This window comes from Herminiimonas fonticola (assembly GCF_003293745.1).
GTDB lineage: Bacteria > Pseudomonadota > Gammaproteobacteria > Burkholderiales > Burkholderiaceae_D > Oxalicibacterium > Oxalicibacterium fonticola.
This window is the reverse complement of sequence record NZ_PTLZ01000001.1, coordinates 226650-688022: the sequence shown is the minus strand read 5'-3', so window position 1 is coordinate 688022 and position 461373 is coordinate 226650. Positions and strand designations below refer to the sequence as shown.

The window sequence follows — 461373 nt, the reverse complement described above, 5'->3', positions numbered from 1 at the left end:
GTCATCGTAAAAGACCCGGTCAGCGGTGTGGAAACATCGATTTCGCAAATCAAGCCAACCACGCTCGCGTCACTCATTTTCGCCAACATCACCACCGTCATCGGATTTGGCGTACTTGGGTTTTCCAGTGTGCCGGTGCTTAATGCAATCGGCGTCACGGTTGGTATCGGTGTCGTGCTGGCATTGCTGTTCTCGGCGATTTATTCCGGCAGCAATGCAGATGCACGCAGCAAAAACAAGGAAGCGGCATGAACATCGACAAGCAATGGATTGCTGCGCATATTCCGCATCAAGGCAGCATGTGCCTGCTCGATCACGTCCTATCCTGGAATAGTGAACGCATGATCGCCATCGCCACCAGCCACACCGCAGCCGACCATCCATTGCGTGCGCATGATTGGCTCGGCGCTGCCAACGGAATTGAATATGCGGCGCAAGCCATGGCCGTACACAGCGCCTTGCTGGCGACATCGCAGCCCGGCGCTGCAGACATGAAGCGACCGCAAGCAGGTTTTCTCGCCAGCGTACGCAATACGACTCTGCATGTGGCACGCCTGGACGACTTGCAGGAAGCGCTGCAGATCGAAGTTGTCTGCACGCATAGCGAGCCGAACTGCATCCTCTACCAATTCTCACTACGCGGCAACGATACGCAGCAACCCTTGCTCGAAGGCCGCGCTACCATCATCATAGACGCGGCAATGGTCGCCAACAATATCGGAGCAACAGCATCATGAAACGCGCATTGGTAACTGGCGGCAGCGGCGGTATAGGCGCGGCTATCTGCAAACGACTGGCGGCAGACGGCATGCACGTCATCGTACATGCCAATCGCGGCATGGAAAAAGCAGCCGCAGTACGTGATGCCATCCTCGCTGCCGGCGGCAGTGCCGAAGTTGCCGTATTCGATGTCACCAACGCAGAAGCGAGCAAGCTCGTGCTGGAAGAACTGCTTGCAATCGCACCTATCCAGGTACTGGTGAACAATGCAGGCATTCATGCCGATGCCGTGTTTCCCGGCATGTCGAGTGCGCAATGGCACGATGTGATCGACGTCTCATTGCACGGCTTCTTCAACGTGACGCAACCGCTGACGATGCCGATGATACGCACGCGCTGGGGCCGTATCATCAATGTATCGTCGATCGCTGCACTGACAGGTAATCGTGGACAGGTGAATTATTCAGCAGCCAAAGGCGCGTTGCATGCCGCCACCAAATCGCTGGCTCTGGAACTGGCCAGCCGCGGCATTACCGTCAATGCCGTCGCGCCCGGCATCATTGCCACCGACATGATCGAGCATGCATTCGACGACAAGGCCATACAGAATATGGTGCCGATGAAGCGCGCCGGTACGCCGGAAGAAGTCGCAGACCTGATCGGCTTTCTGGCGTCGCCGAACTCCGCTTATATTTCCGGCCAGATCATTTCAATCAACGGCGGCATGATTTAAATCGAATACGGAAATCGGCAATTCGCGGCTTGTTTCAGTCACATCGCGGCAGGATTTTTCGATCCAGGAAATCGATCCATAATCGTTGCCACGGCAACCACTCATGCCCGCCATCAGTCGTCATGACCTGATTTTCCGGCAACACTCTGGCCAGAGTCCGATTGCTGCCGGCAAAGCGGTCCTCGGTTCCATAACCGATATACAGCAACGGCAGCCCCGTCTGATCCTGTTCGCTATAACCCTTGAGCCACGCCCACAATCGGCGATCTCCATCCTGCGCACTGACTTCGCCTGGCTGCCATTCGCTCAGACATAACTTTCCAATCTCAGCCAGCAAACTGCGGTTGCCGAGGAAAGGTGCCATCAGGAACAAGCCGTCGACCTCGGTTGCATGTTGACGCGCATACAGCAGTGATCCATAGCCGCCAAGCGAAATACCGATCAGCCAGATGTGTGCGTAACCTTTTTGCCGTGCAGGCAGGACGATATCCTGGTGCAAACGTTCAAGCATCAGCTCCGCTGTGTAGTAGGCAATATGCATGTCTGCGATAACAATATCGGCAGCAATATTGCGCTCTCGCAATGCGCTGACAAAACCATTCCGCACAAAATCATCGGGGGTGTCGTATGCGCCTGGCAATAAAACAAGCAAGGTAGTGACCATCGCTTTACAAGGCAGCGTATCCTCAATAACATCCAGCTTGCTTTTAACAATACCTGTAGTCATACATTCGACAAAAAGTAGGGGTGAGAGACAGGCCAAGCCAATTTTTCAGAATATTCATTCTACAAGGCAGCCATCATTACCAGGCTCTGCAGATGTAACGAAAAATCATCACTACCCATGCGAATGCAACAAACATGAAACCCGAATCAAATGCTTAAGGTCTTTTACAGCAATGCGTTGATATCGTCGCCAGTCGACAATCACGCTACCGATACTCTTCTCGGCGCGCTTTATTTTTCACAACAGACACTCACGGATATAAGCGACTTCGATGCAGCTTCGACTTTTGCACATGTAGCAATGCCTGGTCTGGGCGGACAAAGCGCACTGTACGAATTCTTTCAAAGCACCGACCAGTCCCAAGCAGGACAAAGCGACCAGTTGCACTTTCGATTCAATGACAACATTTTATTCGGCGTCATCACGCTGAATGAGTCTGAATTTTCCGGTGATCCCGGCAGTACACCACTGCAAGCCGCAAGCAAAACAGCATACGAAAAAATCTTTGCCATGCTGAAAGCGCAGAATTTTCCGTATGTGCTGCGATTCTGGAATTACATCGCTGACATCAACGGCATCAGTCATGATCTTGAACGCTACCGTCAATTCAATCTCGGTCGCCAACAGGCATTTATCGGCAACGACCAGCACATCGCCGGCAATGTGCCTGCAGCCTGCGCATTAGGCACAACTGGCGGGCCGTTGATGGTTGCATTTCTCGCCGGACGCACGCCTACGCTGGCAATTGAAAATCCGCGCCAGATAAGCGCCTACGATTATCCGGCAGAATACGGCCCGCGCAGCCCGCTTTTTTCCCGCGCCAGCATGGCATCAGTAGCGGGCAACAGCATGCTGTTTTTATCCGGCACGGCGAGCATCGTTGGCCATCAAACCCTGCATGCCGGCGATGTAAGCGCGCAGACCGAAGAATCGATCGAGAACATCGCCGCCGTACTGGATGAGGCAGACAGGAAGACAGCGACGAAATTCAATATGACCGACCTGCATTACATCGTCTATATTCGCGACCCTGCACATTTCCCACAGGTGCGCGCAATTCTCGAGCACCGCATCGGCCCTCATGTAAAGGCATCGTACGTGCAAGCCGATATATGCCGCTCCGATTTGCTGGTCGAGATTGAAGGTTCGGCAGAACTGCAATAGTCCGCAAGCCGTACGCTGTGTGAATATGAATGTAAATGTAAAAAGAATCGGCTCTGAAAATGTGAAGTTTCCAGAGCCGATTTTTGTTGTGTATAACAATCAAGCGTTATGGAAAACCACAACTGGATTAATCGTATTGTTCAGGCTTTCACTGGCAGGAATTTTACGTGCAGCGTATTGCCATTGAGGTATTCGAGATAAACATCGGAAGCTGGCTCCGTCCCGGAATGCATATCCGGCAAGCGCGCCAATACCTGCATCATAGGCAGGCAACGCGCAGCGGGAATACCGAGACGGACGCTTTCGAGGGTAGACGCATGCATCACAGTCGGCAATGCCTTGTCCAGGCACACATCAATCCCAACCATGCTGTGCGCAGTGACATCCGGGCTGAGCAGCAGGCTGATTGCGAACTGATCCATGGTCGGGCGGGCGGCATACAGGGGTTCTGGATAAGGCGCGTCGTAGGCGACCAGCAGCACCGGTTTTTTCTCCACAGAACATTGCACGACCGCTTCCAGCAAGCCTGCCGCAAAACCTGCATCGTAGGCGCACACACTGGTGGAAGGCAGCATCGCCCCGCTGGCGATTCCCCAGTAACCGGACGGCGCGTTATGCACCGAATTATGAAAACGCGTCGGCGAAATCAATCTATCCTCGCTTGCCAGCGCCTCGCAAATCAGATGGCAATTATCGCCATCACCACCGGATGAACTGAATACCGTCGTCATGCTGCGCGGATCAATGCTTGCCGCAGCCAATGCTTCGAGACCACTGACCAGTGCAAGCTTGACCGCAGAACCGACACGGCGGCGTTCCGCGCTCGGCAACACATTCAATACCGGCACGACTGTTTTCACTGCCTGATAAGCGGCATCGTTCTGCAAAATCGCACGCCATTCCGTCCAGTTGTTTGCTCCAGGGCCGATTGCACCGATAGCGTCGATATAAACATGGACGCTCATCGTGCAATCCCCAGAACCAGGCTGCAATTGGAACCGCCAAAGCCGAATGAATTATTCAACGCGTAGTCGATCGGTATACGCCGATTGGCGAGCAGATAGTCAATATCGAATTCGACATCGATTTTTTTTGTATTGATACCGCCCGGTGCTTCACCGTGCTGCATCGCCATCGCACAGATAATGGCTTCCACACTACCCGCCGCGCCCAGCGTATGGCCGGTTGCACCTTTGGTCGAACTGCAAGCCGTCAAATTACCGAATACTGCATGTATCGCCTTGCCTTCTGCCGCATCGTTACTCGGCGTGGCCGTGCCATGCAGATTGATGTATCCGATTTGTTCTGGCGTGAGGCTGGCGGCATTGAGTGCTGCCGTCATCGCTAGTTGCGCGCCCAAACCATCCGGATGCGGTGACGACATGTGATGTGCATCGCTGGATTCACCGACGCCATGCAACAGTATCGTTCCTGTCGGCGGTTGTTCCTGTGCTTTGGTCAGCAACACGAATGCCGCGCCTTCTGCAATTGAAATGCCATTGCGGCCTTCGTCATACGGTCGCGCAGGCGCAGGCGCAAGCAATTGCAATGAATTGAAACCGTACAGCGTGGTCAGGCACAAACTGTCTACGCCGCCGACCACCGCTGCATCGATCAAGCCGGCCTCTATCATGCGCGCCGCATTGCCGAATACTTTTGCACTGGACGAACATGCAGACGATACCGTTAATGCCGGTCCGGTCAAACCAAGAAAGGCACTTGCAAACGCCGCTACCGAATACGTATTGTGCGTTTGTTCGTAATGAAAATCTGCCGGCAATGCACCCAGGCTTCCGTCCACATCGCTGATTGCTCTATTCCGATAAGCAAGCTCGGTCTGCAGAATGCCCGAGGTACTGGTGCCTAGAAAAAGACCGATGCGATCAGAACCGTATTGCCTCTGCGCTTGCTGCACGGCGTCGATAAAACCGTCCTGTTCCAGCGCCAGTTTCGCCAGGCGGTTATTACGGCAATCGAAATCTGCCAGCACTGACGGCAAAACCACTGCATCGACACCCGGAACCTCGCCTATAAAAGTAGGCAAATTCACAGTCTCGAAATCGCAAGGTTTCAGGCCGCCCTGTTGCGTCGATAATTTTTGCCAGTTGGCAGCGACGCCCAGGCCAAGGCAGGTGCTCAAGGTATAGCTTTTTAATTCAAGAGTTTGCATACGGCAAAAAATCGTTGCGTTAAATGGGATTCACTCACTTACGTTTAAAGAAACAGTGCATCAGCAGTCGGCACGCATGCCTTCTTCGACACTGACGAAACGTAAATTCTGTTGCGACAAGCGGTCTATCAGTTGAGGCAAAACTTCCAGAATAACCGCTTGCCCATTCTTGCTGCGTGCCGCATTGCCATCATGCAGCAACAGGATATCTCCCGCTTTGGCATTCGCTAACAGGCGCTGCGTAATTTTCGCTGCGTCATGAATACGCGTATCGAAACCTCGCCGCGTCCAGCTGACTAGGCGCAGATCGAGTTGATGCAACACGGGGTCGAGAAAAGGATTACGCAAGCCGGCTGGAGCGCGAAAGAACTGCGGCCGTCTGCCGGTCGCGTCTTCAATAACCTGCTGCGCTTGCACCAGCTCCCTCTTGATGCCGCCCATCCCCATCATCGAAAAATAATGACGGTGCTGCATGCTGTGATTCTCGATGTGGTGCCCTTCGTCAACGATTCTCCACACCAGCGCTGGCTGATTTTTCACCTTTGCAGCGATACAGAAAAAGGTCGCACGAACATTTTTCTCCGCCAGGATATCCAGCACGCGCGGCGTCACCTCGGGATCGGGACCGTCGTCTATGGTCAGCGCAATTTCATCCCGTCCGTGCGGCAAGCGCAATACATTAGGCCCGAGCAGCGAACTGCGCGGCCACAGGCCGGCCGATGCAAGCACGACGTGATTGGCAATCACACTGGCTATGCCAAATCCTATCGAGCCTGGCCACACCAATGCGGACGCAGCTGCGCCCACATGCAGTGCTGCAGAAGCCTTCAGGAGCGGACTAGCTTGCCATTTTTGATTTTGCATCATGATCGTATTTACTCGATACTTCGCCGGGAAACCCGGACACCATCATAGCGGGAAGTAATAGCCCTCATCATTCGCCGCGCTCCTGCCAGAAATCGTAAAAGTTGAACCAGTTATACGGTGCCAGCCTGGTGAAGTGCTCGATGCGCGCCACATATTTTGTGACTGCCGCTTCGATTGCCTGTTCACTATTTCCGGTAACGCCGAAATCGGCGATTTTTTCCAGATGGATATCGTAGCGATTGCCGCCGCAATACAAACCAGCCATTACAAAAACAGGCCGACGCATCATTGCCGCCACTTTGAACGGCCCAAGCGCAAAATCTGCCGGCGCCCCAAGAAATGATGTTGTGTAATTTTTCTCATGTCTGAGCGTGCGATCGGCGAGAATGCCAATGATGCTGCCTTCGGCCAGCCTGTCCCTGACCGTCAGCATCGCACTCAAATTTCCCAGCGGCACAATTTCCTGCTGCGCGGCTGGATTAATGGCGGTCATCAATGCACTGATTTTTCTGGCGTTTTCCTCGTACATCAAAAGCACCAGCTTTAAATCCTCTTTGCGCCGAGATATCAACCGCGCTGCTTCGAAACTGCCCAAATGCGCACCCATCATGAACACGCCGCCGCTGCGCAGCGATGCCTCTTCTGCAACATAGGCATCGTCAATCACGCGTATATCGAATTTTTCCGCATGCCCCAGCAGAAAATAAACCCGGTCCAGCAATACCCGTGCAAAAGTAAGAAGATGGCTGAACACTTCATGCAGATGCGGCTTTCGACCTAACACCTTGCCTAGATAATTCGCCGAGATGCGACGCGAGTCGCCATCTTTCAGAAAAAAATAAAAGGTAATTGGATATAACAGCATCCGCGAGACATGGCGTCCCAACACTCTTGCGATCCACACCATGATGCGCAACAGAAACAAGTGGCCGCCTTCTTTTTTGTCAGTCCAATCCTGCGGCATAAACTTTGTTTTCCCGAATAGTAACGATTTTCAAGCACAAAATTATAGATGCGAGAAGTACATCAAACCTTGCGTTTGTTATTGAAATAGGCGGCAACGCTTTCCTTGACTGTGGCATGCTGAAAATCCGGATTGACCCGTTTTCTGCATGCATACTCCGCTGCAAACATCAGAATAACCAGGGGCCAGTTGAGCACGTTCGCGAATAACGACCACGCGCTGATAGGTGCCGCATAATAAATCAGCAGCGACAGCAGAATTTGCACCACAAAAAACAGCGCCCACGCCAACGTTACCGTGCGCGTATACCGCACGACATTATCCGGTATGTCAGGATGAATAGAACGCGCCAGTGTGGTGATGATCGGCGTACGTCCGCCAAATAGCGTATGCGCAAAAAACCAGCACAGCATCATATTGGTAGCAATATGCTCAACCAGGTAAATGCGATCCAGCCGCGACAGCAAGATCGGCCAAAAATGGACGATCATCGTTACCAATGCGATTGCCAGCGCGATGCCGCACAGGCAACGCCACATCACACACAGTCCAAGCCGTTTCAAAAATGCCACTGCCACCCAGCAAGCAATGCCAGCGATAGGCAAGAGCAACATCGACATCGCAACCTGACGCCAGATACTATGCACGTCATCTGCCACCAGTGCGCCATGGCTCACACAGATGTAGACAATGATGCATGCGATCACCAGCAAAATCTTGACAACGGACATCGATGCCTCACTTCACACAATAGTAGGCTTGAAGCCGCAAATAAATGGTTTCAACTGGCGTCGCAGGTGCATATCACTGCTTAGATTGATGTCAGGTTACGCCAAAGCAATTTCGGCAGACGCGGTAAAAAACCGAAAAACAGGCGCGTATACATCCACACTAACAACTTGTTATCACGCCAATAATTGAAATGAGATACCCCGCCCTCCGCCGGCTTCAGGTATTTCACCTTGGTCTTGATATTGATAGGCTTGACGCCATGCCAGCACAAGCGCACCGCAGCCTCGGGATCAAAATCGAACCGGCGCATCCAATGATGGGTATGCATGATGTCGCACAAAGGCTTGATCGGATAAACACGAAAGCCGAACAGCGAATCGCCGATACCGGCCCAACAGGTTTCCAGATTCGCCCACCAGTTGGAAAGTTTGCGACCCTGCACACGTACATTCGGCGCGCTCGCATCAAAGATCGGCACGCCCAATACCATTACGTCCGGCTGCCGTATTGATTCATCCATGAAGCGAGGGATCATCGTCGCATCATGTTGGCCATCCGAATCCATCGTCAAAATATGTGTGTAGCCCTGCTGTAGCGCGAGCTCCATGCCGTGCAGTACCGCCGCACCCTTGCCGCTGTTTTGCAGTAGCACGATAATCTTCAACCCCTCGTCGTGCCCAGCCATCTGCTGCAATTTCTCCGCCGATCCATCCGTGCTGCCATCAACCACCACCCACACCGGATTCCAGAATGCTCGCGCCGATGCTACCGTGTCATAAACTGTTGCGCCGGGGTTATAGCTTGGGATAAGGACAAGATGTGTTGACGATGCTTGCATGCGGGGCGCTACCTGACTGAAATTAACGTGACAATTCAACGGAGGAATAGGATAAATGGGCTTGCGATGCTCTTCATGCAAGTCACTAAAAAGAAAGTCAGGAAATTGCACGCATGCAATGATATTTGCTGATCAGATGCGTCATGGCGTGATATTGAAAAACATTATTGATTTTCGCCTTGCGCAGCTTTATGTTCAAGCCATTACCATACAATAATTTGTACTTGTCTTATGTGCTTTAGCGTACCAAGATGTAACAAGAACTAGAGCGCGCCCATTCGTGAATTATAACTTGAGTACCCACGCACTTTAAGTTTCGTTAATGCCGCAATATACCAACCTACATTCTTGAAAATCTACGCTCACATTGGAGCAAGCAAAAAATGAGATGGTAAATCAGTCACGCGACATGAACGACAATTTGATCGGACCGAACAAGAATTCATTGATTTAAAAAACAACATCGCTAGAAATGCAAGCAGGCGCGGCAGAATGGGGTTATTGAACAACAATCCGGTGTGTCGCTCGATTGCGTTTCCAGATTCGGGCCCTATCGCAAAAAATAGGCCTATAATTCCCGCCAGAGCCCTTTCTTGTGCATCGCACCATGAACCATTTAAGCCAGATTCTCCCTCCCAGCAATGTCGTGCTCGACTTGGATGTCTCCAGCAAAAAACGTACATTTGAGCAGGTCGGTTTGATTTTTGAAAATAATTGCGGCATCGCCCGTTCGGTCGTCTCCGAGAACCTTTTCGCGCGCGAACGTCTCGGTTCGACTGGCCTAGGTCATGGCGTCGCAGTTCCGCATGGCCGTATCAAAGGATTGAAAGCGCCACTGGCAGCATTTGTTCGCCTGGCCCAGCCGATTCCTTTTGAATCGCCAGACGGACAGCCGGTCAGCCTGCTGATTTTCCTGCTGATCCCCGACAACGTCACGCAACAACATCTGGAAATTCTGTCCGAACTGGCAGAAATGTTTTCCGATGAAGCTTTCCGCAACTTGCTGTCGACTACAGAAGACGCAGCCGCGGTGCATGCACGTTTGATCACATGGCAAGCCAGCCTTCAAGGTTCCAACTAAGCTGTCGTCCGGCTTCTATTGCACGCATCCGTTTCCGTTCTTAGTTTAAGCACTTACGCACACCATGCCATTATCGACCCCGCTTACCATTCAACAACTTTACGACGACAATCGTGAATCGTTACAGTTGGGATGGTTCGCCGGATTCCCGGGTGGCGAGCGACTGATTTCCGGCGATGCGACTTCCGCAGCCGATCAGGTCGGTCACTTGAATTTGATCCATCCGGGCCGTATCCAGATCTTCGGCCATCAGGAAATCGAATATTACAAACGTCTTTCCTCAGCATCCCGCGCATCCCAAGGCGCAGAATTGGTCGCAGGAAAACCGCCGGCATTCATCATCGCGCAAGGTCTGGAAACACCGGAAGACATCATGACGATCTGTGATGAGAAAAATATTCCGTTGTTCTCGACACCGCTGCCTGCCGCACAAGTCATCGATTATTTGCGCGTCTATCTCTCCAAAAAACTGGCACAGCGCATCACGATGCACGGCGTGTTTATGGACGTGCTGGGCGTAGGTGTATTGATCACCGGCGAATCAGGCCTGGGAAAAAGCGAACTCGGCCTGGAATTGATTTCGCGCAATCACGGCCTGGTAGCTGATGATGCAGTGGAATTTGCTCGCATTGCGCCGCACATGATTGAGGGTCGTTGCCCGCCCTTGCTGCAAAATCTGCTGGAAGTACGCGGTCTGGGTCTGCTCGATATCCGTACCATCTTCGGTGAGACTGCAGTCCGTCGCAAAATGCGTCTCAAGCTGATCGTGCATTTGGTTCGTCGTACAACGCTGGAAGAAAATTACGAACGCCTGCCGCTCGCGCAAAGTGAAGAAATTCTCGGCTTGCCGATACGCAAAGTAGTGATCCCCGTTGAAGCTGGTCGAAATCTGGCTGTTTTGCTGGAAGCTGCAGTACGCAATACCATTCTCCAGTTACGCGGCATCGACACACTGAAAGACTTCATACTGCGTCAGCAAAAAGCCATGGAAAGCGACGAATAACAGAAGCTGCAGTCAACATTCATCTGCGTTCTTTATCGCTGTAGTTCATCGTCGCCGCTTATTCCCGACGCCTCGAATATCTCAAGCTCAAACGCCCTTCATTACCCCATTTTGTAGCCCCTGCCAGCTTGCGGTATGATGATGCCATGCGGATTATTCTTATCACTGGCATCTCCGGCTCCGGCAAATCTGTCGGACTCAAAGTTCTCGAAGACGCGGGTTATTTTTGCGTCGATAATCTGCCACCGAATTTATTGCGCGCACTGGTTGCCACCTGCGGCGAAGAACATACTGACACGCTGGCCGTCGCGATGGATGCGCGCAGCGCAAGTTCATTACTCGGTTTGCCCGCCGATATCACCTGGTTGCGTGAGCAAGGGCATGAGGTCAAGGTTCTCTTCCTGACCGCAAAAACCGATTCGCTGATCGCCCGATTTTCTGAAACCCGCCGCAGTCATCCGCTATCACATCGCGTTTTCAGCAATCAAAATACCGCCGATTCCAGCACACTGACCGAATGCATACGCGAAGAACGCGAAATGCTCGCTGGCGTGGAGGAAATCGGTCACGTCATCGATACCTCAGGCATGAGCGCCAACAAATTGCGCGCCTGGATCAAAGGCTTGGTGGCGAGCGAACATGCGCCACTGACCTTGCTATTCGAATCATTCGCGTTCAAATTTGGCGTACCGCTCGATGCCGATCTGGTGTTCGATGTGCGCGCATTACCGAACCCGCATTACGATGCCACGCTGCGTCCACTAACAGGCCGTGATGCGCCGGTACAAGCCTTTTTACAGGCGCAAACAGATGCCACCGAATTGATCGCGGATATTCGCGGCTTTGTTGAAAAATGGCTGCCGGCTTTCAAGAAAGATAATCGCAGCTACCTGACGGTTGCGATCGGCTGCACAGGCGGTCAACATCGCTCGGTCTATATCGTTGAACAACTGGCGCAATATTTCCGGCCGGTTGAACATGTATTAGTGCGTCACCGCGAACTCGACTGATGCAATAAAAAATTTCCGTTGCGTGAACTTCTGCAAGTAGGCGCGCAACTCTCACCTTGCTCCGCTTCCATCATGCCTGAAAACGAAAACTGGCTTCCGCTGTTCCCGCTCAACACCGTCCTTTTTCCTGACGGCATCCTGCCCCTCAAGGTTTTTGAAACGCGCTACATAGATATGGTGCGCGATTGCATGAAAAAGGACGCGCCCTTTGGCGTCGTCCTGATCAAATCGGGGCAAGAAATCGGCGTTGCAGCAGAACCGGAAACGGTAGGTTGTCTGGCTCACATCACGAACTGGGATGCGCCGCAACTAGGCGTATTGCTATTGCGTACGCAAGGCAGTGCACGCTTTCGCATACTCGAAACACGCTCACACAAGGATCAACATCTGGAGGCGCGCGTTGACATGCTGGAAAACATCAGCAGCGAGATAAAGAAAGAGCATGCAGCCTGCGCCAACACGCTGGAAATCGTAATCCACGACATCAACAGCAAAGGGCGCGCCGAACACGGAGCGGATTTTGAAAACCCATTCGCAGAAACATTGCAATTGAACGATGCTGGTTGGGTAGCGGATCGATGGAGTGAAATATTGCCTATACCGTTAAAGGCAAAGCAAAAATTACTGGAACTGGATGATCCGCAGATTCGTTTGACGATCATTGATCAGTATTTGCAACAGCATCACATCATCTGAAATCTATTCAGACAGCAGATCCGGTTCGTGTACAAGCGTTAACAATAATTTCTTGACGGGCGCAGGCAAAGGCGCAACAGCCATTCGGTGCAGCGGATACCAGTTGTGACTACTCTGCCCCGCAATTTTCAGACGACGCGCGAGACTTATCCGATACGGCGTGATGTGCAATTTGAAGTGCGTGAAGGTATGTGAAAACTCAGTCAGTTTTTCCACCGAATCGGGCACACCAAACGCTGCCGTTGCACGCATTAACGCAACATCGAAGTCTGCATTGCCCGGCTCCAGTGCCGCATCTATTTCCGGCAAGGACAACAAACCGCCCCAAATACCTTTGTCGGGACGCTGCTCCAGCAATATCTGATCATCATCGATAATCAGCAACATCACGGTAGACTTTTCCGGCACTGCCTTTTTCGGTTTGCGTATCGGCAGCTCATTGGTTCTGTTCGTCGCATAGGCAATACAGCGCTGCGCCAGCGGGCAGCGATTGCACGATGGTCGATTGCGCGTACACAAAGTCGCGCCCAGATCCATCAAACCCTGGGTGTACGCTTCAACGCCAGTTGCCGGAAGCAAGGCTACTGCGCGCAACCACATTTCATTCTCAACGGCTTTCTCACCGGGATAACGTTCAACACCGAACACGCGTGCAAACACGCGCTTGACGTTACCGTCCAGGATTGCTGCACGCGTGCCATAAGAAAATGCAGCAATCGCCGCTGCAGTAGAACGGCCTATGCCGGGTAATTCTTCGAGAATGACGGGGTCGCCAGGAAATACGCCGGCGTGCTGCGCAACTATCGCCTGCGCGCATTTATGCAGATTGCGCGCACGCGAGTAATAACCGAGTCCGCTCCAGTGCGCCATCACTTCTTCAGATGGTGCTGCCGCCAGCGATTCTACGGTGGGAAATGTTTGCAGGAAACGCTGGTAGTAAGGAATCACCGCCGCGACCTGGGTCTGCTGCAGCATGATTTCGGACAACCAGACGCGATAGGCATCGCGCGTATTTTGCCAGGGCAAGGCATGACGTCCATGTTGCTTTTGCCAGTCGATCACATCTTTTGAAAAAGATGGATCGGCTAAATTGGCTGCATGCACATCCTTTGCAGCCAGTTTTTTTGCGTTTGTTTTTTGACCTGAGGAATCTGCAACAGCCTGCTGTTCATTGACTACACGCTTCATCTAGGCCGCTGCTCTATACAAACCCAGCTGCGCCAGAATCGCGGCTTTCAATTCATTTTCCAGACGCTTCAATTCGGTTTTCTGCACATCAAGGTCGGTTTGCATTTGTTCAAACGCCTGCACTTTTTCTTCCAGGCTATCAGTTGCCAAATGAATCTTTTCTATGGATTTGCGACGACGTCTCAATTGCAGTTTATGCTCGCCTATCTGCGCTTCCAGCGGTGCCATCACTACCTTCAACCAGGCTTCCACATCGCGGTTGGCTTGCAAAAAACTTTGCTTGACGCGCGATGCGATCGAGTCGAAAAATTTTTGCATCAACACGACTTGCGGTGTAGTCAGGATAGTCGCTGCACCAAACTGCTTGTGGTACAGCTTTTCGATCATGTCGATTTCTTTCATGTATTTTTCGAGAGAAAACGGCATCGGCGCCGATAATGCCAGGCCGTGCTCCGTAGAAAATTTACGATACATGACCGACATCATCTCGCCGATTTCATCAGTTTTTTGCGCAGACTGATTCAGGTTGATCAAGGCCTGCTGGAAAAAATCCTTCACTGCCAGACGCAAACCCGCCGAGAATTTACTGCTTTCCATCGCATCACGTGTATGGCGAATATTTTCTTTCAATACGCCCATGCCAAGATGGGTGAATACTTCGTTCGACAAGCGCGCAAACACCGAACGCGTGGCCTGTAATTTGAAGAGGCTGCCATCGAATTCAGTTTTTTCCAGATCGATGCGCTTCATCATATGATCGAGAATGTTTTGATTCTTGCCACGCAAACTTTTCAGCTCAAGCAGTTGCTCGACCACATTGCGCGAACGCGACGATAGCAATGCATGCTTGGAGGACGCCAACTCTTTGACTTCGGTCATCAGCTGTTCGCGAATAATGTCTTGCTTCGCTGGCAGTAGTTCTTGCGACAAGGCACTTTCCAAAGTAGGCAAACGGCTCTTCGCCAATAACGGTGCATCCAGATTTATTTTTCCGACCAAACCTTTTTGCGCAGACACAGGGAATATTTGCCGCTCCGCGATACCCAGCGTTTGCGCCACGTTGCTGACCTGCATATTGATTTGATCTTCCACCTCGGCCGGCGAACGCAATTCATCCCACATGCTATCGATTTTGTTCAATACGACCAGGCGGCCTGCGCCCGTACCGCCTATGTGATTGCGCCAGATCTCGATATCGCTTTTGGTCACACCGGTATCAGCGGCAAGAATGAACAGCACAGCGTGTGCGTTGGGAATCAGATTCAAGGTCAGCTCAGGTTCGGTACCGATCGCGTTCAAACCCGGCGTATCGATGATGACCAAACCTTGCTGCAACAATGGATGTGGGAAATTCACGATCGCATGTCGCCATTGCGAGATTTCGACCATGCCGTTTTCATCCACGCCCATCGCCATGTCGAGGTCGGTTTCGTCATACAAGCCATACAGTGCGGCTTCTTCTACCGGCACGCGCTTGGTCAGGCTGACTTGCTTGAATGCTTCCAGCATGCCGTCGCCGGATGAGGTATCCAGTGGCAGCACGGTCCAGACTTGATTCTGCGATTTGAAATCGCTGGTCGATTGCGCTTCGGCGCGCGTTTCGATGGGCAACAGGCGTATGGATGGTGGAAAGGTTTCGTCGTACAGCAATTCGGTCGGGCACATGGTGGTGCGACCAGCCGATGTCGGCAAAATGCGTTGTCCGTAATCAGCAAAGAAGATGGCATTGATCAGCTCTGATTTTCCGCGCGAAAATTCAGCGACAAAGGCAATCGACAATTTATCTTCACTCAGGCGTGTCAGCATATTCATAAAGCGCTGATCGCTGGCCCCATCTGCCAAATCAATGGTATTCACGCAATCGCGATAGCGCAGCAGCGAATTCTTGACGTCATCGCGCCAGCTGCTGTATTGCTGAAATTTTTGCACCAGATTACTCACATGGACCTCTTTATAGTGTTGTTATGCCAAGCGCGTCTTGGAGACTGCATTCCACAAAGCGACACTAGCATCTGTCTTCACTTTTGACAATTTGGACAGTAAAAGGTCGAGCGCTGACCTTGCACGATTTGTTTGATAGTCGCATTGCAAATACGGCAAGGTTCTCCAGCCCGCGCATAGGCAAAGTAGTTTTGCTGAAAGTATCCGGATTGGCCGTTGACGCCTATAAAATCCTTCAGCGTACTGCCGCCCTGCTCGATAGCAGCAGCCAGAATTCCTCGTATAGCCTGCGCCAGGCGTTCATAGCGCTGCAAGCCGATTCGATGCGCGGGCGTCTTAGGATTGATACGCGCCTGGAACAAACTTTCCGACGCATAAATATTTCCAACGCCGACCACAATGTCTCCCGCCAGCAACACTTGCTTGATCGCTGCGCTGCGGCCGCGTGTTTGCTTATACAACCATTCGGCACTGAACAAGTCTTCCAGCGGCTCTACGCCCAAGGCGCGCAACAATAAGTGATTGTCGACTGCGCCATCTTCTGCCGCATGCCACAAGACCGCACCGAAACGACGCGGATCTGTCAGACGCAGTACCTGATTGCCAACTGACATGTCGAAGTGATCATGCTTTTGCGGCGGTATGCCCGCTTGCAATATCCGAATATGCCCGGACATGCCGAGATGAATGATCAAGGTGCCATGATCAAAATGAATCAACAGATATTTACCGCGCCTGCCGGTACTGCGCACCGTACGACCAGCCAGCGTTTGCGACAGGTCAGCCGGGAACGGCCAGCGCAAACCGCTACGCCGCAACTCAACCGCCGTAACGATTTTCCCTTCCAGATGCGGTGCGACCCCGCGGCGTGTTACTTCAACTTCAGGTAATTCAGGCATGACGACAACTACTTCCTGGTGACTCGCGCATGGCATTCATCGGTGCCTCACCGCACATTAGGCAACGGTTAAGCGTAGAATAAAAACCTGCTCGATTTGCTTGGACTTCAATTGAAAAATGCTCTCGTTATTGTAACGCTGTCCGCCCTGTTATCTGCCGGCGCCAACCTGCAAGCTCAGCCATTAGCACCCGAAAAAACGCCACAGCCTTCGCAATTGATTGCGAAAGAAGGCCAGAAATCTTCTGCTCCAAGCAACAATAATACTGCCAAGAAAGCGGTCGACGACGCGCAAGAAGATCCTTTGCCTACCCTGGATTTATCGGATGATTTGCTCTTCAAGCTGTTGCGTGCCGAACTGGCGTATCAACGCGGCGATTGGCAACTGGCCTATGTGACGATGCTGGTCGCAGCGCAGGAAACGCGCGATTCTCGCCTCGCACGTCGCGCTGCAGAAATTGCCTTGAGCGCCAAGAAAACTGGCGAAGCGCTATCTGCCGTCAGGCTGTGGCGCGAACTGGCACCGCACTCGGATGAAGCCAACCAGTTTTATCTGGGCCTGGTTGTATTGGGCGAGAACCTGACTGAAGCCAAACCTATTTTCGTGGAACGCCTGCAGGAAGTCACACCACAGGCGCGCGGTTTGCTGATCCTGCAAATTCAACGCCTGCTGGGCCGCACCAAAGACAAGAACGCCGCATTTACCTTGCAGGAAGAATTGACTGCGCCTTATCAAGGCTTGGTGGAAACCCACATTGCACTGGCGCAAGCAGCATACGCAAAAGGCGATCTGGCGCGTGCACGTACCGAGGCAGGCAAGGCACTCGCCATCAAACCCGATCTGGAAATCGCCGTCTTGATGTTGGCGCAATCCACAAGCAGTCGTGAAGAAACATTGCAGACGCTGACTGAATTCCTGAAAAACTATCCAAAAGCGCGCGACGTCCGCATCGCCTACGCAAAAATCCTGATCGACGACAAACAATATGATGAAGCGCGCAAGCAATTCGAAATCCTGCTCAAGGACCAACCCAAGGATCTGACCATCATGTATGCGATGGGAATTCTGGGCGCGCAAATGAACGATAGAGAAACCGCAGAGAAATATCTAAGCGCCTATCTGAAGGAACTGGAAGCCAATCCTGACGACGAACGCGACCCGGTACAAGCCTTGCTGATCCTTTCGCAGATTGCCGAAGATCGCAAGGATTTCCCTGCCGCGCTCAAATGGCTGGCGCAAGTCGAACCCGGCCCGGCTTACCTTGAGGCACAAGTTAGAAGCGCGCAGATCATGGCCAACACTGGCGACTTGAGCGGCGCACGCAATCTGCTTAGCCATTTGAAACCTGAAGGCCAGCGCGAACAGATTCAAATCATGGTGGCCGATGCGCAATTGCTGCGCGATGCAAATCGTCTTCCGGAAGCGATCGCCATACTAAGCAAAGGCCTGCAGCATTTTCCTGAAGATACCGGTCTGCTGTACGACTATGCGATGTTGACAGAAAAAGCCAATCGCTTCGACTTGATGGAAACCGCATTACGTAAAATCATCAAACTCGCGCCTAGCAATCAACATGCATATAACGCACTCGGCTATTCATTCGCCGAACGCAATATCCATTTACAGGAAGCGTACACGCTGATCGACAAGGCATCGAAGCTGGCCCCGGAAGATCCATTCATCATGGATAGCATGGGCTGGATCTATTTCCGACTGGGCAAATTGCAGGAAGCGGAAGACTTTCTCCGTCGCGCCTATGCAATTCGTCCCGATGTGGAAATTGGCGTGCATCTTGGTGAAGTATTGTGGGTCAAAGGTGAGAAGGAAGCAGCACAGCAACTACTGCGCGATGCAAACAAAAAAGATCCGCAGAACGATATACTGAAAAGCACTGTGGCACGCCTCCGCATCAAGCTTTAATCTTAGGCTTAGCCGCACATAAATTCGGGATTTGCATACAGCCGTCCTCAAATCCCGAATTCATTCCTCGCATGACCATCTCCGCAAGCACTCGTTTACAATCGATTGCTCGATGCATCAACAAAATACCAAAACGCTCATGCGAAAAATTGTCAGTTCAATTGCATTCTGCTCCCTGTTGCTGAGCGCTTGCGCCACGATTACGCCACCCGACAACATCGAGCAGAACGCAAGCCAGCGTACTTATATAGATGTGCTGGAACTGGATGGACGCATGTCTGTGCAATATCAAAAAAATGAACAGGATGAAGCGATACACGTCAGCTTTACCTGGAGGCAAAGCAAAGACCGCAGCACCATCACCATCCTGTCGCCGCTGGGGCAAATCCTCGCCACCATAGACGTCAAACCGGGCATTGCCACATTGACGCAATCGGGTCAGGCGCAACGTAGCGCCATGGATGTCGATACGCTGGCAGAACAGGCACTCGGCTGGCCTTTGCCAGTTTCCGGCTTGCGTAATTGGTTGCAAGGATTTGCGACCGATGCAAACAACAAAACTTTTATTGCCACATCCTCGAATACGAATGTCCTGACGCGCGACGGCTGGAACATTCAATACATGAGCTGGGGAGACGATAATCAGACACCACCACAAAGTCGCCCGAAACGTATAGATCTGACGCGCCAAACCGAACAAGCCGGCAAAGTCATGATCCGCATCGTGCTCGATAAATGGCAGTCACAATAAAGCGCGCTTTTTTTCTATAGATACAGAAGCGCTCAATACGCACAAGAATATGGATCGCACACTCAAGAACTGTCCGGCACCGGCCAAGCTGAATCTTTTTTTGCACGTCACAGGACGACGGGCGGATGGCTATCATCTGCTGCAAAGCGTATTTCAGCTGATCGACAAAGGCGATGTGCTGCACTTCACAGTGCGTGACGACGATGTTATTCATCGCAGCACCGAACTGACAGGTGTGCCGGCCGAAAGTGACCTGATCGTGCGCGCCGCACGCTTATTGCAAGCAGAAGCAAAAAAACAAGGCAAGGTCGCAGGCGCGGAGATCTCCATTGAAAAAAATCTGCCCATGGGCGGTGGCTTGGGCGGCGGCTCCTCTGATGCAGCAAGCACGCTGCTAGCACTCAACCATCTGTGGCAAACCGGCCTGACGCGCTCCGAATTAATGGCGCTCGGTCTGCAATTGGGTGCGGATGTACCGTTTTTTCTATTCGGGCAGAATGCATTTGCCGAGGGCATAGGCGAGGCTTTAGTAGCCGTAAAAACGCCGGAATCCTGGTTCCTCGTGATCGAGCCGGGAGTATCGGTTCCTACGCAGCAGATATTTTCTTCAACAGAATTGACAAGGGATACGAAACCCGTCAAAATATCGGACTTTTCCGGAGCTCAAGAAAGCTTCGGCAAAAACGACCTGCAAGTCGTGGCTGCAAACTTGTTTCCGCCGATAGCCGACGCCATAAAATGGCTGCAGCAATATGGCGATGCAAGAATGACAGGTTCCGGCGCTTGTGTGTTTTGTCCCTTCAAGGAAGAACAACAAGTCGATGCAGTACTGGCAACAGTACCGCTGCAATGGAAAGCCTGGAAAGCCAAAGCGATCACGCATCATCCGCTCGCTTATTTGCTGAAGTCGTAAAGTCAGAATTCGTAGTTCGCAGTATCCGCCGCTAAGCTAGCGAAGATAATGCGAAAGACACAAAGGTTGCGTAGGGGAATCGCCAAGTTGGTTAAGGCACTGGATTTTGATTCCAGCATTCGAAGGTTCGAATCCTTCTTCCCCTGCCATTCATATCTATAGCAAGAAAAAACAATAGCCGCCAACGCAAGACGTCACCGTCAGGCTTTGGCGGCTTTCCAGCTTTTTACTGTCACTCAACTTTGTAGCGGGAATTTCCATGGCACTCGAAAACCTGATGGTTTTTACCGGCAACGCAAATCCGGATCTGGCTTTGGGAGTTGCCAAGCATCTTGGCCTTCCGCTTGGTAAAGCTGTAGTTTCCAAATTCTCCGACGGCGAGATCGTTGTTGAGATTAACGAAAACGTCCGCGGTAAAGACGTATTCGTATTGCAATCGACTTGTGCACCGACCAATGACAATCTGATGGAAATCATGTTGATGGTCGATGCACTGAAACGCGCATCGGCTGGCCGTATCACCGCTGCGATTCCTTACTACGGTTATGCACGTCAAGATCGCCGCCCACGTTCAGCACGTGTTGCGATTTCAGCAAAAGTCGTCGCCAACATGTTGCAAGAATCCGGCGTCGAACGCGTCTTGATCATGGATCTGCATGCAGATCAAATTCAAGGTTTCTTCGATATTCCGGTCGATAATATTTACGCATCGCCGATTTTGTTGAGCGATCTGGTAGCAAAGAATTACGACGACCTGCTGGTCGTTTCGCCTGACGTAGGCGGCGTGGTCCGCGCCCGTGCATTGGCAAAACGCCTGAATTGCGATCTCGCCATCATCGACAAACGTCGCCCTAAAGCGAACGTGTCGGAAGTCATGAACATCATCGGTGAAGTCGAAGGCCGTAACTGCGTGATCATGGATGACATGGTCGATACCGCCGGCACGCTGACAAAAGCAGCCGAAGTATTGAAAGAACGTGGCGCGAAGAAAGTCATCGCCTACTGTACGCATCCAGTCTTGTCGGGTCCTGCAATCGAGCGCATCACTAATTCGCCATTGGACGAGTTGGTCGTCACCGATACGATTCCACTGAACGATGCTGCACGTGCATGTCCTAAGATCCGTGTACTGACTTGCGCGCCTTTGCTCGCAGAAACATTCAAGCGCATCAGCACTGGCGATTCCGTGATGTCCTTGTTCGCGGACGCATAATAAGAACGTTGAACCCTGTACTTTCGGGTACAGGCAAGGATGTCGGCGAAGCTTTACTCTCCGCTATCCGAAATCCGGTGTAGTTGATTTATTTGCTACGCCACTTTTCAAATCCCCTGGTCGCGGGGGATTTAACCGCAGGATGTTTTTCATTCTGCCTATTTGGAGTTCATCATGAAAGTAGTCGCATTTGCACGTAATGATCTGGGGACCGGAGCGAGCCGCCGCCAGCGCATTGCAGGCCTCACACCTGGCATCGTTTATGGTGGCACAGCTGCACCGGTCAACATTTCTCTCGACCACAACGCGCTGTACCATGCATTGAAAAAAGAAGCGTTCCACTCGTCTATCCTTGACCTCGAAGTCGATGGTAAAACTGAAAAAGTATTGTTGCGCGACTTCCAAGTCCACGCATACAAACAACTCGTTTTGCACGCTGATTTCCAACGCGTTGATGCCAAGCAAAAAATTCACGTTAAAGTGCCACTGCACTTCGTGAACGCTGAAATTTCGCCAGCAGTCAAATTGTCCAGCGCGGTCATCAGCCACGTTGCAGTTGAATTGGACATCACTTGCTTGCCAGCTGATTTGCCAGAATTCGTCGAAGTTGATCTGGCAAAACTGGAAGCGGGTCACTCGATCCACTTGGCTGACATCAAATTGCCAAAAGGCGTTTCCGCAGTTATCCACGGTGGTGAAGACAACCCAACGATCGCTACTGCTGCAATCCCTGCAGGTAAAGTTGAAGAAGCTGCAGCGCCTGCTGCTGCAGCACCTGCCGCGGCACCTGCAGCACCTGCTGACAAGAAGTAATCGCATGATTGCCGGCTTGCCCGGCAATTGAAGAACCCGCCTTCGTGGCGGGTTTTTTTATGATGCAGGCGAACACAAGCCGACTTCATCCCCGATAATCAGGTTTTCCAATTTTCATAACGCCATGCCTATTCGCCTTATCGTCGGTCTCGGCAATCCCGGTCAGGAATACGAGCAAACCCGTCACAATGCCGGCTTCTGGCTAGTCGATGAATTGGCGCGCAATACGCCGCGCTGCCATCTGTCGCGTGAATCCAAGTACCATGCACTCGTCGCAAAAACAGCTATCGCCGGACAGGAAGTCTGGTTGCTGGAACCGCAAACCTTCATGAATCGCTCCGGCCAATCGGTAGGTGCACTGGCACGTTTCTATAAAATCCTGCCGGACGAAATTCTGGTCGCGCATGACGAACTCGATATTCCACCAGGCGTCGCCAAGTTGAAAAAAGGCGGTTCATCCGGCGGACATAATGGTTTGAAAGACATTACCGCAGCACTCGGCACGCAGGATTATTGGCGTCTGCGTATAGGCATAGGCCATCCGCGCACAATGAATTTGCAGCAAGCTGTTGTCGATTTTGTTTTGCATAGACCACGCAAGGAAGAACAACCGCTGATCGATGAAGCGATTGCCAAAAGCCTGTCCATCATTCCACTGCTGTGCGAAGGCAACTTCAATGCAGCAGCGATGAAATTGCACACGGTCGAAAAATAAGCAGCAGCCGGCAATTGTTAGCAAGATGAATAGCAATATTCATCTCAAAACTCCACTCAATTAGCCCCGGTTGCAAGTAGTCGCCCGCCAAACGCGGCAGACCCCGCTCGCTACGGTAAAATAGCGGGTTAATTCATCTCTCAGCAAAGCACAACATCATGAGTCTCAAATGCGGCATCGTCGGCCTGCCTAACGTCGGCAAATCCACCCTCTTCAATGCACTCACGAAAGCCGGCATCCCTGCTGAGAACTATCCGTTCTGCACGATCGAGCCTAACGTCGGCATGGTCGAAGTGCCGGATCCACGTTTGCAAGCATTGGCTGAAATCGTCAAGCCTGAACGCATCCTGCCAGCGACTGTCGAGTTCGTCGATATCGCAGGCCTCGTTGCAGGCGCATCCAAAGGCGAAGGCCTGGGCAATCAGTTCCTCGCGCACATCCGCGAAACCGATGCCATCGTCAACGTTGTGCGCTGCTTTGAAGACGACAACGTGATCCACGTCGCCGGCAAGATCAATCCGCTGGACGATATCGAAGTGATCCAGACCGAACTTGCACTGGCCGACATGGGCACGGTTGAAAAAGCGATACATCGCGAAAACAAAAAAGCACGCTCAGGCGACAAGGACGCATCCAAACTGGTCGCGCTGCTCGAACGCATCATGCCGCATCTGGACGAAGCAAAACCGGTACGTGCGATGGGTCTGGACAAGGAAGAAATGGAATTGATCAAGCCGCTGTGCCTGATCACTGCCAAACCTGCGATGTACGTCGGCAACGTGTCTGACTCCGGCTTCACCAACAATCCTTTGCTGGATCAATTGACTGCCTACGCCAAATCACAAAACGCACCTGTCGTTGCTATCTGCGCTGCCATCGAATCCGAAATCGCCGAACTGGATGACGCAGATAAAAAAGAATTTCTGGCCGACATGGGCATGGAAGAACCGGGGCTCGATCGTTTGATTCGTGCCGGTTTCAAATTGCTCGGTCTGCAAAGCTATTTCACCGCTGGCGTAAAAGAAGTACGCGCGTGGACCATCCATGTCGGCGATACCGGCCCACAAGCTGCAGGCGTGATCCACACCGATTTCGAACGCGGCTTCATCCGTGCGCAAACCATTGCGTATGAAGATTACATCACCTACAAAGGCGAGAACGGTGCAAAAGAAGCCGGCAAGATGCGCGCAGAAGGCAAGGAATATGTCGTCAAGGATGGCGACGTATTGAACTTCCTGTTTAATGTTTGAAAACCCGGTATAAACAGCAGTTCAAAACCCGAGATGAACAAGGGTATAAGTCCGGTATAAAACGACCGATTTGATCCTGCATTGCCGCTGCTTTCAATGTTTTGAAACCAGCGGCAATTTTCTAGATAACTCCAAGCGCCCATGGCTATCCTGACCGAACTCAATCTGTATCCAATCAAATCCTGCGCAGGCATTTCCTTGCGCGAGGCCACGCTGACGCCAGCCGGTTTGATGAGCCAGCATATCTATGACCGCGAATGGATGATAGTCGATGAAAATGGACAGGCACTGACACAACGCGAATTTCCAAAGATGGCTTTGATCGAAGCACGCATCAAGGCCGACACACTGGAATTGCGTTCGCCCGGCATGCTGCGCTTTGAAATCCCATTGGATCTACCCGATCCGACAGATGAAAAAATCATACGCGTACAAGTTTGGGACGATGAAGTCGATGCCTACGATTGCGACGATACAACTGCGCTGTGGTTCTCGAATGCATTGGGCACGCCTTGCAGATTGGTACGCTTTCATCCGAACGCACAAAGAATCGCGAGCAAGGAATGGACGAAAGAACTCGATGCTCCCACGCTGTTCTCGGATGGCTTCCCTATGCTGGTGATAGGCACTGGTTCGCTGGAAGATTTGAATGAAAAACTGGTGGCGCAAGGACGCAGTACTTTGCCTATGAACCGCTTCCGTCCGAATCTGGTATTCAGCGACATTCCAGCATTTGAAGAAGATTTTGCGACGCTCTACACAATCGGTGATGCTCAGCTAAAGCCGGTAAAACCATCGCCACGCTGCCCTATCCCTTCCATCGATCAAGCCACTGGTGAGTTCGGTCCCGATCCATTGGATATTCTGCAAACGTATCGCACCAACGACAAGTTGGATAGCCGCATCACGTTTGGCATGAACACCATACTACTGAGTGGCGAAGGGCAAGTAATACGCGTGGGGCAAACGGTTGAAGTGGAATTGGATTTCTGAGTTGACTGATACCTGCATTTATCGCACAACAAATCATCTTCAGCTTTTCGCACTTGAATTGAGATTAAAGCGATCTTAACTTCGCACAAAAATTGCTATACAGCAAGCATCAGCGTAGTATGCAGCACTTACCCATCGCGACGCCCGCGGCCATTGCAGTTTTGATCTGACGTCCATGACGAACACGCTGACTACTGAAAATTCGCAGTTACGCAATCAGTTGAAACTGCTGCTGGAACAGGCGCATCGCAATCAGCAAATCATGCAGCGCTACCAGGAATTCGACCTGAAATTCATCAGCTCGAACACCTTCCAGGAATTGATCGACAGCGTTTTCGATACGCTCACCGAAGCATCGGAACTGGATGTCGTCACGCTGTCGCTAATCGATCCGGATGCAGAAATTCGCCGCATCCTGACCGATCTGCGGATTGATGTTAGCGATTATCCGAATCTGATTTTCATTGAACAAGGCGTTGATGAAATCACCCATCCGGCACGCAAGCCATCTATCGGCCCGTACAGCACGATGCAGCACCGTCGTCTTTTTCCCGATACGGTATTAAAACCAAACAGCGTCGCCATACTGCCGCTGATACGCCGCAATGCGCTGATAGGCTGGCTCAGTCTGGGCAGTCTCGACCAAGAACGTTTTACCTCCGGCATGGCGAGTGATTTTTTACAGCACCGCGCATCCATAGTCGCAATTTGCGTAGAAAACGTCATCAACAACGAGCGTCTGCAACATATCGGCCTGACCGATCCGCTGACCGGCGTCAATAATCGCCGCTATGTAGAGCGGCGATTGCTGGAAGAAGTCGGCCGCACGCAGCGTCATGGTTACTCGCTGTCGGCCATGTATATCGATCTGGATTTTTTCAAGAAGGTGAATGACAACTACGGCCATCAAGGCGGCGACGAAGTACTGCGCGAAGTTGCAGCACGCATCAAGGCCGAGTTACGCTTGAGCGATGCGCTGGGCCGTTTCGGTGGTGAGGAATTTGTCGTCTTGCTGATCGATGCGTCGCTGGATGCCGCCGTGGTAGTCGCCGAGCGCATACGCGCAAGCGTATGCAACATACCGATTGCACTGACGACAGGCGAGAATTTGCGCGTGACCGTTTCTATCGGTGTCTCCAACCTCAAGGCCATAGGCCGCAAGGAAGAAACCGCAGCAGCAGCGCAACAATTTTTGGCAAAAGCAGATCAGGCTTTGTACCTAGCCAAGCAAGGTGGCAGAAACAAAGTTGTGAGCGCGGAGTAGTTCCTGGTGCAGATTCAAATTAAAATGAATACGCAATAAAAAAGGACCAATCACTGGTCCTTTTTTATTGCTACTGCTGAATTTATGACACGGCTTTGAGTTCAGTCTGCAGTCGCTCGTATTTGGCTTGCAGTTCTTCCTTGCTTTCACGCCAGGCAGGATTAAAGGGTATGCATTCGACAGGACAAACTTGCTGACATTGCGGTTCATCGAAATGACCAACGCACTCGGTACATTTGGTCGGATCTATCTCGTAGATTTCCTGTCCCATGTAAATCGCATCGTTCGGGCACTCCGGCTCGCATACGTCGCAATTGATACATTCGTCCGTGATCAGCAGAGCCATGATGTATCTCTCTGAACAAACAAATAAGCGGCATCAGAACGAATACAGCAAGCGCTTGCAGGCGCTTGCTGCGCTGACCGGCACAAGGCCATGCCTTGTGAAATCCCGTGCAACGTGTCCGTGATCAGCAATGCCATGACAGCTCCGGTTCCAGCTTATCCCTGCCCTTGTGCAGAGATTTTTTCTTTCAGCCATTTATCGACTGAAGGAAAAACAAACTTCGATACATCGCCGCCCAGCGCAGCAATTTCACGAACTATCGTACCAGAGATGAATTGATACTGATCGGAAGGGGTCAGGAACAGCGTTTCGACGTCAGGCAACAAATAGCGATTCATGCCGGCCATCTGGAATTCATATTCGAAATCGGAGACCGCACGCAAGCCGCGCACGATCACACGTGCATCGTGACGACGCACGAAATCTTTCAACAAACCGGAAAAACTTTCGACATGCACATTGGGGTAATGACCCAGCACTTCGTTGGAAATGGTCAGGCGTTCTTCCAGCGAAAAGAATGGTTTTTTGTTCTTGCTGTCGGCAACGCCGACGATCAACTTGTCGAACAAACCTGATGCGCGACGTACCAGGTCTTCGTGCCCACGTGTCAGTGGATCGAATGTTCCTGGATAAATGGCTGTGACCATGATGGCTCCCGTATGGTGGCTAAGTGTCAGCTGGCGGAAAAAGCACGCGGCGCATGCGCCGGTTGAAGGGGCAATGTGAGCGTTTTGCTTTTTGTTCCGGCATAGCGCAGCACGACACTATGGGCACCGCAAATAACTGAAAGCGCATTATGCCTGAAGTTCAGGCAGTTTTTTCGCTTGCAAAAGATGGTAAAAAACCAAGCCGGCATTATCGGCACGCACGACTTCCCAGCCTTGCAACCAATCCGGTGGCGTCGCTACATCCAGAGAAGTTTCGGATTCGACATAAATCAAGCCGTCGTTCGCCAGCAAAGGCGCACAGGCAGGCAATATTTTGGCGAGCCAGTCTTGCAGATAAGGCGGATCAAGAAAAATCAGTTTGAACTGCCCGCTCGCGCCACGCGCTTGCAAACCTTGCACGGCAGACAAAGCGTCGCCGCGCACGATACTGACTTGCTCTGCGCGCAGTTTTCCCCTGGTGGCTTCGAGTTGTCGTACTGCCGGCGTATGCATTTCCACCATCACTACTTGTTCGGCACCACGGCTGGCCGCCTCAAAACCCAGCACACCGGTACCGGCAAACAGATCCAGACATTTAAGCGTGCTCCAATTGCCGTCGATCAAATGGTTGATCCAGTTGAATACGGTTTCACGCACGCGATCCGGTGTAGGCCGCAAACCTTCGGCATCGATGACCGTCAACGGTGTGCGCTTCCATTGCCCGCCTATGATACGCACCTGATGCGTCATGACGGGACGCGGCGGGCGTTTGGCGGCAGGCTTGGGAGGTTTGTTACGTATCTTTTTGGACATGAGTGACGATGCAAGGGAGCTGTGAGATTGAAACCACGCGCTGGAAAGTGTGCGCAGCATGGATTGTAATGGCTACAACCCATGCAAGCCAGCGTGGCGACTATCTATCTGCCCATACTTACTTATCAGTTGCGGTATCTGCGCCCACCACGACCGTTGATAATTTATCCATTTGCAGCTTGCGATTGAAGGCATCCTTGACCTGAGCCGCCGTTACCGCAGCGACCTTTGCAGTCCATGTATCCAGATAATCCAGCGGCAACTGGTAAAAACCGATCGCGGCAATATTCTCCAGTATCTTTTTATTACTATCGATGCGCAGGGAAAAACCACCGATCAGATTATCCTTGGCTGCTTTCAATTCTACTGGCGTCGGGCCATCGCGCAAAAACTCAGCAACGGTATCGCGCGTCACTTTCAATGCTTCGTTGGCCTGCTCTTTCTTGGTTTGCAAACCAATCTGGAAAGGCCCGGCCTGCGCCATCGGATTGAAGTAGCTGCTGACGCCATACGTCAGGCCGCGCTTTTCACGTACCTGTTGCATCAAGCGTGAAGCAAAACCACCACCGCCCAATACATAGTTCCCCACGGTTAAAGCAAAATGATCCGGATCATGGCGCGCCATCGCCGGCATGCCGATCAGAATATGTGCTTGCGTGGCTTGATGGGGAATGCGCTCCTCCCTACCTTTGGCGACCGGCACTGCAGGCAGAGCCGGTAAAGCCGCGCCTTGCGGCAAGCGTCGGGTTAGTTCCTGCGCAATTTTGTCAGCCTGCTCGCGAGTGACATCACCGATCAGCGCGACCACTGCACGATTGGCTACGTAATGCGTCGCATGAAAAGCCAGCAAATCGTCGCGCGTAATCGCAGTTACCGATTCCACTGTCAGTTGCTGCCCATACGGATGGTCGCCATACAGCAGACGCGAAAAAGCCTTGTCGGCAATCGCTTCCGGCTGCGTCAAACCTTCCTTGATGGAGGCAATCGTGCGTGCTTTATCGCGGGACAAAAAATCTTGCGGAAAGCTGGGTTCAGCCAGCAAACGTCCTACCAACGGCACGGCAATCTCCCGCTCGGATACCAGCGTGCGCAAGGTCACACCGGAGCGATCATCGTCGAGTCGGGCGCCACGCAGCGCGGCAGTATCCGCAAACGCATCGGAGATTTGCGCCTCTGTCAGTGCCGGCTCATTCGACGCTGGTACCGCGCGTATGCCGCGTGCCAGCATCGCGCTGGTCAATGCAGCCACGCCAGACTTACCGGCAGGATCACGCCTAGAACCCGCATCGAAATCGACGCTGAGATCGAGAATCGGAATTGTGTGATTTTCGACAAACAGTACGCGCGCACCATTCGGCAAGTTCCAGGATTGAATCTGTAATGCAGCGTGAGAAATACTGCATGCGGCACACAAGACTAGGCCGACTATCGTTTTGAACATGGGGACTCCAGAAATACTTTATTGGTTTTGAACGCAGCGTAGAACAAGATAGGCGTTATCAATGCAAGGGGCCGTTTGCTGCTGAGTCTGCAGATCCTGCAGGTCTTTTATCGGTCATAGGCAAAGGCACCAAGGTCGCGACCGTCAACGCATCATCGCCGAAATACTTTTGCGCCACCGACTGCACCTGTTGCGGCGTCACCGCCCGCAAGCGTTCAATGATCAGATCGATATCCTTGTACGACAGACCGGACATTTCCATCGCGCCGATTTCCATCGCTTGACCGAATACTGAATCGCGCTTGTAGACCTGACCTGCAATCAATTGCGTTTTGACACGCTTCAATTCGGCTTCAGATACACCGTCGGTCGCAATACGCGTCACTTCAGCCCGCAATTGCTTTTCTAGTTGCTCAGTTGTATTGCCCGCAGCCGGCGAACCATCCAGCAAGAACATCACAGGTCCACGCGCGACGCCAGAATACGAAGCGCCAACTTCATTCGCGACGCGATCTGTGCGCACCAGCTTGGCCGTTAAACGCGCATTGTCATAGCCATCCAAAACGGCTGCCAACACATCAAGCGCGAATGCATCGTCATCTTTTTTTACGTCATGCAAGGCTGGCACCTTGAATGCCAATACGACATAGGGATTTTCTGCCGGGGCCTTAACGGTTACGCGTTTGATGCCGAGTTGCGGCGGCTCGTTTTGTGGTCGCGTGCGTGTGAAGGCTCGGCCAACATTACGGCCAAAGTATTTTTCGGCCAACGCAAAAACCTGTTTGGCATCGACGTCACCGGATACAACCATCGTCGCGTTATTCGGCACATACCAGGCGTCATGCCAGGCTTTCACGTCAGCGACAGTCATGTTCTGCAAATCGTCCATCCAGCCTATGACAGGATTACGATATGGATGTGCGGCGTAGGCAGTTGCCGTCAACGCTTCCTGCACCATCGCGATCGGCTGGTCGTCGGTGCGCAGGCGGCGCTCTTCCATCACGACGCGGATTTCTTTTGCGAATTCATTCTTGTCGAATTGCAAATTGACCATGCGATCGGCTTCCAGCGCCATCACGGCTTCGAGCTTGGATTTTTCGATTTGCTGGAAATAAGCGGTGTAATCCTTGCTGGTAAATGCGTTTTCACGTCCGCCCAGTTGTGCGACACGCTGGCTGAACTCACCTACTTTCAGCTTCTTGGTGCCTTTGAACATCATGTGTTCCAGCGCATGCGCCACGCCTGTCGTGCCGTTGCGCTCGTCGACCGCACCGACCCGATACCAGATCATGTGCGCCACGGTAGGCGCTCTATGATCTTCGTTGACGATGATCTTCATCCCGTTTTTCAACGTAAATTCTTCAGTTTGTGCGGCCTGGGCAAATGACGATGCCAAAATAATCGATCCTGCCAACAGCATTACTCTCATTGTTCTAATACGCAATTTGATAGCCTTCGCTCTGATAGAATACGTCGATTGTATCCGCTTGCCTGCAATACACCGGCAAGCGCCTGTGACCGCTGTTCTGACACCATTCCCGATGTTTAGTTTCTTCAAGAAAAAACCGCAAGAACCTGCACCGCAAGCGAACGCGCCTGTAACGCCAGCTCCAACTCTCGGACAAGAAGCACCTGTCGCAGTTGCAACACCAGCTGAAATCGTTGCCGCCGTTACGCCGATAGAGCAAAAACAATCGTGGGTAGCACGACTGAAAGTCGGACTTTCCAAAACATCATCTAATTTGACGACACTCTTCGTCGGCGCAAAAATCGGCGATGAATTGTATGAAGAACTGGAATCAGCCTTATTGATGTCGGATGCAGGTGTCGATGCCACGCAATTTCTGCTCGACGAACTCAAGCGCAAGGTCAAGAACGAAAAACTGACCGAGGCCGCGCAAGTCAAATCCGCATTGCGCAGCCTGTTGCTCGACATGCTGACGCCGCTGCAAAAGCCGCTGGTACTTGAGCAGCATCAGCCGCTGGTCATCATGATCACCGGCGTCAATGGCGCGGGCAAAACCACCACTATCGGCAAACTCGCCAAACATTTGCAGACGCACGGCCAATCCGTTTTGCTAGCGGCCGGCGATACCTTCCGCGCTGCGGCACGCGAACAATTAACAGTCTGGGGCCAACGCAATAACGTAACCGTGATCGCGCAGGAATCCGGTGATCCGGCCGCCGTCGCATTCGATGCGGTGCATTCTGCACAGGCGCGCGGCACCAATGTTGTGATGGTCGACACGGCTGGACGACTGCCTACGCAATTGCATTTGATGGAAGAATTAAAGAAAATCAAACGCGTCACCGCCAAAGGCATGGCGTCTGCTCCGCATGAAATTTTGCTGGTCATCGACGGCAACACCGGGCAAAACGCACTGACGCAGGTCAAAGTCTTTGATGATGCACTGGGTCTGACAGGTTTGGTCGTCACCAAGCTGGATGGCACTGCAAAAGGTGGTGTGTTGGCAGCGATTGCACGCGCACGACCGATCCCGGTTTACTTTATCGGCGTCGGCGAACAGATAGAAGATCTGCAGCCATTCAATGCGCAGGAATTTGTAGAAGCACTCTTGGGATAACGCGACATCGATGATTGAATTTCGCCAGGTTTCAAAAAAATATACGCAAAACGTCACTGCGCTGTCCGACATCACATTGTCGGTCAACAAGGGCGAGCTGGTTTTTCTGGCCGGCCCTTCGGGCGCCGGTAAATCCACGCTATTGAAAATGATAGCTGCGATGGAAAGACCGACGGAAGGTACCGTCATCGTCAGCGGTCACGATATCGGTCGCATCAAAAATTCTGGCCTGCCTTATCTGCGTCGCAATCTCGGTTTGATTTTCCAGCAACAACGCTTGCTGTCGGATCGCAATGTTTTGGCGAATGTGATGTTGCCACTGATCGTGTGCGGCGCTTCGCGCTCGGATGCTGAGCGACGCGCGCGTGCTGCGCTGGACAAGGTTGGCTTGCTCGACAAGGCCAGCTCTGCACCGCAAACATTATCCGGTGGCGAACAACAGCGTGTGTCGATTGCCCGTGCCATCGTTAACCGCCCGCAAATCATTCTGGCGGATGAACCGACTGCCAATCTGGATAGAGAAAGTGCCAACAAGGTACTCGACGCATTGAAAGCTTTCCATGCGGTCGGCGTGACCTGCCTGATTTCCACCCATGACGAACAATTTCTCGATACGGCAACCCGCGTGATTTATCTCGATCATGGCAAGATCATCGAAAGCTGGCGCAGAACCACTCCGCAGGTGATGGCATGAATAGCTGGTTCAGACAACATCGCTTCGCACTAGGCGATGCATTCCGCCATTTGTTCAAGACACCGGGCAATTTTTTACTGAATGTATTGGTCGTATCGATCGCACTGGCATTGCCATTTGCCGGTCTGACACTGATTGAAAACGTCAGACCTGTATCCGAACAGTTAGCGGTAGAACCGGAAATCAGTGTCTTCATGCAGATGGATGCATCACGTGACCGCGCTACCGCGCTCGCGCCGGAAATCAAACGTATCGCACAGGAAGCCAAGCATCCGGTCAAGCTGGAATTCATCCCGCGCGAAAAAGCACTCAGCACGCTGAAAGATAAAACCGGGCTGGAAGATGCCATCAGTACGCTAGGCGCCAATCCATTACCGGATGCCTACGTCGTCAAAATGACAGGCTTCCAGAACGATGACGACGCAAAAAAGATCAAGAAAATCACTGAAAAACTTCAGGCTTTGAGCGGCGTTGAATCTGTGCAAATCGATTCAGCCTGGGTCGAGCGTCTGGCAGCGCTACTGCAAGTCATGCGGCTGGTCTTGCTATTCCTCGCTGCAACTTTGGGTGTGGTGGTGGTTGCTGTAGTGTTCAACACGATACGTTTGCAAGTCATGACGCAACGCGAGGAAATCGAAGTCTCGCGCCTGGTTGGTGCCACCGATTCTTTTATCTGCCGGCCTTTTTATTACACGGGCGCCTTGCTCGGCTTGATCGCCGGCGCTATCGCCTTGATCGCAGTTGCGATTGCCCTGAACCCGCTCAACGCTGCGATCGCGGACTTTGCGCGGCTATACGCTTCCGAATTCCGACTTGCGCCATTGGATGCCAGCGCGACCTTGATCATGTTGGCGGCCAGCGCCTTTCTCGGCTTGCTGGGTGCCTTGTTATCAGTACAGCGCCATTTAGCGCGACTGGCTTGAACGCAGTAAACAACGCTAATGAAGATGAGCGTTGTTTCAAAGATATCAAAACATTAATGTAAGCACGCACTCGCTGCAAAAGCACGCCAATTCAATGCTTTCGAAAAAAATGTGCTTTCCGTTTGCAAGAAAATCACTTTCAAAAATCCTGCAAAAAATTGCCATTCCGACGCAACTTCATGGCGAAATTCCGCTCTAATTTTCGCAAGCTAGGATTTATCGTGATCAAAAATGCAATAGCATTTTAGCTATCGGCCTAGTATAAAACGCTCATTAGCACTCATTCTTAGAGAGTGCTAATATAGCCGTTCTAAACGATTTCGCAGGAGCAAGGCGAGTCGATTCTGAATACAAGTGAGCAAGGAGAAAGCATGAAAGCAGCATCTGCATCAACCGCAATGATTCCAGCCAGCAACATCATGGCACTGGGGTTTTCTGGCGCGCTGGGCAATATTGACGCTTACATCTCGGCGGTCAATCGCCTGCCTATGCTGACGCACGAAGAAGAAATGTCGCTGGCACGTCGCCTGCGCGACGATAACGATTTGGGCGCTGCGCAAAAGCTGGTGCTTTCGCATCTGCGCCTGGTCGTATCGATTGCACGCGGCTACCTCGGTTATGGCTTGCCACATGCGGATTTGATCCAGGAAGGCAATATCGGCTTGATGAAAGCCGTGAAACGTTTTGATCCTGATCAAGGCGTGCGTCTTGTGTCGTATTCGATGCATTGGATCAAGGCAGAAATGCATGAGTACATCCTGAAAAACTGGCGCCTGGTGAAAGTTGCGACGACGAAGGCACAACGCAAGTTGTTCTTTAATCTGCGCAGTCATAAAACCAGCCTCGATTCGATGACGCCAGATCAAGTAGATGCTTTGGCAAAAACGCTAAACGTCAAACGCGAAGAAGTCATCGAAATGGAAATGCGTTTATCCGGTCGCGATATTGCTCTGGAAGCGCCAACTGACGATGAAGACGACAAGTTTGCGCCTATCGCTTATTTGTCTTCCGATATGCAAGAGCCAACCAAGGTTTTGGAAGCGCAAAACTATGACAAACTTCAAACTGAAGGCTTGTCGACAGCGCTGGGCAAACTGGATGCGCGTTCACGTCGTATCGTGGAAGCACGCTGGTTAGCCAATGACGATGGCTCAGGCGCAACCTTGCATGAGTTGGCTGATGAGTTCGGCGTATCAGCGGAACGCATACGCCAGATCGAAGCCGTTGCATTGAAAAAAATGAAAGGTTCGCTGGCTGCTTACGCATAATCAAGCAAGTTGCAGTGAACAAAAAAGGCGCTCAATCGAGCGCCTTTTTTATGTCAGATTACTTAAACCATCAGGCTGGTTGCGCCAGCAAAATCTTCAAGTCATGCACGATAGGCTCTACACCTTGACCGTGGCGAATGAACAAGCGGATGCGTCCTTGCGGGTCGAATACATAGCTGCCTGCAGTGTGATCGACGGTGTAACTACCCGGCGTTTTACCCGGCACCTTTTGATAAAAGACTTTGAATTCCTTGGCGGTCTTTTCAGTCTCTGCCAAGTCGCCACGCAAACCCAGGAAGCGCGGATCAAATGCCGGCACGTATTGCGATAACAAAGTTGCAGTATCGCGCTCAGGATCTACCGTAATAAACAATACCTGCACCTTGTCGGCATCCGGCCCCAAGGCTTTCATTACATTGGCCATTTCCAGCATTGTCGTAGGACACACATCCGGACATTGCGTGAAGCCGAAAAACACGACAACGGCTTTACCCTTGAAGTCGGCCAGCGTACGTAACTTGCCGTTATGATCATGCAAGGAAAAGTCCTTGCCATAAGCCAGCCCGGTCACATCCGTATTATTGAAAGCAACTGGCGCAGCCTTGTCACCACATGCACTCAACGCAAGCAAAACGGTACAGACAAGCAGCAAGGAACGTAAGCGCATCTTTTTCAAAACCTTAAATAGTGGTCGACCAACAGCGCTGCAAACAGCAGCGACAAATAAATAATCGAATACGTAAACATCTTGCGCGCGATCATGTCGGTGTAATGCCGATAAACCTGCCACGCATACCAGACAAAAATCGCGTCAAGTACAGCAGCCGACACCAGATAAATCAAACCGCTCATGCCTACTGCGAACGGCAACATCGTCGTTGCTACCAAGGCTATCGTGTACAACCAGATATGGAATTGCGTGAAAGCCGTACCGTGGGTAATCGGCAGCATAGGCAAGCCGGATTTTGCATATTCATCGCGCCGATACAAGGCCAGCGCCCAGAAATGCGGCGGAGTCCAGATAAAGATAATCAAAACCAGTATCCACGCCTGCATAGGCAACTCATTTGCGACTGCAGCCCAACCGAGTGCTGGTGGCATCGCGCCAGACAAACCACCGATGACGATATTTTGCGGCGTCGCCGGCTTCAGGATGATGGTGTAAATCACGGCATAACCAACAAAGGTCGCGAAGGTCAACCACATCGTCAGCGGATTGACGAAGTTATAAAGTATCCACATACCAGCGCCGCCAATCACGCCGGAAAAAACCAGCGTCTGCGGCACGGTAATTTCGCCACGCGCCATAGGGCGTCTTGCGGTGCGCGCCATGCGTGAATCAATTTCGCGCTCGACCAGGCAATTGATCGCGAAAGCGGCGCCAGCCAAGAGCCAGATGCCGGCAGTTGCTGCGACAACAATCTTCCAGCTTGGAAGTTCAGGTGTTGCCAGGAACATGCCAATCACGGCGCAAAACACTGCAAGCTGCGTCACACGCGGCTTGGTCAGTGCCCAGTATTGGGCGATGCGATTGGGAGAAGCAGTCAGGGTTGTCATGCGTTATCTTTTGATGCGGCTGGTGATCAGATCAATATGCAAATCCATCTGCAAAACTATTTGATCTGACTCACGATTTTCTCGGGCTGGCCCGAGATTCTAGTCTTGTAGTTTAACATGACCAGCAGTAGCACAAGCAGCGCTGCACAACCGTTGTGCGCTACTGCAAGTGCGAGCGGCCATTTCAATGACACGGTGGCAATACCGATCGTGATTTGCAAAGCCAGCGCACCCAGTAAAGCACGCGCAACAGGCCGCATGCCTTCAATCTTGAGTGCCTTGCAACCCAGCCAAGCCAGATAAGCGGCCAGCACGAAAGCAAAAAATCTATGCGTCCAGTGGATTGCTGTCAGCGCAGCAAACGGCAGATATTCGCCATCCGCCGTTTTACCCAGAGTGCGCCACAAGGTAAAGCCATTGTCGAAATCCATTTGTGGAATCACTGCTCCGTGACACAAAGGAAAATCGCTGCAAGCCAGCGCCGCGTAATTGGTGCTGACCCAGCCGCCCAATGCAATTTGCAATGTCAGCAACATCAAACCTATCAATGCAGGAACTCGCAATGCCGACGCCTGCGCTGCAACCGGAGCGTGATCTTTTTGACGTGCACCTACCCAAGTCAACATCCCGAGCAAAGCCATGCCGAGCAATAAATGTATGGTGACGATGATGGGTTGCAATTTCATCGTGACGGTCCACGCACCGAACGCGCCTTGTATGCAGACAAAAACAAACAGCAGCATAGGGTAACGTGGCGAGAAGCGTTGATTGCTGCGGCCGCTCTGCAACCAGAAGCGCCATGCAATCACCATGATCGCAATGATCAGCACACCGATTCCCATCGCAAGATAGCGATGAATCATTTCAACCCATGCTTTCATCACCGTCACTGGGCCATCGGGCATCAAGGCTTCGGCGGCGCGTATATGCTCCATTGCCTGCAAAGGATTGGCATGACCGTAACAACCCGGCCAGTCAGGGCAACCAAGGCCGGAATCCGTCAACCGCGTAAAGGCGCCGAACATGATCACATCGAAGGTGAGGAATACTGTCACCCATACCAGCTTGCGGTACTTGTCCGGATCTTTCGACGACCAGACAATCACACACGCCAGCATTGCGACGAACAGTCCTTTGCTGGCCAACTGGAACAAAGTATTGGAATCAACCAATTGAAGAAGCTTTCAAAAGTTTGATTACATCTTTCTTGATCTTGTTCGGGTCTGCATCTTTAGGAAAACGCATCATCAAATTTCCCAGAGGATCGATCATGAAAATATGGTCAGACATTGTTGTCCCCTCTTCCACCGGCAACCATCCACGTACCGCATCCGCCTTCACACGTAGCATATGGGTACCGTCAAATTCGCGCATCAATATCGTATCGATCGGCTTATTGTCGGTGATCAGCCAGACGCGCTCGATGCGCTCCATTTCCTTGCCTTGCGCAAGACGTAGCTGACGAATGTCATGCAATTTCTTTTCGCAGATCGCAGGGCATTCCCCACCATCCACTTGCAGCATGATCCACTTGCCCTTGTAAGCTTCCAGTGTAATTGACTTGCCATCCAGCGTAGTCGTTCCCAGATCAGGAATCGGATAATCACGCGGATCGATAAATGCGCCGTAATTGGTACGGCTTTGCGGCTTGATCACGTAATACGTCAAGTACGACAGGATAATCGGTGATGCACAGACCAAAATCACGGCCAGTAATTTCCAGCGTCCTTTGTGTTTAGTTTTTTCCACGTCGAATTCCTGTCACAACAAAAAAAATAAAGGCCATCGCCGCCAGCGCATACCACTGGAAGGCATAACCACGATGTTTTTCCACACCGGTATATGGCAAGGGCCAGTCACGCACCAAACCATCATGAGTATCGGATAACTGTTCAAGAAAAATCGGCTGCATCGCTAATTTGCTGGAGGCTGCAAAACTCGCGATATCCAGATTTTGCACAATCGCATGAGGCTGTGGCGCATCAACAGCCCCTAATTGCATGACGTGACCGATGGACTGTCGCGCCACACCTTCAATTTCAATCGAACCCTCCGGCGTCACGATAGCCGGCAATTTGGTGCGATCAGCAACGTTGCGAGGAATCCAGCCGCGTGCGACCAAGACATATTGATTGGTCGCGGCAATCTTGAATGGCATCAGCAGATAAAAACCGGCGACACCATTGTTCGGACGATTATCCAGATAGACAGGCCACTCGCGCAAAAACTCGCCTCTGGCAATCACACGCCGAAATTCAAGATCCTCGCTATTAGGCAAGGTCGCATCCAATCGAATCGCTGGCGCAGACTGGCGCGCCTGCAGTTTCTCTGCCAGTTCAATCTTCTCCGTTGCACGTCGCGTTTGCCATTGAGCCAGCGACAATCCTATCGCCACCGCAACCGCGGCGGCGACAAATGGAATGAGCCTAAATCGGAAGGTGATTCGCATTACAATACCAATTCACTCTAACCATGCCATTGCCCCATTTCGGCTCACGCACATCGCCATGAAAATCTTTGTCGCCATCGCTTTTATCCTGATTCTCGGCAGCCTTGGCTCCGCGCTGTTTTTCCTGATGAAGGATAAAGGCAAAAGTGACCGCACGATCAAGGCACTCGCGATGCGCGTCGGCTTCTCGATCACACTGTTTCTTTTGGTTCTGCTTGCGTATCGCCTCGGTTATATCCAACCCACCGGCATACGCTAAGTTCAAGATTTCAACTGATCTTTGTATCTCACGCAAGATCAGACTTGCTCGTAAAAAAGCCGCACCGAAGTGCGGCTTTTTTACGTCTTGCTGTTTACTGATTACAGCCAGTAAACAACAACGTACAAACCAAGCCAGACCACGTCAACAAAGTGCCAATACCAGGCTGCACCTTCAAAAGCAAAATGATGGTCTGCGGTAAAGTGACCTTTCAGTACACGATACAAAACCACACTCAACATGATCGCACCCAGAGTCACATGGAAACCATGGAAGCCGGTCAGCAAAAAGAAGGTTGAACCATACACACCGGATGTCAGCTTCAGATTCAGTTCGCTGTATGCATGCATGTATTCATACACCTGAAAGCCCATGAAGACTGCGCCCAACAAGATCGTCGCTGCCAGCCAAAAAGCCGTTTTGCCGCGATGATTTTCACGCAGCGCATGATGCGAAATAGTTAATGTCACGCCCGACATCAGCAGCAAGGCGGTATTGATGGTCGGGATCCAGAACGGGCCCATGGTGGCAAACGATTCAACGGTACCGGCAGGGCCAACGTTACCCCAATGCGCGGCAAAATCAGGCCACAGAATCTTGTGATCCAGGTCGCCCAGCCAAGGCATCGTGATACTGCGCGCATAGAACAAGGCACCGAAGAACGCAGCAAAGAACATGACTTCGGAAAAAATGAACCAGCTCATGCTCCAGCGGAACGATGCATCGACACGCTGGTTGTACATGCCACCTTCGGATTCGCCGATGGCATCGCCAAACCATTTGTACAGTACGACCAGAAAGCCGAGGAGACCTACAAAAGTTGCATAAGGACCCCAGGCAGCATCATTGACCCAGCCCGATGCGCCCAGCATCATCGTCAGCAGGGAAATACCCGCGGCCACCGGCCAGCTGGACGGACCCGGCACGAAATAATAAGGCGCATTTGCGTGTGGTGCACTCATCTCCATCTCCCAATACAAAATTCAAATAGTTACGATGCAACGGCAGCTTTGACCCATGTCACAAGCGCCGCAATTCAATTCCATTTAAACCTGGCGACACGATCGTCGTCGTATTTCCGCCTTCGTATTTCTTATCCTGCGACTGCTGACTTCAACTCAACGGTCTTTTCTGGCTTGGCTATCTCAAAGAAAGTATAGGACAAGGTGATCGTCTTTACATCTTTGGGCAAGGCCGGGTCCAGATAAAATACCACCGGCATTTGCTTGGCCTGACTTGCTTCCAGCGTCTGCTGCTGAAAACAGAAACATTCGACTTTCTTGAAATGCGCTGCAGCCTCCTGTGGTGCGTAACTTGGAATTGCCTGCGCTTCTATACTGCGCTTTTGCGTATTGACCACTTCATACAGCACCTGGGTCATTTCACCCGGATGCACTTGCATGCTGTTTACCGTTGGGCGAAACCGGAATGGTCCTTGTGCATTCGCATCAAATTCAACCGTAATCGTCCTGCTTTTATCGATTTGCGAATTATCGATAGGCTTTACCTTCATCTCTTGCGAGGTCAGGATATTCACGCCAGTCAGTTCACAAATCTGCTTGTAAAGCGGCACCAGCAGATAACCAAAGCCAAACATCATTACCGCAATCACGGCAAGTTTGCCGAACATCCGGGCGTTTAATTTTCCGGTTGGCTCTATCTGATTATCCATCTCGCCCTAACTAAACCAAATACGTTTGGCAATCACGCTGAGCATGAAGGCTATTGCGACTACGGCCAGAAGCAGCCCTGTACGCAGATTACGCTTTTTTTGATCCGTCATATGAAGACAGCCTCATTGAACATGAGGCCGCCACTCCATTTACTTAACAGTCGGTGGTGTTTCAAAGGTATGGAAAGGCGCTGGGCTAGGCACAGTCCATTCCAGGCCTTCTGCACCTTCCCACGGTTTGTCAGCAGCTGGTACGCCGCCACGTATCGATGGAATCACCACCGCAAACAGGAAGTACAGCTGCATCAAGCCAAAACCCAAACCACCGATAGATGCAATCACATTGAAGTCAGTGAACTGCGCAGGGTAATCTGCATAACGACGCGGCATACCGGCCAATCCCAGGAAGTGCATAGGGAAGAAGGTAACGTTGAACAGAATCAGCGAACCCCAGAAGTGGATCTTGCCGCGTGTTTCGTTGTACATGAAACCTGTCCACTTCGGACCCCAGTAGTAGAAACCGGCGAACAGTGCGAACAAGGAACCTGCCACCAACACATAGTGGAAGTGGGCAACTACGTAGTAGGTATCCTGCAACTGGATGTCGATCGGTGTCACGGCCAGAATCAGGCCGGTGAAACCACCAATCGTGAACACGAAGATAAAGCCGATCGCGAACAGCATAGGCGTTTCAAAGGTCATCGAACCGCGCCACATGGTCGCGATCCAGTTGAAAATCTTCACGCCGGTTGGTACTGCAATCAGCATCGTTGCATACATGAAGAACAACTGCGCAGTCACCGGCATACCGGTGGTGAACATGTGATGCGCCCACACCATGAACGACAGGATCGCAATCGAAGCAGTTGCATACACCATCGATGCATAACCGAACAATTGTTTACGCGCAAAAGTTGGAATGATGTGCGACACGATACCGAACGCCGGCAGAATCATGATGTACACCTCTGGATGTCCGAAGAACCAGAAGATGTGTTGATACATGACAGGATCACCGCCGCCGGCAGCATTAAAGAACGATGTGCCGAAATGACGATCTGTCAGTGTCATCGTGATCGCACCAGCCAGAACCGGCATCACAGCGATCAGCAGGTAAGCAGTAATCAGCCAGGTCCAGCAGAACATAGGCAACTTCATCAGCGTCATGCCAGGTGCGCGCATGTTCAGGATGGTCACGATGATGTTGATCGAACCCATGATCGACGACGCACCCATGATATGCAGCGCGAAAATCGCCATATCCATGCCTGGGCCCATCTGGGTCGACAGCGGTGCGTACAAAGTCCAGCCGGCAGCAGTTGCTCCACCAGGAACCAGGAACGAGACCGCCAGCAAAATTGCGGCCGGTGGCAACAACCAGAACGAGAAGTTGTTCATCCGCGCAAACGCCATGTCGGATGCGCCGATTTGCAGCGGCACCATCCAGTTGGCGAAACCAACGAAGGCCGGCATGATGGCGCCGAACACCATCATGATGCCGTGCATCGTGGTTAGCTGATTGAAGAACTCAGGTTGCATCAATTGCAGACCAGGCTGAAACAATTCTGCGCGAATCAACATCGCCAGGAAACCGCCGGACAACAACATGGTGAAAGAAAACCACAGATACAGCGTACCGATATCTTTATGGTTGGTCGCATAGACCCAGCGGCGCCAGCCTTCTGGCGCACCGTGATGATCGTCATGCGAATGATCGTGGGCTGCGGCGTGTGAATGATCGACTGCGGTTGTGCTCATCTCAATCTCCTGATTCGATTACTTGCGCGCAGCCAGCACTTCAGCTGGTTGAACAATATTTTCCGCAGCCTTGTTGGACCAGTGATTACGGGTATAGGTAATCACCGCAGCAATTTCGGTATCCGACAGCACAGACTTCCATGAAGGCATGGCGCCCTTGCCCTCCATCACGATATGAATGTTTGCGGCTTTTGGACCAGTGACGATAGGCGAAGCATCCAGTGCCGGGAAGCTGCCTGGTACACCCTTGCCGTTTGCCTGATGGCAAGCGATACAATTTGATGTGTAAACTTTCTCGCCGCGTTGCACGAGTTCATCCACAGTCCATGTCTTGTTAGGATCGTCTGCATTCGCAGCCATTTCCTTTTTCTTGCCATCGACCCACGCCTTGTAATCTTCATTGCTGACGACGTTCACGACGATAGGCATGAACGCGTGATCCTTGCCGCACAGCTCGGCGCATTGACCGCGGTAAGTACCGATTTTTTCAGCCTTGAACCAGGTATCGCGTACAAAACCAGGAATCGCATCCTGCTTGACGCCGAACGCAGGAATCATCCACGCATGGATCACGTCATTGGCAGTCAGAACGATACGGATTTTTTTGTTGACGGGAACGACGACAGGATTGTCGACTTCGATCAAGTAGTTTTCGTTTTTAACGATTGAGGAATCGACGATCTGTTCGCGCGGCGTTGCCAGATTCGAAAGGAAGTTGATGCCCTGGCCTTCGCCATTCAGGTAGTCATAACCCCATTTCCACTGCATGCCAGTGGCTTTGATGGTGATGTCGGCATTCGACGTATCCTTCATTGCCACCACCGTTTTGGTGGCGGGAAGCGCCATGCCAATAACGATCAGGAATGGAACGATGGTCCATGCGATCTCAACTAAAGTGCTTTCGTGGAATTTGGCAGACTGGTGGCCGAGCGACTTGCGATGCTTGAGTATCGAATAAAACATCACGCCGAAGACAGCGAAAAAAATCACCAGACAGATAATCAGCATCAATGTGTGCAGCGAATAGATCTGTTCGGCGATCTGCGTCACAGGCTCGTGAAAATTGAGCTGACGTACTGCAGGTCCGCCTGGACTATCGGTCACCGCCCACGACGGCAAACCTGCCGTCAGGAGCGACGCACCGAGCATCAAAGATTGAAGGCGCTTCGCAAGTTCCATGATTTCCTCAAATGCCCAAATTAAGAATTCTGAATTAAGAATCCAGTTCACCGCCGGGCAAGACTGCCAGCCCCAGCCTCTAGCGCATTCTTTTTGGAATGCTCCTCTTGATCCATCGGGAATCAACTACACATCTGATTGTGTGCTTGCGATTCCGGCCTACTTATCATTGCACCGCACTATTCCTGCAGCTGCTTCAGTCTGACCGCTTGCTTTTATATATACGCGCACGCAAAGTCGCGCTCGCGCAAAACCGTCGAAGTATAAGTCGGAAATGACAGTGTTATCAAGTGCACAGGAATTTAGCGCTCTAAATGCTGAAAGTAAGCAACACTTCACTGCACACTACCCAAAAATACTGTAGCGCTCACTGCATTAAAGTAATGCCACTTCAGCAAGTACCCTTGCTTTCCTCTTGTCTGTTTTCTTATTTTTTTGGCAAATCAAATCGAACGATAGATTCACCGCTGGCAGTCGTGCGTGGCGCCGGCCGGAATGCATGGCCGTAAATAATTTCAAATGTCAGCGGAATCTTGCCGTCGGCATCACGGCTTTGCTCCAGCACATCTACTACGCGCTGCCACGCTTGTTTGCCAAGCAAGGCTCTGCGCCGCGTATCCAATGGGTTGCCACCAAAAGCACGGACATCGCCCATCAGTTTTTCGACCGAGCCATACGTAACAGTCAAGGTTTCCATGTCCATGACCGGCGTTGAAAAGCCGGCGCTCACCAACATATCGCCAAAATCATGCATATCCACAAACGGCAATGCATGCGGCTCACTGTCGGCTTGCGCAAACGCAGCACGCAACTCCTTGAAGGTATCAGGGCCAAAACAGGAAAACATCAACAAACCATCCTGCCGCAATACGCGACGCCATTCGGCAAATACACGATCCGGTTGCGGGTGCCAATGCAAGGCCAGATTCGACCACACCAGATCGACCGCGTTAATACCGAAAGGTAGCTGGGAAAAATTACCACATAGCAAATTCGCGCCCGATTCTCTGCCCATCCCGGCTGGTAACCATTGCTGCAGCAAACGATTCATGGATGACAAGGCTGCCGTTTGTGCAGCCTGCGCTTCCGCCAGCATGGCGGGCGACGCATCCAAACCCAGCATTGCCGCTTTCGGGAAGCGTTTTTGCAAAGTTGTCAGATCCTCGCCTTCGCCGCAACCGGCATCGAGCACACGCTCAGGCGTAATCCGGACCAAAGCCAGGCGTTCATGCATACGAGTCGCGACTTCACGACGCAGAAAATTCGATTCGACCAAGCGCGCCGGGTCATCGAACAAGGTACGCACCCGGTTTAAATCAATTGGCGCGCTCAGGCTGGAGTCAGGAAGGGAGGACACGAATAGAGAGAAGGTTCAGTGAGATAATGCCGCAAGTTTACACGCATGAAGGCTGGGTTGCGCGATGCATTATCGTTTTCTCGACTGGACTCGGCATTTCATTCGGCAGTTGCCTGCGGCGCTGCCATCGTCGTGCGCATTATGCGGAGTTAGCGGCGCAGACTCGCTTTGCCAGGATTGCAACAGTCGCTTTTTCAGCCAGCACCCACATCGCTGCTCGCAGTGCGCGTCTCCGCTAGCCTTCGCCAGCGACAAAGCCGAACGCTGCGGCAACTGCCTGAGCAATCCGCCCGCCTTTGACACCACCATCGTCGCCAGCGATTACACTGCGCCTATAGATCAATTGGTACTGGCCCTCAAATTCGGTAATCGTCTGGCCCTGGCTCCTTTATTTGCGCGCATGTTGCGAGACGCCATATTGCGTGAGCCGGCTTTCACCATGCCAACCTTGCTGGCTGCGGTGCCACTAGGCGAAAAGCGTCTGGCCGAACGCGGCTTCAATCAGGCGCTGGAAATCGCCAAACCGCTGGCACGGGCTATTGCCATCCCGCTCGCCCCTCAGTTAATAGAACGCACGCGCGACACCTTGATGCAGGCGATGTTGCCAACCGCCGAACGACATCGCAATATCCGCCACGCTTTTGCGCTACCGGCCAACGCCGTCAAATTCGTGCGCGGGCAGCACATAGGTTTGGTCGATGATGTACTGACCACAGGCGAAACCCTGAATGAAATCGCTGCCACGCTGAAGCGTCATGGCGCAGTCCGCGTCACCAATCTGGTTTTCGCACGCACACCGCATAAGTAATTGGCGACACATCAGATTAAAATGCGCCATCCGATCTGTGCACGCCCCGAACGCACAACACACTGGCGGCTTCATATTGAATTACGCCGAGGAGAATTGATTTGTTTCATGTAGTACTGGTAGAACCCGAAATCCCGCCGAACACCGGCAATATCATCCGCCTGTGCGCGAACACTGGTGCGCAATTGCATTTGATTGAGCCACTCGGCTTCCCCTTGGACGATGCCAAGATGCGCCGCGCCGGCCTCGATTACCATGACTATGCACAGATGAAGGTACATAGCGACTGGGCGGCGTTTCTCGCTTCATTTCCGGCTGAACAACCTTTGAATCCGGCACGCATGTTTGCCATGACGACACATGGCTCGACGCCGTTTGCAAATCTGGCATTTCAGCCGGGAGATATTTTTGTATTCGGCTCGGAGACCAAAGGACTGGATCCGACGCTGCGCAATTCTTTCCCTGGCGAGCAAAGAATACGTTTGCCTATGCGACCGGATAATCGCAGTCTGAATCTGTCCAACACGGTTGCCGTCGTGGTGTATGAAGCATGGCGGCAAAACGGTTTTGAAGGTGGCAGTTAATTCCATCCGGTTTTAAGCTAGGATACTCGCTGGGAATTTTCTTCGCCGTACGCAACCATTCAAGTTCCATTCAAAGGACAGCATGAACTTACGCTCACTCTCATTCATTTCTGCCGGTTTGTTAATCTGCGGCTCTGCACTCGCACATGAGTACCGCGCCGGCGACATCCTTATAGCCCATCCATATGCGCGCACAACCATGCCTGGCCAAACCAGCGGCGGCGCCTATCTCACATTGGAAAACAAGGGCAAGCAAGCTGACGCCTTGATTTCCGCGCAATCACCTGCAGCGCAGTCGGTGGAAATTCACAGCATGTCGATGACCACTGATAATGTCATGCGCATGCGCGAAGTCGGTAGCATAGAACTCAAGCCGCAAGATAAAATCGTCATGCAACCCGGCAGCGGCTATCACATCATGCTGCTGGGATTGAAAGCTCCACTCAAGGCCGGCGACAAATTGCCGCTGACGCTGACGTTCAAGAAGGCCGGGAAAGTGGAAACTTCCATTTTAGTTGAAGAAAACAAAGCTAAAAATACCGAGACCAAGCAGGAAGAACATCAACATCACTGATAGCTAGTGAGCCAAGAATCGTCAAACGTGCATGCGCAAAAAAAGGGACCTTTGATAAGGTCCCTTTTTTTATCGCGCCGGCCTGGATTACTTGGCAGGGTAGTGGCTATACACCTTGTATTTTCCATCCGCCTGAAACAACAGCACATCGTAAGCATCCGCCGGCTCACCGGCCACTTCCATGCCGGGCGATCCCATCGGCATGCCGGGCACAGCCAAACCTGCTGCTTTCGGTTTTTCTGCCAGCAAGCGCTTGATATCAGCAGCCGGCACATGCCCTTCCAGCGCGTAACCACCTATTGTTCCGGTATGGCAGCTGCCTAATGAAGACGGCACGCCCAGCTTCGTCCTATACGCGGCAGTGTTCGGCACATTCTGCGCATTCACCTTGAAGCCATTCGCGCGTAGATGATCTACCCACTGTGTACAGCAACCGCAAGTCTCACTCTTGTAAACCTGGATCACCGGCTGGCTCACCTTGGCAAAACCGATGGTCGGCATTGCGCCAAGCAAAAGTGCGGCACGTAGAAAAACACGTCTTTGCATTATTTTCTCCTGATGACTCTACATATTCACAAAAACCTGTGGCACATGCAATTCGAACAATTTCAGACAAACAAAAAGCCGCAAAAATTCTGCGGCTTTTTTACGAATGCAAAAACTGCAACCTTGCTTAGGCTGCCTGTACCGCTGCCAGACGCGTGACGATTTCCTTGCGATAGCGATTCAATTCCTGCACGGAACCGAAGGTGCGCTCGAACAGCAGCGACATATTATGCAGAATCCGATCGACAACTTTCTTTTCCCACTCGCCGTCAAACTTGATCTGACCGTCCAGCCAGCGCTCCAGCCATTCCGGATCAGGTAAACGTGATTGCACGGTGTCGTTCGGGAACAAGGATTGGTTCACATGCAGATTGGTTGGATGCAAAGGCTTTTCAGTACGACGCGCCGAAGCCATCAACACACCGATTTTTGCGAATGCAGCGCGCGCCGAATCACCCACTTCGTTCAACGCTTTTTTCATGTAGCGCAGATAAGCGCCGCCGTGGCGCGCTTCATCCTGGCTGATGATTTTGTAGATTTGCTTGATGACAGGTTCGGTGTGCCAGTCGGACGCACAGCGATACCAGTGATTCAAGCGGATTTCGCCGCAGAAGTGCATCATCAGCGTTTCCAGCGCTGGGGCAGGATCGAATTCGAAACGCACGTTGTGCAATTCCTCTTCAGTCGGCACAAACTCCGGCTTGAAGCGGCGCAGATATTCCATCAACACCAGCGAATGCTTTTGTTCTTCAAAAAACCAGACCGACATGAATGCAGAGAAGTCACTGTCGCCGCGATTGTCACGCAAGAACATTTCCGTTGCAGGCAAGGCCGACCATTCCGTAATCGCATTCATGCGTATGGTTTGTGCTTGCTCATCAGTGAGCTTGGAGCCGTCGAACTGATCCCATGGAATATCGGTTTCCATGTTCCAGCGAACCTGTTCTAAGGATTTAAACAATTCTGGGTACAACATATGCGCCTTAAAAATTGAGTTAAGTGCTTGATTCTACCAAGAAATTCGTCACTTACCCAGTAACAGTCCGGCAATTTCCTTATATAAAGCTTTATTTTCAGTGTGAAATTTCATTTTCCCTGCATTACAAAAAGCCAAATAGCTTGCTCTGCAAAAGATTAGACGCCATGCGGAACACACTTGTTTCATACAAAAGGTAAACCATTCTGCGATGAATTCAATCCGTTCCTGCACAAGCTTGCTTGCTGAAAAGCATGTCATGTAGAACAAACTTCACAGCACCCGCCATGACAAACTTGGCATCTTGATGCAAGATGCACTTATCCACATACGACAAGCAAACTCATCATGAAGAAAATAATTTCAACGATCCTGCGCTGCACCCTACTATCGAGTTTTTTCATAGGTGCACACGCATACGCACAGACATCAGCCAACGCGGCCTGCCCTGCAACATTGAACCATACTGTGCAACGTCTGCAAGATGAAGCGTCACAAAATCTTTGCCAGTACGCAGGTAAAGTCATTTTGGTCGTCAACACCGCCAGCTACTGCGGCTACACAGTGCAATACGAAGGATTGGAAAAACTGTATGCCAAGTACAAGGATCAAGGTCTGGTCGTACTGGGCTTTGCATCGAATGATTTCGGCCAGCAAGAACCTGGTGCGAACAAGGAAATCGCCGAATTTTGCAACAATACCTATGGCGTCAAATTCCCGATGTTTGCCAAAACATCGGTTATCGGCCCGAGCAGCAATCCGTTTTATCAATCATTGATGAAAGCTGGGGCGCGGCCGCCGAAATGGAATTTCCACAAGATCCTGCTCGATCGCAAGGGTAATGTAATGGCCAGTTATCCATCGAAAGTGACACCCGCCGATAAAAAACTGGTGGCCGACATTGAGCAGGCGTTGGCGCAAAGATAAACCCCTTGTCGACGCGTTGAACCATGAAATCTGCTATTCCAGGGCTGGCAAAGGGAAACAAGGCCTGCGGACCTTACAACACAGTAAGCGCGCCCATGCCATCAGCAGGCATAATGTCGAACTTGACCAGATTCATGAATAAATCTGCTGGCAGATACCACGCGCCAAGGATTATTCATGAACCAAACCGAAACTGAAAGTGATTACAGGCGAACACTCGCCTTCCTACCATGCGCATTTTGATTATTGAAGATAACGCCGATATCGTCGCGAATCTGTACGCGTTTCTAGAACCGCGCGGCTACGTGCTCGACTGCGCAGCCAACGGATACGCAGGATTCGCACTCGCGGCGCAACATGAATACGATGCCGTCATTCTCGACATCAAGATTCCAGGCATAGATGGCCTGACGCTGTGCCGCAAGATGCGCGACGAATTGCAAAACGATACGCCGGTGCTGATGCTGACCGCGCGCGACACACTGGACGACAAAGTTGCCGGTTTCGACAGCGGCGCAGACGACTATCTAGTCAAGCCGTTTTCGCTATTGGAAGTGGAAGTTCGCCTCAAGGCATTGATACGTCGCGCACGCGGCAAAAATCAGGGCACGAACTTCCTCAGCGTCGGCGATTTGGTATTCGACACCTCGACATATCAAGTCAAACGCGGCGGCATGCCGGTCACGTTGACCAAAACAGGATTCAAGATCCTGGGCTGCCTGATGAAGGAAGCGCCAAAAGTCGTTTCGCGCGAAACGCTGGAACTGGAAGTCTGGGGCGATCATCCGCCAGACAGCGATGCGCTACGCACCCACATCCACGCCTTGCGGCAGGCACTGGATAAAGCACATCCGTTTGCGATGTTGCGCACAGTTCAGGGCATAGGCTACCGCTTGGTAGGCTCGGATGAAACGACGTAGTTCATTGCGACGACGCATAGTTGTCGCCTACCTTCTTTTCGCACTCGCGATTTGTACTTTCTTTGGCGCGGTAGTCGCCGTTGCCATTGAAGGTACCGAAGATTTACTGGTAGATGAACACTTACGCAGCATTGCTGCCTGGGCATCGCCGCGCCATGCGATCGGCATGCCGGTGGAAATGCCGTCCGATGTCAGTTTTTATCACGGCGAAGATATCCCGCTTGCACTGCGCGACATGCCGCTCGGCGTCGCCAAGGAAAGCTTCGAAGGAAAAAACGTCCATCTGCTGGTCGGCGAAGATAATGCAGGCACCTATGTGGTCATCGATCGCGCCAGCGAATACAAAAACATCGAGCATGTGATTTACGCGATGGTCATAGCCGGCTTCCTCGGCTTCGTCGCGCTGTCGCTGTTTCTGGGAAGTTTTATCGCACGCGGCTTCGTCGACCCCATCGTCGAACTGGCTGCTGCAGTCAAGGACAATAACCATCCAACAGAATTACCACTACTGGACAGCAAGGATGAACTCGGCATATTAGCTCGCGCATTCGCCGCCCATACCGCAGAACTCAAGCAATTTCTGACACGCGAGCGCTTCTTTACCGGTGATGTCAGCCACGAATTACGTACTCCTCTTACCATCATCACAGGCGCGGCAGAGTTATTGGTCGAACAAACGGCGGCGCAACCGGCACTGCATGCGCCAGCAGAGCGCATCCTGCGCGCAGCCAAGGAAGCAAACGAGTGCGTTGAAATACTGCTGCAACTGGCGCGCGCGCCAGACCAGATCAATCGGCCGGAAACCTCGGTCGCAGAGGTCATTCATGCCGAAATTGCACGCTGCCAGCATTTCGTCGAGAACAAGCCGGTCACACTCAATTTTGAAGAAGGCGAAGATTTCGTCGTGACGGCACGCAAAGAGTTGCTGACAGCGGCAATCGGCAACTTGATCCGCAACGCCTGCCAATACACAGAACAAGGCTCAGTCACCGTCAAGATGATTGGGCATTCCGTTATCGTCGAAGATACTGGCCCCGGCCTGCCTGAATCCGTACAGGCGCGCCTGCAAAATAATCCTTCCGCAAAACCATTGGTGGGCTCCGCCGGCACAGGACTGGGCCTCGCTCTAGTCGTGCGCATCTGCGAATACCTAGCCGCGACGCTACATGTCGAAAATAATCCAAAAAATGGCAGTAATTTCCGAATTGTTTTTAAGACAATTTTAACGAAAATTTAACTCTATTCTCACAACTAATTAAGTTCCGCAGCGCTAATCTGCGCCTGTGCAGTGAAGCAAATTGTCTAGGCAATTCAACTTCTCCAACCGGTTTTGAGTGTTTTTTATCTTGAACCGCAGGCATTCCGTTTAAAGCGAAATGTCGCGCACATGAATACGTAGTGGCCATAAAAGATTTTTCGGGTTTTCCTGATGATCAACAACTACATGGTCGTACGTCGACCGCCACTTTGGCTTAATAAACCTTGAGGAAGACATGGAATTTATAGGAACCGCGGCATTTTGGGCCGCACTCGGCAACATCATTCTGATCAATATCGTGCTGTCCGGCGATAACGCCGTTGTGATCGCGCTGGCCGCGAAGTCGCTGCCACCGAAACAAAAGAAAATGGCTGTGATCTGGGGTAGCGCAGCAGCGATTATCCTGCGTATCGTTTTAACCATCTTTGCATTGCAACTGCTGACTCTGCCGTACCTGAAACTGATCGGTGCAGTTCTGTTGTTTTACATCGGCGTGCAATTGCTGGCCGAAGGTGACGGCGAAGAAGATATCGAAGGCCATTCCAACCTGTGGGGCGCAATCAAAACCATTCTGGTTGCCGATCTGGTCATGAGTCTCGATAACGTGCTCGGCGTCGCTGCTGCGGCCAATGGCAATGTCACCTTGTTGGTGATCGGTCTGGCAATCAGCGTTCCGTTGATCGTGTTCGGTAGCGCAATCGTGCTGAAATTGATGGAAAAATTCCCTATCATCATCACCTTGGGCGCGGCATTGCTTGGTTATCTGGCTGGCGAAATGTTGTTCTCGGATCCTATCGTTACCCCATGGATCGCCACCAACATTCCACACCACGAACTCGCATTGTTCGGCCATAGCCACCTGAGCATTCCAGGCCTGATTCTGGCAATTGGCGTCGTCATAGTTGGCACTTACCTGAGCAAACGTAACAACCACGCTGCTGCAGCGTAATGTAAATAAGCTTTAGAGTGATGCTCAACGGCGGTCACTCTACAGTTGCTAAAAAGGGCGAACCGGTCATGCCGGTTCGCCCTTTTTTATTTCAGCTCGTCTGTTCAATCAGATTGCAAAATTCTGATATCAAATTAAAACACGCGCTGAATTTAATATCGCTTCCTCATATTGAAATTATGCTCAGCTACCAATCGAGTCGTCGCAATCAGGCTGCTCAAGCCAAACACTAATTGCGTCAACCTATCGCCGGGCAAAGCCCATATCTGCCCCGCCGGCATATCGACTTGCGTCGCAGCAGAGATCAATGGCGCGACCCATTCCGCTTCAGGCGTGACATCCAGTAGCACATCGCCTTCCGACGTCGTATGCAAATAGATTTCGCCGCCTTCACTCAAACCAAAGCAAATTCCCCAACCACTGGCCTTGTTGCTACTGATTAATTGCTGGATCGCTCGATTTTGATGATCTATCCATGTTTCCACGTCATAGGTGGTTTTTAAAACAATCCAGGGCCGCTCAATAGGCTCGTCGTAACTTTTTTCGTCATCTTCATACATCATTGCATCTCGTCATAAGCTGAATAATTCGTGCGCACACTGTACACGTTGCCATAACTTCCGTCGTCCTGCGCTCAGATAAAAACACGCAAAGCAGGCAATCAGCCCCTGGCGTGATATCCTGCGGACCCTAGCTCACCATTGCTCGACTGTTTCATGACGACTACCGAACCAACGCCTAATCCGTTTCAATCCGCCCGTGTTCTGCTCAAAGAGCTGCAGGAAAAATTCACCGTTTTTGGTGAATTCCAACCCTTGGCTATTGGCATCGACAAGCAATTGATCGCGCTAACCCCTGACGTCAGCCGTAAAGCCTTGCGTACCGCACTTGGCATACACACCAATTCGCTGCGTTATCTGAAGGGGATGGAAAAAGCCACCGTGCGTTTCAATCTGGACGGCTCGCAAGCGGATGAAGTCACCGACGTGCATCGCAACCATGCGACGACGACCTTGAAAGAACGTTTCAAGAAAAATGCAGATCAACGCAAGGCGCAACGTCAGGCGGAAGAAACCCAGCGCAAAGCTGAAGCAGCGAAAAAACAAGCCGAAGAAGCCGAGCGCATGCGCGCTGACAAACTCAGTCAACTCGCAGAAAAATTCTCTCGCAAAAATTGATCAGGCACCGCGATCAATATTGATCACGTATCAGCTTTGTCTACCGGCTCAAACCATCTCGAGTCGGTAGACGTCATCTGATTTCTACCAATAAGTCCACAGCATCTTGGCTGCCAGCACATACAGCAGGCAGGCAAAAATGCGTTTCAATATCGGCACCGGCAAACGGTGCGCAAGGCGCGCGCCGAACGGCGCCGTGACCACACTGCCACAGACAATACCGACCAGCGCAATAATCGAAATGAAGCCAACGGCATCAGATGGCAAACCGGGAACATTCCAGCCTGAGATGATGTAGCCTATCGTGCCCACCACCGCCAGCGGAATCCCCATCATCGCGCCTGTGCCTATGGTTTTCTTCATAGGTACACCACACCACAACATGAATGGGATCGTCAGGAATGCACCACCGGCAGAAACCAGCCCGGCGATGATGCCGATCACCAGACCAACAAAGAACAAGGGGCCGGCAGAAGGTAATGAACGTGCGGCTTTCGGTTTTTTATTCAACAAGATTTGCGTCGCACCAAAGAACACAATCACAGCAAAACTCAATGCCAAATGACGCTGTGGAATCCAGGCCGATACAGAAGTAGCCAGCAAACTACCGAGCACCAAACCCGGCGTCATCCGCTTCACGATGTTGAAATCAACGCCGTCGAATTTAAGATGCTCACGTACGCTGGAGCCGGAGGTGAATGCAATCGAGGCCATGCAGGTAGCCAATGCCATGTGCACGATGTGATCCGGCGCAAAATGCTGAGCAGCGAACAAAGCCGCCATGACCGGTACCAATGTCATGCCGCCACCTATGCCAAGCAAACCAGCCAGCACACCGACAAATGCACCAGCAAGAACGTAAGCACCAAACCACATCATGATCGCACCTCGATACTTGCGTCCGCGTTGAACAACTTGCTCATCATTGCTTGCATGCGATCTGCCTCATTTTCATTTATACAATATTCGCCCGGTCGATTGCTATCGACGGCAAGCACAAGCGACACTATACGATAGCCATCATTAAATTTCTGATTGCTTAAGCCCTCTCAGCAAGTCTGCTGCAAACCCGCTAGACTAGTCCACACAGAATATCGTTGTATGGCATGCGCACACTGACTTTTTAACAATAAATATCAGCGAGCTATCTAGCCGAATTCGCCCATTAAAATCCCAACCGGTAAACCCTCTTTGCAATCAGCCTCACCACCACCTTTAGTAAAGAACGAACGTCTGTTCCTGCTGACTATCGCCGGCATACAATTCACGCACATACTCGATTTCATGATCATGATGCCGCTCGGTCCGCAACTGATCCGGGTCTTGCACATCGACACACATCAGTTCGGCTTGTTGCTATCGTCCTATACGCTGACCGCTGCCGCATCCAGTCTGCTGGCTGCGACGTATATCGATCGCTTTGACAGACGCAAGCTGATGCTGACGCTGTATGCCTTGTTCATCATTGCGACCTTGTGTTGCGGCCTCGCGCCGAATTACACCGCGTTACTGATCGCACGCGCATTGGCCGGTGCATTCGGCGGCATACTCGGCGCACTGGTGCAAACCATGGTGGCAGATGTGATTCCATTCGAAAGACGCGGCAAGGCCATGGGAACGGTGATGACTGCCTTCTCGATGTCGACAGTGGCAGGCGTTCCACTCGGCTTGCTATTGGCATCGACCTTCACTGATATCGGCTGGCGCGCACCCTTCTTCTTCATTGTCTTGCTGGCGTCAACTTTCTGGATCATCGGCTACAAATTACTGCCTAATCTGACTGCGCATCTGCACAGCAAACGAGTGGGAAATGTTTTCCAGCAGTTGTACGCCGTGGCCAAAGAACCCAGCCATTTGACTGCATTCGCATTCATCGCATTGATCATGATGGCCGGCTTTACTGTGATCCCGTACATCCCTATTTATCTGACCAGCAATGTCGGCATGACGGAATCGTTCATCACCGTGATTTATTTATGCGGCGGCGCGGCCACCTTCTTTACTTCGCAATTGATAGGCAGAATGTCGGACAAGCACGGCAAGCTGAAAATATTCCGATGGGTGGCGCTGGCGTCGTTTGTTCCATTGCTGATCACCACGCATCTATTCCCGGTCGCATGGTGGCTGGTACTGATTAACTCGACGCTGTTCTTTATTCTGGTGCCTGGCCGCATGGTGCCGGGGATGGCAATGGTCAGTGCGGTGCCCGCGCCGCAAGTGCGCGGCACCTTCATGAGCCTGGTGTCTTCGGTGCAGATGCTGTCGTCAGGATTGGCAACGCTGGTTGCCGGCTTGATTATCACGCGCACGCCCAGCGGACAAATCAACCATTACGATATAGTCGGTTATATTGCCGTCGCCTGCGGCGTACTCACGATCTGGATTGCGCAACATCTACGTGTAGCAGGAACGACTACAAAAGTTGCAGACAAAAATTGAACTTGAAGGCAGCGTCAGGATTTGGCAGCAGGCGAACGTTTTTTAACTGCGGTTTTCGCTGCAGTAGCTGAGGATTTGGCAGAGGGTTTTGCCGGCGCTGTATTCCTGGCTTTGGCCGATGTCTCGTCTGCCATTACATTACTCACTGCCTGATTGAACTGCGTCTGCAGCGCAGACCACCACGCTGTCGCTGCATCTGCCGCGGCATTCACATACAGGGGATTCTGGTCGGCGGCAGGATTGGTATTTTGAGTAAAAGCATCTGCAGACGAAGCGCTGCTCGTAGTATTTGATGCGCCCCCTGGCGCCGCCGCATCAGGCTTCATTTGCGCACCAAATGTCGCGCCCATTGCATTCAGCGTAGTGATCGTCGCGCTTTGCACTTCCAGCGCCTGTATTGTTCCGCGCAACATATTCATGTTGACGTTGAGCCACGACTCAACTGCTTTTAGATCGGCGATCTGCTTGTTGACATCTTCCAGCGATAAAGTGGGCATCGGAATTCCCGAGGTCGCCTGCACGCCACCCCACATATTTTTAACGAACTCCAGCGTATCGGCCATCGCGTCGAAACCGGGAAGATTGGGCATATTGGATTGGGTCACGCTACACCTCCAAAAAAAGACACGATGAAAAGCCTGCGCTACAAACCCAGCTTAGCAGAGAAAGATGAATATCCTAGTACCTTGGTCTTTGCATGCGGCAACTGGTCGGCAAAACCGTACTGACTGCAGGCAAATAAAGTTCCGTCTTGAAACCGTAGCCACTGCCTTCGTTATCGAAGCGTATGCCATCCGTCGATTTTTTGCGCATGACGGAAACATACAAAGGCTGGATCAGTTGATGATCGGCAGCACGCATAGACGCGTCATGAAATGCATTGCGATACCGCGCACCTTCCAGTGCTTTTGCCACTGCATTCGCTTCAGTCGTACCGGCTTTTTCAATCGCGGCGATCAGCATCTCTATCATCACATGCATGCGCAATAGTACGTAATCATCCTTGGGCTGCGGGTAACGTTGCAGAAAGTTTTGATAAAAACGGTCGCTAGGTGATTGCGCAAGGCCGGCACCTGCATTTGGGTGCCATTCCGCGACCGCACGCACTTTATCCACGCCAGCGTCGCCTATCGCGGCTGGTGCGCTCAGACTGTTGCCGTAAAAAGTATAGAACTTGGCGCTCAAGCCAAACTCCTTGGCAGCCTTCACCAGCAAGGTCAGATCATTGCCCCAGTTGCCTGTGATCACTGCATCGGCACCACTCGCCTTGATCTTGGCTATATAGGGTGCGAAATCCTTGATCTTGCCTATAGGATGCAACTCATCGCCAACGATCGCTATGTCGGGGCGCTTGGCAGCCAATTGGCTGCGTGCAGTTTGCGCCACCATGCGACCGAAGCTGTAATCCTGCCCGATCAGATAAATACGTTTGGCGCGCGCATCGCCTTTGATGACCTCGGTCAACGCATGCATGCGCATATCGGCATTCGCATCGAAACGAAAATGCCAGTAGCTGCACTTATCATTCGTCAAAGCTGGATCGACTGCGGAATAGTTGAGAAACAGCACGCGATTATCGGGCGCGCGCTGATTGTGTTTGTCTACCGCTTCGACCAATGCACTGGCAATCGCAGAGCTATTGCCTTGCGCCACGAAGGCGATGTGTTTATCGGTCAGGCGTTTGAATTCGATCAGAGATTCTTCAACACCTTGCTTGTTGTCGAAAATCTCCAGCGCCAGCGGATGTCTGCCATCCGCCAATTTGACACCGCCCCGCGCGTTAACGGTAGCAATTGCAAACTGCAGATTGCGCGCAACGGCCTCGCCTGCATTGGCGAATGTGCCCGACATGCCTTCTATCATGCCGATACGGATAGCTTCTGCAGAGTATGCCGTGGTGACGACCAGACACATCATGGCTGCAGCCAGAATTCTTTTGCTTTGCATAGGTACTTTCCAAAGACAGCATTTTACGCGGCACCCCATGTCCCTGCTTGTGCACCGAATCTCTGGTCTTGCGTTTACACTGCTGACATGACTATGGATCTACCCTCAAGCTCAGCACAAGACAAACCTTCGCGCACACGCTTGCGCCGTTTGTCAGTATTGATCGCTGCAGTCATCTTGCATTTGATCGCAATCAGCTGGTTCAGTGGCGCGATTGTTTTCCCCAAACCCTCGGCTCCAGAAAACACCACCGTCATTGCGGCAACACTGGAAGCACCACCGCCGAAGCCGGTAATCAAGGCTGCAGCCAAACCAGTCAAACCCAAAGCTCCGGCACGCACCGCCACACCGCGCATCGTTCAATCACCTGCGCTGCCGCCAGCGAGCACCGAGGTTGTGGCTGCGCAAGCCGAAGTCTCGCTCGCAGACGAACTCGCAGCACAAGAAAATCTGGAGCCGACAGACACCGACTCGCAAGCAATCAACTACAACATTGATTTGCCGCCTTCAGCCGACCTGAAATACGACGTGCAAAAAATTTCACAAGAAAGCGCGCCCATGTATGGCAGCGGCACCATCAGCTGGCATACAGACGGTAGCAAGTACACGGTGAACGGCGAATTTGGCGTGCTATTCATTACTGCTCTGCGCTTTCAAAGCAGCGGCACCATTGAAGACATAGGGATAGCGCCCGAGCTCTACAGCGAAAAACGTTTTCGCAAGGCAGAGACCAATACGCACTTCCATCGCGAACGCAATACAATCAGCTTCTCTTCATCAACCCTGTCTTACCCGCGTACCGGCGGCGAACAGGATAGAGCCAGCATCGTCTGGCAACTGGCTGGCATAGGGCGTGGCGATAGCGGCAAATTCATTGCAGGCAGCAGCATCGATCTCTTCGTCGCTGGCACACGCAATGCAGAAACCTGGCAAATTCTGATCATCGGTCAGGAAGACATTACGATAGATGGCATCAGCACACGCGCATGGCACGTCGCGCGCGCACCGCGCGTTGGTTCACACGAGCAAAAGCTGGATATCTGGCTGGCGCCGGATCAAAACTGGTATCCGGTGCGCTTGCGCTACACCGAAACCAATGGCGATTACCTCGACATGACGCTGACCAGCCTGAACGTTTCCGCAATACACTAGTCTGATCTTTTCAAACACTTGATATTTGGTGATTCAATGAACCGTTTTGTTTCCAGCTCTTTGCTTTCTCGCGCTCTTTTACGTGCGCTACTTGTATGCGCAGCAAGCACCTCGCATATCGCCGCTTTTGCGCAAACAGCAACCAAGGCAACGCTCAATCCGCCACCATCGGCCAATCTGGATTACACCATCAATGCCAATCAAAAAGGATTGCCCTTGAATGGTTCTGCCGTGCTGCACTGGACCAACAGCAAGGATAAGTACGCGATCAGTACGGAAACGCGCGCCATGTTGCTCGGCAAAATCCTCGAAGCAAAAAGCGAAGGCGCTATCGATGCATCCGGTTTGGCGCCAGCGACTTCAACCGAAAAGCGCTATCGCAAGGACGCGACCACCACCACCTTCAATCGCGAAACCCGCCGCATCAGCTTCAGTGCATCCGACGCCAGCTATCCAATCAAGGGCGGCGAACAGGATCGCAATAGCGTCGTGTGGCAACTTGCAACCATCGCACGCAGCTTGCCTGCCAAATTCAAGCAAGGTGCCAGCATCCCTATGGTGGTGGCAGGACAAAAAGATGCCGATCCATGGATCTTTAAAATCGGTAAAGCGGAAACCGTCAAAACCCCATTCGGCGACTTGAAAGCAGTCAAGGTCAGCAAAGTCATCAAGGACGGTAGCAAAGAACAAAAAATCGATATCTGGTTTGCATCCAGCAAAGAATGGTATCCAGTGCGGATACGCTTTACCGAACCATCGGGCGATTTTATCGAACAAACCATTTCCAAGATCACGCCGCAATCCTGATCTGCAAAAGATAGCCGCGCCCTTACACGCCGCAGTTACCCCATATAATTCGGCTATCGATTTTGATCAGCAAGGGAAACATGAATTCAGCAGATAGCGCACTGGTACTTTTCAGCGGCGGTCAGGACTCCACCACCTGTCTGGCGTGGGCACTCGCACGCTACAGCAGAGTAGAAACCATAGGTTTCGACTACGGTCAGCGGCACGCAATCGAACTGACGGTGCGTCCGACTGTGTTGCAAAAGCTGCGCGGCTTTTCTGCAGAATGGGATAGCCGACTAGGCGAAGATCACATGATAGATCTGTCGCTGATTTCAAAAATATCCGACACCGCGCTCACCAGCAATGTCGAGATAGCGATGATGGAAAACGGCTTGCCCAACACCTTCGTCCCCGGTCGCAACCTGTTGTTCATGACAGTCGCGGCAACCGTTGCCTACAGACGCGGCTTGAACGTGTTGGTGGGCGGCATGTGCGAAACGGATTTTTCCGGCTACCCAGACTGTCGCGACGACACGATGAAAGCCTTGCAGGTCGCACTCAATCTCGGGATGGCCACCAAGCTGCAGGTGGAAACACCATTGATGTGGATAGACAAGGCAGAGACGTGGAAAATGGCACAGGATTTAGGTGGCACAGCCTTGGTCGATCTGATCCGCTCGGAAACACATACCTGCTATCTCGGTGAACGCGGCAAATTGCATGATTGGGGCTATGGTTGCGGCACTTGCCCGGCATGTGCCTTACGTGCGCGTGGTTATGCAGACTTCGTTCGCTGACAAATCCGAGAGAGCCGAAACCGCAAGTAGCGACAGCAACTCACATCAACCGCCACATCGAGCTATCTCGGTATGGCGGTTTTTTAAAAGCCTGAATTTAATACTGTGGAGCAGGTACAGGTGCTGGCCGATATTCCGATCCAGAAGGCATAGGTGCCGGCACGATAGTAGTCGTTTCACGATAAATACCACCGCCATCCACACTGCCAGACACAGTTCCCTCACCTTGCATGCGCCGCATACAGTCATCACGATCTGCCGGCGGCAAGGCATTGCAGCGCGCTTGCGCATTCTGCTGATACGAGCTCGCATCACCATTCAATTTGCCACGCTTGGCTTCGCTGCGCGCTGCACCTGCTTCTCGCAAACAAGTTTTCTTATCCTGCTGCGTTTGGCCACTCAGGCAAGCCGCACGTTCTTGCTGATAATTGCCACTCGCATCTGCTGCAACAGCCGCTGTCGAGCCTATGCCCATGCTGCTGGCGAACAAGGATAGGGCCAGCACATATTTACGCGTGTTGCATGCTTTATTTTGAACAAATAACATGTCAGTCTCCCGCCGATAAAACACCAGACTATGTGCATGGATAGGCCTTGTATGTGCGGTAACCGGCATATCTGGAATCTAAATTTTTTGAGAATAAATCAGAGTAAATATCCTCATCGATAGCGTTCCTTATGACAATAATTTCACTGCACAAGCATTTCATTCAATGACATACTTGCCAACTCACAGGCCGATTGCTTCACACTCCATGTTCTGGTCGGCGCACTGATCGAAATATTTTATTCAAAGAGACGCGATGAATTCATCCAAACCGCCCCGCAAGCACTTCTCGATGTTGCGCGGCTTTCACCTCGCTGATTTCTTTACGCTCGGCAATGCAGCTTGCGGTGTTGCTGCAGTATTTTTCGCCATGCTTTATATGAACAGCCAGTCGCTCACCCATTTTTACGCGGCAGCAGCCATGGCTCCGGCCGCATTTATATTCGATGTACTGGACGGCAAGATTGCACGCTGGCGTCGCCAGCATTCGGCGATGGGACGCGAACTGGATTCTCTCGCCGATGTGATTTCATTCGGACTCGCACCGGTAACGCTGGGCTTCGCCGCCGGATTGAACGGCGGCTGGGATTGGGTCGCGATGATTTATTTCGTATGCTGCGGCGTGAGCCGCTTGGCACGTTATAACGTCACTGCAGAAGCCTTGTCTGAAGGTGCAGACAAGGTCGCTTATTTTGAAGGTACACCGATTCCGACCAGTGTAGTGATCACCGGCATTCTGGCGTGGCTGGCATCGCAAGGCCGTATAGGTAGCACGATTTATGGCGACATCCTGATGCTGGGCCCGTGGGAATTTCATCCATTCGCGCTGTTGTTTGTATTGTCCGGCAGTCTGATGATCAGCAAGACCTTGCACATTCCGAAATTCTAGAATGTTTTAACAGCGCAGTTCTACAAGCGATATATCAGCGCGGCAATCACTACTGCGGCGGCTGACACTGCAGTGATCGAATCAAGGAAATCCATAAAGCATCTCCATCGTGTGCTTACGCAGTGAATCTGCATTGAATCTGAACCGCACAGGATCAGATTCATAACGCTTCAGCTTACGCATGTAGCGCATCATTTCCAACGAATGCTTTCTTCCTTGCTTATAAAGAAAAGAAATATCAAGCGGAAATGTAACAAGGCGTAAATGCATTGGCACATCACGCCGAATAACCTTTCAATACGGGTGCAATCACGCATACGTGCTTGTAAGGGGAGCCATCATGAACGCAAAATTAATCGCAATAGCCGCCATTTTGCTGAGCAATGTTGCATTTTCGCAACCAGTCGCAGGAACGGATGTGCGCCGCGCTGCAGCCGAAAATACGGCGGCCCGCAATAACGCGCCCGCGCCGAAAAGTATTACCAAATCACAAGCCAAAGCAGCCAAACTGGTTCGTGTCGTAGAAAATTTTGAAAGAATCGACACCAACAACGATGGTGTCGTAACACGCCAGGAATTGCGTCTGTACGCACTCTCCACGCGTCGCCATGTTCCGATGACCTGATATCCGGCCTGATTTAAACCGTTTGCTCACGGTCAGTTTGCCGGCAAAGCGGTTGATGCATAAGCTATCAATACACCTATCGCTTGCGCCCGATTTCCCGCCGCGCAAGCATCAAAAATTATCAAAAATGCACGTCGCACTCCGGCATCGCTGATTGAAAAATCAGTTGCTCGAACAAGGCTATGGCATTCTTAGGCACTATCACAAAATGAGCCGACAACGCATAACTGCGTAAATGGCCGCCTAGGGGAGTTCAACATGTTTGGTTCTTTACGCGTTTTAATTGTTGGCCTGATTTCCATCGGTTTTTTCTGCCAGGCTTATGCAGAAGATGGCGTGACCGATACCAGAATTCTGATCGGTCAAACGATAGGTCTGACTGGCATCATTGCAGCGCCGGTTAAAGAAATGAACGAAGGGGCAAACGCATACATTGCCAGTGTGAACAGTCGTGGTGGCGTCAACGGTCGCAAAATCGAATTAATCACACTGGACGATAAGTTCGACGCTAAATTAGCCGCCGCCAATGCCGAACTGCTGGTGAAGAAAGAACATGTATTTGCCTTGTTCCAGAATCGCGGCACACCACTCACCGAAGCCATCCTGCCGATACTCGCCGCAAACAAAATTCCGTTGATTGCCCCCAGCACAGGCGCCAAGGTTTTCCATGCGCCAGTTAATCCGCTGTTGTTTAACGTGCGAGCAAAATATCAGGACGAAGTCAAAAAAGGTGTGGAGCATTTTGCAACCATAGGTGCGAAAAGCATAGGCTTGCTGCACGTCGACGACTCTTTCGGCATGGATGGGTTGGCCGGCTTTGTCAGTGCGATGAACGAGCGCAATATGATTCCCGCCATCGTTACCTCATTCCCACGCGTCAAACCGGATTACGCAGCAAGCGCCGACATCATCGTCAAGGCCAATCCGAATGCCCTGATCATTGTCAGTTCTTCCGCTCACACTGTCGAACTCATCAAGGCGATACGCGCAAAAGGCAGCATGGTGCAAATCATGACCTTGTCGAACAACTCCTCACAATCCTTCGTACAAGATCTCGGACCTGCGGGCACCGGTGTGATCGTGTCGCAAATTACACCAGCGCCAAATTCATCAACCACGGGGCTGGGCAAAGAATACATAGCGCTCGCCAAGGCCAGCAATACGACCGTGTCTTATGCAGCGATGGAAGGTTTTGTAGCCGCCAAGGTCTTGGTCGAAGGATTGAAGCGCGCCGGTCGCAATCTAACCCGCGAAAGCTTTGTGCGTGCGATGGAATCGATGCAGAAATTTGATCTGGGTGGTTTGATGATCAGCTACACCGTTGCTGATCACACTGGCAGCGAATTCGTCGAAATGACGATGATCAGTAATGGACGCTTTATACGCTAAGCAGCATTTCCAAAAAGCGCACTCAATTGCAGGATCGGCCAGCAGCGGAATCTTCTGCAATTGCCAGCGCTACGGCCTTGATACGCGCAGTACGAATCGCCTCGGGAATACTACCGGGCTGATCTGGATAACGCTGCTGCGTGAGCGCGGCAATCTCGCCGCCATTCACCGTTTGTGCAGCGGCCAATGCAGATTGCAAATAAGCGTTTTGCGGAAACGGTTTCTCTTCAAACCCGGTGCGGCCACGATGATCGCATTCCGATGCCTGCAACATATCAATGAATCGTTGCGGCTTGCGAAAGGCGTCGCAACGCTCGAATAAACTCACAATAGTCGCCGCACGCAATTCCAGCGCCCTACCGATATTGCCGTGTTCGCGCGCAGTCATCAAAGCAAGATCACGACTATCATTTGGAATCCTCAAGCGCTGGCAAACCGCATCGACCAACTTCACGCTGTGCATCTCATGTCCATGATGCCGTGGCCACAACTCTGGCGGCGTCACGCCTTTTCCAAGATCATGGAATAACGCAGCACAGCGTATTGGCAGAGAAAAATTTTGCTGCGCGGCGTAATCAACAACCATCATCACATGCACGCCGGCATCGATTTCCGGATGATACGAAGCCGGTTGCGGCACGCCCCACAAAATATCAAGTTCGGGCAAGATGCGTTTCAAGGCGCCGCAGGCGCGCAATACGGCAAACATGCGCGATGGCTGTTGCTCCATCAAGCCGCGCGCCAATTCTTGCCAGACACGCTCAGGCACCAAGGCATCGACCTCGCCGGCTGCCACCATTGTCTGCATCAGCGCATTGGTTTCTGTGGCGACTGAAAATTGTGGAAAGCGTGCAGCAAAACGGGCAACTCGCAAAATGCGTACCGGATCTTCCGCGAACGCAGGCGACACATGCCGAAAAATACGCTGTGCCAGATCCTGTTTGCCGCCAAAGGGATCGACGATCTCGCCATCCGCATCTTTTGCCATCGCATTGACCGTGAGGTCGCGCCGGATCAAATCTTGTTCCAGCGTGACGCTGGCATCCGTATGGAATACAAAGCCTTTGTAACCTGGCGCAGTTTTGCGTTCAGTGCGTGCCAGCGCATATTCTTCGTGCGTGACAGGATGAAGAAAAACCGGGAAGTCCTTGCCGACTGGTGTGTAACCCTGCGCTATCATTTGTTCCGGCGTCGCACCGACCACAACGTAGTCTCTGTCCTTGACTGCGACGCCAAGCAACTCATCCCGCACTGCGCCGCCGACGATATAGGTTTTCATTTCAGGGCTATGCAATCCGAATTTGATCAGTCGGGATAGACATCGTATTTTTCAATGCGCGCAGTCTCGGCCAAGGCACCGCTTATCCATTGCGCCACGGCCGGATGTGCAGCAACACGCTCGACATAGGCGTCGAGCGCCGGACCAAGCACCACTTCATACGTACGGAAGCGCATGACTACCGGCGCAAAGTAAGCGTCAGCTATCGAGAACTCGCCAAACAAGAATTCGCTGGGGCCGGATAGCGCAAGACAGGTTTCCCATATCTCGCTGATGCGACCGATATCAGCCTGCGCATCTATGCTGCGGCCTTTGCCGGGAAATTTTGCACGGATATTCATCCACATCGCGGAGCGCACGCCGGTAAAACCGGAATGCATCTCCGCACAAATCGAACGTGCCAGCGCGCGCGCTGCGACATCTTCCGGCCACATTTTCTTTTCAGGAAATTGTTCCGCCAGATATTCGCAAATCGCCAGCGAATCCCAAATCGTGGTTTCACCCGCCAGCAGAATCGGTACGCGACCAGCCGCTGAATAATGCGCAATTTGCGCCGCCGTATCCGAACGATCCAGCAGTAGCGAAATTTCCTGGAATGGAATATTGAATGCGGTCATCACGACCCAGGGACGCATGGACCACGACGAATAATTCTTATTGGCGATCACGAGTTTGAGGCCACTCTTTTCTGCATTGCCCAGCGTTTGCGAAAGCGTAGGATCAAGTTCTGTGGTTTGCATAAATGTCGGTGAAAAATATTCGTGATCGGATGTTGCTCCGGCATTCCAGACACCGGAGCATGCAATGCGCTTTTACGGCAAATCAGTCGGCACAAAAGCAGCAGGTGCAACGCTACCCAAACGGGCTTTCAATGACTGCGGCTTACCTTCGAACATGGCCGCATAGTAGGTCGCGTTCGACAATACTTTTTTCACGTAGTCGCGCGTTTCAGAAAAAGGAATCGACTCGGCAAAGATTGCACCCTCAACCTGTCGCGGCAGACTGGAACGCCATGTGCGCGGCCGCCCCGGCCCTGCGTTATAGGCAGCGGTCGCCATGGTTTGCGAACCTTCAAGATCGCTCAACACCATGTTCAGATAGCTGGTGCCGAGCAAGATATTCGTTTCGATTTCATTGACCTGGCTATGTACAAAATCTGTCATGCCTATTTTTTTGGCGACATGCTTTGCGGTAGCCGGCATCAACTGCATCAAACCGGAAGCGCCCACATGCGAGCGTGCATTCATGATGAAACGCGACTCTTGACGAATCAAGCCATACACCCAGGCCATTTCCATTCCTTGCCGTTGCGTCGTTGCACGCATGATGTCACGATACGGCGCAGGAAAACGTTGCGTGAAATCGAATTCAGTCTTGGTGCGATCCGAGGTGTTGACCATACGATCCAGCACATCGCTGCGACGGGCGAATTCTGCAGCAGCCAACAACTGCCTGTCGTTCATCTTGCGCAGTTCCCAATTCCATTCACGGTAACCCTCAAAGCGCAAATCCAGATCGAAGAATTTGAGCGCACGGCGGAAGCCGGCATTGCTTGCCATAGGTGCGATCTCTTCATCGGTCACCGGCAATGCACGTGGCGGAATCGTGATTTTTTGTCCCAGCTCTTCCAGTGCCAACTGACCATAAAAATTGGTTTGCGGCGCAATCAGCTGGAAGCGCGCATTCGCAGCATCGAGCTTGCCATCTTCGCGCAGAGCGCGCGCCAGCCAGTAAGTCCATGCCGCATCATCACGCAAGGATGCAGGCATCGCTTCGATACCGGCTTGCACCAGCTTCCAGTCGCCGGCACGCAAGGCGGCGCGGATTTTCCATTGGTGCGCTTCCAGCGATAAGGGTGCATTACCCGCCTTGCGCCAGTATTGCACCGCTTCCGGCGCCAGCTTCATCGAGGCCTGATAGGCGATCTGTGCCCACGCGAATGCTTCCTGCTTTTTGTTCAGCAACAAGGTGTTGTTCGACAACACATCGGCAGCCTGCGCCGGATTGTTTTTAGCAATGCGGCCCATCGCGACGACATACACTTCATGTCGCACACGGCGGAATCCAACGCCGCGCGCAACGATGGATGCAGGCTTATCCATTGCCGCAACCAGGGAGCCGTCTTCGATACCAGTCAATGGCACAAAGCGGCGCACATAATCGGTGGAGCCGGTATCAGATGCGAGTCGTATCTGCGCCCACAGATCGTCTTCGTCAAACTGCTTGTTTTCCATCAGCGCGGCCACCAATGCGACGCAACCTTCGCCGAAATCCTTGGGAACGTTCAGCAATGCGCGCGCTTCATCCGCGACCTTGACCCCTTTCGCCGCTTTCGACATCAGCGCATAGCATTTCACTTGCGTATCGTCGTTCAATTGAAATTGTGGATACTGCTCATCGAAAGTGATCCAGTCGCGCCGTTTGCCGAGATCAAGCAGCCAGTCATTGCGCAAGCGATCAGCGATGGCGCTACCGTTATATCGCGCCAGATAAGCTTGCAACTCGCTAGGCGAGGCATCCTTGAGGCGCGGCTTCAGTTGATAATAATCAACGTAAGATGGAATCGGATAGTTGCCCAGGTTCGCTGCAATATCAGCGGCACGACCGGCATCATTACGTCGCGAAGCATCGCGCAATGCCAGAAAAGCATCGTCGTCACTGGCAAAGCCCGTTGTGCGTTTTTGCGCATGGGCAAGCGGCAACAAGAACGTCGCTGACATCGCGACCAGCAAAATACGAGAAAATAATTTATTCGAAAACATGAATTCCGTGACCTTTTTTTGACCCTGCGTATACTGAGCACTGAGCTGAGCGCTGCCCGGATAATTTTTCAACCGGCAGGCTCGCATTAACAATAACTAGAATAGCACGCGATTCCTTCAAATTCTTAGCCTATCCCATGCAAAACAAGAGCGAATTACGGCAACTATTACTCACAGCACGCAATGCAATCACTGCTGAGCAAAAACTGCTTTGGGATAAGCAACTTATCGAAAAAGTCATGACATGCTGGTCCATCAAACGTTTCCATACAATGGGCGTTTACTGGCCGATGCGCGGCGAACCTGATTTGAATGCGGCTTATGCGACACTGACTGAATTAGGCGTGCAACTCGCACTACCCGTAGTTGTGAGTGATAACACACCGTTAAAGTTCTGTGCCTGGACGCCCGGAGATCCTGTCATCAAGGACCGCTACGGCGCTGCGGTGCCGGCAGACCAGCATAAGGAACTGCAGCCGCAGGCATTGATCATCCCGTGCGTAGGTTTTAACAAGCAACGCTTTCGACTGGGTTATGGCGGCGGTTTTTATGATCGCACGCTGGCATCAGTACCCAAGCCGTATACGATAGGCGTGGCCTATGCAAATGCAGAAACCATTTTCGCGGCAGATCCATATGATGTTGCGCTGGATATGGTGATGACGCCAACTGCGACATTCGCGCAAGACCACACATAAAAAAAGCCGCATACGCGGCTTTTTCTTTTTACAAGCGAAATTACTTCTGTGACAGATTCAGGCGACTCCATATTGCATGCGTAGCCGCAGCCTGATTCAAGGTGTAAAAATGCAAACCTGGCGCACCGCCAGCCAGCAAACGCTCGCACAGATCCGTCACCACATCAAGGCCGAAGGCGCGTATCGAATCGGTGTCGTCGTTATAACTGGCCAGCTTCAGACGTATCCAGCGCGGGATTTCTGCCCCGCACATATCCGAAAAACGCATCAGCTGCGAGTAATTGGTAATCGGCATCACACCTGCCGTCACCGGCACGTCCGCACCTGCCTTGCGCGCATCATCGACAAAGCGGAAGTAGGCATCCGCATTGTAGAAATATTGCGTGATCGCCGAATCTGCACCGGCCTTGACCTTGCGTGCATAGCTGGCAATGTCGTCATTCGGCGACTTGGCTTGCGGATGCATTTCCGGATAGGCCGCAACTTCAATATGAAACCAGTCGCCGGTTTCCGCGCGTATGAATTCCACCAGTTCATTGGCGTAATGAAATTCGCTGGACGAGGCATCCATCGCGCCGTAGCCGCTAGGCAAATCGCCGCGCAAGGCGACGATGCGTTTGATGCCATGCGATTTGTATTCCTGCAAAATCGATCGCAGGTTTTCACGCGAACTGCCCAGGCAGGATAAATGCGGTGCGGCCTCATGACCGGCGCCGCGGATTTCCAATACTGTATCAAGCGTGCCGTGTTGCGTCGAACCACCGGCGCCAAAAGTGACCGAAAAATACTTGGGATTCAATTCGGCCAGCTTGGCGCAGGTGACGCGCAATTTCTCCACGCCGACAGGTGTCTTGGGCGGAAAAAATTCTATGCTGAAATTCTGTTGGTTCATTTTTCTTTGAGTATGAGCGCGGATAATATCCACGAAATAATGCTGTACAAGATCGCACCGCCCACTGCCGACCAGAAACCGGCAACATGGAAGCCGCCCACCATTTGCGATACCGCCCAGAACATCAAACCATTGATGACGAAGATAAACAAACCCAGCGTCAGCAAGGTCACGGGCAAGGTCAACAAAACGAGTATCGGACGGATTAGCGCGTTCACCAGTCCCAGCACCAGCGCGGCGATGATGGCCGTGCCTACGCTATCGACCTTGATCGACGTCATCAGATAAGGAAGCGCAAACAGCGCCGCTGCATTGATCGCCCAGATTAACAATAAGCGCATGTGATTTCTCCTTGAATTCAATTTCAGGAAATCGCCGTTCCATCGCAAGGCAATGAAACGGCACGGCAACTAATGTCAAACACCTGCTCGAGAGCAGCGGTGCTTTTCACAGCAAACCTGATCAGGCTGCTGTGCTTGCACCGACAATTTCTTAGTAACGATAATGCTCAGGCTTGTACGGACCAACTTGCGCCACACCAATGTAATCGGCTTGCTCAGTGGTCAGCGTCGTCAATTGTGCATTGAGTTTTTTCAATTGCAGACGGGCGACTTTTTCATCCAGATGCTTAGGCAGGGTGTAGACGCCGACTGGATAATTCTTCGTGTTGGCGTACAACTCGATTTGCGCGATCGTTTGATTCGCAAACGACGAACTCATCACGTACGACGGATGTCCGGTACCGCAACCGAGGTTAACCAAACGGCCTTCAGCCAGCAAGATGATGCGTTTGCCATCCGGGAAGATGATGTGATCGACTTGCGGCTTGATGTTTTCCCATGTGTATTGCTTCAACGCTGCCACTTCGATTTCATTGTCGAAGTGACCGATGTTGCAGACAATCGCCTGGTCTTTCATCTTCGCCATGTGGTCATGCGTGATGACGTGATAGTTACCGGTACAGGTAACGAAGATGTCGCCGTGTTCAGCAGCATATTCCATCGTTACAACGCGATAACCTTCCATCGCTGCCTGCAATGCGCAGATAGGATCGATTTCAGTAACCCAGACTTGCGCCGACAATGCGCGCATCGCTTGAGCTGAACCTTTGCCGACGTCACCGTAACCGGCGATGACCGCAACTTTACCGGCGATCATGACGTCGGTCGCGCGCTTGATACCGTCGACCAGCGATTCACGGCAGCCGTACAGATTGTCGAACTTGGATTTGGTAACGGAGTCGTTGACGTTGATTGCAGGGAAAGCCAATTTGCCTTCTTTGTGCATTTGATACAAACGATGCACGCCGGTGGTGGTTTCTTCGGTCACGCCGAGAATTTCTGGCAAGCGTTTTGAGTACCAGTTAGCGTCAACTGCCAGATGTTTTTTGATCGAATTGAACAGGCAGATTTCTTCTTCTGAACCTGGGTTATTCAATACCGATGCGTCTTTTTCTGCACGGGTGCCGAGGTGCAGCAACAAGGTTGCATCGCCGCCGTCATCCAGAATCATGTTCGAATAAACCGGCGCGCCTTTGGCGTCGTTCGGCCATTCAAAGATGCGGTGGGTGTATTCCCAGTAGTCGTCCAGCGTTTCGCCCTTGACAGCAAACACTGGTGTGCCGGCAGCAGCAATCGCAGCAGCAGCGTGGTCTTGTGTCGAATAGATGTTGCACGATGCCCAACGAACTTTCGCGCCCAATGCTTCCAGAGTCTGGATCAGCACTGCGGTTTGAATTGTCATGTGGATGGAACCGGTGATGCGCGCGCCTTTCAGTGGCTGTGCAGCAGCGAATTCTTCGCGGATGGCCATCAGGCCGGGCATTTCGGTTTCGGCGATCTTGATTTCCTTGTCACCCCATGTGGACAGGGACAAGTCGGCGATAACGTAATCGGTGAATTTGGTAGAGGAAGTCATTACTGCGGCGTTTATCACGCCCTCCTTTCGGTTAGAAAAAAAGAAACGTGAGCGCAGTTGCTGGTATTGACTGCATCAAGCCTGGTAGGTCTATAGCTTCGACGACCTATCGCAACGCTCCTTGATGCGGCTGCTATTTTAATCGAAAAACATGCCTGAAACCATGCTGCCGCAATGAAAATTACTTTTTCAATGGCGCGGAACTGGACAAGGATACCGAGTGCACGCGTGCGGTTTCTGCCTGCGGCTCAACGTTGTCTCTTATCCAACCCAGCATATCCAGCCAGATGCGCTTCACCTCGGCTTCGGATGGCATTTTTTGCGCATTCGGCAACTCGATCGTGATCACCGGGACGTTTTTATGGACGCCGCTGTAATTGCCCAAAGAACCGGGGTAAACCCCTACGCGATTGAGCAATAAGCGGCCGAAACGACGCGGCGGTTGTGCCGGGCCATCAAAATCAAGAACGCCAAACGGCGCGTGCACGGAAATAATTACATCCGGGCGGAACCTTGCCATTTCGTCATACACCCAGCGGCTTTCCGGCTCGGATAAAGGCGCATGACCAGGAAAGCGACGCGGATCGCTTTTGGTTCTGGCGGCCCAGTAACGAGGTGCATCCTGCTGCCAACCCGGAGTAGGAAAATTGCGATTCAAATCGACGCCGTTTGCATTGACGCGCTTGGCCTTGGTTGCCAGCAAGCCATCGGGATTAACGACAGGCACCACGCTCCATTCAAAATGCTGAGCAGCCGGCGTCGACATCCATTCCAGCCAGCGAAAAACGATAGAGACAGAAGTCAATTCATCGCCATGTATGCCGCCCATCAACAACACACGTAATGGCGGATGCGTATGACCTTCACTTTTAAGGGCAGGAATTTGCCGCGCCAGCAAAGGAAAACCCTGCAGGGAATTTACGCCGGTTGGTGCCAACTCACTGCGTCTGCACATGGGATTCGTGATGCCAGGCAGGCGAACCACCAGTCGTCTACACCAATCATCAAGCTTGGCCGACTTATCAGGCGTAACTGGATTGGTCGCAGCAACATGTGCCGAAACGGTACTGCCGAGCAATACCAATAATGGAAACACAATGCGGCTGACAGTATTCACGATAGACATTCACTTCTCAAAACAAAATGGTCGGATGAATTCTGCATGAATTTCATCCGACCACAAAGTACAACGACGACTTGCTTACAAACCGACTAATTACAGACCGGCTGCTGCACGCAATGCTGCGGCCTTGTCAGTACGTTCCCATGTAAACTCCGGCTCTTCGCGACCAAAGTGACCATATGCTGCGGTTTTTTGATAGATAGGACGCAACAGATCCAGCATTTGCACGATGCCTTTTGGACGCAGATCGAAATGTTCGAGCACCAGTTGAGCGATTTTTTCATCGCTGATTTTTCCTGTGCCGAATGTGGTGACCATCACCGAAGTCGGTTTTGCCACACCGATTGCGTACGAAATCTGGATTTGCGCACGTTCTGCCAAACCAGCTGCCACGATGTTTTTCGCAACGTAACGACCAGCATACGCAGCCGAACGATCGACCTTCGAAGGATCCTTGCCGGAGAACGCACCGCCGCCGTGCGGCGCTGCTCCGCCGTAGGTATCGACAATGATCTTGCGACCGGTCAAACCGCAATCGCCTTGCGGACCGCCGATGACGAAACGACCTGTTGGATTGACCAGGAAGCGTGTGTCTTTCAACCATTCAGCCGGCACGACAGGCTTGATGATGCTTTCAATCACGGCTTCTTCGATGTCTTTGTGTTGCATTTCCGGCGCGTGTTGTGTCGACAATACGATGGTGTCGATGGAAACAGGACGACCATCAACGTAGCGCAAGGTGACTTGCGATTTTGCATCCGGACGCAGCCATGGCAGGCGACCGTCTTTTCGCAATTCTGATTGGCGCTCCACGATGCGATGCGCATAGTGAATCGCAGCCGGCATCAGTTCTGCCGTTTCATCGCAAGCGTAACCAAACATCAAGCCTTGATCACCAGCTCCTTGGTCGAGGTCGATACCAGCGCCCTCATCAACACCTTGTGCGATGTCCGGTGATTGCTTGTCGTACGCCACCAGTACTGCGCAGCTTTTGTAATCGATACCGTAATCGGCATTGTCGTAACCGATACGTTTGATGGTTTGACGCGCTACTTCAATGTAATCAACGTTGGCGAACGTTGTAATTTCACCAGCCAAAACGACCAGACCGGTATTGCAAAGGGTTTCAGCAGCAACACGGGCTTTTGGATCTTGCTGGAAAATTGCATCGAGGATCGCGTCGGAGATTTGATCGGCGACCTTATCAGGGTGGCCTTCAGAGACAGATTCGGAGGTAAACAGAAAATCATTAGCCATCGCAGGTTCTTTCTATAGTTGGTTAGATGTCGCGGTCAACTCAGTGAACCTGCGACGCTTTAGCGAAATTTATATACCGCCTCGCAAGTTGTCATTAACTCGGCGGGTACTTCTTTGTGCTATTTTACGCCTCTTGAAATAAATCGGCAAAGTCTCTTCTAAGGGCTTGCTCGAATAAGTATAAAAACTTGCATGCTAGTTCTCATTTTCCGCCTCTTGTCATTCTTGCCCTTGCCGCTCTTGCATGCAATCGGCAGCGCACTCGGCTGGGCTGTTTATCTTTCTTCGTCACAATATCGTCGCCGCTTGCAGGACAATATTCGCCAAGCCGGCTTTGGCGATCATTTGTCTGCTGCGGTCGCAGAAGCCGGCAAGAACATGATGGAACTGCCCTTCATCTGGTGCGCCTCTCCGCAGCGTGTACTGAAAACCGTCACGATAAAGAATTGGCAATTGGTGCAACAGGCGCAGGATGCCAAACGCGGGATTATTTTTCTGACGCCGCATCTGGGCTGCTTTGAAGTGTCCGCACAAGCTACCGCTGCACACTTGCCGCTAACCGTCATGTACCGCCCACCACGGCAAGCAGCATTGAAGCCGCTGATCGAAGGCGCACGGGCGCGCCACAATCTCTCACTGGCGCCGGCCAATCTGAGCGGCGTACGCGCCTTGTTCAAAGTCGTGAAAAGGAATGGCGCAATCGGTTTATTGCCTGACCAGGTTCCGCAAAACGGTGAAGGTATATGGGCTGATTTTTTCGGCAAACCCGCTTACACAATGACCTTGCCGGCCAAGATGCTGGAAATGAGCGGTGCAACCATGATTCTCGCGTTCGCAGAGCGTTTGCCGCGCGGCAAGGGATACACCCTGCATTTTCTACCGTTCAGCATGGCAGCAGAATTGACACCGCAACAGCAGGTGCGCGCGATTAATACCGCGATGGAACAGCTGATCTCACTTTGTCCGGCACAATATTTTTGGAGCTATAACCACTACAAGATTCCTGCCGGCGTCGCTGCACCAGATGAAGTTACTGCATCCGACCAAGACCAGGCCGCGTCATGAGAGCGCTCGTCATATCGATGTGGCTGCTGCACTGGCTACCCTTACCTGTCATCGCGCGACTGGGCGAAGCAATCGGCAGCCTGCTCTTCATCTACAAGAAAAAACGGCGGCTTATTACGCTGATCAATCTTGAATTATGCTTTCCTGAGTGGACTCCAGAAGAGCGCCATCGCATCGCGAAAAAACATTTTCAAAATTATGCACGCAGCGTGCTGGAGCGCGGCATTTTGTGGTGGGCATCCGAAGCACGTCTGCGCAGATTGATAATTATTGAACCATCTGTACCACTGGATGCCATCAATGCAAGCCCCACTATTTTGTTGTGCCCGCATTTTGTCAGTCTGGATGTGGCCGGCGTCGCCGTCATGCTGGAATCATCGTTGTGCTCTATTTACACACAGCAATTGAATCCGATATTCGATGAAGTATTGCGCAAGGGTCGTTCGCGCTTTCGCCCGGTCAAATTATTTTCACGCAGTGATGGCGTGAAACCCATCATCCGCGCGATGCGTGAAAATTTGCCTTTCTTCATGCTGCCGGATATGGATTTCGGCGAGAAGGATGCAGAGTTCGTCCCTTTCTTCGGCGTACCTGCAGCAACTCTTACAGCACCAGCCAGAATTGCGGCGGCAACGCATGCCAAAGTGATTCCAGTAGTCGCCACCTACTTGCCGAATTACCGTGGCTGGACCGTCAAATTTTATCCGGCATGGGAAAACTTTCCGGGCGACGATATCACTGCAGCCACCCGCACCATGAACGCATTCATCGAAGACAGAGCGCGCGAAGCACCCGCAGAATACTTCTGGACGCACAAACGCTTCAAGACACGGCCCGCAGGAGAAGCCAGCTTCTACGAATCCAATGCATCAGATGAAGCCCCTCCTGCTTACTAATGCATGAATGCAGATACCTGCATGCATTTTTACCACGCACGGCCAGCGGCTTTATAATCGCCACATGAAAATCAAATTCACAAAAATGCATGGTGCCGGCAACGATTTCGTCGTCATCGATGCAATCAATCAGGCGATAGCTTTCACTCCGGCCCAATGGCAATATCTGGCAGACCGTCGCTTCGGCGTCGGTGCCGATCAAATGCTGGTAGTGGAAAAGCCGCAAGCGGCCGACGTTGATTTCCGCTATCGCATTTATAACTCCGACGGTGGTGAAGTCGAGCAGTGCGGCAACGGCGCACGCGCCTTCGTCAAATTTGTCACTGACAAAAAACTCACCAGCAAGCATGCGATCAAGGTAGAAACCATGTCCGGCATTATCGAGCCGCGACTGGAAGCGAATGGACAGATTACCGTCGATATGGGGCCACCAATTCTGGCACCGGAAGATGTGCCTTTCGACACGACCGATCTGCTGTCCAAAGCCGAGGGCGAAGAAACCTTGTGGCCTTTGGATATCAAGGGCGAGACTTACTGGATCGCTGCATTGTCGATGGGCAATCCGCATGCGGTACAAGTCGTCGCCGATATAGAAACAGCACCTGTGCGCGAAGATGGCGTACTGATCGAGCATCACCCGCGTTTTCCAAAACGCGTTAACGCCGGCTTCATGCAAATCATCGATGCGCATGAAATCAAGTTGCGTGTATTTGAGCGTGGTGCCGGCGAAACATTGGCTTGCGGCACCGGTGCTTGCGCTGCTGTCGTATCCGGCATTCGGCGTGGCTTGCTGGCATCGCCAGTCAAGGTACAAACCCGTGGCGGCGAATTATCGATTGCATGGGCAGGTAACTCATCGTCCGTTATGCTGACCGGCCCCGCCGTAACGGTATTCGAAGGCGAAATCGAACTTTAAAATCCAGCCTTGATCTGCGCTGCAGAATTGTTTGTCAGGCGCCGATGTCGGTTAGAATCATGAGCAATTCATGGCTGCTCGATAAGCAAACGATGCAATCCCGATTGCGCACCTTCAGCCACAGCGATTCCTTACGATCTTTTACGTTCCTCTAAATTTAATTACGACACATGACATCTCCACTGGACTCCAATACCGTCGCCGACTATTTACTGAATAATCCGCATTTTTTTGAAGAACATGCGGAAGTTCTGGCACAGGTAAAACTGTCGAGTCCACTCGGCGGACGCACTCTGTCTTTGCAAGAGCGACAAATGGACGTAATGCGTGAAAAGTTCAAGATCATGGAAATGCGTCTGGCCGAGCTAATCCGCATCGCCCAGGAAAACGACCAGATCACACAAAAATTTCATACATGGACACGTTCGCTGTTATTGGCCCGCAACGATGTCGATTTGCCGCACACATTAACCACAGGTTTGCAAAACACGTTCTCGGTGCCGCACGTTACTTTACGTTTGTGGGGCGTGTCGGAAGAATTCGCGCATACATGGTTTGCCGCGCCGGTTTCTGCCGATTCACGTCTGTTTTCAAATGGCTTGACCGTGCCGTTCTGCGGCAGCAACAATGATTTTGAAGCGGCTTCATGGTTGGAAGATGCGCCATCGATTCAATCGCTGGCTTTGTTGCCTTTGCGTTTGGACGACGCGCCGGAAGCGTTTGGTTTGCTGGTGCTCGGCTCGTCTGATCCGCATCGCTTTACATCCGAGATGGCGACCGATTTCCTGATCAACATCGGCCAGACCGCCAGCGCCGCACTGTCGAGTTTGCTCGACTAAATCAACATCGTGAGCGTCGCCGGCAATCAGGCTTATCTGGATGGTTATCTCGATAACCTGATCAGCCAGCGGCAATTGTCGCCGCTCACCGTCACCAGCTACCGACGCGATCTGCTTGAACTGGTCGTGTTCGCGACAGCAACAGACAGCAATGCATCAATCAGCGCCGTCAATCATTTTCAGATCAGAAAATTCGCGGCGCAATTGCATGCGCACGGTTTGAATGCGCGTTCGATTGCACGCAAACTTTCTGCATGGCGCGGTTTTTTCAACTGGCTGTCCGAACAAAACGCCATCACGTCAAATCCTGTCGATGGCATCAAGGCACCCAAACGCAACAAACCCTTGCCGAAAGCCTTGGCAGCCGACGACGCAGTGCGTTTGGTGTCGGAAACCAGCCCTGGAAGAAATGCAGATTCAGCGATGCAGTTATGCAATCACGCAATGTTTGAATTGCTGTATTCCAGCGGCTTGCGGGTTTCGGAATTGGTTGGACTGGACGTCAGATATACACAGGAAAGTCGCTATGCGTCAGCCGGCTGGATAGATTTCGACGCCCACGAAGTCATGGTCACAGGCAAAGGCAACAAGATGCGCAGCGTGCCTATCGGACAAGCAGCCATGGACGCACTCAAATCATGGCTTGCCGTGCGCGACACTCTGGTCAAACTAGATCTGCATCCATTGTTTTTGAGTGAACGCGGCACACGCGTATCCGCACGCGTGGTTCAACTCCGCCTGAAAGCACATGCGCAAGCTGTTGGCTTGCCTATGGATGTACACCCACATGTGTTGCGCCATTCCTTCGCGTCGCACGTCTTGCAATCTTCCGGGGACTTGCGCGCGGTACAGGAAATGCTGGGGCATGCGTCTATTTCCGCGACACAGATTTATACTTCGCTTGATTTTCAACGCTTGGCACAGGTCTACGACGCCGCACATCCGCGCGCAAAAAAGAAACCCTGAACTGCATCCACAAGATTTCGCATAAGCGGATATATTGCAACTGAATTGCAAATTGCGGCATAATCAAGCCATCACGCCGTCATTAAACTTGTCACCGCATCATCATGAAAAAAACCACAGCTCCAGATTTTCTGGCACTGGCTGAAAGCCAGTTACGTACCACGTCGGTACGCGCCACCGATGCTCGCATCAAGGTCTTGGCCGCGCTGCTCAGTGCGCGTTATGCGTTTTCGCATCAGGACATACAGGACACGCTGGTCGACATGGACAGGGTCACGCTGTACCGCGCGCTGGATAGCCTGACCGACGCCGGGCTGGCGCACAAGATCGCCGGCGACGATCGCGTGTTCCGCTATAACGCAGGAACGGAAGAGATCGCACACGGCACGCATCATGCGCAACAACATCAGCACGGTCACTTCAAATGCACGCGTTGTGCCAAGGTTTTCTGCATCGACAATATCGATGAGAAGTTGCTCGCTACCGACGCCAAACACAACATCAATCCATCGACTGCGACGCTGCGCCAGCAACTGCAAAAAGTATTGCAAAGCACACTAGGAAAAGGTTTCCAGAGTCACGAAATAGAACTCACCATCAAGGGACTTTGCGCAGACTGCGCCGCGCATTAAAGACAAGACGGAATTTCAACGCTCGATTACGTATCCGATTTCAACAAACGAATTCAAAGCACGACTTAAAAATCATGGCACTCATTCCTACTACCATCCTGACCGGCTTCCTGGGCGCAGGCAAAACCACGCTACTGAATCGCATCCTGCAAGAACCGCACGGCTTCAAGATTGCCGTCATAGAAAACGAATTCGGCCAGGAAAATATCGATAACGAAATCCTGGTGCAGGACGGCACCGAGCAAATCGTCGAGATGAACAATGGCTGCATATGCTGCACGGTACGCGGCGATCTGATCGTTGCATTGACTGCACTGGCGCAACGCCGTCGTGATGGCGAACTGCAGTTCGATCATGTCGTCATCGAAACCACCGGGCTCGCCAATCCTGGTCCGGTTGCACAAACCTTCTTCATCGATGAAGAAGTCGCCGCCGACTATCTGGTCGACGCCATCATCACCGTAGTCGATGCCAAACACGCCATGCATCAACTCGATACGTATGAAGAAGCGCAGCGCCAGGTCGGTTTTGCCGATAAATTGCTGCTGTCGAAAACCGATCTGGTCAGCGCAGATGAATTAAAGGTTTTGACCGAACGCATCAAGCGCATCAATCCACGCGCCGCTATCAGCACCATAGCTTTCGGCCAGGTCGCGATTGCCGACGTACTGGATCTGCGTGGCTTCAACCTGAATGACAAGCTGGAAATCGACCCCGATTTCATCGCGGCAGAAGAACATGCGCACAATCACGACCACACCTGCGATGCAGCCTGTGATCACGACGGCGAACATGAGCACCATCATCATGACCACCATCACGGTCATCACAGCGACAACATCGCAGCCTTCGTATTCAAGAGCGACCGGCCATTCAACACCGAAAAATTGGATGAATTTTTGGGCGGTATCGTGCAGGTTTTCGGGCCACGCATGTTGCGCTACAAAGGTGTGCTGTGGATGGACGGTGCCGACCGCAAGGTGGTATTCCAGGGCGTGCACCAAATTATGGGCACCGACATAGGAGGCAAATGGGGCGAAGACGAAATCCGCTCCAACAAAATGGTATTTATCGGACAGAATCTGCCAAAAGAAACTTTTATTTACGGATTAGAACAATGTTTGGTATAAACTAGCCCAGTTTTTAGCTCAGGATAGAGCGGCCGGGACGATGCGAAAGACAGTAAATCGCACGCAGAGCACGATATGATCCGAGTGTGGGAAAGTTCATTGAGGACAAGGGACTATGAACGCAACCGTCGCAAAATCTGCAAAAAGCGCAAAAAAAACTGCCACGAAAAAGGCAGCTAGCACTGCTCGTGCAAAACCGGCAGGCAAAACGGCCACGGCGAAATCAACTGCAAAGTCAGCGACAAAAACACTTGCAGAAAAAAACGTCAAGGCACTGAAAAAAGTGATCAAACCGGCGGCCAAGCCTGCTGTTAAATCGGCAGCCAAGGTCGCAAAGAAAACGCCGGCGAAGAGTGCGGTAAAATCCGCCAAGGTCGCTGCAAAAACAAAAGTCGTGGCAAAGAAAACCGCTGCCGCAAAAAATGTGAAACCAGCGGCCAAACCTGCAGTCAAAGCAAAAGCGGCTGTTAAAAAAGCTGCGGTGAAAGCAGCAGCACAACCAATCAAGAAAGTTCCTGCAAGCGCTCCCAAGGCAACTGCAGTAACAGCAAACAAAGACGCATCTCGGTCTGGAGCAGGCAGCAGTAAAAAGGCCGTCTCCGCACCAGTAGATAAAATTGAACAAGCTGTAGTTTCGAAAGTACGCGAAGTGGCAACTAAATCAAAAGCAATCCCGACCGCCGACAATGACGGTCCTCTGTTATCCGAAGCGCAAATCCTCAAGATGGGCGAAAAGGATTACATGAATGCGGCACAACTCGCATTCTTCAAGAATCGCCTGCAGCAACTTGAAAAAGAATTGCTGAAAAACGCAGACGAAACCACCGAACATTTGCGTGAAACAGTCCTCGTTCCCGATCCAGCCGATCGCGCTACGATCGAAGAAGAACATGCTCTGGAATTGCGCACCCGCGACCGCGAACGCAAGTTGCTGAAAAAAGTACAGCAATCGATCGCCAGCATTGACGCCGGCGACTACGGCTGGTGCGAAGAAACCGGCGAGCCTATCGGCGTACCACGTTTGCTGGCACGTCCTACCGCTACCCTGTCGCTGGAAGCGCAGCAACGTCGCGAATTGAAACAAAAACTGTATGGCGACTGATTCCAGCCGGAATTAATCCCCATTCATTTGCAAACAAAGCGCGCGGCCCTCTATCCGCGCGCTTTGTTTTTTTGTAGAATGCAATTCTGTTGCAATATACGATTACCGCTCCGATTTGGAAGCGACAAGCGTTTAGGCTTATTCGGTTTGGCCCAGATCATGAATATTGATTGACAGCCTTTGCATGTATTTGACCTGCCGCTCACACCGTATCAACGAACGAGTATTTTTTGAAACCTGCATTCTCATCACGCACACCAGCCGCAACACGACTTTGCTTCGCCGCATTGTTGGTGATCGCTGTATTGTTCGCGCAATGGATGGGATTGCAGCATCGGATAGTGCATGCGGACAGAATAGATAATCAGCATGCAGTGCGAACTGTCAGTCAAACATCTTTCGCGTCAACGTTCGACTCCACGCCGGACTCAACTACTGAATACGCAGGCGACAAATCGCATTCCTGTACTTTGTTTGACGGCATGGCGCTGGCCGATAGCGCACCCGCACTTCCGTTTATTCCTCTTCTGCAAACCAGCGTGCAGGTTCTGGCGCTGTGGGCCGCCCATGCTTCGTGGGACGCACCCTTTCTCTGTCATTTCTCTTCACGCGCACCGCCAACGGCGTGATTGATTTTTCCTGTTTGTACCGTCCTGCCTGATCGCATTGCGATTCAGCGCGGCGGCTTCTATTCGATTTTTCAAGGAAGTATCATGATCGCTCAACGCACCCTGCTGGCAAGCGCCGTTCTGTCTGCGCTCGCCACATTGTCACACTCTGCTTTTGCGCAAACGCAAGAGCAAACCCTGCCCGCCGTCGTCGTCACCTCCACCCCTTTCAACAGCGACGAAGGCGCGCAAATACTCGCGCCAGCCAAAGTCGTGTACGGCGACGAGTTACGCGAAAAACTCGGCAATTCACTCGGCGATACCTTGTCGCAAGAACTCGGCGTCTCCGCATCCGCATTTGGTGCAGGCGCATCGCGTCCGATCATTCGCGGCATGGAAGGTCCACGCGTCAAAATTCTGCAAAACGGGATGTCCATACTGGATGCATCCAGCCTGTCTAACGATCATGCGGTCGGCGGTGAAGCATCGACTGCGCGCCAGATTGAAATCCTGCGCGGCCCGGCATCATTGCTGTATGGATCAGGTGCGATAGGCGGCGTGGTCAACATCATCAATGACCGCATCCCTACCGTCTTGAACGCCAAGCCGACTGGTGACGCCGAAGTTCGTTACGGCACGGTAGATCACACGAAGAACATGTCACTGTCTGTCGATGGTGCCGCTGGCGATATCGGTTTGCATATTGATGGCAATCTGCGTAATTCCGACGATTATAAAATTCCAGGTGATGTCAGCCTGAGCGATCCCAGTCTGGGTTCCGGTCGTCTGCCCAACTCATTTGCGCGTGCCAACAGCCTTGGCTTCGGCGCCTCGTATATTCAAAGCTGGGGCCACATAGGCGCATCCGTCGGCGTCAACGACGATCGCTATGGCATTCCAACCGAAGAACGTTCCTTCATCACGCTGAAACAAACACGCTTCGATATCGATGGCTTGATCAAGGAACCATTCGGCAACTTTGAATCCTTGCGCTTCAAATTAGGCCATACCGATTACAAGCACACGGAAAATCTGGAAGACGGCACACCGGCCACCGATTTCAAAAACAATGCGCTGGAAAGCCGCATCGAATTGACGCATAAACCTATGGCTGGCTGGCGCGGCACCTTCGGCCTGCAAACCGAAAACTCTGAATTCTCGGCACTCGCGGCAGATGGCAGCGGACCGGAAACCGTTCCCCTGACCAAAACCGATTCGATCGCCGGCTTCCTGGTGGAAGAACGCGACTTTGGCCCTTTCCGTGCCAGTGCTGGCGCACGCCTAGAATCAGTCAAACGCAAGCCGGATGCAGTATCGGGATTGACGCAACGCGACTTCAACCTCGGTTCGTATTCATTAGGCGGCCTATGGACCTTCACGCCGGGTTATGGCCTTGGCGCTACGGCATCCGTTGCGCAACGCGCACCTGCAATCGAGGAGTTGTATTCCAACGGACCGCATGAATCGACCGCGACCTTTGACATAGGCGACAACAATCTGAACAAGGAAACCTCACGCAATTTCGAAATCAGCCTGCAAAAAACCGAAGGCTTGATACGCTGGAAAGCCAACATCTTCCAGACTCGCGTGAAGAACTATATCTATGGTCGCACCGACGGCACCACTGTGAATGAAGATGGCGTGGTCGATCCGATCGCTACCAACAACGAATTCCTGCAACGCTTCTGGTCGCAAAACAGCGCGACGATACGCGGTGCCGAAGCAGAAATCAGCTACAACCTGCGGGGTGAAGGCTGGTCCTGGCGTGGCTTTGCCGACACCTCGCGCGGCAAGCTGACCGATCTCGATAATCTGCCACTGCAACCGGCGACACGTTACGGCGGCGAAGTCGGCTATCGTCAAGGCGGCTGGCGCTCGGGTGTCAAGGTATTGCACGCACAAGAACAGGACAAACTGGCCAGCTTTGAAAGCTTCGTCACGCCGTCCTACACACAGGTCGACGCCAATTTGTCGTACACGCAACGCATCAATTCAAACGACGTAACCTGGTTCGCCATCGTCAAGAATCTGTTGAACGACGACATTCGTCTATCCACCTCGGTATTGCGCGAAGAAGCTCCACTGCCGGGTAGAAACCTGATCATTGGCGTTCGCACAAGTTTTTAAAGATACTTCCTGGTTTTTTGGCTACACTAGTGACCTGCAGAGGCTCTGCGGGTCGCTTTGTACTGGCTGCCTGTGTTACCTTTAGGCGAGAATTTTTACATGGTTGCCATTGGAGAAATTCCGATAGCACCACTTTATAAACTTGGCGCACTGTTAGAGTGCACACCATTGCTCACCAGGATAGACGTGGGGATTTTTTCGCTATTTGGAAAGAAGGACGGCCAGTCGGCGCGCAAGCCGACTGAGCAAGAGTCTTCGCAAAAGAAGCGCGACAATAGTGCCGCTCGCGCCACAAAAAACGAAAACGAACAAACGCAACAAGTTCAGCGCAAAGCAGCACACGCGACCGCCATGAAGATCGATGCCATCGAATCTGAAATGTCGTCCGAGTTCGTCAAACCGCTGCCCTTCAGCGGCAATACCATGCCTGGTCCGTCCAGCCAATTCATGGATACCGCACAGCGCCTGCCAGCAGCACGCGCTCAAGCAAAAAGCCCCGATGCCGCAACCCTGGATCAACCGTCTATGCTGCCCGACATCATGGGCGCCAGCACTGCCTTCCTGCTGGGTGCAGAAACCGTCATAGGACCGGTCGCGATATCCACTTCCGAAGCTGCACCGGTGATTGAAGAAGCCGCCATCCTGTTTGCCAATGGTCAGACCGATCTGGTTGAACCTGTCTTGCTGAATGCAATTGCAGAAGATGCGCTTGGCAACACGCCATTAACCGTATGGGGCATGTTGTTCGATCTTTATCAAATTACCGGTCAGCGTGTATCGTTTGAAAATCTGTCCATCGAATACGCCAACAAATTTGAAATGTCGCCACCTGCGTGGATAGACAGCAACGCCGCCGAATCCAAACCGCAAGCAGCGGCCGCGCCACGCGCCGGCACCACGCCTGGCGTTGCGTTTTCCGGCAAGCTCGATGCCACCAGCATCAAGCAATTGGAACGCATCAAGAACATGGCGGAAATGAGCAATGTCATCAAGCTCGAATTTGCGCGCGTTACCGAAGTCGATCCTGTCGGTTGCGGCCTGTTGTTCAGCGTTTTGCAGAAACTGCAAAAATCCGGCCACAACCTGATCCTGGTCGGCGCACCCGAGCTGACAGAAAAAATCCGCGCGATCCTGATGGTAGGCCGTCGCGATGAAACTGAAGCGCCGTGGCTTTTGCTGCTGGAGCTTTTGCGTTTATTGAATCGCGAATCCGATTTTGAAGAGACCAGTATCGATTACTGCGTCACCTTTGAAGTATCACCGCCATCCTTCGTTTCACCGCAAAACAAGGTAGTCACTGCAGCAGAAGAAACCGCCGAACCTGACGAAACTGCCAGCGACCACTTCATGATGCCTGTCGTAATCGATGCGCGTACCGATACACTCGTACAAAACATCGCTGCCTACGCGCACACGCACAATCCCGTCATCCTCGATTGCACGCGCCTGGCACGCATGGATTTCAATGCAGCCGGACGCTTGTTTGGCGGTCTGACGCCTTTGGTCAGCGCCGGGAAAAGTATCGAATTGCACAATGCCAATCATTTTATTGTCGCGCTTTGTCACGTAATGGGCGTTGCAGAACTTGTACGTATCGTCCCGCGCAAAAACTAACTCTGCAATCAAGGACGAAATTTCGACTTGCAATCGAATCGTCCGCCCCCATTTTTTCTAGAACGCCGCTTATGCTTCCAACATGAGCGCGCAAGTTTTATCCAACATCACCCGTTTTGCATCAGTATTTTGCATTAAGTCAGCCACTTCATTTCAGAGGCAAGCATGGAACAATTTCACGGCACCACCATACTCTCGGTGCGACGCGGCAATATCGTCGCACTAGGGGGCGATGGCCAGGTCACATTAGGCAATATCGTCATGAAGGGCACTGCGCGCAAAGTGCGCAAGGTTTATAACGGCAAGGTACTGGTCGGTTTTGCAGGCGGCACCGCAGATGCATTCACCTTGCTGGAACGCTTCGAATCCAAGCTGGAAAAACATCAGGGCCACTTGATGCGCGCTTCGGTAGAACTCGCCAAGGACTGGCGTACCGATCGCATTCTGCGCCGCCTTGAAGCCATGCTGCTGGTCGCAGATCACGAAACCACATTGGTGATCACCGGCAATGGCGATGTGCTGGAACCGAACGACGGCATAGGCGCAATTGGCTCAGGCGGCACTTACGCCCAATCGGCGGCCAAGGCCTTGCAGGAAAACACCGATTTGTCACCGCTGGAAATCGTCAAAAAATCACTGACCATCGCCGGCGAACTGTGCATTTATACCAATCTGTCGCACACGATAGAAACTCTGGACTAATTCCGGACCAATACAGGAAAACGTCCGATCTCGGGCGAACACATCATGAACATGACACCCAAAGAAATCGTTTCCGAACTGGATAAACACGTAGTCGGCCAAGCCAATGCCAAACGCGCCGTTGCCATCGCCCTGCGTAATCGCTGGCGCCGTCAGCAAGTGCAGGAGCCGCTGCGTCACGAAATCACGCCCAAAAATATCCTGATGATAGGACCGACCGGCGTTGGCAAAACCGAGATCGCACGCCGCCTCGCGAAACTGGCAGATGCGCCTTTCATCAAAATCGAAGCGACAAAATTCACCGAAGTCGGCTACGTAGGCCGCGATGTAGATACTATCATCCGCGACTTGATAGACATCGGCATCAAGCAGACACGCGAACTGGAAACACGCAAAGTCCGCGCGCGCGCAGAAGATGCGGCGGAAGATCGCATCATCGATATTCTGGTGCCGCCGGCCCGTGATTTCGGTTTCTCCTCGTCACCAGCTGCTAGTGCCAGCACGCCCGACAACACGACACGCCAGACTTTCCGCAAGCGTTTGCGTGAAGGCTCGCTGGACGACACAGAAATTGAAATCGAACTGGCGGAAGCCGGCCCGACTATGGAAATCATGGCGCCGCCCGGCATGGAAGAAATGACCGAGCAAATCAAGTCCATGTTTTCCGGCGTGGGTGGCAGCCGCAAGAAAGCGCGCAAGATCAAGATCAAGGAAGCCATCAAGCTGTTGATCGAAGAAGAAGCCGGCAAGCTGGTGAACGAAGACGAGCTCAAGCAAAAAGCGATTCACAATGTCGAGCAGAATGGCATCGTTTTTCTCGATGAAATCGACAAGATCGCAACACGTTCGGAAACCGGCGGCGGCGAAGTATCGCGCGCCGGCGTACAACGCGATTTATTGCCGCTGGTTGAGGGTACGACCGTCAACACCAAGTACGGCATGATCAAAACCGATCACATTCTGTTCATCGCATCCGGCGCATTTCATCTGGCAAAACCATCGGATCTGATCCCGGAATTGCAGGGTCGTTTCCCTATCCGTGTCGAACTGGAATCGCTGTCTATTGCCGATTTCGAGCGCATTCTGACCGGCACCGATGCCTGCCTGACCAAGCAATATGAAGCCTTGCTGGAAACCGAAGGGGTCAAAATCGAATTCGCGCAGGATGGCATTCAACGAATGGCGGAAATTGCCTATTCGGTCAATGAAAAAACCGAAAACATAGGCGCGCGTCGTTTATATACAGTGATGGAAAAACTGTTGGAGGAAATTTCCTTTTCCGCCAGCGACAGCCCGGATCAGACACTGACCATCAATGCCGCTTATGTAGATGAAAGACTGGGCGCATTGTCTGTCGATGAAGATCTGTCGCGGTATGTGCTGTAAGCTAGGCATGGAGAAAAGGCGCGCATTACCGCATGCGCGCCATTCACATCATGGCCAATAAAGCGCTATCCAAGCGCCAAAAACTGACGATACGCATAGAGCCGTCGCAACAGGCGTTGAAACCGCGCAACCACGTCGCGCTCGCGGCAAGACAACGCGTCGGCGGGCCGCATCAAAAATCCGTCTCGGCGCAGCGTCAAATCCAAAAACTGCAGTTGAAGAAAAAACTATCTACTCCCGACGAGCAATAAATTGCTCACCTTCCTCATAGCTGTTCTTGGTGATTTTCCAATCGATTGATTCGGCGCGATTTGTTTGTTATAACAAGGGGGAAATCGCGAAGATGAGATCGCAAAAGCAAGAAATGCAAACCCTGATCGCACTGGAACAACGTTGAGGAGAAGATAATGGCTCTACCGCACGCAACATCCGGCCAGTTGATCGACGTTCGGCCTTTAGGTCCACGGATTACCGCATCCGTTTCGAACGCACTTTTTAAAGCCCCACAATTAGAATTGATGCGCCTGGTGCTGCCACGCGGCAAAGGCATGCCGGAACACTCCGTTCCTGGTGCAGTCACCATTCAGTGCCTGGAAGGCGCGATTGAATTGCACGCACATCAGAAGACGCAAACCGTGAAAGCGGGCGAACTGGTTTATCTGGCGGGCGGTGAGCCGCATGCATTGCATGCGCTGGAAGATTCGTCGGTTTTGTTAACGCTGTTGCTGCAGCAACATTGATGCCGTCACTTTGACGCTGCTACTTTGAGACAGCTAGATTGATCGCCGCGTTGCATATGTGAAAATTTTGGTTCAGGCGGCTTCATCTCGTGCATCGCGCGCCAATAGTCGTCCGACCATTGCCCGCGGTGAATCGCCGTCAAACAAGACTGCGGCAACCGCATGCGTAATCGGCATGTCTATGCCGTGTTTAATCGCCAATGCGCGCACGGCTTGCGCGCAACGCACACCTTCTGCAACGTGTCCCAACTCGGTCACGATCTGCTCCAGTTTTTTCCCTTGCGCCAAACCCAGGCCAACCTTGCGGTTACGCGACAGGTCGCCGGTGCAAGTCAAAATCAAATCGCCCATGCCGGCCAAACCCATGAAGGTTTCGGCACGCCCGCCTAATGCAACGCCAAAGCGCGTGATCTCCACCAGTCCGCGCGTAATCAATGCAGCACGCGCATTCAAGCCGAGTTTGAGGCCATCGATAATGCCGGTGGCAATCGCTAGAATATTTTTTACTGCACCGCCTACCTCCACGCCGATCAGGTCGTCGGTCGTATAGACGCGGATGCTCGGTCCGTGCACTGCAGCGACAACCAGTTCACGCAAGGCTGCGCTATCGGATGCAATCGCCAATGCACATGGCAAGCCCTGCGCCACTTCCTGCGCAAACGAGGGGCCGGACAAGGCGCCCGCAGGAATATCCTTGCCCAGCACTTCGCGCACAATCTGATGCGGCAGCAAATGCGTGTCGGCTTCAAAGCCTTTGCACAACCAGACAATATTCGGAATCGCATGCGACTTCAGCTGTTCAGCCAAAGGACGCAAACCGGACAGCGAGGTCGCCACTATGAGCAAACCATCGCTACCTGCATGCGCGATCGCTGCCGAGAAATCAGCACTTAAAGACAGGCGGTCAGGCAAACGGAAGCCTGGCAGATAAGTAGAATTTTCACGACGCTGTTCGGCTTCCTGCATGACGGCAGTATCGCGCCCCCACAACACAACCGCATGCCTTTCGGCCAGCGACATCGCCAAAGCCGTACCCCATGCGCCCGCGCCTAGTATTGTGATATTCATGCAGAGAGTTTGTTTAAGAGGATTAAATATCGAAGACTGAAAATGCTGATCACGCCTTCATCGCCAGCGCTGTCACTCGAGGAATAGTAACTACTCGCCCCACACTTCAGCAATTCTTGCAAAGCCGCTTGGCCCGTCTCTGTGTTTCAGTTTGACCCAACCGGCGGCTGGCGGCGCCAGCAATTCCAGCAGCACGCCTTTATCAACCGTGACCACAACAGCGGCATTTTCTTCCGCCGTGGCATGCAGTTTGAGATTGGCCGCAGTGACGATCACATTGCGTTTCGCGCTTAATGCCGATGCATCAATCCACGCTAAATCGCCTGCCACATCGCGTACTTTGCTCCAGCCGTTTTGCGTCAAAATGATTTCGACCGGCATGCCACGTGGTGCGATGAATATTTTGCGGCCGCGCTCCGACGGCGCGTTATACAAAACGGCAGGATTGGCACCCACCGATTTGAATTCAGCCGCCTGCGCGGCACTCGCCGCCAGTGTTGACATCAGCAGTGCTGCATAAGCCGGGAAAGACCATTTCATGCGATCACCTTCAAGACATTATTCGTAAAAGTGCAGCGCGCCCGCTTGATTCAGGATCGCAACGGGCGCGTACTGTACGAGCTTGAATTAATGCTTTGCGATGGAACCGTCAGCCATCACGATGCCGGAGCTGCTTTCGGCTTGTTGCTGCGCCATTGCAGCCAGACGCTGCTGATAGAACACTTCGAAATTGATTTCGGTCAAATGTACAGGCGGGAAGCCCGCGCGGGTGATCGCATCAGCGATATTCGCGCGCAGATATGGATAAATCGTGCTTGGGCAACCAATGCCGATCAAAGGATCGAGTTGTTCGTCAGGGATGTTGCGCGCTTCGAAAATACCGGCTTGTTTGCCCTCTACCAAAAACGCGATCTTGTCCTTGATTTTTGCAGTAACCGTAATCGTGACGGTCGACTCAAAAATGCCGTCAGCGATTTGTTCTGCACCTACATCAACCGCCACTTCAATTTCAGGCGATTCTTGTTCAAGGAAAATTGCCGGCGAATTAGGTTGTTCCAGCGACAGATCTTTCAGGTAAACACGTTGGATCTGGAATACAGGTTGCAGATTTTCGTCAGCCATGAAGCACTTTCAGTCAGATTAAAAATGGAGGGCGATCAGCCCTCCGAACAGTTACCGTTTATTCATTTGCAGATGCCGCATCGCCGGCGCGCATCAAGCCAGGCGTATCAAGCCTGTAATAAAGCATCCAGCTTGCCCGCACGTTCCAGCGCGTTCAAATCGTCGAAACCACCGACATGCGTATCACCGACATAAATCTGCGGCACCGTGCGGCGACCGGTTTTTTCCATCATCGCAGCACGCTGCGCAGGATCGAGATCGACACGGATTTTTTCAATACTGGCGATGCCTTTGGCAGTCAACAGACGTTCCGCCATCGTGCAATAAGGGCAAACACCCGTGCTATACATCGTCACATGCGCAGTCATAATTTTTCCTTATTAACCTGTGAGTTACTTGATACTTATTTGCTGACAGGCAGACCTTGCGATTGCCATGCATCCAAGCCACCGAGTAAACTAGCGGCTTCGTTGTAGCCGGCTTTCTTCAGTTGTGCGGTTGCTTTTGCGGATTTCAATCCCTTGGCACAAACAACAATCACCGGACGCTCCTTGAATTTTTCCAGCTCGGCAATACGTGCTTTCAATTCTTTCAATGGAATGTTTTTCGCGTCACGGATGTGACCGGCAGCAAATTCATCTGCAGTTCTGACGTCGAGAATCAGGGTTTTTCCCTGATTAATGATCTGGGTTGCCTGTAACGGAGTAACTTTTGCACCAACGCGTTGCAGTGTGTGCATAACCAATGCGCCGCCGGATACCAGTACGATGCCAATCAGAAAAATGTTATCAATGATGAATTTCACGTTGTTCCAATGAGTAGAAAGAATGTTCGCATTATAAAATAGAAGACCGAATACAATTCGGATTCGGCATTTTGCATCAAAAAACCATTACTTACCTATTAGAACCATGTACAAAATCGTATTGATGCGCCACGGCGAGTCCACATGGAACCTCGATAATCGCTTTACCGGCTGGGCCGATGTCGATTTGACTGAAAAAGGTTGTGCTGAAGCAAAGCACGCCGGCCAACTGCTGCGTGAAGCAGGTTTTACCTTCGATCTTGCTTATTCGTCAGTATTGAAGCGCGCGATACGCACCATGTGGATCACGCTCGACGAAATGGATCTGATGTGGATACCAGTCGTCTGCGACTGGCACCTGAACGAACGCCATTACGGCGCGCTGCAAGGCATGAACAAGGCAGAAACGGCGAAGAAGTATGGTGCCGATCAGGTTCTGCAATGGCGTCGCAGCTACGATACCCCGCCTAAACTGCTGGCCGAGGACGATCCGCGCACGATGTACGATGATCCGCGCTATGTCGGTTTGAAGCGTGAAGAAATTCCACTGGGTGAATGCCTGAAAGACACCTTGCAGCGCGTAGAACCTTACTGGAACGACACCATAGCCCCCTCGATACGTGCCGGCAAGAAAATCATCATCTCCGCCCACGGCAACAGCTTGCGCGCGCTGATCAAGATTCTCGATGGCATCAGCGATCAAGACATCGTGTCGCTCAGCATTCCAAACGGTCGCCCTATCGTCTATGAACTGGATGAAAATCTGAAACCGATACGTCATTATTACCTGGGCGATCAGGCATCGCTGGCAGCTGCCGTCAAAGCCGCCGCCAGCCACGGACCGACACTATAAACTCCGTGCCGATTTCGTTTTTATCATCCATCACACGCAATTCGCGCATACCCGTCGGTCAACAACAACGATTGACGGGCATGCTTTTGCTCGTTTTGCTGACGCTGTTTGCCGGCGCACATGCCGATGCATACGCGCAAAAAACGACTGATAGAAGCAAACAAAAAAAGATCGCTGAAAGCGAGCGCGCCGATCTGCGCCAAAAACTGACTACGCTCAAGCGCAGCATAGACAAGACAGAAACCGCCAAGAGCTCAGCCGCTGACGCTCTGGCCAAGTCGGAAGAAGCGATATCGGATGCACAACGCAATTTGCGCGATTTGTCCGAAGAACAACGAAAAACCGAAGCCAGGCTCAAGGATTTATCCAGCCAGCAAAGCGAATTGAAGAAAATTGTCGAAGCGCAGCAACGTCAGCTCGCCAAATTGCTACGCGAGCAATATATCGCCGGCAATGAAGACCGCATCAAATTACTACTGTCCGGTGACAACCCCAATCGCATCAATCGCGAACTGCAATACATGGGCTATGTCTCGCGCGCGCAAGCCACACTGATCGAATCCCTGCGCGCCAATCTGCAAGCGATCGCAGACAATCAGGCAGACGTACTCAACGCCAAGGAAGAACTCGATGAAATCGCTGCAGACGCGCGCGATCAACACGCGATCCTGCAAAAAGAAAAAGCGCAACGCGCCACTCTGCTCGCGCAACTATCCAGCAAGCTCGTCACTCAACGCAAAGAAATCGGCAACATAGAACGCGACGAAAAACGACTCTCGAGCCTGGTTGATAAACTGGCTGTGTTAATGCAAGAACAACGCAAGGCAGAAGCTGCCGCTGCAGAAAAACGCAAACAGGAACGTGCCGCACGCGAACGAGAAGAGCGCGAAAAACGTTTGGCACAGGCAAAAAAACGTGGCACGCCGGATGACAAAACGTCCAGCGGAAAAATTGCCAATCCGAATGCGATTGAAGACGACGAAGCACCTAGACGCGAAAAAGCATCCCCGGCGCTCGCCCGTAATCAAATAACCCCGGAACTCACTCCCGACGCCGGCATCCAAGATGGAGCATTCGCTGCCTTGCGCGGCAAACTGCGGTTACCTATCCGCGGTGATGTAACCGCCAAATTCGGCAGCAAACGCGGTGAAGGACCAACTTGGAAAGGCTTGTTCATACGCGCCGAAGAAGGCACGGAAGTCAAAGCCATTGCCGCCGGTCGCGTCATTTTTGCCGAATGGCTACGCGGCTTTGGCAATTTGATCATTGTTGATCATGGCAGCCAGTACATGACGATTTACGGCAATAATCAGTCTGTTTTGAAACACGCTGGCGATGCCGTCAAACCTGGCGAAGTCATTGCCAGCACAGGTAATAGCGGCGGCAATGAACAATCAGGTTTATACTTTGAAATGCGACACCAAGGTCGCGCGTTTGACCCACTTGGTTGGGTAACTATTAGGTGAGCATGGGAACGAAACTCAAGAATATCGGATTGATCGGTTTAGGCATGGTTGCCGGCGCGATCGGCATGGGTACACAGCTGGATGCAATGGCACAGAAAAGTGCTGGCAATCCTTTGCCACTCGAGGAATTGCGGCAGTTGGCTGATGTATTCGGTCTCATCAAATCGGATTACGTTGAACCGGTCGATGATAAAAAGCTGCTGACCGAAGCGATTTCGGGCATGGTCTCGTCACTGGATCCACATTCAGCTTATCTTGATAAAAAAGCATTCAAGGAATTGCGTGAAGGTACGCAAGGCAAGTTTGTCGGCCTCGGAATTGAAGTCGGCATGGAAGACGGCTACGTCAAAGTCATTTCGCCTATCGAGGATTCACCTGCGTATCGTGCCGGCATCAAGGCTGGCGATCTGATCACGCGTCTGGATTCCACGCCGGTCAAAGGCTTGACGCTGGACGAAGCCGTCAAAAAGATGCGCGGTGAGCCGAACACAAAAATCACGCTGACGATTGCGCGCAAAGACGAAGACAAACCGATCATCATCACGATCACACGTCAGGAAATTCGCGTACAAAGCGTGAAATCCAAAATCGTGGAACCTGGTTATGCATGGCTGCGCGTCGCGCAATTCCAGGAACCGACGGTAGATGACATGGCGAAAAAAATCGCCGCGCTGTACGCGCAAGACCCTAATCTGAAAGGTCTGGTACTGGATCTGCGTAACGATCCGGGCGGCGTGTTACCGGGTGCGATTGGCGTTTCTGCTGCCTTCCTGCCGAAAGACGTGGTCGTTACTTCGACCAATGGTCAATTGCCGGATTCCAAAGCCAGCTTCTACGCACGTCGCGAATTCTATGCAACGCGTGCAGTCGGCGATCCACTCGCAAAGCTGCCTGATGCGATCAAGAAAATCCCTATGGTGGTCTTGGTCAACTCCGGCTCTGCTTCTGCCTCTGAAATCGTGGCCGGCGCATTGCAGGATTACAAGCGCGCCACCATCATGGGCACGCAAACCTTCGGCAAGGGCTCGGTACAAACCATACGTCAGCTTTCTGCAGACACCGCCGTCAAGTTGACGACAGCGCGCTATTACACGCCTAGCGGCCGTTCGATTCAAGCCAAAGGTATCGTGCCTGATCTGATGGTGGATGAAACCGCAGAAGGCGATGTCTTGAATGGCTTGCGTCTGCGTGAAGCCGATCTGCAAAAGCATCTGACCAACGACAAGGACAAGGAAGCTGAAGCGCGTCCTGCGGTTGATGAACTGGAAGAAGAGCAACGCATCGCCGCGCTGGAGAAAAAACGCAAACCGCTGGAATTCGGCAGCAAAGACGACTTCCAGTTGGCGCAAGCGCTGAATCATTTGAAAGGCTTGCCTGTGATTCTTTCGAAAGCAAAAGTCGAAGTGAATAAAGAAGCGGGCATCAACCAGCCAAAAACAGATTCAAAAACTGAACCGAAAACCGACGTCAAGAAATAGTCGCCAGCATTCGCAAAAAAGGCCGCAGCGATGCGGCTTTTTTTGATTGCAACAAGGTGTTTTTTCACACCCGTTCTGTAAATGATGTGTGACCCATGCGCCTTTTATTAAGCAACACGGATTCCTTATGAACGATCAACAATTACTGCGTTACTCGCGCCACATTCTGCTCGATGAAATCGATATCGAAGGCCAGGAGAAGTTGTTGGCCGCGCATGCATTGATCATAGGTGCAGGCGGTTTGGGTTCTCCTGCCGCGTTCTATCTCGCCTCGGCCGGCATAGGCACCATTACGCTGGTCGACGATGACACAGTTGACCTGACCAATCTGCAACGCCAGATTCTGCACACCACAGAACGCGTCGGGCAAGCCAAGGTTTTATCGGGAGAGCAGACGCTGAATGAAATCAATCCGACCATACAGATTGTCGCATTGAAGGAACGTGTATCCGGCGAACGCCTGGATGAACTGGTGCGCAATGCATCGGTGGTATTGGATTGCAGCGACAATTTCGCCACGCGGCATGCAGTCAATCGCGCCTGCGTTGCGAATCGCGTGCCACTGATTTCTGGCGCAGCGATCAAGTTCGACGGCCAGATCAGCGTGTTCGACAAGCGCGATGAAAACGCGCCCTGCTATTCCTGCCTGTTCCCGGAAGATCAGCAATTTGAAGAAGTGAATTGCGGCACCATGGGTGTATTCGCGCCGCTGGTTGGCATCATAGGCAGCATGCAAGCTGCTGAAGCATTGAAGGTCGTTGCAGGCATAGGTGAATCGTTGTCCGGTCGCCTGCTGTTGCTCGATGCGCGCACGATGGAATGGAGCAGTATCAAGTTTGCACGCAATGCCAGCTGCAGCGTCTGCGGGTATACGCACTAAATTCAGATATTCATTCAGCTACAAGTAAACCGGCAAAACAGTTTGAGTTGCAGCCTCACTACAACTCAAACTCGACATTCACGCTTTAAGCCAGTTGCTCGTACATCCCTGTAATCCTGTCCATTGTTTCCAGAATACGTTCGCTGGTAGTTGCCACATTCGTCGCAAAACGCACCTTGGTTTCCACACTATCGGCACTGCTCTTCAAGGCTTGATCGAAGAAGAACCATTGCTGTTGCGCCAGCATGATTTCTGCATTGATGGCTGGCGTATTCTTGGGTGAACTGTATAACTCCGTCATCGCCAGCAAAAATTCGTCTCGCGCCTTGGCCAGATTGATCAACGCATCGGACGAGGCGACACCCCAATTGATTGCTTGATAAAACTTCGCCATACGTTGCGACAACATGCGCTGACGCCCCGAAATATTGACCAGTCGCGCCGCCACCGAACCGGATGATTTTTCCAGTTGAACCGTGGAGGCATGTGCCAATGCCAGGACTTGCTCATTGACCACCATGATCGCTTTCGCATCCTGACGATTCGGTGTATTGCTCACCAACATGGTCTTGTAAGTTGCCCAAGCCTTTCTCAGATCCGCCAACGTCACCTTATTCTCCGACGTCGGGGCATATACCTCCAGCTCAACGAGTTGACGCTCAAACAGCGCAACGGAAGCACTGAATACTTTTTTCGAACGCATCAAATCGATAGACTGGCCAATCTGCAAATAACTCTTGGCCAAGCGCTGCGACAGCATGCGCTGGCGGCCGGATTTATTGATGGCATCATTAATGTGCGTGATGGGCCCATCCGCATAAGCGGTGGGAAATACCAGCAAACTCGCGCTGGTAGCCAAACTGGCTTGGAGAAAGTGACGCCTGTTCATTTTTTTCCTTATTATTTAGGGCTGCAGTCGAATCGCGTAACGAGGCAGGACCGGCATAGATATCTGACTGCAAAAGATGTGCCAGCGGCACCCTCCCACACAATACGAACCCCAACCCATCACTCCCCAGCCATCGCCAAATTGGTGCGTGATCAAGCTTGGTCGGCATGCCCTTGCACCAACAAAGACGGGCGAGCACCTTTACATAACTTTACCGCTCGCTAGCGTGACCGCAACAGAGCAGAACTACAGTAGCTACATGCCTGCGAAACACAGCAGGCACCACTTGATACACAAAGGAGTTTTGAATGAACAAGCAAATCCCAAGCAAGAAATCGGCTCTGGTGAAAAGTAGCTCACGCGGCCGCCGCATGATCATGATTACCGCCGGTGCTGCTCTGGTCAGCGCTCTTTCCATCGTCGGCGTCAGCTACGCGCAAGAAGGCCAGGCTCCGCAAACAGCGCAAGCTGAACGCCACTTCGGTCCGCACGGAAAAATGGATCCTGCACATGCAGAAAAACGCATGCAGCACATGCTGAAACGTTTGGTGCCAGATGCGACCGCGGAACAAAAAACCAAACTCAACGCCATTGCAAAAGCAGCCTTCAATGACTTGCGTCCAATCCAGGAAAAAAACCGCGAAGCACGTGCGCAAGGCGTGAAGTTGCTGGCTCAACCGACGATAGATCGCAATGCGCTTGAACAAGTCCGTCTAACGCAACAGCAATTGGCTGACCAGCGCTCACGTCGCGTCACACAGGCATTTGCCGATGCAGCCGAAGTGCTGACACCTGCACAACGTGTGAAAGCTGCGGAAGAAATTGGCAAACGCGGTCATGGCTTTGGTCATAGAGGTCATGGACCACACCACGATCAACGCCCTGGAAACGGCGAAGGTCGCGGTCCGGCACCAGCAGCAAAACCGTAAGCGATCATTTGCAGTGCACGCGCCAGCACGACCGGATGATCGGTCGTGCTGGCGCTTTTGGTTCTTTTAGTGATTCACCACATTATTTCATTCCGCAATCGCATCGAACGCATACCAGCGGAACCGGGCAACACGACATCGTTTTGATTACGAAATGGAATTACACTAACAAGATGACACAACGCCTACTGATGATAGAAGACGACCAACGCCTCGCCAGCATGGTCGCAACATACCTGAACCAGAATGGGTTCGACGTGCAGCACAGCGCGACGGCCAAGGATGGCTTGCAACAATTGCAGCAAGCCGATGCCACGCAAGCGTTCGCGATTGTGCTGCTGGATCTGATGCTGCCGGATGCGGACGGTCTCGATGTTTGCCGTCAGATACGCGCGCAGCCGCAACCAACCGGTGCACTGCCCATCGTCATGCTGACCGCCAAAGGCGATCCTATGGATAGAGTGGTCGGACTTGAACTCGGCGCAGACGATTACATACCCAAACCGTTTGAACCGCGCGAATTACTGGCAAGACTGCGCGCCGTGTTGCGCCGTCAACAAGGCGTGGCCACTAACGCCGACCGCGTATTGCGTTTCGGCCGTTTGGAAATCGATCTGGATGCACGCGTGATTCGCCTCGATGATCAAGACAAGCCGGTGACTGCCTATCAATTCAATCTGCTGGCAGCGATGGCTGATCGTGCGGGACGCGTTTTATCGCGTGAACAATTGATGGATGCCGTCAAGGGCGAACCGCTGGAAGCCTTCGATAGATCGATAGACGTGCACATAGGCCGCTTGCGCGCCGCAATTGAAGACGACCCAAAACAGCCGAAGCGCATCATTACCGTACGCGGCGCAGGCTATGTATTCGCAAAGGCGCAAGATGTCTGAACCAGCAACACAATCGCGTTTCAGCTGGTCGCACCGGCTTTACGTACGCATTTATCTGGCGATGCTGATCAGCCTTACTGTGGCTGGTTTATTGTTCGCTGCCGCGTGGCGCATGAATGCAGATTCACGCCAGATCGGCCCGAGTCTGGAATCCTTTGCGGCGATTGCCTCCGACGTATTACCACCACCCGAAGCAAGTAACGAAGAACAGCAGCAGGCACTCACGCGCTGGCAATCACGCATGCGCGCAGACCTGACTTTGTACTCGGCCAAACGTGAAAAAATCGCCTCGGCCGGACGCGAATTACCGCCGCTGGACGATACGCAAGTTACCAGCGGCTGGATGGGTGGCGGCCCGCCCGTCTTTGCAGTCAAATTGCCGGATGATAGATGGCTGGTCGGCCAGCATCCGGGACGACGCAAACCACCTTTCAGTTTTTTCACCACGCTGATCTTGATAGGCTTGGCGATAGGTATAGGCTCTTATCCCATCGTGCGTCGTTTGACACGTCGCCTGGAGCGTCTGCAAACCAGCGTAGAAGCTCTGGGCGCAGGTCAGTTATCGACACGGATTGCAGTCGAGGGCAAGGATGAAGTCGGGCGGCTGGCAACCAGCTTCAACCGTTCGGCCGCACGCATCGAAGCATTGGTCGATGCGCAAAAAGCCTTGCTGGCGAATGCGTCACACGAGTTGCGTTCACCATTGGCACGCATACGCATGGCGATCGAATTGATGGGTAGCGAGGCGCAACCGGAAATACGTAGCGAACTGAAACGCAATATAGGCGAGCTCGATCAATTGATTGATGAAATTTTGCTCGCCAGCCGACTCGATGCGACGGCCGACACTGCACAGGCATTTGAAAAAATCGATCTGACTGCACTGGTGGCGGAAGAGTGTGCACGCCTCGATGCACAGCTGGATGCACAGGCGATTGAACTAGCCGGCGATGCGCGTCTGTTGCGCCGCATGGTGCGCAATCTGCTGGAAAATGCCAAGCGCTATGGCAATGGCACACCGATAGACGTGAGCTTGTCGATACGCGGGAATAGTGTTTTGCTGCAGGTATGCGATGGTGGACCCGGCGTTCCGGCTACAGAACGTGAAAAAATCTTCGAACCCTTCTATCGTGTTGCCGGTGCCAGCGAGCGTGAAGGTGGTGTCGGCCTGGGTTTAAGTCTGGTGCGCCAAATCGCACGCCGGCATGGCGGCGAGGTTACTTGTGTCGCGCGTAGCGAACCCGGCAGTTGTTTCAACGTGAGCTTGCCGGCATAAATTTGCGCAGCAACGATCGTTTGTTCAGTTATTCCAGACGATCGTTGCCGGCAATGCGCCACGCAAGGCATTGCAAACCATGACCTCTTCTGCCCTGCGCAAGTCGTTCAGGCTTAATACCTTTTCTTCTGCATTCCACGCAGTGTCTTCCAGCAATACCGCGCGCATCACGCCGGGTAAAACTCCTACGCTCAAAGGTGGCGTGTACCACTGCCCATCCAGTTTGACGAACACTGTGCTGCGCCCGCCTTCCGTCAATTGGCCTTCTTCATTGCAAAACAATTGATCGAAGGCGCCCTGCTGCTCGGCCGCGCGCCATGCCGCATCGTAGCTGGTTCTGATCGTGCTCTTGTGTCGCAAGAAGAGGTCAGCTGCATCTGTTGCTGTCTGTGCCAACAGAATTTTTACCGGACTTGTTATTGCCGATAAGGGTGCAGTTTGAATGGCGTAAGTACCTTCAGATTGCAAGGCAAGACGCAGGCGATATGGCATCGCCTCAGGAAATTGCGAGCAGACATCATGCAAAGCCTTGCGTATCTTGGCTTCATCGGAGGCGAAACCGAAATACTCCGCTGAAGCGCGCAAGCGCTGCAAGTGCCTGTCCAGATAACGGCAACCGTCAGCGCGCGTCGCATAGATGGTTTCAAACAATTCAAACTCGGCAGGCATATTGATCAAGAAACCTGCCTTGAGACGGCATTCTTCATATTCAGCCAAAGCCACACTGTCATGCACAATGCCTGCGCCCACGCCCATTTCGCCCGGCCGAATTTGCAGTTCGTCTTGCGCCTGCAATTGCAAGGTGCGGATAGGCACGGACAAACAGAAATTGCCGACGACACGTGCCGACTGCGGTGGATCGAACCAGCCTATCGCACCGGTATAAATACCGCGCGGGTTGGCTTCCAGCTCGCGAATGATTTGCATCGTTCTATGCTTGGGCGCACCGGTAATCGAACCGCAAGGATACAAAGCGTCGAATATCTCAGGCAGCGCAATGCCGTCGCGCAGTTGCGCATGCACGGTCGATGTCATTTGCAGCACGCTGCTGTAACGCTGCACATCGAACAGTTTATCGACGACCACAGTACCCACTTCGGCGATACGTCCCAGATCGTTGCGCAACAGATCGACGATCATCAAATTTTCTGCGCGATTTTTTGGGTCGGCGGCCAAAGCATGTGCGGAAGCTTCATCCTGCTGCGCGTTACCGCTGGCAGCAGCTGTGCCCTTCATTGGACGTACAGTCAGCACACCATCATCATGCCGCACAAATAATTCCGGCGATAAGGACAGAACCGCACGGTCATCCGGCAACACGATCAACGCGCCATACGGCACTGGCTGACGTTCACGCAGACGGCGATATAGCGCATGCACGGAACCATACGCATCGAAGCGCAGACGATAGGTGTAATTGACCTGGTAGGTATCGCCTGCTGCGATGTAATCATGTATGCGTGCCAGTGCACTATCGAATGCTTCTTCAGTTATATCCGCATGCACATTCGCAATCCCGGCCGGTGATGAGGATTTATGCCGTGCAAGCCATGCACTCACCTGTCCGGCGGAAAGTGTGTCGCAACGCTCAAACAGCAAAACTTCTGCCAAAGGTAGTTCCATCGCATCCAAGCTACCTGCGTGCGGAGCAATGCCATGCATGGCGGCACCAAGCTCATAGGAAAACAGGCTGACCGCGAACTGGCCTTGCCGCAAAGCCTGCTGCATCTGTTGCAACATGGTTGGAAATTGATCTGCACTCTCGCAGATCAGAGTGCCTATATGTGAGGAATAGAGTCGCGAGCGCGGATCTGCCGCGCTTGCATCGGAATCGTCGAGCAGAGCAAAGCAGTCGGAGGATGGAGCTGCGGGAACAAACAGGGACATAAGTCAGGGCGAGCAATGCTGGGCAAGCCGCTATTGTACGACCAAGCGGCAAGAGCTTGCCGGAGTCGTCAGTCGGCTTGCACCAACCGACGATGAGCAGGATATTAAGCCAGCAACAACGCGATCTGCGCCGAGGCGTAAGTGGATGGATTTTGCTTGAAGCCGGTCTTGGCATAACGCTGCCAATGCCCCAGTACTGCACTCGCAATCAGATTGGCGCGCGCGGCGACTTCTGCTTCGCTCGCCTGACCCTGACTGGCCGCGACACGCAGCGCCTGCTTGATCGCCAGCTCTATGCGCTCGATGAATTGATTCATGCGTAGTTGCAGACGCTCATCTTCATTGACCAGTGCATCGCCTATCATCACACGCGTCATGCCCGGATTACGTTCGGCAAAGTTCAACAGCATGCCGACAATCGCCTGCACTTGCGACAAGCCGTTATCCTGTTGCTCGGTGATCTTGTTGATCAAGCCGAACACGGTCGATTCGATGAACTCGATCAAGCCTTCGAACATTTGCGCCTTGCTGGCGAAATGTCTATACAAGGCAGCCTCCGAAACTTCTACACGCGCAGCCAAGGCTGCCGTCGTGATTTTTTCTCCCTTGGGCTGCTCCAGCATCGTCGCCAGTGTCTGAAGTATTTGCAGCTTGCGTTCGCCTGGTTTGGTGGTTGCCATATTTTTTATAGGTAGGTAAGCAATCGGACTAGCGCAGTCGGTGCAACTTCCTGAATAGTTGCCCAACGGATTTTACTTTGACATCGACATAAATAGGGCGTTTTGTGCTCGCGACTGTTGCGTGCGTGCCAGTTGTGCCGCCTTTGATCGAATCGCTGGCCAGATATTGCGTTATCCAGGCTGTGTGCATGCCCAGCTCCTTCGCGCCTTTTAAATGCGCGACAGTGTCCTCGACCAATATGCAATCACGCGCCGCAATGCGCTCACGCGCGAGCAGCTTGCGCAGCATCTGCTTCGATGGCTTGGGACGCAAATGGCCATGCACGCGCATCGCCTCTATCGGTATGTGTTTGGCGAAATGCCTGTGCAAACCAAGATGCCGCAAGACATCGCGCGAATAACGTCGCGGCGCATTCGTCAGCAGGATTTTACGACCGGGAAGCCTGCGCAACAATTTTCCCAAACCTCGTTCCGCGCGTATCATCGTCGCCAAATCATCGAACTGATGCGCCTCACGCAAGAAATCCTCAGGCCGCACTTGATGATGATTTACCATACCGAGCAAGGTGGCGCCGTAGCGCTGCCAGTAAGCGACACGCGCAGCATTCACCGCAGCATCGTCTGCCGGAAAACCGCCTTTGTGCAGCACCTGTGCGATGAAGGCATTCATATTGAGATTGATTGCCGGGAAAATCGCATGCGACGCATCGTGCAGCGTATTGTCCAGATCGAACAACCAGGTCAGCTTACGCATGATGCAGTGATCGCATTATCAGCATAGAAAAAGGAGTTACATGCATCGTCATTTCGTTCTTGTTGTAAGTCTACTGTTCAGTTGCTTCTTCTCGTTCGCGCACGCGGACAATCGCGCTGATAACACTGCACTCAAAAATCCGACAGAAAACGTACACAAATCGACGGCGCCAAATCGTGGCGTGCTATACCGCGTCAGCCATCGCGGCAACACCAGTTATCTGTTCGGCACCGTCCACGTCGGACAAGCAGCATTCTACCCACTCGAACCACAAGTGACACGCGCCTTGTCGACAGCCGACACACTGGTGCTGGAAGCCGATATTCGCGACACCGCAATGCTGCAACAAGCCGTCATGCGACATGGCATTTATCCTGATGGGCAAACCATCGCCCAATACCTGTCGGCAGGCAGTCTGGAAAAACTCAAGCTAGCCTTGCAAGTCGCCGGCATTCCCTTTGAAAACGTAGCAAGAATGAAACCCTGGATGGTGACCAACCTGCTGATCGTGCAAGAAATGGCGCGCGCCGGATACCCGACCGAACAAGGTATAGAACTGTATTTTCTGTCTGTCGCACAAAAAGAGAATAAAGCCGTACAGCAGCTGGAAACTGCCGACTACCAACTCTCGCTATTCAACGGCCTGAGCGATGCGCAACAGGAAGAATATCTGCAGGAAAATCTCGCGCAGTTGGCAGACGGCAGCGCTATCAGGAAAGGACTAAGTTTGATCACCGCCTGGCAACATGCAGACAACCAGGCTTTGGAAGCTGCACTGATAGAGATGCAAAACGAAGTATCAACTTCAGCAAAATTCTTGCAGCGCGTACTGCTGGATGAGCGCAATCCGAATATGGCAAACAAGATTGAAGCGCTATTGAAAACCGACAAAAGGACTTTTGTCGCGGTCGGTGCATTGCATTTGATCGGCGCTCAAGGTGTGCCTGCCTTGTTGCAACAGCGCGGCTATAAAGTCGAGAAATTGTATTGAGTCGATATTCTCGTTAGCGCACAGCGCGACAAATATCCTGTCGACGCCGTGGCTTTTCTATCGATTCGATTCAAAAATTTGACCGTTAGTGCCATCGCTTTTGGTCAAATTTACTTCGTTCAACGCAATTGCAACGCAGCCTGCTGGTTCGTCCCGGACAGTTTAAAGACGCCGACGACATCGTTTAATTTGTGCGCCTGATCCTGCATCGCTTCGGCCGCTGCGGCGGCTTCTTCAACCAATGCGGCATTCTGCTGCGTCACTTGATCCATCTGCGCGATTGCCTGATTAACCTGCTCGATACCTGCACTTTGCTCTCTGCTTGCCGCAGTGATTTCAGCCATGATGTCGGTCACACGTCTGACGCTACTGACGATTTCATTCATCGTGGCCCCGGCTTCAGCGACCAGTTGGCTACCTGAATCGACCTTGCTGACCGAGTCGCCAATCAGACTCTTGATTTCCTTGGCTGCGGAGGCCGAGCGCTGTGCCAGATTTCTCACTTCGGTTGCGACGACGGCAAAACCACGGCCCTGCTCACCGGCACGCGCGGCTTCGACAGCCGCATTCAAGGCAAGAATATTGGTCTGGAAGGCGATACCGTCGATCACACTGATGATATCGACAATCTTCTTCGACGACTCTGTGATTGATTCCATTGTATCGACCACACGCGCCACAACTTCACCACCCTTGAGCGCGACGTCAGATGCCTGCGCTGCGAGTTGATTGGCTTGTTGCGCGTTGTCTGCATTTTGCTTGACGGTGGAAGTTAGTTCTTCCATCGACGATGCGGTTTCTTCCAGCGAACTTGCCTGCTGCTCGGTACGCGATGACAGATCCAGATTACCGGCTGCAATTTGTACCGATGCGGTGGCGATGGTATCGGTACCGACACGCACTTCACCCACCACTTTCGCGAGACTGTCGCGCATACTCTTCATTGCAAATAACAGACTGTGGCTGTCGCCCGGCTTGGTTTTGACATCTACTGTCAAATCGCCGGTAGCTATATCTCCAGCGATTGCAGCCGCGTAGCCCGGTTCGCCACCGAGTTGTTTGATCAAGCCACGCGAAATCACCATGCCGATTGCAAAAAGGATTACGGCCAGAATCGCCGCACCTATAGAGAAATAAATCAGCCGCTGCACGATCGTCGCTTCGACCGTATCCATATAGACGCCAGAACCGATGATCCAGCCCCAAGGTTCAAAACCTTTGACGTAAGACACTTTCGGCACAGGTTCAGGATTGCCGGGTTTGGCCCACATATATGGCAAGAAACCCGCACCTTCCGCCTTGACGATTTTGACGAATTCCACGAACAGATGCTTCCCGGTCGGATCTTTATTCTCTGTCAGATCCTTGCCATCCAGCGCGGCATTGATCGGATGCATCAGCATGCGCGGTTGCATGTCATTGATCCAGAAATACTCGTTACCGCTATAGCGCAAACCCTTGATCGTTTGCATCGCTTGCTGCTTTGCCTCGGTTTCAGTCAGCGTGCCTTTGCTCGCCAACTGTTGGTAATAAACGAGTATCCCGTGTGCAGCTTCTACCACCTGGCGCACATTGCTTTTTCGTTCTTCAAGGATGAGTTTTCGTTCTGAAACCAGGGACAAGGCAGTCAGGATAATAATGCCGAGAATGGCGCTGGCGATAAGCAGCCCGAGCTTTTTGGCGATCGTCATTGAACTGCGTTTTTGCAGGCTGGACATAGTAATCTCCAAAATTTTAATTATTGTTGTACCGCGTCGGCATCTCGCGCGATCCAGTCAATTTGATCGCGACCACCAGTCATAAATGTTCAGTTGAAAAGCGCAAGAAGGAATTGAAATCCTGTATTGCGCAATCCTTCCATCTAACGACATGCCTTGCAGTATTGCTGACAGAAGGCAACATTAATATCCCATGTTTACGGAAGGAAAGAACAACATTTCATTTGGAAAGCATATAAAAAATTAAATACGGCAACACTTTTTATCCTTGCCCCAGTTCAATACATTTATCCTTTACTCAATATTTCCCAGCGGAAATTAATTAACCCGATTTCAGCAATTAATATCGCAGGGCGAAGCATGCGCAAACCTTGAGCCCAACAAAAAAGGCGTGTCGACTATCAAGTCGACACGCCTTTTTGCAAGTAAAACGCTAAAGCGGAATTCTGTTTAGTGCGAACGGATCATCGTACCGAAAGCCTGTTCAGTCAGCACTTCAAGCAACAGCGAATGTTCGATACGGCCGTCAATGATATGCACAGTATTGACGCCCGATTTCGCGGCATCGAGTGCCGAAGAAATCTTCGGCAGCATGCCGCCAGAGATGGTGCCATCGTCGAACATTTCGTCAATCTCACGTGCCGACAAATCGGTCAGCAAATTGCCCTGCTTGTCCTGTACGCCGGCGATATTGGTCATCATGATCAGCTTTTCGGCTTTCAGGATTTCTGCAATCTTGCCTGCGACCACATCGGCATTGATGTTGTAGGCCTGACCGTCATCACCAAAACCGATAGGTGAAATAATCGGGATGAAAGCATCGTCCTGCAAGGCTTTCACCACCGCTGGATTGATCGCGTCAATGTCACCGACGAAACCGAGGTCGATAAACTGACCCGGGTTTTCCTTGTCCGGCATTTTCATTTTGCGTGCGCGTATCAAACCGCCATCTTTACCCGTCAAGCCGACAGCCTGACCGCCGTAGTGATTGATCAGCATCACGATATCCTGCTGCACTTCACCGCCCAGCACCCATTCAACGACTTCCATCGTTTCTTCATCGGTGATGCGCATGCCTTGGACGAAGGTGCCTTGCTTGCCGATTTTTTTCAGTGCGTTGTCGATTTGCGGACCGCCGCCGTGGACCACGACCGGGTTCATGCCGACCAGCTTCAACAGGATTACGTCGCGTGCGAAGCTGTGCTTCAGGCGCTCTTCGGTCATCGCATTGCCGCCGTATTTGACGACGATGGTTTTGCCGTGGAATTTGCGGATATACGGCAGCGCCTCGGCCAGGATTTGCGCCTGTATTTGTGGCGAAACTACAGTAAGATCGGCATTCGTGTCAGTCATGGCAAGTCCTGAAAATAGATGACCGCGATTTTACAGTGAATGCCGAATGTTTTCCCGGCTCTTGTCTGGATTCCCGCAAATTTTCCGCATACATATTGCACGATTGACAAAATGCGACAAAAACCCGGAATCATGCACGGCTGTCATTCTGCCAATTTCTCAAGCAATGACTACGCTTTACGCCCCACTTTGAAGCAGGATCGGATAAACAATGAGCCAGTGCTCACAATGCGGTATTGAATTTTCTTGCGGCATGGTCGATGCAGTCTCGACGCAACAGTGTTGGTGTACCGCCTTGCCGACGGCAAGCAAGTCTGAGTTGATATTGGATGCAAACGGCCGGGCAAAAACCTGCATGTGCGAAAAGTGTTTGTCCGCCCTGCGTGCATCACGTGCGCAGCATCTGCAGGAAGAAAAGATATCGCTAACAAGCTAACGCGATGCGGGTGTATCGTACCTAGACGGCGGCGGCACTGCATTCACGCAGTTCCTGCTTGGGGAAAGCTTCCTTGATTTTAGCGACGCTGTTCTTCGCCGCAACATCCAGTCCACGCAGCTGAAACGCCACTTTAGTCGTGCTTGGCGTATGCGCACCCACGCGTGCACTACGCACACCTTTTTGATTCAACGCAGCGAGTTGATTGCGTGCGGCTTCCTCGGATTTGAATATCCCCAGCGAAATCCCCCATTGCAAGGGTGAATTATCCTGAATGACAAAGAAATCCTGCACGCCCAGGCGCTTGAGTTCGCCGGCTTTTTTATCGGCCGTTTCTTTATTGGCCAAAGGCGGGATGTAGACCATGTGTCTTGCATTTTCCGGGATAGCACGGCGCGTCAATCTATCGCCTAGCGATAGTCCAGCCAGTTGTGTTTCGAATTTTTTCGCTTCAACCGTATCGAAATTGCCAACCTCCGCGCATGCCAGCCCATTCGACATCTTGTCTGCACGCGCCAGATTCTTTTCCGGCTCAGCTGGCGCGACAACTGCTGCAACTTTCGTTTCCGATTTTGCGCTGGCTTTATCGTCGGCAGCTACTGCCACTGTCGTTGCAATCAATTTGAGCTTATCGGCATTCAATTGCTGCGTCAGCCGCGATGGTTCGCGGCTCGATGGCGACAAGGTATCCAGATAGCCTTGCTGATAGGCGAACAAACCGCCGTTGATCAATAACAGTAAGCCGAACAGAATTTTTAGCATGTAGGTAAAGTTTGAGTAGCCACAGTATGTAAACCGATCAACACCAGATTATCGACGCGCTGATAGGCAATTGTTAGCTGCGGCGCAATCAGATCCGCTGCGCCGCCAGCCAGAATACAGGAAACCGCGTCGTTCGGATGCGCGTTTGCGTGCGCCGCAAGCGCACGTTCTATCGCACCCGCTTGCGCTGCCAGACAACCGCTGACTATCGCAGCATCCGTATGATCGGCAAACGGCTGCGATGCATTCGCATGCAAGGCAACTTCCGGCAACTGCGCAGTATTTTTTGCCAGCGAGGACGCCATCAAACCCAGGCCGGGCAAAATCATGCCGCCCACAAACGTGCCATCTGCATTCACGGCATCTATCGTGGTCGCCGTACCGCAAGTCGCGACTACCAGATTTTTATTCGGGAACAAGGCATGCGCACCTATTACGGCAGCAAAACGGTCGCTGCCGAGTTGCGTCGGATTCTGATATTGGTTGCGCACGCCGCCCAATACGGCGGCAGATGCAAACCATTCCATCGCGACCGGCTTGATGCCGGTTAAGTGTGACACCGCTTTTTCGAGTTCCTCGCGCATGCTTGCGCCAGCCACATTCGACAATAGAATACGGCTGATCTTGAAGTCGCGCCATGCCTGCGCCAGTTGCGCGACATCGGCGCGCGCCACACTGCCGGAGGCATGCCAGTTGTCTGGAATCGGTGCGAGGGATCTATCGACCACCGCCCATTTGATACGCGTATTTCCTGCATCGACCAATAACAGCATCGCCCTATTCCTCCGTGTATTTCTCTTTGTATTTCTCTTTGTATTTCTCTGTGCGTTACTCTGCAACTCGCAACGATACATCGCCAGCGACTATCACAATGCGACCCTGTGCCGTATCCAGCAACAAGCGACCCGCGTCGTCGACGCCAGCTACTGTTCCGCTATGCAGAATTTTTCCCTGATCCAGAATATTCACGCTGCATCCGGCGTAAGCATCCAGCGCATTCCACGCTGCTGCAAACGCAGCAAATCCATTTTGTTCAAACTCTGGCAAGGCGACACTAAAGCGATTCAGCAAAGCGGCCATCAGTTGTACACGTTGCGCTACCAACGCTGGTGCATCGGCCACTGCTCGACCGAGTTGTTCGCTTAATTGCTGTGCATGCGCAAGATTGATACCGATTCCTATGATGGTCCAGATCGCTGAGCGATCCGTTTTATCCGCGGCCGTTTCGATCAATATGCCGGCCAGCTTGTCGCCATCTTTTAATACATCGTTAGGCCATTTCAGCCCCGCAGTCACGCCGAATGATGTCAGCGTTTCCGCCACGACAACACCGACTGCCAGTGGCAAACCCGCCAGCGCCTGAACTGGCAAGGCAAATTTCCACGCAAGAGAAAATGTCAGCGTAGAGCCGGCAGTCGAATGCCAGCTACGCCCTGCCCTACCTTTGCCGGCAGTTTGCAACTCGGCCCACAACAAGGTCGGGCCGGCGAGTCGCGCCACGTCGGCCAGCAAATCGACATTGGTCGAACCCGTCTCGGCGACGATGCGGATGGCAATATTCTGTGCACTGGGTTCGCACAATGCGGCCAGATTTTGCGATGCGTTGGTCAATGTCATGTGCGCATTGTAGCGGGATGGTTACACAGACGGAACCAATGCAGCTAATGGATGTGCGGTGCCGTACGTGACGCCCGCGCGTTTCTCCCTTACACTTCCCGCATGCCCAACGATGCATCTCCTACTCTCAGTTATACACCGAACGACAATGCTACTGCGACGCTAGCGGGATCGTGGCAGGTTCGCGCACTGGCAGAAGGCAACACGATGCAAACCATCACTGCGGCGCTGCAACCCATTTGCAAAGAAGCCGATGTACGTTGGGATCTGTCGCAAGTGACCGCGCTGGATTACATAGGCGCACAGTTATTATGGGATGCGTGGGGCAAAAAACGTCCGGCGCAATTGACGCTGGCACCGCAACATGAAAATTTTTTCCATAGACTGGAAGAAACCGGCACCCTGGCTCTAATAAGGCCGCCGAAAAAATACTGGTACGCACCCACTTCCCTGCGGCAACTCAAGGACAAGTTGCTGGATCATCTGACCGGCTTCGTCAGCCTGATCGGCCAACTGGTAATTGATCTGGGTCGCTTCGCAAAAGAACCTGCACGTGGCCCGTGGAAAGAAATTTCCGCGAATATTTTTCATGCCGGTTACCAAGCATTAGGCATTACTGCGCTGGTGGGATTTTTAATTGGCGTGGTGCTGTCTTATTTGTCGGCACAACAATTGCATCAGTTTGGTGGCGATATCTTCCTCGTCAATATTCTGGGCATGAGCGTGATACGCGAGCTTGGCCCCTTGCTGGCAGCAATTCTGGTGGCAGGACGTTCCGGTTCTTCGATTACGGCGCAACTCGGCGTGATGCGCGTCAATGAAGAACTCGATGCAATGCTGGTAATGGGCTTGCAGCACGGATACCGGCTGATCATGCCGAAAGTCATTGCGCTGGCGATAGCCATGCCCTTGCTGGTGGTGTGGACAGATGCGATGGCCTTGATAGGTGGCATGGTCGCGGCTCATCTGGAACTTGGTTTATCGTATAAATACTTTATTCGCGAATTGCCGGATGCCGTGCCATTGGCAAATTACTGGATAGGTTTGGGTAAAGGCGTCGTATTCGGCGGCTTGATTGCATTAGTCGCCTGCCACTTCGGCTTGCGCATAGAACCGAATACGGAAAGCCTGGGCGAAGGCACCACCATCTCCGTCGTCAGTGCGATCACCATTGTGATTCTGGCGGATGCGGTGTTTGCCATCATCTTCAGCGGAGTGGGGTTTTAATGGAGCAACCGGAAAACATGATGGACTGCCCCGCGGCAGAAACGAGCGCCCAGCCCATCATCCAGATCGAAAATCTGTGCACCAAGTTCGGCGATGTCGTCGTCCATGAAAATGTAAATCTGAGCATCAATCAGGGCGAAATCGTTTCGCTAGTGGGCGGCTCCGGTTCAGGCAAAACGGTTTTGTTGCGGCAGATGCTGGGCTTGAATCATCCGGCGAGCGGTACAGTTCGCATTTTCGGCGAAGACATCAACAGGATCAGCCAGCAAGAGTTGCAAAAACTGCGTAACCGCTGGGGCATGCTGTTCCAGCACGGCGCACTGTTTTCGGCCTTGACGGTGTTCGACAACGTGGCACAACCCATGCGCGAATTGCGCGTACTGCCCAAGCAATTAATACGCGAAGCTGCAATGTTGAAATTGCAAATGGCAGGTATCGGCCCGGAACATGCGCTGAAGATGCCATCCGATTTATCAGGCGGGATGATCAAGCGCGTTGCACTGGCCCGTGCACTGGCACTGGAACCGGAATTACTGTTTCTCGATGAGCCGACCGCCGGGCTGGACCCGAATGCATCCGAGAGTTTTGTCGACCTGATACGCACCTTGCGCGATGAAATGCGTTTGACGGTAGTTATGGTTACGCATGATCTGGATACGCTGTTTTCGCTGTCATCGCGTGTCGCCGTGCTGGCTGACAAACACATCATTGCCTACTGCAAACCGGAAAATGTCGTCGAGTTCAAGCATCCGTTTATTGAAACGTTTTTTCGCGGTGAGCGCGGTTTGCGCGCCATCGAAGCAATGCCGGATACATCCGAAGAAAGTCGTCAGGAACAAAAGCAACGTCAACACCAGGACAGCGCATCGTGAACCAGCTGAAAAACAATTATGGAAAATAAAGCACACGCATTAATGGCTGGCATTTTCACGATCTTTCTATTGATCGCGGCGGTGCTGATTGCCATGTGGTTCAATCGCGATCGGGTAGAACGCGTTCCCTACGAAATCGCCACCACGCTGTCGGTACCTGGCCTCAATCCGCAAGCAGGTGTGCGCTATCGCGGGCTGGACGTCGGCCGCGTTGATGCCGTTCTGTTCGATCCGCAAAAACCTGGTCAGATCCTGATCCGTTTCAGCGTCTCGAAAGACACGCCGATCACGCAATCGACCTTTGCCACACTCAGCTATCAAGGTGTCACCGGTCTCGCTTACGTTCAGCTGGACGACGACGGTAGCAAGCCAACATTGCTGCCATCGACAGCGAAGAAAGTGGCGCGCATCGAACTGCGCCCGGGCTTCCTCGATACCTTGCAGATACGTGGCATGGAAATTCTCAAACAAACCGAAGTCGTGATCGGAAAATTCAACACTGTCCTGTCTGAAGAAAATCAGAAAGATATTCTGGCTGCCTTCAAGGACGTCAGCAACGCCGCCAACAAAGTCGGCAAGATTCCCGATCAGCTGGAACCTACACTCAAGAAACTACCTTCATTGACGCTGAAGGCCGACAACGCGCTGACATCGTTGAATAAACTGTCCGACGATGCAACGCGCCTGACCGGCAATCTGAATGAACTCACGACCAGACTGAATGCACCTGACGGTCCGCTGAACGGTTTCAATGGAGCAGTCAACAATATCGGCTCGGCCGCCTCTCGCGTCGAATACGAAGTCGTACCGCTGATCGATGAAACCCGCAGCACCATGCGCGCACTCAATCGCACGCTGGAAACAGTCAATCAGCAACCACAAAGCATCTTGTTTGGCACCACGCCGGCGCAGCCAGGACCGGGCGAAGCCGGCTTCACCGCACCTGCCAGTAAATAAAATCATTGCTCAAGGCTTACGATGAAAAACATGACATGCCGATTTTCTACAGCGCTCACTGCTGTGTTCATATTAAGCAGCAGCTTGCTGCTCGCAGCGTGCGCAACCGACCAGCAAGCTGCCGCGCTCTTCGATCTCGGCCCGCTGCGCTCACACACTCCTGTGAATGCAAGCGCACCGCTGCCGGCCCTCAGCATTGCCGACATCAAGGCACCGATCTGGCTCGACAGCCAAGCCATGTTTTATAGACTCAATTACGCCAACGACTTGCAACCACGTCCGTATTCAGCGAGCAAATGGACGATGGCGCCAGCCCAGTTATTCCTGCTGCGCCTGAAGTCGCGTCTGTCACAAGCTGGCGGCGTAGTGGTTCCGGCATCCGATGGTGCGGTCAATCTGCCAGTCTTGCGGATTGAAGCCGATGACTTTTCGCAAGGCTTCGATAGCGCAGGTAAAAGCAGCGCGAATATTGCGATGCGTGCATCGATATTCGACGGCCGTATTCTGCGTGCGCAAAAAATGTTTGTGAAACAAGTGCCGACAACCAGCGCAGATGCGCAAGGTGGCGCTGCTGCATTGGCAGTAGCGAGTGATGCAATCATCGATGAAATGACAGTATGGTTAGCGACACTGCCACCGAAAAAATAAACCCGCTGCCGCCGCTCGCACCGACGCCGCAAGCGTCGGCTTTTTCGCGTGGGGCCTTGCTGGCGTATCTACTGCTGATCGTCTATGCGAGCCTGTATCCATTTACAGGCTGGCAGAGCATGGGGCTGCCGCTGCAAACCTATTTGCTGGCTGGACTGCCACGCTACTGGACCGGTTTCGACGTCACCACCAACATCCTCGGCTATATTCCGCTCGGCATCCTGACTGTTTTTTCTCTGCATCCAAAAATTCGGCGTAGCGCCGCCGTCATATTGGCACTGCTGTTAGGCATCGTATTGTCCGGCGCAATGGAAGCAACGCAAACCCTGTTGCCGAATCGCGTCGCGTCGAATCTGGATTTCGTCACCAACAGTCTGGGCGCATTGATAGGTGCGCTGATCGGTAGCGCCAGCAGTCATCTGGTGCTGGAACGCAGTCGCTTGCGTTACTACCGACAGCGCTGGTTCTCTGCGCAAGCCAGTCGCGGCTTGATCATTTTTGCACTGTGGCCTTTGGCGCAGATTTATCCGCAAAGCTATTTATTCGGTAACGGGCAAATGCTGCCGATTTTGTCTGACTGGTTGTCGCTGCTGCTGGAAACGCCTGTCGATCTGGGCAGTTTATTGCGCAATGGTGCACAACTTTCAGTCGAACAATACTGGCTGGCCGAGACGATCATTACTGCATTGAGCCTGAGTGGCGCCTTGCTGGCTTTGCTCAGCATGTTGCGCGACAAGGCTCCGCGCACACTTTTGCTGCTTGCATTATTGATCGCGGCACTGGCAGTCAAAACGCTGGCTACCGCTTTATTCTTTACACCGGACAACGCCTTCACCTGGATCACGCCGGGTGCACAAGGCGGCGTGCTGCTGGGAATGGGATTGCTGACCGGCTTTGCTTTCCTGCCGCCTTCTGCGCAAAGACGCAGTGCCGTCGCCTTGTTGATTGCCGCGCTGATCGCAATCAATCTGGCACCGACCAATCCCTATTTCATTGCCACGCTGGAAACCTGGGTGCAAGGGAAATTCCTCAACTTCAACGGTGCAGCACAATTTCTATCGCTGCTGTGGCCGCTTGCGGCTCTGTGGTTCCTGCTGCATGCGAGCCATCGCGTGAAAGCAAAATGATGCGGGTGTATCATTCCGGTCTTTGAGGAACACCCTGATGACCGAAAACAAACAACATTTTGGCCAGCATCTTTTCATTTGCATGAATCAACGCGACGATGGCCGCGAATGTTGTGCTGAAAAAGGTGCGCATGCCGCGCAACAACACCTGAAAGCTCGCATCAAGGAACTCGGCTTGAGCCGCAGCGGCGATGTGCGCATCAATCAATCCGGTTGTCTCGGTCGCTGCGAAGAAGGCCCGGTGCTCGTGATTTATCCGCAAGGCACCTGGTACACGTATATCGACAATCACGACATCGATGAAATCATCGATGAACATCTGGTCGGTGGAAAAATCGTCGCCCGCCTGAAAATCTAAAGTTCTTCACTCGATATTCAAAATGCAACACCGTCATTCAAGATAAAACATGAACGCCCAAACCCAACGTTTTTCCCTGCAAGGTGCAGCCGGCGCACTTGAATGCGCCTTGGATCTTCCTGAAACGACACCGCGCGGCATCGCCCTGATCGGCCATCCGCATCCGCTGTTCGGCGGCACGATGGATAACAAGGTCGTGCATACGCTGGCGCGCGCATTCGTGGCGCTGAACTACGCGGCGGTGCGCATGAATTTTCGCGGCGTAGGCGCTTCCGAAGGTGCATACGATGAAGGAGTGGGCGAAACCGACGACATGGCGCAACTGCTGGCGCATATACGTGGGCAATATCCGGCTGTGCCGTTTGCGCTGGCTGGCTTCTCTTTCGGCACCTTCGTGCAAACGCAATTGCAAAAACGTCTGGAAGAACAAGGCACCCCCGCCGAACGTCTGGTACTGGTCGGTTCTGCGCCGGGCAAATGGCCTTTGCCTACCGTGCCTGCCGATACCATTCTGATTCATGGCGAGTTTGACGAAACGATCCCTCTGACGAATGTATTCGAATGGGCGCGCCCGCAAGATCTGCCGGTAATCGTGGTGCCTGGTGCTGATCATTTTTTTGGTCGCAAGCTGCATCACATCAAAAATCATGTCATCGCATTGTGGCGAGCTTGATGGAACTTGTTTCCATCTATGTCCGTCCAAGTGCCGCAAGTCTATAATCACTCTTTCTTCAATCAGCATGCGCATCATCATCGCGTGTGCCCAATACAAAGTCTTATGAAAAAATTATTTGCGGTCATCGCAGCCAGCGTCCTTGCACTTTCTGCCACAGTTACCGGCACCGCATTTGCACAAACGTCTTTTGCACAAGCCATTCCGGCACCGACTATTGCTGCCAAATCGTGGCTGTTACTGGATTCGACCAGCAATCAAATTCTGGCATCGAACGAGCCGGACATGCGCATAGAACCGGCGTCGCTGACCAAGTTGATGACTGCTTATATTGCCTTTTCCGCAATCCAGGAAAAACGCCTGAGCCTGAATCAAATGATCACTGTCTCGACCAAGGCATGGAAGGTTGATGCCGAAAGCTCGAAAATGTTTATCGAGCCACGCGTACCGGTTTCGGTTAACGACTTGCTGTACGGCTTGATCGTGCAATCGGGTAACGATGCTGCAGTGGCATTGGCGGAAGCGGTTGCCGGTACTGAAGATGCCTTTGCGGTGCTGATGAATCGCGAAGCAGAACGCATGGGCATGAAGTCCACCCGCTTCGCCAATTCGCATGGATTGCCTAGCCCGAATAATTATTCGACTGCACGTGATCTTTCCACTCTGGCAACCCATCTGGTCAACGATCATCCAGAATTTTATAAAATTTATTCGACCAAGGAATTCACGTACAACAAGATCAAGCAATCCAATCGCAATCGCCTGCTGTGGCTGGACCCAAGCGTGGACGGCATGAAGACCGGCCATACGCAAGAAGCCGGTTACTGCCTGATCTCTACCGCCAAGCGTCCGAATGGCAACAATGAACGTCGCCTGATTTCTGTGGTGATTGGTGCGGCTTCTGATCAGTCGCGCGCACAGGAAAGCCAGAAACTGCTGAACTGGGGCTTCCTGAATTTCGATGCGGTAAAACTGTATTCAAAAGATGTTGCGATCGCCACCCCGAATGTCTGGAAAGGTTCGCAAAACAGTATCAAGATCGGCTTTACGCATGATGTTTATGTAACCGTACCAAAAGGCCAAGGTGCAAAAATCAAACCGGTACTGGCACGCAAAGACCCACTGGTCGCCCCTATCGACAAAAACAGCCAGGTTGGCACCATCAAGGTGATGTCCGGTGACAATAAAGTCATAGCTGAATTGCCGGTGCTGGCACTGGAACAAGTGGGACAAGCCGGCCTGTTCGGTCGCGCATTCGATTCGATCCGTTTGTGGATACATTAATGCTGTCAGGCATGGTTGCCTGACTAACAGGCAACGGCGACAGTAAGTTCAGCGGCACATTCAACATGCTTGAATGTGCCGCTTTTCTTTGCTTCCTGTTTTTTGCACACCTCATTTGCGCCGTCCTTTCAAGCTCGCACACCATGATTGTTGCAAGGTTTTCAACGCACGGCCGCAGCGTTTGTGCCAAAATCATCCCTTCAATCCCGATTCGAACCCAGCCATGGACGATCCCTTCGTATACTTGAACGGCACGCTGACTCCGCTTTCCGAAGCGAAAGTGCCAGTGCTGGACAGAGGCTTTATTTTCGGCGACGGAATTTACGAAGTCATCCCTGTGTATGACCGCAAATTATTTCGCCCCAAACAACATCTGGCACGCCTGTTTCGCGGTCTGGCTGCGGTCAGCATAGCCAATCCGCACACTGAACGGGAATGGCTGGACCTGATAGAAGAAGTCGTACAACTGCATCCAGCTGCCGATCAACTGGTGTATATCCAGGTCACACGCGGCGTTGCCAAACGCACACATGCCTTCCCGAACAGTGAGCCGATACCGACCGTTTTCATCATGAGTAATCCGCTGATTCCTTTGCCGGATGCCGCGCGCGAAAACGGCGTCGCCTGCGTATCGATGGAAGACAAACGCTGGCTACGCTGCGAAATCAAATCCACCTCGCTGCTGGGCAATGTGCTCGCCGCGCAAAATGCAGCAGCCCATGACGCGAATGAAACGATACAGTTTCGCGATGGTTTTCTGACTGAAGGCTCTGCCTCGAATGTGTGGGTAGTCAAGGATGGCTGTCTGATCGGACCACCACGCGACAACCTGATTCTGGAAGGAATACGCTACGGCTTGATGGAAGAATTGTGCGCCGCCGACCACATCCCTTTCAAGGTGCAGCGTATCTCGCGTGCAGAAGTTTTTGCGGCTGACGAAGTATTATTGTCTTCGGCCTCAAAAGAAGTGCTGCCTGTCGTTACCATTGATGGCCTAGCCATAGCAAATGGCAAACCCGGCCCCATATACAAGAAGTTATACAGCGCTTACCAAGCGGCGAAGATTGCGTGAAAAGCACGCGACTCACATCATCACTGACTCACCCTATTGATATCGTTGCGCGCTTTGGCAACTAAAGGCAACTACAGAGAACACCATCATGACTGAACCGACTAAACCAATCGATCTGACCAAACCAATTGACCCAAGTGAAAGCCTGATCGAATATCCCAGTGACTTCCCCATCAAAATCATGGGTGCAATGCAGGATCAATTCGCCCAAACCATAGTGGAACTGGTGACATTGCACGATCCGGAATTCCACGCCGGCAAACTGGAAATGCGCCCATCCTCGGGCGGCAACTATCTGGCGCTGACCGTCACGGTGCGTGCCACCAGCCGCGAACAACTCGATAATTTGTACCGTGCGCTGTCGTCGCACCCGATGGTAAAGGTTGTACTGTAATCGCATGACCGTACTCACCCGTCCCATCGTTCTGCAACGCGGACGCGAATCCTACGACATCACCTTCGCAGCGATGCGCGCATTTACCGATGCGCGCACGCCGCAAACTGCCGACGAATTGTGGATAGTCGAACACCCGCCCGTCTTCACGCTCGGGCTGGCAGCCGATCCTGAGCACGTACTCGACGCGCACGATATCCCTGTCGTGCAAACCGATAGAGGCGGCGAAGTGACGTATCACGGCCCGGGTCAGGTTGTCATTTATTTACTGCTGGATTTGCGCCGCAATCACGCCGATGCGCGCCTCTTCGCGCGCGAGCTGGTCAACAAAATCGAGCAGGCGGTGATCGATACGCTGGCGGCGTATAATCTTGCCTGTGAACGCAAGCTTGGTGCGCCCGGCATTTATCTGTCGGACGGCCCGCTGCAAGGCGCGAAAATCGCTGCGCTTGGCTTGAAGATACGTGGCAACGGTTGCACCTATCACGGCGTATCGCTGAATGTCGCGATGGATTTGACGCCGTTTTCGTGGATCAATCCTTGCGGTTATGAAGGCTTGGCCACGATAGACATGCAAAGTCTGGGCGCGCACGCAACACTAGATGCAGTACAAAATGAGCTGGCTGAAAGATTGACGCAAAGCCTTTCCAGATAGACGCTGTATCAACGTCCTGTATTACCGTTTTCGCATTACCGTTTTTTCGATTACCCGTTGTATCCATTTTTATCGTGGCAAAGATGAACGTCTGCGCCACGCGTTGTTATCCAGCGCTGCACCCGGCGCTGTCATGGCAACACTTGACGAAGAGCGACCAGCCCAATGACGATCGACAGCAATCCAGAATCCTCCGCACCGGCAGTAACACCTGCGCCCGCTTACAACCCAAGCGAAAAACAAAAAGGCTCAGCCAAAACCATACGGATACCGATCAAGGTAGTCCCGATGGAGCGGCTGCCGAAACCGGACTGGATACGCGTCAAGGCCGCATCGCCTTCAACCCGCTTTTACGAAATCAAGGACATCCTGCGCGCCAACAATCTGGTGACAGTGTGTGAAGAAGCCAGTTGCCCGAACATAGGCGAATGCTTCGGCAAAGGCACCGCGACCTTCATGATCATGGGTGACAAATGCACACGTCGCTGCCCGTTCTGCGACGTCGGCCACGGCAGGCCCGATCCGCTAGACGTGAATGAGCCGGAAAATCTGGCGAAAACCATCGCTGCATTGCGCCTGAGTTATGTCGTTATTACTTCGGTGGATCGTGACGATTTGCGCGATGGCGGTGCCGGCCATTTTGCCGAATGCATACGCCGCGTACGCGAACTGTCGCCGAATACACGGATTGAAATCCTGGTGCCCGATTTCCGCGGTCGCATGGATAGAGCGCTGGAGATTCTGAATCTCGCACCACCAGATGTGATGAACCACAATCTGGAAACCGCACCGCGCCTGTACAAGGAAGCACGTCCGGGCTCCGATTATGCATACTCGTTGAACTTGCTGAAACGCTTCAAGGCCATGCATCCGAACACGCCAACCAAATCCGGCATCATGGTCGGCCTCGGCGAAACCGATGAAGAAGTATTGCAAGTGATGCGCGACATGCGCGCCCACGACGTCGACATGCTGACCATAGGCCAGTACCTGATGCCTAGCGGCGACCACTTGCCGGTACGCCGCTATGTGCATCCCGACACCTTCAAGATGTATGAAGAAGAAGCGTACAAGATGGGCTTTGCGCATGCGGCAGTTGGTGCGATGGTGCGTAGCTCTTATCACGCCGATCAACAAGCGCATGGCGTGACGACCGGTGCCGGCAACGATTTACTCAAGCAAGCACAACAATAAAACCGGCATGCAATGCCGCAGGGATGAAAGAAGAAAAAGATGAGCGATGGTCACAGCATTACTGCGGACTTAAAAAAAGTAAACTCACCAGCCAATGTCTTGTTCGCCAGCCTGATCGGCACCACGATCGAGTTCTTTGATTTTTATATCTACGCGACAGCGGCGGTACTGGTTTTTCCTCATCTGTTTTTCCCTTCATCCAGCCCGACTGCCGCCGTACTGCAATCGCTGGCAACTTTTGCCATCGCATTTTTTGCACGCCCGGTCGGCTCTGCAGTATTCGGTCATTACGGCGATCGCATAGGTCGCAAAGCCACGCTGGTCGCTGCACTGTTGACTATGGGTATTTCAACCGTCGCAATCGGCCTGCTGCCAACCTATGCAAGCATCGGTACCGCCGCACCTTTGTTGCTGGCCTTGTGCCGCTTCGGTCAAGGTTTGGGACTAGGCGGCGAATGGGGTGGCGCGGTCTTGCTGGCGACGGAAAATGCACCTCCGGGCAAGATCGCCTGGTACGGTTGTTTTCCGCAACTGGGTGCACCCTTGGGCTTCTTCATGTCGGGTGGCATCTTCCTGCTGCTCAGCGAAACGCTGACCAATGAACAATTCTTCAGCTACGGCTGGCGCATTCCCTTTCTCGCCAGCGCAGTGCTGGTACTGGTCGGTTTGTATGTGCGCTTGAAAATTACCGAGACGCCAGCCTTCCAGAAAGTTTTGGACAAAGGCGAGCGCGTCAAGATTCCACTCGCGACTGTCTTCAGCGAACATGGCCGCATGCTGGTCTTGGGCACCATCATCGCGCTCGCCACCTTCGTGCTGTTTTACCTGATGACGGTATTCGCATTGAGTTGGGGCACGACGGCGCTCGGTTATTCACGTCAACAATTTTTGATCCTGCAATTGTTTGCCGTCATATTTTTTGCGATCACGATTCCAGTCTCCGCTTTGATGGCCGATAAATACGGCCGCCGCATCACGATGATTCTGGTATCGATAGGCATGATTCTGTTCGGCCTGTTGATAGCGCCGATGTTCATTGCAAACAGTCTGGTTGGCGTGACGATCTTCCTCTCCCTGGGCTTGGCACTGATGGGCATGACTTACGGTCCGCTCGGCACCATGCTGTCTGAACTCTTCCCTGCAGAGATACGCTACACGGGTGTTTCGTTGACCTTCAACCTGGGAGGGATTTTTGGCGCATCACTGGCACCGTATGCCGCTACCTGGCTGGCAACTAATTACGGTTTGCACTACGTAGGCTTTTATCTTTCCGGCGCTGCTGCTTTGACCTTGCTTGCTTTACTGTTAGTCGGCAAACAAAAACAAACTGTATAAGTTCTTAGAAAATAAGTTCTGATAAAAAAACGGAGCATGTTCGCACATGCTCCGTTTTTCATTTCTTGAACTGGCAATTCACACCAGCGCACACGTCAAGCAGCGCCAACCAGTTGATCGTCATCCGTTTCCTCACCGAGGAAGCCGCCACTCTGATGCGCCCACAAGCGCGCATACAAGCCATTCTGTTGCAGCAACTCGCGATGCGAACCCTGCTCGACAATGCGCCCCTTATCCAGCACGATCAATCTATCCATCGCCGCAATCGTCGACAGGCGATGCGCAATCGCCACCACGGTTTTGCCTTCCATCAGTTCGTACAAACTGGTTTGGATCGCCGCTTCGACTTCCGAATCGAGTGCGCTGGTCGCTTCATCCAGCAAAAGAATCGGCGCATCCTTCAGCATCACGCGTGCAATCGCAATCCGTTGCCGCTGGCCGCCGGATAATTTGACGCCGCGTTCACCAACGTGAGCGTCATAGCCGGTGCGGCCTTTTGCATCGCTCAAGTTCAGGATGAAATCGTGCGCCTCTGCGCGCTTCGCCGCATCTATCATGTCGGCATCGCTGGCATCGGGCCTACCGTACAAAATATTGTCACGTACCGAGCGATGCAATAGTGAGGTGTCTTGCGTCACCATGCCGATTTGCGCACGCAGACTGTTTTGCGTGACGTGCGCAATATCCTGTCCATCGATCAGAATGCGGCCTGATTCCAGATCGTAAAAACGCAGCAGCAGATTAACGATCGTCGATTTTCCCGCGCCGGAACGACCGACCAGGCCGACCTTCTCACCTGCACGAATGGTCAAATCCATATGATCGATCACCGACCGCGTGCCGCCATACGCAAAGCCGATCTGCTCAAAGGTCAATTCACCTTTGACTACCTTCAAGGGCGCAGCATCCGCGGCATCGGTCACCGTGTGTGCACGTGACAGTGTATTGATGCCGTCCTGTACAGTACCAACCTGCTCGAACAGGGATGCCATTTCCCACATCACCCAATGCGACATGCCGTTCAAACGCAAGGCCATCGCCGTCGCGGCAGCGACTGCACCGACACCAATTTGATCCATCGTCCATAGCCATAACGCGACGCCGGCAGTACCGAGTATCAGCAACATGCTGAGACTGTGGTTGACGATTTCAAAACCGCTGACCAAACGCATCTGACCATGCACAGAGACCATGAATTCCTGCATCGCGCTGCGTGCATAACCGGCTTCGCGGCCAGCGTGCGAAAACAGTTTGACGGTGCTGATGTTGGTATACGCATCGGTGATACGGCCTGTCATCAGTGACCGCGCATCGGCCTGCTTGCGTGAAACCTTGCTCAGACGCGGCACGAAATAACGCAAGGTGCATAAATAGAAAAATGCCCAACTCAAAAACGGCACCAGCAGCCAGCGATCGAAACTACCGACTACGCTGACCAGCGTGACGAAATAAATCAGCACGAACACCAGAATGTCACCGGTGATCATGCACACATCGCGCACAGCCAGCGCGGTTTGCATCACCTTGGCCGCGACACGACCGGCAAACTCATCCTGATAAAAGCCCATGCTTTGATTCAGCATCATCCGGTGGAAATTCCAGCGCAACTGCATAGGAAAATTACCAGCCAGCGTCTGATGCTTGAAAAAAGTCTGCAACGCAACCAGCACCACGCTCAGCATGACGATGGCAGCCAGCCACAAAAGATTGTCGCCTTCCTGCTTCCACAACAACGTCGGTTCCACATGCGCCAACCAATCGACAATGCGGCCCATCATCGCGAACAACAATGCTTCGAATGCACCGGTCGCAGCTGTGACCACCGTCATCGCCAGGATGTAGCGTCGCGCACCTTTCGTGCAAGCCCATACAAATGCAATGAAGCTGCGCGGCGGTGTCGCCGGCACTTCTTCCTGATACGGGTGCAACAATTTCTCAAACCAACCCAGCATTCCATTCTCCAAATAGCGATCATGCGCGGATCGCCGCAACTACTTAATCGCATTACTTCATTCTTGCTGCAAAATTTGCAAACACAGATTATCGCCTACTCGACACATCAATGTCGGCGGCCGAACTGCTTTGTGATCTGCCGTCCATCGGCTACTCTATGGTTCCCGACATTCATTCTTCAAAGAAAATCCCATGATCATCGCGAAATTTCTTCATATCCTCGGCTTCACGGTGTGGGTAGGCGGCATGTTCTTCGCCCACAATGCATTGCGTCCTGTTGTCGCAGTGACATTGGAACCACCACAACGCCTGACTTTGCTGTCTGGTGTGTTCACCAAATTTTTCTTGTGGGTGTGGATTTCGATCGCACTGGTTTTTGCCAGCGGAATGGCCATGATGGCCGGCATGGGAAAACCGCCTATGCACGTCATGCTGATGTTTGTACTCGGCGTGATCATGATGTTGATCTTTGCTCACATATTCTTCGCGCCTTATCGTCGCTTGAAACGTGCAGTCGCAGCGCAGGACTGGAAAACTGGCGGTGCCGCGATGGCGACCATACGCAAACTGGTCGCCATCAATCTGGTCATCGGCTTGCTGACGATTGCAATTGGTGCCTTGGGACCACTCGCACTGTAAAAATAGAACCTCAAAAAAATACGCGGATGATTTTCTGCCCGCGTATTTTCATCATGCCCTTATAATATTGGCTGAAGAAAACTTGATGCGTGCAATATTCGCATCAAATCTTCAGTATCAAATCTGCGCTGCCTAAACGCATCGCACTCAACGCAAACCTGTCAGGCCTATAGTCTGGTTGTTGAGAGCTGTATCCAGTCCTGGACTGTGACCGACGCAATCATCTCTGAACATTGAGGGGATATTTTTATCAATCAAGAATTCTCGCGCCCATGCGATGCGAGCCTTATTTTCTGATTTCTGCTGATTTGCACTGATATCGGCTGAACGTTTTCCTGAAGATTTCCTGCGCATGTACAGAATTCCCGAAGCCATATTGCTACTCGCCATCGTCATCGCGCCCTTCATCGGCAGCGTGATCGCCGCATGCATGCCGGCCAACGCCCGCAATCGTGTATCTATACTGGCCGCTGGCATCTCCTTGTTCGGTCTGCTGGGATCTGCCTACCTGTATCAGCAAGTCGGAGCCGGCGAAATCGTGCGTTATCAAGCGGCATGGATGCCAGCCTTCGGTGTCGAATTCATGTTGCGCATGGATGGGCTGGCGTGGCTGTTCTCTATGCTGGTGCTAGGCGTAGGCTTGCTGGTCGTGCTGTATGCGCGCTATTACATGTCGCCGAAAGATCCGGTGCCGCGCTTCTTTTCTTTCCTGCTGGCGTTCATGGGATCCATGCTGGGTGTTGTCTTATCCGGCAATCTGATTCAGCTCGTGGTGTTCTGGGAGCTGACCAGCATTACCTCCTTTTTGCTGATCGGTTACTGGCATCACCGTATCGATGCGCGACGCGGCGCACGCATGGCATTCACGGTTACCGGCGCCGGCGGTCTGTGCCTGCTGTGCGGCGTACTGATCATCGGCCATATCGTCGGCAGCTATGATCTTGATACCGTGCTCGAGGCCGGCGACCTTATTCGCGCGCACGACTTGTATTTGCCTGCATTGATACTGGTGGCACTGGGCGCATTGACGAAAAGTGCGCAATTTCCCTTCCATTTCTGGCTGCCGCATGCGATGGCTGCGCCTACCCCGGTCTCGTCGTATCTGCATTCGGCGACGATGGTAAAAGCCGGTGTGTTCCTGCTGATGCGATTCTGGCCGGCCTTGTCCGGCACCGAAGAATGGATGTGGATCATCGCCGGTGCCGGCGTCTGCACGCTGTTACTCGGTTCTTTTGTCGCGATTTTTCAGCATGACTTGAAAGGCTTGCTGGCATATTCCACCATCAGTCATCTTGGCTTGATCACGGTATTGCTGGGCATAGGTTCACCGCTCGGCATGGTGGCGGCAATTTTCCACACTGTGAATCACGCGATTTTCAAGGCCTCGCTCTTCATGGCGGCCGGCATCATCGACCATGAAACCGGCACCCGCGATATGCGTATCCTGCGCGGATTGCGGCATGCATTACCTATTACGGCGACGCTGGCCATTGTCGCCAGCGCGGCGATGGCGGGCGTGCCTTTGCTGAACGGTTTTCTTTCCAAGGAAATGTTCTTTGCCGAAACCGCTTTGGTCGGTGGCACGGAAAGCTGGTGGATGTCGTATGCCGCCCTCGCGATGGGCATTTTCAGCGTGACCTATTCCTTGCGTTTTATCAGTGTGTTCTTCGGCAAACTGTCGGCGGATTTACCCAAGACCGCGCACGAACCGCCGCGCTGGATGCGCTTCCCGGTTGAGTGTCTGGTACTGCTTTGCCTGATCGTCGGCGTTGCTCCAGCCCTCAGTATCAAACCGTTTCTGGATAGCGCAGTGTTATCGGTGCTGGGCGAACGGGCGCCAGTCTACGATCTGGCAATGTGGCACGGCTTCAACCTGCCGCTGGCCATGAGCTTTGCCGCACTCGCCGGTGGCGTGCTGCTGTATGTCATTTTGCGTAAATACTTTACGCTGCAGTCGCGCGATCGCGTACCGGTATTTCACGGACTGAGCGGTGCGCAAGCCTACGAAAGCACCATGCTGCGCTTGGCGTCCGGCTCCGCATTTTTGGTGAAATGGCTGGGCACGCGCCGCCTGCAACCGCAATTATTCTTGATAATAGTTGCGATGATTGCAGTGCCGCTTTTACTCGTCAGGCCATTACCAACATTGGCTGCGGCATCGCTGGCCGACATTGATCCACTGTTCGCGATGATGTGGTTGATCGGTTGCGCCTGCGCAGTTGCCGCCGCGTGGCAAGCCAAGTATCACCGTCTTGCCGCCTTGATTCTGATCAGCGGCACTGGCGCGGTAGTCAGCATGACCTTCCTGTGGCTGTCGGCACCTGATCTGGCATTGACACAATTGATGGTGGAAACCGTGACCACCGTGCTGATCCTGCTCGGCTTGCGCTGGCTGCCACGACGTCTGGTGCCGCGCGAATTGAATATGCAGATACCGCGTACAGTCTGGTTGCGCCGTTCACGCGATATGGCGCTGGCTATCGTCGGTGGACTGAGCATTGCCGCTGTCAGTTACATCGTGCTGATGCATCCGCAACCGGCGAGCATAGGCGACTTCTTCCTGCTGCGCGCCTTGTCGGAAGGCGGCGGCACAAATGTGGTCAATGTCTTGCTGGTCGATTTCCGCGGCTTCGATACGATGGGCGAAATCACCGTGCTCGCCATCGTCGCATTGACGGTCTATGCCTTGCTGCGACGCTTCCGGCCGACACCGGAAAGCATAGCGCTGCCTGAGCAGCAACTCAACAACACCGACCCGGCTGCACAACAAACCCCCGCAGAACAGGTGGATAGCGGTTACCTGATGATTCCCGGCGTGTATCTGCGCTTTCTGCTGCCATTCATGGCGATGATCGTGATGTACTTTTTCATGCGCGGCCACAATCTGCCCGGTGGCGGCTTCGTCGCCGGTCTGATCTTTGCGGTCGCGATCATCGTGCAATACATGCTGGCCGGCACGACCTGGCTGGAATCGCACTTGCATCTGCGGCCGCTGCGCTGGCTGTCATTCGGACTGATCATTGCATGTGCAACCGGCCTCGGCGCGATCGTGCTTGGCTATCCTTTCCTGACCAGTCACACGGCGCACGTCAACTTCCCTGTACTGGGAGAAATACACATCCCTAGTGCTTTCTTTTTCGATCTCGGCGTGTTCGTGGTCGTGGTTGGCGCCACCATGTTGATCCTGGTCGCGCTGGCGCATCAATCCATACGTAGTCGTCGTCCGCAAGCCGGCAATGCCAGCGAAGCGAGCACGGCAAGCAACAAGCGAGGAGTCATCTGATGGAAATTGTTATCTCGCTCGCCATCGGTGTGCTGTTCGGATCAGGCATCTGGCTGATCCTGCGCCCGCGTAGTTTTCAGGTACTGACCGGATTGATGTTGATGTCGTATGCGGTGAATCTGTTTATCTTCATCATGGGCAGGCTGTGGGTAAATCGTCCACCACTGACGCTGGGGACCGGCACGCCAGACCCGTCCCTATTCAGCGATCCCTTGCCGCAAGCGCTGGTATTGACTGCGATCGTCATCGGCTTCGCGACTACCGCTCTTTATCTGGTCGTCATGATAGGTTCGCGCGGCTTGACCGGCACCGATCACGTCGATGGTGAGGAGTCCGATTGATGAAGCTGGATTGGATGCAACACCTGATCATTCTGCCGGTGCTGTTGCCGCTATTGTGCGGCGCATTGCTGATCCTGATTAACGAGAAACGCCATCAGTTCAAGTTCATCGTCAATCTTGCCTCCGTGTTGCTGCAACTCTGTGTTGCGGTCGCGCTGATCTATCTGACCGACAGCGGTCGCTGGACCGAAGGCATAGGCGTCTACCTGGCCGCGAACTGGTCGGCACCGTTCGGCATCGCCCTGGTCGCGGACAGACTGGCATCGCTGATGTTATTGCTGACCGCGGTATTGGCGACTGCAGCATTGCTGTTCTCCATGCTGCGCTGGAGCAAAATCGGCGTGCACTTCCACACGCTATTCCAGTTCCTGCTGATGGGAATTAACGGTGCCTTCCTGACGCATGACCTGTTCAATCTGTTCGTGTTTTTTGAAGTCATGCTGGCCGCGTCCTACGGTCTGGTACTGCACGGCTACAACACCACCCGCATACGCGCGGGCATGCAATACATCGCCGTCAATCTGGCAGCATCGCTATTGTTTTTGATCGGCGTCGCCTTGATTTACGCCAGCGCCGGCACGATGAATATGGCTGATCTGGCCGTGCGTCTAGTGAACATCGCTGCCACCGATCTGATTTTATTGAAGATAGGTGTGTCCATACTTGCGATTGCCTTCCTCGTAAAAAGCGCGATGTGGCCACTGGGCTTCTGGCTGCCGACCACCTACGCTGCCGCATCGCCGCCAGTTGCTGCCATGCTGGTGTTGATGACCAAGGTTGGCGCTTACGTGATTTTGCGTTTATGGTTGCTGGCCTTTTCTTCCGATGCGAGCGCCGCTGCAGGTTTTGGCTTCGAAGCCTTATTATGGGGCGGCATGGCGACGATAGTGTTCGGTGCTGCCGGCATGCTGGCGAGTGAAACTCCCGGGCGCATGGCTGCGTATGGCGCGATCATTTCTTCCGGCACGCTGCTCTCGGTGATTGGTTATGGACAAGCTTCGCTGGTAACCGCCGGCTTGTATTACCTGATCGGCTCGACGCTGGCGATGGCCGCCTTCGTGCTGCTGATTGAACTGGTGGAACGCATACGTTCGCCCGGCGCCAGCATGCTGGCGCTGACGATGGAAGCTTTCGCGATTGAAGAAACGCCGGAAGAAACTGTCGGCGTGGGCATCCCGGGCGCATTGGCTTTTCTCGGTTTGGCGTTTGCCGCATGTGCGTTGATCATCACGGGCTTGCCGCCTTTGTCCGGCTTCGTTGCGAAGTTCGGCCTGTTCCACGCCCTGCTCAACCCGCAGTCGATAGATACGATCATCACGCCAACCGCTTGGGTATTGATGGCGTTGATCGTGCTGTCCGGTTTGGCTGCCATCATTTCCATGCTGCGTTTTGGCGTACGAACATTCTGGGCTGCCGGCGCAATCGCGCCACCGCGCCTGTATGTTTCGGAAGTCGCACCGATCAGCCTGCTATTACTATTGTGCGTGATATTGACCGTGCAAGCCGGACCTATCTACGATTATCTCGCGCGCACCAGCAAAGACCTGCATCAGGCTACCCAATATGTACACAAGGTTCTTGGCGAACCGGTGGTACCGAACGCACATCAGGAAGGAGCTGCACCATGAAGCGCTGGCTACCTTCACCCTGGATGTCTCTTGTACTGCTGCTGTTCTGGCTGTTGCTCAATGAAAGTCTGGAGCCGGCACATCTGCTGTTAGGCGCGATCCTGGCCGTCGTCGTACCCTTACTGACGCGACCGCTGCAACCGATGGCTTATCCGCGCATAGCAAAACCTTTCAAGCTGTTTCGCTTGTTGGCGATGGCCTTGGTGGAAATCGTGCGCTCCTGCTTCAACGTCAGTTGGCTGATTCTGTTCACGCCCAAGAGCAAACTGAATTCGCAGTTCATCAAGATTCCGCTCGACATGCACAATCCTTATGGCTTGGCGCTGTTATCGTGCCTGATCAATTCAACGCCGGGGACGGTGTGGGTAGAAATCCTGCCGGAAAAACATGAACTGGCACTGCATGTATTCGACCTGCACGACGAACAATGGTGGATAGAGACCATCAAGACGCAATACGAACAGCCATTGATGGAAATCTTTGAACAGGAGAAGACCGCATGACGACGCTACTCGAATGGTCTATCGCGTTCGCCTTCATCTGTATCTTGCTGGCGATGCTGTTTTGCACTGTGCGCTTGCTGATCGGCCCGACTGCACATGATCGCGTACTCGCACTCGACACCTTGTGGATGTGCGCAATGCTGCTGGCATTGATGATGGGCATCACCTTCGGCAGCCTGATTTATTTCGAGGCGGCGATGCTGATTGCGCTGCTCGGTTTTGTATCCACCATCGCGCTGACCAAGTTCCTGATGCGCGGGGAGATTATTGAATGAAGACCTTTGAAAGCCTGCCCGCCTGGGCTGCATTGCCGGTATCGCTGCTATTGATTCTAGGCGGCGCCATCATCTTGATAGGCGCGCTGGGCTTGATGCGCCTGCCGAGTTTTTATCAACGCATACACGGCCCTGCGATCACGGTCACGCTAGGCGCAGGCTGTCTGCTGCTGGCGTCCATGTTGTACTTCACCGTGCTGCAATCACGGCTGGTGATTCATGAAATCATCATCTCACTGTTCCTGCTGCTGACAGCGCCTGTCGTCGCGATGCTGATTATGCGTGCTGCGGTTTATCGCGACTTGCGCTTAAGCAAGCTCGCTGCCCGCGCAGACGCAGAAGAGGTCTATCAATTTTCCAACAAGGATGGCAATTCCTGAATTGAGTTATTCAATTCAAATTGAATAAGCTGCATCCAGCAGCTTGAAGTGCCGGCGCCCCAAACCGGCGCTTGGCATCAGTGATTCGCCTGACGCCTACAATGGCTTTTTGTTAAAGAAAAGCCTATTCAGATCAGCAACATTCCACCGACGCCGCTGGTAGAATCCAATTACCATCACTTCGGTTCATGCTGACTCTCATGCAAAAATCCCTCCAGCAGCTGCCCCAATCTCTACGTCAACTTTCCGGCAAACCGGTTTTCAGACGAACGGCTATCGGACTGGTGATTTTCATCCTCTTTATCGGCTTGTTCGGCTACTTTGCACTGCCGGGCATTATCAAGTCACAGGCAGAACAGCTCATTTCCGAAAAACTGAATCGACAAACCACGATAGGCCAGGTCGAAGTCAGCCCATACGCGATGCGCGTCACCTTGCGCGACGTCAAGATGATGGAACCGGAAGGCGATGTGAAGTTTGCAGGATTCGATGCATTGACAGTCGATATGTCCATCCAATCGCTGTTCCGCCTGGCACCGGTGATTGAACAATTACAAGTCAGTGCCCCGTATGTGCATCTGGTCCGCAAAGACGATACGCATTACAACATCGATGACATCATCGAGCTGATCAATAGCCAACCGCCGTCACCTGAACCGGCACGTTTTTCTGTCTTCAATATCGAGATCGATAAAGGGCATATCGAATTCGATGACAGACCAGCCAAGACCTTGCACAAGGTGACGGATCTGAAAATCGGCGTGCCTTTCGTTTCATCCCTGCATTCAAAAATTGACGTATTCGTCGAGCCATTATTAAGCGCCAAAGTCAACGACACGCCGTTGCTGATCAAGGGAAAAACCCTGCCCTTTGCCGACCCGGTGCAAGCCGTCGTCGACTTGAATCTCGATAATCTGGATCTCACTACCTATTTGAAATACATACCCGGCACGCCGCATTTCAAAGTACCAAGCGCGCACCTCGATCTGCATTTGATTGCAAATTTTCAGCAAGCAAAAGACAAGGCACCGGCGCTGCTGCTGAGCGGCGACATCAAGCTGAAATCGCTGCAGTTGAATGATGAAGACAATAAATCCATAGTCAAACTGCCGGAGCTGGCAATCACATTGAAAGATGCCAGCATCCTGAGCGAGCACATAGCAGTCGCCAAGCTGGCGATCAATGGCCTTGAAGCTGATATCACGCGCAACGCCAATCAGCAGTTCAATTTTGAAAATCTGCTGACACCACCAAGCACGGCAACGCCGCTAAAGACCGCAAAAAAATCGGCAACGCCATCGCCACCACCTGACATTCAAAAAACAGCGGCAGCGGGATCTGCAACTAGCGCAACTGCCGCACCTACAGCGACAGAAAAAGCACCAGTCACAAACGAAGCGAGCAAACCCAAAGCTGCCCTCAGTTTTGCATTGGCAGAACTGGATATTCAAAACGCCGCCCTGCGCTTTGCAGATATGCAGGCTGCTCATCCGATACAAGCCAAGGCAGAAAATTTCGACCTGAGCATACGCAAGATAGCAGTCGATACCGGCAGCAAAACCGTCAGCGTCGACGAAGTCATATCGAACAAGGCGGCCTTCTTTCTGCAGCAAGACAAGTCGCGCGCAGATGCGGGAAAAATTGCCGTCGCGCCACCTGCCGGCAAAGCCAAGGCTGACGACACAAGCGCTCCCTACACCATCGCCGTCAAAAAAATCGACATCGATCACTGGTCTGCAAAACTGGAAGACCGCAGCCTGAAACGCGCAGCGGTGACAACCATAGAACCACTCAAGTTGGCGATGCAAGACATCTCGACCAAGGCTGGCGCACGCGGAAAAATCGACCTGCAAGCTGCTGTCAATAAAACCGGCAAGCTGGCAGTCAGCGGCGACCTCGGCATGGCGCCCTTGCATGCAAATCTGGTGCTCGATTTAAAGAACGTCGACATCATGCAAGCGCAGCCCTACATCACCGACAAGGTCAATATTCTTTTGACGCGGGCTGATATCTCCAGCAAAGGTACGCTGCAAATCGACGAAGGAAAAAATGGCGAAATGCTGGGCGGCTTCAAGGGCGATTTCACGCTGGGCAATCTCGCCACCGTGGACAAACTCAGCACCAGTGAATTCTTGCGCTGGAAGTCCTTGTATTTCGGCGGCATGGATGTACGTCTCTCACCACTCGCCTTGAGCATCGATCAGGTTGCACTCAGCGATTTCTTTGCGCGCGTCATTCTCGATCAAAATGGTCGCATCAATCTGCAAGATATCAGCGTAGTGAACACTGGCGGCGTACAAAAAAGCGTAACGCAAGCAGAACCGGCTGCAGCGCCGACAGCGATTACTGCTCCCACGGGAACAAAAACCGCAGTCTTGCCGACACCACCCAAAACCGCCAGCGATATCCCGCCTATCAAGATCAAGAAACTGACCTTGCAAGGCGGTCATATCCGCTATACCGACAATTTCATCAAACCGAATTACACCGCCAACCTGATGAAATTTGGCGGCATCATCAGCGGCCTGTCGTCTGATCCAAACTCCAGCGCAAACGTCAATCTGAAAGGCGAAGTCAATAGTGCGCCTCTCGCCATAGACGGCAAAATCAATCCGCTCAAGGGCGATCTGACGATGGACATCAAGGCAGCAGTGAATGGCATGGAGCTGGCACCGCTATCACCTTATTCCGGTCGCTATATCGGTTATGGCATCGAAAAGGGCAAGCTATCCTTTGACGTGTCTTACAAGGTAGAGAACCGCGTACTCACGGCCCAGAATCGACTGGTTCTGGAACAACTTACTCTGGGCGACAAAATTGAAAGCCCGACCGCGACCACCTTGCCGGTGAGCTTTGCGCTATCACTACTACGCGACAGGAACGGCGTGATCGACATCAATCTGCCCATAGGCGGCTCGCTCGACGATCCACAGTTCTCCGTCGGTGGTTTGATCGTCAAGGTGATCGTCAATATCTTGACCAAAGCTGTGACAGCACCGTTCACCTTGCTGAGTTCAATGTTCGGTGGTGGCGAAGAACTTTCAATGCTTGAATTCGATGCCGGTCGTGCCCGCATCAATGACGCCAGCGAAACTAAGCTGAAAAGCATGGCAAAAATATTAGTGGATCGCCCTGCACTCAAACTCGAAATCACCGGCCGCACCGATCCTGAAACCGACCGCGAAGGCTTGAAAAAAGCCTCGATAGACCGCAGAGTTCGCGCCTTGAAATTGAAGGACATGGTTGGTCGCGGCGAATCAGCTGACGCCGCCACGCTTACCGTCACACCGCAGGAATATCCAGCCTTGTTGAAACGTGTCTATAAAGATGCCGACTTCAAGAAGCCGCGCAATATGGTTGGCCTGCAAAAAGATATTCCGGTTGAAGAAATGGAAAATCTTTTAAGCACCAACGCCACCGTCAGCGACGACGACCTGACCTCACTCGCCAATCGTCGTGCACAGGCGGTGAAAGACTGGCTGATCGGCGAAGGCAAAGTGCCGGACACACGGATTTTTATACTGGGTTCGAAGTCGGGCAATCAAGGCGCTAAAGATGATGCGGCTAAAGCGAAGGCTAATCGGGTGGATTTTTCTTTGAAATGACGGTGTCGATATAAGAGCAAAGCGATGCTGACACTTTTAATCTACCTCCAACGTTAGAGCTCACCCAATGCTAGTTCTGTTAATTGATGGAGCAACCTCTTTGGCGGCCGAACGAGTCGGCGTGCCCACGTTGGTCTTTTCGCCGAAGTCCTTGCGATTCAGCGTTCCGGGCGGAGGCCTATTGGTAGTGGTGCAAGCAGTTGCGGTTCCGACGGAAGTAGCCTTTCTGGGTGAGAAGTGCAGCCTAACGTTCCGCTCTAGCGCGGAGGCTCAAGAATTCGCGGGCGCTCTCAAGAAAGCGCTTTCTGATGCGGAATCGCGCGATACGCACATGCTCGATTAGGACTCCAAAGCACGATAGGTTGGGCTAACGTTTTATCAACCCAACCTACCGTGCTTTTTGTATAAAACAAGTTAAGGATCATATGTGGCTTGCCTTTGAATCGATAGACCCTATCGGCATCAGCTACGGAAACTCCATTGGTAGAGCATTGGCGCTTGCGCAGAGTTTCGAGCACAACTGCAAATATGTTCTTCTAATCGCCAATCTCGGAGAAGAAATCGAAAGAGGAAACATTGCAGGTCGTTCTGGAATCGCAAGCTACTCAGAGAGCCTAGAAAATTGGTTCAAACTTGGACGGGATATCCATCAGTTCAAAGATCGTCACGAAATTGGCGCGTTTGAAATCGAAATTCTTCGCAAGGGAGTGGCAGCCAGAAACTACTTAGCTCATGAAGCCGCATACCCCATGCTAATTGACTCTAAATCTGGGGCAGAGATTCGAAAGGAACTACCAAACTTTATTCGGCAAGTGTCCTCATTGGCAGAAGCAGAGAATTTAATCGCTCAGTGGAGTTTTATGATTCAAGAGAAAACAAATCCACCGAGCGAAATCACAACAACCTTTTCTCAGAAAGTAACTAGTTGGGTTCTCGCTGCGCTGGATAAGGAGATGCTGTGATACTAACCTTTCGGTCAAGAGGACGCTCCGGCAGCACGTAAGTTGGGCTAACGTTTTATCAGCCCAACACCCTCAGAGATAAATGCAATCATCGAGACATCGCAAAAGAACTATTGCCACCCGCTGGATGATTTTTCTGAGACCACAATAGATGAACAGATGATGTGGTTTTAAATGTTGGGCTGATAAAACGTTAGCCCAACCTACGATGCCAAGATTCTTACCAATTACATTTTCCCCACTTGTTTCAATTCACTGTCATCGCTTTTTTGGTCCGGCAATGCCGAAGGCGAGCCGAACCAGTCGGTCTTCCGCTGTGACGCTGCCGTTTGTGCGGAGCAGAAAATGGAAAAAGAAGTGAACGTTGTCTGAGCGAAGCGAGTTTCGTTCGCTTCCCATTTTTTGATTTGCACAAACGGGAACCCGAAGGGCAGCGGCTGTGCGGTCGCCTTTTTTGGGTTACCTTTTTTGGCGAAGCAAAAAAGGTAACTAGCCGCCGGGCTACCCCCGGCAACCGAGCCAACGCGAAGAAAGAACAACATTAGCTACCCGCAAACGTAACCACAAGAAACATCCCGCAATAATCCCCATTTTCTCTCCCGTGTTTTCTCCCCTGTCAAGACTGGCGCATTCCCCTCAATTGCGTATCATCTAGCGCTCGCTACACTAATTCATCAATATTCATGCTGCCTTCCATAGAACAACGTCTCGCCGTCGAACTCGCGGCCAAACCCGTACAAGTTGCCGCCGCCATCGCCCTGCTGGATGAAGGCGCGACCGTGCCTTTTATTTCACGTTACCGCAAGGAAGCAACCGGCGGCCTGGATGACATCCAGCTGCGCTTGCTGGAAGAACGCCTGCGCTATTTACGCGAACTGGAAGACCGCCGCGCTGCCGTCATCGCATCCATAGAAGAACAAAACAAGATGACGCCGGCCTTGCTCGACGCCATCACGCATGCAGAAGACAAAACCCGTCTGGAAGATCTGTATCTGCCATACAAGCAAAAACGTCGCACCAAGGCGCAGATCGCAGTCGAAGCCGGTTTGACCGAATTGGCCGATGCACTGCTAGCCGACCCAACCCTGAATCCGGAAGAAGAAGCGGCAAAGTACCTGAAGCCTGCTTTCACGGTTGATGGCATAGACAATCCCGGCGTGGTCGATACCAAGGCTGCACTCGATGGCGCGCGCCAAATCTTGATGGAGCGCTTTGCCGAAGATGCAACGCTGCTGCAAGCCTTGCGTGAATACCTGACCGAACACGGCATCGTCGAATCCAAAGTAGTCGAAGGCAAGCAGGATGCCGGCGAAAAATTCGCCGACTATTTTGATTACTCGGAAACCATTGCCACCATTCCTTCGCATCGCGCCCTCGCCTTGTTCCGCGGTCGCCGTGAAGAAATGTTGAACGTGAATCTGCGCCTCGATACCGAAGAAGAAAAACCAAAGTGGGATGCGCCGCACAATCCATGCGAAGGCCGTATCGCGTCGCGCTTCGGCATCAGCAATCAAGGTCGTGCTGCCGATAAATGGCTGGCCGACACCGTACGCTGGACCTGGCGTGTAAAAACCTTCATGCACCTGGAAACCGAGTTGATGACCAACTTGCGTGAAAAGGCAGAAGTCGAAGCGATCAATGTATTCGCGCTGAATTTGAAAGCACTGTTACTCGCTGCACCAGCCGGCCCGCGCGCAACGATGGGACTGGATCCCGGCTTGCGTACCGGCGTCAAGGTTGCGGTGGTCGATGCGACCGGCAAAGTGGTGGATACCGCGACCGTTTATCCGCATCAGCCGCGCAATGACTGGGAAGGCACTTTGCACACACTGTCGCAACTGGCAGAGAAGCACAAGGTTGCACTGATCTCTATCGGCAACGGCACTGCCTCGCGCGAGACCGACAAGCTGGCGCTGGACTTGATCAAGCTGCGTCCTGAATTGAAGTTGACGAAAATCGTCGTCTCCGAAGCCGGTGCATCGGTGTATTCCGCATCCGAATTTGCTTCGCGCGAATTGCCGGATATGGATGTCTCGATACGTGGCGCAGTATCCATCGCGCGTCGCTTGCAAGATCCATTGGCAGAACTGGTGAAGATCGATCCGAAATCGATCGGCGTTGGCCAGTATCAACATGACGTAGGCCAAACCCAGTTGGCGCGCTCACTCGATGCAGTCGTTGAGGATTGCGTGAATGCGGTCGGCGTGGACGTCAATACGGCGTCCGCACCTTTGCTGGCGCGCGTGTCCGGCTTGAACAATAGCGTGGCGCAAAGCATCGTCAGTTACCGCGACATGAAGGGCATGTTTGCATCGCGTGCGGATTTGCGCGCCGTGCCGCGCCTAGGCGACAAGACCTTCGAGCAAGCTGCAGGATTCTTGCGCGTGATGGTCAGCGACAATCCGCTGGACGCATCGGCGGTGCACCCGGAATCGTATCCGCTGGTTGAAAAAATCCTGGCAGATATCAAGAAGGACGTGAAAAGCGTGATCGGCGATGAACGCCTGTTGAAATCGCTGAATCCGGCCAAATATGCAGATGAGAAGTTTGGCGTGCCGACGATTACCGACATTTTGAAAGAGCTGGAAAAACCAGGCCGCGATCCGCGCCCCGAGTTCACCACGGCGACTTTCAAGGATGGTGTGGAAGAGATCCGGGATTTGCGTCCGGACATGATTCTGGAAGGCGTGGTGACCAACGTTGCAGCCTTTGGTGCTTTCGTCGATATCGGCGTGCATCAGGATGGCTTGGTACACATTTCCGCGCTGTCCAACACCTTTGTCAAAGACCCGCACACGGTGGTCAAAGCAGGTCAGGTTGTTAAGGTGAAAGTGCTGGAAGTGGATGAAAAACGTAAACGTATCGCTTTGACAATGCGTTTGTCCGATTCTGCACCGGTCGCCGGCAGCAAACCTGAGCAACGTGGCGACCGCAACGACAGCAAGCGCCTGTCGCAGCATCAGAATCAACAAGGACGGCAAGCAGAGTCCGGCAGTAGCGCGATGGCCGCCGCTTTTGCCAAACTCAAGGGATAAGGCAGCAGAACCGGCCGGTTTTTCTTATAATGACGCATTAACTTACAGTGAGGCAGCAATGAGCGACGACGTACAATCCTGGATCAAAGAAACCGTAACCGAAAATCCAGTTGTTTTATTCATGAAGGGCACAGCCCAATTCCCACAGTGCGGCTTCTCGGGCAAGGCGATTGCATTGCTGAAAGAAAGTGGCGTAACCGATCTGATTACCGTCAACGTACTGGACGACGCAGAAGTTCGCCAAGGCATCAAGGATTACTCGCAATGGCCTACCGTTCCTCAGTTGTACATCAAGGGCGAATTCATCGGCGGCTCAGACATCATGAATGAAATGTTTGCGTCCGGCGAGCTGCAAGCTTTGCTGAAAGCCTGAAGTGACGGCGTCTGCTGACGCACTCTCCTTAACGCCTGCGCGCCGGAAGCGAATCATTATCGCGATCACCGGTGCGACTGGTGTCATCTACGGTATCCGTCTATTGCAAGTGCTGCGCGATCATGCAGATGTGGAAACGCATCTGCTGATCTCTGAAGCGGGCATGCTGAATCTGCATCAGGAACTCGACATGAAGCGCAAGAATGTCGAAGCGCTGGCGGATGTGGTGCACAACGTGCGCGATGTAGGCGCGTCGATTGCCAGTGGCTCTTTTCAATCAGATGGCATGATCATCGCGCCGTGCTCGATGAAGACGCTGGCGGCAGTCGCACACGGCCTGTCCGATAACCTGATCACGCGCGCAGCCGATGTCGTGTTGAAAGAGCGCCGCCGTCTGGTCTTGATGGTGCGTGAAACCCCATTCAATCTCGCGCATCTGCGCAATATGACCGCCGTGACAGAAATGGGCGGCATCATCTTTCCACCTCTCCCCGGCTTTTATCATCGCCCTGCATCGATAGCAGAAATGGTCGATCACACTGTCGGCCGCGTCCTGGATTTATTCGAGATACAGCATACGTTGACACCGCGCTGGTCGGGCATGAAAGCCGAATAAATTCGGCTTCATCGCCGCAACAAGTTTTCAGCATTTCCCTCGCTTGCAAGCAGCGCATTGTTGCCAATCGGAATTGCCGCCATTACACCCCATCCCTCCTTATCTTTGTATCGCTGTAACCTTTTCGCCTGCACGACGAAATAACAGGTGAAAGCGAATCCGCTGACACTCGCGGAACGTATACCTATACGAGAACTAATTTCTCGCATGCTTTATCAAGGAGACATGATGATCAAGGACGGAACTAGCGTCAGCGCAACGGACAAGCCAGAGGACGAAATCAATTCGCGCCGTACTTTATTAAAAGGCGGCATCGCAGCTTTATTTACGGGCATCTTTTCGCGCGATGTTTTGGCCGCCAGCACCGCGAAAGAATCTGCCGTCACTCCGAGTGTCGTATCTATAGAAATTTTTTCAGCTGCCGGCAAAAGCGAAAAAATTGTAAACATCCCAAAGGTCATCAAGACGGATGAACAATGGAGCAAGCAGTTGTCGGTGCAGGCCTTCAAGGTGGCGCGCAGAGCTGGCACTGAAAGGGCATTCAGCGGCGAGTATGCCAAGAGTCATGGCGACGGCTTGTATCGCTGCATTTGCTGCGCTAACGCCTTGTTCGACTCCAGAACCAAGTTTGAGTCCGGCACTGGCTGGCCCAGCTTTTGGCAGCCTATATCGTCCTTGAATGTGGTCAAAAGTTCTGATCGCAGCTTCGGCATGCAACGCGACGAAATTTCCTGCAGCTTGTGTGATGCGCATTTGGGTCACGTCTTCGACGACGGCCCCAAACCTACTGGCCTGCGTTATTGCATGAACTCCGTTGCGCTGAATTTTGTGCCACGTGGATAAGCAGAACCATCGTCTTTCTTGCGCTGAATGTTAAGGAGCACTCAATGAAATCAAGCAATAGCAAACTCGCGACCAAAATCGCTTTCCTGTCTCTGCTGGCACTGGGCAGTTTTACATCTGCGACACTGCATGCTGCTGAAGCGCCAGTGGTGATCGCATCCCCTGCCCTCGATAACGCCAAGGCTAAAGGCGCATTGCAGACGGCTGTTTTTGCAGGTGGATGCTTTTGGGGTGTTGAAGGCGTATTCGAACATGTGCGCGGCGTGCGCAATGTAGTATCCGGCTATGCTGGCGGTGACAAGGCAAATGCGAACTACAACCTGGTGAGTCGCGGCAGCACTGGCCACGCTGAGGCAGTGCAAATCACCTTTGATCCGGCCGAAGTATCGTACGGCGAGTTACTGCAGATCTTCTTCTCGGTTGCGCACGATCCGACCCAATTGAATCGTCAAGGACCAGACACTGGAACACAGTATCGCTCTGCGGTTTTTTATACGGATGCCACACAGAAAAAGCTGACCGAAGCGTACGTCGCGCAATTGAATCAGGCGCACGTTTTTCGTCGCGACATCGTCACGCAAATCAATGCACTGAAAGAATTTTATCCAGCCGAGGACTACCACCAGAATTTTCTGCAACGTAATCCACGGCATCCCTATATCGTCTACAACGATCTGCCGAAGATCAGTAACCTGAAGCGTATCTTCCCTGCCGTATATGTGGACGAGCCTATTGCCTCGAACAAGCCCACGACGACCAAGTAAAAGTGACAGGCAAGAAAAAACCCTCTGTAACTGACATTACAGAGGGTTTTTATTTGGTGCCGACTGCCGGTTTCGAACTGGCCACCTGATGATTACAAATCAACTGCTCTACCAAATGAGCTAAGTCGGCTAAACTTTTCGCAGCGCGTATTCTACGCTATTTAATGCGAGTAAGTGTAGGTCTTCCACCTTTTTTTGGTGGATCCGGTACATCATCCGTTTCATCGTCGGTATTTTTTTCGTTTGGCTTGGGTGTTGTCGGCACCGAAGCCAATGCAGGCCCCGATGAAGACTGCACCGGCTGCCCCGAAGAATCTTCCAACTGTTCATCCGCGACCTGCACATCGTCCGATTTGGTCGTTGCTTCAAACGCCATGCCCTGCCCGTTTTCACGTGCATAGATGGCAACAACGTTATCGACAGGAACTGAAATATCGCGTGAGACGCCGCCAAAACGCGCGCTGAAACGAATCAAATCGTTGTCCATCTTCAAGCCGCTAGTCGCGCTGAAGCTGATGTTGAGGACGATCTCGCCATTCTTGACGAATTCCATAGGCACGCGCGTACCCGCGTCCACTACCGCAGCCAGATACGGCGTATAGCCGTTGTCAGTGCACCATTCATAAATGGCGCGCAGCAGATAAGGTTTGGTTGAAGTTTCAGACATGATGCCTATCGATGCAAAGCAGGTAAAAAGTGTGCCATGGAATCCACACAATGTCGTTGAATGAAAGGCAAGATGAAAAATCCGCTTTCACTCAACAACATCTAGTACATGGCGCAAATTTTAACGACGCATGACCTTTTCAGATGGGGTCAACGCTTCGATGTATGCAGGACGCGAGAAGATGCGTTCTGCGTACTTCATCAACGGTGCAGCGGTTTTCGACAATTCGATACCGTAGTGATCCAGACGCCACAGCAATGGAGCAATCGCGACATCCAGCATCGAGAATTCATCGCCCAGCATGTATTTGTTTTTCAGGAACAGTGGTGCCAGCGTGGTCAGGCGATCGCGGATTTCATTGCGTGCTTTTTCCTGTGCTTTTTCACCGCTACGACCTTTGTCGTTTTCCAGAACATGCACGTGGATGAACAATTCTTTTTCAAAATTGAACAACATTAGGCGAGCACGTGCGCGCATCAATGGGTCAGCCGGCATCAATTGCGGATGCGGAAAACGTTCATCGATGTATTCATTGATGATATTGGATTCGTACAAGATCAAATCGCGCTCAACCAGAATCGGCACCTGGCCGTACGGGTTCATTGTCGAGATGTCTTCCGGTTTGTTAAACAGATCCACATCGCGTACTTCAAAGTCCATGCCTTTTTCAAACAGGACCAGGCGGCAGCGTTGGGAAAATGGGCAAGTCGTGCCCGAATAGAGAACCATCATTTTTATAGTTCCTTAGAAACAAAGGGGTGAGACGCAGGCGGCTCACCCCGGTACAAATGCCCGCAGATTACGGGCAACAAATTACTTGATATCTTTCCAGTAGGAAGCGTTCAAGCGCCAGGTGATTACGATAAATACACCCAGGAACATCAATACCCAAACGCCCAGGCGTTTGCGGGTATCTTGTGCAGGTTCAGCCATCCAGGTCATGAAAGACACCAGATCAGCGACTGATTTATCGTATTCAAGTGCAGTCAGCTTGCCAGGTGTAACTTGCTCGAAACCGGCAAATTTATGGATCACCTTGCTTGCATCATGCGGATCTTTTTCTTCGACGAACTTGGCTTCGCGTATACCCTGCAGCTCCCATAATACGTGCGGCATCGCCACGTTAGGGTAAGTCAAGTTATTCCAGCCAGTCGCGCGCGTATCGTCCTTGTAGTAGGTACGCAGATAAGTGTAGAGCCAGTCCGGTCCAGGCCCTGCACTGGATGCCTTGGCACGGGCGATCACCGACAAATCCGGTGGCGCTGCGCCAAACCATTCCTTCGCATCTTTCGGCGCCATCGCAATGGTCATCATGTTGCCGACCTTGTCCGACGTGAACAGCAGATTATTCTTGATTTGCTCTTCGGTCAGACCCAGATCTTGCAACTTGTTGTAACGCAAAGCCGATGCAGAATGGCAGTTCAGGCAGTAGTTCACAAAAAGTTTGGCGCCATTCTGCATGGCCGCCAAGTCTTTGGTGTGGTCAGGCGCTTTATCCAGTGGAAACCCACCTTCCGAAGCCAATACCAAGCCCGGCAAAAGTACTAGCGTCGCAATCAGTTTTTTCATCAAGTTCATGATTCTTTTATCCCTTTGCGGCTTAGTGCGGATGGAAAACGACGCGATCCGGCACAGGCTTGAATGTTCCCATCGCACTCCACCAAGGCATCAACAGGAAGAAGCCGAAGTAGATGAAGGTACCGATCTGCGAAACTGCAGTGCCGATAGGGGTAGGAGCTTTCACGCCTAGATAACCGAGAACGAGGAACGTGATGCAAAAAACGATATATACATATTTGTGCCAGTCAGGGCGATAGCGTATCGACTTGACCGGGGATATGTCGAACCATGGCAGACCGAACATGATCATGACCGATACGCCCATCAGTACAACGCCCCAGAATTTCGCATCGGTAACAAACATCGCTACGATGACAAGCAGACCGATTACCGCAGCGGCAGCTTTGAACTTGCTAGCCAGACGCGTTTTCAGGATGATCAGAGCGACATATGCAGCAACACCTGCCGCCAGCCAGAGCATGAAGTCTGATGTAACTGCACGCAGAATCGAATAGAACGGCGTGAAGTACCAGACCGGGGCAATATGCGGCGGCGTTTTCAGTGGATCAGCTGGCACGAAGTTGTTGTACTCGAGGAAGTAACCACCCATTTCCGGCGCGAAGAACACCACTGCGGTGAACACAAACAGGAAAATCGTCACGATGAAAATATCGTGCACAGAGTAATAAGGATGGAAAGGAATGCCGTCCAGCGGAATACCTTTTGCATCCAGTTTTTCCTTGATTTCAACGCCATCCGGATTACTCGAACCGACTTCGTGCAAGGCAACGATGTGCGCAACAACCAGGCCGATCAAGACCAGCGGAATAGCGATCACGTGGAACGCGAAGAAGCGATTCAGGGTTGCATCGGAAACGACGTAATCACCGCGTATCCACAAGGACAGATCAGGGCCGATGAAAGGAATCGCACCGAACAAGTTAACAATAACTTGTGCGCCCCAATACGACATTTGGCCCCAAGGCAGGAGGTAACCAAAGAACGCCTCAGCCATCAGGCACAGGAAAATGCCGACGCCGAACAGCCAGACCAGTTCACGCGGTTTGCGATACGAACCGTACAACAGGCCGCGCAACATATGAATATAAACAACCACGAAAAATGCCGAAGCGCCAGTCGAGTGCATATAACGCACCAGCCAGCCCCAAGGCACATCGCGCATGATGTACTCAACCGAAGCAAACGCAAGATTCGCGTCCGGTTTGTAATGCATGACGAGGAAAATACCGGTCACGATCTGGATCACCAGCACCAACAATGCCAGCGAACCGAATACGTACAGGAAGTTGAAGTTTTTTGGCGCGTAATACTCGGAGAGATGTGCTTTCCATGTTGCTGACAACGGGAAGCGAGCGTCTACCCAGTTCAATGCCTTGTCCGCGATAGGCGCATCGGCAGGAAGTTGTTTTTCGTGGAAAGCCATGATTACGCCTCGCCTTTCTCGTCTTTACCGATGACCAGTTTGGAATCACCCACAAACATGTGACGTGGTACTTCGAGATTGTCAGGCGCGGGCTTGTTTTTGAATACGCGACCAGCCAGATCGAAGGTCGATCCGTGGCAAGGGCACAAGAAGCCACCGTGCCAGTCATCCGGCAGCGAAGGTTGTGCGCCGGTCTGGAAACGCGTCACAGGAGAACAACCCAGATGCGTACAAATACCGACTGCAACCAGAATGTCCGGTTTGATGGAGCGGTATTCATTGCGCGCGTATTCCGGCGTCAATTCATCTTGCTTGCGTTCCGAGTTCGGATCCGCAACTTGCGCATCGGTTTGCTTGAGAGATTCGATCATTTCAGGCGTACGCTTCAAGATCCAGACTGGCTTACCGCGCCATTCAACGGTCTTGAGCTCACCCGGCACCAAGCCCGAGATATCGAACTCGACAGGTGCACCGGCAGCTTTCGCACGTTCCGAAGGCTGAAATGTAGATACTAAAACGCCTGTTGCAGCCAACCCTGCCACACCGCCTGCCGCGCACGTAGCGACGAGCAAGCCACGTCGACCGGAGTCGACCTGCTTTTCGTTACTCATACCAACCCCAATCGTCAAAATGCGAAATCTGTACGAAACTTCTAGCAACCTTAGATTATATCGAAGGCAACGTCCGTTTTGAAGAGAATCGATGTCTCAAAGCCAATTTTGCTGAACTTTTCTAATAATTCTGTTGTTCTATTTTCTTGTTTGCGACGCATTATCCATCGAATTTGCCGGAAATAGCGGAAATTTAATTTGACGTTTAAAGCGCCGAAAATTAGGATACGTTAGCGCATTGCACTTTTATAAACATGATAACCGGAGAATTGCCATGGGCATGATGCAGGAATTTAAAGCTTTTGCAATAAAAGGCAACGTTGTTGATTTGGCAGTTGCGGTCATCATTGGTGGCGCATTCGGCAAAATTGTCGATTCGGCGGTGAAAGACATCATCATGCCTATCGTCGGCAAAATTTTCGGCGGACTGGATTTCGCAAATTATTATTTGCCACTGAACAATCAGGATCCGACCCTGCCTTTGGTGGAAGCGCAAAAGCTTGGCGCTGTTTTCGCATACGGCAACTTCATTACGATTGCGATCAATTTCCTGATTTTGGCATTCATCATTTTCCAGATGGTGCGCATTTTGAGCAAATTGAAAAAAGATGAGCCAGTAGAAGAAGCGGCAACAGCGGAAGATATCTTGCTATTGCGCGAAATTCGCGACTCACTGAAGAAGTAAATAAAAAGCCGCCAGATTTGGCGGCTTTTTATTTATGCGAGCGGCAGTATCAACGCTTGGATTTAAGCTGATCCATCTGCAACAAACCGCGACGATTGGCCTCATACACCGCCTCGCCGCGCGAATGCACAGACAATTTTTCATAAATATTTTTAATATGCGTTTGCACAGTACCGACTGACAAGGCCAACTGTCTGGCGACATCACCGTAGCTATCGCCACATGCAATCAGATCAAGAATTGTCGCTTCGCGCTTGGTCAGGGATATCTGAGAGCCCGCCGCTTCCGAATCAACTTGTTCCAGCAAAGCGTCATTCACTTTCTTGTCGGCGCGCATGCGTGACAAGAGCTTGCGTGCAATCGTTGGACTGACAGGCGAGCCGCCGGTATGCAAGTCCAGCAACGAACGTCCGATATCAAGTTGCCCCGCATCTTTTAATACATAGCCAGACGCACCTGCCTCTATGCTATCGACCACGCTATCCTGATCGCTGGATGTGGTGATGACCATGATGTTGCACGCTGGATAGCGCTGCGCGCAAAAGCGGATGATGTCGATTCCGGACCCGTCTGGCAAACCCAGATCGACCAGCAAGACATCTACCGGGTGATGGAGCAGCCAGTTTAATGCCGACTTCACGCTATCCAGCGCATCCAGCAGTTTGAAAGCAGGTTCTTTTTCTATCCCCAGGCACAATGCGCGTCGCGTTACCGCGTCGTCTTCAACCACTAAAACAGTGATGGGCTTAGCCGGCGTATCCGTTATCGGTTGCGACATGATTGATCGGTATCCCTGTCTCTGACGCACATACGATGCGTGCTCTGTCTATTTTTGAATTGCTAGTTATACCATAGCAATTTACACATTTGTCATGCACAAACCGCAATGAGACGAATCAGTAACCGCATCAATAAATTACACAGGATTATCGATGTCGATAAAGTGATGGACGATACCGAACTGTGCCGCCAGATATTCGCCCAAGGCCTGCACGCCATAACGCTCGGTGGCATGGTGGCCACATGCAAGATAGGCAACACCACTCTCACGTGCCAAATGCACGGTTGGCTCGGAAATTTCGCCACTTAAATATACATTGGCGCCGGCAGCGATCGCATCACCCAGCAAGCTTTGCGCAGCGCCCGTGCACCAAGCTATCTTGCCAAGTTTTTGTGCGGGATCGCCAATGACCAAAGGCCTCCTGCCCAATTGGCGCTCGACTTGCAGCGCCAACTCCCCTACTGATGTAATCGATGGATCGTTCACTGTACCCAGCCAACCCAATTCATCTTCACCAAAACGCGATTCAGCTTGCAAACCTAGGCGACGTGCGAGCTGTGCATTGTTGCCAAACTCTGCATGCATATCCAGCGGCAAATGGTAGGCGAACAAATTCACATCGTGTGCCAACAATAATTTTAAACGCCTGTGCTTTTGCCCGATCACGCGCGCATCTTCACCGCGCCAGAAATAACCGTGATGCACAAGAATGGCATCGGCACCGTTTTCAATTGCTGCCTCGAGCAAAGCCTGGCTGGCAGTGACGCCGCTGACCAGTTTTTTAATTTCTTTGCGACCTTCAACCTGCAAGCCGTTTGGGCAAAAATCTCGAAAACGAGTAATATCAAGCGTTCCCGCCAAATATTTGGCAAGATCATCTCTATCCATCATTTTCTGACTCATTTTCCCTACCTTTATGCGACGTCTCTGGCTGTTGTTTGCGCAAACCGTAACTGTCGGTTTGGCAATTTTGTTTATTGTAACGACCTTGAAGCCTGAGTGGGCGGGCGGCGTATTCAGCGGCGGACAAAAAATCCGTAGCGCGACGTCGATCCCCATGCTGGAAGCGCCGCCGAATGCTGCACCGACTCAAGGTTCATTCCGCGACGCGGCCAAACTGGCGATGCCATCGGTCGTTAATATCTTCACCAGCAAAACCGCAGCGCCATCGCAAAATCCATTCATGGACGATCCGTTTTTCCGGAAATTTTTCGGCGATCGCTTCGATGATCAACAGGAAAAGCAAGTCAGCCTCGGCTCGGGTGTCATCGTCAGCGCACAAGGTTACATTCTCACCAACAATCATGTGGTCGAAGCAGCAGATGAAATCGAAGTCGCGCTGGCAGATGGCCGCAAGGCCATTGCCAAAGTTGTCGGCTCTGATCCGGAAACCGATCTCGCCGTCGTCAAGATCAATCTCGACAATCTGCCTGCGATCACACTCGGTCACGTCGAAGATGCGCGTGTCGGCGATGCGGTGCTTGCCATCGGCAATCCTTTCGGCGTTGGCCAAACGGTCACGATGGGCATCATTTCTGCGCTGGGCCGCAATCACCTGGGCATACTGGACGCGTTCGAAAACTTCATTCAAACCGATGCCGCCATCAACCCCGGCAATTCCGGCGGCGCCTTGATCGATGCCAACGGCAACCTGCTCGGCATCAATACCGCGATCTACTCACGTAGCGGTGGCTCGCTTGGCATAGGTTTCGCGATCCCGGTCACCACTGTCAAATCGGTGATGGATTCAATCATCAAGAACGGCCAGGTGGTACGCGGCTACATCGGTGTTGAACCGCAAGACATCACGCCTGAACTGGCAGAAAGTTTTGGTTTGAAGAAAACCAACGGCGCCATTATTGCCGGCGTACTGAAAGGCGGGCCAGCAGACAAGGCCGGCATGCAGCCTGGCGATATTCTGGTATCGGTTGAAGGCAAAGCGGTGACGGACATGGCCGACATGTTGAACCAGATCGCTCAACTTTCGCCTGGCAATAAAGCCAAGATTGTCGTATTGCGCAGGAATCAGGAAAACACGCTGAACGTCACGATAGGCGTGCGTCCCAAAGCGCCGCCACGTGCTGCCGAATAAAGACGCAACGGGATAAACGCACGCCATGCATATTCGCGACCTCACACAATTCCTTGCCGAGCTATCGGAAAACAATAATCGCGCATGGTTTGTGATGAACAAGCCGCGCTACGATATTTTGCGCGCTGAATTTCTCGAGTTGGTAACTGCCTTGATCGCAGATATCAGCAAATTCGATCCCGCAGTTGCCGGTTGCAATCCCAAAAAGGCGCTATTCCGCATCAACCGCGACATGCGTTTTTCGAAAGAGAAGATTCCGTACAAGACGCATTTCTCTGCCGCGATCAATGCCAGCGGCTTGAAGAAGCCCAGTCAGGGTGGCGGTGCGACTTATTACTTCCACATTGATCAGACCGGCACCTTGCTGATTGCAGGCGGCGAATGGATGCCGCCGGCTGAGCGCTTGCGCGCCATTCGCGAACACGTAATCGCCAATGCAGCAGGATTTTCCAAGCTATTGAAAAACAAGAAGCTGAAAGAGACTTACGGCGATTTGCAGCAAGAAGGGAAATTGACACGTCCGCCCAAAGGTTTTGACGCCGATGTGCCGCATCTTGAATACATCAAGTTGAAGAGCTTCATCGTATGGAAAGAAATCGACGTCAAGAAAGTGAGCGACCTGGAGAAAACACTGGCATCAGACTTCAAGGATACCTACCCACTGATTAGCTGGTTGCGCCAGGCTTAGCGCTTATATCGATTCGGATTCTTTAGGCGCCTGCGTAATTTTCACGAACAAAGGCGCCAGCAGCAAACCTATTTCATAAAGCACGCACAGTGGCACAGCCAGCAATAACTGGCTCATCACATCCGGCGGCGTCACAATAGCTGCAATCACAAACGCACCGACAATCACGTAAGGACGAATCTGCTTGAGCTTCTCAACAGAGACCAGTCCCATGCGCACCAGCACGATCACAATCACCGGCACTTCAAACGTCAAGCCAAAGGCAATGAACATCGTCATCACAAAACCAAAGTAGCTATCGATATCCGGCGCGACCGAAATCGACTTAGGCGCAAAGTTATTGATGAAGTGGAAAATGACGCCGAACACAAAGTAATAACAGAAGGCGACGCCGATCATGAACAAGGCCGACGATGACACCACCAGCGGTGCGATCAATTTCTTTTCATGTGCATACAAGCCGGGCGCAATGAATGCCCACAACTGATACAGCACCCAAGGCAGGGAAATAATGAAGGCCACCAGCATCGTGACCTTGACCGGAATCAGGAAAGGCGTGATCACACCAGTCGCGATCATCTTGCTACCTTCCGGCAATGCCAGCATCATCGGCCGCGCCAGGAAGTCGTAAATTTCGCCAGCCCAAGGCATCAAGCAAAGAAAGATTGCGATCACAACGACAGTCGCTTTCATCAAGCGGCTGCGTAACTCGACTAAATGCGAAATGAATGAATCTTCGTTACCTATCATGTCTTTTTCTTCATTCAGTGTGTTGCAGCCGTTGCAAGCGCCGGAGAGAACAATTAATAATCAGGTCAGAATAAAAAAACAGTCGCAATGCAAACATGCTTCTTGCGACCGCTTTATCAATGGAAAAAAGGCGTCGACTTGCGTGCGCTCGCCGGGCGGAATTTTGCCATGCGCGCCGCGCCGGAAATGACGCGCGATTTTTGCCCGGTTTGACGCTTGTACCAGGATGGCACCGCTGAAGTCGTCGCCAGTTTTTTCTTGCGAAAATTCTTCGACTTATCTGACGACTGATCGTAGGTTGGCGGTTCCATCAAGGGATTGATATCTGTGTCGGAACCATCCCAGGCAGAATGCAATCCGCTGTCGGCCGCTGATATGCTCTGAGTGACGCTGCGCTCGACATCGCTGGCAGCATCCTGCACATCCTTGTGCATTTTGCGCAGCTCGTCCAGCTCCATCTCGCGACTTACTTCGGATTTGACATCGTTGATATAGCGTTGCGCACGACCAAACAAAGTGCCGGCCATGCGCGCTACTTTAGGCAGTTTTTCCGGCCCGATGAACACCAGTGCCGCAACACCAATGATCGCAAGTTTGGAGAAGGCAATATCGATCATAGGATGGACGATAGGCTGAATAATTTGCACGCAACATTATGACGATGGCCATGATGCAACGCGCAAGATATTAGCTGTTCGACTTCTCTTTCACTTCGACGTCAACAGTGCCTTTGTCTGCAACTTGCGACGGCGCAGCATTCTGGGCAGCAGGCTTGTCGTCTTCACCCTTCATGCCATCCTTGAAGCCCTTGACTGCCTTGCCGACGTCGGTACCCATGCTACCGATTTTTTTGGTGCCGAAAACCAGTGCCACAATAACCAGTACGATCAACCAGTGCCAGATACTAAATGAACCCATTATTTTCTCCTCAAAGGACGTCTCTGTCCGGAATTCAAAATTATTCGTTACGCCAGTGAACGACGCCAAGGACGCGGCCCACCAATCACATGCATATGCAGATGGTACACCTCTTGTCCGCCATCCGGCCCGGTATTGAACAGTGTTTTAAAACCACCTTGCGGTGCACCGTTTGTATCCACGCTATACCCGCAACCCAGCTCTTTTGCCAACTTGGGAGCAAGCAGGGATATTTTACCCAGCAAAGCGGTATCGCTTGCGTTGCAATCGGCCAATGTCGCCAGATGTTTTTTGGGAACGATCAAGAAGTGAATAGGCGCGGCCGGATTGATATCGTTGAATGCGAGCAAATCGTCGTCTTCATAAATAATCTGCGCAGGAATTTGTTTGGCAGCAATTTTACAAAAAATACAATTATCCAAATGAATCTCCGTGGGGCTGTGATCAAATCAGGCACATGCAAATACGAGGTTTGTCAGTCGGCTTTGCGGCTGGCCTTTTCCTCGATACCGGAAATACCTTCGCGGCGTGCCAGTTCGTTGAGTACGTCTTGTGGCTTGAGATCGAACTGCGCGAGCAACACTGCAGTATGAAACCACAAATCGGCGCATTCATACAGCACTTGGGATTTATTGCCATCAACACGCGCGTCCTTGGCGGCCATGACAAGCTCTGTCGCTTCTTCACCGATTTTTTTCAAAATCGCGTCGTCGCCTTTGACGAAGAGCTTGGCCACATACGATTTTTCCGGGTCGCCACCATTCACAGGTTTGCGCGACTCGATTACGGCGGCCAATCGTTTCAGTGTTTCACTCATGACGAGTTTGCCTTATTGGTAAAACTGTATTTGTAGAATCTTATTTGTAAAAAGTTTGCGGGTCTTTCAGCACAGGCTCAACCGTTTGCCAGTCGCCTTCTTTTACATCACCTTCAAATTTCTGGAAGAAGCAGGAGTGACGCCCGGTGTGGCAAGCAATCGCACCGACCTGCTCTACTTTCAGCAAGACCACGTCTTCATCGCAGTCAAGGCGCACTTCATGCACTTTTTGCGTGTGACCGGATTCTTCACCCTTGTGCCACAGCTTCTTGCGTGAACGGCTCCAGTAGATTGCTTCGCCGGAGGTGATGGTTTTTTCCAGCGCTTCGCGATTCATCCACGCAAACATCAGCACATCGTTAGTCCCGACTTCCTGCGCGATGACAGGCACCAAGCCGTGTTCATCCCACTTCACTTTATTCAACCATTTTGCGCTGACGCTCATACCAACCTCATAGCAATACCTTGTTCGGACATGAAGCGCTTGGCTTCCTGCACTGTGTGCTGACCGTAATGAAAAATACTCGCTGCCAACACCGCATCTGCACGTCCGATTTTCACGCCATCGGCCAGATCCTGCAAGCCACCGACGCCGCCAGAAGCGATGACGGGAATGCTGATAGCATCCGATACCGAACGCGTCAGGTCGAGATCAAAACCGATCTTGGTGCCGTCTCTATCCATGCTGGTCAACAGGATTTCACCCGCGCCCAGACTTTCCATTTTCTTGGCCCATTCGATCGCATCCAGGCCGGTAGCCTTGCGACCGCCATGTGTGAAAACTTCCCAGCGACCATCCGCTGCTTTCTTTGCATCGATCGCGACGACTATGCATTGCGAACCATATTTTTGCGATGCGTCGAACACCAGTTGCGGATTGCTGATCGCCGAACTGTTGATACCAACCTTGTCGGCACCCGCATTCAGCAAACGCCGCACATCGTCCACTGCGCGTACACCACCGCCTACTGTCAATGGAATGAATACCTGCGAAGCCACTGCTTCGATGATGTCGAGGATCAGATCGCGACCATCCGAGGTCGCAGTGATGTCGAGAAAGGTAATCTCGTCCGCACCCTGATCATCGTAGCGCTTGGCGATTTCTACCGGATCACCGGCGTCGCGCAATTCCAGAAAATTGACGCCCTTGACGACGCGACCTGCAGTGACGTCGAGACAAGGGATGATGCGTTTTGCCAATGTCATTCGTCTGCTTCCGGTTCGAAACCGCTCAATTCATCAGCTCTGTCTTGCGCCGAACGCAGATCCAGCGTGCCTTCGTAAATCGAACGACCGCAGATCACGCCTTCAATGCCTTCGTCCTGCACCGCACACAAGGATTCCACATCCTTGATGTTGTGCACGCCGCCGGATGCGATCACCGGGATCGTCATGCTCTGCGCCAGTTTGACGGTCGCTTCGATGTTCACGCCACCCATCATGCCGTCACGGCCGATGTCGGTATAGATGATCGATTCGCAACCGTAGTCCTCAAATTTTTTCGCCAGGTCGATTACTTCATGACCGGACAATTTGCTCCAGCCGTCAGTTGCGACCTTACCGTCTTTGGCATCAAGGCCGACAATAATCTGTCCCGGGAAGGCGCTGCAAGCATCGTGCAAAAAGCCAGGATTCTTGACTGCAGCAGTGCCAATGATGATGTAACTCAAACCATCGTCGAGATAACGCTCGATGGTATCCAGATCACGTATCCCGCCACCAAGCTGAACCGGGATTTCTTCGATGCCGTGTTTCTCTGCATATTCACGAACCGCTTGCAGGATGGCTTTGACTGCCGGTTCATTCTTAGGCTTGCCGGCGAAAGCGCCGTTCAAATCGACCAGATGCAGGCGACGCGCACCTTGTTCCAACCAGTGACGCGCCATATCGGCTGGGTCTTCGGAGAATACGGTGGCTTGTTCCATATCACCTTGTTTCAGGCGAACGCAGTGACCGTCTTTGAGATCGATGGCAGGTATGAGCAGCATGGATGCGTTGAATAGTTAGGTTAAAGAAATGGATGTTGCAGATTAACGCTTACGGCTTCCAGTGAACAAAGTTTTTATACAGTTGCAAACCGGCGCTTGCGCTTTTTTCCGGGTGGAATTGCGTTGCAAAAATATTGTCGCGAGCGATCGCGCTGCAAAATGGTGCGCCATACGGCGTTTCACCTGCGATATGCGCGCGCTCCGCAGGAACTGCGTAGTAACTATGCACGAAATAAAAGTAGCTGTCGTCAGCAATCCCGTTCCACAGCGGGTGGGACAAGGATTGATGCACACGGTTCCAACCCATTTGCGGGACTTTGAAGCGCGAACCATCTTCCTGCACTTGACCGTCGAAACGGAACTTGATGACCTTACCCGGGAACAATCCCAAACCTGGTGTATCGCCTTCTTCGCTCCAGTCGAACATCAGTTGTTCGCCTACGCACACGCCGAATAATGGTTTGTTGGCGGCCGCTTCCAGCACCGCTTCTTTCAAACCGGATTCCTGCAGTGAACGCATACAATCCGGGATCGCACCTTGCCCTGGCAACACAATCCGGTCAGCGGAACGAATGTCGCCAACCTCGCCGGAAATACGCACATCTGCTTCCGGCGCGACTTGGCGCAAGGCCTGCGCAACCGAGCGCAAATTGCCCATTCCGTAATCCACTACAACTATTTTGTTCATGCTGATGGTTCAGATTTCAGTGAATTGAAACGTTTCGCTACAGACAGCTTACAGGCTGCCTTTGGTCGATGGAATCGTGCCAACGGAACGCGGATCCAGCTCGGCAGCCATGCGCAATGCGCGGCCGAATGCCTTGAATACGGTTTCGCACTGATGATGGGCGTTCTCGCCACGCAAGTTGTCGATATGCAGCGATACCAGCGCGTGATTGACGAAGCCCTGGAAAAATTCATGCGTCAGATCGACGTCAAAAGTACCGATCATCGAACGCGTAAATGGCACGTGGAATTCCAGTCCTGGACGGCCTGAAAAATCGATGACCACGCGCGACAGCGCTTCATCCAGCGGCACGTAGGAATGACCGTAACGACGGATGCCTTTTTTGTCGCCGATCGCCTTCGCGAAAGCCTGGCCGAGCGTGATGCCGACGTCTTCCACCGTGTGATGCGCATCGATATGCAGATCGCCTTTGGCTTCGATATCCAGATCGATCAAGCCATGACGCGCGATCTGATCCAGCATGTGATCGAGGAAAGGCACGCCGGTATTCAGTTTTTGCTTACCTGTACCGTCGATATTGATCGCAACGCGAATTTGCGTTTCGTTGGTATTACGGGTGATTTCTGCGATGCGTGGCGTAGACATATTCGAGTGACCGTTACGATGAGAATGCGGTTTAAAACCGTCGAGATAGTAGGTGTTTCCTGATATTGCTAGGGCGAGCCGAAAGCGTTTTCTGACAATACCTGCATTTTACCCACATTTTCAGCAAGCACTTTGCGTTCCGGCCAATGATTCTGCCTATCTCTGCATTTTTTACATTTGAGAGTGACATAACAACTTTTGAAACGGTTGACGCAGCATATTTCGACACGATTTGTGTATCAGCTAAACAAGCTTGTTAAATCTCTTCCGGAACCGATTTGACTTGATCTACGAGGACTGTAGCCGCTTCGACATCGTTTACATCAAGTGCGGCCAGTCGCTGTGCTATCAATTCGCAATATTCAGTATTCAGTTCAAAGCCGACAAAATGGCGACCGCAACGTTTGGCGGCTACCGCCGTTGTTCCGCTACCCATGAAGGGATCGAGTACTACGCCATCCGGCGGACACGATGCCTTCAGCATGCGTTCGATAATTTCCAGCGGCTTTTGAGTTGGATGATCAGCGCGTTCCTTATGTTCCCTATGCAGACGCGATACGCTCCACACATCTTTCGGGTTATAGCCCAGCTCCAGCCATTTGGCACCGACAAAAATCGAACGCGAGCGCGCCTTCTTGGTTACTGCATCATAAGGAATGCGTATCGCGTCCAGATCGAAGTAATAATCCTTGGCCTTGGCGAAGAAGCCTACCGTGTCGTGCACCGATGAAAACCGGCGCGTACTACCGCCCATGGATGGCACACGTCGGTCCCAGATAATTTCATTCACCATCGTCATGCGCTTCTTCAGCATGACAAATACTTCCGGCGAATAACGCCAGGTCAGGAAAATATACAGGCTGCCGTTCGCCTTGAGCTTGGGTAAAGCCGCATCCACCCACTGCTCCATCCATTCCAGATAAGCATCGGCATCCATCTTGTCGGAATCGTTGCCGTAATCCTTGCCCAAGCCGTAAGGCGGATCGGCGATGATCAAATCGACGGCGGCATCCGGGATACGCGCCAGACCAGCCAGCGCATCTTCGCAAAAAATGCGATCGCGCCAGTCTGTCATTGCCGAACCTGGAAGCACGTCATTTTTTCAGCCGATATTCTGCCGAACGCGCATGTGCCTGCAAGCCTTCGCCGTAAGCAAGTTCTGCTGCGACCTTACCCAAGGTCTGCGCGCCACCTTCACTTACCTGCAACATGCTGGAGCGCTTCTGAAAATCGTAGACGCCGAGTGGCGACGAGAAGCGCGCCGTGCGCGATGTCGGCAAAACGTGGTTTGGACCTGCACAATAATCGCCCAGCGATTCGGAAGAGAAACGACCGAGGAACATGGCGCCTGCATGGCGTATCTTGTCCGCCCACTGTTGTGGATTTTCGGTGGAAATTTCCAGATGTTCAGCGGCGATAGAATTAGCGATCTCGCACGCCTCATCCATATCACGCACCTTGATCATCGCGCCGCGATTGGTCAGCGAAGTCGTGATCACATCCTTGCGCGGCATATCAGCCAATTGGCGATTGATGCTTGCGGCAACCGCATCGAGGTAAGCCGCATCGGGGCAAATCAAAATCGATTGCGCCAACTCATCGTGCTCGGCTTGCGAAAACAGATCCATCGCGATCCAGTCCGGATCGGTGGAGCCATCACACACGACGAGAATTTCCGACGGTCCGGCGATCATGTCGATGCCGACTGTACCGAACACGCGGCGCTTGGCTGCTGCGACATATGCATTGCCAGGACCAACGATTTTATCGACCTGCGGAATCGTCGCAGTACCGTAAGCGAGCGCACCGACAGCTTGCGCGCCACCTATCGTGAAGACACGATCAACGCCAGACATTGCGGCGGCAGCCAATACCAATTCATTCTTTACGCCGTTCGGTGTCGGCACCACCATAATCACTTCTTGCACGCCCGCTACTTTGGCAGGGATCGCATTCATCAATACCGATGACGGATACGCAGCTTTACCGCCAGGCACATAAATACCCACGCGATCCAGTGGCGTGACTTTTTGTCCCAGCACTGTGCCATCAGCTTCGGTATAGCTAAAACCGCTGGAGCCGATTTCAGCCTTTTGACGTTCGTGATAAATGCGCACGCGATCTGCCGCAGTCTGCAATGCGGCACGACGTGTCGGCGACAAGTTATCCAGCGCCGCTTGCAACTCGGCCTGTGTAATTTCCAGCGCAGCCATATCCGCAGCGTCTACATGATCGAACTGCTTGGTGTATTGCAATACCGCGGCATCGCCCTCGCGTTTTACATGATCCAGAATCAGCATGACGCCGCGATCGATCGCTTCGTCTTCGCTCGCCTCGAATGCCAACACATCGGCGAGTTGCGCCTTGAAGTCGGGATCAGTGGAATCAAATTTTCGGATTTGTATGGCCATCTTTTTTCTCTATCAAGTCATGTAGACATGAGTACTCATATTGAATTAAGCGCTCATTATTTCAAGACTGGCGTTTCGACGCCTTTTCAAATGCTTCAAGTATTGGTCGCAAGCGTTCACCTTTTAATTTCAGTGCGGCCTGATTCACAACCAGACGCGATGAAATTTCCATGATGTGTTCGACTTCAACCAGATGGTTCGCGCGCAAGGTGCTGCCGGTGCTGACCAGATCAACAATCGCGTCAGCCAGACCGACCAAAGGACCCAGCTCCATCGAACCATACAGCTTGATCAAATCTACGTGCACGCCTTTCGCCGCGAAATGCTCACGCGCGGTCTGCACATATTTGGTCACGACACGCAGACGCGCACCCTGGCGCACGGCACTGGCGTAATCGAAACCGTCTTTTACCGCGACCGACATACGGCATTTGGCGATATTCAAATCGATAGGCTGGTACAAACCTTCACCGCCATGCTCAAGCAAGACATCCTTGCCGGCTACGCCGAAATCGGCAGCACCGTATTGCACATAGGTCGGCACGTCGGATGCGCGCACAATGATCACGCGCACATTCACATCGTTGGTTTGCAAAATCAGTTTGCGCGAAGTTTCCGGATCTTCCGTTACCTTGATACCGGCAGCTTCCAGCAGCGGCAAGGTTTCTTCAAAGATGCGGCCTTTCGACAAGGCCAGCGTCAGTTGTTGTGGATTATTTTGTGCATCTGATTGCGTCATTATTTCACTCGCTGAATGTGTGCACCGACTGCGGACAGTTTGACTTCCATCCGATCGTAACCGCGATCCAGATGATAAATGCGATCGATCAAGGTTTCGCCTTCAGCTGCCAGTGCGGCAATCACCAGCGAAGCTGACGCGCGCAAATCAGTGGCCATCACAGGTGCGCCAACCAATTTATCAACGCCGTTGACAATCGCAGTGTGGCCTTCGATCGTAATGGCTGCGCCGAGGCGATTCATTTCCTGTACATGCATGAAGCGATTTTCGAATATCGTTTCGATCACGCGGCTGCTGCCTTCGGCGATACAGTTCATCGCCATGAATTGCGCCTGCATATCGGTTGGGAAGCCAGGATATTCAGTCGTACGGAAACTCACAGCTTTAGGGCGCGACGACATTTGCACGCGTATCCAATCGTCGCCTGCAGTCAGAATCGCGCCGGCTTCACGCAATTTATCGAATGCAACGTCCAGCGTGTCGGTCCGTGCTTTGTGCAAGGTGACGTCGCCGCCCACCGCTGCTACTGCACACAGGAAGGTCGCCGTTTCAATCCGATCCGGAATCACTGCATGCGAGGCGCCATGCAAACGCTCTACACCTTGAATCACTAAACGATCTGTACCGATGCCGGCGATTTGTGCGCCCATCGCGACCAGCAGATTCGCAAGATCGGTGACTTCCGGTTCGCGCGCAGCGTTTTCCAGTATCGTCTCGCCATCCGCCAGCACTGCAGCCATCAACAAATTCTCGGTACCGGTGACGGTAATCATGTCGGTGACGATACGCGCGCCTTTCAGGCGCTTTGCTTTCGCATGAATGTAACCGGCCTCTATCGTGATCTCGGCACCCATCGCCTGCAAACCCTTGATGTGCTGATCAACTGGACGCGAACCAATCGCGCAACCGCCAGGCAAAGATACCTTCGCTTCGCCGAAACGCGCCAGCAATGGACCCAGCACGAGGATGGCTGCGCGCATGGTTTTCACCATTTCATACGGAGCTTCCAGCTTGTCGATGGCGCTGCCATTCAAGGTGACGTTCTCGCCATCCTGCTCGACCTGCAAACCCATTTGACGCAACAATTTCAAGATCGTCGTCACGTCCTGCAACAGCGGCACATTGCTCAGCTGAATAGAATCGGCGGTCAACAGGCCTGCGCACAGGATAGGCAAGGCGGCATTCTTCGCACCGGAAATAGCAATGTCGCCGGAAAGACGGTGACCGCCTTGAATCAAAAGCTTATCCATTTAAAGCTTGTCCATTAATGAGTTGGTTTATGTATAGCGCATGAATTCTGCAAGCGCATTACTTCTGGAATTCTTCCGGCGTTAACGTCTTCATCGACAAGGCGTGAATCTCTTCACGCATGCGATCGCCGAGTGCGGCGTAGACCAATTGATGACGCTGGATCAAACGCTTGCCTGCAAATGCATTCGACACGATCACTGCCTCGAAGTGCGCGCCATCGCCGCTTACTTCAACATGCGTGCAATCCATGCCTGCAGCAATATAACTTTTAACTAATTCTGGTGTGGGCAACATGATTTTGCCTTTTAATATTGAGTGAAAAATGAATAAATAAGCGAATAAATAAAAATGCTGTGCTGACGATCAATGACGCAGCTTATAACCGTTTTTCAGCAACTGAACTGCCAGACCCGAAAGCAGCAATAGGAAGAACGCAACCGCAAGACAGCTGATCAATGGGTCAACGTCCGATTGACCGAAGAAACCATAACGGAAACCATCGATCATGTAAAAGAACGGATTGAGGTGCGACACGGTTTGCCAAAATGGCGGCAAGGAATGTACCGAGTAAAAAACACCGGACAAGAATGTCGCCGGCATGATCAGGAAGTTCTGGAATGCCGCCAGCTGGTCGAATTTTTCTGCCCAGATGCCAGCGATCAAACCCATGGTACCCAGCATGCTCGCACCGAGAATGCCAAAAATCAAAATCCACCACGGCGCGGCAAACGACATATCCGCAAACCACGCAGTAACCAGGAACACCCCGCTACCGACCACTACACCACGCACGACCGCCGCCAGTACATAGGCGCCGAACAATTCCCAATGCGACAAAGGCGTCAGCAAAACGAATACCAGATTGCCGGTAATCTTGGATTGAATCAGCGACGACGACGAATTGGCAAACGCGTTCTGCAACACGCTCATCATCACCAAGCCGGGAACCAGGAAGGCGGTGTATTTCACACCGGGATAAACCTGCACATGATCTTCCAGCACATGGCCGAAAATCAGCAAGTACAACACCGCGGTCAAAATAGGTGCGGCAACAGTTTGCGTCGCTACTTTCCAGAAGCGCAGCATCTCTTTATAGAACAAGGTCTGGAAACCGGTCATTTTTCGCCTTCCATGATCTGAATGAATACGTCTTCCAGATCGGCTTGCTGCAATTGCATGTCTTCTATGACGGCACCCGACAAGCGCAGTTTGGCGAGAATAGGCTCGACGTCTTTGTATTCATTGACGCGCAAAGTATATTTATTGCCCAGAACCAGTTCGTCCGGATGGGAAACCAAATCTTTCAACTCATCAGGCAAATTGCCTGAGGCAAGCTGCACCACCAATTGCGAACCGGAGATGCGCTTGATCAATGCCGAGGTCGAATCAAGTGCGACGACCTGCCCTGCCTTCAACATCGCGACGCGATTGCACAAGGCTTGTGCTTCTTCCAGATAATGCGTGGTCAGGACGATCGTATGCCCTTCGCGATTTAGGCGCGAGATGAACTTCCACAAAGTCTGACGCAACTCCACATCGACGCCAGCGGTAGGCTCATCCAGCACGATCACAGGAGGTTTGTGCACCAGTGCCTGCGCGACCAGCACGCGACGCTTCATACCGCCAGACAAGGCGCGCATATTGGCGTCAGCCTTGCCAGTCAGATCAAGGTGATGCATGACTTCGTCTATCCACGGATCGTTATTCTTCAAGCCGTAGTAACCCGATTGCATGCGCAAGGTTTCACGTACGGTGAAAAAGGGATCGAACACCAGCTCCTGTGGCACCACACCGAGCAGCTTGCGCGCCTGGCGATAATCGCTCACGACATCATGTCCATGCACTTCTACCGTGCCGGAATCTGCGCGATTCAAGCCGGCGATAATCGAGATCAAGGTAGTTTTGCCGGCTCCATTCGGTCCGAGCAAGCCGAAAAATTCACCTTCTTCGATAGAAAGTGAAATGCCATTCAACGCTTTCAACGCGCGATAGCTTTTTTCGACATTGTTAATTTGAATTGCAGCCATGGTGGCTAATCGCACTTTACGGAAAATGAAACGCTGGTATCGCTGTTCGTTGCGTGATGCGCTGACCGAATGGCGAAACCCTTGATTATATTGGATTTTCGCTACACACCGCCGTTTTAGGGCAGTTATACAGCGAGTGACGAAGAAGGATTAAGAGAATTGACCGCTGAAAAAAGGTCAATGATGCGGCAGATCGGCGCGAACAATATTCGGCGCGATCAGCGCAGTCACGTCATACAGCGAAATCAGGCTGAGCAAGTTGGCAGGAATATTCCGAAAAGACAAAGACACGGCTTTGGATACAGCGATGCGTTGCCAAGCCAGCATCGTCGCTACCGCAGCCGAATCAACCGTGACCAAACTGGAAAAATCAATGTCGGTCTGGCCGCCGGCGATCGCCTGCAAACCTGCATCCAATGCCGTTTTGGCATTGTCGAAGGTGAGCGATGCGCCGGGCTGAAACATGATCATTTATTGCGCAGAAACAGTGGTTTTGCCAGTTTTGGCGATGCTGCCGGCAAGTTTCTTGTTTTTATCCGACAGAGTCTTGATCAAACCATCGACGCCGCCCTTGCTGATTTCCGTAGCGAAACTACCTTTATATGTCTCAACCAGCCATGCGCCGAGTACATTGATATCGTAAATTTTCCAGCTGTTAGACGATTTTGCCAGACGATAGCTGAGTTGTATCGGCTCGTTGCGCGCTTGCAGCACTTGCGTATTCACGATCACTTCTGTATCGGCAGGATCGGCGCGCAAAGGGCGATATTCCAGTTTTTGATCGCGGATTTGCGAAATCGCGCCGGAATATGTGTACACCAGCAAACTGCGGAACTCTGTCGTCAATTGCTTTTGTTGATCAGGTGTCGCCTCACGCCAGTGACGGCCTGCTGCAAGTGATGTCATGCGCTGAAAATCGACATGCGGCAGGATTTTTTCTTCAACGACTTGTTGCACGCGACGAGAGTTTCCGTTCTGGATCTCTTTGTCGGACTTGGCAATTGCCATGACTTCTTCACTGATGCGCTTAACCAAAACATCAGGCGCCTCTTGCGCTGCTGCGTATGCGGCAAAGGTCATCGCTGCAGCGGCGAACATGAGTTTTTTCAATAGTTTCATCTTTTCCCAATTCTGTTTATAACTAATTCAACACTTGCGGATGACACACGCGCCGGATTAAAACCATCACATCCAGCGCGTTTTACACTACATGAGTGCAACTGGCTCGTTTGCAAGGTTTTCGACAGTTTCCAATGCTTGTGGTTCAACTGCCGCATCAACAGCAACGACGGTATCGGATGCTGGCAGCAATGGCGCCGCATCACTTTGCGGACCAACAACCTTATCAGCTTCTGGCTTGGTCGACTCTGCGCCATCATTTACCTGGTTTTGACGACGCTGCAAATAAGCGCCGCGGATAAAAGTGTAACGATCCAGAGCAATATCTTCCAGCAAGTTGGTCGCATTCAATGCTGTCGCGCGCTGATCGATCACGCGAACCACCGCACCCACGTTACGCACATCAACCGGCGTTGTGTAAGTCCACAAATCGCCGTAAATATCGACCGGCAATGCAGCGGTATCGCGCACTGTCGATGGACCAAACAAAGGCAAGACGACGTAAGGGCCGGAGCCGACGCCCCACTTGCCTAAAGTCTGGCCGAAATCTTCCTTGTGTTTTGGAATGCCTGCTTCCGAGGCGATATCAAGTAAGCCACCAAGTCCAATCGTGCTATTGAACGTAACGCGCATAACATCAGACAGACCGTGCTCCACTTTCCCTTGCAGGAAATTATTGACCATGGTCCATACGTCGCCGATGTTGCCGAAGAAGTTGTTGACGCCAGTTTGTACAAACGAAGGCAAAACTTCCTGGTATGCAGTCGCTGCAGGTTTCAACGCGACGCGATCAAGTCCGTCGTTAAACTCAAACATTGCGCGATTAAAACCTTCCAGAGGATCATCCGCATTGCTGCCGTTAGTGGTTGCACATCCGCTGAGAAATACAGCTGAGGCAAATAGAATGGCTTTGTTCATGTTTTTCATTTTGGCTCTTCTTTCCCTTCGGTTGCCTTGCTAAAGAGGAATTGACTGATCAAGTTCTCCAGCACCATCGCCGATTGTGTCATTGTAATTCTGTCACCTGCTGCCAGATTGGCACTATCGCCACCGGCCTCAAGCCCTATGTATTGTTCGCCCAGCAAACCTGAAGTCAAAATCTTGGCTGACGTATCTTTTGGAAATTGATAACGGCTTTCAATATCCAGCGTCACCGTTGCCTGATAGCTCTTGTCATCGAATCTGATCTCCGCAACCCGTCCGACGACGACACCGGCACTTTTAACCGGCGCGCGTGGCTTCAAACCACCAACATTATCGAAACGGCTGATCACCGTGTAATTTTTTTCGAACGACAACAGCGAACTCATGTTGCCAGCCTTCAGCGCCAGAAACAGCAGGGCGGCTGCACCCAGCAGCACAAACAGGCCAACCCATAAGTCTAATGATTTTCGTTGCATAAACAGATACCTCAAATATGGGAGAAAACGTTTGTATCGATATAAATCACCAATACAAATCACCTCGCCATGCACCACGCTCAAAGCGCAAGAGGGGCGCACATTTTAATCGAAAAGCACAATGGCCGCTCCGCACAACTCTTAGCTGAACATCAACGCCGTTAACAAAAAATCCAGCCACAACACCGATAAAGATGAGATCACGACCGTGCGCGTTGTTGCCCTTGCAACACCCTCCGGGGTCGGTTGTGCCTGATATCCCTGATACAAGGCGACAAAGGTGACGGCAAAACCGAACACTATGCTTTTAATCACACCGTTCACCACATCATTCCAGACGTCGACACCACCTTGCATCTGTGACCAGAATGCTCCCTCATCAACACCGATCATTTTCACACCGACGATGTAGCCACCTATGATGCCGACTGCACTGAAAATTGCGGCCAATACCGGCATTGCAATAACACCTGCCCAGAAGCGCGGTGCCAACACGCGCTGTAACGGATTCACGGCCATCATTTCCATTGCGGATAATTGCTCACCGGCTTTCATCAAACCGATTTCTGCTGTCAGCGATGTACCGGCGCGTCCCGCAAACAAGAGTGCCGTCACCACCGGCCCAAGTTCGCGCGTCAGCGACAGTGCAACCAGCAAACCCAATGCCTGCTCGGAGCCGTATTTGTTCAGCGTGTAATAACCCTGCAAACCGAGCACGAAACCGACAAACAAGCCCGCAACTGCAATTAACACCAGCGAATAATTACCGATGAAATGAATCTGACTGACAACCAAACGTGGCCGGCGCAGCAAACTGCCAGACGCACGGATGACAGCGAAAAAAATACGCGTACCAAAACCGAGATTGGTAACGAATTCACGTACACCGCGCCCTATCATCGTCAAAAACGCAACCATCATGCGCGCGCTCCCAAACCGAGATCATCCGCGAGTGTAGTGCCGGGATAGTGAAATGGCACCGGGCCATCAGGTTCAGCATTCACGAACTGCTTCACGTATGGATCCGTCGACACCATCATTTCTGCCGGCCTTCCCTGTGCGACGACTTTGCCGCCGGACAGGAAGTACACGTAATCGGCGATCAAAAAGGATTCATGCACATCGTGCGATACCAGGATCGTGGTGGAACCCAGCGCATCATTTAACTTGCGGATCAAATTGGCAGTCATGCCCATGGAGATCGGATCGAGGCCGGCAAACGGCTCGTCATACATGATCAGTTGCGGATCGAGAGCGATCGTACGCGCCAGCGCGACGCGTCGCGCCATGCCGCCAGAAATTTCAGCCGGCTTCAATTGCGCAGCGTTGCGCAAACCGACTGTGTGCAATTTCATCAAGACCAGATCGCGAATCAACTCTTCCGACAGATTAGTGTGTTCGCGCAAAGGGAAAGCGACATTGTCGAATACCGACATATCGGTGAACAATGCGCCGTGCTGGAACAGCATGCCCATTTTGCGCCGCATCTGATACAGCGCCTTGGTGTCCATCGCGTTCACGATTTGGCCATCGACCGTCACTTCGCCGGACTGCGGCTGCAACTGTCCGCCTATCAGGCGCAGAACGGTGGTTTTTCCGGATCCGGAACCACCCATGACGGCAATAACTTTTCCACGCGGGAAATCCATGTTGAGCGTCGACAGAATCGAACGTTCATCATAGCTAAAATGGAGATCACGGATTTCAACGAGATTAGGCACAGCGAGATATTTCTATTGCAATACCGTAATTGTAGTTCAGAACGAGAAATCGCTCTTGCTCATGCAGTTTTTGAATAACTGCATTTTTGCAAAGCGTTGTAAAAAAGCCCGCTACTTCATGAAAAGTAGCGGGCTTTTTATTAAAGCGACACCGATTAACGCGGCAGAACCGATTCACCCATCAGGAAAATATCGACTTCACGTGCGCATTGACGACCTTCGCGAATTGCCCAAACAACCAGAGACTGGCCGCGACGCATATCGCCAGAAGCAAATACTTTATCGACTGAAGTACGGTAGCAACCTTCGCCATCCGTGGTCGCCTTGGCATTGCCGCGTGCATCTTTCTCGACGCCGAATGCGTCCAACACTTGTGCGACTGGTGAGACGAAGCCCATCGCCAGCAAGACCAAGTCGGCCTTCATTTCAAATTCCGAGTTCGGCACTTCCTGCATGCGGCCGTCTTTCCATTCAACGCGTGCGGCAATCAGTTTTTCAACCTTGCCGTTTTTACCTTCGAGACGTTTGGTCGCAACAGCCCAATCACGCTCGCAACCTTCCTCATGCGAAGACGAGGTGCGCAGCTTGGTTGGCCAGTAAGGCCAGACCAGAGGCTTGTTCTCTTCTTCCGGTGGTTGCGGCAACAATTCGAATTGCGCAATGGATGCAGCGCCATGACGATTCGAGGTACCAACGCAATCGGAACCTGTATCGCCGCCGCCAATCACGACCACGTGCTTGCCGGTTGCCAGCAACTGGTCCTTGACCTTGTCGCCTGCGTTGACCTTGTTTTGCAAAGGCAGAAAGTCCATCGCGAAATGCACGCCTTTCAACTCGCGGCCAGGAACCGGCAGATCGCGTGGTTGTTCTGCGCCGCCGGAAATGATCACCGCATCAAAATCCTTGTTCAACTGTTCAGGCGAAATCGTTTCTTTTGCCCAGTTGATGATATTCGATGGGAAATCCTTGCCAACCAAGACACTGGTGCGAAACTTCACGCCTTCGGCTTCCATCTGCTTGACGCGCAAGTCGATGTGCGATTTTTCCATCTTGAAGTCAGGGATGCCGTAACGCAGCAAGCCGCCGACTCTATCGTTCTTTTCAAACACGGTGACGTCATGGCCGACGCGCGCCAATTGCTGTGCAGCTGCCATACCGGCAGGACCGGCGCCGACAACAGCGACCTTCTTGCCAGTTTTGACAGTTGCAGGTTGCGGTACAACCCAGCCGCTTTCCCAACCTTTGTCGATGATGAAATGCTCGATCGATTTGATGCCAACTGGATCGTCGTTGATGCCGAGTGTGCAGGCGGATTCGCAAGGTGCAGGGCAAATACGACCGGTAAATTCCGGGAAGTTATTCGTCGAGTGCAGTGTATCCAGCGCTTGCTTGTAAGCACCGCTGTACACCAGATCATTCCAGTCAGGAATGATGTTATTGACAGGGCAACCGTTATTACAAAACGGAATGCCGCAATCCATACAACGTGTCGCTTGAATTTTTGCTTCAGAATCGCTCAAATGCAGCGTGAATTCCTTGTAGTGCGCAGTGCGTTTTTCCGGTTCTTCGCTTGCTTCACGCAAGCGCTGAAATTCCATAAAGCCGGTAATCTTTCCCATGTTTCTCTCGCCTTCTAAACCATTCGTTGCGGTCAGCTCTGTTCGAGCTGGCCATGACATCGCTTGTAGACGCAGTCTTACACTGCGACCTTGGTGGACACTGCCTGCTCAGCCTTGTTAGCGTGCATTTCAGCCAACGCGCGTTTGTATTCCGATGGGAATACCTTGACGAACTTGCTGCGTGCACTGTTCCACTCATCCAGCAAGGCGCGTGCGCGCGTACTGCCGGTGTACTTGAAGTGACGCTCAATCAAACCTTTGAGAATTGCTTCATCGGTTTGCGCATCGGCGCCGCGTACATGGCTATGCCAGGAATTGTGCTCTGCCTTGTCTTCCTGCTCGGCTGCCGATTGCACCGCATGCAGGGAAACCATGGACATATTGCACTTGCCGGCGAAGTCGCCTTTCGGATCGTAGACGTATGCGATCCCGCCCGACATACCTGCAGCAAAGTTACGACCGGTTTCGCCCAGCACGACGACGGTGCCGCCTGTCATGTATTCGCAACCGTGATCGCCAGTGCCTTCGACAACCGCAATCGCACCGGAGTTACGCACCGCGAAACGTTCGCCAGCAACGCCGTTGAAGAATGCTTCACCGGCAACCGCACCGTACAACAAGGTGTTGCCGCTGATGATGTTCTCTACAGCACGACCACGGAACTCAGTGTTAGGACGCACGATGATGCGGCCACCCGACAAGCCCTTGCCTACGTAATCGTTACCTTCGCCGACCAGATCCAAGGTAATGCCATGCGCGAGGAAAGCGCCGGCCGATTGGCCTGCGGTACCTTGCAACTGGATGTGGATAGTGTCGTCAGGCAAACCTTCGTGACCGTATTTCTTCGCGACTTGACCGGACAACATTGCGCCGACTGTACGGTTGACGTTTTTGATCGTCGAAATGAACGAGACTTTTTCGCCATTGTCGATTGCCGCTTTCGCTTGTGCGATCAGCTTGTTATCCAGCGCTTTTTCCAGAGCGTGATCCTGGCCTTCTGTGTGATAGCGTGCAACGCCTTCAGCAACAGCAGGTTGATAGAACATGCGGCTGAAATCCAGGCCCTGGGCTTTCCAATGTGTAATCGCTTTCGATTTGTCGAGCAGATCAGCGCGGCCAATCAGTTCATCGAATGTACGGATACCCAGTTGCGCCATGATCTGACGTGCTTCTTCAGCGATGAAGAAGAAGTAGTTCACCACGTGTTCTGGTTTGCCGGAGAACTTGGCACGCAAGACTGGATCTTGTGTCGCCACACCGACCGGGCAAGTATTCAGATGGCATTTGCGCATCATGATGCAGCCTTCAACGACCAGCGGTGCAGTCGAGAAACCCATTTCATCCGCGCCCAGCAAAGCAGCGATGACAACGTCACGGCCGGTTTTCATCTGACCATCGGCTTGTACGCGAATACGTGTACGCAAGCCGTTCAAGATCAGCGTCTGCTGTGTTTCAGCCAGACCCAATTCCCATGGCGAACCAGCAAATTTAACCGACGACAATGGCGATGCGCCTGTGCCGCCGTCATGACCAGCGATCACAACGTGATCCGCTTTCGCTTTAGCCACACCTGTTGCGACTGTACCGACGCCGACTTCAGCGACCAGCTTGACCGAAATCGATGCTGTCGGATTGACGTTTTTCAAATCGTGAATCAGCTGTGCCAAATCTTCGATCGAGTAAATATCATGATGCGGTGGTGGTGAAATCAAACCAACGCCAGGTACCGAGAAACGCAAACGTGCGATGTACTCGGATACTTTATGACCTGGCAACTGACCACCTTCACCCGGTTTTGCACCTTGCGCCATCTTGATCTGGATCTGTTCAGCCGAAGTCAGGTATTCGGTGGTGACACCGAAACGACCTGATGCAACTTGCTTGATCTTCGAACGCAGCGAATCGCCAGGCATCAAAGGCATGTCGACTTCAACTACATCGTGACCAATGACCGATGCCAGAGTCGAACCATCCTTGATAGGAATGTTGCGCAACTCCGAACGATAACGTTTGGTATCTTCGCCGCCTTCGCCTGTGTTCGATTTGCCGCCTATGCGGTTCATCGCAATCGCGAGCGTTGCATGCGCTTCGGTCGAGATCGAACCCAGCGACATCGCGCCGGTAGCGAAACGCTTGACGATTTCTTTTGCCGACTCGACTTCATCCAGAGGAATCGCGCTGGCTGGATCGAATTTGAATTCGAACAAGCCGCGCAAAGTCATGTGACGCTTCGATTGATCATTGATGATCTGCGCGTACTCTTTATATGTGCTGAAGTTGTTGGCTCGTGTCGAATGCTGCAATTTTGCAATCGCATCCGGCGTCCACATATGTTCTTCACCACGTACGCGATATGCGTATTCGCCACCTGCGTCGAGCGAGTGTGCGAGTACTGGATCCGCACTGAATGCCGATTTGTGCAAGCGCAATGCTTCTTCTGCTACTTCAAATACGCCTATGCCTTCGACGTTCGATGAGGTGCCTTTGAAGTATTTCTGGATCAGCGATTTGTTGAGGCCGATGGCTTCAAAAATCTGCGCGCCGCAATACGACATATAGGTAGAGATACCCATTTTCGACATGACTTTCATCAAGCCTTTGCCGACGGCTTTCTGGAAGTTGGCGATGGCTTTTTCAGGCGACAACTCACCCGGCAAACCTTTTGCCATTGCACTTACTGTATCCATCGCGAGGTAAGGATGGATCGCTTCTGCACCGTAACCTGCCAGCAGTGCGAAGTGATGTGTTTCACGCGCCGAACCGGTTTCCACTACCAGACCGGTCGAAGTACGCATACCTTTGCTGACCAGGTGCAAGTGGATTGCCGACGTTGCCAGCAAGGCTGGAATCGCGACATGAGCTTCATCAATCTTGCGATCGGAAATGATCAGGATGTTGTGACCGGATTGCACTGCATCGACCGCTTGTGCGCACAGTGACGCCAGACGCGCTTCTATGCCTTCTTTGCCCCAAGCGACTGGGTAGCAAATATTCAATTCATGCGATTTGAACTTGCTGCCGGTATGCGCGCCGATGTTGCGCAGCTTGGCGATATCCGCGTAGTCGAGCACAGGCTGCGACACTTCCAAGCGCATCGGTGGATTGATGTTGTTAGTGTCGAGCAAGTTAGGTTTAGGTCCGATGAAGGACACCAGCGACATCACCATCGCTTCACGAATCGGATCGATAGGCGGGTTGGTTACTTGCGCGAACAACTGACGGAAGTAGTTATACAGCGTCTTGTCTTTATTCGACATGACCGCCAGCGGTGAATCGTTACCCATAGAACCGGTTGCTTCTTCAGCAGTGGTAGCCATAGGCGACATCAGGAATTTCAAATCTTCCTGCGTGTAGCCGAATGCCTGCTGCAGATCGAGCAATGGCGTAGTCGGCTTGGCTTCGACCGCTTCTTTATTCAGTTCGTCGAGTTTGATGCGTACCGACTCAATCCATTGCTTGTATGGCTTGGCGTTCGCGTAGGTATCTTTCAATTCCTTGTCGTCGATAATGCGACCTGCATCCAGATCGATCAGGAACATTTTTCCTGGTTGCAGGCGCCATTTCTGAATGATCTTCGATTCTGGAATTGGCAACACGCCAGATTCCGATGCCATCACAACCAGATCGTCGTCGGTCACGATGTAACGCGCAGGGCGCAAGCCGTTGCGATCCAATGTACCGCCGATATGACGACCATCGGTGAAGGCCATCGCGGCCGGGCCGTCCCATGGTTCCATCATCGCAGCATGGTATTCATAGAAAGCGCGACGATTGTCATCCATCAAAGTATGGTTTTCCCATGCTTCCGGAATCATCATCATCATTGCTTGTGCAATTGGATAACCAGCCATCACCAGCAATTCGAGCGCATTGTCGAAACATGCGGTATCGGATTGGCCCTCATAAATCAGCGGGAACAATTTTTTCAAATCGTCGCCCAGCACTGCCGACTTCATCACGCCTTCGCGCGCGCGCATCCAGTTGAAGTTACCTTTAACTGTATTGATCTCGCCGTTATGCGCAAGCAAGCGATATGGGTGAGCCAGCGGCCATTCAGGGAAGGTGTTGGTCGAGAAGCGTTGATGCACCAGCGCCAGCGCGGAAACGCAACGCGGATCTTGCAGATCTTTGTAGTATTCGCCTACTTGATCAGCCAGCAGCAAGCCTTTGTATACAACGGTGCGTGCCGACATCGATGGCACGAAGAATTCCTGACCGTGCAACAAATGCAGGGCTTGAATCGCGTGACCGGATGACTTGCGGATGACGTACAGTTTGCGTTCCAGCGCGTCGGTAACCATGATGTCCTGGCCACGACCGATAAAGATCTGGCGAATGACAGGTTCTTTTTCACGCACGGTCGGCGACATAGGCATTTCTTTGTCGACCAACACATCGCGCCAGCCCAGAACGACCTGGCCTTCGGCCAATACCGAGCGCTCGAGTTCTTGTTCGCAAGCGATACGGGAAGCGTTTTCCTTAGGCAGGAAAACCATACCAACGCCGTATTCACCGGCTGGCGGCAAGGTTACACCCTGCTTAGCCATCTCTTCGCGGTAATACTGGTCCGGGATCTGAATCAAGATACCGGCACCATCGCCCATCAGCTTGTCAGCACCTACAGCGCCGCGATGGTCGATATTTTTGAGGATGAGCAAACCTTGCTCAACAATAGAATGACTTTTTTTGCCTTTGATGTGGGCGACAAAACCTACGCCACAAGCATCATGTTCATTAGCCGGATCGTACAAACCTTGCGCATGCATAGCCTTCTCCACTACTTTTCAAGTTGAGGCTGAAGGATAGTGCAGCGCAACAGTAAATTCAACCCCAACAATTAGGGTCAGAGTAAATTAAAGTAAGCGCAAATTTCAGTGAGGAATTAAATAGGGACAGAGTGATAGGTTTTGCACCAAATTGTGTCGGATTCGGCATGGGCTCTAATATATTTTGGTGCGCGCTTCAGCTAATTTACGCGCTGGGCGACCGCGTTTTGCTGGGCGAACGCGCCTGGCCACCTGTTTTTCCAGCGCAGATTGAAATTGCTCCGAGCCAAAAGCCCAGCCTTTCAACGTCGCCTCTGTCAAACGACTTACCTCATCTTCATTCACGCCATTTTCAACGCGCGCCTTGTAAGCCGCCTCGCGCTCAAACGGCGTATTGCCCAAAGACCAATACAAGGGATGATCGGAAATAATCGGGTCAGGCCTGATCCCGACATGGTGCTGATAGCTCGACCATGGATATTCACCCGCCGTGTGCGCGATCCCGCCACGCACCGGATTCAACTCGATGTAGGCAGAACAAGTCATGAAGTAACGTTCCGGATCAATCACGGTCGCCTTGTAACGACCTTGCCACAGCGTACCGGTACGTGCATGTTTTTGATTGAAGTAAGGAACGTAAGAGCGCCCTATCCACTGCATCATTTTTCCCAGTCCCTCGACATCACTGGGCGAGGCCAAAAGATGTAAATGTGTGGGCATTAAAACGTAGGCGTGGATAGCAACCTTGAACTGCCTGGATGCATCTTTCAGACGACTCAAGAATGCCGTGTGATCAGCGATATCGCGAAAAATGACCAAGCCGTCATTGCCGCTCTGGATAACGTGATGCGGTTGATTTGGAATTACGAGTCGTGGGAGTCGGGCCATAAACGGTATTGGACCACAAGAATTGCAAACGGGCGCGATGATTGCGCCCGTTTGACTGAATCAGCGTATTACGCGTCAGTGCATTGCACGCGCCCAGGATGGCTCGGCATGGCCGCGACGTTCAATTGCCGTCACCATCAGCGCACGCAACTCGTCCAGCAAGACAACTTCATTCGGCGCGATTTCTGCCGTCGGCAAAGAAGCGCTCCAATCGCCGTAGATAAATCCGACCGGATGAAAGTTCAGCATCAGTGGCAAGATCATGAAGCTGCGCGAAGCACCCAGTTCATCGCGCCACCAGCGCGGCAATTTATTGATGAAGCTCGATGCCTGCGCATCTTCGACAAAAATCATTTTGTCGTTGGCCAGCGCGGCGTGAAAAACGTCAGGCTGATAGGCATCATTGAATCTCAAACGCGGCAACAGTTCTTCCGCGCCGTCACCAAAAGACATGCGCGCAATATATTGGCCTTCTTCATGATTGCGTAAAAATGCAATCGCACGGCTCAAACCCAGCCCTTGATAAACTGTCTCTAACGCTACGGTCATCAATTGCCCGGTATTCGTACTAGAGGTCGCGCCGTCACCCATATCGCCGACACCGCGCCTGAGGATCTGAATCGAATCGGCCGGTTTGCCTAATGGCAGCGGCAACTGTTTTTTCACATCACCAGTCGATGCTTCTGCATTGTCCAGCAAGGCTTCGTCCGCCGCGACTTGTTGCGCATACTCTATTGCCTGCAAAACAAACTCCGTGTCCAGGCCCAGCATGTCCGCGTAGTTTTCCGCGATGTTCGCCAAATCAGCCACTACAACGTCACCCTCCACACACAGCACGCCGGCACAGCGCGTCGACATGGTGGAAACTGCAGCCAGCCAATCAGTATGTTCAAGTGGCTCATGAGAAATGCCCGGTTCAATGCGCGGCGGCATGTCTTTCAGACTATCAACCAGGCCATTTGGCAAACCCCAACGCTTGCCTATCGCGCGACCGATTTCATCCAGTCCTATACCGAGAATTTCTCGCGCCGCCTCATTTTCCGGAATGTTTTTCTGTGCAAGCAAGGCCCGCACCTGCCCCCATTGCTCAGGCAAATAGAAGGACATCATCAGTCGTCCCAGCGAATGCAGGATGGAACAAACGACGGCTTCTTCCGTATCACCTTGTGTCGATGACGCAGCCACTTGTCGTGCGATCTGTCCGGCCATTACGGCCTTGCTCATTTCGTTGCGTGTATTCAAGGTATCCGGTGATGCGGCAGCCAATCCATCTATCAGCTTCAAACCCAGCGCCAGATGTCCAATGGTTTCGGTGCCCAGCACAATCACGGCTTTTGACACAGTGTTGATGCCTTGTCCGAACGCTGAATACATCGCGCTATTCGCCAGACGCAATACGCGTTGTGTCAACGTTGGATCGGACAACACGGTTTTGGTCATATTGAATTCGCGATCGTCATCGCCGTGCATCGCACCGACAATCGCTGCGACCACCTTGGAAAAACCGGGCATGTCGCCGCGTTGACGTACCCGCGTCCACAGCAGTTCCAATGTTTTGTCGGCTGACGGAGATGGGCTGATTTGTTTTGTCATGAGTTGATCTTGTTGCTTGGCAGATTAGTGTTGCAGTGCAGCTGCATCTGCCTTCAGTAGTTCTATCAAGGTCTCCGGCAACTCAGGAAAGCCGGTATGAAAACCTTGAATCAGAGAACAACCTTGTGTCGATAAAAATTCCATTTGCATTTCGTTTTCTACGCCTTCAGCCACAGTCAGCAAACTCAAGTGGCTCGCCAGACTGAGGATCACGTTGCAGATGGCCGCGTCCTTGACGGAATGCGGCAAATCCTTGATGAAGGTACGGTCTATCTTGAGTGCGGCAATCGGAAAGCGCTTCAGATACATCAGTGACGAATAACCAGTACCAAAATCATCAATGGCAATACGCACACCACGCGATGCAATTTTCGTCAAAAGCTGTTCTGCATATTCAGGATCGGACATCAAAATCCCCTCAGTGATCTCAAGCAAAAGCTGATCGCCCTTCACGTCGGACAACTGGAGCGCATCGTCCATCATTTTGAGAAACTGATCATTGCGGAATTGGCGCGGACTGACATTGACCGATACATAGAGTTTGCGACCGACGACTTCTTCAAATCGTTTGAGTTGCACACAAGCCGATTTCAAGGCCCATGCACCGAGCAAATTGATCAAGCCATTGTCTTCCGCCATCGGAATGAATTGACTTGGCGGCACCAGCCCGATATCGGGCCGCATCCAGCGCATCAATGCTTCGAAGCCCATGATTTGTCGTGTGCGCGCATCAACGATAGGTTGATAGTGCAGCAAAAACTCGCCATTCCTGACCGCCTCAAACATCGCGGCTTCCATCGACACATCATGTTCGATGTGATTGAACGCAGCCTCGTTATAAATGATGCAGCGCGCTTTGCCGGTTTCCTTCGCGCGATACATGGCGGTGTCGGCGTGCGCCAGCAATTTCACTTCACTGTCGCCATGCACCGGATAAATCGCTGCGCCAATAGAAGTGCTTACATACAAGGCATTACCATTGATCTCAAACGGCAGTTGTATGGCAGAAATCATCCGGCGTGCAACGTTTTGAATTTCCACTTCATCGACTGCGCCTGGCAGCACTGCGACAAATTCATCGCCGCCGACTCGTGCCAGCGTATCGACATCGCGCAAGGTTTCACGCAAGCGTTTGGCTGCGATGCGCAGCAATGCATCACCGACTGGATGGCCCAAGGCATCGTTCACTTTTTTAAAACCGTCAAGGTCAAGCGCGATGACAGTGAAACCGATATTGGTGCGGCGCGATTGCGCAATCGTCATGCTCAAACGATCGGCCAGCAAGGTACGATTAGGCAAATTGGTCAGTTCGTCATGCGTTGCCATGTGACGCAGACGCTCTTCGGTTTTCTGCTGATGGGAAATGTCACGCCCAACCACGACAATTTCCAGCGTCGTCGTTTCGGTTGCGTACGCAATCATTTGCAATTCAAACCACAGAGTCGCAACCTGCGTCGGCATCCGCACGCTAACGCGGGTGACTTCAAGCGATTGCACGGTTTGGCGAAATGCTGCTTCGATCGCATGTCTATCAGACAGACGCACCATCTCGAACAGATTTCTACCCAGCAATTGAATATCGCATCCGAGTGTATCGGCGGCGCGTGCATTGGCAAACAGGATTGTGCCACGCGTGTTGAGGCGCAGCACGACCTCGCCAGCGACCTCCATCAAGCTGGTTAGCTGATTACTCTGTGCTTCGTTACGCTTAGGCAGCATACTTAAAACGGCTAGGGTTTGACTGAGACTAAGCAAATGTCTTTGCACTTTTCATTAATTTTTTTATTGCCTCAATACTTTTGAGATAAGTAAGAAATTTTGATAAATTCAGCACGCTGAATTGTTAAATTACCTTACTTTCATCTTCAAATCTTAATGCAGCAAAAAAGAAATGAATAGAAAAGATTGTACTAATAAAATAAAAAGTCACATTTGCACTGTTTTCATGCGGCTTGGTATTAGTGGCATAAGAAATGGGTGTCAAATAACAACATTTCCGAAACGACATTTCCCACTTTACGAAGAAATCAGTTCACACGTAGGAACTGGCAACACTCCGGCTTGAAAATAATTGCTTCGATTTGCAACTTTCACCATATGACTTGATGGGTAAAAGATCTATTCATTCGCCCACCCCACCTTTACTGACAAGATAAAAAATCCCGCTAGCTTTAGCGGGATTTTTACAAGACCAGCAATAACTTAAAACTCTTCCCAATCGTCGCCGCCAACCGGACGGGCTTCATTGACGATTTTCTTCGGTGCCGGGCTTGCTGCCAACTGACGCTTTACCGGTGCGCTGGCCACAACCGGCAGACGTGACGCAACCCTGGTACTGCTCACTGCGCCATCCAGCTTGAATATGCTTACCGCTTGCGCCAGTTTCGCCGCTTGTTCATTCAAGGACTCCGCAGCGGCGGCAGCCTCTTCCACCAAGGCCGCATTTTGCTGGGTGACTTGATCCATCTGACTGATGGCCTGATTGACTTGTTCTATCCCTGCGCTTTGTTCCTGGCTGGCAGCCATGATCTCGGACATGATATCGGTCACGCGCTTGACGCTATCGACCACTTCCACCATGGTCGACCCCGCTTCTGCCACCAGCTTGCTGCCGGTATCGACTTTATCCACCGAATCGTCGATCAAGGTCTTGATTTCCTTCGCTGCGGCAGCCGAACGCTGCGCCAGGCTGCGCACTTCCGATGCGACCACCGCAAAGCCGCGGCCTTGCTCGCCGGCACGCGCGGCTTCCACCGCGGCATTCAGCGCCAGGATGTTGGTCTGAAAGGCTATGCCATCGATCACGCCGATGATATCGACGATTTTTCTCGCCGAGGTATTGATGCCATCCATCGTATCGACCACTTTCGACACGACCGCACCGCCTTTTTCCGCCACGCCGGAAGCAGTGACGGCGAGTTGATTAGCTTGTCGTGCATTGTCGGCATTTTGCTTGACGGTAGACGTCAGCTCTTCCATCGAAGATGCGGTTTCTTCCAGCGAACTGGCTTGCTCTTCAGTACGCGACGACAGATCCAGGTTGCCGGATGCGATCTGATTCGATGCAGTCGCAATGGTATCGACACCTGAACGAACCTGCGTGATGCTGCCAGTCAGGCTGTCGTTCATATCCTTCAAGGCTTGCAGCAACTGGCCTGTTTCGTCACGCGAATCCACCTGGATTTGACCGGTCAAATCGCCGGAAGCAACTACACGCGCCACGCTGACTGCGTAGCTCAACGGTTGGGTAATGCTACGCGTTAATATCCATGCCAGCACCACACCCAGCGCCAGTGCAATCAAGCCGAGGACGATCAACAGATTGCGGCCGGCCTCATAAATTTCATCAACTTGTTTTTTTGATTGTTCAAAAACGGTTTTTTGGAAATCGACTACGTCTTGCACCGATTTTATATAGGACTCTGCTGCCGGCGTCATCTTGGTATCGATGATATTGTTCAGATTGGCGCTACCTTCCGCTTTCAGCTTGAAGGTGGCATCCCGAATCGCGCTATATGTTTTGCGCTGTTCGGCAACAGCCGCCAGCATTTGCTTGCCCTCATCACTGTGGACCAAGGGCTCCAATTCCTTTTGCACCTTGCTGACATCGGCACTTACCGCCGTCATTTCTGCCGCGAGAATTTTTTCTTCTTCCGGATTGGTCGTTCGCAAGCGCGCAAAAGTACGTACGGTGTTCGTTGCAATACCCCTGATCCACTGTTGCGCCATGCGCTCCTTGACCGTTGCCTCTTCCATGAGCCCAGTGGCTTGTGCCACATCCTGCAAGCGCCACACACCCATTACCGTCATGAATGCCATCAGCACCAGCAACAAGCCAAAGGCCATTCCCAGTCGCGCGCCTATTTTCAGATTCTTGATTTTCATTTTTTACTCGATCGTATAAATTTATTGCGGTATTAAAAAGTGACGGGCGAAAAACTGCGCCACGGCCAGGAAAATCAGGCAGCGATTTTTTCGATCAGGCCCATATCCGACGAAGACATCAACAAATCGATATCGACCAGAATCAGCATGCGCTCTTCTATCGTGCCCAGACCGAGCAAATAATCGGACTTCATCGTCGTACCCATTTCCGGTGCCGGTTTGATTTGCTCGGCACTGAGCGTAATCACATCGGAAACACTATCGACCACCATGCCAACCACGCGATTACCCATGTTGAGAATAATGACAACGGTAAATTGATCGTAGCTCGGCTCACCCAGATTGAACATGATGCGCATGTCAACGATGGGCACGATCACACCGCGCAGATTGATCACGCCCTTGATGAATTCAGGCGCATTGGCAATCTTGGTCACCGCGTCGTAACCACGAATTTCCTGCACCTTCAAAATATCGATGCCGTACTCTTCCTGGCCCAGGGTAAATGCCAATACTTCGTTCCCGCTTAAGGATTGTTGCTTGTCTTGCATGGAGAGCGCTCCAGAATGCTTGCACACCTCCTGTAAAAGCAAGGGATACGCAATAGATAGAGGGGGGTGGAAATTTGCTGCCAATGTCACATGACAACGATGACTAGCTTGTCTGTATATCGGCAATCTTATTGTTAAACTTTAGTTTCCACACGGAAATTAAACAATGTTTTACGATTCAGGCAAAACAGCCAAACAAAAAGCGGTGCCTGATATGAGGCACCGCTTTTTGTTGGTGAATCAAGAAAAGCAATCGTCAGAACGGGATGTCGTCATCCATATCATTGAAGTTCGATGCTGCCGGTTTAGCGGCAGGACGCGCTGCGCTGCTACCGCCACCTGAACTTTGACGCGGTGCCGGAGCGCTGCTGCCGTAATCGTCATCCATGGATGCACTGCCGCCACCGGCTCCAGGACGTCCGCCCAGCATTTGCATGGTGTCGGCAATGATCTCTGTCGTATAACGTTCGACACCATCTTTATCTGTCCATTTGCGTGTTTGCAAACGGCCTTCGATATAAACCGACGAACCTTTTTTCAAATACTGACCGGCGATTTCAGCAAGTTTGCGGTAAAAGGTAATGCGATGCCATTCGGTGACTTCTTTTTTGTCACCGCTGTTTTTGTCTTTCCAGCTTTCCGTTGTGGCAACGGCCACGTTGGTAACGGCTTCGCCGTTTGGCATGTAGCGTGTTTCAGGATCGCGACCCAGATTGCCGACGATGATGACTTTATTAACTGATGCCATTAGATATTTCTCCGATTAAACTACGGCAGCCTGAACCTGACTGCGGCGCGGTACGTTTTTCATATTGGCAGCAATTATAAGCCACGCTACCGTTAAAGCTGCACCCAAAACAAAGACAGACGCGCTACCTGCGTGTTGCGTCAACCAACCGCCCAATGCCCCACCGCAAAACAAGCCTAGCGCCTGCAACGTGTTATAGACACCCAAAGCTGCGCCCTTGCTTGCTGGCGGCGCAATGCGCGACACCAGAGATGGCTGGCTGGCTTCGAGAATATTGAAGGCAATAAAAAAAGCCAGCAACAAGGCGACCAACCACGACCAATGCGCCTGGGTTTGCGACAGCACCAGCCACATGCCGATCTGAACCAGCAATAATAAGGCAATCGCGCCGACAAAAACCTGCTTAGCTTTGCCACGCTTTTCACCAATGAAAATCGGCGGCAGCATGAAGACAAAAGAAGCGATAACGACAGGCAGATAAATTTTCCAGTGTTCGGCCAGCGGCAAATTGCCAAACCGAATCAGCGCAGACGGCATCACGACAAACATTGCCATTTGCGTCAAATGCAGCGCGAACACACCATAGTTCAAGCGCATCAATTCGCCATTCGCCAGCACTTCGCGGATAGACACACGCCCCGGCGGCAAGGCCGGCGCGGCCGGGACTATATATATGACTACCAGAATTGCCAACACCGACAAGATGCCGGTCAGTGCAAATATGCCGCCCATGCCGATTGCCTGATACAACAAAGGGGAAATCACCAGCGAGCCGGCAAACGTCAAGCCGATGGAGCCACCGACCATCGCCATCGCCTTGGTGCGATGTTCTTCTCTGGTGGAGTCTGCAATGAAAGCTGTCACCGCGGCAGAAATGGCACCGGCGCCCTGCACCGCCCGGCCTATGATGACCCAAACGATGGTGTCCGCTGCAGCGGCAATGAAGGAGCCGAGCGCAAACAGAATCAGACCGATAACAATGACGCGCTTGCGTCCGTATTTATCAGAGGCAATGCCAAACGGGATTTGTCCGAAGGATTGCGTCAAGCCGTAAATTCCCAAAGCCAGCCCAACCAGCGTCGCGCTTTCGCCACCAGGCAAGCCTTTTGCATGGACTGAGAATACCGGCAGGATCAGGAAAAGGCCCAGCATCCGCAACGCAAAAATCGACGCAAGCGAAGTGCTGGCGCGGATTTCATCGCGGCTCATGCCGCTACTGATGTCGTTGGAAGAGTTGGATGACATGGCAAACAAGAAATAGAGCAAAAGCGGTTTTACGACTGGCTTTAAAACCCGCTATAGTAGCAGGTTGACCCGTTTTAACCTGCTCCAAACCTTCAAAAAAGGCCAGGGGGCACCGGAAAAGCCTAGCTGAAAGAGTGAATGGACGAAATTCGTATCCGAGGTGCGCGCACGCACAACCTCAAAAACATCAATCTGGATTTGCCACGCAATAAATTGATCGTGATTACCGGTTTGTCCGGCTCCGGCAAATCCTCGCTCGCTTTCGATACGCTGTATGCAGAAGGACAGCGCCGCTACGTCGAATCACTGTCCTCGTATGCGCGACAGTTTTTGCAATTGATGGAAAAACCCGATGTCGATTTGATCGAAGGCTTGTCGCCGGCGATCTCCATCGAGCAAAAAGCCACTTCGCATAATCCGCGCTCCACAGTCGGCACCGTTACCGAAATTCACGATTATCTGCGCCTGCTGTACGCCCGCGTAGGCACGCCGTATTGCCCCGACCATCCGGAAAATCCGCTGGCGGCGCAATCGGTATCGCAAATGGTCGATGCCGTGCTGGCCATGCCGGAAGACAGCAAGCTGATGATCATGGCGCCAGTTGTTGCCAATCGCAAAGGTGAACACGTCGATCTGTTCGAGCAAATGCAGGCGCAAGGTTTTGTACGCTTCCGCGTGCAAAGCGGCACCGGCGAGGCAAAAATCTATGACGTCGACGATCTGCCGAAATTAAAAAAAGCCGAGAAGCACACGATCGACGTCGTCATCGATCGGATCAAGGTGAAAGCCGATATCAAGCAACGTCTGGCAGAAAGCTTCGAAACCGCATTGCGCCTCGCCGAAGGTCGCGCGCTGGTGCTGGAGATGGATACCGGCGCCGAACATTTGTATTCAAACAAATTCGCCTGCCCGATCTGCGGCTATTCATTGCAGGAACTTGAGCCGCGCTTGTTTTCGTTCAACAATCCTATGGGCGCATGCCCGGAGTGCGACGGCCTGGGCCATATCGAATTCTTTGATCCAAAACGCATCGTGGCCTTCCCTAACCTGTCGCTGGCCAGCGGCGCGGTTAAAGGTTGGGATAGACGCAATCAGTTCTACTTCCAGATGCTGTCGAATCTTGCCGAGTTCTACGGCTTTGATCTCGATCTGCCTTTTGAAAAACTGCCGGAAGCAGCACAACAAGCCGTGCTGTTCGGCTCAGGCAAACAAAAAATTCCATTTACTTATGTGAATGAAAAAGGTCGCACGGTTATTCGCGAACACGAATTCGAAGGCGTCGTAAACAATCTGCAACGTCGTTATCGCGAAACCGATTCGATGGCGGTGAAAGAAGAGCTCGCCAAGTTCATCAATGAAAAAGGATGTCCGAGTTGCGATGGTGCGCGCCTGCGCGTCGAAGCACGCAATGTGCTGGTTGGTAACGGTACACAAAAGCGTGCCATCTACGAAGTCGCAGCGACACCTTTGCGCCAGACGCTGGAATTTTTTGAAACCCTGACATTGATCGGTGCCAAGAAAGAAATCGCCGACCGCATCGTCAAGGAAATCGTTTCGCGCCTGAAGTTTTTGAATAACGTCGGCCTCGATTACCTGTCACTGGACCGCAGTGCAGATACTTTATCCGGCGGTGAAGCGCAGCGTATTCGGCTGGCGTCACAAATCGGTTCCGGCCTGACTGGCGTCATGTATGTGTTGGACGAGCCGTCTATCGGTTTACATCAACGTGACAACGACAGATTGATAGAAACGCTCAAGCATTTGCGCGACATCGGCAATAGCGTATTGGTCGTCGAACATGATGAAGATGCGATCCGTTGCGCCGATTACGTCGTCGACATGGGCATAGGCGCAGGCGTACACGGCGGCGAAGTGATAGCCGAAGGTACGCTGAAAGACATCCTCAAAAGCAAAGCTTCACTGACCGCACAATATCTGAACGGCACACTCGGCATCGCAGTGCCGAAAAAACGCACGCCATTCAATGCCAAGAAACAGTTTGTGATCACAGGCGCCAGCGGCAACAACCTGAAGAACGTCACACTGGAATTACCTGTGGGCTTGCTGACTTGCGTCACCGGTGTCTCGGGTTCGGGCAAATCGACGCTGGTCAACGACACGCTGTATCACGCGGCATCGCGCCATCTGTACGGCTCGCAAGCTGAACCCGCTGCGCATGAATCGATTAGCGGTTTTGAACATTTCGACAAAGTGATCTCTGTCGATCAAGCGCCTATCGGTCGTACACCACGCTCGAATCCTGCAACCTACACCGGCTTATTCACACCTATCCGCGATTTGTTTGCAACTGTGCCGGCGTCCAAAGAACGTGGTTACTCGGCAGGACGTTTTTCCTTCAACGTCAAGGGCGGTCGTTGCGAAGCGTGCCAGGGCGATGGCGTCATCAAAGTCGAGATGCACTTTTTGCCAGACGTGTATGTACCGTGTGATGTTTGCCACGGCAATCGCTACAACCGCGAAACGCTGGAGATTCAATACAAGGGCAAGAACATCACCGAAGTGCTGGGCATGACGGTAGAAGAAGCGCATGTATTCTTCAAACCAGTGCCGCTGATTGCACGCAAACTGCAAACGCTGCTGGACGTCGGCCTCGGCTATATCCGTCTTGGGCAGAGCGCAACTACCTTGTCCGGCGGTGAGGCGCAACGCGTCAAGCTGTCGCTGGAATTATCCAAGCGCGATACCGGCCGCACGCTGTACATCCTGGATGAACCAACCACAGGTCTGCACTTCCACGATATCGACTTGCTGCTGAAGGTTATTCATCGTCTGCGTGACCAAGGCAATACGGTCGTCATCATCGAACACAATCTGGACGTCATCAAGACTGCCGACTGGCTGATCGATATGGGACCTGAAGGTGGTGCGGGTGGCGGGCAAGTGATCGGTGCCGGCACGCCGGAAGATCTGGCGAAAAATTCCGCCAGTTTTACGGGGAAATATCTGGCGCCGCTGCTGAAACTGAAAAAATCTGCAGCCTAAAATTCATATCAGCGACAAACAAAAAGGGCGAACCGAGGTTCGCCCTTTTTTATTTTCTCTTTTCAGATTTATTTGGGAAGTCCCATCCACAAACCAACAGGGACAAATAGCAGCGCAGCCAGATTCCCCAGCAAGACTATCGATGCAACCTTGTCCGGCTCCTGCTTGTACTGTTCTGCCACCATGAAACAGAACACTGCAGGCGGCAGCGATGCAAACAGAAACATTTGCCCACGCTGCTCTGCCGTCAAACTGATGAGTTGATCCAGCAACAATGCAACTGCCAGGCCGGCGATGGGACAAACGATGGCGCCCATCAAACCGATATGCCAACTTTTCAAACTGACATCGAGCATGCGCACGCCGAGCGCAAACAACATCAATGGAATGCAGGCATCGCCCAGCATTTTCATCGCGATGAATAAAGGCGCAGGCAAAGGTACGTGCACGATCGCGAATGCCATGCCTATGATCATTGCAATCATCATAGGATTGGCGAGAAATTTCCACGGCGAGGTATGCACACCATTCTTGTCGCGACCGCTTTCGATGATCTTGATGCCCACCGAAAAATAAACCAGATTGCAGGCCATGAACAAAGCCACCGCCGAACCGAGGCTGGAAGTACCGAACGCGAGTATCGCCAGCGGCAAACCCATATTGCCGCAATTGTTGTACATCATGGGTGGCACAAAACTGCGTATGTCATAACCCAGCCAGCGGGCAATCGGCCACGCCAGCAAACCCGAGCCGAGCGAGATCAAGGCGCCGGCAAGAATCAACATGCCGTTATGCGCCAGATCGAAATCCTTGGCAGCCAATGCAGTAAAGACCAGCAAGGGGCACAGCACATCCATGCTGACGCGATTGACCGCCGTCATATCCGAGCGCACCGATTCGCCGCGCAATCGGGCGTAGCCATAACCCAGTGCGATGATGATGAAGACCGGCAGAATAATGCCGAGTATGCGTTCAAATATTTCCATTTATTCAACCATGTTGACCGCAATGAAAAATGCCGAACAGGAGTGCTCCCGTTCGGCATAGCTATCCCCGACTCACCTTACTACAACAAGCTTATGTGCTGCTTACAGCGCCCCGTAAATCAATTTACGGACGTTTGATGTCGTAACGCTCAAGGAATTGGCAACCGTATAAAGGCAGGAAAGATGGAATACGGTAATAGCGATCGGCAATTGTTTTCAGAATGCGCTCGCGATAAACCTCATAGTTGAAGTCCTTGCCATCGGCATACCAGAAGGTGACGCCATCCGCGTCTATCGTATGCACAGTCACAGTCGAAAAATAAGGCTTCAATTCATCCGCATTAATTGCGCGTCTATCGAAAATGCGTATCGTCTTGCCCGCATAATTTTTGAAATCGACATTCAAATCATCCTGACGCGCGTGGAATTTCCCGGTGCCGAAGGTCGGCCAGTACTCGCCCGCGTGATACGACAGCAAAGCAGCCGGTGTGTAAGCACGCGCCATGATAGCGCCATCCGCGGGCAAGCCTCTACGCAAGGTATTGACGATAGTTGGCGCCTCTTTATGGAACACGATGTCATCGTGCAGCGCATAGCCCTTCCACATCGTGGTCGGCAATAAAATAATCGCTGCCAGAAACAGGAAGTGTGGCACCGCAAACCATGCTGTCCATTTTGCATACTTGCGCAAATCGTCTGCGTTACTGGTCGTGCCGATGAACAAAAAGAGGAAAGGCATAAAGCCCAGCACCCAGTGCAAGCCTATGGTTTTTTCCATAGACAAGAACAGGAAGAGTGCAAACGGCACCAGGAACAGCACAACGATAGCGCCGCGCTGAATCATCATGCCGCCCGAACGCAACAACTTGACGAACACCCACGGCGTAATCAGGTAAATCATCATCAACACATATTCGCCGATGGTGTAGAACGAAAATTGCGTGTTCTCATTGCGATTGATCATGTTGAACATGACATTGGTCCAGCAATTGTTCGCATTGAAAGCCACGGTGATCGCGAACAAGGGCGCAGAACAGGCGGCAATGATGATCAGCTTGAGCCAGCCGCGACGCGAGCGGCACAGATAAACAAAGTAGGCAATTGCCAATAAGCCGGCAAAGTATTTCGACAACAGCGCCCCCCCGAGGAAGATGCCGGCGCCGAAAAACCAGAACAGCTTGTCGGACATCGTGCCGCGTATAAAGCAGTAGCCACTCAGGAAGATGAAGAAAATCAGCGGCGTATCGGTCGTCACCAGATTCAGCAACAACGTGAACGGCAGCAGCAGGAACAAAGTACCTAGACGATATGCCGCACCGTCCTGATACGGCGCAAGTCGGCGCAACAAATCAACCAGGCCCAGCGCAATCAGACTCCACATCAACACAGTGAAGAAGCGCAGCGACAAAGGATGTGCCGAAACGCTATTCAGCACAAATAATAACCAGCCCACCATAGGCGGATGATCGGAATAACCCCAGGCCGGGAACACGCCCCACTGATAGAAAAACGCTTCATCGCCCGTCATCGGGAAATACGCCGCCAGCCACATCTTGATCATCAGCGTGATCACAAACGTCCACTGGAAAACCTGACGCGCACGTACCGGATCGGCACCAGCGTACAGCGAACGTGTTGAATTCAAATTCATTCCAATTCCTTAACTCTTTACCGACAGGACGAGTACGCCTGCAATCACCAACGATACGCCCAGCACTTTATAGATGCTGACCGTTTCGCCCAAAATAAATATCCCCGCCAGCGTCGTCAACACGACGCCTAGCGAAATCAATGGATACGCCATGCTGACTTCCAGCTTGCCGAGCACCAGCAACCACAAACCGGCACTCGCACCGAAGCAGATCATGCCGCCCCAGATCAACGGACTGGTCAGTGCCAGCCAGTAAACCGAACGCATGCCATTCGACATTGCCTGCTGAATCGCCGGCGACGACATACCCATCTTCAACAACACTTGCGCTGCTGCCGTCAGACATACGCAAAATAGTGCCAGTCCCAAAGCGCCCATCTGGCTCATGCCATCCCTCCCACCGACGCTGCCAATGCAACGCAGGCAACCAGCGCCGCGACGACCCAGCTAGCGCGATCGGTAATTGCAAACAACAGTGGATCATCGTGAATTTCCATGCGCGCAATTTTCAACCACAAGCGCATGATCCAGAACAACATCAGCGGCAAGATCAACCATAAAATTTCTGCGTGCGGATACATCGCCCCGCCGACCTGACTGTCTACATACAGCGCCAACAACATCACCGCGACAAAACCGCTGGCGATGCCCATGGAAATCAAATAAGACAAATCGCTGGTGCGATAACCGCGACCGGCCAATGAAACTTTTCCATCGCCGCTCATGAATTCCAGTTCGGCGCAACGTTTGACCAGCGCCAGACTCAGGAACATGAATAGGGAAACCGCCAGCAGCCAGTTGGAAATCACCACCGCACTCACCAGACCACCGGCCAGAATACGATGCGTATACAGCGAAGCCAGCACCAGTACATCAACAATCGCCACTTGTTTCAAACGTGCCGAATACAACAAGGTCACCACCACGTACAGCACCATCAAACCGAAAAATGACAAGGAAATCGCAGCCGCCAACCACAAGGACAAGGGCAGCAATACCAGGACCAGAGCAACACCGAATTGAATCGTCAAGGTCGCGGCGGCGAAAGGTCGCGCCTGCTTGCGCGGATGTGCACGGTCTGATGCCAGATCAAATAAATCATTGATGACATAGGTCGCCGATGCACACATGCCGAATGCAATAAATGCCAGCAGCGTCACCAACCAGCTATCGCCGCTCAAATCATGCGCCGCCATCAGTGGCACGAACAGCAAGACATTCTTGGCCCATTGATGCAGACGCAATGCCTTGATCACCAGGCGTAACTTGAATGGACGCGGCGGGATGATCAAGGTCGGCGTTTTGATTTTTTGCGCCTGTGCCACGATAGCGGACGACGCATTGACCACGATGATTTCTGTCGCGCTCGCCCACACCGATAGATCGGCCGCACCATTCCCCGCATAAGCAAAACCGTTGGTCCCGGCATCTGCCATGATCGCTTGCAGCTTCGCACGGGATTTTAGATTGGTCATTTCATCGCTGCCGAGGACTGCATCGAAGATGTCGAGAAAATCAGCAACGCGCTGCACCAGAGTGCGATCGGATGCACTCGCCAATACCAGGCGACGTCCCGCAGCGCGTTGCTGTTTAAGGTAAGCCAGCAATCCCTCGTTATATGGCAACAGTGACACATCCAGCTCGATACGTCTGGCGATTTGCGCTTTCAAATTGCCGCGTCCGCGCAACAACCAAACAAAGCAAAGAAATAGATAAAGAGGATTGCGTTTGATGAGCAGCAAGACCGATTCAAATAAAAGATCGGTATAGGTCAGCGTGCCATCGAGATCGACATACAGCGGCAACGCAGCGTTGGTCGGCGCACTCGATTCATCTTCACGCACGGAATCTGGCGCTGCGAATGAAGGATGAGAAAGACTGCCGGGGGAAACGCTCAAATCACCACCATGGGGACAATAGAAATTTTAGGAAACTGCAAATCGCGGCGCGAATAACACGAGTGACGCTCATAGCTAAAGCACATCAATAATAAGTACGAGTGCATCACAGGTGGGCAATTTTCCGTCTTCGCATAGCCAGCGTCAACCACAAATACCCAGGCTTATGCTTTTAGTAGACGGCCTTCCGCACGTGCGAGTTCTTCGACGGCACCGCGCAAGACCAGAATATCGCCAGCTAACAGGATGGTTTCCGGCTCCCAGTCGAGGCGCACACCATTGCGGCGCAGCGCAGTCACTTCCACGCCGAGCGCATCCAGCTCCAATTGTCCCAGCTTTTTACCGATGGCATTCGCGCTGTCGGTCAACAGTACGGAGCGCAAACGCACTTGCAAATGTTCCGCCATGTCCGACACATCGCTGGCGCCATGAAAGAAACCACGCAGCGACGCATAGCGTTCGCCACGCGCCATCTGAATCGTGTGTACGACACGCCGCAAAGGTACGCCCATAGTCAGCAAGGCATGCGACGCCAGCATCAGGCTGCCTTCGATCGCCTCCGGCACGACTTCGGACGCACCAGCGGCGCGCAATTTGTCCAGATCGGAATCGTCATAGCTGCGCACAATGACAGGCAGCGAAGGCGCCAGATCCTTCATATGATGCAAAACCTTTAATGCCGACGGCGTGCTGGCATACGTAATGACTACGGCTGCCGCACGATTGATACCGGCCGCGACCAGGCTTTCGCGACGCCCCGCATCACCATACGAGACATTCACACCGGCGGCCTGCGCATCGCGCACACGATCGGGATCCAGATCCAGCGCCTGATAAGGGATTCCTTCTTCATCCAGCAACTTCGCCAGACTCTGACCGGTGCGGCCGAAGCCGGCAATAATCACATGCTGCTGCGTGGACATCGTGCGCGTCGCAATCTGCGTCAATGCAAGCGATTGCACCATCCATTCGTTAGTCGACAGCTTCATCACGATGGCGTCGGATTTGGCAAGAATCACAGGTGCGGCCAGCATGGACAAGACCATGGACGCCAGTATCAATTGAATGATCAGCGGTTCAAGCAAATTCAAGCTGCCGATCTGATGCAGGAGCACGAAACCGAACTCACCGGCTTGCGCCAGCGCCAGCCCGGTCCGCAGTGCCACACCGACGGGCGCTCCAAACCATTTTGCCAATAGCGCCACCAAACCAAATTTCAGCAAAACCGGCCCGGTCAGCAAGAGCAAGACCAGCCACCAGTATTCGATCACCAGGCGCACATTCAGTAACATGCCTATCGAGATGAAGAACAGACCAAGCAGCACATCGCGGAAGGATTTGATGTCTTCTTCCACCTGATGCTTGTATTCAGTCTCGGAGATCAGCATGCCGGCCACGAACGCGCCAAGCGCCAGCGACAAACCGGCCATTTCAGTAATCCACGCCGCGCCCAAGGTAATCAGCAACAAATTCAGCATGAATAATTCTTGCGAACGCCGCTTGACGACGATGCGGAACCAACTGCGTATCAACTTATGTCCGACGAAAAAAAGCAGAAACAGCACGACTACCGCTTTGAATGACGCCCATGAAAGCGTGGCGACCAGATCGCCGTTTGGATTGGCCAGCGCAGGAATCAGGATCAGCAAGGGCACCAGCGCCAGATCCTGAAACAGCAAAATGCCGATGATGCGACGACCATGTTCGCTCTCCAGCTCCAGGCGTTCGGTCAGCACTTTGGAAACAATCGCCGTCGACGACATCGCCAGCGCACCACCGATTGCGAATGCAGCTTGCCAACTAATAGAACTCAAACGCGTAGATATATGCGCCACCAACCAGCCGAATATCATGGTCAACACGATCGTCAGCAGCACCTGCGCCATGCCCAACCCAAAAACGATGCGCCGCATAGCCGATAGCTTGGCGAGAGAAAATTCCAGTCCGATGGAGAACATCAGGAACACGACACCGAATTCGCCCAAGGCATGGGTCGTCGCGTTATCTTCGGCCCAACCCAAGGTATGCGGACCGATCAGAATACCGGCCACCAGATAACCCAGCATCGGCGGCAAATGCATCATGCGGAAGGCGACCACGCCCAATACCGCCGCAGCAAGCAACAGAAGCGTTAGTTCTAATGGGGAAAACATCATCTGAAGCCGGCTGGGGTTATTCGGAAAATACGCGAAGAACAATCAAAACATATTTTTGTTTCGTCTGGCAGGTTTTTTGCTTAGTCAGCCCTTCTTGCCAGATGAATTCGTTTATACTTTCGGGCATGAGTGTACCCCATGCCAAAACCGTGCCCGCAACTTTTGATGCGAATAGCACAACCCGCGCGCTGCAATTTGCCAGCGCAACCCTGCAAATCGAAGCAGATGCGATTCTTGCATTAAAAAAACGAATTAGCGAAGAAACCGGCGCGCAATTCGTCAAAGCAGTTTCCCTATTATTAAATTGCAACGGTCGCGTGGTCGTATCCGGCATAGGCAAGTCCGGCCATATCGCCCGCAAGATTGCCTCCACCCTCGCCTCGACCGGCACGCCGGCGCTGTTCGTGCATGCTGCCGAAGCGTCGCATGGCGATCTGGGCATGATTACCGCCAGCGATGCGCTGATCGCAATTTCATATTCGGGTGAAGCCGGTGAATTACTCGCCATCGTGCCGATTATCAAACGCATGGGCGCAACCCTGATTGCGATTACCGGCAACGACGCGTCCAGTCTGGCGCAGTTTGCCGACGTGCATCTGAACGTCAAGGTCGACCAGGAAGCCTGCCCGCTGAATCTGGCACCGACCGCCAGCACCACCGCGACATTGGCCCTGGGCGATGCGCTCGCGATGGCATTGCTGGATGCACGCGGTTTTGGTGAAGAAGATTTTGCACGCTCACATCCAGGTGGCGCACTCGGCCGTCGCCTGCTGACGCACGTGCGCGATGTCATGCGCACCGGCGACGCGATTCCAACTGTCGCTGTCGACGCCACGCTCTATTCTGCATTGCTGGAAATCAGCAAGAAAGGCATGGCAATGACTGCCGTGGTAGACGCCGACGGCAAGGCCATAGGCGTATTTACCGATGGCGACTTACGCCGCCTGATTGAAAACAAACAAGACTTTTCGACACTATCGATTGCCGACGTGATGCATGCCAATCCACGTAGCGTGCAGCCGGATCAACTCGCCGTCGATGCGGTCGACATGATGGAAGAATTCCGCATCAACCAATTGTTGGTGAACAATGCCGATGGCAAACTGGTTGGCGCATTACACATCCACGATCTGACCCGTGCGAAAGTAATCTGATGAACTCAGCTGCTGATTCCGCCACGTCACTATCAGCCGCATTGGCCCGCGCAGCAAATGTACGCCTGATGATTTTTGACGTCGATGGCATTCTGACTGATGGCAGTCTGCATTTCGGCGCTGATGGCGAAGTGATCAAAACCTTCAACGTCCTTGATGGTCACGGCATCAAATTGCTGCAGCAATCCGGTGTTGCTACTGCAATCATCAGCGCGCGCCAGTCGCCTATCGTGCTGCGCCGCGCCACCGATCTTGGCATTCATCATGTATTCCAGGGCATACATGACAAGCGCAGCGCATTCGAACAATTGCTGGCGCAAACTAATGTTGCTGCCGACGCATGCGGCTTCATCGGCGACGATGTCATCGACCTGCCTATTCTGTCGCGCGTCGGCTTTGCCGCCAGCGTACCCAACGCCCATCCTGAAGTACGCTCGCGCGTGCATTACGTCACGCAAGCTGGCGGCGGTCGTGGTGCGGCACGCGAATTGTGCGACTTCATCCTGCGCGCGCAAGGCAACTACGAGGCGGCCATCGCTCCGTATCTTTCATGAAAGCCATTCGACCTGCAACAGGCGTACGCCTGATCGTGCTGATTGTGATAAGTGCCGCATTGGCACTAGGCAGTTTCTGGCTGGTTGAAGTGATGCAGAAAAAAACCGAAGAGTCCATGCCGGATCGCGTGCGCACGGAACCGGATTTTTATGTGGAGAAATTCAATTTCGTCCGCATGGCAAAAACCGGTGAGGCGCGCTATAACCTGACAGGGACCGGGATGAAGCATTATCCGCAAGACGACTCCTATCAAATACAGAATCCGGTCATGCATAGTTATAGTGCTGAACGACCGCCTATGGTAAGTCGTTCCCTGCGCGCCACCATAAGCAATAACAGTAGCGAAATTCACATGTACGACAACGTGCATATAGACAGACCTGCATCAGCGACGTCACAGCATTTCCAGCTCAAGACATCTTATTTGCTGGTATTGCCTGACGACGACGTGATGAAAACACCTAAACCAGTTGAGCTGATCCTAGGAAAATCGACATTGAATGGCTCGGGCATGTTTGCCAATAATGCGACCGGTGAATTTCGTTTATCGAGCAATGTAAAAGGTCAGTACCAGCCGCCTGTCGTCACCAATTGATTCGTGATCCGACTTTTAATCGATGGATTATTTTAGAAAAATTTCATGAAACGATTACTCTCTGCAATGCTGCTTCTCGCTGGTCTGGGTGCGCTTTCCTTCGCTCACGCAGAGAAAGCCGATGCGACCAAACCGACTAACGTCGAAGCCGATCAAATGCAGTACGACGACGTCAAGCAGATCAACACCTTCATCGGTAATGTCGTGCTGACGCGCGGTTCGATTTTGATGAAGTCGAACAAGATGGTCGTCACGCAAGATCCTGCCGGTTATCAATTTGTCGTCATGTATGCCGCGCCGGGCTCACTCGCCAGCTTCCGTCAAAAACGTGATGGCGGGCCTGATCAATGGATAGACGGCCAGGCCGAACGTATTGAATACGACGACAAGAATGAAGTCATGAAACTGTTTTCCAAGGCACGCATGCGCCGCCTGGAAAATGGCAAGCCGACCGATGAAGTGAATGGCGAGTTCATTTCCTACGATACGCGCGCTGAATTCTTTACCGTGCACAACACCGCCGGCGGTGACAGCAAGCCAGGTGCGGGACGCATCAAGGCCATCATCCAGCCGCGTAGCGAAACAACAAAGGCCCCATAAGATGTCGAGCAAGTTAATTGTCAGCGGACTACAAAAAAGCTATGGCTCGCGTCAAGTCGTGCGCGACGTCGCATTGCAGGTTGAAAGTGGCGAAGTGATTGGTCTGCTGGGCCCGAACGGCGCCGGCAAAACCACTTCGTTTTACATGATCGTTGGCCTGGTTCCTTCCGACGCCGGCAGTATCGAACTGGATGGCGTGAATATTTCACGTCAGCCGATACACAAACGCGCGCAACTCGGTCTGTCCTATCTGCCGCAAGAAGCTTCGGTATTCCGCAAATTAAGCGTGGAAGATAATATCCGTGCCGTGCTTGAACTGCAGCGCGCCAATGGCAAGTCTTTAAGCAAACCGCAGATCGAGCAACGTCTCAACACTTTGCTGGCCGATCTGCAAATCGAAAAACTGCGTGAAAATCAGGCGATGTCTTTGTCAGGTGGCGAACGTCGTCGTGTTGAAATTGCACGTGCACTCGCAACCAACCCACGTTTCGTTTTGCTCGATGAACCGTTCGCCGGCGTAGATCCGATTGCCGTGATTGAAATTCAACGCATCGTGCGCTTCCTGAAAGAGCGCGGCATCGGTGTACTCATCACCGATCACAATGTCCGTGAAACTCTCGGCATCTGCGATCGCGCCTACATCATCAATCAGGGAGCGGTCTTGGCCAGTGGCAGCCCGGACGAGATTATCGCCAACGAATCGGTACGCCGCGTTTACCTGGGCGAACACTTCCGCATGTAATGGCGGCAGCAAGATAACTCTCTATGAAGCAATCCCTGCAGCTACGCGTTTCGCAACATCTGGCACTCACGCCGCAATTGCAGCAATCGATCCGTCTGCTGCAATTATCCACGCTGGAATTGCATCAGGAACTTGAACAAATTTTGGCAGACAATCCTCTGCTGGAACGTACTGACGATCCACTCGATCACGCGATTCGCTTGCTCGCCGATGGTGCAATCGGTTCCGCCGGAACTACCCCAGAAGGCGCCAGCGTAGAAGCGAATGCGCAAGTACCCGAAAGCGAAACCAGCTTCGATACGCCAGACTCACCGGAATCATCCAACGGCGATGCCGAATGGAGCTTTGACGATGTAGCACGCACCTCGAAGGCGCCAGAAGATGATGACGCCAGGCCTCAACTGGAAGCACACGAAACCACCTTGCGCGAACACTTGCTGGAACAGATGCGAGTCACCGTACGCGAACGACGCGACCGCGCATTACTCGAGCTAATCATCGATGCGCTGAACGACAACGGCTACCTGGAAGAAGAACTGGAAGAAATTCATGCTCGCCTGCCGGAAGAACTGGAAATCGAGCTGGAAGAATTGCAGATTGCACTGAACCTGCTGCAAAGTTTCGACCCGCCCGGCGTAGGTGCGCGCAATGCTTCTGAATGTCTTGCTCTGCAAATCAAGCGCATGCCGAAAGTCGCGATGGTCACACGTCGCATGGCACTCGCGATTGTAGAAAATCATCTCACCCTGTTTGCGCAACGCGACTTCAACAAACTACGCAAGGCCCTTGATTGCGACGACGAAGATTTGCGCGAAGCACAAGTCATCATCAAGCAATGCAACCCGCACCCAGGCAGCATTTTCGCCAGCGATGCATCCGACTATGTGGTCCCCGACGTGATTGTCAAACGCACACGCAGCGGTTGGCAAGTCATGCTAAATCACGACGTCATGCCGCGACTGCGCGTCAACAGCATGTACGCAAATATTTTGAAGCAGAGCAAAGGCGACGGATCACTTGGCTCACAGCTACAGGAAGCCAAATGGCTGATCAAGAATATGCGTCAACGCTTCGACACTATCCTGCGCGTATCGCAAGCGATTGTAGAACGACAACGCAACTTTTTCTCACACGGTGCGGTCGCGATGCGCCCACTTGTGTTGCGCGAAATAGCTGATACACTAGGTCTGCACGAGAGCACTATTTCTCGTGTAACGACGCAGAAATACATGCTTACCCCGCATGGGATGTTCGAATTGAAATATTTTTTCGGCAGCCATGTTGCAACGGAAACAGGTGGTGAAGCATCGTCAACTGCGATACGCGCACTGATCAAGCAACTGATAGGAGCTGAAGACCCGAAAATTCCATTCTCTGATAGCAAGATTGCAGAAATGCTGGCGGAACAAGGTATGGTTGTAGCGCGACGTACTGTTGCAAAGTACCGTGAAGCCTTGAAAATTCCACCAGTCAATTTGCGCAAATCGTTGTAGAACTGTCCTTCGTAGTTTTTGTTATACCTTGCTGTGTTCTTGTAGCCAGGTAACAAGGCGCTTGAACCTCCAGTGAATTATCATAGGAGCACTGTATGAATCTCACAATCAGTGGACATCACCTCGAATTAACCCCAGCCATCCGCGAATATGTACAAGGAAAACTGGAGCGTATCAAACGACACTTCGATCACGTTATCGACATTGCAGTCATTCTGACTGTAGACAATCTCCCGGAAAAAGAAAAACGCCAGAAAGCAGAAATAAACTTGCGCGTGAGAGGCAAGGATCTGCATGCGGAAAGCATTGCCGATAATTTATATGCGGCGATTGATGCTCTGATCGACAAACTCGATCGGCAAGTTATCAAATACAAAACCAAACAGCAAGATCATCAACATGAGGCAATCAAACGATTGCCGGATGAATCGGACGCTGTCACGCCTTAAGGTAAAAAATAAGACTGAGAAAATTAGTCGCTAAAAATGGAGGGCGCAGATTGCGCCCTTTTTTGTTTTCACGAATAACGAAGTTCAAATTAGCGCTTCTTATTTTTCTCCGTCAATCTCTTCCAGCATGATTTCAATTCTCAGTTGGCTCTTGACCGGAACGCCATTAATTTCCCCAGGGTGGAATCTGGTTTTTACAAACGCATCGACAACCGTTTTCTGGGCGGTCTCTGGCAACAAGGAATCCTCCACTATTACTCGATCAATCTCGCCATATTCATTGATCAAAATCTGCAATGTCGCTGCCTGCGCAGGTACGTCCGGCACTACCAACATCAGATCCGCCGGCACATCACGGGCCACCAACGGTCTTTGCGTCAATTCTTTTGCCGAAAAATAATATGGTGGAGTCGGAAGCAGGGCCGGAAGGATTGAACTACCGCTCCCCGCTTCCCGAGGAATTTTCTCAGCATCCACAAACATGGGATCAGCCATATGCACCAGCTTGCGAGCCGTCTCGCGCACATGATTCGTACCTGAAAAAGTTCCACCGTCTCTACCCAACTCGACCATCACCACTTGCAGGGAGGCAGGTTCAAGATCTGGCAAACCTACATGTCCGGGCTGTGCGATACCACCAATACAAATCGCAATAATCAAGCCGACATGCACAGCCAAGGATAACCCGAAAGCCAGCACACTCGCCGGTAGGCAGCATACCGTTCGCACGCTCAGCAAAAAGGGGGGCACACCTGGTCAGCCATGCATGTCACCCTCTTAATCCGCAATCAACTCGCGCCACGAAACGCGTCGCGCGCCATTGCCACTTCCGGGATTGGACGATGGATCATCCATTACAGTAATGGTGCCACCTGTATCCGTAATCAAGGTGACGGTTTTACCGGTATTCAATTTCAATGTTTTCATACCGGCGACCAAGCCCGCCTGCCGACGTCCGGCAACATTGCCCGTTGCGCCTTCAACAAATTGCCCTGTTTTGAAATCAAGTGAATATATCCATGCATATCCACCAGGAGTACATGCATCATTCTTTGGAACATTACCCGCCACCGTCAACAATCCCAATTGCTGCTGCATATCGACATTGACCCGCTCACCAGGTGACTTATTACCTGGATTAAGATCCATGTACCAACCTGATTTGCTGGCCCAGTCAACAGCGTTGCTTGATGTAGTCCGCGTAGAGCCATCGGCACTGGTAGTCAATGTCTGTTGCACCAGCACGCCAGCAGTACGAACTTTTCCCAAACCGGTTTCAGTCAGATTGTCTTTCAACGAATAAATCGACTGTATGCTCGTATTAGTCAAATCGGAAATACCCAGATAACGCCCGGTTGCAACATTCACCACCGGATAGCTAACCCCGGCACTGGCAACCTCAGTCAACTCTGGCTTGATCGTGACAGATTGCGTACCGATAGGAGACACATTACCCAACTCGGCCAGCAAGGTCACCTTATTCCCGGTCGGAGCTATCCGGTCATCGGGATCGAAGCGCCATACGTTGCCCAGCAAATCGCCGCCATAAAACCGTTTGGCGGTGTTGTCACTGAGACTGTCTATCCACGCATTGATTTTAGCCAAACCACTTGGCGTAGTTGTGTCGCCAACATTTGTGTCTAGCTTGGAAAGCAGCACGCCGGTATCGGCATTCAAGACATACAGGTGACCTTCTCCATCGCCGCTACCTGTATGGTTATTGTAGCCTGATGTAAAGACAACCACCCAGGTACCATCAAGGCGTTTAGTAATCACAGGATTACCGTAGCTGTACCCAAGATCCACATCATTGGCGTCGGTAAAATTCCACAATGCCTTCGGATTTCCCGGATCGGTAATATCCAGCGCATAGTACCCTTTGCCACCTGCATTAAGGCCACCGACCAAAATCGTTTTCCATTCATTCTTTGTGCATGTCGTTGGAGTAATCAGGCCTGCATTCGGGCAGATGTCCCCGACGGTAGGTGCACCATCAACATAGTATTGATGATTCGCTGGATAATTCTTGTCCGCCAATTTATACAGATTAGGTAAAACCATAGGTGGGATGTAAGCCCATTTCTCGGTACCCGAGTCGGCCTGACCGATCGTCGCATCGAACGCATGCAACATGCCATCGTTCGCCGCTACATAGACCATCCCCAAGCGATCTTTCTGATGCGTTTTGTACGCGTCATAATTAGCGTCAACATAAACAAAAGGCGGCGCCTTCACATATACAGGTTGCGAACCTATCATGTCACCCAATACGTGTTCACGGTCCCTGTAGATAGGGTTCGCATTGCCCGCCTGATCTTCATAAGCATTCTGGCCGCGAATAAATTTTAAAAGGTTTTCACCTGGAATCAGGCCCCTCTGAATCGTCGTCAGATTTGGGCCACCTATCGAATCACTGCATTGCGATAATCGCACCGTGGGTGCACACATGCTGTTGAAATAAGCCTGCTCATCTTCCGTCAGCCTTGCCCAGGTAAATGGCTTCAGTTTGTTCGTATCCGCTACTAACCCGCTGTACGTATAGATAGTGCGGGTATCAGCAGTTGCAGTGACTCTTGTATCCAGCTTTGTCTGTGCTGACCAGCTAGCCGTATCTGCAATTGCCCCCGTGCTTGGATCTATCGTTTTCGCCTCGAGGTCCCCATCCCAAAACACGGTACGATACATAGCAAGGAAAAGGAAATTGTCGCCAGCTACCGGCTCAAGATTACTGGTAGCTGCAGCAACACCGGAGCCCTCACGCGCCTTGGCACTCGTCAGTACCTTGGTGATACCTTTAATGAGCGTGTCAGGCGTCTGAGCGCTGAAATAACTACCACGCCCGTTGACCGCAGCATGCCAAAGATCATCAACAGCAGTTGGCTTATCCGCTTCCGGAACGGGCCAATCTTTGGTGGCATTCTTGATCGCTTCATAATCCGCAGATCCGCCGCCCAGATAATCTTCCGAATACTGAAGCAGCCCATTTAACCCCAGGCCGAGCGTAAAGGTTGTCATGTGCTGAGAGCCTTTGTTATCCAGCCCCGACCCAAGCACATTGTTCTCGCAAACATCCGCGCTGCCGCCCAGCGCCCCCGTACAGTTTCCTAGGGCAGTAGTACGCAAATCAGTATTGTAATAATAGGCCGCGACGTCGGCCAGCGAATTAGAAACGCCACCACTGGTAACGACACTGGGAGCAGTGCTGAATGCAGTCGCGGTGGCGGTCATGCCCCCCGTTTTGGTCACTACCGGCGTATATGTAATTGCCCCCAAAGCGGTAGGCGCCTTAATGGTCACAACGTTCCCGGACACCGTCGCCGTATAACCATTTTTACTAATTAAAGCAGCCGTTCTGGAAGCCACCGTGTTGCTGTTAGAACTATCGTTGATGGAGCCAGACATGATTTGGGTGCCATTAACAACAATCCCGCTTACCAAAGTATTGCTGGAGCCGCTAAAGGTAACTGTAGCAGTCGTGTAACTAACATTGGTGACGACCGTGCCGTCATACATAGGCCGGAGTTCTGTCGCATCCTGGTTACCGACATCCGTCGTGCCGTCTAACTGGTAACCGGCATCACCGTTCCAATACCCATCGGTCGACAGGATAGTAAAATTTTGCTGGCAAGAATACTGCACCGGATCGTCTGTTCCGGTCAGCAATTTCCCCGCATAGATCCGGCCAGCCTTCGATAAGGCCGCACGCAAAGGCGTCCCGCCCGAAGGTACCGCGTTATACAGTTTGGTGTAAAAACTGGCTTTTTGGGTAACATCGAAATCTGCAATTTTCAAGAATTCGGCATTGCCAGAGTCCGTGCCGGTATAACTGATCGTCGAGTAGCCGACACGATAGCTGCTGCCTACGGCTTTGAATGCCCTGCCTGCCGCAGTTTTCATTGCCAGTATGCGAGTACGGTAATAACTGTACCAGTTGGCAAAATTGGTTTTTAACGCCGCAGCGGATGCGGTTGTGATCGTCACCTTGGTAAATTTCCCGTTACCAGGATTCGACCCAACATCGCTATCGCATTCCTTGTAAAAAGTAGTTGATGTATCAACATTTTCGCTTGAGTTGTAAGTAAAACCCAAGGCCTTAGTAGCTCCCGAATAAGTAAAGTAATAACTATTATTCAGATTGACCGGATTGTTTGCCCCTCCGGAACCGGAAGTGGCCGCGTTTAAACCATTTGGAAGTGCAGCAGTAAAACTCGCATCAGCAAAGCTTGTTCCATCGGCGTTGACCGGCGGGGTGTAAGTGACGGCGGGGTTGTAATACATCCCATTGCAGTGATTGCTTCTTGACCCGTATTCATCATCATCGAAGTTGCCAGCAGCATCAGGCGAATAATCCCAAGCCATGCTGCCCGAATCATCCAGAATGAACATGACATTTGGCTTGACCACGTCAACTGAAGAGGAAGCCAAAGGAGCATTAGCGATATCGGTTTCGGCAGCATGAGCACCGTACCCGACAAGCATCAATGCAAACAATATCATCGGGAATCGCGCACTATAGGATAGGTATTTCATCATGGTCTCCGGATATTGCTATCGGTTTGTACTTGTCATGTCATTCTCTCGTCATGAGACAAGAGTAATGCGCTAAAAATGAATCATTGCTTCCACAAAACTCACGGTATTCCGCGGTCCTTTTACCCGAGAGACTATGCGATAGTAAGGACCAGGCAAAGGCTCAAACCGTTTGTCGTCGCCATACTTGATCTCGCCTCGTTTAGGACTGGTGGAGCTGCTGGATTGATAAGTGACGCAAGTGTTGCCTGCACTGTTCGGATCAGATTCAGCCAGGCATAGGCGGTGAATGATGTATGAAACTGAATTGTCTCCAACCGATATTGCGGGAGCAGGTTTAACGCAGACCGAAAACGTCAAGCCGCTGCAATTATTGTCCTCCCAATCAACCGCAGGTGTTGTTGCCGTACTATTCCTATTTGTTGGATCAAGCGTAGATTGACTTGTTGCGTAATATCCTGCGGCCGCATTATTTGTATATAAGGCGATGGAGCCATTCAAAGGCGTCAACCAGCTAATTGCAGTCTCTGCCCCGGCATCTGCAGCCAGGGTGGCGCCTTGCTTGAATGCCATGTTACCAGCGACCAAATTGCCTGTGTCGACCGAACGCACCAACCCTATACCTGCGAGCGTCATCGCAACCAATACGATCAGTGCGATGAAAAGCACGACGCCCTGCTGACGGTGTACTCTCCGCATCGAATAGGCAGGCAGCACAACGCAACGTTCAACATTGCCGTTGAAGCGGGAATTTAATTTCATGTCTGCCCCCACAACAAATTCCGCAACGGAATGATGTTCTCGAATGTTTTATAGCGATAACACTTCCAGTTTGCATTGGCCGAGCCATCGGGATTTTTGCTGACATCGATATCACCACCTGCCCATGTCGGTTTATTTACAGTGCGACCTGCTACTGCAGTGTCTATCGTAATATCGCAAACGCCACTGGCATTGGGTTTTTCCATCAAGGGGCTGCGTGCAACCACCGCCATGCGCACCGCGATGACCCTAGCGATGTCGCCAGCATCATTCACAGTGCCACTAGCATCTGCATCTATCATCGTGGCACTCCATGTATCGACTCTAGGGTCGTTTTGCGGCCATGCACGGGTATCAAAACCATATTCCGCTTGCATGTTGACGATGTCAGAAATGATCGCACGTATAGTGCTTGTATTGGTCGCGCTTGAAAAATCAGCAAGTATCAAATTACCGTTCGCCAGCGAATAAGTCCGGTCTATCAATGCTCCCAAATTAAGTACCAGTGCACCGACACCATAGCCACTAGCAGGGAAAATATTGCTGCCCCCCGGCGGATTCCATTCACTGGTATTTTGATGATGAACCTGTACATTGCCATTGGGGATTCCAGTAGCCTGCATTAGCGTGCAATCTTTTCCTGGTTCGTATGCAACCAGTAAATCACCCTCCTCCATGCCCAAGGTGGTATTGAGAAAAATATTGGTAGCTTGAGGAGGATGCTCAACAGTTATTCGGCTCGGAAGACTCCAGCCAGCCTTGGAACTGGAAAGTATACGGATGCTATCTGGTGCGCCAGCAGCACCATTGGCGATCACCACAGGGGCTAAAGATAAATCACCAATTGGTGCCGAGTCATAATATCGTTTGACGGTGCAGCCTAATGCGCCTGGCACGCTCATGCCATATCCTGCCCGACGCACATCACGCTCGACTGTATAGAGAGCAGTCACACCATTAGTCTGCGCGTCCGCACCCGTGGTGGTCGTTCGTTTCTGCCCCTCGAAAACGACGGATACCTGCATGATGATCAATACACCAAGTAGACCGATTGCGACACCAACCATGATTTCCACCAGACTGAAACCTTGGTTGCGGCGCGTTGAAAAAGAATAATGCATCACCAATTCCCCCGCGCTACTCGTGCAGCCGCGTGACCGCGACGTAATTGTGTCGTCCCGACTCCCCCGGAGCCTGCCAGAATACGGTCACTGTCACCATATTGTTTGCATCGACCGCTATAGTCGGCAGATTTTGTCCGGCCACAGGCGGGGCTACGACGGCATCAATAATACCTGGTAGCGCTTGAATTACTCGCCCCTTCCATGCAACAAACTGTGCACCACTGGCTGTCCCATAATTGGCAACCAAGGTCGCGTTTGTCTTGTCGCCGGTCCACATTTCGCCGATGACCTGATTGGCCAGCAAACTAGCATCCGCCCGATACTTTGCATTGGTAGTATCCTTGACCGATGCCCCAAGCAATGCGACCAAGGCAAGAATACCCATCGAAAAAATCAGGATGGCGATCAGGCTTTCCAGCATGACCGACCCGCGTTGTTTGAGTATAGAAGTTTCCATAATCATATTAAGAACAACCCTGTGGATTGCTTGCCAATGCGTGTAGCGGATCACACATACGAACCAGTCCACCGGTACCGACAACTATCACCAGCCTGCGCGCATCATTTGCAAGGGCATTGATGATATCGATGCGCGTAATGTCCGTCCCGATATTGGCGGCAGGTATACTGCCCACGCCATTGAATGTCACGCCCGCACCGCCAGCCCCAGACAAGCCGGCGCCAGCTGCAAGCGCGGTAGCATATTGCGTATTTGGCACAGGCGTAGGTGGTACATCAGTACTAATGCCAACGCGCGCATTCGCGCCCCCCTCTGCAGCCGAACGTTGCTGTATCACTTCGCCACAAGCAGCACCCACAACGACACAGACGTTCCACGTCACCAATCCAGTGGCACTGGTCAGATTAAAGCGCACATTGGTATTGCGTCGCACCGCTTCGTTACGCGCAGTCTGCAAGCCATTCTGAATCGATTCAGCCGCAGTACGAACCTGCGTATTTTGCATCCACAACCCAAATGTAGGCATGCCGACAGCCAGCAGGATCGCCACTATGGCAATGCCTATCATCAGCTCAATCAGGCTGAAACCGCGCTGATGGCGAAGAATTAACATCCGCCACCTTTCTTGACGACCCAGCATGCGATGGGAGCAGTTCCCCAGGCAGCATTCGGCACCGCTGTCGTTCTACGGTTGCCAGCTTGATCGATCGTGTAGGCAAATCCATTCATGCCACGCCCTGCAATCCCTGTTGCAGTAATCAGGTAAAACTGATTCGTCCCGCCCACACCGCCACCCACACTCCAGTTACATGTGTAGGTAAAATTATCTGAAGCAGGATTCGGTACTCCACAATTGGCATCATCGGATCCATAATTCCGAGCGTCCTGATAAAACTGTTCGAGTCGAATACGCATGCTGGCCAATGCGCTCGTTGCCTCTGGAATTTTTCCACGTATTACATAGTCGCTGTAAGCAGGCACAGCCACTGCGGCAAGTATCCCGATAATTGCAACGGTAATCATGAGTTCAATCAGCGTAAATCCGGCCGATTTGCGCTGATTGAAAGAAGAGGAAAAAATATGTTTCATGGCATGTTCCCTTTAAGTAATATTAATTTAAACCAATCGAGCCGCATTACTAGGCACATCCGATAAACGGTGCAATTCCCGCTCCCAACGGCTTGCTTCATATCACTACATGTCGCAAAGAAGCCGCTAGAATGCCTAACTTCACCCAAGAAACTTCATATATGCCCGCAGATATCCGCATCACCCTGAACCATGGCTTAGGCTGTCTGACACTAGATCGCCCCCAAGCCATGAATTCTCTTTCGCTGGGCATGATCCGTACGATGACGCAAGCGCTATCGGCATGGCGGACGGATGAAAACGTACACGCTGCGCTGATCAACTCCAGTACCCCAAAGGCATTCTGCGCAGGTGGCGACATCCGTTTTTTTCATGAGGTTGCGCATGGTGGATTGCAAGGTGGCAGCGCACTCTTGGAAGATTTTTTTACCGAAGAATACGCGCTCAATCACTTGATTCATCATTACCAAAAACCTTACATTGCCCTGCTGGACGGCATTGTGATGGGCGGCGGCATGGGCATCTCTCAGAGTAGCTCGGCGCAGAGCATACGCGTTGTCACAGAGCGCACCAGAATGGCGATGCCGGAGGTGAATATCGGATTATTCCCTGATGTCGGCGGCGGTTATTTCCTATCTCGACTGCCAGGTGAACTTGGCACCTATCTTGGATTGACGGGCGAAATCGTTGCTACCGACGATACCTTGTACGCAAATCTGGCCGATGTATTTGTGCCGCGCGCAGAATTGCCGGCGCTAATGACTCTGCTTGAATCAGTCGATGACCATCAGTATCAGCAAGCGGTTGATGAGTTTGCCGCACCGTTTGCAGCGCAAATCGATCCAGCAAACAGCATGCTCGCCAAACAACGCCATCTGATCGATCATCATTTTGCACATGACAACGTGGCAGCAATCATGTCCTCTTTGGCGCAGGATGACGATCCTTTTGCGCAGAAAACGCTAAACACCATATTGAAGCGTTCGCCGCTGATGGTTTGCGTATCGCTAGAACAAATCCGTCGTTCGGCGAAGATGGAGCTGGCAGATTGCCTGCGCCTGGAGCGCACCATGGTAAGACGTTGTTTTGAACACGGCGAAACCGTAGAAGGGATACGCGCGCTGGCTATCGACAAGGATAATGCGCCGCAGTGGCGACCGCCTTCTTTGCCAGAAGTAACGCAGGAAATGATTGCGCCGTTTTTTACTTCTGCATGGCCTGACTACGCACATCCATTGCGCGATCTGGTTTAAGGTATAGATCCTGCGCGGAGGTGATTTTTTGTCGCTTTCATGACATGAGTTCGGCTTTCGCCGAACATCATTGACTGAGCATTTTTGAAAGCGATATTTCTTGATATCGGAAGTGACGCTTACATCTCTTCAATCATGAACAAGCGCCTATGCTCGCGTATCGCGTAACGATCCGTCATGCCGGCAATGTAATCTGCAACCTTGCGAGCCTGCGTTGCAATTGCCTGCGGCGTATCGCTAATGATCTGTTGGTAATCGGGCGGCAATAGATTCGGTTCGCGCATGAAGGCATCGAACAATTCCGTCACGATACGGCGGGCCTTGCTGGTCATGCGATTGACTTGATAGTGCTGGTAAAGATTCTCTCGCAAGAAGCGCTTCAACAAAACGGCTTCTGCGCGCATTGCGTCAGAGAATGCGATCAACGGAGCCGCATTACGCACATCATCCATCGTCTTTATTTGCGCAGATTGGATACGCTGTTGCGATGTTTCGATCACATCAACAATCAGCGCATTGATCATGCGACGTATCGTTTCGTTAATCGCGCGTCGTCCATTTATGCCGGGAAATGCAAGTTCAACCTGATGGCGATGACGCGCGTAAAAATCAATTTCATCAAGTTGCAAGCTCGTTAGCAAACCCGAACGCAAACCATCGTCAATATCATGATTGTTGTACGCAATTTCATCGGCTAGATTGGCAAGTTGCGCTTCCAGCGTAGGCTGCTTTTTCTGGATGAAGCGCAAACCGATTGCATCCAGCTTTTTTGCATTCGCTAACGAGCAATGCTTGAGTATGCCTTCGCGTGTTTCAAACATCAGGTTCAAGCCATCGAATGCACCGTAACGCTGCTCCAGTTCATCGACCACGCGCAAGCTTTGCAGATTATGTTCAAATCCGCCATAGTCATTCATGCAGGCATTCAACGCGTCTTGCCCGGCGTGACCAAATGGCGTATGCCCCAGATCGTGCGCCAGTGAAATTGCCTCGACCAAGTCTTCGTTCAAATGCAAATTGCGCGCAATCGAGCGCGCAATTTGTGCAACCTCAATACTATGCGTCAAACGGGTGCGAAATAAATCGCCTTCATGATTAACAAATACCTGGGTTTTATATTCCAGCCGGCGAAATGCAGCGGAATGAATAATGCGATCACGATCGCGCTGGAATTCGGTACGCGATGAGGTTGCAGGCTCTGAATAACGACGCCCCGCAGATTGTTCTGAGTGCGCCGCATACGGCGCCAGATGGGCTTCGATATTCATATTAGAAAAGCCCCTTAACCAGACTTACCGCAAATGGAATCAGCCTATGCATGCATTCAAGGTTTGGAGCAAGACATCTTGCGGTACCGTAGTGATGATCGAGGCGCCCAAGGGTTTGAGCAAAATGAATTTGATTTCACCGCCCTCATTTTTCTTGTCGACTTCCATCAACTCTAACCATCGTGCCACGCCGAGATCCGGCGCTACTGTCGGCAAACCTGCGGCTTTCACTACTGCGACTATGCGTTCTTTTGATTGCGCGTCAATGAAACCCAGGCGCTGGGATAAATCAGCGGCCATCACCATGCCGCAACCAACTGCTTCGCCATGCAACCAAACACCGTAGCCCATACCGGCTTCGATCGCGTGGCCAAAGGTGTGACCGAAATTCAGGATCGCACGCAAACCGCCTTCACGCTCATCCTGGCGCACAACATCTGCCTTGATTTCACATGAGCGCTTGATGGCGTAAGCCAATGCATCCGCATCTTTTGCCACGAGCTTGGCAATGTTCGCTTCTATCCAATCGAAGAAAGGTGCATCGATAATTGCACCATGCTTGATCACTTCAGACAAGCCGGCGGAGAGCTCGCGCGCAGGCAAGGTGTTCAATGTTGAAGTGTCGGCAATCACCGCTTGTGGCTGGTAAAACGCACCGATCATATTCTTGCCGAGCGGATGATTAATCCCGGTCTTGCCACCAACAGATGAGTCGACTTGTGACAGCAGCGTAGTAGGCACTTGGACGAACGGCACGCCACGCATGTAGGCTGCAGCGGCAAAACCTGTCATATCGCCGATCACGCCGCCGCCCAGAGCGATCAAGGTGGTTTTTCGATCGCATTTCTCAGTAAGCAACACGTCGAAAACCTTCATCAGGTTGGTCCAATTTTTTTCTTCTTCACCGTCCGGCAAAATAATGTGCGTTACCCGCTTGCCCGCAGCTTCCAGCGTTTTACTTAGGCGATCAAGATAGAGCGGAGCAACTACCGTATTTGTCACAATTGCGACGCGAGGACCAGGGATATGTGCAGCAACGACCGCAGGATCGCTCAGCAACTCCTGTCCTATGCTGATGGGATAACTACGTGCACCTAAATCAACGTGCAGGGTATGAAAAGAAGAAAGCTGTGCCATCGTAATATGTTTTGATAAAGAATCCTGTTGCTGCGACGTAGGCGCATTTACTTGCGCATGTTCCGGCCCCAACTGCGCCAGAATCGATTGCATCAGGAATTGTACGTTAGGCCGTCCAGTGTCAATGACGATGTGGGCGACTTCATTGTAGAACGGTTCGCGCGTACGCGATAAATCTTCTATGGTTTTGCGCGGATCTGCGGTTTGCAACAGGGGACGGTTTTTGTCGTGACTGGTACGCTGCAAGATGCTGTTGACGCTGGCACGCAGATAAATCACTGTGCCGCGCGACTTGAGATAAGCCCGACTTTCTGGGTTGAGTACCGCACCGCCACCAGTGGCCAGGACGATATCCTGTTGCGCCGTCAAGTCACGAATAACTTCCGCTTCACGCTGGCGAAAACTCGCTTCGCCTTCGATTTCAAAGATCAAGGGAATCGAAGCGCCAGTACGCGCTTCAATTTCATGATCGGAATCAATAAACTGCTTGTTCAGCCGTTTTGCCAGCGCACGACCAACTGTCGTTTTTCCGGCCCCCATCAAGCCGACCAAAAATATATTTCCACCCACGTTACACTAACTCTTTCTCGCCAAATGCGGCGACCGAGAGGGCCGCCGCCACAACCAGCATCCTACCTGATTGATACTTTGTCAGTCAGAATTTTAGGTGTCAGGAAAATCAACAATTCGGTTTTGTCGTTGGTCCGACCGGTGTTCTTAAACAAATTACCGAAAAGCGGAATGTCGCCAAAGAAAGGCACTTTTGAAATAGAAGTACGTTCAGTCTGTTGGAAGATACCGCCAATTACAACTGTGCCACCATTGTCAATTAGGACTTGTGTTTTTACGTGCTTGGTATCAATCGCAAAGCCTGCCGGTGTCTCGATGCCAACACTATCTTTATTGACATCGACGTCCAGAATGACGTTGCCATCTGGCGTAATCTGCGGAGTAACTTCCAGCTTCAGATTGGCTTTTCTGAATGAAATACTGGTCGCGCCACTGCTGGTTGCCTGTTGATAAGGTAGTTCCGTACCCTGCTCAATCAATGCCTTCAACTGATCTGCAGTAATGACACGCGGACTGGAAATGATTTTTCCCTTGCCATCAGCTTCCAGCGCAGACAATTCCAGGCCAATAAATCGGGTGGCAGCAGCATTAAATAAGGTCAACGCAACCGAGCCGGCACTGCCCCCTGTAGAACTAGCCGGCAAATTGACTGCACTGCCACCTAGGCTCGGCAAAGCGGCGCTCCCGCCGGGAGTAAGCTGATTGCCGCCAAGTTCATAGTTCCCCTGTTGCCTCACACCAAAGGATAGCTTGGCACCCAAACTACTACTGAATGTGTCAGTTGCCTCAACAATTCTTGCCTCGATCATCACTTGACGACTGGCAATATCGGTTTTCTGCACCAGCGCACGAATCTCTTCCAATTTGGATGGGATATCGGTGATGAACAGTTGATTTGTACGCGGATCAACAACAGCACTTCCACGCTTGGTCAAGATGCTACGGTTACCGCCATCAATGCCGAAGACCTGCTTGAAAGATTCTGCTTTTTGATAGTTGAGTTGGAAAGTTTCTGTTCTGACCGGCTCAAGCTCGGCAATTTGCGCGCGCTGCTCAAGCTCCAATTTCTCTTTCGTCAACAGCTCATCACGCGGAGCTATCCACAACACCGAACCGTTTTTTCGCATATCCAGGCCTTTGGCCTGCATCACGATATCCAGTGCCTGATCCCAAGGCACATCCTTCAAACGCAAAGTCAGATTGCCACCGACCGTATCACTGGTAATGATGTTCAAACCCGTGAAGTCGGCAATAACTTGCAGCACTGCGCGCACTTCGACATTCTGGAAATTCAAGGATAGTTTTTCACCACGATAATCGCGCACACCCTGTCCGAGTTTGTTCGGCTCTTCTTTCAGCGGCTTGACTTCAATTACCAGTTGCGAATCGCTTTGATAAGCGCTGTGCTCCCACAAACCTTTCGGCTCGATGGTCATGCGCACGTTTTCGCCTTGCTGCTGCGTCGTGATGATATTGACCGGGGTGCCAAAGTCAGCGACATCCAGACGACGGCGCAATACGTCCGGCACTGTAGTTTTCATAAAATCGACTTCGATTTTCTTGCCCTGTTGACGAACATCAAGCGCAACTTGATTATTTGGCAAATCGACGACAATTCGGCCTTCGCCATTATTCCCACGACGGAAATCAATATCACGCAAGGCTTGACGGCTCGAAACCACACTCACTTGCGAAGACGCTACCGGTAGTCCGGATGCATTGACTGCCGTTGCCAAACCGCCTGTGCCGTCAATGGTAACAATCACATTCTTGCCATCAACTGTAGTCGCGTAATTCAATGCACGCGTCAAATTGAAAACCAAACGAGAGCGCTCGCCTGCTTGTACGACATTGACGTTACGCACATCGCCCAAACCGATATCTTGCATGCCCTTGCCGGTTGCATTGGCCGTGCCGGCGAAATCCAGTGCGATACGCGCTGGATTAGTGATGGAAAATCCGATTGGAGGTTTGGTGAGCGGATTTTTCATCGCCACCCGCACCACTACATTGGACCCCTGCTGATTTGCGGTAATCGATTCAATTGCGTTCTCCTGCGCCGCTACGGCACCGCATATCGCCACAAGATAGATGAACGCACATGTACGCTTAAATGTTTGCATGATTCCCTGCGAGTCTTTGAGTTGTTTTTGGTGCGCCATCATTTTTGCGTCTCCTGCAATTCCAACTTGGCCTCACGCTCGACCCATTCGCCGGACGCGTCTTGAACGATTTCTTTCAACTCTACTTCGGTGTCAGTAATCTTTACGATCATCCCAAGGTTCTGTCCGATGTAATTTCCCACCTTGACTTGAAATACCGATTTATCAGCTTGCAGCAACGCAAAGGTCAAACCTGGCTTCGCCAATGTGCCAACCATGCGCAAATTATCCAGTGGGTAGCTTTCAAGCGCTTCTCGGCGACGCTCCAGATCCGGGCGAATAGAACCCCCATCTTTTTTTGACTTCGCCAAGGCAACTGCCAGCTTGTTAGGGCTATAAGGATCTTCTCTTCCTTTGGCGTCGTATGAAAACGGAGTAAATTTCTTCGGCTCGGACAAGGGTTTGATTGACACTCTGGTTTGCTGCCGGACTTCTTTCATCCATTGGCTAACATCATGTATGCCGCCATCCCCGCAACCGAATAGGCCGACTAAAAACAAGCCTGACACGCCAAGACGAATCCATTGATAGCGCTTCATTTTTTGCCACCTTTTTTCGCCCCTGCCGCAGCACTGCGTTGCGCCGCAACTTCGCCATCATCCAGATAGCGAAAAGTTTTGGCCACAGCATCCAATGTCAATGAATTATCTTTTGCCACAACCAAATTCATCCGATTAAGGGTCACGATACGAGGCAAATTTGCAATGTCACTCGCAAATGCAGCAACATCATGGTAATGACCAGTTACTTTTATATCGATAGGCAATTCAGCGTAATAATCTTTTACCACCACTTGACCCGGTTTGAACAATTCAAATTGCAAACCGCGTCCCAATCCTGCCTGGTTGATATCCGATAACAAAGCGTCCATTTCTGCCTTGCTTGGCAATTGCTTTTCCAGCGTCGCGACATATTCACTGACCTGCACTTTTTGCTTGCGCAAACCGTCCAGATTAATTGCCTGTTGTACTTTTATTTTGTAGGCATCTTTCAGCGTCAACTCTTCTGCCGCAGTTCGATCCAACTCCTCAAGCTGGGTACTCCAATATGCGTACCATCCCACTACCAACACGGCCAGCAATACCCCGACACCACACAACATACGTGGAACGATGGGCCACTGACCGGGATGCAAGCCATTCAGATCGCGAAACTGCGCACTGATCGACTCTCCAATATTTTTCAAATCTGCCATGGTGCCTGTCTCACAATCAAGGTTTCAACGGAGCTGCAGCCGGGGCCAGCACCTTTGCGCTTACTACAGGCTGATCATTGTCACGCGGCCGCTTGATACCGGCGTTGATATTAAATTCGAAAACTTTCTTCGCATCTTTTCCCTGCCCGATACCGACTGACCGAATTTCAATCAAATCCGGCCGCTCCAACCATGGAGAATGATTTCCCAGATTGCGCAGCAATTCGGAAACGCGCTCATTCGATTGCGCATAACCATTCAACAAAACGCGCTGACCATCTTGTTTAAAGGATTTGAGATAAACGCCTTCCGGAACCTGTTGCGCCAATTCATCCATCAGATAAATTGGCTGATTGCGATCGCTTTGCAAATCCTCGACCGCTTGCTGACGGGCCTTGAGCGCCTCGATTTCCTGCTTCAGACTTGCAACTTCCTTGATCTCTTCGTCCAAGCGAGCATTTTCACTTTTGATGAAATTATTACGTTGCTCCTGCTCGGAAAGCTTGCTCGCAAAAAAACCACCTACGGCAATCACAATCAGTGCGCCAACAATCGCACTCAATAGCAGCATCGCAACGAATTCTTTTTTACGCTGCTTGCGCTTTTCTTCCCGATGAGGAAGAAGATTAATCTTGATCATCAGTCAAACCTCCGCATTGCCAGTCCGCAGGCAACCAAATAAGCTGGCGCCTCTATCCGCAATTGTTTTTCGCGCACATTCGGGCCTAGTTGCATTCCTTTAAAAGGACTCACGACAGAGGTCGATAGCTTCGTGCGATTGGCGACCATGTCCACCATACCGGGAATGATTGCGCATCCGCCCGCGAGAAAAAGTTGATCTATGCGTGTGTAAGGCGTGGAGGTGAAGAAGAATTGAATGGCACGAGTAACTTCAAGCGCAGCGTTTTCCAGAAATGGATCGAGAATTTCAGTTTGATAGCCATCCGGCAAATCGCCCGCCTTCTTTTTGGCTTCCGCTTCTTCGTAGGACAAGCCATAAGTACGCACAATCTCCTGCGTCAATTGATGGCCGCCAAATGGTTGCTCTCTCTCATAAACCAACTGACCATCCAGCAAAATCGAAACGTGCGTGACTTGCGCACCGATTTGAAACAAACCAAGAATCTGGCCTTTGCCAGCGTTTGGCAGTTGTTGAGTGAGTCGAGATATGGCGGCACGCGCAGCATAGGATTCGATATCCATAACAGTAGGCGTAATGCCTGCGGCCTCAGCCACTGCAACTCGATCTTCTACTTTTTCCTTGCGAGTCGCTGCCAGCATGACTTCGACATCTTCCGGCGAATTCTCAACCTGACCGATGACATCGAAATCAAGACGCACCTCATCCAGTGCAAACGGAATGTATTGGCTGGCCTCGGTTTCCACCTGCAGCTCCAGGCTTTCGTCGGACAAGCCGCTAGGAAGAATGATTTTCTTGGTGATAACGGAAGCCGGCGGCATGCCCATTGCGGCCAATTTGGCGCGGGTACCGCTCTTTTTCCATACACGATGTATAGCGTCCGAGACTTGATCGATGTTTTCGATGTTGCCATCGACGACTGCACCACGCGCAAGTGGCTCGGAAGCAAAGCATTCGAGGCGCAATTCGCCTTTGCCGATTTCAGACAATTCAACGAGTTTCACCCCGGAACTACTAATGTCCAAGCCAACCAGCGGCGGATTCTTTTTGCCGAATAAGGAGCCAAAATCTAAAGCCAAGGGCAGTTCTCCCCAAAAACGTTATGTGTATATTGAACGCGATGCCGTTTAGCTTGTCGAAACCCTAACTTCAATTAAAAGATATAAGGGCTTCAATAAAAAAGTGTTTAAAAACGTGCATTTAGGACACATTGATAAAACGTTACATTAAATCGTAGCAACAAGCCTCCAAAACTGTAAAGCAATTTCCATAAAGTAATTTGCAAATCCGTTGCCAAAAATCCACGCGAGGTATGGGATGTTGCAATTCCGGCCGATTCTTAGTCACAATCGCGCCCGCTTGCGGCAGACAGCTATAATGACGCGGATATCTACCCCTCACTTTCTCTCTGCATGGCTTCCAAACAATCATCGTCCGGCAGTACTTCTTCCAAATCACCGAAAAAAACCTCCCGAACTGTTTTAAGGCTAGTCCTCGGCTTTGTCGGCCTGATATCCGGCTTGGGTGTAATCGGTGCGCTAATACTCTTTTTTGCATTGGCGATGGCGTATCCAAACTTGCCTGCCTTGGATTCGCTGACCGATTACCGACCTAAAATCCCGCTTCGTATCTTTTCAGCGGATAACGTCTTGATTGGCGAATTCGGCGAAGAACGCCGCAATTTGGTCCATATCAAGGAAATTCCCGACATTATGAAAAAAGCCGTGCTGGCGATTGAGGATGATCGTTTCTTTGAGCATGGCGGTGTCGACTACGTCGGCATCGTGCGCGCAACCGTGCACAACTTGAGCGGCGGTGCCCGCCAAGGCGCGTCCACCATTACGCAACAAGTCGCACGAAATTTCTTTTTATCCAGTGAACAGACGCTCAAACGTAAAATCTACGAAGTGCTGCTGGCATGGAAAATTGAAAAGAACCTGTCGAAAGATCAGATTCTCGAGGTCTATATGAACCAGATTTATCTGGGTCAGCGCGCCTACGGCTTTTCGTCTGCGGCACAGATTTATTACGGCAAAAAATTGCAGGACATCAGCATCGCCGAAGCAGCAATGCTCGCCGGCTTGCCAAAAGCACCTTCGGCCTACAACCCTGTCGTCAATCCAAAACGCGCGAAAGCACGCCAACAATATATTCTGCAGCGCATGTACCAGCTCGGCTACATCACCGAACCGGAATATACGCGCGCCAAGGCTGAAGAGCTCAAGATCAAGACAAATAGCAGCGAATTCGGCGTACATGCTGAATACGTAGCCGAAATGACGCGTCAATTAGTGTATGAGCAATTCAAGGAAGAAACCTACACCCGCGGCTTGAACGTTTTCACCACGATTACCAAAGCGGATCAGGATGCCGCCTATCTGGCCGTGCGCCGCGGCGTCATGGACTATGAAAAACGTCACGGCTATCGCGGCCCGGAAAACTACATCGAGATCCCAGACAACAAGGAAGAAGCCGAAGACGCGATTGAAGTTGAATTGGCGAACCATCCTGATAGCGACGATCTGGTCGCCGCAGTTGTACTGGACGCCACACCGCAATTAATCACCGCAGTGTTAGTGTCGGGCGAAGAAATCAAGATTGAAGGTGCAGGACTGACCTTTGCCGCCAATTTGCTCAGTGCCAAAGCACCGCCAAATAAACGCGTCAAACGTGGCGCGGTGATCCGTGTCATGCAGGAAGGCAAAACCTGGAGCGTGATTCAAATGCCGGAAGTGCAATCGGCATTCGTCGCCGCAAACACCGATGACGGCGCAATCCGCGCGATGGTCGGTGGCTTCGATTTCAACCGCAACAAGTTCAACCACGTCACGCAGGCATGGCGCCAGCCGGGATCGTCCTTTAAACCATTCATTTATTCCGCATCGCTGGAAAAAGGTTTGTCGCCGTCCACCATTATCAACGATGCGCCCATCAGTTTCGACGCCGGGCAAACTGGCGGACAACCGTGGGAGCCGAAGAATTACGATAACAAATACGATGGGCCGATGAGTATGCGCAGAGGCTTGATGAAATCGAAAAACATGATTTCAATTCGAATCTTGCACAAAATCGGCGCCAAATACGGACAGGAATACATCACCCGCTTCGGCTTTGATGCGGATAAAAACCCGCCTTATCTGACATTGGCTCTGGGCGCGGGCGCGGTGACGCCTTTGCAAATGGCCGGCGCTTACGCAGTATTCGCCAATGGCGGCTATAAAGTAAGCCCTTACCTGATTTCTAAAATTGCCGACGCCAGCGGTAAAACGCTGTCGGAAGCTAAACCTGACAAGGCTGGCGACGAAGCCAATCGGGTCATCGATGCGCGCAATGCATTTTTGATGGACAGCATGTTGAAAGATGTTGTGACGTCCGGTACTGCCGTCAAAGCCATGGCCTTGAAGCGCACCGATCTGGCAGGAAAAACCGGCACTACCAATGATTCATTCGATGCGTGGTTTGCCGGCTATCAGCCAGAAATCGTCGGTATCGCGTGGATAGGTTTTGACCAGCCGAAAAATTTGGGAAATCGCGAAACCGGTGGCGGGCTGGCACTACCGATCTGGATTAATTACATGCAAAAAGCGCTGAAGAATGTACCTATGGCAGAGCGCACCGTGCCTGAAGGGATTATCACGGTCAATGGCGAGTATTTCTACGCAGAGAATCCGCCAAGCGCGGGCGTGCGCAACTTAGGCCTGAGTGATGCGCCTGCACGCGCAAACGAGCCAACCAAGGATGAGGTCAAGAACGAACTGTTCTAGTTACTGCAAAGCAGAAGCAGTTTGAAAAAGCGGGAAAGTCGCAAGACTTTTCCGCTTTTTCTATTTGAGCGCGCCCCAAATCAACTCGCTTAATTTACATCGTGCAATGTGACGTCTATGCCGCCCTGCTGACTCACCATTTGCGACAAGGCAGCAAACAATTCCGCGTCGCCATCACGATGATTGATCCATTTCGAACCTTGCGCCTTGAAATGAAAACCGCCGGATTTCGCCGCCACCCACAGTTCCTTCATCGGAGCTTGGCTATTGACGATGATTTTTGTGCCATTATCCACAAATTCGATTTCCAGCACATTGCCGCTACGCGTACATTCCACATCGAGATCACTGGTATTGGCCAGCTCCTCCAAAGTGGCTTCGATCTGGCTCAAAGTTGCCTCGGCCCGCTGCAGGAATTCTGATTCGGTCATGCTACACTCCACCACGTTTCGTTAAACAGTGATTCTAATCGTGAAGTCCCTTCCTTGTTTGCCGCGCATCAGCGCTTTCTTAAATATTCTGGCTGGCGCCTTGTGCGTCAGCCTGCTCGCCGGTTGCGGGCAAAAAGGCCCTTTATACATGCCGCAAGGCGAAAAAGGCTACCAAACAACGACGATACAAACGACAGGCAGCTCGACTTCCGTCTCACTCCCGGTTAATACGCCTCCGGCCAGCTCTTCCGATTCCAAGTAAATTCACCATGTCGCATTTTTCTTATCAAGACGGCGTGCTGTGCGCGGAAAACGTTCCGTTGACGCAAATCGCCCAGCAATTCGGTACGCCGACCTACATCTATTCAAAAGCCGCATTGGTCGAGAATTTTTCTTCCTATGCCGATGCCTGCAAAAAGCATGGTCGCAATGACGAGACCGCATTGGTTTGCTACTCAGTCAAATCCAACTCGAATCTGGCAGTCTTGAATCTGCTCGGCAAACTCGGCTCCGGCTTTGATATCGTTTCCGGCGGCGAATTGCTGCGAGTATTGGCGGCGGGTGGCTCGCCACGCAAAGTGATTTTTTCCGGCGTCGGAAAATCGCGTGAAGAGATGCGACTCGCCTTGTCGCATGACATTCTGTGCTTTAACGTCGAATCGATTCCTGAGTTGCATAGGCTGAATGAAGTTGCTGGTGAAATGGGCAAACGCGCTTCGGTCTCACTACGCGTCAATCCGAATGTCGATGCAAAAACCCATCCGTATATTTCAACCGGATTGAAAGACAATAAATTCGGCGTTGCATATGAAGATGCGTTGACGACCTATCGCGTTGCGGCATCGCTGCCCAACATTAGCGTGGTTGGCATCGATTGCCATATCGGTTCGCAATTGCTGGACGATGCACCTTTACTGGAAGCCGTTGATAAATTGATCGAGTTGATCGATACCTTGGCAAGCGAAGGTATCGCCATCCATCATATGGACATAGGCGGCGGCATAGGCATCAATTACGACAACGACCAACCGGTGGCAGTCGGCGATTATTTGTCACGCGTGTTTACAAAAATTGATGCATGGCGCGCGAAAAGTTATCAAGGCACACCGATCAAAGTATTGTTTGAACCTGGCCGCTCCATCGTTGGCAATGCCGGCGTGCTGCTGACCGCGGTGCAATACATCAAGCATGGCGAAACCAAAAATTTTGCGATTGTCGATGCAGCAATGAATGATTTGATGCGTCCTGCGATGTATGAAGCCTGGCATGGCGTAGAAACTGTCTTGCAACGCGCAACTGAAGCTCAGACTTACGATGTAGTTGGTCCGGTATGCGAATCCGGCGACTGGCTGGCACGTTCGCGTGAGTTGGCTATTCAGGAAGGCGATCTGCTGGCTATCATGTCAGCTGGCGCATACGGCATGACGATGTCATCCAACTACAACACACGCGGCCGAGCTGCCGAAATCATGGTCGATGGCGCGACCGTTCATTTGATCCGCAAACGCGAATCGCCCGCCGATCTGTTTGCGCTGGAATCATTGCTTCCATAAGACAAGAGCCGGAGTGCGCAACGCATATCCGGCTCAATCATTACACCGCAGTACCCTCAAGCCCATTTGCTTTTGAGCGTTTTTGCCAGGCCCAGAATATTCTCACCAACAGCAAAGCCGCAACGATAGCCCCGAAAATAATCGGCTGCTCGAAATCGTGCTTGCCCGCTTTCATCCACCAGTAATGCAATATTCCCAGCGATGCGATGACATAAATCAGCCTATGCAACCATTGCCAGCGCTTGCCGCCCAAGCGCTTCACCATGCCATTCGTGCTGGTGATGGCAAGCGGAATCAGCAATACAAAAGCCGCAAACCCAACCGTGATAAATGGACGCTTGATGACGTCTTTCAGCATCTCGCTCACATCGAAAAAATGATCAAACCAAAGGAAGGTCGTGAAATGCAGAGCAGCGTAAAAGAATGCAAACAAGCCTATCATGCGACGCAACTTGATCAACCAATTCCATTTACTCAAGCGCCGTAGCGGCGTAACGGTAAGCGTGATGCACAGGAAATACAGCGTCCAGTCACCTGTGTTGCGCGTGATGAACTCAATCGGATTCGCGCCCAACTGATCGGTAAAAGTAAACAAGACCAACCTGCCGAATGGCAGCAAGGCAATCACAAAGAGCAAACTCTTAATAAGCGTCAGTTGCTTTGATGAAGGATTAAACGCCGTCATTATTTACCCATGACAAATCGGCCGCCAACGGGGCCGACGATGCGATACAAAACGTCGATTGCCAGAGATCAAAAAAACTTCTTCAGATCCATGCCCGTGTACAAGGATGCAACCTGGCTATAACCATTGAACATCAGCGTCGGGCGCTTCTTCGCAAAAAAACCATCTTCGCCTATGCGACGCTCAGTCGCTTGCGACCAGCGTGGATGATCGACTTCAGGATTGACGTTGGAATAAAACCCGTACTCACGCGGCGCTGAAATATTCCAGGCCGTACGCGGCTGATCCTTGACGAAACGTATCTTGACGATCGACTTGGCAGATTTAAAACCATATTTCCACGGCACGACGATACGCACAGGAGCGCCATTCTGATTAGGTAATACTTCGCCATACATACCCAGCGTTAACAGTGTCAGCGGGTGATTCGCTTCGTCTATGCGCAAGCCTTCTACATACGGCCAATCCAGCACAGGTCTGCGCAAACCATTCATGGACTCTTTATCTTCAACGGTGACAAATTCCACATATTTTGCATTGGAAGTCGGCTCGACTTTCTTGATCAATTCGGCCAGCGAATAGCCAGTCCACGGAATCACCATAGACCAACCTTCGACACAGCGCAGGCGATAAATGCGTTCTTCCAAAGGCGCAAGTTTCAGCAAGCTATCGATATCCAGCGTCATCGGCTTTTTGACTTCACCTTCGATAGACAAAGTCCATGGCCGCGTTTTCATTGCCGACGCATAGCGCGCCGGACTCGCCTTATCGGTGCCGAATTCGTAAAAATTATTGTAAGTCGTGGCGTCTTTATACGACGTTGCTTTGTCGAGCACGACATAGGATGAATTGGGATGTGCCGCGAGTTTTTGTGCGGTGGCAGACGTCGCGGCAAATGCCTCACGCGTCGCCATTTCCAGAAGTGCGCCACCGGCAATAGAACCGGCAGCTATTTTTTGTATGAACGCACGACGCGATTCAAATACTGCGCGTGGCGTAATTTCCGATGCGAATGGAATGTCGATTCCATTCGGATTGCGCTTGATTAACATGGCGACTCCGTAGTGATGATGACCATTAGTCTATTCAGACCTGCCAACATTACAGGAGTTTCATTACAGAAAGCGAAATGCAAAAATTTCACATTGTCAGCTCTTAAGCTGTCATGCCTACGCCCTGTTTATAGCTCGCCGTAAGAATGCAAACCTGACAAAAACATATTAACGCCGAGGAAAGCAAAGGTCGTTACCAGCAAACCAACAACCGCCCACCACGCTGCAATCTTGCCGCGCAAACCCTTCATCAAGCGCATGTGCAACCACGATGCGTAGTTGAGCCAGACGATCAGTGCCCAGGTTTCTTTCGGGTCCCACGACCAGTACCCGCCCCATGCTTCAGCCGCCCACAGCGCGCCCAGAATCGTGGCGATCGTGAAGAATGCAAAGCCAACTGCAATCGCTTTGTACATCACGTCATCCAGCACCTCCAGCGCAGGTAGACGATCGGCCAGCATGCCGTGCGACTTCAACAGATAGGCAACCGCCACCATCGCAGCTAATGAAAACGTGCCATAGCCGATGAAGTTGGCCGGCACATGAATTTTCATCCACCAGCTTTGCAAGGCTGGTACCAATGGCTGGATTTCCGATGCATCGCGACTCACCGTATACCAAAGCAGGAATCCAACCGCAGCACTAATCACCAACAATACAAACGGCCCCAATTGGCGCGTCGCATAAACCTGCTCGTAGTAAAGATAAAACAAGGCGGTAATCATGCAAAACAGGATGAACACTTCATACAGATTCGAAACTGGAATATGACCAACGTCGGCACCGATCAGATAAGACTCGTACCAGCGCACCAGCATGCCGGTAAAGCCCATGATGACGGCAGCCCAGCATAGCTTGCTGCCAATAGAACCACCGGTCTCTGAGCGCGCAATCAAACCGCCCCAATAGAACAGCGTCGACAAAAGGAACAGAGTGCTCATCCACAGGATTGCCGATTGGCTGGACAGCAGATATTTCAGGAAGAATTTTTGTTCGCTCATCGCCAATGAGCCGTCGTACATGGAGATTGCAGATAAAGCCAGCACAGCCAGCACAGCCAGCAGCCAGCGCACGGATTTCCAGTGCCAGCCCAGCCACGCAAACGTAGGCGCTGCCAAGACCAAGATCACTTCTTCGTAAATATCCATGTGATGGCCGAAACGATTCAGCGCAAACAGGGACGCTGCCAGCAATGCCACGCCATACAACCAGTCAATCACTGACAGGCGCTTAAAGAAACCCGGTGGCTGCGCGTAAATCTGATCTTGTACTACATCCATGACTATTCTCCGTAATGACTGCAGCCGACTTGCAAGATTGTCTTGCGACGACCGTGCAAATACAGCCTTCATTTCTTTCTACTAGCTCAGGGCGAGAAACGCGGCTCAGTATAGTCGAGTCCGCCTGTTAGTGCTGCTCTGGTCAGGACTGTAATAATTGCTGCTTCAATACTGCAAATTCTTTCTCGAAATCCAGAGTCTTGCGCTGCGAGCTAACGGCCATCAACGCATGCGAACTACCATCGCCTTCTGATTTGATCCATATCCAGAGACGGCGTTCGCGTATATAAAACATCGAAAACACGCCGAGAACGAGCAACAGGCAACCAAAATAAACAATGTTCTTTCCTGGCGAACGCGTTACCTGCAGCACCGAAGCCTTCACTTCATCGAAGCCCTGCAACTGCAAATAAACTGGTGCGCCGTAAAAGAATGCATCTGAAAAAGCATTCGTCGCCAATTGCAAAAACCGTCCGTGCTTGTCGTCAGGCTCGATTGCTTTCAAGCCATCTTTTTCACGCGCAACCTGCCACAGATCCCACAAACTGCCATTCAGGATTTTCATGAAAATATCAGCGGCTTTTTCCTGATCTTGCGGTGGAATTTTTTCGAGAAATTTTGAGACAGCAATGTAGCCAGCTTCTTGTGTATCGCCACCAAAAATCGTCAAGCCTTTTAACGATGACGCCTGCAATTGCGTACGTAATGCAGAAGCATCCGCACGCGTAGCCGGCAATGCGCGCTTGGCATAACGTTGCGCGGCCAGTGCCCGCAAATCCGGATTCAGAATCGCGGCACGCAAACGCATCCACTCTTCCACAGTATCGTTGTCATCCGCCGGAATGCGCAGGAAGCGGAATGGTTCGGATGGAGAATCACGTACGCCAGCGAGGAAAACATAGGCATCGTCCACCAGCACCGGCTGCATATAGTTGTTATATTCGCGCGCCTGCCCGTTCTTGTCGCGCAACTTGTATTGCACGCTAGGACCAACGTTTTTCAAATCCTTGTTGTTCGCATTCTTGGCGGCAGAACCGAGATGTTTATCAAGACCGGAAGACATGAAACTCTGGTTCGGATTGACGGCACGTACATCCTGTCCGTTCTGCGCCATATTCTCGATGTTAAAAGCGCGAAAGCCCGACCATTCAACCGTGTAATCGCCCCCTTTGCTTGCATCCAGCGGCGATGTATTGCCGACTTCACCTTGCATGGCGAATGCGGCATGCGCGGCACCTTGCATAGGATAGCCAGCCAGCTTCAACTTGCTGCCACCATCTTCAAAACTGGACTGATACACCGCAACGCCGCGATAGATCAGTGGCTCGTTAACCTTGATGGTCGCTGCAAATACCTTGCCATTTTCATGATCAGTCACGACCACATCGCTGGCAAACAACTTGGGCATACCGGTCGAGTAGAAATCGATGACGAATTTTTTCAACTGGATCGTGAATGGCAGATCCTGAATCAACACACCATCCTGCTGAGGAATGATGGCGGTACTGCTGCTGCTGCCTTCCGGAATCAGTGTATTGCCACGAAAGGTAGGATTGCCCAATCCGAGTCTATGCTGCGCGGGAATTTGCGCAATCACGCCATTGCCGGCAAACGATGTTTTGTCGAAGATGAGTTTCTGTATGCGTATCGGCAACTCAGAATCAAGCATGCCGCCGAGGCAGATAATAATGATGGAACTATGCGCGAAGATATAACCCCACTTGTTCGCGGCGCCCTGCTTGGCTGCGATCAGCGTTGCATTTTCTTTTTCAACGACTTTGGCTTTGTAACCGTGGGCGGCAATCCGCGCCAGAGTTTGAGTCGTTAATTCAGCACGTGTAAGCTTGGCTTGCCATTCCGCTTTGTGATGAAAATTGCGTAGCGATTGCTCGCGCACATTTTCACGCCAGCTGCGCATATCCTTCAACATCTTGGGGGCGTTGCGAATCAGGCAGAGCGATGTCGAGATCACCAGGAAGGTCATGATCAGCAAAAACCACCACGTCGAATAGAGTCCGTACAGATTGAGTTTGGCGAACACTGCGAACCAGAATGGGCCGAACTGATTGACGTAATTCGTCATCGGTTCATTTTGCTTGAGCACAGTTCCGATGATCGATGCAATTGAGATCAGCGTCAGCAAGCTGATCGCAAAGCGCATAGAAGACAGCAATTCAACCGCATCTGCCAACCAGCGACGACTGGTTTTCAATTCCCAACCGCCGGTATTTGTTTCTGTCTCGCTCGTCATTCCATCACCCTAAAACCACATCCAGACATGCGCTGAATATGCGGAAACACTCTCTGGAGTTGCTTGCACAACATCGATCGCCCTTGCAAAGAAAAAGGGGCAGCCTTGGCCACCCCTCTTTATTCATTCACTGGCAATTTATTTATTACTTCAAGCCAGCGACGTAATCTGAAACGGCTTGAATTTCTTCATCCGACATCCGCTTGACGATCTTGCTCATCTGCTCATTCTTGCGCGTATCCGCACGGAAACTCATCAACTGTGCCGTTGTATAAGCCTGATGCTGACCAGCCAAACGCGGGAACTGTGCTGGCATACCGGCACCATTCGCACTGTGGCAAGCAGCGCAGGCAGGAACATTCTTCTCGGCGATACCGCCGCGGAAGATTTTCTTGCCAAGTTCAACTGTATCTTTGTTTTTAGCTGCACCGGGAGTCGGCTTGGCCTTCGCCAGATAGGCGATCAGGTTTTGAATGTCTTCTTCAGTCATGCCTTTGGCGATGGGCGCCATAATGGCGTTCTTGCGTTCGCCACTTTTAAAGCTGACCAGTTGCTTATGAATGTATGCGCCGTGTTGACCGGCCAGCTTTGGGTTCTCCGCAATGGAAGAATTCCCGGCAGCGCCGTGACAAGCGATACAAGCCGTGATGTTGCGCGTTGCATCGCCCGTGTTATAAAGCGCTTCGCCTTTGGCAGCGTCGGCTTTGACAACTTTTTTTTCTTCGGAGGCGTGGGCAACAGAAACAATTGCCAGCAATGCGATGCATAAGGATTTTACGATTGGTAAACAAACACGATTCATTCAGACACCCTGAGACTTAGTATTAAAATCTGCCTTATTGGCGACGTTTTTTGTTACAACCGAGACGCTTTCCCTACCGCAGTGCAACAAGCGCAACCCCTTATTGTACAATAGCTTTCCGGCATTTTTGCCACACCTTATGCATTTTGTACACATCCTATGTCCCTACTTTGGCAAGCCCGCTTCTTCACCACGGTGAATCATCTCCGTGATTTGCCAAATACGCAAGTCCCTGAAATCGCCTTTGCCGGCCGCTCCAACGCCGGCAAATCGACTGCAATCAACATCCTGTCCAACCAGAAAAAACTGGCTTTTGCATCCAAAACACCGGGGCGTACGCAGCATATCAATTATTTTTCGATCGGCGGCGCGCAAGTTGGCCAACATCGAAAAGATGCAACCAACGTAGATGAAATCCGCGGCTTGCTGGTCGATTTGCCGGGTTACGGCTATGCTCAAGTCTCCGGTTCGGCCAAGCTGCACTGGCAAGAGCTATTGGGCGATTACGTACAACGTCGCGAACAACTCGCGGCTCTGATATTGATTATTGACTCGCGCCGGCCTTTTACCGATCTTGATATTCAAATGCTGGAATGGTTTGCGCCGACTGGCAAACCTATCCATTGCATACTGACGAAATCGGATAAATTAAACAGAAATGAATCGACGAATGCGCTGCGCACTGCGCGTACGATTCTGGCAAGCTATGTAGATGCAGACGGCCAACCGTTTCCATTTACCGCGCAATTGTTTTCGGCGCTTAAACGCAGCGGCATAGAAGAAGCCGACGCAAAGATTCTGGAATTGCTCGGCTTGAATGATGACGACACGGACGAAACTTCGGGTGAAATCCCGAACGATGTAGAGCCAAAAGAATAAAAAAAAACCCTGGAGAAAGGGGAGTATCTCCAGGGCAATAACGCCATATCGCATAGTACGACCTGGCCCCGCTCAGGGAGGAGAAGCGGGAGATGCAAAGCATCTGCTACTAGGACGAGCGCGCGATCAAAAAGTTTCATTTATTTTTAGCGCTTTTTTAACCCATCTCATCTTTGCTGAAGACTGCCATGTCCAAACTATTAGCCAACGCACAATTTCCCGCCGTAAGGATGCGACGCATGCGCAAGGACGCGTTCTCGCGCGCGATGATGCGGGAAAACGTATTGACACCCGCCGATCTGATTTATCCGGTGTTTATTACCGAAGGCGAAAACCAGCGCGAAAAGATTTCTTCGATGCCTGGCGTAGAACGCCTTTCTGTCGATCTTCTGCTACATGTCGCAGAAGAATGCGTAGCCTTGCATATTCCGGCACTGGCATTATTCCCCGTTATCAATGCATCATTGAAAACACCGGACGGCATTGAAGCAACCAATCCGGACGGGCTGGTGCCACGCGCAGTGCGCGAGTTGAAAAAACGTTTTCCTGAACTTGGCATCTTGACCGACGTCGCGCTCGACCCCTATACCAGCCACGGCCAGGATGGCGTACTGGATGCAAACGGTTATGTGTTGAACGACGAAACCTGCGCCATCCTGATCAAGCAAGCATTGACGCAAGCAGAGGCAGGCGTAGACATCGTTGCGCCGTCAGACATGATGGACGGCCGCATAGGCGCAATCCGCAACGCACTGGAAGCGCACCACCATATCAACACGCGCATCATGGCTTACTCGGCAAAATATGCATCGGCGTTCTATGGCCCATTCCGTGACGCAGTCGGCTCGTCCGCCACGTTAGGGAAAAGCGACAAAGCCACTTATCAAATGGATCCGGCCAACAGCGATGAAGCTTTGCGTGAAGTGGCGCTCGATCTGGCAGAAGGTGCCGATATGGTGATGGTTAAACCAGGCATGCCGTATCTGGATATCGTGCGCCGCGTGAAAGACGAATTCAAGGTGCCAACCTTCGCCTATCAAGTCAGCGGCGAGTACGCGATGATCAAGGCTGCAGCACAACAAGGCTGGCTCGATCACGACAAGACCATGATGGAATCCATGATGGCCTTCAAACGTGCCGGTGCCGATGGCGTGCTGACTTACTTTGCGCGCGATATTGCACGTCGCCTGAAACTTGGTTGATCTATCGCAGTCGAAATCCGGCAACTGATACGCACGACTTTAGCGTCACTATGTTGCCGGATTACTTAACTGTTTGATTTTCATGGTTCAGCGTTAGTCCGCACCACAGCCATTTTTGAAAACCATTCTGCCTATGAATATTTATCAAATCGGCGAACGCCAGGTTACTCTTGTTGCCGACATGCCTTATACGGTACCTGAAGACGGTTTCCTGTGGATAGATGCTACCCACGATGAAGTCGCCGACAATCCTGAGCTCTGGCGCAACGCCATTGAGCATGCAACGAACACCCGTATCTACGACCTGCATTTGCAAGATGCAATCAATCAAAAGCATCCTTCCTACTTTGATTCCACGCAAGACTACGCAATGGTTGTATTTCGCAAGCTGTCCTTTACCTCCGATCTGCCTCCTGCGGAAAACGATCTGGACGAACATGAAAGACGGAAGATCCCACCAGCTCTCAGCAAGCTAATCACACAGCCGGTGACATTTTTATTGATGGGCCGCGCACTCGTCACCGTGCATGCCGCCAACAGCCGCACGATAGAAGCAACCCGCTTACGTTTATTGGAATACAAATACAGACCTGAAGGCAATACTCAACATAACAGACCGCCCACTTCCCCTGCAGAATTGGCACTACGCCTGCTCAATACAATGATTGACCAATATCTCGATTTACGTCAGCCATTAACGGGACAGATTGATCGCTGGCAGCGCGCACTTCTCAATCCACGTCGCGCATTTCAGGACTGGACTGCATTGCTGGATGCGCGTATCGAGTTGCGCAAACTCGATCACCTATGCGAAGAGCAGCATGATGCCTTGCAAGAGTTGCGCGATTATCTTGTCGACAACAATCAAGGTATTAATAATCGCGCGCAGGATTTGTTGTTGGTGCGCGTGCATGATGTAATGGAACACATCACACGAGTACTGAATCATGCGCGCAGATTGGAAGCATCGATAGAATCCGCCGTACAGATTCACTTCTCTGCCATGGCGCATCGCACCAGCGAAATCATGCGTACCTTGACAGTGATCACCGCACTCTTCATGCCGCTGACGGTCATCACGGGCATCTTCGGCATGAACTTTGTCGATATGCCTTTGCTGGCAGATCATTCAGGATTCTGGATTGCGATGGGCTTGATGGCGGCAATCGTCATTGGCCTGCTGATCTTCTTCCGTCGCAGAAAATATCTGGACGACAGAAGCTCGGACAATGAACGAGCGCGATATTGAGCAACAGAATAATGAGCCATCACAAACAATAAAAAAGCGTCCTTGAATGGACGCTTTTTTATTTAAAGCACTGCAACCTGCCTAACAAACTTATTTATTCGGTTGCGGCGTCAGCCGCAGATATGGCCGTTCGGCTTTATAGCCCTTTGGAAACTTCTGCTTGATAACGTCTTCATCCTGAATCGTCAATGGAATGATCACATCATCGCCATCTTTCCAGTTACCTGGCGTGGCAACGGTATGACTATCAGTCAACTGCAATGCATCGATGACGCGCAAGATCTCATCGAAGTTACGTCCTACGCTCATAGGATAAGTCAGCGTCAAACGTACTTTCTTTTGCGGATCAATGATGAATACAGAGCGCACCGTTGCTGTTGCCGATTGATTCGGATGAATCATGTCGTACAGCGTTGCGACCGTTCTATCGGCATCGGCGACGATAGGAAAGCCAACCACGGTTTTCTGGGTGGCTTCGATGTCCGCAATCCACTGCAAATGCTTGTCAGCCGGGTCGACGGATAGCGCAATTGCTTTGACGTTGCGCTTATCGAAGTCCGATTTAAGTTTTGCTGTTAAACCGAGTTCAGTCGTGCATACCGGCGTGAAATCTGCGGGATGCGAAAACAAAACGATCCATGAATCACCTGCCCATTCATGAAATTTGATTTTTCCGATCGAGCTATCCTGCTCGAAATCAGGGGCAATGTCACCCAAACGTAAAGTCATGTTTTCTCCTTTGTAATTGCAATCATGAAAGTTTGACTATAGCTGTGCCAAACCGGTTTCCCAACGACAGATATCAACTATACAAATAACGAGAAGCTATGATCATAGCGCAATGCACGCAATATTTAGAATTGCTTGATGAGCGCCAAGGATTGGGTAAATTTATCGGCTTTTTGAAACCCGATGACACGCCCGCCACGAATTTCCTGGCCATTTTTATCGAAGAATATAATGCCAGGCGGTCCGAATAAGTTAAAGCGGCGCAACAGTTCTTTATCGTGTGCATCGTTTGCAGTGACATCGACTTGCAGCAAAACCATATCGGCGAACTGTGCCTGCACGCGTGGGTCGGTGAAGGTCAGCTTTTCCATTTCTATGCAGGAGACGCACCAGTCGGCATAGAAATCCAGCATCACGTTTTTACCATGCGCTTTTGCAATCGCGGCATCCAGATCAGCCACCGTTTTGACACGATTGAAGGACGCATGTTGAATGCCGTCTTTACGCAAATGCGCTAGCGGCGATAGTGCATCGCGCCCGCCTGTTGTAACACCCACCAATTGAATCAATCCAAGCGCTGCGAAAACCAATCCTATTGCTTTCGAGACCCAGCCACCTTTTGCAGCCCATAGCAAGTAAGCGCCGTAAGCAATGCCGAGCGCGGCCCATGCAATCATTTGCACTGAGTCCGGAATAATCGGCGAGATCATCCAGATCGCGAGTCCCAGCATCAATACACCGAAGAAACGTTTGACCCCAGTCATCCACGCTCCGGCGCGCGGCAGCAAAGCGCCTGCGGACACACCAACCAGCAACAAAGGCACACTCATGCCAGTTGCCATCGCGAACAGCGCGCTACCGCCGACTACGACGTCACGCGTTTGGCTGATATAAACCAGTGCACCAGCCAACGGTGCGGCAACGCATGGGCCGACGATCAAGGCTGAGATGGCACCCATGACAAAGACGCCAAATAGTTTTCCCGCTGTCTGTTGCGACGATGCCTGCGTTAATCTGCTTTGCACGGATGCATGCATTTGCAAGTGATAAACATCAAACATCGATAGTGCGAGGCCCACCATCAAAATAGCAAATGCGCTCAGCACCCAGGGATTCTGCAAGGCCGCCGACAAGCCCTCACCCACCAAGCCGGCCGCAATACCGAGGCAGGTATATACCAGTGCCATGCCGAGTGAATACACAGTCGCCAGCAGCAAACCTCGACTACGCTTTACTTGCGCACCTTCACCAACAATGATGCTCGATAGAATCGGCACCATAGGCAGCACGCAAGGCGTAAATGCCAGGCCAAGGCCCAACAGGAGAAAGAGCGGCATAATCGCCAGCAACTTACCGCTTTGCAGCGAACGTTCAATGCGTCCCATGTCTGAATCCAGAACTACATTCGCGCCTGGGGTCTCACTCAAAGAAGAGGCTTCCACACTCTGCCCATTACCAGATGCATTGCCTGTGGCGGACAGCGTTGCGTGTGCATCCGTAGGGGAATAGCACAAGCCCTTGTCCGAACAACCCTGGCTGGTGGCCGTCAGCGTAAAGCGTCCGTTGGCTTGAACCGGGATACGTATCGTCACGCTGTTGCGATACGTTTCCACATTCTTTTGAAATGTTTCATCGAACTTGATTTTTCCTGCCGGGATCTGTGGTTCGCCCAGGCTCGCATTATTCGCCTTGAAGGCAAATCGCTCGCGGTACATGTAATACCCGTCTGCGATCGCATACGTCACGGCTATCGTTTGTGCATCGGCCATGTGAGCCGAGAATTTGAATGCGACTTCGGGCGCCAGAAAATCTTCATTCGCATGCACTGTGAAAGGCAATGCGCATAGCAAGAGCAGCAAAACGATAACGCGTTTAAAGAACATGCCAGCTTGAAGGAGATTGCTTTCCTGCTTGCTGCAGTAAAAACGATGCGATGCACACAATATCGACAAGAAATTCTTAAGCATTCCGTTCCTTACTCGTTTCCTGTGTGATCCAATCGAGGTATGCCGGCAAGCCATCCACAATCGGGATGGCAATAATTTCAGGCACCGCATACGGGTGCGCCGCCTTGATTACAGCTTCCAACTCGGTGTAGTGCGCAGCGGTCGTTTTGATTTGCATCGCCACTTCATTCGCTTCTTCAAGCTGGCCTTCCCAGCGATAAATCGACCTCATTGCAGGCAGAATGTTGACGCATGCCGCCAGCCGTCGTTCGACTATCAAGCGCCCCAATTGTTCTGCGGCTTCTTCATTTGGTGCGTTGGTTAAAACCAACAGGGCTTGAGATGCAAGCGACATGGCGAAAGCAACACGGCTAAGTGTCGATGTAATTGAGAAGTTCGAAGTAGCAGCGAGAGCATACACATTTCGACAGCAAGGCCCTCTATCTTGCCACAAACAGTGGTAGATCGAAGTGCCAGCCACAAAAGCAAAAGCCAGGCAATGCCTGGCTTTTGTTGTACTTGCAATCGCGTTTGCGATTACTTGCTAGTTGGCTTAATCGCCAGTGTTATCTTCTACAGCTTCGGTGATTTCTGGACGATCAACCAGTTCGATGAATGCCATAGGTGCGTTGTCACCAGCGCGGAAACCCATTTTCAGGATGCGCAGGTAGCCGCCATTGCGGTTTGCGTAACGTGGGCCGAGTTCAGCGAACAGTTTGACAACCATTTCGCGATCGCGCAGACGGTTGAATGCGAGGCGTTTGTTAGCCAGGCTGTCGGTTTTGCCGAGGGTCAGGATCGGTTCGATCACACGACGCAGCTCTTTAGCTTTTGGCAATGTGGTTTTGATTGCTTCGTGACGCAGCAGCGAAACAGTCATGTTGCGCAACATTGCGAGACGATGGGAAGAAGTACGGTTTAACTTACGAAGGCCGTGACGGTGACGCATGGTAATTCCTTTCAGTTTTTGAGTTTAAATCCAGTTCTTCTATCGGCATTGCAGCTAGCAATGGCGCGGACCGGTATCTATAATTTTTACGACGACGGATTCTACTACAAATTCATTGGGACAGAGTTGCCTCTGTCCCGACAAAAATTACTTCTCCAAACCAGCTGGCGGCCAGTTTTCGAGTTTCATGCCCAAAGTCAAACCGCGGGATGCCAGTACTTCCTTGATTTCATTCAGGGATTTACGGCCGAGGTTAGGCGTTTTGAGCAGTTCGTTTTCGCTACGTTGGATCAAATCACCAATGTAGTAAATGTTTTCTGCTTTGAGGCAGTTAGCCGAACGAACTGTGAGTTCCAGATCATCAACTGGACGCAACAGGATAGGATCAACTGCTGGTGCACGCGAAGGTGCATCTGCAGGAGCTTCTGTGCCTTCCAGCGCAGCGAATACATTCAACTGATCCACCAGAACGCGCGCCGATTGACGGATCGCTTCTTCAGGCGTGATCACGCCGTTGGTTTCGATGTTGATAACCAGTTTATCCAGATCGGTACGTTGTTCAACGCGAGCCGATTCCACAGCGTACGAAACGCGGCGAACTGGCGAAAACGATGCGTCAAGAATGATGCGACCGATGGTTTTATTAGTGTCTTCCGACAAGCGACGAACGTTACCTGGCACATAGCCGCGGCCTTTTTCGACTTTGATCTGCATGTCGAGTTTGCCGCCGGCGGTCAAGTGAGCAATCACGTGATCCGGATTAACGAGTTCTACATCGTGTGGCAATTCGATATCGGATGCGAGAACAGCGCCTTCGCCTTCTTTTTTCAGGATCAGTGTGACGTCGTCGCGGTTGTGCAGCTTGAACACAACGCCCTTCAAGTTCAACAACATATCCACGACGTCTTCCTGCACGCCGTCGAGTGACGAGTATTCATGAACAACACCGGCGATAGTAACTTCTGTCGGCGCGTAGCCAACCATAGAAGACAACAGGACGCGACGCAGTGCGTTACCCAAGGTGTGGCCGTAGCCGCGCTCAAACGGTTCCATCACGACTTTAGCGTGACCTGCACCGAGTACTTCGACTTCAATAATACGTGGCTTCAACAAACTGTTTTGCATGAAATGTCCTTTTCAATACCCTCGGCTCATTACACCGATAAGGCTGATGGCATGACGAAAAAAGCCCACCAGATGGTGGGCCGGGAATTCAGAATTAACGTGAATACAATTCGACGATCAACGATTCGTTGACGTCTGCAGCGATTTCGCTACGGTCTGGAAGGGACTTGAAAGTACCTTCCATTTTCTTCGAGTCAACCGCTACCCATGAAGGCATGCCGATTTGCTCAGCCAGCGACAAGGCTTCAACGATACGCACTTGCTTTTTCGATTTTTCACGAACAGCAACGATATCGCCTGGTTTGACTTGGTACGAAGCGATGTTGACAACGATACCGTTGACGGTGAACGCTTTGTGCGAGACCAATTGACGGCCTTCAGCACGTGTCGAACCAAAGCCCATGCGATACACGACGTTGTCGAGACGCGCTTCCAGCAATTTCAACAATGTTTCGCCGGTGTTGCCTTTACGACGATCAGCTTCAGCGAAATAACGGCGGAATTGGCGTTCCAGGATGCCGTACATACGTTTTACTTTTTGCTTCTCACGCAATTGATTGCCGTAGTCAGAGGTACGAGCACCGGAAGTGCGACCATGTTGACCAGGTTTCGAATCAAGTTTGCATTTCGAGTCCAGCGAACGACGTGCGCTTTTCAGGAAAAGGTCGGTACCTTCACGACGGGAGAGTTTTGCTTTAGGTCCAATATAACGTGCCACGAGAATTTCCTTTAGATAGTGACGCCCCGAATGAATCTTCTTACGAAAACCAATTCATTGAGCGCTAGTCTGACCAATCTGCAATCAGACGGTGGGCTTACTAAGAACAAAACCCGCCAAGGTCATTGGCGGGCAGATAACGGCACAACAACGTCCGTTAGAACGAATGCTTAGATACGACGACGCTTTGGTGGGCGGCAACCGTTATGTGGCACTGGTGTGACATCTTGAATCTGGGTAATTTTGATACCGAGATTGTTCAATGCACGAACCGAAGATTCGCGACCTGGGCCTGGGCCTTTGATACGCACTTCAAGGTTCTTGATACCACATTCGATCGCGACTTTACCAGCGGCTTCTGCTGCAACCTGCGCTGCAAACGGGGTCGATTTACGCGAACCTTTAAAGCCGGCACCGCCAGACGTTGCCCATGACAGCGCATTGCCTTGACGATCGGTGATCGTGATGATGGTGTTGTTGAAAGACGCGTGGATGTGCGCGATGCCTTCAGCAACGTTCTTTTTAACTTTCTTACGCACACGTGCTGATGCGGCGTTATTAGGTGCTTTTGCCATAATTCTTTCCTTGAATCCGACGACTAGTCAAACTGCGCTTGGATTATTTTTTCAGCGATTGCGCTGCTTTACGCGGACCCTTGCGAGTACGAGCATTTGTACGTGTACGTTGACCACGGCAAGGCAAGCCTTTGCGGTGACGCATACCACGATAGCAACCCAAGTCCATCAGGCGCTTGATGTTCATCGAGATTTCACGACGCAGATCGCCTTCAACGATGAATTTTGCTATCTCATCGCGCAGCTTTTCCAGCTCGTTATCGTCCAGATCTTTGACCTTTTTAGTGGTCAGAACACCGGTTGTGTCGCAAATTTTTTGCGCACGTGGGCGGCCAATACCATAGATAGCTGTGAGGCCGATTACGGTATGTTGATGATTGGGTACGTTTACCCCTGCGATACGTGCCATTCGTTATTCCTCAAATCAATAACGTTAAATTAACCTTGGCGCTGCTTATGACGCGGTTCGATGCAAATTACTCGAACGACGCCCTTGCGCTTGATGATCTTACAGTTGCGGCAGATCCGCTTAACTGATGCGAGCACTTTCATTTTTGCCCTCTTTCTTACAGTTGATTCGTTTTAAAGTTACTTAGTACGGAACACAATACGTGCCCTACTCAGATCATAAGGTGTCAACTCTACCGTCACCTTGTCACCAGGCAGAATGCGGATATAGTTCATACGCATTTTTCCTGAAATATGACCAAGCACTATGTGCCCATTTTCCAACTTGACTCTAAATGTCGCGTTTGGGAGATTTTCTAGAATCTCCCCCTGCATTTGGATTACGTCGTCTTTTGCCATTCGTTTCGTTTTCCTCGCGCTTAACGCGTCGGAATCCCGCCCTTGAAGTTCGCTTTGCGGAGCAACGATTCATACTGCTGTGACATCACGTAGTTTTGCACTTGCGCCATGAAATCCATCGTTACCACAACAATAATCAGAAGCGATGTACCACCGAAGTAGAACGGTACCTTCCAACGAGCAATCAGGAACTCAGGCAACAAACAAACCAGCGTAATGTAGACCGCGCCAGCCAACGTCAACCGAGTCAAAATCTTGTCAATGTAACGAGCGGTTTGATCGCCAGGACGAATACCTGGAACAAACGCACCACTCTTCTTCAAATTATCGGCTGTCTCTTTGCTGTTGAATACCAGAGCGGTATAGAAGAAGCAGAAGAAAACAATCGCAGCAGCATACAACAGCGCATGTATCGGTTCACCCGGCGCCATCGATGCAGCCAAATCTTTCAGGAAACGAACAAAAGGACTGGTCGTTTCGCCTGATGTGAACCAACTCGTAATCGTCGCCGGAAACAGAATGATCGACGAAGCGAAAATTGGAGGAATCACACCAGCCATATTCAGCTTCAGTGGCAAATGACTGCTTTGACCACCGTAAATCTTGTTACCAACTTGACGCTTGGCGTAATTCACCAGAATCTTGCGCTGACCGCGTTCAATGAACACAACCAGATAGGTAACTGCTGCAACTACCAGACAGATCAGAATCGCCGACAATGCATTCATCGAACCGGTACGAACCAATTCAAACAAACCGGCCACTGCTGTTGGCAAACCTGCCGCAATACCTGCAAAAATGATGATCGAGATACCGTTACCCAAACCGCGTTCGGTAATTTGCTCGCCCAACCACATCAAAAACATCGTGCCAGTAACCAGCGTAATTACTGTTGTCAGACGGAACGCCATACCTGGATCAACGACCAGATTTGCTTGCGATTCCAGCGCAACAGCAATACCCAAACCTTGGAAAGTCGCCAGCAACAACGTGCCGTAGCGCGTGTACTGCGTAATTTTCCGCCGGCCGGATTCGCCTTCTTTTTTCAACGCTTCCAGTTGCGGTGACACTACCGACATTAACTGCATGATGATCGATGCAGAAATGTAAGGCATGATGCCGAGTGCAAAAACTGTAAAGCGGGACAATGCGCCACCGGAGAACATGTTGAACATGCCCAGGATGCCGCCTTGATTTTGCTTGAACAACTGCGCCAATTCGTCTGGGTTAATACCCGGAACAGGAATGTGCGCGCCGATGCGGAATACTACCAACGCACCGAGCAGAAACCACAGGCGATTCCAGGGAAAACCACTGGAAGCGCCTTTAGCAAGCTGAGGAGTAGTTGCCACTATTTACTCCGTTATCAGACTAAACTTAAGCAACCGAACCGCCAGCGGCTTCGATCGCTGCTTTTGCGCCTTTGGTCGCGATCAGGCCTTTGAGTGTCACTTTTTTAGTGAGCTCACCGGACAAGATAACGCGCACAACGCGTGCCAGTTCACCGATAACACCAGCTTGTTTCAATGCCAGGATATCGATTTCCGTTACTGGCAATGCTTCCAGATCGGACAAGCGAACTTCTGCTTTGTACGGTGTTGCCAGCGATTTGAAACCACGCTTAGGCAAACGACGTTGCAAAGGCATTTGACCGCCTTCGAAACCGACTTTATGGAAACCGCCTGAACGGGATTTTTGACCTTTGTGACCACGGCCGGCTGTCTTGCCCAGACCGGAGCCGATACCGCGACCGACGCGACGCTTGTAATGCTTGGCGCCGTCTGCTGGTTGAATAGTATTCAATTCCATGATGTTCTCCGTGTGCAAGCCGAAGCTTACGACACTACTTTCACGAGGTACGATACTTTGTTAATCATGCCGCGCACTGCCGGCGTGTCTTCCAATTCGGATACCGAATTGATACCACGCAAGCCGAGGCCGCGAACGGTAGCACGATGTGTTTCACGTGTACCGATCAAACCTTTGACCAATGTAACTTTAACTGTCTTTGCCATTGTGCTCACCTTAGCCCAGAATTTCTTCGACAGACTTGCCGCGTTTCGCTGCAATTTCCGAAGGGGTATTCATTTTTGCCAAGCCTTCCAATGTTGCACGAACCATGTTGTAAGGGTTGGTCGAACCAGTGGATTTCGCCACGACGTTCGTTACGCCCATTACTTCAAAAATTGCGCGCATTGGACCGCCAGCAATCACACCAGTACCTTCTTTAGCTGGCAGCATCAAAACTGACGACGCGCCGTGCTTGCCGGTAACCGTATGTTGCAAAGTACCGTTTTTCAACGTGACTTTGATCATTTTGCGGCGCGCTTCTTCCATTGCTTTTTGTACGGCTACTGGCACTTCTTTCGACTTGCCTTTACCCATACCGATGCGGCCATCGCCATCACCAACGACTGCAAGTGCTGCGAAACCCATGATACGACCACCCTTGACCACTTTGGTCACACGGTTGACCGCGATCATTTTTTCGCGCATGCCGTCGTCCGGTTTGTCGCTTTGCATTTTTGATTGCATTTTTGCCATGACGATTTTTCCTTAGAACTTCAGACCAGCTTCACGTGCAGCTTCAGCAACTGCTTTAACGCGGCCGTGGTAACGGAAACCGGAGCGATCGAACGCAACTTCGGCGATTCCTGCTTTCAGTGCTTTTTCTGCAACGCGCTTACCAACCAGTGCAGCTGCGGCAACGTTGCCACCCGCACCTGATTGACCAGCCAACTCTTTACGCACTTCAGCTTCAGCGGTCGAAGCAGAAGCCAAAACTTGGGCGTCCGGTCCGATGATGCTTGCGTAGATGTGCAAGTTGGTGCGATGCACTGCCAGGCGAACCACCTTCAACTCGGCGATCTTGGCCCGAGTTTGGCGTCCGCGGCGCAGACGTGATTGTTTCTTATCCATCGTCAACCCTTACTTCTTCTTGGTTTCTTTAATCACAACCACTTCGTCCGAATAACGAACGCCCTTGCCTTTGTAAGGCTCAGGACTGCGGTATGCGCGGACTTCAGCAGCCACTTGACCAACTTGCTGGCGGTTGATGCCTTTGATCAGGATCTCGGTTTGCGTCGGTGTTTCCACTTTCACGCCTGCTGGCATTTGGTGTACTACAGGATGCGAGAAACCCAACGAAAGGTTCAGCTTGTCACCTTGCGCAGCGGCACGGTAACCAACGCCAACCAACGTCAATTTTTTTTCAAAGCCCTTGGTAACACCATTGACCATGTTGTTGACGAGAGCGCGAATCGTACCGGACATCGCATTTGCTTCGCGGCTGTCGTTAGCGGCTTTGAAACTCAAAGTACCGCTGTTGTTTTCGATTTGCACCAAGCCGTTCAACGACTGGGTCAAAGAGCCCAATGGACCTTTAACTGTGATTTGCGCTGCTGTGATGGTCGCTTCCGCGCCACTAGGCAGTGCAACTGGCATTTTACCTACACGAGACATCTTGTGCTCCTTAGGCGACGTAGCAAATAACTTCGCCACCGACACCGGTTGCGCGCGCTTTGCGGTCAGTCATGACACCTTTTGGCGTCGACACAATCGCCACACCCAAACCGTTCATAACGTTTGGAATGTCATCTTTGCCTTTGTAGACGCGCAACCCTGGACGGGACACACGCTCCAAACGCTCGATAACTGGACGACCGGCGTAATATTTCAAACCGATTTTCAGCTCTGCTTTACCAGCAGCTTCTGTCACGGCGTAATCTTCAATGTAACCCTCGTCGCGCAGGACGTTGGCGATGGCAATCTTGACTTTCGACGATGGCATAGCCACTGAAGTTTTGTTCACGACTTGCGCATTGCGGATACGGGTCAGCATATCGGCGATAGGATCGCTCATACTCATTGCTTATTCTCCTATTACCAGCTGGCTTTAGTCATACCCGGAATTTCGCCACGCATGGCGCATTCACGGAGTTTAATACGGCCCAAACCGAACTTACGGAAAGTGCCACGCGGGCGACCAGTCAAAGCGCAACGGTTACGTTGACGAGTAGGAGCCGAGTTACGTGGCAACGCCTGCAATTTCAGGCGCGCTTCGTAGCGCTCTTCTTCCGACTTCGATTGGTCATCAATGATTGCCTTCAACTCAGCGCGTTTGCCGGCGTATTTCTTCACCAGGTCTGCACGCTTTTGTTCACGGTTAATCAGTGCCAGTTTTGCCATGGCAACCTCAGTTTCTGAACGGAAATTTAAATGCGGCGAGAAGCGCTTTTGCTTCTTCGTCGGTCTTTGCAGTTGTCGTGATGCTGATATTCATACCGCGCAACACGTCAATCTTGTCGTACTCAATTTCGGGGAAAATGATTTGCTCTTTCACACCGATGTTGTAATTGCCACGACCATCGAATGCCTTGCCCGAAATACCACGGAAATCGCGCACACGTGGCAACGCAACTGTGATGAAACGATCAAGGAATTCATACATCTGAGCGCCGCGCAAAGTCACCATACAACCGATTGGATAACCCTCACGGATTTTGAAACCCGCAATCGCTTTACGCGCTTTGGTCACAACCGGTTTTTGACCTGCAATCTTGGTCAAATCGCCAACTGCGTGCTCGATGATCTTTTTGTCCGCAATCGCTTCCGACAAACCCATGTTCAGGGTGATCTTCAGGATGCGCGGAACTTCCATTACCGATTTGTACGCGAACTTCGCGGTTAAATCGCCAACGACTTTATCTTTATAAAACTCTTGGAGACGGGCCATGATCTCTTAAACCTTCACTGCTTCGCCGCTTGACTTATAAACGCGGACTTTTTTACCGTCCACATCTTTAAAGCCAGCGCGATCTGCTTTGCCTGTCGCTGCATTGAACAACGCAACATTCGACACATGAATTGGCATCAACTTATCAACGATGCCACCAGTTGCACCAGTCATTGGATTAGGCTTGGTCGCTTTTTTAGCAACATTCACACCCTCAACAACGACATAGTTAGCATCAACGCGACTTTGAACCACGCCACGTTTGCCTTTGTCTTTGCCAGTCAGCACAATGACTTCGTCGCTTTTACGAATCTTATCCATCACGACTCCTTACAGAACTTCAGGCGCGAGAGAAACGATTTTCATGAAGCGCTCAGTGCGCAATTCACGTGTAACCGGTCCAAAAATACGCGTACCAATTGGTTCGAGTTTTGCGTTCAGCAAAACTGCTGCATTGCCGTCGAACTTGACCAGGGAGCCATCTTGACGACGAACACCTTTGGCAGTACGCACAACAACTGCGTTATAAATTTCGCCTTTTTTCACGCGACCACGTGGCGCAGCAACTTTGACAGTGACTTTAATCACATCGCCAATACTTGCGTAACGGCGCTTTGAACCGCCGAGCACCTTGATGCACATCACTTCGCGAGCACCCGTGTTGTCGGCTACTTCGAGCCGGCTTTCTGTTTGAATCATATGTTTTCTTTCCCAACTTAACCTGCTCGCGCACACAATGTGCATTTGCAGTCAGTCTTGGTCCCGGCAGCCTGCCGAAAGCAGTCTGATGAGGTGGACGATTTTCAAAACTTCAATTAATGCAACTTCTGCACTAAAACTTTTACTGCAGCCCTTGCAATCAAGAGATTGCAAGAACGAAGCCCGCCATTATTACACCGAAATAGCGGGCCCGCAACAACTAATTAAACTATTTGTGCAGCTTGTACAACGCGTGTCACGGTCCAAGCTTTAGTCTTGGAGATAGGACGACCTTCTTGAATCTCGACCGTATCGCCAGCTTTTGCCTGGTTACCTTCATTGTGCGCGTGATACTTGTTCGAACGCATAATGATTTTGCCGTACAGCGGATGCTTGACGTGACGCTCGATCAGCACGGTTACGGTCTTGTCCATCTTGTCAGATACGACTTTGCCAATCAACGTACGCTTCAGCGCTTGTTTTACTTGATCGTTCATTATTTGGCGTCCTTCTGATTCAATACCGTTTTCACACGTGCTATGTCGCGACGTACTTTTTTCAGCTGCGACGTATTGTTCAGCTGTTGTGTTGCAATCTGCATACGCAGACCGAACTGCGCTTTCAGCAGATCGTTCAATTCTTTGGTCAAAGCCGCTTGGTCTTTGCCTTGAAGTTCAGATGCTTTCATGTTCGCCCCTATCATTGGCCGACTTGACGAACGACGAACTTGGTCAACAGCGGCAGCTTAGCTGCAGCCAACCGGAACGCTTCGCGTGCCAGAGCCTCGTCCACACCATCCATCTCGTACAACATTTTGCCTGGCTGAATTTCAGCCACGTAGTATTCCGGATTACCTTTACCGTTACCCATACGGACTTCAGCAGGTTTGTTCGAAATTGGCTTGTCTGGGAAAATACGAATCCAGATACGGCCACCACGTTTGATGTGACGCGTCATTGCACGACGCGCCGCTTCAATTTGACGCGCTGTGATACGACCGCGACCAATTGCTTTCAGACCGAATTCACCAAACGATACGGCTGTGCCGCGCGAGTGGGAAATACCGGTATTACGGCCTTTTTGCTCTTTACGATATTTTCTGCGTGCTGGTTGCAGCATGATTATTCTCCTGCTTTCTCAGCCGAAACAGCACCGTCAACAGCGGCATCCGGCTTTTTAGCACGAACACGTTTAGCAGCCGGTGCGGCGCCTGGTGCAGCTGCTGCACTTGGTGCGCCTTCTGGGCGTGCTGTACGTGGACGGCTGCTTGGTTTGCCATCATCGCGGCGTGGGCCACGACGTTTGGTGTCATCTTCTTTTGTCAGGTCGACTGGTGGTTCGCCGCTAGGCAAACGATCACCTTTGTAGACCCAGACTTTGATACCGATGATGCCGTACGTTGTTTCAGCTTCGCCGAAACCGTAGTCAATCTCTGCGCGCAATGTGTGAAGTGGTACGCGACCTTCGCGATACCATTCTTTACGTGCGATCTCGATACCGTTCAAACGACCGGACGACATGATCTTGATACCTTGTGCACCGAGGCGCATCGCGTTTTGCATCGCACGCTTCATTGCACGACGGAACATGATGCGTTTTTCCAATTGCTGTGCAATCGAATCAGCGATCAATTGTGCATCGGTTTCTGGCTTACGAATTTCTTCGATATTCACATGAACCGGCACGCCCATCATTTTTGTCAGCGCGGATTTCAATACTTCGATGTCTTCGCCTTTTTTACCGATCACGACACCAGGACGTGAGCTGTAAATAGTGATGCGAGCATTTTTTGCTGGACGCTCAATAATGACGCGACCAACCGAAGCATTCTTCAGTTTGGTTTTCAGGTATGCGCGAACTTTGAGATCTTCGTTCAGCATGGTGGCAAAATTGCTATTGCCAGCGTACCAACGCGATGCCCAGTTGCGGGTAACCGAAAGACGGAAACCGGTTGGATGTATCTTCTGTCCCATCGTGACTCCTTAGTTGCCGACAGTCACGTATATGTGACAGGATTGTTTAGAGATACGATCACCCCGGCCTTTAGCGCGTGCTGTGAAGCGCTTCAGGATCGGGCCCTTTTCGACATAGATCGTTTTCACGAACAATTCGTCGATATCTGCGCCGTCATTGTGTTCGGCATTCGCGATTGCGGATTCCAGAACACGTTTAATGATCGCAGCACCTTTTTTAGGGCTGAATTGCAGCAGATGCAGAGCCGCGTCGACTTTTTTGCCGCGAATTTGATCCGCAACGAGACGACCCTTCTGATCCGACAGGCGCACGCCTTTGAGGATAGCTTTAGTTTCCATTATTTCTTAGCCTTCTTGTCAGCAGCGTGGCCCTTGAACGTACGGGTCAGCGCGAATTCGCCAAGCTTGTGACCAACCATGTTTTCGGACACATAAACCGGCACGTGTTGCTTGCCGTTATGTACCGCGATCGTCAAGCCGATAAAGTCAGGCATGACTGTCGAACGACGGGACCAGGTTTTGATTGGTTTTTTGTCTTTGTTCGCTTGCGCGGCTTCGACTTTTTTCACCAGATGGGCGTCGCAAAACGGCCCTTTTTTTAATGAACGTGTCATGTCTTATCCTTATTTCTTACCGCGGCGCGAGACGATCATAGAAGTCGTGCGCTTGTTGCGACGCGTCTTCTTACCTTTAGTCTGCTGACCCCATGGCGACACTGGATGACGACCTGCTGCCGTTTTGCCTTCACCACCACCGTGTGGGTGATCGACCGGGTTCATGACCACACCGCGAACGGTAGGACGAACACCACGCCAGCGCATCGCACCTGCTTTACCGATTTTACGCAAGCTGTGTTCGGCATTGCCGACTTCACCTACGGTTGCACGGCATTCAACGTGGATACGACGAACTTCGCCAGAGCGCAAACGAACTTGAGCGTAAGTACCTTCGCGTGCCATCAACACAACGCCAGCGCCGGCTGTACGTGCAATTTGAGCACCTTTGCCTGGCAACATTTCAACGCAATGCATGATGGTACCGACTGGGATATTACGGATAGGCAAGCAGTTACCCGATTTGATCGGCGCTTCCGAGCCATTCATCACTTGATCGCCAACGGCCATGCCTTTGGTTGCAATGATGTATTGACGCTCACCATCCGCATACAACACCAACGCGATGTTTGCCGTGCGGTTTGGATCGTATTCAATACGTTCCACTTTTGCAGGGATAGCATCTTTAGTGCGTTTGAAGTCGATAACGCGATAATGCTGCTTGTGACCACCACCGATATGACGAGTAGTGATGTGACCGTTGTTGTTACGGCCAGCAGTTTTCGATTTCTTTTCGATCAGGCCTGCGAATGGACGGCCTTTGTACAGGTCGGCATTGACGACCTTGACCATACCGCGACGACCAGGCGAGGTCGGCTTGACTTTAACGAGTGCCATTATTTAGCCTCCTCGGTGAAGTTGATTTCTTGACCAGGCTTCAGGCATACAAACGCACGGCGTGTGTGATTGCGACGACCATTGAAGCGACCTGAACGTTTTTGCTTACCTTGACGATTGGCAACTTGAACAGATTCAACTTGAACCTTGAACAGCAACTCAACCGCAGCTTTGATTTCAAGCTTGGTAGCGTCCGGCATCACGAGGAAAACGACTTGTTCGTTTTTTTCAGCAACGAAAGTTGCTTTCTCGGAAATAACTGGCGCCAACAACACTTTCATCAAGCGTTCTTCACTATGTTTCAGAATCGCGCTCATGCCAGCATCTCCTCAATCTTGGCCAATGCCAATTTCGTGATCAGGATTTTCTTGTAGAAAACCAGCGAAACTGGATCAGCATGACGTGGCTCGCAAATCAGCACGTTAGGCAAATTGCGCGATGCCAACAACAGGTTTTCATCCAGGCTGTCAGTGATGACGAGCACGGAATCCAGACCCATACCTTTCAATTTTTGCGACAAGAGCTTGGTCTTTGGCGCATCAACTGACAGGCTTTCGATTACGGAGAGACGACCTTCACGAGCCAACTGCGAGAGGATCGAGCAGAGGCCTGCGCGATACATCTTTTTGTTAACTTTGTGCGAGAAGTTTTCATCAGGCGAGTTCGGGAAAATCCGACCGCCGCCGCGCCACAAAGGCGATGACGACATACCAGCACGAGCGCGGCCCGTACCTTTTTGACGCCAAGGTTTTTTGGTGGTGTGATGAACTTCTTCACGATCTTTTTGTTTGCGATTACCACTGCGTGCGTTGGCTTGATAGGCAACGACGACTTGGTGAATCAGCGCTTCGTTGTAGTCGCGACCGAAAATAGTATCCGGCGCAGCAACGTTCGAAGACGATTGACCTTGGTCATTCAGGAGCTTGAGTTCCATGAATTAAGCCCCCTTCTTTGCTTTGGTTTTAACAGCCGGCGAGACAATCACCTGACCATTTTTCGCACCAGGAATCGCACCCTTAACCAGCAACAACTGGCGATCAGCATCAATACGAGCGATCTCAAGGTTTTGAATTGTGCGATTCACGTCACCCAAGTGACCAGTCATGCGCTTACCAGGGAAAACGCGACCTGGATCTTGCGCCATACCGATGGAGCCTGGGACATTATGCGAACGTGAGTTACCGTGCGTTTGGCGACCGGAAGCGAAGTGGTAACGCTTGATAACACCAGCGTAACCCTTACCGATAGTTACGCCTTGCACGTCTACTTTTTGACCGACTTCGAACAGACTGGCGGCGATAACATCGCCGACTTTCAGCTCGGAAGCAGCAGTAGCAGCAACACGAAATTCTTTGAGGACGGTACCGGCTTCAACACCTGCTTTGGCGTGATGACCAGCAGAAGCTTTATTCACACGGGAAGCACGGCGACTACCGAAAGCAACCTGGACAGCCGAATAACCATCGACGTCAGGCGTTTTGATTTGCGTCACACGATTGTTTGAAACGTCCACCACGGTAACAGGAATTGAATCCCCGTCATCCGTGAAGATACGCATCATACCAACCTTGCGACCAAGCAGGCCTTGGCCTTTATCTTGGTTTTGGTTCATTTTTTCTCCATTCCCACCTACGATTGGGCGGGGCTGATATATAAAACAACTTAAACTACGAATGCGACAAGGATTCCAAATGGGAATCCTCAGCGAAGCCCGAGATTATAACTGGTGAAAAGCACTTCCACAACATCTAAATGCGTGAATTGTTGCAGCCCACAGTTAAAAATGCGAAGCATTTCTGCCCCGCATTATCAAAAACAAATTATTGCAGTTTGATTTCTACATCAACGCCAGCAGGCAAATCCAGTTTCATCAATGCATCAACTGTTTTATCTGTAGGGTCAACGATGTCCATCAAACGAACATGGGTACGGATTTCGAACTGATCGCGCGATGTTTTGTTGACGTGCGGCGAGCGCAAAACGTCAAAACGCTGAATACGTGTAGGCAATGGAACTGGGCCTTTTACAACTGCGCCAGTACGTTTTGCCGTTTCAACGATTTCGAGTGCCGATTGATCGATCAAACGATAATCGAATGCTTTCAGACGAATGCGGATCTTTTGGTTTGGAGCTGATTTCGGTGCTGTAGACATGTTCATTCCTTAAAAGAGCGAGCCGCGAGTGAGTGAACACTCGCGGCGATAGTAAATGGCGTTAAGCCAAATCGTTTTTATTGCTTACTGATTACTCAATAATTTTAGCAACAACACCGGCACCGACAGTACGACCACCTTCGCGAATCGCGAAGCGCAGACCTTCTTCCATCGCGATCGGGTTGATCAACATCACGGTGATCGAGACGTTGTCGCCTGGCATAACCATTTCTTTGTCTTTCGGCAACTCGATCGAACCAGTTACGTCCGTGGTACGGAAGTAGAACTGTGGACGGTAGTTGTTGAAGAATGGTGTATGACGGCCGCCTTCATCTTTCGACAGAACGTAGATTTCGCCTGTGAAATGTTTGTGCGGTTTGATCGAGCCTGGTTTTGCCAGAACTTGACCACGTTCTACGTCTTCACGCTTGGTGCCGCGCAACAGTACGCCGACGTTGTCGCCTGCTTGACCTTGGTCGAGCAATTTACGGAACATTTCAACGCCTGTGCAGGTGGTGACTTGGGTATCGCGGATGCCGACGATTTCCAGAGCTTCACCAACTTTGACGATACCGCGTTCGATACGACCGGTAACAACTGTACCGCGACCGGAGATCGAGAATACGTCTTCTACTGGCAACAGGAAGGCGCCGTCTACTGCGCGTTCTGGTGTTGGGATGTAGCTGTCGAGTGCATCGGCCAGAGCCATGATTGCTGCTTCGCCCAATGGACCTTGGTCGCCTTCGAGCGCCAATTTAGCCGAACCTTTGATGATAGGCAGGTCGTCGCCTGGGAATTCGTATTTCGACAGAAGCTCACGCACTTCCATTTCAACGAGTTCGAGCAATTCTGCATCGTCAACCATGTCGCATTTGTTCAGGAACACGATGATGTATGGAACACCAACTTGGCGCGCCAACAGGATGTGTTCACGTGTTTGCGGCATTGGGCCGTCAGCTGCGGAACAAACCAGGATCGCGCCGTCCATTTGCGCTGCGCCGGTGATCATGTTTTTGACATAATCAGCATGGCCTGGGCAGTCAACGTGCGCGTAGTGGCGCGCTGCTGTTTCGTATTCTACGTGTGCGGTGTTGATGGTGATGCCGCGTGCTTTTTCTTCTGGTGCTGCATCAATTTGATCGTACGCTTTTGCTTCGCCACCAAATTTTTTCGACAATACTGTCGCAATCGCTGCGGTCAGTGTGGTCTTGCCGTGATCGACGTGACCAATCGTGCCGACGTTGACGTGCGGCTTGGTCCGCTCGAATTTGCCTTTTGCCATTTTATTCTTCCTTCAAAAAGAACGATTTATCTAAATTAAGACACCCCGTTTGGAGCATCCCTTAACAGTTATTTGCTACCAGCCAAGGAGCTTCGTAAAGATACTCAACTCGCTTGGCCTTCCAACGAATAGATTACTTAGGCGCCTTCGATGTGACGATTGCATCGATCACATTTTTAGGTGCTTCAGAGTAGTGCTTGAATTCCATCGAGTAGGTTGCGCGACCTTGTGTTGCGGAGCGCAACGATGTCGAGTAACCAAACATTTCGGACAAAGGAACTTCGGCTTTAATGATCTTGCCGCCGCCGCCCGCGATTTCATCCATACCTTGCACCATGCCGCGACGTGAGGACAAATCGCCCATCACGGTACCAGCGTAGTCTTCAGGTGTTTCAACTTCGACCGCCATCATAGGCTCCAGAATGACTGGACTCGCTTTACGGCAACCGTCTTTGAACGCCATCGATGCAGCCATACGGAACGCGTTCTCGTTCGAATCGACGTCATGGTACGAACCGAAGAACAAGGTGACTTTAACGTCAACCACTGGGTAACCAGCGAGAACGCCGGAAGTCAGTGTTTCGCGCACACCTTTTTCAACTGCAGGGATGTATTCGCGAGGAACCGTACCGCCTTTGATTGCGTCGATAAATTCGAAACCTTTGCCCGGCTCTTGCGGCTCGATCTTCAGAACCACGTGACCGTACTGACCACGACCACCGGATTGCTTGACGAATTTACCTTCGATTTCTTCGCAAACTTTGCGGATGGTTTCGCGGTACGCAACTTGCGGCTTACCGACAGTCGCTTCAACGCCGAATTCGCGCTTCATACGATCAACGATAATGTCCAGATGCAACTCGCCCATACCAGCAATAATCGTTTGACCCGATTCTTCATCGGTACGCACGCGGAACGATGGATCTTCTGCAGCCAGACGATTCAATGCCAGACCCATTTTTTCCTGGTCAGCTTTGGTTTTTGGCTCAACAGCTTGCGAAATCACAGGCTCAGGGAAGACCATGCGTTCGAGCACAACGATCGCCTTGTCATCGCACAGGGTGTCGCCAGTGGTGGTGTCTTTCAGACCAACGACCGCAGCGATATCGCCTGCCAACATTTCCTTGATTTCTTCGCGTTGGTTTGCGTGCATCTGAACGATACGACCAATACGTTCTTTCTTCTCTTTAACAGAGTTGTAAACGGTATCGCCCGAGTTCAAGGTGCCCGAGTAGCAACGGATAAAGCACAATTGACCAACAAACGGATCGGTTGCGATCTTGAATGCCAACGCCGAGAATTTTTCGGTGTCTTCTGCTTGACGCACGACAGGCTCGTCATCTTCGTTCAAGCCTGGCACAGGCGGAATATCCACTGGCGATGGCAAGTACTCGATCACGCCGTCCAGCATGGCTTGCACGCCTTTGTTTTTGAAAGCGGTGCCGCACATCATTGGAACGATTTCACTGGCGATAGTACGTTGACGAATCGCAGCCTTGATTTCAGCTTCGCTCAAGTCACCTTCTTCGAGGTACTTGTTCATCAATTCTTCCGACGCTTCAGCAGCGGCTTCCACCATGTTTTCACGCCATTTTTTCGCGTCAGCCAACAGGTTTTCAGGAATTTCGCCGTATTCAAATTTCATACCTTGCGAAGCGTCGTCCCAGATGATTGCTTTCATCTTGACCAGATCGATCACGCCAGCGAAGCTATCTTCAGCACCGATAGGCACTTGCATAGGCACAGGATTAGCCTTCAAACGCGCACGCATTTGATCGTAAACTTTGAAGAAGTTCGCGCCGGTACGATCCATCTTGTTGACGAATGCCAAACGTGGAACCTTGTACTTGTTAGCTTGACGCCATACTGTTTCCGACTGTGGCTGCACGCCACCGACTGCACAGTAAACCATGCAAGCACCATCGAGTACGCGCATCGAACGCTCAACTTCAATTGTGAAGTCAACGTGACCTGGTGTATCAATGATGTTGATGTGATGCGCAGGGAAATTGTTCGCCATGCCTTTCCAGAAGCAGGTCGTCGCAGCAGACGTAATCGTGATGCCGCGCTCTTGTTCCTGCTCCATCCAGTCCATGGTGGCCGCGCCATCATGAACTTCACCAATCTTGTGATTCACGCCTGTGTAGAACAGAACGCGCTCAGTCGTCGTGGTTTTACCAGCATCAATGTGAGCCGAAATACCGATATTGCGGTAACGCTCAATGGGGGTCTTGCGGGCCATAATTAGTCCTAATTCTTTTTAATGAACAAAACCGAGCGCCATTTTTTCCAAAATGTGCCCGGCCTCGAACAAATTACACATGTAGCGCACAACGCCTGCACAGGCAGGCGAGAACACCAATCTATTAGAAGCGGAAGTGCGAGAACGCCTTGTTCGCTTCTGCCATGCGGTGAACTTCATCGCGTTTTTTCATTGCACCGCCGCGGCTTTCCGCAGCTTCGAGCAATTCACCCGCGAGACGTTGTGGCATCGATTTTTCGCTGCGCTTGTTAGCAGCTTCGCGCAACCAACGCATGGACAAAGCCATACGACGGACAGGACGAACTTCAACAGGCACCTGGTAGTTTGCACCACCAACGCGACGGGACTTTACTTCAACCAGTGGCTTGCAGTTCAAGATTGCAGCTGTAAATACTTCCAGCGGATCTTTACCTGATTTGGTCTGGATATGCTCAAACGCACCGTAGATGATGTTTTCTGCGACCGATTTTTTACCGGACAACATCAACACGTTAACGAATTTGGCAACATCAACATTACCGAATTTTGGATCTGGCAGTATGTCCCGCTTGGGAACTTCACGACGACGTGGCATTTCGATTCCTTTCAATCTTCAGTTGAGGCGCAACAACAGGTTTGTCGCACACTCGCGGACAGTCATCATAACCATCCACTTACTCGGCCCATTAGGGACCGACACAATTTTGCGGAGACCGCAAAAATACTTAATTACTTCTTGCCAGCTTTTGCACGCTTGGTACCGTACTTCGAACGCGCTTGCTTACGGTCTTTAACGCCCTGAGTATCCAAAGCACCGCGAACCATGTGATAACGCACACCCGGCAAATCTTTTACACGACCGCCGCGCAACAGCACGACACTATGTTCTTGCAGGTTATGGCCTTCACCGCCGATGTACGAAATTACTTCGAAACCGTTGGTCAAACGCACTTTGGCGACTTTACGCAAAGCCGAGTTCGGCTTCTTTGGAGTCGTGGTGTAGACGCGGGTACATACGCCGCGTTTTTGCGGGCTGTTTTCCAGCGCCGGCGATTTGCTCTTGACGCGTGCAGAAACACGCGGCTGGCGAATCAGTTGATTGATGGTTGGCATCGCTCTATATCCAGCTAATACAACATTAATAATACGAACCCGAAAACGGTTGTCCGGGGACTAAAGAATCATTGCGGAAGAATTGATATTCGACGCGCGCCTCGATTAGAGCAGGGATGGAAAAACGCGCAGGAGGATTGCGGAAAAGCAAGACCAAAGAGCGCTTAAGCCCAGCAGAGCTTAAAATCGAGAACTCGCGAGTATAGTCCTCTATACTTTCACAGTCAACAAATGTATGAAGGACCATGCTGCAATTTCGTTGCGAAATGGCGGAAAATTCGATCGACACCATCTTCTGCGCGGCAACTACTATAAAAATACTTTCCTTCTTGACATTAAATCATATCAGTAAGATATTTTTGTAGTGGCAAACATGCTTTACACAAAGAAAAACGGCACCAAGATTTCTCCTGATGCCGTTAGATGCTAGAACTAGAACCAGCTTGGATTACGAAGCGTCGGTATCGCTGTCAGGCGTGCTACCGATATCAGCAAACTGCGCTTCCGCTTCGGCTGCGCGAGCAGCTTTTTCGGATTGCAGCAATGCTGCGCGCTCTTCCGCTTCCCACGAATCTTTCTCTTTACGGGCGCGGTGGAATGCCAAACCGGTACCGGCAGGAATCAGACGACCAACGATGACGTTCTCTTTCAGGCCACGCAGACCGTCGCGTTTGCCCATGATCGCAGCTTCGGTCAGGACACGTGTAGTTTCCTGGAACGATGCAGCCGAGATGAAGGAGTCGGTCGACAACGATGCCTTGGTAATACCGAGCAACACGTTTTCGTAGGTTGCAGGGATCTTGCCTTGAGCAACGACGCGATCGTTTTCGTCCAGCAATTCCGAACGTTCAACTTGTTCGCCGACGATGTAGTTGGCATCGCCTGGATTAACCACGGCAACACGGCGCAACATCTGACGCACGATAACTTCAATGTGCTTGTCGTTGATCTTCACGCCTTGCAAACGGTACACGTCTTGCACTTCGTCGACAATGTAACGTGCCAGCGCTTCGATACCCAGCAAACGCAGGATGTCTTGTGGATCGGCTGGGCCGTCAACAATCATCTCGCCCTTGTTCACGACTTGGCCGTCATGTACCAGCACTTGCTTGTCCTTGGTAATCAGGAACTCGTGCTTCTCGCCGTCCATGTCCGTGATTTCCAGACGTTGCTTACCTTTGGTTTCTTTACCGAATGCAACCGTACCTGTGACTTCTGCCAGCATGCCGGCATCTTTCGGCGAACGCGCTTCGAACAACTCGGCAACACGCGGCAGACCACCGGTGATGTCACGTGTTTTTTGCGATTCGGTCGGAATACGTGCCAGCACTTCGCCGACGGTAACTTGCTGACCGTCTTTAACAGTGATCAGTGCGCCGACCTGGAAGCCGATCGTCACTGCGTGTTCGGTACCGGCGATTTTGACTTCTTCACCTTGTTCGTTCAACAGTTTGACCTGTGGACGAACAGTTTTGGTAACCGAACCACGACGTTTCGCATCGATAACAACCAAGGTCGACAGACCGGTCACTTCATCGATCTGACGTGCAACGGTCGAACCTTCTTCTACGTTCTCGAATTTCACCACGCCGGTGTATTCGGTAATGATAGGACGAGTCAACGGATCCCATGTCGCCAATGCAGTGCCAGCCTTGATCACCAAGCCATCCTTGACGATCAGGGTTGCGCCGTACGGTACTTTATGACGTTCACGCTCACGGCCGAGGTCATCGGTAATCAGTACTTCACCGGAACGGGAAATGACGATCTGACCGCCTTTGCCGTTGGTGACGTAACGCATAGTCGCTGTGAAGCGAACCGTACCATTCGATTTGGCTTCCACCGACGAAGCAACTGCCGCACGCGACGCTGCACCACCAATGTGGAAGGTACGCATGGTCAACTGAGTACCAGGCTCACCAATCGATTGCGCTGCAACCACACCGACTGCTTCACCGGCGCTGACCATGGAACCACGACCGAGGTCACGGCCGTAGCACATTGCACACAGGCCGAAGCGCGTATCGCAAGTCAATGGTGTACGTACTTTTACTTCATCGACGCCGATACGTTCGATTTCTTCCACCATGTCTTCATCCAGCAAGGTGCCGGCTGCATACAAGGTAGCTTGTGTTTCTGGATTCACGATGTCGTTCGCTGCAACGCGGCCGAGGATACGGTCACGCAATGCTTCGATCACTTCACCGCCTTCGACCAGCGCTTTCATCGATGCGCCGTTCGAGGTGCCGCAATCATCTTCGATCACAACCAGATCTTGGGTCACGTCGACCAGACGACGTGTCAGGTAACCCGAGTTCGCAGTTTTCAGCGCGGTATCGGCCAGACCTTTACGTGCACCGTGAGTCGAGATGAAGTACTGCAAAACGTTCAGACCTTCGCGGAAGTTCGCGGTGATCGGCGTTTCGATAATGGAACCATCCGGTTTCGCCATCAGACCGCGCATACCGGCCAGCTGACGAATCTGTGCTGCGGAACCGCGCGCACCGGAATCGGCCATCATGTAAATCGCATTGAACGACTCTTGGGTGGTTTTGGTGCCATCACGTTTGGTGACGTCTTCAACCTTGAGTTGATCCATCATGGCCTTGCCGACGTCATCACCGGCTTTGCCCCAGATATCAACCACTTTGTTGTAACGTTCGCCAGACGTCACCAGACCGGACGAGTATTGCTGTTCGATCTGTTTGACTTCGCCTTCGGCGGTAGCAATGATGTCCACTTTTTGTGGTGGTACCAGCATGTCGTCGACGCAAATCGAGATACCGGCACGTGTCGCCAGACGGAAACCCGATTGCAGCAATTGATCAGCGAATACTACCGTTGCGCGCAGACCGCACTTACGGAAGGACAAGTTGATCAAGCGTGAAATTTCTTTCTTTTTCAGCGCGCGGTTCAATACTGAGAACGGCAAGCCTTTAGGCAGAATTTCGGACAGAATCGCGCGGCCAACTGTGGTTTCGTAACGAGTTACCGTTTTTTCGAATTCGCCGGTTTCGACGTTCTTCGGATATTCGGTAATACGTACGGTGATACGCGTTGCCAGTTCAACTTCTTTATTGTCGTAAGCACGGATGACTTCGGACACGTCCGGGAACATCATGCCTTCGCCTTTGGCGTTGATCGCTTCGCGGCTCGCGTAGTACAGACCCAACACGATATCTTGCGAAGGAACGATCGATGGTTCGCCATTCGATGGGAACAGGATGTTGTTCGACGCCAGCATCAAGGTGCGCGCTTCCATCTGTGCTTCGATCGACAGTGGAACGTGAACCGCCATTTGATCGCCGTCAAAGTCGGCGTTAAATGCAGCACAGACCAGTGGGTGCAATTGAATTGCCTTGCCTTCGATCAGGACTGGCTCAAACGCTTGAATACCAAGACGATGCAAGGTAGGCGCGCGGTTCAACATGACCGGATGTTCACGGATCACGTCTTCCAGAATGTCCCACACGACTGGTTCTTGAATCTCAACCAGTTTTTTCGCAGCCTTGATGGTTGTTGCCAGACCCATCAATTCAAGTTTGTTGAAAATGAATGGTTTGAACAATTCCAAAGCCATCAATTTTGGCAAACCGCATTGATGCAATTTCAATTGTGGACCCACGACGATGACGGAACGACCCGAGTAATCGACGCGCTTACCCAGCAAGTTTTGACGGAAACGACCGCCCTTGCCTTTGATCATTTCAGCCAGCGATTTCAACGGACGCTTGTTGGCGCCAGTCATTGCTTTACCGCGACGGCCGTTATCCAGCAGCGAATCGACCGCTTCTTGCAACATACGTTTTTCGTTGCGGGTGATGATTTCCGGCGCGCGGAGTTCCATCAAACGCTTCAAACGGTTGTTACGGTTGATAACGCGACGATACAAATCGTTCAGATCGGAGGTTGCGAAGCGACCACCATCCAGCGGCACCAATGGGCGCAATTCTGGCGGCAAGACTGGCAACACTTCCATGATCATCCAGTCAGGCTTGATGCCCGAACGTTGGAACGCTTCTAAAACTTTAAGACGCTTGGCGTATTTCTTGATCTTGGCTTCGGATTTGGATTCTTTCAATTCCTGGCGCAGCATTTCAGCATCGCGATCGATGTCGATTGCGCGCAGCAATTCACGGATACCTTCGGCGCCCATGAATGCGGTAAAGTCGTCGCCGAATTCTTCGTATTTCGCTGCGTAATCGTCTTCCGACATGATCTGGCATTTTTTCAGCGGAGTCATGCCTGGATCGGTCACAACGTAGGCTTCGAAATACAGAACGCGTTCGATATCCCGCAAGGTCATATCGAGCACCATACCCAAACGGGATGGCAGCGATTTCAGGAACCAGATGTGCGCGGTTGGCGATGCCAACTCGATGTGGCCCATGCGTTCACGACGCACTTTGGCCAGCGTGACTTCAACGCCGCATTTTTCGCAGATCACGCCGCGATGTTTCAGGCGTTTGTATTTACCGCAAAGGCATTCGTAATCTTTGATAGGGCCAAAGATTTTTGCGCAGAACAGGCCGTCACGTTCAGGCTTGAACGTACGATAGTTGATGGTTTCCGGCTTTTTGACTTCGCCGTAGGACCACGAACGGATTTTTTCTGGTGACGCCAGACCAATTTTGATCGCGTCGAATTGTTCGTTTTGCTGAACTTGCTTGAATAGATCGAGCAGTGCTTTCATGTATCACTCCAGTTGGCGTGAAAAAACGCTTGATGATGAGAAGGTTGCGTCGGCGCTGCTTTAAACCCTGTTCGCATGGGCGGGAGAGCTGAGTGGGCAAGTAAACTTCCACACTGAGTTCCGCGCATACCGGGACAGACGACACTTCCAGAAACTGCTATTGCCTAGCTATTTTTTCTACTACGCTTGCTTCAGTACTAAATTCAATCAGCAAAGGGAAGAACAACTTGCGCTGCTCTTCCCTCGCTTTACATCAGTCGCGTTCCAGGTCGATATCGATACCCAGCGAGCGGATTTCCTTAACGAGAACGTTGAAGGATTCCGGCATGCCGGCGTCGATGACGTGGTCGCCCTTGACGAGATTTTCGTACACTTTGGTACGACCATTCACGTCATCGGACTTGACTGTCAACATCTCTTGCAAGACGTAAGACGCGCCGTATGCTTCCAGTGCCCAGACTTCCATCTCACCAAAGCGCTGGCCACCGAACTGAGCTTTACCGCCCAGTGGTTGCTGCGTAACCAGCGAGTAAGGACCGGTCGAACGCGCATGCATCTTGTCATCAACCAAGTGATGCAGTTTGAGGTAGTGCATGTAACCGACAGTTACAGTACGCTCAAACGCTTCACCGGTACGACCGTCATACATCGTGACCTGATTCTTGGAAGCGGTCATGCCCAATTGCTTGGCAATGTGATCCGGGTAAGCCAGATCCAGCATGCGACGGGTTTCGCCTTCATCAGCACCGTCAAACACCGGCGTTGCGAACGGTACACCGTTCTTCAGATTACTCGCCAACTCCAGGATTTCTGTGTCGTTGAAGCTATCGAGATCTTCCGTCTTGCCGGACTCGTTATAGATCGCTGCCAGGAACTTGCGCAACTCGGCAATTTGCACTTGAGCATTCAGCATTTCGCCGATACGCAAGCCCAGGCCTTTTGCTGCCCAACCCAGATGCACTTCCAGAACCTGACCAACGTTCATCCGCGAAGGAACGCCCAGTGGATTCAGTACGACGTCCGCTGGTGTACCGTCAGCCATGTGTGGCATGTCTTCGATAGGCAGAATGCGTGACACAACACCCTTGTTGCCGTGACGACCCGCCATCTTGTCGCCTGGTTGCAGACGACGTTTGACTGCCAGATAAACCTTGACCATCTTCTGTACGCCTGGCGGCAACTCATCGCCTTGCGTCAGTTTCTTGCGCTTTTCTTCAAATGCCAGATCAAACTGGTGGCGTTTTTCAGCGATCGATTCCTTGATTGCTTCCAAAGCGTTAGCCGAGGTGTCATCGGAAGGACGAATATCGAACCAGTGGTATTTGTCCAGATCGACCAAATATTCCTTGGTGATTTTCGCACCTTTAGCGATTTTCTTAGGACCGCCGTTGACGACTTTGCCGATCAACATTTTTTCCAGACGCTGGAATGCATCGCCTTCAACGATACGCAGCTGATCGTTCAAATCCAAACGATAGCGTTGCAGTTCGTCGTCGATAATCTGTTGTGCACGTTTGTCGCGTGGAATACCTTCGCGAGTAAACACTTGCACGTCGATTACGGTACCGACCATGCCGGATGGTACGCGCAACGATGTATCTTTTACGTCAGATGCTTTTTCGCCGAAAATCGCGCGCAGCAGTTTTTCTTCCGGCGTCAGTTGGGTTTCGCCTTTAGGCGTAACTTTACCGACCAGAGTGTCGCCAGCGGTAACTTCTGCACCGATGTAGACGATACCGGATTCATCCAGACGCGCCAGTTGGTTTTCAGCCAGGTTCGAGATATCACGGGTGATTTCTTCGGCGCCCAGCTTGGTGTCACGTGCAACAACCGACAACTCTTCGATGTGAATCGAGGTGTAACGGTCATCAGCCACAACTTTTTCAGAAATCAGAATCGAATCTTCGAAGTTGTAACCGTTCCATGGCATAAACGCGATCAGCATGTTCTGACCCAGAGCGAGTTCGCCCAGATCTGTCGATGCGCCGTCGGCGATAACGTCATGTTTTGCAACGCGATCGCCAACTTGCACGATAGGACGTTGGTTAATGTTCGTGTTTTGGTTCGAACGGGTGTACTTGATCAGGTTGTAGATATCCACACCGACTTCACCGGCTTGTGCTTCGTCGTCATTGACGCGAATCACGACACGGCCTGCATCGATGTAATCTACGACGCCGCCACGCAGCGCTTGAACTGTTGTACCCGAATCGACTGCAACCGTACGTTCGATACCGGTACCAACCAATGCTTTTTCCGGACGCAGACAAGGAACTGCCTGACGTTGCATGTTGGCACCCATCAATGCGCGGTTCGCATCATCGTGTTCGAGGAATGGAATCAGCGAAGCAGCGACCGAAACAACCTGGCCTGTTGCCACGTCCATGTATTGAACACGTTCTGGTGATACCAGAATCGTTTCGCCAGCTTCACGTGCAGAAACCAGCTCATCGGACAATTGACCTGCCTTGTCGATAGTCGCATTCGCCTGAGCGATGATGTAGCGACCTTCTTCAATCGCGGACAGATAATCGATCTGGTCGGTAACTTTGCTGCCTTCGACTTTACGATATGGGGTTTCGAGGAAACCGTATTCGTTCAAACGAGCATACATAGCCAGCGAGTTGATCAGACCAATGTTCGGACCTTCCGGTGTTTCGATCGGGCAGACGCGGCCGTAGTGAGTTGGATGCACGTCGCGCACCTCAAAGCCGGCGCGCTCACGCGTCAAACCGCCAGGTCCAAGTGCAGAAATACGACGTTTGTGCGTGATTTCCGACAATGGATTGGTTTGATCCATAAACTGCGACAACTGCGACGAACCGAAGAATTCACGTATCGCAGCCGAAATAGGCTTGGAGTTGATCAAGTCATGCGGCATCAGGTTGTCGGCTTCGGCTTGGCCTAGGCGTTCTTTGACAGCGCGCTCAACACGAACCAGACCAGCACGGAATTGGTTCTCAGCCAATTCACCGACGCAACGTACGCGACGGTTACCCAAGTGATCGATATCATCGACTTCGCCGCGACCATTTCGCAACTCAACCAGAATCTTGATCACAGCCAGTACGTCTTCGTTCGACAAAGTCATGTCGCCAGTCAGCGAATCACGACCGATGCGACGGTTGAACTTCATGCGGCCGACAGCCGACAGATCATAACGATCTGCGTTGTAGAACAAGCCATTGAACAAGGCTTCAACCGAATCTTCAGTTGGCGGTTCGCCTGGACGCATCATGCGATAGATAGCAACCTTGGCTGCCATCTGATCGTTAGTGTCGTCCATACGCAAGGTTTGCGAAATGTAGCCACCTTGATCCAAGTCATTGGTGTACAAGGTTTGGATTGCAGCGACATCGGCTTCGCGCAATTTCGCCAGCAAATCCTCGGTTAATTCATCATTGGCGTTGGCAATGACTTCGCCAGTGCTCGCATCAACAATGTTTTTCGCCAGAATGCGGCCCAGCAGATAATCTTCCGGAACCGAAATTTGCTTGATACCAGCAGCGTCAACATCACGCACGTGCTTGCTGTTGATGCGCTTGTCTTTTGCAACAATAACTTTGCCGGCTTTGTCTGTAATGTCAAAACGGGCGACTTCGCCACGCAGACGTTCAGCCACAAATTTCATTTCAGCGCCATCAGCGTGCAGAGTGAAATCATCGAAAACGAAGAAGTTTTCAAGGATTTGCTCCGGCGTCATGCCAATTGCTTTCAACAGGATCGTGACAGGCATTTTGCGACGACGATCGACGCGGAAGAACAGAATGTCTTTTGGATCGAATTCGTAATCCAGCCATGAACCACGGTAAGGAATAATACGTGCGGAGAACAGCAATTTACCGGACGAGTGCGTCTTGCCGCGGTCATGTTCAAAGAACACACCTGGCGAACGATGCAACTGCGACACGATAACGCGTTCGGTACCGTTGATAACGAAAGAACCTGTAGAAGTCATGAGCGGCAATTCGCCCATGTAAACTTCTTGTTCTTTCATTTCCTTGACGACCGGCTTGGTCGGCGATTCTTTATCCAGAATCACCAGGCGAACTTTGGCACGCAGAGGCGACGCGTACGTCAATCCACGTTGTTGGCATTCTTTGATGTTGAACGGCGGATCGCCGAGCACATACGACAAGAATTCGAGACGCGCAAAACCATTGTGCGAAACGATAGGGAAAATAGACGTGAAGGCAGATTGCAAGCCTTCATTTTTGCGTTGGGACGGTATTTTGTCTTCTTGCAAAAAGTCATGATAAGACTCGAGCTGGGTCGCCAGCAGGAACGGAACGTTGTGAACGTTAGCGCGTTTCGCGAATGATTTGCGAATGCGCTTTTTCTCAGTAAATGAGTAGTGCATGGACACTCCGTGAGTGACAGGGGAAGGATAGAGAATTCAGGATTCAGGCTGCATTGCCGAGCTGCAACAATTCACAACTCGAAACATTGAAACCTCAAGTCTCTGCCCTTGGGCCGGTCGGCTGAACAACACACCAGATTACATCAAGTCAATCAAGTCTGCTGACAACCACATTTTTAAATTCAAAAACGACAAAGGAGCCAAAGCCGAACCGCCCTTTCGGGAGGTTTCGTGCTTTGACTCAGGCGCTGATAGAAACGACTAACGAGCGCAAGTAAAACTGAATTACTTGATTTCTGCTTTCGCGCCAGCTTCTTCCAGCTTTTTCTTAGCTGCTTCAGCGTCTGCTTTCGAAACGCCTTCTTTCAAAGGTTTCGGTGCAGCATCAACCAGATCTTTAGCTTCTTTCAAGCCCAGACCGGTGATTTCACGAACTGCTTTAATCACGCCAACTTTGTTCGCGCCGAAATCAGCCAATACAACGGTGAATTCGGTTTGTTCTTCAGCAGCGCCACCAGCAGCAGCGCCGCCAGCTGCTGGTGCAGCCATTGCAGCAGCGGATACGCCGAATTTTTCTTCGAATGCTTTTACCAAGTCATTCAGTTCCAGGACTGTCAGGTTGCCTACGGCTTCCAGGATGTCGTCTTTGCTAATTGCCATTTGAAACTCCTAAATTTTTTTCAATAATTACATCTGATTGGTACTGACGCGAAGCGTCGAAACAAGAGCACAGGCCGCTTATGCGGCGACCTGTTATTCCGCTGCTGCTTCGGTAACTTCGGCGACTGGTTCTGCTGCAGCTGCAGGCGCTTGGCCTTCAGATTTTTGAGCAGCAAGAGCAGCCAGACCACGCGTAAAGCTCGCAACCGGAACCAGCATCATGCCCAAGACTTGGGCCAGCAGGACTTCACGGCTAGGGATATTTGCCAATGCAGTAACAGCCGCTTTATCAAGCGTCTTGCCTGCATAGTTACCTGCTTTAACAACCAGTTTGTCGTTGGTTTTAGCAAAGTCACTGATGACTTTAGCTGCAGCAACGGCATCGTCCGAGATCGAATAGATCAACGGGCCGGTCATTTCAGAAGCGAGGTCTGCAAATGCGGTACCTTCAACAGCACGACGAGCGAGTGTGTTTTTCAACACGCGCAAGTAGACGCCTTGGTCCCGCGCTTTGGCGCGCAGTTGTGTCAAGTGACCAACCTGGATGCCACGATATTCGGCCACGACGATAGTCTGCGCAGATGCGATCTTTGCAGAGATTTCGGCGACTACGGCCTTTTTGTCATTCAGATTGAGACTCAAGATCAACCTCCAAAAATGATACTCGGCGCATACACAATCATCATTGATTGCTTGCCTTGCATCGGTTCGAACACGGCGTCCGAAGTTAGGAGTTCATACTGGCTAGCCAGCGAAGAGACTGCAAAACTTGTTCGGGGTCACCATCTGCGCTGGGCATAGCATCGTTGCCGATACCACATTTAACTTTGCACACTACTTACATGCACGCCGCCCAACGGTCTTTGATTGCCTGAACCTTCTTCTATCCTGCCGAATCCGGTCCAGCCCAAAGATGCGCCCGCCACCAAACTGGCAACGGGACTTAATTCAATTTCTTACGCAGACAAGCTCGACTGATCGACGCGAACACCAGCGCCCATAGTCGACGACAGCGAAACCTTGCGCAGGTAAACACCCTTGCTGGTTGCTGGCTTGGCTTTTGTCAACGCATCCATCAAAGCCAACAAGTTGGATTTGAGGGCTTCGTCGGAGAACGATTTACGACCGATGGTGGCGTGAATAATGCCAGCCTTATCAGTGCGGTATTGCACTTGACCTGCTTTTGCATTTTTAACTGCAGTAGCAACGTCAGGAGTAACAGTACCGACTTTCGGGTTAGGCATCATCCCGCGTGGGCCGAGGATTTGACCCAAGGTACCAACGATACGCATGGTGTCTGGCGATGCGATAACGATATCGAAAGGCATATTGCCAGCCTTGATCGATTCAGCCAGATCTTCCATACCGACGATGTCAGCACCAGCAGCTTTCGCTTGCTCTGCTTTTTCGCCAGTTGCAAAAACCGCAACGCGGACCGATTTACCGGTACCAGCTGGCAAGACAACAGAACCACGAACTACTTGGTCAGATTTTTTAGCATCAACACCGAGTTGAACCGAGATATCGATCGATTCATCGAATTTTGCGGATGCGCATTCTTTGATCAAAGCAACTGCGCTGTCGAATGGGTACGCTTTGGTACGATCAACTTTTGCTGCAAATGCTTTAACGCGTTTGGATAACTTAGCCATTACAGACCCTCCACCGTGATGCCCATGGAACGTGCGGAACCGGCGATCGTACGCACGGCAGCATCCATGTCGGCAGCCGTCAAATCCGGCCGTTTGGTTGTTGCGATTTCTTCAGCTTGCGCACGTGTGATCTTGCCGACTTTGTCGGTATGTGGCTTAGGCGAACCTTTAGTAATGTTCGCAGCTTTTTTGATCAGGTAGGTTGCTGGAGGCGTCTTCATCACAAAAGTGAAAGACTTGTCAGCAAATGCAGTAATCACAACCGGAATTGGCATACCTGGCTCAACACCTTGAGTCTGCGCGTTGAACGCTTTGCAGAATTCCATGATGTTCAAACCACGTTGACCTAAAGCAGGCCCGATTGGAGGGGATGGGTTTGCTTTACCAGCTGGAACTTGCAGCTTGATAAAACCAATGATTTTCTTTGCCATGATGGCTCCTACATTGATTGAGTGGTAGCGCCTGTTCACTTGCCTTGCGGCGTATTACTTGGGCTCCTCTTTTTACTGCCTTGATCAAATTCAGCCATCTTTCGATGTACCACGCTTCGACCAGCGCTAATTCTTCATACTTTTTCGACTTGGCCGAATTCGAGCTCAACTGGCGTGGCGCGACCGAAAATCGTCACCGACACGCGCACTTTGGATTTCTCGTAATTGACTTCTTCGACATTGCCGTTGAAGTCTGTGAACGGACCATCCTTGATACGAACCAGCTCGCCGACTTCGTACAAAACTTTTGGACGCGGCTTTTCGACACCATCCTGCATTTGCTGCATGATCTTGTCGACTTCGTGCGGCGGAATCGGTGTTGGCTTGTTCGATTTGCCACCAATAAAGCCGGTTACCTTACTTGTATTCTTAACCAAATGCCATGTTTCGTCGGTCATTTCCATCTCGACGAGCACATAACCAGGAAAGAAACGGCGTTCGCTGACCGATTTTTGACCGTTTTTGACCTCGATCACTTCTTCGGTAGGCACCAGAATCTGTCCAAACTGATCTTCCATACCGGCGCGAATCACGCGCTCGGTTAACGCACGCATCACGCTCTTTTCCATACCGGAATAGGCGTGAACGACGTACCAACGTTTTTTACTTGCCGCAGCTGTGCTTGCAGCCGATGCAGCGGCAGTGCTAGGCACGCCTTCTTGCGCGTCATCCTGAATATTGTCGCCCATTATCTTTTCCAGCCCAAAATCAGGTCGTACAACACAACTTCGAGTAACTTATCCGTACCGAACAGGAAAAGCGCCATGATCAACACAAAGCCGAAAACAATTGCAGTCATCTGCAATGTTTCCTTGCGGGTTGGCCAAACTACTTTCTTTGTTTCACGAACCGCTTCTTTGGAAAAATTAACAAAGTCACGACCCGATGCCGACGTCCATGCGATTGCGATTGCAACCAGCAAGCCACCAACCAGCGCAGCAGCGCGCACAATCGTTGCCTTGTCCGACAAAACATAAAATCCAACTACGCCCGCGATTGCGACGAGTATCGCCAAGACGATCTTAATCTTATCGCCTGACGCGCCAACAGTTTGTACGGGATGATTAGACATACTTTTCTACTTTCGATGCCCTGCACCAGAATCGGTGGCAGGGGCGGAGGGCCTCGAACCCCCAACCTTCGGTTTTGGAGACCGACACTCTGCCAATTGAGCTACGCCCCTACGCTTTAAACACTACCACTACTTGAAGTACTTACGGCGACCTGATTAAAGATCGCCGCAAGCATTTCATTTATTACTCAATAATTTTAGCAACAACACCGGCGCCGACAGTACGACCGCCTTCGCGAATCGCGAAGCGCAGACCTTCTTCCATCGCGATCGGGTTGATCAACATCACGGTGATCGAGACGTTGTCGCCTGGCATAACCATTTCTTTGTCTTTCGGCAACTCGATCGAACCAGTTACGTCCGTGGTACGGAAGTAGAACTGTGGACGGTAGTTGTTGAAGAATGGTGTATGACGGCCGCCTTCATCTTTCGACAGAACGTAGATTTCGCCTGTGAAATGTTTGTGCGGTTTGATCGAGCCTGGTTTTGCCAGAACTTGACCACGTTCTACGTCTTCACGCTTGGTGCCGCGCAACAGTACGCCGACGTTGTCGCCTGCTTGACCTTGGTCGAGCAATTTACGGAACATTTCAACGCCTGTGCAGGTGGTGACTTGGGTATCGCGGATGCCGACGATTTCCAGAGCTTCACCAACTTTGACGATACCGCGTTCGATACGACCGGTAACAACTGTACCGCGACCGGAGATCGAGAATACGTCTTCTACTGGCAACAGGAAGGCGCCGTCTACTGCGCGTTCTGGTGTTGGGATGTAGCTGTCGAGTGCATCGGCCAGAGCCATGATTGCTGCTTCGCCCAATGGACCTTGGTCGCCTTCGAGCGCCAATTTAGCCGAACCTTTGATGATAGGCAGGTCGTCGCCTGGGAATTCGTATTTCGACAGAAGCTCACGCACTTCCATTTCAACGAGTTCGAGCAATTCTGCATCGTCAACCATGTCGCATTTGTTCAGGAACACGATGATGTATGGAACACCAACTTGGCGCGCCAACAGGATGTGTTCACGTGTTTGCGGCATTGGGCCGTCAGCTGCGGAACAAACCAGGATCGCGCCGTCCATTTGCGCTGCGCCGGTGATCATGTTTTTGACATAATCAGCATGGCCTGGGCAGTCAACGTGCGCGTAGTGGCGCGCTGCTGTTTCGTATTCTACGTGTGCGGTGTTGATGGTGATGCCGCGTGCTTTTTCTTCTGGTGCTGCATCAATTTGATCGTACGCTTTTGCTTCGCCACCAAATTTTTTCGACAATACTGTCGCAATCGCTGCGGTCAGTGTGGTCTTGCCGTGATCGACGTGACCAATCGTGCCGACGTTGACGTGCGGCTTGGTCCGCTCGAATTTGCCTTTTGCCATTTTGAACTCCTAACAATTTTGATGAGAATGTTCAGGCACACGCCCGACCGACTTACTGATTTATACAGATAAAACTGAAACAACTAAATTCTTTGGTGCCCTTTACGTGGATTGAACACGTGGCCTCTCCCTTACCAAGGGAGTGCTCTACCACTGAGCTAAAAGGGCAAACTAGCCGTCCTATGCCCTGCAAGCTGGCACGTCCAACCTTAAAAACTGGAGCGGGTGAAGGGAATCGAACCCTCGTCATAAGCTTGGAAGGCTTCAGCTCTACCATTGAGCTACACCCGCGAGGGTCACCTCATCTTCGCTACCACTACTTAAACTTCCCTAGAAACTTGGTGGAGGGGGCTGGATTCGAACCAGCGTATTCGTAAGAAGGCAGATTTACAGTCTGCTGCCATTAACCACTCGGCCACCCCTCCGCGGGGAACCCCAAACTATAGGGGAGTCGACCTCTCTTGTCAACAACTGGAAGTGATTTGATGAGTAATATTTTCAAAGATTTTTCAAAGTCGATGCACTTTCGAGCAGCTTTGCTCAGCGGCGCAGATAACTATTTGACAGCAGCGCAGTACTAAAAACGCGTTTCTCTTGCCGCACGCAGGAAATTATCAAGAATAGGCGTGCAATCCAGCAGCTCTGAACCGCCAGCCCGGTGGAATTCAGGATGCCATTGCAAACCCATCACAAAACGGGATTTGGTATGGCGGACGGCTTCAACAATATTGTCACCCTCCGATACCGCTTCAATCATCAAGTCGCGCCCCAGATCTCGCACCGCCTGATGATGGATCGAATTCACCAGAGGCGCGGTTTGCCCCGCGAACAGCGACGCCAGCGAGGAGCCGGACGGAAATTGAATCGTATGGCGATGGCTATCGTACAAGTCATTCACATGCGGCTTGGCGTCCGGCACATCCGACGCAATGTCTTGATACAGCGTGCCGCCGAATGCAACGTTGATCAACTGACAACCCCGGCAAATACCCAGCACCGGCTTCCCGGCCTCGACAAATTCATGCAATAGCTCTAACTCATACATATCCCGCGCACTGTCACCTATCCATTCTGGGCGCGTCGCAGTTTGTGAATATGTCTGAGGAGCAACATCGGCACCGCCCTGCAATACCAAACCATCCAAATGCTTGGCGTAATCGCGCAAACGAATCTTGCTTGGATGCAAAAGCCCGTTTGTATTGACCGTAGGAATCATCAACACCAGCACATCGCGCGACATCACCCATTGCGCAATCGACTCTTCCAGATACTGCAAAGTCTTGCCCTGCAAGCCACGCGCGCCTGCTTCCGGGTGAAAAATTCGCGCTGATACGCCGATTTTCAGCGTGCGCTGAGTCAAGCGGCGCCCCACCTGATCCGACAGGCTTTGCAAACGCGCGGAAAAAACGCGCCAGGTTTGCTTCCACGGCGTGTCATCCGGCAGTTGCCAGGCCGGCGCACTACCTTTACTAAATTCTATTTTGGCGGCCGGCACATAAGGCGCAGCCGGTGCGCGCGCAACTGGCGGCTCTGCCGCGGACTCAGCAGTATTGGCCGCAGTTGCGGCAGTGTTGAGTGGCGGATTGTGATCAGGTGTTGGCGTTTCGGAAGGAGCAGAAACAGCTGGCGGCAAATTGCTATCAGATTTGTCAGACATGGCATCACTTTATTATCGAATAGAGGTAGACAATGAATCGCTTCAATTTATCCGCACAAGCTCAACATTGATTACAAACATCGGGAAAATCACAGAATATCGTTCAAGTCATTAGCAAAGTTTGCGATCTTGTACCGCGCACTCAAATATACAAGCGCACAACTGTCATTACAGCCGATCACAAAACATCTACACACGCATGCGTCCCGAACAACCGATTGCGCTCGAAAAGGCATAATGCACGCATCACTCAACCCGCCTTTCACGACAAACAACGCATTCAAAACATCATGCTCATTATTTATCACAATCCTCGCTGCTCAAAATCGCGCGAAGCATTAGAACTCACTCAGCAATTTGCGACACAACATCAACTTGATCTGGATGTCGTCGATTATCAAAAAACGCCTCTGACTCTGCCCCAGTTGACTGAATTGCATCAGGTTTTGCAATCGGAACAAGCCGTCAGCGTCCTGGATATGACTCGCGGCAATGAAGAGTTGTTTGCCACGCTTGCCCTGCAAGACGCCAGTGATGACACCTTGTTGCAAGCCCTCGCCGCACATCCACAATTACTGCAGCGCCCCATCATCCGGTTCAATCATCGCGCTGTGATCGCACGACCACCTGAATTGGTAAACGCCATTCTGCAAGTGCAGTAAGTACACAAGCTCACGATAGCCAGCGGCAAAATCGCAGCCGATTATTTTGCGACCGCTTCTTTTTTAGCTTCCGCCTTGGTCGCTGGCATGGTCGGGATGTCATCGACTCCACTGATTTTGTATTTTTTCAAAATGTCGCGATACATACCGGTCAGTAAGGAAAGGCGAGGGTTGCGCGGATCCAGACGACGGGCGTCGGCGACATAGCGCCGCGCCTTCTCGCCCAATTGCATGTCCCAGCCGATGTTATCCAGACACTTCAGCGCGGCCACGGCGGCGTTGAAAACTACTTGCGGGTTATGCGGCAGTTTTTCTGCTGCTTCCGACATCAAGGTGACGGCACCCTGAAAATCGCCAAGACGCGCCTTCTCGGCACCAGCAGAAACCAGGTCCACCACTTCGCTTTTGCTGGCTTGCGTGATGCGCTTGAGCAAGTCTTCGCGCCCGCCCTCCTGCAACAAACGCATCGCGCTACTCATCGCTGCGGGGGTAGGTGCGTTACCGACAACCGAGGTCATGATCTCGATGACACCTTGCTCCAAACCATTTTCAAGACAATTTTTTGCCAAGGCCATCTTGGTCTCGTTGCTCAAGCCTATCGATTCCTTACAGGCCAGCAGTGCAACCTCCAGCTCTTCGCTGGCCTGCTCCTTGTCGCCGTTATGACGATGAAACATGGCGCTCGCGATGGCGCGACAAGCTGCCGTTTTTTTCAAGCCAGACAATGATTTCGCCAGATCGCGGATGATCGCAGGAACAGATTTTATTTCGCCCTTGGCCAACGCGGTTTCAACCAGCTGCACATGGTCTTCCGGTTCGCGGAACTCGGAAAACTTGGCCTTGCTGACGACCTGCTGAAAAACGCGATGCGCCGTTTCAGTATCGCCGTTTTGCAATGCGACCTTGCCCAATTTACGCAAGCGTCGCAACGCATACGGTGAGCGTGCCACTGCACTTTCCAGTGTGGCCTGCATCGCCGTCAAATCACCTCTTGCTTCTTGCGTTTTAGCGAGCCAATCGTAGGCATCAAGAAACTCACCTTTTGTCTCTATCAGCGAGTGCAGTTTTTCTTCCGCTTCTTCATAGCGCTCTTGCATGAACAAGGTACTGGCCAAACCAAGATGCGCCCAGGCGATCGACCGCTTGGACAACAACTCGGTATAAATCTCTTCCGCAGCATCGACCTCGCCCAAAGTCATATGCATCTCTGCCCGCAAGCGAAGGAAATCGACACGATACGGCGCTTTGGCGCTCTCGCCTGTCTGGCAAATTTCTATCGCCTCGCCGAGATTCCCCAGCTCCATCAGGCGATACACAGGCATCAACGCATTGCGCTTTTCGATCGCCTTGGCAATCCGCTCCATCAAGTTATCAGCGGTAAAGGGCTTCAATACGTAATCGTTGAGCGCCAACTCCGCAGCACTCACCACCTTGCCGTGCGTACGCTCAGCAGTCGCCATGAAGAACACTGTCGATAGTGGAATCAGTTTGTTATGCCGCAAATCCTCCAGCAATTGCTGCCCATCCTGCTGCTCTTCGCCCAAATCGTATTCGCAAATAACCAGATCGAAAGTCTTTTGCTTCAGGGGGCGAATCGCCGTGCCAGAACTGTTCGCGTACTCGATCTTGCTCATGCCGCCCAAGCTCAGCATGTTGTGTATGCTGGCGCGCATGCCGGCATGCGGTTCGATAATGAGTGCAGTCAGTCCCGCGAGTTCTTGCATGATGTTTAAAACCAATAGAAATAAATGCCACGCCCCTCATCGAATCAATGAAAGCGCCATTACTGTAGAACAATATTACATTTGTTAAACGGCGTCATGGCAATTGTGTGATGCACACGACATGCGTGCAAGTTGCGCGCAACTTAGTGGCAACACGATGGGAAGTGAAAAGCGGGATTTGAAACAGTGACGTGCGAGGGCCGGCTCTTGGCAATTATTCAAGCAAGACCAAGATCCAGTGTTGGCTCTTCGACCACGACTTGATTGCGGCCGCCCTGCTTGGCCATATACATCGCAGTATCGGTACGCGAAAAAAGATCCAATACTGACTCACCAGGCATGTGTTGTGTCAGGCCGATAGATACCGTTACGCGATTGCGCAATTTTTCATCCCAGTCGAAATGCTCGACCTGTTCGCGTATGCGTTCGGCGACATTCAATGCTGCCAGCAAAGAAGTCTCAGGCAGCACCAGTAGAAATTCTTCGCCACCATAACGGCCAAAAATATCACCTTCGCGCACATTGCTTTGTGCAATACGCGTGAATGTACGCAAGACTTCATCGCCACCCAAGTGACCGGCTTCATCGTTAATGCGTTTGAAATGATCAAGATCGATAACGGCAAGGCAAAGTGGTGCGCCGGTTTCATCCGCCAAACGTTTTTGCTGTTCGAGCGCTGCGACGATATATCGGCGATTGAAGCAACCGAGCAAAACATCGCGTTGCGCATCTTCCTCAATGTCCTTGATTTTGCGATTCGCCTTGAACAAGGCGCTATGCAAGCGCTGTACACGATTCGCCAGGACCGCAAAACCTGGCAGCGTCACTGCCAACACTAACAATTGCGCACATTCCAGGGTCAACATGCTGCCATCATTACCCATGGCGTAATGCGCCGCCACCACCAATGCATAACCAACTAAAGTCGCGCCGGCCAGAAACAAAACTTCTCGCGGCGACAGTCTGTGCATAACAAAAGCCATGACCAGAAACAGGAAGGGGATAAAAGCGATTTGCGTAACCGGCGCTATATACACCGTGTACAACATGATGCCGATAGCTGAAATTGTAATCGGCAAACGAAGATTTTTTTCCTGGACCTTCAGATTCAAACCCAGCGCAAAACATAGGCGGAATAATAAAAAGAAAGTACCGATCAAAACGGCATTAGCTTGCAACACACGCAAGCTGATCAAACCCTGCAAATAGAACACGCCCATGACCAACAGGTAAATCAACGCGAGTACGCCGGCAAGCATCAGGCGTTTTACGCGCGCACCTTGACGCACATTGAGATCGAGTGACGACGCGTGACGCGCGCGGACTACATGGACTTTCGACTTCCCGGTTTTGACGTGGTGTTGCGATGTTTCGGCAAAAAACTCTAGCTGACGCCCAGCCTCCTCCGACGGAAAGAGGTCCGCGCGCGTATCAGTTTGCGAAACAGCATGTTGATCACCCGTCTGCCGCATGAAACCCACCGAGAATGGTTCGTCTGAAACAAATAAACCGGCTGAAATTCACCGATTTCCTTTGTGCAACTAAATCATATCCTGCAGTAAATCGCACGGAATATAATCCCTTTTTAACCATTCGTCACAATCGGCACGCATTACACGCGCAATCTTCCCTCAAATACCGCCAACTTCGTGGTTATTTTGCTGAATTTGCTGATATGTCGACGGTTTTGACCGTTTTATCCGTCCGCATATACCACGCTGCAGGCACCGTAATCCCGCACAAAACGGCAACGAGAAACAACGTTTCATTGAAGCTAATATGATGATTAGCTATGCCTAAAGCCTGCCGCGACTGATTTCCAGAAAACAAATAAAAACGGGCCGAATAAATTATCCGGCCCGTTTTTATGGTTCAGCTTTTACGTTACAACGCATCAGCTTTCTGCATCCGATACAGCCTCGTCCGCAGGTGGATCAAGCTCGGTAATGAGCAGGCGATCAATACGATTTCTATCCATATCCACTACTTCAATCCGGTAGCCTTCCCATTCAAAAGCATCAGACATTTGGGGGATATGTCCGAGGAAGGTCATCACAAAACCGGCCAGCGTGTGATACGTGCCAGATGCCTCTTCCGGGAAGCGCACTTCGGTTTGCAGCAATTCACGGAAACGGTCAAATGTCACGCCACCGTCAATCAGCCATGAACCGTCATCACGTCGCACGCCGTCGTCTTCATGATGTTCATCAATCACCGATACGTCGCCCACCAGCGCGCCCAACACGTCGCTCAAGGTCACGATGCCTTCGATCTCGCCGTATTCATCGATGACCAATGCCAGCTCGGCACGGTTTTTCTTCAGGGTTTCCAGCAACTGCATCGCGCTGATGGTTTCCGGCACGAACAGCGGCGGACGTGTGGCAGCTTCGATATCCACCGCAGTCACAGCTTTGCCACGGATCGCCTGATCAAACAGATTGCCAGCATGGACGATGCCAATCACATGCGAGATATCGCCCTTGCAAACCGGGAAACGGGTGTAGGAACTATCGGCAATCTTGGTCAAATTGATTTCTATCGAATCTTCAAGATCGATGAAATGCACATCCAGACGCGGCGTCATCAATGCAGCCACGCGCTGGTCATCCAGACGCAAGGCGCGCGACACAATGTCGTGTTCGGTTTTTTCAAACAGGCCGGCATCGGTACCTTCGCGGATCATGCCGGCGATTTCTTCTTCAGTGACTGCATCATCTTTCTTGTGATGCATGCCAAGTATGCGCAGGATGAATTCCGTCGTGCCGGTCAGGACTTTGACGAATGGACCCATCATTTTCGACAGGAACAACATAGGCGCGGCAACGATAGAGGCGACCGCTTCCGGATATTGCATCGCGATACGTTTAGGTACCAATTCACCCAGAATCAATGAGCCGAAGGTAATGCCGACCACGACAATGCCAAGCGCGATTTCACGCGCATACACGGCAAGGATCGGGATCATGGCAACTTCAGGCTCCAACCGTTCGACCAGCGACGCTTCACCGAAAGCACCGTTGAAAATGCCAATCAGCGTGATACCGACCTGGATGGTGGAAAGAAAACGGCTAGGGCTATCGGACAGATCAAGTGCGGCCTTTGCGCCGCGACTGCCGTTTTCAGATAATTTTTGGAGACGAATGCGTTTAGATGTGACGATCGCTATTTCTGACATGGCAAAAACGCCATTGATCAGGATCAAACCCAGGATAATTAATATGTCCACTACTAAGGGAACTCACGGTTATACCCACAAGCCCTACTGTTGATAAGCCGTGAATCATATCATTAGCGCGTCACTCATCGCCAAAACTGCAAATTTTTTAGCTAAAAGCGTGGATTCTCTTTCAATTCAGCAAAACGCACAGGTTCGCTTAACAATTTCAGCAATCAGGAAGGCGACGGCCGACCACAACACGGCAGAACCGAAAGGCAGGACGAAAATTCGGTCAAAAAGCTGGAATTTGACGTCGCCTATGATGCGGCCAACACCGATTTTTACCAGTATCCATGGCAACAAGGCGTAGAAAACCGTCAAGCCCACAAAAATGACTGCCACCCAGCGAATCATTGCGCATCCTCCGTAGATCCAGAACCGTTTGAAACTTCAGTGTTTACCGCTTCACTCAAAAGAATCTAGCCACTAAAAAGACCAGCAGCGATAACAATATCGTCGAAGCAAACGGCAAGAAGATGGTTTTGCCGAATACCGTAAAACGTACATCGCCAGGCAATTTGCCGACGCCGAATTTCTCCAGCCACGGCAGCGCAGCGGAAAACACGATCACGGCAAGAAAGATGACGAGAAACCAGCGAAACATAAGCAGCTTTCCTGACGCGATGACAGCTAGCGGCGGCAGCCGGCACGCCGCATTTTAAAGTCGGCGAGTTTGATCGGCGCGGTCGAACCTTGCTGGCAGTTGCACATCCAGTCCGACCACGAGCACTTTGAATAATTCGCCCATTTCCGCCGGCGACGTCAGTTTTTGTACAGCGTTGGCTTGCGGCAGATAAGCGCGCGCATCTTCCGGCGAAGTCTTCAGCAAGCGATCGCCCAAACTCGCCGTCAGCAGGAATGCGGCCTGACTCATATAGCCCAGCATTTCCAAGCCATTATTGACGGCAGCATACGCCATCGCAGTGAAATCGACGTGCGCCGTAATATCCTGCAAACCCGGCAGATAAAATGGATCGGGATGTGAGTGATGACGGTAATGACACATCAAGGTGCCTGCGCTACGTTGGTCCAGATAGTATTCGCTAGCCGGGAAGCCATAATCCAGCAAGATCGCTGCGCCGCCCTTGCCGGTTTGCTCCAGGCCCGCCGCCAACATGCTGGCCAGTGTACCCATGAAACCGACGGCAATAGGATGTACTTCCGTCAGATAGCCAACAGACAATTCTTCTTCATAAGGAATTTGCGCCACCAGGGCCGCGTCACAAGGCTGATCGACAAATACAAATTTGCCATCATCGAAGCCCACGCCGCGTTCCAGCCAACCACTTTCGCTTTTGACAACCAGCGAAACCGGCATCGCATCCAGCACTTCATTACCCAACACCACACCAGAATAAGCTGCAGGAAAATCATCCAGCCACTTCACTTGTGGGAAATTTGCCAAAGTCTGTTGCTGACGCGCGCGCAGCTCGCCAGATAATTCGACGATGGAATAAGACTCCAGAGGAATGCCCGCCGCCGCGCATTCGGTCAAAATATCCAGCGCCAATTTGCCGGTGCCAGCACCAAACTCGAGTATCTGCGGCACGCTTTGCGCCATCAGTTCGCCGGCCGCATGCGCCAGAGTTTCACCAAAAAGCGACGTAATTTCGGGCGCGGTTGTAAAATCACCGTCTTTGCCAAGTTTTGCAGCGCCGCCGCTGTAATAACCGACATCCGGCGCGTACAGCGCCAGCTCCATGTAACGGGCGAATGAAATCCAGCCATCATGCCGGCGAATTTCTTCCGCGATCAGGTTCTGGAGTGCGTGTGACGCGCTGAGCGCGTCCGGGGATGGTTGAGGCAGTTGCAGTTGCATGGCGGTATTGTAAAGAAATCAGCAGAAGACACAACTGAAACACAAGCATCCATGTCCACAGACCAAGCAACCGTTTCAAGAAAAACAGCGCTCGTTACCGGCGCGGCCAAACGCATAGGTCGCACGATTGCGCTCGCGCTGGCGCAACGCGGCTGGGATATCGTGGTGCATTACGCGCGCTCGGCCGATGAGGCGCGCGCGACGGTTGCCGAGATCGAAGCGCTGGGTCGCAACGCAATTGCGCTGCCCTGCGACTTGAACGATGAGGCTGCGGTCAAAGCTTTGTTGCGTACCGCGGCAGCACAACTGGGGCCGATTTCCTGCGTAGTAAATAACGCATCACTATTTGATTACGATAGCGCGACCGATTTTTCTGCTGCATCGCTGGATGCGCATATGCACGTCAATCTGGTAGCACCGGTTTTATTGGCACAAACGCTGTTTGAAGAAACCGCCGATGATGAACAATCGGTCGTCGTCAATCTGCTCGATCAAAAACTGTTTAATCTGAATCCGGATTTTTTGTCTTACACCTTGTCGAAGGCGGCTTTGCACAGTGCCACGACCATGCTGGCGCAGGCGCTGGCACCCAAGGTGCGTGTGGTCGGCGTTGCGCCAGGCATTACCTTGGTGTCCGGCGACCAAAGCGAAGCAGAATTCGAGCGCGCACATAAAGTCACGCCGCTAGGCCGCTCCAGCACATCGAAAGATATCGCCGCGACAGTCTGCTTCGTCGCTGAATCGCCGGCCATTACCGGCACCACGATCGTCGTCGATGGCGGCCAGCACCTGATTCCCCTGCAGCGCGACGTCATGTTTGTCGCCTCCTGATTTTTTAAGATTTTTCACCGCAAGATTTTTTGCAATACAACCGGTTTAATAACAGATATGAATTCCTTCCTTTTCCATCCACAGCTCGCCGATTGCCGTCGTTTGTTTTTGCGCGACTACGAAGTGCAGATCAATATCGGCGTGCACGATTTTGAAAAGAAGGGCGAGCAACGCGTAGTGATCAACGTCGATCTGTTCATCCCGCTGAATGACTCGACGCCAACGCACGACTCGCTGGATGAAGTGGTCGATTACGACTTCATGCGTAGCACCATCGCCAAGCGCATGGCCGAAGGTCATGTGCATTTGCAGGAAACGTTGTGCGACGACGTGATCAAGGCGATGCTCGCGCATCCTAAAGTGCGCGCGGCACGTGTGTCGACAGAAAAACCCGACGTCTATCCGGATTGCGAATCGGTAGGCGTAGAAGTATTCCGTATCAAGGGGAACTGATATGTCCCAAACATTGATGAACGATGCCGAGAACGCAGCTGTCACTGCTGCAGCGCCAGCTGAAACGGCCGCAGCCCTGAGCTTCAAAGCCAGCGAAAAGATCGTCTACGAAAATAACAAGTTACACAAACGCCTATGCCGCCAGGTCGGTCAGGCGATCGGAGACTTCAACATGATTGAAGACGGCGACAAGATCATGGTGTGTTTATCCGGCGGCAAGGATAGTTATGCATTGCTGGATATCTTGATGACGCTACGTGAACGTGCGCCTATCAAGTTCGATATCGTTGCGGTCAATCTGGATCAGAAGCAACCGAATTTCCCTGATCACATCCTGCCTGCGTATTTGAAAGAACTGGGTATCCCATTCCATATCGAAAATCAGGATACTTACAGCATCGTCAAGCGCCTGATCCCGGAAGGCAAAACGACTTGCTCTCTATGCTCGCGTCTGCGTCGCGGCATTCTGTATCGCGTTGCCGATGAACTGGGTGCGAACAAGATCGCACTCGGTCATCATAGAGACGACATCATGGAAACATTTTTCCTGAATATGTTCTTTGGCGCGAAGATCAAAGGCATGCCACCGAAGTTGCAATCCGACGATGGCAAGCACATCGTAATCCGCCCTCTGGCGTATGTGAAAGAAGCCGACACCGAACGCTACGCGCAGGTGAAAAACTTCCCTATCATTCCATGCGACCTGTGCGGCAGCCAGGAAAACCTGCAGCGCAAACAGATCAAGAACATGTTGCGTGAATGGGAGAAAAAACATCCAGGTCGCGTCGACAATATTTTCTCGTCGCTATCGACAGTCGTGCCATCGCATTTGATGGATGGCGAACTGTTCGGCTTCAAGGATTTGAAAGCGACTGGCGAGGCGATGGCAAATGGTGACATCGCCTTCGATGAAGAACCGTGCTCTACCGGCTCTACTGTGTCCAGCATTATTCCGCTGCGTTCGGAAGAATAATCTCTACAAGGCTTTCACCTTAAACATTGAAAGCCTTGTGCAAATGCTGCGGCTTAATCCTGTCACAAACCCTGGCAGAAAATATCCACAGTCTGCCGATTCCATCTTAATTGCCCAGCGCCTTTTGCGCGCGTTGCAATTCCGCCTGCGCTTCATTCAACTTCTGTTCGCGCTTGGCGATTTTGTCCTTGTCCTTGCCTTCAGCTTTCGCTTCAGTCAATTCGCGATCACGATCTGCCACTTTCGCACGTGCTTCGCTCACATCTTTTTCGCCTGCGCGGCGCAATGATTCGGGCGTGCAGTTCGCGTCATTCGCTTTCAATGCCTTGTTCAACCCTGCCACTTGTTTATTATTACCCTTTGCTTTGGCCTGATCGATCTGCGTCAGAATATCCTGACGTTTCGAGAGACAGGTATCTGCTGCATCTGGCGCCTTTTGCGCAACCGACAATGCTGCGATTGAGGACAGTAATACTGCAGTAGCCAAACGTTTCATAAACACTCCCTTGTGGTTAGCATTTCAATTTTCCCGTTTATTCCAACTTCTGATTCTAGCTATGCTGCAGCCTTGGTGGATAAACGATTGAAATCGCTGATCCAATCCTGCAATGCCTGCACGAAATGTGTCTTCTGCGCAGGTGTCGCAATATGCATGATGTTCGCCACCATGCCGGCCGTTGCCGCAGTCGATTCATCAAAGAATACCTGATGCTGCTTGTTGCCAAAGTGATCGACCGTTGCCGCAACAAATTTCTTCAGCATCGTAATCGTCGCTTCCCTGCCCGGTTTTTCCGTCTGGATTTTTTTCAATAGCGCGACCAATTCCTGCTGGCGGTTTACACGTTCTATCATCAGCAAGTCGTTATTCAGCGGGCGCGCATCCGATGCGATGCGGATTTTCGCTTGCTGCTCCCTGCTGAAATTGCCAAACCAGTATTCCGCCTGCTTCAACGCCTTCTTGTAACGAAATTCCTGGCGCGATTCAGTATCGCCACTCAGATATTCCTTGCGAAACTTGTCATTGGATTTGGAAAATTTCTTTTCGACATTGGCGATCTGCTCCGCGTCGAGTGAGAGCGCCAGATCTGCCAGCTCGGGCACAGCCCGGTCGGCAATCATCAACACGCGTGTTTTGGCATCGTTATAATCGCCCATCAAGTCGGCTTGCGTCACCGTGCCAAGGTCGCGATGCTGCGTACGACTGATCAGGCGCACGTATTCTTTCAATTGCGTCTTGCGATGCCAGGCAAACACCTGATCGATGCGATTTTTCACCCACGGTTTTTGCTCACTATCGAAATCGACATAGCTGTCTAGCCACCAGTAGGAAATCATTTCACCGTTGCTGTAACCCAGCCGCGCAGCGCTGCAGCCAAGCAACAGGATCGTCATGCAAAGAATCGATATCTTTTTTGCAAAAGGACCAAGAGGACGCGTGATAAAATTTTGCATTCTTTTAACTGGCTTCCTATGAATATCGTCATTCTTGCTGCAGGTATGGGAAAGCGCATGCAATCTGCGCTGCCGAAAGTCTTGCATCCACTAGCGGGCAAGCCGCTACTGTCTCACGTGATTGATACGGCGCGGCAACTGTCCCCATCGACGCTGTGCGTGATCTACGGTCACGGCGGCGAACAGGTACCGCAATTATTGCAAGCCAAAGATTTATCGTTTGCCAAACAGGAACCACAACTTGGTACCGGCCACGCCGTCATGCAGGCAGTACCGCAACTCGATGACAATGCGCCTACGCTGATTCTTTACGGCGACGTGCCTTTAACAACTGCTGCTTCGCTGCAACGTTTGTTGGACATCGCAGGTTCGGATAAGTTAGGCATATTGACGGTTGATCTGGACAACCCCACCGGCTACGGCCGCATCGTTCGTGAAAATGGCACGATCAAACGCATCGTCGAACAAAAAGATGCCAGCGAGCAGGAGCGCGCGATCCGTGAAGTCAACACCGGCATCATCGTTGCTCCTACCGCCAAGATGAAAAAATGGCTGGCCGGTCTTTCCAACAAAAACGCGCAAGGCGAGTATTACCTGACCGATATTGTTGCCAGCGCAGTGGCCGATGGCGTCGAAGTCGTTTCCGCCCAACCAGACAAGGTGTGGGAAACCCACGGCGTCAACAGCAAAGTCCAGTTGGCCGAACTGGAACGCGTGCATCAGCACAACATCGCCAACGCATTACTCGAACAAGGTGTCACGCTGGCAGACCCGGCACGCATCGATGTGCGCGGAACACTGACTTGCGGACGCGATGTCAGCATCGATGTCGGCTGCGTCTTTGAAGGCAACGTCACATTGGCAGACGGCGTACGCGTCGACTCATACTGCGTGATCCACAATACGACCGTCGGTGCGCAAACCCACATTCGCCCTTTCAGCCATTTTGAAAATGCCGTCGTCGGCGAAGCCTGCATCATCGGACCTTACGCGCGTCTGCGCCCAGGTACTGTGCTGGCGGAAGATGTCCACATCGGCAATTTCGTCGAAGTGAAAAACAGCGAGATCGCCGCTCACAGCAAGGCCAATCATTTGACCTATATAGGCGACTCGACCGTAGGCTCACGCGTCAACATCGGCGCTGGCACCATCACCTGCAATTACGACGGCGTCAACAAATCGCGCACCATCATCGAAGACGACGTCTTCGTCGGCAGCGCGACGCAATTGATTGCCCCTATACGCGTAGGCAAGGGTTCGACTATCGGTGCGGGCACGACGCTGACCAAGGATGCACCGGCTGACAAGCTGACTGTCTCGCGTGCAAAGCAAATTACGGTGGAAGGCTGGCAGCGACCGGTCAAAATCAAGAAGTAAGATTTGGAGCAAATCATCACCCGCACTACTTAAAAAAACGCCGGCTCAAGCCGGCGTTTTTTCATACTGCAATCCGCGTTTCAAACTTGCTGCGGTGGATGGAGAAAAAACTTTTCACATTGCGCACATTCGCATGCGACGCAAACAGCCTGTGAACCAGGGCGTTATACGCCGGCATATCGGCGACCTGAATCACCAGCACAAAGTCCGGCCCCGGCGACACGCGATAGCATTGCAAGACTGCACTTTCGGCGGCGACCAAAACCTCAAACTCCACCTGCCGCTCAGCCGCCTGATTATCCAAGGTGATTTCAACGATCGCAGTCAGACCCGCACCTATCTTTTGCGGCGAGACGATCGCTACCTGACGCTCAATCACGCCGGCATCGACCATGCGCTTGACGCGCCGCAGACAGGTGGGCGGCGATGCATGGACGGCCAGCGCCAGATCATTGTTGGTTTGCGACGAATCGGCCTGCAAGGCATTCAGGATGCGGCGGTCCAGCTCATCCAGCAATATTGTGTCGTCGCTCATATGGAAAATATTGTCTTGTATTTGAAATTTAATTTCACTTAACCATTCAAGAGAAATAATAAGCCATTTATTTGAATATTTAGAAAACTTATTTCACAAACCCTACTCTAGACTGTGTCACTTACACAAATCACCACGAGGTTCCCATGTGCGGTATCGTCGGCGCAGTAGCGCAACGCAATATCACCCCTATCCTGGTCGAAGGACTCAAACGGCTTGAATACCGCGGCTATGATTCCTGCGGCGTCGCGCTGCATGTAGACGGCAAGCTGGAGCGCTCGCGCAGCACCGCGCGCGTGGCAGAACTGGAAAAGCAGATCGCCAAGGAACATCTCGAAGGTTTTACCGGCATCGCACACACCCGCTGGGCCACCCACGGCGCGCCGGCATCGCACAATGCGCATCCCCATTTTTCACGCGATCGCATCGCTGTCGTGCATAACGGCATCATCGAAAACCACGATGAGCTGCGCGATGAGCTGAAAGCATTGGGCTACGTATTCGAAAGCCAGACCGATACCGAAGTCATCGGCCATCTGATCGAACACATGTATACCGGCGACCTGTTCGAAACCGTGCAACTCGTTACCAAACGCCTGACCGGTGCTTTTGCGATTGCAGTATTCAGCCGTGACGAACCACATCGCGTGGTCGGTGCACGTCGCGGCTCGCCGCTGATCGTCGGCGTCGGCAATGGCGAAAACTTTGTCGCCTCCGATGCACTGGCATTGGCCGGCACGACAGATCAGATCATTTACCTGGAAGAAGGCGACGTCGTCGACCTGCAGTTGCAACGCGTCTGGATCGTCGATGCGAATGGCAAGCAAGTACAGCGCGAAGTCAAAACCGTGCACGCGCATACCGGCGCAGTCGAACTCGGCCCGTATCGCCATTACATGCAAAAGGAAATCTTCGAGCAACCGCGCGCGATTGCCGACACGCTTGAAGGTATAGAAAGCATCACGCCGGATATTTTCGGCGACAAGGCCTTCAATATTTTCAAAGAGATAGATTCAGTTCTGATCCTTGCCTGCGGCACCAGCTACTACTCGGGCATGACCGCCAAGTACTGGATAGAAGCGATTGCCGGCGTCCGTTGCGATGTGGAAATCGCCAGTGAATATCGTTACCGCGACAGCGTGCCGAATCCGAAATCGCTCGTCGTCACAATTTCACAAAGCGGCGAAACCGCCGACACGCTGGCCGCACTGCGTCACGCGCAATCGCAAGGCATGCAACACACGCTGACGATCTGCAACTCTGCCACCAGTGCAATGGTGCGTGAGTGTGCGCTTTCCTACATCACGCGCGCCGGGGTTGAAGTCGGCGTCGCATCGACCAAAGCCTTCACCACGCAACTGGCCGCACTGTTCCTGCTGACGCTCACATTGGCGCAAGTAAAAGGTCGCCTCAGCGATACACAGGAAGCCGCCTACCTCAAGGAAATGCGCCACCTGCCGGTTGCACTCACCGCCGTGCTCGCGCTGGAACCGCAAATCATCGCGTGGGCAGAAGCCTTCGCCCGCAAGGAAAATGCTCTCTTCCTCGGCCGCGGCCTGCATTACCCGATCGCACTCGAAGGCGCGTTGAAGCTGAAAGAAATTTCATACATACACGCTGAAGCATATCCGGCTGGGGAATTGAAGCACGGCCCGCTCGCACTCGTTACTGAAGAAATGCCGGTCGTCACCGTTGCACCGAATGATTCGATGATCGAAAAATTGAAATCGAATATGCAGGAAGTCCGCGCCCGCGGCGGCGAACTGTACGTCTTCGCCGATGGCGATTCGCGCATCACCTCGGGTGAAGGCCTGCACGTGATTCGCCTGCCTGAACATTACGGCGCGCTGTCGCCGATTCTGCATGTAGTGCCCTTGCAGTTGCTGGCATATCACACGGCACTGGCGCGCGGCACTGACGTCGACAAGCCACGAAATCTTGCCAAATCCGTGACGGTTGAATAAGCCGCTATTTCATGAAAACCATGTCGTAAATTGTTTACTACTGTCATAAAGATCGCAGGCCGCTCATTGAGCGGCCTTTTTTATAGGGCGCTTCCAGATTCAAGGCCTTTGCGGGTACTTGGGCCGATGTATTTTCCCCTTTGCTTATCAGGCATGAAAAATTGCGCCATTTGGAACCGGCATGGATGTATGGTTATGTTTTCGACTGTAGATTCATTGTTAGATGTTGAACGACCTTTCGTTGACGAATTCATTTCAGATGTTGTCGTCTGGAACAATGCCGGATGTTGAGTGCTCTTCGCGGTTCAGACAAAGCGGCCTGCACTAGCTGATATCGCCTAACGGATGAGGTCATCGCCGCTACTGAGATTGCCTTGCTACTACGCAAGCTGTGGACAAAGCAAATTGGCTGGCGGTCACTCCAGAAAGGGCAGAAATGAACAACCTATCAATCGTTGGAAGCTTACTCGCCGTCGCGGCCCTGTCATGCGAAGCGGCAGGTAATTCGACTGCTACGGCACGCGGCGCGGCCGGGAGCAATGGAAGCAGCAGCGTGGTGATTGTGGACGGGAAAACCGTATACGGCTCAAGTGAGAGCGTCATCGGTCAAGGACCAGTGAAGGAAGAAGCCAGACCGGTAGCCTGGTTTAATGCGGTAATGATTGATGGACCTGTCGACGTCACCTACACGATCTCGACGAAACCGTCCGTGCGCCTGCTGGCGCAGGAAAACATCTTGCCATTGATCACTGTTGAAGTAGTGGCCGGCCAACTCGTTCTGGCAACGAATAGATCATTCTCGACCAGCGCCCCCATACGTGCCCTGGTCGCGGGGCCGTCGCCAGTGGCCGTACGGATTAACGGATCAGGAAGCTTTGTCGGTGCCGGGCTTGCGGGCACGGCGCTGCAGCTCCGGATTGCAGGGTCTGGAAACATCAAAGCCTCGGGTTCGGTGGATACGGTCAACGTTGTCGTGGAGGGGTCCGGGGACGTCGATATTGTCGGCATCAAGGCGAAGTCCGCAGATATCCAGGTCCACGGATCCGGCGATGTGTACACGTATGCCTCGCAATCCGCCAGAGTAGATGTCTCTGGCTCCGGTGACGTCCGTATCAAAGGGGCTCCGCCAAAACGCAATGTCGAACGTGCAGGCAGCGGAGATGTAATTTTTGAGTAGATGTACCGCGCATCGCGTTCCGATAAATGCGTACCGACCAGGGTGCACAATGCGACCGGTTTCCATCACATAGCCGCGATGGGCCCGGACAAGGCGAGTTGCACCTGCCATTACAAGAGATATCCCAACGATTCGACATCTCTCGGAATACTCATCGATACACCAGCACGGGTATTTTGCTATGTACGAGGACTTTTTGAGTTTCACTACCAATTAAAAATCCTTGAACACCTTTGCGACCATGCGATGCCATGGTTATCAAATCACACTGGTTATCATCCGCAACTTTAATGATCGCTTCATAGGGATGCTCACTGATGACATGGAGCAATGCGACTGTTACGCCAGCTTCTTTTGCCTGGTCGCGGATCACGGCCAGAAACTTTTCTGCTTGAGCCAGACTAAATTTCGCATAATCTTCACTCGTATCTATCAGCATTTCAGTCTGCCATGTAAAGGTGTGATATTCCGGAATGACATACAAACCGGTCACTTTGGCACCGAGAGTCTTGGCCAGCGATATGCTTTTCTGGATGGCAATTTCAGACAGAGGAGAACCATCGGTCGGAAGTAGGATGTGCTTGAACATTTTTATTCTCCTGCTGTGATTGTATTTTCAGTCTAGGATTTCTTTACATTTTTTCAACATGAGAGTTTGTTTTTCGACTTTTCATTGTTCATTTGCAAGAAAAACTTTCCCGCAATACGTCCGGCTTCCCTCACGTAGCTGCGATATCAATTGGGATACTGACGCACGCGGTTGACGTCAACCAGAAATGCATACAATGATGAGCAGCATCCGCCCCCCGAATAACGGCCCTTCAAGTAGTTTTCATTTTTAATTACACATGAACCCATCATTCAAAATCGCGATCATCCCCGGCGACGGCATCGGGAAAGAAGTCATTCCTGAAGGCTTGCGCGTGCTTGATGCCGCAGCAAAGCGCTTCGACATTCGCCTCGAATACAAGCACATCGCCTGGGCCAGTTGCGACTACTACGCGCAAACCGGCAAGATGATGCCCGACGACTGGAAGCAGCAACTGCAAGGTTGCGATGCCATTTATTTCGGTGCGGTCGGCTGGCCGGCTACCGTGCCTGATCATGTTTCTCTATGGGGTTCGCTGCTGAAGTTCAGACGTGAATTCGATCAGTATGTCAATTTGCGGCCGGTGCGCCTGTTCGAAGGCGTGCCTTGTCCGCTCGCCAATCGCAAGCCTGGCGATATCGATTTTTATGTAGTGCGTGAAAACACAGAAGGCGAGTACACCGCAATCGGTGGCATCATGTACGAAGGTACCGAGCGCGAACTCGTGCTGCAGCAATCGGCATTTTCGCGCAGGGGCACCGACCGTATATTGAAGTATGCGTTCGAGCTGGCACAAAGCCGTACACGACGACGCCTGACTGTCGCAACCAAATCAAACGGCATCGCCATCAGCATGCCGTGGTGGGATTCACGCGCAGATAATATGGCCAAAAGTTATCCCGACGTCGCCGTAGACAAACAGCACATTGATATCCTTGCCGCGCGCTTCGTCTTGCAGCCGGATCGCTTTGATGTCGTCGTCGCATCCAATCTGTTCGGCGACATCCTGTCCGACCTCGGTCCCGCATGCACCGGAACCATGGGCTTGGCGCCATCGGCCAATCTGAATCCGGAACGCATATTCCCTTCATTGTTCGAGCCGGTGCACGGTTCTGCACCCGACATTTACGGCAAGAACATCGCCAACCCGATCGCGATGATTTGGTCTGGCGCACTGATGCTGGATTTTCTTGGGCAACGCGCAGCGCACGATGCGATACTCGACGCCATCAAGCAAGTCCTGGCAGATGGTCCGCGCACTCCCGATCTGGGCGGCAATGCCAGGACGGCAGACATCGGCATCGCAATTGCCGCTGCTGTCGCCGGCTAATTTGCAAGGACTTGCTGCGAGATGACAATACAAGGAACAAGAGACAAGCCGCATGGAACAAGATAATTTAATCGAACGCTTAACCATTCTGGAATATGCGATCAGGCAGTCGATGACTGTGCGGGAAGATCAGGATGAACCTGCCAATCCGGAGCACAAAGACGAGGCAGAGCGCTATGGAATATCGCTTGATAGCGCCGTGACAAAAGGTGATCTCCTCAACGCGGTGCAGACTTTGGTGCGCGCCAAGCAGAAAGAGAACATTCAACATGGAACATGAAATCAACCTACCTGAAGTAGTCGCCGAAGTGACTGCTGCATTCATGCGTTACGAAGCAGCGTTGACTGGCAATGATGTCGCCGTGCTGGATGAATTATTTTGGAACAATCCAAACACATTGCGTTACGGCGTAGGCGAAAATCTTCTCGGTTACGAAGCGATACGCGCCTTCCGCCTTGCGCGTCCAGCTAAGGGCTTGGAACGTGAACTGATGAACACCGTCATCACCACCTACGGTCACGACTATGCGACTGCCAATACCGAGTTCACGCGCAAAGGCGAAACGCGCATCGGTCGTCAAAGCCATACTTGGTTACGACTACCGCAAGGCTGGCGCATAGTCGCAGCGCACGTGTCCTTGATGTCGACATAAACAAAACCATTAGCCCGTCCCACCTGATCTGCGCATCATCTCGCTAGGCGTCATCCCCATGATCTGCCGAAACGCATGACCGAAAGCGGCGACGCTGCTGAAACCCAGTTCTGCCGCGAGTTGTTTGATCGATGTTTTGCCGCTACCCAAAGCTTCGACCGCCGCCATGATGCGTGCACGCTGTCGCCACTCCTTGAAGGTCAAATTCGTTTCTGCCGAAAACAGGCGCGTGATCGTGCGCGCGGATGCGCCGGCGGCGTGGGCAAGCAATTCCAGTTCTCTATCGTTCGCGGGATCTGCGAGGATCATGTCCGCCACGCGCCGTGCACGAGCATCGTTTGGCAACGGCATGAAGGTCGCTGCATCTTCATCTTCTGCGAGTTCGAATAGCGCAACTTCCACCAACAGATTGATACGCTTCACATTCGAAGCATGCTTGAACGCGGCAAGGATAGTTTCACGCAATAGCGGGCCAACGGCGACGACAAACTCGCGATTCAAGCGTGGCGCTTCAGGGTGAGTTGCCAGCCAATCTGACGGCACCAGCAAGGCACGCATTTCAATATCGGCCAGCACATCGACTGCATGTTCGATTCCGGGCGGCAGCCAGACGGCGCGCGCAGGCGGTACCAGCCAACGACCTTTCGGTGTCGTCACCTGCATGATGCCGCTGGATGCAAACAGCAATTGCGCCTCGCGATGCACATGCAATCCCAGTTGCGTACCGCGCGGATAAGAGGTGGCGCCAATAATCATTAATTTCTCCGCATTCCAAAATCACGCCTTAACTTGGCGCGTAAGCGATGTTAGTTGTCTGCCAGTCGATGAACAGTCAGATTAACCTAGGCGCACTCTTTTTGGAAAGGCCAGTTCGTGAACCATCCACGCACCGTTATCGCTTACATCAACGTCGCTCATTTCATCGACCACTACGCCATGCTGGTTTTCGCGGCGGCGGTCATCGTCATGGCTCCGGTTTTCAGCATGAGCTATGCCGACTTGCTGCCGTATGCAACGCCGGGCTTTATCGCGTTCGGTGCTGGCTCACTACTCACAGGATGGTTGGGCGACCGTTGGAGTCGGCGTCACATGATGGTGATTTTCTTTATCGGCATCGGTCTGGCAATGATGTCCGTAGGATTAACGCAGACGCCGCAACAGCTCAGTGTCGCGTTGCTCGCCGTCGGCCTGTTCGCCGCAATCTATCATCCGGTGGGTACCGCAATGCTGGTCTCGCATGCGGACAAGCTCGGCCGCGAAGTCGGCGTCAATGGTGTGTGGGGCAATCTGGGTGTGGCATCGTCGGCACTCGTCACCGGCGTAGTATGTGAATACGTGGGCTGGCGCTGGGCATTCGTGTTACCGGGACTTGCCGCAATCGCAATCGGGATTTTCTTTGCGAGCAAGGTCAAACATGAAGCGCGTGGCAGTCGCAAAGCAGCGAATCACACAGCCGCACGTGTATCGAAAGAAGCGATGTGGCGCGTCATCGCCGCACTCGTCATCACCATCATCGCCAGCTCGACGACATTCAATGCACTGACCGTCGCCTTGCCGAAATTGTTTGAAGAACGCCTGTCTGACCTGACCACCAATACCGCACTGCTCGGCGTCATCGCTGCAGGCACCTATGTGTTCGGTGCATTCGCGCAATACATCATCGGCCATCTGCTCGACAAGCATTCACTCAAGACCTTGTTCCTGCCGCTCGCGTTGATACTCGCGCCGCTGCTTTTCTTCGGCGCAGCATTGTCCGGCGTGCCGTTGGTGCTGGTTTGCATAGGCATCATCATCGGCATCTTTGGACAAGTGACGGTCAATGACGCCATGATAGGAAAATACACTAGCGACGAATGGCGGGCGCGTGCTTACTCGGTGCGCTATTTCCTAGGATTTACTGCAGCGGGCGCATCGGTCGGTCTGGTTGCAACGCTACACGAACGCGGCGGCTTTACGTTGATGCTGCAGGCATTGGGAGCATTGTGCGTACTGGTTATTCTGGGCGCGATTACATTTCCAAATGAAGACCGTTCGCCAAGCTGAGTAATTTAAAAACGCATCGAAAGTCATTGCACATTCACTGAAAGATCCCGGCGTTTTTTATGACATCGCTTGCTTGAGTTTCATCGCGATGCGTCGCGCATCTTTCTCATCAATCACATTGGCAAACCCCAGCAACAATCCCTGTTGCGGTTTTGCATTGATGTACCAGCGTGACAAGGGATGCATGGCCAAACCCAGCTCGCGTGCACGATCTGCCAACAGAACGTCATCTTCGTGATCGCCCAGCTTCGCCAGCATATGCAAGCCGCCCGGTCGCAAATCGATGCGTATGCGATCGCCCAATACTTCCTGAAAAACACGCTGCGTAATTGCGCGACGCTCTGCATATAGCAGGCGCATTTTTTTCAGATGTCGTGAGAAGTGACCTTCGGCGATAAAGTCTGCGACGCCAGCCTGCAGCAAATAGGGACAACCAGCATTCAAGTTGTAAGCGACCGCCTGGAAACGTGCGACCGCGCTGACAGGTGCGACCACGTACGCCAATCGCAAACCCGGAAACATCACCTTGCTGAACGTGCCGCTGTAGATGACGCGATCATTCCTATCCAGACTTTTCAGCGCGGGCAGCGGCCGTCCCTGATAACGGAATTCACTGTCGTAATCGTCTTCAATAATCCAGCTGCCGACACTACTGGCCCATTCCAGCAAAGCCATCCGACGTTCGAGAGACAAGGTCATGCCCAAGGGACTTTGATGTGAGGGCGTGACCATCGCGAACTTCGCATATGGACTGAGGCGCTTGCCCTCTTCAACCATCAAACCATTTTCATCGACCGGCACCGGCACTACCTTGACTGCCGCGTTTTGCAAAAACGGGCGCGCCAGAATATAGCCGGGATCTTCAAACCAGAATTCATCGCCAGCCGTGGACAGGCTGCTCAAGATCAGTTCCAGCGTCGTGCGCAACCCCGTTGTGATGAACACCTGCTCCGGCAAACAAGTTACGCCGCGTGACACGCCCAGATACGTGGCAATCCGTTCACGCAAACGGTCGTAGCCGGCAGGAGCTGGATAACCCAGCCGCGCCGGGTCGCTGCCGCGCAGGCGATGCGCAACAATTCGATTCCACACCTTGCGCGGGAAAGCATCCAGCGCAGGCAAACCCAGTTGCAGCGGCTTAGGTGCCTTGCCATCGTGATCGAGAATGCCAGACACCGTTTGCCCCGGCATAGGCGCTTGCGGCTTTTGCAGCGCAGGTTGCGGCAAGGATGGCGAAACGACTGTCCCCGCCGCTCCCCTGACCTGCAAATAGCCTTCGTCGGTCAGGATGCGATAAGCCATTTCCACCGTGCCGCGCGCCAGATTCAATTCCGTCGCCAGCGCGCGCACCGCAGGTACGCGATCGCCTGCATGCAAATGCCCCTGCTCAATTGCCGTCTTGAAACGCTGGCATATCTGCAGGTACATAGGCAATTCCAGCGTGCGGTCGATCTGCAGGTCAAGTTCAGGTTTGGCGCTGTTTGCGTTATTTGGCGGCTTTTTCATGGACTAGTCATTTTTGCATTTCTTGGCCCTTCTAACATGGCCATGATATTCGCATACTACACATCAAGGAAACGCCAATTTATTCAACCCGCTGTACCTAAACAAGGAGCTTCACATGCAACCACGTCTCGACTTCTACACCGCCGAACCAGCCATCATGAAAGTACTGATGGGCGTTGAAAACCAACTCGCCAAAGGCACCATCGAAATCCTGACCAAAGAACTGGTCCGCCTGCGCGCATCGCAAATCAACGGCTGCGCTTTCTGCCTCGACATGCACGTCACCGATGCGCTGAAAGAAGGCGAATCACAACGTCGCCTGGCAACCGTCTCGGCCTGGCGCGAAACTCCATTCTTCAGCGACCGCGAACGCGCCGCGCTGGAATGGACAGAATCGCTGACACTGGTTTCGCAAAACCACGTGCCGGATGCAGTCTGGGAAGCAGTGCGCCCACACTTCACCGATGCAGAACTGATGGAGCTGACCGCGCTGATCACATCGATCAATAGCTGGAACCGTTTTGCCATTGCCTTCCGCAAAATGCCAGTGTAATCATCAGCAACATGAGCAACCCCACGCAATCCCTCGCCCCAAGCGGGCACATTGAAAGGTTTATATGAAAATTCTTGTTATCGGTGGCAGTGGCCTGATCGGCTCTAAAGTGGTCACCAATCTTCGCCAGCTCGGCTACGAAGTGTTGGTTGGCTCACCAAGCACCGGCATCAACACAATGACCGGCGAGGGATTGGCGAATGCAGTCAAAGGCGCGCAAGTCGTGATCGATTTGAGCAACTCGCCTTCGTTCGAAGACCAGGCCGTACTCGACTTCTTTGAAACCTCCGGCCGCAATCTGCTCGCAGCGGAAGAAGCAGCCGGCGTCAAACATCACATCGCGCTGTCCGTAGTCGGCACCGAACGCATGCTGGAAAGCGGCTACTTCCGCGCCAAGATGGCACAAGAGAATTTGATCAAGGCGGCCAAGGTGCCCTACACCATCGTCCGCTCTACACAGTTCTTTGAATTCCTCGGCGGCATCGCGCAATACGGTACGGTCGGCAACGAGATCCGTTTGTCACCGGCACACGTACAACCGATTTCCTCCGACGACATCGCAGCGATTGTGTCTGACACTGCGCTGGCACAGCCGATCAACGGCACCTTCGATGCTGCCGGTCCGGAAAAAGTCGGCCTCGCAGAATTGATGAAGCGTTACCTGACTGCCCTCAAGGACACACGCGTCGTCGTGTCTGACAGCAAGGCAGCGTATTACGGCGCGCAACTCAACGATCAATCGTTGACGCCCATCGGTGAAGCTCGCCTTGGCACCGCAACATTTGCCGCCTGGCTCAACAAATCGCAATCAGCAAAATAAGTTGAATGCGAATATTGATTCGTGCCCGTTCTATCGTTGCAGCCGCATTGCAATATTGCTGCAACGATAAAGCGCCCATGCCTTTTGGAGAAATAAATGAAGTCTCTGGTGGATATCAGCCACATCGAACACAGCACCGATGATCTGGAAGCGTCGTTCCCGGTAATGAAGGAGTTGCGTCCGCACCTGAAAGATTGCGCAACTTACGCAGTACAGATCGCTCATCAGCGTGCGCAAGGTTATCGTCTGCTCGCAGCATGGAGCGACGGTGCAATCGTCGGCCTTGCCGGTTATCGCCTGATGGATAATTTACTGTACGGTCGTTTCGTATACGTTGATGATCTGGTGGTGACGTCATCCTTGCATCGTGGCGGCGTCGGCGAACGCTTGCTGCAAGCGGCACGCCAACAAGCCATGGACTTGAATTGCGAAAATTTTGTATTGGATACCGGCTTGCATATGGCACTGGCACAGCGCTTTTACTTCCGCCAAGGCTTGCTTGCACAAGGCATGCACTTCGTCGAACCGCTTAAACAAACGCAAGTACAAAAATAGGACTCGAAACATGACACGCATTTTGTTATTGAACAGCGGCCCGCACAGCGATGCGAGCCACGGCTACCGACTTGCCAGGGAAGCGATTGCCGCATCAGGTCTGAGCAACGTACAAATCACCGAACGCGATCTGGTGCAGTCACCGATTCCTCCGATAGGACGCGACTACGCGCTGGCTGTCACTTCGCACACGCCACACGATGCAGAAGAATTCGATTGGTCGGAACGATTGATCGTCGAGCTTGAGCAAAATGACATGCTGTTCATCGTCACGCCCATGCATAACTTCACGGTACCCGCCGCGCTAAAACTGTGGATAGATCATGTGATCCGCATCAACCGCAGCTTCAATTCCACACCGCAAGGCAAGGTTGGATTGATGAAAGACAGGCCAACTTTTGTACTGGTCAGCTCAGGCGGCTTTCATGTCGGCGAACGTGCGAAACAGGCTGACTTCCTGACGCCGTATTTGAAGTATGCGCTGGCATCCATCGGCATCAACGATGTGCATTTCTTCCCGCTGCAAGGATTGGTCTTCGGGCCGGAAGCAGTCACGCAGGCAGTGGATGAAGCGCGTCAAAAATTATCCGAAAAATTGCTCTAACCCACGGCGGCAAGAGCATCATAAAACCCTCGCCCGGCCGCAAGGCCTGGCGCATCAAAGAACGGATCTGTCACTCATGGCATCGACATTACTTGGCGTCGCCGGGCTTTTTGCTGCGATTCTGGGGATGATGCTACTGGGTGACTCGACTGCACCGCTGCGAATACTCCGCATCGTTTTCATTCTGGCAGGCGTAATCGGACTCAAGCTGGTCTCGTAAAACTGGGGAATATTGGATGATGGCTGGCCGAGGTTATTCAAGGTGAGCTGGGCGTCCACTCACCCTGCAGATTCGGATGGCGTGATGTAGAAGCGCCCTCCGGGTTTGCATGTACTCACTCCCTTTTGGTCTTGACCTTGGTGTAGTGTTCCTTGGCCATTTCGGCAGCCTCCACCGCAAGATACAGACCGCCGAAAACCCATAGCGGCAAGAGCAAGCAGAAAAGTGCGTAAAGTAAGACGTCCATTATTACCTCGCTTGGGATTTGCCGGCCATCGCGTGAGGCCGGTACAGCGGGAAAACTAGAATCTACACACACTCAAATGTACTCACGCAGCGCGCATGTTTCAAGCATTCTGTATGGAAACACACTCCATCCGGGCAAAACGACCACAAACCGTCAGGCGCAAGCTGCCCATACATAGGCGCTGCGCCAGATAAAAAAAAGAGGACGAAATTTTCGTCCCCTTTTTTATTTCAGCGATCTTGCTTACTTACTGCTTACTTCCTTTTGCTACCCAGCTTGATCATCGGTTTGCCGGAAGGGCCGGTCGATGGCTTGGACGCAGAACGCGGTGCGTCAAAAGATTTGCCGCTAGCGACAGCGACGCGTTTCGACACCGGTTTGCCGCCGCGCGCTTTTTCTGCGACGCGTCTATCGCCGCCTTTGCTTGGCGGCGCAATCGTGACGCGCTTGTCCAGGGTCTTTTCTTCCATAGGGCGCAAGCCGGAATGGCTGATGCGCAAAGGATTGCCGGAGATGGAAACGTTTTTGAGTTGAGCGAACACTTCATCCGGCATGCCGGCAGGCAAGTCGAGCAGAGTGTGACGGTCGAAGATTTCGATACGGCCTATGTACTTCGCTTCGAGTCCCGCTTCATTCGCAATCGCGCCGACAATGTTGGCCGGCTTGACGCCGTGATCGTGACCCACTTCAATACGAAAAGCTTCCATCTCTACCGCGCCCGCTTTTTTCTGAGCAGTGCGTTCTTTCTTTTGTGCGCCTGGCACTTTCACCAAAGGCTCATCGTTCTCATAACTTTCTTTGAGAACTGAAGCTGCAGCGGCGGGAGTCAGACGTTCAGTACGTGCAGGACGTTCGCGCGACTCAGCCTGTGCAGGCTTGTCAAAATGCGCGGCAAAATCGCTGCGCGCTGGTCGGTCCGAGAACGGCACTTGCGCTGGTGCTGCTTTCTTAGGTGCAGGCGCTGCAGCGGATTGTGCCGATGCTTCGCCATCCGCAGTGATATTCAATTGCTGACCGGCGACCCAGACTTTTTTCAAGTGATCGAGCATGTCGGACGGCAAGCTGTTCGGCAAATCGAGCGTGCTGTAGTCGTCATAGATTTCGATGCGACCGATGTATTTGGAATCGAGGTTTGCTTCATTCGCAATCGCGCCGACGATGTTGCCCGGCTTGACGCCGTGCGCATGGCCGACTTCAATGCGGAAGGTTTGCATGCCTTCATCCGGTGCACGCGGTACGCGTTCCTTGCGTGGTGCGGCTGAACGTTCGCTGCGTTCTGCGCGCTCAGGACGTTCGAATCTTTCCGAGCGTTCTGGTCTTTCATTACGCTCGAACCGCTCGGCACGTTCAAAGCGACCGCCAGAAACCGGCTTATCGCTGCCCCACGATTCACGCGGCGCCGGTTTGTTCTTGTCGATCAACAGCGGCACATCGCCGCGTGCCAACTTCGCCAATGCTGCTGCGATTTCTACTGCGGGTACATTGTGTTCGCGCTCGTATTCTTCGATCAGCGAATGGAATACTTCCAGGCCACCGGCCGCGATTGTTTCTGCAATCTGTTCCTTGAACTTCGAGATACGCACATCGTTGACTGCATCGACAGTAGGCAACTCCAGCACAGAGATAGGCTGGCGCGTCGCGCGCTCGATGGCTTTCAACAGATTGCGTTCGCGCGGTGCGATGAACAGAATCGCTTCACCGCTACGACCGGCACGACCGGTACGACCGATGCGATGGGTATAGCTTTCCGGATCGTGCGGTACGTCGTAGTTAATCACGTGGCTGATGCGCTCAACGTCCAGACCGCGCGCAGCAACGTCAGTCGCGACCAGGATGTCGATCTTGCCGTCCTTCAATTGCTGAATCGTGCGCTCGCGTTGCTGCTGTTGAATATCGCCGTTAATTGCAGCAGCGGAGAAACCGCGCGCCTGCAATTTGCTGGCCAGTTCTTCGGTACCCAACTTGGTACGCGCAAAGATGATCATGCCGTCGAAGGTTTCCGCTTCCAAAATTCGCGTCAGCGCTTCCAGCTTTTGCATGCCGCTGACCAGCCAGTAACGCTGACGGATGTTGTCGGCAGTGCCGGTCTTCGCCGCGACGGTAATCAACTCCGGATCGCGCAAGTAGGTTGTCGCGATGCGTTTGATTGCGGAAGGCATGGTCGCCGAGAACAAGGCGGTCTGGCGCGACTCCGGCGTCTTTTGCAGGATGGTTTCCACATCGTCGATAAAGCCCATGCGCAGCATCTCATCGGCCTCATCCAGCACCATGGTCTTGATCTTAGACAGATCGAGCGAGCCTTTTTCCAGATGGTCAATCACGCGACCCGGTGTACCGACAACCACATGCACGCCACGACGCAAGGCGCTTAATTGCGACATGTAGCTCTGGCCGCCATAAATCGGCAACACGTGAAAACCGGGGATATGCGACGCATAACGCTGAAAAGCCTCCGCCACCTGAATCGCCAGCTCACGCGTAGGCGCCAGCACCAGAGCCTGCGGCGTGGATTGCTTGATATCGATGCGCGACAGAATAGGCAGTGCGAAAGCCGCCGTTTTGCCGGTACCGGTCTGCGCCTGCCCCAGCACATCCTTGTTATCCAACAGCAGCGGAATCGTGGCGGCCTGGATAGGCGACGGCGCCTCGTAACCCAGCTCTTTCAGCACGCGCAGCAGCGGCTCGCTCAGGTTAAGGTCGGCAAATAGGGGGAAGGATGCTTCAGACATAGGTACTCACAAGAATGGTCGTATCGCGGAAATGCGAAAGATGGGGCGTAGTTTACTCTCTTGCAGAGTAAACAAACCATATTGGTCAGATTGGAGAGAAAACTGCTTGTAGTTAAAACTGGAGTTGATGAGCATTGAGCAACATATTGCGCATTCGATTATGCAAAACGTATTTTGAATTTTATAAGCCGAGGGATAAAATTTTCAAAAAAAAAAGCGGCAAATGCCGCTTTCTTAAGCCACCTGATTTTCCCGATATTGTTTTTTTATTTGCGCATGAAAAAATTTTCCATGAGATTCTGTCCCATCAAATTCGTGCCATAGCGTCACAGGAAAATCATAATACTGCCAAACCTGTCCGTTATTAAACTCGATTTCCAATGTCGAAGTTGCATCATCATGTCCGATACTGCGAATCATGCTTGAGTCGATATTTCTGCGATCCATTTTTATCCCTAAAAGTAAAATTTAGATTTTCTGCTCACGAATTTTTGTTACAACAGTTTTGTAACTTTCAGCATCTGACTCATGACTCTTAGTCCAACATTCAACCAATTTGGGGTCCTCGCTTGTCGGTCGCGGATAATTTAGCTTTAGGCGAACACGTGACGGAATTTTGATAGCCTCGCCAGCAATTACAGCCTCACCAACTCTTAACGACGGAAGTAAATCCATCAAGCTATTTAAATTGTCTGGAGCCGATGATTTAACGATTGATTGATCCCCTGAATTCGTTAATCGTAATGCAATCAACGTTCCGATTTGTGCGAGGATAGTTTCTGAAATTTCCGATGGCCGTTGAGAAATTACTAAAGCACCGACGCCAAACTTTCTTCCTTCTTTAAATACTTTCTCCACAGCGGCTTTTGAGTAACTATTTTTCTCATTTTTACCCAAGTACGTATGAGCTTCTTCATACGCCAAAAGCAAAGGCCTATTCTTGCCAGTATAAGATTCATGTCTTCCCCAGAACATGCTGTCATACACAAATCTGGTTATCAAACCAATCGTAATATCCAAAACTTCAAATGGCACTCCACTTAAATCAAGAATAGCAAGTTTCTTTTCACTACCCACCCAGTCGCTCAATAAGTTATGCAAATCTTTGGATGAATTTTCATCTTTATAGTCTCCGGGATTGAACAAAAAGTCATAGCGAGAATCCCTTAGACGGGAAAGCAACTTCTTCTCGTAAGAATAGTATTCGATATGTTTTGATTTAAATGGAGCTGCATTTGTAAGTGCGTATGGCTCGAATGTCGCAGGAATCAACTGATCATAGTTACCCGCGTTTACCTCCTTAGCCGTTACCTCTGTCTGTTCGTCTTTTGGTGTTACCGAAAAAGATGCATTGAGTAACCAATTCATCTTATGCCATAGCTTTCTGACGTTAAATGGAATAGGCGAATCAGCAGTAATTAAATCTGGATTTACGTCGCCAGACTTAAGTTTGAAATTTTCTTTTTTTAATTTAGTTACGAGTTCTCGAAAAAGACGGTACTCCACTTTTTGATCATCTCGTTGATCGGCGCCCACCAAAAAATAGGCAAGCTCATCGAAATTCATCAACCAAAATGGGATGTGCAACGGTTTGTGGGCATGACCAATTTTTAATACATTTGCATCGGGAAATGCAGAGGCATACTCCCCGTGTGGATCAACCAAAATGATCCTGGAGCCTTGGTAATCGGTCAGAATCGCCTTCAATAGACTAACAGTCGTGTTTGATTTACCACTCCCCGTCGACCCCAAAATACCGCAATGCCGAAGTATAAGATTGTGTGTATCGACATAGACACTCAGATTCTCTGACGAAGAGTGTTTCCCTATTTCTATAGAGCCGATATTTTTTTCGCCATATATATCAAATAAATCCTTTTCGATAACTAGATGAACCTCATCATTAATTGTGGGATATGTTCCAACACCCTTTTCAAATTCACTATCTCCTATTTTTTCCCCAACTAACTGCACAGACAAAAATCTCGAGCCAGCTATGAAATTTTTAGTACCGTCATCATCGCTATTAATTGGACGGTTACTCACTGACGATACGATTCCATAGATAGTAATATTGCCCATCGGCATTTTCACGAATGTCCCGATCTGCCCAATTTTGTATAGTCTTCCGTTAATTATGGGAGCGGCTGACGGAATATCATTTGACAGTTCGACCTCTACAGCGTTGGAGTCAACTCTAATTATTATTCCTAGATAAGTGGCATCAGTTCGCATTTGCTGCTGCCTCGATTTCATCTAGTTTTCCTGAGTTCGCAACCAAGAAATTAACCAATTTTTTAAAATCTCCGAGAATAAATTTCTTAGCATCCTTATCCCAAAACATTTCAGGTCTTTCTTTTTGCTTTAAATCTTCCTCGGCATAGGACCAATCTCCCAATACTCCGTTGATAATCGCTTTGGTAGGTCCAAATGCATTTAAATTTAAATAAGACGAAGATAGAGAGTGCAGATTAACTACTTCGGAGTCGTTAAAGAAAAACACCAATACGCACAATCTATTATTTTGACGTAAACAATTAAAGACGATCTCGTTAATATGTTGATCCATAAACGAATATCCACTAAAAACAAATAGCAGTTCTCCGTTAAGTAGATAGTCTTTTAAGCGATCAAAATAAACTACAAAAGGTTGCTTTCTAGATGAGTCATATTTTTCTTTTGACGGATAAATTACTAGTTCGTTAGGCTCCTCATTAATATTCTCAACCTTGCCGATTCTGACGACTTTATGCGACTTGGTAATAGCATTTATTTTCCAAAACCAACTAAGCGAACCGTGTATTTTCCAAAGCCGTATCCAGTTTTGCGTTAGATCATTTTTCTTAACAAACTTCTCAATACTTTCTTGCCAAAAGAATGGTTCGTACGAACCCACAAATCCATCAAAATAAGGAGCTTGTATTTCTTCTAGAGATTTCTCAATTATTAAATCGTAATTCGTTGTAAAGACTTCTTTCGAGTAGTCTCTGTTTTGCATGTTGAGCCAAGCAAAAAAAGTTTTTGTCACATCTAAATTTGCAACGGATTCTTTTTCGCTAATTAGTTCATAAATTTTTTTGCATATTTCAATGTCGAGCAACTTGGCGGAATCTCCGTCAATTCCAAGATAATTTTTTGTTTTTTTCTCACCAGTGATTTCTCTTATTCTCCGTACTTGATTGAGAATGTCCTCGATACTTATAGCCCTGCCGTCTGCATTCGCTTCTAAATCATCCTTTATCGTTTTAAATAGCGCTGCCTGTCCTTTAGTCAAAACACCTTCTATTGCATCAGTAAGTTGAGCAATATTAGGTAAGCCAAGGGCACAAGACGTACCCGCCCCCATAAAAAATCCTATATTTTTTGCGTACGAAAGTTGGCTTTTCAACTCTCTGATTTCCCTAATAACATTAATACCGGCCATAACTTCCCCTTATTGCATATTGCGGTTTTAAGCTCTTGAGCTTGATGAACATTTTTGTAATGTTTGGCAATCCATTGTCCACACCTCACTCATTTTCCCTATCCCATAAACATGGGAGAAAAGGTTATACATCGTGAAATTTTGAAGAATAGAAGTCGAGACCGTGACGTCAGTCAATGCTGCCCTAAGCACTGATCTGATTCAGTGAGCTGATAGCCGCATCCTTACCTAGATTTTCAACCAAAAAATTCACAAACGTCCGCACGCGCAATGACATATGTCGCGCATGCGGATACAACAGAATGAACGGTCGCGATGTGCCGCCTGAGCGCGGCAGCAATTCGACCAGATCGCCATTCTGAATATCCTTCTCAACTATGAAGCGATAGGTCTGCACCAAACCTGCGCCGTTGCGCGCGAGCGTGACTATCCCCAGTACATCTTCTGAGCAGCAATAACCGCCTTCGGTGGTGATAAAGACTTCTTTCTTGTCGACGTGGAACTGCCACGGAATCTTGCGGCCGGTGCTGGGCAATTCAAACTGTATGCATTCATGCGCTTGCAGATCTTCCAGCTTCTTTGGTGTGCCGGCGCGCTTTAAATAATCAGGTGATGCGACGAGTACCAGCTTTGCATCTTCCAGCTTGCGGGCAATCATGTTGGAATCGGTCGGCGCGCGCCCGCGTATCGCGAGGTCGTAGCCTTCTTCAGCGAAATCGATATTGCGATTACTCACATGCACATCGACCTGCACGTCCGGGTACAAGGCGCGAAACTTCGGCAACAAGGGCAGCAAGCGGTAATGCGCATACGGCGTCGGCATGCTGATGCGCAGCAGCCCGGCCGGCGCGACCTGCTCGCCGGTTACCAGGCGTTCTGCATCGACCAGTTGCGACAAGGCTTGCCGGCATTGCTCAAAGTAGACGCGCCCCGCTTCGGTCAAACGTATCTGCCGCGTGGTGCGTACAAACAGGCGCACGCCCAAACGTTCTTCCAGGCGCGAGACGGAACGGCTGACTGCGGCAGGCGTGACGCTGGCCGCATTGGCGGCGGCGGTGAAGCTGCTCAGCTCTGCCGCGAGGCAAAACAGCTCGATGCTGCCTAGCAGAATGTCGTCGAAATTGCGTTTCATAGCCGTCCCTCATTAGTTACATCAGGTATCAGGTAATTTGACAAAACCTGTATTTATCATCTCAATCGGCATAAGTATAGTTCATCACATCGGGAACACAAACCACCCGCTGCACGCAGTAACCAAGCTTCGAGTTCCGAGCAAAAACACTGCGCACTTACATACTTTATTGAGGAAATGAAAATGAGCACAGCTACACAACACAGCAACAAGACAGTCATCGTCACAGGCGCATCGAGCGGCATCGGCTTTGCGATTGCAGAGGAATATTTGAAGCGCGGTTACAACGTAGTCCGCAATGCACGCACGATGGCGCGCCTGCAAACCGCAGCGGAAAAACTGGGTTCGCCGAAGAACTTCCTGATGGTGGATGGCGATATCGCCAAACCAGCGACAGCGAAAAAATTGTTCGAGCAAGCGATTGCAGCCTTCGGCAAAGTCGACGTGTTGATCAACAACGCCGGCATCTTTACCGCCAAGCCGGTTGTCGATTACACGGAAGATGATCTGGAAAACATCGTCGATACCAACTTGAAGGGCTTCTTCTACCCTACGCAAGAAGCGGCGGCGCACATGGCGGCCAACAAGCAAGGTCACATCGTCACGATCACCGCCAGCATTGCGATGCAGCCGAATGCGCTGGTACCGGCCTTGCTGCCTGTGCTGATCAAGGGTGGCTTGAACCATGCAACACGCGGCCTCGCAATCGAACTCGCAGCATCGAACGTGAAGGTCAACGCCGTCGCACCGGGCATTATCAAGACGCCTATGCACAGCGATGATGAAGTGACACAAGCGTTCTTCCGCCGTCTGGCACCGACAGGTACCACCGGCGTTACCAAGGATGTGGTCGATGCAGTGCTGTATCTGACCGAATCGCAATTCACGACTGGCACAGTGCTGGCAGTGGACGGCGGTGCAACGGCAGGCACTTGGTCATAAGATAGGCGACACTGCTGAACATCACGTTGTTCATGTTTCAGCCGTCAGCCTTGTTTTGAAAACCGCTCTCCGTGATTGGCATGTTGCCAGTGCGGAGAGCACTCAAATTGTTGAAGCAAACCCAAAGGAGAACTCACCATGCCATACGTCAATATCCGTGTAACCCGTGAAGGCGTCACTGCAGAACAGAAGCTGGCCTTGATTGAAGGTGCGACCGATTTGCTGAGTCGCGTATTGAACAAGAATCCGGCAACAACCTTCGTCATCATCGATGAAGTCGAGATGGATAACTGGGGCGTGAATCGCGAGAACGTCACGACCTTGCGCAAGCGCGAAGCGGAAAAGAAGAAGGCCGGCTGATTCTGCCTACCTATTTAGTAAATCGATCGCACAAAAAAAATGGGCTCCCGAAGGAGCCCTGAAAGTTGAGACCGATTTACTACTAGGGGAAAACTACTTAAGCGTGTGCGGCTGAAGGATTACCAGCTGCAGCATTCTCTTGAGCGAGCTTCTCCTTGGACAACGCGACGTGTTTTGCCAGCGTTGGTCGGAGGGCTACGATCGCAAGAACCGCGGCGGTAAGATCCATACATGCAACCGTGTACAGAACGGTAGACCATGTGCCTGTTGCTTCCATCATCAAGTTACCGACTGGCACGAACAGTGCGCCGATACCTTTAGCGGTGTACAACACGCCGTAGATTTTACCGATGTGCTTGGTGCCGAATGCATCGCCAGCCAGAGCCGAGAACAGGGAATACACTTCGCCCCATGCCAGGAACACGACACCGGACAAGATCAAGAACGCCCATGGGTTCGAACCGAAGTAGCCCAGAGCGATAATGCCGAAGCCTTCCAGTGTGAACGCGATAACCATGGTTTTTTCACGGCCGATGTTGTCTGAGATCCAGCCAAACAGTGGACGGGAGATACCGTTCATGATGCGATCGAGCATCAGTGCCAATGGCAACGCTGCCATGACAAAGAAGTACATATCGACTTCGAACTCTTTCACACCCAGATCGCTAGCGATAACGCCGAGCTGAGCAACAGCCATCATGCCGCCGGTAACTACGCAGATGAACATGAAGAACATGAGCCAGAACAGTTTTGTGTTCAGCGCTTCTTTCAATGTGTAATCGCGAGTAGCTTGTACCAGTTTGCTCGATACGCTGACTTCACCTTTAGTTGGCGAACGCAGGAACCATGCAGCGACGAAAGCCAGGCCACCTTGCAAGATACCGAAGAACAGGAAGGTTGCTTGGAAACCCGATGTTTCGATCATTGCCGCGATAGGCAGAATCGTTGCAGCCGAACCAGCACCGTAACCACCAGCGGTCAAGCCAACTGCCAAGCCACGACGGTCCGGGAACCATTTCAACGCGTTGTTGATACATGTTGCGTAGATCGAACCGACGCCGATACCACCGAACACTGCGCCGACGTAGAAGCCGGTCAGGGAGGTAGCTTGCGAGTTCAAGTACCAAGCAAAACCGATGAAACATGCACCGAATGCGACCATCAGGCGTGGGCCTAATTTGTCGATGAAGTAACCTTCAATTGGTGCGAGCCAGGTTTGTACCAGAACGAAAATGGTAAATGTGATTTGAATCTCTGCACGTTTCCAGCCAAATTGTTCTTGGATTTCTGGAACGAACAATGTCCATGCGTATTGAATGTTCGCGGTTGCGATCATACAAATGACACCGACTACCAGCTGCCACCAACGCTTGTTGGATACTGGTTTATCTAATGCTACTGCTGGTCCGCCGCTCATTTGGATGCTCCGTTAAAAGTTGCCATCATGTGTTCCTCATGTCCATCAATCATCTGGTCTTGCGACCAAACAGCTAATGCTTGGATTAAATATTCGCCGATGCAAATGCAAAGGCCTCTCAAGGTTTGGGGTTTAAAGGCAGCCACTTCGTGGTCCGGTCGAGCGCCGTTCCGCCTTTCGGCCTGATGATCCGGTGAAGGATCGCCAAGCCGTTTGGTTTGATCATGTACAACTTCCCGCTTGCATGAATAAACCTCTTCGGAGCTAACAACCCGGTTTGATCAGATTTCACTGCCGGTTTTGCCTAGCGTTCGACAATCCCGGTGCCGGTAAGCCGGCGGCGTCATAAAGACACAAATCAGAAAAAACGGAGTGAGTTGAGCGCTCTTCAGCAATCTCAAGGTAATGTTAAGTACCCGTTAAATTTTCGATGGAATATACGTAGGTACCCCTAGCCGAACAATACGTAGTTATACTTATTTATCCGGAATTTGACATTTATATTGCGACGCAATAATCACTGAAAGCGTTATCCAGCAATGCTTTCAAGCGATGCAGGTGTGAAAAACGGGATATGCATATTTTTAATAGCTGATATCAGTTTTAACAATAATACGTTGTCAGGATTTACAAAAATCGCTGCAAGTATTGCGTTAAATATGTATCACTTGAGAGCTTTGAAAGCGCGCTTGAAAACGCCCATCGACATGCTGCCCGGGCGGAATTTTCTTGCATGAGAAGCGCCGAATGAGCTGATCGCTCATTCGGCCTTGTTAGTTCGAGATTCGGATTGGATTACCTGGATAGTGCTTTTTGCGCGCGATATCTGGCCGAGCGTTTAGGCATCAGCATCGATCCGCTGCAGGTAGGCGCACCGCAATAACAGGCGAATGCTTTTTTGACGGCTGGCGTGTGACGTTCTTCAAATATCAATGCGTAGTCGTAACTCAGCTCTTCGCCGGCGGCGATTTCCAGCACTGAATAGATATAGACGCGACCATCGTCATGTTCGACCGCCTCGCAATTGGGTTCGCATGAATGGTTGATGAAGCGCGCCTCATTGCCGCCGCTGCCGCCATCGATGATGCGGCCATCATTCAGGCTGAAAAAGTAAGTGTGATTGAGCGGGCCTTCGGCATCAGCTCTGTCTTGTGCGACGTCCCACATGATGCGCTCACCCTGATATTCAACAATGCATGCACCAGGCTCTATCGTGCTGCGCGCAAAAATGCCGGTGCCGTGGATGGTGGAAGTTTTGACGATGTAGAGCGGTGGCGATGCTGTGATGACATCACCATTTGCATGGTCTGCGACTGGAACTTGTGACGTATTCAATTGATTCTATTTTCTGGTGAAGGCTGCTTCTGATGTTGTTATTGTACGGATTAAATTTATTCGACGAGCAAGGGAAATTGTTGCGGGCGGCAATGATTTTGCAATATTGCTTTTATTGCCTTGTGATACGACTGCAATACAAAAGTAAGCGGCCGGCATTGGGAACTCTTTCCGGCACTGGTTTTCAAACCAATTCAAACATTGCCTTATATCAGCCAACTACCATGCGTTTAACGGTATTTTGGTCAAACAAGAATCCCTGAAAAGTCCATAATGTCAGCAGTTTCCACCTGCTGTCGAAGATGAAGTCCAATTCCATTCTTGCCAACGCACGCAATCGCAGCACCATCGGTTTCGCGCTGTCACTGTTATTCCATATTGCGATCCTGCTATTTGCGCTGGAGCATCGGTCGACCCCGCCGCAAGAACTCGGCACGTCGATGACTGCACCGCTGTCCATACGTTTGTTGCCGCCATCCGATAGTTCGAGCAAATCGCCACCATCGCCTTCCATCACGGTAACGCCGCAAGCCCAGAAGATGACGGGCAAGCCAAAAGAAAAGGCGCGCAAGGATCAGGACGTGGCACGCAAAAAACCGCTACCTGTCCCGCAAGAAAAAGTCGTCACTGTCAAACCGCAACAAGCTCAGCCGGAAGCCGCACCCACCGACATGATGAGCATGCTGAATAACGCGCGCGAACGTCGCCGCGCAGCAGGCACGCCAGATCGCAACGACAGGGAAAACGAAGAGCAGCCGGATGACAATGCGATCGCACGCGCCAACGTTCAGCACAGCATGCAGCATGCGCAATCGCGCGGCCGCAACGATGGTGGCGGCGTATTCCAGGTGACGTTCAAGGGTGTACGCACGGCGGAAATGATTTTCCGCGGCTGGGATGAGCGTCGTCGTAACGACACACGTCAATTGCTGGAAATCGATGCCGGCCTGAACGGCGATATCGATACCGCGATTGTGCGCAAGATGATCGAGCTGATACGCCAACGCCAATCCGGCGACTTCAGCTGGCAATCGCGTCGCCTGGGTCGCGTCGTCATGCTGTCGGCGCGCGTGCAGGATAATGCGGAACTGGAAGACTTCCTGAAGAAGGATTTTTTCGAGTATTACCGCTAAGTTCCGCACTCAGCGTCGCCATTCCGGCATTGCCTACATAAATAAAAACCGCGACCAGAGTCGCGGGTTTTTTATGCGGCGTAATAATCAGTGCGCTTAGAGTATCGCCGACACTTCCGGATGCGGGATATTCATCGAACTTCTATCCAGCACACGCAATTGCGTATCCAGCTTGTAGACCAGCGGCACGCTGTTCGGCACATCGAAGCGCGAGACTTCTTCATCCGACATATCTTCCAGCAATTTGACCAGCGCGCGCTGACTGTTGCCATGCGAAGAAATAATGATGTTCTTGTCTGCGCGCAAAGCCGGTGCAATTGACTCGTCCCAAAACAAACGTACGCGCTCTACCGTGTCTTTCAGCGATTCGCCCAAAGGCAATGAAGCACGGTCGAGCCCGTCGTAACGCGGCTCGAAGCATGGCGAGCGCGGATCGTCTTTGTCCATCAGCGGTGGTCGACTGTCGAAGCCACGACGCCACAACCAGACTTGCTCTTCGCCAAATTTATTGATCATTTCAGCGCGATTCTGCCCGGTCAATGCGCCGTAATGCCGTTCGTTCAAACGCCAGTGACTGATGATGGGTATGTACATCGCGTCCAACTCATCCAGCATCAGCCATTGCGAGCGGATCGTTCTTTTCAGCATTGAAGTGTAGGCAAGATCGAAGCGAAAGCCGGCTTCGGCCAACGCACGACCGGCATTGCGTGCCTGTTGAATACCATTGGCGGTCAGATCGATATCTGTCCAGCCGGTAAAGCGGTTTTCCCTGTTCCACTGTGATTCGCCGTGGCGAACAATCACCAAATTACCCATTACTTTTTCTCATGTTGAAGCGACAAAGCATGAAGATTAACTGAGTTTCAAGAATGATGATGTGCAAGATCGAACATTGCAGAGAAAAAAGTTAATTAAATGGCAGCTATTTTTATATATATTTCACAATTTTTTGATTCATATCCCACAAACATGGGGTAGCCAACCCTTCTGAATAAGTGCTTAATAACATGCCGGTTTTATTTCAAAATAGAAACTTTTTGCGTCGATTTCCCTCAAGGTCGCAGGATTTTGTATAGGAATATCTCTGGCAGCTGGAGTTACCACCAACTACAGCCTGATCAGTAATCAAAGCAATGTTTCACTTGTGCCCGCCCACAAAGCCGGGCGCTGTTTCCGTACACTTTCGCATGCACCAACCAGCATTTAACAGGAGTCGGGATATGTTTAAAAATATGACGGTAGGAACCAAGCTGATTTCCAGCTTTTTGACTTTGTCGGTTGCCGGCGCCATCGTTGCCGGTATTGGCATATACAACATGGGTCTGATCAACGACAAGGCCGGCGATATCTATAACAAGGAATTATTGGGCTTGTCTTATATCAAGGAAGCCAATATCGATCTGCTCTTCATCGGTCGTGCGCGTGGCAATGTTCTGCTGTCAACGACGGAAGAAGAACGCACGCTGAATAAAAACAATATCAAAAAGTATCTAGCCTCCTCAAAAGAGAATCTGGAAAAAGCCCGTCCACTATTTTTCAGTGATAGAGCCAAAGTTCTGTTCGAACAATACGCAAGTGTTTCGAAAGATTATGAAAAGGAAATGTGGCAGGCATTAACGCTTGTGGATAAAGAGCCGCTGCAACAACGAAGCGCCGAATTGACTAACAGCCTGGCGCAAACCCGCGCACACGCGAATACGCTGGACGATGTGCTGACAGAATTATCCAAACAGAAAGAAGCGCGCGCTGCACAGGCGTATGTAGAAACCGAGCAACTGTATGACTCCAGCCGTGCATTCATGGTCTTGCTGGTGATCTTGAGTACCTTCTCCGGCATCTTGCTGGGCGTACTGATTACACGTAACTTGAAAGGCCAATTAGGAGGTGAACCAAATTATGCAGCTGGCGTTGCGTCGCGCATTGCAGCCGGCGATCTGACCGTCGCCATCGATTTGCGTCCCAAGGATCAAACCAGTATGTTGTTCGCGATGCGCGAAATGCGCGACAGTCTGGCCAATATTGTCAGCCAGGTCAGAACCGGTACCGACACCATCACCACCGCATCGGGACAAATTGCGGCAGGCAATCTGGATCTGTCGTCACGCACGGAAGAACAGGCAAGCGCGCTGGAAGAAACTGCTTCTTCCATGGAAGAAATCACCTCCACCGTCAAACAAAACTCGGAAAACTCGCAACAAGCCAGCACACTCGCAGTCAACGCATCCAGCACTGCGATGCGTGGCGGCGCAGTGGTTTCGCAAGTTGTCGATACGATGGGATCGATTACCGAATCCTCCAGAAAAATCGTCGACATCATCGGCGTCATCGACGGCATCGCATTCCAGACCAATATTCTGGCGCTGAATGCAGCGGTGGAAGCGGCACGTGCCGGTGAACAGGGGCGCGGCTTTGCAGTGGTGGCATCTGAAGTGCGCAATCTGGCACAACGTTCCGCTTCGGCAGCGAAGGAAATCAAACAGCTGATCGGCGACTCTGTCGAGAAGGTCGATACCGGCAGCAAACTGGTGGAACAAGCCGGTATCACGATGAAAGAGATAGTCGACAGCATCCAGCGCGTCTCCGACATCATGTCTGACATTACTGCGGCAGGCCGTGAGCAAAGCGCGGGGATTGAACAGGTTAATCAGGCCATCACGCAAATGGATGAGGTAACGCAGCAAAATGCAGCCTTGGTAGAAGAAGCGGCGGCGGCATCACAATCGCTACAGGATCAAGCCACCCATCTTTCGGAAATAGTGAGCGTGTTCACACTCGATGAGGCACAAATCAAAACAGCGCGTGCAGCCAAATCTGCAGCGGCTCGTTCACCGGCAAAACCGCTGGTCAATACGGTACAACGCACGTTTGCAAACAAAGCCGCACCGCAAAAGATCGCATTCGCGAACGCAGGCAGCAACAGCAACGATTGGACGGAGTTTTAAAAATTCTCCCGACTTGTCTCCGCTGCAGCAAAAAAGCCCGGCTCAGTCGGGCTTTTTTTTTTGACCTGGCAATATGCAAATACTCAACGATCACGCCTTAAACGCAGGCAATCAGAGAAATCAAATGGAATTTTTGCCTGATGCCCTTGTCCATTCAAGGTGTATTGCCCCGTATGCGTGCTCAAACAGATAAAATCTATCCTATGCAATTCAGTTATCGCGCCCTGCTCATGCAGGCAGCACTTTTTATGGGCCTTACCGGCTGTGCCGGCCCCAAACCTGTCGTCTACACCGCGGAGAAATTCGATTCGGCCGATATCTACTCGCGTCGTTTTCCGGTGCCCGGCAATGTCGCTTGCGAAGCGGTGCGTCGCACCTTGTTGAGTCAGGGTTATGTGATCAACGCGGCTACCCACGATCAGGTCGATGGTCGCAAGAGCTTTCAGCCTGAGAGTGACGTACACGTACAGATTGCGTTTCGCGTCGTGTGTGCGGCCGATAATGCGGATGGCACAACCTCATCCGTGTTCGTCAATGCCCTCGAAGATCGTTATGCGCTGAAGAAGACCAACAACTCTGCGAGTCTGGGGGTGGGTGCGCTGGGCTCGGTTTCACTGCCGTTCTCGTCCAGCGATGATTCGCTGGTCAAGGTATCCAGCGAAACCATCGCTGCAGAAAAATTCTACGCGCGCTTCTTTCAACTGGTCGAACGTTATCTGACCAATGAAGCGACGCCGGCAACGGAATCGATGGAAATCACGCAACCCCTGGTGCCGACGACGAAGATAGCTGCTCCGTAAGTTTCAGACTTGCGCTTGCCGGCAAGCTCACCGCACATACGCGGGCCATCTATTTATTCATTCGCTTTAGATAATGGTATCCCTGGTGCGTACAAAATGCAGTGTTTGCGTTTGCTCGACCAGCACACATTTTTTTCCAGTGCGCTTGCAATGATCCTGTACACGCCAGTACGCATCGTGGCTGACGCAACCGGTTTGGCAAATCACCATATCGGCCATTTTCAGACTTGCTTCCAGCGCTGCCTCGTCCACACCATCGTGACCGTCATGATGCAGAAAATGACCGCCGGCTTTTTCAATTGCCTGCTGGGCAACGATGGTGGCCGGCTCATCCTGACCGACACACAAGACTGATTTTTCTCGCAAGTCCATAGGCATTTCGGCACAGACTGATGCAACGCCATCCACTGTTGATGCTGACTGAACTTTTACATGCAAACCCAGGCGCTCGCGCAACAACGCTTGAACATGCTGCGTCAAAGATTCGACGCGACGCGCCAGGGTCACGCGTGTCGGCAAACCGAGTATCGTCGCTTGCAAGTTACGCAGGTCTTCACGCGCATAAGCCAACGCGGTATCGCGCACCATCACTGTTGCATGCAAGCGCATCATCTCTGCCCGCATGTGCGTGAGCTCCGCTTGCAAGATTTCGATCTGATCGACCTGGCGGGCTACCAGTTCACTGCAACGGCTCTGCACGCGACCGTACTCATTCAGCAACACACTGTGCTCACGCGCGATATTGTCGAAATTATTGCGAGACTTGCTCATGTCTTGATCCTTCACCTTGGTCGGCCATTGCCGAATCAAAAGAGGCGGCATGCCAGTGCCGAATGAAATCTGACGCAGTACGTGCGCCGTACTGGGCGACGCTTTTCAGATTTCCAGTTCGGCGGCAACATCCTCGGATTGAGGAAAGACTTTATTATAAATGAGAATTATTACTATTTGGAGAGGGGTGCGAATATAGATGAACCTTGCCGGTTGGGAACGCTATAGCAAACATCTGTGCATTCCGCGCAGGAACGTACTCGCTTTAATCAGTGCTTTTTCCTGCGTCATCGCCCGCAGAATTTGATTCGCCAGACGCCTGTAATCTGCGCCACAAGGTGGTGCGGCTGATGCCCAGATAATTTGCCGCTGCTTCGCGATTGCCTTGATGACGCTGCAATACTTGCTGCAGCGTTTCTGTTTTTGCCGGCATCGCATCTTGTGTCGATGCTTCATCAGACGTCACATCGTTGATAGCCGCATACAATTCTGGCGCGATGCTTTTCAGGAAAGCCGGCGTCAACGCTTGCAATGGTGCGGCCGCCAAAAACAAGGCCAGGCGTTCCATCAAGTTACGCAGTTCGCGCACATTGCCCGGCCACGGATAAGCCGCCAGCAAAGGCAGGCAAGTCAATATCTCTGCATGTAAATTGGCCGCCGGCCTGACATCCAGCGATGCCAGTGCATTCTTCAAATACCATTCCGCCAGTGAAGACACATCTTCGGGATGTCCGCGCAAAGGCGGCAAGCTCAGGCGCAATACGCTCAGGCGATAAAACAAATCGGCACGGAAGCGCCCTTCCCTGACGCGCGCATCCAGATCGCAATGCGTCGCGCTGATGATGCGCACACTGACGGGTATCGGCCGCGTACCACCGACGCGCACCACTTCACGTTCTTCCAGTACGCGTAGCAAGCGTGTTTGCAGGGACAAGGGCATCTCGCCGATTTCATCCAGAAACAGGGTGCCGCGATGTGCGGCTTCAAACAAACCCGCACGTCCGCCACGACGCGATCCGGTAAACGCGCCCTCTTCATGGCCGAACAACTCAGACTCCAATAGCGACTCCGCCAATGCACCGCAATTGACGGCGACGAAGGGATGGCTGGCTTGCGTCTTGCCCTGCATCAGCGGATGCGCGCGGTGTATCGCTTGCGCCACCAACTCCTTGCCGGTGCCGGTTTCGCCGTGGATCAAGACAGTGGCTGCCGACTTCGCAAACAGCGTGACGGATTGCCGCACACTTTCCATCGCGGCCGACTCGCCACGCAAATCCTTGATGTGATGTTTGGCGCGCAAGGTATCCGCCACCGGAAAACTGCGGCCGCGTGTCGCTTCCAGTTGCGTCAAGCGCGCCAGCTCCAGCGCATCTTCAAATGCCTGACGTATCGATGCCGATGAATAAACGAAGACGCCAGTCAAGCCGGCTTCTTCGGCCAGGTCTGTGATCAAACCCGCGCCGACGATGGCCTTGATGCCGGCGGTTTTCAGTTCATTGATTTGCGAACGCGCATCTTCTTCCGTCACATAAGTGCGTTGCGCGATGTTCAGGCCGAAGGTGGTTTGGAACTCGGCCAGCGCCGGCATGGTTTCCTGATAGGTGATCAGGCCGATCGCTGGCGTGATCTTGCGCGCACGCGCCAGCGCCTGCATCACATCGAAGCCGCTAGCCTTGGCGATGATGACGGGCACCGACAAACGACTTTTCAGATACGCGCCGTTCGATCCGGCGGCAATCACGGCATCGCAACGCTCGGTCGCCAGGCGCTCGCGGATGTGACGCACCGCGTCTTCAAAGCCCAGATTGATAGGTTCAATGTCGGCCTGGTCGTCGAATTCCAGCGTGATATCGCGGAACAATTCAAACAGACGTGAAATCGAAACGGTCCAGATGACCGGCTTGTCGGCATTGTCACGGAAAGGAGAGGAGGAACGTTTCATGTTTCACCCATGCGTTTCAAACGTTTCAAATGTAACACGCGATCCGGCTGCCGCGCATATTCAACGCAGCGATCCAGCAAACATCAAAAAACACGCAAGTTATTGATTCTAAAGACACTTGTTGCTTTTATCTGAAATCCACACACGATTGGAAAGACATCAGACCCAGGATGGCATGCACATTGCCATTATGAGGAGCAGGCATCTCGATGAAACACTCCGACCAAAGGATCACCATGAGTAGTCAGTCCAGCACTAGCAAGCAAAGCAGCAAGCAGCTTTTACGCGACCAGGTGTATGCCAGACGCGGCCTGCTGGTACCAGGCGCATTCAATGCGCTATCGGCGCGCGTGATTGCCGATCTGGGTTTCGAGGCGCTTTACATCACAGGCGCAGGCGTGACGAATATGTACTTTGGTTTGCCGGATCAAGGCTTCATCGGCCTCAATGAACTGGCCGACCATACTGCACGCATACGCGATGCGGTCGATATCCCCATCATCGTCGATGCCGACACCGGTTTCGGCAATGCACTCAATGTGCGCCAAACGATACGCACGCTGGAACGCGCCGGTGCCGATGCAGTGCAACTGGAAGATCAGGTTTCGCCCAAACGCTGCGGCCACTTCAACGGCAAGGAAGTCATTTCCTGTGCCGAGATGGTTGGCAAGATCCACGCTGCAGTCGATGCCCGTAGCGATGAAAACATGTTGATCATGGCGCGTACCGATGCGCGCAGCGTGCACGGCTTTGAAGATGCGCTGGAACGCGCAGCACGCTATAGCGAAGCCGGTGCCGACATCCTGTTCGTCGAAGCTACCGAAAGCGCTGATGAAATCCGCCGCCTGCCGCAAGCATTGGACAAGCCGCAACTGGTGAATCTGGTCATAGGCGGCAAGACACCCATCTTCAGCGCCGATGAACTGGCCGGACTCGGCTACGGCATCGTGCTGTACGCAAATGCAGCACTGCAAGGCGCAGTCGCCGGCATGCAAAAAGCACTGACGGTATTGCGCGACACCCATCGCCTGGATGAAGACCCGCAGCTGGTCACTCCATTTATCGAGCGTCAGCGTCTGGTCAACAAACCCTACTTCGATCAATTGGAACGCAAGTACAGCGATAAATACGCCGACAAGTAATCACGAATACAAAATCCATCAGGAGACAGGTATGAGCGAGTCACAAGCAAGCCCAGCAGCAGGTTTCAAACCAAAAAAATCAGTCGCACTCTCAGGTGTGACCGCAGGCAATACAGCACTCTGCACCGTCGGCAAGACCGGCAACGACTTGCACTACCGTGGTTACGATATTCTGGATATTGCCGACGGTTGCGAATTCGAAGAGATCGCGCATCTGCTGGTGCACGGCAAGCTACCTACCGTGGCGGAGCTGAAAGCCTACAAAACCAAGCTGAAGTCCATGCGCGGTTTGCCTGCGAACGTCAAGGCAGCGCTGGAATGGCTGCCGGCAGCCTCGCATCCTATGGACGTGATGCGCACTGGCGTCTCGGTACTCGGCTGCATGCTGCCGGAAAAAGACGACCACAATGCGCCTGACGCACGCGATATCGCCGACCGCCTGATGGCTGCACTGGGTTCGATACTGCTGTACTGGTATCACTACAGCAATCACGGCAAGCGCATAGAAGTCGAAACCGACGACGACTCGATAGGCGCCCACTTCCTGCACTTGCTGCACGGCGAAAAGCCATCCGCGCTATGGGAAAAAGCGATGCACACCTCACTGATTCTGTATGCGGAACACGAATTCAATGCTTCCACCTTCACCGCTCGTGTAATTGCCGGCACCGGCTCCGATATGTACTCCGCCATCACCGGCGCGATCGGTGCCTTGCGCGGACCCAAGCACGGCGGCGCCAACGAATTCGCGTTTGAAATTCAAAAACGTTACGAGAATCCGGACGAAGCGGAAGCCGACATCAAGCGCCGCGTTGAAAACAAGGAAGTCGTGATCGGCTTCGGTCACCCGGTCTACACGATTGCCGATCCGCGCAACAAAGTGATCAAGGAAGTCGCCCGCACCTTATCCAAGGATGCCGGTACGCTGAAGATGTTCGACATTGCCGAACGGCTGGAAAGCGTGATGTGGGACGTCAAAAAGATGTTTGCCAATCTGGATTGGTACTCGGCGGTCTCGTATCACATGATGGGTGTGCCGACTGCGATGTTCACGCCGCTGTTCGTGATCGCACGCACGTCCGGCTGGGCCGCGCACATCATAGAGCAACGTATAGACAACAAGATCATCCGGCCTTCCGCACATTATGTAGGCCCGGAAGATCTGGCTTTCGTCCCGCTTGCAAAACGAAAATAAAGCGCAAGTAAAAGGCTGGCCTCGCCTGGCGCTTCATTCCTGATTCACTACGATTACGGGATCCCCATGTCTGCTCATATTTCAAATGTACGCCCCAAACACGACAAGGTCTTGGTCGATATCGTCGATTACGTCACCAAGTACAAAATCACTTCCAGGCTTGCCTACGACACCGCGCGCAATTGCCTGATCGATACGCTGGGCTGCGGCCTGGAAGCACTCGAATACCCGGCATGCAAAAAATTGATGGGGCCGATTGTGCCGGGCACGATAGTCCCGCATGGCGCGAAAGTGCCGGGTACGCAATTCCAGCTCGATCCGGTACAGGCCGCATTCAATATCGGCATGATGATACGTTGGCTGGATTTCAACGATACCTGGCTCGCAGCAGAATGGGGCCATCCATCCGACAATCTGGGCGGCATACTCGCCACTGCCGACTGGTTGTCGCGCACAGCCGTCGCTGCCGGCAAGAAGCCGTTGACGATGCGTGACGTGCTGACCGGCATGATCAAGGCGCATGAGATCCAGGGTTGTATCGCACTGGAAAATTCCTTCAACAAAGTCGGCCTCGATCACGTGGTGCTGGTCAAGGTGGCGTCCACTGCAGTCGTCGCAGAAATGCTGGGCCTGACGCGCGACGAAATCCTGAATGCGGTATCGCTGGCCTGGGTAGATGGTCAGTCGTTGCGCACGTATCGCCACTCACCGAATACCGGTTCGCGCAAATCATGGGCGGCCGGCGATGCCACTTCGCGCGCGGTGCGACTCGCGCTGATGGCGAAGACTGGCGAGATGGGTTATCCCTCGGTACTGACTGCGAAGACCTGGGGTTTTTACGACGTGCTGTTCAAAGGCCAGCCCTTCAAGTTCCAGCGCAAGTACGAATCGTATGTGATGGAAAACGTGCTGTTCAAGATTTCCTTCCCGGCAGAATTCCATTCGCAAACCGCCGTTGAGGCAGCGATGACCTTGCACACAGAATTGAGCAAGGCCGGCAAGAAAGTCGAAGATATCAAGAAAATCACGATACGCACGCACGAAGCCTGCATACGCATCATCGATAAAAAAGGACCGCTCGATAATCCGGCCGACCGCGATCACTGCATACAGTACATGGTCGCCGTGCCGCTGATCTTCGGTCGCCTGACTGCGGCAGATTACGAAAACGATGTTGCCAGCGACAAACGTATCGATGTCCTCCGCGACAAGATCGTCTGCGTGGAAAATCCTGCGTTCACCAAGGATTATCACGATCCGAAGAAGCGCTCGATCGCGAATGCCGTAACGATTGAATTCAAGGATGGCAAAAAGCTGAAAGAAATTGTCGTTGAATATCCGGTCGGCCATGCCCGCCGCCGCAAGGAAGGCATCCCGCTACTGGAAGCCAAATTCAGGATCAATCTGGCGCGCCAGTTCCCGGCGAAACAGCAGCAAAGAATTCTCGATATTTCGCTGGATCAGAAAAAGCTGGAAGCGATGCCAGTCCATGAATACGTGGATCTGTATGTGATCTAGCCGGCCGTACCGCCTGCGTCGGCATCAGTATCGGCACAGGCCGTTTCACGATAAGAACACAGACATGATTTATCTGGCCGGAGGAGACTTATGAGTTTCGATGCCGCAGCATATGATGCGTTTTACCGTTCATCAGTTGATGACCCGCAAAGCTTTTGGGCTACGCAGGCCCAACGTATAGATTGGCACAAGCCATACCGCAAGACGCTGGATTACGACAAGCCGCCGTTTGCCAAATGGTTTGTCGATGGCGAGACCAATCTTTGTTACAACGCGGTGGATAGGCATCTGGCAACGCGTGCTGATCAGCCGGCCTTGGTCGCGATCTCTACCGAGACCGACACTGAGGCCACGTATACCTACGCGCAGTTGCATACTGAGGTAAATCGCAGTGCCGCGATGATGCAAGCGCTGGGCGTAAAACAAGGCGATCGCGTTTTGATTTACATGCCCATGGTTGCTGAAGCGGCATTCGCGATGCTGGCTTGCGCACGCATAGGCGCGGTCCATTCGGTGGTCTTCGGCGGTTTTGCATCGACCAGTCTGGCGACCCGCATCGATGATGCGACACCGCTCTTGATCATCTCGGCTGATGCCGGTTCACGCGGCTGTCACGTCACAGCCTACAAATGCATGCTGGATGAAGCCATCGCACTGGCGGAGCACAAGCCGGCCCATGTGTTGATGCTGGATAGAGGCCTGGCAGCCATGAAGACAGTGGCAGGACGCGACGTCGATTACGCGACATTACGCAAACAACATATGGACGCCGCAGTGCCGGTGACATGGCTGGAATCGAATGCGCCGTCCTACATCTTGTATACGTCAGGCACCACCGGCAAACCCAAAGGGGTATTACGCGATGTCGGCGGTTACGCAGTGGCGCTGGCGACTTCCATGGATTTGATCTTTTGCGGCAAGGCTGGCGAAACTTTTTTCTGCACTTCGGATATAGGCTGGGTGGTCGGCCACTCTTACATCATCTACGGCCCCTTGCTGGCAGGCATGACGACCATTTTGTACGAAGGTTTGCCGATACGGCCGGACGCATCCATCTGGTGGAGCATCGTGGAAAAATACAAGGTCACGCGCATGTCGTCGGCACCGACCGCGATACGCGTGCTGAAGAAGCAGCCGCTGGAACTGTTGCAGAAACACGATCTGTCTTCACTGAAAGCGCTGTATCTGGCAGGCGAGCCCTTGGATCAAACCACATCCGATTGGATAGCCAATGTGCTCGGCGTGCCTGTCATCGACAATTACTGGCAGACAGAAACCGGCTGGCCCATCATCTCGGTGGCCAAAGGCGTAGGCGACAAACCCACACGCTCGGGCAGCCCCGGCCTGCCCATGTACGGCTACAAGGCCAAGATCATCAATGAAGATACAGGTGAAGAATGTACCGCCAATGAAAAAGGTGTGGTCGTCATCGAAGGGCCATTACCGCCCGGCTGTCTGCAAACCCTGTACGGCGACGACCAGCGCTTTGTCAGTACTTACTGGCGCAATTTCAAACGTGTAGCGTATTCAACCTTCGACTGGGGCATACGCGATGCCGATGGCTACTACTTTATCCTCGGGCGCACGGATGACGTCATCAATGTCGCAGGACATAGATTAGGCACGCGCGAAATCGAAGAAAGCATTTCCAGCCACGGCAATGTGTCGGAAGTCGCGGTCGTCGGCGTCGAAAATCCCGTCAAGGGACAGTGCGCTGTCGCGTTCGTGATTTTGAAAAATGCAGCGGCAGCTGCCAACCCCGATGATGCAAAAAAGCTGGAAGCCGAAATCATGAAAGTGGTGGATCAGCGACTCGGGCCCATCGCCCGGCCATCGCATGTGTACTTTGTCAGCGCCTTGCCGAAGACGCGTTCCGGCAAGCTGGTGCGGCGCGCGATACAGGCGATTTGTGAAGGACGCGATCCTGGCGAGTTATCAGTGATAGAAGATCCGGCGGCCTTGCAGCAGATACGTACTGCGATAGAGGCAAATGAAAAGAACACATGTCCTTGATAAAAGACCATACAAAGAGATGTATTCTTGCTTGTCACTAATTTGCATTTGTTTCATGACTACTCAACACCCCGTACCGGTAATTCAAAGCAAACCATTGTCGCGTCTGACCAGGATGCTGTACGGGTTTGCCGGTGGCGTGGCCTTGGTACTGGGAGTGATCGGCATATTTTTGCCGGGACTGCCAACCACACCCTTCGTTCTAGTCGCAGCCGCCTGCTTCGCCAAAGCATCCCCGCGTGTACATCAATGGATGTTGCAGCATCCGCTGCTCGGTCCGATGCTGCGCAACTGGCAAGAGCATCGCAGCCTGACGCGTCGGACCAAATACGTGGCGATCATTTCCATGGTGTTGATGCTGGGCGTATCCATCTGGACTTTCTCGGATCGGCCATGGATACAAGTGATCTTGCTAGTCTTGGGTGCAATCGGTGCTGCAATGGTGCTGCGAATACCGACACGTCCTCCACACTCAAAGCCGCCGCACAACTAAATCCTTGGCCGGAAAGACAAAAGCGCGTCGTGGTTCGCACGACGCGCTTTCCTTGAACAAACAGTTTATTCATTTCAACTGATTGCAACCTCACAGTATTGCAATCGCCAAAAATCAAAGCTCTTATTTTTTATCGCGGATACGTTCGATCAGCAAATCACCGTATTTGGAAGTCGATACCTTGCCGCCAATATCTGCGGTGCGGCCATCTACCGTCGCGACAGTCGCATCGATTGCATCGCGCAAATCGCGTGCCACTTTATGCAAGCCCTTGTGTTCCGCCATCAACGCTGCAGCCAGCAACAATGCGGTTGGATTTGCCAAACCCTGCCCTGCTATATCCGGTGCGGAGCCATGCACCGCTTCAAAAATGGCTGCGCCTTCGCCGATATTCGCACCCGGTGCCATGCCGAGGCCGCCAACCAGGCCGGCGATTTGATCGGACAGGATGTCGCCAAACAGATTGGTCGATACCAGCACATCGAATTGCCACGGGTTCAATACCAGTTGCATCGCACAGGCATCGACGATCCGGTCATTGAATTCGATTTGATCTGCGTAGTTGAGGCCAACTTGTTTGGCCGTTTCCAGAAACAGTCCGGTCAATGCTTTCAGCACATTGGCCTTGTGGACGATAGTGACTTTCTTGCGATTGTTGCGCACTGCATAGTCGAAGGCGAACTTGGCGATGCGACGGCTGCCGGCGCGCGTATTGATGCCAGTCGCCATCGCGACGGCATGCGCATCGTCGCCGATAGGGACGTAATGTTCGTGACCGACGTACAGGCCTTCCAGATTTTCACGCACCATGACCAGATCGATTTTTTCGTAACGACCGCCGGGCACGATGGTGCGGGCCGGACGCACATTGGCGTAGAGCTGGAAGGTTTCGCGCAGGCGCACATTGACCGAACGGAAGCCGCCACCGATAGGCGTAGTCAGCGGGCCTTTCAATGCGAGGCCGGTCTGGCGAATGCTGCTGAGCGTTGTTTCGGGTAACAAATCACCGCTTTTTTCAAATGCATTCAGGCCGGCCTGCTGCTTGTCCCATGCAAATGGATTGCCCAGCGCATCGAACACACGTTCAACGACATCAACGATTTCAGGGCCGATACCATCACCGGGAATAAGCGTTACCGGAATTTGTTGCTGCGTGCCAGGGTTAAGCATGTTGTGTCCTATCCATGATCAAGATAATAAAAGCGCGAATAACTTTGTGTAAAAGCCAGACCTAGTTTAACTCAAAAGTCTTATGTCATATATAAGAGCTGAGGCTTTTTATGCTTGAATGAATTTTTGGCAAGATTACAAATTGGCAAAGCTAGCCTAAGTCAAGACAGTGTATTTCCGCCTAGGCTATAGTGATGCTCACGCTTGATCCCTTGCAGGATCGTGCCAATTCACCTATCAATCACGCATCAAATTAAGGATATTACAGATGGCACAAACCGAAATTAAAGTAACCAAAGGCGCAGGCAAGCTGCAACAGATCGTCAGCGCCGGCCCGCACAGCTTGATCGCTGATGCGCCATCCGCATTCGGTGGTGATGATGCAGGTTTTGTACCGCACGATTTGTTGGCAGCAGCCTTGGGCGCATGCACCGCAGTCACGCTTAATATGTATGCTGGCCGCAAGGAAATCCCGCTGGAAAAAGTCGATGTAACCGTCGTCGCGGGCGAACAGGATGGCGTCTATGTATTCAATCGCACGCTGCACTATCACGGCAATCTGAGTGCTGAGCAAAAAGACAGTCTGAACAAGATCGCCGATAAATGCCCGGTACACAAAGCACTGTCAGGCGAAATCAAGATCGTTACGCAAGCCAACTAAACCAAGTCTGGATAGATTATGGATACCGACCAAAGCGCACTGGAAACCGTCGTCGTCCCGCGCACGCGTGACCTCGGCGACAATTTTGAAGTACGTCGCGCCTTGCCGACAACGCAAAAGCGCATGGTCGGTCCTTTCGTCTTTCTCGATCAAATGGGGCCGCATGCATTTATTGCGGGACGCGGACTGGATGTACGACCACATCCGCACATCGGCCTCGCTACTGTCACGTATTTATACGATGGCGAAATCGAACATCGCGATAGCGTAGGTTCGATTCAAACAATCAAACCAGGCGCGGTCAACTGGATGACGGCCGGCAGCGGCATCGTGCATTCGGAACGCACAGGCGCGGCATTGCGTGCCAAGGGCTCATCGCTATACGGCTTGCAATGCTGGGTTGCGTTACCAAAGAAATATGAAGAAATAGATCCGGCCTTTCAACATACTGCCGCCGATCAATTGCCCATCATCGAAGGCGATGGCGCGACTGCAAAAATTATTGCCGGCAGTTTCTTCGGCAAAAAATCGCCGGTCGCCACCTTGTCCGATCTGTTTTATGTCGATGTGCAACTGCAGGCTGGCGCAAGACTGGATGTACCTGCGGAATACCCAGAGCAGGCAATGTATGTGATCGAAGGTCAGCTGGATCTGGGGCGAGACGGCATCTTCAATGCGGGCCAATTACTGGTATTGAAGGCAAACACAGCCGTCACACTGCGTGGTGTTGGACCCGGAATCACAAAGCTGATGCTGCTGGGTGGCGAACCCATGGATGGTTCGCGTTACCTGATGTGGAATTTTGTTTCCAGCTCGCTGGATAGACTGGAACAAGCCAGGGAAGATTGGAAGGGACGGCGCTTTGCCGACGTCCCGGGCGAAACCGAATTCATTCCCATGCCGGATATTCCCGGCACGCCGGTCGGCTATCCCTGAACGAGACTGCGCAACGCTATAAAAACCCGCGATGTCTCATGAGTGCTTGCCGTCGTAAACTTGATGCGGCAGCACAGCAGTATCGACACCTTCCAGACAGCGGGCATTGATCGCCGCGATCTCGTTACCGGATGGATCCTTGCCGAAGGCAAAAGGCTGGCAACCGCAAGTCGGGCAAAAGTGATGGGCGATGACGTGCTTGTTGAATTTGTAGACGCTTGATTCGTTTTCACCAGCATGGAAGATAAACTTCGCGCGCGGTACAAACCACAGCAATGCGCCCTTGCGCGCGCAATACGAACAATTGCATTCGAGGACTTGCTTGATTTCGCCTTCGGCCTTGAATTTGAGTTTGCCGCAATGACATGATCCCTGGTAGTTCATGCTGGTCTCCTGATTTTAGTATTCTCAAATGACTTGCATTGCATCGAGCGCCTTCGGAAGAACTCTACACGAAGATGTGATGACGACTCACTGCGGCTTGGTCTCCAGTTGCTCATAGACCACATGCGCGATCTTCGCCAGCTCAGCTTTATTCACGCCACCTGACAAGGCATAGCCGAACTTGCCGTCTATCCAGTAAAACACATTGACCGCGCCTTGCTGCGCGAAGCGGAAGCCGGTGTCCTTGTTCTGTGCCTGATCGGTAGAAACATACAAGGTCAGGCGTTGACCTCCCGCTTCCTGATACATGAATTGCGCGACCGGGCTGCCACTCTCGCCCGGCAACAAGCGACCACCTACCAGTTCGTAACCGAGCTTGCCCAATTTCGGTGGGTGCATGTCCGCACCTGTGCGCTTGGATAACCATGTCACCAGCTGATCTTCCTGGTCGGCACCGATCTCGACCGGATGCCGCACATCCGGTGTGTAGACACCATGTGCAATTGCGGCCTGACGCGCGAAACCTGTCAGCGCGATATGGGCGTCGCTATTCTTGATGGTCGAGCCGGCCAGCGAACCGGTCTGCGCAGAACCGTGCAGCATCCAGCCGCCGGCACCGCTGACAATGGCAATCAATAGACCTGCAGCAAAACGCAAATAGGATGGCGCAAGTGAAAACGATGAAGCGCGATCTTCCAGGCCTGTCCTCAAGCGTGAAGGCACGGCTTCATCCAGTACCGGATTGAACAGTGCACGCAATCCTTCATTCTGTTCACGATAAGCAGCCATGCGCGCCAGCTCTTCCGGCCGCGCAGCCAGATAGGCAGCGACTTCTTCGCTGCGCGCGTCACTCAGCAAGCCGTCGACGTAGGCGTGCAGATCTGATTCCGTCACCGCAAGCTGATTCATTTGACGGCCCTCATTTGACTACCTTCAATGGCGATACGACAGCTCGCCCTTCCATGTGTGCGCGCAACTTTTGCCGCGCGCGCGACAGCCGCGACATCACGGTGCCCAAAGGCAATCCCAGTGTTGCCGCCACTTCTTCATAAGACATTTCTTCCAGCGCCACCAGCAACAGGATTTCTCTTTGCTCGGCGGGCAGTGTGGCCAATGCGGATTGCAGATCGCGCATTTCCAGACCATCGGTTTGCGTTGCCTTGATCGCCGGCATCGGCGTATCTTCATCCAGCACTTCAGTTGCAATACGAGGACGGCGCAGCTGATCGACGTGCAGGTTGTGCATGATGCCGAACAGCCATGCGCGCATATCGCTGCCGCGCTGCCATGACGATAATTTTTTCCAGCCGCGCTCCATCGTGTCTTGCACCAGATCGTCGGCGCCCGTGCGATCACCTATCAGTGCGCGGGCGTAACGACGCAGACGCGGGATGCACGCGATCAGGCGATCGCGCTCATCCTGCATGGCTGGCTCCACGATGATGCGACAACAATTGCATCAGGACAACTTAGTCCTTGACCACGTGCCAGACATCTTTCACTTTGTCGCCATTACGATCGCCAACTTTTGTGTCGGCAGCGAACAGATACAAAGGCTTGCCTTTGTAAGCAACTTGCTTGGAACCATCATCACGCGTAACTACCGAGTACGGTGGGCTCAGTTTGGCATCGCCTGCTGCGACTGGCGGCCAGTTCGTAGCGCAAGGACCGTTGCAAGTACTTTTGCCGCTATCGGTGACGTCTTTGTCGAAGGTGTAAACCGTCATGCCTGCGCTGTTGACCAGAATGCCGTCAGCTTTTTTGACGGGTGCGGTTTGTGCAAAAGCAGCGCTGGAAAAAACCAGAGTAGCAGCAGCGGAGAACAGAATCAGTGAGCGTTTCATTTTGCAATTCCTTTTCGGTAAGGTGGGTGACACTAGCGAAAGAAGGAAGTCGTTTTTTCAAACGGCTTTCGTCGGGCGACTTCAAAACACACAGCAATGCGCTGATATCGAGGTAAACGATGGCGCGACAGATTTATTCCATAACAACGAAAATATTTTTCTACAACACCAATTGCTGCCCATAGACTACATCGGCGTAGCAAGCACATGCTACTACCGTCGTCCGAGATAGCAATAGCCTGCAGTCAAGGATGCCTCACGCCCCCATAGCCTGCGTGCAGAATGAAGCCGAAAACTGCGCACACAAGGCAAAAAAATTCTGAAATACTTTTCATAAACTCGCACGCAAATCGCTTCACATTATCTTAACAATTTACGTACTATCCACAAAAATCATAGGTGGTATCCACACTTCCTATTTTTTATCGCGACATGAATACGTGATATCCACAATCTGAATATCAGTCATTCTTGCTTTTATCTATTGCGACGATTTACCTCTTCTCTGATAGTTGCGTCGTTGAATTTAATAAACACGGATCGCATCCACGGAGTCAGTGAGTTACAAGCTTTTCTGACGGATGGCTGCGATTGCAAATGATCGGATTGAATCAGTTGTTTATTGCAACGAGCGCACCGAGTACTTGATTAGGTGCATTCCCATACCTGAGAGTTGAGAGAAGGCAATTATGAGTGAAACAGTTAACCGTCCGGCGTCATTCCGCTGGATACAATTGATCCTGGGGATCGTCGCTATGGCGATGATCGCAAACTTGCAGTACGGTTGGACATTGTTCGTCGATCCTATCGCTGCTAAACATGGCTGGAGTCGCGCTGCGATTCAAGTCGCGTTCACGATCTTCGTTCTGACCGAAACATGGTTGGTACCTATCGAAGGCTGGTTCGTCGATAAATTCGGCCCACGTCCAGTTGTTATGGTCGGCGGCGTATTGTGCGGTCTGGGTTGGTTCATCAACTCGTTCGCTGATTCGCTCACAATGTTGTACTTCGCAGCTGTCGTCAGCGGTATCGGCGCTGGTGCTGTGTACGGTACTTGCGTTGGTAACGCATTGAAATGGTTCCCGGACCGTCGCGGTCTGGCAGCTGGCTTGACCGCTGCTGGTTTCGGCGCTGGTTCTGCTGTGACCATCATTCCTATCTCGGCAATGATCGCTACACGCGGCTACCAAGATGCATTCCTGTACTTCGGTATCGGCCAAGGCATCATCGTTGTGCTGGTTTCGCTGTTCCTGTTCCGTGCTCCAGAACACAAAAAAGACGCCGCTGTCGCAAACGTTCAACAAACCAAACGCGATTACAAACCATCGGAAGTTTTGCGTGAACCAGTTTTCTGGATCATGTACGCAATGTTCGTGATGGTTGCAGCTGGTGGCCTGATGGCAACTGCTCAATTGGGTTCGATTGCACGTGACTTCAAAGTGTTCGACGTTCAAGTCAGCATGATGGGCCTCACATTGCCAGCGTTGACATTTGCTCTGGCTATCGACCGCGTATTGAACGGTTTGACCCGTCCATTCTTCGGCTGGGTATCGGATCAAATCGGTCGTGAACCAACCATGTTCATCGCATTTGCTATCGAAGCAGTTGGTATCCTGGCTCTGTTCCACTACGGCCACAACCCATTCGCATTCGTTATCCTGACCGGTATCGTGTTCTTTGCATGGGGCGAAATCTACTCGCTGTTCCCATCGACTTGCGCAGATACATTCGGCAGCAAATATGCAGCATCGAATGCTGGCCTGCTGTACACAGCTAAAGGTACCGCTTCGTTGCTGGTCCCACTGTCGGCAGTGTTGGCTTCGGCTACCGGCGGCTGGTACGCAGTGTTCGTCGTAGCTAGTGCATTGAATGCAACTGCTGCGTTGATGGCATGGTTTGTATTGAAACCAATGCGCGCCAAGCACATGAGCAAACCAGCTGCAGCTGAATAATTCATTCAGTTAAAGCTGTAAATCTTCAAGACCGGCCTAGGCCGGTCTTTTTTTGTCTTCATTTTTGGCTTGTACTTTTTACGCGCATCCAATATCAGCATCGTTCCCGCATCCATTCTTATGTGAGCTGGCGCGCTCACTTTCTGCACAAGTTCAGGTAGGATTGCCTGCATCGACAATGCGCGCCGCTCTAGCGGCCACCCACCACATGAACTATCCAGAAATTCAGCAAAAGACCTTCGTGGTTTTATTGGTCGCTTTTTCGCTCGCGTTCATCGCTATTTTGCTGCCCTTCTATGGCGCGGTATTCTGGGCCATCGTACTGGCGATTCTTTTTTCGCCGTTCTATCGCAAGCTGTTGATCAAGCTGAATCAGCGCAGCAATCTCGCTGCACTTGCCACGCTGGCGATCTGCATGATTGTCGTGGTTATTCCGCTGGTGCTGATTTCGATCTCGCTGGTACATGAAGCGACCAATTTGTATAACAACATACGTTCTGGGGAAATCAACTTCGGCGTCTTTTTCCAGAAAATCGTCACTGCTTTGCCGACCTGGGTCGTCAATCTGCTGGATCGCTTTGGCCTGACAGACTTCAGCGTGCTGCAAACAAAACTATCGAATGCAGCGGTGCAGGGTAGCGAGTTCATCACCAAGCAAGCGATCAGCATCGGCCAGAACACCTTCAACTTCCTGGTCAGTTTCACGATCATGCTGTACATCCTGTTCTTCCTGCTGCGTGACGGTGACAAGATCGTGATGCGCATCAAGCAGGCTGCGCCTTTGAATCCGGAACACAAACGCACACTGTTCAACAATCTCACTACCGCCATACGCGCGACGGTCAAAGGCAACATCATCGTCGCAGCAGTACAAGGTGCACTTGGCGGCATTGCGTTCTGGTTCCTCGGCGTGCAAGGTGCGTTGTTGTGGGCAGTACTGATGGCGTTTCTGTCGCTGTTGCCGGCAGTCGGCGCAGCCTTGATCTGGGTACCGGTCGCGATTTATTTTTTAGTGACAGGTGCGGTCTGGCAAGGTGTAACGCTGATCGCGTTTGGTGTGCTGGTCATCGGTTTGGTGGATAACTTATTGCGCCCCATGCTGGTCGGCAAGGACACGCAACTGCCGGACTTCGTTGTACTGATTTCCACAGTCGGTGGCATGGCCTTGCTGGGCTTGAATGGCTTTGTGATCGGCCCGGTGATTGCGGCGCTGTTCATTTCTTTGTGGGAGATGTTTTCTGCAGGAAAACAAAAACAGGAAACCGACAAGCAACACCGGCCTGATTAAGTACTGCGCCGCTCTTCTAATCCTGTTCCTGCACAGCCGGGCTAACTCAATAAGCCCGGCAAATCTGCGACAATCTGGGTATGAACCAAACTCAGACTTTGGCAGCAACACCTTTGCTGCATACCGCCTTTTATAAATTTGTCGCGTTAGCCGATGCCGACGCTGTCGTCACGCGCTTGCGTGAATTGACCGGCGATTTGCTGGGCAGCATCCTGGTAGCCGACGAAGGCATCAATGGTGTATTGGCCGGCACTCACGCCGCGGTTGATGCCTTCGAGCAAGCCTTACGTAGCGATGCATTTTTCAACGGCAAGTTTGCCGATATCGCCTTCAAACACAGCGCCTGCGATACCGCACCTTTTGCCCGAATGAAGGTGCACAGGAAATCGGAAATCGTTTACCTCGGCGTCAACGGTGTGGATGCGGTCAGTAAATCCGGCATCGATGTCAGCCCGGAAGAATGGCGCGAACTGATTGCGCAAGACGATGTAGTTGTCATCGACAATCGCAACAGCTTCGAATTCAAGCTGGGTAAATTCAAGAATGCGATTGATCCCGGCGTCGATAATTTCCGCGACTTCCCCAAATATATAGAAGAGCATGTGCCGCAATGGCAAGCCGACGGCAAGCGCGTTGCAATGTATTGCACGGGTGGCATACGCTGCGAGAAAACCAGCGCCTGGATGCTGGACATGGGCGTACCCGTGTATCAACTCGAAGGCGGCGTGCTCAATTATTTCGAGAAAATGCCGGATGCCGAAAAAGATTGGGAAGGCGAATGCTTCGTCTTCGACAATCGCATCGCGCTCGATACCAAACTGCAGGAAACCGCTACCACGCTGGAAGACGTCTACGGCGGCGTGCCCGAATGGGAATGGCGTTTGCAGCGCGCCAAACGCCTAGATGAAGACAGCGAGTGAGTGAGCAAATAAATACGATCGCCAAGCCGGCCAGCAGGAATGGCGTAGGCCCCAGCAGCGTTGCCCTGCCGCCCGGGCAATGGCAAACCATCATCGATTTTCTGGTTGAGCAATTCCCCGCGATTCCGCGCAGCGAATGGCTGGCCCGCATGCAGCGTGGCGACGTGCTGGATGCACACGGCAAGGCATTAAGCGTAAGCAGCGGCTATCAGCCGAACAGCAAGATTTTTTACTTCCGCAATCTGCCGGTCGAGCCGCGCATTCCCTTCGATGAAGTAGTGCTGTATCAGGACGATTATCTGCTTGCAGTAGATAAGCCGCATTTTCTGCCGGTCACACCGGCCGGTCGCTATCTGCAAGAGACTCTGTTGGTCCGACTGAAAAATTCACTCGGCATAGACACACTGGCACCCATGCATCGTATCGACAGAGAGACCGCAGGCCTGGTGCTGTTCACGATACAGCCGCACACGCGCAATCTGTATCAAACCCTGTTCCGCGAACGCAGCGTCAGCAAGGAATATGAAGCGATCGCGCCGTATCGCGCCGATCTCGCCTTGCCAACCACGTATCGCAGTCGCCTGCTGGAAAGCGCGGCCTTCATGAAAATGGAAGAAGTCGCAGGTGAAGCGAATGCAGAGACCGCGATAGACCTGATGGAAGTACAAGGTGCGTTGGCGCGTTACAAACTGGAACCCGTCAGCGGCCAGAAGCATCAGTTGCGCGCACATATGGCGGCGCTAGGCATACCGATAGTCAACGACAGGATTTATCCCGAGCTTTATCCGGATGAAGGTGCGGAACAGGATTACAGCCAACCTTTGAAATTGCTGGCGAAGACGATCTCTTTTACCGATCCGATTTCGCGGCAGTTACGTCAATTCGAGAGTCGGCAAAGTTTGTCATTTTAGAAGCGCACGCGGAAATCACTTACACTGTGGCGCTTACATTTACCCAAGGAAATCAATGTCACTGGAAACCATAGGCGGCTTTATCAGCAGTCTGACCACACCACTAGCAACCTGGATCACGGAAAAACTCGCAGACCGTTTTGGCGGCAAGGAATCAACTCTCAGGCAAGTGGTGATTCAATTTCTGGCTTTCATTCTGCTGTTAATCCCGGTTGCGCTGCTCCTGATTTCGCTGATTGGCATGGTCATCTTCAGCTTTCAAATGCTGAGTGCAGGCTTCTGACTTCAAAATTTCACGTGCGCATTACGCTGCGTGACGCAAGACCTTGTTCACATCTATTTGAAGACGGATACGCTGCAGCCAATCCGAATGCGCGTGTCCAGAAGTCCACACTGCCAGATGCAGTTGCGACATATGCAGCGGATCGCTCAACAGCATATTTTTTTGTGCATCTGCCAGCGCAGCAGGTCCGCTCAACAAGGCAGTCTGCACTAGCTCTGCGCTGATTTTTAGTGCTGCAGGCGAACGTCGCAGATGCAGCTTGCCGCTCGCACACACCACACTATTGAAATTCGGTTCGACCACCGCCGCGATGAAATCAGGCGGTGGTGGCGTTGCTTTCACATGCGCCACCGTTGCCAATAATTCCACCGGTGGTTCCGCTTCTTCCGGAATCAGGAACAGCTTCTTCTTGCGGAAGCGCAAACCGTTAGACACCTTGCTGGAATAAATCGAAATCGGAATCGCCACTGCCAGCGAACCGACGATAGGCAGCAACCAAGGTAAAAACGTCGGATTCAACCAGAACACTGCACCACCCCAAGCCAAACCCAGCAAGGTATGAAAGCCGTGATGACGGAAGGCTTCACGCGGACTGGTTTCAGCATCTTCGCGCGGTGGCGACTTCCAGCGCAGCGCCCAACCCATGAAAGCCGCGATCACAAAGTGCGTGTGAAACAGCATGCGCACCGGTGCCAGCAGCATGGAGAAAAACATTTCTATTAATACGCTGAACAGCAAACGTATCTGACCACCGAATTGTTTTGCGCCCTGCATGCAAACCAACAATGCACTGAGTATTTTCGGCAGGAATAACAAGGTGGCGGTCGCACTGAACAAGGCCAGTGCTTTTTCCGGATGCCATTGCGGCCAGTTAGGGAACAACTGCCACGGCTCAGTGAAGTAAGTCGGCTCGGTCAGCGTATGTTGTGCCAGCAAGCCGGTGGAAAGTATCAGGAATAGAAACCACAAAGGCGCAGACAGATAGGCCATCACACCGGTGACGAATACTGCGCGATGCACCGAATGCATGCCGCGTGACAAGAACAAACGGAAGTTCATCAAATTGCCCTGACACCAGCGGCGGTCGCGCTTCAACTCATCCAGCAGATTAGGCGGCATCTCTTCATAACTGCCATCCAGATCGTAGGCGATCCAGACCTTCCATCCGGCGCGCCGCATCAGCGCCGCCTCAATGAAATCATGCGACAGGATTTCGCCGGCGAACGGCCCTTTGCCCGGCAATAGCGACAAGGCGCAATGTTCGATGAAAGGCTGGACGCGAATGATCGCGTTGTGTCCCCAGTAATGCGATTCGCCGAGTTGCCAGTAATGCAGACCTGCCGTGAACAGCGGACCGTACACACGCGTCGAAAATTGCTGAATCCGCGCATACAAGGTATCGCGACCGGCAGCACGCGGCGCAGTCTGAATGATGCCGGCGTCCGGGTTGGCTTCCATAGCTTGCACCAGCTTGCTCAGACAATCGCCGCTCATCACGCTATCGGCATCCAGCACTATCATGTAGCGATAATTATTGCCCCAACGTCGGCAAAAATCATCGATGTTGCCGCTCTTGCGTCGTGTGCGACGTTGGCGACGGCGATAAAAGATGCGTCCGAAGCCATCGACCGCTTTGCACAAGGCTGCCCACGCTGAGATTTCTGCCGCACAGGTATCACTGTTACTGCTATCGCTCAATACAAAGAAATCGAAATGCGCTAGCTGACCTGTCTTCTGTACTGATTCATACGTCGCGCGCAAACCGGCAAACACGCGGGTCACGTCTTCATTACAGATAGGCATCACGATCGCAGTGCGTGCGCCCGCCTCTATCGTTCCGCTGGTCAACGCAGATTTTGAAATCAGGAAAGGATCCTTGCCACGCGCCAGCAAGATAAAGCCGGTCATCGCCGTCCAGAAGCCGGCAGACACCCAGCAGAACAGCAAGGCGAACAGCGATAGCATCGCGATTTCCAGCCATTCCTTGCCTTGATACGGCAACACGCGACTCATGTAATAGGTGGCGAGCGCAGTTTGACCCAACATCAGGAACAACAAGATCAGACGTCGAATACCACCGTTGGCCTGGTTGTTTGCGGCAGGCACCTTATCAACTACCGCTGATTCAGGTCGATCTGCAATCGCAAGGTCGTTTACTTTCGGCTCTGCGACTCCGCTCTGATTCATGCGTACCGGGCCGAACGCACGCAGGAACCAGCGCGTGAAAGGATTCAACTCACCCCACGGATGCGGCACCATAGAGGCACGATTCAGCGGCGGTGCTACGCACAAAGCTACAGGTTCATGAAGTTCGTTTGCATGTGCGGCGGATGCCTCATCAATGCCGCGCCACACCGCCGCATGTCCAAGCGCAAGCTTGGCGCGTGCGATGACCGAGCCGTAGGCTGGATTCTCGCCATCCGCCTCTTTTTGCGCGAGGATATGATGCAAGCGCGTCATCGCATCGCGCGTCGACAAGGTCGGCATCTCGGCGAGTTGCGCTTCTATGCCGTCGCGCACCGCTGGCGGCAAGGCCAGGCGATCCAGATAATGCCGACACGGCAATGGAATAATCGGCGCATCCATCAATCAGCCGGCAGGATGTAACTCCACGTTTCCGATAGAGTTGTGTTGACGGTTTGCAGGAAGCCACGCAGCTCCACCGGCTTCTTGTCATCGATGCGCTTGACGCGCAACGCGGCGCGATAACCGCCGGTCGCTTCATTGCGTATCACATGCGACTCCAGGATTTCGCCATTGCCATCGACCGATACGCGCATGCTTATCTTGGCTTCCTTATCCAGTTTCTTGAAGATGGGTCCTTCAAAATCGACGAACAAGGCAATGCTGTCATCCGGCTTGCGCAGATAGCCGTGGCCGCGTCGGGTCTGTGTAACCCATGACAAAGGCGGCAGTTTTTGCGTGCCTTTATGCCACGACAATCGATAATCGAAATTGATAGGCGTGCCCGGCTTCGGAACCTGATCCGGCACCCAGTAGGAAACGATGTTGTCGTTCAACTCATCGGGTGTCGGTATCTGCACCAGCTCGACACGGCCAGCGCCCCACTTGCCCATTGGCTCTACCCATGCGCTAGGACGCGCTTCGTAACGCGCTTCCAGATCTTCATAGTTAGCCTGGTTTTCATCACGCTGCATCAAGCCGAAGCCGAATGGATTGTTCAATGCATACGAGGTCACCAGCAAGCGCTTCGGATTAACCAGCGGTCGCCAGATCCATTCGCCGGTGCCGGATTGAATCGACAAGCCATCCGAATCATGCACCTCTGGCCGGTAATCATCTGACGCAGCATGCTGGTTCTCACCAAAGAAATACATGCTGGTCAAAGGCGCAATGCCGAGCTTGGTGACGTTTTCACGCAAGTAGAGCTGCGACTTCACGTCTGTAATAGTCTGTTCACCCGGCTTGATGACAAAGCGATAAGCGCCGGAAACGCGGCGCGAATCCAGCAAGGCATAGATCGTCAGCTGCTTGCTATTCGCTGCTGGTCGTTCAATCCAGAATTCCACAAAGCGCGGGAATTCTTCGCCCGAGTTCAATGCGGTATCGACCGCCAATCCGCGCGCCGATAAACCGTAAATCTGTTCCTTGCCGACTGCGCGCAAATAACTGGCGCCGAGAAAAACCGCGACCTCATCCTTGTACGACGCCTTGTTGATCGGGTAATGCACGCGGAAGCCGGAAAAGCCCGCGTGCTTCAAATCCTTCGCACTGAGTTTATTCGCACCGTAATCGAAGGCGCGCGCATCAAACGGTATCGGCCGCGCACGGTTGTTGGCAATTTCGTTGAGTTTGACCGCGCTGGCGAATTGGCGACCCTGATGGAAGAAGGTCAGTTCAAACGGAAGCTTGGAAGTGCGCCAGTAAGCACTGTCGCGCTTATAGCGAATATCACGGTATTGATCGTAGTTCAGATTCTCCAGCCCTTTGGAGATGTTCTTTTGCGGCTCCTTGTAAGAGCTCGCGGCAAGTTGCTTGGCCTTTTTTGCGACATCGTTGAAATCGAATGCCAGCGCCTGCACGCAGGGGATGAAACAAAGGGCCAGCAATAAAATACCGGACTGAGCCCGCGTGAAAGTAACAAAATTCCGCAACATATCTTCCTGACCTATCTACAAACCAAGCAATAGCAAATACCGTACCCACCTCGTCAGAGGATGCGAAGGCAATTCCTGAAAACGACCAGCATCACGATGTTATGTGAGCGATAGTGATCTTTTTTCGTGGAATAGCGCCATCCCGGGGTGTAGTATTTGCTGCTATGAATGACGCTTGATAAGAAGTCGGATTGCATTCAGTCAATAAGGTTCCGTTAACAGGCAAGCTTATCGAATGGCAGCACTCTTTTCCATATCGACAATTGCGGCCGTGACAGCCTCTAGATCGCCCCAAAGCCAGCAGACAAGAGGCCGGCAGGCTTGTTGTCCGACATCCTCGGCACTGTTCACATAAACATGTATAGATTTATTCGTTCCTTCCTCGCTCTCCAAGTCTTACTATTTTCGGCTTGCCCGAATAACACTCGCAGGCCAGCAATCACTTGAAAAGGAATTTCTGAATGAAGTACCGTCCGTTAGGCAATACCTCCATCAACGTCAGTGAAATTACATTGGGCACCATGACATGGGGCCAGCAGAACAGCGAGGCTGATGCACACGCACAAATTAATCTGGCAATCGAACACGGCGTCAACCTGATCGATACCGCCGAGATGTATCCGGTCCCGCCCAAACCGGAAACGCAAGGCCTGACTGAACGCTATCTGGGAAGCTGGCTCAAGCAGGCAGGCAACCGCGAAAAGGTATTGGTTGCAACCAAGGCCGCAGGCCCTGCACGTTTGCCACATCAACCGCGCCATGTACGCGATGGCATCAACCATCTCGATCGCAAGGGTCTGACCGAAGCGCTGAACCTGAGCCTGCAACGCCTGCAGACCGACTATATCGACCTGTATCAATTGCACTGGCCGGATCGCACCGTGAATATCTTCGGCAACCTCAACTATGCACACATCGAAAAGGAAGAAACCGTTCCCATCGAAGAAACGCTGGAAGTGCTGGCCGATTTCGTCAAGGCAGGCAAGGTGCGCCACATCGGCGTCTCGAATGAAACACCCTGGGGCCTTGCGCAATTCTTGCGCGCTTCGGAAAAACTCAAGCTGCCGAAGATCGTCAGCATCCAGAATCCATACAATTTGCTGAACCGTACGTTCGAGATTGCGTTATCGGAATTCGCCTATCGTGATCAAGTCGGACTGCTGGCCTACTCACCTCTTGCATTCGGCGTACTGAGTGGAAAATACCTGAATGGCGCACGCCCAGCCGACGGCCGCATTACGCTGTTCGATCGCTTCGTTCGTTACAACAATCCGCAGGTGGAACGCGCAACCCAGGAATACGTAGCGCTGGCGAAGCAGCACGGCATCGATCCGGCGCAACTCGCGCTGGCCTTTGTCAACAGCCGCTCATTTTTGACGAGCAGCATCATAGGTGCAACCACGCTGGCACAATTGCAGAGCAATCTGGACAGCACCAAACTTGTACTGAGCGAAGAGATATTGAAGGCAATCGAAGCAATCCATACACGACAGCCAAATCCGGCACCGTGATACCGATAACAAAATAAAAAAAGGGGGCAATCTGCATCCCCTTTCTTATTCATCTGCGATCTCTGTTCACATACTCGTTTTATATATGCGCTCCGTATCGTTACCAGCTGATACGATTATTTTCCATCGGCTTGCGTGACCGGCCAGTAATTCTCCAGCTTCATTTCCTTCAATGCCGTATTCAGATAACTGCGATCTATCCATTGATCGACATCGAAACGCTTGCGCGTCAATTTGAATTTGACCGCCTGATCCACTGCATCCTTGTAACGCGCAGTGAGAAAAGAATCGAACAAGGGGCTCAAGCGTATGCGCAAGGGTTCACCGGAAAAATCTTCCTTCCAGTTGGCCAGCGTCAGCGTTCCCGTGTGCGCCCACAGATTGAACACCTCCTCACGATTGGCTTCATCCGCGCCCCATTTCGCCGTACGAAGCAGTGTATTAACCAGTCGCTGCGTAGCCGCCGGATATTTTTTTTCAAAGTTTTCTGTCACGAGCACATGCGTCTGCCGCGTAAATATCGGCGAGTCATTCTTGCTGCTGTACACAATTCTGGCAATGTCCTTGTCGCGCAACTTGAGCAATTCATAACCGCCGAATACAGCCTCGACATCCTTGGTCGTCAATGCCGCCTGCGAAGTAGCGGTATCCAGATTGATGGCCTTGATATCCTTCTCGGTCAAACCGTTTGCTTCGAGAAAACGATTGATAGGCAACTGTCCAGGTCCCCTTGAAAAACGCAACGCGTTTGCCTCGAATGTCCTTCGGCGTTTTGATGGGCGAATCAGGAGGCACTGCCAAATAGATGTTGGCGCGCGTGCTGGTGGCGAGTATGACCTTGGTCTTCAATCCACCCGCACGGCCGATGATGGATGGCAGATCGCCCTGTAATGCAAAATCGAGTTGATCATTGGTGAGTGCCTCGTTCACCGCCGGCCCGGCACCCTTGAAGAAAAACCACTCCACCTTGATATTGTCGCGCTTGAATTCTTCTTCACGCCAGTCTTTGGCGTGTGCAATCGCCAGCGTCGAGCCGGCAATGCCGGGTGGATTGCCAACGGCAGGTTGCGCCACGCCTATGCGAATGGTGGTCGGGTTATCGGCGAACGCCGGTCGAAAGACAGCGAACGCCATGAATGCAACGGCACTCAATATAAGAGCGGGTTTCATGTTTAATCCAATGCAAGAGGAATGTCTGGTTGAACCTTGAGAGCGCGCATGACTGTCACGGCACCCAGCAGGATGAATAACGTCGTCATGACGAAGTACATGGCTCGCAATCCGAAAAAGGAAGCAACTACGCCACCGGCAATCGCGCCCGACACGCTGCCGACCGGGCCGACCAGTGCAATCACCCCGGCAATACGACCGCGCCCTTCTACCGCACTGATGCGGCCGAAGGCGGTCAAGTTGCTGAGTTGCAGCATGCCAAGGCCGGCACCGGCTCGCTGCGAAACAGTCTGATTACCTGTCTGAAGAATCCGCTGCCTGACGGCGCAACCGCAATGTTGACGGGAACATCCATCCGATGCGGCAGAATTTTCCCTGCCACCGTAACGCCGATAATGAAAGTGAAAACGATTAGCCAGTACGACGTGGTGAAGTCCAGTTTGACCACCATGTAAGCAGCCAGCAAAGGCCCAAGCAAGAAGGCGCCGGACATTTGTGTGGCCCTATTTGCGGCAACAGATGCAGGAACTCGGTTTGCGTCGTCACCATGCGGAAGGGATTGAGAAATCCGAACAGAAACAACACTGCCCCGCATGAGTGGATTTTCAGGTGAAACATTTGAAGCTGACAGACCGCACGCAGCTCAATCTGCAGGATCACATTACGGCTTCATGCCTGCCACACACCATACCCGGCTTCGCGCAATCCTATCCCCAGTTCGACTTCCATCTCGCATGCGGCGTCATACGGCATCGGGTTGTAGACTGCGTACAGCTCAGGTAGCAGACGCAAACCGAACTTCTCCACGTATTTATTACTCTGAATACCAGCCTTGTGCTTGTCGAAGCGCTGATCCGGATCGAGGCCGGTCATGCCGACATAGACGCAAGGTTTGCCAGGAATGTAATCGGGATTGGCTTTCTTGAAGCGTGGCTCATACATGACGTCGGGCGACAATTCGACGACATAGACATGATGATGGTGGCGACGCGACATGATGATTTTTAAGCGAAACGTAAGCGACCGGTCAGCATAGCAGGCTGACAGAATCAACGCGCATTGAAACATAGGCAGCACTATCGGTACAATCGTCGCAGATACCATGCAAGCCGAGCAACGTCTAATAAAAAACAGAAAGCGAGCGCCGTAATGAATCAAAGCCATTTAAGCGAAGCGTGGGCCATCACCAAGCAAGCGGTCATGGCCTGGGTGGATGATTTTGCCCCCAGCATGGGTGCGGCACTGGCCTACTACACGATATTTTCGCTGGCACCGATGTTGATCATCGTGATTGCGATTGCCGGCTTCTTCTTCGGGCATACGACAGCGCAGGGCGAAATCATCCAGCAGTTGCGCGACCTCGTCGGCAATACCGGCGCAGCGGCTATCGAAGGTTTATTGAAGTCTGTCAGCGAACCGGGCAAGGGTATCGTCGCGGCAACGCTAGGCACATTAACCTTGATGATAGGTGCGACGGCGGTGTTCGGCGAATTGCAAAGCGCGCTGGATCGGATCTGGAAAGTGCCGCCAGAAACCAAACGCGGCAGCCTGTGGAAACTGGCACGCAAGCGCCTGTTGTCTTTCGGCATGGTGATGGGACTGGGTTTCATGCTGCTGATCTCGCTGGTGTTGAGCGCGGCACTGGCAGCGCTCGGCAAATGGTGGGGCAACATCCTCGGCAACTGGGGTATCGTGCTGCAGATCTTGAATATCGCCGTCTCTTTTGCCGTCATCACCGGTTTGTTCGCGATGATCTACAAGTTCATGCCGCGTGCATCGATACCGTGGCGCGATGTATGGGTGGGTGCAGCGGTGACGGCTTTGCTGTTCACATTTGGAAAATTTTTGATAGGTCTGTATCTGGGCGGCAGCAATATGGCATCCGGCTTCGGCGCGGCGGGTTCATTGGTGATCTTGCTAGCGTGGATTTATTATTCGGCGCAAATTTTTTTGCTGGGCGCTGAATTTACCTGGGTTTTTTCACAAAGACGTCTGGCACGCATGAAGACAGGAATGGCCACTGCCATTACAGAATAGTTTCTTCATCTTCAAACAGGCCGTGCAACGATGCGGTCTGTTTTTTTATTTTCAGCGTGATGATCACCAGGCCGGAATCGGCAAACTCTTTTTCAAGCAAGTCTCAATGACCTCACTTTCAAATCAGGTTCAGCCCCCACGCTCCGCCCGCATCGACGCTCTGCGCGGGATTGCCGTATTCGGCATCCTGCTGGTGAATGTATGGTCTTTCATCTGGGGTTTCGAAAGCTTGCGTTATGGCGTGTTGCCGGCGACGGCATCCATCTTCGATGTGCTGGCTATCGCCTTCACCGCCTTCTTCGCCGAACAAAAGTTTTATCCCATCTTTGCCTTCCTGTTTGGCGCAGGCTTTGTGATGGTGACGCGCTCGCTTAAGGAGAAACTTGGACGCTGGAGTGATGCGGAGCGTTTATACCGTCGTCGCTTGAAATGGCTGCTGGCTTGCGGCGTGGTGCACGGCACGGCAATCTGGTTTGGCGATATCTTGACGGTGTATGCGATTGCCGGTTTCTTTATATTGGCTGGATTGACTGGCGCGCGCTTGCGCAAGGTGCGCAGCAATTTGCGCGTCTGGATCATTATTTTCTTTGCGCTATTGCTGGGAAATTTTTTACTCGGCATGCAAATGATCAGCCCTTCTGCCTTGCAGGAACAGGCGATCAACACCGTCGCTGCAGTCGAAGCAGGACGCGTCGTTTATACAGAAGGCAATCTGTTGAGCATAGGCATACAGCGCATAGGCGACTATCTGACCGTGACCATGCAAAGCCTGTTCATACTGCCGCATATCGCGGTGCTGTTCTTGTTGGGCGCAATGTCGGTACGACTCGGCTGGCTGACGCAGGCAGCGCGGCATAAAAAATTCTGGCGCAGGGTGCAATGGACGGGTTTTGCGATAGGCATTCCATTCAACCTCGCATGGGCGACGATGGTCGTGGTCGAAGCAATCGATCCGCTGCACCCATCCATCTATTCATTTTTGCTGTATGCGTGGTTGCCGGTAGGCGGCTCTTGCCTGGCGGCAGCTTATGTCGCCACCGTTTTGCTGGCGAAAGAAAGCTTAGGGGGCTGGCTGGATAACTGGCTTGCGCCTGTCGGCAAGATGGCATTGACGCATTACCTGATGCAATCCTTGCTGTGCTCGATCTTGATACAAGGCTTTGGTTTTGGCCTGGGAGCTAGATGGACGCCTGCAGGATGGCTGGCGATTGCATTCGCTATCATGCTGCTGCAATTATTTTTGAGTCGCTGGTGGCTGGCGCAGCATGCGCAAGGCCCGATTGAGATCTTGTGGCGTCGCTATATCAACAAGGGATTCGGTGCTGCAGAGCCGACTAAAAGAGATCCGCTTTAGGCTACGTTGTCATTCAAATGACAAGCCGAAAAATGGCTGGGCGCGATTTCTTTCAACAGCGGTTGTTCGACAATGCAACGCGGCATCGCATGCGGGCAGCGCGGATGAAAGTGACAACCTGATGGCGGATGCAAGGGCGATGGAATTTCTCCCTTCACTGCATAAAAATCTATTTTTTTCACTTCCAGTTTTGGGGCTGATGCCAGCAGCGCTATCGTGTACGGGTGATTTGGCCTTGCAAATAATTCTGCCGTTGGCGATGACTCGACGATGCGTCCCAGATACATGATGACGACGCGATCCGACACGTGACGCACGACGCCAAGATCGTGACTGATGAATAGATACGTCAGGTTCAGTTCATCGCGCAACTTGATAAACAGATTCAGTACCTGCGCCTGTATTGATACATCGAGCGCGGCAACTGCTTCATCGCACACCAGCAATTCCGGATTGACCGCCAAGGCGCGCGCAATCCCTATACGCGCACGCTGCCCGCCGGAGAATTGATGCGGGAAGCGACGCGCCAGGGCCGGATCAAGATTCACTTTTTGCAAAAGTTGCGCGACGTATTCCTTCTGCTGCGCGGGTGGAATCATACCGTGCGCAACCGGCGCTTCGCCAACGATGTCTTGTATGCGCATGCGCGGATTGAGCGATGCATACGGGTCCTGAAAAATCATTTGCATCGCCAGTTGCTGTTGCCGTCTTTGCGCAACGCTGACGGTGGCGAGATCTGTACCTTTCCACAAGCGCGTGCCGGATGACAAGGTATGCAAACCCACCGCCATGCGGCCCAGCGTCGATTTACCGCAACCGGACTCACCCACCAGACCGATGACTTCACCGGAATGAATCGTCAGCGATACTTGATCAACTGCGTGCACGACTTCTGCCGCCTTCTTTGCGCCAAACAGGTTTGCCACTTTGGCGACCGCATCCAGAGGCTTGGCGAAACGCTTGCTGACGTCGCGCAATTCAAGCAAAGGCTGTGGATGCTGAACTGGCTCAGTCATGATTTGCCTCGGGCACCAACTTCATTGCGTCTTGCATAGGATGGAAACAACGCAGTGTCCGCGCACCATCCCTTGATATTGGCGGCGTATTTTCGCAGACGGCAGTTGCACGTTCGCAGCGTGTACGGAAGGCGCAGCCGGATGGCAGATTCAGCAACGATGGCGTCATCCCTGCAATTTGTCGCAAGGGCTGACCCGGCAGATTGCGCGATGGTGACGAGGCGATCAAGCCGTAAGTATATGGATGCTGCGGTTTTTCCAGCACGTCTTGCACGCTGCCGCTTTCGACAACCTTGCCCGCGTACATCACGCAGACGGCATCGGCCAGGCCGGCGATCACGGATAGATCGTGCGTAATCCAGATCAGTGCGGTGCCGGATTCTCTACACAGTTTTTGCATCTCGTACAAAATCTGACCTTGTATCGTCACATCGAGTGCCGTCGTAGGTTCATCGCAAATGATCAGATCCGGTTTGTTCAACAAGGCAATCGCGATTGCGACGCGCTGTCGCATGCCACCGGAAAATTGATGCGGATAGGCCAGCAAGCGTTCATCCGGCGACGCAATGCCGACACGTACCAAGGCATCGCGCGCCATCTCGCGAGCTTCGCCTTTGCTGACCTTTTGATGCGCCAGCACGGCTTCTATCATTTGCGTATCTATGCGCAAGACTGGATTGAGCGTCATCATCGGGTCTTGAAAAATCATCGCGATGCGATTGCCGCGTATGCGGCGCATAGCCTCCGGCGACAGCGCGCGCAAATCCTGATCCTTCAACAGAATTTTTCCGCCTACGATTTTTCCAGGTGGATCTATCAAGCCCATGATCGAATACGCGGTCATCGATTTGCCTGATCCTGATTCACCGACCAGGCCCATGATCTGGCCGGGCGCCACCGAGAACGACACGTCCTCCACCGCTTTCGCGATGCCGTCACGTGCAGAGAAATGCATCTGCAGGTTTTGCACGGTCAAGGTTGGGGAAGTTTTCGTCATGGTCATTGCGTCTGCAGCCGCGGATTCAATACATCGCGCAATTGATCGGCGACCAGATTGATGGCCACCACCGTTATCAGCAAGGCGATGCCGGGGAAAACGCTAATCCAGTATTTGCCCGACATCATGTAGTCGAAACCGTTAGCGATCAGCAAGCCCAGCGATGGTTCGGTGACAGGCAAACCCAGGCCGAGAAACGACAAGGTCGCTTCCAGAGAAATCGCCGACGCGACTTGCAATGCAGCGATGACGATTAGTGGTGGCAGGCAATTCGGCAATAGATGGCGGAACACGATGCGCAATGGCGAGAGACCGAGCCCGCTCGCAGCTTCTATGTATTCTTTCTTGCGTTCGACCAGTGCGGCGCTGCGCGCCGTGCGTGCATAGTAAGCCCACTGCACCGCGACCAATGCGATGACGATTTTGCTGGTGCCTGGTCCCATCAGTGCCAACAAAATTAGCGCGACCAAGATAGGCGGGAACGATAATTGAATATCCGCCACCCGCATGATGAAACCTTCGATGCGACCGCCGAAATAACCGGCAAACAAACCCAGCGTCAAACCGATCAGCAGCGCAATCGCCGTACTCACGACACCAACAATGATGGAGATACGCACGCCATACAAAATTGCCGACAGCATGTCGCGACCTTGTTCATCCGTCCCGAGTAAATAGGTAAACGTGTGATCGAGATTTTGTCCACCCGGAGCCAGACGCGAATCCATGATGTCGATTTGCGTCAGGTCATACGGATTTTGCGGCGCGATGACAGGCGCAAAAATCGCAGCCAACACGATCAGGCACAGCGCGATAAATCCTGCGGCCGCGATTTTGCTGGAAAAAAAATTGCGCGCAAAACGCTGGAATGGTGTTTCCACCGCAAACTCAGACTTCGTTTTTTTGGCTGATTTGATAAGCGTATTCATCATCAGCCTTTCGCGTCCGACAAGCGTACGCGTGGATCCAGCATGGAATACACGACATCGACGATCAGATTGATGAAGATGAACAGGACAACAATCAACATCAGGTAAGCGACGATCACCGGTCTATCCAGCACGCGTATCGAGTCGATGATCAGCTTGCCCATACCCGGCCATGCAAACACCGATTCCGTCACGATCGCAAACGCGATGATGGAACCGAACTGCAATGCGATGACAGTGACAATCGGAATCAAAATATTCTTCAACACGTGCACGCCTATGATGCGGCTGTTAGACAAACCCTTGGCGCGCGCAAATTTGACGTAATCCTGCAGCAGCGCTTCCTGTGCGCCCGCGCGCGTCAGCCTGATGACCAATGCGATGTTGAACAAGGCGAGATTGAAAGCGGGCAAAAGTAGATGCTGCAAACCATCCAGCGTCAGGAAGCTGACCGGCACGCCAAACAGCAATGCCGTTTCACCACGTCCGCCGGATGGCAACCAGCCGAGCTGTACTGCGAACACCATGATCAGCATCAAACCAACCCAGAACGTCGGCAAGGAAAAACCCAGGATGGAAACGGCCATGATGCTTTTCCCGGTCCAGCTATGCGGACGCAAGCCGGCCCACAAACCGAGTGGAATCCCGAGAACTATCGCGATGAGTATCGCGCAGATTGCCAGTTCCAGGGTTGCAGGCAGTCGTTCAAGGATCAGCGCCAATGCCGGCGTGCCGAATGAAAACGAGCGACCGAGATCGCCGCTCAATGCTTGCTGAATAAAAATGAAGTATTGCTGCCACAGCGGTTTATCGAGACCGAAGGCAGCGATGGTGCGGGCGCGTTCCAGTTGATCGGCATCCGGACTGATCAGCATATCGATAGGATTGCCGATCGCATACACGCCGATAAACACCAGCAAGGACATCACGGCCAGCACCAGGATGCTTTGGGCCAGACGGCGCAGGATGAAATCAAGCATGATCAGTCCACGCTCGCTACAACAAAGTTAAACGCGCGAACGTGGTAGTCCTGCAGGTGCAATTGCACGCGGGATTTATTCTGGATGGAACTGATGTGCGAAAGTGAATTCATCGGTACGCGCAGTGTACTTCAAGCCTTTGCGCAACGCCCAGGTCGCATATTGGTGATGCAAGGGCACGACCGCGTAATCCTTCAGCGCAAGCGCAGCCGCATCCTTCGCAAATGCTTCGCGCTTGCCTTGATCAACTGATGCCAGCGATGAGGCAATCAATTTATCCACGGCCGGATTGCTGTACTTGCCCCAGTTCCACGAACCCCAACCGGTTTCCGCATTCGGTGTACCGACCAGGGTACGCAAACCAAAATCACCGGCCAATGTGCCCCAACCCAACAGCGACACACTGAATTCACCGGCACGCGCCTTGGCGAAATAAACAGACAGCGGCAAGGTTTCCACCTTGGTTTGTATGCCTATGCGATTCAGGAATTGTGCAACCGTTTGCACTACTTGTTCGTCATTGATATAGCGATCGTTCGGGCCATGTATCGTCAGTGCAAAACCGTTGGGATAGCCGGCTTGCGCCAGCAATTTCTTGGCGCCTTCAGGATCGTAGGCTTCCACTTTCAGCGCATCGTTATAGCCGAATACACCGGGCGAAACGATGTTTGATGCCGGCACTGCCAAGCCTTCCATCGTGCGCTCAACCAAAGCCTGGCGATTGATGGCTTTCGAAATTGCCTGGCGCACGCGCACATCGGCGAGTGGATTCTTAGGCAGCGGTTTGCCGGCCTTGTCGGTCACATAACGTGAAGGGCCGGCGGATTGATCCAGCTCCCAGAATATCGTGCGCCAGGATATTTTTTGCGCAAAGCTGAATTTGGCATTGTTCTTCAGGCGTGATAAATCGGCAGTAGGCACACCTTCAATCGCATCGACGTCGCCCGACAATAATGCGGCCAGACGTGGTGCGGAATTGGTAATGATGCGGAAAGTGACTTTGTCCCAATCCGACTTGCCGCCCCAGTAGTGTTCGTTGCGGGCGACTTCAATGCGATCACCGCGTTTGAAGCTGGTGAATTTATACGGGCCGGTTCCTATCAATGCTTTGCCGCTATTGAAGTCATCGGTGCTGGCCTTCTCTGCGACTTTTTTCGACACGATGAATACCGCGCTCATGTCCAGCGTCAGTGGTCCGTAAGGTGCGGCGGTCGTCAGACGCACGGTATAAGGGTCCACAATTTTCTTGGCGACGATCTGCTTGGTGTACGCAGTAAATGGGCCAGGGCTATTCGTCAGCTTGGCCGGTCTATCCAGCGAAAAGATCACATCATCCGCAGTGAAGTCAGAACCATCGTGAAATTTCACGCCGCGCCGCAACTTGAACTCCCAGGTCGTCGCATCCACTGCGCGCCACGAAGTTGCGAGACCAGGCACCAGCTTGCCGTTTGCATCCACGTTCACCAACGCATCGAAGATGTGCGAAGAGAAAGCGACATTCGGCGCGATATTCAGATAATGCGGATCCAGCGAAGACACATCGGCGGACAAGCCGATTTTCAGATCGGCAGCCAGCGCGGAATGCGTGACCAGAGTCGCCGAACATGCAAGCACGCCGACTAATGCCAGCGTAGATAAATTTTTTCGTTTGAAACCGAACATGATGTGCTTTCAGGAAAACTGGTGGTGAGACTGGTCGTATGCGCGACCGACATTACAAAGCGATGTTAGTCATCTCGACTATGAATGTAAATAATCCATTTCGGCTATGGATAGTTCAAAAACTTATATCAACAAGCAGACCTGGAATCATAGGTAGATAATAAGCGGCTGAAGAGAGGAACCGGCGCCGGTTCGCGTTCTCTAAGTATGTATTGTCGTTACGAATGGAGATAACCATGCTGATCCGATCACTTATTCTTGTTTTTACTGCGCTGATGGCATTCAGCATGCCGGCATCATCGCAGTCCACACGCATAGACCTGCTCGGTAACGCAGCCCCGTCAACCGCAGCAACGCGCACCATTGTGATTACTCCTGAAACCAAATGGGTCAATGTAGAAGGCGGTGAAATCATTAATTTCATAGTCGGCGACAAATCGTTCGCTTGGGACTTTTATGTTGGCTTCACCGTATCCTCCTTTGACCTGAAACTTGTAGCGCCGCCCGGCTTATTGCAGCGCTCCATCATTGCTTACATCTCGCCTGACCCACGCTATCGTGGCGTTGATTAAGGTCAGCATTTGTACCGCCAGCAATAAGGCAATAGCAAAACAGCAGCCCTACAAAGTCGGCAATTAGAAAAGGAACATCATGAACATCGGTCAAGCCGCCAGCGCCTCCGGCATTTCCGCAAAGATGATTCGTCACTACGAATCCATCAATTTGATCAAACAAAGTACGCGTACCGATGCCGGCTATCGCACTTATAACGGCAGCGATCTGCATACCTTGCGTTTTATCAAGCGCGGGCGATCGCTGGGGTTTTCGCTGGATCAGATCCGTGATCTGCTTTCGCTGTGGAATGACTCGCATCGCGCCAGTGCTGATGTCAAGGCGATTGCATTGATGCATGTCGCCGATCTGGAAAAACGCATCACTGAATTAAGCGAAATGCGCGATACGCTGCAGGATCTGGCGCAATCCTGCTCAGGCGATGCACGCGCCGATTGCCCTATCTTGCGCGGCTTGGCGCAAGAAAATGACGGCGCGGAACGTGATGCCTGCCACCAGTAAGAATTTGCACCAACAAGACGGACAATAAAAAAGCGAGCCGGCTCATCACCGCTCGCTTTTTTATTTACGACTGCGAATTAAACCGTCGTGCTTGCAACTACCGGATAACCGGCCGCCACAATCGCAGCGGCAATCTTGTCCAATTCCGCTGTGGACTGCACCCGCACTTTGCGCAGCGCAAGATCAACTTCCACCCTGGCTTGCGCATCGACTGCCTGTACCGATTTCGTCACTGTGCTGGCGCAATGGCCACAACTCATTTCTTCAACCTGCAATTCATACATGACTGCCCTCCTTATAGTGAACCGACATGTTCACTCTATTGCTTCCCATTGTAGGAAGGTCAAGGAAACTTCTAAATAAACCTGCTTATTTTTTCGGCTCACCCATTTTGGTTTCAGCAATCCGCACGATCACATAGGCGATCAGTGCAAACATGAAGAACACCAGCAACATCCACGCGATGCCTTGCAATGTTTCTATCGCGGTTTGATACAACTCCAGCACCCAACGCTGCGTGGTGAACTCGACCACCTTTGCATCCTTATCCCAACGCGATGGCGAAATATATTTCTCGAATTCGCGTACGCGCACACCGGATGAAACACCCACCACCAGAATCGCAAACTTCAGATACTTGAGCCATGCAGCGCTGATTTCATCGGCAATAATCCGATACAGAATCGCGTTCAAGGGTTTGGCAAACGCCTGCATCACTGCAATCGAAATGCCGATAGCAATCAACAAGGTGACCACCAGCAAAAGAATAAACATGCCTTGCTCCACAAAAAAAGAACGCCGGCGGCGCTCAAGAAATTTCACGTTATTGTCTTCGCGACAGCATAGTCAAACAAGAAATTAATTCGAAGAACGACCAAAAATCGCCATCCAAATTGCCCGCAAGCACATCAATTTTGTGCAGCAATTTCATCCTGCATCATGCATTAGCCTCAAATATATTTCCACATGGAAATATATTTGTTACATTTTTGAAATCATGTGTTGCAGCTCTGTCATTCACGTCATAGCAGGGGAAAATGACAAACGTAAAATATAGTTACCCGCTATCAACTAATGATGTTACCTCAGGGTATTCAGATAAAATAGTTCACTCTGATTTGGCGATAAAAAATATATAAATCAATCAGTTGGCCTTTTTTACGCTCTTGAAATTAGCTTTTCTTAATAGAAATTTTTCTTGAAGTCACGCCCTCATGTTCACACAGATGCATCACATTAATACTGATCACCGTTTCGGCATGGGCATCTTGTGACCAAGAGTGAACCTTTGATGATGGGATCTCTGCTGGATCATCTGGTAGAGATCACCGGCCATCGCGATCATGACTTGCTAGACATCTCCGTGATGACTGCATTGCTGAACATGATCGGCGTACATCGTGCGCGCGTCATGGAATTATTTCAGTCGCGTGGCGATCTGCTGATACGCCCACGCGTGTGGATCATCGACGGCAAAGTACAAACCGTGGATGAAGAAACCTCCGCTTCCGAAATAGCTGGCGAACCGATCGTGAATTATCCGGGGCTGGTCGCGTGTATCGCACAACGCAAGAATCGCCTGGAAGAAGTACGGCCCGATGGCCAGCACGCGTTGTGGATTCCGATCTGGCAAAACGACAAAGTATCGACCTGTCTGGAAATCGTGCACGAGACTTCATTCACGCCGCAGATGCTGCAGGTAATGGAAGGCATACTCAGCGTCTATCGCAACTATCAAAGTCTGCTCGATTACAGCGAACGCGATTCACTGACAGGTTTGCTGAATCGCAAAACCTTCGATGAAAAATTCGCGCGCATGGTTCACGCCAGACCGCAGGAATCATCGCACCGCGACGACGGTGAACGCCGCCATCACAGCGAGATCAAATCGCAATGGCTGGCCGTGATCGACATCGATCATTTCAAACGCGTCAACGATGTGTTCGGTCATTTGTACGGCGATGAAGTATTGATCCTGGTTGCCAATGTATTGCGCTCATCGTTCCGCTCGCAAGATCGCGTATTTCGTTTTGGTGGCGAAGAATTTGTGGTGTTGCTGCGTTCGGCCACATTGGCTGATGCGCAAATGGTATTCGAGCGCTTCCGCGAAAATATCGAGCAGCACGCATTTCCGCAAGTGGGCCAAATCACGGTCAGTGTCGGTTTTGCCAGCATCTCGCAAGAAACACCCGTCGTCATTCTCGGCCATGCCGATCAAGCCTTGTATTACGCCAAGGATCATGGCCGCAATCAAGTGTGCCAATACGAAGCGCTGCTTGATCAAGGCCACCTGCATGCCGACAGAAAATCCGACTCGATTGAGTTTTTCTTCGACGAGCCAGCCGAGAACTAAATTGTTGTCCCGGCCGGCTTCACGATCCCCGAGCCAGCGCGATATTTTCATAGCATTCCAACACCACCGTAGCCCGTCAGCAAGCCTGTGCAATTGCTGGGATAATCCGAGGCTTGTATTCTTCGCCGCAGCAACTCATTGCCATAATTGCAGCGCCTCCGTCATTTTCTACCAGCGACCCCGCCATGAATCCCGGCATTCTTTACGCCCTCTGCGCTTACGTGATCTGGGGCATGTTCCCGATTTACTTCAAGTCGCTGCAGGAAATTCCACCGATGGAAGTCCTGATGTATCGGATGGTGTGGGCCTTGGCGTTTCTCGCGATTGTGCTGAGCCTACGCAAGCAATGGGCATGGCTGGGGCCGGTCTTGAAACAACCAAAAGTATTGGCCGGCTTCACGGCGAGTGCGCTGCTGTTGTCGAGCAACTGGTTTCTGTACATCTGGGCCGTCAATCAGGATCGCGTAGTCGATGCAAGCCTGGGTTACTTCATGACGCCGCTAGTCAATGTGTTGCTGGGTTCTGTCATTTTGAAAGAGCGACTGCGCATATTGCAGTGGATGGCGGTTGGTATCGCAGCACTTGGCGTGCTGTGGCTGACGTGGCAAAGCGGTCATCCGCCGTGGATCAGCCTGTTGATAGGCATTACCTTCGGCCTGTATGGCCTGCTGCGCAAAACCGCATCACTGGGGACGCTGGAAGGCTTGTCGCTGGAGACCATGTTGCTGTTTCCGTTGGCGGTGATTTCCCTGATATTCATGATATCGCAGGGCGCGCACGGATTCGTCGACGCATCGGCGACGACCAAGTGGCTGATGATTGCATCCGGCCCGATTACTGCAATACCGCTGCTGATGTTCGCGGCGGCTGCACGCCTGGTGCCGCTTTCCACGATGGGCTTGATGCAGTACATCACGCCTTCGCTGCAACTGCTGGCCGGCATCTGGTTGTATCACGAGCCATTCGGCGGCGCGCGCCTGATCGGCTTTGCGGCGATCTGGCTTGCGCTGATTTTCTACACTGTAGACGGGCTGTGGTTCACTTACGGCCGCCCGAAGAAATCATCATAAAATTAAATAAAAAAGGACGGCATCGCCGTCCTTTTTTATTACATCGATTTCCAGCCAGCCAAGACTGCGCGCTTAAATCTCAACCTTGGTACCAAGTTCGATCACGCGGTTCGATGGGATTTGATAATAGTCGGCTGCACCGCGTGCATGGCGTGACATCGCGACGAAAATATGTTCGCGCCACAAAGCCATGCCGCGTACCGGATTGGCTACAACTGTCTGGCGCGCGATGAAGAACGAGGTTTCCATCATCTCGAATTCCAGTCCCTGATCTTTCGCCAGCTCAAGTGCCAAAGGAATATCCGGCACATTCTTGAAGCCGTACGTCACATTCATCTGATAACACTCGTTGCCCAGCACCTCGATACGGACCTGATCTTCTTCCGGCACATACGGTACTTCCTGCATCAACACAGTCAGGAACACCACGCGTTCGTGCAGTACCTTGTTGTGCGACAGATTATGCAACATCGCATGCGGCACGCCGTCCGATTCACCACGCAGGAAAATCGCAGTACCCGGGACACGCACCGGCGGCGAAATAAACAGCGAGGCCAAAAAATCTTCCAGTGGAATCGCATGCTTTTGCAGATTCTCGAACACCAGTTCGCGGCCACGCTTCCAGGTCAGCATCATCGTGAACAGGAAGGAACCCAGCAACAGCGGGAACCAGCCACCGTGAAACAGCTTCAACATATTCGCCGAGAAATAAGCGACGTCGATCACCAGGAAAAATCCGGTAGCGGCAAAACAAAGGATCAGGTTGTAATGCCAGCGATAACGAATCACGAAGAAGGTCAGGATAGTCGTCACCAGCATCGTCGCCGTCACCGCGATACCGTAAGCCGCAGCGAGATCGGATGAAGAACCGAAGCCGATCACCGCCATCAACACGACAACCATTTGCAACCAGTTCACAGCCGGAATGTAAATCTGGCCGATCTGGCTGGCCGATGTGAATTCGATTTTCATGCGCGGCAGGAAACCCAGCGCAATCGCCTGCTTGGTCATCGAGAAGGTGCCCGAGATCGTCGCTTGCGATGCAATGATCGCTGCCATCGTTGCCAGCACGACCAAGGGATATACGCTCCACGGGCCCAGCTGTTGATAGAAAGGATTGCTGACTGCGGATGGATTCAATAACAACAAAGCGCCTTGACCCAGATAATTCAAAGCCAGCGCCGGAAAGGCCACCATGAACCACGCCATGCGTATCGGCTTCGCGCCGAAGTGACCCATGTCTGCATACAACGCTTCCGCGCCGGTGAACGCCAACACGACCGCGCCTAGTGAAATAAACGCGAGCAGCTTGTTCCCTTCCAGGAAATGCAGCGCATACCAGGGATTCAACGCGGCGAGAATTTCCGGTGCTTCAACGATATTGATCACACCCATTGTCGCCAGTGCACCAAACCACATCACCATGATGGGACCAAACCATTTTCCGATGCCGGCGGTGCCTCTTGCCTGCAATGAATACAAGGCAACCAGCACGGCAACCGTCAATGGCACGACATACGGATCGAAGGCGGAAGTCGCCACGCTCAAACCTTCGACGGCGGACAACACAGAAATCGCCGGCGTAATCACACTATCGCCATAGAACAGCGTCGCGCCGAACAAGCCCATAACCATCAGCGGAAAATACCAGCGCGAATGTTTGGTCACAGAAGAAAGCGCCAGCGCCATCAGCGCCATGATGCCGCCTTCGCCGCGATTGTTTGCGCGCAACACCAGCGTGACGTATTTAAGTGAAACGATGATGATCAAGCCCCAGACGATCAGCGAGACAACGCCGAGCAGATTTTCAGGTGTTAGCGCAAGGCCGTGTTCTTCAGAGAACACTTCTTTCATCGTATATAAAGGGCTGGTACCGATGTCGCCATAGACGATGCCGACGGCGCCCAGCGTCAATGCAGCGAGGCTGCTTTTTTTATCTGGTGAAGACAAAGAGTGCTCTCTTAGAGGGGATTGTGCATCGCACAATAGGATAATGACCTCCATAATGCAAGAAAAACGAAGCGCTTGCATCCCCGGTGTTGCGTTGGCGTTGAATCATGTTCGCCCGTATTTACAAACCGGAAAATATTCGGTCTGTAATCGCAGTCCTTGCGATATCGGTTATCCTTGCAGCCACTTTCCGCAAGCAACTCCTTATTGAAAATAAACATGGCAAATTACGTCTACACAATGAATCGCGTGGGGAAAATCGTTCCCCCTAAACGTCAGATCCTGAAAGACATTTCACTGTCCTTCTTCCCTGGCGCAAAAATCGGCGTACTGGGCACCAATGGCTCCGGTAAATCGACCTTGCTGAAAATCATGGCCGGCCTCGATACCGACATCCAGGGCGAAGCGCGCCCGATGCCGGGCTTGAACATCGGTTACCTGCCGCAAGAACCGCAACTCGATCCGGAAAAAACCGTACGTCAGGAAGTCGAATCCGGCCTCGGCGAAGTATTCGAAGCGAAAGCACTACTAGAAGCGGTCTATGCTGCCTATGCCGAAGAAGATGCAGACTTCGATGCGCTCGCCGCAGAACAAGGCCGACTGGAAGCGATCATCTCGACTGCTGCAGGTGACAATCCTGAACAGCAACTGGAAATGGCTGCCGATGCACTGCGCCTGCCACCATGGGACGCCAAGATCGCCGTGCTGTCTGGCGGTGAAAAGCGCCGCGTCGCATTGTGCAAACTGCTGCTGTCCAAACCCGACATGTTGTTGCTCGATGAACCTACCAACCATCTGGATGCAGAATCGGTTGAATGGCTGGAGCAATTTCTGCTGCGCTTCCCGGGCACTGTGGTCGGCATCACCCATGATCGCTACTTCCTCGACAACGCAGCCGAGTGGATACTTGAGCTCGATCGCGGTAGCGGCATTCCGTGGAAAGGCAATTACTCATCGTGGCTGGATCAGAAACAGGCACGTTTGAAGCAGGAAGAATCGACAGAATCTGCACGCCAAAAAGCATTACAGAAAGAACTGGAATGGTCGCGTCAAAATCCGAAGGCGCGTCAGGCCAAATCGAAAGCGCGTCTGGCACGCTTCAACGAATTGTCGGAACACGAATACCAGAAGCGCAACGAAACGCAGGAAATCTTCATCCCTGTCGCCGAGCGTCTGGGCAACGAAGTCATTGAATTCAAGAATGTATCTAAAGCATTCGGTGATCGCCTGTTGATCGACAACCTGTCATTCACCGTGCCACCTGGCGCGATCGTCGGCATCATCGGCCCTAACGGTGCCGGTAAATCAACGCTATTCAAAATGATCGCCGGCCTCGACAAGCCGGACAGCGGCGAAGTCGTCATCGGACAAACGGCAAAAGTTTCGCTGGTCGATCAGTCACGCGACGATCTCGCCAACAGCAAAACCGTATTCGACGATGTCTCCGGCGGCGCCGATATTCTGAGCGTGGGTCGTTTCGAAATGCCGTCACGTGCCTATCTCGGTCGCTTCAACTTCAAGGGTGGCGACCAGCAAAAGATCGTGGGCAACCTGTCCGGCGGTGAACGCGGTCGTCTGCATCTGGCGAAAACCCTATTGAAGGGCGGCAACGTCTTGCTGCTCGATGAACCGTCCAACGATCTCGACGTGGAAACCCTGCGCGCGCTGGAAGATGCTTTGCTGGAATTCGCCGGCAGCGTTATGGTGATTTCACATGATCGCTGGTTCCTCGATCGTATCGCGACGCACATCCTCGCCTTCGAAGGCAATTCGCAAGTGTCCTTCTTCGATGGTAACTATCAGGAATATGAAGCAGACAAACGCAAGCGTCTGGGTGAAGAAGGTGCGAAGCCTAAGCGTATCCGCTATAAGCCTTTGACGACCTAAGCCATCGATACACGATAGCCGTTACATCGCATCCACTTGAAGAATCGCAAAGCCTGCATCGATAGAAAATTGATGCAGGCTTTTTTCATCATTATTTCTTCATTTCATCTTTAGACATGGCATCTTTTCCCATGCTGTCCTTCTTCATGCCGTCTTTTGCCATGTGATCTTTTTTCATCGCATCTTTCGACATGCTGTCTTTTTTCATTCCATCTTTTTTCATGCCATCCTTGCCCATGTGATCCTTCTTCATTGCATCCTTGGACATGCTGTCGTTTGCCATGCCGTCTTTCTTCATTGCGTCTTGGGCGAAAGCCGCACCGGACATCAACAGGCAAGCGGAGAGAATTGCGGTAGTGATTGTTTTCATGATGTATTTCCTTTGATTAAATTAAAAAAGAACTGCGGGGAATGACTACTCCTTGAAACTTCAGGGCAACTGCGCTGCATAGTGGTCAGCTGCCGCCGAACCAGTTGTACCCCTGGTCTTCCCAATAACCGCCGGGGTAGGTATTTGTGACGAACATCGCTTGTATATGTTTCGGATTCTTGTAGCCTAGCTTGGTCGGCATGCGCAACTTCATCGGGTAGCCATACTTGGGCGGCAATTCTTCACCGTCATACGTCAGCGCCATCAGCGTTTGCGGATGTAAAGCGGTCGCCATGTCTATGCTGGTGTAATAGTCATCGGCGCATTTGAAGCCGACATACTTCGCGCTCAAATCCGCGCCTATGCGTTTGAGGAAATGCGAAAACGGCACACCGCCCCACTTGCCGATTGCGCTCCAGCCTTCGACGCAAATATGGCGTGTGACTTGATCGGTCTGCGGCAGATTGCGCAGTTGCGCCAGGGACCACGGTTTTTTATCCATTACCAGACCACTCAACTCAAGTCGCCACGCATTGCCATCAACTTCCTGCACTTCGTCTTCGCCATAAAACGCATTGAAAGGGAAAGGTCGCGTGATCATCGAATCCGGATAAGTCGGTGCCAGACGATTCGGATCAAACAACAACGCTTGCGCCTTGTCGTTCAACTTTGACACTTTCATCAACGCTGCCTCAATGCTGCTGTTGTCGCTAACCGAACAGCCCGTCAGCAAGGACAGGCCGCCCAATGTCAGGCTGCGTTGCAGAAAGATACGACGCGATGGCTGACTGATATTGCGTATTGCATCGTTCAATATCGCGACGCTATCGCCCGGCATGGCAATTTTTTTCTTGATCATGTTTGCTGTCCTTTACGCTGCTTCAACTTTTTCATCGGCCACGTATCATCGCGAGCAAGGTGCGCGGCACCAAAGCAACCATCACCAGATGCACAGCGACGAAACCAACGAGGGCTGCCATCGCAAAAAAATGTACGCGCCGCGCCGCTTCATAACCACCCATCAATTCACGCAATAGCGGAAACTGCACCGACTTCCACAACACCAGCCCCGACAACACGATCAACACAATGTCGAACATGACAAACAGGTAGGCGACGCGTTGCACCGTGTTGTACTTGCGTGGATCGGCGTGCGCCAGCTTGCCTTTCAGTGCAGCCGCCATATCCAGCAAGAATGCTTTGGGAGAAATCGGAAAAAACTGCCGATGCAAGCGGCCGGAGAGAACATTGATCAGCAAATAAACGATGCCATTAATCAACAGCAACCACATCGCAAAGAAGTGCCATTGCAAGGCCCCGCCCAGCCAGCCACCCAGGGTCAGATTCGATGGAATCGAAAACGGGAAGAAAGGCGACGCGTTGTAAATACGCCAGCCGCTGCTCACCAGTAACAGCACGGCGAATGCATTAATCCAATGAGTGACGCGCAGCCAGCCCGGATGAATAATGAGATTTTTACCGGTATGCATCACATCCCCCGTTTTTGAATCGCACGCTCTTGCTGGTGTAAAGTTCGGCCAGCGCCGGGACAACCACTTTTGACTTGCCAGGCATTAAGGGCATACGATGGCGGCGCGACTGAGAACAGCTTTGTGTATGCAAGTGATTTCATGTTGCGATGGGTTTCATTAAGTGAGGTACAAGATAATTCGCAAGCAGATGGAATTTGGTTACAAGAAAAGTGAAAATAATTTCAAAGCCACAGAAATTTATTTTGCAAACCGTGTCACCTAAGGCATAGATGCAACGAATACCCAATAGAGATGAGCCGAATGGCAATGCGCGCAATGAATTGATTGAGTTGCGCCTGCATGCCTTGCTGGTGCAAGGGCTGGCTGGCGATGAAGCCGCATATCGCGATTTTTTGCAGGCCAGCGCCACGCATTTGCGCGCCTTCCTGCGCCGTCGTCTGAGCCGCTGGCCGGATGAAGTGGAAGACTTGCTGCAAGAGTCGCTGCTGGCGATTCATAACCAGCGCATGACGTATGACCCTAGCGCACCGTTGACCGCCTGGTTGTATGCGATAGCGAAGTACAAACTGATCGATTGGCTGCGCAGACACGCCAGACGCGAGATGCACAACGGTCCCCTAGACGATGAAAATGAATTGTTTTCTACGGCTGATGCTGACGCAAACGAAGCACAACGTGACCTGGCGACATTACTGGAACTGCTGCCAGAACAGCAACGCGCCGCCATCATGCATACCAAGGTAGATGGCTGGTCGGTGCGCGAAACAGCGCTAGCCTTGAAAATATCCGAGGCCTCAGTCAAGGTCGCGGTACATCGCGGCTTGAAAACACTGGCAGCAAAATTAAGAGATGAATCATGAAAACAGATGACTTGATCAATATGCTGGCCAGCGGGCCGGACGTTGCCGCACCGAAGATACCGGTACGTCGCTTCGCGCTGCTTATTGCCTTAGGCGTGCTGGCGAGCATAGCCATCATGATGACGACTTTAGGTTTGCGTCCGAATATGACGGAGCTCGCGATGTTGCCGGCGTTCTGGATCAAGATGGCATTTGTCCTTGCACTTGCGGCCACAGGGTGGATTGCCGTCACTCGTCTTTCGACACCAGGGCTGCGTACTGCGATGTTGCCAGCGCTGATCGCAGCACCTATCGTATTGATATGGTTGGTAGCTGCGACCTCATTAATGAACGCTGCACCGGAAGAACGCGCCCCACTGTTCTGGGGCGACACCTGGCACTATTGTTCATGGCTGATCGCAATCCTGTCGCTGCCGATTTTTGCCGCCGTCCTGAAAGTGATGCGCGAGCTGGCACCTACACGCTTGCGCCTCGCTGGCGCTGGTGCCGGCTTTGCCGCTGGCGCAGCAGCGACTTTGGTATATTCATTCCACTGCCCGGAAATCGACGCGCCCTTCATAGGTTTCTGGTATCTGATCGGCATCCTGATCCCGACTGGCATAGGTGCACTGATCGGACCGCGCGTATTGCGCTGGTAAAGAAGACTGTAGCTTCAGAATAATTTTCTTTCTTCACGTATCTGCACACATGTATCAACTCGCAGCACCTGCCACCACTGAAATCGAGATCAAGAAGAGCCGCTTCATAGGCTTGTTGTATCCGCTGACGACACGTGCCGAGGCGCGTGCGATTTTGTCGCAGTTGCGCGCGCAGCATCCGAACGCTGTGCATTTTTGCTGGGTACTGATATGCGATGGTGACTCCGGCCTGGACGATGATGGCGAGCCATCCGGCACGGCGGCGCGCCCCATGTATAACGTACTGGTACACAAGGATGTCTTCAATGTGCTGGCGGTAGTCGTGCGTTACTGGGGCGGGACGAAACTGGGTGCTGGCGGCTTGACCCGTGCGTATGGACAAGCCATTTCAGAGACGATCAAAACAGCGGAACTGGTGCCGGTGGAAGCGATGTGCGAGCGACGCTTTGTACTGCAGTTTGCCGATGAGTCGACATTGCGTCGATTGTGCGAACAATACGAAGTCAGCGTGCTGGATGCGCAATACGACGATGCCGTGACGCTGCTGTTGAAAATGAAATGCAGTCAGGCAGATGCGTTTACAAGGCAGGCGTTTGATTTGTTGCGCGGTGCGCTGGCTGATCGCAGCGATCAGCCAGCGAATTAGCGTTCTACAGGTTAGAGATTGCAGGCAATCTCTAACTTGCAATCAAAGCATTTCCAGCGATTCCGGTCCAGTTGGCGGCGGGAAGACTTCATCCAGTTCCGCCAGATCTTCCGCCGTCAATTTGACTTCCAGCGCAGCGCGATTCTCTTGCACATGGCTGAGCGTCGATGCCTTTGGAATCGCAATCACACCTTGCTGCCGCAATACCCAGGCGAGTGCAATCTGCGCAGGTGTGACGCCATGCTTGTCTGCAATCTCTTCGACTTCCGGATATTCGGTCAAGCGTCCCTGCTCTATAGGCGAATACGCCATCAAGGGCAATCCTCGGGCTTGCGCTTGCGGCAACAGATCGTATTCAATGCCGCGGCGCGTCAGGTTGTACAGCACCTGATTGGTAGAAATTGCATCGCCGCCGGATGCGCGTGCGATTTCGCGCATGTCGTCGACATCCATATTGCTGACACCCCAATGACGGATTTTTCCTGCATCCTGCAATGCTTCAAAGGCAGCGATGGTTTCGGCAAACGGCGTGTGGCCGCGCCAATGCAACAAGTACAGATCGATACGATCCGTGCCCATTCGTTTCAGACTACGCTCGCATGCTGCAATCGTGCCGCTGCGCGATGCATTGCCGGGCAATACTTTGCTGACCAGAAAAACTTCATCGCGACGACCGGCAATGGCTTCACCGACTAATTTTTCGGATGCGCCATCACCATACATTTCTGCGGTATCGATCAGGCTCATGCCGAGATCGAGGCCCAGGCGCAGCGTGGCAATTTCTTCAGCACGGCGACGCGGCTCATCGCCCATATACCAGGTGCCCTGACCGAGTACCGGGATGGATTCGCCAGAAGGAAGTTTAGTTTTACGCATAGCTATCTTTATGTTTTTCAGGCGGTACCAAAGCGCTCGTCCTGAAGTGCTGAATGATGGCCTGAATCAGGTTTTATTGAACCATGGCTGCAGGCTCGAACGTATTTCGCCTTCGCTGTAACCACGTATGACCTTGTCACCAATAACGATCAAAGGTACGCCATTGCCATTCAGCTTTTTGTGGCCTTCGTAACCGGCGCTGGATTTTTCAATATCGAGTTCGGTATATGCAATTCCGTTCGCCTCAAACAACTGACGCGTGGCTGCACAATAGCCGCACCACTCAGTGGCATACAATGTCACTTCCGGCTGCGCGGCATTGGCTACCGCGACTGTTGATGTCGGCTTGCCAGACCAGAACGGCTTGCTGAAGTAGAGACCCGCCCCGAATACGGCAAGTATGACTACCCACTTGAGCGCGCCGGACGATGATTTGTCTTTTGCAGCCGATGCGCTGTAGCGACCGTAATTGGCGGATACCGGCTCGCCGGATGCCTTGATATAGGCGACCTGGCAAGATGGGCATTGCCATTCCGGCGCTTCATCGGTCGGTTTACGAACGTAGGAACACTTCGGGCAGATGCGCGTCATGGTGGAATGAGTGAGTTCGAATTTTTTCATTATACGTAAATGTGATTCGCGCCTAAACTGGGCCGAACAGATACAACTACATGCCGCAACAGTGGCATGCGCACGATAAACAGCTTGATCAAGCAACAGCAAATAACACGATGAACAAATCAGAAACGAAACAGCCGCCAACCCAGATCGGCACCCTGTATACCTGCCATCCGCAAAATATGGATTGGTTGCCGTGGGCAATGCCAGGCGCGCATTTCAAATTGCTGCATGCAGACGCCGTCACCGGCCGCTTTACCCTGCTGATCAAATTTGACGCAGGCGCGGCGGCACCTATCCATCGCCACGTTGGCGCCGTCGAAGGCTATATGCTGGAAGGTGGATTCCACTATCGCGATGAACCGGAACGCCCATTTGAAACCGGCTGCTATCTGTGGGAAAGCGATGGCGCGGTGCATCAGCCGGTTAGTCCGAACGGTGCTGTGATGTTCGCCGTATTCCACGGGCCAGTAGAAGGTTTGGACGATGAAGGCAATCTGACTGGCCGCATCAACTGGAAATGGCACGTCGACAAATGGAAAGCTGCCGGCCACAATTTCCAGGCCGCCGGCGAGTAAAGTCCATCTCCTCACGAATCCGACCAGCAAGTAGCATGAACTGGCGCTACACTGACAAGCTTGGAATCGACTTAAAACCACAACAGCACTCAAGATGAGCAAGGCAAACACTAGGACAATGGCGCACGCACTTTCGCACGAACAGATCACGCAGTTCGAGAAAGACGGTTATCTGGTTTTCCGCGCAATGCTGGGGCCTGCAGCGTGCGAACACATGCTCGCGGTTGCGGCCTTACAACTGCAAGCTGCGTTGCCACCGCTGGAATACGAAGCCGAACTCGGTTATGCGGGCGCGCCTGCTTCACTGGAAGCCGAAGGCGGCCGAACCGTACGTCGTTTGCGCGGTGCTTACGATCGTGATGCATGTTTTCACGATTGGGCCGAAGATGCGCGCGTGGTTTCCAAGCTGCGCCAATTATTCGATGAACCGGTTTGCCTGACACTGGCGCACCACAACTGCGTGATGACCAAACATCCACAATACGGCACCGCAACCGGATGGCATCGCGACATTCGCTACTGGTCTTTCACGCAACCTGATCTGATTTGCGTGTGGTTGGCATTGGGTGATGAGACACCAGACAACGGCGGCTTGAAATTCATCCCCGGCTCACATCGTTTGCACATCGCACCTGAACAGCTCGATGAACTGGATTTTTTACGGCCTGAACATCCAGCCAATCAGGCGATATTCGCGCAAGGGAAAGCGGTCGAACTGCAGCAGGGCGACGTCGTGTTTTTTCATAGCCGACTGTTTCACGCAGCCGGTGTGAACGCGACGCCCGCCGTCAAGACTTCCGTCGCATTCGCTTATCACGGCAACAGCAATCAAGCCGTCCCTGGCAGCCGCTCCGCTGCATCACCTGATGTGCGATTGACTGATTAATCCGCCAGTCGCAAGTTAGCGCAAACTGAAAGCGCGACTGTGCTCTGCGTTTTAAATTAAATAAACAGCAATAATTCCCTGCCAACAAAAACACACTGCAAGCAAAACCCGGCGAGCTCTGCTATCATTCGCCTCGAACGTTGGGGAGTAGCCGGCCTTAGTCAACTAAGGAATCTGCATCAACACTCTTGGCCCGCAGGCCATGGTGCAGATAATCGAAAGATTTGGCGAGACCATAGCTCAAATGACGACCGCATGGGCCGGGGTCGCTGTTTGTGCTTTGGTTATCATCCGGCCCCGAAAGTTTACCCCCACAATGGAAGCATTCTTCGTCTCTACCGGCATCGTTGCCCTCGCTGAAATCGGCGACAAAACGCAACTACTCGCTTTTCTCCTCGCAGCAAAATTTCGCCGTCCTTTGCCCATCGTGCTCGCCATTCTGGTCGCGACGATTGCCAATCACGCATTCGCAGCGGCTATCGGCACCTGGATCACGACCGTGCTCGGACCGGAAACTTTGCGTTGGGTGCTCGGCATTTCCTTCCTGTTGATGGCTGGCTGGGTACTGATACCGGACAAACTCGATGAAGGCGATACCAAGCTCGCAAAGTACGGCGTCTTCATGACCACACTGATTGCCTTCTTTCTGGCGGAGATGGGCGACAAAACGCAAATAGCGACTGTCGCACTGGCGGCGCAATACCATTCATTTGTTTGGGTGGTAGCCGGCACTACATTCGGCATGATGCTGGCGAATGCGCCTGCAGTTTATTTCGGCGACAAGATTGCCAATCGGATGCCGGTGAAAATCGTGCACCGGATTGCGGCTGTGATTTTTGCTGTATTAGGTGTTGCGACCTTGATGGGTGCGGGCGCACGCTTTGGTTTTTAAGTAGGCATCACGATTGCCGTCATCTGTCATTTTTGCATTGCCAAAAATGACAGATTTAAATCTGCATGCGTGCTTTTGCCGCCCCGTATTCGACAATCAGGCGCTGCACCGCGTCCGCCACGCTGGTGACAGCGTCGACCATGCCCACACCTTGGCCCGCGCCCCAAATATCGCGCCATGCCTTGACCTGGTTGGCACTACCAGAACCGAAGTTCATCGTCGTCTTGTCAGCTTGCGGCAAATTATCCGGATCCAGCCCCATGTTGATGATGGATTTCCTCAAATAATTGCCATGCACGCCAGTAAACAAATTGCTATAGACGATATCGGCAGCCGTTGATGTCACGAGTGCCTGCCGATAAGCTTCATCGACATTGGCTTCTTTCGTCGCCAGCCAGCGCGACCCTATATACGCAAAATCGGCTCCCATCGCCTGCGCAGCCAGCACTGCATCGCCACTTGCGATTGCGCCCGACAAGGCAATCGGCCCGTGAAAGAATTTCCGTACCTCGCCGACCAGCGCGAATGGCGACAAGGTTCCGGCATGACCGCCGGCACCTGCGGCGACCAGGATCAAGCCATCGACACCCGCTTCCAGCGCTTTTTTGGCATGCCGAATAGAGATCACGTCGTGTAATACGACGCCACCGTAACCATGTATCGCATCCATCATTTCTTTGGGTGGTGCCTGCAGCGATGAAATAATGATGGGTACGCGATGCTGGACGCAAACCGCGACATCGTGCGCGAGGCGGTCGTTCGATTGATGGACGATTTGATTGACGGCTATCGGGCCAATGATGGCATCCGGATGTGCGACTTTGTATGCGGCCAGATCGGCCTGCATCTCGGTCAACCACGTATCCAGCAATTCGGCCGGCCGTGCATTCAATGCCGGAAAAGCACCAACGATACCGGCTTTGCATTGCGCCAGCACCAGTTCGGGTCCGCTGGCAATGAACATGGGCGCACCGATGACGGGTACCGCGAGATTTCGCAATACCGTAGGCAGATGATCTTGCGAACGACTGGACATAAACATTACTCCTTTCGCAGGATTGCATGCGCGCATTTGCACCGCGTGCATGCAATCGATTACAGGAATCGATCCAGCAGTTTACGGCTGTGCTTATCCAGCTTTTTCAAATCGCGAATCAGGAACTGAATGCCATGCGTGTCGGCGATGATCAATGCCGATTCGCCTATGCGACGTATATCTTCTTCGCCTTTCAGCACCAGCAATGCATCGCCGCGATTAGTGGCGACGGTCCAGGTACTCGGTGAGGCGAAGACAGACACATGCTTGATCTGCGTGATCTCGGGCAGAAATTCGCGATTGGCCAACTCTTCTTCCAGCAGCAAGCGTATCGCATCCGGCAGGTCACTGAGTTTTTCTATCCACGCCAGTTCGCGACCATCGGTGCTGACAAGCGCGATGCCGACATCCGGTGCGGCGATAGGAAACGCGCGCACAGGCACGACGCCTTCATGTACCTCATCGTCACCGACTGCGGTGTAAATCAATTTACCGAAGGCATTGCGGCTGAGTTGAAACTGTTTGGATTGAGTTGATTGCACGTCGCTCATGCCGTTTCCTTCCCTGCATTATCTTCCAGCATGTCTTCGGCCTGCCGTTGTTGCGCCTGATACAACTTGTAATACGCACCTTCGCGCGCCAGCAAATCGTCGTGCGAACCGACTTCCACGATTTGTCCTCTATCCATGACAACGATGCGATCAGCGCGACGCAAGGTAGACAAACGATGCGCGATCGCGATTGTGGTACGGCCGCGCACCAGATTGTCCAACGCTTTTTGTATCTCGCGTTCGGTCGTGGTATCGACGGATGAAGTTGCCTCATCCAGAATTAGAATATGCGGATCGATCAGCAAGGCGCGCGCAATCGAAATGCGCTGGCGCTCGCCACCGGACAAGGTTTGCCCGCGTTCGCCGACCATGGAATCGTAACCGTGCGGCAGGCGCAAAATGAATTCATGCGCATTCGCGGCACGCGCCGCCGCGATAATATCTTCGCGACTTGCGTTTGGTTTGCCGTAAGCAATGTTTTCGGCAATCGTGCCGAAGAACAGGAAAGGCTCTTGCAACACGAGGCCGATATTGCGGCGATATTCCGGAATCGAGATAGCACGGATATCCACGCCATCAACCATGATCGCGCCCTCTGACACATCATAGAAACGGCAAATCAGATTAACCAGCGTACTTTTGCCGGAACCGCTATGACCGACCAGACCTATCATTTCGCCCGGCTGAATATTCAGATCCAGACCGCGTATCACCGCGCGATTACCGTAACGGAAACCAATGTCGCGTATCGTGATGCGACCCTGCACTTTTTCCATCCGAACCGGATTCGCTGCTTCCGGCACGCTGGAAACGTGATCGAGGATATCGAAAATCCGCTTGGCACCAGTCGCCGCTTTTTGCGTAACCGAGACGATACGGCTCATGGAATCGAGGCGCGTATAAAAACGGCTGATGTAGGCAAGAAATGCAACCAGGACACCGACCGTGACCATGCCGCGCGACACCTGCCAGATACCGAAAGCCCACACCACCAGCAAACCGATTTCCGTAAGGAAAGTGACGGTAGGTGAAAACAGCGACCAGACTTTATTGACTCTGTCGTTGATCAGCAAATTGTGATTATTGGCTTCACGGAAACGCGCCGCTTCACGTTTTTCCTGCGCAAATGCTTTCACCACACGTATGCCGGGTATTGTATCGGCCAGCACGTTGGTCACTTGCGACCAGATGCGATCCACTTTTTCGAAACCATTACGCAATTTGTCGCGCACCACATGAATCATCCATGCGATGAATGGCAGCGGCAACAAGGTGACCAAGGCCAGCCACGGATTGATAGACGCCAGAATCACCGCCGTCATCAAGATCATCAACACATCAGTGAAGAAATCCAGTAAATGCAGCGACAGGAAAACGCAGATGCGATCGGTCTCGGAACCAATGCGTGTCATCAAATCGCCGGTACGTTTGCCGCCGAAATACTGCAGCGACAGGCGCAACAAATGTTCGTAAGTGGTGGTGCGCAAATCTGCACCTATGCGCTCGCTGACCAGCGCCAGAATATAAGTTTTGGCCCAGCCCAAACTCCAGGCAACCAAAGCCGCACCGAACAAGCCACCGAGGTAAAGCGCAACCAAAGCGGTGTCGAGCGGCGCGCCGTTTTGATACGGGATCAGGACGTTATCCATCAAAGGCATCGTCATGTACGGTGGCACCAGCGTCGCGGCGGTGGACGCCAGCGTCAGCAGGAAGCCGGCCAGCAATTGGCCGCGATACGGTTTCGCAAAACGCCACAAGCGAAACAGCGACGCCGTCGATGGCGCTTGCTCTTCTGCAACGCCGTCAGTTTCGGCATCTGCCTCTTCTTCCGCATCGTCATCCTGATCGGCAACCGCGGACTTTACCCCGGTCGTGATTTCATGGCGCAAGCGATCGAATTGCGTCAGTAATGCCAATGCGGCAGGATTTTGCGCCAGCGTGTAACGCCAACTGGCCAACTGCGATGTGGCATCTTGTAATTCCAGCGTACCGACGCCGGCATGATCGTGGTGTTTGAGCGCCAGATCTGCGGTGTGGCAAGACCAGCTTTGCCAAACAGTTTCGTTCAGGGAACGGGCCAACAGGCGCAAATTCGTCAAAATGACGATGCCCGGGACGAAATGCAGACTCAGGTCAAGATCAAGTTCCAGATGGGCGAGTATGATTTCATTCTTGCTCAATTGCCCAGTTGCATCCTGCAACAGCGCAGGAAGTGCTTGTTTTGTTGGTAATAATATTGGAAATGCAGTTTTCATCAAGGCAGGAAGGTGTTTCGTGAAGAACGGATGTTGATCGAACTTGCGACCAGAATATATGGTTTTATCTCGATATTGCGGCAAGTATATCCAAACGTCTCAACTTGTTGCTGCGTATTTAGCGACACGTGAAATATAATCGCGAAACAAGTAAACCAAAGAACGCCGAGAGCGTTACTTCAATTTTAGCCATAGCAGTTTTGGCTTAGACACTCACCCACACATTATAAAATGAACAATAAAACCATCGATATCATCGATGTGCTGAGTCTACGTGGACCGAATATTTGGACGTATCGTCCTGTGCTTGAGGCATGGGTAGATATTGGCGATCTGGAAGACTCGCCATCCAATACCATCCCTGGATTCTATGAACGTCTGACCGCATGGCTGCCTAGCCTGGTCGAACATCACTGTGGCGTCGGCGTGCACGGCGGCTTTTTGATGCGCGTACGTGAAGGCACTTGGCCAGGCCACATCATGGAACACGTGATGATAGAGCTGCAAAATCTTGCCGGCATGCAAAGTGGTTTCGGCAAAGCGCGCGAAACCTCGAAACGCGGCGTCTACAAAATCGTCGTCCGCGCCCGCCATGAAGAAGTCAGCCGCGCCGCATTGGTTGCCGCCCGCGACTTGGTAATGGCCGCCATCGAAGACAAACCCTTTGATGTTAAATCGACGGTAGACAATCTGCGTAACATTCTGGAATCCGTCGCCCTAGGTCCGAGCACCGGCTGCATTGTCGAAGCTGCCACCGATAGACGCATTCCATCGATGCGTCTGAACGACGGCAATCTGGTGCAACTCGGTTACGGCGTGAAACAACGTCGCATCTGGACTGCCGAAACCGACCAGACCAGCGCGATTGCCGAAACCATTTCGCGCGATAAGGAACTCACCAAAACCCTGCTGCAGTCATGTGGCGTACCCGTACCGGAAGGCAGCATTGTCGATTCCGCCAACGCGGCATGGGAAGCAGCAGAAAGTATCGGCCTGCCAGTCGTGGTCAAGCCGCTCGACGGCAACCATGGTCGCGGTGTGTCGATTAACCTCAATACCGAAACCGAAGTACGCGCCGCATTTGAACTGGCTGAGCAGGAAAGCAGCGACGTCATCGTCGAACGCTTTGTACGCGGCGACGAACACCGTCTGCTGGTCGTCGGCGGCAAGCTGGTCGCTGCTGCCCGCGGCGAAGAAGCATGGATCACCGGCGACGGCGTATCCACCGTCATGCAACTGATCGAGAGCCAACTCAATAACGATCCGCGTCGCGGCAGCAGCGAAGAACATCCGCTCAATCTGGTCCTGACCGATCCGGACGATGATCCACGCCCGGTCTTGCTGCAACTGGCACGTCAGGGCTTCACGACCGAATCCGTACCGAAAGACGGCGAACGCGTTTTAGTGCAACGTAACGGCAATGTCTCCTGCGATGTAACCGATCTGGTTCACCCTAGCGTTGCCGCCACCGCCGCGCTGGCCGCCCGCATCGTCGGTCTGGATATCGCTGGTGTCGATCTGGTGGTCGAAGACATTTCCAAACCACTGGCTGAACAAGGCGGAGCGATTGTTGAAGTCAACGCCGGCCCGGGTTTGCTGATGCATTTGAAACCCGCCGACGGCCCAGCTCGTCCAGTCGGTCGCGCGATTGTCGATCATTTGTTTGCTGAAGATGAAAGCGGCCGCATCCCTATCGTTGGCGTGACCGGCTCGCATGGCACCACCGCTGTATCGCGCCTGATCGCATGGTTGCTGCATCTGCAAGGCACCTACGTCGGCCTCGCATGCAAGGATGGTTTGTTCCTGCATCAACGCCAGGTCTTGAAGAAATCCAGCGACAACTGGGATGCCTCGCGTCAAGTCCTGATTAACCGCATGGTCGAAACCGCCGTATTTGAAAACGACAGCAAAGCCATTCTGTCGGAAGGCCTCGCCTACGACTGGTGCCAGGTTGGCGTGGTCACAAATATCGATCCGACTGGCAGCCTGCCGGAATTCTATATCGATGATGCCGACCAGATGAGCAGCCGCGTCGCGCGCACGCAGGTCGATGTCGTGTTGCCAACCGGCGTCGCGGTATTGAATGCCGCCGATGCGCGGGTCGCCGAACTGGCTTCTTTGTGTGATGGCAGCGTGATTTTCTTTGCTGCATCAGCCAGTGTTGCCTCCATCGCTACGCATCTGGAACAAGGCCAACGCGCCGTCTTCTTGCGTGACGGTCAGATTGTGCTGGCATCAGGCAAGGAAGAAACTCTGATCCCTAACGCCACACAAAATCACGCAAACCTGAACATCGAAACTGTATTAGCCGCCATTGCAGCAGCATGGGCACTTGGCGTCAGCCCCGACTTGATGCGCGTCGGGATTGAGTCGTTTGAACCAACCGAAGCGGCCATCGCCGCCTAAACGCCATGAGCACTGTTTTTGCATATCACACCAATAAAGAGACGGATGCGGTTTACACTAGCGCATCAAATAACAAAGTGCCGCGCAGCGCCAAGATTCGGCCAGCTGCTGCGCCAAGAAGGAAGATGTCCATGGAAATATCCCGCGTTCGCGCCCTGCGCGGCCCCAATCTCTGGAGCCGGCACACGTCGATCGAAGCCATTGTGTCGTGCAATGAGTCGGAACAAGACATTGCTGCAATTCCCGGTTTCGAAGACCGTCTGCGCGCTCGCTTTCCTGAAATTAAATTCATAGAAAGCGCACGTCCGAAGCAGGCGTTTTCCATGGCCGACGTGCTTGAGTTCGCCGCTTTAGGTTTGCAAGCGCAAGCCGGTTGCCCGGTGACATTCAGCCGCACCATAGCAACCATCGAAAAAGACACTTACCAGGTCGTCGTCGAATACACTGAAGAAGCAGTCGGCCGTCTTGCCTTTGAACTCGCACAAAACCTGTGCCGCGCAGCAGTGGAAGATACTTTGTTCAATCTGGCAACTGCATTGGCCAGCTTGCGCGAACTGGATGAAGACATCCGTCTCGGACCAAGCACTGGCTCCATCGTCGATGCAGCGGTTGCACGTGGCATTCCATATCGCCGCCTGACCGAAGGCAGCATGGTGCAGTTCGGCTGGGGTAGCAAACAATTGCGTATCCAGGCTGCGGAAACCGGCTTCACCAGCGCGATTGCCGAATCGATTGCGCAAGACAAGGAAATGACCAAGCTGCTGTTAAGTGCAGCTGGCGTGCCCGTCCCGGATGGTCGCTCAGTCACTACCGCAGAAGATGCGTGGAAAGCTGCCGGCGAAATCGGCGCAGCCGTCGTCATCAAACCACGTGACGGCAATCAGGGCAAAGGCGTTTCCGTCAACCTGAAAACCCGCGAAGAAATCGAAGCCGGCTTTGCCGCAGCGCAAGTCATTTGCGACGATGTAGTGATCGAGCGTTATATTTCCGGACAGGATTACCGCTTCCTCGTGGTCGGCAAGCAATTGATCGCTGCCGCACGCCGCACGCCGCCGGAAGTCATAGGCGATGGCGTACAAACGATTCAGCAATTGATCGACCAGGTCAATCTGGATCCATTGCGCGGTGATGGTCATGCCACACCACTGACTAAAATCAAGGTCGACAGCACTACCGTGGCAACGCTGGAGAAACAGAATTACGTCCTGTCCAGTATTCCAGCCAAAGGTTCGCCAGTCCTGCTGCGCAACAACGCAAACCTGAGTACCGGCGGTATCGCAACAGACGTCACCGACGATGTGCATCCAGAGATGGCAGCGCGCGTGATTGAGGCCGCACAAATGATCGGCCTCGATATCTGCGGCGTCGATCTGGTTTGCGAAACTGTCAACAAGACCATGGAAGAACAAGGTGGCGGCATCGTTGAAGTCAATGCTGCACCTGGCTTGCGCATGCACATCCGTCCATCGTTCGGCAAAGGCCGCCCGGTCGGCGAAGCAATTATTTCCACCATGTTTGCCGAAGGCGACGATGGCCGCATTCCGGTTGTCGCAGTTGCCGGCACCAACGGCAAAACCACCACCGTCCGTTTGATCGCGCACATCTTGCAAGCGAACAAACATCGCGTCGGCATGACCAGCACCGATGGCGTGTACATCGAAAATGAACGTATCGATACCGGCGACTGCAGCGGTCCACGCAGCGCACGCAATGTCTTGATGCATCCCGATGTAGACGCAGCTGTTTTTGAAACCGCGCGTGGCGGCGTCTTGCGCGAAGGCCTCGGCTTTGATCGTTGCAACGTCGCGGTCGTCACCAACATTGGCGTCGGCGATCACCTCGGCTTGAACTTCATTTCAACCGTCGAAGATCTGGCCGTCGTCAAACGCGTCATCGTGCAAAACGTAGCGCCTAACGGTACTGCCGTCTTGAACGCCGCTGATCCTATGGTCGCCAACATGGCTGCCAGCTGCAGCGGTAGCGTGACCTTCTTTGCAAAAGACGTTCATCAAGCGGTACTCGCCACACACCGCGCGCAAGGCAATCGTGTCGTATATGTGGATGGGACTGAAATTGTGGCCGCCGAAGGCAGCTTCGAACATCGCATCAAGCTTTCCGATATCTCAATCACACACAATGGCTTGATCGGCTTCCAGGTAGAAAATGCCATGGCCGCTATAGGCGCAGCATGGGGCCTGGGCCTGGACTGGAATATCGTGTTGACTGGTTTGCGCACATTTGAAAACAGCGCAGCGACCACGCCTGGTCGCTTCAACCTGTTCTCCCATCGCGGCGCAACCGTCATCGCTGATTACGGCCACAATCCGGATGCGATCGAAGCACTGACGCGAGCAGTAGAATCCATGCCCGCCAAACGCCGCATGGTCGTCATCAGCGGTGCCGGTGACAGGCGCGATGAAGATTTGCGCCGCCAAACTGAAATCCTCGGCGATGCATTCGATGACGTGATTCTGTACGAAGATCAATGTCAACGCGGTCGTGCTGACGGTGAAGTATTGGGCTTGTTGCGTGAAGGTCTGGCAAAAGCCAAGCGCACGCAATCGGTCAAAGAAATTCACGGCGAATTCCTCGCGATCGATACCGCGCTGGAAAGCCTGCAAGCTGGCGACCTCTGCCTGGTTCTGGTTGATCAAGTGGAAGAAGCACTAGCCCATATCGCAGCGCGTGTGCAGAGTTGATAAAAGCATTTTAAGCAATCTGCATAAAATAAAAGCCGGCGTAAAAGCCGGCTTTTATTTTTTAAGAATGAGCGATTAGAATTTGTAGCGAAGACCTACCGACAACAATTCTGTTTTTACATAATCATTTTCGATTTTTACTGATTTTCCAAAATTTTCATATTCAATAACTAAAGCGATATTTTTATTGAAGGCATATGCAGCACCGATTCCCAATACTGGCGAAGTAGTACGCTCATCAAAATAGTCCCCGACGGAATTGTGAAGCTTTGCGCGGCTGGTTGCCACGCCTGCTTTTGCAAACACGGAAAACTGCTCACTTAAAGGCAAAGTACTGGTCGCGGCAACATACAGTGATGTTGTTTTCCCTGAGACAAAAAAGCCATTGGAGAAAACTGCCTTACCGTCACCTGAATCCATATACCCACCTTCAACACCAAAGTTCTTGTTGAAGTCATAGCCACCATAAAGCTTGTAGCCTGTTGTCGTATCCTTTGCCGTACCACTTATTCCTTCGGCAAAAACTTTCTGATCCGTACGTCCTGCATTTAAACCAACATAAGCACCGTCTGCATAGGCAATAACAGGAACAGATAAAGTCATACCAAGAACCGCGACCAACAAGGCTTGTTTCATTATTTCACTTTCGAATTTGATTTACGTGATTGAGGTGTATTCCCGGGCAAGATCTTATCTTTATATCAAGCAATGCCGCCATCCCATGAATATGGGTAAAAGAGCGCCACTGTTCAGGAAGAATCGAACTCTTTTCCTGTAGTATTTAAATTCTTTGCAGCATCAGACCTGCATTATTTGAAATACATATCTGATGCGCCGTTTACATTCTTTGCCGCCATATAAATCTGCCAAACGACTTTTAAGGAACCGCCATGCCGAAAGTAAAAAGCCCTTCACGCTCTGCATGGAATCGCTGCTTGTACATTTCCGTTATTGCAGCATCAAGCACTGCATTGATGACGCATGCACTGGCACAAACGCCCAAGCTTTCGCAAGCTGCATTACCTACTTCGGTCTGGGCTGTCACCGCGTCAAATGAATTAATTCAAGTGAATGCGGCAGCACCAGGCAAGGTGCTGCAACGCAAACCGATCAAGGGACTGACCAACGGTGAAAAACTGGTGGGAATCGATTACCGTGTATCGCGCGGTGTGTTGTTTGGATTAAGCCAAATCGGACGTATCTACACTATCAATACCGATACTGCAGCAGTCTCGCCAGTTGGCGCAACTGCTGCGATCCCGGGCTTGCAAGGCCAAACAATGGGCTTTGATTTCAATCCTGCTGCTGATCGTATTCGTGTCGTTTCATCCGGCGGCCTCAATCTGAGATTGCATCCTGAGACCGGCGCACAAGTCGACTTCGATCTGAAAACAGATGGCGTACAGGCAGATCCATCGCTCAGTTTTGCTGCAGGCGATATCAATGCCGGCAAGAAGCCGGATGTCGTCGCTGCCGCGTATACCTATAACAAAAAGAATGAAAAACTCACCACCAACTACGCCATCGACCGCTCCTTGGGTGCATTGCTGATGCAAGGTTCACAAGAAGATGCGCAACCGGTTGTGTCACCTAATCTAGGCCAGTTGACGACGATCGGCTCGCTAGGACTGGGCAAATTGGAAGATGCATCTTTCGATATTTCCGATCTGAATAATGTACCGTTAGCGGCGGTGCGTACGGCAAATTCAGGCAAAACTCGTCTGGTTCAAATTGATTTGAAATCAGGACACGCAAACCCTTTGGGTATCTTAGGTAACGGTGAACCGGTTGTAGGCTTGGCCATAGAACCATGAACCGTGTAGCGGCACATTTGGCGAGGCTGCTGCTTGGCAGTTTGGTTGCGGCCAGTGCTGTTGCCGGCAATGTCAGCGTAACTGTGCTGGATGAATCCGGCAAACCTCTGCGCGATGCGGTGGTTTTCCTTGAGTCTGCGCAAGCCAAACGTCTTGCCAAACCATTACCGCTCGCGCAAATGGCACAAAGGGATAAAGCCTTCATCCCATCGCTGTTGGTAATTCCGACTGGCACCAGCGTGTCGTTTCCGAATATCGATACGGTGCGCCACCATGTGTATTCATTCTCACCAGCCAAACGTTTTGAACTCAAGCTATATGTAGGCACGCCGACCAATCCTGTCGTATTCGATCAGGCTGGCGTAGTGGTCATGGGATGTAATATTCATGACCAGATGATTGCCTACATTCTCGTCGTCGACACGCCGTTTTATGGCATCACTACAGCCAATGGTGTGCTGTCTATCAATGAGGTGCCGACCGGAGATTACAGTTTGCGGATCTGGCACAGCCGCCTCCCGATCGGCTCGCCAGCTCAAAAACAGACATTCAAAATTGGCAGCGCTGACGAAACTGTCAAAGTGACCCTGAAAGGATTAGGGTCGCAATGAGTAGCTGGAAACAACGTCTGAGCGGTATGAGCCTGTCGTCGCGTATCGTCATCGTGATGCTGGCATTATTGCTGGCCGTGCAGGTTGCAGGTTTCTGGGCGGTACGTGCCGCAGTTGAACGACAAGTACGAAATGAAATCGTATCTGATCTCAGGGTAAGTGAACGTATCTGGGATCGTTTGCTACAACAAAATGCACAGCGCTTGCGCGAGGCATCTATCGTGCTGGCAGCAGACTATGGATTTCGTTCTGCCGTCACCACTGGCGACAAGGAAACCATCTCTTCAGCACTGGAAAACAGCGGCGAACGCATAGGCGCATCGATTACCGCCCTACTCGATCCAGGCCTCAATCTTGTCAGCTCCAGTCAGACTGGCAGCAGCGATGCCATGGTCGCCAATGTTTTAAGTAATATCGCCACCACATTATCCAAGGATGTCGATGGTAGCCGGATTGCACTGGTGAATGGTGGCGTATATCAATTCGTGATGATACCGGTACGCGCACCGCTGACAGTCGGCTGGGTGCTGATGGGCTTCCCTATCAGCCAACCTTTGCTGGATGATCTGAAGCGTTTGTCCGGTGTACACGTGACTCTACTATCAGGCGAAAATGTCGACACTCATGAGTTGAAACTGACGACCTTGCCCGAGCAACACGAAGCTGTTCTGCGTGCAGCGCAAGTCGGCGCGCAAGGAGTGGAAATCAACGGCGACAGCATGGTCGCGCGCTACGTTTCTATCGACGCTTTAGGCGGTGCACTGCAAGTGGTGTTGATGCGCTCCATCGCCGAAGTCAATGCCCCGTTTGCCCAACTGCAGTGGATGCTGGGCTTGATCACCCTGGGTGGCGTATTGCTCTTTGCCGTGGGTAGTCAACAAGCTGCACGCTGGGTCACGCAACCTTTAAAAGAATTAACCCTGCTGGCCAAAGCTTTAGCCTCCGGAAATTTCGATGTCGCTGTTTCCGGAAAAAATCGTGGTGATGAAGTCGGCCTGCTCGCAAACGGCTTCGACAGCATGCGCACCAGCATTGCGGCACAAAGAGAAGAAATTCTGCGTCTCGCTTATTGGGACCGCCTGACCGGCTTGCCGAATCGCGAAAAATTTCGCGAGACACTCAAGGCAGCAATCGACAAGAGTCGAGATAGCGCGGCGCCATTAGCCGTCATCACATTAAATTTGGATCGCTTCAAACACGTCAATGATGTACTCGGCTACGCGTTCGGCGATGAATTGCTCAAGGCCGTAGCCGCACGTTTACGGCAGCAGATTTCTGGTGAAGGCAATCTGGTGGCGCGTTTGGCAGGTGACGAATTTGCCATTTTGCTGGCACAGTCAGATGCGCAAAGCGCACTTGCCATTACCGAGCAAGTTAGCAAAGCATTTGAAGCACCTTTAGCGCTAGATGAGCAAACCGTCGATCTGAGTGCCAGCATGGGCGTGGCATGCTGGCCAGCAGATGCGGCAGATGCGGATCTTTTGTTAAGTCGTTCAGAAATCGCGATGCATGCAGCGAAGGCGCAAATCGCCGGCGTTTTGTTTTACACACCGACACTCGACTCCTCCAGCACGCTGACTTTATCGCTGCTGAGCGATTTGCGCCATGCCTTGCAAAATGGCGAGCTGCGCTTGTTCTTGCAACCCAAAGTAGCGACTGCCACCGGACAAGTCGTCGCCGCCGAAGCCTTGATTCGCTGGCAGCATCCGCAACGTGGCCTGGTACCGCCGATGGATTTCATCCCGTTTGCAGAACAAACCGGCTTTGTGCGGCAATTGACGATCTGGATGTTTGAAACAGCCGCGCAACAATGGCTTAGTCTCCAACCTGCAGAAGGCAATTTGCGCATTGCCATTAATCTGTCCACGCGCGACTTGATGGATCCGGATTTTCCGCAGCGTTTGTCGAGCATCATGCAAGATAGCGGCGTATCGCCTTCCGCCTTTTGTCTGGAAATTACAGAAAGCGCCATCATGGACGATCCGCAACGCGCAGAAGCCACACTGTATAAATTATCCGAACAGGGATTCAAGCTTTCGATTGACGACTTCGGCACTGGTTTCTCTTCTCTCGCCTATCTCAAACGCCTTCCAGTCAACGAACTGAAGATAGATAAGTCATTCGTGATGGCGATGGACAGGGACGAAAGCGATGCCAAGATCGTTCGCTCGACTATCGATCTTGCCCACAATCTTGGTTTATCGGTAGTCGCAGAAGGCGTGGAAAACAAGGCACTGCTGGATAAATTACGTGAGCTTGATTGCGACGAGGCACAAGGATATTTCATCGCCAAACCCATGCCATTCAACGAGTTTGTTGAATGGAGAGCGCGCTGGAATGCGTCTATCTAAACGTTTGATAATTGACAATACTGACATGCTACTTGGTGCGGCTGGCTGGAATCGAACCAGCGACCCTTGGCTTCGGAGGCCAATACTCTATCCACTGAGCTACAGCCGCATAAGGGGAACCCCTTGAAGAGGTTTGCAGGATACCGTTTTTCTGACTTTCCGTCCACGTAAAGCCACGTTTTGCCGTTCCATATCAATTACTTTGTGTCTATAATCAAGGGTTTGGCAAGGCATCAGCTAAACCCATGCGCCGCGCAGTCATCATCGGCTGCATGCGCCGTCTAACGATTTTCGAAATTGTATTGAGGGAATAATGAGCGACGCACACCACGAAGAATCAGCGATTAAAACGCCTAAGCAACTCATTTTAGCTATCGTGGCCGGCTTTCTGGTCCCCATCATCTGTATCGTTTTGCTGGTGATTTTTGTCACCAGCGACAAATCCATGGGAGCAGGATCCGGCGGTTTATCCCCTGAAGCGGTCGCCGCACGCGTCAAGCCGGTTGCCGACGAGGGCTTCACATTGAAAGATGTGAACGCGCCAAAAGTATTGAAAACCGGTGAAGAAGTTTACAAAATGGCTTGCGTTGCATGCCATGGCACGGGCGCAGCCGGTGCACCGAAACTCGGCGATGCCGGTGCTTGGGCGCCACGCATCAAGCAAGGCTATGAAACTCTGGCCAAGCATGCCATCAACGGCATACGTGCAATGCCAGCAAAAGGCGGCAATCCTGATCTGGACGATGTAGAAGTTGAGCGCGTGGTCGTATTGATGGCCAATAGCGCAGGTGCCAAGTTTGCAGAACCTAAAGTACCAGCGCCTGCCGCACCAGCAGCGGCCGCAGATGCAGCAGCTCCAGCAAAGTAAGCGCTATTTGCCCGCAATAAAAAAGCCGACTTGAAGTCGGCTTTTTTATTGTTGATTCCAATTACGTGTCGCGGCTACCAGCATGACATGCTTGCTTACTCCAAGCTCATGTCACAAATGTTCATGCAAGGCGACATGTTCATGACTCCCACGCTTCTTTTTACGCGTAGCAAAATAAACCGCAGTCGCGCCAATACCGGCAACTGCAGCGCCGCGCAAAAGCGATCGCCATAAGGAACCTTTACCTAGCAAAGACACGCCGCTGACCACCAGGGGCAACAGGCGTTGCAGCTTGGCCGCCGAGAGGCTCCTCAAGTCAAACATATCGGAAAAATTGGCCAACGCCAATTGCGCGCGGGTGCTGACCAGGCCTATCGCTGTCTTTGCAATCTCATCCGCGCCAAGATGCGCACTCACTATTTTGCGGGAGCGACCTATGCCGGCACGATAGGCGTTGCACTGCTGCTGCAATCTTTTCTTTTGCTGCGCCAGCGTCTCTTCTTTTTCCGGTTTACTGTTTTGTGTCATGCAAAGCCTCTTGGATTACAACAATGCATCGTGATCATTCCGTAATTCCTGCATGGTCGCCGGCATTGATAATTTACCTTGCCGGATTAGCGACTGGATGTAGAAGAGAATACCGGCGGCAGCCACCGTACAAACGATCGCAAGAATCAGCAGTATCTTCCAGCCCAAAATCGGCCAACTCAGATACGCAATCAATACAGTCCAATAACCAATCGCAAAAAAGGCAACGATGATGCCCAACGCGAACAGTGCCGCCAATTGCAGCATATGCGTGCGGACTTCAGCCAGCTCCAGCGCGGCAAGTTCAATGCGACTCATCAACAAGCCGAAAGAGTTCTTGGCGAGCTCAACGACGCCACTAATCAAACCAGGGCGAGTATCTTGCGAACGGGAGCTAGGCTGTTCCATGATCGGGTCCGTTCGATTACTTGCGTGAAATCAAAAGACCAACCAAAAGGCCTACGCCGGCGGAAATTGCCACTGCGCGCCATGGATTTTCATGCACATATTCATCGGTTTTTTCAGCGACTTCCTTGCCGGTTTCGATCGCTGCGGTTTGTACTTCATGCGCGCGTGTCAATGCTGAATCCAGCAATTGCAGGCCGCGATTACGCAGCTCATCCGCACGTTCGCCAGTCGCACTGGTCGCTTCACGGAATAATTCCTGCGCGTCTTTGACTAAGGTTTTCATATCGCTCCGTGTCGTTTTCAAGGTAGATGCTTTCATGAGGATGCCCCTTATTATCAGATCAAAATGGTCAAAACAAACAGCGGTCCGCCCTAGCTAAAAATCTGTAAGACGGTACTGCGGATTACATATTCTTTTATTGGCAATGTCGGATAGCAGCCGCTTCTCTGACTACACTACCGATCACCAACATTGTGACAGCGGTTTTATTCATTAGTTGCAGATACCAAACATCAAGCTTGCAATGGCAAATGCTGACTCAAGTTTTATCATATTTCCAGCAGTGCCGACTAGGCGTTACCGCACATTAACTGCAAATAAACTCTGGAAACCTGATTTATTAAAGTCAAACGCCAGGCGTGCAATCGGTGCAGTGCTCGATTTCGCTCACCTGCTTGACCAGATTTTCTTTCAAATCGCGTAGAGCCGTACGCACGCCCTCTTCAATCACCGGATGATAAAACGGCATATCCAGCATCTGATCGACGGTCATTTGATTCTGGCATGCCCATGCCAATAGATGCGCCAGATGTTCGGCGCGTGGGCCTATCATTTCAGCGCCAAGAAAACGATGCGAGCCGCGCTCGCCATATACCCGCAATAAGCCACGATTCTGTCGCATGACACGACTGCGCCCCTGATCTGCGAAAGATACTTCACCGGTCTGAAAATGATCTTTCTTCAAGGTGCGATAAGTTTGCCCGACTGTCGCAATCTGCGGATCGGTAAAAGCAATTCCCAGTCCGACCCGCCGCAAACCCTGCACCACATGCGGAAAGCGCGCCGCATTATCACCAGCTATGCGCCCTTCATCTGTCGCTTCGTGCAGCAAAGGTCTGTCGTTATCGACATCGCCGGCAATAAAAATTCCACCATGCCCACACTGCATCGTCAACGGATCGAACAAAGGCAGGCCATGTTCATTGAGTTGCAGGCCGGTCGCATCCAAACCCAGCCCTGCGATATTCGGTGTGCGACCCGTTGCGGCGAGTACATATTGAAAATGCTCGGTATGCTCATTGCCGTCGCCGCTACGCGTATGCAATTCCACCTGCTTGTCGACCAGCTTGGCGCCGACAAGCGTCGTATTCAAACGCAAATCAAGCTCGGCACCGAAACAATCAACGGCTGTTTGATTGATCGCTTCATCACTCAATTGTGCCAGTCTGCCGCCACGACCAAAAATCGCGACGCGCACGCCCAGACGATGCAAGGCCTGGCCCAGCTCTAGGCCGATGATGCCGACGCCGATCACGGCGACGGATTCCGGCAAATCGTCCCATGCAAAGACATCGTCATTGACGATCAAATGCTTGCCCAGATCGCGTAATTCTTTTGGTATCTGCGGACTGGAACCAGTTGCAATCACGATGCGCTCGGCCTTCACTTGGGTGTGATCGTCTATCTGCAGGCAATCGGCTGCGATAAAACGCGCGTGACCGCGCAAGCGCTCGGCGGCATCGATATGCTCCACGCCTTTCACGACAAACCCGACGAAGCGATCGCGCTCACTCTTGACGCGCTGCATGACTGCTTTTCCATCAATGCGCAAGGCTCCTGCCTGCACGCCGAACCCTGCTGCCTCGGCAACCGCATGCGCTGCTTCCGCTGCTGCAATCAACAATTTGCTCGGCATGCAGCCTACGCGCGCGCATGTGGTGCCATACGGACCGCTCTCGATCAGCACCACGTTTTTGCCGTGCGCCTTGGCTGCACGATACGCTGACAAACCGGCACTGCCCGCGCCTATCACTGCCACATCAAATTCCAGAGTTTTCATTATTTTCACTTTAGAAAATCAATTGGCTTGCGGGACAGATCCGCGTCATGCTGCGATCAGTCGTTGCGACTATGCAGCTCGGCGATATCTTCAATGCTGCCGATTTTAATCACGACCGGATGTACTGATGCACCGGCATGCATAGGGCGCCAGGCAAAACGCCATTCATTTTCCTTGACGTGACTCTTCGCTTTTGAAAAAACCTTACCCAAAGGGCTAGGTGCACCGTATGAAATTGCCGCATCAATCCCCGCCCAGTTCGGCAGCGTTTTTTGCACCGCCTTATGCAGACGTTCGCCAAATTCTTCCGCATCGTGCACGACCAGATAAGAATCAACGTTTAGCGTGGTATCGAATAAGGTGCCGTCCCAACTTTGCATCAAGCCCAGCACAAGATAATGACCGGGATTGGCACCGTGCGTAGTCAGATCAGAGGCCGGCGGGCTCAAACGAAATTCGCCTAGCGACAAAGAGCGCTCAAGACTGCTGCGTTCAGAAAAATAATAAAGCTTGGAAGGACGTTTGCTATCGATCAAAGTCATGCTGCGTCCTAAAAAATAGTAATGATCAAACGATCAGGCCCTTCATTTTAAGCAGATTGATCAAGACGTGCTGCATCAATTAGTCAAATTACGATGGCGCAAGGCGTACCACGCGAGTCCCAGCCACTCGTGCATGGCATAAGACGATTTTTGCAGCCAGTGTGCGTTTGGCAAAAAATCTGTAGCCGTTGGCCGCATCGCAGTAACAAAAATAGTCGGAGCAGGAATTACTTCAAGACCCATTTGTTCGAATACAAGCTTCGCCCGCTGCATATGCAGCGCATCCGTGACCAAAAGAATGCGATGTACGCCGGCGGCATTCAATATGCGATAGGAAAACTGTGCGTTCTCGGCGGTATTATTCGACGCGCCTTCTATCCATTTCACAGGTACAGAAAAATCGTCCCGCAATACGCGCGCCATGATTGCCGCTTCTGATTCTGCAGCGCCATCCGGCGCGCCACCTGTTGCCAGTATGGGCAATCCTATTTCTCTTTGCAGTTTTGCTGCATATCGCAATCGTTGCAGCGTGGGCGAACTGGGAATATCCAGCCCTGCATATTCTGGTGCGCGACTAATACGACTTCCACCCAATACGACAATCGCCTGTGCACCGACATCTTTTGCCGACAGCAAAGGGGAGTTCGATTGTTCCAGCGGGGTGACAAACAAAGAGGCACCGAAACGCGTGCTGATGACGATCAACACGAGCAATGCGGTTATGGACAAACCCAAACCAAATCGCGGCCAGCGACGTCGCATCCACAAACCCAAGCCACACACCAAAATCAGATTCAGTGGCGGCAATAACAATGCGCCTATGGCGGCATTGATGACCCAGCTTAAACTCATTGCGCGCTCTCTTGCTTTCGCATTTTGTATTTATTGAATAGAACGCATGCCGATGCGCTTGCGCTCCTGGCAAGCAAACAGTTTATTCATTCATTTGCGGTTCGGCAATCGTGCGCAGCTGGAAACGACCATCGTTATTGAATAGCCAGGTTTCCATCAACTCAACACGTCCGTGTTTCAACAAAGACGCTGCAGGTTTTGGAAACGGCGCCGTGCTACGCAAGCTGGTCAACGCGGTTGTCTCGGTTGTCCGATCACGATTGGAGCGCAGGATTTCGCTGCGTACCAAACCGCCGTTGGCATCGACTACATACTTCACCACCACGACAGAACGCAACAGCGCTTGCGGCCGACCCACATAGACCTTGGTGGAATTGACTTGCACGATGCGATTCGCCAACGCCATCTTGTACTCGCCAACCGAATCGGCTTTCGAAGTGCCGTCTGCAGTGGTTTCTGTCTCGGTTCGCTCCAGCCCTTCCCTGCCGCCACATCCTGCCAATGCCAGCAAGAGCATCATGATAGTGATTCGTTTGTTTATCATTTGTGCGCTCAAATCATATGAAAGGAATGTTTCGACTCGGGAACTGACATTCCGGTTCCGGCCATCGTTTATGCCAAACGACGATACAGACAAGTCGGCAATCAGCATCAGTTAAAAAATTGTTGCATACGGAATTGTTCAGTTGCCGCAACCAGCGCCGCCGCCGTGCCCGGCTCCATTGCGGCATGTCCGGCATCGCCTATGATATGCAATTTAGCTTGCGGCCACGCCTGATGCAATCGATACGCCGAGATCGGCGGACACACGGCGTCATAACGCCCCTGCACTATCACTGCCGGCAAATGGCGGATGCGCTCGATGTCGCGTATCAACTGATCCTCCGCCATGAATCCCTGATGCAGGAAATAATGCGCTTCCAGGCGACCTATGCCGAGTGCAACCGTATCATCACCGAACACATCTATTATTTCTGGTTGCGGCTGCAAGAACAGGCAACTGCCCTCATAGCGACTCCAGTTGCGCGCAGTCTGCGTCGCCAGCTCAACATCGCTACCAAACAATCTGCGCTCATACGCGCGCAGCAAATCTGTCCGCTCTTCTGCTGGAATCGCAGCGATAAACTCGTCATGCGCCTCCGGAAAAGTTACGCGCATGCCGTACAAGAACCAATCAATTTCGGCGCGCGTACACAGAAAGATTCCGCGCAATATAAATCCGAGACAAGACTGCGGATGCGCCTGTCCATAAGCGAGTGCCAAGGTCGCTCCCCATGAACCGCCGAACACCAGCCACTGCTTGACGTCAAGCATGCGACGCAAGGCTTCAATGTCTGCGATCAGCAAAGGTGTTGTGTTATCGCGCACTTCACCGAGTGGCGTGGATTGTCCTGAACCGCGTTGATCGAACAAAACAATGCGGTAATAAGCGGGATCGAAAAACTGCCTGTGCATGGGAGTAATGCCGCCACCCGGACCACCGTGCAAGAACAGGACGGGCACGCCGACAGGATTGCCACACTCTTCCCAATACAGCGTATGCAAATCATCGACAACCAGCATCCCGCTGCGATACGGCTGCAATGGCGGGAATAACGGAGATACGGATTCAGTAGTGTTCATACCCGCCTTGAAAAGAATGCCTGATTGTAACCAAGGTTGCGATTTAAAACCGTGGATTAAAACTGCAATCCACTCATTCCATTTCCACACAGAAAATGTCTGCGAACTATTGCGTTTATCCGCCCTCTATTTTTACAAGGACAGGAAACGGCATGCATCAAAGCAAGCCGTATGTTTTTGTATGGGAGTAGAAAATGGCCTTGCTGCAAGAATTTTTCGTATTTGGAATTTCACTGGAAAACTGGCTATATGCACTGATCGCGACATCGTTGAGCTACTTGATTCTTGATCTGCTCACACGGCTCGCGGTCCGTTTTGCAAAGAAACGCATGTCCGTACTGGCGCGCCTCACCAAACGACGCATTGATGAAGCGATGCTCGGCATACTCGACGGCTCCAAACGATATCTCTATTTTTTATTCGCGCTCTTGATCGGTGTGCAGACGCTGATCCTTCCTGTAAAACTGGAGCAACGCCTATCGCAAGCCATGGTTGTCATCATCGGCATTCAAGTCGCGATATGGATTAATCGCGGCATCAATATGTGGATGGAGAAGCTGGTTGACCCTGATGTGCATTCTGACCTGCGCAATCGAGCAACCACCACCACGATGGTATTTTTGTTGCGACTGGTCGTCATGCTGACGGTTCTGCTGACCGTCTTGGCGAATATCGGCGTCAACATCACCGCGTTCGTTGCAAGCTTGGGCATAGGCGGTGTTGCCATTGCATTGGCACTGCAAACCATACTCGGTGATCTGTTCGCCTCCCTGTCCATCGGTCTCGATAAACCGTTTGAAGTCGGTGACTTCATCGTGGTCGATGATCTGCAGGGGACGGTGGAATATATCGGCATCAAGACCACGCGCTTGCGCAGCATCAGTGGTGAACAATTGATACGCTCGAACGCCGAGTTATTGAAGTCGGCCATTCGTAATTACAAACGCATGTCAGAGCGACGGGTGCTCTTCACCTTTGGCGTCACACATCAAACCTCAGGCGAAAAAATTACCGAATTAACGCAAGCCATCCGCAAAATCATCAGCGCGATTTCGGTCACGCGTTTTGATAGAGCGCATTTTGTGCGCATAGGTGAAAGCAGCCTGGATTTTGAAGTGGTGTATTACCTGCAGAGCAGCGAATACAGCGTCTACATGGATACGCAGCAGCGCATCAATCTGGAGTTGATGAAAGCATGTGCACAACGCGATATCGCCTTCGCCCACCCGACCACGACCTTGCATGTCACATCCAAGGTTCAGTTAGCTACACCCCGGCCCGAGCGCGCCGGCAAAACAGAACCGGAAGAAGAAATGGAAACGTCGTAATCAAACTTGTGCAAGATGACTCAGCAAATCATTCTGCCGGGGATCGCTTCAATGCCAGTTTATGCCGTGCAATGTCGTAGACCCAGTTGAAGCAAAACGCATACAGCATGAAAAAGGCTGAGAACACCAAGTCGAGTACCAGCGCATCGAGTATCGAGATGTTCAGCCACCATGCCGTCAACGGCAATGCGATCGACATGAAGAACACCTCAAAACCTATGGTGTGCCAAACCCGCATTCCAACCGTACGACGCCAGCCGTAGCGATGCTCGACCATTTCATAGAAATGGTTGTAAATCATATTGCTCAACATCGCGCACACGGCCAGCAACAATGCCAAGGCACCAAAATGGAACATATCCATATTGAAGCCGTAAGACATCAGGGGAACCAGAATAATCAGAGCGCAGATTTCAAACAGGATGGCGTGAAGAATGCGGCGAAATAATGTATTGATAACAAACTCGAAGAAGAAAGTAGCCGGCCATTATAAACCGCCAGATACGGCCTCGTTGGGAGCGGATCAGCTGGCAATTTGTCATCGTATTTCGAGAGAAGTTGCGCCAATAAATTTGGATAATCAGAAAAGATTCCACAAACAGTGGTGACAAATTTTTTAATATGCTCTATACTTCGGCCCCTTCAGACATGTTGTCGACAACAACAAATGTTTGACTGAGTAAGCGGTATTACGCGGGTGCTTAGCTCAGTTGGTAGAGCGGCGCCCTTACAAGGCGTAGGTCGGCGGTTCGACCCCGTCAGCACCCACCAATCAGTCAAACGCAGTTCTGAGTCAGTTTAGTAGTATGGAGTGGTAGTTCAGTTGGTTAGAATACCGGCCTGTCACGCCGGGGGTCGCGGGTTCGAGTCCCGTCCACTCCGCCAAATACAAAATGCCCGCGCAAGCGGGCATTTTTCTTTTCCAGATCAAAATGCCGGCACGGCATTCACTTTGCGGAGTGGAGTGAGCCGCCTGCGCGACTCACGGCGGGACTCGAAGCGATTCGCTTGCAAGCGAATCGGCGGCCTGCGGAACGTAGACGAGTCCCGTCCACGGACTTTACAATATTCCGTTTTTCCGCATCTGGTACCATACGCATCTGAGCAATTTCAAGGCTCGTTTTGATGCTGGCCTGACGACCATAGCGCCCGCAAACGAGAAAGCACCATGACCGATTCCGCACCCGACTTCAAACGCGAACCCATTCCACTCCCGAGCAAACCCGGCAAGGTTCTGCTGCACTCCTGCTGCGCGCCGTGTTCTGGCGAAGTGATGGAAGCGATGCTGGCTTCCGGTATCGATTACGCGATTTTCTTTTACAACCCGAACATCCATCCGGAAAAAGAATATCTGTTGCGCAAGGAAGAGAACATTCGTTTTGCGGAAAAGCACAATATTGAATTCATTGATGCCGATTACGATACCGACAACTGGTTCGAGCGCGCCAAAGGGATGGAGAACGAACCAGAGCGCGGCGTGCGTTGCACGATGTGTTTCGACATGCGCTTTGAACGCACTGCCTTGTATGCGCATGAACACGGCTTCCCTGTGATTTCAAGTTCGCTCGGAATTTCGCGCTGGAAGGATATGAACCAGATCAACGACTGCGGCGTGCGCGCAGCGGCGAAATATCCGGACATGCTGTACTGGGAATACAACTGGCGCAAAAAAGGCGGCTCTGCACGCATGATCGAAATCTCCAAACGCGAGAATTTCTATCAACAGGAATATTGCGGCTGCGTGTATTCACTCCGCGATACGAACAAACACCGACGTGAAAGCGGTCGTGAGCGAATTGCGATGGGCGTACAGTTTTACGGCAAGCAAGACACCACCGAAAAGACCGAAGAATAAATTTGGCCAGACTATGGCTGCAAATTCGATGATCCTATTTGCAGCTAGTCCAATCTCGCCATCCCGGGCGAGATAAACCACTCACATCAAATCTACTGCGCAGCGAACAGCTCACCCTGTTCGGCAATTGTCGGCAGTACTCCCCCTGGCTTTGATAAAGAAGTAATCCGCACACCAAGCAGACGCAAACGCTTGTCCAGCGGCACACGGCGCAGGCACTCACCGGCAGCCTGGCGTATCGCTTGCGCATTATTGGTTGGATCGGGCAAGGTCAGATCGCGCGTCACCGTACTGAAATCGGCATAGCGCAACTTGATACCGACGGTGCGACCCAGATAATCCTTGCGCACCAGATCATCCGCCACGCGTTCACACAAATGTGTAAACAAGGCGCTCAATTCGTTGCGGTCCAGTTTTGCGTGCAGGTCGCGCTCTAATGTCGATTCACGACTGATGGACTTGGGCTCGGAGCGTGTAGCAACTTCACGCTCATCGATGCCTTGCGCAACACGCATTAGCCATGCGCTGTAGACACGGCCGAAATTCGCTTGCAGCACAGCAGGGTCACACATCGCTAATTGTTCTATCGTCAGTATGCCAAGTACCGCCAGCTTCTCGGCTGACTTGGGACCTATGCCATTGATCTTCTTCACCAACAGTGGCCAGATGCGCGAAGGAATATCGGCGGCGGCAAGTATCGTCAAACCATTCGGCTTTTCCAGATCCGAACATATCTTCGCCAGCAATTTATTCGGTGCCACGCCTATCGAACAGGACAAACCCGTCGCAGCAACGACCGCGTCCTTGATGCGTTGTGCAACGATGGCAATATCGTCAGTCTGGTCCTTTAGATCCAGATAAATTTCATCGATGCCGCGATCTTCCATCTTCGGCGCAATCGCGCTGACAGCCGCCTTGAACAATTTTGAATAATGGCGATATGCAGTGAAGTCTGTCGGCAACAGAATCGCATCCGGTGCCAGCTTCGCCGCCTTCATGAGTCCCATCGCAGAAAACACTCCCAGCGCACGGGCTTCATACGTCGAGGTCGTGACCACACCACGTCCAGCATAGTCGCGCAAGCGTGAATAACTGCGCGTGCCATCAGCCTGCAATACTGGTTGATGCGCAGCACCTGCGCCTATCACGACTGCCTGACCGCGCAATTCGGGATAACGCAGCAATTCGACGGAAGCGTAAAAGGCGTCCATATCAAGGTGAGCGATATGGTTTTGCTGACTACTCATGAACATTTGATAGGCGAAACAAGATGCTGAGCAGCATATCATTTACTGTACAAATCCACAGTAAAAACGTAGGGCGCACACCACAACGCCAATGCCTGGAACGACATAGAAATATGCGCTGCAAATAAAATCTGGCGAGAGCAGCGCTCTCGCCAGATCAACTACCCGTCAAATCAGAAAATTATTTGCCAGGCATACTCGAAGCTGGCCCGGGCATCGCGCAGGATACGGTTTTACCACTAGCTTCAATACGTCGTTTCACCAAGGGATCAGCGGTGTAATTCAAACGCGATTGATCGATATACCTTGGATCATTAGGATCGGCTGGAGCCTGGGCAGCAGGCACGACGATAAGGACAGGACAATACTGGGGGGCTGACTGGGCGGCTGCGAATTGCGAAAACATGGCCACTGCCGCGCCGACGAGAATTGTACGTAGTTTTATCATGGCAACTCCTTGTTCAATAATAGGAAACCGATACGAAGTACTCGTACGGAAATTGATGCGGCCAAGCAAATTGATTGACACAGCACGCCTTATTACTGACATGGTTTGTTAACAGAAGTTCATCTTGTTTACGTTCGTGCTGCATCTCGGCAACACAAACTCACAGCCGTCTCAAGCAATTATATTAATTACCGCGCCACAATAAACCTGTGGCTGTCAGCGACAGTGCAATGGCTATCCATGACAGCATCGACAAGCGTCGATAACGTCGCTCGTTGGCAATGACGCCCTGCTCCAGCGTGATCACCATTTGCTTCAATTGTTCGGCCAGATCCTTGATGTGCACCGCATTCAGCGATGCCACGTCCTGCAACTCGTTGATTTGCTTTTGCAACAGAGCTTCTTGCGTTGCCGCGTCTTCATCGATCTTGCGGCTTTTAAATACCGGCAAAGCCGCGTTAACGATGTCGCCGACATAGGGCAGGATCGCCTTGACGGCGGGGAGCAGCCATGTGTACATAGTTATCCTTACTTTGAATTGAGAGACAAATGCGAGCGCCTTAGTATGAATCATTCATTACAGATCTTGCTCAGAGTGAGCCATGTGCAATAAATTCATCGTTAATTCAGTCTTGCGCGTGCTTTTCCATTTCGTTGCAGTGGGGTTTTAAGTTATATTGCAACGACTCCTGTTGCTGCACGATTACTGCACAGTGACTGCATGATCCGCAGCGATAAACCCCTTCAATTTAAACATGACCACACCGCATATGCTCGACCCAAACGCATTACTCAAGCCGCTGAATGGCTACATCGTCGAAGACCTGACCAACGCCGATATCGCCACTACCGGTGCCATTGCTGCATCGATATTGAGTGAACTTGCCGGACCGGTATTGAAAATGCTGTCAGTCGCAGGCGAATCCGCCGATGACATCTCGGCTGAATTCTTTCCTGACCCTGACGATGAAAGCACTCCCGGCACCTTGATTTTCTGGCCGGCCACACGCACCAGCGATAGCAGCACACGCGATGATGCGTTCAATGCTGAATACTCGCTGCGTCTGGCAGTGTTTTTATCGGAACGTGAAGATGAAGATGTGATTTACCCAGCCGGCTTCAGCATGGTATTGAAGCTCAATGAAAGCGCATGCGAACTGACAAAGAATCTGCCGCCGGCAGTATTTGAACGTCTGGAATTTCAGATGAAAGGCAGCCCGCTGCCTAACGGCTTTGAATTTCTGGATGATAGCGAACACATTACGGTCATTCCGAACATGCGTCGCCAGTTCCTGAAAGCGATTACACGCGCACACTCAGTGACGGCAAAAAAACGCAGCAAGGAATTTGAAGCTGTGATGGCGCATTACATTTGGGACAACACCGAACCAGAAATCCATTTCACTTCCGTACTGTCGACCCTGGCTACGCTGTTCGTCGCGATTCACCATAAATCGAAGTTGTAATTCTGAGTTATAGCGCACAGCTACAACGTTCCACAAATATGTCCGGCGCTTAAGTCTTAATCGTCGGACATATTCACAAACAGTTCCTCGACCTTGCTTCTGGCCCACGGCGTTTTACGCAAGAAAGTCAAACTCGATTTGATGCTCGGATCGATGTTGAAGCATTTGATGTCGATGCGACCACCCAGCTCTTCCCAGCCATAACGATCCACCAGCGCCAGCAGGATTTTTTCCAGACTTAGTCCATGCAATGGATCGCTGGTTTGCGGCTTCTTGTGTTGTTGATCGCTCATCATGCTTGCCGGTCAGACCGGTTTGTTTTCCTGCACCAGCACCCAAGGTCGCGCCACGACCGCCCACAGCAAGGTATCGGCATCCAGCCATGCGGTCGCCTGCTCATCAGTAGCCTTGGCGAGCTTGCCTTCATTCAGCCATTGCTCAACCATCGTTTTGTCGTCGATCGAGAATCGCGCAGCAACATCGACCAGATCAAGATCGCTACTCACGACGATGACCAAACCGCCGGCGAAATAACGCAGCAATTCTGACCACTCAATTTGCGAGGTTTCGGTATTGAGTTTGGCGTGCAGGAGCTTTTGCTCTTGCACAACCTGGGCTGGGGTAGTCGTCATAGCTTCAGTCTGTATAAAGTTGTATCTAGTAGAGAATTTTTTGCGCGAGACAAGGCTCACACATCAATAGTGTGGCGGCCGCTCATGCGCCGCACCTTGTTCGTTAGCGCCGCTGGCGATCTCTTTCAAACGTCCGACCAGCGCAACGCACAAGGCTTCCAGTTCATCGATTTTCTTTTGCTGTTCATACACGATCTTGTTCAGCGCATCGACCAGATCTTCCTGGCGCGTCAGCTTGATTTCAATATCGACAATACGGTCTTCGTTCATGAATTTTCTTTTTCAAGGATGAGTGGCAGCTGATATTGCCGGCACCACCGGATGTTTGTGCATGGCTTCGCGGCGGAAGGTGCGCGCAGCCGTGTGATAAAAAGGTCGTGGACAAAATTGCCGGGAGATCACCGATGCAGCAAGTGTCGTCGCCAGCAACAGCAAGGTCACGTCCTGGCTACGTGTCATTTCCATCACGATCACACTCGCAGTAATCGGGGCTTGCGTCGCAGCAGCAAGAAATGCTGCCATCGACAGCAAGGCAATCAACTGGCCATCCGACGTACCCGGCAACAGTCGTGCGATATTGTCGCCTATGCCGGCACCAATCGCCAGCGATGGCGTAAAAATGCCACCGGGAATGCCCGCAAAGTAGGACAAGATCGTCGCCCCCAACTTGGCAATTCCAAACATCATGCTGTCGACCGGGTGACCGTTCAGCAAAGCCGCCGCCTGTTCGTAACCTGTACCGTAAGTCGCGCCGGCAGTCAGCAAACCCAATAACGCAACCAGCAATCCGCAAGCGCCCGCCAACAGAACCGGATAACGCTCCAGCCAGCCGCGCCGTGACGCCGGCAACCACGCTTTTGGCCCCGCCAGCAAAGCCTTGGCGAACAAGCCGCCGAGCACGCCATTGACCGTCGCACACAAGGCAACTGCACCCCACGACGAATGCAGTGCCAGTATCGATTGCTCGATATGGAAGTAGGCGTTATTGCCCACTACCGCCAGTGCAATAAAACCGGCGCACAGCACTGCCGACATGACCAATCGATCCCAACGCACGGCCGTGCCGCGTCCCAGTTCTTCAATCGCAAATACGACGCCGGCTAGCGGCGTATTGAACGCGGCCGCCAAACCGCCGGCAGCACCTGCAGCAATCAGGGCCTCAGGACGAAACCCGATCGCGAAGCGTGGCCGCTTTTGCCACCATTGCCCCCACGCCAGCATGACTGCGGCACCGACTTGTACCGATGGCCCTTCGCGACCTATCGATGCACCAGCCAGCAAACCCGCTGCGGTCAGCACAATTTTCCACAAGGACTGCGGCAGGGACACCAAGGTATTCTGCGCCGGCCCGGCCTGCATTGTCATCGCCGCAATCACTTGCGGAATACCGCTGCCACGTGCCTCCGGTGCCAAACGCATGGTCAACCAGCGTATGCCGGCAAAGGCCAGCGGCAACATCAACAATGCGCTCCACCAATAGGCGTGCGTCAACTCGCGATTCCATTCCAGCATGGTCTCGGCCAGCCATGCAAAGGCCAGCGAAAAAGCCGCAACGCAGGCTGCGCCCCCCAGAAAAACGGCAATGCGAAAAGAATGGCGCGAGATGCGCAGCGTATGGCGCGCACGTTTTTTAATCAATGGAGGTAGGTGGCGTTCAGTCATCGTTCGAATAGTGGAAGTCGCTAAAATCAGCATCTGCCCAGACAAGGCAGCGCGCATGAGATGCGACGCATAATCCGTGCCCGTATCGCTTGCTGCACGCCGCAAATGTGACGCGCATCAAGTAACGCTGATCACGCCACCTTCGGTTTTTGCAACAAAGCCTTCAAATTCGCCAATCGACTTTGCGGCGTGATGATTTCATCTTCAGTCGGTACCGCATCGCCTTCATCCAGTTTCATTTCCTTGATGAAGCGCGAGATATCGCAATGCACATGTTCGCGTGCGCGCTTGCGCTTCTTGCACCAGCTCACATGCAAGGAGCGCTGCGCACGCGTGATGCCGACATACATCAGGCGGCGTTCTTCTTCTATGCGCGCACCCAAAGTTTCTATAGGCGCATCAGGGTCGCCCTTGTGCGGCAGGATGCCTTCTTCCACGCCGACCAAAAAGACATGAGGGAATTCCAGACCTTTGGATGCGTGCAAGGTCGACATGCGCACCGCATCGGGCTCTTCATCCTTGCCTTCCAGCATGGACATCAGCGCGACCATTTGCGTCAGATCGAGCAAACTTCTTTCGGCATCGGTGCCATCCTTGCCGCCGGCACCCTTCTCTTTCAGCCAGGTCGTGAAGTCGATCACGTTTTGCCACTTCGACTGTGCCTGCCTGTCGTCGAAGTTGTCGTACAAATAGGCTTCGTAATTGATCTCTTTCATCATGTCGTCGAGCAGCGTGCCGGCTTCGGTCTCGCGATGTGCATGCCGCTCGAGATTATTGATGAAGGTGCAGAATTCACGCAAAGGCGTTAATTGTCTATCGGCCAACTTGGATTCCAGCCCGCCCTTGAATACCGCTTCGAAGAGTGAACATTGCCATTGACCAGCGAAGGCGCCCAGCGTTTCCAGCGTTGATTGGCCGACGCCGCGCTTGGGCGTAGTGACCGCGCGGATGAATGCAGGATCGTCGTCCTGATTCGCGATCAAGCGCAGGTAACTGATGATGTCCTTGATCTCGGCTCTATCGAAAAAACTCTGGCCGCCGGAGATCGTGTACGGAATTCTTTCCTTGCGCAAAGCCTGTTCAATCACGCGTGATTGATGATTGCCGCGATACAGAATCGCGTAATCAGAAAACTTGGCACGCCGCTCGAAGCGATGCGCCGACAGCATGATCGCAATCTGTTCCGCTTCCTGATCGTCGTCCTGCATGCCCATCACCTTGATCGGGTCGCCCAGACCGTGATCTGACCACAAGGTTTTTTCAAACAGTTTGGGATTATTGGAAATAACCGAGTTGGCAGCTTGCAGAATGCGCGTGCTGGAGCGGTAATTCTGTTCGAGCTTGACGACTTTCAGATCAGGGAAATCGATTTCAAGTTGTTTCAGATTTTCAATCGTCGCACCGCGCCACGCGTAAATCGCCTGATCGTCATCGCCCACCGCGGTGAACATCGGCTTCTTGCCGACACCGGTGACCAGCATTTTGACCAGTTCGTACTGGCAGGTATTCGTGTCTTGATATTCATCGACCAGCAGATAACGCAAACGGCGCTGCCATTTGTCGCGCACCGCCTCATTGGTGCGAAACAGTTCCACCGGCAAGCGGATCAGATCATCGAAATCAACTGCCTGATAGGCGGACAAGGTCGCGACGTAGCTGCGATAGATGCGCGCGGCTTGCGCTTCGTCTTCATCCTTGGCTTGATTCAAGGCGGTGTCGGGATCAATCAAGCCATTTTTCCACAGCGACATCGCGGTCTGGATGCGGCGTATCAGTTGCTTGTCTGTCGTGACCGCCAGATCCTGCACCAGCGAAAAGCAATCATCGCTGTCCATGATGGAGAATCTATCCTTCAGGCCCAGCTCTTTCGCTTCCTGCCGCAGGATTTTGACGCCCAGCGAATGGAAGGTACTGACCGTCAATTGCTTGGCCTTCTTCGGCTCTTTCAGCAATTTGGCGATACGCTCCTGCATCTCCAGCGCGGCCTTGTTGGTAAAGGTCAGCGCGGCAATGTTTTTCGCTTCGTAGCCATGCTCTTCGATCAGGTTCGCAATCTTGGTCGTGATCACGCGCGTCTTGCCCGAACCGGCACCAGCCAGCACCAGGCACGGGCCATCCATATACTGGATCGCTTCGCGCTGCGGTGCGTTCAGACCGTGCGTGGATGAATTCGGGGAAGATGACATCAGAAAAAGTGCAAACAAGCCGGGAAATAAAGCAGGCCATTGTATCAGCGCCGGCCCATCCTCCGACCACAAATCCCGGCTCAGGACCGAGTTGATGCCTTCCAGACAACTCACTTGCCGGCAGTCGACACCTACCCGATATTGACGCGTCCGCTCGGATATTGAATGTCTGTGCCTTGGGGATTCGCCAGCGTAAAGGCGAGTGTCAAGGGACCAACCCGGCCTATCAACATCAACACCATCACCACGCATTGGCCGGTCACCGATAGCGTAGGCGTGACATTCCGCGTCAAGCCGGTAGTCGAAGCTGCCGACACGACCTCAAACGCCAGATCGAGAAAAGGCCGGTTTTCAGTCAACATCAGGATAAAGGTGCCGGTAATCACGCAAAACAAGGCCATCACGGTTACCGCTAACGCACGCAAAATCATGCCGGCTTCTATGCTACGGCCGAATAACACCGGATGGCGTTGCTGACGCAGGAAGGTACGCGTCGCCACCAGCAACACGATAAAAGTCGTCAGCTTGATACCGCCGCCAGTTGAACCGCTACCAGCACCGATGAACATCAAGGTCATGATGAAAAATGCCGTCGCAGGCATCAGGCTGGCGGTATCCATCGTTGTGAAACCCGACGAACGCGGCGCTACCGCCTGAAACCAGCTGGCCCACAACTTGGTGCCCAATCCATGCAATCCACCCAGTGTATCGGGATTGCCATACTCCAGAATAAACAGCACCAGCATCGCGACCAGATTGATGACGACCGTACCGACCAGCATCAACTTGGTATGCAATGCGAAATCCTGAAAGCGACGCTTGGCGCGCAGATCGGCAATCACCGCAAAACCTATGCCGCCGGAAATGAACAAGAAGGAAATCACCAGATTGATCAACGGATTGCCGACATACCCAGCAAGACTATTCGAGGCCAGACCAAAGCCGGCATTGTTGAACGCGGATACCGCGTGGAAGAAGCTGTAGAACAGGCCACGCGACCAACCCAGTTCCGGCACCCACTGCGTGGCCAGCAACAAGGTACCCGCCAGTTCCGTCAGCACGATAAAGCCAAACAATACGCGCAACAATCGACGCATATCAAGGCTACCGCTTTGATTGAAGGAATCCTGCATCGCGGCCCGATTACGCAAGGTCAAACGGCCACTGGTCAAATGGATGATCAACACGCCAAAGGTCAGCAAGCCGATGCCGCCGAGCTGTATCAGCGCCAGTAAAACCCATTGCCCGAACAGTGTGAAATGCGTGCCCACATCGAGCACCGTCAAACCCGTAATCGTCGATGCCGACACCGCAGTGAACAAGGCTTGCATCCATGAAGTCGGTGCGTTGCTGGCCATCGGCAATTTCAGCAACAGCATGCCGACCAGCGACAGGCCGACGAAGGACAGGATCAATGCCTGTGGTGGCGTCAGGTGTAATACCTGGCGCTTGACCTGTCTATACAGCATAGGCGGTTGAAACCCGCGTCTCATGCCTGTCTCACAAGAAAGCGGAGGTGCCGCGCAGATTGTCCAGCGTGCCGCTCATCACCATTTGATCGCCGAGGCGGAAAACATAATCGTCCGGCAAGGCTGTCAGCATTTCCCGCTGATGCTTGACCAGCAACAGCTGCACGCCACGTTCAGCCAGTTTCAATGATGCGACGTTTTGTCCGGCAAGCTTTTCAGAAACGCGCACTTCGACGGTAAACAAGTCATGGCCGAGACTGATGTAATCGACCACTTCCGGATACATCATCGCGTGCGCTAGGCGCAAACCCATTTCATGTTCAGGATGCACGATGTGATCGGCGCCCAGTTTGTGCAGGATCCTATGGTGATTGTGATTCAAGGCCTTGGCCCAGACTTCCGGCTTGGGCATGTTCTTGACGGTCAGCGTGACCAGAATATTCGCCTCCAGATCTTCGCCAATCGCGACCACTACCGCGTCGCAATCCTGCACGCCCAGATCGCGCAAGGTATCTTCATTGCGTGCATCGGCGACGACTGCTTGCGTGATGTCGTCGGCAATGTCGTTGACGTGCGCCGGATCGAGATCGATGCCGAGTACGTCATTACCCAGACGCGCCAGTTCGCGCGCGACAGTGGAACCGAATGCTCCCAGTCCGATAACAGTATAAGTACGCTTCATGAGCAATATGCGATGCGTCGCATGGACGCAAACGAAAAAAGTTGATCTCGCATTAAAGCATAATTGCGCCTGACAGCAGGTGGCAATATCATTGATGAATGTTCGCTGGCTCACGCCCGGCCGCACCGGCTGCACAGTACAATGGCAACGACGTCGCATCGGCACGCCAATAACACCAGAACATCGGCCAGCCGGTTCGTCCCCTCCACCATTTTGATGAAACCCGTACCCATGCAATTCCAGCATCTGATTGAAATCAATGATCCACTCAATCCTCTGATCGACACGCTGACACGCGATCAGCTTTGGCGCGGGCTGGTGCTGCGCGCAGAAGCGCCTAAACTATTCATCCCATGGCTGGATGAATGCGATCTTCTGGGTCGCAAGGATAATGTGCTGTCGCGTGCGCTGCGTTACAACGCCTTGCTGATCCACGATCACGTCACCTTCACCCCGCAGGAAAAAGTGCATTACGACGTGCCGGAGCAAGAAGATATTCCGGCATCCAGTCTGGTAGTGACAATAGAGGAACCGCAGCCGGGCGCCTTGTTTGTGCGCTTTGCATATGACAGCGGTTTGCCGGATGACGACATGGATGCGTTCTATAACGAGTTTCGTCGTTCCGCTTATCAGGAAGCGGATATCGATACGATACGCATCATCCGGCAGCTGGCTGAAGAAGGTCGTCTTGGATTGCCTATCTGATGATGCAGAGTTAGGTAACTCAACGATTTTTCTGATGACAATAAAAAACGCCGGGCATGCCCGGCGTTTTTCTTTTGATGCGTAAAAATCAGTCTGGTACTTTGACCGAATTTTTAACGGTTTTGACGCCAGCTGTTTTCTTGGCGATATCGCCTGCCAGATATTGCTGCCAGTCATTTTTAACTGTGCCGGTCAAGGTCACTGTGCCATCAGTTGTAGCGGCTGCAGTAATTTTAGTACCTGCCAATTGCGCTTCTTTAGCCAGAGCAGCAGTCACTGCTTTAGTCAATGCAGCATCTGGTGCCGCTACTGGTGCGGGTGCCGCTGCAGCCGGCGCAGGTGCTGGAGCAGCTTTTGGAGCTTCTGCTTCAGTGGTGGCACAACCTGCCAGAACTGCCGAAAAAGCGACCAGTGCCAAAGCGCTGTGAATCTGTTTCATAGTGTGCTCCTCTATATTTATTTTGGTAATTATTGATTTTTGAAACTACCTATTATTGAAAGCTAAAACTGCTTCCAGAATTAGTATAGCCACAGCATTTATGAAAAGGGTGATTGTTCGCGCTCTTTTTTTTGTCGAAATTGACCTTGATCAGCGTCTATCGTCGCTTATGTCGCTTGTCAGCAACATCCCATCTTCGCGATTGAAAAGTCCTCCGTAAGCATTGCACCGCTTTGGAACGCCCGGCACTACAGGGCGAAGTAGAACAAAGGATTGTTGCGCTGCAACGCGCAAGCGCCCCGCTTGATCATATCCGTTTATTCAACCCATAAAACCTGTGCTTTCCAAACCGGTAACGATCATGTCGATCGCAATCGTCCCAATCAATAATGCAGACATGCGGCCCACCAGATCGATATAGCGATCCGTGATGGCTGCATGTCTTTCCTTCAATTTGTCATGCGCGATTTTCATCGCCACCAAAATCGCGACCGTCAATACCAGCGTGCCGACGATCACCGCTGCCGCACCGGGTAATGGCAAACGCGTGCCTATCACTACCGCAGCACTGACCGTGCCGGGACCTATCATGATAGGCATCGCGATGCTGCCCGCCATCGCGGTCGGATTGTCGCGCATGCTTTCAATCGCATGCGCTCCTGAGAACACATAGCGCAAACCGATCAGCAAGAAAACAATCCCGCCAAAAATCTGGAAGGATGCAAAGCGCACCTGCAGATAATCACGGAAGAATGCTTCGCCACCCCATGCAAACAAGGTAAATACACAGGCACTGATCAGGCTGCCGCGTATCAGCACGCGCGCAAACGTAGGCGTAGGCAAACCCCGAATCAGATCAAGCAGATAAATGCTCATCAGGAAGGGATTGAACAGCGCGAAGAACAGCGCAAAAGAACGCAGGTAGGCTTCCATCGATTCCTTATGCAGAATGCCGTTGAAGCTGTGGCTGCGCTATTGCAGGCACAGCAGCAGCTTCAATGCAGCGCATCAATCTGTCACCAATTCCTGCGAAGAGAGTGGTGCGATGCCCTCACGCGCAGCGACAAATTCCGGGCGCGGCGTCAGACCGCCTTTCGGCGACTCCAGCTGATTGGCGATGCTGTTATAGACGAAGAACACATTGCTGCGCGGGTAAGGTGTGATATTGCCGTTGGAACCGTGCATCGTATTGCAGTCGAAGAAAACCACAGAACCAGCTTTGCCCGCACATGATTTGATGCCGCCCATATCGGCCAGATAGCGCAACAGGATTTGATCCGGTACGCCCACGTCTTGCTTCTTCAATGAGGTTTTGTAATTCTCATTCGGTGTCTCACCCATGCACGAAACATAGTGATGATGCGAGCCCGGAATCAGCATCAATGGACCGTTGCAATCGCTGTTGTCGGTCAACAGTATCGAACAACTCAGCGCACGCATCGCCGGCATGCCGTCTTCGCTATGCCAGGTTTCAAAGTCGGAATGCCAGTAAAACTCCCTGCCGGTAAAACCCGGTTTGTAGTTGATGCGCGATTGGTGAATGTAGACATCGCTGCCAAGAATCTCACGTGCGACATTCAGCACGCGTGGATCGCGCACCAGATTGGAGAAGATTTCATTCAAGCGATGTACATTGAAAATGGACCGCACTTCGCCACTGCCCGGCTCGGCGATCACTTCCTTGCGGCCTGCATGCGTAAATTCTTCGCGCATGCCTTGCATCGCATCGAACAGATAAGTGACTTCATCCTGATTGAATAACTCAGGCATCAATAGAAAACCATTCTGCTCATAAGAAACGCGTTGCGCAGTCGTCAAACGCGTATCGCGTTTAGCCTGCGCTGCAGGTTCGTACACGACAGGGTCATGGCGTGCGAGTATTGCCGCACTGTTCTGCGTGCGTGTCGGATAGGCATCTTGAGAAAGCATAATCATCTCCTTAAGCTTCGACAGTGTCGGTTTTAGTTTTAACTTTCTTAGCGACCGCCGTTTTTGCATTTGACCCAACTGTTACAGGTGCTGCCGCATATACACCATTTTCATCGTGCGTCTCGTCGCCCACCAGCGGCGGATTGAAGGTACAGATCAAATGCAGATCGGTTTCTGCACGCAACCAATGTTCATCATTCTTGTTGAGCGCATACAAGGTACCTGGCTCGATGCGGAAGGTTTCACCCGACGGAATCAGCTCAACCGAGCCGACGCCTTCCACGCAGTACACGCCTTCCAGATGATGCTGGTACCAGATATGCGTTTGTGTGCCCGCATAGATGACCGTGTGATGCATCGAGAAACCCATGCCGTCTTCCTGCAACAGCAGGCGGCGGCTGCACCAGTTCTGCGCCTTGACGTCGCGCGGCGTGTCGAGAATTTCTTTCAGTGTGCGTACGATCATGCTGTCACCTCTTTGTCGGATTCAACATTGGATGTCGCGGTTTCCGTAACCGCTTCAGCGACCGCATGTTCCAGAATATCCAGACCAGCCAGCAGGGTTTCCTGCTCGATGGTTAATGGCATCAGCAGTTTGACAACCTCATCTTCACCACCTGATGTTTCGATAATCAAACCGTTCTGGAAGGCGATAGAAGTAATGCGATCAGCCAAAGCCGGATCTGCACACGCAATGCCCTGCATCATGCCGCGACCGCGACGCGTCAGCTTGGCGTCCGGATAACTGTCCACCAGCTTGTCGAGGAAAATTTCTATCGTCAGCGCTTTCTTTTGTATCGAAGCCTGGAACTTGTTATCGCGCCAGTAATGTTCCAGTGCCGCCGTCGCGGTAACGAAAGCCATGTTGTTGCCGCGAAAGGTGCCGTTATGCTGGCCCGGTTTCCACACATCCAGCTCGGGCTTCATCAACAACAATGCCATCGGTAAACCAAAGCCAGACAATGATTTGGACAGTGTGACGATGTCCGGTTTGATGCCGGCCGGTTCGAAACTGAAGAAGGTACCGGTGCGACCACAACCTGCCTGAATGTCATCGACGATCAGCAATATTTCGTGACGTTTGCACAGTTGTTCCAGCTTCTTCAACCAGTTCAATCCTGCGACATTCAAGCCGCCTTCGCCTTGCACGCATTCGACGATAATGGCCGCCGGCAAATCAACGCCGCTACTTGGATCGGCAATCATCTTGTCCAGCATTGCAATCGTGTCGATGTTCATGCCGAAGTAACCCGAGTACGGCGCGCGGTGTACGTCGTTGAGCGAAACACCGGCCGCATCGCGAAACTTGCGATTGCCTGTCAGCGCCAGCGCACCCAACGACACGCCGTGGAAACCATTGGTGAATGAGATCACCATCTGACGCCCCGTCACATTACGTGCGAGCTTGATCGCCGCCTCCACCGCATTGGTGCCGGTCGGGCCGGTGAACTGCAGTTTATATTGCATGCTGCGCGGCTTCAGCACATGACTTTCAAACGTTTGCAAAAACGCTTTCTTGGCACTGGTTGCCATGTCGAGACCATGCACGATGCCGTCTTCCGCCAGATAATCGATGACGGCTTGCTTCATCACCGGATTGTTGTGGCCGTAGTTCAAAGTACCGGCCCCAGCAAGAAAATCGATATAGGTAGTGCCGCCTTCGTCGGTCAGCACCGCGTTCTGGGCTTTGGAAAATATGGTTGGAAACGAGCGGATATATCCGCGGACTTCTGATTCAAGTCGATTAAAAATACGCATCATGCTTCTCCTGATGGATGGTTGATGGAGTGGTCTCGCCAGGACTACGCGTAATCAATGATCAAACAGTCTTGATTACACAACAGTCAAACGAGGACCGATTTGATACAGCCATTCTTCTTCATGTCGACCACCGCCAAAATCAACGGCGGTGAAATGTGGTCTGCTCTTGATGGCTACGTGATGACGTCGTGCATAACTGGCAAAGAGTTTTTGCGAGCCGATATTGCTCGGGCTGATGGTGGTTTCGATTTGCTTGAAACCGTGGGTATGCGCGCAGCGCTCAGTCAGACTATCGAGCATGCGCGACGCCAGACGCTGGCCTTGCATATTCGGCGCTACTGCAACCTGCCAGATGAACAAGGTATCGGGTTGCGATGGCTGGATGTAAGCAGTAATGGCACCAGCCAGTTCGCCATTGAACTCCGCCACCACACAGGTATTGGCGTGGTGTTCGCACAGCAGCAGATAGGCGTAGCGTGAGTTGAGATCGAGCGGCGGGCAGCGTGCGATCAAGTCATGCAGATCGGCGCCGTCACGACGGTCCGGCGAATTGCTCGGCATCCGCAACACGATGTGGTCGGCTGCAACGGCCGCAGGTGCTCTTGCGTTCATGCTTTCTCCTTTTACGAGAAAAGCGATCCCCGCAGCCGGTTTGGCCGCAACGTCACTCTTCGGTTAAAGGGGAATCAGGCTTGCGCAGTAACGTTTGTTTAAACGTCAGTGTTCTGCGCAGGTTCGGCAGGTATTTTTGCTTCGAGCAAAGAGGCGAATTGTTCCAGCGTAACGACCAAAGCCTGGCGATCAGCTTCAGGCAGTGCGCCTAGCGCACTGCCAAAACCGTTCGGTAATGCAGACGGTGCATTGGCCAGGACCAGTTGGCCCGCCACTGTCACTGCGACAAATACATTGCGACGATCACGCGTATCGCGTTGTCGTTGCACCAAACCTTTTTCTTCCAGCCGATCGACAATGCCGACCACGGTACTTGGACTGAGTTGGATCGCACGCCCGATGGATTTGAGCGTGCTCGGCCCCAATTCCGCAATTGCAAGAAGTGCCACGAGTTGTGGCGATGTGATGTTGTGTGTGACGGCTAAACGCTTTGAATGGTGCTCTACACATTGCGCAATGCGACGAACGCTTTGCAAAATGCGAATCGAATCATTTACGGCAACAAGTTGGGTGATGTCATTCATGACCGCGAGTTTAGCGACATCTTTTCATTCTGTCGCGCCGCATCACTACAAGCTCACATTTTCCTGTTTTTGATATCCCGCTTGCTTGATTAACGAGCAGCCATTGTAGTCGCCGCATCGATTGATGTCAAATGATTCGTATACGAATAATACTTGAGCGAATTATTCTCTGAACATTTCGATGTGTGGAATGCCGTCTTCCAGGTAGGTATCCGATACGCGGTGAAAGCCGAATGCGCCGTAAAAATGCACCAGATGCTCTTGCGCTGAAATGCGGATTGCCGCGCCCGGAAAGTATTGTTCGACCCGGCGTATACCTTCTGCCATCAGCAGTTTGCCGAGACCGAGACCGCGCATGGACTGGACAGTCAGTACGCGACCCAATGCGGCTTCCGGATATTTGTCGCCAGGCGCAAAGCAGCGCAGGTACGCCGCCAATTGCTGCGTGTCTTCGTGGCGACCGATCAAATGAAAAGCGCGCTGATCATTGCCATCGATATCCGCATACAGACATTGCTGCTCCAGCACGAACACGTCTTGCCGTGCGGCGAGCACCGCGCACAAGGTCGCAGCATCAAGCTCATCGAATGTCGCCCATTGCCAAACTATCATTGCGCGTTCCTCGCCTCGATTTTATTGCTCTACTTGCTGACTGGCGCGTCATTTGCGCAGCCCTGCATGCCGCAGGCCTGCACTTTCAAATCTTCCGCTCTACGCACCGTATGTTTTTCGAGGCAGGAAAAATGCAGCAAGGGCCAGATTGAACCGGATTCTTCGCGCGGACCGGTATCGGCCAGGCAATCCTTGTCGCGAAAGGTAATCCAGGCGCGCTGCGCTTCACGCAAGCGGGTCTGCGCCGGGCCTTCTTTCAAGGCGGCCAGATTTTGTTTGTATTGCTCATTCAAGACTTTATCGGCGAGGTCAAAGCGATAGCTGGCGCAGACGTTCATCGTCAATTGATTCTTGTCGCAATCCTTTAAGGACTCTTGCAGCAAACCTTGCGTCTGCGCGATGGCAGATCCGCTGAGCGCCAGCAAGGCGCAGGCAAACAAATGGCGTGCGTTCATTTCTTGCCCCAATAAGAAAACTCGGCTTCGTAGCAACTGACATCCAGTTCCGCGACTTTATCCTGCATCGCCGATTGCGCATCCAGAATCGCCTGATTGTAAATACTCGGGCCCATTTCTTTCACGCAAAAATCGAGCAGCAGCCTGGCTTTCAGGTCGCCTATGCCTTCGTCCATATTGACGTCGAAGTAGCGCTGGAGTGAACCGATCAGACGTTCTTCAGTTTCGGGAGTGAGTTTGATGGTCATGATGATGAATTAATTATTTAGTTTAGATATCGACTGGATCGACTTCCAGCGACCAGCGCACGCGCGACTTCATTTCGCGCAAAGTTGTAATCCAGACTTTCAAAAATGCCTGCAAGGCCGGCCGCGATGAGCATTCGACCAGCAACTGCGCCCTGTCGATATTCGCGACGCGTGTCATCGTCATCGGAATTGGATCGTTCATCGTGATGCCATCGTGCTCGACGCAGTCTATGGCTTGATGCAAGAAGTCGAGCGCAATCTTCAACTCTTTCGCTTCGGCACGCAATAAAGCTTGATACATGAATGGCGGAAAGCACGCCTGCTGTCGTTCTTCCAGCAACTCGCTGGCAAAGGTGTCGTAATCATGCTTGCGCACGGCTGAATACAGCGGATGTTGCGGATAACGTGTTTGGATCAAGACCTCACTCGCGCTGCCACCTTCTTTTTGCGCGACACGGCCGGCACGCCCGGCCACCTGCATCAATTGCGCAAACAGTCTTTCGCTGGCGCGATAGTCATGCGAGAACAGTGCGGTATCCGGGTTCAGCACACCAACCAGCGTCAGGTTCTGGAAGTCATGTCCCTTCGCCACCATTTGCGTGCCAATCAGGATATCGACTTCACCTCTATGCACGCTGTCGAAAGCTTCCTGCGCACTACCCTTGCGTCGGGTTGAATCGGCATCGATGCGCAAGATGCGCGCTTCCGGAAAAATCGCCTGCAGATTTTCTTCCACGCGTTGCGTGCCTCGACCCAGCGGTTGGATATCGACGTTGCCGCAATCCGGACAGGATCTTGGTATGCGTTGTTCATAACCGCAATGATGACAACGCAAGCGCTTGTCGAGTTTGTGTAAAACCAGGAAGGCGCTGCAGCGCGTGCAGTTGCTGACCCAGCCGCAAGAATCGCAGGCAATCACAGGCGCATAACCGCGCCGATTCAGGAACAGCAAGGATTGTTCGCCACGTTCCATGCGCAACCTCAATGCAGCGATCAAGGTGGCGCTAATGCCTTCGACCATTTGTTCGCGTGGCGCCTTGCGCTCCAGATCGATCAGACCAACCTTAGGCAAAACCGCATCCTTGACGGCACGCTCGCGCAATTCCAGTTTGCGATAGCGACCGGATTGCGCGTGATGCCAGGTTTCCAGCGAGGGCGTAGCGGAACCGAGCACGATAGGAATACTTAATTGATGCGCACGCCACACCGCCAGATCGCGCGCTGAATAGCGCAAGCCTTCCTGCTGCTTGTAGGAAGGGTCATGTTCTTCATCGACGATGATTAATTTCAGATGCGGCAATGAAGACAAAATTGCGAGACGCGTGCCGAGAATGATGCGCGCCTGACCCAGATGCGCGGACAGCCAATGCATCATGCGCTCGCCTTCGGCCAGTCCACTGTGCAAAGTCGCAAGCGCAACTCCGGGGAAACGCGCCCGCACATTCGCTTCCAGTTGCGGCGTCAAATTGATCTCGGGCACCAGGATCAGGATTTGCGCAGGATTATGCTCATCGATGCTGTGCGCGAGAATTTGCGCAGCGGCCTGCAAATACACTTCAGTCTTGCCACTGCCTGTCACGCCATACAGCAAGGTAGGCGCAAAACCTGTCGCACCTGCAATCGCATCGGCCGCGGCTTGTTGTGCCGGATTCAGCTGCGGCATGGAGATCGGCGTCGCATCGTGCACAGCATCTGCCTTGCCCAGCTTCTTGACGGCTTTATCCAGCGACGTGGTTTTGAGCGCGCGCAGGTTTTTCGGCAAACCCGGAATCGCGACTTCGCCCAAAGGCCGTTGATAATAGTCGGCAGCAAATGCGCACAGCGCAATCCACTCGGCGGATAGCGGTGCCAATTGCGTGCGCACTGCAATGGCCTGCTTGAGTTTTTCCAGCGGCACGTCTGTCGTATCGTGCACGGCGACGATCAAGCCCATTACTTCGCGGCGACCAAATGGCACCAGCACCAATTGTCCGATTAAAGGACGAGCGGCATCCGCGGCTAGCGGCCAAACATAGTCGAAGCAGAAATCAAGCGGCGTGTCGAGGGCGACTTTGAGGATGCAATGGTCCACGGAGTTAATGTAATACCTGAGGAAGTGGTCTAACTACCCGTTTCATAAGCGCTTTTTTATCTATCCACAGCGATTGTGGATAACTTTGTGGATAACAGCCCCTTGACAGCCTGAGAAGCCAGTATTTATGCGGGCTTCAATAGATTGCCTAAAACCAAAGCATAAATTTAACTGTTTTAAATCAATAACTTACAAATAGAAGATTTTTGTAATTAATAAATCCGGTAAATAAATCATGTTGCTGCGCACAAGCCAATTTTTGTGTATAAGTGTTTGCTGATTGTCCAAGGGCTGTCAATAAACGCCATTTCTGTGCAAGCATTTGGCGCAAATAGCTTTTTCAAAAAGACAATGCTTAAAACGCAAATTTTATTGCATTTGCACAAAGACTTGAGCTTGCGCAGAAGATAATTCGCTAAACCCCGGTTTCATAAAGCTTTTTCCTACTATCCACAACTCCTGTGGATAACTTTGTGGACAAATCACCTTGCATCAGCGCTTACTTAAGCACAGCTCTCAAATGGAATTCTTTGATTATATTCGACGAAAAAATAAATCTTTTAAAATCAACCACTTGCATAAATTTCTTTACGACACCACAAAATCCAAATAGTAGGCGTTCTCGTTAGCTTCACGCACTATTTTGTGAATAAGCTAGTGAGGATTTAAGACATAAAATATCTATAAAGCAATATTTTTATTGCTTGTTCTTTTTGCCTACCCATTTTGAAGTACTGCTTTAGTGCGTTTGTTTTTCAAGCTGCGAAGCTTGATGGCAACTTTAAGTGAGGGATCCAAGTGCGAACCAAACCTCATGTGAAGTATCACCAAGTACGCTAACTCCACGTTTCTAAAGCTCTTTTTTTTCTATCCACAATTTCTGTGGATAACTTTGTGGATAAGCTCCTCAAATGCCACTCGGCACCAGATTTCATGCGGGTTTCAATAAAATGCCAAAACAAAAAGCAAAATATTTACCTATTAAAATCAAGCACTTATAAATTTCACTTTGTTACGAAATGTTAAGAGCGAGATAAACTGACGACACTGTACGCACTTACAATTTCTGTGCATAAGTTTAATTGCTTCGCGCCAAAACCGAGCGTTGGCGCAGACAATTCACGCCTCTTACCGCGTCACAAGCTGAATTGAGTGCGCAGGCCCCGCGAACGAGCACATCGGTATTTATGCGTGCAAAGGCCGGCTGAATTCGTGCACGGCGTCGACCAGGACAGAAACCGCTTCCGGCGGCGTGAATTGCGAAATGCCATGTCCCAGATTAAATATGTGGCCGGAGCCTGGCGTGTGTTTGCCAAAAGATTCCAGCACCTTGGCAACCTCGGCGCGGATTTGATCGGGCTGCGCAAACAGAATCGTCGGATCCAGATTGCCCTGCAAGGCGACCCGATCACCAACCTGAGCGCGCGCGGCCGCCAGATTCACGGTCCAGTCCAGACCAACTGCATCGGCACCGACATCCGCGATTTCGTTCAGCCACAAGCCGCCACCTTTGGTGAAGACGATGCTTGGAATGCGCACACCGTCTTTTTCCGTTTTGACGTGCTTCATGACTTCGCGCATGTAATGCAGCGAGAATTGTTGATAAATGCCATCGGCCAAGGCACCACCCCAGGTATCGAACATCATGACGGCTTGTGCACCGGCATCGATTTGCGCATTCAGATAGCCGGCGACCGTGATTGCATTGGTTTGCAGGATGTGATGCATCAGATCCGGACGGTTATAAAGCATCGCCTTGACCGTACGGAAGTCGTCCGAGCCGCCGCCTTCCACCATATAACAAGCCAGCGTCCACGGACTGCCGGTAAAGCCGATCAGCGGCACGCGACCGTTCAACTCGCCACGTATCTGCGTCACCGCATCGAACACGTATTGCAGCGAACCCAGCTCAGGTACGGTCAGCGCCATCACGGCCTTCTCATCGCGCAACGGACGTTCGAACTTCGGTCCCTCGCCTTCGATGAAATACAGACCCAGCCCCATCGCATCCGGCACCGTCAAAATATCGGAAAACAGAATCGCCGCATCCAGATCGTAGCGATCCAGCGGTTGCAAAGTCACTTCCGTCGCGTAATCGGGATTTTTCGCCAGGCCGAGGAAGGAGCCGGCGCGCGCGCGGGTGGCGCGGTATTCAGGCAGATAACGGCCCGCCTGACGCATCAGCCACAGTGGCGTGTATTCGGTTGGTTGGCGCAGTAATGCACGTAGAAAGGTGTCGTTCTTGAGCGGAGCAAATTGTGTAGGCATCAGGACTGAATTTCTCGGTATGAATTCACTGCATTAGGTTAGATCTACGAAGGGTCCGCTATTATCGCCGAAAGAGGATGTGCCGGGACCGCGATGCGTCTGTCTGACATCAACAGCGAATTATTCTCGATGGCCGATATTGAACAACTTGTCGGCACGCTCTTCTTCGGCGATGGCGCGGATATAGTCGGCGAAGTCTTCATCTTCGCCACGCAACAGTTGCGGCAACAGGTAATAGAAATCCTCGCGGCGGCACCATTCACGCATGTAATCGTCCCATGAATGCCAGCGCCGCAAGGCCACGCCGCGCATATCCGGCACATAGGACACGATGTAGGCCCGCTCGAACAGGGCGATCAGCATCTCGAAGATAATCAGCGCCCGTTCCTTCTGTTCATCATTCAGGTCCGTGCGCGAAAGTGCGCTGCGCAATTGCAGGTCGGGATTGTCGAGCACGATTTTGAGGAAATCGCTGTACGCATTCTGCAGCAACTGATACGCCTCTTCATCCTCGGAATCGCGCTCTTTGCGCTGTTCGTACAGGAAAAGAAAGATCGCAAACGGCAGGGCCAGCGCGGTGACGACAAAGCTGGCAACTTCCCAGAATCCGGGGTCAAGAAGAAAGCTCATGATTGCGCAGTAATAAAGAAGACAAGCCAGTGTACCGCGAGCGCGCAGCAAATATTCGTCCATCAACGCACACAGAGGCGCAATGGACAAATTCCCCGCTTACAATAGTTACAAGCAATTCAGGGACAGACCAGACATGCATCAGCAACTCCAGTGCGACGTCCTCATCGTGGGCGGCGGTATCAACGGCGCCGGCATCGCGCGTGACGCCGCGGGTCGCGGTCTGTCCGTCGTCTTGTGTGAAAAAGATGATCTTGCTTCGCACACTTCGTCCGCCTCCACCAAACTGATACACGGCGGCCTGCGCTATCTGGAACAGTATGAATTCAGCTTGGTACGCAAGGCACTGATAGAACGTGAAGTGTTGATGCGCTCCGCACCACACATCATCCATCCGCTGCGTTTTGTCATGCCACACGACCAAGGGCAACGACCGGCATGGATGATACGCGCCGGCATGTTCATCTACGACCATCTGGCCAAACGCGAATTACTTCCCGGCTCGCACGGCATCAAGCTGCGCAAGCATGCCGCCGGCGCACCATTGAAGGACAGCTTTACCAAAGGCTTTGCGTATTCCGACGGCTGGGTCGACGATGCACGCCTGGTTGTGTTGAATGCGATTTCCGCCAGAGAAAACGGCGCCACCATTCTCACGCGTACCGCATGCACTACCGTCACGCGCACAGCCGATCGCTGGAACGCGACGCTGCACAATGCCAACGATGAAACGATAGAGGTAAATGCAAAACTACTGATCAACGCCACCGGCCCGTGGGCTGCCAGCTTTTTACATGACTCCGTGCACGGTCGCGCCGGTAAAAAACTGCGCCTGATCAAAGGCAGCCACATCGTCGTCAAGAAATTATTCGACCATCCCTACGCCTACATCTTCCAGCACCCTGACGGTCGCATCGTCTTCGCGATTCCGTACGAGCACGACTACACGCTGATAGGCACCACCGACATCGACTACCACGGCGATACCGACAAGGTTGCAATCAATGCTGAAGAAATCGATTACCTGTGTGAGTTGGTCAATCACTACTTTGAAAAGCCGATCACGTCCGCTGATGTTGTCTGGTCCTACTCCGGCGTGCGCCCGCTGGTCGAAGATGAAAAAGAAGACGATAGCGAGAGCGCATCCGAAGTCACACGCGATTACAAACTTGCATTCGATACCGATGCCGCACCACTTCTCACAGTCTTCGGCGGCAAAATCACCACCTTCCGCAAACTGGCTGAAGAAGCCGTCGATCTGATCGCGCCCGTGCTCAACAATCATCATGGCGCATGGACAGCCGATGCCTGTTTGCCGGGTGGCGATATTTACGGCAGCAAACCGAATAAGCGCGCGGTGATGGAGTTTGATGATTACGTGCGCGATTTGCAGCAAGAGTACGCATGGCTACCGCCTGCGCTGGTTGAACGCTATGCGCGTGCATATGGAACGCGCATCAAGTTGATGCTGGCCGATCGATCCAGCCTGGCAGATATGGGAGAGGAAATTGCGCCGGGATTGTTTGCTGCCGAAGTGGCGTATTTGCAGCGCCATGAATGGGCTACTTGTGATGAAGATATTTTGTGGCGACGCTCAAAGTTGGGATTACATTTAATTCGAGTCTAGTACAGGGTCAAGCATGGCTTCTTTTCCCTCTACTAGTGAACCCTCTTCACCACCAAATAACCTTGTTCGCATCGCCTTCCCACTTGCATATCGCGCACTAGCAGTGACACCCAGCTTCAGGAACACGGCTTCATTCTGGCTGTCGCTGTCGTGCGGACATAAGGTTTTCTGGCAGCTCCCAAAAGAGCTGTCTTATTGAGGTTTCGCGTATTTTGCGACGCCTGTTACATCAAACAGCACACAACGCTGGTTGCCAACTACCCAGGCATCATGCCCAGGCGGCATATAAAAAACATCACCCGCCCCATACTCCATCTCAGCTCCATCATTCATCTTAACAACCATCCGGCCTTCCAGGATGAGGCCGGTATGAGCGGCTTGGCAAGAATCTGTTCCTGCTATCGGTTTCACATGCAGACTCCAGCGCCAACCGGGTTCAAACTCGCCCCTACCCATTGTATGGTTGCCGAGTGTAAAGACAGCTAGCTTGCCTTTGTCTTCCTTGAATAGGCGAACTTCATCCGGCTTGTCCAAGGACTTTTTCTCTAATGTCGTACTCATCGCGCGCTCCTCCAAAAAATGGTGGGTAATACAGCGTTAAATATAGGTCGCTGCATGGCGAGTGCAATGAGTATTTGGATGGATGCGCGAACGAGCAACATTTCTGCAGCACCCACTTCGTCGGGAGCGCCGCCGGTATCAAAGACAAAGTCGCTTGATCACACAACAACGGCCCCAGAGATTACATAATCTGGAGCCGTCGTCCGATCTAATCATCCAACCGACAGATTAATACGCAGTAACAATCTGCCTTCTTGCCAGTTGTCAGGCCGCTTTATGTTCCAGCGCCTGCACGTTGTCACCACCATCAATCACGATTCTCCGTGGCTTCAATGCTTCCGGAATTTCTCTCGTCAGTTCAATATTCAACAAACCGTTATCCAGTTTCGCTCCAACAACGCGCACGTGATCGGCTAACTGGAAGCTGTGTTCAAAATTCCGTGAGGCAATGCCGCGATGCAGGAAGTTGCGTTGTGCGTCTTCACGCGTCTTGCGGCCGGTGATTTTAAGCGTGTCGCGTTCTGTTTCGATCTCGATTTCGGAACGGTCGAAACCGGCGACGGCCATTGTGATGCGATATTTGTCTTCACTGACCAGTTCTATGTTGTATGGCGGATAGCTGGGTTGCGCGTCCGCGCGTTGTGCATCGTCAAACAATTGAGCCAAGCGATCGAAACCGATAGCAGAACGGTACAGTGGTGCAAAGTCATAGGTACGCATGATGAATATCCTTTTAAAGTTCAAGCGATAAAGTTAACAACAGACCTCGATTGAGCATCTGTCAGTACAAATATTAGTGCTCAAAAAACGATTTTCAAGATCTTGAAAATCAGCGTTGACGTCCCTATAACAGCAAGTTTTTTTGCTATTTTTTATTCTCAATTGCGTCGATGCTCGCCCTAAGCCTGCCGCCGCTTCATATTTCTTTACACGAAAACCCTTGCAATCGATTAATGAATCGACGAAAATCTAAATGAGAATTATTGCTATTTGTAGCGCATGCGCCTCACCCAACAACATGAAGAAAATCCGTAATGCAAGCAAGCGCAAAAAACCCCCAACGTGCTTACTGGTTGAAGACGCTGCACCAATGGCACTGGATCAGCTCTGCCATCTGTCTGCTCGGCATGCTGATGTTTGCGGTGACTGGCTTTACGCTGAATCACGCAAGCCAGATCGAAGCCAAACCTACCATCACGTCCAAAAAAATCGAATTGCCGGCCGAATTGCGCACGCAGTTGGCAAAGATTAATTCGGACGACGATAACGACAAGGCGAACGATCCGTTGCCGGTCGAATTGCAGCATTGGATGAAGAATCAGCTGTCGGTCGATGTCGGCACGCGCGAGGCGGAATGGTCACCGGAAGAAGTTTATGTAGCGCTGCCGCGTCCGGGCGGCGACGCCTGGTTGCGCATCGATCGCGCCAGCGGCGATGTGGAATATGAATTAACCGATCGCGGCTGGATCTCGTATCTGAACGATCTGCACAAGGGCCGTAATTCAGGTGCGGTGTGGAGCTGGTTCATCGATATTTTTGCCGCAGCCTGTCTGATCTTTTCGATCACCGGCTTGTTCATCTTGAAGATGCATGCGAACAACCGACCGATGACCTGGCCTATGGTCGGGCTGGGGATTTTGATTCCGTTTTTGCTGGCTATTCTGTTTATTCACTGATTACACACCAAGAGGATTTTCCTTATGCGAATTAGTTACTCCTTTGTGCTGGGCGCTGCGCTGACAACACCAGCCGCCTTTGCTGCAGACCTGAATGTGAAGGTCGAGATTCCTCGCCTGAACGTAGCTGAATATCACAAGCCTTACGTAGCGTTCTGGGTCGAGAATACCGATCAAACGTTCGTGCGCAATCTGTCGGTCTGGTATGACCTCAAGAAAAAAGATAACGGCGGCACCAAGTGGCTGAAAGATGTCCGCCAATGGTGGCGCAAGAGCGGCCGCGATCTGCAGATGCCGGTTGACGGCATCAGTGGTGCGACGCGCGCGCCGGGTGAACAGCAAATGTCATTCAGCGGCGCCAAATCCGGCATGGATAAATTGCCGGCCGGCGACTATGTGCTGGTAGCGGAAGCATCACGCGAAGCAGGTGGCCGTGAAGTGGTGCGCGTGCCGTTTGCATGGCCGCCGAAATCAACACAAACCGCACAAGCCAAAGGCGAGCATGAACTTGGCGCTGTCTCGGTCGAACTCAAGCCGTAATCAAACCAATATCCAAGGACATTTAATGAAAAATACTTTGCTTTGGCATACTACGGCGCTGGCTACTTCCCTGATCGTCGCCCTGCCGATGGCCGCGCATGCGCATCGTCCATTTTTGCTGCCGTCATCGACCTTGACGCAAGGTGCTGATTCCATCGTGACGATAGACGCATCGTCATCCGATGAGCTGTTCAACCTCAGCCGGCCGGTACTGATTGATAATGTCGTCATCAGCGGCCCGGAAGGCACATCGGTCACGCCGGAAAACTCTGTCGCCGGCAAGCAACGCAACAGCTTTGAATTGAAGCTGACGAAAGAAGGCACATACAAGGTTTCTGCCCTCACCGACAGCCTCAGCGCAATGTACAAAGTCAACGGCGAGATGAAACGCTGGCGCGGCACCAACGATGCTTACACAAAAGAGATACCGGCCAATGCAACGGATTTGAATGTAAGCCGCATGCAGAGTCGCGTGGAAACCTTCATCACAGCGGGCAAGCCAAGCGCGCAAGCATTGAAACCGAGCGGCAACGGTTTGGAACTGGTACCACTAAGCAATCCGACTGAAATCTTTGCTGGCGATACCGGTAACTTCCGCTTCCTGCTTGATGGCAAACCAGCAGCGGATTTGACGGTAACCATCATCCGCGGCGGCAATCGCTATCGCGATGGACTCGGCGAGATCACGCTGAAAACCGACAAGGATGGCAAGCTCAGTATCAAGTGGGCGAACGCTGGCATGTACTGGTTGAGCGCCAACATCAGCCCGCCGAGAGAAACGGTAGGCACCATCGCGCAGCCGGTGCGCCGCATCAGCTACAGCGCGACGCTGGAAGTCCTGCAACCGTAACGAGTATGTTTCAAATGCGCCCGTTGCTGTACGAGCAACGGGCGTTTTTTCTTGTTGAACTGAATCCACTATGAGACGCACGCTGGTCCCGACTATCGACACATCACCGCAGCCGCCCGCCTTGGGTAGCGTGGTACATGCATTGCACGGTCATACGATGGGCACTACGTGGTCGGTCAAACTGGTCGCCGATGCTGCGCGCGCTTTAGCACCGTTGCAAAGCGCAATCCAGAATCAACTTGATGCTGTCGTTGCGCAAATGAGTACCTGGGAATCAGACTCCGCTCTCAGCCGCTTCAACGATGCACCGCCCAATAGTTGGCATACCTTGCCGACGGAATTTTTCTCCGTGCTTGCATACGCATTGCAGGTCGCGCGCGACAGCGACGGCGCCTACGATCCAACTGCCGGTGCATTGGTCAACGCGTGGGGCTTTGGTCCGACGCAGCGATATAGCGATGCCGCATTTATCGCGCCAAGCGCTGCGCAACTTGCCATTGCACGTGCGCGTTGTGGCTGGCAACGTATTCAACTCGACGTCGAATCGCAACGTGCATTGCAGCCGGGCGGCGTGTATGTCGACCTGTCGGCAATCGCCAAAGGTTTCGGCGTTGATCAGCTTGTGCATGCCTTGCTGCAACGAGGTATAGACAGCTTCCTGGTAGAAGTTGGCGGGGAATTGCGCGGCGCTGGCATCAAACCGGATGGACAGCCATGGTGGATTGCACTGGAACATCCGTTGTCGACATCCTCGACTGCTGCAAACGAATCAAACATAGCGACCATTGCTGCACTCTACAATTTGTCTGTCGCCACATCCGGCGACTATCGTCGTTATTTTGAAGATGGTGAAACGCGCTTTTCGCACACGATAGATCCGCGCAATGGCGAACCTATCTCTCATGGCCTTGCATCTGTGACGGTATTGCATCGCGATTGCATGGCTGCCGATGCATGGTCGACCGCACTCGGTGTAATGGGTGCAGAACAAGGCTTGGCCTATGCGGATAGACACGATCTGGCGGCGCTGTTTATTCAACGCGGCAATCAAGGTTTTGAAGAACACATGAGTAAATCAATGGCGGCCTTGCTGCAATGAACTGGAGCGATCAAACCCGAGCGATTGTTGCGACCATTCTTGTCGCTGTATATATCGCCTTGTGCGCAGGCATTTACTATGCACAAAGACGTAAGCGTCAGCAGGCATTGCGTAATGCAGCAGCACTGATCCCCGCAGCGGATGGTGCGCAACCATGGTTGGTCGGCTATGCAAGTCAAACCGGTTTTGCTGAAGAATTAGCCTGGCACACCGCGCGTCTGTTGCACACGGCTGGTGTTCCCACCCGCGTAACAAGCTTGTCGGAAATCAGCGCCAGCGATTTGTCGCAGGCCGAGCGCGCTCTCTTCATTGTCAGTACTTACGGTGAAGGCGATCCGCCGGATAATGCATCCTTATTTGTAAGCAAGCTAATGAGCCTACAACTCGCCTTGCCGAATCTGCATTTCGGCGTATTGATGTTGGGTGATAGCGAGTATGCAAATTTTTGCGGCTTCGGCCGCAGCTTGACGACCTGGCTCAAAACATCCGGTGCGCAAGCATTGTTTGACAGCGTCTTCGTCGACAAAGCCGCTAACAGCGCATTGCAAACCTGGCAGCATCATCTGAGTCATATTGCGGGCACCAGTGATGCCCCCGACTGGCAAGCACCGTCATATCAACAATGGCGGCTGGCTGCACGCCGACACCTGAATCCGGGCAGCGCCGGCGCGCCAACCTTCCATCTGGAACTGGAAGCAATCAGTGATGCAGCGGCAAGTTGGGAAGCTGGCGATCTAGTCCAGGTTCTTGCGCCCGACGACGCACAACGTCCGCGCGAATATTCCATTGCATCGATTCCAGCAGACGGTCGCGTGCATTTGCTGGTTCGTCAAGAGCGACGCGAAGATGGAAGCCTGGGCATCGCCTCCGGTTGGTTGACCAAACAAGCTGCCGTCGGTGAGCCGATAGCCTTGCGCCTGCGTCCACACAGCAACTTCCGCCTCGGTGACAACGCACATCGTCCTCTGATGCTGATCGGCAATGGCACTGGCCTGGCCGGTTTGCGCAGCCATTTGAAAGCACGCGCAGCAAGTGGCGCATCTCGCAACTGGCTTATATTTGGTGAACGCAATGCCGCATACGATTTTTACTATCGTGATGAAATTGAAACGTGGCAAAGCCAAGGTAACTTGGAGCGCGCTGATCTTGTATTTTCACGCGATCAGATTGAACGCATCTATGTACAAGACAAGTTGCGCGAACAGGCAGAACAGGTACGCGCATGGATCGCAGCAGATGCAGCGGTGTATGTGTGCGGCAGTCTGGAAGGAATGGCTGGCGGCGTCGAAGACGCACTGACCGAGATACTCGGCAAAGAAACCGTGGGCCAGCTAATCGCGCAAGGACGTTACCGACGCGATGTGTATTAATCGATCAACTACCACGACCCTTGTCGCTGACTAGACAGCGGCCCATTGCCTTAACAGATTGTGATAGTGCCCGGTCAGGCCGACCACTTCTTCGCAATCGCCTACTTTTTCCCGCAGCTTTTGAATGTTCTGATCAAGTTCGTACAACATCGTGCGGTGTCCATCATTGGCAACCATGCTTTGTATCCAGAAGAATGAGCAAACCCGTGCGCCACTGGTAACCGGCTCGACTTTATGCAAACTACTCGACGGATACAAAATGAGATCGCCGGCCGGTAACTTCACTTCGTGCTCACCATAAGTGTCAGCAACAATCAGTTCTCCACCCTCGTATTCTTCCGGCTCGCAAAGAAACAACGTGCATGATAAATCGGTACGCAAACTCAAGTTGGTGCCTGGAATGGTGCGTATCGAACCGTCGATGTGAAAACCGTAGTGTTCGCCACCTTCATAGCGATTGAATAATGGCGGCACGAAACGATACGGCAACGCGGCAGCGATGAACTGCAGGTTTTTCGTCAATGCCTTGAGAATGATTTCTCCAAGTTCTCTTCCGATAGGAGAAAGCTCAGGCAACTGCCGATTGCGTTTGACTTGCGCACCCTGGGCGCCCACTGTCTCGCGTCCGTCGACCCAATCTGTCTTATCTAGCCGACTGCGTATTTCCGCGACCTGCTGCGGTGTTAGCACCTCGGGTATATGCAACATCATGATCTTGTCCTTAAATGAAAAGAGCCGCTCCCGAAGGAGAGGCTCAAAGTATAACGTTACCCTGTATAGATCTATTGCTTAGAACTTGAGATTTGCCGTCAGCAATGCGTTACGTTCTTGACCCGGCGTGTAGCGTGCACCACTGTTGTTCAACGATGCGATGTATTTCTTGTCGAACAGGTTATATACATTCAGCTGCAGCGACAGGTTTTTGCTAACGTCGTAGGAAGCCATTGCATCAGCAACCCAGTAGTCTGGCATGGTCGATAAACCGCTGGTCGGCGCGGTGACATTGCTGCTGCGTGCTTGCGTATCTACATAACGCGCGCCGCCACCGATCGTGATGCCGTTTTCCAGTTTATATGTCGCCCAGGAAGTGAACGTGACCTTAGGCGAGAAGACGATAATGCCGCCCTGATTGGTTGGCGTGCCCTTGATGATCTTGGAATCCATATACGCAAGACCTGTACTGACATTCAAACGTGGCGTGATTTGTCCAACCAGACCCAGCTCGATGCCATCGACACGACGCTTGCCGAGTTGGCTGAAGACTTCTGGCGTGCCGCCGTCGGAAACCAATTCATTCTTGTTTTCGCTGCGGAAGATGGCTGCGGTTGCAGACACGCGATTATCAAACAGATCCCACTTGGTTCCGAGTTCGATATTGCTGCCTTCCTGCGGTTTCAAGGTAGGGCTGTTGGCATTTGTCGGATCAGCATTCAACGAGAAGTTATTGCCGCCTGGTGGTTGGAAAGAATTGGATATGCCTGCATAAATACTGCCGTTGGCTGCCGGCTTGTAGACTGCACCGAGCTTCCAGCTCAACAACGTATCTGTCAGAGTCTGATCAGGATTCTTCGTCAACGTGTTGCTTGCAAAGCTGGCAGAGTTAGTCTCTGTACGGAAGCGTTCCAAACGCGCGCCAGCACTCAGCAACCATTGTTCAGAAAGTTTCAAGGTATCAAATGCATAAGCGGCGGCACTGAACGTATTACCGTCCGAGTAGGTTCCGCGATAAATAGGCGCTGCCACCGAATCGTTCCTGTTCGGGGAGTACAGATTAGCCTTTGTACCTGTCGAGTTCGTCACCGGCGTTTGCGAGTTCTGGCTCTCATAGATGAATTCAACACCGGTCGACAAGGTGTGCTTGATGAAGCCGGTATCAAACTCGGTCGTCAGGTTAGTCTGATTAGTCACGATGTCATTGGTTTGTTGCTTCCCTTGACGCGATCTGCCAACGGTAAAGGTTGCTGGATTGCCCCCGACCGCCGCATCCGCTGGCACCAGAGCGCTTACACCCGTGATCAACAAATCCTGCTTGGAGCGGCCGACGCGCGTTGTGTTGCGGATGGTCGTGCCAGGCGCGATATCGTGCTCGATGCGAGCAGTGAGCATATCGATCGTTACATCGTCATGATCACCATTTACGCCGTAATAATTGCTGGAATCGACGGCCGGGCCCCTACCGATAGGAACGAAAGGACTCGTGTTATTGACTCGTCCCTGGAAAACATAACCGTCCTTGCCAAAAGTCGACACGCCGCCATCCGGGGTATTTCTTTGGTCTATGTGCAGGTAATTCAAGGTCGTACGCGTTGCCGTTCCCAGACCAAATGACAAGGAAGGTGCGATACCGACACGTTTGTTTTCTACTTCGTTACGACCTGGCGTGCCGTAATCCTGTGCCACGAAATTCAGGCGGAATGCTGAACCCGGAATACCGATATCCAGCTTGCGGTTCAAATCAACCGTCGCGCGTTGGCGATCTGCCGTGCCAACCGTCAGGCTGCCATTAGTAAAGTCTTCGAATTGCGCCGATTTGGTGGACATGTTGATATAACCGGAAGAAGCGCCGCGACCATTGTCGGAACCCGATGGGCCTTTGACGACTTCTACCTGATCAATATTAAATGTGTCGCGCGAGATCGAACCCAGATCGCGAATACCGTCGACAAAAATGCTGCCGGATGTATCGAAGCCGCGCATGAAGATCGCATCGCCGGTTTGCGTATTGCCGTTTTCACCGAGCTGGATACTGATACCCGGTGTATTGCGCAAGGCTTCCGTCAAGGAAGTCGCTCCCTGCTGCTGCAAAATTTCCTTTTTGATGACAGAAACCGTTTGCGGCGTATCAATCAGCGGCTGCGTGAATTTTGGCGAAGAAACAGTATCTGCCTTGTAATTTTCAGGCGACGCACCCTGCACTGTGATCTGCGGAAGTGTTTCTGTTTTTTTTGCAGCAGCGTCGCTGGTTTGCTGCGCATAAACTGCACCAGGCAAGGCAATGAATGCCATTGCAATTGCTGCGGAACAGCTAGAACGACGGGCGATATGGTGCTTGCGGCTTTTGATATGAGCCATCTGTAATTCCTCCAAGTTGTGATGATTAGGTGCACTGGCTAGTCTGCAACCGGCACGACACAAGTCGGTGGATGAAATCAGATGGCTGGCTGTCGATCCGAAGAATCAACGGAATACAGATGATAATGATTCGCTTTTACTATGCAAACCAAATTGTGTTGGAAATGATACAAAGCGCGATACAAATAGCTCTCATTATTGAAACGATAATAATTCGTATTTATAATTCGAGACCTCAAAGTGAGCAATGTTTTATCCGCTGCCAAAGCGGCATCGAATGTTGGCCAGCACAAAATTGACTGCCAAATAAATTTTCCAATCAATCAATTTCTGATTACCCAAAAGGACCGTATGAATCGCCACCTCACCCCACTGGCCGCCGCTTTACTGGCTGCGTTTTCCACCCCTGCTGCTTTTGCCCAAACTGCACCCACCGAGGCAACTTTGCCCGCAGTGACGGTACAAGCTGGCGAACAAACGTACAACACGACCACTTCGACTAGCGCGACAAAGATAGACGCGCCATTGCGCGATATCCCTCAAATTGTAAACATAGTCCCGCAAGAATTGATGCGCGACAAAGCCGTGCGCTCAATGGAGGACGCCGTGAAATCCGTGCCTGGTGTTGGCTTGTCGCACGGCGATGGTCAACGCGACCAGGTTACGATTCGCGGCTTCACCGCGATTGGCGATCAGTTTGTTGATGGTGTGCGTGACGATGCACTGTATTTCCGTGACATGTCCAATGTTGAGCAGGTAGAGGTCGTCAAAGGGCCTGCATCTGTTCTGTATGGTCGTGGCTCGTCCGGTGGCTTGATCAACCGCGTTACCAAAAAACCTGGCATGGACAAAAACGAAGCCATGCTGCAAGTCGGCAGTTGGAATCAGCGCCGTGGCGAGTTTGATCTTGCCCGCAATTATGAAGAAAGCGGCGTTGCCTTTCGCGTGACCGGTGCGGTAGAGCGAGCAGATAGTTATCGCGACCAGCAATTCCTGGAGCGCGAGGCATTTGCGCCCTCACTCTTGCTCAAACTCGGTGACAATACCAAGCTGCTGCTGCAAGCTGAATATCTGCATGACAAACGTGTGACCGACTTCGGTATTCCTTCTTATCAAGGCCTGCCTGTCAATGTCGCGCCGAGTACTTATTACGGTGCAGCCAATGCCAGAGACAACGATTATTCGGATGCGAAAGTAACTTCGACGGGTTTCACGCTGGATCACCGTTTCAACAATGAATGGTCGATACGCAATACCTTCCGTTACTACGAATACTCACTGGCTCGTTACAATACGAATGTTTCCGCGGTTAATGAAACAACAAAAAGGGCCACGCTCAGCCGCGGTAATGTTCAACGCGACGAGAGTGGCTATTTCAACCAGACCGAGTTGATGCAAAAAGTTACGCTGGCCGGTATGCAGCATCAAATGTTGTATGGCGTGGAAATTGGTCAGCAAAACAAGAATCAACGATTTCTGACGCAAAACAACATTGCAACGGTTGATCTCTTCAACCCAGTCAATCCAGTCGTCCCGTTCACCGTCACGGCACCAACGAGTACGACTGACAACAAGGGTATCCTGACCACGGCCAGTGCTTATGTACAGGACCTCGTTACACTATCGGAAAAATGGAAAGCTCTGGCCGGCATCCGCTACGACTCATTCAAGCAGGAAACCCAGCAACACATTGCCGGACAAGCCAATCTGAACCGCACCGACACAGCATGGAGTCCGCGTGTCGGTCTGGTGTATCAGCCAAGCACCACTCAGTCCTACTATGCATCGGTTAGCAAATCGTTCCAGCCATCTGCGGAAACCTTTGCGCTGGCAGCGAACGCCGCACAACTGGCACCGGAAGAAACTACCAGCAAGGAAATTGGTGCCAAGTTTGATTTATTTGATGGCAGAGCTTCGGCCACCGCATCGCTGTTCCAACTGGACCGGACCAACATCAAGTCTAGCGACCCGACCAAACCTGGCGTCCTCGTTCCCATCGGCGAGCAGCGTACCGATGGTATCGAGCTGACGTTTACCGGCGATCTGTCGGGCGGCTGGCAAATCTGGTCCGGCTACGCCTATCTGGATGCGCGCGTGGCCAAGTCACCTAGTACGGGAGCGGGCAATAATGGTGTAAAGGTCCCACTAGAGGGAAAGCGCGCCACCCTGACGGCTGAGCACAGCGCCAACATCTGGCTGACCAAGGCCCTAGGCCACGGCTTCAGCGCCGGCGCCGGCGTGAACTATGTCGGCGATCGCTTTGCCGATCCGGCCAATACCGTCACGCTGCCAAGCTACACAACGATGGATGCGATGGTGGCTTACCGCATTAAAGGGTTCGATTTGCAGTTGAACGTCAACAATCTGTTCGACCGCGAGTACATCATCTCTGGTCACGGCACTTCTGCCAATCTCAACTTGCCAGGTGCTCCACGCAATGTGCAATTAACCGCACGTTACGCATTCTGATAACAACATGCCCACCACCCTAAAGGTCGTGGGCAATTTTTTAGATTGGCAAACAATGAAAAATTTCATCAAACCCTTACTTGCCACAGCCTGCTGTGCAGCATTGTTGGTAAGCAGCGTAGCGCAAGCACATTACCTTTGGCTGGAATCAGGCAAGACCGACGCATCACTGTATTACGGCGAAGTCGATGTTCAGTTGAGAGAGAAAAGTCCGGGCAAACTTGATCGCATTAGCGGTTTACAAGCATTCGTGCCCAACGGCAGCGACGTCAAATCAGTCAATGTCAATCGCACGGCCACTCACCTAGGCATTGCCAGCGGCAAAGCATCCACCGTTCTGGCGCTGGAAGAATCCCTTGCTGTTGCAGACCTGACCAAACACAACCTCGGCATGGCCAAGTCGAATTACTATGCTCGCCTCGGTCAACCCTTGGCTAGCGGTACAACATCGCCACTGGTATTGGATATTGCTCAAGGCAGCAAAGCGAACTCCTTCGTTTTGCTATATCGCGGACAGCCGCTGAAAAACGCCAAGCTTGAAGTCATCGCGCCTAACACTTGGATGCAGGAACATCACACCAATGAGCAAGGCATCGTTGAAATCAATACGCCATGGCGCGGCCAGTATGTGATGCATGTGCTGCACATCGATAAAACCGCTGGCGAATTTGCGGGCAAGCCATATGACAATCTGCGCAATCATTTGACTTACACCTTTGTGAAAAGCAAGGGCGCAAATGCCGGCCCGGTGCAGCCACCTAAACATCCGATGGACTAAGCATGAGTGCTGACGGAACGTTTCGCACGCGCGAAGGCAAGCCGGTCGATTTATCCGGCATTGCTTCGCATGACAAACACGTTCGTCGGCGCAGCAAACGCGCCATCTTCCTCACCTGGCTGCGCAAGATTCATTTGTACGTTGGACTATGGGGTGCCGTGTTCGGACTGCTGTTTGGTGCGACCGGCATTTTGCTCAATCATCGCGCCATCCTGAAAATCCCCGTTGAGAAAACTGTGCAATCAACCGCGCAGCTGACACTTCCATCCAGCCGTTTTGCCAATCCTGAAGAGATGTCCAGGTGGCTGCAAAAGGAACTGGATTTTGTCCCTATTGCACCACCCGTCGTCAAATCCCAACCGGCAAAAACCATCCTGTGGGATGACCGCGAATTAACCCAGCCAGAGCGTTGGACCATCGCATTGAATCGCCCCGGCCGCGGTGTATCTGCCGAATATTTCGTCGGCAATCGCTTCGTTAAACTGGATCAGGTTGATGCCACGCCGATCGGTACTTTGACCCGCTTGCATATGTCTATCGGTGTGAGTGCTTTTTGGGTTTTGCTGGCTGACTCAATCGCCGGTAGTTTGATCTTGTTATCAATTACCGGCCTTCTGCTGTGGACGCAATTGCACACCGTGCGCAGCATCGCAGTCATGACCAGCGTTGGCGCTTTACTGGCCGGGGTCTGGTTCATGTGGTCGATATAAGTACCGGCCCGCCGGAGATCTGGGTGCAAAGTCCAGAATGTCTTTATGGACATCCCGGCAAAAATGCCTACTATGAATAGATGAATTGCTGACGGTATGGCGAGTGACAATTGCCACTCGTCATCTTTACCGAGGCAATTGGCTAAAGGAGATTCATCATGTTCTCCGAACTAAACTGGCTTCCGTCTTTTTTTACCCTTGCTATCATCGTTTTCCTCGTCTCGGCCATCAAGATTTTCCGCGAGTATGAGCGTGGCGTCGTCTTTACCTTGGGCCGCTTCTGGAAGGTGAAGGGGCCAGGTCTGGTCATCATCATTCCCTTGATTCAGCAGGTAGTACGCGTGGATTTGCGTACCGTGGTGCTCGAGGTGCCGACTCAGGATGTCATCTCGCGCGATAACGTTTCCGTGAAGGTCAGTGCCGTTGTGTACTTCCGCATCATTGATCCGCAAAAGGCGATCATTCAGGTGGCGAATTACCTGAACGCAACGAGCCAATTGGCACAAACCATGTTGCGTTCGGTATTAGGCAAGCACGTTTTGGATGACATGCTGGCCGAGCGGGAAAAATTGAATCACGACATTAGAGAATCGCTGGATGTACAAACCGACTCGTGGGGCATCAAGGTTGCCAACGTCGAGATCAAGCAAGTCGATCTGACGGAATCCATGATCAGAGCCATCGCCAGACAAGCGGAGGCTGAACGTGAGCGGCGCGCCAAAGTAATTCATGCCGAAGGCGAATTGCAGGCGTCTGAAAAATTATTTGCTGCAGCCAAAATCCTGGCACAGGAACCACAAGCAATACAGTTGCGTTATCTGGAAACCCTGACGGTGATAGGAGCAGATAAAAACACGACCATCATCTTTCCTCTGCCGATAGAGTTGCTGTCCTTCCTCAGTCGCCTTAAACCCGCTGAATCATCGGGTCATGCGACACCTGACGACAACAGAATGGCAATGTAACGATGAGATGACGCGCTATCGTTTGAGTCCGACGCATCTGCGTCAGACGACCTTCAACTTCGCAAACGCTGGATTAGCCGGAGGAAAAGCCGGTTTCAACTTCTGCAAGGTATCCAGCAAGATGCTGGCTATCGCCAGATTGCGATGTGTTTTTGAATCAGCTGGAATCACGTACCACGGCGCATGAGCGGCATCGGTTTCAGCGATCGCCTTTGCATACTGACGCTGGTAATCGCTCCAGTATTTGCGCTCTTCCAGATCGTTGGGATCAAACTTCCAGTGCTTGTCGGAATAGGCGATACGCTCTTCCAGCCGCTGCTTTTGCGCGTCGCTGGAAATGTGCAAAAAGAATTTGAGAATGACGGTACCGGTTTCCGCCAGCATTTTTTCAAATGCGCGTATGTGCTCATAACGCCTTGCACATTCCTTGTTGTCTATCCAGTCGTGTACGCGTGTGATTAATACATCTTCGTAATGACTACGATTGAAAATCGTGAACTCGCCCAGCCCCGGCACTTGCTGATGCACGCGCCACAAATAATCGTGCGCCTTCTCTTCCGCAGTCGGTGCCTTGAAAGCGATGCTGCTGACACCGAGCGGATCAATCTTGCCGAACACACCGCGCACAGTGCCATCCTTGCCGGAGGTATCCATACCTTGCAAGACGATCAGGATTTTATGTTTGCGTTCGGCGTACAAAATCTCCTGCACGTCGGCAATCTGCTGTGCGAGCTGCTCAACCTGCAATTTATCCCCGGCCTTGTCGCCGCTGGAAAGCGGTTTCTTGCCGGCAGCCGCATCCACTATCTTTTGCTTTTTAGTCGCTCGGAATTGTTGCTGGATGCTGGCCATAGTGATCTCCGTTAACCTTGCTCGGCATGCCAGATGGCATGATCGATTTTTGTACAACGATCTGCGACGACATCCAGGCCGGCGGCACGCGCCTTGTCGCTTGCCGCTTCATTGATCACGCCAATTTGCAGCCATACGCCTCGGGCATGGATCGCAATAGCTTCATCGACGATGGGGCCGACCAATTCTGATTTGCGGAAAATATCCACCAGATCGATACGCGTTTGCTGCTCCTCCAGCGCTGCGGCTGCCAACATCAACGTTGCATAGCAATGCTCACCGAGAATGTGAGTGCCTGCACACACCGGATTGACTGGAATAATCCGGTATCCGTGGCGTTGCAGGTAGGCGGCGACGCCATGGCTGGGCCTATCCGACTTGGGGGATAAGCCGACGATGGCAATGACGCGTGATTCGGCCAGTAACTTGGTGATGGTTTGCGGATTTTGATTCATGATTCCTTTTCCAAAAACAAGAAGGGCAGCCTAAGCTGCCCTTCATTGTATGCGGGAATTCCCGATTAACGTTTTTGACGCAACCGTTGAATCGCCGCCAACTGTGCAATCGCTGAGGCCAATTCAGCCTGTGCTTGTGCGTAGTCGATTTTCGATTCTCTATTGACCAGTGCTTCTTCGGCCAATTGTTTTGCTTCTGCTGCCTTGGCTTCATCCAGATCGGCACCGCGAATCGCGGTGTCGGCCAGAACCGTCACGCCGTGTGGTTGCACTTCCAGAATACCGCCTGCTACAAAGACAAATTCGTCTTCAGCCTGGCCGGCAATCTTGATGCGAACCGCACCTGGTCGGATGCGTGTGATCAGTGGCGTGTGGCCCGGCAAGATGCCGAGTTCGCCTGATTCGCCCGGCAGCGCGACAAACTCTGCTTCGCCGGAGAAGATTTCTTCTTCGGCGGAGACTACCTCTACGCGCATTGTGTGTGCCATGTTAGAACCTTATTTCTTCGTCCAAAGACCGGAAAACGTTTGCTTGCGCATGCAGCGTTGAAGCTGCACCGCGCAAGCTGCTCAATGATTAGTTGAGTTTTTTCGCTTTTTCGATTGCTTCTTCGATAGTGCCTACCATGTAGAACGCTTGTTCTGGCAGGTGATCGAGTTCGCCGGATGCGATCATTTTGAAACCATTGATCGTATCTTTGAGCGAAACGTATTTACCTGGTGCGCCGGTAAATACTTCAGCAACGTGGAACGGTTGCGACAGGAAACGTTGCATCTTACGTGCACGTGCGACCAGCAGTTTGTCTTCTGGTGCCAACTCGTCCATACCCAGAATCGCGATAATGTCGCGCAATTCCTTGTAGCGTTGCAAGGTACCTTGAACAGCGCGAGCTGTGTCGTAGTGATCTTGACCAACGACGAGTGGATCCAATTGACGCGATGTCGAATCGAGTGGATCAACCGCTGGGTAGATACCGAGCGATGCGATGTCACGTGACAGAACAACGGTGGAATCCAAGTGAGCAAACGTGGTTGCTGGAGATGGATCGGTCAAATCATCCGCTGGAACGTAGACGGCCTGGATCGATGTGATCGAACCGGTTTTTGTCGAGGTAATACGTTCTTGCAGACGACCCATTTCTTCAGCCAGTGTAGGTTGATAACCCACAGCCGAAGGCATACGACCCAGCAGAGCGGATACTTCAGTACCAGCCAGTGTGAAACGATAGATGTTATCGACGAAGAACAACACGTCTTTACCTTCGTCACGGAACGCTTCAGCCATAGTCAGACCGGTCAACGCAACGCGCAGACGGTTACCTGGTGGTTCATTCATCTGACCGTAGACCATCGCTACTTTGGAGTTGGCTGGATTTTCCAGATCAACTACTTTCGCATCAGCCATCTCGTGGTAAAAGTCATTACCTTCACGAGTACGTTCACCAACACCAGCAAACACGGACAAGCCGCTGTGTGCTTTAGCGATGTTGTTAATCAGTTCCATCATGTTGACTGTCTTACCGACGCCAGCACCACCGAACAGACCGACTTTACCGCCTTTTGCAAACGGGCAAACCAAGTCAATAACCTTGATGCCTGTTTCCAGCAAATCCTGCGATGGCGACAATTCGTCGTACGCAGGCGCTTTGCGGTGGATCGATGCTGTGCGCTCTTGGCTCACAGGACCGCATTCGTCGATTGGGTTACCCAACACGTCCATGATGCGGCCAAGAGTAGCCGTACCGACTGGCACCGTGATTGGATTGCCAGTGTTTTGAATGATCATGCCGCGACGCAAACCGTCGGATGTACCGAGTGCAATGGTACGAACAATACCGTCACCCAACTGTTGCTGAACTTCCAGCGTCAGTTCGGAGCCTGCCATCTTCAAGGCATCGTAAATCTTAGGCATCGCATTGCGGGGAAATTCAACGTCCACCACCGCGCCGATACACTGAACGATTTTGCCATCAGCCATTTTCGTTCCTTCAATATATAAAATTTAAAATCTGGTTGTTGAGAACAACGCCTTGCTTACGCTTGGAGTTGTCCAGCAATCGAATTAAACCGCAGCCGCACCGGCAACGATCTCGGAAAGTTCTTTCGTAATCGCAGCCTGACGCGTCTTGTTATAGACCAGCTTCAGTTCACCAATCACGCTACCTGCATTGTCGCTTGCCGATTTCATCGCCACCATGCGAGCCGATTGCTCGGACGCGAGGTTTTCCGCTACAGACTGGAAAATCAGCGCTTCAACATAACGGATCAACAATTCATCAATCACGGCTTGCGCATCCGGCTCATAGATGTAATCCCAAGCCAGCGAATCTGCATCTGCCTTCAACGCATCAGCGGCCAATGGCAGCAACTGCTCCATCATCGGCTCTTGCTTCATCGTGTTGATGAACTTGGTGTACACGACATACACCGCGTCCAGCTTGCCGTCTTGATACGCATCGAGCATCACCTTGACCGGACCAATCAACTTGTCCAGGTGAGGGGTGTCGCCGATTTGCACCGCATGCGACACAACACGTGCGCCGATACGATTCAGGAAGCCCAAACCTTTATTGCCGATTGCGACGGTTTCGACCTTCTTGCCTTGCGCTTCAAGTTCGCGCAATTTAGTCGTCACGATACGCAGGGAGTTCGTGTTCATACCGCCACACAAACCCTTGTCAGTCGTCACGATAATGAAACCAACCGTTTTCGACACATCCGACTTCACCAGAAACGGATGCGAGTATTCCGGATTGGCTTGCGACAAGTTGGCAGCGATATTACGAATCTTGTCGCTGTATGGACGAGCCGCGTGCATCCGGTCTTGCGCCTTGCGCATTTTGGATGCTGCGACCATTTCCATCGCCTTGGTGATCTTCTTCGTATTTTCTACGCTCTTGATCTTGCCACGTATCTCTTTGCCTGAAGCCATGAGTTATTACTCCTTATAGCCCCGGAATCAGAACGATTTTTTGAAATCAGCAATCGCAGCAGCCAATGCAGCTTCGTCGTCTTTCTCGAGCTTTTTGGTGTCTTCGATTTTTTGCAGCAATGCTGCGTGGCTGGACTTCATGAAACCGTGCAGACCTGATTCGAATGCGAGTACACGTTTGACTTCGAGGTCATCGAAGTAACCTTTGTTGACCGCAAACAGCGAAACCGCCATCAACGAGATCGACAATGGAGCGTACTGAGCTTGTTTCAACAATTCGGTTACACGTGCACCGCGGTCGAGTTGCTTACGGGTCGATGCATCCAGATCCGAAGCGAACTGAGCAAACGCAGCCAATTCACGGTACTGCGCCAAATCGGTACGGATACCGCCGGACAGGCCCTTGATGACTTTGGTTTGAGCAGCACCACCAACGCGCGATACCGAGATACCAGCGTTAATCGCTGGACGGACGCCCGAGTTGAACAACGATGTTTCCAGGAAGATCTGACCGTCGGTAATCGAAATTACGTTGGTTGGAACGAATGCGGAAACGTCGCCTGCTTGTGTTTCGATGATAGGCAATGCTGTCAACGAACCGGTCTTGCCTTTTACTGCGCCTTTGGTGAACGCTTCGACGTAGTCGGCGTTAACACGTGCTGCGCGTTCGAGCAAACGGCTGTGGAGATAGAACACGTCGCCAGGGAACGCTTCGCGGCCTGGTGGACGACGCAACAGCAAGGACACTTGACGGTACGCAACAGCTTGTTTCGACAAATCGTCATACACGATCAGCGCATCTTCACCGCGATCGCGGAAGTATTCGCCCATGGCGCAACCGGAGTAAGCCGAAACGAACTGCATAGCAGCCGATTCAGATGCCGTTGCAGCAACCACGATGGTGTATTCCATCGCGCCGTGTTGTTCCAGCGAACGAACGATGTTTTTGATCGACGATGCTTTTTGGCCGATAGCAACGTAGATACACGTTACGTTTTGACCTTTTTGATTGATGATGGCATCGATCGCGACAGCTGTTTTACCAGTTTGGCGATCACCAATGATCAGTTCGCGTTGACCGCGACCGATAGGTACCATCGCGTCAATCGCTTTGATACCGGTTTGCATTGGTTGGTCGACGGATTGACGAGCAATAACGCCTGGTGCGATTTTTTCGATAGGAGCGGTCAATTTTGCATTGACTGGACCTTTGCCGTCGATCGGTTGACCGAGAGCATTAACGACGCGGCCGCGCAGTTCAGGACCGATAGGCACTTCCAGAATACGACCGGTACATTTAACCGTGTCGCCTTCAGAGATGTGCTCGTATTCGCCCAGAATAACGGCGCCGACGGAATCACGTTCCAGATTCAGCGCGAGGCCGAAAGTATTGCCTGGGAATTCCAGCATCTCGCCTTGCATGACGTCGGACAGACCGTGGATGCGGCAGATACCGTCGGACACGGAAATAACCGTGCCTTGATTGCGAATCTCAGCGGTGTCGCCAAGGCCTTGAATGCGGCTCTTGATCAGTTCGCTGATTTCAGACGGGTTGAGTTGCATATAAACTCCTAAAATTTTTCTCTGTAGCTTGGGCTAGGTCCGACGACGATTACGCAGTCAACGCAACTTGCATCTGTTGCAGTTTCGCGCGCACCGAGGTGTCGAGCACTTCATCACCAACAACGACACGCACGCCACCGATCAATGCGCTATCAACAGCGACGGTCGGATTAAGCTTGCGGCCGAATTTCTTTTCCAGCGTTGCGACCAGCTCGGTCAACTGCGCTGACGACAGTTCAAACGCGCTGACGATTTCTGCATCAGCGGCGCCTTCTTGTGCATTTTTCAATGCGTGAAACTGTGTCGCGATTTCCGGCAACAGCGTCAGGCGGTCATTTTGCACCAGCATGTTGATGAAGTTTTTCGCTTCAGCGCCAACCGGCGATTTGAGCGCCGAGATGAATGCATTGCTGATAACGTCATCCGAAACTTTCGGGTTGTGCGCCAATGCATACACATCGGGATTCGCAGCAACCTGTGCCATTTCGGAAACCAGTTCAGACCAGCCATTCAAATCAGCGGCTTTCGCCACACGGAACAGAGCTTCGGCGTAAGGACGGGCAATCGTTGCGAGTTCGGCCATGATTACAGCTCGGCTTTCAGTTGGTTCAACAGATCGGCGTGGACTGCAGCATTGACTTCACGCTTCAGAATTTGCTCAGCACCTTTAACTGCAAGGGTAGCGACCTGGTCACGCAATGCTTCGCGAACCTGGGTTGCTTGCTGATCAGCATCTGCCTTGGCTGTCGCGATGATACGCGCAGCTTCTTCAGCGGCTGTTTTCTTGGCTTCATCAATAATGCTTTGGCCGCGCTTCTCGGCATCGCCGATACGCTTTTGACCTGCTTCTTGCGCAGATGTCAGTTCTGCCTGGGCGCGCTTTTCAGCGGCTGCCAGATCAGACTTGCCACGTTCGGCAGCTGCCAAACCGTCCGCGATCTTCTTGGCGCGCTCATCGAGCGCATTCATCAATGGTGGCCACACGAATTTCATCGTGAAGCCTGCCAGGATGAAGAAGACCACGAACTGCGCAATCAAAGTTGCATTTAAGTTCATGGTATTTCCTTCTCTAAGTAACGTATGCCGAAAATGTCTTCAGCGTGAAACCGGTCAACGACCGAATTACTTAGCGATGAACGGGTTAGCGAATGCGAACAACATAGCGATACCAACACCGATCAGGAACGCAGCATCGATCAGACCAGCCAACAGGAACATTTTGGTTTGCAATGTGTTCATCAATTCTGGTTGACGAGCAGAAGCCTCAAGGTATTTGCCACCCATGATTGCGATACCGATACAAGCGCCGATTGCGCCCAGACCAATAATCAAACCACAAGCCAGCGCTACAAATGAGAGATCAGTCATGACAATTCCTTCAAAGTTAAAGTTAAATCAAAAATTAATACTAAAAAACGGAGCCTGCTAATACTGCAATTCCAAAACCAATTTCAAAAATCTTAGTGCCCTTCATGCGCCTGGCCGATATACACCAGCGTCAGCATCATGAAAATAAATGCCTGCAGGAAAACGATCAGGATGTGGAAGATTGCCCACAAGGTACCTGCTACTACATGACCGAAGAAACCGAACGCTGTCGCGGTGGAACCCAGCAATGCAATCAACAGGAACAACAATTCGCCAGCGTACATGTTGCCGAACAACCGCATCGCCAGGGAGACGGTTTTCGCTGCGAATTCAATCATGTTCAACAGCAAGTTGAACGGTGCAAGCCAGATACCAAACGGAGCAGCGAACAATTCATGAACGAAGCCGCCAGCTCCTTTGATTTTGATGTTGTAGAAAATCATCAGCGCGAAGACGCCGAGTGCGATGCCCATAGTGCCATTCAAATCGGCAGTAGGAACAACGCGGTGATACGGGAAAATGTGATCAATACCGACTGCGTGGAAGAAGGCCGAGAACATATCAACTGGCAAGAAATCCAGCGAGTTCATCAGTGCAACCCAAACGAATACGGTCAATGCCAATGGCGCAATGAAAGTACGGTCGCCATGAACAATTGATTTAGCCTGGTTGTCGACCATTTCAACGACCATCTCAACCGCAGCCTGGAAACGACCTGGAACGCCGGAAGTTGCCTTGCGCGCAGCCAGCCACATGAAAAAGCAGCCAACAACGCCAGCAAAGATGGACCAGAAAATCGTGTCCATATTAATGATCGAAAAATCAACGATCTTGTCCTGATGCTTGGTCGAAAAATGTCCCAGATGGTGGACGATATATTCGGAAGCGGTTGGTGCTGCGTGATGCGCCGCCCCTGCAGTAGCCATTTCAGTCGCCATGTCAGTGCCTAAATAATAAGATGATGTAACTTTTCAGCGCCACAATGAACGCGGCGATTAACGCCAGCAAATTCAAATCGCGGTACAACCAGACGACCGCGCCCAAGAGGGCAATCGTCAATGCAATCTTGATAAATTCCCCGATGAAAAAAGTCATCGGATTAACAGACTCGGATTTTTGCGCAGCGGAAAATAAACGTAGCGCAAAGAGACCATTCGGCACCACGCAGCACAACCCACCTAACAGCGCCGAATACAGCGCCGGCATCCCAGCGATCAAACCGGCAATAATGCTGGCGATTACCGTAGTCGCGAGTTGCAATAGGACGACGGGCAGCATACTGGGTCCAAATGGGGCAGTCCTTTGGCGATCTTGCGATCTAGCTATTCGGACTGGAGTGAATTAAGTCGTGCGTTCCATGAAGCCACGGGATTATAAGGGCTTTCCTTGTGCACCGTCAAACGTTTGCTTGGGGAAAAATCGAGGTCTTAATGACCGTTCAATGACATTGGCCTATCCTCTGGCGCGAATATTTGCCTTATGCCAACGCTGCCAGATATTCACGTCCTTGCGGCCAGTCACCAAGATTGCTTTGCGCATTGATATGGCCCAAAGCGCCAATCGAAATGAATTGCGCATCCCAGTCGGAAGCAAAAGATTTCGCTTTTGGCAACGCGCACCACTCATCGTCGGATGAAGCGACGACGATGGCTTTGAATGGCAGCCGCAGGCGTGGCATAGGGGCAAACCCGGTAGCCGAGGCCGGCAAATCGGCTTGCTCAACATCGGCCGGTGCCACCAACAATGCCCCGGCGATCTTGTTCGCATGTGCGGCATGTCCGTATTCCATCGCCCACCACGCCACCAGCGCACAACCCAGACTATGGGCAACCAGAATCACAGTACCGTCCATATCAAGTAGCGCTGTATTCAGCGTCTCAACCCACACACTACGTTGCGGCGCATCCCATTCCCGCTGTTGTACGCGCACGACATTGGGCATGGTCGCTTCCCATTGCGTTTGCCAATGGCCGGCCCCTGAGTTGCCCAAGCCGGGCAAGATCAGGATCGTATGAGATGGCGTTGATTTTGATGCGCTACCCAACGGCAGGCTGCTTGAAAGGTCTGGCATTGCGCCCTGCTCCGGCTTGATTGTTTTTTGCCTGGCGTTCAGGTAGTTTCGCGCAATTTGGAAATGATGCCATCCAGCGCATCCAGATCCGCAAAGTCTATGATCAACTGGCCCTTGTTTTTTGCGCCCAGCTTGATCACAACCTGGCTTGCCAATGCGTCGGACAACTCTTCTTCCAGGCGCGTGATATCGCGCGATTTTTCCTTGCCGTTGGCACGCGGCTTGTTACCACCTGATTGCTCCAGCGTGGAACGCACCACCAGTTTTTCTGCTTCACGTACCGACATGCGCTTGGCCACAACCTGATTCGCCAGATTGATTTGCGTCGCGCTATCCACTGCCAGCAGAGCACGGGCGTGGCCCATATCGATATCGCCGGCCATCAACATGGTTTGCACTGGCTTGGCCAGATTCAGCAAACGCAAGAGATTGGAAACCGCACTGCGCGAACGTCCGACAGATGTCGCAGCTTGTTCATGCGTGAAATTGAAATCAGCGATCAAACGATGTATGCCCTGCGCTTCTTCCAATGGGTTCAAATCTTCGCGCTGGATATTTTCAATCAGCGCCATCGCGGCGGTTGCTTCGTCGTCGACTTCCTTAACCAGTACCGGCACTTCGGTCAAACCGGCAATTTGCGCCGCACGGAAGCGACGTTCGCCCGCAATGATTTCGTACCGTGGATTGCCATTGCTTGATGTAATTGGACGCACCAGGATCGCTTGCAACAAACCTTGCGCCTTGATCGATGCGGCAAGCTCATTCAATGCACCTTCGTCCATGCGTGTACGCGGCTGATACTTACCGGCTTGCATGTCGGTGACTTGTAATATCGAAGGCGCACCAGGAATCGCGGCAATCGCTTCGTTGAAATCAGTCGCGCCGCCCAGCAATGCATCCAGACCGCGACCCAAACCTTTTTGTTTTTTCGTAACCATAATTCCTGACTCACATCGTTCGTTTAGCGAAGTGGCGCGTGTAGTACGCCCGATTCTTCGCAAAGTATTTATCGATACCGCATTGCCTATATCGTTTTAATGCGTTCAACCATTTCCGCGCCGAAGGTCAGATACGCTTGCGCACCCTTGGACGCCGGATCGAAGTTGATACCCGGCATACCGTAAGACGGCGCTTCCGCCAGACGTACATTGCGCGGGATGATGGTCTTGAATACCTTGTCGCCGAAATGCTGTTCCAGTTGCGCCGAGACCTGCTGTGACAAGGTCATGCGTGGATCGAACATCACGCGCAGCAAACCGATGATCTTCAAATCCGTATTCAGTTTCGCGTGCACCTTCTTGATCGTATTGACCAGATCAGACAAACCTTCGAGTGCGTAGTATTCACACTGCATAGGAATGATCACGCCGTGCGCTGCGCACAAACCATTCAAGGTCAGCATGGACAAGGCCGGCGGGCAATCGATCAACATGAAATCGTATTCGGCATCGACTACGGCCAGCGCATCCTTCAAGCGCTTTTCACGATTATCGAGTTCAACCATTTCAACCTCAGCACCTGCCAGTTCGCGATTGGCTGGCAGCACATCGAACTTGGAGGCTTCCGATGTCACGCGCGCTGTGTTCACATCGGCCATGCCGAGCAGCACTTCATAAATCGATGACTTCAACTCGGCCTTGTTAATGCCGGCCCCCATCGTTGCATTACCTTGCGGATCAAGATCCACCAGTAGTACGCGTTGATTCAATTGTGCAAGAGCTGCTGCCAGATTGACTGCGGTAGTCGTTTTACCGACGCCGCCTTTTTGATTGGCGACGCAAAATATTTTTGCCATGTTCTCGTTTTAGTTAGTGGTCAATCTGATGCGAGGGTCATTCAAAAACATCAGTACCTATCGCTGTTGCGACAAACCGCTGATGTAAAGCTCTCCTTACTTTGCTGCTTTTTCCTGCACTGTTTTCACCAGCCTGGCGGTATCGAATCCTTGCGCCGTTACACGATTAACCAGCGCCTCGTAATCAGCATCGGCTATGCCAGGCGTACGCGACAAGACCCACAGATAATCGCGCGATGCATCACTCACTGCGACCAGCGAATAATCCTGTGCCAAATCGATGATCCAGTAATCGGCCCAAATGAAAGGCAACCAGTTCAACCAGTTCGATGCAAAACTCACTTTCAGTTTTGCATTCGTTTGAGAATTATCGACGCGGGCGCGACCGACCACTTCGTCAATTTTTCCATCTGCTTTCTTGCATCGATTGATGACATCGATCTCGCCGTCTGCACGCTTGTTATATTGCGCAGTAACGTTGGCGGCACAATCCTTTTGGAAATGATTCGGAAAGCGCGCGACTTCATACCAGTTACCAACGTAACGCGTAAGGTCAACATTCGCGACCGTACGAACTTCTTGTGACAACGCCAGATTGCTGAAACCCGCAAACACCAAAGCAGTTAGCACAAGAAGTTTTTTCATGACACAGCCCTTGCAATGAAAATCAAATGACGCTCAGCCTGCAAGGTCGGCACTTGCAAGGCACGCACCTCTCTTACTGTCCAACCAGTAGGCAAATGCGCCACTTCGGCATCCGGCGAGACGCCCTTCAAGGCGATAAATTCGCCATCGTCGGCCAGCAAGTGGCCGGACCAATTCACGAAGTCGCTCAGCTCTGCAAATGCGCGTGACGTAATCACATCGAATTTCTGCGGCGCTTGCCACTGCTCGACGCGCGCGGTGTACACATTCACATTGCTCAAGCCAAGTTCCGCTTTGACTTGCGTCAGGAATGCGGTTTTCTTGTGCACCGTGTCTATCATGGACACGCGCATTTCTGGTTGTGCTTCCGCCGCCCAGATGGCCAGTACGATGCCCGGCAAGCCGCCACCGGCACCGACATCCAGCACATTCTTTGCGCCCTCGAAGGCAGAAACCGCCGCCAGCGAATCCAGCAAATGTTGTGTCACCATCTGCACCGGATCGCGCACAGCAGTCAGGTTATAGACGGAGTTCCATTTGGACATCAAAGCCAGGTAATCAATCAGCCTGGCAATTTGTGCTTCGCTTAAATTCAGCGACAAACCTTTTGCACCATCAGCCAACATCGCGGTCAGCGCCGCCCTATCAAAACTCTTCATGCAGCAGCTTCATTTGTAGTTGGCACAGCAGCGAATTCCTTGAAACCACCTTTTTTCAAATGCACCAGCATCAATGAAATCGCTGCCGGCGTGACGCCGGAAATGCGCGAAGCCTGACCCAATGTTTCCGGTCTTTGCTTGGTTAGCTTTTGACGCACTTCGATAGACAAGCCTTTGACGGCCATGTAATCGAACTCGCTTGGCAACTTCAGGTTTTCATAGTGATCGTGGCGCTCAACTTCTTTTGCCTGTCTGTCGATGTAACCGGCGTACTTCAACTGGATCTCGACTTGCTCGCGCACAGCCTCTTCCGCGACGCCCGGGCCACCCAGATCCTGGCCATCTACGCCCTTCAAACTCATCAAGGTTTCGTAGCTGACGTTCGGGCGACGCAACAAGTCTGCAAGTGCATACTCTCGCTCTATCCCTTTACCAAGCACACGTTCAGCTTCTGTTTCAGCCAGAATGCGCGGACTGACCCAAGTCGAACGCAGGCGCTCAAGCTCGCGCGCAACGGCTTCGCGCTTGGTTTCAAACATCGCCCATTGCGCGTCGCCAACGCAACCAAGCTGACGCCCGATCTCGGTCAAACGCATGTCGGCGTTGTCTTCACGCAAGCTCAAACGGTATTCGGCACGGCTGGTAAACATGCGGTACGGCTCCAGCACACCCTTGGTAATCAGGTCGTCGACCAACACGCCGAGATAAGCTTCGTCGCGACGCGGCGTCCATGCATCGCGCTCTTGCGTTTGCAAAGCGGCATTGATACCCGCCAACATGCCTTGCGCTGCGGCTTCTTCGTAGCCGGTGGTACCGTTGATCTGGCCGGCAAAGAACAAGCCCTGGATAACCTTGGTTTCCAGCGAGGCCTTCAAACCGCGTGGATCAAAGTAGTCATATTCAATCGCATAACCAGGACGCAAGATATGCGCATGCTCGAGGCCGCGCATCGATTGCACCAGTGCCAGTTGCACGTCGAATGGCAAGCTGGTCGAAATCCCGTTTGGATAATATTCGTTGGTGGTCAAGCCTTCCGGCTCGAGGAAAATCTGGTGCGACTCCTTGCCGGCGAAGCGATGTATCTTGTCTTCTATCGATGGGCAATAGCGCGGGCCGACACCTTCGATCACGCCGGTGTACATCGGGCTGCGATCCAGACCACCACGAATCAGATCGTGGGTTTTTTCATTGGTATGCGTAATCCAGCACGGCATCTGCTTAGGATGCATAGCCACCGAACCCATTACTGAAAAGACCGGAATCGGATCCAGATCACCCGGTTGTTCCTGCATCACGGAGAAGTCGATAGAACGACCATCGATCCGTGGTGGCGTACCGGTTTTCAAACGACCTTGCGGCAGCTTCAATTCTTTCAGACGTGCCGACAACGAAATTGCCGGTGGATCACCTGCCCTGCCGGCCGAATAGTTATTCATGCCGATATGGATCTTGCCATCGAGGAAGGTCCCGGCTGTCAGCACTACCGCGCGCGCGCGGAACTGAATCCCGGCTTGCGTCACGGCACCGACGACGCGATCACCCTCAACCAACAAGTCATCCACTGCCTGCTGGAACAACCACAGATTTGGCTGGTTTTCCAGGCGTGAACGGATCGCCTGCTTGTACAAAATACGATCAGCTTGCGCACGGGTCGCGCGTACAGCAGGGCCTTTGGATGAATTCAGGATACGGAATTGAATACCCGCCTCATCCGTAGCGATCGCCATCGCGCCGCCCATCGCATCGACTTCCTTGACCAGATGGCCTTTGCCGATACCGCCTATGGACGGGTTGCAGGACATTTGTCCCAGCGTTTCTATATTGTGCGAAAGCAGAAGCGTCGATTGGCCCATGCGCGCAGAAGCGAGCGCAGCCTCGGTCCCGGCGTGACCGCCGCCGACAACAATGACATCAAATTTGGTAGGAAAGATCATAATGCGCCTCGATGAGACGGTAAGCAGAGGCGAGATTATAAAGTCTTTTTGCGATTATTTCGCCGCAACCCTGTTTTACCTTTGAATTAGATGGATTTTTGTTTCACGTGAAACAATCCACCACCCCATCTTCAGCCTATGAATGCATCGTATCCAGTCTTCAGGATAAGGCCCGACACAACCAGCAGGAACAGCTTGCGAACAAAACCCGTCCCGTGCTTCAGCGCCAGTCGGATACCTATCAGCGAACCGAGTACATTGCATATCGCCATCACCACACCAAGTTGCCACAGCAAATGTCCGCTATAACCAAACCACATCAAGGCTGAAAGATTGCAGGCCACATTCACCACCTTGGCTACAGCTGAAGCCCCCAAGAAATCAAAGCCGAAGAAACGCACGAACAGGAAAACCAGAAAGCTACCGGTACCAGGGCCAAAGAATCCATCGTAGAAACCAATGCCGCCACCGACCAGAATGGCGAATAGCTTTTCCCTGCTCCCAACATGCAGGGGCGCATGGATGCTGCCGAAGTCTTTCTTCTTGTATGTATAAGCGGCAACCGCCAACAAAATGAAAGGTAAAAACTTGCGGATAAAATCGGGCGGGACATGCGTGACGGTATAGGCACCGGCAAAAGACAGGGCAAATGCGGCACTAGCGGCTGGCACTGCAGTACTCCACTGCAGCCTTACTCGCCGGGCAAATCCGACTGCAGCGGCACCGGTACCCCAGATGCCGGCGAACTTGCTCGTGCCGAGAAGTGTGGCGGGTGCGACATTCGGCAAGGCCGAGAACAAGGCCGGGATCTGGATCAAGCCACCGCCGCCAACCACCGCATCTATCATTCCCGCCAGAAAAGCGGCCGCAGCCAGAATCACATAGTCCGTCACTTAAACCAACTCCACTTTATCGCCCTACCCATACACAAATTATTATTGAATCAGCTATCCTGCCCGCAATACCGATTATCTATACGCCCGTATCAGCCTCGCGGCTTTTTCAGCAAGCATGATGGTAGTTGCGCTCGTGTCACCGGCAGGGATGATAGGCATCACAGAGGCATCAGCAACCCGCAATCCTGCAATGCCGAGCACCCGAAACTGGCTATCCACGACCGACCATGGATCATCTGCCCTACCCATTTTGCAAGTGCCAACCGGATTTTCTCCGGCGAAAGCAATCGCCCCTGCCTGGCGCAACAAATCATCATTAGCCTGCATTTCTTCCAAGGCATAGGATTGCAATGCCGGAGCAGCTGCGATTTTACGCGTCAGTTGAATCGCGGTTTTCGCCATTTCCTGATCTTCAGGCGTACTTAAATAATTGCATGTAATCGTTGGCGGCATCATCACATCGCCTGACGCGATCTGAACTCGGCCCCGTGAAGTTGCCTTCAAATTGGATACGCTTACCGTAAAAGCCGGGAAATCATGCAGAGGCGCGCCAGCAGAATCCTGCGACCACGGTTGAATTTGATAGTAAAGATCAGGGCTGGACTGCGTGGAATCGGAGCGCAGCATCGCGCCCAAAGGGGCTGGCACTGTCGTTAACGGTCCATTTTTCTTCAAAATATACTGCAAGCCGAGTGCTGCCTTGCCCAGCAAACCCTTGGCCATAGTATTCAAGGACTTTGCTCCACTCATCTTGAAAACCATCTTGAGCGGCAAATGATCCTGCAAGTTTTCACCTACACCGGGCAGATCCTGTATCGGTGCAATCGCGTGCTTTTGCAACGAGGCAAGTGGGCCCACGCCTGATCGTTGCAATATTTGCGGCGACCCGAACGTGCCCGCAGCCAAAATTGTTTCACGTGAAACATCGGCAGTCCACTCTCGATCTCCGCCAACAAACTCAACTCCCGTACACACATTACCCTGCGCTGTTTGCTGAATGATCAAACGCTTCACATGCGAGCCGGTCATGATATCCAGATTGCCGCGTCGCATAATTGTTCGCAAGAAAGCCTTGGCTGTATTCAGGCGCAAACCATTTTTCTGATTAATGTCGAAATAGCCGCAACCTTCTACGCCAGCTCCGCGATTGAAATCATCTATCTTTGGAATGCCGCTTTGTGCCGCAGCATCGCGGAAGGCATCCAGGATGTCCCAGCGCAGAGTCTGTTTTTCAACACGCCAGTCGCCACGCACGCCACGAAAATCATTCGCACCTTCAGCATAATCTTCCGACTTTTTAAACAAGGGCAAGACCTGATCCCAGCGCCAGCTATCGTCACCAGTCAACTCTGCCCAGTGATCGTAATCCTGAGCCTGACCACGCTGATAAATCATTCCGTTCATGGATGAAGAGCCGCCCAGGATTTTCCCGCTCGGGTACAGCAAGCTGCGCCCATTCAAACCGGGATCTGCCTCGGTACGATATTGCCAATCGGTACGCGGATTGTCGGCAGTGCGGAGAAAACCAACGGGAATATGCACCCAGCCATAATCATCCTTGGCTCCCGCCTCCAATAGCAAAACTGAAGTATTCGGATCTTGCGTCAAGCGGTTGGCTAACACACAACCGGCGGTCCCTGCCCCAACTATGATGTAGTCGTACTTCCCTGCGGATTCGGCCATTGTCTCTATCGTTATTAATTGTTATGTGGTGGGCGATGACCTAGCATCGCGCAAACCTCATCATCGTCGACCGTACTTACAGTCGACTGACAGATTGCACTTGGAACCAAATTACTTGCTGGTGGGTATGGTGAATTCCGCGCCTTTCGATATCGATTCCGGCCAGCGCTGCATGATTGATTTATAACGCGTATAAAATTTGATGCCTTCTTCGCCATAGGCATGGGTATCACCAAACATAGATCTTTTCCAGCCGCCGAAAGAATGCCAGGCCATAGGTACCGGAATCGGTACATTGATACCCACCATACCAATTTCAACTCGACGTGAAAATTCGCGCGCGGTATTTCCATCGGAAGTGAACAAGGCCACGCCATTGCCGAATTCATGTGCATTGACCAATTCAAGTGCCGCTACAAAATCAGGTACACGCACCACGCATAAAACCGGGCCAAAAATCTCTTCCTGATAGATAGTCATGTCAGGAGTCACATGATCAAACAGACATCCTCCGAGGAAAAATCCTTTACTGTAACCATCCACCACCAAACCACGGCCATCTACCAGCAACTTCGCTCCAGACTTGACGCCAGCCTCAATATATCCTTCGATTTTGGCTTTATGCGCGGCGCTAACTACCGGACCCATTTCGGCATCGGCTTCCATCCCGTTTTTTACCTTCAGCGATTTCACGCGAGGGATCAAGGCTGCAACCAATTTGTCCGCAACACTGCCGACAGCAACTGCCACCGAGATAGCCATGCAACGCTCGCCGGCGGAACCGTAGGCAGCTCCTATCAAGGCATCCACCGCCTGTTCCAGGTTGGCGTCCGGCATCACGACCAAATGGTTTTTCGCGCCGCCTAGCGCTTGGATGCGTAATGGATACGGACCTTTGCGAGCAGCGCCCGTTGTATAGATGTGTTCGGCAATCGGTGTCGAACCAACAAAGGAAACTGCTTTCACGTCCGGATGCTGCAGCAAACCATCGACGGCCCGCTTATCCCCCTGCAAGACATTGAAAACGCCGTCAGGCAACCCTGCCTGCTTTAACAGGTCGGCAACCATCAACGATGGCGATGGATCACGCTCAGACGGCTTCAAAATGAAGGTATTGCCAGTTGCGAGCGCAACCGGTGCCATCCACATCGGCACCATGAAGGGAAAATTGAAAGGCGTAATACCTGCCGTCACGCCCAAGGGTTGACGCAAATTCCAGTTATCGATGCCGCCACCGATATTGTCGGTAAATTGTGTTTTCAGCAGTTGCGGTACGCCACAAGCAAACTCGACTATTTCCAGCCCGCGCGTTACTTCGCCTTTTGCATCAGAAAACACTTTGCCGTGCTCGCGCGTAATTGCAGCAGCCAGGTCGTCATGATGCTTTTCTATCAAATCCTTGAACTTGAACAGGATACGCGCCCGTTTCAACGGTGCCATATCAGCCCATGCCGGTGCAGCAGCTTTTGCAACCGCTACCACTGCCTGAACGTCTGCATCACTGGCCAAAACCACCTGTGCGCTAACCTCGCCTGTTGCCGGATTAAACACGGCTTGCTGACTGCCGCCTGCCGTTTCCGTCAAATGGCCATTGATATAATGCTGAATCCTGGGAATCGAAGAATTGCTCATGACTATTCTTTCAAAATAAGGTTTTCCAGTCCACGTCAACAGTATGGATACGTGGCAAGACTACCATGCAAAAATGCCTAAAAGTGCTGTGGATAAACCTCTGTTAAACGCGTGGATAGCTTGTGGATAAAGTTGTGAAAAGGTGCTGAAGTTTTTTTATGCAGAATCTATTCATGCCAGATACACCGTTTATGCAGGGTTTATCTTATTCCCAAGTTCTTGATTTCAAACTCACTTATACGGTTATCCACAGAAAACACCCTGCGTTAACTATTACTACTAAACATATATATAAACAATTAATTTAAAACCAAAAACCCATATCAAACCTCAAAATGCAAAAAATCAAAGTCAAAAGCCTCTGCAAAATCACAAGTCATCTCTTCATTGATGAATGAGAAATAACGCATGAACCTTCAAAAGATAAAGATAGGTGTCATCAGTGCATTACGTGAAGAACAGGCTGGACTGATAGAGATAATGCAAGACGCTGTAACGGATCAACGCGGCATGCGTGATTACGTCAGCGGTCGTTTATGGGGAATTGAAAGCGTTTGTGTTCTATCGCGGATAGGTAAAGTCGCTGTAGCGGCAACCACAGCGACTTTGATTGAAAGCTTCGGGGTAACCCATATCATCTTCACTGGCGTGGCAGGAGCGGCGACTACAGACGTTCGTATTGGTGACATCGTGGTAGCAAACCAGCTGGTTCAACACGATATGGATGCTTCGCCCCTGTTTCCACGGTTTGAAGTGCCATTAACCGGCTTGTCGCACTTTTTTTCCGATAAACCCTTATCCAGTCTGATTTCTCAGGCTGCCGGTCAATTTATCAATCAAGATTTTCCAGAAACGATATCCGAGGCCAACCAGCGGGAATTTTTGATTGATAGACCAGTTGTCCATGAAGGCTTGATTGCCAGTGGTGACCAATTCATTTCCACCAGCCTTGAGTTGAATCAGATTAATGATCATCTGACGGGTGTGTTGGCAGTTGAGATGGAAGGTGCTGCAGTCGGGCAGGTTTGTTTTGAATTTGGAATTCCGTTTGCCATCGTTCGTACGATTTCTGATAACGCAAACGAAGATTCGCCAGTGGACTTTGTTCAGTTCCTGGAAAAAATCGCCGCCTGTTATGCATTCGGCATAGTCAGGCAATTCTTTTCTCTATTGAAGGGAGAAAAAATAAAGCTTACTTAGCTTGTGATTTTTCCTGGCAATTAGTTTTTCGATCTAGTATTCGAGATTTTGCAGAAGCTTTTGACTTTGATTTTTTGCATTTTGAGGTTTGGTATGGGTTTCTGGTTTTAAATTAATTGTTTATATATATGTTTAGTAGTAATAGTTAACGCAGGGTGTTTTCTGTGGATAACCGTATAAGTGAGTTTGAAATCAAGAACTTGGGAATAAGATAAACCCTGCATAAACGGTGTATCTGGCATGAATAGATTCTGCATAAAAAAACTTCAGCATCTTTTCATAACTTTATCCACAAACTATCCACGCGTTTAACAGAGACTTATCCACTCTGCTTCTTGGCAGGTTTTCCTTTATAAGTTTTACCTGGTGGTGGCGCGACCGGTTTGTCTCGTGCTTCTTTCAACAGTACTGCACATTTATTGTCACCTTCGTTTTGCGATCCGACATTAATCAATGGCAGCAATGCCGTTACCGGTGCCAATGCACCCAAAACAATCACGCCACCGCTTTTCAATGCGACTACACCTTTATCAACACTGACCTTAGGTGTTTTGAAATCACCTTTCACATACAGAGGCGCACGCAAGGAAATGATCCTTAAACCCTTGGTTTTAGGATTGATCGTCAAATCCAGTTTTTCTTGTGCAAGATCGATATTCCCTGTGATGTAGAGAACTGCGTCATCCGTATCAAGAATCAAGGTTCGCGTTTGAATCAAACCATTTGTGACAGACAGATCGCTGGCCATGCAATTCAGTTTCACCTGCTTGTCACCGAATAGCTGCGATAAAACCACGTTACCGACATTCAAGCCAATTTGCTCCAACAATAATTTACTGATGGTGCCTTCATTAATCAGCGCCTTGATTTCGCCATTTGATGAAGCAAGCATGCTGGCAATCGAATTACCTGTCGCAGATAAAGAGGTATCGCCATTCACTTCACCAAAGCTGGCTTGCATCGCTTCGAAGGTAGGGAACAATTGCTTGAGTTTGAGATGACGTGCAGATAGTTTTATCTCGGCCTTGATGAGGTCGTTGCGACCATCCATCTTGATATTCGCAATCATGTTGCCACCGGCCACGCCAAAATTCAGAGGCATCAGTGTCACAACTTTATCCTGCAATTTCAAATGCGTATCCAGATTTTCGATAGGCAGGGATTCATCGCGCACAATCTTGCGACCAGTGATTTTTACGTCAGCGTCTATGCTGCCCCAACGTTCCGTCGTGAATTTTTCAACCGGTAATACTTTATTCGATGGTTGATTCGGAGCGACGCCACGTTCCTTTTTACTCTCGTTGGAATCGGCACCGATGATAGGACCAAGATCGCTTAAACGAAGAAGATTGGAGACTACCGTTCCTGACAATAATGGCCGCGGTTCTTTTGATTCATAGGTAAGTGTGCCGCCGATATCACTCTCACCGACTTTGCCTTTGAATTTATCGTAAGTCCATTTGCCACCCTGCACATTCATAATGCCGGTGAGTTGGCCTTCAGTAGAGAATTCCGGCGTCTTTGGCAAAGTGATGCCGGTGATCGGATAAAGATCAGCCATGCTGGCGCCCGACAAATGCAGCTGCATATTGATCGCAGCCAGTTCTTGCGGTTTGGTCACGGTGCCATTTACGCGTATCGAAGTTTTGCCAACATTCAGATTTGCAGATAGTGGAAAAGGTTTATCCACATTTTTCAAAGCCAGCAAGGCGCCCGCTTTGCCGTCGCCACTAATTTTGGCACCGTTGAAGGTGCCGGATAATTTCCAGCCGACGACATAATCATTTTGAGTCGTCGGTTCAAGCGAGTCGATGTTTGCTTTTGCATCGATATGCTTGATCTCGTCTTTCAAGGTGATCTCGCCTTTGTAAAAAAGCAGGCGCTGCAGATCCACCGTCCATGGCGACGGTTCGGTTTTTTTGAAGGTCCAATTGTTTTGGCCATCACGCTTGCGTTCCAGACTGACGATAGGATCGTCCAGTTGCAAGGTCGGGATCACGATCGTTTGGGTTAACAAGGGCAAGGGATTAACGGAAAAAGTAATGTGTCCGACTTCCACCATATTGCTGTCGGTTTTCGAGTCTGCCGGGTTGCCGAGGGTAACGTCGTGTGCACTTAGACGTGGCGCCGGAATCCAGTCGCGCCAAGTGTCGGTTGCAGGTTGCCCGCGTTGCCAGTTGAGAGTCAGATCGCCATTGATGGCGAAATTGCGTCCAGTCGCTTCACTGACGCGTTGGTTGATCCACGGGCGAGCTGCATTCCAGTCGAATACCAGCAGGAACAGTACAAAGACTAGCGGGATGCTCAATAATCCGACTGTACTCCACAGCATTATTTTTTTTGTGCGTGGCATAGATACCTAAATTTGATGAATTGAAAAATAGGACTGATTTGAATCTTGTGAGTTCAATAAGATATTTCCGGGGGCACATTCCGAAGGGTTCTTGTTCTTCAGAAATAATTAATAGGCATAAAACGAGACGTAAAAAAACCCGCAGCTAGCGGGTTTCAGAATAAAAATTCGGGCATCAAGTTGTGCGGCTACGTTTCGTGATGTGACCTATGCCGTCGTAAGTGCTGGAGCTTAATTTTTCACGCAACCATTTATGTGCCGGATTGCGCGCATCTCTTTCATGCCACAACATGTCGACGTGTACATCAGGCAAGTCGAAGGGCAAATCCTTGATCGTCAGTTCATCTGCCATGCCTGTCGATGCAATCAGGTGGCGCGGCAATACGGTGATCAAATTTGAATTGGCGACGACACGTCCAGCGGTAAAAAACTGATTCACTGTCAGCATGATGCGCCGTTCGCGTCCCAATTCCGCCAGCGCATCATCCATCAAGCCTTTTGCGCGGCCGGAAAAACTCACCAGCAAGTGATGCGCCTCGCAGTATGCATCCAGCGTCAGTTCTTCCTTCGCCAAGGGATGATTTTTTCGCATCACGCACACGTACTCACCTGTGTACAGACGGTCATGGCGAATTTGCGAAACGGCCGTATTTTGCCCGCTGGCGAGCTGCGCTGCGACGCCAGGGAAAAAGCCGATCGCCAAATCTATATCGCCACGCAGCAACATGGGACGCGGCTCCCGTGTGGTCAGCGGCACCATACGTACATTCAAGCCGGGTGCTTCGGTTTCAATGGCCGAGACTAAAAATGGTAGCCACATCGATGCGGTTGCATCCGCCATCGCCATCCTGAACGTCGTGGTCGCGCGTGATACATCAAAGGTATCCGGCGTAACAGCAGCTTCCAGCTCCGTTAAAGCGCGGCGCACCACCGGCCACAATTCGGTAGCGCGCGAAGTTGGTTTGACGCCGTGCGCGGTACGGATCACGAGCTCATCGCCGAGTGCATCGCGCAGGCGTCGCAGCGCGTTCGATACGGCAGGTTGCGTCATCGCCAATAAATTGGCGGCACGCGTCAAATTTTGTTCAGTCATGACTGCGTCAAATACACGCAGCAGATTTAAATCGAGGGTTAAAAAGCTCATATTTGTATTTCCATTAGGAAATTAAGTGGTTTTACATTATTCATAAATAGTATAACTCATATCCTAAATTGAAATTAGATTTATATCTCTGTCGTCCCTATACTTCTATTCATCAACAAGGTTTATTAAATTTAGAGAGAAGGAAAACATCATGTCTACATCATTCGCGCTGTACCGCAAAGCAAATCAAATCGCCCAATCGAACCCGGAATTGGCCGCTGAACTGCGTTTGCGCGCCTACGAACAAAAACCAACAGTTACGACTGTTGTCGCAAAACAAGCAGCTCCAGTCGTATCGCGTGCTGCTTTGTTCAGCAAAGCAAACCGTATTGCTCAAGCAAAACCGCAAGTCGCTTTGCAACTGCGCTTCCAGGCTGCTTACGCCTAACGCAACAGCAACATAATTCGTTGAACGCGAATTAACATTTATTGGATTAATCTTAATGCGCCCTTTAGTACGCAACCTCCATGCCAGTTACATCGCATATATGTTGCAGTGGTCGCCGCGTTTGCAAGAGTTATTCACCGTGATGCTGATGAACGGCAGCGGTGGTTTAACTAGTGCTGTGCTTGCCAAGGTGATGCGCCCAAGTGTCGCGCACATCAAGGCTCGCATCGCTAAACGTGACACTGCTTCCGACGCGATAGTTCAGCAAGGTTGATTTGCAATTCCGAACAAAGTTTTTACCGAGTCTCCTCTTTCCCTCTCAAGGAAGGTTTTAAGCCCCGCAGCCAAAGTCTTGCGGGGCTTTTTTTCGTTTAGTGTTTTGTTCGTATGTTGCGTGAGCCGGCTATTTTTTCATCGGTAGTGATAAAGACTTTAATTTGGTGCAAAATACAGTAACGTAATTGTTTAAATGCTTCCCGGGTTTTCGGTAAGCAGTGATGTTGATACTTAACTACGGAGTCAAGCAACTTGGGCCGTCTCATTAAAAACAACTACACCAATATCGCATTGTTGAAAGACTTGATGACAACGCCGCCAATGACGGCGAAACAACATGCGGAGATCATGCGTAAACGCATCGCACATCGCAGAATGGTGGAAGAAGCCAAAGAATTGAAAACCGCCAGCGAAGATGTTTTCGAAGGCTTGTAAATAAAAGCGCGGAATTCCGCGCTTTTATCATTTCTGATGCTGCGTTCCGCGTTCTCTCATGTGACACTGTCGTCATCAACGAATAAATGAGGGGCAAAATCATGGCCAAGAAAGAAGAACTGGATCCGGAAACGCTGGCGCTAATAAACTGGTGCATAGAAGTAGAAGGATTTTTAGTCGCCGCAGGCGCGACCATTGAAGAAGCGCAGGACCATATTGAAGAGCAGATCGAATGGTTTACCGATCAATTCTATGATGGCCTGACGCCAGAAGAAGCTGCGAAAGAAGCGCTGGCCTGAAGATCAGCAAATCAACATTGCTGAATTAATTGCAAAAAAATGCGGACCGTGCATTTGCGTCGGCACAAGATCAAACATTAGCCCATCGAATCCGGATATTCGATGGGCTATTTTTTTGAAGGATTCTTTTACGCGACTTTGAACTTGGCCGCTTCTTCCGAGCCTTTGGTTGCATTGCCGTCACTGTACGAGTGAGCGCCAACACCAGCCAATTTGCCACCTTGAACGATCAGGTATTCGTCACGGATAGGGCGGCCTTCGAAGTAGCATTCGAGAATTTCGCGGGTACCTGCTGCGTAGCGTGTTTGCGCTGTCAGGCTGGTGCCGGAAATATGTGGAGTCATGCCGTGGTGCGGCATGGTGCGCCATGGATGATCTGCCGGTGCTGGTTGCGGGAACCAGACGTCGCCAGCGTAGCCAGCCAGTTGGCCGCTCTTCAGTGCCGCAACGATGGCATCGCGATCGCACAGTTTGCCGCGTGCAGTATTGATGATGTAGGCGCCGCGCTTGAAGTTTTTCAACGATTTTTCGTTGATCATGTGCTCTGTTTCCGGGTGCAATGGACAGTTCAATGTCACGACGTCGCAGACCTTGGTCAGGCTTTCCAGCGTGCTGTGGTAAGTCAGGTTCAACTCTTTTTCCACTGCGGTTGGCAGACGATGTCTATCCATGTAGTGCAGCTTGACGTCGAACGGATGCAACAGACGCAAGACGCGCAGACCGATACGGCCAGCTGCAACGGTACCGATGCTCATTGCTTCCAGATCGTATGAACGTTCGACGCAATCAGCGATGTTCCAGCCGCCGTCGATGACTTGTTTGTACGAAGGAATGTAGTTGCGCACTTGTGCCAGGATCATCATGACGACGTGTTCTGCAACGCTGTGGCTGTTGCAATAGGTCACTTCGGCAACGGTGATGTGGTGCTTGTTCGCTGCTTGCAAATCGGTGTGATCGGAACCGATACCGGCTGTCACGATCATTTTCAATTTCTTTGCTTTGGCGATACGTTCTGCAGTCATGTAGGCAGGCCAGAATGGCTGCGAGATGATGATTTCTGCATCGTGCAATTCTTTGTCGAGGACGCTGTCTGCGCCGTCTTTGCTGGAAGTCACAACCAGAGTGTGGCCATTAGCTTCCAGGTATTTACGCAAACCGAGTTCACCCGATACGCTACCGAGCAAGGTGCCTGGTTTGAAGTCGATACCTTTTGGTGTCGGCAATGTTTGGCCGTCAGGATAAATCGAAGGTTGCGCTACGTCGTCGCGCGCATAAGTTTTTGGATAACCGTTGACTGGGTCGTCATATAAAACGCATAGAACTTTTGCCATGATGCTTCTTCTCCGTAAGATTGCGTGATTGCCGCAAAGAATTGAAAACCGCGGGGGACGCTGAATTTTCTTTATCTTCTGCAAGCGGGCATCGAAATGAATGCCAGCGAAGCGATCTTAGGGACGAAGCGAAATGCGGTCTAATCGTTTGATGTGATGGGCTGATAGCTGCCAGTTATGTAGGCATCGAAGCGTGCCTGCAAATCAATCTGTGCGGCAATAGTGCGCGCTGCAGTCACGATAGGCGAGCATGGATTATGCGCGAGTGAAATCATGCCTATCGTGCGGCTCAGCTCGGGTACTAATGGGATCGCCACCATATCGTCACGCAATTCAAACAGACACAACAAACTATGCGGCACTACGCTGAACAAACCCGCGTGACGAACATGGGAATACAGTGCGAAGGTTGAATCTGTTTCTGCAGCGACATTCGCTTGCACATCTGCCCGACGGAATGCGGCATCGACGATACGGCGATTTTGCATATGCGAGGTCAACAGGCACATCGGCAGCTCCGCGGCGTCCTTCCAGCTGATTTCAGTTCTGTCACCAATCGCTGATTGATCACGCGCCAGCAACATATAGCGTTCGCGATACAAAGGCTGCACATGAAAACCATCGAGGCGTTGATCCTCCAGATAGGTCAAGCCGACATCGAGTTCGAAATCATCCAGCTTGCGCATGATTTCTTCCGTGCTTAAAGACAGTACCAGTTGTCGCAGATCAGCGTGTTGTTTGCGACATGCGCCTGTCAACAACGACACGATGGGCATGGTGGTCGGTATCGCTCCCATCCGTAAAGTGCCGCTGAGTTTGGCGAGCGACATCGATGCTTCTTGCTTCAGACCTTCCAGTGCGGCGAGAGTTTGTCGCGCCCAGTCGAGGATGCGTTCACCTTCCGGCGTAAAGCCTTGAAAGCGCTGGCCGCGCTGCACTATGGCGACGCCGAGTTCGGTTTCCAGATTGCGTACGGCCGCAGATAGCGCAGGTTGCGATACGCAGCAAATTTCTGCGGCGCGGGCGAAGTGTTTTTCACGCGCAAGCGTAACGAGATAGTCGAGTTGGCGTACGAACATGGTCTAGAGTATTTTCAAAACGGAGGTGGGGACGCAAAGCAATTCATCGTCCGGCGAATAACAGGACATCTGCGGCGGCGGATTCACTTTATCCGATTCCATCCGCAATCCCGGTTATGACCTGAATGCAAAAAGGGTATTCGGCAGAAGGGTTATTCCCGCGTCGAATACGTTATGTCGTTAAAAGTAATAACGTGTATTATAGCGGCTGCACGATTGCGACTTTTACGTAGTAACCAATTTCTTTTCCAAGCTGAACCATCAATGAGCAAGTCCGATTCCCCCATCAAGCTGGAAGGCTTGTCCAAGGCCCGCGGTAAACGTTGGGACCATCTGGAATTGCTGGAGCGCATAGACGCATCCGGCTCCATCTCTTCCGCCGCCACTGCTATGGGCATGAGTTACAAGGCAGCGTGGCAAGCGGTCGAGGCAATCAACAATCTTTCACACGAAGCTGTCCTCATACGCCAACCTGGCGGTAGCACTGGCGGCGGCACTTGCCTGACCGAATATGGCAGACGCATGGTCGCCACTTATCGCCGACTCGAACAAGAATGGGCGGCAGTACCCGCAGCACTTGGCCGCACGATGGATGACTTTGATCAGTACTACACAATGAGCAGGAGATTCGATATGCAAACCAGTGCACGCAACCAGTTTCTCGGCACTGTCACCGCAGTAAAAATGGGTGCGGTTAACGCTGAAATTATTCTCGATATCGGTCGCGGCGAGGAGCTGGCGGCCATCATCACCAATGACAGTGCCGAGCATCTGGCGCTGGAAGTCGGCAGCGAAGCCTACGCATTGGTGAAGGCGCAGTGGATCATTCTGGCGGTGGGTGACGACATCAAGACCAGCGCGCGCAATCGCCTCACCGGCACCGTCGTGCGCTGTCAGGAAGGTGCAGTGAATGCAGAAGTCGTGATCGAACTGCCAGGCGGCAAAACCGTTGCATCCATCATCACTAATGAGAGTGTAAAAGTGCTAGGCCTGAAAGAAGGCGTGCGTGCTTCAGCACTGATCAAGGCCTCGCACATCATTCTGGCCGTCGCTTCCTGAAGAATTTTTAACCTCTTTTTCAATTTTACTTATAGCCATCATGAAAAAAATTTCTCGCACATTAATGGCCAGTTTGTTGTCGCTGGGTGTTTCATGCGCTGCACAGGCAGAAGAAGTGCAAGTCGCTGTCGCTGCCAATTTTACGGCACCGATGAAAGTGATTGCTGCGGATTTTGAAAAGGCAACGGGCCATAAAATCGTGACGACCTTCGGTGCAACCGGCAAGTTCTACGCACAAATTCAAAACGGCGCGCCGTTTGATGTGTTCCTCGCAGCGGACGATGAAACTCCAGCCAAACTGGAAAAAGAAAACGGCACAGTTGCCGGCTCGCGCTTCACTTACGCAACCGGCAAACTGGTGCTGTGGTCGGCCAAGTCTGACTACGTCGATGCCAAAGGCGAGATCCTGAAAAAGAACACCTTCGCCCATATCGCATTGGCCACGCCTAAATTGGCTCCATACGGTTTGGCAGCAGAAGAAGCTATGAAGAAGCTTGGCGTGTACGATGCACTGCAACCGAAGTTTGTACAAGGCGAAAGCATAGGTCAAACCTTCACATTCGTTTCGACCGGCAATGCAGAACTCGGCTTCGTCGCGCTGTCGCAAGTGTATGAAGGCGGCAAGATCAAGTCGGGTTCCGGCTGGATCGTTCCTGCCAATTTGCACAATCCTATTTGTCAGGATGCCGTGATTTTGACCAAGGGAAAAGATAACAAGGCTGCCGCAGAGTTCACAAAGTACTTACAATCAGAATCTGTCAAAACCGTGATCCGCAGCTTCGGCTACGATCTGTAAGAGAGGTCTGCCTTGTTCACCGATGAAAACATCGGTGCGATTGTTCTGACTCTTAAGCTAGCCAGTCTCACCACATTTATATTGTTGTTGATCGGTACGCCGATCGCGTGGTGGCTGGCGCGTACGCGCTCCTGGCTCAAAGGGCCGGTAGGCGCGATGATCGCACTCCCTATCGTTCTTCCTCCGACTGTCATTGGTTTTTATCTGCTGGTCACGATGGGGCCTAATGGTCCGATCGGGCAACTGACGCAGGCGCTGGGTATTGGCACTCTGCCCTTCAGCTTTGCCGGTTTGGTGGTTGGTTCGGTTTTTTATTCGATGCCGTTTGTCGTGCAACCGATCCAGAATGCTTTTGAAGCGATGGGTGATAGACCGCTGGAAGTTGCCGCAACCCTGCGTGCGTCACCACTCGACACTTTCTTTAGCGTTACCCTGCCCTTGGCAAAACCCGGATATCTGACTGCCGTCGTCATGGGCTTTGCGCATACCGTCGGCGAATTCGGTGTTGTGTTGATGATAGGCGGGAACATACCGAATCAGACTCGCATGATTTCAGTTCAAATTTACGATCACGTTGAAGCGCTCGAATATGCCCAAGCACACGGACTCGCGGCCGGCATGGTGATCTTCTCGATGCTGGTCTTGGTCGCGCTCTACACCTTGAATCCGACCGGGCGGCGTAAATGAGCAAGGTCGCCAATCAAATCAACGCGCGCTTCAAAGTGAGTTACGGCGCATTTTCGCTGGACGTCGATTTGGCGCTGCCAGGTCGCGGCGTCAGTGCCTTGTTCGGCACTTCAGGCTCAGGCAAGACAACCTGCCTGCGTGTGATTGCCGGACTTGAGCGCGCCAGCGATGCGTATCTGGAAGTCAATGGTGAGGTTTGGCAAGATGATGCGCGCGGCATATTTTTGCCGACGTATAAACGCTCACTTGGTTACGTTTTTCAGGAAGCTAGTCTGTTCCCGCATCTCGATGTAAAACGCAATCTCGAGTACGGTATGCGGCGTATCTCTACTACGTCGCGCCAAGTCTCTCTCGATCACGCGGTTGCCTTGCTGGATATTGGTCACTTGATGCAGCGCAAGCCGGACAAATTATCTGGTGGTGAACGCCAGCGTGTTGCCATCGCGCGCGCATTGGCGACCAGTCCGCGTATCTTGTTAATGGATGAGCCGCTCGCTGCGCTGGATGCAAAACGCAAAAGTGAAATCATGCCGTATCTGGAACGTCTGCACGATGAACTCGATATCCCTATCTTGTACGTCAGCCATTCGCCGGAAGAAGTTGCACGTCTTGCAGATCATCTAGTACTGCTGGAAAGCGGCAAGGTCATCGCGAGTGGTGCGACCAATGATTTGCTGACACGTCTGGATCTCGATGTAGCGCATGGTGATGCTGCCAGCGCCCTGGTCACAGCGACTATCAGTGCACATGATCCTGACTACCATCTGACGTCGGCCACATTTTCAGGTGGTCAACTCTTGTTGCCACAACAAAGCGCAACCATAGGTCAGCAAGTGCGGATACGCGTGCAGGCGCGCGATGTGAGTTTGAGTCTGACACCGCAACGCGATACCAGCATACTGAATATCGTCGCGGCGACGGTGACAGAATTGTCGGCAGATGCCGCAGGACAGGTGATGGTTGGGCTGGATGCGAATGGCACACGCTTGCTGGCGCGGATTACCAGCAAGTCATGCGTGGCCATGGATCTGGTGCCGGGCAAAGCCTTGTACGCGCAGATCAAAGGCATCGCTATTCTTAAATAGCAAAAAACGAGGCAAGGTTGCCTCGCTTGATCGTTATTCTGTCGTACTGTATTTACGCTGCGGCAGTTTTAACGTGGCCGAATGCTTCAGACAGCAACAGGATTTTCCCTGTGTCGCTAGCATCGTAGCCCGCCAAACCATTGATCACCTTGCGGAAATAACCCGACTGCACGACGTCTATCACCAGTTGTATTAATGGATCGTCCATGATCGCCAGCGGCAAAGCGAGGAAATAGCGTTCGCGTATCAATGGAATGAAGTCCAGGCTGAATCGATGTGCGGCCGTCTGCACACCGACACCCACATCCGCCATCCCGCTTGCAATAAAAGCCGCGACCGCCGAATGCGTGAATTCATTGCTTTGATAGCCCTCAATATCAAACGGCGAGATATTCGCGCCGGCCAACATCAGTTCCAGCAGCATGCGTGTGCCGGAGCCGGCTTGCCGATTGACGAAACGTATGCCGGGCCGCGTCAGGTCTTGCAACGATTGAATTTTTTTCGGATTGCCAGGCGCGACAAACATGCCTTGAGTACGTACCGCCAGATGCAGCAGGCAATGCTCACGCGGATTCAGCCATTGCGTGTAACGCTCAACGGCCTTTTTCTCGAATTCACCAAGCGGCACGTGGAAACCAGCCAGATCACATTCATTGCGAGACAAGGCGGCGACCGCATCCGTGCTGTTGCGATAACGCAAATCGACTGGAAGATTAGCCTCGGTTAGTTGATGCAACAAGGCATCGACCGCAAAGCCGTGGCTGGCATCGAGGCGCAGCGGTTTGGTTTTGCCGACGATGGTTTTGCCGATTTCGCTTTCCAGCTCGGAAGCCAGACTTTCGAGCGTTGGTGACAAGCGTGCGCGTATGCGTCTATCGGCCCAAATCAGTTTTTCCGCCAAGGCAGTCAAAGTCGTGCCGCGCCCGCGATCAGTATTTAACAGCGAGGTGCCGAACATTTTTTCCGCATCGCGCAACAAACCCCAGGAATAGCGATATGACAAGTCGACCAGGCGGGCCGCTTTGGAAATGGAGCCGGTTTTTTGTATCGACATCAGCAAACCCAGCAAGACCGCGGTGTCCAGCGGTGTATCTGCCGAGCTGTGTGTGATTTCCCAATGGGGATTGATGACTACCTTGAACATATGTAATTAAAAACCTATTGGTGTTGGTGTCACTTTTCCCGATTATGCAAAAGATAGCCTATTGAGCCTAGGCTTTTCGAGTGCTACCTTTCAAAGGTTGCAAAGGTTCGCCTGCAAACTATATGCTATTAAAAACATATATACAAGATAATTTTTAACAAGGAAGCAGTATGTTTTCGTTTGATTTCACGACCTCGCGGCATGCGCCATCGATGTCGTTCACAGGAGTCTCTGTATGAGCACTGAACACACATTCGATGTGGCGGCGATTGAGTTCATCATCGCCCAACGTAAAACGATGCCTGGCGCATTGCTGCCGATTCTGCATGATATCCAAAGTGCAGTCGGTTTCATTCCGCCTAGCATGGTGCCCGCGATTGCCGACGGTCTGAATCTGTCCCGTGCTGAAGTGCATGGTGTGATCACATACTATCATTTCTTCCGCCAGCATCCAGCCGGTAAGCACGTCGTGCAAATCTGCCGCGCCGAGGCTTGTCAGGCTCGCGGCTGCGAATCACTGGTTGATCACGCCAAAGAATTGCTCGGTTGCGATTTCCACGAAATCACCGACGACGGCAAATTCTCGCTGGAAGTCGTTTATTGCCTCGGCCAATGTGCCAGTGGCCCTGCGATTCAGATCGATGACGATCTGTACGCACGCGTATCGAACGAAAAATTCAACCGCTTGATTCAAGCGAAGCGAGGTGTGCAATGACCGTAACTATCTTCGTCCCGCGCGATTCAACCGCGCTGGCACTGGGCGCCAATGAAACGGCTGCAGCCATCGCCAAAGAAGCAAAAGCACGCGGCATAGACATCAAATTGGTGCGCAACGGTTCGCGCGGCATGTTCTGGCTTGAGCCACTGGTAGAAGTCGCAACTGACGCTGGCCGTATCGCGTTTGGTCCTATCGAAGAGCACGAAGTTGCCGGTTTGTTCGACGCAGGCTTCACTACAGGTGGTAAACACCCAAAAGCACTGGGTTTGACCGAAGAAATTCCTTACCTGAAAAAACAAGAGCGCCTGCAATTCGTACGCGTCGGTATTACCGATCCAGTTTCTTTGGATGACTACTTGGCGCATGAAGGCTACGTTGGCTTGAAAAAAGCCATCGCCATGGAGCCGGCTGCGATTGTTCAGGAAGTCACCGATTCCGGCCTGCGCGGTCGCGGCGGCGCAGCTTTCCCAACCGGCATCAAGTGGAAAACCGTGCTCGGCGCTGAAGCCGATCAAAAGTACATCGCTTGCAACGCCGATGAAGGCGACTCCGGTACTTTCTCCGATCGCATGGTGATGGAAGACGATCCATTCATGCTGATCGAAGGCATGACCATTGCTGGCTTGGCTGTCAAAGCAACCGAAGGCTATATATATGTGCGTTCCGAGTATCCGCACTCGATCGCCAACCTGAACGAAGCGATTGTTGCTGCGAACAAAGCGGGCTACCTCGGTGAAAACATTCTGGGCTCCGGCCGCACCTTCAACCTGCAAGTACGCAAAGCTGCTGGCGCTTACGTTTGCGGCGAAGAAACCGCGATGCTGGAAAGTATCGAAGGCAAGCGTGGTTTGGTGCGTGCCAAACCACCACTGCCGGCGCTGCAAGGTTTGTTCGGCAAGCCAACCGTTATCAACAACGTTATTTCCTTGTCCGCCGTGCCATTGATCTTGTCGCGTGGCGCAACCTTCTACAAAGACTTCGGTATGGGCCGTTCGCGCGGCACCTTGCCTATGCAATTGGCCGGCAATCTGAAATACGGCGGCCTGGTAGAAAAAGCATTCGGCGTTACCTTGCGCGAATTGTTGTATGACTTTGGCGGCGGTTCGGAGTCGGGTCGTCCGATCCGCGCCGTGCAAGTTGGTGGCCCACTCGGCGCCTACATGCCGGAATCGCTGTTCGATACACCCTTCGACTATGAAGCTTTTGCCGCCGTCGCATCGACCGTCGGTCACGGCGGCCTGGTGGCTTTCGACGATACCGTCGACATGGCCAAACAGGCGCGTTATGCAATGCATTTTTGCGCAGTCGAATCATGCGGCAAATGCACACCGTGCCGGATCGGCTCGACACGTGGTGTGGAAGTAATGGACAAAATCATCGCTAATCAGAATCGGCCTCAGCAAATTCACCTGCTGCGCGACTTGTGCGATGTGATGGTGACGGGATCGCTATGTGCGATGGGCAATATGACACCGTTCCCGGTGTTGTCTGCCCTGAATCACTTCCCTGAAGATTTTGGCGATCAAAAAGCATTAGCCAACGCAGCTTAAACCTGCTGCACAAGTCAAGAAACTGGAGCGAAACATGAATCAATTAAATGGTATCGATTACGGCACGCCGAAAAGCAAGTCCGAGAACCTGATAACACTGGAAATCGATGGCGTAGAAATCACCGTGCCACAAGGCACATCCGTCATGCGTGCAGCGGCAGAAGTCGGCATCAACGTGCCGAAACTGTGCGCTACTGACAGCCTGGAAGCATTCGGCTCATGCCGTCTGTGTCTGGTTGAAATCGAAGGTCGCCGCGGCTACCCTGCATCGTGCACCACGCCGGCTGAAGCTGGCATGAAGATCAAAACACAAACGCCTAAGCTGGCTGACATTCGCCGTGGCGTGATGGAGTTGTACATCTCCGATCACCCACTGGACTGCCTGACCTGCCCAACCAACGGAAATTGCGAACTGCAAGACATGGCTGGTGTCGTCGGTCTGCGCGATGTACGTTACGGCTACGATGGCGAAAACCATCTGAAGCTGGAAAAAGACGAATCGAATCCTTACTTCACTTACGATGCATCGAAATGTATCGTCTGCAACCGCTGCGTACGCGCTTGCGAAGAAACTCAAGGTACTTTCGCGCTGACCATCGATGGTCGCGGTTTTGCCTCGCGCGTATCGGCCAGTCAAAACGAAGACTTCATCGAATCAGAATGCGTATCTTGTGGTGCTTGCGTTGACGCATGCCCAACAGCGACCTTGACTGAAAAAACCGTCATCATGATGGGCCAGGGCGAACACAGCAAAGTCACCACTTGCGCATACTGCGGCGTTGGTTGCTCGTTCAAAGCCGAAATGAAGGGCAATGAAGTGGTCCGCATGGTGCCAAATCCGGACGGCAAAGCCAACCAAGGCCACGCTTGCGTCAAGGGTCGTTTTGCATGGGGTTATGCAACGCATAAAGACCGCATGTTGAAACCGATGATCCGCAGCAAAATCACCGACCCATGGAAAGAAGTGTCATGGGAAGAAGCGATCAACTACACCGCGTCAGAATTCAAACGCATCCAGGCTAAATACGGCAAGGACTCGATCGGCGGCTTGGTATCGTCACGTTGCACCAATGAAGAAGGCTACCTGGTTCAAAAACTGGTGCGCGCTGCATTCGGTAACAACAACGTTGATACCTGCGCCCGCGTTTGTCACTCGCCTACCGGCTACGGCTTGAAAGTAACGCTGGGTGAATCGGCGGGTACGCAAACCTTTGAATCGGTCATGAAATCCGATGTCATCGTTGTGATCGGTGCCAACCCGGCGAATGCACATCCGGTGTTCGCTTCGCAAATGAAACGTCGTATTCGCCAAGGCGCGAAACTGATCGTTGTCGATCCACGCACAACAGAAATGGTTAAATCACCGCACGTACAAGCGGACTACCATTTGAAATTGATGCCGGGTACCAACGTTGCGATCGTCAATGCATTGGCATACGTCATCCTGACCGAAAAACTGCACAAGCCAGCATTCATCGCCGAACGTTGTGAAGTTGATTCGTTCAAGGAATGGGAACACTTCATCTGCCAAGAAGAAAATTCTCCTGAAGCCGTGGAAAAAATCAGCGGTGTACCAGCTGAAGAAATCCGCGCTGCTGCACGCATGTATGCAAACGCTAAAAACGGCGCGATCTATTACGGTCTCGGCGTCACCGAACATGCACAAGGTTCGACCACGGTGATCGGTATCGCCAATCTGGCGATGGCAACCGGCAACATCGGTCGCGAAGGCGTCGGCGTCAATCCGCTGCGCGGTCAAAACAACGTGCAGGGTTCATGCGATATGGGTTCCTTCCCGCACGAACTGCCAGGCTATCGTCATGTTTCGGATTCCACTACCCGTGCTGAATTCGAAGCTGCATGGAATTGCGTGCTCGATCCAGAACCAGGCCTGCGTATTCCAAACATGTTTGACGCGGCAATGGATGGCACCTTCATGGGCCTGTATTGCCAGGGTGAAGACATTGTTCAATCCGATCCGGATACACAACACGTTACTGGCGCGCTGGAAAAAATGGAATGTATCGTTGTACAAGATATCTTCCTGAACGAAACCGCAAAATACGCGCACGTGTTCTTGCCGGGTTCGTCCTTCCTGGAAAAAGACGGTACCTTCACCAATGCAGAACGTCGCATCTCGCGCGTACGCAAAGTGATGCCGCCAAAAGCCGGCAAAGGCGATTGGGAAGTGACCTGCATGTTGTCGAACGCATTGGGTTATCCAATGAGCTACAAACATCCACGCGAAATCATGGATGAAATCGCTTCCCTGACGCCTACCTTCACCGGTGTGAGCTTCAAGCGTATCGACGAGCTCGGCGGCAGTATCCAATGGCCATGCAACGATGCGGCGCCAGAAGGTACGCCAACCATGCACATTGGCGAATTCGTACGCGGCAAAGGTAAATTCATTGATACCAAGTACTTCGGTGCCGGCGAAAAAGTCACCAAAAAGTATCCATTGATTTTGACTACCGGTCGTATTTTGTCGCAATACAACGTGGGTGCTCAAACTCGCCGTACTCACAACAATATGTGGCACAGCGAAGATCGTCTGGAAATCCATCCACAAGATGCGCTGGATCGTGGCATCAAGCAAAACGATTGGGTCGGTATTCAATCGCGTGCTGGTGAGACGGTATTGCGTGCTGATATTACGGAAAATATTCAGCCAGGCGTGGTCTACACCACGTTCCACTTCCCGGAATCGGGCGCGAACGTGATTACGACCAGTTCATCGGATTGGGCAACTAACTGTCCTGAGTACAAGGTAACGGCTGTGCAAATCATGCCGGTTAGCCAGCCTTCCGAATGGCAGCGTACTTACAACCGCTTCAACACGCAGCAAGAAAGCTTTGCTACTGACCAGATGATTCCAAAAGAATCTGCGGTCGCGAAGTAAGAGCAGCAAGACGTAGATGAACGGCATCTCCGACGAAGAGCGCACCGCGCTGGTCCGGGTCTCAGTAGAAAAATGGGACGCGGATCGGCGTGAGCTCTGCGAGGATGATGTCGCGGAAGAAGTACCGATCGCGCTGGAATATAACGGCATCTCGCATGCGGTGATGCTGGCCTCACCTTACGATCTGGAAGATTTTGCGCTCGGCTTTTCATTGAGCGAAGGCATCTTGAAAGATCGTTCAGAGTTGTACGAGTGTGAAATCGTACCCGGCGCGCAAGGTATACAGGTACAGATGCAAATCGCAACGGAACGCTTCGTGACGTTGAAAGACAAGCGTCGCAACCTGACCGGCCGTACCGGTTGTGGATTGTGTGGTGCAGAAACCTTGGCGCAGGCAGTTCGCCGGCCGGACGCTGTGACAGGCAGTACAGCGTTTTCTGCCACGCAGATTTATGCCGGCATGAAGGCGATGCAAGGCAAGCAGCGTTTGCAGCGTTATACCGGTGCGACACACGCAGCGGCATGGATGAATGCGGATGGGTCGGTTGATCTGGTACGTGAAGATATTGGCCGTCACAATGCACTCGATAAATTGATCGGTGCAATGGCAGACGAGAAGCGCGATTTTACTAACGGTGCTGCGCTGATTACCAGTCGTGCCAGTTATGAAATGGTGCAGAAGTCGGCAACGATGGGAATGGGTTTTCTGGCGGCTATTTCAGCGCCTACCAGTCTTGCGATTCAATTGGCCGAAGAGGCTAACGTCACGTTGGTCGGATTTGTACGCAGCAACAGTCATGTCGTATACGCACAATCACATCGATTGATGCGCGATAAAACCAAGTAAAAGGAAGAAGTATGAGTCACAGTACCGTAGATCATTTAGTCACGATGGCAAACCAGATCGGTGACTTCTTTGAAACCATGACCGATAGAGATCAATCGCTGAAAGATATCAGTGGTCATTTGAAACGTTCGTGGGCGCCGCCTATGCGTCGCAAATTGCTCGAACATATCGATCACGGCGGCACAGGCTTGAAAGACATAGTGCTGCAAGCCGTACAGACCAATAAAATTATTTAAGCTTTGCGCATGGGTTGATGCAATAGTTCAACCCGATTAACATGGCTGCGCACCGTCAAGGTTCGCAGCCATTTTTATTAGTTCTTCAGGAGGAATCATGTCACGTCGTTCACTTTTGCGTTTTGCTTCGGTCGCTTTGGCCGCCGCACTGGTTACACCATTCGGCTTTGCTCAGCAGATCATCAAGTTGTCGACTACCACCAGCACTGAAAGCTCGGGCCTGCTGCCATACATCCTGCCTGACTTTGAAGCCAAGACCAATTCCAAGGTTCACGTGATCTCGGTAGGTACCGGCAAGGCATTAGAGCTGGCGAAGAATGGCGACGTCGATGTCACGCTGGTGCACGCACGTACACTGGAAGACAAGTTTGTCGCAGAAGGTCATGGCGTTGATAGGCGCGACGTGATGTATAACGATTTCATCATTGTTGGCCCGACCAGCGATCCAGCTCATATCAAAGGCAGTACAGACGTACTCGCTGCAATGAAGAAAATCGTCGATAGCAAAGCCAAGTTTATTTCGCGTGGCGACAATTCCGGTACCGATGTCATGGAGAAAAAATACTGGAAAGAAGTCGGTTCACAACCGGAAGGTAGCGCGTATGTATCCGCCGGTTTGGGTATGGGCGAAGTCTTGACGATGGCTGCCGAGTTGCAGGCCTACACCTTGAGTGATCGCGCAACCTACGGTGCATACCGTGCTAAAACCGGTTTGGTGATTGCAGTGCAAGGCGACAAGAAAATGTTCAACCCGTACGGCGTGATCGCAACCAATCCTGCCAAGTATCCAAGCATCAACTACAAAGGCGCGAAGCAGTTCATCGATTACCTGACTTCGCCTGAAGGTCAAAAGAAAATCGCTTCTTACAAAATCGAAGGCGAACAATTGTTCTTCCCTTCAGCAAAGTAAGCTTTTTGCGTTTGATCTATAGATAGCACGGCGGTAGTTCGTAAGGCAGAGAGTCAAACCGCTAGATGGTTTGAATGAAGTTAAAAAGCCTGACCATGAAAAATCTCATGGTCAGGCTTTTTGCATTTATGGGATGGTTAATTATTTCTCTCCCCCGATAAAGCCCGGTCAAATTGTCGCTATCGACAGTCAAATTGTCTCTCTCGCATATCCCCGAAATACGCAAAGCCTTTAAAAATCAGTTGCTTA

469 protein-coding genes, 9 tRNA genes, 1 pseudogene and 2 riboswitches (1 of these 481 cut by a window edge) are annotated in these 461373 nt (G+C 52.1%); of the genes and pseudogenes, 192 read left to right on the top strand and 287 right to left on the bottom strand.

Features of this window, described 5'->3' with window-relative positions; all coding sequences use genetic code 11:
- The 3 genes in view from Hfont_RS03495 to fabG are tightly spaced (each overlapping or abutting the next) and all read left to right on the top strand, a layout consistent with a single transcriptional unit that may run on beyond the window.
- On the top strand, positions 1–252 hold the end of the coding sequence (locus Hfont_RS03495; RefSeq protein ID WP_112990820.1) for an MMPL family transporter. The gene continues 2241 nt to the left of window position 1, outside the view; the window shows 252 of its 2493 coding nt (coding positions 2242–2493); its start codon lies off the left edge, out of view; it ends in the stop codon at positions 250–252.
- Complete coding sequence (locus tag Hfont_RS03490) at positions 249–737, top strand: hotdog family protein (RefSeq protein ID WP_112990819.1); 489 nt, start codon at positions 249–251, stop codon at positions 735–737. The genes Hfont_RS03495 and Hfont_RS03490 overlap by 4 nt, the downstream gene beginning before the upstream one ends.
- Complete coding sequence (gene fabG, locus Hfont_RS03485; protein ID WP_112990818.1) at positions 734–1453, top strand: 3-oxoacyl-ACP reductase FabG; 720 nt, start codon at positions 734–736, stop codon at positions 1451–1453. The genes Hfont_RS03490 and fabG overlap by 4 nt, the downstream gene beginning before the upstream one ends.
- Before the next feature lie 34 nt (positions 1454–1487).
- Here fabG and Hfont_RS03480 read toward each other — a convergent pair whose 3' ends face one another.
- Positions 1488–2180, bottom strand: coding sequence for an alpha/beta hydrolase (locus Hfont_RS03480; RefSeq protein ID WP_112990817.1), 693 nt, complete (start codon positions 2178–2180; stop codon positions 1488–1490).
- Between the two features lie 150 nt (positions 2181–2330).
- On the opposite strand from Hfont_RS03480, the gene Hfont_RS03475 reads away from it, so the two are divergent.
- Positions 2331–3344, top strand: coding sequence for a chorismate transformation FkbO/Hyg5 family protein (locus tag Hfont_RS03475; protein ID WP_241522995.1), 1014 nt, complete (start codon positions 2331–2333; stop codon positions 3342–3344).
- A gap of 140 nt (positions 3345–3484) precedes the next feature.
- Here the strand turns inward: Hfont_RS03475 and Hfont_RS03470 are convergent, their stop codons facing one another.
- The 6 genes from Hfont_RS03470 to Hfont_RS03445 form a co-directional block, all read right to left on the bottom strand.
- Positions 3485–4309 carry a beta-ketoacyl synthase chain length factor gene (locus Hfont_RS03470; RefSeq protein ID WP_112990816.1) on the bottom strand — a complete coding sequence of 275 codons (825 nt, stop codon included), beginning with the start codon at positions 4307–4309 and terminating at the stop codon, positions 3485–3487.
- Entirely contained in the window at positions 4306–5514 is a 1209-nt protein-coding gene (locus tag Hfont_RS03465; RefSeq protein WP_112990815.1) for a beta-ketoacyl-[acyl-carrier-protein] synthase family protein, read from the bottom strand. Before Hfont_RS03465 ends, Hfont_RS03470 begins: the two co-directional genes overlap by 4 nt.
- 60 nt (positions 5515–5574) lie before the next feature.
- Complete coding sequence (locus Hfont_RS03460) at positions 5575–6378, bottom strand: polysaccharide deacetylase family protein (RefSeq protein ID WP_112991682.1); 804 nt, start codon at positions 6376–6378, stop codon at positions 5575–5577.
- 70 nt (positions 6379–6448) lie between these two features.
- Positions 6449–7345, bottom strand: a complete 897-nt coding sequence (locus Hfont_RS03455) for an LpxL/LpxP family acyltransferase (RefSeq protein WP_112990814.1) — start codon at positions 7343–7345, stop codon at positions 6449–6451.
- Between the two features lie 62 nt (positions 7346–7407).
- On the bottom strand, positions 7408–8076 hold the full coding sequence (locus tag Hfont_RS03450) for a COG4648 family protein (RefSeq protein ID WP_112990813.1): 669 nt from the start codon (positions 8074–8076) through the stop codon (positions 7408–7410).
- Positions 8077–8156: 80 nt separating this feature from the next.
- Positions 8157–8915, bottom strand: coding sequence for a glycosyltransferase family 2 protein (locus Hfont_RS03445; protein WP_112990812.1), 759 nt, complete (start codon positions 8913–8915; stop codon positions 8157–8159).
- Between the two features lie 607 nt (positions 8916–9522).
- Between Hfont_RS03445 and Hfont_RS03440 the strand changes: the two genes are divergently transcribed.
- The 4 genes from Hfont_RS03440 to Hfont_RS03425 all read left to right on the top strand — a co-directional run bounded on the left by Hfont_RS03440 (position 9523) and on the right by Hfont_RS03425 (position 12705).
- Positions 9523–9996, top strand: a complete 474-nt coding sequence (locus Hfont_RS03440; RefSeq protein ID WP_112990811.1) for a PTS sugar transporter subunit IIA — start codon at positions 9523–9525, stop codon at positions 9994–9996.
- Between the two features lie 64 nt (positions 9997–10060).
- Positions 10061–10999 (top strand): HPr(Ser) kinase/phosphatase, encoded by a 939-nt coding sequence (hprK, locus tag Hfont_RS03435; RefSeq protein WP_112990810.1) that lies wholly within the window; start codon positions 10061–10063, stop codon positions 10997–10999.
- Positions 11000–11145: 146 nt separating this feature from the next.
- Positions 11146–12009, top strand: a complete 864-nt coding sequence (gene rapZ, locus Hfont_RS03430) for an RNase adapter RapZ (RefSeq protein WP_112990809.1) — start codon at positions 11146–11148, stop codon at positions 12007–12009.
- Positions 12010–12081: 72 nt separating this feature from the next.
- Positions 12082–12705: an LON peptidase substrate-binding domain-containing protein gene (locus Hfont_RS03425; RefSeq protein WP_112990808.1), complete on the top strand. Its 624-nt coding sequence runs from the start codon at positions 12082–12084 to the stop codon at positions 12703–12705.
- Between the two features lie 3 nt (positions 12706–12708).
- On the opposite strand, the gene mutY is transcribed toward Hfont_RS03425, so the two are convergent.
- The 3 genes from mutY to mutM all read right to left on the bottom strand — a co-directional run bounded on the left by mutY (position 12709) and on the right by mutM (position 16733).
- Positions 12709–13893 carry an A/G-specific adenine glycosylase gene (mutY, locus tag Hfont_RS03420; RefSeq protein WP_112990807.1) on the bottom strand — a complete coding sequence of 395 codons (1185 nt, stop codon included), beginning with the start codon at positions 13891–13893 and terminating at the stop codon, positions 12709–12711.
- The gene (locus Hfont_RS03415) at positions 13894–15834 is read right to left on the bottom strand and encodes a dynamin family protein (protein WP_181666409.1); all 1941 of its coding nucleotides are present in this window, start codon (positions 15832–15834) and stop codon (positions 13894–13896) included. It lies immediately after the preceding gene.
- 77 nt (positions 15835–15911) lie between these two features.
- Positions 15912–16733, bottom strand: a complete 822-nt coding sequence (gene mutM / locus Hfont_RS03410) for a bifunctional DNA-formamidopyrimidine glycosylase/DNA-(apurinic or apyrimidinic site) lyase (protein WP_112990806.1) — start codon at positions 16731–16733, stop codon at positions 15912–15914.
- A 111-nt stretch (positions 16734–16844) separates the two neighbouring features.
- Between mutM and Hfont_RS03405 the strand changes: the two genes are divergently transcribed.
- From Hfont_RS03405 to Hfont_RS03360, 10 genes are all read left to right on the top strand, one after another.
- Positions 16845–18653, top strand: coding sequence for a tetratricopeptide repeat protein (locus tag Hfont_RS03405; protein ID WP_112991680.1), 1809 nt, complete (start codon positions 16845–16847; stop codon positions 18651–18653).
- Between the two features lie 139 nt (positions 18654–18792).
- Complete coding sequence (gene lolB / locus Hfont_RS03400; RefSeq protein WP_241522994.1) at positions 18793–19404, top strand: lipoprotein insertase outer membrane protein LolB; 612 nt, start codon at positions 18793–18795, stop codon at positions 19402–19404.
- A gap of 49 nt (positions 19405–19453) precedes the next feature.
- Positions 19454–20317, top strand: a complete 864-nt coding sequence (gene ispE / locus Hfont_RS03395) for a 4-(cytidine 5'-diphospho)-2-C-methyl-D-erythritol kinase (RefSeq protein ID WP_112990804.1) — start codon at positions 19454–19456, stop codon at positions 20315–20317.
- Between the two features lie 72 nt (positions 20318–20389).
- A tRNA-Gln gene (locus Hfont_RS03390) sits at positions 20390–20466 on the top strand.
- A 110-nt stretch (positions 20467–20576) separates the two neighbouring features.
- Positions 20577–21530 carry a ribose-phosphate pyrophosphokinase gene (locus Hfont_RS03385; protein WP_112990803.1) on the top strand — a complete coding sequence of 318 codons (954 nt, stop codon included), beginning with the start codon at positions 20577–20579 and terminating at the stop codon, positions 21528–21530.
- 174 nt (positions 21531–21704) lie between these two features.
- Positions 21705–22343, top strand: coding sequence for a 50S ribosomal protein L25/general stress protein Ctc (locus Hfont_RS03380; protein ID WP_112990802.1), 639 nt, complete (start codon positions 21705–21707; stop codon positions 22341–22343).
- Positions 22344–22467: 124 nt separating this feature from the next.
- Positions 22468–23058: an aminoacyl-tRNA hydrolase gene (pth, locus tag Hfont_RS03375; RefSeq protein WP_112990801.1), complete on the top strand. Its 591-nt coding sequence runs from the start codon at positions 22468–22470 to the stop codon at positions 23056–23058.
- A 158-nt stretch (positions 23059–23216) separates the two neighbouring features.
- Positions 23217–24308 carry a redox-regulated ATPase YchF gene (gene ychF, locus Hfont_RS03370; protein ID WP_112990800.1) on the top strand — a complete coding sequence of 364 codons (1092 nt, stop codon included), beginning with the start codon at positions 23217–23219 and terminating at the stop codon, positions 24306–24308.
- Between the two features lie 141 nt (positions 24309–24449).
- Complete coding sequence (locus Hfont_RS03365) at positions 24450–25301, top strand: MOSC domain-containing protein (protein ID WP_112990799.1); 852 nt, start codon at positions 24450–24452, stop codon at positions 25299–25301.
- A 175-nt stretch (positions 25302–25476) separates the two neighbouring features.
- Positions 25477–26565: a DUF484 family protein gene (locus Hfont_RS03360; RefSeq protein WP_112990798.1), complete on the top strand. Its 1089-nt coding sequence runs from the start codon at positions 25477–25479 to the stop codon at positions 26563–26565.
- Positions 26566–26647: 82 nt separating this feature from the next.
- Here the strand turns inward: Hfont_RS03360 and Hfont_RS03355 are convergent, their stop codons facing one another.
- The 5 genes from Hfont_RS03355 to Hfont_RS03335 form a co-directional block, all read right to left on the bottom strand.
- Positions 26648–26911, bottom strand: coding sequence for a YfhL family 4Fe-4S dicluster ferredoxin (locus Hfont_RS03355; protein WP_112990797.1), 264 nt, complete (start codon positions 26909–26911; stop codon positions 26648–26650).
- A gap of 155 nt (positions 26912–27066) precedes the next feature.
- Entirely contained in the window at positions 27067–27558 is a 492-nt protein-coding gene (gene coaD, locus Hfont_RS03350; protein WP_112990796.1) for a pantetheine-phosphate adenylyltransferase, read from the bottom strand.
- A 147-nt stretch (positions 27559–27705) separates the two neighbouring features.
- Positions 27706–28371, bottom strand: a complete 666-nt coding sequence (gene rsmD, locus Hfont_RS03345; protein WP_112990795.1) for a 16S rRNA (guanine(966)-N(2))-methyltransferase RsmD — start codon at positions 28369–28371, stop codon at positions 27706–27708.
- Between the two features lie 118 nt (positions 28372–28489).
- Positions 28490–29812, bottom strand: coding sequence for a M16 family metallopeptidase (locus Hfont_RS03340; RefSeq protein WP_112990794.1), 1323 nt, complete (start codon positions 29810–29812; stop codon positions 28490–28492).
- Between the two features lie 58 nt (positions 29813–29870).
- Positions 29871–31232, bottom strand: a complete 1362-nt coding sequence (locus Hfont_RS03335) for a M16 family metallopeptidase (protein ID WP_162845855.1) — start codon at positions 31230–31232, stop codon at positions 29871–29873.
- Positions 31233–31353: 121 nt separating this feature from the next.
- Here Hfont_RS03335 and ftsY point away from each other — a divergent pair, with 121 nt between their 5' ends.
- The 4 genes from ftsY (at position 31354) to rpoH (ending at position 35282) form a co-directional block, all read left to right on the top strand.
- Positions 31354–32397, top strand: coding sequence for a signal recognition particle-docking protein FtsY (ftsY, locus tag Hfont_RS03330; protein WP_112990793.1), 1044 nt, complete (start codon positions 31354–31356; stop codon positions 32395–32397).
- 10 nt (positions 32398–32407) lie between these two features.
- Positions 32408–33091 carry a cell division ATP-binding protein FtsE gene (locus Hfont_RS03325; protein WP_112990792.1) on the top strand — a complete coding sequence of 228 codons (684 nt, stop codon included), beginning with the start codon at positions 32408–32410 and terminating at the stop codon, positions 33089–33091.
- Entirely contained in the window at positions 33088–34014 is a 927-nt protein-coding gene (gene ftsX / locus Hfont_RS03320; protein WP_112990791.1) for a permease-like cell division protein FtsX, read from the top strand. Before Hfont_RS03325 ends, ftsX begins: the two co-directional genes overlap by 4 nt.
- Positions 34015–34385: 371 nt before the next feature.
- Positions 34386–35282 (top strand): RNA polymerase sigma factor RpoH, encoded by an 897-nt coding sequence (rpoH, locus tag Hfont_RS03315; protein WP_112990790.1) that lies wholly within the window; start codon positions 34386–34388, stop codon positions 35280–35282.
- Positions 35283–35352: 70 nt separating this feature from the next.
- Here rpoH and Hfont_RS03310 read toward each other — a convergent pair whose 3' ends face one another.
- The 5 genes from Hfont_RS03310 to Hfont_RS03290 are packed head-to-tail and all read right to left on the bottom strand — an operon-like array spanning position 35353 to position 39288.
- A complete protein-coding gene (locus tag Hfont_RS03310; protein WP_112990789.1) occupies positions 35353–35949 on the bottom strand; it encodes an SCO family protein in 597 nt (198 codons plus the stop codon).
- Positions 35950–35954: 5 nt separating this feature from the next.
- Entirely contained in the window at positions 35955–36839 is an 885-nt protein-coding gene (gene cyoE, locus Hfont_RS03305; protein WP_112990788.1) for a heme o synthase, read from the bottom strand.
- Between the two features lie 56 nt (positions 36840–36895).
- The gene (locus Hfont_RS03300) at positions 36896–37957 is read right to left on the bottom strand and encodes a COX15/CtaA family protein (RefSeq protein ID WP_112991678.1); all 1062 of its coding nucleotides are present in this window, start codon (positions 37955–37957) and stop codon (positions 36896–36898) included.
- Between the two features lie 46 nt (positions 37958–38003).
- Positions 38004–38588 (bottom strand): SCO family protein, encoded by a 585-nt coding sequence (locus Hfont_RS03295; RefSeq protein WP_112990787.1) that lies wholly within the window; start codon positions 38586–38588, stop codon positions 38004–38006.
- Positions 38575–39288 (bottom strand): SURF1 family protein, encoded by a 714-nt coding sequence (locus Hfont_RS03290; RefSeq protein ID WP_112990786.1) that lies wholly within the window; start codon positions 39286–39288, stop codon positions 38575–38577. Before Hfont_RS03290 ends, Hfont_RS03295 begins: the two co-directional genes overlap by 14 nt.
- Positions 39289–39346: 58 nt before the next feature.
- On the opposite strand from Hfont_RS03290, the gene Hfont_RS03285 reads away from it, so the two are divergent.
- A complete protein-coding gene (locus Hfont_RS03285; protein ID WP_112990785.1) occupies positions 39347–39547 on the top strand; it encodes a twin transmembrane helix small protein in 201 nt (66 codons plus the stop codon).
- Between the two features lie 101 nt (positions 39548–39648).
- Here Hfont_RS03285 and Hfont_RS03280 read toward each other — a convergent pair whose 3' ends face one another.
- From Hfont_RS03280 to Hfont_RS03260, 6 genes are all read right to left on the bottom strand, one after another.
- Entirely contained in the window at positions 39649–40509 is an 861-nt protein-coding gene (locus Hfont_RS03280) for a cytochrome c oxidase subunit 3 (RefSeq protein ID WP_112990784.1), read from the bottom strand.
- Positions 40510–40640: 131 nt separating this feature from the next.
- Positions 40641–41219 carry a cytochrome c oxidase assembly protein gene (locus tag Hfont_RS03275; RefSeq protein ID WP_112990783.1) on the bottom strand — a complete coding sequence of 193 codons (579 nt, stop codon included), beginning with the start codon at positions 41217–41219 and terminating at the stop codon, positions 40641–40643.
- A 6-nt stretch (positions 41220–41225) separates the two neighbouring features.
- A complete protein-coding gene (locus tag Hfont_RS15170; RefSeq protein WP_211338188.1) occupies positions 41226–41330 on the bottom strand; it encodes a cytochrome oxidase small assembly protein in 105 nt (34 codons plus the stop codon).
- A gap of 39 nt (positions 41331–41369) precedes the next feature.
- Positions 41370–42977 carry a cytochrome c oxidase subunit I gene (ctaD, locus tag Hfont_RS03270; protein ID WP_112990782.1) on the bottom strand — a complete coding sequence of 536 codons (1608 nt, stop codon included), beginning with the start codon at positions 42975–42977 and terminating at the stop codon, positions 41370–41372.
- 18 nt (positions 42978–42995) lie between these two features.
- Entirely contained in the window at positions 42996–44156 is a 1161-nt protein-coding gene (gene coxB / locus Hfont_RS03265) for a cytochrome c oxidase subunit II (protein ID WP_112990781.1), read from the bottom strand.
- A 427-nt stretch (positions 44157–44583) separates the two neighbouring features.
- A complete protein-coding gene (locus Hfont_RS03260; protein WP_112990780.1) occupies positions 44584–45513 on the bottom strand; it encodes a methyltransferase domain-containing protein in 930 nt (309 codons plus the stop codon).
- A gap of 64 nt (positions 45514–45577) precedes the next feature.
- Here Hfont_RS03260 and Hfont_RS03255 point away from each other — a divergent pair, with 64 nt between their 5' ends.
- The 3 genes from Hfont_RS03255 to Hfont_RS03245 all read left to right on the top strand — a co-directional run bounded on the left by Hfont_RS03255 (position 45578) and on the right by Hfont_RS03245 (position 47479).
- Positions 45578–46321, top strand: coding sequence for a ComF family protein (locus tag Hfont_RS03255; protein WP_112990779.1), 744 nt, complete (start codon positions 45578–45580; stop codon positions 46319–46321).
- A 101-nt stretch (positions 46322–46422) separates the two neighbouring features.
- A complete protein-coding gene (gene trmL, locus Hfont_RS03250) occupies positions 46423–46905 on the top strand; it encodes a tRNA (uridine(34)/cytosine(34)/5-carboxymethylaminomethyluridine(34)-2'-O)-methyltransferase TrmL (protein ID WP_112990778.1) in 483 nt (160 codons plus the stop codon).
- A gap of 82 nt (positions 46906–46987) precedes the next feature.
- Entirely contained in the window at positions 46988–47479 is a 492-nt protein-coding gene (locus tag Hfont_RS03245) for a copper chaperone PCu(A)C (RefSeq protein WP_112990777.1), read from the top strand.
- Positions 47480–47566: 87 nt separating this feature from the next.
- Here Hfont_RS03245 and Hfont_RS03240 read toward each other — a convergent pair whose 3' ends face one another.
- Positions 47567–48025 (bottom strand): DUF411 domain-containing protein, encoded by a 459-nt coding sequence (locus tag Hfont_RS03240; protein ID WP_112990776.1) that lies wholly within the window; start codon positions 48023–48025, stop codon positions 47567–47569.
- A 127-nt stretch (positions 48026–48152) separates the two neighbouring features.
- Entirely contained in the window at positions 48153–49001 is an 849-nt protein-coding gene (locus Hfont_RS03235; protein ID WP_112990775.1) for a ferritin family protein, read from the bottom strand.
- 348 nt (positions 49002–49349) lie between these two features.
- Here Hfont_RS03235 and Hfont_RS03230 point away from each other — a divergent pair, with 348 nt between their 5' ends.
- The 4 genes from Hfont_RS03230 (at position 49350) to Hfont_RS03215 (ending at position 53055) form a co-directional block, all read left to right on the top strand.
- Positions 49350–49928, top strand: a complete 579-nt coding sequence (locus Hfont_RS03230) for a glutathione peroxidase (protein WP_112990774.1) — start codon at positions 49350–49352, stop codon at positions 49926–49928.
- 230 nt (positions 49929–50158) lie between these two features.
- Positions 50159–50848 carry a response regulator transcription factor gene (locus Hfont_RS03225; protein WP_112990773.1) on the top strand — a complete coding sequence of 230 codons (690 nt, stop codon included), beginning with the start codon at positions 50159–50161 and terminating at the stop codon, positions 50846–50848.
- A complete protein-coding gene (locus tag Hfont_RS03220; protein ID WP_112990772.1) occupies positions 50835–52085 on the top strand; it encodes a sensor histidine kinase in 1251 nt (416 codons plus the stop codon). The genes Hfont_RS03225 and Hfont_RS03220 overlap by 14 nt, the downstream gene beginning before the upstream one ends.
- Before the next feature lie 256 nt (positions 52086–52341).
- Entirely contained in the window at positions 52342–53055 is a 714-nt protein-coding gene (locus Hfont_RS03215) for a TerC family protein (protein ID WP_112990771.1), read from the top strand.
- A 152-nt stretch (positions 53056–53207) separates the two neighbouring features.
- On the opposite strand, the gene Hfont_RS03210 is transcribed toward Hfont_RS03215, so the two are convergent.
- The gene (locus tag Hfont_RS03210) at positions 53208–53618 is read right to left on the bottom strand and encodes a hypothetical protein (RefSeq protein ID WP_112990770.1); all 411 of its coding nucleotides are present in this window, start codon (positions 53616–53618) and stop codon (positions 53208–53210) included.
- A gap of 153 nt (positions 53619–53771) precedes the next feature.
- Here Hfont_RS03210 and Hfont_RS03205 point away from each other — a divergent pair, with 153 nt between their 5' ends.
- A complete protein-coding gene (locus tag Hfont_RS03205) occupies positions 53772–54233 on the top strand; it encodes a ProQ/FINO family protein (protein ID WP_112990769.1) in 462 nt (153 codons plus the stop codon).
- An 84-nt stretch (positions 54234–54317) separates the two neighbouring features.
- Here Hfont_RS03205 and Hfont_RS03200 read toward each other — a convergent pair whose 3' ends face one another.
- Positions 54318–55112: a sulfite exporter TauE/SafE family protein gene (locus tag Hfont_RS03200; RefSeq protein ID WP_112990768.1), complete on the bottom strand. Its 795-nt coding sequence runs from the start codon at positions 55110–55112 to the stop codon at positions 54318–54320.
- A gap of 312 nt (positions 55113–55424) precedes the next feature.
- On the opposite strand from Hfont_RS03200, the gene Hfont_RS03195 reads away from it, so the two are divergent.
- Positions 55425–56672: an MFS transporter gene (locus Hfont_RS03195; RefSeq protein WP_112990767.1), complete on the top strand. Its 1248-nt coding sequence runs from the start codon at positions 55425–55427 to the stop codon at positions 56670–56672.
- Between the two features lie 14 nt (positions 56673–56686).
- On the opposite strand, the gene Hfont_RS03190 is transcribed toward Hfont_RS03195, so the two are convergent.
- On the bottom strand, positions 56687–57277 hold the full coding sequence (locus Hfont_RS03190) for a PhaM family polyhydroxyalkanoate granule multifunctional regulatory protein (protein ID WP_112990766.1): 591 nt from the start codon (positions 57275–57277) through the stop codon (positions 56687–56689).
- Positions 57278–57350: 73 nt separating this feature from the next.
- Positions 57351–58619 (bottom strand): branched-chain amino acid ABC transporter substrate-binding protein, encoded by a 1269-nt coding sequence (locus Hfont_RS03185; protein WP_112990765.1) that lies wholly within the window; start codon positions 58617–58619, stop codon positions 57351–57353.
- A 93-nt stretch (positions 58620–58712) separates the two neighbouring features.
- Here Hfont_RS03185 and Hfont_RS03180 point away from each other — a divergent pair, with 93 nt between their 5' ends.
- The 3 genes from Hfont_RS03180 (at position 58713) to queC (ending at position 61357) form a co-directional block, all read left to right on the top strand.
- Positions 58713–59771 (top strand): DUF3108 domain-containing protein, encoded by a 1059-nt coding sequence (locus tag Hfont_RS03180; RefSeq protein WP_241522993.1) that lies wholly within the window; start codon positions 58713–58715, stop codon positions 59769–59771.
- Positions 59772–59807: 36 nt separating this feature from the next.
- A complete protein-coding gene (locus tag Hfont_RS03175) occupies positions 59808–60578 on the top strand; it encodes a DUF3108 domain-containing protein (RefSeq protein WP_112990763.1) in 771 nt (256 codons plus the stop codon).
- A gap of 80 nt (positions 60579–60658) precedes the next feature.
- On the top strand, positions 60659–61357 hold the full coding sequence (gene queC, locus Hfont_RS03170; protein ID WP_112990762.1) for a 7-cyano-7-deazaguanine synthase QueC: 699 nt from the start codon (positions 60659–60661) through the stop codon (positions 61355–61357).
- A 97-nt stretch (positions 61358–61454) separates the two neighbouring features.
- On the opposite strand, the gene Hfont_RS03165 is transcribed toward queC, so the two are convergent.
- Positions 61455–61904, bottom strand: coding sequence for a hypothetical protein (locus Hfont_RS03165; RefSeq protein WP_112990761.1), 450 nt, complete (start codon positions 61902–61904; stop codon positions 61455–61457).
- Positions 61905–62160: 256 nt separating this feature from the next.
- Between Hfont_RS03165 and Hfont_RS03160 the strand changes: the two genes are divergently transcribed.
- From Hfont_RS03160 to Hfont_RS03150, 3 genes are all read left to right on the top strand, one after another.
- Complete coding sequence (locus Hfont_RS03160; RefSeq protein ID WP_112990760.1) at positions 62161–62793, top strand: CDP-alcohol phosphatidyltransferase family protein; 633 nt, start codon at positions 62161–62163, stop codon at positions 62791–62793.
- 340 nt (positions 62794–63133) lie between these two features.
- A complete protein-coding gene (locus Hfont_RS03155) occupies positions 63134–63418 on the top strand; it encodes an EF-hand domain-containing protein (protein WP_112990759.1) in 285 nt (94 codons plus the stop codon).
- 258 nt (positions 63419–63676) lie between these two features.
- Complete coding sequence (locus tag Hfont_RS03150) at positions 63677–64807, top strand: ABC transporter substrate-binding protein (protein WP_112990758.1); 1131 nt, start codon at positions 63677–63679, stop codon at positions 64805–64807.
- A gap of 22 nt (positions 64808–64829) precedes the next feature.
- On the opposite strand, the gene Hfont_RS03145 is transcribed toward Hfont_RS03150, so the two are convergent.
- The 3 genes from Hfont_RS03145 to Hfont_RS03135 all read right to left on the bottom strand — a co-directional run bounded on the left by Hfont_RS03145 (position 64830) and on the right by Hfont_RS03135 (position 68848).
- Entirely contained in the window at positions 64830–66086 is a 1257-nt protein-coding gene (locus Hfont_RS03145) for a multifunctional CCA addition/repair protein (RefSeq protein ID WP_112990757.1), read from the bottom strand.
- A 26-nt stretch (positions 66087–66112) separates the two neighbouring features.
- Complete coding sequence (locus Hfont_RS03140; protein WP_112990756.1) at positions 66113–66826, bottom strand: glutathione S-transferase family protein; 714 nt, start codon at positions 66824–66826, stop codon at positions 66113–66115.
- Positions 66827–66898: 72 nt separating this feature from the next.
- Positions 66899–68848: a lytic transglycosylase domain-containing protein gene (locus Hfont_RS03135; protein ID WP_112991677.1), complete on the bottom strand. Its 1950-nt coding sequence runs from the start codon at positions 68846–68848 to the stop codon at positions 66899–66901.
- A 137-nt stretch (positions 68849–68985) separates the two neighbouring features.
- On the opposite strand from Hfont_RS03135, the gene Hfont_RS03130 reads away from it, so the two are divergent.
- Positions 68986–69546 carry a 5-formyltetrahydrofolate cyclo-ligase gene (locus tag Hfont_RS03130; protein WP_112990755.1) on the top strand — a complete coding sequence of 187 codons (561 nt, stop codon included), beginning with the start codon at positions 68986–68988 and terminating at the stop codon, positions 69544–69546.
- A 40-nt stretch (positions 69547–69586) separates the two neighbouring features.
- On the opposite strand, the gene metF is transcribed toward Hfont_RS03130, so the two are convergent.
- The 5 genes from metF to metK form a co-directional block, all read right to left on the bottom strand.
- A complete protein-coding gene (gene metF, locus Hfont_RS03125) occupies positions 69587–70438 on the bottom strand; it encodes a methylenetetrahydrofolate reductase [NAD(P)H] (protein ID WP_112990754.1) in 852 nt (283 codons plus the stop codon).
- Complete coding sequence (locus Hfont_RS03120) at positions 70435–70779, bottom strand: phage holin family protein (protein ID WP_112990753.1); 345 nt, start codon at positions 70777–70779, stop codon at positions 70435–70437. The genes metF and Hfont_RS03120 overlap by 4 nt, the downstream gene beginning before the upstream one ends.
- A gap of 151 nt (positions 70780–70930) precedes the next feature.
- The gene (ahcY, locus tag Hfont_RS03115) at positions 70931–72370 is read right to left on the bottom strand and encodes an adenosylhomocysteinase (protein ID WP_112991676.1); all 1440 of its coding nucleotides are present in this window, start codon (positions 72368–72370) and stop codon (positions 70931–70933) included.
- A gap of 27 nt (positions 72371–72397) precedes the next feature.
- Positions 72398–72484, bottom strand: a riboswitch (S-adenosyl-L-homocysteine riboswitch).
- 52 nt (positions 72485–72536) lie between these two features.
- Complete coding sequence (locus Hfont_RS03110) at positions 72537–73481, bottom strand: M14 family zinc carboxypeptidase (RefSeq protein WP_112990752.1); 945 nt, start codon at positions 73479–73481, stop codon at positions 72537–72539.
- A gap of 90 nt (positions 73482–73571) precedes the next feature.
- Positions 73572–74735 (bottom strand): methionine adenosyltransferase, encoded by a 1164-nt coding sequence (metK, locus tag Hfont_RS03105; protein WP_112990751.1) that lies wholly within the window; start codon positions 74733–74735, stop codon positions 73572–73574.
- A 192-nt stretch (positions 74736–74927) separates the two neighbouring features.
- On the opposite strand from metK, the gene Hfont_RS03100 reads away from it, so the two are divergent.
- From Hfont_RS03100 to Hfont_RS03070, 7 genes are all read left to right on the top strand, one after another.
- On the top strand, positions 74928–75800 hold the full coding sequence (locus Hfont_RS03100; RefSeq protein ID WP_112990750.1) for a lysophospholipid acyltransferase family protein: 873 nt from the start codon (positions 74928–74930) through the stop codon (positions 75798–75800).
- The gene (locus Hfont_RS03095) at positions 75797–76696 is read left to right on the top strand and encodes an LpxL/LpxP family acyltransferase (RefSeq protein ID WP_112990749.1); all 900 of its coding nucleotides are present in this window, start codon (positions 75797–75799) and stop codon (positions 76694–76696) included. The genes Hfont_RS03100 and Hfont_RS03095 overlap by 4 nt, the downstream gene beginning before the upstream one ends.
- A 64-nt stretch (positions 76697–76760) precedes the next feature.
- Entirely contained in the window at positions 76761–77612 is an 852-nt protein-coding gene (gene dapF, locus Hfont_RS03090) for a diaminopimelate epimerase (protein WP_112991675.1), read from the top strand.
- 170 nt (positions 77613–77782) lie between these two features.
- Positions 77783–78451: a DUF484 family protein gene (locus Hfont_RS03085; protein WP_112990748.1), complete on the top strand. Its 669-nt coding sequence runs from the start codon at positions 77783–77785 to the stop codon at positions 78449–78451.
- A 9-nt stretch (positions 78452–78460) separates the two neighbouring features.
- Entirely contained in the window at positions 78461–79417 is a 957-nt protein-coding gene (gene xerC / locus Hfont_RS03080) for a tyrosine recombinase XerC (protein ID WP_112990747.1), read from the top strand.
- 104 nt (positions 79418–79521) lie between these two features.
- Positions 79522–80049 (top strand): Fur family transcriptional regulator, encoded by a 528-nt coding sequence (locus Hfont_RS03075; protein ID WP_112990746.1) that lies wholly within the window; start codon positions 79522–79524, stop codon positions 80047–80049.
- Between the two features lie 74 nt (positions 80050–80123).
- Positions 80124–81179: a CobW family GTP-binding protein gene (locus Hfont_RS03070; protein WP_112990745.1), complete on the top strand. Its 1056-nt coding sequence runs from the start codon at positions 80124–80126 to the stop codon at positions 81177–81179.
- A 96-nt stretch (positions 81180–81275) separates the two neighbouring features.
- Here Hfont_RS03070 and Hfont_RS14970 read toward each other — a convergent pair whose 3' ends face one another.
- Entirely contained in the window at positions 81276–81866 is a 591-nt protein-coding gene (locus Hfont_RS14970) for a hypothetical protein (RefSeq protein ID WP_241522992.1), read from the bottom strand.
- On the opposite strand from Hfont_RS14970, the gene dksA reads away from it, so the two are divergent.
- From dksA to Hfont_RS03030, 8 genes are all read left to right on the top strand, one after another.
- Positions 81829–82281 (top strand): RNA polymerase-binding protein DksA, encoded by a 453-nt coding sequence (dksA, locus tag Hfont_RS03065; RefSeq protein ID WP_241522991.1) that lies wholly within the window; start codon positions 81829–81831, stop codon positions 82279–82281. The two genes, Hfont_RS14970 and dksA, sit on opposite strands and share 38 nt — an antisense overlap.
- 230 nt (positions 82282–82511) lie before the next feature.
- Complete coding sequence (locus Hfont_RS03060; protein WP_112990744.1) at positions 82512–82910, top strand: hypothetical protein; 399 nt, start codon at positions 82512–82514, stop codon at positions 82908–82910.
- Positions 82911–82994: 84 nt separating this feature from the next.
- The gene (locus Hfont_RS03055; protein WP_112991673.1) at positions 82995–85016 is read left to right on the top strand and encodes a TonB-dependent receptor; all 2022 of its coding nucleotides are present in this window, start codon (positions 82995–82997) and stop codon (positions 85014–85016) included.
- 99 nt (positions 85017–85115) lie between these two features.
- The gene (locus Hfont_RS03050) at positions 85116–86630 is read left to right on the top strand and encodes an STAS domain-containing protein (RefSeq protein ID WP_241522990.1); all 1515 of its coding nucleotides are present in this window, start codon (positions 85116–85118) and stop codon (positions 86628–86630) included.
- Positions 86631–86795: 165 nt separating this feature from the next.
- Complete coding sequence (gene hslV, locus Hfont_RS03045; protein WP_112990742.1) at positions 86796–87332, top strand: ATP-dependent protease subunit HslV; 537 nt, start codon at positions 86796–86798, stop codon at positions 87330–87332.
- Between the two features lie 45 nt (positions 87333–87377).
- Positions 87378–88718, top strand: coding sequence for an ATP-dependent protease ATPase subunit HslU (gene hslU, locus Hfont_RS03040; RefSeq protein ID WP_112990741.1), 1341 nt, complete (start codon positions 87378–87380; stop codon positions 88716–88718).
- 32 nt (positions 88719–88750) lie between these two features.
- Positions 88751–88969, top strand: a complete 219-nt coding sequence (locus Hfont_RS03035) for a hypothetical protein (protein ID WP_421800974.1) — start codon at positions 88751–88753, stop codon at positions 88967–88969.
- A gap of 156 nt (positions 88970–89125) precedes the next feature.
- Positions 89126–89458, top strand: a complete 333-nt coding sequence (locus Hfont_RS03030) for a cupin domain-containing protein (RefSeq protein ID WP_112990740.1) — start codon at positions 89126–89128, stop codon at positions 89456–89458.
- 72 nt (positions 89459–89530) lie between these two features.
- On the opposite strand, the gene Hfont_RS03025 is transcribed toward Hfont_RS03030, so the two are convergent.
- The 5 genes from Hfont_RS03025 to Hfont_RS03005 all read right to left on the bottom strand — a co-directional run bounded on the left by Hfont_RS03025 (position 89531) and on the right by Hfont_RS03005 (position 92453).
- On the bottom strand, positions 89531–90526 hold the full coding sequence (locus Hfont_RS03025; protein ID WP_112990739.1) for an NAD(P)H-dependent glycerol-3-phosphate dehydrogenase: 996 nt from the start codon (positions 90524–90526) through the stop codon (positions 89531–89533).
- Between the two features lie 90 nt (positions 90527–90616).
- The gene (locus Hfont_RS03020) at positions 90617–91066 is read right to left on the bottom strand and encodes an SH3 domain-containing protein (protein WP_112990738.1); all 450 of its coding nucleotides are present in this window, start codon (positions 91064–91066) and stop codon (positions 90617–90619) included.
- 87 nt (positions 91067–91153) lie between these two features.
- Positions 91154–91648: a protein-export chaperone SecB gene (gene secB / locus Hfont_RS03015; protein ID WP_112990737.1), complete on the bottom strand. Its 495-nt coding sequence runs from the start codon at positions 91646–91648 to the stop codon at positions 91154–91156.
- A 107-nt stretch (positions 91649–91755) separates the two neighbouring features.
- Positions 91756–92016 carry a glutaredoxin 3 gene (grxC, locus tag Hfont_RS03010; RefSeq protein ID WP_112990736.1) on the bottom strand — a complete coding sequence of 87 codons (261 nt, stop codon included), beginning with the start codon at positions 92014–92016 and terminating at the stop codon, positions 91756–91758.
- A 35-nt stretch (positions 92017–92051) separates the two neighbouring features.
- The gene (locus Hfont_RS03005; RefSeq protein ID WP_112990735.1) at positions 92052–92453 is read right to left on the bottom strand and encodes a rhodanese-like domain-containing protein; all 402 of its coding nucleotides are present in this window, start codon (positions 92451–92453) and stop codon (positions 92052–92054) included.
- Between the two features lie 106 nt (positions 92454–92559).
- Here Hfont_RS03005 and gpmA (Hfont_RS03000) point away from each other — a divergent pair, with 106 nt between their 5' ends.
- From gpmA (Hfont_RS03000) to Hfont_RS02985, 4 genes are all read left to right on the top strand, one after another.
- On the top strand, positions 92560–93306 hold the full coding sequence (gpmA, locus tag Hfont_RS03000) for a 2,3-diphosphoglycerate-dependent phosphoglycerate mutase (RefSeq protein ID WP_112990734.1): 747 nt from the start codon (positions 92560–92562) through the stop codon (positions 93304–93306).
- An 80-nt stretch (positions 93307–93386) separates the two neighbouring features.
- Positions 93387–94772 (top strand): murein hydrolase activator EnvC family protein, encoded by a 1386-nt coding sequence (locus Hfont_RS02995; protein WP_112991671.1) that lies wholly within the window; start codon positions 93387–93389, stop codon positions 94770–94772.
- A 2-nt stretch (positions 94773–94774) separates the two neighbouring features.
- Positions 94775–96250 carry a S41 family peptidase gene (locus Hfont_RS02990; protein WP_112990733.1) on the top strand — a complete coding sequence of 492 codons (1476 nt, stop codon included), beginning with the start codon at positions 94775–94777 and terminating at the stop codon, positions 96248–96250.
- 127 nt (positions 96251–96377) lie between these two features.
- Positions 96378–97130: a HesA/MoeB/ThiF family protein gene (locus tag Hfont_RS02985; RefSeq protein WP_112990732.1), complete on the top strand. Its 753-nt coding sequence runs from the start codon at positions 96378–96380 to the stop codon at positions 97128–97130.
- An 85-nt stretch (positions 97131–97215) separates the two neighbouring features.
- On the opposite strand, the gene Hfont_RS02980 is transcribed toward Hfont_RS02985, so the two are convergent.
- A complete protein-coding gene (locus tag Hfont_RS02980) occupies positions 97216–98019 on the bottom strand; it encodes a type IV pili methyl-accepting chemotaxis transducer N-terminal domain-containing protein (protein ID WP_112990731.1) in 804 nt (267 codons plus the stop codon).
- A 308-nt stretch (positions 98020–98327) separates the two neighbouring features.
- On the opposite strand from Hfont_RS02980, the gene Hfont_RS02975 reads away from it, so the two are divergent.
- From Hfont_RS02975 to Hfont_RS02965, 3 genes are all read left to right on the top strand, one after another.
- A complete protein-coding gene (locus Hfont_RS02975) occupies positions 98328–98948 on the top strand; it encodes a Spy/CpxP family protein refolding chaperone (RefSeq protein ID WP_112990730.1) in 621 nt (206 codons plus the stop codon).
- Between the two features lie 173 nt (positions 98949–99121).
- The gene (locus tag Hfont_RS02970) at positions 99122–99841 is read left to right on the top strand and encodes a response regulator (protein ID WP_241522989.1); all 720 of its coding nucleotides are present in this window, start codon (positions 99122–99124) and stop codon (positions 99839–99841) included.
- The gene (locus Hfont_RS02965) at positions 99834–101117 is read left to right on the top strand and encodes a sensor histidine kinase (protein WP_241522988.1); all 1284 of its coding nucleotides are present in this window, start codon (positions 99834–99836) and stop codon (positions 101115–101117) included. Before Hfont_RS02970 ends, Hfont_RS02965 begins: the two co-directional genes overlap by 8 nt.
- 24 nt (positions 101118–101141) lie before the next feature.
- On the opposite strand, the gene pabB is transcribed toward Hfont_RS02965, so the two are convergent.
- The 3 genes from pabB to Hfont_RS02950 form a co-directional block, all read right to left on the bottom strand.
- Positions 101142–103004: an aminodeoxychorismate synthase component I gene (gene pabB, locus Hfont_RS02960; RefSeq protein WP_112990729.1), complete on the bottom strand. Its 1863-nt coding sequence runs from the start codon at positions 103002–103004 to the stop codon at positions 101142–101144.
- A 104-nt stretch (positions 103005–103108) separates the two neighbouring features.
- Positions 103109–103684, bottom strand: coding sequence for a nucleoid occlusion factor SlmA (gene slmA / locus Hfont_RS02955; RefSeq protein ID WP_112990728.1), 576 nt, complete (start codon positions 103682–103684; stop codon positions 103109–103111).
- Positions 103685–103712: 28 nt separating this feature from the next.
- Complete coding sequence (locus tag Hfont_RS02950) at positions 103713–104438, bottom strand: pyrimidine 5'-nucleotidase (protein WP_112990727.1); 726 nt, start codon at positions 104436–104438, stop codon at positions 103713–103715.
- Between the two features lie 40 nt (positions 104439–104478).
- Here Hfont_RS02950 and Hfont_RS02945 point away from each other — a divergent pair, with 40 nt between their 5' ends.
- Positions 104479–105429: a TraB/GumN family protein gene (locus Hfont_RS02945; RefSeq protein WP_112990726.1), complete on the top strand. Its 951-nt coding sequence runs from the start codon at positions 104479–104481 to the stop codon at positions 105427–105429.
- Between the two features lie 119 nt (positions 105430–105548).
- Here Hfont_RS02945 and Hfont_RS02940 read toward each other — a convergent pair whose 3' ends face one another.
- Positions 105549–107120 (bottom strand): methyl-accepting chemotaxis protein, encoded by a 1572-nt coding sequence (locus tag Hfont_RS02940; RefSeq protein WP_112991668.1) that lies wholly within the window; start codon positions 107118–107120, stop codon positions 105549–105551.
- Positions 107121–107597: 477 nt separating this feature from the next.
- On the bottom strand, positions 107598–108500 hold the full coding sequence (gene argB, locus Hfont_RS02935) for an acetylglutamate kinase (protein WP_112990725.1): 903 nt from the start codon (positions 108498–108500) through the stop codon (positions 107598–107600).
- Between the two features lie 211 nt (positions 108501–108711).
- Between argB and Hfont_RS15295 the strand changes: the two genes are divergently transcribed.
- Complete coding sequence (locus Hfont_RS15295; protein WP_112990724.1) at positions 108712–108936, top strand: cysteine-rich CWC family protein; 225 nt, start codon at positions 108712–108714, stop codon at positions 108934–108936.
- 21 nt (positions 108937–108957) lie between these two features.
- Here the strand turns inward: Hfont_RS15295 and Hfont_RS02925 are convergent, their stop codons facing one another.
- From Hfont_RS02925 to Hfont_RS02915, 3 genes are read right to left on the bottom strand one after another with little or no spacing between them, the layout of a single operon-like run.
- Positions 108958–109698 (bottom strand): SPOR domain-containing protein, encoded by a 741-nt coding sequence (locus Hfont_RS02925; protein ID WP_112990723.1) that lies wholly within the window; start codon positions 109696–109698, stop codon positions 108958–108960.
- The gene (locus Hfont_RS02920; protein WP_112990722.1) at positions 109692–110471 is read right to left on the bottom strand and encodes a type III pantothenate kinase; all 780 of its coding nucleotides are present in this window, start codon (positions 110469–110471) and stop codon (positions 109692–109694) included. The genes Hfont_RS02925 and Hfont_RS02920 overlap by 7 nt, the downstream gene beginning before the upstream one ends.
- A gap of 55 nt (positions 110472–110526) precedes the next feature.
- Complete coding sequence (locus tag Hfont_RS02915; RefSeq protein ID WP_112990721.1) at positions 110527–111315, bottom strand: biotin--[acetyl-CoA-carboxylase] ligase; 789 nt, start codon at positions 111313–111315, stop codon at positions 110527–110529.
- A gap of 102 nt (positions 111316–111417) precedes the next feature.
- Between Hfont_RS02915 and Hfont_RS02910 the strand changes: the two genes are divergently transcribed.
- The 13 genes from Hfont_RS02910 (at position 111418) to Hfont_RS02850 (ending at position 123111) form a co-directional block, all read left to right on the top strand.
- Positions 111418–112542: an MlaE family ABC transporter permease gene (locus Hfont_RS02910; protein WP_112991667.1), complete on the top strand. Its 1125-nt coding sequence runs from the start codon at positions 111418–111420 to the stop codon at positions 112540–112542.
- Between the two features lie 17 nt (positions 112543–112559).
- Positions 112560–113414, top strand: coding sequence for an ABC transporter ATP-binding protein (locus tag Hfont_RS02905; RefSeq protein WP_241522987.1), 855 nt, complete (start codon positions 112560–112562; stop codon positions 113412–113414).
- An 18-nt stretch (positions 113415–113432) separates the two neighbouring features.
- Complete coding sequence (locus Hfont_RS02900; RefSeq protein ID WP_112990719.1) at positions 113433–114371, top strand: MlaD family protein; 939 nt, start codon at positions 113433–113435, stop codon at positions 114369–114371.
- Between the two features lie 21 nt (positions 114372–114392).
- The gene (locus Hfont_RS02895; protein WP_241522986.1) at positions 114393–115019 is read left to right on the top strand and encodes an ABC-type transport auxiliary lipoprotein family protein; all 627 of its coding nucleotides are present in this window, start codon (positions 114393–114395) and stop codon (positions 115017–115019) included.
- Entirely contained in the window at positions 114989–116146 is a 1158-nt protein-coding gene (locus Hfont_RS02890; protein WP_112990718.1) for a VanZ family protein, read from the top strand. Before Hfont_RS02895 ends, Hfont_RS02890 begins: the two co-directional genes overlap by 31 nt.
- Before the next feature lie 37 nt (positions 116147–116183).
- Positions 116184–116504 (top strand): (2Fe-2S) ferredoxin domain-containing protein, encoded by a 321-nt coding sequence (locus Hfont_RS02885; protein ID WP_112990717.1) that lies wholly within the window; start codon positions 116184–116186, stop codon positions 116502–116504.
- 49 nt (positions 116505–116553) lie between these two features.
- On the top strand, positions 116554–117177 hold the full coding sequence (locus tag Hfont_RS02880) for an alpha/beta hydrolase (protein WP_112990716.1): 624 nt from the start codon (positions 116554–116556) through the stop codon (positions 117175–117177).
- 105 nt (positions 117178–117282) lie between these two features.
- Positions 117283–118461, top strand: coding sequence for a D-alanyl-D-alanine carboxypeptidase family protein (locus Hfont_RS02875; RefSeq protein WP_112990715.1), 1179 nt, complete (start codon positions 117283–117285; stop codon positions 118459–118461).
- A gap of 223 nt (positions 118462–118684) precedes the next feature.
- A complete protein-coding gene (locus Hfont_RS02870) occupies positions 118685–119533 on the top strand; it encodes a D-amino acid aminotransferase (RefSeq protein ID WP_112990714.1) in 849 nt (282 codons plus the stop codon).
- An 88-nt stretch (positions 119534–119621) separates the two neighbouring features.
- Positions 119622–119927 (top strand): DUF493 family protein, encoded by a 306-nt coding sequence (locus tag Hfont_RS02865; RefSeq protein WP_112990713.1) that lies wholly within the window; start codon positions 119622–119624, stop codon positions 119925–119927.
- Between the two features lie 4 nt (positions 119928–119931).
- Positions 119932–120582, top strand: coding sequence for a lipoyl(octanoyl) transferase LipB (gene lipB, locus Hfont_RS02860; RefSeq protein WP_112990712.1), 651 nt, complete (start codon positions 119932–119934; stop codon positions 120580–120582).
- 165 nt (positions 120583–120747) lie between these two features.
- Positions 120748–121776: a lipoyl synthase gene (gene lipA, locus Hfont_RS02855; protein ID WP_112990711.1), complete on the top strand. Its 1029-nt coding sequence runs from the start codon at positions 120748–120750 to the stop codon at positions 121774–121776.
- A 39-nt stretch (positions 121777–121815) separates the two neighbouring features.
- Positions 121816–123111 (top strand): MFS transporter, encoded by a 1296-nt coding sequence (locus Hfont_RS02850; protein WP_112990710.1) that lies wholly within the window; start codon positions 121816–121818, stop codon positions 123109–123111.
- Positions 123112–123206: 95 nt separating this feature from the next.
- On the opposite strand, the gene Hfont_RS02845 is transcribed toward Hfont_RS02850, so the two are convergent.
- Complete coding sequence (locus tag Hfont_RS02845; RefSeq protein ID WP_112990709.1) at positions 123207–125063, bottom strand: ABC transporter ATP-binding protein; 1857 nt, start codon at positions 125061–125063, stop codon at positions 123207–123209.
- A 193-nt stretch (positions 125064–125256) separates the two neighbouring features.
- On the opposite strand from Hfont_RS02845, the gene Hfont_RS02840 reads away from it, so the two are divergent.
- The 9 genes from Hfont_RS02840 to Hfont_RS02790 all read left to right on the top strand — a co-directional run bounded on the left by Hfont_RS02840 (position 125257) and on the right by Hfont_RS02790 (position 136680).
- Positions 125257–125703 (top strand): CopD family protein, encoded by a 447-nt coding sequence (locus Hfont_RS02840; protein WP_112990708.1) that lies wholly within the window; start codon positions 125257–125259, stop codon positions 125701–125703.
- Between the two features lie 352 nt (positions 125704–126055).
- Positions 126056–128986, top strand: coding sequence for a monovalent cation/H+ antiporter subunit A (locus Hfont_RS02830; protein ID WP_181666407.1), 2931 nt, complete (start codon positions 126056–126058; stop codon positions 128984–128986).
- Positions 128986–129327: a Na+/H+ antiporter subunit C gene (locus tag Hfont_RS02825; RefSeq protein ID WP_112990706.1), complete on the top strand. Its 342-nt coding sequence runs from the start codon at positions 128986–128988 to the stop codon at positions 129325–129327. The genes Hfont_RS02830 and Hfont_RS02825 overlap by 1 nt, the downstream gene beginning before the upstream one ends.
- Positions 129327–130955, top strand: a complete 1629-nt coding sequence (locus tag Hfont_RS02820; RefSeq protein WP_181666406.1) for a monovalent cation/H+ antiporter subunit D — start codon at positions 129327–129329, stop codon at positions 130953–130955. Before Hfont_RS02825 ends, Hfont_RS02820 begins: the two co-directional genes overlap by 1 nt.
- Positions 130952–131458, top strand: a complete 507-nt coding sequence (locus tag Hfont_RS02815; RefSeq protein WP_112990704.1) for a Na+/H+ antiporter subunit E — start codon at positions 130952–130954, stop codon at positions 131456–131458. Before Hfont_RS02820 ends, Hfont_RS02815 begins: the two co-directional genes overlap by 4 nt.
- Positions 131455–131733 (top strand): K+/H+ antiporter subunit F, encoded by a 279-nt coding sequence (locus tag Hfont_RS02810; RefSeq protein ID WP_112990703.1) that lies wholly within the window; start codon positions 131455–131457, stop codon positions 131731–131733. Before Hfont_RS02815 ends, Hfont_RS02810 begins: the two co-directional genes overlap by 4 nt.
- The gene (gene mnhG, locus Hfont_RS02805; protein ID WP_112990702.1) at positions 131730–132113 is read left to right on the top strand and encodes a monovalent cation/H(+) antiporter subunit G; all 384 of its coding nucleotides are present in this window, start codon (positions 131730–131732) and stop codon (positions 132111–132113) included. The genes Hfont_RS02810 and mnhG overlap by 4 nt, the downstream gene beginning before the upstream one ends.
- 200 nt (positions 132114–132313) lie before the next feature.
- A complete protein-coding gene (locus tag Hfont_RS02800; RefSeq protein WP_112991664.1) occupies positions 132314–135718 on the top strand; it encodes a DUF748 domain-containing protein in 3405 nt (1134 codons plus the stop codon).
- Positions 135719–136143: 425 nt separating this feature from the next.
- Positions 136144–136680 carry a hypothetical protein gene (locus Hfont_RS02790; protein WP_112990700.1) on the top strand — a complete coding sequence of 179 codons (537 nt, stop codon included), beginning with the start codon at positions 136144–136146 and terminating at the stop codon, positions 136678–136680.
- Between the two features lie 227 nt (positions 136681–136907).
- On the opposite strand, the gene Hfont_RS02785 is transcribed toward Hfont_RS02790, so the two are convergent.
- Positions 136908–137222, bottom strand: coding sequence for a hypothetical protein (locus tag Hfont_RS02785; RefSeq protein ID WP_112990699.1), 315 nt, complete (start codon positions 137220–137222; stop codon positions 136908–136910).
- A 141-nt stretch (positions 137223–137363) separates the two neighbouring features.
- Here Hfont_RS02785 and Hfont_RS02780 point away from each other — a divergent pair, with 141 nt between their 5' ends.
- The 5 genes from Hfont_RS02780 (at position 137364) to msrA (ending at position 142311) form a co-directional block, all read left to right on the top strand.
- The gene (locus Hfont_RS02780; protein ID WP_112990698.1) at positions 137364–139715 is read left to right on the top strand and encodes a Tex family protein; all 2352 of its coding nucleotides are present in this window, start codon (positions 137364–137366) and stop codon (positions 139713–139715) included.
- 58 nt (positions 139716–139773) lie between these two features.
- Positions 139774–140088 carry a Grx4 family monothiol glutaredoxin gene (gene grxD, locus Hfont_RS02775; protein ID WP_112990697.1) on the top strand — a complete coding sequence of 105 codons (315 nt, stop codon included), beginning with the start codon at positions 139774–139776 and terminating at the stop codon, positions 140086–140088.
- 1 nt (position 140089) lies between these two features.
- Positions 140090–140704, top strand: coding sequence for a UbiX family flavin prenyltransferase (locus Hfont_RS02770; RefSeq protein WP_112990696.1), 615 nt, complete (start codon positions 140090–140092; stop codon positions 140702–140704).
- A gap of 225 nt (positions 140705–140929) precedes the next feature.
- Positions 140930–141547, top strand: coding sequence for a peptide-methionine (R)-S-oxide reductase MsrB (msrB, locus tag Hfont_RS02760; protein WP_338322765.1), 618 nt, complete (start codon positions 140930–140932; stop codon positions 141545–141547).
- Positions 141548–141591: 44 nt separating this feature from the next.
- The gene (msrA, locus tag Hfont_RS02755; protein ID WP_112990694.1) at positions 141592–142311 is read left to right on the top strand and encodes a peptide-methionine (S)-S-oxide reductase MsrA; all 720 of its coding nucleotides are present in this window, start codon (positions 141592–141594) and stop codon (positions 142309–142311) included.
- 54 nt (positions 142312–142365) lie between these two features.
- Here the strand turns inward: msrA and Hfont_RS02750 are convergent.
- The 6 genes from Hfont_RS02750 to petA all read right to left on the bottom strand — a co-directional run bounded on the left by Hfont_RS02750 (position 142366) and on the right by petA (position 146593).
- Positions 142366–142441, bottom strand: a tRNA-Thr gene (locus Hfont_RS02750).
- A 27-nt stretch (positions 142442–142468) separates the two neighbouring features.
- Positions 142469–142978, bottom strand: coding sequence for a ClpXP protease specificity-enhancing factor (locus tag Hfont_RS02745; protein ID WP_112990693.1), 510 nt, complete (start codon positions 142976–142978; stop codon positions 142469–142471).
- A 120-nt stretch (positions 142979–143098) separates the two neighbouring features.
- Positions 143099–143710 carry a glutathione S-transferase N-terminal domain-containing protein gene (locus Hfont_RS02740; protein WP_011872413.1) on the bottom strand — a complete coding sequence of 204 codons (612 nt, stop codon included), beginning with the start codon at positions 143708–143710 and terminating at the stop codon, positions 143099–143101.
- A gap of 81 nt (positions 143711–143791) precedes the next feature.
- A complete protein-coding gene (locus Hfont_RS02735; RefSeq protein WP_112990692.1) occupies positions 143792–144556 on the bottom strand; it encodes a cytochrome c1 in 765 nt (254 codons plus the stop codon).
- A gap of 22 nt (positions 144557–144578) precedes the next feature.
- A complete protein-coding gene (locus tag Hfont_RS02730; protein WP_181666430.1) occupies positions 144579–145985 on the bottom strand; it encodes a cytochrome b in 1407 nt (468 codons plus the stop codon).
- The gene (gene petA, locus Hfont_RS02725; RefSeq protein WP_112990690.1) at positions 145985–146593 is read right to left on the bottom strand and encodes a ubiquinol-cytochrome c reductase iron-sulfur subunit; all 609 of its coding nucleotides are present in this window, start codon (positions 146591–146593) and stop codon (positions 145985–145987) included. The genes Hfont_RS02730 and petA overlap by 1 nt, the downstream gene beginning before the upstream one ends.
- A 274-nt stretch (positions 146594–146867) precedes the next feature.
- Here petA and mscL point away from each other — a divergent pair, with 274 nt between their 5' ends.
- Complete coding sequence (gene mscL, locus Hfont_RS02720; protein ID WP_112990689.1) at positions 146868–147278, top strand: large conductance mechanosensitive channel protein MscL; 411 nt, start codon at positions 146868–146870, stop codon at positions 147276–147278.
- 49 nt (positions 147279–147327) lie between these two features.
- On the opposite strand, the gene Hfont_RS02715 is transcribed toward mscL, so the two are convergent.
- Together Hfont_RS02715 and Hfont_RS02710 are read right to left on the bottom strand one after the other, a co-directional pair.
- Entirely contained in the window at positions 147328–148056 is a 729-nt protein-coding gene (locus tag Hfont_RS02715; RefSeq protein WP_112990688.1) for a response regulator, read from the bottom strand.
- Between the two features lie 138 nt (positions 148057–148194).
- A complete protein-coding gene (locus tag Hfont_RS02710) occupies positions 148195–148962 on the bottom strand; it encodes a Nif3-like dinuclear metal center hexameric protein (RefSeq protein WP_112990687.1) in 768 nt (255 codons plus the stop codon).
- A gap of 13 nt (positions 148963–148975) precedes the next feature.
- Here Hfont_RS02710 and Hfont_RS02705 point away from each other — a divergent pair, with 13 nt between their 5' ends.
- Together Hfont_RS02705 and Hfont_RS02700 are read left to right on the top strand one after the other, a co-directional pair.
- Positions 148976–150151, top strand: coding sequence for a Do family serine endopeptidase (locus Hfont_RS02705; RefSeq protein ID WP_112990686.1), 1176 nt, complete (start codon positions 148976–148978; stop codon positions 150149–150151).
- A gap of 25 nt (positions 150152–150176) precedes the next feature.
- Positions 150177–150839, top strand: a complete 663-nt coding sequence (locus Hfont_RS02700; RefSeq protein ID WP_112990685.1) for a DUF2461 domain-containing protein — start codon at positions 150177–150179, stop codon at positions 150837–150839.
- 3 nt (positions 150840–150842) lie between these two features.
- On the opposite strand, the gene tatC is transcribed toward Hfont_RS02700, so the two are convergent.
- The 32 genes from tatC to Hfont_RS02535 all read right to left on the bottom strand — a co-directional run bounded on the left by tatC (position 150843) and on the right by Hfont_RS02535 (position 182572).
- Positions 150843–151589, bottom strand: a complete 747-nt coding sequence (tatC, locus tag Hfont_RS02695) for a twin-arginine translocase subunit TatC (protein ID WP_112990684.1) — start codon at positions 151587–151589, stop codon at positions 150843–150845.
- Between the two features lie 116 nt (positions 151590–151705).
- A complete protein-coding gene (gene tatB, locus Hfont_RS02690; protein WP_112990683.1) occupies positions 151706–152206 on the bottom strand; it encodes a Sec-independent protein translocase protein TatB in 501 nt (166 codons plus the stop codon).
- Positions 152207–152276: 70 nt separating this feature from the next.
- A complete protein-coding gene (gene tatA, locus Hfont_RS02685) occupies positions 152277–152507 on the bottom strand; it encodes a Sec-independent protein translocase subunit TatA (RefSeq protein ID WP_011872424.1) in 231 nt (76 codons plus the stop codon).
- A gap of 47 nt (positions 152508–152554) precedes the next feature.
- Positions 152555–152929 (bottom strand): histidine triad nucleotide-binding protein, encoded by a 375-nt coding sequence (locus Hfont_RS02680; protein ID WP_112990682.1) that lies wholly within the window; start codon positions 152927–152929, stop codon positions 152555–152557.
- 53 nt (positions 152930–152982) lie between these two features.
- On the bottom strand, positions 152983–153324 hold the full coding sequence (locus tag Hfont_RS02675) for a phosphoribosyl-ATP diphosphatase (RefSeq protein WP_112990681.1): 342 nt from the start codon (positions 153322–153324) through the stop codon (positions 152983–152985).
- Between the two features lie 40 nt (positions 153325–153364).
- Entirely contained in the window at positions 153365–153769 is a 405-nt protein-coding gene (gene hisI / locus Hfont_RS02670; RefSeq protein WP_112990680.1) for a phosphoribosyl-AMP cyclohydrolase, read from the bottom strand.
- Entirely contained in the window at positions 153766–154530 is a 765-nt protein-coding gene (gene hisF, locus Hfont_RS02665; protein ID WP_112990679.1) for an imidazole glycerol phosphate synthase subunit HisF, read from the bottom strand. The genes hisI and hisF overlap by 4 nt, the downstream gene beginning before the upstream one ends.
- Complete coding sequence (gene hisA, locus Hfont_RS02660) at positions 154527–155312, bottom strand: 1-(5-phosphoribosyl)-5-[(5-phosphoribosylamino)methylideneamino]imidazole-4-carboxamide isomerase (protein ID WP_112990678.1); 786 nt, start codon at positions 155310–155312, stop codon at positions 154527–154529. The genes hisF and hisA overlap by 4 nt, the downstream gene beginning before the upstream one ends.
- A gap of 49 nt (positions 155313–155361) precedes the next feature.
- Positions 155362–156000 (bottom strand): imidazole glycerol phosphate synthase subunit HisH, encoded by a 639-nt coding sequence (gene hisH / locus Hfont_RS02655; RefSeq protein WP_112990677.1) that lies wholly within the window; start codon positions 155998–156000, stop codon positions 155362–155364.
- A gap of 48 nt (positions 156001–156048) precedes the next feature.
- Positions 156049–156645 carry an imidazoleglycerol-phosphate dehydratase HisB gene (hisB, locus tag Hfont_RS02650; protein WP_112990676.1) on the bottom strand — a complete coding sequence of 199 codons (597 nt, stop codon included), beginning with the start codon at positions 156643–156645 and terminating at the stop codon, positions 156049–156051.
- A 256-nt stretch (positions 156646–156901) separates the two neighbouring features.
- Entirely contained in the window at positions 156902–157720 is an 819-nt protein-coding gene (locus tag Hfont_RS02640; RefSeq protein ID WP_112990674.1) for a DNA-methyltransferase, read from the bottom strand.
- A 19-nt stretch (positions 157721–157739) separates the two neighbouring features.
- Positions 157740–159056 carry a histidinol dehydrogenase gene (gene hisD, locus Hfont_RS02635; protein ID WP_112990673.1) on the bottom strand — a complete coding sequence of 439 codons (1317 nt, stop codon included), beginning with the start codon at positions 159054–159056 and terminating at the stop codon, positions 157740–157742.
- 61 nt (positions 159057–159117) lie between these two features.
- Positions 159118–159795, bottom strand: coding sequence for an ATP phosphoribosyltransferase (hisG, locus tag Hfont_RS02630; protein WP_112990672.1), 678 nt, complete (start codon positions 159793–159795; stop codon positions 159118–159120).
- Positions 159795–161045: a UDP-N-acetylglucosamine 1-carboxyvinyltransferase gene (gene murA, locus Hfont_RS02625; protein ID WP_112990671.1), complete on the bottom strand. Its 1251-nt coding sequence runs from the start codon at positions 161043–161045 to the stop codon at positions 159795–159797. Before murA ends, hisG begins: the two co-directional genes overlap by 1 nt.
- 58 nt (positions 161046–161103) lie before the next feature.
- Positions 161104–161340, bottom strand: a complete 237-nt coding sequence (locus Hfont_RS02620; RefSeq protein ID WP_112990670.1) for a BolA family protein — start codon at positions 161338–161340, stop codon at positions 161104–161106.
- Between the two features lie 69 nt (positions 161341–161409).
- Positions 161410–162165 (bottom strand): ABC transporter permease, encoded by a 756-nt coding sequence (locus Hfont_RS02615; protein ID WP_112990669.1) that lies wholly within the window; start codon positions 162163–162165, stop codon positions 161410–161412.
- Positions 162162–163073 (bottom strand): ABC transporter ATP-binding protein, encoded by a 912-nt coding sequence (locus Hfont_RS02610; RefSeq protein ID WP_112990668.1) that lies wholly within the window; start codon positions 163071–163073, stop codon positions 162162–162164. Before Hfont_RS02610 ends, Hfont_RS02615 begins: the two co-directional genes overlap by 4 nt.
- 177 nt (positions 163074–163250) lie before the next feature.
- Complete coding sequence (locus Hfont_RS02605; RefSeq protein WP_112991662.1) at positions 163251–163538, bottom strand: STAS domain-containing protein; 288 nt, start codon at positions 163536–163538, stop codon at positions 163251–163253.
- A gap of 6 nt (positions 163539–163544) precedes the next feature.
- Positions 163545–164192 carry an MlaC/ttg2D family ABC transporter substrate-binding protein gene (locus tag Hfont_RS02600; RefSeq protein ID WP_112990667.1) on the bottom strand — a complete coding sequence of 216 codons (648 nt, stop codon included), beginning with the start codon at positions 164190–164192 and terminating at the stop codon, positions 163545–163547.
- An 87-nt stretch (positions 164193–164279) separates the two neighbouring features.
- Positions 164280–165119, bottom strand: coding sequence for an MlaA family lipoprotein (locus tag Hfont_RS02595; protein WP_112990666.1), 840 nt, complete (start codon positions 165117–165119; stop codon positions 164280–164282).
- Positions 165116–165592: an outer membrane lipid asymmetry maintenance protein MlaD gene (gene mlaD / locus Hfont_RS02590; RefSeq protein ID WP_112990665.1), complete on the bottom strand. Its 477-nt coding sequence runs from the start codon at positions 165590–165592 to the stop codon at positions 165116–165118. The genes Hfont_RS02595 and mlaD overlap by 4 nt, the downstream gene beginning before the upstream one ends.
- Positions 165593–165733: 141 nt before the next feature.
- Positions 165734–166510 (bottom strand): lipid asymmetry maintenance ABC transporter permease subunit MlaE, encoded by a 777-nt coding sequence (mlaE, locus tag Hfont_RS02585; protein ID WP_421800987.1) that lies wholly within the window; start codon positions 166508–166510, stop codon positions 165734–165736.
- A complete protein-coding gene (locus Hfont_RS02580) occupies positions 166510–167313 on the bottom strand; it encodes an ABC transporter ATP-binding protein (RefSeq protein WP_112990663.1) in 804 nt (267 codons plus the stop codon). The genes mlaE and Hfont_RS02580 overlap by 1 nt, the downstream gene beginning before the upstream one ends.
- A gap of 155 nt (positions 167314–167468) precedes the next feature.
- A complete protein-coding gene (locus Hfont_RS02575; RefSeq protein WP_112990662.1) occupies positions 167469–168932 on the bottom strand; it encodes a glutamate synthase subunit beta in 1464 nt (487 codons plus the stop codon).
- 77 nt (positions 168933–169009) lie between these two features.
- Positions 169010–173698 (bottom strand): glutamate synthase-related protein, encoded by a 4689-nt coding sequence (locus Hfont_RS02570; protein WP_112990661.1) that lies wholly within the window; start codon positions 173696–173698, stop codon positions 169010–169012.
- A 174-nt stretch (positions 173699–173872) separates the two neighbouring features.
- Positions 173873–174586, bottom strand: coding sequence for a transposase (locus tag Hfont_RS02565; protein ID WP_112990660.1), 714 nt, complete (start codon positions 174584–174586; stop codon positions 173873–173875).
- Positions 174587–174661: 75 nt separating this feature from the next.
- Entirely contained in the window at positions 174662–176179 is a 1518-nt protein-coding gene (locus tag Hfont_RS02560; RefSeq protein WP_112990659.1) for an HDOD domain-containing protein, read from the bottom strand.
- Between the two features lie 24 nt (positions 176180–176203).
- Positions 176204–177898 (bottom strand): putative bifunctional diguanylate cyclase/phosphodiesterase, encoded by a 1695-nt coding sequence (locus tag Hfont_RS02555; RefSeq protein WP_112990658.1) that lies wholly within the window; start codon positions 177896–177898, stop codon positions 176204–176206.
- Between the two features lie 483 nt (positions 177899–178381).
- A complete protein-coding gene (locus tag Hfont_RS02550; RefSeq protein ID WP_112990657.1) occupies positions 178382–180064 on the bottom strand; it encodes a methyl-accepting chemotaxis protein in 1683 nt (560 codons plus the stop codon).
- Between the two features lie 74 nt (positions 180065–180138).
- Entirely contained in the window at positions 180139–180615 is a 477-nt protein-coding gene (locus Hfont_RS02545; protein WP_112990656.1) for a chemotaxis protein CheW, read from the bottom strand.
- Between the two features lie 256 nt (positions 180616–180871).
- The gene (gene ssb / locus Hfont_RS02540) at positions 180872–181363 is read right to left on the bottom strand and encodes a single-stranded DNA-binding protein (protein ID WP_112990655.1); all 492 of its coding nucleotides are present in this window, start codon (positions 181361–181363) and stop codon (positions 180872–180874) included.
- A 15-nt stretch (positions 181364–181378) separates the two neighbouring features.
- Positions 181379–182572: an MFS transporter gene (locus Hfont_RS02535; RefSeq protein ID WP_112990654.1), complete on the bottom strand. Its 1194-nt coding sequence runs from the start codon at positions 182570–182572 to the stop codon at positions 181379–181381.
- A gap of 174 nt (positions 182573–182746) precedes the next feature.
- Between Hfont_RS02535 and uvrA the strand changes: the two genes are divergently transcribed.
- On the top strand, positions 182747–185611 hold the full coding sequence (uvrA, locus tag Hfont_RS02530; RefSeq protein ID WP_112990653.1) for an excinuclease ABC subunit UvrA: 2865 nt from the start codon (positions 182747–182749) through the stop codon (positions 185609–185611).
- A gap of 68 nt (positions 185612–185679) precedes the next feature.
- Here uvrA and Hfont_RS02525 read toward each other — a convergent pair whose 3' ends face one another.
- From Hfont_RS02525 to Hfont_RS02505, 5 genes are all read right to left on the bottom strand, one after another.
- Positions 185680–186597, bottom strand: a complete 918-nt coding sequence (locus Hfont_RS02525) for an AEC family transporter (protein WP_112990652.1) — start codon at positions 186595–186597, stop codon at positions 185680–185682.
- A 124-nt stretch (positions 186598–186721) separates the two neighbouring features.
- Positions 186722–188248 (bottom strand): glycosyltransferase family 39 protein, encoded by a 1527-nt coding sequence (locus tag Hfont_RS02520; RefSeq protein WP_112990651.1) that lies wholly within the window; start codon positions 188246–188248, stop codon positions 186722–186724.
- Positions 188249–188257: 9 nt separating this feature from the next.
- Positions 188258–188635 carry a DMT family transporter gene (locus Hfont_RS02515; protein WP_241522985.1) on the bottom strand — a complete coding sequence of 126 codons (378 nt, stop codon included), beginning with the start codon at positions 188633–188635 and terminating at the stop codon, positions 188258–188260.
- Positions 188632–190146, bottom strand: coding sequence for a UbiA family prenyltransferase (locus Hfont_RS02510; protein ID WP_112990650.1), 1515 nt, complete (start codon positions 190144–190146; stop codon positions 188632–188634). Before Hfont_RS02510 ends, Hfont_RS02515 begins: the two co-directional genes overlap by 4 nt.
- Positions 190147–190310: 164 nt before the next feature.
- Entirely contained in the window at positions 190311–192299 is a 1989-nt protein-coding gene (locus Hfont_RS02505) for a monovalent cation:proton antiporter family protein (RefSeq protein ID WP_112991660.1), read from the bottom strand.
- A gap of 128 nt (positions 192300–192427) precedes the next feature.
- On the opposite strand from Hfont_RS02505, the gene Hfont_RS02500 reads away from it, so the two are divergent.
- The 7 genes from Hfont_RS02500 to hpf all read left to right on the top strand — a co-directional run bounded on the left by Hfont_RS02500 (position 192428) and on the right by hpf (position 197890).
- Complete coding sequence (locus tag Hfont_RS02500; protein WP_112990649.1) at positions 192428–193456, top strand: KpsF/GutQ family sugar-phosphate isomerase; 1029 nt, start codon at positions 192428–192430, stop codon at positions 193454–193456.
- Positions 193456–194010, top strand: coding sequence for a KdsC family phosphatase (locus tag Hfont_RS02495; protein WP_112990648.1), 555 nt, complete (start codon positions 193456–193458; stop codon positions 194008–194010). Before Hfont_RS02500 ends, Hfont_RS02495 begins: the two co-directional genes overlap by 1 nt.
- Positions 194007–194606, top strand: a complete 600-nt coding sequence (gene lptC, locus Hfont_RS02490; protein ID WP_112990647.1) for an LPS export ABC transporter periplasmic protein LptC — start codon at positions 194007–194009, stop codon at positions 194604–194606. The genes Hfont_RS02495 and lptC overlap by 4 nt, the downstream gene beginning before the upstream one ends.
- A gap of 45 nt (positions 194607–194651) precedes the next feature.
- Entirely contained in the window at positions 194652–195206 is a 555-nt protein-coding gene (gene lptA / locus Hfont_RS02485) for a lipopolysaccharide transport periplasmic protein LptA (protein WP_112990646.1), read from the top strand.
- A 1-nt stretch (position 195207) separates the two neighbouring features.
- The gene (gene lptB / locus Hfont_RS02480; protein WP_112990645.1) at positions 195208–195948 is read left to right on the top strand and encodes an LPS export ABC transporter ATP-binding protein; all 741 of its coding nucleotides are present in this window, start codon (positions 195208–195210) and stop codon (positions 195946–195948) included.
- A gap of 23 nt (positions 195949–195971) precedes the next feature.
- Entirely contained in the window at positions 195972–197441 is a 1470-nt protein-coding gene (locus Hfont_RS02475) for an RNA polymerase factor sigma-54 (protein WP_112990644.1), read from the top strand.
- Positions 197442–197536: 95 nt separating this feature from the next.
- Positions 197537–197890, top strand: coding sequence for a ribosome hibernation-promoting factor, HPF/YfiA family (gene hpf / locus Hfont_RS02470; protein WP_112990643.1), 354 nt, complete (start codon positions 197537–197539; stop codon positions 197888–197890).
- Positions 197891–197989: 99 nt separating this feature from the next.
- Here the strand turns inward: hpf and Hfont_RS02465 are convergent, their stop codons facing one another.
- The 7 genes from Hfont_RS02465 to Hfont_RS02435 form a co-directional block, all read right to left on the bottom strand.
- Positions 197990–198568 (bottom strand): hypothetical protein, encoded by a 579-nt coding sequence (locus Hfont_RS02465; RefSeq protein WP_133467262.1) that lies wholly within the window; start codon positions 198566–198568, stop codon positions 197990–197992.
- A 99-nt stretch (positions 198569–198667) separates the two neighbouring features.
- Positions 198668–202423 (bottom strand): pilus assembly protein, encoded by a 3756-nt coding sequence (locus tag Hfont_RS02460; protein ID WP_112990641.1) that lies wholly within the window; start codon positions 202421–202423, stop codon positions 198668–198670.
- A 69-nt stretch (positions 202424–202492) separates the two neighbouring features.
- Entirely contained in the window at positions 202493–203182 is a 690-nt protein-coding gene (locus Hfont_RS02455) for a pilus assembly PilX family protein (RefSeq protein ID WP_112990640.1), read from the bottom strand.
- Positions 203179–204303, bottom strand: a complete 1125-nt coding sequence (locus Hfont_RS02450; RefSeq protein WP_112991659.1) for a PilW family protein — start codon at positions 204301–204303, stop codon at positions 203179–203181. The genes Hfont_RS02455 and Hfont_RS02450 overlap by 4 nt, the downstream gene beginning before the upstream one ends.
- Positions 204304–204319: 16 nt before the next feature.
- Positions 204320–204763, bottom strand: coding sequence for a PilV family protein (locus tag Hfont_RS02445; RefSeq protein ID WP_206604449.1), 444 nt, complete (start codon positions 204761–204763; stop codon positions 204320–204322).
- Between the two features lie 7 nt (positions 204764–204770).
- The gene (locus Hfont_RS02440) at positions 204771–205379 is read right to left on the bottom strand and encodes a GspH/FimT family pseudopilin (RefSeq protein WP_162845854.1); all 609 of its coding nucleotides are present in this window, start codon (positions 205377–205379) and stop codon (positions 204771–204773) included.
- A complete protein-coding gene (locus tag Hfont_RS02435) occupies positions 205373–205855 on the bottom strand; it encodes a type IV pilin protein (RefSeq protein WP_112990638.1) in 483 nt (160 codons plus the stop codon). The genes Hfont_RS02440 and Hfont_RS02435 overlap by 7 nt, the downstream gene beginning before the upstream one ends.
- 161 nt (positions 205856–206016) lie before the next feature.
- On the opposite strand from Hfont_RS02435, the gene Hfont_RS02430 reads away from it, so the two are divergent.
- Positions 206017–207108 (top strand): enoyl-CoA hydratase/isomerase family protein, encoded by a 1092-nt coding sequence (locus Hfont_RS02430; RefSeq protein WP_241522984.1) that lies wholly within the window; start codon positions 206017–206019, stop codon positions 207106–207108.
- 119 nt (positions 207109–207227) lie between these two features.
- On the opposite strand, the gene Hfont_RS02425 is transcribed toward Hfont_RS02430, so the two are convergent.
- The 7 genes and pseudogenes from Hfont_RS02425 to Hfont_RS02395 form a co-directional block, all read right to left on the bottom strand.
- Positions 207228–208376 carry a deoxyguanosinetriphosphate triphosphohydrolase gene (locus Hfont_RS02425; protein ID WP_112990636.1) on the bottom strand — a complete coding sequence of 383 codons (1149 nt, stop codon included), beginning with the start codon at positions 208374–208376 and terminating at the stop codon, positions 207228–207230.
- 39 nt (positions 208377–208415) lie between these two features.
- Positions 208416–210083 (bottom strand): bifunctional shikimate kinase/3-dehydroquinate synthase AroKB, encoded by a 1668-nt coding sequence (aroKB, locus tag Hfont_RS02420; RefSeq protein ID WP_112990635.1) that lies wholly within the window; start codon positions 210081–210083, stop codon positions 208416–208418.
- Between the two features lie 62 nt (positions 210084–210145).
- A complete protein-coding gene (locus Hfont_RS02415; protein ID WP_112991657.1) occupies positions 210146–212206 on the bottom strand; it encodes a type IV pilus secretin PilQ in 2061 nt (686 codons plus the stop codon).
- Positions 212207–212244: 38 nt separating this feature from the next.
- Complete coding sequence (locus Hfont_RS02410; RefSeq protein ID WP_112990634.1) at positions 212245–212784, bottom strand: pilus assembly protein PilP; 540 nt, start codon at positions 212782–212784, stop codon at positions 212245–212247.
- Positions 212781–213440, bottom strand: a complete 660-nt coding sequence (locus Hfont_RS02405; RefSeq protein WP_112990633.1) for a type IV pilus inner membrane component PilO — start codon at positions 213438–213440, stop codon at positions 212781–212783. The genes Hfont_RS02410 and Hfont_RS02405 overlap by 4 nt, the downstream gene beginning before the upstream one ends.
- Before the next feature lie 16 nt (positions 213441–213456).
- On the bottom strand, positions 213457–214080 hold the full coding sequence (locus Hfont_RS02400; RefSeq protein WP_112990632.1) for a PilN domain-containing protein: 624 nt from the start codon (positions 214078–214080) through the stop codon (positions 213457–213459).
- 65 nt (positions 214081–214145) lie between these two features.
- A pseudogene (locus tag Hfont_RS02395) lies at positions 214146–215084 on the bottom strand (pilus assembly protein PilM); the annotation flags it as partial.
- Positions 215085–215492: 408 nt separating this feature from the next.
- On the opposite strand from Hfont_RS02395, the gene Hfont_RS02390 reads away from it, so the two are divergent.
- Positions 215493–217844: a penicillin-binding protein 1A gene (locus tag Hfont_RS02390; protein ID WP_112990630.1), complete on the top strand. Its 2352-nt coding sequence runs from the start codon at positions 215493–215495 to the stop codon at positions 217842–217844.
- A gap of 89 nt (positions 217845–217933) precedes the next feature.
- Here Hfont_RS02390 and cyaY read toward each other — a convergent pair whose 3' ends face one another.
- The gene (cyaY, locus tag Hfont_RS02385) at positions 217934–218275 is read right to left on the bottom strand and encodes an iron donor protein CyaY (RefSeq protein WP_112990629.1); all 342 of its coding nucleotides are present in this window, start codon (positions 218273–218275) and stop codon (positions 217934–217936) included.
- A 40-nt stretch (positions 218276–218315) separates the two neighbouring features.
- On the opposite strand from cyaY, the gene lptM reads away from it, so the two are divergent.
- On the top strand, positions 218316–218537 hold the full coding sequence (gene lptM, locus Hfont_RS02380) for an LPS translocon maturation chaperone LptM (protein ID WP_206604448.1): 222 nt from the start codon (positions 218316–218318) through the stop codon (positions 218535–218537).
- A gap of 7 nt (positions 218538–218544) precedes the next feature.
- On the top strand, positions 218545–219828 hold the full coding sequence (lysA, locus tag Hfont_RS02375) for a diaminopimelate decarboxylase (RefSeq protein WP_112990627.1): 1284 nt from the start codon (positions 218545–218547) through the stop codon (positions 219826–219828).
- A 40-nt stretch (positions 219829–219868) separates the two neighbouring features.
- Here the strand turns inward: lysA and msrQ are convergent, their stop codons facing one another.
- From msrQ to Hfont_RS02350, 5 genes are all read right to left on the bottom strand, one after another.
- Positions 219869–220513 carry a protein-methionine-sulfoxide reductase heme-binding subunit MsrQ gene (msrQ, locus tag Hfont_RS02370; protein WP_112990626.1) on the bottom strand — a complete coding sequence of 215 codons (645 nt, stop codon included), beginning with the start codon at positions 220511–220513 and terminating at the stop codon, positions 219869–219871.
- A 68-nt stretch (positions 220514–220581) separates the two neighbouring features.
- Positions 220582–221565, bottom strand: a complete 984-nt coding sequence (gene msrP / locus Hfont_RS02365) for a protein-methionine-sulfoxide reductase catalytic subunit MsrP (RefSeq protein WP_112990625.1) — start codon at positions 221563–221565, stop codon at positions 220582–220584.
- A gap of 128 nt (positions 221566–221693) precedes the next feature.
- Positions 221694–222845 carry a c-type cytochrome biogenesis protein CcsB gene (gene ccsB, locus Hfont_RS02360; RefSeq protein WP_112990624.1) on the bottom strand — a complete coding sequence of 384 codons (1152 nt, stop codon included), beginning with the start codon at positions 222843–222845 and terminating at the stop codon, positions 221694–221696.
- 142 nt (positions 222846–222987) lie between these two features.
- Positions 222988–225096: a cytochrome c biogenesis protein ResB gene (locus Hfont_RS02355; RefSeq protein ID WP_112990623.1), complete on the bottom strand. Its 2109-nt coding sequence runs from the start codon at positions 225094–225096 to the stop codon at positions 222988–222990.
- A gap of 145 nt (positions 225097–225241) precedes the next feature.
- Entirely contained in the window at positions 225242–225898 is a 657-nt protein-coding gene (locus Hfont_RS02350) for a c-type cytochrome (RefSeq protein ID WP_112990622.1), read from the bottom strand.
- Positions 225899–226057: 159 nt separating this feature from the next.
- Here Hfont_RS02350 and yihA point away from each other — a divergent pair, with 159 nt between their 5' ends.
- The 3 genes from yihA to Hfont_RS02335 all read left to right on the top strand — a co-directional run bounded on the left by yihA (position 226058) and on the right by Hfont_RS02335 (position 229228).
- Complete coding sequence (yihA, locus tag Hfont_RS02345; RefSeq protein ID WP_112990621.1) at positions 226058–226777, top strand: ribosome biogenesis GTP-binding protein YihA/YsxC; 720 nt, start codon at positions 226058–226060, stop codon at positions 226775–226777.
- A gap of 188 nt (positions 226778–226965) precedes the next feature.
- Positions 226966–227979 carry a porphobilinogen synthase gene (hemB, locus tag Hfont_RS02340; RefSeq protein ID WP_112990620.1) on the top strand — a complete coding sequence of 338 codons (1014 nt, stop codon included), beginning with the start codon at positions 226966–226968 and terminating at the stop codon, positions 227977–227979.
- A gap of 133 nt (positions 227980–228112) precedes the next feature.
- Positions 228113–229228 carry a magnesium transporter CorA family protein gene (locus Hfont_RS02335; RefSeq protein WP_112990619.1) on the top strand — a complete coding sequence of 372 codons (1116 nt, stop codon included), beginning with the start codon at positions 228113–228115 and terminating at the stop codon, positions 229226–229228.
- A 90-nt stretch (positions 229229–229318) separates the two neighbouring features.
- Here Hfont_RS02335 and Hfont_RS02330 read toward each other — a convergent pair whose 3' ends face one another.
- The 50 genes from Hfont_RS02330 to Hfont_RS02085 all read right to left on the bottom strand — a co-directional run bounded on the left by Hfont_RS02330 (position 229319) and on the right by Hfont_RS02085 (position 267685).
- Entirely contained in the window at positions 229319–229957 is a 639-nt protein-coding gene (locus Hfont_RS02330) for a peroxiredoxin (RefSeq protein ID WP_112990618.1), read from the bottom strand.
- Positions 229958–230082: 125 nt separating this feature from the next.
- Entirely contained in the window at positions 230083–231840 is a 1758-nt protein-coding gene (gene dsbD / locus Hfont_RS02325; RefSeq protein WP_112991656.1) for a protein-disulfide reductase DsbD, read from the bottom strand.
- A 76-nt stretch (positions 231841–231916) separates the two neighbouring features.
- Positions 231917–232258 (bottom strand): divalent-cation tolerance protein CutA, encoded by a 342-nt coding sequence (gene cutA, locus Hfont_RS02320; protein WP_112990617.1) that lies wholly within the window; start codon positions 232256–232258, stop codon positions 231917–231919.
- 198 nt (positions 232259–232456) lie between these two features.
- On the bottom strand, positions 232457–232852 hold the full coding sequence (rplQ, locus tag Hfont_RS02315; RefSeq protein ID WP_112990616.1) for a 50S ribosomal protein L17: 396 nt from the start codon (positions 232850–232852) through the stop codon (positions 232457–232459).
- 147 nt (positions 232853–232999) lie between these two features.
- Positions 233000–233977, bottom strand: coding sequence for a DNA-directed RNA polymerase subunit alpha (locus Hfont_RS02310; RefSeq protein WP_112990615.1), 978 nt, complete (start codon positions 233975–233977; stop codon positions 233000–233002).
- 94 nt (positions 233978–234071) lie between these two features.
- Complete coding sequence (gene rpsD / locus Hfont_RS02305) at positions 234072–234695, bottom strand: 30S ribosomal protein S4 (RefSeq protein WP_112990614.1); 624 nt, start codon at positions 234693–234695, stop codon at positions 234072–234074.
- A gap of 170 nt (positions 234696–234865) precedes the next feature.
- Positions 234866–235270: a 30S ribosomal protein S11 gene (gene rpsK / locus Hfont_RS02300; protein WP_112990613.1), complete on the bottom strand. Its 405-nt coding sequence runs from the start codon at positions 235268–235270 to the stop codon at positions 234866–234868.
- 43 nt (positions 235271–235313) lie between these two features.
- Positions 235314–235679, bottom strand: a complete 366-nt coding sequence (gene rpsM, locus Hfont_RS02295; RefSeq protein ID WP_112990612.1) for a 30S ribosomal protein S13 — start codon at positions 235677–235679, stop codon at positions 235314–235316.
- A 29-nt stretch (positions 235680–235708) separates the two neighbouring features.
- Positions 235709–235822, bottom strand: a complete 114-nt coding sequence (rpmJ, locus tag Hfont_RS02290; protein WP_012081231.1) for a 50S ribosomal protein L36 — start codon at positions 235820–235822, stop codon at positions 235709–235711.
- 36 nt (positions 235823–235858) lie between these two features.
- Complete coding sequence (infA, locus tag Hfont_RS02285) at positions 235859–236077, bottom strand: translation initiation factor IF-1 (RefSeq protein ID WP_014004414.1); 219 nt, start codon at positions 236075–236077, stop codon at positions 235859–235861.
- 20 nt (positions 236078–236097) lie between these two features.
- Complete coding sequence (gene secY, locus Hfont_RS02280; RefSeq protein ID WP_112990611.1) at positions 236098–237429, bottom strand: preprotein translocase subunit SecY; 1332 nt, start codon at positions 237427–237429, stop codon at positions 236098–236100.
- Positions 237430–237454: 25 nt separating this feature from the next.
- Complete coding sequence (gene rplO / locus Hfont_RS02275) at positions 237455–237886, bottom strand: 50S ribosomal protein L15 (RefSeq protein ID WP_011872510.1); 432 nt, start codon at positions 237884–237886, stop codon at positions 237455–237457.
- A gap of 26 nt (positions 237887–237912) precedes the next feature.
- Positions 237913–238092, bottom strand: coding sequence for a 50S ribosomal protein L30 (gene rpmD / locus Hfont_RS02270; protein ID WP_206604447.1), 180 nt, complete (start codon positions 238090–238092; stop codon positions 237913–237915).
- Between the two features lie 10 nt (positions 238093–238102).
- The gene (gene rpsE / locus Hfont_RS02265) at positions 238103–238621 is read right to left on the bottom strand and encodes a 30S ribosomal protein S5 (RefSeq protein WP_112990610.1); all 519 of its coding nucleotides are present in this window, start codon (positions 238619–238621) and stop codon (positions 238103–238105) included.
- Positions 238622–238633: 12 nt separating this feature from the next.
- Entirely contained in the window at positions 238634–238996 is a 363-nt protein-coding gene (gene rplR, locus Hfont_RS02260; protein WP_112990609.1) for a 50S ribosomal protein L18, read from the bottom strand.
- 9 nt (positions 238997–239005) lie between these two features.
- Positions 239006–239539 carry a 50S ribosomal protein L6 gene (rplF, locus tag Hfont_RS02255; protein ID WP_112990608.1) on the bottom strand — a complete coding sequence of 178 codons (534 nt, stop codon included), beginning with the start codon at positions 239537–239539 and terminating at the stop codon, positions 239006–239008.
- A gap of 10 nt (positions 239540–239549) precedes the next feature.
- Positions 239550–239945 carry a 30S ribosomal protein S8 gene (rpsH, locus tag Hfont_RS02250; protein ID WP_112990607.1) on the bottom strand — a complete coding sequence of 132 codons (396 nt, stop codon included), beginning with the start codon at positions 239943–239945 and terminating at the stop codon, positions 239550–239552.
- Positions 239946–239959: 14 nt separating this feature from the next.
- On the bottom strand, positions 239960–240265 hold the full coding sequence (rpsN, locus tag Hfont_RS02245; RefSeq protein WP_112990606.1) for a 30S ribosomal protein S14: 306 nt from the start codon (positions 240263–240265) through the stop codon (positions 239960–239962).
- 7 nt (positions 240266–240272) lie between these two features.
- Positions 240273–240812, bottom strand: a complete 540-nt coding sequence (rplE, locus tag Hfont_RS02240; RefSeq protein ID WP_112990605.1) for a 50S ribosomal protein L5 — start codon at positions 240810–240812, stop codon at positions 240273–240275.
- 6 nt (positions 240813–240818) lie between these two features.
- Positions 240819–241133 carry a 50S ribosomal protein L24 gene (gene rplX, locus Hfont_RS02235; RefSeq protein WP_112990604.1) on the bottom strand — a complete coding sequence of 105 codons (315 nt, stop codon included), beginning with the start codon at positions 241131–241133 and terminating at the stop codon, positions 240819–240821.
- A 9-nt stretch (positions 241134–241142) separates the two neighbouring features.
- Positions 241143–241511 carry a 50S ribosomal protein L14 gene (rplN, locus tag Hfont_RS02230; RefSeq protein WP_014004403.1) on the bottom strand — a complete coding sequence of 123 codons (369 nt, stop codon included), beginning with the start codon at positions 241509–241511 and terminating at the stop codon, positions 241143–241145.
- Positions 241512–241735: 224 nt separating this feature from the next.
- Positions 241736–242008, bottom strand: a complete 273-nt coding sequence (gene rpsQ, locus Hfont_RS02225; protein WP_011872520.1) for a 30S ribosomal protein S17 — start codon at positions 242006–242008, stop codon at positions 241736–241738.
- Positions 242008–242199: a 50S ribosomal protein L29 gene (rpmC, locus tag Hfont_RS02220; RefSeq protein ID WP_112990603.1), complete on the bottom strand. Its 192-nt coding sequence runs from the start codon at positions 242197–242199 to the stop codon at positions 242008–242010. The genes rpsQ and rpmC overlap by 1 nt, the downstream gene beginning before the upstream one ends.
- A gap of 11 nt (positions 242200–242210) precedes the next feature.
- A complete protein-coding gene (rplP, locus tag Hfont_RS02215) occupies positions 242211–242630 on the bottom strand; it encodes a 50S ribosomal protein L16 (RefSeq protein ID WP_112990602.1) in 420 nt (139 codons plus the stop codon).
- Between the two features lie 2 nt (positions 242631–242632).
- Positions 242633–243484 carry a 30S ribosomal protein S3 gene (gene rpsC, locus Hfont_RS02210; protein ID WP_112990601.1) on the bottom strand — a complete coding sequence of 284 codons (852 nt, stop codon included), beginning with the start codon at positions 243482–243484 and terminating at the stop codon, positions 242633–242635.
- A 9-nt stretch (positions 243485–243493) separates the two neighbouring features.
- The gene (rplV, locus tag Hfont_RS02205) at positions 243494–243826 is read right to left on the bottom strand and encodes a 50S ribosomal protein L22 (protein WP_181666429.1); all 333 of its coding nucleotides are present in this window, start codon (positions 243824–243826) and stop codon (positions 243494–243496) included.
- On the bottom strand, positions 243823–244098 hold the full coding sequence (gene rpsS / locus Hfont_RS02200) for a 30S ribosomal protein S19 (protein ID WP_112990599.1): 276 nt from the start codon (positions 244096–244098) through the stop codon (positions 243823–243825). The genes rplV and rpsS overlap by 4 nt, the downstream gene beginning before the upstream one ends.
- Positions 244099–244107: 9 nt before the next feature.
- Positions 244108–244935 carry a 50S ribosomal protein L2 gene (gene rplB / locus Hfont_RS02195; protein WP_112990598.1) on the bottom strand — a complete coding sequence of 276 codons (828 nt, stop codon included), beginning with the start codon at positions 244933–244935 and terminating at the stop codon, positions 244108–244110.
- A complete protein-coding gene (rplW, locus tag Hfont_RS02190; RefSeq protein ID WP_112990597.1) occupies positions 244935–245252 on the bottom strand; it encodes a 50S ribosomal protein L23 in 318 nt (105 codons plus the stop codon). The genes rplB and rplW overlap by 1 nt, the downstream gene beginning before the upstream one ends.
- Positions 245249–245869, bottom strand: a complete 621-nt coding sequence (gene rplD, locus Hfont_RS02185; RefSeq protein ID WP_011872527.1) for a 50S ribosomal protein L4 — start codon at positions 245867–245869, stop codon at positions 245249–245251. The genes rplW and rplD overlap by 4 nt, the downstream gene beginning before the upstream one ends.
- 3 nt (positions 245870–245872) lie before the next feature.
- Positions 245873–246547, bottom strand: coding sequence for a 50S ribosomal protein L3 (gene rplC, locus Hfont_RS02180; RefSeq protein WP_112990596.1), 675 nt, complete (start codon positions 246545–246547; stop codon positions 245873–245875).
- A 208-nt stretch (positions 246548–246755) separates the two neighbouring features.
- On the bottom strand, positions 246756–247088 hold the full coding sequence (rpsJ, locus tag Hfont_RS02175; RefSeq protein ID WP_011872529.1) for a 30S ribosomal protein S10: 333 nt from the start codon (positions 247086–247088) through the stop codon (positions 246756–246758).
- 91 nt (positions 247089–247179) lie between these two features.
- The gene (gene tuf, locus Hfont_RS02170; protein WP_112990586.1) at positions 247180–248370 is read right to left on the bottom strand and encodes an elongation factor Tu; all 1191 of its coding nucleotides are present in this window, start codon (positions 248368–248370) and stop codon (positions 247180–247182) included.
- A 133-nt stretch (positions 248371–248503) separates the two neighbouring features.
- Positions 248504–250612 carry an elongation factor G gene (gene fusA / locus Hfont_RS02165; protein WP_112990595.1) on the bottom strand — a complete coding sequence of 703 codons (2109 nt, stop codon included), beginning with the start codon at positions 250610–250612 and terminating at the stop codon, positions 248504–248506.
- Positions 250613–250736: 124 nt separating this feature from the next.
- Positions 250737–251207, bottom strand: a complete 471-nt coding sequence (gene rpsG / locus Hfont_RS02160; RefSeq protein ID WP_011872532.1) for a 30S ribosomal protein S7 — start codon at positions 251205–251207, stop codon at positions 250737–250739.
- Positions 251208–251341: 134 nt separating this feature from the next.
- Entirely contained in the window at positions 251342–251725 is a 384-nt protein-coding gene (rpsL, locus tag Hfont_RS02155; protein ID WP_011872533.1) for a 30S ribosomal protein S12, read from the bottom strand.
- 448 nt (positions 251726–252173) lie between these two features.
- Positions 252174–256418, bottom strand: coding sequence for a DNA-directed RNA polymerase subunit beta' (gene rpoC / locus Hfont_RS02150; RefSeq protein WP_112990594.1), 4245 nt, complete (start codon positions 256416–256418; stop codon positions 252174–252176).
- Positions 256419–256671: 253 nt separating this feature from the next.
- Positions 256672–260778, bottom strand: a complete 4107-nt coding sequence (gene rpoB / locus Hfont_RS02145) for a DNA-directed RNA polymerase subunit beta (protein WP_112990593.1) — start codon at positions 260776–260778, stop codon at positions 256672–256674.
- Between the two features lie 285 nt (positions 260779–261063).
- On the bottom strand, positions 261064–261438 hold the full coding sequence (gene rplL, locus Hfont_RS02140) for a 50S ribosomal protein L7/L12 (RefSeq protein ID WP_112990592.1): 375 nt from the start codon (positions 261436–261438) through the stop codon (positions 261064–261066).
- Positions 261439–261531: 93 nt separating this feature from the next.
- Positions 261532–262080: a 50S ribosomal protein L10 gene (gene rplJ, locus Hfont_RS02135; RefSeq protein WP_112990591.1), complete on the bottom strand. Its 549-nt coding sequence runs from the start codon at positions 262078–262080 to the stop codon at positions 261532–261534.
- Positions 262081–262394: 314 nt separating this feature from the next.
- Positions 262395–263090, bottom strand: a complete 696-nt coding sequence (rplA, locus tag Hfont_RS02130) for a 50S ribosomal protein L1 (protein WP_112990590.1) — start codon at positions 263088–263090, stop codon at positions 262395–262397.
- Complete coding sequence (gene rplK, locus Hfont_RS02125; RefSeq protein WP_112990589.1) at positions 263090–263521, bottom strand: 50S ribosomal protein L11; 432 nt, start codon at positions 263519–263521, stop codon at positions 263090–263092. Before rplK ends, rplA begins: the two co-directional genes overlap by 1 nt.
- A gap of 134 nt (positions 263522–263655) precedes the next feature.
- On the bottom strand, positions 263656–264270 hold the full coding sequence (gene nusG, locus Hfont_RS02120) for a transcription termination/antitermination protein NusG (protein WP_112990588.1): 615 nt from the start codon (positions 264268–264270) through the stop codon (positions 263656–263658).
- Positions 264270–264653 carry a preprotein translocase subunit SecE gene (gene secE / locus Hfont_RS02115; protein ID WP_112990587.1) on the bottom strand — a complete coding sequence of 128 codons (384 nt, stop codon included), beginning with the start codon at positions 264651–264653 and terminating at the stop codon, positions 264270–264272. The genes nusG and secE overlap by 1 nt, the downstream gene beginning before the upstream one ends.
- 35 nt (positions 264654–264688) lie before the next feature.
- Positions 264689–264764: transfer RNA gene (locus Hfont_RS02110), tRNA-Trp, on the bottom strand.
- Positions 264765–264837: 73 nt separating this feature from the next.
- The gene (gene tuf / locus Hfont_RS02105) at positions 264838–266028 is read right to left on the bottom strand and encodes an elongation factor Tu (protein WP_112990586.1); all 1191 of its coding nucleotides are present in this window, start codon (positions 266026–266028) and stop codon (positions 264838–264840) included.
- Positions 266029–266121: 93 nt separating this feature from the next.
- Positions 266122–266196 (bottom strand) — tRNA-Thr (locus tag Hfont_RS02100).
- 49 nt (positions 266197–266245) lie between these two features.
- Positions 266246–266319: transfer RNA gene (locus Hfont_RS02095), tRNA-Gly, on the bottom strand.
- 48 nt (positions 266320–266367) lie between these two features.
- Positions 266368–266453 (bottom strand) — tRNA-Tyr (locus Hfont_RS02090).
- Positions 266454–266605: 152 nt separating this feature from the next.
- A complete protein-coding gene (locus tag Hfont_RS02085) occupies positions 266606–267685 on the bottom strand; it encodes a gamma-glutamyl-gamma-aminobutyrate hydrolase family protein (protein WP_112990585.1) in 1080 nt (359 codons plus the stop codon).
- Between the two features lie 290 nt (positions 267686–267975).
- On the opposite strand from Hfont_RS02085, the gene Hfont_RS02080 reads away from it, so the two are divergent.
- Positions 267976–268347 (top strand): ArsC/Spx/MgsR family protein, encoded by a 372-nt coding sequence (locus Hfont_RS02080; RefSeq protein WP_112990584.1) that lies wholly within the window; start codon positions 267976–267978, stop codon positions 268345–268347.
- Positions 268348–268388: 41 nt separating this feature from the next.
- On the opposite strand, the gene Hfont_RS02075 is transcribed toward Hfont_RS02080, so the two are convergent.
- The 6 genes from Hfont_RS02075 to Hfont_RS02050 form a co-directional block, all read right to left on the bottom strand.
- Entirely contained in the window at positions 268389–270071 is a 1683-nt protein-coding gene (locus Hfont_RS02075; RefSeq protein WP_112990583.1) for a response regulator, read from the bottom strand.
- Positions 270072–270289: 218 nt separating this feature from the next.
- Complete coding sequence (locus Hfont_RS02070) at positions 270290–271543, bottom strand: GGDEF domain-containing protein (RefSeq protein WP_112990582.1); 1254 nt, start codon at positions 271541–271543, stop codon at positions 270290–270292.
- Positions 271544–271965: 422 nt separating this feature from the next.
- Positions 271966–273297: a hemolysin family protein gene (locus Hfont_RS02065; RefSeq protein ID WP_112990581.1), complete on the bottom strand. Its 1332-nt coding sequence runs from the start codon at positions 273295–273297 to the stop codon at positions 271966–271968.
- Between the two features lie 126 nt (positions 273298–273423).
- On the bottom strand, positions 273424–273642 hold the full coding sequence (locus Hfont_RS02060) for a DUF2905 domain-containing protein (RefSeq protein WP_112990580.1): 219 nt from the start codon (positions 273640–273642) through the stop codon (positions 273424–273426).
- Positions 273643–273697: 55 nt separating this feature from the next.
- A complete protein-coding gene (locus Hfont_RS02055; RefSeq protein ID WP_112990579.1) occupies positions 273698–273892 on the bottom strand; it encodes a DUF2905 domain-containing protein in 195 nt (64 codons plus the stop codon).
- Positions 273893–273946: 54 nt separating this feature from the next.
- Positions 273947–275107 (bottom strand): class I SAM-dependent methyltransferase, encoded by a 1161-nt coding sequence (locus Hfont_RS02050; RefSeq protein WP_181666404.1) that lies wholly within the window; start codon positions 275105–275107, stop codon positions 273947–273949.
- 51 nt (positions 275108–275158) lie between these two features.
- Between Hfont_RS02050 and Hfont_RS02045 the strand changes: the two genes are divergently transcribed.
- Genes Hfont_RS02045 through ttcA form a run of 3 tightly spaced genes read left to right on the top strand, consistent with a single transcriptional unit; the run spans position 275159 to position 277364 of the window.
- Positions 275159–275938 (top strand): SDR family oxidoreductase, encoded by a 780-nt coding sequence (locus tag Hfont_RS02045; protein WP_112991654.1) that lies wholly within the window; start codon positions 275159–275161, stop codon positions 275936–275938.
- A gap of 57 nt (positions 275939–275995) precedes the next feature.
- Positions 275996–276391 carry a dihydroneopterin aldolase gene (locus Hfont_RS02040; RefSeq protein ID WP_112990578.1) on the top strand — a complete coding sequence of 132 codons (396 nt, stop codon included), beginning with the start codon at positions 275996–275998 and terminating at the stop codon, positions 276389–276391.
- Between the two features lies 1 nt (position 276392).
- A complete protein-coding gene (gene ttcA / locus Hfont_RS02035; protein ID WP_112990577.1) occupies positions 276393–277364 on the top strand; it encodes a tRNA 2-thiocytidine(32) synthetase TtcA in 972 nt (323 codons plus the stop codon).
- Between the two features lie 106 nt (positions 277365–277470).
- Here ttcA and Hfont_RS02030 read toward each other — a convergent pair whose 3' ends face one another.
- Together Hfont_RS02030 and Hfont_RS02025 are read right to left on the bottom strand one after the other, a co-directional pair.
- The gene (locus tag Hfont_RS02030; protein WP_112990576.1) at positions 277471–277860 is read right to left on the bottom strand and encodes a DUF1090 domain-containing protein; all 390 of its coding nucleotides are present in this window, start codon (positions 277858–277860) and stop codon (positions 277471–277473) included.
- Positions 277861–277919: 59 nt separating this feature from the next.
- Positions 277920–278756: a DUF6279 family lipoprotein gene (locus Hfont_RS02025; protein ID WP_241522983.1), complete on the bottom strand. Its 837-nt coding sequence runs from the start codon at positions 278754–278756 to the stop codon at positions 277920–277922.
- Positions 278757–278834: 78 nt separating this feature from the next.
- On the opposite strand from Hfont_RS02025, the gene glmU reads away from it, so the two are divergent.
- Positions 278835–280193, top strand: a complete 1359-nt coding sequence (gene glmU / locus Hfont_RS02020) for a bifunctional UDP-N-acetylglucosamine diphosphorylase/glucosamine-1-phosphate N-acetyltransferase GlmU (RefSeq protein WP_112990574.1) — start codon at positions 278835–278837, stop codon at positions 280191–280193.
- A 61-nt stretch (positions 280194–280254) separates the two neighbouring features.
- Here the strand turns inward: glmU and Hfont_RS02015 are convergent, their stop codons facing one another.
- A complete protein-coding gene (locus Hfont_RS02015) occupies positions 280255–280728 on the bottom strand; it encodes an Lrp/AsnC family transcriptional regulator (RefSeq protein WP_112990573.1) in 474 nt (157 codons plus the stop codon).
- A gap of 146 nt (positions 280729–280874) precedes the next feature.
- On the opposite strand from Hfont_RS02015, the gene glmS reads away from it, so the two are divergent.
- Positions 280875–282692: a glutamine--fructose-6-phosphate transaminase (isomerizing) gene (gene glmS, locus Hfont_RS02010; RefSeq protein ID WP_112990572.1), complete on the top strand. Its 1818-nt coding sequence runs from the start codon at positions 280875–280877 to the stop codon at positions 282690–282692.
- Between the two features lie 436 nt (positions 282693–283128).
- Positions 283129–283869: a head GIN domain-containing protein gene (locus Hfont_RS02005; RefSeq protein WP_112990571.1), complete on the top strand. Its 741-nt coding sequence runs from the start codon at positions 283129–283131 to the stop codon at positions 283867–283869.
- 151 nt (positions 283870–284020) lie between these two features.
- Here the strand turns inward: Hfont_RS02005 and Hfont_RS02000 are convergent, their stop codons facing one another.
- Positions 284021–284458, bottom strand: a complete 438-nt coding sequence (locus tag Hfont_RS02000; RefSeq protein ID WP_112990570.1) for a universal stress protein — start codon at positions 284456–284458, stop codon at positions 284021–284023.
- 259 nt (positions 284459–284717) lie between these two features.
- On the opposite strand from Hfont_RS02000, the gene Hfont_RS01995 reads away from it, so the two are divergent.
- The 3 genes from Hfont_RS01995 to hpxZ are packed head-to-tail and all read left to right on the top strand — an operon-like array spanning position 284718 to position 286441.
- Positions 284718–285788, top strand: a complete 1071-nt coding sequence (locus Hfont_RS01995) for a tartrate dehydrogenase (RefSeq protein WP_112990569.1) — start codon at positions 284718–284720, stop codon at positions 285786–285788.
- A 52-nt stretch (positions 285789–285840) separates the two neighbouring features.
- Positions 285841–286068: a hypothetical protein gene (locus tag Hfont_RS01990; RefSeq protein ID WP_112990568.1), complete on the top strand. Its 228-nt coding sequence runs from the start codon at positions 285841–285843 to the stop codon at positions 286066–286068.
- Positions 286058–286441, top strand: a complete 384-nt coding sequence (gene hpxZ / locus Hfont_RS01985; protein ID WP_112990567.1) for an oxalurate catabolism protein HpxZ — start codon at positions 286058–286060, stop codon at positions 286439–286441. The genes Hfont_RS01990 and hpxZ overlap by 11 nt, the downstream gene beginning before the upstream one ends.
- 9 nt (positions 286442–286450) lie before the next feature.
- Here the strand turns inward: hpxZ and Hfont_RS01980 are convergent, their stop codons facing one another.
- Positions 286451–287197, bottom strand: coding sequence for an AraC family transcriptional regulator (locus Hfont_RS01980; RefSeq protein WP_112990566.1), 747 nt, complete (start codon positions 287195–287197; stop codon positions 286451–286453).
- 117 nt (positions 287198–287314) lie between these two features.
- Here Hfont_RS01980 and Hfont_RS01975 point away from each other — a divergent pair, with 117 nt between their 5' ends.
- Positions 287315–288484, top strand: coding sequence for an MFS transporter (locus Hfont_RS01975; protein ID WP_112990565.1), 1170 nt, complete (start codon positions 287315–287317; stop codon positions 288482–288484).
- A 57-nt stretch (positions 288485–288541) separates the two neighbouring features.
- Here Hfont_RS01975 and pdxR read toward each other — a convergent pair whose 3' ends face one another.
- Entirely contained in the window at positions 288542–289990 is a 1449-nt protein-coding gene (gene pdxR, locus Hfont_RS01970) for a MocR-like pyridoxine biosynthesis transcription factor PdxR (protein ID WP_112990564.1), read from the bottom strand.
- A 115-nt stretch (positions 289991–290105) separates the two neighbouring features.
- On the opposite strand from pdxR, the gene Hfont_RS01965 reads away from it, so the two are divergent.
- From Hfont_RS01965 to Hfont_RS15030, 5 genes are all read left to right on the top strand, one after another.
- A complete protein-coding gene (locus tag Hfont_RS01965) occupies positions 290106–290543 on the top strand; it encodes a carboxymuconolactone decarboxylase family protein (protein WP_112990563.1) in 438 nt (145 codons plus the stop codon).
- Positions 290544–290607: 64 nt separating this feature from the next.
- Complete coding sequence (locus Hfont_RS01960; RefSeq protein WP_112990562.1) at positions 290608–291363, top strand: SDR family oxidoreductase; 756 nt, start codon at positions 290608–290610, stop codon at positions 291361–291363.
- Positions 291364–291459: 96 nt separating this feature from the next.
- Complete coding sequence (locus Hfont_RS01955) at positions 291460–291918, top strand: GNAT family N-acetyltransferase (RefSeq protein ID WP_112990561.1); 459 nt, start codon at positions 291460–291462, stop codon at positions 291916–291918.
- Positions 291919–291928: 10 nt separating this feature from the next.
- Positions 291929–292522, top strand: coding sequence for an FMN-dependent NADH-azoreductase (locus tag Hfont_RS01950; protein WP_112990560.1), 594 nt, complete (start codon positions 291929–291931; stop codon positions 292520–292522).
- 76 nt (positions 292523–292598) lie between these two features.
- Positions 292599–292742 (top strand): DMT family transporter, encoded by a 144-nt coding sequence (locus tag Hfont_RS15030; protein WP_162845852.1) that lies wholly within the window; start codon positions 292599–292601, stop codon positions 292740–292742.
- A gap of 115 nt (positions 292743–292857) precedes the next feature.
- Here the strand turns inward: Hfont_RS15030 and Hfont_RS15250 are convergent, their stop codons facing one another.
- The 6 genes from Hfont_RS15250 to Hfont_RS01925 all read right to left on the bottom strand — a co-directional run bounded on the left by Hfont_RS15250 (position 292858) and on the right by Hfont_RS01925 (position 300274).
- On the bottom strand, positions 292858–292989 hold the full coding sequence (locus Hfont_RS15250) for a hypothetical protein (RefSeq protein WP_277739593.1): 132 nt from the start codon (positions 292987–292989) through the stop codon (positions 292858–292860).
- Positions 292990–293243: 254 nt separating this feature from the next.
- On the bottom strand, positions 293244–295718 hold the full coding sequence (locus Hfont_RS01945; RefSeq protein ID WP_112990559.1) for a DEAD/DEAH box helicase: 2475 nt from the start codon (positions 295716–295718) through the stop codon (positions 293244–293246).
- Positions 295719–295952: 234 nt separating this feature from the next.
- Positions 295953–296165: a KTSC domain-containing protein gene (locus Hfont_RS01940; protein ID WP_112990558.1), complete on the bottom strand. Its 213-nt coding sequence runs from the start codon at positions 296163–296165 to the stop codon at positions 295953–295955.
- Between the two features lie 21 nt (positions 296166–296186).
- Entirely contained in the window at positions 296187–297974 is a 1788-nt protein-coding gene (locus Hfont_RS01935; RefSeq protein ID WP_206604446.1) for an ATP-binding protein, read from the bottom strand.
- On the bottom strand, positions 297943–299142 hold the full coding sequence (locus tag Hfont_RS01930) for an SIR2 family protein (protein ID WP_112990557.1): 1200 nt from the start codon (positions 299140–299142) through the stop codon (positions 297943–297945). Before Hfont_RS01930 ends, Hfont_RS01935 begins: the two co-directional genes overlap by 32 nt.
- Positions 299143–299326: 184 nt before the next feature.
- Positions 299327–300274 carry a LysR family transcriptional regulator gene (locus Hfont_RS01925; protein ID WP_112990556.1) on the bottom strand — a complete coding sequence of 316 codons (948 nt, stop codon included), beginning with the start codon at positions 300272–300274 and terminating at the stop codon, positions 299327–299329.
- A 183-nt stretch (positions 300275–300457) separates the two neighbouring features.
- Here Hfont_RS01925 and Hfont_RS01920 point away from each other — a divergent pair, with 183 nt between their 5' ends.
- Positions 300458–301216: an SDR family NAD(P)-dependent oxidoreductase gene (locus Hfont_RS01920; RefSeq protein WP_112990555.1), complete on the top strand. Its 759-nt coding sequence runs from the start codon at positions 300458–300460 to the stop codon at positions 301214–301216.
- A gap of 138 nt (positions 301217–301354) precedes the next feature.
- On the top strand, positions 301355–301576 hold the full coding sequence (locus Hfont_RS01915) for a tautomerase family protein (protein WP_112990554.1): 222 nt from the start codon (positions 301355–301357) through the stop codon (positions 301574–301576).
- A gap of 97 nt (positions 301577–301673) precedes the next feature.
- Here the strand turns inward: Hfont_RS01915 and oxlT (Hfont_RS01910) are convergent, their stop codons facing one another.
- Together oxlT (Hfont_RS01910) and Hfont_RS01905 are read right to left on the bottom strand one after the other, a co-directional pair.
- Positions 301674–302993 (bottom strand): oxalate/formate MFS antiporter, encoded by a 1320-nt coding sequence (oxlT, locus tag Hfont_RS01910; RefSeq protein WP_112990553.1) that lies wholly within the window; start codon positions 302991–302993, stop codon positions 301674–301676.
- 795 nt (positions 302994–303788) lie between these two features.
- Complete coding sequence (locus Hfont_RS01905) at positions 303789–304328, bottom strand: SET domain-containing protein (RefSeq protein WP_241522982.1); 540 nt, start codon at positions 304326–304328, stop codon at positions 303789–303791.
- Positions 304329–304630: 302 nt separating this feature from the next.
- Between Hfont_RS01905 and Hfont_RS01900 the strand changes: the two genes are divergently transcribed.
- Positions 304631–305461: a hypothetical protein gene (locus Hfont_RS01900; protein ID WP_112990552.1), complete on the top strand. Its 831-nt coding sequence runs from the start codon at positions 304631–304633 to the stop codon at positions 305459–305461.
- Positions 305462–305557: 96 nt separating this feature from the next.
- Here the strand turns inward: Hfont_RS01900 and gpmA (Hfont_RS01895) are convergent, their stop codons facing one another.
- Positions 305558–306277: a 2,3-diphosphoglycerate-dependent phosphoglycerate mutase gene (gene gpmA, locus Hfont_RS01895; protein WP_112990551.1), complete on the bottom strand. Its 720-nt coding sequence runs from the start codon at positions 306275–306277 to the stop codon at positions 305558–305560.
- A gap of 404 nt (positions 306278–306681) precedes the next feature.
- Here gpmA (Hfont_RS01895) and Hfont_RS15245 point away from each other — a divergent pair, with 404 nt between their 5' ends.
- Both Hfont_RS15245 and Hfont_RS01885 read left to right on the top strand, forming a co-directional pair.
- A complete protein-coding gene (locus tag Hfont_RS15245; protein ID WP_112990550.1) occupies positions 306682–308403 on the top strand; it encodes a methyl-accepting chemotaxis protein in 1722 nt (573 codons plus the stop codon).
- Between the two features lie 140 nt (positions 308404–308543).
- Positions 308544–309203, top strand: a complete 660-nt coding sequence (locus Hfont_RS01885; protein ID WP_112990549.1) for a DUF2242 domain-containing protein — start codon at positions 308544–308546, stop codon at positions 309201–309203.
- A 66-nt stretch (positions 309204–309269) separates the two neighbouring features.
- On the opposite strand, the gene Hfont_RS01880 is transcribed toward Hfont_RS01885, so the two are convergent.
- Both Hfont_RS01880 and prpR read right to left on the bottom strand, forming a co-directional pair.
- Entirely contained in the window at positions 309270–309974 is a 705-nt protein-coding gene (locus Hfont_RS01880; RefSeq protein ID WP_241522981.1) for a DUF2325 domain-containing protein, read from the bottom strand.
- 265 nt (positions 309975–310239) lie between these two features.
- Positions 310240–311916, bottom strand: coding sequence for a propionate catabolism operon regulatory protein PrpR (gene prpR, locus Hfont_RS01875; protein WP_112990548.1), 1677 nt, complete (start codon positions 311914–311916; stop codon positions 310240–310242).
- A gap of 236 nt (positions 311917–312152) precedes the next feature.
- On the opposite strand from prpR, the gene Hfont_RS01870 reads away from it, so the two are divergent.
- From Hfont_RS01870 to Hfont_RS01850, 5 genes are all read left to right on the top strand, one after another.
- Positions 312153–313058, top strand: coding sequence for an isocitrate lyase/PEP mutase family protein (locus tag Hfont_RS01870; RefSeq protein ID WP_112990547.1), 906 nt, complete (start codon positions 312153–312155; stop codon positions 313056–313058).
- Positions 313059–313089: 31 nt separating this feature from the next.
- Complete coding sequence (gene prpC / locus Hfont_RS01865; protein WP_112990546.1) at positions 313090–314253, top strand: bifunctional 2-methylcitrate synthase/citrate synthase; 1164 nt, start codon at positions 313090–313092, stop codon at positions 314251–314253.
- A 66-nt stretch (positions 314254–314319) separates the two neighbouring features.
- Positions 314320–315771, top strand: coding sequence for a bifunctional 2-methylcitrate dehydratase/aconitate hydratase (locus tag Hfont_RS01860; RefSeq protein ID WP_112990545.1), 1452 nt, complete (start codon positions 314320–314322; stop codon positions 315769–315771).
- A 90-nt stretch (positions 315772–315861) separates the two neighbouring features.
- Positions 315862–317784: a propionate--CoA ligase gene (locus Hfont_RS01855; protein WP_112990544.1), complete on the top strand. Its 1923-nt coding sequence runs from the start codon at positions 315862–315864 to the stop codon at positions 317782–317784.
- Between the two features lie 55 nt (positions 317785–317839).
- On the top strand, positions 317840–318277 hold the full coding sequence (locus tag Hfont_RS01850) for a YbaN family protein (RefSeq protein WP_112990543.1): 438 nt from the start codon (positions 317840–317842) through the stop codon (positions 318275–318277).
- 123 nt (positions 318278–318400) lie between these two features.
- Here Hfont_RS01850 and Hfont_RS01845 read toward each other — a convergent pair whose 3' ends face one another.
- The gene (locus Hfont_RS01845) at positions 318401–319447 is read right to left on the bottom strand and encodes an isocitrate/isopropylmalate dehydrogenase family protein (RefSeq protein WP_112990542.1); all 1047 of its coding nucleotides are present in this window, start codon (positions 319445–319447) and stop codon (positions 318401–318403) included.
- A gap of 268 nt (positions 319448–319715) precedes the next feature.
- Here Hfont_RS01845 and Hfont_RS01840 point away from each other — a divergent pair, with 268 nt between their 5' ends.
- Together Hfont_RS01840 and Hfont_RS01835 are read left to right on the top strand one after the other, a co-directional pair.
- Positions 319716–320108 carry an OsmC family protein gene (locus Hfont_RS01840; protein WP_112990541.1) on the top strand — a complete coding sequence of 131 codons (393 nt, stop codon included), beginning with the start codon at positions 319716–319718 and terminating at the stop codon, positions 320106–320108.
- A gap of 18 nt (positions 320109–320126) precedes the next feature.
- Entirely contained in the window at positions 320127–321044 is a 918-nt protein-coding gene (locus Hfont_RS01835; RefSeq protein ID WP_112990540.1) for a pirin family protein, read from the top strand.
- A gap of 36 nt (positions 321045–321080) precedes the next feature.
- On the opposite strand, the gene Hfont_RS01830 is transcribed toward Hfont_RS01835, so the two are convergent.
- The 4 genes from Hfont_RS01830 to Hfont_RS01815 form a co-directional block, all read right to left on the bottom strand.
- A complete protein-coding gene (locus Hfont_RS01830) occupies positions 321081–321428 on the bottom strand; it encodes a GFA family protein (RefSeq protein ID WP_112990539.1) in 348 nt (115 codons plus the stop codon).
- Positions 321429–321515: 87 nt separating this feature from the next.
- Entirely contained in the window at positions 321516–322337 is an 822-nt protein-coding gene (locus Hfont_RS01825; RefSeq protein ID WP_112990538.1) for an anti-sigma factor family protein, read from the bottom strand.
- Between the two features lie 10 nt (positions 322338–322347).
- Complete coding sequence (locus Hfont_RS01820; protein WP_112990537.1) at positions 322348–322854, bottom strand: RNA polymerase sigma factor; 507 nt, start codon at positions 322852–322854, stop codon at positions 322348–322350.
- 43 nt (positions 322855–322897) lie between these two features.
- Positions 322898–323272 (bottom strand): COG4315 family predicted lipoprotein, encoded by a 375-nt coding sequence (locus Hfont_RS01815; protein ID WP_112990536.1) that lies wholly within the window; start codon positions 323270–323272, stop codon positions 322898–322900.
- Positions 323273–323961: 689 nt separating this feature from the next.
- Between Hfont_RS01815 and oxlT (Hfont_RS01805) the strand changes: the two genes are divergently transcribed.
- The 5 genes from oxlT (Hfont_RS01805) (at position 323962) to Hfont_RS01785 (ending at position 328626) form a co-directional block, all read left to right on the top strand.
- A complete protein-coding gene (gene oxlT / locus Hfont_RS01805) occupies positions 323962–325224 on the top strand; it encodes an oxalate/formate MFS antiporter (RefSeq protein WP_112990534.1) in 1263 nt (420 codons plus the stop codon).
- Between the two features lie 208 nt (positions 325225–325432).
- On the top strand, positions 325433–326512 hold the full coding sequence (locus Hfont_RS01800) for an AI-2E family transporter (protein WP_112990533.1): 1080 nt from the start codon (positions 325433–325435) through the stop codon (positions 326510–326512).
- An 80-nt stretch (positions 326513–326592) separates the two neighbouring features.
- Entirely contained in the window at positions 326593–327432 is an 840-nt protein-coding gene (gene trhO / locus Hfont_RS01795; RefSeq protein ID WP_112990532.1) for an oxygen-dependent tRNA uridine(34) hydroxylase TrhO, read from the top strand.
- Positions 327429–328343, top strand: coding sequence for a pseudouridine synthase (locus tag Hfont_RS01790; protein ID WP_241522980.1), 915 nt, complete (start codon positions 327429–327431; stop codon positions 328341–328343). Before trhO ends, Hfont_RS01790 begins: the two co-directional genes overlap by 4 nt.
- 55 nt (positions 328344–328398) lie before the next feature.
- Positions 328399–328626: a hypothetical protein gene (locus tag Hfont_RS01785; protein ID WP_112990531.1), complete on the top strand. Its 228-nt coding sequence runs from the start codon at positions 328399–328401 to the stop codon at positions 328624–328626.
- A 21-nt stretch (positions 328627–328647) separates the two neighbouring features.
- Here the strand turns inward: Hfont_RS01785 and mdoH are convergent, their stop codons facing one another.
- Both mdoH and Hfont_RS01775 read right to left on the bottom strand, forming a co-directional pair.
- Positions 328648–331212 (bottom strand): glucans biosynthesis glucosyltransferase MdoH, encoded by a 2565-nt coding sequence (gene mdoH, locus Hfont_RS01780; protein ID WP_112990530.1) that lies wholly within the window; start codon positions 331210–331212, stop codon positions 328648–328650.
- On the bottom strand, positions 331212–332744 hold the full coding sequence (locus Hfont_RS01775; protein ID WP_112990529.1) for a glucan biosynthesis protein G: 1533 nt from the start codon (positions 332742–332744) through the stop codon (positions 331212–331214). The genes mdoH and Hfont_RS01775 overlap by 1 nt, the downstream gene beginning before the upstream one ends.
- Before the next feature lie 461 nt (positions 332745–333205).
- Between Hfont_RS01775 and Hfont_RS01770 the strand changes: the two genes are divergently transcribed.
- On the top strand, positions 333206–334255 hold the full coding sequence (locus tag Hfont_RS01770; protein ID WP_112990528.1) for an NADP(H)-dependent aldo-keto reductase: 1050 nt from the start codon (positions 333206–333208) through the stop codon (positions 334253–334255).
- A 116-nt stretch (positions 334256–334371) separates the two neighbouring features.
- On the opposite strand, the gene Hfont_RS15290 is transcribed toward Hfont_RS01770, so the two are convergent.
- From Hfont_RS15290 to Hfont_RS01750, 5 genes are all read right to left on the bottom strand, one after another.
- The gene (locus Hfont_RS15290) at positions 334372–334938 is read right to left on the bottom strand and encodes a type 2 periplasmic-binding domain-containing protein (RefSeq protein WP_421800986.1); all 567 of its coding nucleotides are present in this window, start codon (positions 334936–334938) and stop codon (positions 334372–334374) included.
- Entirely contained in the window at positions 334841–335425 is a 585-nt protein-coding gene (locus tag Hfont_RS15285) for an ABC transporter substrate-binding protein (protein WP_421800973.1), read from the bottom strand. The genes Hfont_RS15290 and Hfont_RS15285 overlap by 98 nt, the downstream gene beginning before the upstream one ends.
- A 2-nt stretch (positions 335426–335427) precedes the next feature.
- A complete protein-coding gene (locus tag Hfont_RS01760; RefSeq protein ID WP_112990527.1) occupies positions 335428–335682 on the bottom strand; it encodes a hypothetical protein in 255 nt (84 codons plus the stop codon).
- Positions 335661–335918 carry a hypothetical protein gene (locus tag Hfont_RS01755; RefSeq protein ID WP_112990526.1) on the bottom strand — a complete coding sequence of 86 codons (258 nt, stop codon included), beginning with the start codon at positions 335916–335918 and terminating at the stop codon, positions 335661–335663. The genes Hfont_RS01760 and Hfont_RS01755 overlap by 22 nt, the downstream gene beginning before the upstream one ends.
- A 176-nt stretch (positions 335919–336094) precedes the next feature.
- The gene (locus Hfont_RS01750; RefSeq protein ID WP_112991649.1) at positions 336095–336421 is read right to left on the bottom strand and encodes a hypothetical protein; all 327 of its coding nucleotides are present in this window, start codon (positions 336419–336421) and stop codon (positions 336095–336097) included.
- Between the two features lie 153 nt (positions 336422–336574).
- On the opposite strand from Hfont_RS01750, the gene Hfont_RS01745 reads away from it, so the two are divergent.
- A complete protein-coding gene (locus Hfont_RS01745) occupies positions 336575–337462 on the top strand; it encodes a YihY/virulence factor BrkB family protein (protein WP_112990525.1) in 888 nt (295 codons plus the stop codon).
- A gap of 106 nt (positions 337463–337568) precedes the next feature.
- On the top strand, positions 337569–338816 hold the full coding sequence (locus Hfont_RS01740; protein WP_112990524.1) for a DUF418 domain-containing protein: 1248 nt from the start codon (positions 337569–337571) through the stop codon (positions 338814–338816).
- On the opposite strand, the gene Hfont_RS01735 is transcribed toward Hfont_RS01740, so the two are convergent.
- The 5 genes from Hfont_RS01735 to Hfont_RS01715 all read right to left on the bottom strand — a co-directional run bounded on the left by Hfont_RS01735 (position 338813) and on the right by Hfont_RS01715 (position 344400).
- Positions 338813–339832, bottom strand: a complete 1020-nt coding sequence (locus Hfont_RS01735) for an ABC transporter ATP-binding protein (protein ID WP_112990523.1) — start codon at positions 339830–339832, stop codon at positions 338813–338815. The genes Hfont_RS01740 and Hfont_RS01735 overlap by 4 nt on opposite strands.
- A complete protein-coding gene (locus Hfont_RS01730) occupies positions 339825–340829 on the bottom strand; it encodes an ABC transporter ATP-binding protein (protein ID WP_112991648.1) in 1005 nt (334 codons plus the stop codon). The genes Hfont_RS01735 and Hfont_RS01730 overlap by 8 nt, the downstream gene beginning before the upstream one ends.
- Positions 340830–340831: 2 nt before the next feature.
- A complete protein-coding gene (locus Hfont_RS01725) occupies positions 340832–341761 on the bottom strand; it encodes an ABC transporter permease (RefSeq protein ID WP_112990522.1) in 930 nt (309 codons plus the stop codon).
- The gene (locus Hfont_RS01720) at positions 341761–342738 is read right to left on the bottom strand and encodes an ABC transporter permease (RefSeq protein WP_112990521.1); all 978 of its coding nucleotides are present in this window, start codon (positions 342736–342738) and stop codon (positions 341761–341763) included. Before Hfont_RS01720 ends, Hfont_RS01725 begins: the two co-directional genes overlap by 1 nt.
- A gap of 75 nt (positions 342739–342813) precedes the next feature.
- A complete protein-coding gene (locus tag Hfont_RS01715; protein ID WP_112990520.1) occupies positions 342814–344400 on the bottom strand; it encodes an ABC transporter substrate-binding protein in 1587 nt (528 codons plus the stop codon).
- Between the two features lie 236 nt (positions 344401–344636).
- On the opposite strand from Hfont_RS01715, the gene Hfont_RS01710 reads away from it, so the two are divergent.
- Both Hfont_RS01710 and cueR read left to right on the top strand, forming a co-directional pair.
- Entirely contained in the window at positions 344637–344972 is a 336-nt protein-coding gene (locus Hfont_RS01710; RefSeq protein WP_112990519.1) for a CzcE family metal-binding protein, read from the top strand.
- Between the two features lie 79 nt (positions 344973–345051).
- On the top strand, positions 345052–345474 hold the full coding sequence (gene cueR, locus Hfont_RS01705; protein ID WP_112990518.1) for a Cu(I)-responsive transcriptional regulator: 423 nt from the start codon (positions 345052–345054) through the stop codon (positions 345472–345474).
- A gap of 77 nt (positions 345475–345551) precedes the next feature.
- Here the strand turns inward: cueR and Hfont_RS01700 are convergent, their stop codons facing one another.
- Together Hfont_RS01700 and Hfont_RS01695 are read right to left on the bottom strand one after the other, a co-directional pair.
- Positions 345552–345758, bottom strand: coding sequence for a heavy-metal-associated domain-containing protein (locus Hfont_RS01700; protein ID WP_112990517.1), 207 nt, complete (start codon positions 345756–345758; stop codon positions 345552–345554).
- Positions 345759–345843: 85 nt separating this feature from the next.
- A complete protein-coding gene (locus Hfont_RS01695) occupies positions 345844–346248 on the bottom strand; it encodes a hypothetical protein (RefSeq protein WP_112990516.1) in 405 nt (134 codons plus the stop codon).
- Between the two features lie 517 nt (positions 346249–346765).
- Here Hfont_RS01695 and Hfont_RS01690 point away from each other — a divergent pair.
- The gene (locus tag Hfont_RS01690) at positions 346766–347827 is read left to right on the top strand and encodes a GGDEF domain-containing protein (protein WP_112990515.1); all 1062 of its coding nucleotides are present in this window, start codon (positions 346766–346768) and stop codon (positions 347825–347827) included.
- Between the two features lie 185 nt (positions 347828–348012).
- Positions 348013–348897: an EamA family transporter RarD gene (gene rarD / locus Hfont_RS01685; protein WP_112990514.1), complete on the top strand. Its 885-nt coding sequence runs from the start codon at positions 348013–348015 to the stop codon at positions 348895–348897.
- Positions 348898–348969: 72 nt separating this feature from the next.
- Here the strand turns inward: rarD and Hfont_RS01680 are convergent, their stop codons facing one another.
- Positions 348970–350847 carry a potassium transporter Kup gene (locus Hfont_RS01680; RefSeq protein WP_112990513.1) on the bottom strand — a complete coding sequence of 626 codons (1878 nt, stop codon included), beginning with the start codon at positions 350845–350847 and terminating at the stop codon, positions 348970–348972.
- A 219-nt stretch (positions 350848–351066) separates the two neighbouring features.
- On the opposite strand from Hfont_RS01680, the gene ettA reads away from it, so the two are divergent.
- A complete protein-coding gene (gene ettA / locus Hfont_RS01675; protein WP_112990512.1) occupies positions 351067–352734 on the top strand; it encodes an energy-dependent translational throttle protein EttA in 1668 nt (555 codons plus the stop codon).
- Positions 352735–352825: 91 nt separating this feature from the next.
- On the opposite strand, the gene Hfont_RS01670 is transcribed toward ettA, so the two are convergent.
- The 3 genes from Hfont_RS01670 to Hfont_RS01660 form a co-directional block, all read right to left on the bottom strand.
- Positions 352826–353104, bottom strand: coding sequence for a pentapeptide MXKDX repeat protein (locus Hfont_RS01670; RefSeq protein WP_112990511.1), 279 nt, complete (start codon positions 353102–353104; stop codon positions 352826–352828).
- Positions 353105–353189: 85 nt separating this feature from the next.
- Positions 353190–353963 carry a molybdopterin-dependent oxidoreductase gene (locus Hfont_RS01665; protein ID WP_112990510.1) on the bottom strand — a complete coding sequence of 258 codons (774 nt, stop codon included), beginning with the start codon at positions 353961–353963 and terminating at the stop codon, positions 353190–353192.
- 31 nt (positions 353964–353994) lie between these two features.
- On the bottom strand, positions 353995–354594 hold the full coding sequence (locus tag Hfont_RS01660; protein WP_112990509.1) for a cytochrome b/b6 domain-containing protein: 600 nt from the start codon (positions 354592–354594) through the stop codon (positions 353995–353997).
- Between the two features lie 272 nt (positions 354595–354866).
- On the opposite strand from Hfont_RS01660, the gene Hfont_RS01655 reads away from it, so the two are divergent.
- Genes Hfont_RS01655 through Hfont_RS01645 form a run of 3 tightly spaced genes read left to right on the top strand, consistent with a single transcriptional unit; the run spans position 354867 to position 356741 of the window.
- Positions 354867–355457 carry a sigma-70 family RNA polymerase sigma factor gene (locus tag Hfont_RS01655; protein WP_112990508.1) on the top strand — a complete coding sequence of 197 codons (591 nt, stop codon included), beginning with the start codon at positions 354867–354869 and terminating at the stop codon, positions 355455–355457.
- Positions 355454–356095 (top strand): NrsF family protein, encoded by a 642-nt coding sequence (locus tag Hfont_RS01650; protein WP_112990507.1) that lies wholly within the window; start codon positions 355454–355456, stop codon positions 356093–356095. The genes Hfont_RS01655 and Hfont_RS01650 overlap by 4 nt, the downstream gene beginning before the upstream one ends.
- Positions 356096–356144: 49 nt before the next feature.
- Positions 356145–356741, top strand: coding sequence for an IMPACT family protein (locus Hfont_RS01645; protein WP_112990506.1), 597 nt, complete (start codon positions 356145–356147; stop codon positions 356739–356741).
- A gap of 42 nt (positions 356742–356783) precedes the next feature.
- On the opposite strand, the gene Hfont_RS01640 is transcribed toward Hfont_RS01645, so the two are convergent.
- Together Hfont_RS01640 and Hfont_RS01635 are read right to left on the bottom strand one after the other, a co-directional pair.
- Positions 356784–357617: an aldo/keto reductase gene (locus Hfont_RS01640; protein WP_112990505.1), complete on the bottom strand. Its 834-nt coding sequence runs from the start codon at positions 357615–357617 to the stop codon at positions 356784–356786.
- Between the two features lie 66 nt (positions 357618–357683).
- The gene (locus tag Hfont_RS01635) at positions 357684–358238 is read right to left on the bottom strand and encodes a glutaredoxin family protein (RefSeq protein WP_241522979.1); all 555 of its coding nucleotides are present in this window, start codon (positions 358236–358238) and stop codon (positions 357684–357686) included.
- Positions 358239–358348: 110 nt separating this feature from the next.
- Here Hfont_RS01635 and Hfont_RS01630 point away from each other — a divergent pair, with 110 nt between their 5' ends.
- From Hfont_RS01630 to Hfont_RS01620, 3 genes are all read left to right on the top strand, one after another.
- On the top strand, positions 358349–358813 hold the full coding sequence (locus Hfont_RS01630; protein ID WP_162845851.1) for a 2,4'-dihydroxyacetophenone dioxygenase family protein: 465 nt from the start codon (positions 358349–358351) through the stop codon (positions 358811–358813).
- 118 nt (positions 358814–358931) lie between these two features.
- A complete protein-coding gene (locus Hfont_RS01625) occupies positions 358932–359699 on the top strand; it encodes a phytanoyl-CoA dioxygenase family protein (RefSeq protein WP_112990503.1) in 768 nt (255 codons plus the stop codon).
- Between the two features lie 130 nt (positions 359700–359829).
- Positions 359830–359999, top strand: a riboswitch (yybP-ykoY riboswitch).
- A 16-nt stretch (positions 360000–360015) separates the two neighbouring features.
- Entirely contained in the window at positions 360016–360591 is a 576-nt protein-coding gene (locus tag Hfont_RS01620) for a TMEM165/GDT1 family protein (RefSeq protein WP_112990502.1), read from the top strand.
- Positions 360592–360646: 55 nt separating this feature from the next.
- Here the strand turns inward: Hfont_RS01620 and Hfont_RS01615 are convergent, their stop codons facing one another.
- From Hfont_RS01615 to Hfont_RS01605, 3 genes are read right to left on the bottom strand one after another with little or no spacing between them, the layout of a single operon-like run.
- Positions 360647–361627, bottom strand: a complete 981-nt coding sequence (locus tag Hfont_RS01615) for an NAD(P)H-dependent flavin oxidoreductase (protein WP_112991646.1) — start codon at positions 361625–361627, stop codon at positions 360647–360649.
- Between the two features lie 59 nt (positions 361628–361686).
- A complete protein-coding gene (locus Hfont_RS01610; protein ID WP_112990501.1) occupies positions 361687–362178 on the bottom strand; it encodes a cyanophycin metabolism-associated DUF1854 family protein in 492 nt (163 codons plus the stop codon).
- Positions 362175–364433 (bottom strand): cyanophycin metabolism-associated ABC transporter, encoded by a 2259-nt coding sequence (locus Hfont_RS01605; protein WP_112990500.1) that lies wholly within the window; start codon positions 364431–364433, stop codon positions 362175–362177. The genes Hfont_RS01610 and Hfont_RS01605 overlap by 4 nt, the downstream gene beginning before the upstream one ends.
- Before the next feature lie 231 nt (positions 364434–364664).
- Between Hfont_RS01605 and Hfont_RS01600 the strand changes: the two genes are divergently transcribed.
- Together Hfont_RS01600 and cphA are read left to right on the top strand one after the other, a co-directional pair.
- Entirely contained in the window at positions 364665–366839 is a 2175-nt protein-coding gene (locus tag Hfont_RS01600) for a cyanophycin synthetase (RefSeq protein WP_112990499.1), read from the top strand.
- Positions 366840–366970: 131 nt separating this feature from the next.
- A complete protein-coding gene (cphA, locus tag Hfont_RS01595) occupies positions 366971–369538 on the top strand; it encodes a cyanophycin synthetase (RefSeq protein WP_112990498.1) in 2568 nt (855 codons plus the stop codon).
- A gap of 75 nt (positions 369539–369613) precedes the next feature.
- Here the strand turns inward: cphA and Hfont_RS01590 are convergent, their stop codons facing one another.
- Positions 369614–370174 carry a porin family protein gene (locus Hfont_RS01590; protein WP_112990497.1) on the bottom strand — a complete coding sequence of 187 codons (561 nt, stop codon included), beginning with the start codon at positions 370172–370174 and terminating at the stop codon, positions 369614–369616.
- Positions 370175–370428: 254 nt separating this feature from the next.
- Between Hfont_RS01590 and Hfont_RS01585 the strand changes: the two genes are divergently transcribed.
- Genes Hfont_RS01585 through Hfont_RS01575 form a run of 3 tightly spaced genes read left to right on the top strand, consistent with a single transcriptional unit; the run spans position 370429 to position 374314 of the window.
- A complete protein-coding gene (locus tag Hfont_RS01585) occupies positions 370429–371352 on the top strand; it encodes a DUF4394 domain-containing protein (RefSeq protein ID WP_241522978.1) in 924 nt (307 codons plus the stop codon).
- Positions 371349–371963: a methylamine utilization protein gene (locus Hfont_RS01580; protein ID WP_112990496.1), complete on the top strand. Its 615-nt coding sequence runs from the start codon at positions 371349–371351 to the stop codon at positions 371961–371963. The genes Hfont_RS01585 and Hfont_RS01580 overlap by 4 nt, the downstream gene beginning before the upstream one ends.
- Positions 371960–374314, top strand: a complete 2355-nt coding sequence (locus Hfont_RS01575) for a bifunctional diguanylate cyclase/phosphodiesterase (protein WP_112990495.1) — start codon at positions 371960–371962, stop codon at positions 374312–374314. The genes Hfont_RS01580 and Hfont_RS01575 overlap by 4 nt, the downstream gene beginning before the upstream one ends.
- A gap of 33 nt (positions 374315–374347) precedes the next feature.
- Here Hfont_RS01575 and Hfont_RS01570 read toward each other — a convergent pair.
- Positions 374348–374423 (bottom strand) — tRNA-Arg (locus Hfont_RS01570).
- Between the two features lie 204 nt (positions 374424–374627).
- On the opposite strand from Hfont_RS01570, the gene Hfont_RS01565 reads away from it, so the two are divergent.
- Positions 374628–375182: a c-type cytochrome gene (locus Hfont_RS01565; RefSeq protein WP_112990494.1), complete on the top strand. Its 555-nt coding sequence runs from the start codon at positions 374628–374630 to the stop codon at positions 375180–375182.
- A gap of 111 nt (positions 375183–375293) precedes the next feature.
- On the opposite strand, the gene Hfont_RS01560 is transcribed toward Hfont_RS01565, so the two are convergent.
- The 8 genes from Hfont_RS01560 to pip all read right to left on the bottom strand — a co-directional run bounded on the left by Hfont_RS01560 (position 375294) and on the right by pip (position 381195).
- Positions 375294–375710, bottom strand: coding sequence for a hypothetical protein (locus tag Hfont_RS01560; RefSeq protein ID WP_112990493.1), 417 nt, complete (start codon positions 375708–375710; stop codon positions 375294–375296).
- Between the two features lie 15 nt (positions 375711–375725).
- Positions 375726–376118 carry a phage holin family protein gene (locus tag Hfont_RS01555; RefSeq protein WP_112990492.1) on the bottom strand — a complete coding sequence of 131 codons (393 nt, stop codon included), beginning with the start codon at positions 376116–376118 and terminating at the stop codon, positions 375726–375728.
- A 16-nt stretch (positions 376119–376134) separates the two neighbouring features.
- On the bottom strand, positions 376135–376437 hold the full coding sequence (locus Hfont_RS01550; RefSeq protein ID WP_112990491.1) for an ElaB/YgaM/YqjD family protein: 303 nt from the start codon (positions 376435–376437) through the stop codon (positions 376135–376137).
- 307 nt (positions 376438–376744) lie between these two features.
- Entirely contained in the window at positions 376745–378178 is a 1434-nt protein-coding gene (locus Hfont_RS01545) for a dihydrolipoyl dehydrogenase (RefSeq protein WP_112990490.1), read from the bottom strand.
- Positions 378179–378234: 56 nt separating this feature from the next.
- A complete protein-coding gene (locus Hfont_RS01540) occupies positions 378235–378720 on the bottom strand; it encodes a hypothetical protein (protein ID WP_181666403.1) in 486 nt (161 codons plus the stop codon).
- Positions 378721–378795: 75 nt separating this feature from the next.
- Positions 378796–379572, bottom strand: coding sequence for a YdcF family protein (locus tag Hfont_RS01535; protein WP_112990489.1), 777 nt, complete (start codon positions 379570–379572; stop codon positions 378796–378798).
- Between the two features lie 82 nt (positions 379573–379654).
- Positions 379655–380116 carry a hypothetical protein gene (locus Hfont_RS01530; RefSeq protein ID WP_112991643.1) on the bottom strand — a complete coding sequence of 154 codons (462 nt, stop codon included), beginning with the start codon at positions 380114–380116 and terminating at the stop codon, positions 379655–379657.
- Positions 380117–380223: 107 nt separating this feature from the next.
- A complete protein-coding gene (gene pip, locus Hfont_RS01525) occupies positions 380224–381195 on the bottom strand; it encodes a prolyl aminopeptidase (protein WP_112990488.1) in 972 nt (323 codons plus the stop codon).
- Positions 381196–381389: 194 nt separating this feature from the next.
- Between pip and Hfont_RS01520 the strand changes: the two genes are divergently transcribed.
- Positions 381390–382523, top strand: a complete 1134-nt coding sequence (locus Hfont_RS01520; protein ID WP_112990487.1) for a mechanosensitive ion channel family protein — start codon at positions 381390–381392, stop codon at positions 382521–382523.
- 28 nt (positions 382524–382551) lie between these two features.
- On the opposite strand, the gene Hfont_RS01515 is transcribed toward Hfont_RS01520, so the two are convergent.
- Positions 382552–382980, bottom strand: coding sequence for a PACE efflux transporter (locus Hfont_RS01515; RefSeq protein ID WP_112990486.1), 429 nt, complete (start codon positions 382978–382980; stop codon positions 382552–382554).
- A 238-nt stretch (positions 382981–383218) separates the two neighbouring features.
- On the opposite strand from Hfont_RS01515, the gene Hfont_RS01510 reads away from it, so the two are divergent.
- From Hfont_RS01510 to Hfont_RS01500, 3 genes are all read left to right on the top strand, one after another.
- Positions 383219–383294 (top strand) — tRNA-Val (locus Hfont_RS01510).
- A gap of 37 nt (positions 383295–383331) precedes the next feature.
- Positions 383332–383408: transfer RNA gene (locus Hfont_RS01505), tRNA-Asp, on the top strand.
- A 283-nt stretch (positions 383409–383691) separates the two neighbouring features.
- On the top strand, positions 383692–384378 hold the full coding sequence (locus Hfont_RS01500) for an epoxyqueuosine reductase QueH (protein ID WP_112990485.1): 687 nt from the start codon (positions 383692–383694) through the stop codon (positions 384376–384378).
- 92 nt (positions 384379–384470) lie between these two features.
- Here the strand turns inward: Hfont_RS01500 and dinB are convergent, their stop codons facing one another.
- The 3 genes from dinB to Hfont_RS01485 form a co-directional block, all read right to left on the bottom strand.
- On the bottom strand, positions 384471–385625 hold the full coding sequence (gene dinB / locus Hfont_RS01495; protein WP_112991642.1) for a DNA polymerase IV: 1155 nt from the start codon (positions 385623–385625) through the stop codon (positions 384471–384473).
- Positions 385626–385806: 181 nt separating this feature from the next.
- Positions 385807–386073 carry a hypothetical protein gene (locus tag Hfont_RS01490; RefSeq protein ID WP_181666402.1) on the bottom strand — a complete coding sequence of 89 codons (267 nt, stop codon included), beginning with the start codon at positions 386071–386073 and terminating at the stop codon, positions 385807–385809.
- A gap of 184 nt (positions 386074–386257) precedes the next feature.
- Positions 386258–386593, bottom strand: a complete 336-nt coding sequence (locus Hfont_RS01485; protein ID WP_112990484.1) for a hypothetical protein — start codon at positions 386591–386593, stop codon at positions 386258–386260.
- Positions 386594–386828: 235 nt separating this feature from the next.
- Here Hfont_RS01485 and Hfont_RS01480 point away from each other — a divergent pair, with 235 nt between their 5' ends.
- Positions 386829–387539 carry a hypothetical protein gene (locus tag Hfont_RS01480; protein WP_112990483.1) on the top strand — a complete coding sequence of 237 codons (711 nt, stop codon included), beginning with the start codon at positions 386829–386831 and terminating at the stop codon, positions 387537–387539.
- Positions 387540–387595: 56 nt separating this feature from the next.
- On the opposite strand, the gene Hfont_RS01475 is transcribed toward Hfont_RS01480, so the two are convergent.
- From Hfont_RS01475 to Hfont_RS01445, 7 genes are all read right to left on the bottom strand, one after another.
- Entirely contained in the window at positions 387596–387835 is a 240-nt protein-coding gene (locus Hfont_RS01475; RefSeq protein ID WP_241522977.1) for a VF530 family protein, read from the bottom strand.
- A gap of 9 nt (positions 387836–387844) precedes the next feature.
- Positions 387845–388171, bottom strand: a complete 327-nt coding sequence (locus Hfont_RS01470; RefSeq protein ID WP_112990481.1) for a DUF2288 domain-containing protein — start codon at positions 388169–388171, stop codon at positions 387845–387847.
- Positions 388172–388234: 63 nt separating this feature from the next.
- Entirely contained in the window at positions 388235–388441 is a 207-nt protein-coding gene (locus tag Hfont_RS01465) for a SlyX family protein (protein ID WP_112990480.1), read from the bottom strand.
- Between the two features lie 12 nt (positions 388442–388453).
- Positions 388454–389833, bottom strand: coding sequence for a chloride channel protein (locus Hfont_RS01460; protein WP_241522976.1), 1380 nt, complete (start codon positions 389831–389833; stop codon positions 388454–388456).
- Positions 389834–389964: 131 nt separating this feature from the next.
- On the bottom strand, positions 389965–392019 hold the full coding sequence (locus tag Hfont_RS01455) for a UvrD-helicase domain-containing protein (RefSeq protein WP_112991641.1): 2055 nt from the start codon (positions 392017–392019) through the stop codon (positions 389965–389967).
- Between the two features lie 131 nt (positions 392020–392150).
- Positions 392151–393512, bottom strand: a complete 1362-nt coding sequence (locus Hfont_RS01450) for a TrkH family potassium uptake protein (protein ID WP_112990478.1) — start codon at positions 393510–393512, stop codon at positions 392151–392153.
- 7 nt (positions 393513–393519) lie between these two features.
- Positions 393520–394170, bottom strand: coding sequence for a potassium channel family protein (locus Hfont_RS01445; protein WP_112990477.1), 651 nt, complete (start codon positions 394168–394170; stop codon positions 393520–393522).
- 231 nt (positions 394171–394401) lie between these two features.
- Between Hfont_RS01445 and Hfont_RS01440 the strand changes: the two genes are divergently transcribed.
- Positions 394402–394875 (top strand): SRPBCC family protein, encoded by a 474-nt coding sequence (locus Hfont_RS01440; protein ID WP_112990476.1) that lies wholly within the window; start codon positions 394402–394404, stop codon positions 394873–394875.
- Positions 394876–394963: 88 nt separating this feature from the next.
- On the opposite strand, the gene Hfont_RS01435 is transcribed toward Hfont_RS01440, so the two are convergent.
- The 13 genes from Hfont_RS01435 to Hfont_RS01375 form a co-directional block, all read right to left on the bottom strand.
- Positions 394964–395314 (bottom strand): BON domain-containing protein, encoded by a 351-nt coding sequence (locus Hfont_RS01435; RefSeq protein ID WP_112990475.1) that lies wholly within the window; start codon positions 395312–395314, stop codon positions 394964–394966.
- Positions 395315–395635: 321 nt separating this feature from the next.
- Positions 395636–396247, bottom strand: coding sequence for a MarC family protein (locus tag Hfont_RS01430; protein WP_112990474.1), 612 nt, complete (start codon positions 396245–396247; stop codon positions 395636–395638).
- Positions 396248–396322: 75 nt separating this feature from the next.
- A complete protein-coding gene (thpD, locus tag Hfont_RS01425) occupies positions 396323–397249 on the bottom strand; it encodes an ectoine hydroxylase (RefSeq protein WP_206604445.1) in 927 nt (308 codons plus the stop codon).
- Positions 397250–397253: 4 nt separating this feature from the next.
- Positions 397254–397709: an ectoine synthase gene (locus Hfont_RS01420; RefSeq protein WP_112990472.1), complete on the bottom strand. Its 456-nt coding sequence runs from the start codon at positions 397707–397709 to the stop codon at positions 397254–397256.
- The gene (ectB, locus tag Hfont_RS01415) at positions 397706–399001 is read right to left on the bottom strand and encodes a diaminobutyrate--2-oxoglutarate transaminase (protein ID WP_112991640.1); all 1296 of its coding nucleotides are present in this window, start codon (positions 398999–399001) and stop codon (positions 397706–397708) included. The genes Hfont_RS01420 and ectB overlap by 4 nt, the downstream gene beginning before the upstream one ends.
- A 75-nt stretch (positions 399002–399076) precedes the next feature.
- Entirely contained in the window at positions 399077–399616 is a 540-nt protein-coding gene (gene ectA / locus Hfont_RS01410; RefSeq protein ID WP_112990471.1) for a diaminobutyrate acetyltransferase, read from the bottom strand.
- Between the two features lie 98 nt (positions 399617–399714).
- Positions 399715–400200, bottom strand: a complete 486-nt coding sequence (locus Hfont_RS01405; protein ID WP_112990470.1) for a MarR family winged helix-turn-helix transcriptional regulator — start codon at positions 400198–400200, stop codon at positions 399715–399717.
- A 162-nt stretch (positions 400201–400362) separates the two neighbouring features.
- Positions 400363–400812 (bottom strand): GNAT family N-acetyltransferase, encoded by a 450-nt coding sequence (locus Hfont_RS01400; RefSeq protein ID WP_112990469.1) that lies wholly within the window; start codon positions 400810–400812, stop codon positions 400363–400365.
- Between the two features lie 29 nt (positions 400813–400841).
- Positions 400842–401267 carry a lysozyme inhibitor LprI family protein gene (locus Hfont_RS01395; protein ID WP_112990468.1) on the bottom strand — a complete coding sequence of 142 codons (426 nt, stop codon included), beginning with the start codon at positions 401265–401267 and terminating at the stop codon, positions 400842–400844.
- Positions 401264–401515, bottom strand: coding sequence for a DUF2164 domain-containing protein (locus tag Hfont_RS01390; protein WP_112990467.1), 252 nt, complete (start codon positions 401513–401515; stop codon positions 401264–401266). Before Hfont_RS01390 ends, Hfont_RS01395 begins: the two co-directional genes overlap by 4 nt.
- 22 nt (positions 401516–401537) lie before the next feature.
- A complete protein-coding gene (locus tag Hfont_RS01385) occupies positions 401538–403586 on the bottom strand; it encodes a primosomal protein N' (RefSeq protein ID WP_112990466.1) in 2049 nt (682 codons plus the stop codon).
- Between the two features lie 1185 nt (positions 403587–404771).
- Positions 404772–405854, bottom strand: coding sequence for a uroporphyrinogen decarboxylase (gene hemE, locus Hfont_RS01380; RefSeq protein ID WP_112990465.1), 1083 nt, complete (start codon positions 405852–405854; stop codon positions 404772–404774).
- A 120-nt stretch (positions 405855–405974) separates the two neighbouring features.
- Positions 405975–406535: a hypothetical protein gene (locus Hfont_RS01375; protein WP_338322764.1), complete on the bottom strand. Its 561-nt coding sequence runs from the start codon at positions 406533–406535 to the stop codon at positions 405975–405977.
- A gap of 85 nt (positions 406536–406620) precedes the next feature.
- On the opposite strand from Hfont_RS01375, the gene glpD reads away from it, so the two are divergent.
- Entirely contained in the window at positions 406621–408111 is a 1491-nt protein-coding gene (gene glpD, locus Hfont_RS01370; protein ID WP_112991638.1) for a glycerol-3-phosphate dehydrogenase, read from the top strand.
- 192 nt (positions 408112–408303) lie between these two features.
- On the opposite strand, the gene Hfont_RS01365 is transcribed toward glpD, so the two are convergent.
- Together Hfont_RS01365 and Hfont_RS01360 are read right to left on the bottom strand one after the other, a co-directional pair.
- Positions 408304–408672 carry a cupin domain-containing protein gene (locus tag Hfont_RS01365; protein ID WP_112990464.1) on the bottom strand — a complete coding sequence of 123 codons (369 nt, stop codon included), beginning with the start codon at positions 408670–408672 and terminating at the stop codon, positions 408304–408306.
- Between the two features lie 264 nt (positions 408673–408936).
- Positions 408937–409392, bottom strand: coding sequence for an Hsp20 family protein (locus Hfont_RS01360; protein ID WP_112990463.1), 456 nt, complete (start codon positions 409390–409392; stop codon positions 408937–408939).
- Positions 409393–409706: 314 nt separating this feature from the next.
- Here Hfont_RS01360 and Hfont_RS01355 point away from each other — a divergent pair, with 314 nt between their 5' ends.
- The 5 genes from Hfont_RS01355 to Hfont_RS01335 all read left to right on the top strand — a co-directional run bounded on the left by Hfont_RS01355 (position 409707) and on the right by Hfont_RS01335 (position 414207).
- A complete protein-coding gene (locus Hfont_RS01355; protein ID WP_112990462.1) occupies positions 409707–410348 on the top strand; it encodes a PepSY-associated TM helix domain-containing protein in 642 nt (213 codons plus the stop codon).
- A gap of 24 nt (positions 410349–410372) precedes the next feature.
- Positions 410373–410888, top strand: a complete 516-nt coding sequence (locus Hfont_RS01350) for a DUF2271 domain-containing protein (RefSeq protein ID WP_112990461.1) — start codon at positions 410373–410375, stop codon at positions 410886–410888.
- A 25-nt stretch (positions 410889–410913) separates the two neighbouring features.
- A complete protein-coding gene (locus Hfont_RS01345) occupies positions 410914–411738 on the top strand; it encodes a DUF4198 domain-containing protein (protein ID WP_112990460.1) in 825 nt (274 codons plus the stop codon).
- 70 nt (positions 411739–411808) lie between these two features.
- Positions 411809–412837, top strand: a complete 1029-nt coding sequence (locus Hfont_RS01340; RefSeq protein ID WP_112990459.1) for an FAD:protein FMN transferase — start codon at positions 411809–411811, stop codon at positions 412835–412837.
- Positions 412834–414207, top strand: a complete 1374-nt coding sequence (locus Hfont_RS01335) for a sulfite reductase subunit alpha (protein ID WP_112990458.1) — start codon at positions 412834–412836, stop codon at positions 414205–414207. The genes Hfont_RS01340 and Hfont_RS01335 overlap by 4 nt, the downstream gene beginning before the upstream one ends.
- Before the next feature lie 30 nt (positions 414208–414237).
- On the opposite strand, the gene Hfont_RS01330 is transcribed toward Hfont_RS01335, so the two are convergent.
- Complete coding sequence (locus Hfont_RS01330; protein WP_112990457.1) at positions 414238–414918, bottom strand: Fe2+-dependent dioxygenase; 681 nt, start codon at positions 414916–414918, stop codon at positions 414238–414240.
- 78 nt (positions 414919–414996) lie between these two features.
- Positions 414997–417279 (bottom strand): catecholate siderophore receptor Fiu, encoded by a 2283-nt coding sequence (locus tag Hfont_RS01325; protein WP_112990456.1) that lies wholly within the window; start codon positions 417277–417279, stop codon positions 414997–414999.
- Positions 417280–417630: 351 nt separating this feature from the next.
- On the opposite strand from Hfont_RS01325, the gene Hfont_RS01320 reads away from it, so the two are divergent.
- From Hfont_RS01320 to Hfont_RS01305, 4 genes are all read left to right on the top strand, one after another.
- Positions 417631–419748, top strand: coding sequence for a TonB-dependent receptor (locus tag Hfont_RS01320; RefSeq protein WP_112991637.1), 2118 nt, complete (start codon positions 417631–417633; stop codon positions 419746–419748).
- Between the two features lie 55 nt (positions 419749–419803).
- Positions 419804–420526 carry a DUF4198 domain-containing protein gene (locus Hfont_RS01315; RefSeq protein ID WP_112990455.1) on the top strand — a complete coding sequence of 241 codons (723 nt, stop codon included), beginning with the start codon at positions 419804–419806 and terminating at the stop codon, positions 420524–420526.
- A gap of 2 nt (positions 420527–420528) precedes the next feature.
- A complete protein-coding gene (locus tag Hfont_RS01310) occupies positions 420529–421236 on the top strand; it encodes a PepSY-associated TM helix domain-containing protein (protein ID WP_112990454.1) in 708 nt (235 codons plus the stop codon).
- A 158-nt stretch (positions 421237–421394) separates the two neighbouring features.
- Positions 421395–422201, top strand: a complete 807-nt coding sequence (locus tag Hfont_RS01305) for a slipin family protein (protein WP_112990453.1) — start codon at positions 421395–421397, stop codon at positions 422199–422201.
- Positions 422202–422243: 42 nt separating this feature from the next.
- Here the strand turns inward: Hfont_RS01305 and Hfont_RS01300 are convergent, their stop codons facing one another.
- The 20 genes from Hfont_RS01300 to Hfont_RS01205 all read right to left on the bottom strand — a co-directional run bounded on the left by Hfont_RS01300 (position 422244) and on the right by Hfont_RS01205 (position 440685).
- Entirely contained in the window at positions 422244–423053 is an 810-nt protein-coding gene (locus Hfont_RS01300; protein ID WP_112990452.1) for a PPK2 family polyphosphate kinase, read from the bottom strand.
- An 11-nt stretch (positions 423054–423064) separates the two neighbouring features.
- Positions 423065–423508 (bottom strand): CoA-binding protein, encoded by a 444-nt coding sequence (locus Hfont_RS01295; RefSeq protein ID WP_112990451.1) that lies wholly within the window; start codon positions 423506–423508, stop codon positions 423065–423067.
- A gap of 65 nt (positions 423509–423573) precedes the next feature.
- Positions 423574–423996, bottom strand: a complete 423-nt coding sequence (locus tag Hfont_RS01290) for a F0F1 ATP synthase subunit epsilon (RefSeq protein WP_112990450.1) — start codon at positions 423994–423996, stop codon at positions 423574–423576.
- An 88-nt stretch (positions 423997–424084) separates the two neighbouring features.
- A complete protein-coding gene (gene atpD / locus Hfont_RS01285) occupies positions 424085–425485 on the bottom strand; it encodes a F0F1 ATP synthase subunit beta (RefSeq protein ID WP_112990449.1) in 1401 nt (466 codons plus the stop codon).
- A gap of 84 nt (positions 425486–425569) precedes the next feature.
- The gene (atpG, locus tag Hfont_RS01280; protein WP_112990448.1) at positions 425570–426439 is read right to left on the bottom strand and encodes a F0F1 ATP synthase subunit gamma; all 870 of its coding nucleotides are present in this window, start codon (positions 426437–426439) and stop codon (positions 425570–425572) included.
- A 27-nt stretch (positions 426440–426466) separates the two neighbouring features.
- Positions 426467–428002 (bottom strand): F0F1 ATP synthase subunit alpha, encoded by a 1536-nt coding sequence (atpA, locus tag Hfont_RS01275; protein WP_112990447.1) that lies wholly within the window; start codon positions 428000–428002, stop codon positions 426467–426469.
- A 49-nt stretch (positions 428003–428051) separates the two neighbouring features.
- Entirely contained in the window at positions 428052–428585 is a 534-nt protein-coding gene (locus Hfont_RS01270) for a F0F1 ATP synthase subunit delta (RefSeq protein WP_112990446.1), read from the bottom strand.
- Between the two features lie 2 nt (positions 428586–428587).
- Positions 428588–429058, bottom strand: a complete 471-nt coding sequence (locus tag Hfont_RS01265; protein ID WP_112990445.1) for a F0F1 ATP synthase subunit B — start codon at positions 429056–429058, stop codon at positions 428588–428590.
- Positions 429059–429124: 66 nt separating this feature from the next.
- On the bottom strand, positions 429125–429370 hold the full coding sequence (gene atpE / locus Hfont_RS01260) for a F0F1 ATP synthase subunit C (RefSeq protein ID WP_011872763.1): 246 nt from the start codon (positions 429368–429370) through the stop codon (positions 429125–429127).
- Between the two features lie 92 nt (positions 429371–429462).
- Positions 429463–430308, bottom strand: coding sequence for a F0F1 ATP synthase subunit A (gene atpB / locus Hfont_RS01255; RefSeq protein ID WP_181666401.1), 846 nt, complete (start codon positions 430306–430308; stop codon positions 429463–429465).
- 1 nt (position 430309) lies between these two features.
- Positions 430310–430648: an ATP synthase subunit I gene (locus Hfont_RS01250; protein WP_112990444.1), complete on the bottom strand. Its 339-nt coding sequence runs from the start codon at positions 430646–430648 to the stop codon at positions 430310–430312.
- Between the two features lie 199 nt (positions 430649–430847).
- The gene (locus Hfont_RS01245) at positions 430848–431441 is read right to left on the bottom strand and encodes an RBBP9/YdeN family alpha/beta hydrolase (RefSeq protein WP_112990443.1); all 594 of its coding nucleotides are present in this window, start codon (positions 431439–431441) and stop codon (positions 430848–430850) included.
- A gap of 38 nt (positions 431442–431479) precedes the next feature.
- Positions 431480–432379, bottom strand: coding sequence for a ParB/RepB/Spo0J family partition protein (locus Hfont_RS01240; RefSeq protein WP_112990442.1), 900 nt, complete (start codon positions 432377–432379; stop codon positions 431480–431482).
- An 86-nt stretch (positions 432380–432465) separates the two neighbouring features.
- Positions 432466–433236 carry a ParA family protein gene (locus Hfont_RS01235; RefSeq protein ID WP_112990441.1) on the bottom strand — a complete coding sequence of 257 codons (771 nt, stop codon included), beginning with the start codon at positions 433234–433236 and terminating at the stop codon, positions 432466–432468.
- A gap of 96 nt (positions 433237–433332) precedes the next feature.
- Positions 433333–433881: a lipocalin family protein gene (locus tag Hfont_RS01230; RefSeq protein WP_112990440.1), complete on the bottom strand. Its 549-nt coding sequence runs from the start codon at positions 433879–433881 to the stop codon at positions 433333–433335.
- On the bottom strand, positions 433878–434540 hold the full coding sequence (gene rsmG / locus Hfont_RS01225; protein ID WP_112990439.1) for a 16S rRNA (guanine(527)-N(7))-methyltransferase RsmG: 663 nt from the start codon (positions 434538–434540) through the stop codon (positions 433878–433880). The genes Hfont_RS01230 and rsmG overlap by 4 nt, the downstream gene beginning before the upstream one ends.
- The gene (gene mnmG / locus Hfont_RS01220) at positions 434537–436474 is read right to left on the bottom strand and encodes a tRNA uridine-5-carboxymethylaminomethyl(34) synthesis enzyme MnmG (RefSeq protein ID WP_112990438.1); all 1938 of its coding nucleotides are present in this window, start codon (positions 436472–436474) and stop codon (positions 434537–434539) included. The genes rsmG and mnmG overlap by 4 nt, the downstream gene beginning before the upstream one ends.
- 131 nt (positions 436475–436605) lie before the next feature.
- Positions 436606–437367, bottom strand: a complete 762-nt coding sequence (locus tag Hfont_RS01215; RefSeq protein ID WP_112990437.1) for a TSUP family transporter — start codon at positions 437365–437367, stop codon at positions 436606–436608.
- Between the two features lie 75 nt (positions 437368–437442).
- Positions 437443–439053: a GMC family oxidoreductase gene (locus tag Hfont_RS01210; protein ID WP_112990436.1), complete on the bottom strand. Its 1611-nt coding sequence runs from the start codon at positions 439051–439053 to the stop codon at positions 437443–437445.
- A 111-nt stretch (positions 439054–439164) separates the two neighbouring features.
- The gene (locus tag Hfont_RS01205) at positions 439165–440685 is read right to left on the bottom strand and encodes a CoA-acylating methylmalonate-semialdehyde dehydrogenase (RefSeq protein WP_112990435.1); all 1521 of its coding nucleotides are present in this window, start codon (positions 440683–440685) and stop codon (positions 439165–439167) included.
- 408 nt (positions 440686–441093) lie between these two features.
- Here Hfont_RS01205 and Hfont_RS01200 point away from each other — a divergent pair, with 408 nt between their 5' ends.
- Entirely contained in the window at positions 441094–441885 is a 792-nt protein-coding gene (locus Hfont_RS01200; RefSeq protein WP_112990434.1) for a 5'-methylthioadenosine/adenosylhomocysteine nucleosidase, read from the top strand.
- Positions 441886–442204: 319 nt separating this feature from the next.
- On the opposite strand, the gene Hfont_RS01195 is transcribed toward Hfont_RS01200, so the two are convergent.
- Positions 442205–444238 carry an AsmA family protein gene (locus tag Hfont_RS01195; RefSeq protein WP_112990433.1) on the bottom strand — a complete coding sequence of 678 codons (2034 nt, stop codon included), beginning with the start codon at positions 444236–444238 and terminating at the stop codon, positions 442205–442207.
- Positions 444239–444413: 175 nt separating this feature from the next.
- The gene (locus tag Hfont_RS01190; RefSeq protein WP_112990432.1) at positions 444414–445382 is read right to left on the bottom strand and encodes a LysR family transcriptional regulator; all 969 of its coding nucleotides are present in this window, start codon (positions 445380–445382) and stop codon (positions 444414–444416) included.
- Positions 445383–445533: 151 nt separating this feature from the next.
- On the opposite strand from Hfont_RS01190, the gene Hfont_RS01185 reads away from it, so the two are divergent.
- The 4 genes from Hfont_RS01185 to Hfont_RS01170 all read left to right on the top strand — a co-directional run bounded on the left by Hfont_RS01185 (position 445534) and on the right by Hfont_RS01170 (position 446780).
- A complete protein-coding gene (locus Hfont_RS01185) occupies positions 445534–445770 on the top strand; it encodes a hypothetical protein (RefSeq protein WP_112990431.1) in 237 nt (78 codons plus the stop codon).
- A 55-nt stretch (positions 445771–445825) separates the two neighbouring features.
- The gene (locus Hfont_RS01180; RefSeq protein WP_112990430.1) at positions 445826–446044 is read left to right on the top strand and encodes a hypothetical protein; all 219 of its coding nucleotides are present in this window, start codon (positions 445826–445828) and stop codon (positions 446042–446044) included.
- 254 nt (positions 446045–446298) lie between these two features.
- Positions 446299–446481 carry a hypothetical protein gene (locus Hfont_RS01175; RefSeq protein ID WP_112990429.1) on the top strand — a complete coding sequence of 61 codons (183 nt, stop codon included), beginning with the start codon at positions 446299–446301 and terminating at the stop codon, positions 446479–446481.
- Between the two features lie 101 nt (positions 446482–446582).
- The gene (locus Hfont_RS01170; RefSeq protein WP_181666400.1) at positions 446583–446780 is read left to right on the top strand and encodes a hypothetical protein; all 198 of its coding nucleotides are present in this window, start codon (positions 446583–446585) and stop codon (positions 446778–446780) included.
- A gap of 128 nt (positions 446781–446908) precedes the next feature.
- Here Hfont_RS01170 and Hfont_RS01165 read toward each other — a convergent pair whose 3' ends face one another.
- Both Hfont_RS01165 and Hfont_RS01160 read right to left on the bottom strand, forming a co-directional pair.
- The gene (locus Hfont_RS01165; protein ID WP_112990428.1) at positions 446909–448111 is read right to left on the bottom strand and encodes an NAD-dependent formate dehydrogenase; all 1203 of its coding nucleotides are present in this window, start codon (positions 448109–448111) and stop codon (positions 446909–446911) included.
- A 140-nt stretch (positions 448112–448251) separates the two neighbouring features.
- Positions 448252–449190: a LysR family transcriptional regulator gene (locus Hfont_RS01160; RefSeq protein ID WP_112990427.1), complete on the bottom strand. Its 939-nt coding sequence runs from the start codon at positions 449188–449190 to the stop codon at positions 448252–448254.
- Positions 449191–449454: 264 nt separating this feature from the next.
- Here Hfont_RS01160 and Hfont_RS01155 point away from each other — a divergent pair, with 264 nt between their 5' ends.
- From Hfont_RS01155 to modC, 4 genes are read left to right on the top strand one after another with little or no spacing between them, the layout of a single operon-like run.
- Positions 449455–450249, top strand: a complete 795-nt coding sequence (locus Hfont_RS01155; RefSeq protein ID WP_112990426.1) for a TOBE domain-containing protein — start codon at positions 449455–449457, stop codon at positions 450247–450249.
- A 40-nt stretch (positions 450250–450289) separates the two neighbouring features.
- Complete coding sequence (modA, locus tag Hfont_RS01150; protein ID WP_112990425.1) at positions 450290–451045, top strand: molybdate ABC transporter substrate-binding protein; 756 nt, start codon at positions 450290–450292, stop codon at positions 451043–451045.
- A 12-nt stretch (positions 451046–451057) separates the two neighbouring features.
- The gene (gene modB, locus Hfont_RS01145) at positions 451058–451732 is read left to right on the top strand and encodes a molybdate ABC transporter permease subunit (protein ID WP_112990424.1); all 675 of its coding nucleotides are present in this window, start codon (positions 451058–451060) and stop codon (positions 451730–451732) included.
- Positions 451729–452817, top strand: coding sequence for a molybdenum ABC transporter ATP-binding protein (modC, locus tag Hfont_RS01140; RefSeq protein WP_112990423.1), 1089 nt, complete (start codon positions 451729–451731; stop codon positions 452815–452817). Before modB ends, modC begins: the two co-directional genes overlap by 4 nt.
- 52 nt (positions 452818–452869) lie before the next feature.
- On the opposite strand, the gene Hfont_RS01135 is transcribed toward modC, so the two are convergent.
- Complete coding sequence (locus Hfont_RS01135) at positions 452870–453961, bottom strand: substrate-binding domain-containing protein (RefSeq protein WP_112990422.1); 1092 nt, start codon at positions 453959–453961, stop codon at positions 452870–452872.
- 235 nt (positions 453962–454196) lie between these two features.
- Between Hfont_RS01135 and Hfont_RS01130 the strand changes: the two genes are divergently transcribed.
- The 6 genes from Hfont_RS01130 to Hfont_RS01105 all read left to right on the top strand — a co-directional run bounded on the left by Hfont_RS01130 (position 454197) and on the right by Hfont_RS01105 (position 461124).
- Positions 454197–454676 (top strand): formate dehydrogenase subunit gamma, encoded by a 480-nt coding sequence (locus Hfont_RS01130; protein WP_112990421.1) that lies wholly within the window; start codon positions 454197–454199, stop codon positions 454674–454676.
- Positions 454673–456229, top strand: coding sequence for a formate dehydrogenase beta subunit (locus Hfont_RS01125; protein ID WP_112990420.1), 1557 nt, complete (start codon positions 454673–454675; stop codon positions 456227–456229). The genes Hfont_RS01130 and Hfont_RS01125 overlap by 4 nt, the downstream gene beginning before the upstream one ends.
- Positions 456230–456263: 34 nt before the next feature.
- Entirely contained in the window at positions 456264–459131 is a 2868-nt protein-coding gene (gene fdhF, locus Hfont_RS01120; RefSeq protein ID WP_112990419.1) for a formate dehydrogenase subunit alpha, read from the top strand.
- A 16-nt stretch (positions 459132–459147) separates the two neighbouring features.
- Positions 459148–459978, top strand: a complete 831-nt coding sequence (fdhD, locus tag Hfont_RS01115) for a formate dehydrogenase accessory sulfurtransferase FdhD (RefSeq protein WP_112990418.1) — start codon at positions 459148–459150, stop codon at positions 459976–459978.
- 11 nt (positions 459979–459989) lie between these two features.
- A complete protein-coding gene (locus Hfont_RS01110) occupies positions 459990–460214 on the top strand; it encodes a formate dehydrogenase subunit delta (RefSeq protein WP_112990417.1) in 225 nt (74 codons plus the stop codon).
- A gap of 97 nt (positions 460215–460311) precedes the next feature.
- Positions 460312–461124: an ABC transporter substrate-binding protein gene (locus tag Hfont_RS01105; RefSeq protein ID WP_112990416.1), complete on the top strand. Its 813-nt coding sequence runs from the start codon at positions 460312–460314 to the stop codon at positions 461122–461124.
- The last annotated feature ends 249 nt before the right edge of the window (positions 461125–461373 follow it).

Excerpts from the sequence above, each read along its gene's own strand:
- Hfont_RS03490 (WP_112990819.1), top strand. The coding sequence starts at position 249 with ATGAACATCGACAAGCAATGGATTGCTGCGCATATTCCGCATCAAGGC.
- fabG (WP_112990818.1), top strand. The coding sequence starts at position 734 with ATGAAACGCGCATTGGTAACTGGCGGCAGCGGCGGTATAGGCGCGGCT.
- Hfont_RS03480 (WP_112990817.1), bottom strand. The coding sequence starts at position 2,180 with ATGACTACAGGTATTGTTAAAAGCAAGCTGGATGTTATTGAGGATACG.
- Hfont_RS03475 (WP_241522995.1), top strand. The coding sequence starts at position 2,331 with ATGCTTAAGGTCTTTTACAGCAATGCGTTGATATCGTCGCCAGTCGAC.
- Hfont_RS03470 (WP_112990816.1), bottom strand. The coding sequence starts at position 4,309 with ATGAGCGTCCATGTTTATATCGACGCTATCGGTGCAATCGGCCCTGGA.
- Hfont_RS03465 (WP_112990815.1), bottom strand. The coding sequence starts at position 5,514 with ATGCAAACTCTTGAATTAAAAAGCTATACCTTGAGCACCTGCCTTGGC.
- Hfont_RS03460 (WP_112991682.1), bottom strand. The coding sequence starts at position 6,378 with ATGCAAAATCAAAAATGGCAAGCTAGTCCGCTCCTGAAGGCTTCTGCA.
- Hfont_RS03455 (WP_112990814.1), bottom strand. The coding sequence starts at position 7,345 with ATGCCGCAGGATTGGACTGACAAAAAAGAAGGCGGCCACTTGTTTCTG.
- Hfont_RS03450 (WP_112990813.1), bottom strand. The coding sequence starts at position 8,076 with ATGTCCGTTGTCAAGATTTTGCTGGTGATCGCATGCATCATTGTCTAC.
- Hfont_RS03445 (WP_112990812.1), bottom strand. The coding sequence starts at position 8,915 with ATGCAAGCATCGTCAACACATCTTGTCCTTATCCCAAGCTATAACCCC.
- Hfont_RS03440 (WP_112990811.1), top strand. The coding sequence starts at position 9,523 with ATGAACCATTTAAGCCAGATTCTCCCTCCCAGCAATGTCGTGCTCGAC.
- hprK (WP_112990810.1), top strand. The coding sequence starts at position 10,061 with ATGCCATTATCGACCCCGCTTACCATTCAACAACTTTACGACGACAAT.
- rapZ (WP_112990809.1), top strand. The coding sequence starts at position 11,146 with ATGCGGATTATTCTTATCACTGGCATCTCCGGCTCCGGCAAATCTGTC.
- Hfont_RS03425 (WP_112990808.1), top strand. The coding sequence starts at position 12,082 with ATGCCTGAAAACGAAAACTGGCTTCCGCTGTTCCCGCTCAACACCGTC.
- mutY (WP_112990807.1), bottom strand. The coding sequence starts at position 13,893 with ATGAAGCGTGTAGTCAATGAACAGCAGGCTGTTGCAGATTCCTCAGGT.
- mutM (WP_112990806.1), bottom strand. The coding sequence starts at position 16,733 with ATGCCTGAATTACCTGAAGTTGAAGTAACACGCCGCGGGGTCGCACCG.
- lolB (WP_241522994.1), top strand. The coding sequence starts at position 18,793 with ATGCGAAAAATTGTCAGTTCAATTGCATTCTGCTCCCTGTTGCTGAGC.
- ispE (WP_112990804.1), top strand. The coding sequence starts at position 19,454 with ATGGATCGCACACTCAAGAACTGTCCGGCACCGGCCAAGCTGAATCTT.
- Hfont_RS03385 (WP_112990803.1), top strand. The coding sequence starts at position 20,577 with ATGGCACTCGAAAACCTGATGGTTTTTACCGGCAACGCAAATCCGGAT.
- Hfont_RS03380 (WP_112990802.1), top strand. The coding sequence starts at position 21,705 with ATGAAAGTAGTCGCATTTGCACGTAATGATCTGGGGACCGGAGCGAGC.
- pth (WP_112990801.1), top strand. The coding sequence starts at position 22,468 with ATGCCTATTCGCCTTATCGTCGGTCTCGGCAATCCCGGTCAGGAATAC.
- ychF (WP_112990800.1), top strand. The coding sequence starts at position 23,217 with ATGAGTCTCAAATGCGGCATCGTCGGCCTGCCTAACGTCGGCAAATCC.
- Hfont_RS03365 (WP_112990799.1), top strand. The coding sequence starts at position 24,450 with ATGGCTATCCTGACCGAACTCAATCTGTATCCAATCAAATCCTGCGCA.
- Hfont_RS03360 (WP_112990798.1), top strand. The coding sequence starts at position 25,477 with ATGACGAACACGCTGACTACTGAAAATTCGCAGTTACGCAATCAGTTG.
- Hfont_RS03355 (WP_112990797.1), bottom strand. The coding sequence starts at position 26,911 with ATGGCTCTGCTGATCACGGACGAATGTATCAATTGCGACGTATGCGAG.
- coaD (WP_112990796.1), bottom strand. The coding sequence starts at position 27,558 with ATGGTCACAGCCATTTATCCAGGAACATTCGATCCACTGACACGTGGG.
- rsmD (WP_112990795.1), bottom strand. The coding sequence starts at position 28,371 with ATGTCCAAAAAGATACGTAACAAACCTCCCAAGCCTGCCGCCAAACGC.
- Hfont_RS03340 (WP_112990794.1), bottom strand. The coding sequence starts at position 29,812 with ATGTTCAAAACGATAGTCGGCCTAGTCTTGTGTGCCGCATGCAGTATT.
- Hfont_RS03335 (WP_162845855.1), bottom strand. The coding sequence starts at position 31,232 with ATGCTGTTGGCAGGATCGATTATTTTGGCATCGTCATTTGCCCAGGCC.
- ftsY (WP_112990793.1), top strand. The coding sequence starts at position 31,354 with ATGTTTAGTTTCTTCAAGAAAAAACCGCAAGAACCTGCACCGCAAGCG.
- Hfont_RS03325 (WP_112990792.1), top strand. The coding sequence starts at position 32,408 with ATGATTGAATTTCGCCAGGTTTCAAAAAAATATACGCAAAACGTCACT.
- ftsX (WP_112990791.1), top strand. The coding sequence starts at position 33,088 with ATGAATAGCTGGTTCAGACAACATCGCTTCGCACTAGGCGATGCATTC.
- rpoH (WP_112990790.1), top strand. The coding sequence starts at position 34,386 with ATGAAAGCAGCATCTGCATCAACCGCAATGATTCCAGCCAGCAACATC.
- Hfont_RS03310 (WP_112990789.1), bottom strand. The coding sequence starts at position 35,949 with ATGCGCTTACGTTCCTTGCTGCTTGTCTGTACCGTTTTGCTTGCGTTG.
- cyoE (WP_112990788.1), bottom strand. The coding sequence starts at position 36,839 with ATGACAACCCTGACTGCTTCTCCCAATCGCATCGCCCAATACTGGGCA.
- Hfont_RS03300 (WP_112991678.1), bottom strand. The coding sequence starts at position 37,957 with ATGCTGGCGTGTGTGATTGTCTGGTCGTCGAAAGATCCGGACAAGTAC.
- Hfont_RS03290 (WP_112990786.1), bottom strand. The coding sequence starts at position 39,288 with ATGCGAATCACCTTCCGATTTAGGCTCATTCCATTTGTCGCCGCCGCG.
- Hfont_RS03285 (WP_112990785.1), top strand. The coding sequence starts at position 39,347 with ATGAAAATCTTTGTCGCCATCGCTTTTATCCTGATTCTCGGCAGCCTT.
- Hfont_RS03280 (WP_112990784.1), bottom strand. The coding sequence starts at position 40,509 with ATGAGTGCACCACACGCAAATGCGCCTTATTATTTCGTGCCGGGTCCG.
- Hfont_RS03275 (WP_112990783.1), bottom strand. The coding sequence starts at position 41,219 with ATGGATAATCAGATAGAGCCAACCGGAAAATTAAACGCCCGGATGTTC.
- Hfont_RS15170 (WP_211338188.1), bottom strand. The coding sequence starts at position 41,330 with ATGACGGATCAAAAAAAGCGTAATCTGCGTACAGGGCTGCTTCTGGCC.
- ctaD (WP_112990782.1), bottom strand. The coding sequence starts at position 42,977 with ATGAGCACAACCGCAGTCGATCATTCACACGCCGCAGCCCACGATCAT.
- coxB (WP_112990781.1), bottom strand. The coding sequence starts at position 44,156 with ATGGAACTTGCGAAGCGCCTTCAATCTTTGATGCTCGGTGCGTCGCTC.
- Hfont_RS03255 (WP_112990779.1), top strand. The coding sequence starts at position 45,578 with ATGCATTATCGTTTTCTCGACTGGACTCGGCATTTCATTCGGCAGTTG.
- Hfont_RS03245 (WP_112990777.1), top strand. The coding sequence starts at position 46,988 with ATGAACTTACGCTCACTCTCATTCATTTCTGCCGGTTTGTTAATCTGC.
- Hfont_RS03240 (WP_112990776.1), bottom strand. The coding sequence starts at position 48,025 with ATGCAAAGACGTGTTTTTCTACGTGCCGCACTTTTGCTTGGCGCAATG.
- Hfont_RS03235 (WP_112990775.1), bottom strand. The coding sequence starts at position 49,001 with ATGTTGTACCCAGAATTGTTTAAATCCTTAGAACAGGTTCGCTGGAAC.
- Hfont_RS03230 (WP_112990774.1), top strand. The coding sequence starts at position 49,350 with ATGAAGAAAATAATTTCAACGATCCTGCGCTGCACCCTACTATCGAGT.
- Hfont_RS03225 (WP_112990773.1), top strand. The coding sequence starts at position 50,159 with ATGCGCATTTTGATTATTGAAGATAACGCCGATATCGTCGCGAATCTG.
- Hfont_RS03220 (WP_112990772.1), top strand. The coding sequence starts at position 50,835 with ATGAAACGACGTAGTTCATTGCGACGACGCATAGTTGTCGCCTACCTT.
- Hfont_RS03215 (WP_112990771.1), top strand. The coding sequence starts at position 52,342 with ATGGAATTTATAGGAACCGCGGCATTTTGGGCCGCACTCGGCAACATC.
- Hfont_RS03210 (WP_112990770.1), bottom strand. The coding sequence starts at position 53,618 with ATGATGTATGAAGATGACGAAAAAAGTTACGACGAGCCTATTGAGCGG.
- Hfont_RS03205 (WP_112990769.1), top strand. The coding sequence starts at position 53,772 with ATGACGACTACCGAACCAACGCCTAATCCGTTTCAATCCGCCCGTGTT.
- Hfont_RS03200 (WP_112990768.1), bottom strand. The coding sequence starts at position 55,112 with ATGATGTGGTTTGGTGCTTACGTTCTTGCTGGTGCATTTGTCGGTGTG.
- Hfont_RS03185 (WP_112990765.1), bottom strand. The coding sequence starts at position 58,619 with ATGCAAAGCAAAAGAATTCTGGCTGCAGCCATGATGTGTCTGGTCGTC.
- Hfont_RS03180 (WP_241522993.1), top strand. The coding sequence starts at position 58,713 with ATGGATCTACCCTCAAGCTCAGCACAAGACAAACCTTCGCGCACACGC.
- Hfont_RS03175 (WP_112990763.1), top strand. The coding sequence starts at position 59,808 with ATGAACCGTTTTGTTTCCAGCTCTTTGCTTTCTCGCGCTCTTTTACGT.
- queC (WP_112990762.1), top strand. The coding sequence starts at position 60,659 with ATGAATTCAGCAGATAGCGCACTGGTACTTTTCAGCGGCGGTCAGGAC.
- Hfont_RS03165 (WP_112990761.1), bottom strand. The coding sequence starts at position 61,904 with ATGTTATTTGTTCAAAATAAAGCATGCAACACGCGTAAATATGTGCTG.
- Hfont_RS03160 (WP_112990760.1), top strand. The coding sequence starts at position 62,161 with ATGAATTCATCCAAACCGCCCCGCAAGCACTTCTCGATGTTGCGCGGC.
- Hfont_RS03155 (WP_112990759.1), top strand. The coding sequence starts at position 63,134 with ATGAACGCAAAATTAATCGCAATAGCCGCCATTTTGCTGAGCAATGTT.
- Hfont_RS03150 (WP_112990758.1), top strand. The coding sequence starts at position 63,677 with ATGTTTGGTTCTTTACGCGTTTTAATTGTTGGCCTGATTTCCATCGGT.
- Hfont_RS03145 (WP_112990757.1), bottom strand. The coding sequence starts at position 66,086 with ATGAAAACCTATATCGTCGGCGGCGCAGTGCGGGATGAGTTGCTTGGC.
- Hfont_RS03140 (WP_112990756.1), bottom strand. The coding sequence starts at position 66,826 with ATGCAAACCACAGAACTTGATCCTACGCTTTCGCAAACGCTGGGCAAT.
- Hfont_RS03135 (WP_112991677.1), bottom strand. The coding sequence starts at position 68,848 with ATGTTTTCGAATAAATTATTTTCTCGTATTTTGCTGGTCGCGATGTCA.
- Hfont_RS03130 (WP_112990755.1), top strand. The coding sequence starts at position 68,986 with ATGCAAAACAAGAGCGAATTACGGCAACTATTACTCACAGCACGCAAT.
- metF (WP_112990754.1), bottom strand. The coding sequence starts at position 70,438 with ATGAACCAACAGAATTTCAGCATAGAATTTTTTCCGCCCAAGACACCT.
- Hfont_RS03120 (WP_112990753.1), bottom strand. The coding sequence starts at position 70,779 with ATGCGCTTATTGTTAATCTGGGCGATCAATGCAGCGGCGCTGTTTGCG.
- Hfont_RS03110 (WP_112990752.1), bottom strand. The coding sequence starts at position 73,481 with ATGTCTATCGTGAATACTGTCAGCCGCATTGTGTTTCCATTATTGGTA.
- metK (WP_112990751.1), bottom strand. The coding sequence starts at position 74,735 with ATGGCTAATGATTTTCTGTTTACCTCCGAATCTGTCTCTGAAGGCCAC.
- Hfont_RS03100 (WP_112990750.1), top strand. The coding sequence starts at position 74,928 with ATGCTAGTTCTCATTTTCCGCCTCTTGTCATTCTTGCCCTTGCCGCTC.
- Hfont_RS03095 (WP_112990749.1), top strand. The coding sequence starts at position 75,797 with ATGAGAGCGCTCGTCATATCGATGTGGCTGCTGCACTGGCTACCCTTA.
- dapF (WP_112991675.1), top strand. The coding sequence starts at position 76,761 with ATGAAAATCAAATTCACAAAAATGCATGGTGCCGGCAACGATTTCGTC.
- Hfont_RS03085 (WP_112990748.1), top strand. The coding sequence starts at position 77,783 with ATGACATCTCCACTGGACTCCAATACCGTCGCCGACTATTTACTGAAT.
- Hfont_RS03075 (WP_112990746.1), top strand. The coding sequence starts at position 79,522 with ATGAAAAAAACCACAGCTCCAGATTTTCTGGCACTGGCTGAAAGCCAG.
- Hfont_RS03070 (WP_112990745.1), top strand. The coding sequence starts at position 80,124 with ATGGCACTCATTCCTACTACCATCCTGACCGGCTTCCTGGGCGCAGGC.
- Hfont_RS03055 (WP_112991673.1), top strand. The coding sequence starts at position 82,995 with ATGATCGCTCAACGCACCCTGCTGGCAAGCGCCGTTCTGTCTGCGCTC.
- Hfont_RS03050 (WP_241522990.1), top strand. The coding sequence starts at position 85,116 with ATGGTTGCCATTGGAGAAATTCCGATAGCACCACTTTATAAACTTGGC.
- hslV (WP_112990742.1), top strand. The coding sequence starts at position 86,796 with ATGGAACAATTTCACGGCACCACCATACTCTCGGTGCGACGCGGCAAT.
- hslU (WP_112990741.1), top strand. The coding sequence starts at position 87,378 with ATGAACATGACACCCAAAGAAATCGTTTCCGAACTGGATAAACACGTA.
- Hfont_RS03035 (WP_421800974.1), top strand. The coding sequence starts at position 88,751 with ATGCGCGCCATTCACATCATGGCCAATAAAGCGCTATCCAAGCGCCAA.
- Hfont_RS03030 (WP_112990740.1), top strand. The coding sequence starts at position 89,126 with ATGGCTCTACCGCACGCAACATCCGGCCAGTTGATCGACGTTCGGCCT.
- Hfont_RS03025 (WP_112990739.1), bottom strand. The coding sequence starts at position 90,526 with ATGAATATCACAATACTAGGCGCGGGCGCATGGGGTACGGCTTTGGCG.
- Hfont_RS03020 (WP_112990738.1), bottom strand. The coding sequence starts at position 91,066 with ATGAAATGGTCTTTCCCGGCTTATGCAGCACTGCTGATGTCAACACTG.
- secB (WP_112990737.1), bottom strand. The coding sequence starts at position 91,648 with ATGGCTGACGAAAATCTGCAACCTGTATTCCAGATCCAACGTGTTTAC.
- grxC (WP_112990736.1), bottom strand. The coding sequence starts at position 92,016 with ATGACTGCGCATGTGACGATGTATAGCACGGGTGTTTGCCCTTATTGC.
- gpmA (WP_112990734.1), top strand. The coding sequence starts at position 92,560 with ATGTACAAAATCGTATTGATGCGCCACGGCGAGTCCACATGGAACCTC.
- Hfont_RS02995 (WP_112991671.1), top strand. The coding sequence starts at position 93,387 with ATGCTTTTGCTCGTTTTGCTGACGCTGTTTGCCGGCGCACATGCCGAT.
- Hfont_RS02990 (WP_112990733.1), top strand. The coding sequence starts at position 94,775 with ATGGGAACGAAACTCAAGAATATCGGATTGATCGGTTTAGGCATGGTT.
- Hfont_RS02985 (WP_112990732.1), top strand. The coding sequence starts at position 96,378 with ATGAACGATCAACAATTACTGCGTTACTCGCGCCACATTCTGCTCGAT.
- Hfont_RS02980 (WP_112990731.1), bottom strand. The coding sequence starts at position 98,019 with ATGAACAGGCGTCACTTTCTCCAAGCCAGTTTGGCTACCAGCGCGAGT.
- Hfont_RS02975 (WP_112990730.1), top strand. The coding sequence starts at position 98,328 with ATGAACAAGCAAATCCCAAGCAAGAAATCGGCTCTGGTGAAAAGTAGC.
- Hfont_RS02970 (WP_241522989.1), top strand. The coding sequence starts at position 99,122 with ATGACACAACGCCTACTGATGATAGAAGACGACCAACGCCTCGCCAGC.
- Hfont_RS02965 (WP_241522988.1), top strand. The coding sequence starts at position 99,834 with ATGTCTGAACCAGCAACACAATCGCGTTTCAGCTGGTCGCACCGGCTT.
- pabB (WP_112990729.1), bottom strand. The coding sequence starts at position 103,004 with ATGTCCCTGTTTGTTCCCGCAGCTCCATCCTCCGACTGCTTTGCTCTG.
- slmA (WP_112990728.1), bottom strand. The coding sequence starts at position 103,684 with ATGGCAACCACCAAACCAGGCGAACGCAAGCTGCAAATACTTCAGACA.
- Hfont_RS02950 (WP_112990727.1), bottom strand. The coding sequence starts at position 104,438 with ATGCGTAAGCTGACCTGGTTGTTCGATCTGGACAATACGCTGCACGAT.
- Hfont_RS02945 (WP_112990726.1), top strand. The coding sequence starts at position 104,479 with ATGCATCGTCATTTCGTTCTTGTTGTAAGTCTACTGTTCAGTTGCTTC.
- Hfont_RS02940 (WP_112991668.1), bottom strand. The coding sequence starts at position 107,120 with ATGACGATCGCCAAAAAGCTCGGGCTGCTTATCGCCAGCGCCATTCTC.
- argB (WP_112990725.1), bottom strand. The coding sequence starts at position 108,500 with ATGACTGACACGAATGCCGATCTTACTGTAGTTTCGCCACAAATACAG.
- Hfont_RS15295 (WP_112990724.1), top strand. The coding sequence starts at position 108,712 with ATGAGCCAGTGCTCACAATGCGGTATTGAATTTTCTTGCGGCATGGTC.
- Hfont_RS02925 (WP_112990723.1), bottom strand. The coding sequence starts at position 109,698 with ATGCTAAAAATTCTGTTCGGCTTACTGTTATTGATCAACGGCGGTTTG.
- Hfont_RS02920 (WP_112990722.1), bottom strand. The coding sequence starts at position 110,471 with ATGCTGTTATTGGTCGATGCAGGAAATACGCGTATCAAATGGGCGGTG.
- Hfont_RS02915 (WP_112990721.1), bottom strand. The coding sequence starts at position 111,315 with ATGACATTGACCAACGCATCGCAAAATCTGGCCGCATTGTGCGAACCC.
- Hfont_RS02910 (WP_112991667.1), top strand. The coding sequence starts at position 111,418 with ATGCCCAACGATGCATCTCCTACTCTCAGTTATACACCGAACGACAAT.
- Hfont_RS02905 (WP_241522987.1), top strand. The coding sequence starts at position 112,560 with ATGATGGACTGCCCCGCGGCAGAAACGAGCGCCCAGCCCATCATCCAG.
- Hfont_RS02900 (WP_112990719.1), top strand. The coding sequence starts at position 113,433 with ATGGAAAATAAAGCACACGCATTAATGGCTGGCATTTTCACGATCTTT.
- Hfont_RS02895 (WP_241522986.1), top strand. The coding sequence starts at position 114,393 with ATGAAAAACATGACATGCCGATTTTCTACAGCGCTCACTGCTGTGTTC.
- Hfont_RS02890 (WP_112990718.1), top strand. The coding sequence starts at position 114,989 with ATGGTTAGCGACACTGCCACCGAAAAAATAAACCCGCTGCCGCCGCTC.
- Hfont_RS02885 (WP_112990717.1), top strand. The coding sequence starts at position 116,184 with ATGACCGAAAACAAACAACATTTTGGCCAGCATCTTTTCATTTGCATG.
- Hfont_RS02880 (WP_112990716.1), top strand. The coding sequence starts at position 116,554 with ATGAACGCCCAAACCCAACGTTTTTCCCTGCAAGGTGCAGCCGGCGCA.
- Hfont_RS02875 (WP_112990715.1), top strand. The coding sequence starts at position 117,283 with ATGAAAAAATTATTTGCGGTCATCGCAGCCAGCGTCCTTGCACTTTCT.
- Hfont_RS02870 (WP_112990714.1), top strand. The coding sequence starts at position 118,685 with ATGGACGATCCCTTCGTATACTTGAACGGCACGCTGACTCCGCTTTCC.
- Hfont_RS02865 (WP_112990713.1), top strand. The coding sequence starts at position 119,622 with ATGACTGAACCGACTAAACCAATCGATCTGACCAAACCAATTGACCCA.
- lipB (WP_112990712.1), top strand. The coding sequence starts at position 119,932 with ATGACCGTACTCACCCGTCCCATCGTTCTGCAACGCGGACGCGAATCC.
- lipA (WP_112990711.1), top strand. The coding sequence starts at position 120,748 with ATGACGATCGACAGCAATCCAGAATCCTCCGCACCGGCAGTAACACCT.
- Hfont_RS02850 (WP_112990710.1), top strand. The coding sequence starts at position 121,816 with ATGAGCGATGGTCACAGCATTACTGCGGACTTAAAAAAAGTAAACTCA.
- Hfont_RS02845 (WP_112990709.1), bottom strand. The coding sequence starts at position 125,063 with ATGCTGGGTTGGTTTGAGAAATTGTTGCACCCGTATCAGGAAGAAGTG.
- Hfont_RS02840 (WP_112990708.1), top strand. The coding sequence starts at position 125,257 with ATGATCATCGCGAAATTTCTTCATATCCTCGGCTTCACGGTGTGGGTA.
- Hfont_RS02830 (WP_181666407.1), top strand. The coding sequence starts at position 126,056 with ATGTACAGAATTCCCGAAGCCATATTGCTACTCGCCATCGTCATCGCG.
- Hfont_RS02825 (WP_112990706.1), top strand. The coding sequence starts at position 128,986 with ATGGAAATTGTTATCTCGCTCGCCATCGGTGTGCTGTTCGGATCAGGC.
- Hfont_RS02820 (WP_181666406.1), top strand. The coding sequence starts at position 129,327 with ATGAAGCTGGATTGGATGCAACACCTGATCATTCTGCCGGTGCTGTTG.
- Hfont_RS02815 (WP_112990704.1), top strand. The coding sequence starts at position 130,952 with ATGAAGCGCTGGCTACCTTCACCCTGGATGTCTCTTGTACTGCTGCTG.
- Hfont_RS02810 (WP_112990703.1), top strand. The coding sequence starts at position 131,455 with ATGACGACGCTACTCGAATGGTCTATCGCGTTCGCCTTCATCTGTATC.
- mnhG (WP_112990702.1), top strand. The coding sequence starts at position 131,730 with ATGAAGACCTTTGAAAGCCTGCCCGCCTGGGCTGCATTGCCGGTATCG.
- Hfont_RS02800 (WP_112991664.1), top strand. The coding sequence starts at position 132,314 with ATGCAAAAATCCCTCCAGCAGCTGCCCCAATCTCTACGTCAACTTTCC.
- Hfont_RS02790 (WP_112990700.1), top strand. The coding sequence starts at position 136,144 with ATGTGGCTTGCCTTTGAATCGATAGACCCTATCGGCATCAGCTACGGA.
- Hfont_RS02785 (WP_112990699.1), bottom strand. The coding sequence starts at position 137,222 with ATGTTGTTCTTTCTTCGCGTTGGCTCGGTTGCCGGGGGTAGCCCGGCG.
- Hfont_RS02780 (WP_112990698.1), top strand. The coding sequence starts at position 137,364 with ATGCTGCCTTCCATAGAACAACGTCTCGCCGTCGAACTCGCGGCCAAA.
- grxD (WP_112990697.1), top strand. The coding sequence starts at position 139,774 with ATGAGCGACGACGTACAATCCTGGATCAAAGAAACCGTAACCGAAAAT.
- msrB (WP_338322765.1), top strand. The coding sequence starts at position 140,930 with ATGATGATCAAGGACGGAACTAGCGTCAGCGCAACGGACAAGCCAGAG.
- msrA (WP_112990694.1), top strand. The coding sequence starts at position 141,592 with ATGAAATCAAGCAATAGCAAACTCGCGACCAAAATCGCTTTCCTGTCT.
- Hfont_RS02745 (WP_112990693.1), bottom strand. The coding sequence starts at position 142,978 with ATGTCTGAAACTTCAACCAAACCTTATCTGCTGCGCGCCATTTATGAA.
- Hfont_RS02740 (WP_011872413.1), bottom strand. The coding sequence starts at position 143,710 with ATGATGGTTCTCTATTCGGGCACGACTTGCCCATTTTCCCAACGCTGC.
- Hfont_RS02735 (WP_112990692.1), bottom strand. The coding sequence starts at position 144,556 with ATGAACTTGATGAAAAAACTGATTGCGACGCTAGTACTTTTGCCGGGC.
- petA (WP_112990690.1), bottom strand. The coding sequence starts at position 146,593 with ATGAGTAACGAAAAGCAGGTCGACTCCGGTCGACGTGGCTTGCTCGTC.
- mscL (WP_112990689.1), top strand. The coding sequence starts at position 146,868 with ATGGGCATGATGCAGGAATTTAAAGCTTTTGCAATAAAAGGCAACGTT.
- Hfont_RS02715 (WP_112990688.1), bottom strand. The coding sequence starts at position 148,056 with ATGTCGCAACCGATAACGGATACGCCGGCTAAGCCCATCACTGTTTTA.
- Hfont_RS02710 (WP_112990687.1), bottom strand. The coding sequence starts at position 148,962 with ATGAGTCAGAAAATGATGGATAGAGATGATCTTGCCAAATATTTGGCG.
- Hfont_RS02705 (WP_112990686.1), top strand. The coding sequence starts at position 148,976 with ATGCGACGTCTCTGGCTGTTGTTTGCGCAAACCGTAACTGTCGGTTTG.
- Hfont_RS02700 (WP_112990685.1), top strand. The coding sequence starts at position 150,177 with ATGCATATTCGCGACCTCACACAATTCCTTGCCGAGCTATCGGAAAAC.
- tatC (WP_112990684.1), bottom strand. The coding sequence starts at position 151,589 with ATGATAGGTAACGAAGATTCATTCATTTCGCATTTAGTCGAGTTACGC.
- tatB (WP_112990683.1), bottom strand. The coding sequence starts at position 152,206 with ATGATCGATATTGCCTTCTCCAAACTTGCGATCATTGGTGTTGCGGCA.
- tatA (WP_011872424.1), bottom strand. The coding sequence starts at position 152,507 with ATGGGTTCATTTAGTATCTGGCACTGGTTGATCGTACTGGTTATTGTG.
- Hfont_RS02675 (WP_112990681.1), bottom strand. The coding sequence starts at position 153,324 with ATGAGTGAAACACTGAAACGATTGGCCGCCGTAATCGAGTCGCGCAAA.
- hisI (WP_112990680.1), bottom strand. The coding sequence starts at position 153,769 with ATGAGCGTCAGCGCAAAATGGTTGAATAAAGTGAAGTGGGATGAACAC.
- hisF (WP_112990679.1), bottom strand. The coding sequence starts at position 154,530 with ATGACATTGGCAAAACGCATCATCCCTTGTCTCGACGTCACTGCAGGT.
- hisA (WP_112990678.1), bottom strand. The coding sequence starts at position 155,312 with ATGCTGCTCATACCTGCCATCGATCTCAAAGACGGTCACTGCGTTCGC.
- hisH (WP_112990677.1), bottom strand. The coding sequence starts at position 156,000 with ATGAACAAAATAGTTGTAGTGGATTACGGAATGGGCAATTTGCGCTCG.
- hisB (WP_112990676.1), bottom strand. The coding sequence starts at position 156,645 with ATGTCTACGCCACGCATCGCAGAAATCACCCGTAATACCAACGAAACG.
- Hfont_RS02640 (WP_112990674.1), bottom strand. The coding sequence starts at position 157,720 with ATGACAGACTGGCGCGATCGCATTTTTTGCGAAGATGCGCTGGCTGGT.
- hisD (WP_112990673.1), bottom strand. The coding sequence starts at position 159,056 with ATGGCCATACAAATCCGAAAATTTGATTCCACTGATCCCGACTTCAAG.
- hisG (WP_112990672.1), bottom strand. The coding sequence starts at position 159,795 with ATGACGCAATCAGATGCACAAAATAATCCACAACAACTGACGCTGGCC.
- murA (WP_112990671.1), bottom strand. The coding sequence starts at position 161,045 with ATGGATAAGCTTTTGATTCAAGGCGGTCACCGTCTTTCCGGCGACATT.
- Hfont_RS02620 (WP_112990670.1), bottom strand. The coding sequence starts at position 161,340 with ATGTTGCCCACACCAGAATTAGTTAAAAGTTATATTGCTGCAGGCATG.
- Hfont_RS02615 (WP_112990669.1), bottom strand. The coding sequence starts at position 162,165 with ATGACCGGTTTCCAGACCTTGTTCTATAAAGAGATGCTGCGCTTCTGG.
- Hfont_RS02610 (WP_112990668.1), bottom strand. The coding sequence starts at position 163,073 with ATGGCTGCAATTCAAATTAACAATGTCGAAAAAAGCTATCGCGCGTTG.
- Hfont_RS02605 (WP_112991662.1), bottom strand. The coding sequence starts at position 163,538 with ATGTTTCAGCCCGGCGCATCGCTCACCTTCGACAATGCCAAAACGGCA.
- Hfont_RS02600 (WP_112990667.1), bottom strand. The coding sequence starts at position 164,192 with ATGAAACTATTGAAAAAACTCATGTTCGCCGCTGCAGCGATGACCTTT.
- Hfont_RS02595 (WP_112990666.1), bottom strand. The coding sequence starts at position 165,119 with ATGAAAAACATGAACAAAGCCATTCTATTTGCCTCAGCTGTATTTCTC.
- mlaD (WP_112990665.1), bottom strand. The coding sequence starts at position 165,592 with ATGCAACGAAAATCATTAGACTTATGGGTTGGCCTGTTTGTGCTGCTG.
- mlaE (WP_421800987.1), bottom strand. The coding sequence starts at position 166,510 with ATGGTTGCGTTTTTGACGATGATAGGGCGCGGTGTACGTGAATTCGTT.
- Hfont_RS02575 (WP_112990662.1), bottom strand. The coding sequence starts at position 168,932 with ATGGGAAAGATTACCGGCTTTATGGAATTTCAGCGCTTGCGTGAAGCA.
- Hfont_RS02570 (WP_112990661.1), bottom strand. The coding sequence starts at position 173,698 with ATGCATGCGCAAGGTTTGTACGATCCGGCTAATGAACATGATGCTTGT.
- Hfont_RS02565 (WP_112990660.1), bottom strand. The coding sequence starts at position 174,586 with ATGGCCCGACTCCCACGACTCGTAATTCCAAATCAACCGCATCACGTT.
- Hfont_RS02560 (WP_112990659.1), bottom strand. The coding sequence starts at position 176,179 with ATGACAAAACAAATCAGCCCATCTCCGTCAGCCGACAAAACATTGGAA.
- Hfont_RS02555 (WP_112990658.1), bottom strand. The coding sequence starts at position 177,898 with ATGCTGCCTAAGCGTAACGAAGCACAGAGTAATCAGCTAACCAGCTTG.
- Hfont_RS02550 (WP_112990657.1), bottom strand. The coding sequence starts at position 180,064 with ATGAAAATCAAGAATCTGAAAATAGGCGCGCGACTGGGAATGGCCTTT.
- Hfont_RS02545 (WP_112990656.1), bottom strand. The coding sequence starts at position 180,615 with ATGCAAGACAAGCAACAATCCTTAAGCGGGAACGAAGTATTGGCATTT.
- ssb (WP_112990655.1), bottom strand. The coding sequence starts at position 181,363 with ATGGCATCAGTTAATAAAGTCATCATCGTCGGCAATCTGGGTCGCGAT.
- Hfont_RS02535 (WP_112990654.1), bottom strand. The coding sequence starts at position 182,572 with ATGAGCCGCGATGAAATCCGCGCCAGCACTTCGCTTGCGTCGATTTTT.
- uvrA (WP_112990653.1), top strand. The coding sequence starts at position 182,747 with ATGGACGAAATTCGTATCCGAGGTGCGCGCACGCACAACCTCAAAAAC.
- Hfont_RS02525 (WP_112990652.1), bottom strand. The coding sequence starts at position 186,597 with ATGGAAATATTTGAACGCATACTCGGCATTATTCTGCCGGTCTTCATC.
- Hfont_RS02520 (WP_112990651.1), bottom strand. The coding sequence starts at position 188,248 with ATGAATTTGAATTCAACACGTTCGCTGTACGCTGGTGCCGATCCGGTA.
- Hfont_RS02515 (WP_241522985.1), bottom strand. The coding sequence starts at position 188,635 with ATGAGCCAGATGGGCGCTTTGGGACTGGCACTATTTTGCGTATGTCTG.
- Hfont_RS02505 (WP_112991660.1), bottom strand. The coding sequence starts at position 192,299 with ATGTTTTCCCCATTAGAACTAACGCTTCTGTTGCTTGCTGCGGCGGTA.
- Hfont_RS02500 (WP_112990649.1), top strand. The coding sequence starts at position 192,428 with ATGAGTGTACCCCATGCCAAAACCGTGCCCGCAACTTTTGATGCGAAT.
- Hfont_RS02495 (WP_112990648.1), top strand. The coding sequence starts at position 193,456 with ATGAACTCAGCTGCTGATTCCGCCACGTCACTATCAGCCGCATTGGCC.
- lptC (WP_112990647.1), top strand. The coding sequence starts at position 194,007 with ATGAAAGCCATTCGACCTGCAACAGGCGTACGCCTGATCGTGCTGATT.
- lptA (WP_112990646.1), top strand. The coding sequence starts at position 194,652 with ATGAAACGATTACTCTCTGCAATGCTGCTTCTCGCTGGTCTGGGTGCG.
- lptB (WP_112990645.1), top strand. The coding sequence starts at position 195,208 with ATGTCGAGCAAGTTAATTGTCAGCGGACTACAAAAAAGCTATGGCTCG.
- Hfont_RS02475 (WP_112990644.1), top strand. The coding sequence starts at position 195,972 with ATGAAGCAATCCCTGCAGCTACGCGTTTCGCAACATCTGGCACTCACG.
- hpf (WP_112990643.1), top strand. The coding sequence starts at position 197,537 with ATGAATCTCACAATCAGTGGACATCACCTCGAATTAACCCCAGCCATC.
- Hfont_RS02460 (WP_112990641.1), bottom strand. The coding sequence starts at position 202,423 with ATGATGAAATACCTATCCTATAGTGCGCGATTCCCGATGATATTGTTT.
- Hfont_RS02455 (WP_112990640.1), bottom strand. The coding sequence starts at position 203,182 with ATGAAATTAAATTCCCGCTTCAACGGCAATGTTGAACGTTGCGTTGTG.
- Hfont_RS02450 (WP_112991659.1), bottom strand. The coding sequence starts at position 204,303 with ATGCATTATTCTTTTTCAACGCGCCGCAACCAAGGTTTCAGTCTGGTG.
- Hfont_RS02445 (WP_206604449.1), bottom strand. The coding sequence starts at position 204,763 with ATGGAAACTTCTATACTCAAACAACGCGGGTCGGTCATGCTGGAAAGC.
- Hfont_RS02440 (WP_162845854.1), bottom strand. The coding sequence starts at position 205,379 with ATGTTAATTCTTCGCCATCAGCGCGGTTTCAGCCTGATTGAGCTGATG.
- Hfont_RS02435 (WP_112990638.1), bottom strand. The coding sequence starts at position 205,855 with ATGAAACATATTTTTTCCTCTTCTTTCAATCAGCGCAAATCGGCCGGA.
- Hfont_RS02430 (WP_241522984.1), top strand. The coding sequence starts at position 206,017 with ATGCCCGCAGATATCCGCATCACCCTGAACCATGGCTTAGGCTGTCTG.
- Hfont_RS02425 (WP_112990636.1), bottom strand. The coding sequence starts at position 208,376 with ATGAATATCGAAGCCCATCTGGCGCCGTATGCGGCGCACTCAGAACAA.
- Hfont_RS02415 (WP_112991657.1), bottom strand. The coding sequence starts at position 212,206 with ATGCAAACATTTAAGCGTACATGTGCGTTCATCTATCTTGTGGCGATA.
- Hfont_RS02410 (WP_112990634.1), bottom strand. The coding sequence starts at position 212,784 with ATGAAGCGCTATCAATGGATTCGTCTTGGCGTGTCAGGCTTGTTTTTA.
- Hfont_RS02405 (WP_112990633.1), bottom strand. The coding sequence starts at position 213,440 with ATGGCAGATTTGAAAAATATTGGAGAGTCGATCAGTGCGCAGTTTCGC.
- Hfont_RS02400 (WP_112990632.1), bottom strand. The coding sequence starts at position 214,080 with ATGATCAAGATTAATCTTCTTCCTCATCGGGAAGAAAAGCGCAAGCAG.
- Hfont_RS02390 (WP_112990630.1), top strand. The coding sequence starts at position 215,493 with ATGGCTTCCAAACAATCATCGTCCGGCAGTACTTCTTCCAAATCACCG.
- cyaY (WP_112990629.1), bottom strand. The coding sequence starts at position 218,275 with ATGACCGAATCAGAATTCCTGCAGCGGGCCGAGGCAACTTTGAGCCAG.
- lysA (WP_112990627.1), top strand. The coding sequence starts at position 218,545 with ATGTCGCATTTTTCTTATCAAGACGGCGTGCTGTGCGCGGAAAACGTT.
- msrQ (WP_112990626.1), bottom strand. The coding sequence starts at position 220,513 with ATGACGGCGTTTAATCCTTCATCAAAGCAACTGACGCTTATTAAGAGT.
- msrP (WP_112990625.1), bottom strand. The coding sequence starts at position 221,565 with ATGTTAATCAAGCGCAATCCGAATGGAATCGACATTCCATTCGCATCG.
- ccsB (WP_112990624.1), bottom strand. The coding sequence starts at position 222,845 with ATGGATGTAGTACAAGATCAGATTTACGCGCAGCCACCGGGTTTCTTT.
- Hfont_RS02355 (WP_112990623.1), bottom strand. The coding sequence starts at position 225,096 with ATGACGAGCGAGACAGAAACAAATACCGGCGGTTGGGAATTGAAAACC.
- Hfont_RS02350 (WP_112990622.1), bottom strand. The coding sequence starts at position 225,898 with ATGAATCGTGTTTGTTTACCAATCGTAAAATCCTTATGCATCGCATTG.
- yihA (WP_112990621.1), top strand. The coding sequence starts at position 226,058 with ATGTCCCTACTTTGGCAAGCCCGCTTCTTCACCACGGTGAATCATCTC.
- hemB (WP_112990620.1), top strand. The coding sequence starts at position 226,966 with ATGTCCAAACTATTAGCCAACGCACAATTTCCCGCCGTAAGGATGCGA.
- Hfont_RS02335 (WP_112990619.1), top strand. The coding sequence starts at position 228,113 with ATGAATATTTATCAAATCGGCGAACGCCAGGTTACTCTTGTTGCCGAC.
- Hfont_RS02330 (WP_112990618.1), bottom strand. The coding sequence starts at position 229,957 with ATGACTTTACGTTTGGGTGACATTGCCCCTGATTTCGAGCAGGATAGC.
- dsbD (WP_112991656.1), bottom strand. The coding sequence starts at position 231,840 with ATGTTCTTTAAACGCGTTATCGTTTTGCTGCTCTTGCTATGCGCATTG.
- cutA (WP_112990617.1), bottom strand. The coding sequence starts at position 232,258 with ATGTCGCTTGCATCTCAAGCCCTGTTGGTTTTAACCAACGCACCAAAT.
- rplQ (WP_112990616.1), bottom strand. The coding sequence starts at position 232,852 with ATGCGTCACCGTCACGGCCTTCGTAAGTTAAACCGTACTTCTTCCCAT.
- Hfont_RS02310 (WP_112990615.1), bottom strand. The coding sequence starts at position 233,977 with ATGCAAAACAGTTTGTTGAAGCCACGTATTATTGAAGTCGAAGTACTC.
- rpsK (WP_112990613.1), bottom strand. The coding sequence starts at position 235,270 with ATGGCAAAAGCACCTAATAACGCCGCATCAGCACGTGTGCGTAAGAAA.
- rpsM (WP_112990612.1), bottom strand. The coding sequence starts at position 235,679 with ATGGCACGTATCGCAGGGGTAAACGTACCCAATCATCAACATACCGTA.
- rpmJ (WP_012081231.1), bottom strand. The coding sequence starts at position 235,822 with ATGAAAGTGCTCGCATCAGTTAAGCGGATCTGCCGCAACTGTAAGATC.
- infA (WP_014004414.1), bottom strand. The coding sequence starts at position 236,077 with ATGGCAAAAGACGACGTAATCCAAATGCAGGGGGAGATTCTAGAAAAT.
- rplO (WP_011872510.1), bottom strand. The coding sequence starts at position 237,886 with ATGGAATTGAATACTATTCAACCAGCAGACGGCGCCAAGCATTACAAG.
- rpmD (WP_206604447.1), bottom strand. The coding sequence starts at position 238,092 with ATGGCAAAGACAGTTAAAGTTACATTGGTCAAAGGTTTGATCGGTACA.
- rpsE (WP_112990610.1), bottom strand. The coding sequence starts at position 238,621 with ATGGCAAAAATGCAATCAAAAATGCAAAGCGACAAACCGGACGACGGC.
- rplR (WP_112990609.1), bottom strand. The coding sequence starts at position 238,996 with ATGGATAAGAAACAATCACGTCTGCGCCGCGGACGCCAAACTCGGGCC.
- rplF (WP_112990608.1), bottom strand. The coding sequence starts at position 239,539 with ATGTCTCGTGTAGGTAAAATGCCAGTTGCACTGCCTAGTGGCGCGGAA.
- rpsH (WP_112990607.1), bottom strand. The coding sequence starts at position 239,945 with ATGAGTATGAGCGATCCTATCGCCGATATGCTGACCCGTATCCGCAAT.
- rpsN (WP_112990606.1), bottom strand. The coding sequence starts at position 240,265 with ATGGCAAAACTGGCACTGATTAACCGTGAACAAAAGCGTGCAGACCTG.
- rplE (WP_112990605.1), bottom strand. The coding sequence starts at position 240,812 with ATGGCCCGTCTCCAAGAGTTTTATAAAGATAAAGTCGTTGGCGATTTA.
- rplX (WP_112990604.1), bottom strand. The coding sequence starts at position 241,133 with ATGGATAAGATTCGTAAAAGCGACGAAGTCATTGTGCTGACTGGCAAA.
- rplN (WP_014004403.1), bottom strand. The coding sequence starts at position 241,511 with ATGATTCAAACAGAAAGCCGGCTCGAAGTAGCCGACAACACGGGTGCT.
- rpsQ (WP_011872520.1), bottom strand. The coding sequence starts at position 242,008 with ATGAACGATCAAGTAAAACAAGCGCTGAAGCGTACGTTGATTGGCAAA.
- rpmC (WP_112990603.1), bottom strand. The coding sequence starts at position 242,199 with ATGAAAGCATCTGAACTTCAAGGCAAAGACCAAGCGGCTTTGACCAAA.
- rplP (WP_112990602.1), bottom strand. The coding sequence starts at position 242,630 with ATGCTGCAACCAGCACGCAGAAAATATCGTAAAGAGCAAAAAGGCCGT.
- rpsC (WP_112990601.1), bottom strand. The coding sequence starts at position 243,484 with ATGGGACAGAAGATACATCCAACCGGTTTCCGTCTTTCGGTTACCCGC.
- rpsS (WP_112990599.1), bottom strand. The coding sequence starts at position 244,098 with ATGACACGTTCATTAAAAAAAGGGCCGTTTTGCGACGCCCATCTGGTG.
- rplB (WP_112990598.1), bottom strand. The coding sequence starts at position 244,935 with ATGGCACTCGTTAAAGTCAAGCCGACCTCGCCTGGTCGTCGCGGTATG.
- rplW (WP_112990597.1), bottom strand. The coding sequence starts at position 245,252 with ATGAGCGCGATTCTGAAACATAGTGAAGAACGCTTGATGAAAGTGTTG.
- rplD (WP_011872527.1), bottom strand. The coding sequence starts at position 245,869 with ATGGAACTCAAGCTCCTGAATGACCAAGGTCAATCGTCTTCGAACGTT.
- rplC (WP_112990596.1), bottom strand. The coding sequence starts at position 246,547 with ATGAACCAAAACCAAGATAAAGGCCAAGGCCTGCTTGGTCGCAAGGTT.
- rpsJ (WP_011872529.1), bottom strand. The coding sequence starts at position 247,088 with ATGTCTACAGCACCGAAATCAGCTCCAAACCAAAAGATCCGCATTCGT.
- tuf (WP_112990586.1), bottom strand. The coding sequence starts at position 248,370 with ATGGCAAAAGGCAAATTCGAGCGGACCAAGCCGCACGTCAACGTCGGC.
- fusA (WP_112990595.1), bottom strand. The coding sequence starts at position 250,612 with ATGGCCCGCAAGACCCCCATTGAGCGTTACCGCAATATCGGTATTTCG.
- rpsG (WP_011872532.1), bottom strand. The coding sequence starts at position 251,207 with ATGCCACGTCGTCGTGAAGTTCCCAAGCGGGACATACTGCCAGATCCA.
- rpsL (WP_011872533.1), bottom strand. The coding sequence starts at position 251,725 with ATGCCAACCATCAATCAACTGATTCGCCAGCCGCGTGTTTCTGCACGC.
- rpoC (WP_112990594.1), bottom strand. The coding sequence starts at position 256,418 with ATGAAAGCACTGCTCGATCTATTCAAGCAAGTTCAGCAAAACGAACAA.
- rpoB (WP_112990593.1), bottom strand. The coding sequence starts at position 260,778 with ATGCACTACTCATTTACTGAGAAAAAGCGCATTCGCAAATCATTCGCG.
- rplL (WP_112990592.1), bottom strand. The coding sequence starts at position 261,438 with ATGGCAATTAGCAAAGACGACATCCTGGAAGCCGTAGGCAACCTGACA.
- rplA (WP_112990590.1), bottom strand. The coding sequence starts at position 263,090 with ATGGCTAAGTTATCCAAACGCGTTAAAGCATTTGCAGCAAAAGTTGAT.
- rplK (WP_112990589.1), bottom strand. The coding sequence starts at position 263,521 with ATGGCAAAGAAAATCATTGGTTTTATCAAGCTGCAAGTTCCAGCTGGT.
- nusG (WP_112990588.1), bottom strand. The coding sequence starts at position 264,270 with ATGGGCGACAATATTCAGGATGACGCGCAAGAAGGCGTGCCTAGCACT.
- secE (WP_112990587.1), bottom strand. The coding sequence starts at position 264,653 with ATGTCTAATCATCCCGTACAAACTGTTGGCGCGTCAGGCGATAAGATT.
- tuf (WP_112990586.1), bottom strand. The coding sequence starts at position 266,028 with ATGGCAAAAGGCAAATTCGAGCGGACCAAGCCGCACGTCAACGTCGGC.
- Hfont_RS02085 (WP_112990585.1), bottom strand. The coding sequence starts at position 267,685 with ATGTCTGACAAATCTGATAGCAATTTGCCGCCAGCTGTTTCTGCTCCT.
- Hfont_RS02080 (WP_112990584.1), top strand. The coding sequence starts at position 267,976 with ATGCTCATTATTTATCACAATCCTCGCTGCTCAAAATCGCGCGAAGCA.
- Hfont_RS02075 (WP_112990583.1), bottom strand. The coding sequence starts at position 270,071 with ATGCAAGAACTCGCGGGACTGACTGCACTCATTATCGAACCGCATGCC.
- Hfont_RS02070 (WP_112990582.1), bottom strand. The coding sequence starts at position 271,543 with ATGCGGCAGACGGGTGATCAACATGCTGTTTCGCAAACTGATACGCGC.
- Hfont_RS02060 (WP_112990580.1), bottom strand. The coding sequence starts at position 273,642 with ATGATTCGCTGGGTGGCAGTCATTTTTGTGGGCTTGACGGTTTTCTAC.
- Hfont_RS02055 (WP_112990579.1), bottom strand. The coding sequence starts at position 273,892 with ATGTTTCGCTGGTTTCTCGTCATCTTTCTTGCCGTGATCGTGTTTTCC.
- Hfont_RS02050 (WP_181666404.1), bottom strand. The coding sequence starts at position 275,107 with ATGCAACTGCAACTGCCTCAACCATCCCCGGACGCGCTCAGCGCGTCA.
- Hfont_RS02045 (WP_112991654.1), top strand. The coding sequence starts at position 275,159 with ATGTCCACAGACCAAGCAACCGTTTCAAGAAAAACAGCGCTCGTTACC.
- Hfont_RS02040 (WP_112990578.1), top strand. The coding sequence starts at position 275,996 with ATGAATTCCTTCCTTTTCCATCCACAGCTCGCCGATTGCCGTCGTTTG.
- ttcA (WP_112990577.1), top strand. The coding sequence starts at position 276,393 with ATGTCCCAAACATTGATGAACGATGCCGAGAACGCAGCTGTCACTGCT.
- Hfont_RS02030 (WP_112990576.1), bottom strand. The coding sequence starts at position 277,860 with ATGAAACGTTTGGCTACTGCAGTATTACTGTCCTCAATCGCAGCATTG.
- Hfont_RS02025 (WP_241522983.1), bottom strand. The coding sequence starts at position 278,756 with ATGACGATCCTGTTGCTTGGCTGCAGCGCTGCGCGGCTGGGTTACAGC.
- glmU (WP_112990574.1), top strand. The coding sequence starts at position 278,835 with ATGAATATCGTCATTCTTGCTGCAGGTATGGGAAAGCGCATGCAATCT.
- Hfont_RS02015 (WP_112990573.1), bottom strand. The coding sequence starts at position 280,728 with ATGAGCGACGACACAATATTGCTGGATGAGCTGGACCGCCGCATCCTG.
- glmS (WP_112990572.1), top strand. The coding sequence starts at position 280,875 with ATGTGCGGTATCGTCGGCGCAGTAGCGCAACGCAATATCACCCCTATC.
- Hfont_RS02005 (WP_112990571.1), top strand. The coding sequence starts at position 283,129 with ATGAACAACCTATCAATCGTTGGAAGCTTACTCGCCGTCGCGGCCCTG.
- Hfont_RS02000 (WP_112990570.1), bottom strand. The coding sequence starts at position 284,458 with ATGTTCAAGCACATCCTACTTCCGACCGATGGTTCTCCTCTGTCTGAA.
- Hfont_RS01995 (WP_112990569.1), top strand. The coding sequence starts at position 284,718 with ATGAACCCATCATTCAAAATCGCGATCATCCCCGGCGACGGCATCGGG.
- Hfont_RS01990 (WP_112990568.1), top strand. The coding sequence starts at position 285,841 with ATGGAACAAGATAATTTAATCGAACGCTTAACCATTCTGGAATATGCG.
- hpxZ (WP_112990567.1), top strand. The coding sequence starts at position 286,058 with ATGGAACATGAAATCAACCTACCTGAAGTAGTCGCCGAAGTGACTGCT.
- Hfont_RS01980 (WP_112990566.1), bottom strand. The coding sequence starts at position 287,197 with ATGATTATTGGCGCCACCTCTTATCCGCGCGGTACGCAACTGGGATTG.
- pdxR (WP_112990564.1), bottom strand. The coding sequence starts at position 289,990 with ATGAAAAAGCCGCCAAATAACGCAAACAGCGCCAAACCTGAACTTGAC.
- Hfont_RS01965 (WP_112990563.1), top strand. The coding sequence starts at position 290,106 with ATGCAACCACGTCTCGACTTCTACACCGCCGAACCAGCCATCATGAAA.
- Hfont_RS01960 (WP_112990562.1), top strand. The coding sequence starts at position 290,608 with ATGAAAATTCTTGTTATCGGTGGCAGTGGCCTGATCGGCTCTAAAGTG.
- Hfont_RS01955 (WP_112990561.1), top strand. The coding sequence starts at position 291,460 with ATGAAGTCTCTGGTGGATATCAGCCACATCGAACACAGCACCGATGAT.
- Hfont_RS01950 (WP_112990560.1), top strand. The coding sequence starts at position 291,929 with ATGACACGCATTTTGTTATTGAACAGCGGCCCGCACAGCGATGCGAGC.
- Hfont_RS15030 (WP_162845852.1), top strand. The coding sequence starts at position 292,599 with ATGGCATCGACATTACTTGGCGTCGCCGGGCTTTTTGCTGCGATTCTG.
- Hfont_RS15250 (WP_277739593.1), bottom strand. The coding sequence starts at position 292,989 with ATGGACGTCTTACTTTACGCACTTTTCTGCTTGCTCTTGCCGCTATGG.
- Hfont_RS01945 (WP_112990559.1), bottom strand. The coding sequence starts at position 295,718 with ATGTCTGAAGCATCCTTCCCCCTATTTGCCGACCTTAACCTGAGCGAG.
- Hfont_RS01940 (WP_112990558.1), bottom strand. The coding sequence starts at position 296,165 with ATGGATCGCAGAAATATCGACTCAAGCATGATTCGCAGTATCGGACAT.
- Hfont_RS01935 (WP_206604446.1), bottom strand. The coding sequence starts at position 297,974 with ATGAAATCGAGGCAGCAGCAAATGCGAACTGATGCCACTTATCTAGGA.
- Hfont_RS01930 (WP_112990557.1), bottom strand. The coding sequence starts at position 299,142 with ATGGCCGGTATTAATGTTATTAGGGAAATCAGAGAGTTGAAAAGCCAA.
- Hfont_RS01925 (WP_112990556.1), bottom strand. The coding sequence starts at position 300,274 with ATGAAACGCAATTTCGACGACATTCTGCTAGGCAGCATCGAGCTGTTT.
- Hfont_RS01920 (WP_112990555.1), top strand. The coding sequence starts at position 300,458 with ATGAGCACAGCTACACAACACAGCAACAAGACAGTCATCGTCACAGGC.
- Hfont_RS01915 (WP_112990554.1), top strand. The coding sequence starts at position 301,355 with ATGCCATACGTCAATATCCGTGTAACCCGTGAAGGCGTCACTGCAGAA.
- oxlT (WP_112990553.1), bottom strand. The coding sequence starts at position 302,993 with ATGAGCGGCGGACCAGCAGTAGCATTAGATAAACCAGTATCCAACAAG.
- Hfont_RS01900 (WP_112990552.1), top strand. The coding sequence starts at position 304,631 with ATGAAGTCCAATTCCATTCTTGCCAACGCACGCAATCGCAGCACCATC.
- gpmA (WP_112990551.1), bottom strand. The coding sequence starts at position 306,277 with ATGGGTAATTTGGTGATTGTTCGCCACGGCGAATCACAGTGGAACAGG.
- Hfont_RS15245 (WP_112990550.1), top strand. The coding sequence starts at position 306,682 with ATGTTTAAAAATATGACGGTAGGAACCAAGCTGATTTCCAGCTTTTTG.
- Hfont_RS01885 (WP_112990549.1), top strand. The coding sequence starts at position 308,544 with ATGCCCTTGTCCATTCAAGGTGTATTGCCCCGTATGCGTGCTCAAACA.
- Hfont_RS01880 (WP_241522981.1), bottom strand. The coding sequence starts at position 309,974 with ATGAGCAAGTCTCGCAATAATTTCGACAATATCGCGCGTGAGCACAGT.
- prpR (WP_112990548.1), bottom strand. The coding sequence starts at position 311,916 with ATGAAACGTTCCTCCTCTCCTTTCCGTGACAATGCCGACAAGCCGGTC.
- Hfont_RS01870 (WP_112990547.1), top strand. The coding sequence starts at position 312,153 with ATGAGTAGTCAGTCCAGCACTAGCAAGCAAAGCAGCAAGCAGCTTTTA.
- prpC (WP_112990546.1), top strand. The coding sequence starts at position 313,090 with ATGAGCGAGTCACAAGCAAGCCCAGCAGCAGGTTTCAAACCAAAAAAA.
- Hfont_RS01860 (WP_112990545.1), top strand. The coding sequence starts at position 314,320 with ATGTCTGCTCATATTTCAAATGTACGCCCCAAACACGACAAGGTCTTG.
- Hfont_RS01855 (WP_112990544.1), top strand. The coding sequence starts at position 315,862 with ATGAGTTTCGATGCCGCAGCATATGATGCGTTTTACCGTTCATCAGTT.
- Hfont_RS01850 (WP_112990543.1), top strand. The coding sequence starts at position 317,840 with ATGACTACTCAACACCCCGTACCGGTAATTCAAAGCAAACCATTGTCG.
- Hfont_RS01845 (WP_112990542.1), bottom strand. The coding sequence starts at position 319,447 with ATGCTTAACCCTGGCACGCAGCAACAAATTCCGGTAACGCTTATTCCC.
- Hfont_RS01840 (WP_112990541.1), top strand. The coding sequence starts at position 319,716 with ATGGCACAAACCGAAATTAAAGTAACCAAAGGCGCAGGCAAGCTGCAA.
- Hfont_RS01835 (WP_112990540.1), top strand. The coding sequence starts at position 320,127 with ATGGATACCGACCAAAGCGCACTGGAAACCGTCGTCGTCCCGCGCACG.
- Hfont_RS01830 (WP_112990539.1), bottom strand. The coding sequence starts at position 321,428 with ATGAACTACCAGGGATCATGTCATTGCGGCAAACTCAAATTCAAGGCC.
- Hfont_RS01825 (WP_112990538.1), bottom strand. The coding sequence starts at position 322,337 with ATGAATCAGCTTGCGGTGACGGAATCAGATCTGCACGCCTACGTCGAC.
- Hfont_RS01820 (WP_112990537.1), bottom strand. The coding sequence starts at position 322,854 with ATGCAGGATGAGCGCGATCGCCTGATCGCGTGCATCCCGCGTCTGCGT.
- Hfont_RS01815 (WP_112990536.1), bottom strand. The coding sequence starts at position 323,272 with ATGAAACGCTCACTGATTCTGTTCTCCGCTGCTGCTACTCTGGTTTTT.
- oxlT (WP_112990534.1), top strand. The coding sequence starts at position 323,962 with ATGAGTGAAACAGTTAACCGTCCGGCGTCATTCCGCTGGATACAATTG.
- Hfont_RS01800 (WP_112990533.1), top strand. The coding sequence starts at position 325,433 with ATGAACTATCCAGAAATTCAGCAAAAGACCTTCGTGGTTTTATTGGTC.
- trhO (WP_112990532.1), top strand. The coding sequence starts at position 326,593 with ATGAACCAAACTCAGACTTTGGCAGCAACACCTTTGCTGCATACCGCC.
- Hfont_RS01785 (WP_112990531.1), top strand. The coding sequence starts at position 328,399 with ATGTCACTGGAAACCATAGGCGGCTTTATCAGCAGTCTGACCACACCA.
- mdoH (WP_112990530.1), bottom strand. The coding sequence starts at position 331,212 with ATGGATGCGCCGATTATTCCATTGCCGTGTCGGCATTATCTGGATCGC.
- Hfont_RS01775 (WP_112990529.1), bottom strand. The coding sequence starts at position 332,744 with ATGTTGCGGAATTTTGTTACTTTCACGCGGGCTCAGTCCGGTATTTTA.
- Hfont_RS01770 (WP_112990528.1), top strand. The coding sequence starts at position 333,206 with ATGAAGTACCGTCCGTTAGGCAATACCTCCATCAACGTCAGTGAAATT.
- Hfont_RS15285 (WP_421800973.1), bottom strand. The coding sequence starts at position 335,425 with ATGAAACCCGCTCTTATATTGAGTGCCGTTGCATTCATGGCGTTCGCT.
- Hfont_RS01760 (WP_112990527.1), bottom strand. The coding sequence starts at position 335,682 with ATGCTGCAACTCAGCAACTTGACCGCCTTCGGCCGCATCAGTGCGGTA.
- Hfont_RS01755 (WP_112990526.1), bottom strand. The coding sequence starts at position 335,918 with ATGTCCGGCGCCTTCTTGCTTGGGCCTTTGCTGGCTGCTTACATGGTG.
- Hfont_RS01750 (WP_112991649.1), bottom strand. The coding sequence starts at position 336,421 with ATGTCGCGTCGCCACCATCATCATGTCTATGTCGTCGAATTGTCGCCC.
- Hfont_RS01745 (WP_112990525.1), top strand. The coding sequence starts at position 336,575 with ATGAATCAAAGCCATTTAAGCGAAGCGTGGGCCATCACCAAGCAAGCG.
- Hfont_RS01740 (WP_112990524.1), top strand. The coding sequence starts at position 337,569 with ATGACCTCACTTTCAAATCAGGTTCAGCCCCCACGCTCCGCCCGCATC.
- Hfont_RS01735 (WP_112990523.1), bottom strand. The coding sequence starts at position 339,832 with ATGACTGAGCCAGTTCAGCATCCACAGCCTTTGCTTGAATTGCGCGAC.
- Hfont_RS01730 (WP_112991648.1), bottom strand. The coding sequence starts at position 340,829 with ATGACGAAAACTTCCCCAACCTTGACCGTGCAAAACCTGCAGATGCAT.
- Hfont_RS01725 (WP_112990522.1), bottom strand. The coding sequence starts at position 341,761 with ATGATGAATACGCTTATCAAATCAGCCAAAAAAACGAAGTCTGAGTTT.
- Hfont_RS01720 (WP_112990521.1), bottom strand. The coding sequence starts at position 342,738 with ATGCTTGATTTCATCCTGCGCCGTCTGGCCCAAAGCATCCTGGTGCTG.
- Hfont_RS01715 (WP_112990520.1), bottom strand. The coding sequence starts at position 344,400 with ATGTTCGGTTTCAAACGAAAAAATTTATCTACGCTGGCATTAGTCGGC.
- Hfont_RS01710 (WP_112990519.1), top strand. The coding sequence starts at position 344,637 with ATGCTGATCCGATCACTTATTCTTGTTTTTACTGCGCTGATGGCATTC.
- cueR (WP_112990518.1), top strand. The coding sequence starts at position 345,052 with ATGAACATCGGTCAAGCCGCCAGCGCCTCCGGCATTTCCGCAAAGATG.
- Hfont_RS01700 (WP_112990517.1), bottom strand. The coding sequence starts at position 345,758 with ATGTATGAATTGCAGGTTGAAGAAATGAGTTGTGGCCATTGCGCCAGC.
- Hfont_RS01695 (WP_112990516.1), bottom strand. The coding sequence starts at position 346,248 with ATGTTTATTCTTTTGCTGGTGGTCACCTTGTTGATTGCTATCGGCATT.
- Hfont_RS01690 (WP_112990515.1), top strand. The coding sequence starts at position 346,766 with ATGATGGGATCTCTGCTGGATCATCTGGTAGAGATCACCGGCCATCGC.
- rarD (WP_112990514.1), top strand. The coding sequence starts at position 348,013 with ATGAATCCCGGCATTCTTTACGCCCTCTGCGCTTACGTGATCTGGGGC.
- ettA (WP_112990512.1), top strand. The coding sequence starts at position 351,067 with ATGGCAAATTACGTCTACACAATGAATCGCGTGGGGAAAATCGTTCCC.
- Hfont_RS01670 (WP_112990511.1), bottom strand. The coding sequence starts at position 353,104 with ATGAAAACAATCACTACCGCAATTCTCTCCGCTTGCCTGTTGATGTCC.
- Hfont_RS01665 (WP_112990510.1), bottom strand. The coding sequence starts at position 353,963 with ATGATCAAGAAAAAAATTGCCATGCCGGGCGATAGCGTCGCGATATTG.
- Hfont_RS01660 (WP_112990509.1), bottom strand. The coding sequence starts at position 354,594 with ATGCATACCGGTAAAAATCTCATTATTCATCCGGGCTGGCTGCGCGTC.
- Hfont_RS01655 (WP_112990508.1), top strand. The coding sequence starts at position 354,867 with ATGCAACGAATACCCAATAGAGATGAGCCGAATGGCAATGCGCGCAAT.
- Hfont_RS01650 (WP_112990507.1), top strand. The coding sequence starts at position 355,454 with ATGAAAACAGATGACTTGATCAATATGCTGGCCAGCGGGCCGGACGTT.
- Hfont_RS01645 (WP_112990506.1), top strand. The coding sequence starts at position 356,145 with ATGTATCAACTCGCAGCACCTGCCACCACTGAAATCGAGATCAAGAAG.
- Hfont_RS01640 (WP_112990505.1), bottom strand. The coding sequence starts at position 357,617 with ATGCGTAAAACTAAACTTCCTTCTGGCGAATCCATCCCGGTACTCGGT.
- Hfont_RS01635 (WP_241522979.1), bottom strand. The coding sequence starts at position 358,238 with ATGAAAAAATTCGAACTCACTCATTCCACCATGACGCGCATCTGCCCG.
- Hfont_RS01630 (WP_162845851.1), top strand. The coding sequence starts at position 358,349 with ATGAACAAATCAGAAACGAAACAGCCGCCAACCCAGATCGGCACCCTG.
- Hfont_RS01625 (WP_112990503.1), top strand. The coding sequence starts at position 358,932 with ATGGCGCACGCACTTTCGCACGAACAGATCACGCAGTTCGAGAAAGAC.
- Hfont_RS01620 (WP_112990502.1), top strand. The coding sequence starts at position 360,016 with ATGGAAGCATTCTTCGTCTCTACCGGCATCGTTGCCCTCGCTGAAATC.
- Hfont_RS01615 (WP_112991646.1), bottom strand. The coding sequence starts at position 361,627 with ATGTCCAGTCGTTCGCAAGATCATCTGCCTACGGTATTGCGAAATCTC.
- Hfont_RS01610 (WP_112990501.1), bottom strand. The coding sequence starts at position 362,178 with ATGAGCGACGTGCAATCAACTCAATCCAAACAGTTTCAACTCAGCCGC.
- Hfont_RS01605 (WP_112990500.1), bottom strand. The coding sequence starts at position 364,433 with ATGAAAACTGCATTTCCAATATTATTACCAACAAAACAAGCACTTCCT.
- Hfont_RS01600 (WP_112990499.1), top strand. The coding sequence starts at position 364,665 with ATGAACAATAAAACCATCGATATCATCGATGTGCTGAGTCTACGTGGA.
- cphA (WP_112990498.1), top strand. The coding sequence starts at position 366,971 with ATGGAAATATCCCGCGTTCGCGCCCTGCGCGGCCCCAATCTCTGGAGC.
- Hfont_RS01590 (WP_112990497.1), bottom strand. The coding sequence starts at position 370,174 with ATGAAACAAGCCTTGTTGGTCGCGGTTCTTGGTATGACTTTATCTGTT.
- Hfont_RS01585 (WP_241522978.1), top strand. The coding sequence starts at position 370,429 with ATGCCGAAAGTAAAAAGCCCTTCACGCTCTGCATGGAATCGCTGCTTG.
- Hfont_RS01580 (WP_112990496.1), top strand. The coding sequence starts at position 371,349 with ATGAACCGTGTAGCGGCACATTTGGCGAGGCTGCTGCTTGGCAGTTTG.
- Hfont_RS01575 (WP_112990495.1), top strand. The coding sequence starts at position 371,960 with ATGAGTAGCTGGAAACAACGTCTGAGCGGTATGAGCCTGTCGTCGCGT.
- Hfont_RS01565 (WP_112990494.1), top strand. The coding sequence starts at position 374,628 with ATGAGCGACGCACACCACGAAGAATCAGCGATTAAAACGCCTAAGCAA.
- Hfont_RS01560 (WP_112990493.1), bottom strand. The coding sequence starts at position 375,710 with ATGACACAAAACAGTAAACCGGAAAAAGAAGAGACGCTGGCGCAGCAA.
- Hfont_RS01555 (WP_112990492.1), bottom strand. The coding sequence starts at position 376,118 with ATGGAACAGCCTAGCTCCCGTTCGCAAGATACTCGCCCTGGTTTGATT.
- Hfont_RS01550 (WP_112990491.1), bottom strand. The coding sequence starts at position 376,437 with ATGAAAGCATCTACCTTGAAAACGACACGGAGCGATATGAAAACCTTA.
- Hfont_RS01545 (WP_112990490.1), bottom strand. The coding sequence starts at position 378,178 with ATGAAAACTCTGGAATTTGATGTGGCAGTGATAGGCGCGGGCAGTGCC.
- Hfont_RS01540 (WP_181666403.1), bottom strand. The coding sequence starts at position 378,720 with ATGACTTTGATCGATAGCAAACGTCCTTCCAAGCTTTATTATTTTTCT.
- Hfont_RS01535 (WP_112990489.1), bottom strand. The coding sequence starts at position 379,572 with ATGAGTTTAAGCTGGGTCATCAATGCCGCCATAGGCGCATTGTTATTG.
- Hfont_RS01530 (WP_112991643.1), bottom strand. The coding sequence starts at position 380,116 with ATGATAAACAAACGAATCACTATCATGATGCTCTTGCTGGCATTGGCA.
- pip (WP_112990488.1), bottom strand. The coding sequence starts at position 381,195 with ATGAACACTACTGAATCCGTATCTCCGTTATTCCCGCCATTGCAGCCG.
- Hfont_RS01520 (WP_112990487.1), top strand. The coding sequence starts at position 381,390 with ATGGCCTTGCTGCAAGAATTTTTCGTATTTGGAATTTCACTGGAAAAC.
- Hfont_RS01500 (WP_112990485.1), top strand. The coding sequence starts at position 383,692 with ATGACCGATTCCGCACCCGACTTCAAACGCGAACCCATTCCACTCCCG.
- dinB (WP_112991642.1), bottom strand. The coding sequence starts at position 385,625 with ATGAGTAGTCAGCAAAACCATATCGCTCACCTTGATATGGACGCCTTT.
- Hfont_RS01490 (WP_181666402.1), bottom strand. The coding sequence starts at position 386,073 with ATGATAAAACTACGTACAATTCTCGTCGGCGCGGCAGTGGCCATGTTT.
- Hfont_RS01485 (WP_112990484.1), bottom strand. The coding sequence starts at position 386,593 with ATGTACACATGGCTGCTCCCCGCCGTCAAGGCGATCCTGCCCTATGTC.
- Hfont_RS01480 (WP_112990483.1), top strand. The coding sequence starts at position 386,829 with ATGACCACACCGCATATGCTCGACCCAAACGCATTACTCAAGCCGCTG.
- Hfont_RS01475 (WP_241522977.1), bottom strand. The coding sequence starts at position 387,835 with ATGATGAGCGATCAACAACACAAGAAGCCGCAAACCAGCGATCCATTG.
- Hfont_RS01470 (WP_112990481.1), bottom strand. The coding sequence starts at position 388,171 with ATGACGACTACCCCAGCCCAGGTTGTGCAAGAGCAAAAGCTCCTGCAC.
- Hfont_RS01465 (WP_112990480.1), bottom strand. The coding sequence starts at position 388,441 with ATGAACGAAGACCGTATTGTCGATATTGAAATCAAGCTGACGCGCCAG.
- Hfont_RS01460 (WP_241522976.1), bottom strand. The coding sequence starts at position 389,833 with ATGACTGAACGCCACCTACCTCCATTGATTAAAAAACGTGCGCGCCAT.
- Hfont_RS01455 (WP_112991641.1), bottom strand. The coding sequence starts at position 392,019 with ATGTCATCTTCCCCGAATTCATCCACGCACGGTCTGAACGCACCGCAG.
- Hfont_RS01450 (WP_112990478.1), bottom strand. The coding sequence starts at position 393,512 with ATGAGACGCGGGTTTCAACCGCCTATGCTGTATAGACAGGTCAAGCGC.
- Hfont_RS01445 (WP_112990477.1), bottom strand. The coding sequence starts at position 394,170 with ATGAAGCGTACTTATACTGTTATCGGACTGGGAGCATTCGGTTCCACT.
- Hfont_RS01440 (WP_112990476.1), top strand. The coding sequence starts at position 394,402 with ATGCAATTCCAGCATCTGATTGAAATCAATGATCCACTCAATCCTCTG.
- Hfont_RS01435 (WP_112990475.1), bottom strand. The coding sequence starts at position 395,314 with ATGAAACAGATTCACAGCGCTTTGGCACTGGTCGCTTTTTCGGCAGTT.
- Hfont_RS01430 (WP_112990474.1), bottom strand. The coding sequence starts at position 396,247 with ATGGAAGCCTACCTGCGTTCTTTTGCGCTGTTCTTCGCGCTGTTCAAT.
- thpD (WP_206604445.1), bottom strand. The coding sequence starts at position 397,249 with ATGATTATGCTTTCTCAAGATGCCTATCCGACACGCACGCAGAACAGT.
- Hfont_RS01420 (WP_112990472.1), bottom strand. The coding sequence starts at position 397,709 with ATGATCGTACGCACACTGAAAGAAATTCTCGACACGCCGCGCGACGTC.
- ectB (WP_112991640.1), bottom strand. The coding sequence starts at position 399,001 with ATGCGTATTTTTAATCGACTTGAATCAGAAGTCCGCGGATATATCCGC.
- ectA (WP_112990471.1), bottom strand. The coding sequence starts at position 399,616 with ATGAACGCAAGAGCACCTGCGGCCGTTGCAGCCGACCACATCGTGTTG.
- Hfont_RS01405 (WP_112990470.1), bottom strand. The coding sequence starts at position 400,200 with ATGAATGACATCACCCAACTTGTTGCCGTAAATGATTCGATTCGCATT.
- Hfont_RS01400 (WP_112990469.1), bottom strand. The coding sequence starts at position 400,812 with ATGATAGTTTGGCAATGGGCGACATTCGATGAGCTTGATGCTGCGACC.
- Hfont_RS01395 (WP_112990468.1), bottom strand. The coding sequence starts at position 401,267 with ATGAACGCACGCCATTTGTTTGCCTGCGCCTTGCTGGCGCTCAGCGGA.
- Hfont_RS01390 (WP_112990467.1), bottom strand. The coding sequence starts at position 401,515 with ATGACCATCAAACTCACTCCCGAAACTGAAGAACGTCTGATCGGTTCA.
- hemE (WP_112990465.1), bottom strand. The coding sequence starts at position 405,854 with ATGCCTACACAATTTGCTCCGCTCAAGAACGACACCTTTCTACGTGCA.
- glpD (WP_112991638.1), top strand. The coding sequence starts at position 406,621 with ATGCATCAGCAACTCCAGTGCGACGTCCTCATCGTGGGCGGCGGTATC.
- Hfont_RS01365 (WP_112990464.1), bottom strand. The coding sequence starts at position 408,672 with ATGAGTACGACATTAGAGAAAAAGTCCTTGGACAAGCCGGATGAAGTT.
- Hfont_RS01360 (WP_112990463.1), bottom strand. The coding sequence starts at position 409,392 with ATGCGTACCTATGACTTTGCACCACTGTACCGTTCTGCTATCGGTTTC.
- Hfont_RS01355 (WP_112990462.1), top strand. The coding sequence starts at position 409,707 with ATGCAAGCAAGCGCAAAAAACCCCCAACGTGCTTACTGGTTGAAGACG.
- Hfont_RS01350 (WP_112990461.1), top strand. The coding sequence starts at position 410,373 with ATGCGAATTAGTTACTCCTTTGTGCTGGGCGCTGCGCTGACAACACCA.
- Hfont_RS01345 (WP_112990460.1), top strand. The coding sequence starts at position 410,914 with ATGAAAAATACTTTGCTTTGGCATACTACGGCGCTGGCTACTTCCCTG.
- Hfont_RS01340 (WP_112990459.1), top strand. The coding sequence starts at position 411,809 with ATGAGACGCACGCTGGTCCCGACTATCGACACATCACCGCAGCCGCCC.
- Hfont_RS01335 (WP_112990458.1), top strand. The coding sequence starts at position 412,834 with ATGAACTGGAGCGATCAAACCCGAGCGATTGTTGCGACCATTCTTGTC.
- Hfont_RS01330 (WP_112990457.1), bottom strand. The coding sequence starts at position 414,918 with ATGATGTTGCATATACCCGAGGTGCTAACACCGCAGCAGGTCGCGGAA.
- Hfont_RS01325 (WP_112990456.1), bottom strand. The coding sequence starts at position 417,279 with ATGGCTCATATCAAAAGCCGCAAGCACCATATCGCCCGTCGTTCTAGC.
- Hfont_RS01320 (WP_112991637.1), top strand. The coding sequence starts at position 417,631 with ATGAATCGCCACCTCACCCCACTGGCCGCCGCTTTACTGGCTGCGTTT.
- Hfont_RS01315 (WP_112990455.1), top strand. The coding sequence starts at position 419,804 with ATGAAAAATTTCATCAAACCCTTACTTGCCACAGCCTGCTGTGCAGCA.
- Hfont_RS01310 (WP_112990454.1), top strand. The coding sequence starts at position 420,529 with ATGAGTGCTGACGGAACGTTTCGCACGCGCGAAGGCAAGCCGGTCGAT.
- Hfont_RS01305 (WP_112990453.1), top strand. The coding sequence starts at position 421,395 with ATGTTCTCCGAACTAAACTGGCTTCCGTCTTTTTTTACCCTTGCTATC.
- Hfont_RS01300 (WP_112990452.1), bottom strand. The coding sequence starts at position 423,053 with ATGGCCAGCATCCAGCAACAATTCCGAGCGACTAAAAAGCAAAAGATA.
- Hfont_RS01295 (WP_112990451.1), bottom strand. The coding sequence starts at position 423,508 with ATGAATCAAAATCCGCAAACCATCACCAAGTTACTGGCCGAATCACGC.
- Hfont_RS01290 (WP_112990450.1), bottom strand. The coding sequence starts at position 423,996 with ATGGCACACACAATGCGCGTAGAGGTAGTCTCCGCCGAAGAAGAAATC.
- atpD (WP_112990449.1), bottom strand. The coding sequence starts at position 425,485 with ATGGCTGATGGCAAAATCGTTCAGTGTATCGGCGCGGTGGTGGACGTT.
- atpG (WP_112990448.1), bottom strand. The coding sequence starts at position 426,439 with ATGGCTTCAGGCAAAGAGATACGTGGCAAGATCAAGAGCGTAGAAAAT.
- atpA (WP_112990447.1), bottom strand. The coding sequence starts at position 428,002 with ATGCAACTCAACCCGTCTGAAATCAGCGAACTGATCAAGAGCCGCATT.
- Hfont_RS01270 (WP_112990446.1), bottom strand. The coding sequence starts at position 428,585 with ATGGCCGAACTCGCAACGATTGCCCGTCCTTACGCCGAAGCTCTGTTC.
- Hfont_RS01265 (WP_112990445.1), bottom strand. The coding sequence starts at position 429,058 with ATGAACTTAAATGCAACTTTGATTGCGCAGTTCGTGGTCTTCTTCATC.
- atpE (WP_011872763.1), bottom strand. The coding sequence starts at position 429,370 with ATGACTGATCTCTCATTTGTAGCGCTGGCTTGTGGTTTGATTATTGGT.
- atpB (WP_181666401.1), bottom strand. The coding sequence starts at position 430,308 with ATGGCGACTGAAATGGCTACTGCAGGGGCGGCGCATCACGCAGCACCA.
- Hfont_RS01250 (WP_112990444.1), bottom strand. The coding sequence starts at position 430,648 with ATGCTGCCCGTCGTCCTATTGCAACTCGCGACTACGGTAATCGCCAGC.
- Hfont_RS01245 (WP_112990443.1), bottom strand. The coding sequence starts at position 431,441 with ATGCCAGACCTTTCAAGCAGCCTGCCGTTGGGTAGCGCATCAAAATCA.
- Hfont_RS01240 (WP_112990442.1), bottom strand. The coding sequence starts at position 432,379 with ATGGTTACGAAAAAACAAAAAGGTTTGGGTCGCGGTCTGGATGCATTG.
- Hfont_RS01235 (WP_112990441.1), bottom strand. The coding sequence starts at position 433,236 with ATGGCAAAAATATTTTGCGTCGCCAATCAAAAAGGCGGCGTCGGTAAA.
- Hfont_RS01230 (WP_112990440.1), bottom strand. The coding sequence starts at position 433,881 with ATGAAAAAACTTCTTGTGCTAACTGCTTTGGTGTTTGCGGGTTTCAGC.
- rsmG (WP_112990439.1), bottom strand. The coding sequence starts at position 434,540 with ATGAAGAGTTTTGATAGGGCGGCGCTGACCGCGATGTTGGCTGATGGT.
- mnmG (WP_112990438.1), bottom strand. The coding sequence starts at position 436,474 with ATGATCTTTCCTACCAAATTTGATGTCATTGTTGTCGGCGGCGGTCAC.
- Hfont_RS01210 (WP_112990436.1), bottom strand. The coding sequence starts at position 439,053 with ATGGCCGAATCCGCAGGGAAGTACGACTACATCATAGTTGGGGCAGGG.
- Hfont_RS01205 (WP_112990435.1), bottom strand. The coding sequence starts at position 440,685 with ATGAGCAATTCTTCGATTCCCAGGATTCAGCATTATATCAATGGCCAT.
- Hfont_RS01200 (WP_112990434.1), top strand. The coding sequence starts at position 441,094 with ATGAACCTTCAAAAGATAAAGATAGGTGTCATCAGTGCATTACGTGAA.
- Hfont_RS01195 (WP_112990433.1), bottom strand. The coding sequence starts at position 444,238 with ATGCCACGCACAAAAAAAATAATGCTGTGGAGTACAGTCGGATTATTG.
- Hfont_RS01190 (WP_112990432.1), bottom strand. The coding sequence starts at position 445,382 with ATGAGCTTTTTAACCCTCGATTTAAATCTGCTGCGTGTATTTGACGCA.
- Hfont_RS01185 (WP_112990431.1), top strand. The coding sequence starts at position 445,534 with ATGTCTACATCATTCGCGCTGTACCGCAAAGCAAATCAAATCGCCCAA.
- Hfont_RS01180 (WP_112990430.1), top strand. The coding sequence starts at position 445,826 with ATGCGCCCTTTAGTACGCAACCTCCATGCCAGTTACATCGCATATATG.
- Hfont_RS01170 (WP_181666400.1), top strand. The coding sequence starts at position 446,583 with ATGGCCAAGAAAGAAGAACTGGATCCGGAAACGCTGGCGCTAATAAAC.
- Hfont_RS01165 (WP_112990428.1), bottom strand. The coding sequence starts at position 448,111 with ATGGCAAAAGTTCTATGCGTTTTATATGACGACCCAGTCAACGGTTAT.
- Hfont_RS01160 (WP_112990427.1), bottom strand. The coding sequence starts at position 449,190 with ATGTTCGTACGCCAACTCGACTATCTCGTTACGCTTGCGCGTGAAAAA.
- Hfont_RS01155 (WP_112990426.1), top strand. The coding sequence starts at position 449,455 with ATGAGCAAGTCCGATTCCCCCATCAAGCTGGAAGGCTTGTCCAAGGCC.
- modA (WP_112990425.1), top strand. The coding sequence starts at position 450,290 with ATGAAAAAAATTTCTCGCACATTAATGGCCAGTTTGTTGTCGCTGGGT.
- modC (WP_112990423.1), top strand. The coding sequence starts at position 451,729 with ATGAGCAAGGTCGCCAATCAAATCAACGCGCGCTTCAAAGTGAGTTAC.
- Hfont_RS01135 (WP_112990422.1), bottom strand. The coding sequence starts at position 453,961 with ATGTTCAAGGTAGTCATCAATCCCCATTGGGAAATCACACACAGCTCG.
- Hfont_RS01130 (WP_112990421.1), top strand. The coding sequence starts at position 454,197 with ATGAGCACTGAACACACATTCGATGTGGCGGCGATTGAGTTCATCATC.
- Hfont_RS01125 (WP_112990420.1), top strand. The coding sequence starts at position 454,673 with ATGACCGTAACTATCTTCGTCCCGCGCGATTCAACCGCGCTGGCACTG.
- fdhF (WP_112990419.1), top strand. The coding sequence starts at position 456,264 with ATGAATCAATTAAATGGTATCGATTACGGCACGCCGAAAAGCAAGTCC.
- fdhD (WP_112990418.1), top strand. The coding sequence starts at position 459,148 with ATGAACGGCATCTCCGACGAAGAGCGCACCGCGCTGGTCCGGGTCTCA.
- Hfont_RS01110 (WP_112990417.1), top strand. The coding sequence starts at position 459,990 with ATGAGTCACAGTACCGTAGATCATTTAGTCACGATGGCAAACCAGATC.
- Hfont_RS01105 (WP_112990416.1), top strand. The coding sequence starts at position 460,312 with ATGTCACGTCGTTCACTTTTGCGTTTTGCTTCGGTCGCTTTGGCCGCC.